Here is a 354,861-nt window from a genome sequence, read left to right as displayed (position 1 = left end):
CCGGCCCACCCTGGCCCTCCACTCGGGCACCAACAACTCGGGGCGGCGCGCCGGCGGCTGTCCCCGGTGGCGCCCCCCGGGGGGTCCGGGGGGGGGGGGCGCCGGCGACCCGGCCGCCCCCCCCCCGCGGCCGGGGAGTGCAGGTGACCGGATCCGACCGTCGCCGCCCCCGACCGCAGGAGCGCAGGTGACCGGCCGCAGGACGGGTGGCTGCCCGTACCTGATGATGTGGGTATGCGGATCCTCATGGCCGGCGCGTCCGGCTTCCTCGGCACCCGGCTGATCGACCGGCTCACGGCGGACGGACACCAGGTCACCCGGCTGGTGCGCCGGCCGCCGCGTACCCCCGACGAGCGGCAGTGGAACCCGGCCGCCGCGCAGCTCGACCCGGCCGTGGTGGCCGAGGCGGACGCGGTGGTCAACCTGGCCGGCGCGGGTGTGGGCGACAAGCGGTGGAACGACGGGTACCGACAGCTGATCCGCTCCAGCCGGGTCGACACCACCACCACGCTGGCGATCACCATCGCCGGCCTGACGCAGGGCGACCGGCCCCGGACCCTGCTGAATTCCTCGGCGGTCGGCTGGTACGGCAACACCGGCGACCGGACCGTCGAGGAGGACGCCCCGGCGGGCGAGGGCTTCCTGGCCGACGTGTGCCGGGTCTGGGAGGCCGCGACCCGACCGGCCGAGGACGCGGGCGTACGCGTCGTGCGGATGCGCACCGGGCTGCCGCTGCACCGCGACGGCGGCCTGCTGAAGCCGCAGCTCCTGCCGTTCAAGCTGGGGATCGCCGGCCGGCTCGGCAGCGGCCGGCAATGGCTGCCGTGGATCTCCATGGCGGACTGGCTGGACGCCGTCCGGTTCCTGCTGGACCGCGACGACGTCGCGGGGCCGGTCAACCTGGTGGGACCGGCCCCGGTGACCAACGCCGAGTTCACCCGCGAGCTGGCCCGGCAGCTGCACCGGCCGGCGATCATCCCGATCCCGGCGCTGGCGCTGAAGGTGGCGCTCGGCGGCTTCGCCCACGAGGCGCTGACCAGCACCCGCGTCCTCCCCGCGGTGCTCACCAAGGCCGGATTCACCTACCGCCACCCCACCCTGTCCACGGCCCTGCAAGCCGCCCTGACCACCCCCTGACCCCCCACCCCGCCTGCCCGACCCCGGTTGATCATGAAGTTGTTGTCATGACACGCCACGCGGGACGACAACAACTTCATGATCAACGCGTCGGGAGAGGGACCGGGCGGAGCGGGAGCGGGGTGGTCAGCAGCCGATCACCCAGTGGTTGGGGGCGGTCTGCTTGAGGGTGCTGGTGTAGAAGGTGTTGTAGAGGCCCATCCGCTCGTTCGAGCCGTTGGCGTAGGCGTAGCCGCCGGAGTGGTACGCACGGCCCGCGACGACGTGGGCGTAGTTGCTGGCCGTCACGCAGGTAGGGGCCGTGGTCGGGCTGGCCGTCGGGGAGGCGGTCGGGCTGGCGGTGGGGCTCGCCGTGGGGCTCACGGTCGGGCTCGCCGTCGGGGTGGGGCTGGGGGGCGTCGCGCCGTTCAGGCCGAAGAAGACCGCGTCGTGGTACGCCGAGCAGATGGTGTCCAGCAGGTAGGCGCCGGCGGTGCCGCACTGCTCCGCCCCCGAGCCCGGGTCGACCGGGGTGCCGTGGCCCATGCCGGAGACCCGGTAGACGCGTACGTCGTCGTTGCCGTACACCTCGAGGGCCGTGTTGGCGGGCAGCGACGCGGTGCTGGTGGGGGTCTGCGACACGCCCCGGACGTTGGTCCACTGGTCGCGCAGCTCGGTGGCGTTGGCCGGCACGACGGTGGTGTCCGACGTGCCGTGCCAGACGGCGACCCGGGGACGCGGGCCGGTGTGTCCCGGGTACGCGGCCCGGACCAGGTTGCCCCACTCCTGCGGGGTCTTGTTCACCCCGCTGTACTGGCAGGTGCTGGTGGAGGCGGGCGGCGAGCAGCGGTACGGCAGGCCGGCGATGACCGAGCCGGCGGCGAAGACGTCCGGGTAGGTGGCGAGCATGACCGCGCTCATCCCGCCACCGGCGGAGAGGCCGCTGACGAAGACCCGGGAGGCGTCGGTGCCGAAGTTGTTCCGGGCGTGGTCCACCATCTGCTTGATCGACAGCGCCTCGCCCGAGCCTCGGGTGATGTCCTGCTCGACGAACCAGTTGAAGCAGCTCAGCGCCTGGTTGGCGCTGGACTGCTGCGGCACGATGAGGGTGAACTTCCACTGGTCGGCGAACTTCTGCCAGCCGGAGTTGGCGAAGTAGCCGGCCGCGTTCTGGGTGCAGCCGTGCAGCAGCACGACGGCCGGGGCGCCCGCCGGCAGGTTGTCCGGCCGGTACGCGTACATGGCGAGGTTGCCGGGGTTGGAGCCGAAGTTGGTGACCTGGGTCAGGGTGGCGGCCTGGGCTGGGGCGGCGACGGTGGTCACCGCGGCGGCGGCGAGGACCACCCCGGCGACCACGCCGGTCAGCCGGGCGAGCAGGGACGGGGAGCGGCGCACGGGGCCTCCTGGGGACGGGGTGTGAACTGGGTCACCCGCGAATTGCCGCGAGGTTACGTCGATACGTCGATGCTGTGACATGGGGCACGGTCACACATTCACGGCCGGAAGGATGTGCGTCCTGACCGGCCTGCCCCGGTGCGGTTGGTAACGTCCGCTGCGTGCCGTCCTCCCCGTCCCTGGCGCCTTCGCCGGCCTCGCCGCCCCGCGTCGTCCGCCATCGGCGGGCCGACCTGATCGTGGCGCTGGTCGCGCTGGCGCTCGCCGTCTGGGTGACCAGCGGGCTGTGGCGGGACCCGAACACCCGCGCCATCACGGTCAACTCCAGCGACCAGGCGCTCTTCGAGTGGCTGCTGGCCTTCGGCGGTCACGCGGTGACCCACGGGGACAACCCGCTCTTCACCTACCTGGTCAACGTCCCGGACGGGGTGAACCTCGCGGTCAACACCTCGATCACCGTGTACGCGGTCGTCTTCGCGCCGCTGACGTACCTGATCGGGCCACCCGCCACGTTCCTGGTGATCCTCACCCTCAACCTGGCCGCCACCGCGCTCGCCTGGTACTGGCTGCTCTCCCGGCACCTGGTCCGCAGCCCGCTCGCCGCCGCCGTCGGCGGACTGTTCATCGGCTTCTCCCCCGGCATGGTCTCGCACGCCAACGCCCACCTGAACTGGACCGCGGGCTGGCTGGTGCCGCTGCTGATCTGGCGGACCTTCGCGCTGCGCCGCTCCCGGCACGCGCTGCGCGACGGCGCGATCCTCGGCCTGCTCGTGGCCGTCGCCTTCTCCATCGCCGCCGAGGGGCTCTTCTTCACCGCGCTGGCGCTCGGCGTCTTCGTCGCCGTCTGGGCGCTGCACCCGGCCCACCGCGCCGAGGCCCGCGCGGCGCTGCCGACCTTCCTACGCGGCCTCGGGGTGACCGCCGTCGTGGCGGGGGTCCTGCTGGCGTACCCGCTGTGGCTGCACTTCGCCGGCCCGCAGCGCTTCCACGGCACCGGCTTCGACGCCGTCATCCACTCCGAGGACGTCGTCGCGTACGGGGCGTACCCGCGCCGGTCGCTCGCCGGGGAGGCGGGACTGGGCACCCAGCTGGCGCCCAACCCGACCGAGGAGAACTCGTTCTTCGGCATCGGGCTGCCACTGCTCGCCGTCGCCTGCTTCGTGACGCTGTGGCGCCACGCCGACGCGGGCCGCCGGGCGACGCTCTGGGCGCTGGGCGTGACCGCCGCCGTCTTCACCGTGCTGTCGTTCGGTCCCGTGGCCAAGATCGACGGGCGGCGCGTCGACCTGCCGATGCCGTTCGACCTGCTCGGGAACCTGCCGGTGGTGAACGCCGCCCTGCCCGCCCGGCTGGCGCTGATCGTGGCGCCGGTGATCGGGGTGCTGCTCGCGTACACCGTCGACCAGCTGCGCGCCGACCCGCCGCGGCAGCGCCGGACGCGCCTGGCGTGGTGGGCGGGATTCGTGCTGGCGCTGCTGCCGCTGGTGCCGACCCCGCTGCTGACCATCGAGCGCGAGCCGATCCCACGCTTCATCACCGCCGGGACGTGGCGGGAACATGTCTCTCCCGGCGGGGTGCTCACCCCGGTGCCGCTGACCCTCGACGTCTACCCCGACGGTCAGCGCTGGCAGGCGTACGCGTTGGCGCACCGGCAGGGCGAGTTCGCCATCCCCTCCGGCTTCTTCCTCGGCCCCGGCGGCCCGGACGGGCGGGGGCGGATCGGCCCGCCGCCGCGCCTGTTCAGCGCACTGGTGGACCAGGCCGGCCGGACCGGGACCGTACCGATCGTCACCGAGGGCAGCATCGAGGAGGTCCGCGCCGACCTGCGGCACTGGCGGATCGAGACGATCGTGCTGGCCGACGAGGTGCACGGGGCGAAGTGGCCGGTCGACGAGGAGGCGATCCGGCGTACGGTGACCGCGCTGCTCGGCCCGCCCGAGCGGGTGGACGACGTGTGGCTGTGGCGGGTCGCGCAGGGCTGAACCGCCCCGGCCGATCCGTCCCCTCGTGAGCCGCGTCACCGCAGGTGACCCGCCGGTACGGGGCTAGGCTTGGCGGCGTGACCACGACGACCCCCGGCCTCACGGCCGTCCGCGCCGGTGTCCTCGACTACCTGGCCGCCTGGGACGAGCAGCGCCGGCTGCACGAGTCGGTGGTCGCCGGGGAGCGCGGCGACACCGTGCTGCTGCTGGAGCACCCGAGCGTCTACACCGCCGGCAAGCGCACGGAGCCGTGGGACCGCCCCATGGACGGCACCCCGGTCGTCGACGTGGACCGGGGCGGCAAGATCACCTGGCACGGCCCTGGGCAGCTGGTCGGCTACCCCATCGTGCGGCTGCCCGACCCGGTCGACGTGGTCGCCTACGTACGCCGCACCGAGCAGTTGCTGATCGACGTCTGCGCCGAGTTCGGGCTGACCGCCGGCCGGGTCGAGGGACGTAGCGGGGTCTGGGTGCCCGAGGACGACCGGGGGCCGGCCCGCAAGGTGGCGGCCATCGGCATCCGGGTCGCCCGCGGGGTGACCCTGCACGGCTTCTCCATCAACTGCGACTGCGACCTGGGGTACTTCGACCGGATCGTGCCCTGCGGCATCCGCGACGCCGGGGTCACCTCGCTCACCGCCGAGCTGGGCCGCCCGGTCGCCGTGGCCGACGTGCTGCCGGTCGTCGAGCGCCACCTGCCGACGCTGTTGGCGTGACCGTCGGCGGGCCGCGTCCGCTCCACCGCCGGCCCGTCGGACGAGGAGCCCCGTGGAATCCCACGCCGGTTCCGGCGCCGCGTCGGGCCCCGGCCCGCCCCTATCCTCACGGGCATGCAGATCGATCTGGTCACCGTCGTCGTGGCCGAGTACGACCCGGCCATCGACTTCTTCACCGACGTGCTCGGCTTCGAGCTGGTCGAGGACTCCCCCTCGCTGACCAACGACGGCCGCCCGAAGCGCTGGGTCGTCGTCCGCCCGCCCGGCGCGCAGACCGGACTGCTGCTGGCCCGCGCCGACGGTGACCGGCAGGCGCAGGCAGTGGGTGACCAGGTCGCCGGCCGGGTCGGCTTCTTCCTCCGGGTCGACGACTTCGACGCCGCCCACCGGCGGATGGTCGAGGCGGGTGTCGAGTTCGTGAAGCCCCCGCGCACCGAGCCGTACGGCCGGGTCGCCGTCTTCCGCGACATCGCCGGCAACCTCTGGGACCTCCTCAGTTCCGCCTGACCGCCCGCCCGACGGGGAGTCCTCGACTTCGAAACCGGCCCATTGAGCGATCGCTCAAAGCGCGGTACGCTCCGTCTTGAGCAACTGCTCAAAACGGAGGATGCCGATGCGGGCCGTCTACGTCGAGACGCTCATCGCCGCGCCGATGGAACGGGTCTGGCGGGTGACGCAGGACCCCGGCACACACCCGCGCTGGGACGTCCGGTTCAGCGCCATCGACCCCGTGCCGGGCACGACGCCCGCCCGGTTCCACTACGTCACCCGGGTGCTGCCGGCCGTCCGGATCGGCGGGTACGGCGTGCACGCCGGCGAGCGGACCCGGCCGGACGGCACGCGTACCTCGGCGCTGCGCTTCGGCTCCGACGATCCGCGCTCCCTGATCGCGGCGGGCTCGGGCTACTGGCGTTACCTGCCCGGCCCCGCCGGGGTGCGGTTCCTGACGGGTTACACGTACGCCCCCCGCTGGGGAGCCTGGGGGCGGCTCGCCGACCTCGCGTTCCGCCCGGTGTTCGGCTGGGCCACGGCGTGGTCGTTCGACCGGCTGCGGCTGTGGCTGGAGCAGGACGTACCGCCGGAGCGGGCCCTGGGGAACGCGGCGCGCGAGGTGGCCCTCCGGGCGCTCGCGGTCGCGGGCGTCGGTGCCCTGGTCGCGTGGCTCGACGGCGCCCCCGCCGGGGCGCTCGCGGCGCTCGCCGCCTCGGTGGTCGCGGTGGCGCTGCCACCCCACCCGCACACCCCCGCCGCCCGCCGCTGCCGACGTCGGCCGCCCGACCGTCTCGCCGCCCGGGCCCCGTCGCTGTTGGAGAAGCTGTGACCTCCGTCTTCCAGCGCGCCCTGGGCGCCGACTTCGACCGACTGCATCCGCGACTGCGGCGCCGCTTCGGCGTCGACGGCGGCACCGACCTGGGCTGCGTCGGCACCGGCGTCATGGAGCGCGTCTGGCGGGGCCCCGCCTTCACGACGCCGTTCCTGCACCTGGGCACCCTGCGGCACATCCTGTTCCCGGAGACCGGCGTCGACGTCCCGTTCACCATCGAGAACTACGCCTACGCCGACTCGTACCGCCGGCCCACGCTGACGTTCGTGCGGACCTTCCAGGTGGCGACGCACCGCCGGCGCCGCTTCGACGCCACCATGGTCTACAGCCCGCGGCGCGGTGTCCTGGTCGACTACCTGGGCACCCACCAGCATCTCGCCGTCGACCTGCACCTGGGCGTCGATCCCACCGGCGCGCTGACCGTCCGCAGCGGCGCCCAGCGCTTCCGCGGCGGGCTGCCCTGCCCGGCGGCGCTCACCGGCCAGGCGCACCTGCGGGAGTGGTACGACGAGCGCAGCGGGCGCTTCCGCATCCAGGTACGGGTGACCAACCCGCTCGTCGGGCCGCTGTTCGGATACACGGGCAGCTTCACCGTCGAGTACGTCCGGCCCGGCCGGGCACCGGTGCCGGCGGCGGTGCGCCCCCTGCGGGAGAATCCCGGGGACTGACGGAAAGGACCCCCATGGCCGCCACCCGCCAGAAGCTGATCGACGGCGCGCTCGCGGCAATCCGCAGCCACGGCATCGCCGGCACCTCGGCCCGCACCATCGCCGCCGCCGCCGGGGTGAACCAGGCCCTGGTCTTCTACCACTTCGGCAGCGTCGACGCCCTGCTCGCCGAGGCCTGCCGGGACGCGACGGCGGCCCGCGTCGCGGTCTACCGCGCCCGCTTCGCGCAGGTACGGTCGCTGGGCGAACTGCTCGACCTGGGTCGCGTCCTGCACGAGCAGGAACGGGCCGAGGGCAACGTGGCCGTCCTGGCCCAGCTGCTCGCGGGCGCCCAGACCGACGAGCGGCTCGCCGAGCCGACGGCCGCCGCGCTGCGGCTGTGGACGGCCGAGATCGAGACCGTGCTGCACCGGCTGCTGCGCGACTCGCCGGTCGCCCCGATCGCCGACCCGGCGGGGCTGGCCCGCGCGATCTCGGCCGCGTTCGTCGGCCTGGAACTCTTCGAGGGCGTCGACCCGGCCGGCGGGCGCGACGCCCTCGACGCGCTGGAACGCCTCGCGGTCCTGGTGGAGGTGCTCGACGACCTGGGCCCCCTGGCCCGCCGCGCCCTACGCACCCACCTACGCACCCGCCCCCGCCCCTGACCCACCCGCCCCACCCCGGGCACGGCCGCGTTGATCATGAAGTTATCGACGCGACACGCCGATGCCGACGACAACAACTTCATGATCAACGGGGGCCATCCGGGGGAGGGTTAGGGAGTCAGGCGGTGGAGGTCGCGGGGGAAGGCGGTGACCTCTCGGATGTTGGTCGCGCCCGTGAGGCGGGCCACGAAGCGTTCCAGGCCGATGGCGAAGCCGCCGTGCGGCGGCATGCCGTGCCGGAACGCGTCGACATAGCCGGCGTACGGCTCGACGGGCTCGCCCCGGGCGGCGAGCGCCGCCAGGTAGTCGGCGTGCCGGTGCAGCCGCTGCCCGCCCGTCACCAGCTCCAGGCCCCGGAAGAGCAGGTCGAACCCGTTCGAGTACGCGGGCCGCGCCGGGTCGGGGTGGGTGTAGAAGGGCCGCTTCGCCATCGGGTACCCGGTGACGAAGAGGAACTCCGAGCCGTGCTCCCGCCGCGCCCACTCGCCCAGCGCCCGCTCGTGCGCCGGGGCGAGGTCCGGCTCGTCGGCCGGCGCGCCGGCGATCCTGAGCGCCTCGGTGAAGTGCACGGCGGGGATCTCGTCCGGCACGTCCGGGGCCGACACCCCGAGGGTGGCCAGCGCGGCCCCGGCCCGCTCGGTGACAGTGCCCAGCATCCCGGCCAGCGTGTCGCGCAGCACGGACATCACGTCCCGGTGGTCGGCGACGAAGCCCAGCTCGGCGTCGAGCGAGGTGTACTGCGCCAGGTGGCGGACGGTGTCGTGCGGCTCGGCCCGGAACACCGGCCCGACCTCGTAGACGCGCTCGAACACGCCGACCATGAGCTGCTTGTAGAACTGCGGCGACTGGGCCAGGTACGCCGGCCGGCCGAACCAGTCCAGCGCGAAGACGTTCGCCCCGCTCTCGGTGGACGAGCCGACCACCTTCGGGGTGTGGATCTCCACGAAGTCGCGGGCGTCGAGCGTGGCCCGGAAGCCGGACACCGCCGCCGCCGAGACGCGCAGCGCCGCCGACCGGGTCGGGTGGCGCAGCGCGACGGGCGCATGGTCGAGCTGGGTGGGCAGGTTCGCGGTGAGCGCCGGCCGGTACAGGTCGAACGGCGGCGGTACGGCGGGCGGGCCGAGCGGTCGTACCGTCGGCGCGGTCAGCTCGACCCCGGCGGGGGCCGTCGGGTTCGCGACCACCGTGCCGGCGACCTCGACGACCGTCTCCTCGGTGAGTTTCTCCACCTCGGCACGGACGGCCGGGTCGGTGACCACCACCTGCGCGAGGCCGGCGGCGTCCCGGACGATCAGGAAGGCCACCGACTTGAGCGGGCGACGGCGGTGCACCCAGCCGGCGATCCGGACGGGCGCGCCGACGTGGGCGCGGAGTTGGCGGGACAGGACACGTCGCATGGCAGGGCTGCCTCTCGGTCGATCGCGACGCCTGCCAGCTCCGGTGGCGGGCGTCGCCCCAACCCCGTCAGGTGCGGGCGAGCGGGAAACCTCGCGGTGCCACCACACCTTCGCCCCCGCGGAACGGGGGCCTCTTTCGTCGCCTTTTCACCGGGGCCAGCCGGGCGGGCTCTACTGGGCGGTGCGGCCTGCCCGCGCAGGCGCGCGGCGCGCCGGCCATCCGCCGTTCTTCCCGCAGCTCGGGAGGGTCTTCGCGGGCCCGGTGCCAGACCGCCTCGCAGCAACCGGCGGCTCTCTTCAACTGGCGGGTCGGGGCGCTACTCGGCTCCGTCACAGCTCTGGCGGCACGCTAGCACCCCCGCCGGGGCTCCTGTGACGGGTTTTCCGTCGACCCTCGTGTTGAGCGTCACGCGTTTCGGGGGTGACGCCGGTCGCCCGAACTACATCGACGGCGGCCGTCGGGCGTAGGCTCGGTTTCGTGACGATCGAGCACTCCGCGCCGACGACCGGCCAGGCAGCGCGCACGGCGACGCCCGCCCCCGAGGGGCGGCGTCTCCTGCGGATCGAGGCACGCAACGCCGAGACGCCGATCGAGCGCAAACCCCCGTGGATCAAGGTCAAGGCCAAGATGGGCCCGGAGTACACCCAGCTGCGCGGGCTCGTCTCGCGCGAGGGGCTGCACACCGTCTGCCAGGAGGCCGGCTGTCCCAACATCTACGAGTGCTGGGAGGACCGGGAGGCCACCTTCCTCATCGGTGGCGACCAGTGCACCCGGCGCTGCGACTTCTGCCAGATCGACACGGGCAAGCCGGCCGAGTTCGACGCCGACGAGCCGCGCCGGGTCGCCGAGTCGGTGGTCTCGATGGGCCTGCGCTACGCGACCATCACCGGCGTGGCCCGCGACGACCTGCCCGACGGCGGCGCCTGGCTCTACGCCGAGACCGTCCGGCAGATCCACACCCTCCAGCCCGGCTGCGGCGTGGAGCTGCTGATCCCCGACTTCAACGCGGTCCCCGAGCAGCTCGCCGAGGTCTTCGGCGCCCGGCCGGAGGTGCTGGCGCACAACGTGGAGACCGTGCCGCGGATCTTCAAGCGGATCCGGCCGGCGTTCCGCTACGAGCGGTCGCTGGACGTGATCCGGCAGGCCCGCGCCGACGGACTGGTCACCAAGTCCAACCTGATCCTGGGCATGGGCGAGGAGCGCGCCGAGGTCTCCCAGGCGCTGCGCGACCTGCACGACGCCGGGTGCGAGCTGATCACCATCACGCAGTACCTGCGCCCCACCCCCCGGCACCACCCGGTCACCCGCTGGGTCAAGCCGGAGGAGTTCGTCGAGCTGCGCGAGGAGGCCGAGGAGATCGGCTTCGCGGGCGTGATGAGCGGGCCGCTGGTGCGCTCGTCGTACCGGGCCGGGCGGCTCTACCGGCAGGCGCTGGAGGCCCGCGAGGCCCTCCCGGTCACCGCCGGCTGACCCGTCCCGGCGACGCGCCGGCCTCGTTCGACCACGGGCCGGCGGCCGACTGCCATGATCGGCTCATGACGGTCGGAGTACGCCACCGCCACCCGCGTCCCGCGACTCCGACCGCCCGCCGGCACCGGCTCCCGACTGTCCTCGCCGTACTCGCCGTCGTGGCGGGGATCGCCTACCGCCTCGGGCTGCTGCTGCACCACGCGCCGCCGACCAACAGCGACGAGGCCACCATGGGGCTGGCCGCGCTGCACATCGCGCGGGGACAGGAGTTCCCCGTCTGGTTCTACGGCCAGGCGTACATGGGGACGTTGGAGGCGTACCTGGCCGCACCGGTGTTCGCGCTGGCCGGCCCGTCGACGCTCGGCCTGCGCCTGCCCGTCCTCGCCCTGTACGCGGTCTTCGTCGTGCTCGCCTGGCGGCTGACGCTGCGGCTGACCGGGGACCGCTGGTTCGCCCTGCTCGTCGTGGCGCTGCTGGCGCTGGGCTCGGACCGGGTGGTGAAGAACCAGCTCATCGCCGGGGGCGGGTACCCGGAGATGAACGCGGCCGGGGTGGCGCTCGCCGTGCTGGCGTACGACCTGGCGGCCGGACGACCGGGACGCCGGCTGCCGCGCTGGGCGGCGTGGGGCTTCCTGGCCGGGCTGATGGTCTGGGTCGACCCGCTGGTGCTGCCGTACGTGGCGGCGACCGGCGCGGTGCTGCTCGCGTACCGGCGGCGGGAGCTGCGGGGCCGGGCCGGGGTGCTGCTCGGTGCCGCCGCGCTCCTCGGGGCCGCGCCGCTGCTGGTACACAGCCTCGCCACGGGGCGCGACCCGCTCGCCGCGGTGCTGGCCGCCGGCGGCTCCGGGCAGGCCGCCGGCTGGGCGGACCGGCTGCACGGCGGGCTGGTGCTCGGCCCGCCGCTGGGCATGGGCTTCTGCTCCCCCGGTCACTGCGCCGGCTGGCAGTTGTGGTGGGCCGCAGCCCTTCCCATCCTCCTGCTCCTGGCCACCGTCACGGCCCTCCGCCTGCTCCGCCGACCGCCCGCCCCCGCCGATCTTGGACACCTGCCGTCGGCACCGGACGGCAACTGTCCAGGATCTGGTGACGCCGTGGCGCGGGTCCGGGCGGCCCTGTCGCTCGCCCTGGTCGGGGCAGCCGTCGCGACGCTGGCCGCCTACACGCTGAGCAGCGCGGCCGGGCGTACACCGGTCGAAAGCTCCCGGTACCTGTCCTGCCTGCTCATCTCGGTGCCCGCGCTGCTGTGGCCGCTGTGGGCCGCCGCCCGGCGGCGGACGGCCCACCTGCCCCGCGTCGCGGCGGGCGGGGCGGTCGCCCACCTGCCCCGCGTCGCAGTGGGCGGGGCGCTCGCAGCCACCCTCGGCACCGCCGCCGTGGCGACCGCCGGCGCGGTGGGCGCCGCGCCGACCGCCCGCGCCGCCGAGGCCCGGCACGCCGAACTGGTGGCCGCGCTGCGCCAGCGGGGCGTCCGGCACGTGTACGGCGGCTACTGGACCTGCAACCGGCTCACCTTCGCCGCCCGGGAGGACGTGCTCTGCGCGGTGGTCGACGACGACCTGCGCCCGGGGCACGACCGGTACCTGCCGTACCGCCGGGCGGTGTGGGGATCGGCGGCGCCGGCGTGGGTCGCGCCGGCCGGGTCGCCGCTGGCCACCCGTCTGGACGAGCGCCTGCGCACCGATCCGGCCGCGCTCGACCTGGTCGTGGTCCCCGGCTGGCGGATCTACCTGCCCGGCCGGTGACCGCCGGACCACGCCCGGCCGCGGACCACCTGGACTGAGCCCGGCCGCGGACAGTGCGACGTGCGGCGACCACTAGACTCTGTGGCATGGCAAAGCCCCAGGAGAAGGTCTCGTTCGGCCAGCGGCTGAAGCAGATCGGGATGGTGTTCAAGTTCACCGCCAAGCAGGACCGGTGGTTCGCGCCGTTGGCCGCCGGCGCGGTGCTGATCCCGCTCGCGCTCACCGTGGTCGCGGTCCTGATCTGGGGCTGGATCTGGCTGCCGCTGGGCATCCTGTTCGCCCTGCTCTGCCTGCTGATCGTGCTCAACCTGCGGTCCAACCGGGCGATGATGAACGCCGCCGAGGGGCAGCCCGGCGCGGCGGCCCAGATCATGGAGAGCATGCGCGGCGACTGGCGGGTCACCCCGGCCGTCAGCTCCACCACCCAGATGGACATGGTCCACCTGGTCATCGGCCGGCCGGGCGTGATCCTGCTGGCGGAGGGCAACCCGCAGCGGGTGCGCGGCCTGCTCGGCCAGGAGAAGCGGCGGCTGGCGAAGGTGATCGGCTCCGCCCCGCTCTTCGACTACGTGATCGGTCAGGAGGAGGGCGAGCTGCCGATCCGCAAGCTGCGGATGACGTTGATGCGGCTGCCGCGCAACCTCAGCGGCAAGGACGTCAACTCGCTCGACAAGCGGCTCAAGGCGCTCACCGCCCGCCCGCAGATGCCCAAGGGCGCGATCCCGAAGAACATGCGGCCCCCGCGCGGCGCGTTCCGCCAGACGCGCGGTCGCTGACCCGCGACGCGTACGCGAGCAGGAGCCGGGCCCGTGCGAAGGGCCCGGCTTCTGCTGCGTTTCAGGGGGCGTGCCGCAGGTCAGGGGCGCGGGGCGTCGGTGACGACGGAGCCCGCCAGGCGGTCGTGCAGGCCACGACGGTGGCCGTCCATCAGCAGGGCCGGCACGACCAGGGCGAGCAGCAGACCGCGCAGCAGGGCCCGCAGCAGCCCGATACGGCCGCCGTCGGCCCAGGCGACGCAGCGGATCTTCGTGATGAACATGCCGGGCGTCTGGGCGAAGAGGCCGAGGAAGAAGCCGTACTCGACGATGAGCACCAGCACGGGCGCCCACCCGTCGCGGACCGGGTCGGAGAAGAACCCGGCGACCAGGAGGCAGAGCACCCAGTCGATCACCAGTGCGCCGAACCGGCGGCCCAGGCTGGGCGGGGTGAAGGTGGGATCCGACGCGGGGGGTACGGGGCGATCATGCGGGTTGGTCACAGCGGTCAAGGGTATCCAGGTCGGAGAGACGGATCGGGGACGACCACCCGCACCACGAGTGCGACGGGCTGACGCCGGCCTGCTCCGCCAGCAACCGCACGACAAAAAGGGGCGAAAGCGAGCAGACATCAATAGAATTACCCAGCCGATGACGTCCCGCTGCCCGGTCGCACCCCGCCCGAGCGGCGCGGATGACGCTCCGCGAGGGACGTAACACGGCAGAAACACTCAAGACACGGCCGGGCAACCGCACGGCCATAGCGTCGTCAGGAGCCTAGCCACCCGTGGACGTGCCAGGAGGACGTGTGTTCGCCAATCCCGAGGAACTCCTGCGATACCTCAAGAACGAGGACGTGAAGTTCGTCGACGTACGTTTTTGTGACCTGCCCGGCGTGATGCAGCACTTCAACCTGCCGGTCGAGTCGGTCGACGATGCCTTCTTCACCGAGGGCCTGGCCTTCGACGGCTCGTCGATCCGCGGTTTCCAGGCGATCCACGAGTCGGACATGCTCCTGCTCCCGGACGTCGCCACCGCCTTCATCGACCCCTTCCGGGCCCAAAAGACCCTCGCGCTCAACTTCTTCATCCACGACCCGTTCACCCGCGAGGCCTACAGCCGGGACCCGCGCAACGTGGCGAAGAAGGCCGAGGCCTACCTGGCCGCCAGCGGCATCGCCGACACCGCGTACTTCGGCGCGGAGGCGGAGTTCTACATCTTCGACTCGATCCGCCACGAGACCTCGGCGCACCAGTCGTTCTACTACATCGACTCGGTCGAGGGCGCCTGGAACACCGGCCGCGAGGAGCCGGGCGGCAACCGCGGCTACAAGACCGCCTACAAGGGCGGCTACTTCCCGGTGCCGCCGGTCGACCACTACGCCGACCTGCGCGACAGCATCGTGCGCCGACTCGTCGACAGCGGGTTCACCGTGGAGCGCTCGCACCACGAGGTGGGCACCGCCGGCCAGTCCGAGATCAACTACCGGTTCTCGACGCTGTTGCACGCCGCCGACCAGCTCCAGCTCTTCAAGTACATCGTGAAGAACGAGACCTGGGCCAACGGCAAGACCGCGACGTTCATGCCGAAGCCGCTCTTCGGTGACAACGGCTCCGGCATGCACACCCACCAGAGCCTCTGGCTGAACGGCGAGCCGCTGTTCTACGACGAGACCGGCTACGCCGGCCTCTCGGACATGGCCCGCTGGTACATCGGCGGCCTGCTGCACCACGCCCCGTCGCTGCTGGCCTTCACCAACCCGACGGTCAACTCGTACCGCCGGTTGGTGCCGGGCTTCGAGGCGCCGGTGAACCTGGTCTACTCGCAGCGCAACCGGTCCGCCTGCACCCGCATCCCGGTCACCGGCAACAACCCGAAGGCCAAGCGGGTCGAGTTCCGCGTGCCGGACCCGTCGGCCAACGTCTACCTGGCCTTCTCGGCGATGATGATGGCCGGCCTGGACGGCATCAAGAGCAAGATCGAGCCGCCGGCCCCGATCGACAAGGACCTCTACGACCTCCCGCCGGAGGAGTGGGGCGACGTCAAGCAGGTGCCGGGCTCGCTGTCGGCGGTGCTCGACTCCCTCGAGGCCGACCACGACTACCTGCTCGACGGCGGCGTCTTCACCCCCGACCTGATCTCCACCTGGATCGAGTGGAAGCGCACCAACGAGGTCGACCCGGTGCGCCTACGCCCGACCCCGCACGAGTTCGCCATGTACTTCGACTGCTGATTCGAATATCCGCAGGAAGGCCCCGGGTCCGCCCGGGGCCTTCCTTCTTCTCGTCCGATGGCTTTCCTTCTCCGTCCCGGAGCCCTGCGTTCTTCGTGGACCAGGCGATGCCACTCTTCGGCAAGTGCGCCACGACCTCCAACTGCCGACCCGCGCGCAGCCGACCGGTCGACACCGCCCGAGCCGCACGACCGGTGGAACACCATGGGTGTCTCCGGCGGGTTTTGACAGCCATGGTGTTCCACCGGTGCCGCCGGCCCACGTTGGGGCTCGTGTTGCAGCCGCGCGGGGTGGCAGCGGTGCAGGCAATCGCAACGTGGAGCGACGCAGCCGAAAGGGCCGCCCCATACCTTCGCGTCCGTTATATTGCGGGCGTGGACACACCGCTGCGCGAACCCACCTTCCTGATCCTCACCGCGCTGGCCGGCGAGCCGCTGCACGGCTACGGCCTGATCGGCGAGGTCGCCGCCCTCTCCGACGGGCGCGTGTCGCTGCGCCCCGGCACCCTCTACGGCGCGCTCGACCGGCTGACCGACGCCGGCCTGGTGGAGGTCGACCGCGAGGAGGTGGTGGACGGCCGGCTACGCCGCTACTACCGCCTCTCCCCCGCCGGCGACGCCACGCTGAGCGCCGAGACCGAGCGCCTGCGCCGCAACGTCGAGGCGGCCACCGCCCGGCTGCGCGCCCGCGCGTCCCGGCCGCTCGCCGCGCGTACCGCCGGAGGGTTGGCATGAGCGACCTGGAGCGGCGCTACCACCGCCTGCTGCGGGCCTACCCGGCCGAATACCGGCGGGCCCGCGGCGCGGAGATCGTCGGCACGTACCTCGACCTGGCCGCCCCGGACCGACGCTGGCCCTCTCCCGCGGACGCCGCGGACCTGCTGCGCGGCGGCCTGCGTCAGCGGCTGCGGGCCGCCGGAGCCGCCGACCTGGTTCCGGGCGTACGCCTCGCCGCCGTCCTCGCCTTCGTCACCGCGACCGCGCTGGCGGGGGCCTGGTCGGTGCTGGAGCTGCACCCGCCGACGGCGCCGTGGGACGTGCCGCACGCCGGACCGTTCGTCTCGCTCGGGATCGGGGTGTGGGCGGCCTGGCTGCTCGCCGCGGCCGTGCACGCGGCGGCCCCGGGTCGGTGGACCCGTCGCGCCGTGGCCCTCGCCCTGCTGCTCACGGTGGCGGTCGTACCGGTTGCGGCCCTCGCCGGCCTGCCCCGACCACCGCTGTTCGTGCTGCTGCCACAGGTCGGGCTGGGGCTGGTGGCGCTGGCCCTGCCCGAACGGCTGCCGGCGCTGATCCGGACGGCGCCCCTGCTCGCGGTGGCCGCCGCCGGCCTCACGAGTGTCAACCTGCTGCCCCGCAACGACTTCTACGTCAGCTACTACGGCTGGACGGCGAGCGGGGTGCTGCCCGGCGCCGCCGTGACACTGCTCGTCGTGGTGCTGTTGCTCGGGACCGGGTTGGCCCTGCGGGCCGACCACCGGGGCGGCTGGGCGCTGCTGGTGCTGCTGCCCCCGGTCGGCTTGCTCTTCCTTCAGCCGCTGGCCGGCGCGCTCGACGGCAACATGCGCGGCGCGCCCAACCCCGGCTGGGACGCCCTCGCCGCGACGGCCGTCCTGGTCGGCGTCGCCGGCCCCGCGCTGCTGCCGCTGGCGCTCGCCCTGCGCAGGCGCCTACGCGGACCCGGGCCGGTCGGCACCGGCGACCGCTGCCCGTCCTGCGGCCGTACCACCGAGCGGGTCACGTAGACCAGGGGCAGCGGCACCCGGGCGGCGAGTGGAACACCACGGCTGTCACCCGAGGTTCTGACAGCCACAGCATTCCACTCGCCGCAGTTACGACCGCGAGTGGCGGGGCCCCGCCTCGGCGTCAGGTGACGACGCCCGGCCCCGGCGGTGAGGGGCGGGGCGGCCCTCGCCGAGAGGTTCGCCCGCGGTGGCGGGAGGGCGGTCAGCGCAGGGCCGCCTCCCATTCCCGCGTGTGGGCGGCGAGGTGGTCGGCGGTGGCCAGCCAGTACGGGCCGTCCTCGGTCCAGATCCGGGCCCACGGCTCGCGCCGCTGCTCCGCGCCCTCGCGCAGCAGTTCGTACATCGCCCGGGCACGGCGGCCGAGCATTCCGGCCAGGGCCGGGCGGGACGCCTCGTCGAGACGGTAGCCGTCGGCGAAGGCGCGCAGCCGGGCGGCCGACTCGGCCACCGGCCGGTCCGGGCGCAGGCCGGCCATGCTCTGCGCGGCGTACGCGACGTCCCACAGCCGGGAGCCCGGCGCGGCGGCGTCCCAGTCGACCAGCACCCAGCCCCGGTCCGCCCTGATCAGGTTCCAGGGGGCCACGTCGTTGTGGCAGACGAGTTCCTCCCGGTCGGGCGGGATGAGCCGCTGCCACGCCGCGCCGGCCGGCGGGGTGAAGCCGGCCAGCGCCTCGTGCAGCTCGGCCAGCATCCGGCCGATCGCGAACAGGTCCGCCACCGGGTACGTGCCCGACGCCGCACCGACCTCACCGGGGACGTACTCCAGCACCTGCCGGCCCTGTGCGTCCCGGCCGAGGGGTCGGGGCGCGCCGGAGAATCCCACCGCGTGCAGGTGCTCCAACAGGGCGTCCACCGCGTCGGTCCAGGGGCCGGCCGGGCGGCGCACGGTGTCGCCGACGCGCACCACACCGGCGGTGGCGTTGCTCGGCAACGGTTCCTCGGCTGCGCTCACCCCATGATCATGGACTCGCCAGCCGCGGCGCGCCACGGACCTCGGCCGGGCGCGCGGCACGGGAGCGAAGCGCCCCGAGAACGCGGCGCGAACCCCGCCGGCCGGAACGCGCGGCACGGCCCCTCAGTCCGGGGGCGCGGGCCGGGCCCGGCGGAGTCGGAGCAGGCCCCACACCGCCAGCCCGGCCGCCAGCGCCGTCATCGCCAGCGCGCCCGGGGCCTTGCTGAACCGGGCCAGGTTGGTGCCGTCGGGCAGGGCGAGGAAGGCCGCCGCCGCGCAGGGCGCCACGAACCAGGTCGTACGCGTCGCGGCGACCGCGAGCAGCGCCAGGGGCCAGGTGGCGTACCAGGGGTGGAAGACCGGGGCCAGCGCGACCGTGGCGGCCAGCGTCAGCCCGGCCCCGAGCAGCGCGGCCCGGGGGCGGGCGGCGTCCGGGCGGGCCACCCGCTGCCCGACGCCGCTCGCCCGGCGCAGCCCCGTCCACGCCCGCCACCACAGCGCCGTCACCAGCACGGCGAGCAGCAGCAGGGCCGCCGCGCGGACGACCGGCACCGCGCCCGGCTCCCGGCCGACGAGCCCGCCCGCGTAGTCGACGACGAAGCCGACCGCCGTGGGCGGCGACGTCCACTGCTCCGAGTCGCCGCTGCGGGTCAGCCCGCCCACCCAGCCGAGGCCGAGCCCGGAGAGCAGGGATGTGACGGCCACCCCGCCGATCACCCCGCCGGCCAGCCAGCCGCCGTCGCGCAGCAGCGCCCGTACGGTGTGGCGGTCCTTCCGGGAGCCGTCGACGGGCGACTGGCGCACCGCGGCCAGCGCCGCGAACGGGAGCACCACCACGGCGGTCGCCTTCACCGTCACCGCCAGCCCGAGCAGCGCCCCGGCCAGCAGCAGCGGCCCCGGCCGGCCGGGCCGGCGGAGGAGCACCAGCAGCCCCAGCGTCAGCAGGCCGAGCATCACCGCGTCGTTGTGCGCGCCGGCGATCAGGTGCACCCCGACCAGCGGGCTGGCCAGCGCCAGCCAGGCCGCCCGACGGGCGGGTACGCCGGCGGCCCGGGCCAGCTTCGGCAGGCAGACGGCGGCCAGCAGCACCCCGGCGACCGCGAGCAGCCGGAACGCCACGATCGCGCCCACCAGGCCGCCGCCGAGGGTCACGGCGAGCGCGGCGAGCAGCACGAAGACCGGCCCGTACGGCGCCGGCGTGTCCCGCCAGATCGGCGCCACCGAGTCCACCCAGGGACAGCCGGCCTCGGCGACACCGTTCACGTACGGGTCGACGCCGTGCGCGTACGCCCAGCCCTGACAGGCGTACGAGTAGACGTCCCGGCTGCCCAGCGGCGGCGCGGCCAGCAGCGGCAGCGCCCACAGCCCGGCGGTCCGGTACGCCCACCGCGTCGACGGCGCGCCCCGGCGCAGCGCCCACCAGGCGCCGACCAGCAGCCCGGTGCCGACGAGCCACAGCGCGACGGTCCACGGCTCGCCGCCGAGGCCGGCAGCAGGGGTGGCCGCCCGGGGCAGCGCGCCGCCGAGCCAGCCGGCGACGGTCAGCAGCACCGCCCCGACCAGGCCGGCCCACCGGGCGAGCTCGGCGGCACCGGGCGACGGCGGAGCAGGCCCGGACGACGGGGGTCCGGGCGACGGCGGAGGCCCGGGTGGCGGGTCCTGGGATGGCGGCGGACCGGGCGGTGCCGGGCCCTGGGACGGCGGCGGGCCCTGGAGTGGCTGCGGACCGGGCGGTCGTGGGGTGCCGGGCGTGGCCGGCGGGGTGCCGGGAGTGGTCACCGGCGGCCCTCTCCTCAGTCCACGGCGGCCGGTCGACGGGCCGCTCGGGCCGACCGTACCAAGCGGACCACCACCACGATCACGAACAGCGTCATCAGCGGCGCCCCGACCGTCTTGGTGTACCGGGCCAGGCCGGTGCCGTCGGCGAGCACCAGGAACGACGAGACGATCGTGACCACCGCGAACCACCCGGTACGCCGCGCCGTGGCCGCGAGCACCGCCAGCGGCCAGGTCCAGTACCAGGGGTGGAACAGCGGGGCGAGCGCGACGGTGGCGGCCAGCGCGAGGCCGGCGTGCCAGATCGGCTCCCGGATGCGCGCCCGCCACCACAGCCAGAGCAGCACCAGCGCCAGCGCCGCCATGCCGATCCCCCGGGTGACCGGCAGCGGGTCGCCGTGCCAGCCGAACGGCGCGGCGAGGTAGGCGACGGTCTGCCCCACCGCCGTCGGCGGCGAGGTCCAGGCGATCACCAGGCCGCCCTGCTCCAGCCCGGTCACCCAGCCGAAGCCCAGGCCGGTGGCGAGGGTCGCGCCGACCACGGCGGCGACAGCCCCGCCGACCACCCAGCCGCCGTCGCGCAGCAGCGCCCTGATCGAGTACGCCCCGACGATCGCGGCCAGCGCGGCGAACGGCACCACGACCAGCGCGGTCACCTTGATGGCGGCGGCGAGCCCGAGCAGCACTCCCCCGCCGAGCAGCGGCCCGGGGCGGCCCGGCCGGGACACCACCACGGCCAGCCCGGCGACGAGCAGCCCCACCATCAGCGCGTCGTTGTGCGCGCCCGAGACCAGGTGCACCCCGATCAGCGGCGAACCGAGCGCCAGCCAGACCGCCCGCCCGGCCGGTACGCCGCAGCGGCGGGCCAGCGCCGGCAGGGTGGCCGCCGTCAGCCCGACGCCGACGACGGCGAGCAGCCGGAACAGCACGATGCTGCCGTACAGGGAGCCGGTCGCCTCGACCACCGCCCCGGCGAGCAGCACGAACAGCGGTCCGTACGGTGCGGCGGTGTCCCGCCAGATGTACGAGATGGTGTCCAGCCACGGGCACGGCAACGCGGAGACGCCCTGCTCGTACGGGTTGAGCCCGGCGGCATAGCTGGCGCCCTGGCAGGCGTACGCGTAGACGTCCCGGCTGCCCAGCGGCGGCGTGACCAGCAGCGGCAGCAGCCACAGCCCGACGGTGACCAGCGCCCAGCGGGTCGAGGGCACGCGGTCGCGCAGCGACCACCAGGCGTACGCCATCGCGCCGGTGCCGACCGCCCAGGTGGCGATGATCAGCGGGCCGTACGGGCCCTGCCAGATGCTGACCGGGGTGGGACGCAGGTCGCCGTCGGGGAACGCGCCGCCGAGGAACGCGGCCACGGCGAGCAGCGTCGAGCCGGCGAGACCGATCCAGCGCGCGAGGTGGTGAGGCACGCCGGTCATGCTGCCAGTACGGTGGTCGCGGTACGGAGGTGGGCATGCGGCGCAGTCGGGTGGTGGCGGTGTCCGCCGCGTCCGCCGCGCTCCTCGGCGTGGCCTACCTCATTCTCCCGCCGACCGGCTCCGACCTCGCCGCGCAGGTCGCGCGGGCCGACTTCTTCGCCGCCCACAGCTTCGCGCCGGTGGATCTGCGCTGGTACGGCGGCGTGCAGCAGTTCGGCTACAGCCTGCTCTCCCAGCCGGTGATGGCGCTGCTCGGGGTGCGGGTCACCGGCGCGCTGGCCCTGGTGGCGGCGGCCACCGCGTTCGCGGCGCTGCTGGTGCGTACCGGGGTGCCCCGTCCGCTGCTCGGCAGCCTGGTCGGGGTGCTCACCATCACCGGGAACCTGGTCTCGGGACGGGTGACGTACGGCCTCGGGGTGGCCTTCGGCCTCGGGGCACTGCTCGCCCTCACCCTCCCCCCTGTCCCGGCCGGCGCCGGGCCCGACCGGCGGGCGGGGCACCGGCGGTTCGTCCGGTTGGGGCTGGCGGCGGCCGGGGCGCTGCTGGCCTCGGCGACGAGTCCGGTGGCGGGTCTCTTCGTCGGCCTGGCCGGCGCGGCGCTGCTGCTGACCCGCCGGTACGCCGACGGCCTGGTGCTCGGCGTCGCCGCCGCGCTGCCGCTCGGGCTGACCGCCCTGCTCTTCGGCGATGGCGGCTGGATGAACATCAGCCGCACCGACACGGTCCGCGCCGTGCTGACCAGCCTGCTCGTCGCCGCGCTGGTGGGCTACCGGCCGGTGCGGGTGGGGGCGTTGCTCTCGGCGGTCGGGGTGCTGGCGGCGGCCCTGGTGCACACCCCGGTGGGGCTGAACGCCACCCGGCTGGCGGTCATGTTCGCCCTGCCCCTGCTGGCCGCCGCCGCCCGCCCCCCGGCCCGGCTGACGCGGTGGCTCGCCCGCACCGGCCGGACCGCAGCGGGGCGGCAGGCCGACGCCGCGGCCGAAACCCGGGGCGACGACGCCCGGACCGGGACCCGGGGCGAGGCCGCCCGGGCCGGGGCGCGCGGCACCGGGCTGGCCCGACTGCGGGGCGGCGTCGGGCTGGCCGCGCTGCTGGCGGCGGTGTGCTGGTGGCAGCCGCCGGTGCCCCCGGCCGACCTGCGCAGCGTCGACGACCCGACCAGCCGGGCGGCCTACTTCGCGCCGCTGCGCGCGTTCCTCGACGGGCAACGGCTCACCGGCCGGGTGGAGATTCCGCCGACCCGCAACTACTGGGAGGCGGCGAGGCTGGGCGAGTTGCCGCTGGCCCGGGGCTGGCTGCGGCAGGCCGACATCGACCGCAACCCGCTCTTCTTCACCACCGTGCCGGGGGCGGCCGGCACCGGGGTGCCGCTGACCGCCGCGAGCTACCGGGACTGGCTCGGCGACAACGCGGTGCAGTTCGTCGCGGTGCCGGACGCCCCGCTGTCCTGGGTCGGCCGGGCCGAGGCGGAACTGATCGGGGGCGGGCTGCCCTACCTGACGCCCGTCTGGTCCGGCCCGCACTGGCGGGTCTGGGCGGTGACCGACCGGACCCCGATCGTCGGGGCACCGGCCGAACTGGTCGCGCAGGACGGCGCGTCGGTGACGTTCCGGGCCCCGGCCGCCGGCAGGGTGCTGGTCCGGGTACGACACAGTCGCTGGCTGGCCGCCTCGGGCGGGGCCACGGTCGCCGCCGACGGCGGCTGGACGGCGGTGACGGTGCCCCGGGCCGGGCAGTACCGGCTCGGTAGCTGACCAACCTTTTGCCGGTCCGGCAACGTTTCTTGCTCCCTCCGCCGACGGGCGCGCACGATCGACGCGGCAGGTCACGCAGGCGAGGAGGACGAGACGTGCACCACGACACGACGGCCGGGCAGCACCGGCACGACCACACCCCGGCGGCCACCGGCCACGACGGGCGGCACCCGGACGTGGACGAGGAGACCGCGCGGTTCTGGGAGGAGCACTACGGGCGGCACGAGCGGGTCTGGAGCGGCCGGGCGAACCCGATCCTGGTCGACGTCGCCGGCTCGCTGCCGGCCGGCACCGTGCTGGACCTCGGCTGCGGGGAGGGCGGCGACGCGATCTGGCTGGCCGGGCAGGGCTGGCGGGTGACCGCCGTCGACGTCTCCGAGACCGCCCTCGCCCGCGCGGCCGAGGAGGCGACCGCCGCCGGGGTCGCGTCCCGCATCGAGTTCCGCCGGCACGACCTCACCCGCACCTTCCCCCCGGGCGAGTACGACCTGGTCTCCGCGCAGTTCCTCCAGTCGCCGCTGGAGTTCCCCCGGGCGGAGCTGCTGCGCTCGGCGGCCCGGGCCGTGGCCCCCGGCGGCCGGCTGCTGATCGTCGAGCACGGCGAGGTCCCGCCGTGGGGACGGCACGACCACCCGCACGCGCGCTTCGCCACGCCGCAGGAGACCCTGGCCACGCTCGACCTCGCCCCCGACCGGTGGGACACCGAGCGGCTCGGCGCGCCGCGCCGGCAGGCCACCGGCCCGGCCGGCGAGATCGGCGAGCTGGTCGACCACGTGGTGCTGGTCCACCGCCGCCTCTGAGACCCGCGCCGGCGCGGGTCTCAGGAGTCGAGCACCCGCTCCATCGCCGCCCGGGAGCGGCGGCACGTGCGCAGGTACTCGTCGAGGAACTCGCCGGGGTCGTCGCGGCCCAGCAGCCGGACCACCCCGGCGAGCTCGACGCCGTGCCGGGGCAGTTGGTCGCCCTCCCGGCCCCGGACCAGCATCAGCGCGTTGCGGACCTGGGCGGCCAGCGTCCAGCCGGCCGCCATCTCGGTGGCGTCCGTCGGGTCGACCAGGCCCGCGTCCCGCGCCGCCGCGAGGGTGTCGAGCGTACGCGTGCCGCGCAGCGTCGGGATCGCCCCGGCGTGCCGGAGCTGGAGCAACTGCACCGCCCACTCGACGTCGGCGAGGCCACCCCGCCCGAGCTTGGTGTGGGTGGCCGGGTCGGCGCCCCGGGGCAGCCGCTCGTGCTCCACCCGCGCCTTGATCCGGCGGATCTCCACCACCTGCTCGCGGCTCAGCCCGTCGGCCGGGTGGCGCACCGGGTCGATCATCGCCTCGAACTCGGCGCCTAGGTCGGCGTCGCCGCAGACGAACCGGGCACGCAGCAGCGCCTGCGCCTCCCACACCTTCGACCAGCGGGCGTAGTACTGCGCGTACGCGGCGAGGCTGCGCACCAACGGGCCCTGCCGGCCCTCGGGGCGCAGGTCGGCGTCGACGCCGAGCGGCGGATCGGGCGCGGGCATCCCGAGCAGCCGGCGCAACTCCTCGGCGATCGCGCGGGCGGCGGAGCCGGCCGCGCCGTCACCCGCACCGGCCGGCGCGTCGTAGACGAAGAGCACGTCGGCGTCCGAGAGGTAGTTCGACTCGTACCCGCCGAGGCGGCCCATGCCGATCACCGCGAAGCGCAGCCCCGGCACGGGCGGCTGGGTCGCCCGGGCGGCCCGCAGCGCGGCGGACAGGGTGGCGTCGGTGACGTCCGCCAGGGCGGTGCCGACGGCGGTCACGTCGGCCAGGCCCAGCGCCGCCCGTGCGCCGTCGGGCCGGGGCGGCGACGGGGCCAACGAGCCGGCCCGGCTCAGCAGGTCGGCGCAGGCGATCCGGACCAGTTCCCGGCGACGCAGCGCGCGGATCGCCCGGGTCGCCTCGACCGGGTCGGCGTGCCGGGCCGCGGCGGCGGCGAAACCCTCGCAGAGGACCGCCCTGGGCCGGGGCGTCAGCTCGCTCTCCTCGGCCAGCAGCCGCAGCGCCTCGGGCTCGCGGGCCAGCAGGTCGGCGGCGTAGCGGGACGAGGAGAGCACCCGGGCCAGCCGGCGCGCCACCGGCCCGGAGTCGCGCAGCAGGCGCAGGTACCAGGGGGTGCTGCCGAGCTTGTCGGAGACCTGCCGGTAGTTGAGCAGGCCACGGTCCGGCTCGGGGGCGTCGGCGAACTCGCTGAGCAGCACCGGCAGCAGGGTGCGCTGGATGGCGGCGGTGCGGCTCACCCCGCCGGTGAGGGCCTGGAGATGCCGCAGCGCCCCGGCGGGGTCGGCGAAGCCGAGGATCTCCAGCCGGTGCCGGGCCGCCTCGGGGGTCAGCCGCAGCCCGTCGGCCGGCACCCGGGCCACCGACTCCAGCAGCGGCCGGTAGAGGAGTTTGGCGTGCAGGCGGCGTACCTCGGTGGCGTGGGTGACCCACTCGGCGCGGAACTCCTCGACGGCGCTGCGGCCCGGCGTGGCGGTGTGGCCCAGCGCGGCGGCCAGCCAGCGCAGCGCGGCCGGCTCGGTCGGCACGGTGTGGGTGCGGCGCAACCCCTGGAGCTGGAGGCGGTGCTCGACGCCGCGCAGGAAGCGGTAGCCGCGCAGCAGCCCCTCGCCGTCGGCCCGGCCGACGTAGCCGCCGGCGACCAGGGCGCGCAGGGCGGGGATGGTGCCGGGTACCCGCAGCGACTCGTCGCCCCGGCCGTGCACCAGTTGCAGCAGCTGCACGGCGAACTCGATGTCGCGCAGCCCACCCGGACCGCGCTTGATCTCGCGCTCCAGCTCCTTCGGCGGAATGTTGTCGATGATCTTGCGCCGCATGGCGCGTACGTCCTCGACCGCCTCGGGTCGCTCGGCGGCCCGCCACACCAGCGGGGCGAGCTGCTCGATCCACTCCCGGCCCAGCGCCAGGTCGCCGGCCGCCGGCCGCGCCTTGAGCAACGCCTGGAACTCCCAGGTGCGCGCCCAGCGCCGGTAGTAGGCGAGGTGGCTGGCCAGCGTCCGCACCAGCGGACCCCGGTTGCCCTCGGGACGCAGGGCGGCGTCGACCGGCCAGGCGACCAGCCCGCAGACGTGGATCAGCCGGGTGGCGACCGTGGTGGCGGCGGCGAGGTCGTCGTCCTCGGCGGCCACGAAGATCACGTCGACGTCGGAGACGTAGTTCAGCTCGCCGCCGCCGCACTTGCCCATCGCCACCACGGCGAGCCGGGGCCGGGGGGTGCCCTCCGGCAGCTCGCCGACCGCGATCTCGTACGCCGCCGCCAGGGTCGCGTCGGCCAGCGCGGAGAGCGCGGCCATGGTCTGCTCCAGGCCCCGGCCGCCGGTCAGGTCGGCCGCCGCGATGCGCAGCAGCGCCAGCCGGTACGCCTTGCGCAGCACCGCCACCGGCCGCCCGTCGCCGGACAGGTCGAGTCGCCCCTCGGCGATCGGCGCCAGCCCGTCCGGGGCGGTGCTCAGGGCCGGCCACTGGTCGGGATTGGCGACCAGGTGGTCACCGAGCGCGGAGGACGCGCCGAGGACGGCGATCAGCCGGCGGCGCAGGCCGGGGTCGTCGGCGAGCGCCGCCAGCAGCGCCGGGTGCTCCTGTTCCGGCGTGGCCCGGCGCTCGGCCTCGACGATGCGGTGCAACTGGCGCAGCGCCAGATCCGGGTCGGCGGCCCGGGAGAGCGCGACGAGCAGCTCCGCCGCGCGCTCGTCGACGGGTTCCTGCACGTCCGGCCGCCACAGCCCGAGCCCGTCCGGGCCGAGCAGGTCGTCGGCGCGGGTGGCGCCGACGCCGCCCTCGGTGCCGAAGCCGTAGCGCGCGAGCCGTCCCACGGCCCTGGCCGGCCGGCTCATCACTGCCCGAGCAGGGGCAGGCTGCGGCGAGGCTCCGCGTCCTCCAGCTCACCGAGGGCCAGCGCGGCGAACCGGGCGGCGAACGGCTGCCAGACCTCCTCGACGTCGACCATCACGTCGTGGCAGGCCGCCACCACCAGGTCGGGGTCGTAACCCAGCTCGGCCAGCAGCCTCGAGTCGGTGGCCCAGTCGGCGATCATGGCGGTGTCGCACTCGATGTGGAACTGCAACCCCCAGGCCCGGTCACCGAGGCGGAACGCCTGGTGCGGGTAGCGGGTGGAGGCGGCCAGCAGGGTGGCGCCCCGGGGCAGTTCGGAGATCTCGTCGGCGTGCCACTGGAACACGTCGGGCATCAGCGGGACGTAACGGAACAGCGGGTCGGCGTCGGCGGCGTCCCGCTTGCCGACCACCGTGGCGCCCGCCTCCGGGCCGCTCGGGCTCCGCACGACCTCGCCGGCGTGCGCGGTGGCCAGCAGCTGCGCGCCGAGGCAGATGCCGAGCGTCGGCACCCGGTGCCGGACGGCCTTGCGCAGCAGCCCCTCCAACGCCGGGAGCCAGGGCGCGGCGGGCGACCCGTCCGGCAGCGGGTACGGCGGCAGCCCGCCGCCGAGCACCACCAGCGCCGAATAGCCCGTCAGGTCGGCGGGGATCTCCTCACCGGCGTGGGCGCGAACCACCCACAGGTCGAGGCCGGCCTCGGTCAACCACTCACCGAGCCGGCGGACGTCGTCGGTCGGGTCATTCTCGATCACCAACGCGGTAGCCACGACGTCGAGGCTATCCGGTGACCCCGACGGACCCCAGAACGCCTCCACCGGCACGGCGCCGGGCGCGCCCGACGACCGGTACGTGCCCGGAGCCCGCGCGTACGCGACTAGGCTCTGCCGCTGTGCCCGACCGCGCCCGTACGACCCCCGCCACCGCCGTACGACCGCCGGTGCTGCGCCCCGGCGACACCGTCATGCTGGTGTCGCCGTCCGGCCCGACCCGACCGGAACGGGTGGCCCGGGGCGTCGAACTGCTCACCGGCTGGGGGCTGCGGCCGGTACTCGCGCCGAACGCGTACGCCCGGCAGGGCTACCTCGCCGGCGCGGACGAGCTGCGCGCCGCCGACCTCAACGCGGCGTTCGCCGACCCCGGGGTGCGCGGGGTGATCTGCACCCGGGGCGGCTACGGCGCGCAGCGGATCGTCGACGCGATCGACATGGCCGCCGTACGCCGGGACCCGAAGGTGGTCGCCGGCTTCTCCGACATCACGGCGCTCCAGTTCGCGCTCTGGCGGGGCGCCCGGCTGGCCGGGGTGCACGGCCCGGGAGCCGCCTGGCTGGACGAGCGCACGCCGCTGCGTTCGGCCGAGTCGCTGCACGCCGCCCTGATGACCACCGAGCCGGTCACGGTGAGCGCGGTGGCCGAGGAGGAGACCTTCGCGGTACGCGTGCCCGGCCGGGCCACCGGCCCGCTGCTGGGCGGCAACCTCTGCCTGATCGTGGCGTCGCTGGGCACCCCGGACATGCCGGACCTGACCGGGGCGGTCCTGCTCGTCGAGGACGTGCAGGAGCCGCCCTACAAGGTGGATCGGATGCTCACCCAGCTCTGCCGCGCCGGCGCCCTGGACGGGCTGGCCGGGGTGGCGGTGGGCCAGTTCACCGACTGCGCGGACGGCTGGTCGGTCGGCGTCGCGGACGTGCTCTCCGAGCGCCTCGGCGACCTCGGCGTCCCCGTCCTCGGCGGCCTCCCGATCGGGCACGGCCGCAACCAGCTCACCGTTCCGGTCGGCACCGAGGCCACCCTCGACACGCAGGCCGGCACCCTCACGGTCGCCCCCGCCGTCCGCTGACCGGCCGCGCGGCCCTCGTTCAGGGGGTCAGGTGGGCCAGGGCACCCGTTTCCAGGGCAACCCAGACCGTGGCGTCCGGGGCGACCGTGAGGCCGTGGGGCTCGCAGGCCGGGATCGGCAGGTCGTGGGTGGTGATCGCGCCGTCGGGGGTCACGTGGCCAATCCGGTTGCCGCCCCACTCGGTGTACCAGCAGCCGCCGGCCGGGTCGGCGACGATCGCGTGCGGCCGGGCGGACCGGTCCGGCAGCGGGAACTCCGTGATCCGCCCGTCCGGGGTGATCCGGCCGAGCTGACCGGCGCCGATCTCGACGAACCAGAGCGCCCCGTCGACGCCGGCGGTGATGCCGACCGGCGCGGCCCCCTCGGTCGGCAGCGCATGCAGGGTCACGGCGCCGTCCATGCCGATCCGCCCCACCGCGTCCGCCTGGTTGAGCGTGAACCAGACGGCCTCGTCCGGCCCGGCGGCGACCATCGAGGCGAAGCCGCCGCGCACCGGCAGCGGGAACCGCGTCTGCTCCCCGTCGACGGTGACCCGGCCGATCGCGTCGGCGCTCATGGCCGCGTACCAGAGGGCGCCGTCGGGACCGGCGGCGATGCCGCAGGGGCCGGTGCCGGCCGGCAGCTCGACGGCGCTCAGGTCGCCGTCGGTGGTGATCCGGCCGATCCGGTCGTCGCCGGAGCGGGTGAACCACAGGGCGCCGTCGGGACCCGGGGTGATGATCAGCGGTCGGCTGTCGGCCGCCACCGGCCAGGTGCGCAGCTCGCCGTCCGCGCCCAGCCGGGCGATCTCACCGGCGTGGACCAGCGTCAGCCACAGCGCGCCGTCGGGGCCGACCGTGATGGCGTACGGGCCGGCGCCGGCCCCGGTCAGCGGAACTTCCCGGATCTTCGCGGACGTCGTCAAGACGATCACCTTCCGTCACCTGCTCGACCCGGGCGGGGGCCGTGCCGACCGCACACCCTTACCGCCCCCGCGCGCCGGTGCAACCCCTTTGTCCGGTCGCACCGCCAGATTGCCAGCTGGCTGACAGGGTCGCCACGGCTCACCCCCAGCCCGGCTGGTCACTGTCGGTGACGTCATCGCACCATCCAACGACGAGCTGGAGGACGACGTGTCCCGCACCATGAGGAAGAAGCACCTGCTGGCCGGGCTGGCCGCAGCCGGCGTACTCGGCGTGGGCCTCACCGCCCCGGCGGTCGCATCCGCCGCGGACAGCGCCACCCCGACGCCGAGCGCCAGTGCCACGGAGAACGGCGAGCGCCAGCAGCAGCGGACCGACCGGCAGGCGGAGTTCGCCGAGAAGCTGGCCGAGGAGCTGGGCGTCGACACCGACAAGGTGACGGCCGCGCTGGAGAAGCTGCGCGCGGAGCACAAGCCGGCCGACCGGGCCGGGAAGGGCGACAAGGGCGACCGGCCCGAACGCGGCGACAAGGGCGACCGGCCCGAACGCGGCGAGCGGGGCGACTCCGCGGACCGGCAGGCCGCGCTGAAGGAGCGCCTGGCGCAGGCCGTCGAGGACGGCAAGCTCACCCAGGAGCAGGCCGACGCCGTCACCGCCGCCGTCGAGGCGGGCGTCCTGCCCGGCCCGGGCGGTCGGGGCGGCCACGGCGCACCGGCCGGAAAGTGACGGCCGGCTGACCGATCCCGTCCCGCCGGTGTGGCGAGTGCCGAAAGGCTCGGCACCGCCACACCGGTGGAGGGACGGCGATGCCCGCAACCGCCGGCGCCACCACACCCCGTGGAGGGACGGCGGTGCCGGCGGGCGCCCGTACCATCACGCCCGGTGGAGTGACGGCGGTGCCCGCAAGCGCCCGCACCACCACGCCGGGCGGCGGGCAGCGCGGCGGCGGTGGTCCGCCGGGGGACGGGACCGCTGGCCGGTCAGGAGTCGGCGGGCGGCGGGGCGTAGACGCCGAAGTGGTTGCCGGCCGGGTCGAGCAGATGGGCGAGGGTCAGCCCGTTGTCGTTCTCCGTGCGCGGCACCAGCACCTTGCCGCCGGCCGCCTCCGCCCGCCGCACCGTCTCCGCCACGTCGGCCACCTGCACGTAGAAGACCGCGTAGTTCGGGCTCGCCCCGCCGGTCCCCCGGACCGCCCCGCCGATGCCCGCACCGGTGCCGCCCCCCGTCGTCCGGTACGACGCTCCCGCGGTGCCCTCCTCGGTGAAGCTCCAGCCGAACAGGTCGCCGTAGAAGCGCTCGGCCTCGTCCGGCCGCTCGGTGCCGATCTCGAACCAGGTCACGGCGTTGCCGATGGTCATGGGTGCCTCCCGTCTCCGCGCGCCGGCCGGTCGGCCGGCGCCGTCAGGAGAGAGCCTCGACCCCGCCCGCGACACCGTCCTGTCGGTGTTTCTCCGCCGACACCGGCCCGTGGCCGCGCTGTCCCGGCTCAGACCAGGCTGAGCCGGCGGATCCGCTCCTGGGGAATGTCGATGTCGTCGGCGGACAGTTCGCGCTCCGGCACCCGCTCGGCGAGGGTCGTGACCGAGGTGATCCGGTCGACGCGGAAGGCGCGGATGCCGGCCCGCAGCCGGCACCAGCCCAGCAGGTACCAGTGTCGGGGATTGCCGAGGTAGCCCAGCGGCTCCACGTCGCGCAGCGAGCCGGCACCGGAGCGGTCGGCGTAGCGCAGGCGCAGCACGCGTCGCGCGCGCACCGCGTCGGCGACGGCGGCCGGGACGGGCGTCACCGGGCCGTCGCCGATCAGGTGCACCCGGGCGGCGAGCCGGTGCGCCTCGGCGGCATCGGCGGCCGGCATCACGGAGATCAGCTTGCGCAGGGCGGTGCCGGCCGCGGCGGCGAACGGCGTGCCGCGCATCCGGTGCAACGCCACCGCCATGGCGACCGCCTCGACGGGGGTGAGGTTGACCGGCGGCAGGGTGCGGGCCCGGTCAAGCGCGTAGCCGCCGGTGCGGCCCGGCTCGGCCCAGATCGGCACGCCCGACTCCTGGAGGGCGCCGATGTCGCGCTCGATGGTGCGGGTGCTCACCTCGAAGCGGTCGGCGAGCCAGCGGGCGCTGCGCGGCCGTGGCGACACGGCGCGCAGCTCCTCGACCAGGGCATAGAGACGGTCCGTCCGGTTCACCCCCGCAACCTACGGCGGGGGTGTGACGGGACAGGTCAGGCGATGCAGGCGCAGACGATCAGTGCCGCGCCGAAGTGGGTGGCGGCGCTGACCCGGGCCGCCGGGTGCGGCTCGTCGGAGCAGATGATCTCGCCGAGCCTGCCCGGGGTCAGCAGGTCCAGCACGAAGAACGCCAGCGCCATGATGGCCAGCCCGACCACGCCGAAGATGAGGGTCGAGAGGATCCCCTTGTCGAAGTCGCTGTAGCTGGTCAGGATCGCGGTGAACACGATCCCGGCGATGCCGAGCTGGTTGGCGGCGAGCAGCAGCGCGGCGTTGCCGTTGCGCCGCACCCAGATCAGCTCCCGCAGCCTGCCGGGAGTGAGCAGGTCGACCAGCCCGAACCCGGCCGCCATCAGGCCCACCCCGACGACTCCGAACACCAGGCTCTGCCATGCTCCGTTGAGCAGGTCTTCCAGCACCGACTGCCTCCCGAACTCTGCGCCCGGCGGGGGTGCCGGCGCGGTGACCGAGACGATAGCGGCACCGCGCCACCGGCGGGAGCCCCGTCCCAGCGCGGGAAGACAGCCCTACAGCGACAGGTAGCGCTGCCGTTCGTAGGGGGTGACCTCGCGGCGGTACTGCTCCCACTCGGCCCGCTTGTTGCGCAGGAAGAAGTCGAAGACGTGCTCGCCGAGCACCTCGGCGACCAGCTCGGAGCCGGCCATCACGTCGATCGCCTCGGAGAGGTTCTCCGGCAGCGGCTCGTAGCCCATCGCCCGGCGCTCGGCGCTGGTCAGCGACCACACGTCGTCCTCGGCGCCCGGCGGCAGCTCGTAGCCCTCCTCGATGCCCTTCATCCCGGCGCCGAGCAGCACCGCGAAGGCCAGGTAGGGGTTGGCCGCCGAGTCGGGCGAGCGGATCTCCACCCGGGCCGAGTTCGGCTTGCCGTAGGCGGGGACCCGGACCAGCGCGGACCGGTTCAGATGACCCCAGCAGACGTACGCGGGGCTCTCGGTGACGCGGTCCGGCAGCGCCTGCGGGAACAGCCGCTTGTAGGAGTTGACCCACTGGTTGGTGACGGCCGTGTACTCCCGGGCGTGCACCAGCAGCCCGGCGATGAACGCCCGCGCCACCTTGGACAGCTTCATCGGGTCGCTGGCGTCGTGGAACGCGTTGCGCTCCCCCTCGAACAGCGACAGGTGGGTGTGCATGCCGCTGCCCGGCTGGTCGGTGAACGGCTTCGGCATGAAAGTGGCCTGCACGCCGGTGGAGAGCGCCACCTCCTTCACCACGTGCCGGAACGTCATGATGTTGTCGGCCGTGGTGAGCGCGTCGGCGTAGCGCAGGTCGATCTCCTGCTGGCCGGGGGCCACCTCGTGGTGGCTGTACTCCACGGAGATGCCGATGCGCTCCAGCGCCAGGACGCCCTGCCGGCGGAAGTCGCGGGCCACGGCGTGGGTGGTGTGCTCGAAGTAGCCGCCGGTGTCGACCGGTACGGGCACCGAGCCGTCCATCGGGCCGTTCTCCAGCAGGAAGAACTCGATCTCGGGGTGGGTGTAGAAGGTGAAGCCCTTCTCGGCCGCCTTGGACAGCGCCCGGCGCAGCACGTGCCGCGGGTCGGCCCAGGACGGGCTGCCGTCGGGCAGCAGGACGTCGCAGAACATCCGGGCGCTCTCGCCGCTGACCCCGCCCTCGAACGGGAAGACCTGGAAGGTGGTCGGGTCGGGCATGGCCACCATGTCGGACTCGAAGACCCGGGCGAAGCCCTCGATCGCCGAGCCGTCGAACCCGATGCCCTCGTCGAAGGCCGCCTCCAGCTCGGCGGGGGCCACCGACACGCTCTTGAGCGTGCCCAGCACGTCGGTGAACCACAGCCGGACGAACCGGATGTCCCGCTCTTCCAGCGTACGGAGGACGAACTCCTGCTGACGGTCCACTTCCACCCCTCGCGACACCTTGCACACCTGCGACCGGGGTTCGCCCGGCCTGACCGACCAGTCTCCACCCGCCTCGTTACGCCGACGTTACGCGACCGGCCGGCGGGCGTCCCGCCGGTCCCGCAGCCGACTCCGTCGCCCACCGCCCGCGGTGTCGGACCCGACCGGCTGGGGCAAGATGAGGACATGCCCACCCTGCGTCTCGCCCTGTGCCAGGTCAACCCGACCGTCGGCGACCTCGCCGGCAACTCCGGCCTGGTCCGTGACTGGACCCGTCGGGCCGCCGACGCCGGCGCCCAGATCGTCGCGTTCCCGGAGATGATGCTGACCGGCTATCCGGTCGAGGACCTGGTCTTCCGCCGGTCGTTCGTCGCCGCGTCGAAGGCCGCGCTGCACCGCCTCGCCGCCGACCTCGACGCCGACGGGCTGGGCGCCCTGCCGGTGCTGGTCGGCTACCTGGACGCCGACGGCCCGCCGCAGGTCAGCGGCGACGCCGAGCCCGGTCGTGGCGCCCGCAACGCGGCTGCCCTGCTGCACCGGGGGGCGGTCGTCGCCACCTACTTCAAGCACCACCTGCCCAACTACGGCGTCTTCGACGAGGACCGCTACTTCATCCCCGGCGACGCGCTGAGCGTCGTCCGCGTCGGCGGGGTGGACGTGGCGCTGACCATCTGCGAGGACCTGTGGCAGGCGGGCGGCCCGTTCGCCGCCGCCCGCCAGGCCGGCGTCGGCCTGGTCCTGACCATCAACGGCTCGCCGTACGAGCTGAACAAGGACGACGTCCGGCTGCCGCTGGTCCGCCGCCGGGCCGCCGAGGCCGGCGCGACCGTGGCGTACGTCAACATGGTCGGCGGGCAGGACGAGCTGGTCTTCGAGGGCGACTCGATGATCGTGGCCGCCGACGGCGAGCTGCTCGCCCGGGCGCCGCAGTTCGTCGAGCACCTGCTGGTGCACGACGTGCAGCTGCCCCCGGCCGCCGAGCAGGCCGCCCCCGAGGAGGTGCTGGCGGACGGGCTGCGCGTGGTACGCACGCAAGCCGGTGACATCCCGCCGCCGCCCGACGGCCCCGTCGCCACCGGCGGGATCATCGCACCGGTGGCCGACGAGGCCGAGGTGTGGCAGGCGCTCGTGCTGGGGCTGCGCGACTACGTCAACAAGAACCGCTTCCCCTCGGTGGTGCTGGGCCTCTCGGGCGGCATCGACTCTGCGGTGGTGGCCGCGCTGGCCGTGGACGCGCTCGGGCCGGACCGCGTGGTCGGCGTGTCACTGCCCAGCCAGCACTCCTCCGAGCACAGCCGGGAGGACGCGGCCGAGCTGGCGAAGCGGACGGGGCTGGACTACCGGGTCGAGCCGATCCAGCCGATGGTGGACACCTTCCTGGCGAACATGTCGCTCTCCGGGGTCTCCGTGGAGAACCTCCAGGCGCGGGTACGCGGGGTGATCCTCATGGCGCTGTCGAACCAGGAGGGACACCTGGTGCTGACCACCGGCAACAAGAGCGAGCTGGCGGTCGGCTACTCCACCCTCTACGGCGACTCAGTCGGCGGCTTCAACCCCGTCAAGGACGTCTGGAAGACGCTCGTCTGGCGGCTGGCGAAGTGGCGCAACGCCGACGCCACCCGCCGGGGCGAGACCCCGCCCATCCCCGAGAACTCGATCGGCAAGCCGCCGAGCGCCGAGCTGAGCCCGGGCCAGCTGGACAGCGACACGCTGCCCGACTACGACGTGCTGGACCCGATCCTGATCGGCTACGTCGACGGCGACCTGGGCCGCGACGGGCTGGTCGCGTCCGGCCACGACCCGGCCATCGTCGACCGGGTGCTGCGGATGGTGGATACCGCCGAGTACAAGCGCCGCCAGTCCGCGCCGGGCGCGAAGATCTCGATGAAGGCCTTCGGGCGGGACCGGCGGTTGCCGATCACGAACCGGTGGCGCGAGGACGGCTGAGCCGGGTCACTCCCGGGCCGGCGGCGGCCCGGGAGTGACATCCTCCACTGCGCTCTGCCGCCGGCCGGTCGTCTGGTGCGACGATCGGGCGGACCCGGGGACCGCGCACGCGGCCTCGAGGAAGGAGAGAGTCATGGTGGAGTCCACCCCGTCCGAGGTGACCGCCCTCTACGGCGGCCCGGCGACCCGGCGGGTCCGCACCCGCGACCTGATCGCCGCCAAGGAGCGCGGCGAGCGGTGGCCGATGCTCACCTCGTACGACCAGTACACGGCCTCGATCTTCGACCAGGCCGGCATCCCCGTGCTGCTGGTCGGCGACTCGGCCGCGAACAACGTCTTCGGCTACGAGACGACGGTTCCGGTGACCACCGAGGAACTGCTCCCGCTGGTACGCGCGGTGGTCCGGGCGACCCGGCACGCGCTGGTCGTCGGCGACCTGCCGTTCGGCTCCTACGAGGAGGGCCCCGCGCAGGCGCTGCGTACCGCCGTGCGGTTCATGAAGGAGGGCGGCTGCCACGCGGTGAAGCTGGAGGGCGGCCGGCGCTGCGCGGCGCAGATCGCCGCCATCACCGGCGCCGGCATCCCGGTGATGGCGCACATCGGTTTCACCCCGCAGAGCGAGCACGCCATCGGCGGCTACCGGGTGCAGGGGCGCGGCGACGCGGCCGACGACGTACTCGCCGACGCCCGCGCCGTGGCCGAGGCGGGCGCGTTCGCCGTGGTGCTGGAGATGGTGCCCGGCGAGGTGGCCAAGCGGGTCACGGCGGAGCTGCCGATCCCGACCGTGGGCATCGGCGCCGGCGCCGACACCGACGCCCAGGTGCTGGTCTGGCAGGACATGGCCGGCCTGCGTACCGGCAGGGCGCCACGCTTCGTGAAGCGCTACGCCGACCTGGCGGGTGCCCTGACCGACGCGACGCGGCGCTTCGCCGACGAGGTACGCGGCGGCGAGTTCCCCGCCGAGGAACACACCTTCTGATCCGTTCGACGGGCGGTGCGCCCCTGCGGGCCGCACCGCCCGTCACGATCTCACACCGCACGGAACCGCTACCGACAGGATCGGCGAGCCGCCCGGGGTGGTAGGCCCAGCTCGCAGAGATCTTGGTAGGAAACGGGCCTTCGAGGGGCCGTTCCGTACCAGGATCTCGGGCGACGCCGGGCAGGCGGGTCAGCCGGGCGGGGCGGGTGTTGTCAGAGGTCGGTGACGCGGATGCCGGCGTGCGCCTTGTAGCGCTTGTTGATGGCGATCAGGTTGGCGGTGAACGCCTCGATCTGGTGGGCGTTGCGCAGCCGGCCGGCGTAGATGCCGCGCATGCCGGGGATCCGGGCGGCGAGCGCGGCCACCACGCCGACCAGCTCGCGGTCCTCGGTGCAGATCAGCACGTCGAGGTCGATCCGGTCGACCTCCGGGTCGGCCAGCAGCGGCGCGCTGACGTGGTTGAACGCGGCGCAGACGCGGGAGTCGGGCAGCAGCCCGGCGGCCTGCTGCACGGCGCTGCCCTCGGCGACCGGGAGGGCGTACGGGCCCTGCTTGTCGAAGCCGAGCGGGTTGACGCAGTCGACGACGATCTTGCCGGCGAGTGGCTCGGCGAGCGCGGCGACGGTGGCCGCGTGCCCGTCCCACGGCACCGCGATGATCACCACGTCGCTGCCCCGGGCCACCTCCTCGTTGCCGCCGCCGGTCACCCGCGCCCCGGCGGGCACGCCCGGCAGGGCCGCGATCTCCTCGGCGGACTGCGCGGCCCGCTCGGCCGAGCGGGATCCGATCAGCACGGTCTGACCGGCCCGGGCGAACCGGTAGGCGAGACCCCGCCCCTGGTCGCCGGTGCCGCCGATGATGCCGACGGTCAGCCCGGACACGTCGGGCAGCGTGCTCGCGTCGTAAGCCATGCCGACATCCTCGCAAACCTGCGCGCCCCGCAGCAGTCGTGGACGCTGTGACAATCCCCGCTGGCGTCGGGAGAGCCCCGTGCCGGCCGGCGGGTCAGGGACAGGCGGGATCAGGCCAGCTCGAACGCCACCGCGCGGGTGACCGGGTCGGCGGTGACCAGCCGGACCCGGACCCGCTCGCCGAGCGGCAGTTCGCCGAGGCAGCGGGCGCGCACCGGCGGGTCGTCCAGCGCGACGGTGCCGCCGGGGCGGCGGCCCGGTCGGGCCTTACCGTCCGGCGGCGCGTCGACGTCCAGCACCGCCGCGTCGAAGGTCTCCCCCACCCGGTGCTCCAGCAGCACCGCCTCGGCCAACTCGATCGCGCCCCGGGTGGCCGCCGAGGCGGTCCGGTCGGTCGTGGTCATCACCTCCGGCAGCCGGGGCAGCGCCGCACGGGCCCAGTCGGGCACCTCCCGGCCCTCGTGCAGCGCCAGGCAGACCTCCGTGGCGTACCGGTCGGCCAGTCGCCGCAACGGCGCGGTGACATGGGCGTACGCGGCCGCGACCCCGCCGTGCTCCCGCTGCTCGGGCGGCGCGCCGTCGAAGGCCGTGTACGCGGCGCCCCGCATCAGCTCGGCGGCCTGGTCGATGAAGGCGGCGGCGCGGGGCTGCGAGGGGTCCAGCCCGGCGATCACCTCGCCGGGGCCGGCCCCGTCCGGCCAGTGCACGCCCAGCGGGGCGGCGGCGGCCCGCAGCCGCGCCACCGCCTCGGGCTTCGGTGCCGGCATCGTACGCAGCAGGCCGATCCCGCCCGCCAGCATGATGTCGGCGGCGGCCATCCCGGTCAGCAGCGAGATCTGGGCGTTGTGCTCCTCCATCGGCGCCGGCCCGCGCAGCACCAGCCGCCAGCCGTCGCCGTCGGCCTCGACGTCCTGCTCGGGCAGCGGCAGGTTGATCGCGCCCCGGCGCAGGCCGCGGGCGGTGAGCAGGGCCCCGATCTCGGGCAGCAGGGCGATCGGCTCGGGCAGCCGGCCGGCGTCGGCGGACGCCTGCACGCCGACGTAGTCCAGCTTGGCGCGACTGCGGACCAGTGCGCGCTCCAGGGCGACCCCGAGGGTGCCGCCGTCGGCGTCCAGGTCGATCGTCCACACCACGGCGGCCCGGTCGACGTCCGGCAGGAGGCTCGCCACGCCCTCGCTGAGGATCTCGGGGTGCAACGGCACGGTGCCGTCGGGCAGGTAGACGGTCTGCCCGCGCCGCCAGGTCTCCTCCTCCAGCGGACCGCCGGGACGCACGTGCGCGGCGACGTCGGCGATCGCGTACGACACCCGGTAGCCGCCGCCGGGACGGCGGGCGAGGTGCATCGCCTGGTCGAGATCGCGGGAGCCGGCGGGGTCGACGGTGACGAACGGGACGTCGGTGCGGTCGGCGGCGGGCCGGGGCGGCGAGGCCGCCGCGCCCTCGGCCTCGCGCTGCGCCGCGGCCGGGAAACCCTCGGGCAGTCCCAGTTCACGGCGCAGCGCGCCGAAGTCGATGCGGGGTGCGAGTACGCGTCGGATCACCACGGGGTCAATCCTGACAGTGTGGCGGATGATCCGCTTCCCGGCGAGGTGCCGGTCACCCCGCGTGGCGGTTCAGCCGGTGGCCCGGCGTGCGCTGGCCCGTACGCCCCGGGGAGCGGTGGCCCGGGCGGCGGCCGTGGTGGCGGGGGCCTTGCGGGCGGTGACCTTCCTGGCCGGAGCCTTGGCGACCGTCGTCTTCTTCGCGGGGGCCTTCTTCGCCGCCGCCTTGGTGGCCGACGAGGTCGCCGTGGCCTTCCTGGCGGGGGCCTTCGCCGCGGTGGCCTTGCGGGCGCCGCCGCTGGGCCGGGTCGCGGTGGTCTTCCTGGCCGGCGTCGTCTTCTTGGCGGTGGCCTTCTTCGCCACGGCCGCCGTCTTCCTCGCGGGGGCCTTCGCCGCCGTGGTCGTCTTCTTCACGGGAGCCTTCGCCGCCGTCGCGGCCTTCCTCGCGGGAGCCTTCGCCGCCGAAGTGGTTCTGCGGGCGGTGGCGGTCGTCCTGGCGGGGGCCTTCTTCGCCGGCGCGGTGGCCTTTCTCGCCACGGTCGCGGCCTTCGTGGCCGCCTGCCGGGCGGGGGTCTTCGCCGAGGTCGTCTTCTTCGCCGCCGTGCTCCTGGCCGCCGCGGTCGTCCGCTTCGCCGCGGCGGGGGCCTTCTTCGCGGCGGTGGTGCCCGCCTTCTTCGCCGCAGCCGTCGTCTTCCTGGCCGCGCTGGCCGTCTTGGTCGCCGCCTTCTTCGCGGGAGCCTTCGCGGCGGTGGTTTTCTTCGCCGGGGCCCGCCCCGCGCCGCCCGTCGCCTTCTTCGCCGGTGCCTTCTTCGCCGCCGTCGTGGCGGACGCGCGCGCGGTCCGCGTCGTACCCGCGGTCCGCTCCGCCGCGGCGGTCTTCCTGGCGGTCGTACGTCTGGCGGCCGGGCGGGTGGTGGCCTGCTGTGCTTCGGCCATCTCGGTTCCCTTTCTGGGGAGTGCTCTCGCCCTCGCGGAGCACCACGTGTCTCCGGCGCGGGCGGTCCCGCGCCGCCTATCTGTCCTCCCCGGCCCAGCGGGCGTCCTCGGCCTCCCACGCTTCGTTGCGCTCCCGCACCGTCTGCAGGGCGTTCTCCGCGTCGGCGGCTGAGGCGTAGGGCCCGAGAACGTGCCTGGCGGGGCACACGTCGGCATCGGTCTCGACCCGGTGGTGGCGGGTACACCAGTAGAAGTGCGTGCCGCTTCCGCTGTCGCTCATGGGATCACTGTGCACCGCGAACCACCCGGACGCCACCGGAACACCACAAGTCGCCGATGTTCTCCACAGTAGACGTGCCCCGGCCGTCAGGGGCCGGAACTGCGAAAACAGGCTTCCGGGTACGTCTTGCCCGCCGCCCGGAGCGCCGCCAACGGCCGCCCTGCCCGGAAGCCGGGTCACCCTGCTCGGTCTAGGGTCGTCGGGTGGCTGACCTCGATCCGGCGGTGCGCCGTTACCTCGGCGACCTCGTCGCCGCCGCCCGCGACGTCCTCGGCGACGACCTCGTCGGGGCGTACGCGGCCGGCTCGGTGGGGTTGGGCGCGTACCAGCCGGGGCGCAGTGACGTCGACGTCGCGCTGGTCTGCGCCGACGTCCTCGACCCCGCGCGCAGGCGGGAGCTGGTGGCGCGGCTGCGGCACGAGGCGCTGCCCTGCCCCGCGCGCGGACTGGAACTGGTCGTGTACCGCCTGGCGGTCGCCCGCTCCGGCACGCCGGAGCCCGGGTTCGAGGTCGAGCTGAACACCGGCGCACGGATGCCGTGGCGGGTGACGTGGAGCGCCGCCGACCGACCGGCCGGGGACGGTCTGTTCTGGTACGGCCTGGACCGCAGCATCCTGCACCAGTGCGGGTACACCCTGTTCGGGCCGCCGGCCGCCGAGGTCTTCACCGACCTCTCCCCCGCCGACCTGCGTCGTCTGCTGACCGACGCGCTGCGCTGGTGGCTGGCCCTGCCGACCCCGCCCGGCGACGGTCCCGCCCCGGGTGCGGAGGACGCGGTGCTCGGCGCCTGCCGCGCCCTGGTGAAGCTCCGCCACGGCGTCTGGCTGTCGAAGGTCGACGCCGGCCGCCGACTGGTCGCCGACGTACGGTCGGCCACGGGCGCTGGCGGCGCGACCGGCGACGGCGGGGCCGTCGACCTGATCAGCCGGTCGATCGCGGCGCGGGCCGGCGGGCCGCCGCCGAGCGGCCCCGAGGCCCGCGCCTTCCAGCGCGGCGTGCTGGACGAGGTCGGTCGGTGACGGGCTCCACCGGGCTCCGGGGTCCGGTTGCGGTACGGGTTGGACGAACCCGGTGACCGGGTGGGAGAAAAGAGCACTCCGGGCACCGCGTGCGATGCCCGGAGTGTCTGCCGTAGCGATCAGATCCGCACGTGCGCCCTGCGGCGGATCCGGCTGGCTCCCAGCAGGAGACCGCCGGCGACCAGCAGGCCGCCGCCCAGGGAGACGGCCGTGGTGGCGCTGTCACCGGTGACGGGCAGCTCCTTGTCGTGCTTGCCGTGCTTGCCGTCGTGCCGGGGGTCGTACTTGCCGCCCCTGATGCAGACGGTGACGGTCGCCGGGTCGGAGACCACGGACCTGCCGTCGAAGGTGCCGGTCGCCCGGGCCGTGTTGACGACCTTTCCGGCCTTGACGTCGGCCTTGGTCACCACGTGCGGCTCGACGGCGTGGCAGTCGGTGCTCGTCCCCCGCGCCAGCGTCGTGCTGTTGCAGACCACCTCGCCGGCCTTCGGGTCGTTGACGGCGACGTTGGTGATGGTGACGTTGCCGGTGTTCGTCACCCGGTAGGTGTAGAAGATCCGGTCGCCCTTGGCGGCGTAGCCGTCGTTCTCACACTTCTTGTGGCAGTCCGACTCGACCCGGGCCTTCTTGTCGATCGACAGGCTCGCCTGCTTCGGCGGGGCCGCCTTGGTGGTCACCCTGAAGGTCGCCTGGTTGGACGGCACCGTCTGCTGCAGGAACAGTCCGGTCGCCCGGGCGGTGTTGACGATCTCGCCGTTCTTCACGTCGCTGTTCTTGACCGTGTACGTGCCGGTGCAGGTGGTGCTCTCCCCCGGCGCGAGCGACGTGTCCTCGCAGGTGATGCCGGTGACGACGTTGTCGGTGACGGTGATGTTGGTGATCGGGTCGGTCGTGCCCGTGCTCTGGTTCGTCACCGTGTAGGTGTAGGTGACCACGTCGCCGGCCTTGAGACCCGTGGTCGGGGTGCCGGTCTTGGTCAGGTTCAGCCTCGGGTTCACCTGGGGGTTCGACGCCGCGCAGGTGTGGGTGAGCACGAAGAAGTCCGCGGTGCCGGAGATCACCGCGCTGGCGGCGATCAGCGTCCAGCCGGCCGGAACCCTGATCCACGCCTTGCTGGTGCCCGTGTCGTCGACGATGGCGCTGTTCGGGTCGGTGGGGATCGTCCTCGTGACGTTGCCGGTCGGCGTGCTGAACGTCACCGTGACCGTCTGGAAGACGCCGGTGGTGTCCGGGTTGCCGGGCAGGTTGAACACCCACACGTCCTCGTTGGCGAAGGGCCCGCCGCCGAGGTTGTCATCGCAGTTCTGGGTGAACTGGGCCGCTGTCGTCGGCACGTTCCCCGGGTTGATGTTGATCGTCGACGCGGCGGCGGCCGGGGAGCCGCCCGCGAGCAGGAGGGCACCGGCCAGCAGCGCGAACGCGGCCAAGCGCGCGTGGATGCCGCCGCGTCTGCGCGGCGCAGAGGTCATGCTCATGTATTCCCCCGTGTTATGGATGATCCGAACAACGGGGAAACGAAGGACAAAAGGGTACGTCACGTCGAGCGGTCTGGAATCCCCCGCCCGGGTGGTTTTGCCGGGTTTCTACCCTTTTGCCGGGCTGGCGGGAGCCCCCGGCATCACTCCATCGAGGATGCGGGATGGTGGCCGTCCTCGGGTACCGGCCGGTCCGGGCGGTGGCGGGCGAAGGCGTCGACCTCGCCCCAGCGGCCGGGAATGTCCAGCAGCGCGATCCGGTCGAAGGCGGGTGGCAACGCGGGGTTCACGGCGAGATGGTCCTCGTGCGGTTCCAGGCCGAGCATGGTCCGGATGAGCAGCGGGCACGCACCGCTGGACCAGGCCTGCGGACTGCCGGCGGTCGGATACCGCACCGGGTAGCGGGTGACGTGGCGCTCGAATCCGCCGAAGGCTTCGGGGAGCCGGCCCTGGAAGTAGGTGGCGGCGTCGACGATGCCCTCGACGATGCGGCCGGCCTCGGTGGCGAAGCCGTAACGGCGCAGGCCCCAGGCGATGAACGAGTTGTCGAACGGCCAGACCGTGCCGTTGTGGTAGCCGAGCGGGTTGTAGCGGCCCTGCCCCTCGGCGAGGGTCCGCACGCCCCAGCCGGAGAAGAGCGCCGGGCCCATCAGGTGCCCGGCGACCTGCGTGGCCCGGTCCGGCGGCACGATGCCGCTCCACAGCAGATGCCCGATGTTGGACGACAGGCTGTCGACGGGGGTGCCGTCGTGGTCGAGGGCGAGGGCGTAGTAGCCGCGGTCGTCGAGCCAGAAGTCCCGGTTGAAGCGCTCGTACAGTGCCGCCGCCTCGCGTTCCAACCGGTCGGCGTACGCGGGGTCGCCCCAGAACGTACGGGCCAGCCGGGCCGCGCGGATCTTGGCGTCGTACGCGTACCCCTGCACCTCACAGGTGGCCCGGGGGAAGCCCGGCAGCCTGCCGTCGGCGTACGAGATGCTGTCCCAGGAGTCCTTCCAGCACTGGTTCTCCAGGCCGGTGACCTGGTTGCGCCGCTTGTACCAGACGTAGCCGGTGGAGGTCAGGTCCGCGTAGTCGTCGATCCACGCGATGGCCGCCCGGGCCTCCTGCTCCAGTTCCCGCACCAGCGCCGCGTCGCCGCTCCACCGCTCGTACTCGTCGAGCAGCACCACGAACAGCGGCGACGCGTCCACGGTCCCGTAGTACGGGGAGTGCGGCTGCTCCTCGAACGCGGACGACTCGCCGTAGCGCAGCTCGTGCAGGATCCGGCCCGGGTCCTCCTCCAGCAGGTGGTCGGTCCGGGCGCCCTGGAGCGAGGCGAGGATCCGCAGTGTCGGCGGGGTCAACGACGGGGTGACAGGCAGGGTCTGCAGGCAGGTCAGCAGGCTGTCCCGGCCGAACAGGGTCATGAACCACGGCAACCCGGCCGCGGGCACGCTCGCCCCGCCGAGCGAGAGCGGAGCGAAGCGGAGCGCCGCCAGGTCCACCAGGCTGCGGTGGTACACCTCCCGTAGGGCGGCGTGCTCGGTGTCCAGCTTCGGCGCCGCCGCGACCCAGGTCCGTACGCTCTCCGGCAGGGTGCTGTCGTCCGGGCGCAGCGCCCGGATCGGGGCGCGGAAGTCGACGCCGTCGGGACGCAGCGCCCGCATGACCACCCGCAGATCCGTGGACCACCGGCCGCCGGACCGCAGCCGGGGGGTGAACCGGAGACCGCCCGGATCGAAGGCGGCCGGCTCGCTCGCCGAGACGGAGGCCTCCCGCCGGAACGTGCCGCGCCGGTAGCCCAGGCGCAGTTCGCCGGGACCGACGTGGGTGTAGTGACTGCCGGCCTTCTCGCGGACGTCGAACTTGATGTCGAAGATGTCGGCGAAGTCGGCCGCCACCTCCCACCGCACGTCGAGTTCGATCTCCTCGTCGCCGTAGTTGAAGATCGTCAGCGACTCGACCAGATCCGGCCCGATCCGCCGCCGCCGGATCGCCGACACGTCAGCCTGCACGTAGTCGACCTGCCCGCCCGGCACCACGAAGAAGGCCACCTCGTAGTACTGGCTGTCGTCGACCGACAGCGCGGTCAGCCGTTCCCCGTTGATGGTGAGCACCCACCGCGACAGGAAACGGGTGTCGGCGGCGAACAACCCGACCGGAGTGGCCGCCGACGCCGCCACGTCGCCGCTGGTGTCCGAGACGATGAAGGTGTTGCCGTCGATGCACGACACGGTGCCCGCGATGTCCCTCATCGATCACTTCCGCGCTCGGAGGGGACCCGCCGCACACCGGATGACGCCGGGAACAGCCGGCCGATCCGCAACGCCAGGGCAAGATCCCCGTCGACCAGGATCTCGCCCCGGGCGATCCCGGCCAGACCGTTCATCTCGCCCCGCGTCATCGCCTCCGCGACCTCGGAGGACACCGTGATCACCGTCCCCGCGGGTCCCTCGTCCCGCGTCACCCGCAGGCGTCCGTGATCGATGTCGAGCAACCACCGCTCCACGTGGTCGCCGTCGCGGACGTCGAACCGGACTCTGCCGCGTACCTTGCACAGCCGTGGATCGTGGCCCACGTCCGCCAACCGTTCGAAGAACGCACCGGTCGCCGTCATACGGCCTCCCAAGCCACTGATGGAGCGCCCCCGACTACCCACCGCAGGGAGGCCCTAACGTCCCCGGGGCGACTTCGACACCGCCGAACCCCACCAGGTGGGACAGCCGCTCACTCCTCGGTCACGACCGCCGCGATGGCGGCGTGGGGTCGAAGCGTGCCTTCGCCGGGCCGCCGCAGCCGCTCGATCTCCGCGAAGCCGGCGCGTGCCAGTCGCGCGGAGAACTCGTCGACGGGCCAGCGATAGGCGGTCACGACCTTGTGGTCGAAGGCCGCGACCTCGGCGCCGTCGAAGATGCCCAGCACCAGCGTTCCGCCCGGGGCCGTCGCCCGCCGGAACCCGGCGAGCACGCCGTCGAGATCCTGCGGCGGTAGGTGGATCGTCGAGTACCAGGCCAGGATGCCGGCGATGGAGTGGTCGGCGACGCCGAGGTCCGTCATCGACCCGAGCCGGTATCTCCCGCCCGGGTGGGCCGCCTGCGCGTGGGCGATGAACTCGGGAACCAGGTCGATTCCCGTCGCGTCGACGCCCAGCGAGCGGAGGTGATCGGTGAGGTGGCCGGGCCCGCAGCCCAGATCGAGTACCGGGCCGGGCCGGGCCGCCAGATGCCGCCCGATGAAGGCCAGGTCGTCGGCGTGCACCTGCTCCCTCGTACCGAACAGCCCGATGTAGAGCTCCGCTACGGACGCGTACGCCTGCCGGACCTGCGCCAGATTCACCGCGCGACTGTATGAGCCGGCGGACAGACGGAACAACCCCGAGGCGTACGCGGGCAGCACGCCCGCCCCGGGCGGCGCCCGCGTCCGACTGTCCGCGTACGGGAAGGTGCCGGCCTCCGGCCGGTCAGGCCGCCACCTGCGCGCCTACGGGTCGGACCGGGTGACGGGCGGCGGCGACTGGCCCGCGAGCCGGGCGCGGCGTCGCCACCGGTGGTGGCGCCAGGCGGCCACGGCCACCGCCACCGCCACGAGCAGCGCGGCGAGCCCCTTACAGGCACGCTCGAACCACGATCGGTTGTCGCCGAACGCCGCGTCGCCGGCCGCCATCAGCCACAAGCCCACCCAGGCCCACTGCCAGCCGCGTGGACGGGAGAACTCGCCGGGCGGGCTGGAGAGGGCGACGAGCACCGCGGCGGCGACTCCGACGACGACGACCAGCGGAAATCCGAAACGCCACCCGGCCTCCCACAGCGACACGGACCGATCATGGCACTCCGTACCCGTGAGCCACCAGATCCGTTCATCCGTCAGGGCGCGGCGGGCTGTGTGGCGTCGTCACGCTACGGATGCCGGCTCGGTGGGGCGTGGCGTGAAGAAGCGGACGATGTCGTCGGCCGCGGTGGGGGACAACATCATTGCCTGGACTCGTGCGGACATCTCGGCGACGGGGTGGATCCTGGCGAACATCGCCTCCTCGTACGCCCGGATCGCCGGGTCGGGGTCGGTGGGGTTGTCGGCGAGTTCGGCGGCGAGTTCGGCGGCGTCGAGCATGGCCTGGTTGGCGCCCTCACCGACCGGCGGCATGAGGTGCGCGGCGTCACCGAGGAGGGTGATGCCCGGTTGGTGGGTCCAGCGGGTACCGGTGGGCATCGCCTCGATCCTGCGTGGGGTCGGCGGGTTGTCGCCGGCTTCGACGAGTGCGGTGAGGCCGGGGTCCCAGCCGTCGAACATGTCCAGCAGAGCGCGCTTGCTGCGGTAGGTGTCCAGGTGGCGATCGTCCGCGCGTAGGGAGATCCCGACCCGGATGCTGCCGTCGCCGAGGCGTTGTGCCGCCAGGATCTGGTTCACGCCGATGCACCAGAGGTTTCCGGGGCCGACCAGCTCGGCGAGATCCGGATGGCGCCGGTCGGCGTCGCTGATGCTCAGCTCGACAAGAGTGGCCACGTGGGACAGTGGCGCGTCGGTCAGCAGCGATCGGACGACCGAGCGGGCGCCGTCCGCGCCGACGAGGACGTCGCAGTCGGCGCGGTGGCCACCATCGAACGTCAGCCCGAACCCTCCGTCGGGTCGTGGCGTCACCGCGACGAGCCGGTGCTGCCAGGCCACCGCGTCGCCGGGGAGCGAGTCGAGCAGAAGATCACGCAGTGCGGCACGGTCGATCTCGGGGCGTCCGGAGAACGAGCCGGGTTGTGGTTTGTGGTGCACGAGGGTGCGTCCGGCCGGGTCGAGGATGCGGTGTTCCTCGCCCTCCGGCCGTGCCTCGGAGCGGAATCGGCCGGCGAGGCCCGCATCGGCCAGGGCCCGTTGCCCGGACTCCGGGTGCAGGTCGAGCGATCCGCCCTGTGCTCGCGCGGATCGGCTCGCCTCGCGTTCGTACACCACCGCGCCGATGCCGTGCCGGTGCAGGATCCGGGCCAACGTCAGGCCGCGAGGCCGCCGCCGGCTATCGCAATTCGCATCAATCAGCTCCGTTACCGTACGCTGTACCTCATGGATACGCCGTACGGTAGCGCGCCGCTGCCCGTCTGGGAACGGCCCGAGCCGCAACCGCGGGCGGCACCGGTGCCGCTGAGCCGCGCGAAGATCGCCGCCGCCGCCATCCGGCTCGCCGACGCGCACGGCCTCGACGGGCTGTCGGTACGCAAGATCGCCAAAGAACTCGGGGTCGGCCCGATGCGGCTCTACGACTACGTGCTCAACAGATCAGAGCTGCTGGACCTGATGGTCGACGCCGTGTACGCCGAGATCGCCGGGGCCGGTCAGCACTCCGGGTGGCGAGCCACGGTGCTGGCCATCGTGCACCGGACCCGCGCCGCCGCCCTTGCTCACGAGTGGTTCGCCGACCTGCTCGGCGCAAGGCCACACCTGGGACCTCACGCGCTCGCCGTCGGCGAATCGACTGCGGCGGCGCTCAGCCAGGCCCCTGGCGTGCGAGGTATCGACGATCTCCAGCGGGCCCTGGGCGCCCTCAACGCGTTCATCGTCGGCGCACTTCGCAGGGAGATCACCGAGCGACGCACCGCCCGCTCGACCGGCACCGACATGTCCGCCTGGCAGACCGCCCTCGGGCCCTACCTGACACGCATGCTCGACACAGGCCGCTACCCCACCGTCGCCCGGCTCGTCGTCGACGGCGCCCACCTCAACGCCGAGGAGACCTTCCATCACAACCTGGTCACCATCCTGGACGGCATCACCAACCGCGCCGCGCGACAGGGGGCGGCCTGACACCGGGCCGCCTGCCCCGTGCGCCGCGGGGCCGAGGGGTGAACTGGATCCGCTCGGCCGCCCAGGTCGGTCAGTCGACCACGCCCCGGCCCCGCACCAGCGGCAGGAATATCTCGTCGACGATCTCGACCAGGACCTCGTCGGGCACAGCCGGAACGCCGCGCAGGGCGTACTCGCCACGCAGCAGCATCATCGGAAGCGCCGCAACCCGCGGATGCACCGCCTCCGGGGGCGCCTCGCCGCGGGCCACCGCCCGGCTCAGCAGGGTGAACCAGGCTGCGTTCATCGCGCCGCCGCCGGCCTTCTCGCGCAGCAGCGACAGCAGCTCCGGCTCGTCGACGGCCGCCGCCAGGAGGTCGCGCAGGATCGCCCCGCGGGGTGAAGACCAGGTCGCGTTGGCCCGCCGCAGCAGTTCCAACGCGTCGCCCCGGAGGCTGCCGGTGTCCGGCGCCGGGATGCGGGCGTCGGCCAGGTGCTTGTAGGCGGCGATGCCGAGCGCGGCGCGCTGCGGCCAGCGCCGGTAGATCGCGTTCTTGTTCGTGCCCGCACGTCGGGCGACCTTGTCCATGGTCATGCCGGCGTAGCCGGAGGCGGTCAGTTCCTCGGCGGCCGCGCGCAGGATCGCCTGCTCCAGCTCCGCACCCCGCCGCCGCCCCACCGCCACGGTACGCATCGTACGCTCACTAGCGTAAGGTACTGCCCGTACCTTGAAGGAGGCAGCATTGCGCGCTTGGGGCGTCACCTACGACACCGGCTTCACCAACAGGGGGACCACCACCCACGAACCCTTCGACCCCGACATCGTCGCGAAGGACATGCGGATCATCCGCGACGACCTGCACGCCGACGCCGTCCGGATCACCGGCGGGGTCGCCGACCGCCTGGAGATCGCCGCCCGGCACGCGGTCGCCGCCGGCCTGGAGGTCTGGTACTGCCCGTTCACGAACGACCTGACCACTGACCAGTTACTGGCATTCCTGCTGGACGCCGCCGAGCGCGCCGAGCGGATCCGCCGCGAAGGGGCGAACATCCGGTTCCTCACCGGCTCCGAGATCAGCATGATGACGATCGGGCTCATGCCCGGCGACACCCTCACCGAGCGGGCGGCGGTCCTCGCCGACCCGGCGCGGGTCCGCGAGGTCCTCCCGGGTGTGCAGCGGGAGACCAACGCGCTCCTGGCCCGGGCCGCCGCGGGCGCCCGCGAGCGGTTCGGCGGCCTCATAGGGTACGCATCGCTCCCTACGGAGGCGGTCGACTGGGCGCCGTTCGACTTCATCGCGACCGACGCCGGCTACCGCGACGCCAGCAACGCCGCCGCCCTACCCGCGAACCTCGCCGCCATGACCTCCCAAGGCAAGCCGTTCGCCGTCACCGAGTTCGGCTGCGCGCCCTTCACCGGAGCCGCGGACCGGGGCAGCCGCAGCGACATCATCGGGTACGACGAGGACACCGCGCAGGCCGTCCGACTCACCGAGACCGTCGAGCGCGACGAACCCGAACAGGCCGCCTACCTGCGCGATCTCCTCGACGTCTACGACGCCGGCGGTGTGGACACCGCGTTCGTCCACACCTTCGCCACCCGGCAGCTACCCACCTCCGAGGACCCCGCGCGGGACTTCGACCTGGGCAGCTTCGGGATCGTGAAAGTCCTCCCAGCCGGCCGCACCGGGACCGCGTACCCAGGAATGCCGTGGGAGCCCAAGGCCGCCTTCCACGCTCTGGCCGAGTACGGCCGCGCCCGGACGAGCACGCCCGCGGACCTGACGCGTGCGAAGCTCGCGTCCCCTCTCACGACCGACCCGTAGCGGCGAGGACCACATGGGCAGCGACGGAACGACAGTGCTGTGGCACCCGATGGGGCAGCAGGAGTGCGACCTCGTCCGCGAGACAGGTTGGCGCAGGTGGCCGCCGCCCCCGCCAGACCGCCTGTACTTCCTTCCGATCCTCAGGGAGGACTTCGCGATCAGGGCTGCCCGAGAATGGGACCTCGTCGGGTCGGTGCGCTACGTGGCTCGCTTCCACGTCGAAACGGGCTTCCTGGCCCGTTATTCGACTCGATCCTTCGGCGGGTCCGCTGCTCCGATGCTGTGGGTCCCGGCCGAGGAACTCGACGAGCTCAACGCGCACATCGTCGGCCCGATCGAGGTAACCCACGAGTTCCAATAGCCGGCTACCGACACAGAATGATCCCGACGACATGCGGCCGGTTGGGCTCGACGACGCGCCGAAGTTGACCAAGGAACGCTATCTACGCCGAACATAGAGACAGCTCAGAGCCTTGATCGGGGCTCTGAGCTGGTGGGCGACGGACGAGTCGACCTGTACGCCGGATTAAGATCACTGCAACCCTCTGACCAGGGGTGGAATCTAGCTATAGACGCTGTGGACCGTCATCAAGCCGTTCCGCTACTTCCCCTCTGCGTCGAACAAGAACGGCCTTGGAAGAGGGGGCCAGGGGCCGTTGACGGCCGTCGGGCAGTAGTACGAGACCGTTCAAGGGCCGGCTTTAAGGCTCAAAGGGTGCCTAGATCCGATCGCCAGTCTCAAAGTCGATCGCGTCCGTTCCTCGATGCTGGGCACACACCGCCACACCTCGATTGGTCCTGACGCACCGGTTGTTCGGCGCTCCAGCAACCCTCGCCCGGCATTGGTAGAGAGGGCCCGACTGGCCGTTGACGGCCGGGGGGGGTAGGAGAAGGAGACGGTTCGGAGGCCGGTTTGAGGCTCAAAGGGTGCCTGGATCCGATCGCCAGTCTCAAAGTCGATCGCGTCTGTTCCTCGATGCTGGGCACACACCGCCACACCTCGATTGGTCCTGACGCACCGGTTGTTCGGCGCTCCAGCAACCCTCGCCCGGCATTGGTAGAGGAGGCCCGACTGGTTGACACCTGAAGTGAGTTGGTGGCTGGTCTGCGAGGACGCGGTCGAGGGCCGGACGCGGAACACCTTCTGGGTGTCCGGTGCCCTACTCAACAGCGCAGCCAGGTGGGCACCGGTCGGCTTTCCTCCCAGCACCGGAAGAGTGGGACAGTCCCCGATAACCAGATCCATCATGGGAACTTCGCCAACTGCCAACAAGTCCGGCACCGTGTACGGGTGAACGTACGCCGCGATGTACAGAGCGGCGACCGCGTACGTTCCCGGTGGAACGTAGAACAGGTACCGGCCGCCAAGTCGGACCCGCGTTGACCATGTCGGCGCATCATCGGCGATACCTCGCGGGCCGCCACGCATCAAGACCAGCACACTTGGCGCGCGAGTCCGGTCGTAGGGAACCTTCGTGCCGAGCTGCAGTTTGAAGCTGGCTCCTGTGCCATCCCAGGTGCCATGGGCAGGCCCGAGCAGGCCAAGCCTTACTTCCGTCGGCCTGAACCATCGCCCAGGATCGACGATCTCGATGGCCGAGGTCGCCAACTGCGCACCTGCGGCCAGTGCTTCCAGAACCACCTGCGTCTCCCCGGACTCTCGGTCGGTCTGCGATATCCATCCTGGCAGATGACCGCCACGGTGCGGGGACGGACGGTAGCCCGTCCACGCCCTGAGCCCCAGCCGCCCGCGCTACAGATCCCAATCTTTCGGACACCGCCCTAGGATCTGCATCGACGGCAGCATCGGCTCAATGATCTCCCACTCCGCATCGGGTCAAGTTAGACGGATACCGCCGCACTCGATCCATGCCCGCCTACCAATTAGACCCGGCTCACCGACCGGGCCCACTGCGCGACACCCCGACTGCCATATATCCCAAACGCGCTCTTACTGCACGATGAAGAGATCGTCGATGGCCCGCCGGGTGCGTTCCTCGCTGGCCGGCATCAGGTGGGTGTAGACCCGCAGCGTAAAGCCGGGGTCGGAGTGCCCGAGGTACGAAGCGAGGGCCTTGATGCTCTCCCCCGCGTCGAGCAGCGCCGAGGCGTAGAAGTGACGCAGCGCGTGCATCCCGGTCGCCCGGGTCGGGATGATGCCGGCCGCCTCGACCGCCGGGCGCCAGCTCTTGCCGTCGAAGGTGGCCCGCTTGATCGCACCCCGCCGGGTGGTGGTGAAGATCAGCGGCACCGTCACCCGCTCATCGCTGAACGGGTCTTCCCACGGCAGAGTGATCGAGAGCGGGTCGTATTTCTTACCGTGCTCCTTGAGTGACTGTGCCACCGAACTGAACAGCGGCACGCGGCGATCCCGGTCATTCTTGGGCAGGCCGAGAACCAGCCGAGAGCGGACCACCTTGACTTGCCGAACGACGTGGACGGAACCCGACGCGAAGTCGACGTCATCGACGCCGAGCCCGAAGATCTCCCCCTGTCGCATCCCGCAGCCGGCACCCAGGTCGACCATCGGGCGGTACCGCTCAGCGAGACCACCGCGGATTGCCGAAACCACTGTCGAACAACTCGGCCGCCTCCGTCCACGCCTACCTGAGCGCCCGCCGGCTCACCTCGTACGTGCACCCGGTCATCGGCCGCCCCGAGGCCGCGCCGGAGCGGATGAAGCCGGACCCGTTCCCTGTGCTCGCAGCCGTACGGGAGCTGGGCGCGGAGCCGGCGGAATGCGTCCTCGTGGGTGACTCCGTCAGCGACATCGAGGCTGCCCATGCCGCCGGAGTCGCCGCCATCGGATACGCCAACAAGCCCGGCAAGCGCGAGCGGTTCGCCGCCGCTGATGTCGTCATCGACAGCATGGCCGAACTGGTGACCGCCTTCGCCGTCGACGAGCTGTAGCACCACCACACCGCACACGAGCGCCCCGGGAGATCATCACCGGGGCGTTTCTCGTGTCGTCAGGCCACCCGACGCGGGTCGCGGTGGAGGCGCCCTGGAGCTAGTCCAGGTCCCCACGCTTGGCCGCGATCCACGCCTCAACGTCTTCGGCAAGCCAGACGTTGCCCATCTGGAGCGTGGCTACGGGCTCAGGGAAGTCGCGCCGGTTGGTGATCTGGTAGACGCGCTGACGCGAGACGCCACCGAGCATGGTCCGGATCTCACCCGAACCCACCAACCGCAGCTTCCTGCCCATAACGCTGACGCTAGGCACCTGCCGACTAGGCGTGAGTCAAGTTGACGGACACCTAGCTAGCGGAGGAACTAGTCACTTACCCTTTACGCATGACTAGGTTCAAGTGGTTCCAACGCCCCGACCAACCTGTCGACTACGTAGCCGGTGAGCCAGCCCCATCCAGGTACGGCTGGGAGCCGCAGAGATGGACTGGTCGCGCCGCCGTCCCCGCACCAGAGCCTCCCTTGATGACCAAGGCAGGACTCTGGCGCTCCAGGAATGCCGCGACGCGCTTCGACCAGAGGTAGGCCATGTCGATCCCGCAGCAGCGACCAGAGCCCCCGTTCCTCGTCCTGATGGCCGGCAACGTCGTCGACTTCCACAACCGCGCCACCTGCTCGCAGTGCTCGGGCGATGGATGCCCACGCCTGACAGAGGCCGGCGAGACCCTACGCGCCTGGCGAGACCGGAAGAAGAGCCGACGTGAAGGCCGGTGACGTGCTGCATCTGACGCGCGCAGCAAGCCCTCAGTTCATACGGCCGATCTTCTTCCGCCTCATCAAGGTCCGCGCGGACCTACACACCTACGACGGCTGGACATGGCTTGACGGCTACCAACTCAACGACAAGGGCGATGCCGTCAACCGAAGAGAGCTGTACGTATTCGAGGCAGGAATACGGGTGATGCACACGCCTCCCACATCACGGCAGCGACCGAAAAGAAGCGACCGACCGGCGGATCGGAAAGATCGGTTGGATGATCCAAACTAGTGCTGCCCCACAACTTTCGAAGGTGCACATTTCGCGCCCGCTAACCTGTCGGCACACCTCAAGTATCGGCAGATCAGCCGTCCAACCTATCGATTCGCCACATAAATAGTTACTGCCATGACTATGATGGCAAGCGTTAGCGCAACCCCAAATCCCGCGATCATTCCATTCTTGAACGACCAGATTGATTCTTCCTGATCGAGATCGTGAGCTTGCGACGCGAACGCTAAAGCCTCAGCAGATTTACTCATCGCAGCAGCCGTGCGGTCCCATTCCTGAGCGCTAGCTCTTGTTGAGCGAAGGACGGCGGATGCATCGCTTAACTGTCCCACCGCACGCTCAATCCGCTTCGCTGCACTATTGATGTCATCCGCAGTTCTACTGAACTTGTGGGCGACGTCCTCGTTGATACTTCGCCCTGCCTGTAACAGCCAATGGGCAGTGTCCTCGTTAATTCCTCGCCCGCCCTCGCGAATCCAATGGGCAGTGTCTTCATTGATTCCCCGTCCGCCTTCATGGATCCAGCGCGCAACGTCTTCATTGATGTTTCGGGAGACTCCTGCAAGATCTCGCGCGACTTCCGGTGAGATCAGCCCGTCGTCGAGAGCTTTGGCAAGCATGGCGGCCACATGAGGGGCGTCAGTTGCAACCCTCTCAAGCGCTTCCGCCGTCTTTTTGTCCATCGCTTCGACGTTTCCAAAGACGTGGCCGCCTACAAAGAACCCACTTCCATGGTTATGCTGCTCCACGTGTCGCCCTTGCGGAGAAATGGTCACTGAGACCCTCCAGCAAGGGGAGCATTGATCCCTCCATATATATTTCCACCAATGAACGTGCCAGCACCATGATTGTGTTGAGATCCAACATTGATCGTTCCATTCGCAACGGGCGCAGCTGCCATCATGTTGACCTCGCCCCGCAACTCAGGGTGCTTCGCAAGCAGTGACGCAAGAAGGACGGTCCAACGAGCCTTAACGTCGGACTCGGACGCAGCACCTTGCACTAAGGCTAGGCTGTCTTTTTCGAGCGCCCGCAGGCTAGCGGAAGCCTCGTCCGCCGACCTGTCGCGGAACACCTTGGACACCCAATCGCGTAGAGCGTCCGCCCGACCATTGAGCATGTATGCGACGATATTGCCAGCTGCTCCGACGACGATCGCTGCCGTTGCTTCGTCAAGCACAGGTAGATCCCTTCGGGCCATAAATGGTCGAAATTACAATTCCTCGGCCAAAGCCATCAGCCAACCTCCGCAGTTGCTGACTGTAGGTGATGGGTGCGACAGTCTCCCCATAGACCTGGTGCCGCGTCCGGTATGCGACAGAGGTCTTGTCATCTCGTCGGGGCACCAAGTGCCGACGTGGAAGCGCGATGGGATGTTCTGTCTAGTCCCACCACATGCTTGACGGATCCGTCCCAGGACATGCTTGTCAGTTGACCTAGATAGTTGGTACTGCCTTGCGGGGTCGTTGTCGTAGCCGAGACGAGAGAAGATTTCGTGATGGGTGTCGATCCCGCGTTGAAGGTTGCTCTGCACCAGCTCCGCGCCGTGCGGTCGCAGCGGCCGGCTGATGCTGCTGGTCCCTGCGTGTTCGCCGGTTGGCGGGATGGCATGGCTGATGTCCTGGATGCGCTGGCCGAGGTCTTGCCCTTCGAGGAGGACCGAGTCCGTGCTCGGATGGAAGCAGACGCTGCTCGTGTCGAGGCAGCAGAGCTGCGTGCATCGGCCAGAACGTCGCATGACAGTTGATTTAGACATTGAGGGTGACCTTGCGGGGCCGGCTTGCTTTCAGGTTCCGGACGGGCTGGTCGGTGGTGCGTCGGACGGTGCGGATGCCGTCGTCGCAGGCGATGGCCAGTTCGGTGGCGGTGACGTCGATGGTGACGGTCTTGCCGGCGTGGACGCGGCCGAGGGCGACCTTCTGCCCGACGACCATGACGACGCCGCTGTTGGAGGCTCGGCGTTGGACCTGCACGGGTCCGGTCGCGGGTTGTGGGGGTGGTCCGGCGGGTCGGGCGCCGCGCAGCCGGGCCACTTCGGCAGGGGTGAGCGGGTTGGATCGGGTGCGTAGCAGCTGCCGTGTGTCGAGGTCGAAGAAGCTCAGCGTCTTGTCGTCGACGCGGATGCCGACGCGTCGGCCGCCGAGGATTTCGGCGGCCAGGACGATGTGTTGTCCCAGGGACACGTGGCCGCCGCGGCTGATGGTCCGGTCGACCTCGACCGCTTCACCCGGTGGCGCTGGCGGCAGAGGCGGTTCACCAGCTGGCCGCCCACCTTGCCGGAGCAGGCCGGCGAGGTCAGCGACGGACAGGTGTGAACGCACGGACTTGATCCGGGCGCCCGGCGATGAGCAGGTGGATGACGTCGGTGTCGGCCCAGAACGTCACCGTCACGCCGGAGCGGGCCGGGCCGAGCCAGAACTGCTTTCCCGCCACCTGCAGGTTTCCCGACGGTGGCACGACCCGCTCGAACTCCACGGCCCCCGGCACCACCGGCATCGGCGCCGGGACCGGCGGCGAGGCGAGGGTCTGGTCGACCGGCTCGGTGAGCCGGGCAGGTAGCTTCACCGGCACCACCTGCTCCGCAGCGAGGACGGGGGTGAATCGGTCGGCCGGGAAGGCCATGTCCAGGGACTGGTGCGGCCGGTCGGTGTTGTATTCGTGCCGGAAGACGTCCACGGCCGCCTGGACAGTGTCCAGGTCGGGCCAGACAGGCACCTCGTCGAGGAGTTCCCGGCGCAGGGTCTGGTGGAACCGTTCCACCTTCCCGGTGGTGGTCGGGGAGGCGGGTCGGGTGAGCCGGTGGATGATGCCGTTCTCTCGGCAGATCCGGTCGAACATCACCTCTCCGCCCTTGCCGAACCGGTCGGTGAACTGCTTGCCGTTGTCGGTCAGCACTTCCTCCGGCACCCCGAACCGTTGTAGTGCGTCGGCGAAGGCGAGGCAGATAGCCCGGCCGGTAGCCCGCCTGACGACTTGGGCGATGACGCAGAACCGCGAATGGTCATCGACCCCGGTGACCACCTTGGCCTCGGCGCCGTCGGCGAGCATGATCCCGCCGACGATGTCCATCTGCCACAATTCCATCGGCCGAGCCCGCTGCCACCGCACATAGTCCTTACGGCTCCGACGCCTTTTGGCCGGTTCGATCAGGCCGTGGCGAACCAGGATCCGATACACCGTCATCCGCGACGGCACCGGCTCTGCACAGCCATGCCGACCCAACTCGAACGCGATCCGACGCGACCCCCACCGCGGATGTTGCCGGCGCAGCTCACACACCAACGCCTCCACCTCCGCCGACGCCTGATGCGCACATCCCCGCGGCCGGCGCGACCGGTCCTCCAGACCCGCCAGCCCCACCTCGGCATACCGCGCAAGCCAGGAATGAACCGTCTGCCGCGACACCCCGATCCGGGCCGCCACCTCCACCACCGGGTCTCCGGCCTGCACCGCCAACACCGCCCGATACCGCTGCTCCACGATCGACAACTCCACCAGCGCCAATCCCGGCCTCCCACCCCGCGATGCCCGCAACCATCACGCGATGAAGAAGCCGGATAATGATCATGTCAAGCATCTGGTGGGACGCGAGGGTCAAGCATGTCCCGTGACAGGACAGCGCGATGGGATGTTCTGTCTAGTCCCACCACATGATTGACGGATGCGTCCCACCTGATGCTTGACGGTTGGTCTAGACATTGAGGGTGACCTTGCGGGGTCGGCTGGCTTTCAGGTTCCGGACGGGGTGGTCGGTGGTGCGGCGGACGGTGCGGGTGCCGTCGTCGCAGTGGATGGCCAGGTCGGTGTCGGTGACGTCGATGGTGACGGTCTTGTGGGCGTGGACCCGGCCGAGGGCGATCTTCTGACCGACGACCATGACGACGCCGCTGTTGGAGGCCCGCCGCTGCACTCGGACTGGTCCGGTGGCCGGTTGGGGTGGCGGTCCGGCGGGGCGGGCGCTGCGTAGCCGGGCCACCTGCGCGGGGGTCAACGGGTTGGGGCGGGTGCGCAGCAGCTCGCGGGTGTCCAGGTCGAAGAAGGCCAGGGTGTGTTCCTCGATGCGGACCCCGACGCGGCGGCCGGCGAGGATCTCGGCGGCCAGGACCATGTGCTGGCCCAAAGAGACACAGCCGTTGGCGCCAACGGTACGGTCGACTTCCACCGGCCCGGACGTCTGGCCTGTCGGCACCGATGGCAGGGGTGGTGGTCCGGCAGGTCGGCCGCCGGCACGGTGCAGGGCAGCCAGGTCGTTGACCGACAGGTGTGATCGCACGGACTTGATGCGGGTGCCCGCGATCAGCAGGTGGATGATGTCGGTGTCGGCCCAGAACGTCACCGTCACCCCGGACCGGATGGGTCCGAGCCAGAACTGTTTCCCGCAGACTTGCAAGTTGCCCGACGCGGGAACGACCCGCTCAAACTCCACCGCCCCCGACACCACCGAGACCGCAACGGGCACGGGGACGCAGACCGGAGGTGAGATGAGGGCCTGGTCGATCGATGCGGTGAGGCGGGCGGGCAGCTTCACCGGCACCGCCTGCTGCCCGGCGAGGGCAGGAACGAACCGGTCGGCGGGGAAGGCCATGTCCAGGGACTGGTGCGGCCGGTCGGTGTTGTACTCGTCGCGGAACACGTCGATTGCGGCTTGGGCGGTGTCCAGGTCCGGCCAGACCGGCACGTCGTCGAGGAGTTCCCGGCGCAGGGTCTGGTGGAACCGTTCTACCTTCCCCGTCGTGGTCGGCGACGCCGGCTGCGTCAACCGATGGACGATGCCGTTCTCCCGGCAGATCCGGTCGAACATCACCTCCCCGCCCTTGCCGAACCGGTCGGTGAACTGCTTGCCGTTGTCGGTCAGCACCTCCTCAGGCACCCCGAACCGCCGCAGCCCGTCAGCGAAGGCCAGACAGACCGCCCGGCCAGTGGCCCTCCGGACCACCTGGGCAATGACACAGAACCGGGAATGGTCATCCACCCCAGTGACGACCTTCGCCTCACTGCCGTCAGCGAGGAACACCCCGCCGACGATGTCCATCTGCCACAACTCCATCGGCCGAGCCCGTTCCCACCGGCGGTAGTCCTTGCGCCCCCGCCGCCGCGCCACCGGCTCGATCAACCCGTGACGGACCAGGATCCGATACACCGTCATCCGCGAGGGCACAGGATCAGGACAGCCATGCCGGCCGGCCTCGAAAGCGATCCGACGGGCACCCCACCGCGGATGATGCCGACGCAGCTCACACACCAACGCCTCCACCTCCGGCGACGCCTGATGAGCACACCCCCGCGGCCGACGAGAACGATCCTCCAACCCCGCCAGACCCGCTTCGGCATACCGGACCAGCCACGAATGAACCGTCTGACGGGACACCCCGAACCGGGCGGCCACCTCCACCACCGGATCCCCGGCCTGCACCGCCAACACCGCCCGATACCTCTGCTCGACGATCGACAACTCCACCAGCGCCAATCCCGGCCTCCCACCACGCGATGCCCGCAAACACCACGCGATGAAGAACCCAGCTATTGATCATGTCAAGCATCTGGTGGGACGCGACTGTCAAGCATCTCCCGTGACGGGACACGCGATGGGATGTTCAGCCTGCCGAATTGATCTTTCTTGAATCAAGGCACCGCGCTCCGCGCGGTGCGGGGCGGCAAGCCCGGCCGGCGGCAAGCCGCCCCGGCCGCCTACGGCGCCGGGGCGGTGAGCCACCGACAGCCGCCGGGACACCGCCCCATCGCAGGCAGAAACCAGCCTCAGAGAGGCCGTGACGGAAGCCAGCGGCTCGACCTGGTCGCGTGGTCGGGGCTTCCGGCTGCCGCGCCAGTCCAAACCCGGGACTGGCTTGCCACCGTGTCACCAGGTCGCGGTAGCAGCTCCACCGCCAGGACGTGCCCAGCCCTCACCTACCGCCGCCGACAACGCACAAGAGCCCCCGCCAAGCCGCCCCGGAAGCCCTCAGCACGCCAGGACGAGGGCGGTCCACTGATCCCCCGCTCAGGCCGTCCCAGGCCGTGGCCAGGCCGTCAAACGCCACCCAACGATGACCAAGGTCAACCAACGACACCAGATAAACGACCAGCTCAGAGCCTTGATCACGGCTCTGAGCTGGTGGGCGACGGACGAGTCGACCTGTACGCCGGATTCTGTGACCGGCGCGCGCCCCGAGGGGCTCGCGTCGGCGGCGGCCATCCATCTAGGCCTGCCGTCGCCGGCAGGCTCGAGCGGCCTACCCGCAGACATCGGGCGGGCCGCCCTCAAGCGTCTGCGCGGGTCGTCATCGTTGCTGATGACGGCCCTTTCTTGGCCTTGCTCCGGGTGGGGTTTACCGAGCCACCCCGGTCACCCGGGGTGCTGGTGGGCTCTTACCCCACCGTTTCACCCTTACCGTCCCCGATGGGGTCGGCGGTCTGTTTTCTGTGGCACTGTCCCGCGGGTCGCCCCGGGTTGCCGTTAGCAACCACCCTGCCCTGTGGAGTCCGGACGTTCCTCGGCGGCGGGCCGGAGCCCGCCGACGCGACCGCCCGGTCGACTCGTCCGTCGCGCACCCATCCTAACGACGTCACGGCTGCGTCTATTGCCACCCCGGGTCGACCGGCGACCGTCCCGCCGGGGGCGGGGTACTAGCCTCTGGTGACCATGGAGGTCTCCGACGCCGCGCTGCTGATCGCCGCCGGTCTCGCCGCGGGCACGGTCAATGCGGTGGCCGGCGGGGGGTCGCTCATCACCTTCCCGGCGATGATCGCGGTGGGCCTGCCGCCGGTGCCGGCCAACGTGAGCAATTCGGTGGCGGTCTTCCCGGGGTACGTGGCGAGCGTGGCGGGCAGCCGGCAGGACCTGCCGCCCCGGCGGACGGTGGCCGCGCTGGTGCCCACCACCATCGTCGGCACGATCGCCGGCGCCCTGCTGCTGCTGGCCACCCCGGCGCGGGCGTTCGAGTTGGTGGTGCCCTTCCTGGTGCTCGGGGCGACGGCGGTGCTGGCGTTCCAGGATCCGCTGCGCCGGCTGGTCGGGCATCCGCGCGACCTGTCGCCGCGCCGCCGTACGGTCACCTTGCAGACCATGGTCGCTGTCGGCGCGGTGTACGGCGGCTACTTCGGCGCGGCGCTCGGGGTGATGCTGGTCGCCGGCCTGGCCCTGGTGCTGGACGCGACGCTGGCCCGGGTGAGCGCGCTCAAGAACCTGCTCTCCGCCCTGGTCGGGCTGACGACGCTCGTGGTGTTCGCGCTGTTCGGACCGGTGAACTGGGCGGCCGTGGCGGTGGTCGCGCCGGCGACGCTGGTCGGCGGGTACGTCGGCGCGCGGCTGGTGCGCCGGCTGCCGCCGGTGGTGCTCAAGGTGCTGATCGTGGTCTTCGGCACGGTCATCGGCCTGTACCTGCTCTGGCGCGCCCTGAACTGAGCCCCGGCGGCAGGTACTCGGCCGGGCAGGTTGGCCGGGCTAGTGGTCGTTGAGGGTGAAGAAGAGCGTCCCGTGTTCGACGTCCAGGAAGGCGGCCCGCCACCGCGTGGACGGCTTCCCCTCGTCGTACGAGCGGCTGTGCAGCCACCGGGGCGCGGGCGGCAGATACGGCGCGAGAGCGGGCCACGCGTCCGCCGGGCCGGGTTGGGGAGTTCCGGCCGGGCCGGCGGGCGCGTACGGCACGAAGTCGTACCGCTGCGCCAGTGTCCGCGCGTCCTCCGCGCGCAGCCGGACCACGCCCTGGTAGGCCCAGTCCGTCGGGCCGGGCGCGCGGCCGCACGGCTCGCCCGACGCGCGCAGCTGCCAGTGGATCTCCGGGTAGTCGCCGAGGTCCGGCAGATCGCCGGGCGGATCCCACCGGTCGGTGCGGACCTTCGCCTCCGCGGCGCGCACCGACTCCTGGCACGTACGCGCCTCGTCCCGGTCGTCGCCGACGACCAGGATCGCGGCCCCCACGCACCCGCCGACCAGCAGCAGCGCGGTGGCGCCGCCGAGGAGGGCGACCAGCACCGGCACGCGTCTCTTCATGGTCGTCAGCGTACGAAGCGCGTCCACCCGCGCCGCACCCGGACAACCGCGTCGCCCCCGGCCGGCGGGGACCGGGGGCGAGGCGGTTTAGCCAGGGCTCAGGCGACCGGTTCCGGGGCGGCGTCGGCGTCCCGGCGCTCACCGGGCACGACGCGCGCGTCGCCCTCGTCGGCGAAGTAGTCGTCCGACGTGGTGCCGTCGCCGCCGTCGCGTACCTTCGCCGCCCGCAGCACCACCGTGAGCAGCGCCGCGACCGCCAGGTTGACCAGCACCGCCACGATCCCGACGTAGATCGTCTTCGGGGTGTCGAAGCCGAAGTCGGCCAGCGGGAACGCCGAGCCGCCGAAGTGCCTACGGCCGGTCGCGGCGTTCGGGATCTGGTAGAGCATCCACATGCCGAGCCCCATGCCCGCGACCCAGCCGCCGATCAGCGCGCCGCGGTGGAACCAGCGCGTGTAGAGGCCCAGCGCCACCGCCGGCAGCGTCTGGAGGATGATCACGCCGCCGATGAGCTGGAGGTCGATGGAGAACTGCGGGTCGAGGAAGACGATGCAGGCCACCGCGCCGACCTTCACCACCAGCGAGGTGATCTTGGAGACGTTCGCCTCCTGCGCCGGGCTGGCATCCCGCTTCAGGTACTCCTTGTAGATGTTGCGGGTGAACAGGTTCGCCGCCGCGATCGACATGATCGCCGCCGGCACCAGCGCGCCGATGCCGATGGCCGCGTACGCGACGCCGGCGAACCAGTCGGGGAACTGCTGGTCGAACAGGACCGGCACCACCGTGTTGCTGTCCACGGTGCCCTCCTTCGACCCGGGCAGCGGCTTCACCCCGGCCGCGATCGCCATGAAGCCGAGCAGCGCGATCAACCCGAGCAGCAGGCTGTACGCGGGCAGCGCCGACATGTTCCGCTTGATCACGTCGCGGTTCCGGCTGGCCAGCACGCCGGTGATGCTGTGCGGGTAGAGGAACAGCGCCAGCGCCGAGCCGAACGCCAGCGTGACGTACTGGAGCTGGTTGTTGGCGTTGAGCAGCACCCCGTCGCCTGCGTTCGGCGTCGCGTCGAACTTCGCGTCGGCGGCGTCGAAGATCTCGCCCCAGCCGCCGAGCTTGTACGGCAGGTAGAGCACCGCCACCAGGATCACGACGTAGATCAACGAGTCCTTGACGAACGCGATGAGCGCCGGTGCGCGTAGCCCCGACTGGTAGGTGTACGCGGCCAGGATCGCGAAGGCCACGATGATCGGCAGGTGCCGGGCCAGCGTGCTCTCGCCGGTCACCCCCATGGTCTTGAGCACCGCCTCGATGCCGACCAGTTGCAGCGCGATGTACGGCATCGTCGCCACGATGCCGGTGATCGCGATGAGCAGCGCCAGCACCGGCGAGTCGAACCGCTTGCGGACGAAGTCCGCCGGGGTGACGAAGCCGTGCCGGTGCGAGACCGACCAGAGCCGGCACAGCACCAGGAACACCATCGGATAGATCACGATGGTGTACGGGACGGCGAAGAAGCCGGCCGCGCCGGCCCCGAACATCAGCGCCGGCACCGCCACGAAGGTGTACGCGGTGTAGAGGTCACCGCCGACCAGGAACCAGGTGATCCAGCCGCCGAAGTTGCGCCCGCCCAGCCCCCACTCGTCGAGGTGGGCCATGTCCTTCGGGGCCCGCCACCGGGCCGCCACGAAACCCATGGCGCTGACCAGCAGGAAGAGCACCGAGAAGACGACGATCTCGGTGAGGTGGTCGCGCCACATCAGCGGCCACCCGCATCCGTACCGGCCGGCCCGTCCGACGGGGTGCCGGTCCGCTTCTTGGTCATCTGGTACACCAGCGTGGTGGTGGCCACGCCGAGCAGGATGTAGGCGAGCTGGAGCCAGTAGAAGCGCGGGAAGCCGAGGAACCGCGGCGAGTCGGCGTTGAAGAAGACGGGGATCAGGGGCACCAGGATGGGGATGAAGAGCAACCAGTTCCAGGGGCTGTGGTCCTTCGCCCGGGACCGCGCCGCCGTGGGCGCCTCCGGCTCGGGTACGGCCATTGCGACGAACCTCCGCGTGTAGATCGGCATTGATGACGGCCGGAGGCTACGACCCTGTGACGACCGTCACGCCCGTTGGTAGGAGGCTGCTGCGCCGAGTGGCCGGCATCGTGCGCCGAACGGCGGACACCCGGGCGCCTCTCCCGTCGCACGGCCACGGTGCCGTCGAATCGTCGATGTCGTCGGGCAGGGCGGCCGTCGCTCCAAGCGGAACGGGACGGGCCCGGGTGCCAAACCTCGGCACCCGGGCCCGTCCCGGCCGGTCGACGGCTCACCGCGCGGCGATCACCGCGCCGCCGTCCAGAGCAGAGCCCGGCCGAGCTGCGGTTGCAGGCCCTTCGGGTGCAGGCGGAACGTCGGGTCGGTGCCGAAGAGCACGACCCCGTTGCCGCCGGCGGACACGCCCCGGACGATGCTGGCCTGGTTGGCCGCCGCGTCCTGACCGTTGGCGCCGCCCGTCGTCCACCAGCCGGCGAGCAGCGGATCTGCCGCGTACGACTGCTCGACCGTGACGTTGCCGCCCAGACCGGTGAACCAGACCGGCTGGCTGACGAACGAGTGCGGGATGGCGCCGGCGCTGACCGGGCCGCCGGCGTTGACGACGTTGACCACCCCACTGGCCAGGCCCGGTCCGGCGGTCGCCGTCACCGACAGCAGCGCGGCGGCGTTGCTGAAGCTCGCCCCGGCGGTGCCCAGACCGACAACGCCGCCGCCCCGGGCCAGGAAGGCGTCCAGTGCGGCGCGGTTCTCCGCCGACAGGTTCGCCAGGTTGACGTTGCTGGCGACGAGGAGCACGTCGACGTCGCCGGTCAGGCCCGTGCTGAGCGTGGCGGCCGTCAGGGCCCGCGCCTCGAAGCCCAGGTCGGCCAGCGTGTCGCGCTCCTCGACGGTGCCCAGGTAGCCGACGACCACCTTGTCCAGCCGGGTCCCGCGCCAGCCGGCGGGCGCGCGTTCGAAGGTCACCGCGTGGGTACGGGCCTCCTCCCGAACCAGTCTGCGGTTGGCGGGGGTGCCGGGAACGACGACCGAACCGTCGGCCAGGCGGTGGACCGCGACGCCCCGGCCCAACAGCGAGTTGACCGCCAGCAGGTCGGCGGCGTCGTGCAGGTCGAGGCGCAGGTCGCCGTTGCCGGCGGGAACCGCGCCCTCGGCCCGCCCGTCGTACGTCCGCTCCAGTCGGACGGCCGGGAACTCGTTCCACAGGGTCTCGACGGTGGCGCCCCAGGTGAGTCCCTGACTCCAGGCGGCCGGGCCGGCGTAGAGGTCGTCCACCCGGTCGGTGATGTCGGCACCCGGTTCGAGCAGCGAGTTGACCAGGCCGCGCTTGGGCTGGTGCAGGTCGACCACGTACGAGCCGGCCGGGTAGCTCCGGCCGCCCGCGGTGAACGACTTCTTCGCCCGCCACACCCGCCCGCCGCTGCTGATCAACAGATCGACGAGGCGCGCGGCGGCCGGCTCCGAACGCTGACCGGCACCGGTCGGGATGACGTACGCCCGGGGGAAGGTGGTGTGGTAGTTGTCCTCCGGGCCCCAGCCCGGCACGAAGCCGTCGGGCAGGGCGCGCAGCGGCTCGCCCGCCCAGCCACGCCGGTAGACCTCGGCCTGGTCGTGCAGCACCTGCGCCCGGTTCTCCTGGATGTACCGCAGCGACGTGCGGATCGCCACCTCGTGCACGTCGGTGTTGATGCCGGAGCGGCGCACCCGCTCGGCCGGGGTGAGCGCGCCGCCGCGCGGGTTGAGCGGCGCCTCGATGGTGTACGGGATGCTGCTCTGCAACATGGCGAAGGACGGCACGTAGATCGGCGGGAAGTCGTCCCACACGCCGGGCTCGTCGTCGCGGAACGGAATGCGGGCCCGCTGGGTCTCGGCGTACCCGAGACCACGCAGGTCCTCCTCGATCGCCAGCGCGTTCGGCAGGCCGTGCTTGATGTAGAGGTCGTACTCGTTGTTGACGTTGTGCGGCGGGGTGCTGGGGTGCAGCAGCGTCGGGCTCACGTAGCCGTGCAGGTCGAGCGTGATGATCGGCTTCGTGTCGATGATCAGCTCGCGGATCAGGTTGGTCTCGGGCTGCGCCACCACGGTGAGGTCCCGGTTCAGGTCGTAGCCGGCGGAGTTGGCGCGGGTGCCGGCCACCCGGCCGTCCGGGTTGGCGGTGACGTTGAAGACGAGACGGTTGCGCCGCAGCAGCCCGGCCACCTCGGGGCTGGTGCTGGTGGCCAGGTCCTCGATGACCCGCAGCGCCGCGTCGGTGCCCTCCCACTCGTTGCCGTGGATGTTGGCGTTGACGAAGAGCGGCGTCTTGTAGCCGGCGAGCAGTTGCCGGTCGCGCTGGGCCCGGGCCGGCTCGTCCTCGATGAGGCGCTTCCAGGTCTCCTGCTGCCGGGCCTCGGCACGGGTCTCCGGCGCGGTCACCGTGACCGCGTACAGGTCGTAGCCGCCGGCCGACTTCCCGGCCACCCGGGCGGAGACCCGGTCGCTCGTGGCCTGGAGGGCGTTCAGCTTCGGCGCGATGTCGTCGTAGGCGATGACGCCGATCGGGATCGAGGCGTCCGCCGGGTTGTCGGGCCAGACCGGCAGGGTGCTGCGCTGGGGATAGCCCCGGACGTCGGCGATGTCGGTGGCGCGCGGGGGCACCGCCGGCAGCGCCGAGGCGCCCGCCGGAGCGGCCCACGCCGCCGTCCCGAGCAGGGAGACGGTCACCGCCGTCGCGGTGAGCCGGGGAAGAAGTCTGTTGAGGGACAAGGACAGTCTCCTGTCACGAGGGAGTACGCACAGGCGGACGCGCCGCAGGGCCGGAGACCTGCGGAGTCGGGAAACGCCAGCAGCGTGCGAGAGAGGGGGAGAGAACCCGGCGTCAGATGGGGCGTCGACAGGCGGCGCTGGCGACGCGCAGGAGGTCGATGTGACCCCGCTTCGTCAGATGGACGCTTCGCACGGGACCGATCTTGAAGGGCTGCCGGGCGGCCTGTCAACGGATTCGCAGGATCGTCACGACCTTGACGAATCCTGCCGCCGGCGCCGCCTGGCCGACGGTGGCGCGGCGGGGCGGTGTCGTTGCTGGCCGACCGGGGTGAGGCAGGCGGTGTCGTCGACCGGGTTAGCCGACGGAGGTGAGATGGGCGGTGTCGTTGACCGTGCGGACGGCCACCCCGCCGTCGGGCCACCTGTCGAGCACCGAGATGCCGGCCGCGTCCAGGAAGAGCCGGTGCAGGAAGCCGTCGCCGGCCGCGAGGGCGTCGCGCAGCACCAGCTTGATCGGCGAGACGTGCGAGACCACCACCACGGTCTCCCCCGGGTACGCCCGGCACAGCCCGTCGACCGCGCGGCGGCAGCGCTCGGCGACGTCCGCGAACGACTCGCCGCCCGGCGGGGCCACCCGGGTCGAGGCGAGCCACGCGTCCATCTCGCCCGGCCACTCCTCGCGGACCTCGGCGAAGGTGCGCCCCTCCCAGTCCCCGAAGTCGCACTCGACGAGGTCGTCCTCGCGGCGTACCGGCACACCGCCGAGCGCCTCGGCGATCGCCTCGGCGGTCGCCGTACACCGGGACAGGGGTGAGCTGACCACGGCCGCGACGGTCGGGGCCAGCGCGGCCACCCGGGCGGCCGTGGCCCGGACCTGGGCCCGGCCGCGCTCCGACAGCGGCACGTCGCCGCGACCGGAGTAGCGGCGCTGCTCGGTGTACGGGGTCTCGCCGTGCCGGACCAGGACGAGGCGGGTGGCGGTGAAGCTCGGGCGCGGCTCCCAGGAGGCGGGCGCGGTGGCCGGATCGGTGCCCGTGGTCGACGCCGACGCGGCGCGGGCGGCCACCTCACGGGCCCGCGCGCGGGCCGGCGAGTCGGGGCCGGCGACCTCGCGCGGCGGCTCCACGACGCGCGGCGGCGCGACGGCGGCCCGGGCCGGGGCCTTGCCGGCGGCGGCGTCCATCGCGGCGTTGGCGAGGGCGTCGGCGTGCCGGTTGCGTTCGCGGGGGATCCACTGGAACCGGACGGCGTCGAAGCGCTTCACCAGCCCGGCGGCCTGCGCGGCGAGCGGACGCAGCCCGGGGTGCTTGATCTGCCAGCGGCCGCACATCTGCTCGACCACGAGCTTCGAGTCCATCCTCGCCTCGACCTCGGCGGCGCCCACCTCGGCGGCGGCCTCCAGCCCCGCGATCAGCCCCCGGTACTCGGCGACGTTGTTGGTGGCGACGCCGAGCGACTCGCTCCGCTCGGCCAGCACCTCACCGGTGTCCCGGTCGCGGACCACCGCGCCGTAGCCGGCCGGGCCGGGATTGCCCCGGGACCCGCCGTCGGCCTCGACGACGACCACGCGCGGTGCCACGGGACTACAGGCCGGACTCGTTGGTGCGGACCATGATCCGCCGGCAGTCCTCGCAGCGGACGACCTCGTCCGGGTCGGCCTTGCGGATGCGGGCCACGTCGGCGCCGGAGAGCTCCAGGCGGCAGCCGCCGCACCGCCCGGCGGTCAGCAGCGCCGCGCCGAGCCCGGTGTCCTCGCGGATCTTGTCGTACAGCTGGACCAGGTCGGCCGGGAGGTCGGCCGCCAGCGGCTGGCGGGCGCCGCGCTTGAACTCCTCCTCCTTGGCGATCTCGGCCAGGCTCGCGTCGCGGCGCCGCTCGGCGTCGTCGCGCTTCTCCCGTACGTCCGCGAGCCGCTTCTCGACGCCGTCCAGCACGCCCTGGGCCGTCTCCCGCTGCTCCATCAGCTCCAGCTCGGCGTCCTCCAGGTCGCCCTGGCGGCGGTTGAGCGAGGCCAGCTCGTGCTGGAGGGCCTCCAGCTCCCGGGCCGGGCCGGTGCCGGCGGTCAGCCGGGCCTCGTTCTTGGCCTTGCGGGCCCGCACCTGGTCGACGTCCTTCTCCATGCGGGCGATGTCCCGATCCAGGTCGTCGACCGCCACCTGGGCGCGGACCCGCTCGTCCTCCAGCGCGGACAGCTCCCGGGCCAGCGCGTCCAGCTCGGCCCGCTCGGGCAGCGACCGGCGGCGGTGGGCGAGCTGGGCGAGGGTGGTGTCGATCGCCTGGAGGTCGAGCAGGCGGCGCTGGACCTTGGGGTCAGCCTTCACGGTCGGGGCTCCTTCTCGTCCACCGCGGGTGGGGCGGCGTGTACGGTCCACGGGTCGGTGTCCCGGTCGGACACCAGCGTCTCGACACCCGTCGCCTCCCGCAGGAGGGCGGCCAGGTCGTCCAGCCACGGTCGTTCCGTCGCCCAGTGGGCGGCGTCGAGCAGGGCCGGGCCGCTGGCGGCCAGGTGCTCGCTGGCCGGGTGGTGGCGCAGGTCGGCGGTGAGGTACGCGTCCACCCCGGCCGCCGTCGCGTCGGCGAGGAAGCCGTCCCCCGCGCCGCCGCTGACCGCGAGGGTACGAACGATACGCCCGGGATCCCCGGCGGCGCGAACTCCCCAGGTGGTGGCGGGCAGTACGGCGGCGGCGTGCCGGGTCAGCTCCGCCAGCGTCATCGGCTCCGGCAGCTCGCCGATGCGGCCGATCCCCCGGCCGTCGCCGTGCGCGGGCGAGCCGGGCGCGGGCCGGTGCAGCGGGCGCAGCCCGGTCAGGCCGAACCGGGCGGCGAGGGCGTCGGAGACCCCCGGGGCGGCCACGTCGGCGTTGGTGTGCGCGACGTACAGCGCGACGTCGGACTTGATGAGCTGGTGGACGATGCGGCCCTTGTAGGTCGTGGGGGCCACCGAGGAGACGCCGCGCAGCAGCAGCGGATGGTGGGCGACGATCATGTCGACGGCGGCGTCGAGCGCCTCGGCGACCGTCTCCGGCACCACGTCGACCACGCAGAGGACCCGGCGTACCGGGGCGGACGGCTCACCGAGCACCAGCCCGACCCGGTCCCAGTCCTCGGCCCAGGCCGGCGGATAGTGCCGCTCCAGCTCGGCGACCACGTCGGCGACGGTCGGCGGGACTGCGTTGGTGCTCACGGCGGGCCAGCTTACCGGCGCTGGCTGCGGCCGAGGGTGTCGCCCACCGACGCGACGGCGTGTCCCACCGCCGTGCTGGCGCGCCACGAGCGGGGAAGGGTCCCTCGCCAACGCTGTGCGTCAGCGGGGGACCCTTCCTCACGCTTCAGGCGACGGGGCAGAGCCGGTCCCGTACGGCGGCCAGGCCCAGGGCCCACGGGAAGGAGTCCACGTGGCGCTCGCCGGTGCCCGGCGGGTGCAACGGCACGACGTCGTCGCCGAAGAGCACCGTGACCCCCCACTCGGCGAGCCGGGCGATGCCGGCGCGGAAGGCCGGATGGTTCGCCATCGCCGCGTTCGTGTACGGCACCGCCACCACCGGTACGCCCAGCCCCTGCCCCTCCACCAGCAGCCCGAGGGCCAGCGTGTCGGTGATCCCGGCCGCCCACTTGTTGACGGTGTTGACCGTCGCCGGGCAGACGATGAACGCGTCCGCCTGCGGCAGCACGTCCAGGTCGCCCGGATTCTTGTAGTGGGTGCGGACCGGATGGCCGGTCTGCCGGGCCAGCGCGGCCCGGTCGACGAACTTGGCGCCGTCCGGCGTGGTGACCACGCAGACGTCCCAGCCGTCCTGGTGGGCCAGCTCGACGAGCCGGCCGACGTGGCGGGCCAGCGGCGAACCGCAGGCGATGACGTAGAGCACCTCACGGCGCTCGCTGCTCGGGTGCGGGCCGGTCATCAGGCCGGCTCCGCGCTCATACCCCTACTCCCATGTGCTCAGCCAACTCCGCAATCGGAGAAGGCGGCGCACCACGTGTGCGACGCAGGATGTCCGACATCACCTCGTGGGCGATCGGCCGGCAGCGGATCTCCGACGGCGCGAGGCGGTCACCGCGCAGCAGCATCTCGCCCGCGTTGGCCACGTCGCCGATGTGGGCGAAGCCCCGGGCGATGTCGAGCAGGTGGTGGGCCCGGCGCTCGGGCAGCAGCGCGTTGAACGCCGCCTCCTGGATCCGCTTCTGGTGCACCTCCACCGCCCGGCCGCCGTCGCCCAGCTCGACCGCCGCCGCCGCGCGGTGCAGCTCGATGTTGGTCGGCCCGAACGAGGTCCAGTAGTGGTTGTGGTCGCCGCCCAGCAGGAGGGCCGCCTCGTGCGCGCCGTTGATCAGGTCGTCGACCGTGGCGGAGTCGCCGATCCGGGCGGCGGCCATCGCGCCCTGCAACAGCAGCATCCCGTAGACCGACAGCAGGGCCGGGGACGCCTCGTTGTCGCCACCCGGGGCGAGCCGGTTGGCGATGGTGACGTTCAGTTCGAGGGCGGGCCGGGGCCGGCCCATGGCCACCAGCGCGTTGCAGACCCGGGTGGTGGCGATGCCGGCCAGCAGCGGGTCGTCGGCACGCTGGGCGACCGCCATCGAGCGGTCGGCGGCCAGCCAGGCCAGGTCGCACTCGCCCAGCTTGCGCAGCACCGAGGAGGCGATCTGGTAGACCTGCCCGAGCAGGTGGGCCGCCTCGCGGGCCTGGTCGCCGCCGTGGCCGGCGTCGGCGGCCTGCGCGTCGCGCAGCAGCTTCGGCAGCGCCCGGGTGAGCATCCCGTACCGGCCGTACTGGTAGGTGAGCCAGGCGTGGTTGACGGCCTTGCGCATGTCGGCCAGGGGCGGCGGGTACGACACGGCGTCGAAGTACGCGCTCATCGAGTCGTAGCGCTCCAGGGCCGCCCGGATCTCCTGCACCTCCACCTGGTCGATGCAGTTCAGCGCGTCCGTACGCCGCTCGGGGTCCTTGCCCAGCAGCAGCTGCACGTCGACCTGGAGGATGGCGGCGATCTCGTAGACGACGGAGAACTTGTCCAGCCGGCGCACCCCGCGCTCGACCTTGTCCACCCAGCTCTTCGACTTGCCCAGCCGATCCGCGAAGACCTGCTGCGACATCTTGCGCCGCACCCGCCAGTAGGCCACCCGCCGCCCGATGGGCAATTCCTCCATCTACCCGTTCCTCCCCAGTGCCCGCTCGAGCGGGCGTGCCGGCCGGTCTCCCGGTTTCGGCGATCCGTACGTGCTCAGGTTTTCGCTGGTCGCACAGCGTGTGCGTCAGCCGTACAGCCAGTCCTCGTAGTTTTCGTGCAAGTTGCATCAGCCGTTCGTCAGCTCAACGATCGCGGATTACGGCAGTGACGGTGCTCGACATGCGACCTGGGCACCGGCCGGGGTCCGGCGAGGGGAGATGGCACATGTGGGGGAATGTCGCGCCGCGCGTCGTTCAACTGTCCCCGTTGGAGCGGGTACGGCTGCGCCGGGTGGCGGTGCGCTACGCCCTGCACGGCTGGGACGTCACCCCCGGCGCCTGCCTGGCCCGCAGCCGCTTCGTCTGCGGGCGGGCCGGCTGCCCGACGGTCGGCTGCCATCCCGCGCTGGAGAACTGGGAGCACGCGGCGAGCGCCGACCCGGCCCGGGTCGCGACCTGGTGGCGTACCCGGCCCCACGGGGTGCTGCTGCCCACCGGGCGGGCGTTCGACGTGCTGGAGGTGCCGACGCACCTCGGCCGGCACGTGCTGGACGCGGTCCGGACGCACCCGGCCGGCGTCGGCGTACGCGGGCCGGTGCTGGTGACCCCGACCGGCCGCTGGATGTTCCTGGTCCGCCCCGGCGACCCGCTCCGCCCCGAACTGGAGCACTGCTTCCACGTGGTCCGGCACGGGGCGGGCTCGTGGATCCCCGCCCCGCCGACCCGGCTGCCGGAGGGCACCGTGCGGTGGGCGGTGGCGCCCGAACAGGCCCGTTGGCAACTCCCCGACTCCTATCTGGTGCAGAACGCGCTGATCGAGGCCCTGCGGGCTACCGGCGTCACGCTCACCTCCGACCTGCTCCCCGGGCACCTGCCGCTGCCGCGCCGGGGCATGTGACGCCGGGCCGACAGCGACGCCCGGGGGTCGGCGCTCGTTGGGTACCACGACGGCGCACCCGCGCCGGGAGCGGGGGTTACATGTCCACCGACGACACCACGCGCCAGCCGGACGGCACGGAGCCGCCGCCGCGGCACCACCGGCCGCGCCGCCGCTGGCCGGTCACCCGTCCCGTCGGCTCCCGCCCGGGACGCCCCCGACCCGTCGGCTCCCGTCCGGCCGTCACCCGCCCCTTCCGCTGATCCTCAGTCGGCCAGGGGCAGGCCGGTGGAGTGCAGCAGCCGGGCGTCGTCGGTGACGACCGCGTGCCGGTGCCCCGGCAGGCCGTCGAGCCAGCCCAGGCCGGCCGGGCCCATCGCGACGGCCGCCGTGGCGTACGCGTCGGCCAGCCCGAGGTCCGGCCCGACCACGGTGACCGAGCGCAGCCCGGTGGCCGGTACGCCCCGACGCGGGTCGAGCACGTGGTGGCCGCGCTCGTAGACGCCGGACGTGGCCACGGCCAGGTCGGTGCCGGCCAGCACGAGACACGTGGACATCGCGTCCCACGGGTGCCGCACGCCGATCCGCCACGGTCGCCCGGCCGGGGAGTGGCCGCGTACCCGCACGTCGCCGCCGGCGTTGAGGCAGTGGTTCGCCGCCCCGGCCGCGAGCAGCCGGTCCGAGGCGACCTGCACCGCCCAGCCCTTCACGTAGCCGGACGGGTCGAGCCGCCCGGTGGCGTACGCGTCGAAGAAGCCGTCGGTGGCCTGCCACAGGTCGGCGCAGCGCGCCAGCACGGCCCGCAGGTCCGCGCTGGCCTCGGCGGGCCGCAACTCGCCCCGGTCGACGCGGCACACCTCGCTGTCCGCCCGGTACGTGCTGAACCGGGCGTCGACCTCGCGCAGCCAGGCGAACACCCCCGACGCCAGCTCGTTGATCTCGGCGGCGGGCAGGTCGTCGGCGAGGTCGAGGCTGATGGCGGTGCCCATGACCTGCTCGACCCGCCGCAGCCCCGGCCTGGTCGCCGGTGCGTGCCCGCCCGCGTCGGCCCGCGCCACCACCGCCGGCGGGCACCCGCCCGTCGCCGGCACGTCAGTTCGCCCGGTCGATGGCGGCCTGCAACGACTGCTTGTACGAGGTGCTCGTGGCGGTCGCCCCGGAGACGGTGTCCACGTCGGCGCTCTGCCGCTGCACCACCAGCCCCGAGGTGCCGCTGTAGCGGCCGTCCACCTGCTCGCTGCGCTGGTCGGACTGGGCGGTCTTCTCGGGCAGTTCCAGGGCCACCACGTCGACGATCCGCGTACCGGAGAGGGTGATCTGCACCTGGACGTTGCCGTACTCGTTCTCCACGACCGGTCCCGTGACGGTGCGCGTGGTCGGCGCGGCGGGTCTGGTGGTGGTACGCGGCGCGGACGGCGCCCGGGTGGTGGCGTCGGGCCGGCTCGCCGGCGGGCGGGCGGCGGTACGGCCGGGCCGGGGGGACGCGCTGGTGCCGGCCGGCGACGGCGCGGCGGAGACCGCGCCGTCGGTCGGGGTCGGACCGGCGGGCGCGGGGGCCACCGGCGGAGGCGCCGCCGGCAGGTCCCGGGCGACCGGGCTGGTGCCCGGCGAGCCCTTCAGCACCACCATGGCGGTGGTGCCGGCCGCCAGGCCGGTGATCGCGAGCAGAGCGCGACGCATGGGGGCCTTCCTACAGCTCGAACGTGGCGAGGTGGATCTGCCGGCGGGGCACGCCGGCCTCGCGGAGCGCCCGCAGCGACTGCTCGACCAGGCCGGGGGGTCCGCAGAGGTAGACGTCGCGCCGGGCGACGTCGGGCACCAGCCGGCGCAGCCCGTCCGGGCTCATCACCTGGCGTGGCCCGGCATCATCCCGGGAGCCGACGACGTACCAGATCGCGGTGTCGCGGGCCTCGGCGAGCCAGTCCAGCTCGCGGTGCAGCAGGACGTCGGCCGGGGTACGGGCGCGGTAGATCAGCGCGGCGCCGGGCGGCAGCTCCTCCAGCAGGGCCCGGATGGGGGTGATCCCGCTGCCGCCCGCGATCAGCAGGGCCCGCTCCCGGGTCCGGTGGGCGGCGGTGAAGGTGCCCGACGGCCCCTCCGCCCAGACCCGTGTGCCCGGTTCCAGGTCACGCAGGTCGGCGGTGTGCCTGCCGACCACCTTGACGGTGAGCCGCAGCCAGCGGCCGTTCGCGGCGGCGGAGACCGAGAACGGGTGCGCCTGCCACCAGCAGCCCCGGGCGAGGAAGCGCCAGCGGAAGAACTGCCCACCGAGCAGTTCCAGCCGCTCCAGCCGGTCGCCGGTCAGGTAGATGGAGACGGTGTCCGGGCTCTCGGCGACCACGTCGGCGACCCGCAGCCGGTGCCGCAGGTTGAACGCCAGCGGCGCGAGCACCCGGCCCCAGAGCAGGGCGGCGAGCACGAGCGCGTACATCGCGATCCACCCGGTGCGCACCGGGCCGGGCCGGAACAGCTGCGCGCCGTTGCTGAACTGGTGGGCGAAGCCGAGCAGCAGCACCGCGTAGCTCGACAGGTGCAGGGCGTGCCACAGCTCGTAGGGCAGCACGGTCCGGATCGCCCGGACGCTGGTGAGGCCGACCAGCACCAGGATCCCGGCGGCGGCGAACGCGGAGACCATGTCCTCGTAGTCGCGCAGCAGCACGCCGGCCTCGGTGAGCACCGGGTTGTCCTCCAGGCCGGCGTAGCCGACCAGGATCAGCGACGCGTGCGCGAGCACGGCGACCAGCAGGGTGGCCCCGACGTCGCGGTGCCAGCGGGCGATCCGCTCGCCGCCGGCCCACCGCTCCAGCACCGGCAGGCGGCTCATCATCAGCACCTGCACGAGCAGCAGGTAGCCGGCGACCAGGCCGGCGATCTGGCCGGCGGCGGTCACGGTGGCGGCGGTCGTCCGCAGCGACCCGGGCGGGGTGTCCAGCCACCAGGGCAGCACGCTGGCGAGGAGGCCGACGACGAGCAGCACGGCCAGCAGCCGCCGGCCGCCGGGCCCGCGCCGCGGCGGCACCAGCGGGCGTACGTCCGCAGCCGGCCGGCCGCCGCGGCGGGACGGGGTCGTCCCGGCGCGGCGGCCGGCGGCGTGGGTGCGCGGGTACGTCACGCGTACAGCTTCATCGGGCGGTACTTCTGCCGGGGGAAGATCTTGTCCACCTCCGCGTTGGTGAGCCCGAAGCGGCCCTGGGCGACGGCCCCGTAGACGTTGAACATGTTGTTGTACTCGGGCACGTCGCCGGAGTCCAGGTCGTTCAGCCCGTTCCAGGTGCCCAGCAGCGAGCCGGCGAGCTTGCGCCCGGAGAGCACGGTGACCACCCCGCCGTGGCCGTGGTCGGTGCCACCGCCGTTGGAGGCGACCCGCCGGCCGAACTCGCTGGAGACCATGATGGTCACGTCGGCCGACTTCTCCCCCAGGTCGGTGAAGAACGCCGCCATGGCGCTGGCCAGCTCGTTCAGCCGCCGGTGCAGCTGACCGCCGTCGCGGGTGCCCTGGTTCTCGTGGGTGTCGTAGCCACCCATCCCGACGGTGGCGACCCGGACGTTCGCCCCGCCCTTGATGAGCTGGGCGAGCTGCTGGAACGCGTACCCGACGCCCTTGTACTCGACGCCCTCGGCCGCCTGGTACGGCTTCGCGGCGAGGCGCTGCGCGGTGGCCAGCGCGCCCAGGCCGTCCTGCACGGCCTCCTGCACCGGGTGGTTGATCCCGGTGAAGAGCCCCTTGATCGCCTTCTCGGTCGCGGCCCGGTACCGGTCGTCGCCGTTGAGCCGCAGCGAGCCGACGCTGTTGAGCGAGATCGCGCCGTTGGTGCCGACCAGCGAACGGGGCAGCGTGCTGCCGATGCCGACGCTGCGGAACGCGGTGCCCGTGCCGAGCGTGTCGACCAGGCTGTCCAGCCAGCCCCGGCCGCCGGTCTCGCTGGGCAGGCCGCCGAGGTTGCAGGCGTCCGCGGCCTGGAAGTGGCTGCGGGAGAGCCGCTCGTCGGAGACCGCCGGGACGAAGCCCAGATTGCCGCTCTTCAGCCACGGCTCCAGCGGCTTGAACGCGCTGGTCAGCTTGAAGCCGCGCCCCAGCGCCAGGGAGTCGTCGCCGAGCAGCAGGTCGGGGCGGGCCTTGGCGAGCACCGGATCGTCCGCCGGCGCCGCCAGACTCAGCCCGTCCAGCCCGCCGTAGAGGAAGACGTGGATCAGCGTGCCGGTCTTCGTCGCGGCGAACGAGGCGGAGGTGGTGACGAACTGGGCCGTCGCGAGGGCGGTGGCCGTGGCGGCGGCGCCGGCCACGAACGTCCGCCGGGTCACGCCGCGACCGTCCTGCTGGGCCTCCTCCAGGTCCTCCAGCCGCCGGTAGCGGTCGGCCTCGGCGGCGTTCTCGGCGGCGACGATGTCGGCCTCGGCCCGCAGCAGCGCCTCGGCCGGGTTGTCGGCCAGCCGCCGCAGGTCGGGGCATTCGGGGTGCAGGGGGAACGTGTGCACAGTCTTCTCCATCGGGTGCCTCACCGGAGGTGGTGCTGGGGGGAAGCGAGGATCGCCCGCGCTACGGCGGTGACGGCCCCGTCGAACGTGGCGTCGACCTTGTCGCCGGCCGACACGCCGGCCACGCCGAGGATCAGGGACCGCTCCCGGGCGCTCAGCTTCTGACCCACCAGCCGCAGGGCCAGCGCGTCCACGTACGCCCCGGCGGTGGCCGGGGGTCTGGCCACCAGCTTCTCGGCCGGGGTGTAGGTGAAGACGGTGCGCCGGCCGGCGAGCAGCTCGCCCGCCTCGTTCCAGCCGTTGACCATCGTGCCGGCCGAGGTCCAGGCCACGTAGACGTCCGGGTAGCCGTCGGGGGTGGGCTGGCCCATCGGGTACTGGCCCAGCTCGCGCATCCGGTCGTGGACCTGCCGCAGCCCCCGGGCGTACGGGGTGCGCTTGCTGTCGCCGTTGTCGTGCTTCGGCGACGCCTCCGGGGAGACCCCGAGGGCCCGGTACGTGGCGACCAGGTACTCCATCGGCCGGCGCACCTTCTGGCCCACCGCCGCCCAGAACTCGGAGGAGCTGAACAGCGTCATCAGCACCGGCTTGATCATGCCCTTGTTCAGGCTGTACGACTTCGCCAGCCGCTCCACGAGGGACTTCGGCGGGGTGTCCGAGACGAAGCGGGTGGCCAGGCTCTGCGCCACGTACTTCGCGGTGGACGGGTGCAGCGCGATGTAGGTGATGTACGCGTCGATGGCCGCCTCGGCCTTCTTCGCGTCCTTCGAGTCGTTCGCGTGGGTGAAGCCGAGGACCTTCACCTTGCCGACGTAGTGCCGCTCCGGGCGGAACACGTACTTGCCGTCGCTGACGCCGCGACCGGTCTGGAGCAGGGCCGCCTGCCGGACGTCCTTCTCGGTGTAGCCGCCGTCGACGCCCACCGAGTACAGCTCCAGGTTCTCCCGGGCCAGGTTCTCGTTGACCGCGTCGGCGCGGGAGTCGTTCTGGTTGAGGTAGAGCAGCAGCGCCGGGTGCCGGTTCGCGGCCAGCAGCATCTCGGGGTAGCTGCCGAGGGCGTGCGCCCGGACGACGTCCCGGTCGAAGGACGCGCGGTGGACCTCGCCGCCGTCGAAGTCCGCGGCGACGTGCAGGAAGTCGTTCCAGAAGTCGACCATCACCTCGAAGAGCTGCCGGTTCGACCAGATCTGCCGGGCGATGGTGGCGTCCACCATCTCCTTCTCCGGCTGTGCACCGCGCTCGTTGAGCTGTTCGCGCTGCTCACGCAGCTGCGCGGTGCTGAGCTTCAGCGTCGGCAGCTCGGCCAGCTTCAGCTCGGCCTTCGTCGGGGCGATCTTGTCGGGGTCGAGCTGCCAGCGCAGCCAGCCGTCGATGCCCCGCTCCTTGATGTCGGCGAGGACCTGCCCGGTGGCGCCGAAGGTGGCGCGGCGGGCCAGGTGCAGCACCGGGTCCTTGGCGAGCACCGTCTTGACGGTCACCTTGGTCTCCGCGGCGGCGGCAGCCGGCCCGGAGAAGGTCCGGCCGCCGGTCGGCGCGTTCTTCTTCAACGCCTCGCCGGCCCGGGAGCCCATGTAGCTCTCGTTCTGCTCGGTGTAGGTGCGCACCGTGCTCGGCTGCTGCCCGCTGGGACGGGCGGGGGTGCCGTCGGTGACCGTGGTGCCGGTGGCGTCAGCGGCGACCGCCCCGTCGCCGAAGAGGCTGCGGATCTGCGGGCTCATCGCCAGGGCGGCGCCACCGGCGACCACGGCCGCGGTGCCGCCGAGGGCGGCGAGGGCCTTGCGTCGGCCGACCTTCCCGCCGGGCTCGTCGCCGTCGTCCAGGTTGGGCAGTCCGGGGCCGGGCGACGGCGCGGCGGCCTGCCGGCCGAAGCCCTCCGGGCCGACCCACTGCGGCCCGCGCGCGGGCGGCTGACCGGCGTTGGCGTACCGCCCCTGCGGGTCGGGGGCGTGTCCACTCTGGTGCGGGGCGCGCGCGTCGTGGCCGTACGGGGTGGGGGCGTGGCTGTCGCGGTGACGGTCGGCGCCGGGGTACTGCCGTCCGTCCCAGCCGCGGTCGTCCCGCGGTAGACGTGGTGGCACATTCTGGTCGGCCATGTACCAATCCGTTTCTGCTGCGCCGCGACGACTGACACCGGGCACGGGTGCAGGTGCGGCGGCTCGTGCCTGAGGGGGTTGCCCCGCAAGGTAGTGAAGCGTCCGAGCGCCATCAAGCAGCGCCGGAAGCCCCCGGGACGGCACTTAAGACGGCGCTCAGCACCGGTCGGCGACGGCCGAATTCCGCACACGCCGGTACGGACCTCGCGAGCAGGGCGTACGCGCCACGGCCGGGACCGGACGCGACGACAGCCGACGGAACGGCACGGGCGGGCACATTCATCGTCACAGGCAAATTTAAGGTACGGCTAAGCCTGCGCTGAGGCGACTTCCCCGCGCTCTCCGAGGGCGACTCCACACGGCCCGGGTGCGCCGCCCGGACGGTGCCGCAAAGTAGGAGCAGGACCGGAGCGTGAGCCGCCACCACAGCGGGTATGCCGCCGAACCGCTGAACACGTGAGGGGAAGGCACATGCTCAGCAAAGAGGATCAGCGCAGGTTCGAGCAGATCACCCGTCAGCTCCGGGAGAGCGATCCGGCGTTCTTCGCCAGGCTCGACAACCGGGCCCGGGGCCGGCGCGGCCGATGGCTGCTGCTGTTGACCATCGTGCTGTGGGCCTCGCTGCCGGCGATGACCGTGCTGGCCGGGCGGGTGGCCGGGGCCATCTGCGCGGTACTCCTGGTGGCCAACGCCGCGGTCATGTGGTGGTTGCGCCGCCGGTGGCTGTGACCCGGGATCCCGTTCGGCCTGCGCGCAGCAGGTGCCGGCGCCCTCGGCCGGGTCGGTCGGCGGGCCGGCGGGTCGGCCGGGGGACGTCGTCCGCCGCCGGCCTCACGGGCCGAGCAGCCGGTACGCCCGCCGCAGCCGCTCGACGAGGCCGGGCCCGCCGATCGCGGGGGCCGGCGCGCCGAGCTGCCGCAGCAGCAGATCCGGTCCGGTCGACAGGCTCGGTGGCCGGTCGGGCAACGGCACCGGCGGCAGCCAGAACCGGTCGACCGCGTCGGCCAGTGGCGCCGACGGCAGGCCGGCGAGCGCCCGCGCGGCCCCGACCGGGGCGACGTCCACGGTGTCCCGGCCGGCCTTCGACCCGGTCAGGTCCGCGTGCCCGACGACGGATCCGGCCGGCGCTGCGGCGCCCTGCTCAGCGTCGTCCCGCCCGGACGGCGCGGCAGCGCGCGTGCCGTCCGGTGCGACTGCCGGCGGCTCGCCGCCGCCCACGGCGCCGGCCCGGAGGACGCGCAGCCGGTCGAGCAGCTCGGCCCGGCTGCGTCCCCGCCAGTGCAGCAGTTGGAACGGGTCCGCGTCGAACGCCTCGGCGAGCAGGTAGAACGTGGCCGCCAGGTGCTTGCAGGGGACGGCGAAGTCGGGGCAGCTGCACCGTTGACGCAGCTCCGCCACGTCGGCGGGGAAGAGCGGGGCGCCGGCCGCGACGAACAGCTCCTCCAGTTCCGGGGGCAGGTCGCCGGCGAGCAGCCGGGCGCTGAAGAACGCCTGGGCGGCCAACTCCGCCTCGACGCGGGCCCAGAGCGCCTCCGGGAACACCGGCAGGGCGATGCTCACCTCGTACGGTCGCGGGCGGGAGCCCTGCACGGCGGCGGCGACGGTGCCGGCGGCGACGTCCAGGCGGATCACCTGACCCGCCCGCGCGTACGACCTGCCACGGGTCAGCCGGGTGCCGAGGGCGAAGGACTCCAGCACCTCCAGGAACCGCCGCGACCACCAGGACCGGCCGATGGCGCCGCGCGTACTGCGCGCCTTCAGCCCGCCGTCGACCCGGCGCGGCGGGCCGTAGTCGGCGAACCGGCCGCTCGCCGGCTGCCCGCTCACTCCACCACCGCCCCGGCCTCCAGCGTGAACAGCTCGCGCAGTTGCGTCGTGGACAGCTCCGTGACCCACTGCTCGCCGGTACCGACGACCGAGGCGGCGAGGCTGCGCTTGTCGGCGATCAGCGCCGCCACCTTCTCCTCCACCGTGCCGGCGCAGACGAACTTGCGGACCTGCACCCGGCGCCGCTGGCCGATGCGGAACGCCCGGTCGGTGGCCTGGTCCTCGACCGCCGGGTTCCACCACCGGTCGACGTGCACCACGTGGTTTGCCTCGGTGAGGGTGAGCCCGGTGCCGCCGGCCTTCAGGGACAGGACGAAGATCGCCGGTCCCCGGGGGGACTGGAACCGGGTGACCATGGCGTCCCGGTCGGCCTTGCCGACCCCGCCGTGCAGGAAGAGCACCTCGCGGCCGAACCGGGCCGACAGGTGCCCGCGCAGCATGCCGCCGAACTCGGCGTACTGGGTGAAGAGCAGGGCCCGCTCCCCCGCCGCCAGGACCTCCTCCAGGATCTCCTCCAGGCGGGCCAGCTTGCCGGAGCGGCCGGGCAGCGCCGAGCCGTCGCGCAGCAGCTGCGCGGGGTGGTTGCAGACCTGTTTGAGCCGGGTCATGGCGGCGAGCACCAGCCCCCGTCGCTCGATGCCGTCGGTGGACTCGATCCGGGCCAGCATGTCGTCGACGATCGCCCGGTAGAGCGAGGCCTGCTCGGCGGTGAGGTTGCAGAGCACCTCCATCTCCAGCTTCTCCGGCAGGTCGGAGATGATCGAGGAGTCGGTCTTGAGCCGGCGCAGCACGAACGGGCCGGTGATCCGGCGCAGCCGCTCGGCCGCCTCGGCGTCGCCGTGCCGCTCGATCGGCTCGGCGTACTTCTTGCGGAAGGTCGCCGCCGGTCCCAGCAGCCCCGGATTGGCGAACTGCATGATCGACCAGAGGTCCGCCAGCCGGTTCTCCACCGGCGTCCCGGTGACGGCGATCCGGTGCCGGGCGGGCAGTGCGCGGACGGCCTCGGCCTGCCGGGTGGCGGCGTTCTTGATGGCCTGGGCCTCGTCGACCACGACCCGCCGCCAGTCGATGCCGGCCAGGTCGACCGCGTCGCGGGCCGCGACCGAATAGGTGGTGAGGACCAGGTCCGCGTCGTGCACGGCCGTGGCGAACGCCTCGCCCCGCGCCCGCTCCGCGCCGTGGTGCACGTGTACGCGCAGCCCCGGCGTGAACCGCGCCGCCTCCCGCTGCCAGTTGCCCACCAGCGACATCGGGCAGACCAGCAGGGTGGGGCCGGCGCCCGGCGGGTCTCCGGCGAGCAGGGCGAGCAGCTGCACCGTCTTGCCCAGCCCCATGTCGTCGGCGAGCACCCCGCCGAGCCCGAGGGACTGGAGGAACGCCAGCCAGGCCAGCCCCCGACGCTGGTACGGCCGCAGCGTGCCGTGGAACGCCGGCGGCGGGTCCAGCGGGGTGAGCCGCCGCTCCACCGCCCCGGCGAGCAGGTCGCCCAGCGCGCCGTCGGCGCTGACCTCCAGCACGGGCAGCGCGTCCGGCTGCTCGGCGTCGGCCAGGCCGAGCCGGAGCAGGTCGGCGACGGTCAGCTCGCCGGAGGAGCGGAGCAGCCGCAGGCCGGCGGCGAGCCGCTTCGGGTCCAGCTCCACCCACTGCCCGCGCAGCCGCACCAGCGGGGTCTTCAGCGCGGCCAGCGACGCCAGCTCCTCGGCCGTGAGCGGCTGGTCGCCGAGGGACACCTCCCAGCGGTAGTCGACGAGGGCGTCCAGCCCCACCCCGCCGACGGTGGCGGCGACGGTGCCCGGGGCCGTCCGGCTGCGGGCCTGCAACCGGGCGCCCAGCCGGGACGACGGGCGCCGCCACCAGGACGGCAGCAGCACGGCGAACCCGGCGGCGTGCAGCACCGGTGCGCCCTCGCGCAGGAACCGGTGCGCCCCCTCGACGTCCAGTTCCAGGGCCTCCGGGGTGGCCGCGCGCAGGGCGGTGTCCAGCTCGGGCCAGAGCCGGCTGGCGCGGCCCAGCTCGGCGAGCAGGGTCTCCTGTGGGTCGTCGCCGCGACCGGCCAGCCCGGCGACGGTCTCCGGTGCCCGCCAGACCTGCCCGGCGTCCACGTGCAGGCTCGGCTCGTCGGCCGCCTGGAGGCCGAACTCGACCCGCCACCGCCCGGGCGCGCCCACCGTCGCCGCCGGCTCGGCGGGCACCACGACGACCGGCTCGGTGACCTCCTCGGCCAGCGGCTCGACCAGGCGGAAGCTCGCCCGTACCGCGCCGCCGGCCGCGTCGCGCTGCCAGGCGTCCAGCTCGGCGCGGAGGGTGTCCAGCCCGGCCAGGTCGGCGGCGAACTCCCGCACCGGCCCGGTGAGCGCGGCCAGCCAGGCCGGCACGGCGCCGTTCGGGCGTACGCCCCGGGCCAGTGCGGTCTCCGCCAGGGCGGCCCGGACGGCGGCGTCGGCGAGCGCGTCGAGCGCGTCGGCGACCAGCGCGCCCGGCGCGTGGTCGGTGTCGGGGCGGGACGGCGTGCCGGCGGCGGCACGGCGACGCCCCGGTCCGTCCTGGCCCCTGGCGGCGCGGGCGGCCGGGGGCAGGGCCAGCGCCAGCGCCCTGGCCCAGGCGGCGTCGGTGCCGGTCAGCAGCGGTCGCCACACCGCGCGGGCGGTGACCTCCGCCCGGTTCCCGCCGGCCTCCGACGGTTCGGCGAGGCCGGGCAGGACCCGGCCCCGGGTCGTCAGGTCGACCGCGAAGTCGGCCAGCTCGGCGAGGTGGCGCAGGGTCGCGCCCGGCACGGCGGCCAGCTCGGCGAGGCCGCGCAGCAGGGTCAGCGCGGCATCGGAGGCGTACCGCAGGACGGGGACCCGCCACCCGGCGAGGGTGACCGCCCCGCGGACCGCCCCGGCGACCTCGGGGCGGACGAGTTCCGGCGAGTCCAGCGGCGCGCCGGACCGGGTGGGGAGGGTGAGCAGGGCCGTGCCGAGGTCGGTCGGCTCGGCCGTCGCGGCCAGCGCGGCGGCGAGCGTGGCGTGGTCGGCGGCGAACGGGTGCGGCCGTTCCCGGGGCGCCCGGCCCGGGCGGCGCGGCGCGTGGGCCGGCAGCGTGCTGTCCTCGGCCCAGACGGCGAGCCCGGCGTCCGGACGCCAGACCCCGTGGACGACCAGCACGTGTCCCCCTCCTCGCGACGACCCGGCGAGGATATCGGTCCGGCCCCGCCGGCCCCGACCAGCACGCCGCCGGCCGCTTCCGCGACGGCCGACAGCCGGGCGGCCGGGAGCGGACGGCGGGGCTAGGGTCGGGCGGGTGTACGACCTTCTCGTGATCGGCGGTCTCGGTGTCGACGTGCGGGTGCGGGTGCCGGAGATCCCGCTGCCGGCCGCCGACTCCGTACCGGTCGACCCGATCGACCTGCGGATCGGCAACACCGGCGCCGGGGTGGCGCTCGCGGGGCACGCGCTGGGGCTCCGGGTGGCGCTGGTGGACGTCGTCGGCGCCGACCCGGCCGGCGACGTGGTCCGGGCCGCGCTGGCCCGTACCTCCGTGCACGCCGTGCTGGGTGAGGCCCCCGCCGGCACCCGGCGGTCGGTGAGCCTGGTCGACCCGGCCGGCCGGCGCATGTCGCTCTACGACCCGCGCCCCTGGCACGGGCCGCCCCCGTTTCCGGCGGGCGAGCTGACGGCGCTGGCCCGGGCAGCGACCCACGTCCACCTGACGATCATGGACTGGACACTTCCGCTGCTGCCGGCCCTGCGTGCCGCGCTGCCCGACGGCGTCGCCCTCTCCACCGACCTGCACGACTGGGACGGAACGAACGCCTACCACCGGCCCTTCGCCGAGGTGGCCGACCTCGTCTTCGTCAGTGGCGTGCGGCTGGGTGCGGGGGCCGGCGCGCTCGCCGCCGCGCTGGCGCCCCGCACGGTGCTGGTGACCCGGGGCGCGGACGGCGCCGAGGTGCACTCCGGCACGGGCGACCCGACGCGGGTGCCCGCCGCCGTGCCGCCCGCGCCGGTCGTCGACACCAACGGCGCGGGGGACGCCTTCGCGGCGGGCGTGATCGCCGGGCGGCTGCGCGGCGCGGCGCTGACCGACGCGGCGGCGTACGCGGCCCGGGTCGCCGCGGCGGCCTGCACCCACGACGGGATGGAGTATCCGCCCGGCCTGCTGCCGCGTCGCTGACGGCGCGGCTCGTCGCCGGCGCCCGGTCAGCGCGTCGGCGGCGGGGCGGGCCGTACGGACTTCTGTCGACCGGGCCGCACGCTCAGACCGCGCCGGTGGCGCCGTCGGTCAGCTCGCGCAGGATGTCGGCGTGCCCGGCGTGCCGGGCGGTCTCCTCGATCATGTGCACCAGGATCCAGCGCAGCGACACCTCGCCGAGTTGCGGCTGCGGCACGACGTGGTCGAGGTCGAACCGGGCGGCGACCTCCCGGGAGCGGGCGCAGGCCTGCTCGTACGCGGCGGCGAGCCGTTCGACGGTGTCGTCTTCGGTGAGCGTGAAGCTGGCCAGCCCGTCCTCCTCGGTGCTCAGGTAGACGTCGTCCGGGCCGGGGGCCAGCAGGCACGGGAACCAGTTCCGCTCGACCAGGGTGAGGTGTTTGACGAGACCGGCGACGGTGGTGGCCGAGGGCACCAGCCGGCGGGCCGCGTCGGCGTCGGAGAGCCCGCGCAGCTTGCGCAGCAGCACCCCCCGGTGGAAGTCGAGGAACGACTCGAGCACGGCCCGCTCGTCGCCGGTGCGCGCGAGCACCGGCCCGAGGGTGGGGTCGATTGCCATCTCCGCCATCCACCGACCCTAGTACCGGGGCACCGCGCCTCGCTGCCCCGCTATCCGCTGCGGGCTCCGCCCGGGCGCGGCAGGATGGGACGCATGGCATCAACGGTGCAGATCCCCCTGGCGGGTGGCGTGGCCGACGGCGAGACCGTCACCGTGGAGCTGGACCCGAACGGCCGCCCGCCGCTGACCCATCACCACCTCGGCGCGAAGGGCCTGGCCGAGGCGGAGATCTACGAACTTGAGTCCGTGGAGGGCGAGACCGACCGGTGGTGCTACCGCTGGCGCGGGCCGGCGGTCTGAAGGCGGCTCAACCCACCCGCGCTCCGAGGCGGCTCAGCCCACCCGGGTCAGGGCGCGGGCGCGCAGGCTGTCCAGCACCGCGCGGGTGACCTGCGCGGTCCCCCGGGCCTCGTCGCACACCTCGGCCACCCGCCGGGCGGTGGCCTCGGCCCGCTGCTCGCGCTCGTCCCAGAGCCGGTCGACCTCCGCCAGCAGCGGGCCCTCCACCTCCCGCTCGACGCCGCGCAGCGCCGGCACCCCGAGCCGCTGGGCCAGGTCGAAGACCTTGCCGGCGTACGGCAGCGGCAGGAACGGCGTGCCGGCCATCGCGGCGAAGATCAGGAAGTGCAGTCGCATGCCCACGGCCAGGTCGAAGTGGCGCATCAGCCCGAGCACCTGGTGGGGCGAGTAGGTGCCGTGCAGGATCCGGCCCCGCTCGGCGGCGACCATGTGCGACAGCACGCCGTGCGAGTGCCGGATGTCGTCGCGCTCCATCGGGACGAAGAGCACGTACGCGTCTATCCGGTGCACCAGGAAGTCGCCGATCTGGGCGAGCAGACGGTGGTAACCGTCGACGTCGAGGCGCTCGGCCGCCCGGCCGGGCTCCCGCACGCTCATCCCGATGAGGCGCTTGCCGGCCGGCACGCCCTCCTCCCGCAGCAGCTCGGCCGGGAAGTCCTCGGGCTCGATCAGGAACGCCGGGTCCGCGGTGACGGTGATCGGGTTGAGCAGCCCCGCCTCCTCCAGCATCATCCGGGACTCCTGGTCCCGTACGGTCACCTGGGTGGCGCTGGCCAGGGTCTCCCGGACCATGCCGGTGTCCACGCCCTCGCTGAGCGGCCCGACCCCCACCGCGTACGTCAGCAGCGGCAGGCCCCGCTCCTGGGCGACCCGCACCACCCGCAGGTAGCGGCGGGCCTCCCGGTCGTAGAGGATGCCGCCGCCGCCGAGGATCAGCACGTCGAGCTGGGCCAGCACCAGCGCCGAGTCGGTCCGGCTGATCCCCTCCCAGGGCACCGCCTCCACGTCGGGATGGGCGAGGCGGGTGTGCTCCGGGTTCCGGGAGAAGACGATGATCCGCCCGCTCGGCTCCTGCTCCCGCAGATCGGCCAGGAGGCCGCTGAGGATCGCCTCGTCGCCGAGGTTGCGACCGCCGTACGAGCCCAGCACCCCGATGGTCAGTCCGCCGTCACGCGTCATCCGTCGCTCCTCCCCAGGTGCGTCCGGGCGGGGTTTCCCGCTGGGCGGGGGAACACTCCTGACGCGGCTCAGCTCGCGGGGGAGATCCGTTTCGTCATCTGCTGGGCGGCGACGCGGTAGCCGAGGCTGCGGTAGAGGTGGATGGCCCCGGTGTTGGAGCCGAAGACGTTCAGCCCCAGCTCGGGCGCCCCGAGCGCGGCGAGTTCCGCCTCGATGAGCTGGATCATCCGCCGCCCGTGCCCCCGTCTCCGATGTCCGGGATGCACCTCGACGTTGTTGAGCCACGCGGTGTGGGGCCCGGCGGGGCTGCCGGGCAGCGAGACCCAGATCCACCCGACCTCGACGTCACCCACCCGGGCCGTACGCAGCAGGGAGCCGGCGGAGTCGACCCCGTCGGGAAGGAGTTCCCGCAGCTGGGTGGTGGCCCGCTCCAGGGCCACGGGCGGGGGCAGGCCGCGGTCGGCGGTCATCGCCTCGGCGTACGAGCGCACGAGCGGCTCCCGCAGCCGCGCGAACTCGTCGGCCGTCATCGGCACCAACTCCACCACGCCTCCCCCTCCCCCGGACTCACCGGTCGGCGGTGCCGACCAGCCGGGACACGAACGCCACGACCACGTCGTCGGGGTCGAATCCCGCCTCGATGGACGTGCCGAGCAGGTCGAGCAGCAGCCCGTCCACGGCGTAGTGCAGCAGAGCGACCTCGAACGCGCCACCCGGTAATCCGGAGGCGAGATGGAACGCCACGTCGTCGCGGTAGCCCCGCCGCAGGGTGTCGCCGAGGATCCGGGCCAGGTCGGGGCGGCGGGCCGCCTCCAGCCGCAGCTCGATCAGGGCCCGGGTGAGGTCGGGCTGCCGGGTGGTCCGCTCGACGATGTAGCGCAGGTAGTCGGTGAACAGCTCCAGCGACGGCTCGCGGGCGGCCAGCTCGGCCAGGACCCGCTCGTCGGGGGCGAACCGCTCCATGATCCGCTCGCCGAGGGCGCCGAGCAGCGCGTCGCGGGAGCGGAAGTAGTTGGAGGCGGTGCCGGTCGGCACCCCCGCCTCGGTGTCGACCGCCCGGTGGGTGAGCCCCCGCGCCCCGGTGGCCGCCAGCACCCGCAGCCCCGCGTCCGCCAGCGCCGCCCGTCGTTCCACGTTCCTCGCCATGGGAAACACCGTAGCAACAACCACTACGCGTGTAGTAGCTTCATCCACGACACCCGTAGTGATTGGAGAACGGTTTGCGCAAGCTCGTGTACTACGTCGCCAGCACCCTCGACGGCTTCATCGCCGCCCCCGACGGGTCGTACGACTTCTTGGGGTTGGCCCCCGACCTGGCCGCCCACGTGGCGGCCAACTGGTCCCAGACGCTCCCGACGTTCGTCCACCCGCAGTTCGGCATCGACGAGGCGACGGGCCGCTTCGACGCGGTGCTGATGGGCCGGGCCACCTACGACCCGGCACTACAGCTGGGCGTCACGAGCCCGTACGCCCACCTCACGCAGTACGTCTTCTCCCGCACTCTGCCGCCGGCCGCCGAGCCGGAGGTGGAGATCGTCTCCACGGACCCGGTCGAGTTCGTCCGGGAGCTGAAGCGCCAACCCGGCCGCGACATCTGGCTCTGCGGCGGCGCCCAGCTCGCCGGCCAGCTCCTACCCGAGGTCGACGAGCTGATCATCAAGCTCAACCCGTACGTGGTCGGCAGCGGCATCCCGCTCACCGCCCGGGGATTCGACCCGCGCCGGTTCGACCTGGTCGACACCCGCCCGTTCGACAGCGGAGTCGTCATGCTCCACTACGCCCGCCCCGCCGAGGCCGGGTAGCCGTTCCACGGTGAGCACCAGATTGGCGTCCAGCTCGTCGCGGCCCGGTCGTCGAACGGCGGCACACGTCGGCGTCAGCCGGGCGGGGGCACCGGGTGGGTCAGGAACGGCAGGACGGCGGCGGGCAGCGCCGGCGAGGTGACGATGTCGTAGTGGGTGAGCCCGGGCAGCACGGCGAGCCGGGCGGCCGGCCGGTCGGTGCCGTCCCAGCCGGCGTCGCGGTGGCCGCCGCCGAGCAGCCCGAAGAACTCCACCATGTGCGCGGTGCTGACCGAGTCGCCGTCGGCGAAGACGAGCAGGGTGGGCACGGTGAGGGCAGCCACCTCGGCCGACCAGTCGTAGTCGCGCCGCAGCAGCTCGCCCGTCTTCGCCCAGAGCCGTGACCAGTCCCCCGGTCGGGGTGCGACGCGCGTGTAGAGCTCGTACGGCGGGGTGCCGCGCATCCGCTCGCCGGCCGCCTCGTCGGGCTCGGGCATGCCCGCCAGCACCCCCGGATACCAGCCCTGCCGTCTGCACGGCGCGGAGACGACGACCAGCCGGCGCACCCGGGCCGGATGCTGGATCGCGGTACGCAACGCCACGCCGCCGCCGAGGGAGTAGCCCATCACGTCGGCCCCCGCCAGGCCGAGCTGGTCGATCAACGCGGCCACGTCGTCGGCCATCGACTCGTGGCGCAGCGGACGGTCGACGTCGGCGGTGCGCCCGTGGCCCTGAAGGTCGACCGCGATCACCCGGCGACGCGCGGCGAGCGCCGGCAGGACGGCCGCGAACATCTCCACCGACCCGAAGCCGCCGTGCAGCAACAGCAGCGGACGGCCGGTGCCGTGCTCCTCGTACCACAGGCGCAGCCCGTGGACCTCCGCGTAGCTCACCGCCCCATCCAACCCCGCCCGTACGGCGTGCGCGGGCCGTCGGGGCGCTTCGCCCTCGTGGTGACGCCTCCGCGCGCTACAGGCGCTTGCGCATCTGGATGGCGGTCGCCTCGAAGCCCAGCTGCTCGTAGAGCGTCCGCGCGGGAACGTTGAAGCCGAAGACGCTCAGGCCGATCGAGCGGACCCCCCACTCCCGGCACTGCCGCTCGACGGCCTGCAACATGGCCCGCCCGTAGCCCCTGCGCCGCAGGTCCGGTCGCACCTCGAAGTCGTAGCCGAAGGCGTGCGGGCCGTCCGACTTCTGCTCGACGTGCAGCCAGAGCATGCCGACCTCGTCGTCGCCGTCGTAGGCCGTCCAGAAGTGGTGCCCCGACGTCGCCAGACCGTCCGGCAGCAGCTTCGCGTAGTCCTCCTGCGCCTTCGCCTCGGCCTCCGGCGCCGGCATCGCGCCGGAGTCGGCGATGTTCCGCGCGTAGCTCGCCTCCGCCCGCTGCCGGTACCGGAGGTACTGCTCGGCGGTCATCGACTCAAGTCTCAGCGTCACCCCGACACCGTATTTCAGCCGTCCGGGCCGGACGGTCCGGCAAGGACAAACAGGACGGTCGACGGTCGCCCCCGCTCCACGGCCGTCCCGGCTAGCCCGGCCGGACGCACGGGTCGGTGACCGTGCGGGTCGCGCTCTGCGCCGTGCGGCCGTCTTCGGCGGTCGCGCGTACGGACCAGGTCAGCGTCGGTACGCGCAGCTGCCCGACGCTCACCCGCGCGGCCGACCCGTCCACCGTCATCGCCCGGGTCGACGTCCTTCCCCCGCTGGGTGTCCAGCGCACCTCGGCGCCGCTGAGCGCGGCGCTGCCGGTGGCCTGCACCACGAGCGTGTACGTGTCCGAGCCGCACCGCACGTGAGCGGTGGCGGAGACCGTGAACGCCGCGGCCAACTGGGGTGTGGCGGTCGGCCGGGGCGCGGTCGGAGTCCGGGACGGCGCCCCGGTCGGCGACGGCGCGGGACCGCCCGGCACGGCGTCGGGCGCGTCGGTCCGGGCGTCACCGTCCGTCGGCGCGGCCACGGGGTCGGGTGTCGGACCGGCGGCCCCGGCCGGCGGTTCGGCGGCCCGCGTGCCGGTTGCCGGGGCGGTGCCCGACGGCGGCGCGGAGGCGGCCGTCACCGGATCGCCGGCCGCCGGTCCGCGCGTCTCCGATACCGGCTGGCCGGAGGCGTCCCGCGCGGCGGTCGGACGCCCGAGTCCCAGCGCCCAGGTCCCGAGCGCGGCGAGGAGGATCAGCAGAGCCACGGTCGTGGCCACCCGCCGGCGGCGCCGGTCGCGGTTCGCAGGCGAGGTCGCCCGCACGGCATGCGCCGTACCGCGCTCCGCCACCGCACCGGCCGGAGCCGCCGCCGCACCACCCGGCGACGTCGCCGCACCGTCCGAGGACGTTGTTCCACCACCCAGCGGCGTTGCCGCACCGTCCGAGGACGTTGCCGCACCGTCCGTGGCCACCGCCGCCGCGTCGTGCGGGGCCACCGGCCCGTGCGGTGCCGGCGCGGGCCCGTCGACCGCTCCGTCCGTCGCGGGCACGGGTCCGTCAGCCGCTCCCTGCGCCCGCCCGGCGTCCCCCGTCCCGGGCAGCGCCTCGGCCGACGGCACCGGATCGGCGGACGGCGCCGGGTCGGCCGACACGGGGTCGGCCGTGGCCGCGCCCGCCGGATCGGCGCTCGCCTCGGGAGCCGGATCGGCCAGGACGCCGGTCGCGCAGGCGTCGGCCAGCCGCGGCCACACCGCGTCGGCGACGACCAAGAAGGCCGGCGCCGTGTACGCCGACAGCAGCGCGGCCGGGCTCAGCTGTTCCCGCCGGAGCAGCCCGCACACCGCGCAGCTCTCGATGTGCCGCGAGACCCGCTTGCGCAGCGTCGGCGTGAGTCGGCCCTGCCAGCCGTCGATCAGTCCGGCGAGGGCCGGGCAGTCCCGAGCTCCGGTGCGGGCCACCAGCAGCGCCCCCAGCGCGCGTTCGAGCTGCGAGCGGGCGCGCGACAGGCGGGCGTGCGCGTGGTTCGCGGGCACCCCGAGGGCCGCGCCGATGTCGGCGGACGACAGGTCGTGGCGGATGGCCAGGTGGACCACCTCACGGTCGCCCGGGTTCAGCGCGGCGACGGCGTGGTGGACCAGGTCGCGTACCTGCTCGGCGTTGACGCCCGTGCCCGGGTCGGCGACGTCGGCCACCTGCTCGCCGGCCTCCTCGATCGGCAGGGAACGGGACCGCTCGCGGAGCTGCCGGAGGCACTCGGTGCGCACGATGGCGTACAACCAGGAGCGCAACCGGTCCGGCTCCCGGAGCTGGCCGATGCGCTGGCGGGCGGTGAGGAAGGCGTCGTGGACGGCGTCCGCGGCGGCGTCCGGCTCGCGCAGCATGGCCCGGGCGTACGTGTACAGCCGGTCGGCGTAGCGCCGGTACATGCCCTCCAGCCCGGCCCGCTCGCCGCGCCGCAGCGCCTCGACCAGCGTGGAGTCGTCCTGTGCCGCCGTGTCCATCCGTGTCCCTCGCTGCTCGTCGACGGGTCCAGTAAAGCGGCGAAATTTTTTTCTTCGAAGTTTCTGTTGGCATCCCGACCCGCCCGCGCTCCTACCGGTGTCAGCGCGACGAACAACCGAAGGGAAGACACCATGCGAGAAGGATCGAAGCACATCCGTTGGACGCGTCGGACCGCCACCGTGGGCGGGGCCGCACTGAGCGCGCTCGTACTCGGCCAGCTTGCCCTCACCGGGCCGGTGGCGGCGGTGCCCGGCCTGAGCATCAAGACGACGACCGGCCCCAGCAACAGCAGCGCGAAGACGCAGAACGCGGCCTGCCCGACCGGTACGAAGGTCATCGGCGGCGGTGGCGCGATCACCGGTTCCGGCCTCGGGCAGGTCGGCATGGACATCATGCGACCGCTGATCGGCGGCGACGCGTACTCGGTGACCGGCCGGGAGGACGAGAACGGCGTCGGCGGCAACTGGGCGGTCACGGCGAGCGCGATCTGCGCCACGCCGCCCGCGGGCCTGGTGATGGTGTCCGGCAGTTCGGCGCCCAGCTTCGGCACGTCGAACTGGTTCGAGAAGTCCTGCCCGGCCGGCAAGCACGCCATCGGGGTCGGCGGCGCGGTCGTCGGGGCGTCGAACAGCGAGGTCGTCCTGGAGGACCTGCGCATCAACCAGAGCAGCGTCGTGGTGGCGGGCGCCGAGGACGGCACCGGCTTCGCCGACACGTGGTGGCTGGACGCCACCGCGATCTGCGCCGACCCGCTGCCCGGCGAGCAGCGCGTGATCGACGACAGCGTCTACAGCTCCGCCTCCACCCGCTCGGTCACGGCCACCTGCCCGCCCGGCACCCGGGTGCACGGGGTGGGCGGCGAGATCCTCGGCGGCGACGGGCAGGTGCGCCTGACCGAGATGCGGGCCACGACCTCGACCGTCGTCACGGTCTCCGCCGCCGAGGACGAGGACGGCTTCAGCAGCAACTGGAAGGTGCGCGCGTACGCCGTCTGCGCGAACTGACCCGGTGCCCCGTGGTCCCGCGCCGCACCTCGGCGCGGGACCACGGGCGACCGCCGGTTGACGCCCCACGGCTCACTCGTTGTGGAGCACCTCGGCGATCGTGAGCCGGGTCGCGCCGCGGGCCGGGACCAGTGCACCGAGGAGCGCGATCACGACGCCGGCACGCCCGGCGCCCCCAGCGCCAGGCTTCCCACCGGGGCGAGGGAGATCCCCTCGCCGTAGATGACCCTCCGCGCCCCGGTATCCCGCGCGGGCACGGCCAGGCCGATCCGCATCCGATCAGGCGGGGTGTCGAGAACCACGCCGGCTCGGCAGGTACGGCGAGGCGACGTGCGTTGCCGGGCTAATCGGTTGGCCCCGTGCGGCCGCCGCACTACCGTGCCGGTCGTGCCCATCCACGATCACGAGGTCCGAGCCACCGTCGCTCAGGTGCGCCGGCTGGTGGCGGCCCAATGCCCGCAGTGGGCGGACCTTCCCGTGACAGCCCTCCCCGGGGAGTTGGAGGGCACCGACCACGTCCTGTTCCGGATCGGCAGCGACCTCGTCGCCCGGATGCCCAAGATCGCCACGGCCGTCGACCAGGCCGATTCCGACGCTCGGTGGCTGCCCTTGCTGGCGCCTCACCTGCCCGTACGGGTTCCCGTCCCGCTGCACCTCGGTGAGCCGGGCGCGGACTACCCCTGGCGGTGGACGGTGGTGCCGTGGATCCCGGGAGACACACCGCCCCGACTCGGCTGCGACGACGTACCCCTGGCCCGCGAGGTCGCGGCCTTCGTCCGTGCCCTGCACCGGGTGGATGCCACCGAGGGCCCGGTCAAGCCGCCGGGTTCCCGCGGGTCCGCCCTGCGGCACGTCGACGCGGCCGTCCGCCGGGTGCTGCCCCGCCTCGCCTGGCACGACGACGGCTTCGACGTGGCCGAGGCCGAGGCCGCGTGGGACGCCTGCCTCGCCGCTCCCGACTGGGACCGGAATCCCGTGTGGCTCCACGGCGACCTTCAGCCGGGCAATCTGATCACCGACGCCGGCCGGCTGGTTGCGGTCGTCGACTTCGGGGCGCTCGGTGTCGGCGACCCGGCGCCGGACGTGGCACCGGCCCTCTGGACCTTCACCGGCGCGGCGCGGGACGCGTACCGGAAGGCGGTCGGGTACGACGACGCCACCTGGCGCCGCGCCTGCGGCTGGGCCCTCGCACCGTCGTTGACCGGCATCGACTACTACCGGCACAGCTTTCCCCGGATGGCCGAGCACGGCCGCCGGATGGTCCGCGCGGTGATCGCCGAACTGCTGTGAGCACGACCGCGACCATTTCGGGCACCACCGCCGACGCGGCGGGCCCTAGCATCGCGGGTATGGCGACGCGGCTCGTGCAGATCAACATGAAGGCTCGGGACGACTCCGCGCTGGGCGGATTCTGGGCGGAGGCGCTCGGCTGGGGAATCTCCAGCGAGGGACCCGGCGTGACCAACCTCGAACCCGAGGGCTTCGTCTACCCCGACCCCGTCGCGGTCTGCGTCGACCTCATCGTCTCCCCGGAACCCAAGACGGTGAAGAACCGCGTGCACGTCGACCTCGCCACCACCTCGGCCGCCCATCAGGCGGAACTGGTCACGCGCCTGACGGATCTCGGCGCGACACCCGCCGACATAGGTCAGGGCGACGTCCCGTGGACCGTCATGGCCGACCCGGAGGGCAACGAGTTCTGCGTGCTGGACCCCCGACCGCTCCACCGGGACACCGGACCGATCGCCGCGGTGGTGGTCGACTGCGCTGATCCGCGAGCCATGGCCCGCTTCTGGGGCGAGGCGATGGACTGGGCCGTGCACGAGGTGACCGATGACAGGGCGCTACTGCGCTCCGCCAAGGACGTCGGCCCATACCTCCAGTTCCTCCGTACGCCCGGGGTGAAGACCGGGTGGAACCGCGTCCATCTCGACGTCCGCCCGTACCCGGGCGACGACCTGGCGGCCGAGGCGGCCAGGCTGCGGGCTCTCGGCGCCACCGCCATCGACCTGAGCCCGGACGAGGTGCCGTGGACCGTCCTCGCGGACCCGGAAGGCAACGAGTTCTGCCTCCTCACCCCAGGCTGACCCGAGCCCTCGTCGCGCCGCTCACCACGGCCAGGCCCGGACTGTGCGACGCGGCTGGATTCGAAGTCCGCACACCAGAATCGCTCCGTGGCGAGCAGCAGGCAGGGAGCTTCCTCGTGAACCGGGTCGTCCAACAGGTCCTGCTCTACCGGACGCCCGACCGGTGGCGCATCACGGTCTGGGAAACACCCGAAGCCATCGCATGCGGCGACCTACCCGACACGCCGCCAGACGCACCCATCGGCACCGCCCAGCAGGACCTCCTCGCGCATCTGCGCAGGCACTGGAACTACACCGGCCAACTGACCTGGTACGAGGAGAGGCCCGACCGGTGGGTCGCCGCGCCAACCACCGACTGAGCCGAAGATCCTTCAGCCGGACATGTCACCGCTGATGGTGAAGGGTGGGCGCGGCAGGTTTCGAACCTGCGACCCCTCGCTTGTAAGGCGAGTGCTCTCCCACTGAGCTACGCGCCCGGAACCCGTACGAGCGGGCCGGAGGGAGGCAAGCTTACCCTGCCCCCGCCGACCCGGTCGTACGGCGTGCCCGGTTGTCAGGCCGCGACGGCCTCGGCCAGGGCCTTGCGCCAGCCCTGCTGGTCGCGGGCCTCGCCCGGCATGTTCATCTCGGCGAAGCGGACGACGCCCGCCTTGTCGATCACGAAGGTGCCCCGGTTGGCGATGCCGGCGACGTCGTTGAAGACGCCGTACGACTGGGCCACCGCGCCGTGCGGCCAGAAGTCGGCCAGCAGCGGGAACTGGTAGCCCTCCTTGTCGGCCCAGATCTTGTGCGCGTAGACGGAGTCGACGCTGACGGTCAGCACCTGCACGTCGTCGTTGACGTACTCGTTGAGGTTGTCCCGCACCTCGCACAGCTCACCCTGGCAGATCCCGGTGAAGGCGAGCGGGTAGAAGACCAGCAGCACGGTGCGCTTGCCACGGAAGTCCGAGAGGCGGACCTCCTGGTTGTTCTGGTCCTTGAGCACGAAGTCCGGCGCCTCGGCGCCAACCTCGATCGGCATGCGAGCTCCTCAGGATGGGGTCGGAATGGGCAACAGCCTGCCACACCCGGCAGCGGGCGCCGCCGGGTGATCGCCGGCGTCGGCCTACTTCTTGCCCTTGGCCCCGCGGCGCAGGACGAGGCGGGCGCCGCTCCAGTCCCGGCCGGCGTTGACGGTGGAGGTCTGTTGGAGGCCGGCGGTGGGCGCGGACTCGGCGATCTCGCTCGGCTCGACGTGCCCCTCGCGCCCGGCCTTGGGCGTGAGTAGCCACACGACGCCGTTGTCGGCCAGCGGGCCGAGGGCGTCGACGAGGAGCTCGAAGAGATCACCGTCGCCGTCGCGGTACCAGACCAGCACCGCGTCGACCACCTCGTCGGTGTCCTCGTCGACCAGCTCTCCACAGCGGTCGGTCAGGGCGTCCCGGAGATCCTGGTCGACGTCGTCGTCGTACCCCATCTCCATGACGACCATCCCCGGTTCGATCCCGAACCGGTCCGCCAGGCTGCGTACCCCGTCGGCGGCCTGACCAGCGGTCGCGCTCACTGTCGCGTGCCTCCTCAACTCATCCCTACCTGCGGCGTCACGGCGACGCCGTCAGGCAAAGTCCACACAGTTGTGGCTCCCTGCGCAAGTGGCGCACCGGGTGGAACGGAATTTACCGTGCCAGGAGCGTGCGGGCACCCTGGGTAATTGCTTCCTCGGAGACGAGAACCTGACGCGCCGCCGGACCTAATGGTACAAACGAGTCAACTCCGGCCACTCGTCGCGCAGCGCCGACATATCCGGCATCCACCAGGGCCGCGATGACGCCCTCGCCCACGCCGCCGGACCGCCGGGTTTCGTCCACGACCAGCACCCGGCCGGTCGCCGCCGCCTCGCGGATGATGTCGGCCACCGGCAGCGGGGACAGCCAGCGCAGGTCCACCACCCGGGTGCCGATCCCCTCGTCGGCGAGGGTCGCCGCCGCCCGCAGGGACATCCGCACCCCGTTACCGAACGTGATGATCGTGACGTCCTCGGCCGAGCCGACGCCGTAGACGCGGGCCCGGCCGAGCGGCACGTGCCCGCCGGTCCACGCGCCCGGCTCGGCGTACGGGGCCAACCACTCACTGTCACCGTCGGCGTACAGGTCGCGGGTGTGGTAGAGCGCGATCGGCTCCAGGAAGACGCAGACGCTGCCGTCCACCGCCGCGCTGGCCAGGCAGGTGCGCAGCATGGGCGCGGCGTCGTCCGGCCGCGCCGGCACCGCGATCACCAGACCCGGCACGTCCCGGAGTACGGCCACCGAGTTCTCGTTGTGGAAATGCCCCCCGAGGCCCTCCTCGTACGCCAGGCCCGCCACCCGCACGACCATCGGGTTGCGGAACGCCCCCTGCGAGAAGAACTGCGTCGTGGCCGCCTCGCCCCGCAGCTGGTCCTCGGCGTTGTGCAGGTACGCCAGGTACTGGATCTCGGGCACGGGCAGCATCCCGGCCAGCCCGGCACCGAGCCCCAGCCCGAGGATCGAGGTCTCGTCGAGCAGCGTGTCGAAGACCCGGGCCGCGCCGAAGCGGTCCCGCAGCCCCTTCGTCACCCCGTGGACGCCGCCCTTGGCGCCGACGTCCTCGCCGAACACGGCCATCTGCGGGTGGTCGAGCATCCCGTCGGCGAGCGCGGCGTTGATGCTCTGCGCCAGCGTCAGCGGGCCGGTCAGCTCGGGCGGCTTCCCGCCGAACGCCTCCGCCCTGGCGGCGGCCCCGGGGCCCGTGGCGCGGGCCGCCGCGTCGGCGATCGCCCGGGCGAGGCGTACCGGGCGGCGGGGTGCCAGCGGGGCCACCACCTCCGCGGGCACGGTGAGCTTCGGCTCGTCCAGCACCTCCTCGGCGATCCGGCGCACCTGCCAGCCGATCTCGTCGTAGCGGGCCAGCAGTTCCTCGCCCGTGGCGACCCCGGCTCCGACGAGCAGCCGTGCGGTGCCGGCCAGCGGGTCCCGGTCGAGGTCGGCGGCGATCTCGTCGGCGCTGCGGTACGCGGTCTCGGCGTCCGCGCCGGCGTGCCCCATCAGCCGCACCGTCGACAGGTGCAGCACGGCGGGCCGCCGGTGCCGGCGCACCCAGGCCGCCGCCTCGACCGCGACCTCGTACGCCCGCACCAGGTCGCTGCCGTCGGCGGCGAAGTAACGGATCCCCGGCTTGGACCGCAGCGTGGTCGCCACCCACCCCTTCGGGGAGCGGACGCTGATGCCGAGGCCGTTGTCCTCGCAGACGAAGAGCACCGGGATGCGCAGGCCGGTGTGGTCGTACCAGCCGGCGGTGTTGAACGCGGCGGTGGCGCTGGCGTGGTTGACGGAGGCGTCGCCGAACGAGCAGACCACGATGGCGTCCGTCGGCCAGGAGACTTGCTCGGCACCGTCCCCGCTGCCGGCCCGCGCCCCGTCGCGCCGGCCGGAGGTGTCCAGCCGGCGCAGCCGTTCCACCGCCAGTCCCATCCCGACGGCGCGGGGCAGGTGCGCGGCGACGGTGGGGGTGGTCGGGACGACGGCCAGGTCGGCCCGGCCGAAGACCTTCTGGCGCCCGCCGGCGATCGGCTCACGGCTGGAGGCGACCATGCCCCGCAGGACGTCGCGGGCCGCCTCGGCGTACCCCGGATGGAGCGGCCGGTCCACGACGGACCCGGCGCCGCCGGCCGGCTCGTCCGGTTCGGGGGCGTCCGGATCGGCGGCGACCGGGGCGGCACTGCCGGCGGGGCCGCCCGGGACGCGACCGTCGCCGGGGCCCGCCGGGTCGACCTCAACGGGCCCGTCGGCCGCAGCCGGCCGGTCGACGCCACCGGGCTCGCCCGCAAGCTGCCCCGTCCCGGCCCGCTCGGCCCCGACCCGCTCGGCCCCGGCCGGCTCGCTTCCGGGCCGCCCCGCCACGGGCCGCTCGCCCTCGGGCCGCTCGCCCTCGGGCCGCTCGGCGACCGGCCACTCGGCCTCGGGCCGCTCGGCCGACGCCGATCCGTCGGCCTGGGCCGCGCGGACGCAGTAGAAGGCGCCCGAGCGGTAGTGCAGCAACGCCGGATCGGTGGCGCGCAGCGCGGCGGCGACCGCCGCGTTGCCCTCGTGGCCGGCGGAACCGGTCGTGTAGAAGCCCTCGCCGAAGCTGTGCAGCCAGCGGCCGGCGAGGTCGAGCTGGCGGCTGGTCGCCTGGGCGTCGAAGAGCTCCAGCGCCCGCGCGCCGGTCAGCGTCGTGTCGTCGGTGACCGGCCGTGCCGGGTCACGCCGCTGCGGCGGGGCGGCCAGCGCGGCCAGCGTCTCCCGGAACCGGTCGTCGAGATCTTGCGGGGTGGTCACGTCGGACAGCATTACCGACAAGCGGCCCGCGCGCCCACTCGGACACGAACGACGCGGTGTGGGTCAGTCCTCGTCGCAGCGCTCGGGACAGCCGCCGTCGGAGACCTTCCAGACCAGCTCACGCAGGGCCGCCAGCTCCTGCGCGGTGAGCCCGGCGAGCAGCCGGGAATCCGACACGACCTCGTGCACCCGGGCCCGCATCTGCCGCCCCGGCCCGGTCACCACCAGCGTCTTCTGCCGCCGGTCGACCGGGTCGGCGTGCCGCTCGACCAGCCCGGCCCGCTCCAGCTTGTCGACCAGGGCGGTCACGTTGGACCGGTCGCAGCCCAGCCGGGCGGCGAGGTCGCGGGCCGGCAGCGGCCGGTCGGGGTCCAGCTCGTGCAGGGCCCGCGCGGTCGCGGGGGTCAGTCCCAGTTCGGCGATCCCCCCGTCCTGCTGGTGGCGCAACGCGGCGGCGATGTGGGCGATGCGGCGCACCACGTCGCCAGCCAGCGCCGCGCGGTCGGCGGGACCCGGCGGGGTGGAGGGGACGGTGTGCGACGCCATGCCCCACATCGTACGCGCGTCAAAGGTTGAATTACTCCACCATCAGGACGGCGTCAGCCGGGGAGGAACGAGAAGCGGACGCTCCGGGTGGGGTTGTCGCCGTTGGGGTCGACCAGGCAGACCGACTGCCAGGTGCCCAGCGCCAGCCGCCCGTCGACGACCGGCAGCGTCGCGTACGGGGGGACGAACGCCGGCAGCACGTGGTCGCGCCCGTGGCCGGGCGAGCCGTGCCGGTGCCGCCACCGGTTGTCGGCGGGGAGCAGGTCGTCGAGCGCCGCGAGCAGGTCGTCGTCGGATCCCGAGCCGGTCTCGATGATCGCCAGACCGGCGGTGGCGTGCGGTACGAAGACGTGCAGCAGACCGTCGCCCTGCCCGGAGACGAACCGCTCGGCCTCCGCCGTGATGTCCCGGACGGTCGGCCGGCTCCCGGTCTGGACTGTGATCACCTCACTGCGCATACGACGCATTCTGCCCGAGGAGGCCGTCGGCCGCCCGGATCCCACCGGCCGGCCCGGTTGCGCAAAGTTACCGACGGGTACCTGTGTCGCAGGTCGCGTCTCCGGCCGGTGGACGTGACGACAGGTGCCACCAGGGGGCAGGATGGCGCTAGAGACCTATCCCACACGAAACCGAGGGAACGCCTGTGGCTACGGAACGCAAGCGCCCGGTGATCACTGCTGGTCTGCCGAGCCAGCTTCCGGACATCGACCCTGAAGAGACCAGCGAATGGGTCGAGTCGCTCGACGGTGTCATCGACGAACGCGGAACAAAGCGCGCCCGCTACGTCATGCTGCGCCTGCTGGAGCGGGCCCGTGAGCGTCAGGTCGGGGTGCCGTCACTGACCACCACCGACTACATCAACACCATCCCGCCGGAGCGCGAGCCGTGGTTCCCGGGTGACGAGCACGTGGAGCGGCGGATCCGGGCGTACGTCCGGTGGAACGCCGCCATGCTGGTGCACCGGGCACAGCGCCCCGAGATCGGCGTCGGCGGGCACATCTCCACCTTCGCCAGCTCGGCCTCGCTCTACGAGGTGGGCTTCAACCACTTCTTCCGGGGCAAGGACCATCCGGGCGGCGGCGACCACATCTTCTACCAGGGGCACGCCTCCCCCGGCATGTACGCGCGGGCGTTCCTGGAGGGGCGGCTGACCGAGCACCAGCTCGACGGGTTCCGTCAGGAGCTGTCGCACCCGGGCGGCGGCCTGCCGTCGTACCCGCACCCGCGGCTGATGCCGGACTTCTGGGAGTTCCCCACGGTCTCGATGGGCCTGGGCGGGCTGAACGCGATCTACCAGGCGCGGTTCAACCGCTACCTGCACCACCGGGGCATCAAGGACACCTCGGACCAGCACGTGTGGGCGTACCTGGGCGACGGCGAGATGGACGAGCCGGAGACGCTGGGCGCGATCGGGGTGGCCGCCCGCGAGGAGCTGGACAACCTCACCTTCGTGATCAACTGCAACCTCCAGCGGCTCGACGGGCCGGTGCGCGGCAACGGCAAGGTCATGCAGGAGCTGGAGGCGTTCTTCCGGGGCGCCGGCTGGAACGTCATCAAGGTGGTCTGGGGCCGCGAGTGGGACCCGCTGCTGGCGGCGGACACCGACGGCGCGCTGGTCAACCTGATGAACACCACGCCCGACGGTGACTACCAGACCTACAAGGCGGAGTCCGGGGCGTACGTCCGGGAGCACTTCTTCGGCCGCGACCAGCGGACCCGCAAGATGGTCGAGGACCTCAGCGACGACGAGATCTGGAACCTCAAGCGGGGCGGGCACGACTACCGCAAGCTCTACGCGGCCTACAAGGCGGCGATGGAGCACACCGGCCAGCCGACCGTGATCCTGGCCAAGACGATCAAGGGCTGGACACTGGGCTCGCACTTCGAGGGCCGCAACGCCACCCACCAGATGAAGAAGCTGACGCTGGAGGACCTGAAGACCTTCCGCGACCGGCTCTACCTGGACATCCCGGACAAGGCGCTGGAGGACAACCCCTACCTGCCGCCGTACTACACGCCGGGCGAGAAGTCCGACGAGATCGCGTACCTCAAGGAGCGGCGTCAGCAGCTCGGCGGCTACCTGCCGTCGCGGCGCGCCGGCCAGAAGCGGCTGGCCATCCCCGGCCCGGAGCGCTTCGCCGACGTCAAGCGCGGCTCGGGCAAGCAGAAGGTGGCCACCACGATGGCCTTCGTCCGCCTGCTCAAGGACGTGATGAAGGACAAGGAGTTCGGCAAGCGCTGGGTGCCGATCATCCCGGACGAGGCCCGCACCTTCGGCATGGACTCGCTCTTCCCGACGCAGAAGATCTACTCGCCGCACGGCCAGCGCTACACCTCGGTCGACCGGGAGCTGTTCCTGTCGTACAAGGAGTCCACCGGCGGGCAGATCCTGCACGAGGGCATCAACGAGGCCGGCTCGGTCGCCTCGTTCACGGCGGCAGGCTCGTCGTACGCCACCCACGACGAGCCGATGATCCCGATGTACATCTTCTACTCGATGTTCGGGTTCCAGCGCACCGCCGACGGGCTGTGGGCCGCCGCCGACCAGATGGCCCGGGGCTTCCTGCTGGGCGCCACCGCCGGCCGGACCACGCTCAACGGCGAGGGGCTCCAGCACGAGGACGGCCACTCGCTCCTGATCGCCGCCACCAACCCGGCGGTGGTCGCGTACGACCCGGCGTTCGCGTTCGAGATCGCGCACATCGTGGAGAACGGCCTGCACCGCATGTACGGCGAGGCGCAGGAGAACGTCTTCTACTACCTGACGATCTACAACGAGCCGATCCTCCAGCCGGCGGAACCGGAGAGCGTGGACGTGGAGGGCCTGCTCAAGGGCATCTACCGCTACTCCCCCGCCCCGTCGGTGGGCGACGACGCGCCGAAGGCCAACGTGCTCGCGTCGGGCACCGGCATGCAGTGGGCGCTCAAGGCGCAGCAGCTGCTGGCCCAGGACTGGGGCGTGGCCGCCGACGTCTGGTCGGTGACCTCCTGGACGGAGCTGCGCCGGGACGCGGTGGAGTGCGAGGAGCACAACCTGCTCAACCCGGGCGAGGAGCAGCGGGTGCCGTACATCCAGCAGAAGCTGGCCGACGCCGAGGGGCCGAAGGTCGCGGTCAGCGACTGGATGCGCGCGGTGCCGGACCTGATCGCCCGCTGGGTGCCCGGGGACTACACCTCGCTCGGCACGGACGGGTTCGGCATGTCCGACACCCGCCACGCCCTGCGCCGGCACTTCCACGTCGACGCCGAGTCGGTGGTGGTCGCGACGCTGCGGCAGCTGGCCCTGCGCGGCGCGGTACCGGCGGGCGTGCCGGCCGAGGCGGCCAAGAAGTACGCCATCGAGGACGTGAACGCGGCCCCGGTCGGCGAGACCGGCGGCGACAGCTAGGACGGCACTGACGAAGGGCCCGGCGCGTTCCGCGCCGGGCCCTTCGTCGTCGCCTGCCGGGCGAACCGGCGGCGGTCCGGAATCCCTGGCTAGGACACCGGGCCACCGCCGTCGCGGGTGGCGCCAGGACGTGCCCGACTCAGCCGACGGCGGCCAGATCGGTCAGCCGGGCGAGCGATTCCTCCAGGTCGGCGCCGACCCTGCGCAGGCCGAGGCGGAGCAGGGCGGCCTTGACCGGACCGGCCGGCCAGCGTACGACGATGAGCCGCACGATCGTCCCGCCCTCCTCCTCGTCCGCGGTGAGCTGGACGTAGATCTCGGTGCGCGCCTCCGCTCGGGCACCGGCTCCCTTGGCGCGTTCGCGCCAGCCGATCAGGGTCGGCTCCTGGTAGGCGATCACCTCGGCCTCATGCGCCGCGCCACGCCCGGCCTGGACGAGTTGTCGGCGCCCGAAGCCCTCGCCCGAGAGCACCTCGGCCGCACGGACCCCCGCCAGCCAGGCCGGCAACTGCTCGGCCCGCTGCACGACGTCCCAGACCGCTTCCACTGGCGCCATCACGTGCGCACTGCGTTCCACGAGGATCATTTCCGTCTTTCCTCCAGTGAGGACATCCCACGATATCGGCACTCTATGCGCAAATTCGGACGTACCGGGACGGGTTCGGAAAAGACACGCCGAAATCCATTGCGCTACGGCTACGGACGGCCTATGGCGCATCGACCGGCCCACCCCTAGAGTCGCGAGCACGATTCACGTGTGACGGGAGGGCGCATGTCGACCGCAGCGATGCCCGAGTTCCCCGCCGGATTCCGCTGGGGAGTGTCCACCTCCGCCTACCAGATCGAGGGCGGCGCCGACTCCGACGGCCGGGGAGCGTCCATCTGGGACACCTTCGCCCACTCCCCGGGCCGGATCGCCGACGGCAGCACCGGCGACGTGGCCTGCGACCACTACCACCGGCACGCCGAGGACATCGCGCTGCTGGCCGGGCTGGGCGTCTCGGCGTACCGCTTCTCGATCGCCTGGCCCCGGGTGCGGCCCACCGGCGACGGCCCGGTCAACGCCGCTGGGCTCGACTTCTACGACCGGCTCGTCGACGACCTGCTCGCCCACGGCGTCGACCCGGTCGCCACGCTGTTCCACTGGGACCTGCCCCAGCCGCTGGAGGACGCGGGCGGCTGGCTGAACCGGGACACCGCCCACCGCTTCGCCGAGTACGCCGACGCCACCGCCGCCCGCCTCGGCGACCGGGTGAAGCTCTGGATCACCCTGAACGAGCCGTTCATCCACATGAGCCTCGGCCACGGCACGGGCGAGCACGCCCCCGGCCGGACGCTGCTCTTCGACGCCTTCCCGGTGGCCCACCACCAACTCCTCGCCCACGGCCTCGCCGTCGCCGCGCTGCGCGCGCGCACCGCGAGCCCGGTCGCCATCGCCAACAACTACTCGCCGGTGCGGGTCGCCGGGAACACCGACGCCGACCAGGCTGCCGCCGGGGCGTACGAGGCGCTGCACAACCGCCTCTTCACGGACCCGCTGTTCGGCCGGGGCTACCCCGCCGAGCTGGGCTTCGACACGGGCGTGGTGCGCGCCGGCGACCTCGACGCGATCGCCGCGCCGATCGACGTGCTGGGGGTCAACTACTACAACCCCACCGGCGTACGCGCCCCGCAGGAGGGCTCGCCCCTGCCGTTCGAGTTCGTGCCGCTCGACGGGTACCCGCGCACGGCCTTCGACTGGCCGGTCGCCCCGGACGGGCTGCACGAGTTGCTCGGCTGGCTGCACCGCACGTACGCCGACGACCTGCCGCCGATCCAGATCACCGAGAGCGGCTGCGCGTACGACGACACGCCCGACGCCGACGGCCGGGTGCACGACCCGGAGCGCATCGCCTACCTGGACGGGCACCTGCGCGCGGTACGCGCCGCGATGAACGAGGGCGTCGACGTCACCGGGTACTTCGTCTGGTCGCTGCTGGACAACTGGGAGTGGGCGGAGGGCTTCACCAAGCGCTTCGGTCTCGTGCACGTCGACTTCGACACCCAGCTCCGTACGCCCAAGTCCTCGTACGCCTGGCTCCGTGACCTGATCTCCCGGCCGTGACCACCGTCGACCCGACACCCGGATCGCTGCCGGCGGCGCTAGCCGAGCCGACCGCGCCGGTACGACGGCGCTGGATCGCGCTGCTCTCCGCGGCGAACCTCGGCGTCTGGATGGCGTTCTTCACGCCCATCCAGGTGCTGCTGCCACAGCAGTTGGAGCGGATCGCGCCGGCCGGCAAGGAGACCGCGCTGGCCGTCGTCACCGGCCTCGGCGCGCTCGCCGCCGTGCTCGCCAACCCCCTCGCCGGGGCGCTGTCGGACCGCACCTGCCTGCGGCTGGCCGGGCGGGAGTTCGGCCGGCGGCACGTCTGGACCGCCGGCGGCGCGCTGCTCGGCGCGGCGGCCCTGCTGCTGCTCGCGCAGCAACGCACCGTCGCCGGGGTGGCGCTCGGCTGGGTCGCCGCGCAGGTCTGCCTCAACACGATGCTGGCCAGCCTGACCGCCGCCGTGCCGGACCGGGTGCCGGTCGCCCAGCGGGGCGGCGTCTCCGGCTGGGTCGGCATCCCCCAGGCGCTGGGGCTGGTGCTCGGCGTGGTGCTGGTGACCGCCGTGGTGAGCGGCACCGCCGCCGGCTACGCGGCGGTGGCGGCGGCGGTGCTGCTGCTGGCGCTGCCGTTCGCCCTGCTGACCGCCGACGACCCGCTGCCCCGGGCGCACCGCCCGGCGCTGAGCTGGCGCGCGCTGTTCGCCTCGATGTGGGTCTCGCCGCGCCGCCACCCCGACTTCGGCTGGGCCTGGATCACCCGGTTCCTGGTGCAGCTCGGCAACGCGCTCGGCACGCTGTACCTGCTCTACTTCCTCACCGACGAGGTGCGCCACGCCGACCCCGAGGGCGGCCTGCTGGTGCTGATCCTGCTCTACACGGCCGGCCTGGCGGCCACCACCGTGGTGGCCGGCCGGCTGTCGGACCGCTCCGGCCGGCGCAAGGTCTTCGTCATCGCCTCCGGCGGGATCATGACGGTCGCCGCGCTGCTGCTGGCCGTCGCGCCGGTCTGGCCGGTGGCCGTGGCCGCCGCGCTGCTGCTCGGCGCTGGTTACGGCGTCTACCTGTCGGTGGACGCCGCGCTCATCACCCAGGTGCTGCCCGCCGCGACCGACCGGGCGAAGGACCTGGGCGTGATCAACATCGCCAACTCCGCGCCGCAGGTGCTCGGCCCGGCGATCTCCGCCCCGCTCGTGGTGCACCTCGGCGGCTACCCGGTGCTCTACGCGGTCACCGCCGCGGTGACCGTACTGGGCAGCGTGCTGGTGCTGAAGATCCGCTCGGTGCCCTGAGGCGTACCCCTGGCCGAATCCGGTGGCGCGCCGCCGTAGGCTGGGGGGCGTGACGGTACGTGTGCGCTTCGCCCCCTCCCCGACCGGTATGTTCCACGTCGGCGGTGCCCGCTCGGCGTTGCAGAACTGGATCTACGCCAAGCAGCAGGGCGGGGTGTTCGTGCTCCGCATCGAGGACACCGACGCGGCCCGCAACAAGCCGGAGTGGACCGAGGGCATCCTCTCGGCGCTGGACTGGATCGGCATCGAGCGCGGCAGCTACGAGGGCCCGCACTTCCAGTCGCAGTACGCGGGCGAGCACCGAGCCGCCGCCGCGCGGTTGCAGGAGTCCGGCCGCGCGTACTACTGCGACTGCACCCGGGAGGCCGTACAGGCGCGCACCGGCTCGCAGTACCAGGGTTACGACGGCTTCTGCCGGGACCGGGGCCTGCCGGCCGGCGAGGGGCGTGCCCTGCGCTTCCGTACGCCGGACGAGGGCGAGACCGTGGTGGTCGACCTGATCCGCGGCGAGCCCACCTTCGAGAACAAGCTCATCGAGGACTTCGTCATCGCCCGGGGCGACGGCTCGCCCGTCTTCCTGCTCGCCAACGTGGTCGACGACATGACCATGGGCATCACCCACGTGATCCGCGCCGAGGAGCACCTGCCCAACACCCCGAAGCAACAGCTGCTCTGGGAGGCCCTCGGGGTCAAGCCGCCGATCTGGGCGCACGTGCCGGTGGTGGTCAACGAGAAGCGGCAGAAGCTCTCCAAGCGCCGCGACAAGGTGGCCCTGGAGGCGTTCCGGGACGAGGGCTACCTCGCCGCCGCGATGCGCAACTACCTGATGCTGCTCGGCTGGGCGCCCTCGGGCGACCGGGAGATCGTCCCGTGGTCCGTGATCGAGGAGGAGTTCCGGCTCGAGGAGGTCAACCCCTCGCCGGCGTTCTTCGACGAGAAGAAGCTGCGCGCGTTCAACGGCGAGTACATCCGGGCCCTGCCGGTGGAGGAGTTCGTCGAGGCCTGCGGGCCGTGGCTGACGGGCACCGGCACCATCGCCCCGCCGCCCTGGCAGCCGGAGGAGTTCGACGCGGACGCCTTCGCGGCCGTGGCCCCGCTGGCGCAGACCCGGATCGCGGTGCTCAGCGAGATCGTGCCGAACGTCGACTTCCTCTTCCTCGCCTCGCCACTGATCGACGAGGCCGCCTGGGCCAAGGCGATGAAGGAGGGCTCGGCGGAGTTGCTGGACGCGGCCACGGCGGCGTTCGAGGCGCTGGAGTCGTGGGACGCGGAGACGCTCAAGTCGACTCTGGAGGCGGTCGGTGCCGAGCGCGGGCTCAAGCTCGGCAAGGCCCAGGCGCCGGTACGCGTCGCCGTCACCGGCCGTACCGTCGGGCTGCCGCTGTTCGAGTCGCTGGAGGTGCTCGGCCGCGAGCGCACCCTGAGCCGGCTGCGCGCCGCCCGGGTCCGCCTGGTCTGAGCCCGGTCGCCTTCCCGACCGCCACGAGCGCTTCGTCGGGAAGGCGCGGGCGCCGGCGGGCGGCCCGCAGCACGTACCTCCCTCAGCGCCCGGACCGGTCGGTCCGGGCGCTGAGCCGTCGAGGGCTCGTGCCGCTCAACGGCCGGGCTCGTGCCGCTCAACGGCCGGGCTCGTGCCGCTCAGCGGCCGGCCGAGCGGCGGCGCAGCAGCAGGCCGGCGGCCAGGGCGGCCAGCAGGAGCACGCCGCCGAGCGCCCACAGCCAGCCGCGCCCGCCCGCCTCGTCGCTCTCCTTCGCCGCCGGCACCGCCGCCGTCGGCGAGCCCGTGCCCGCCGGCCCGGGCGCGGCCGAGGTCGGTCCGGTGCCGGTCGACGGCGGTACGGCCGACGCCGGACCGGTCGGGTTGGCGGTGCCGGTCGGCGCCTCGGCGGGGGTGCCGGTGGTCAGGGTGAACCGCACCTCCCCGGAGACCGGGTGCCCGTCGCTGGACGCCAACCGGTAGCCGACGATGTAGAGCCCCGCCGGGCCCGGCTTGAACGGCACGCTGACCCGCGAGCCGGAGAAGGTCGGCGCACCGTCCAGCGCGGCCACGTTGTCCGGTCCGGTCACTGTGATCTTCGTCGTATTCGGGTCGGCCTTGGCGAGGAAGCGCAGCTCGATCTTTGCCGGCGCCTCGGCGATCCGGGCGCCGTCGCGCGGATCACTGCCGGTCAGCGAGTTGTGGGCGGCTGCCGGAGCGGCCGGCAGCAACAACGACACACCGAGCGCCACGCCGACCACCACTGGCCAGGTACGTGCCGTACGTGGGAACCTGCCCCCCATGAACCCCTCCGTAAAGGTACGATCCGCCCGCTGATTCACGGCCACCGTCCATTGGTCGCGCCGGGATCACAGATAGTTCCAATTACTGTTCCACGAGCTGCAACCGATCGACGTTCTGCGCAGTCTTAAAGGGTGGCACCCCGGCACGGGTCCGGTCACCCCCGTCAGCCAATCGACGCGTGACCTGCAGCAAGCCATCCATCGAACGGGGCGAGGAGGCGGCGATGGTCCGAACGATGCGGCGGCTGGTCGCGGTGTTGACGGGCGGGCTCGCGACGGCGATCCTGTCGCTCGGTTCGACGGCGACGGCGACGGCCGCGCCGAAGCCCGCGCCGGCCGGTGTCGAGATCACCGGGGAGGGGCTGACGGACCCGCTGCGGCTGCGCGCCGAGGCCCACCCGGCGCACGTGGTGGCCGTCATCGACCAGGTCAACTTCCTCGGTCGCACGGGGCAGGCCAAGGGCCCGAAGGCGGCCGACCTCGGTCCTAAGTACACGGTCGTGGTGTTCGCCGGCGACGTTCCGAAGCAGACGTACGACCTCTACCCGAAGGCGGTCGGCGGGCCGCGCGTCTTCCGCCCGGCCAAGCAGCCGGACGCCCGCAAGACCGCCGCGGGCTGGTTCCTCGGCCGGCTCAACATGTCCGAGACCCTCCGCACGGCCGGGGTCCCGCTGGAGCGGCAGTTCGACACCGTCAGTGGCGGCGTCGGCGGCGGCGAGCGGGTCATCCCCGAGGACGCCCTGAACCCGGCCAAGGACATCGACGAGGCGCTCGGCGAGTTGCAGCGGCTGCTGCTGCTCAACGTCGCGGTGGTGCTGGTCATCACGTCGGGGCTCGCCGGGATCGCCCTGCTGGTCCGCCGCCGCACCCGCTGACCGACGTCGGTCAGCCGGTCAGCACAAGCGGCCGGTCAGTCGGTCAGCACCAGCGGCGCGGGGGCCGCTCGCGGCGGGTGGCGCGCAGCCGGGGGCGGACCGGCCCGTGCCGGTGCCCACCGGCCCAGCCGGGCAGGTCGCTGCGGCAGCCCTGCGCCGCCGCCGGCTCTACCTCGCCGGCCGGAGCCGGCTCGGGGACGCGCTGCCGGGGAACCGGGACGTCGTCGTCGGGGCGCTCGGGCGCGCGGGCCGGGTGCTCCGGCGCGGGGGCCGGGAACGCGCCGGGCAGCCGGCGGTGCTTGGCTGCCGCCTGCTGCTCCTGGTGGCCCGGCCGGCAGGGCTCGCCCTGGGCGCAGCCGTGCTCGGCCTCCCCATGCGCCATCCCGGTCTCCTCACGCTCGCCCCCAGCCCGCCGGGGTCGCTCCGACGGGCCCTGTCACCGTACTGGCCGGCACCGACGGCCCGTGCAGCCGCACCCGGGTCTCCCGGCGCCCGGTCCGGCGGGCGGACCACCGCCCCGACGGCGAGCAGGATCGCCGCCCGGATGGTGGCCACCGGGCCGGCCCGGCGCGGAAGCGCAGGTCGGTGCGTGTCAGGCTGGGACGGTGAGTGAGCCGGGCGGGACGGAGCTGTCGGCCACGCTGCGCCGGATCGAGCGGGCGGCGGGGGCACTGGCCAGCGCCAGCGTCGCCCGGATGGACGAGGCGCTGCCCTGGTTCCGCGACCTGCCGCCCGACCACCGCTCCTGGGTGATGCTGGTGGCCCAGGCCGGCGCCCGGTCGCTGGTGCAGTGGCTGCGCGACGGTGGCGGCACGGCGGACAGCACCCAGGAGGTCTCGGACGAGGTCTTCGCCACCGCACCGCAGGCGCTCGCCCGCTCGATCAGCCTCCAGCAGACCGTCGCGCTGGTGAAGGTGATGATCGACGTGGTCGAGGAGCAGGTCTCGCACCTGGCCGCGGAGGGCGAGGAGCAGCAGCTGCGCGAGGCGGTGCTGCGGTTCTCCCGGGAGATCGCCTTCGCCGCCGCCCGGGTGTACGCGCGGGCCGCCGAGTCGCGCGGTTCGTGGGACGCCCGGTTGCAGGCGTTGCTGGTGGACGCGCTGCTACGCGGCGACTCGCCGGACGTGCTGGCGAGCCGGGCGGCGGCGCTCGGCTGGGCGGACGCCCCGCCGGTGGCGGTGGCGGTCGGCCGTTCCCCCGGCGGGGAGGTCTCCGCCGTGCTGCACACCGTCCACCGGCAGGCCCGGCGCATCGGCACGGAGGTGATCGGCGGGGTGCACGGCGACCGGCTGGTCATCGTGCTCGGCGGCGCGGCCGACCCCGTCGCGGCCACCGGCAAGCTGCTCGGCGCGTTCGGTGACGGCCCGGTGGTGGTCGGCCCGGCCGTGCCGAGTCTGGACGAGGCGACCGAGTCGGCCCGAGCCGCACTGGCCGGCTTCCGGGCCGCCCCGGCCTGGCCGACCGCGCCCCGGCCGGTGCCGGCGGACGACCTGCTGCCGGAGCGGGCGTTGGCCGGGGACGCGGAGGCCCGCCGACGGCTGCGGCACGACGTCTACGCCGCGCTGGTGCGCTCCGGCGGGGAACTGCTGGAGACCCTCGACGCCTTCTTCGCGGCGGCCGGCACGCTGGAGAGCGCCGCGCGGTCCCTCTTCGTCCACCCGAACACGGTGCGTTACCGGCTGCGGCGCGTCTCCGACGTCACCGGCTTCTCGCCGCTGGCGGCGCGGGACGCGTTCGCGCTCCAGGTGGCCCTCACCGTCGGCCGGCTCGATCCGGTGGCCCCGCCAGCACCGAACCCGGCAATGACCTCAAACCTTGGCAAAACACCACACACAGGTGATGATCGCCGCCGATTTTTGTAGGATCCCTCCAAAGGTTCTAGTGCGGTTTGGTCGGAGGCGGCACAGCGCTACCCGCCCGTATCCGGGAGAGTCATAGACGTGCTCGCCGTACTCTCGCCCGGCCAGGGTTCCCAGAAACCCGGCTTCCTGACTCCCTGGCTGGACCTCGCCGGTGCCGACGCGCGCCTGCGCTGGTGGTCGGCGCTGGCGGGGGTCGACCTGGTGCACCTCGGCAGCACGGCCGACGCGGACGAGATCAGGGACACGGCCCGCACCCAGCCACTGCTGGTCGCCGCCGCGCTGCTGGCCGCCGAGCACCTGCCGATGTACGACGTCACGCTCACCGCCGGCCACAGCGTGGGCGAGTTGAGCGCGGCGGCGCTCGGCGGGGTACTCCCGGCGGAGGCGGCGATCACCCTGGCCGGCGTACGCGGTCGGGAGATGGCCGCGGCCTGCGCGCTGGAGCCCACCGGGATGGCCGCCGTGCTGGGCGGGGACCCGGACGAGGTGCTCGCCTCGATCACCGCACACGGGCTGCACCCGGCCAACCGCAACGGCGCCGGCCAGTTCGTCGCCGCCGGCTCCGTCGAAGGGCTGGGGAAGCTCGCCGCCGAGCCACCGGCGAAGGCCCGGGTGCTCCGCCTGAAGGTGGCCGGCGCCTTCCACACCCCGTACATGGCCCCCGCCGAGACGGCACTGGCCGCCGTGGCCGCCGGGATCACCCCGGGCGACCCGACCCGGATCCTGCTGTCGAACCTCGACGGCGCCGCCGTCGACCACGGGCGCGACATGGTGCAGCGCCTGGTCCGCCAGGTCACCGCGCCGGTGCGCTGGGACCTCTGCATGCGTACGCTGGCCGACCTCGGGGTGACCGGCGTGATCGAGCTGCCCCCGGCCGGCACCCTCGCGGGCCTGCTGAAGCGGGAGCTGAAGGAGACCGGCGTCCCGGAGATCGTCACCCTGAACACCCCGGACGACCTGCCCGCCGCCCGGGACCTGATCGCCCGGCACGGGATGGCGCCGAGCCACGAGCCGACCATGCACTTCCGCGTGGTGGTGGCCCCCTCGGCCGGCACCTTCGAACCGTCCCGGGAGCTGGCCGAGGGTGACCCGCTGCGCGCCGGGCAGGTCGTCGGCCACGTGGCCACCCGGCAGGGGCCGGTCGAGGTGACCGCGAACGGCAGCGGGGTACTCACCGAGTGGCTCGCCCACCACGACGACCCGGTCGCGCCGGGCCAACCGCTCGTCCGCATCGGAGGACACGCATGACCGGCAGCCGGATCGTCGCGCTGGGCCACTACCAGCCCTCCCGGGTGGTCACCAACGACGACATCGCCCAACTGGTCGAGACCAACGACGAGTGGATCCGGGACCGGGTCGGCATCGTCACCAGGCGGATCGCCGACAGCGAGACGGTCGCCGACATGGCCACCGCCGCCGCCGGCAAGGCGCTGGCCAACTCCGGGCTCACCGCCGCCGACATCGACCTGGTCGTGGTCGCGACGTGCAGCTCCGCCGACCGCAGCCCCAACGTGGCCTGCCGGGTCGCCGCGAAGCTCGGCATCACGGCGCCCGGGGCGTTCGACCTCAACACGGCCTGCTCCGGCTTCGCGTACGCGCTGGGCACCGTCGACCACGCCATCCAGGCCGGCGCCTCGCGCAACGCCCTGGTCATCGGCGCGGAGAAGCTGTCCGACATCGTCGACTGGACGGACCGCTCCACCTGCATCATCTTCGCCGACGGCGCGGGTGCGGCCGTGGTGTCGGCAGTCGCCGACGGCGAGCCCGCCGGGGTCGGCCCGGTGGTCTGGGGCTCGGTGCCGGAGCGGGGCGACGCCGTACGGATCGAGGGCTGGCGCCCGTACATCCAGCAGGAGGGACAGTCGGTCTTCCGCTGGGCCACCACGGAGCTGGCGCCGCTGGCCCGGCTGGCGTGCGAGCGCGCCGGGGTGGACCCCTCGGAGCTGGCGGCCTTCGTACCGCACCAGGCCAACGCGCGGATCATCGACGGCATCGTCAAGCGGCTCGGCATCCCGAACGCGATCGTCGCCAAGGACATCGTCGAGTCCGGCAACACGTCGGCGGCGAGCGTGCCGCTGGCCCTGTCCAAGCTGGTCGAGCGGCGGGAGGTGCCGTCCGGCGCCCCGGTGCTGCTCTTCGGCTTCGGCGGCGGCCTGACCTACGCCGGTCAGGTCGTCCGCTGCCCCTGAGAAGCCCCTCCGGCCGCCGCGCCGGGGAGTGACGGCCGGCGTCGTCGGCCGTCGAACGAACCACGATGAGAGGAACCAACCGCAATGACCCGTGACGAGATCACCGCCGGCCTCGCCGAGATCCTCGAAGAGGTTGCCGGGGTGAGCCCGGACGACGTGGCCGAGGGGAAGTCCTTCACCGACGACCTGGACGTCGACTCGCTCTCCATGGTGGAGGTCGTGGTGGCGGCCGAGGAGAAGTTCGGCGTCAAGATCCCGGACAACGAGGTGCAGAACCTGAAGACCGTCGGGGACGCCGTCAGCTACATCGAGGCGCAGTCCTGATCATGGCTCACACCGACGTCGTCGTCACCGGGCTCGGCGCGACCACCCCGCTGGGCGGGGACGTCGCGTCGACCTGGGACGCCATGCTCGCCGGCCGCTCCGGGGTGGGTCCGCTCACCCAGGAGTGGGCCGAGCAACTGCCGGTCCGGATCGCCGCCCAGCTCGCGGTCGAGCCCACCGGCCTGCTGGACCGGGTCAAGCTCCGCCGGCTCGACCGTTCCGAGGCCATCGCGATCATCGCGGCGCAGCAGGCCTGGGCCGACTCCGGCCTGGCCGACTCCGGGCTGGACCCGGAGCGGCTGGGCGTCAGCGTCGGCTCCGGCATCGGCGGCGCGCTGACGCTGCTCGCCCAGGACGACATCCTGGAGGCGTCCGGTCCACGGCGGGTCTCGCCGCACACCATCCCGATGCTGATGCCGAACGGCCCCGCCGCCTGGGTGGGGCTGGAGCTGGGCGCGAAGGCGGGGGTGCACTCCGTGGCCAGCGCCTGCGCGACCGGCGCGGAGGCGCTCGCGCTCGGCATGGACATGATCCGTGCCGGCCGGGCCGACGTGGTGGTGGCCGGCGGCACCGAGGCGGTCATCCACCAGCTGCCGATCGCCGGCTTCAGCTCGATGCGGGCGATGTCGACCCGCAACGACGAGCCGGAGCGGGCCTCCCGGCCGTGGGACAAGGGCCGCGACGGCTTCGTGCTCGGTGAGGGCGCGGGCATCCTGGTGCTGGAACGGGCGGAGCACGCCGCCGCCCGGGGCGCCCGGGTCTACGCCCGGCTGGCCGGCGCCGGGCTCACCTCCGACGGCTACGACATCGTCCAGCCGCACCCAGAGGGTGAGGGGGCGATCCGGGCGATCGCGAAGGCCATCGCGGACGCCGACGTGGCCCGGGCGGACATCGTGCACGTCAACGCGCACGCCACGTCGACGCCGGTCGGCGACGTCGCGGAGATCACCGCGCTGCGGGCGGCGCTGGGCGACCACCCGGTGCTGACCTCGACCAAGTCGATGTCCGGTCACCTGCTGGGCGCGGCGGGCGCGCTGGAGTCGATCGCCACCATCCTGGCGATCCGCGACGGCGTCGTGCCGCCGACGATCAACCTCGACGACCCGGACGAGGGGCTCAGCCTGGACGTGGCCGCCAACGAGGCACGCCGCATGGACATCCCCGCCGCGCTCAACAACTCGTTCGGCTTCGGCGGCCACAACGTGGCTCTCGTCTTCACGCGGGCCTGAGACCACAGCCATGGAGGCTCACGTGACCACCACCGCCGTTGGCGTGGACCCGTCTTCCGGCGTCGACCACCGCGACCCGGAGGTCCGGCTCCGGGCGCTGTTCGACGCGGGGTCGTTGCGGCTGTCGGTGCCGCGCGACACCTCGGGCGTGCTGTGGGCGCGGGGTGAGATCGAGGGTTCGCCGGTCGTCGCGTACGCCACCGACGCGACGCGGATGGGCGGGGCGATGGGCACCGAGGGGTGCCGGCACGTCGTGGACGCGATCGACACCGCCGTACGCGAGCGGGTGCCGGTGGTGGGGTTGTGGCACTCGGGCGGGGCGCGGTTGGCCGAGGGCGTGGTGGCCCTGGACGCGGTGGGCCAGGTGTTCGCGGCGATGGTACGGGCCTCGGGGCGGGTGCCGCAGATCTCGACGGTGCTGGGGCCGGCGGCCGGCGGGGCCGCGTACGGGCCGGCGCTGACCGACATCGTGGTGATGAGCGGCGCGGGACGGATCTTCGTGACCGGCCCGGAGGTGGTCCGCAGCGTCACCGGCGAGCAGGTCGACATGGCGCGCCTCGGCGGGCCGGAGCCGCACGGCCGCCGCTCCGGGGTGGTCCACGTGACCTGCCCCGACGACGAGTCGGCGATCGCCGAGTCGCGCAAGCTCGCGGCACTGCTGGGCCGCCAGGGCCGGCTGTCGCCCGACGACGTCTCCGCCCAGGGCGAGGACGGGCACGACCTGGCGGCGAAGATGCCGGTGGAGACGAACCGGGCCTACGACGTCAAGCCGGTGGTCAGGGCGCTGCTGGACGCTCCCGGAGTGGAGTTACACGCCAAGTGGGCGCCGAACGTCGTGACCACCCTGGGTCGCTTCGCCGGGCGTACCGTCGGCGTCATCGCGAACAACCCGCTGCGCCTGGGTGGCTGCCTGGACGCCTCCAGCGCCGAGAAGGCCGCCCGGTTCGTACGCATGTGCGACTCCCTCGGCGTGCCGCTGATCGTCCTGGTCGACGTGCCCGGCTACCTGCCCGGCCTCGGGCAGGAGTGGGACGGCGTCGTCCGGCGCGGCGCGAAACTCCTGCACGCCTTCGCCGAGGCCGTCGTGCCCCGGGTCACCCTGGTCACCCGCAAGGCCTACGGCGGGGCGTACATCGCGATGAACTCCCGCTCCCTGGGCGCCAGCGCCGTGTTCGCCTGGCCGCACGCCGAGGTCGCCGTCATGGGCGCCAGCGCGGCCGTCAACATCCTGCACCGCAAGAAGCTGGCCGCCGTCCCCGCCGAGGAGCGCGAGGCGCTGCGCGCGCAACTCGTCGAGGAGCAGATCCGCGTCGCGGGCGGCGTGAACCGGGCCCTCGAGATCGGCGTCGTCGACGACGTCATCACCCCGGCCGAGACCCGCCGCCGCATCGCCGAGGCCCTCGCCGCCGCCCCGGCCGCACGAGGCGCCCACGGCAACATCCCCCTCTAGGGCGACCACGGCACGACGTACCGCCGGAAGGGCCCGCGCTCACCCGAGCGCGGGCCCTTCCGCGTCGCCCGGCCCGCGCGGACCTTGGGCGGTCGTCGAAGGCCCACGGCGGGCCGGGGCGACGCCCGGCGGCGTCGGCCCGGTTGCGGGAGAGGGCGCGGGTGAGCTCGCTCAGCCCCGGTTGCGGGGGTGCTGGCGGGCGGCGCGCTCGTTGCCCCGGCGGTAGTTGCCGGTCCACCGGGCCATGACGAGCTGCGGGTCGTCGTCGACCTCGGCGAGGAACTCCGCCGCCCGGCCGCCGCGCAGGGTGCCCGCCGCCCGACCGCGGTGGGTGATCACCACGGTGCCGTCCGACCGCTCGACGTACGCGAAACCCTCTGCCGTTCCCATGGGCGCCGAGGATGCCAGGCGGAGCGCTTGGACGCGACCCGGTTTTCCTGCTCGCAGCGGTGACCATACCGGCTTGACGGTGCTCCTCCGTGTCGCTTTGATGAGCCGGCCCATCGTCAACGGGGGAAACGGACAACCATGCGACGTACCACCCGCGCCGCCGTGCTCGCGGCGCTCACCATCGGACTCGCCGGCGGCTGCGCCGACGGCAAGGAGTCGCCGTCGGTCGGCGGCTCCCCGTCGGCCTCGCCGAGCGTCACCGCCTCCCCGGTGACGCCCGGACCGCCCTGGCACGACGAGGTGGCGGCTGCCGCCGCCGGCACCACGGTCGGCAAGAAGGGCACGCCCTGCGAACTGCCCGTCACCTTCTCGGTGCCGGCGAAGTGGAAGGTCAAGGCGGTACGGAGTTCGAAGGAGTTCGGCGAGGCCCGCCTCGGCAAGGCCCTCATGCTGTGCGAGATCGACGCCCGGCCGGCCGGCGCCATCGGGTTCCTGCGGGTGTGGCGGGTCGACGGGGTCGCCGGCGGCGCCGAGGCGCACCTGAAGCACTTCCTCGACGCGTACTCGCCGAAGGCGGCGGACGCGGAGTACCGACGGCTCAAGGCCGGCACCCTCGACGCCGTCGAGGCCAGCTACCCCAGGAAGGACGGCGGCGCGGTCGGCGACCGGGCCGTCGCGGTCTCCTCCCTCTACGGGCCGGTCGTGCTGAGCCTGGACACTCCGGAACCCACGGAGCTGCTGCCGGCGTACCAGTTGGTGAAGCAGTCTGCCCGGATCAACCGGGACTGAGGCGCTCAGGCGCCGCAGGTCGTGGCGGGCAGGCCGGTCACCGGCACCGGGGACCGGCCGCCCGGGCGGGCCTTGCCGGCCAGCACCCCGGCGAGGGCGGTCATCGACGCCCGGCTGGACGAGTAGGTCGCGAGCAGGGTCGGCGACTTGGCCTTCGCCAGCACGTACGGGGTGTCCATGGCGACCGTGACGGCGGCGTCGGCGCGCAGGTCGCCGGCGCCGTCGCCGTACCCGACGAGGTGCACCACCGTGCCGCCGCTGGCCACCACCTCGACGCCGGCCGCCTTGAGCGCCTCGGCCAGCGCCGCCCGGGTGTGCTCGCGCCCGCCGGAGGCGGTCACGGTCACCGGGCCCCGGACGCCGCCGCCGCAGGAGCCCCGCAGTACGGTCACCGCCGCCGCGGCCAGGTCCTCCGCCGCCTTGCGGTGCGCCGCGCCGCCCAGCGTGGACAGCTCCGGCGTGGGCCGGTCCGCCAGCTTGAACTTCATCGTCAGCACCCGGGTGGCGGCCTCGACGAGGCGGGGCCTGGGCAGCGAGCCGTCGCGGAGCGCGGCGAGCAGCCCGTCGTACGCCTGGCGGACGTTCGGCGGCATCAGGATCAGGTCGTTGCCCGCCTTCAGCGCCCGTACGGCGGCCTCCCCCGGCGACCAGCGTTTGGCCGGCGGCATGTTCATCCCGTCGGTGATCACCACCCCCTGGAAGCCGAGCTGTCCGCGGAGCACGTCGGTGAGCAGCTTGCGCGAGAAGGTCGCCGCGGTGCCCGGGTCCACCGACCGCGCGTCGAGGTGGGCGGACATCACGGCCATCGCACCCGCGTCGAAGGCGGCGGAGAAGGGCGGCCACGCCCCGGTCTCCAACGTCCGGCGGGACTGGGTGAGCACCGGCAGACCCTCGTGGGAGTCGTCGGCGCTGTGCCCGTGCCCGGGGAAGTGCTTGACGGTGGCCGCGACGCCGGCGGCCTGCAACCCTCGGACCGCGCCCGCGACCTGCCCCGCCGTCACCTTCGGGTCCGCCCCGTACGACCGGGAGCCGATCACGGTGCTGCGGGTGGCGAGCACGTCGGCGACGGGGGCGAAGTCGAGGTTGATCCCCATCGCGGCGAGTTCGGCACCGGCGGCCCGCCAGGCGGCCTCGGTCAGCTCCGGCCTCCCGGCGGCGCCGGCGGCGAGGGCGCTGGGCAGCAGCGTCACGCCCTCGGTGATCCGGGTGACCACGCCGTACTCCTGGTCGGTGCCGATCAGGAAGGGCGCCGGCGCGACGGGGAGCCGGCCGGCTGCCGCGCGCAGGCCGTCGGTCAACGCGCGAACCTGCTTCGGGTTGTCGACGTTGGTCGTCTCCTGGTTGCCCTTGGTGGGGTCGTCGGCGCTGAAGCCGACCAGGATCAGCCCGCCGAGCCGGTACTTCTCGACCATCTGGGCGGGGGTGTCCACTCCGGCCAGCGCCTGGTTGCCTGCGGCCGAGCCGGGCGAGACCTTGGTGGCCGCGTCGCCGTAGGCGTACGGCATGAGCACCTGGCCGACGAGGTCCTCGTCGGCCAGCGAGCCGACCAGGGCGGCGGCGCGGGCGGCGGGGTCGGCGCCGGGGATGCTCGCGGCGGGTGTCGGCGTGCCCGCCTGGGCGGCGGCGCTGGTCGGCGCCGGGTCGGGGCGGCGCGGCGCCGGCTCGGAGCACCCGGAGACGAGCAACGCGGTCAGGGCGGCGAGCGCGACGCCGGCACGTCGCGGGGTAGTCGACACGCGGCCCATCCCACCAGTTCACCTGTTATCGGGGCAACTTGACCTTCACCCGTCAGGGCGAGTCGTTCCCGGTCCGGGGTGGGGTGTCAGCCGACCCGGGTGAGCAGGGTCACCGGAGCGCCGTCGCCGGCGTACCGGTAGGGCTCCAGTTCGGCGTCCCACGCCGTGCCGAGCGCCTTGTCGAGGGCGTGCGCGAGGGCCTCCGGCGCCCGCGCGCCAGCCATGATGCTGCGCAGCCGGTCCTCGCCCAACTGGATGTCGCCGGCCGCCCCGACGGTCGCCCGGAACAGGCCCCGGCCGGGCACGTGCATGAAGCGCTCGCCGTCGGCGCCGGGGCTCGGTTCCTCGGTCACCTCGAAACGGATCATGGGCCACTGCCGGAGGGCAGCAGCCAGCTCGGCGCCCGTCCCCGGGCGACCGGTCCACCCGCACTCGGCCCGGCGGGCGCCGGGATCGACGGGCTGAGCCGTCCACTGCAGGTTGACCGGCGCGGCGAGGACGCGCGCGATCGCCCACTCGACGTGTGAGGACACGGCGAGCGGGGTCGAGTGGACGTATACGACGCCACGCGTTGGCACGGTGACCTCCCGGAGAGCGAGGTGCGTCTTCCCCTACGACCTCGACCACCCGAGTGGTTGCTGGAACACATGATGACTGTTGTGACGGATGATGCGCCAGGGAATCGGAAAATTCGCGGGTCGGAATAGTCGGACGGGTCCCCCGGTTGACCCCTCACGACGCGGTGACCAGCCAGCGGATCGTGTCGTGTACAGTTCCATCGGCGGCTTGTGCCGCGCACATCTTCGCGGGCACATCCATCAGGGTGGCGCCCGCACAGCCCCCGGACGTTTCGTCCTCCCGTACGTCTTGCAAGGAGTACCTCCGTGGCGAGCAACACCTCTAAGACCGCGCGCGCGTCAGTCCGGGCCGGCCAGGCTGGCCAGGGTGGCGCCCTCAGCGTGCTGGGCGAGTTCAAGTACCTCATCCCGCTCAACGGCGGCAAGCACGCCTACGTGCGGAACCTGACCAACGGCAAGACCGCGCACCTGCGCACCGACTCCGAGGCCTTCGTCGAGGAGATCCGGGTGCTGGCCGCCGCCGGCCACGCCGCGAAGATCCGGGCCGAGCTCAACACCCTCAACGCCACCCACCCGGGTGACGGCTGGGACGCCACCGAGAAGCGCCTCGTCGAGGCCGGCGTCTTCGAGGGCTGACCTCCTCCCGCACGCGAAGACGACAGCCCGCCGGGGACCCCCGGCGGGCTGTCGCGCGTTACCGCCCCGTTTTCCACTCCCTTGATCATGAAGTCGTTGCCCTCCACCCCGGCGTGTCGCGACAACAACTTCGTGATCAACGCAGGTGAGCTCTCCTACGGCTCCAGCAGGGTCACCTCGCCGGTGGCCAGGTCGTAGAGGGCGCCGACGACCGCCAGCCGGCCGGCGGCGACCGGGGCGGCGAACAGGTCGTCGGCGCGCAGGGCGGCCACCGTACGGAGCACGTGCCGCCGGACCGCCAGCGGATGCACCGCCGGGTCGTCGACGCCCACCTCGGTCACCGCAGGGGCGATCCGGTCGACGAGGTGGGCCAGCGCGCCGCCCGGCGACCGCCCGCCGCGCAACGTCTCCACCGCCGAGGCCACCGCGCCGCACCGCTCGTGCCCGAGCACCATCACCAGCGGCACGCCCAGTTCACCGACCACGTACTCGATGGAGCCGAGCACCGCCCGGTCGAGCACGTGCCCGCCGGTGCGGATCACGCAGATCGAGCCGAAGGTCTGGTCGAAGATCGCCTCCAGCGGCACCCGCGAGTCGATGCAGCCGAGCAGCACCGCGTACGGCTGCTGGTCGCCCGAGGCCGCAGCGGCGGCGGCGGTGACGTCGTGGCCGTGGATCGGCTGGCCGCTGACGAAGCGGCGGTTGCCGGCGAGCAGCTCGGCCAGCGCGGTCCGGGGCGACCCCATGGTTCCCAGCTTCGCGGGCCCACCGCGCGCCCGGGGCGGGTTACGAATCTTCTCACCGGCACGGTTGTCGTGGTCTCATGGCGGGTAGCCGGTGTTACCACCGGGTATTCCCGGTGTTGCGGTTCCGCGCGGCCCTGGGGAGGTGACGATGCCGGAGCACGTCGAGGTACGTCTTCCCGACGACGTACGCCTGCACGTCGAGGCGGCCGGACCGGCCGACGCCGAGGTCACCGTCGTGCTGCTGCACGGCTGGACGCTGGACGGGCGGGCCTGGCACCGGCAGGTCGCCGACCTGCGGGAACGCTTCGACGACGCGGTACGGGTGGTGACCTACGACGCCCGCGGCCACGGCCGGTCGAGCTGCATGCCACTGCCCACCGCCACCCTGGCGCAGCTCGGCGACGACCTCGCCGCCGTGCTGGACGAGGTGGCCCCGACCGGCCGGCTCGTGCTGGTCGGCCACTCGATGGGCGGCATGACGATCATGGAGTACGCGCACCGCCACCCTGGGCACTTCGCCGCCCGGGCGGCCGGGCTGGTCTTCGTCTCCACGACCGCCGAGGGCCACACGCACACCGTCTACGGCCTCTCGCCCCGGATCGCCCGGTTGATCCGGCTCGCCGAGACCACCGGGGCCGGCGTACTGGCCCGGTGCGGGTCCTGGCGGCCACCCCGGGCGCTGCTGCGGGCGCTGCGCCCCAGCATCCGCTGGATGCTCTTCGGTGACCGCTGCGATCCGCACGACATCCGGCTGGTCACCTCGGCGGTGGCCCGCGCCTCGCTGCGCTCGATCGGCGGCTTCCGCGCCTCCATCGGGGCGCAGCACCGGCTGGACACCCTCGCCGCGCTGGCCCACCTGCCGGCGGCTGCCCTGGTCGGCGACCGGGACCGGCTCACCCCGCCGCCCTGCGCCGAGTCGATCGCCGCCGCACTGCCGGCGACCGAGCTGACCGTCTGCCCGGGTGCGGGGCACATGCTGATGATGGAACGCCCCGACGACGTCAACACGGCGCTGGGCGGCGTGCTCCGGCGCGTACTCGCCGCCGCCGGGTCCGGCGCCACCGCCGCCTCCCGGGCGGACTGACCCGCACCTCCGACAGCGCCGCCGGGCGTGACGCGGCTTCCTTTCCCGCACCGGTGGCGCCGCTGGTTGCGCGCGGGCCGTACCCTCTTGCGGTTGGCCTGGCGCGGTTCGCGGGGTTCGCGCCGCCCGCCGCCGACGTCAGGAGGAGCGAGCGGTGACCGACCAGACCACCCTGGAACAGGAGATCGCCGTCGAGCAACGGCATCTCGACCGGGTGTACGCCCGACTGGCCGAGCTGCGCCGGTCGGCGGTCGACGCCGAGAAGGAGGGCTACCGGCTCGCCCGGGTGGGCAACTTCGGAGCGCTGGTCGAGCGGGACGCGATGGTGTTCCACGCCGCGCGGCGGCGACACATGCTCGACGCCGAACACGAGGGCCTGGTCTTCGGCCGGCTGGACCTGCTCGACCGGCAGGTGCTGCACGTCGGGCGGCTCGGCATCCGGGACGACGACGCCACCACCCTGGTGGTCGACTGGCGGGCCCCGGCCGCCGCCGCCTTCTACCAGGCCACCCCCGCGCAGCCGCTGGGCGTGGTGCGGCGGCGCACGATCCAGTCCTCCGCCGAGCGGGTCACCCGGATCGAGGACGACCTGCTCGACCCCGCCGCCGCACCCGCCGACATGGCGGTGGTCGGCGACGGCGCGCTGCTGGCCACGCTGTCGAAGGCCACCGGCCGGGGCATGCGGGACATCGTCGCCACCATCCAGCGCGAGCAGGACGAGGCGATCCGCTCCCCCGGTTCGGGCGTGACGATCGTGTCGGGCGGCCCGGGCACGGGGAAGACGGCCGTCGCCCTGCACCGGGCCGCGTACCTGCTCTATTCCGACCGCAGCCGGTTCGCCGGCGGCGGCATCCTGGTGGTGGGCCCGTCCTCGGTCTTCGTCGAGTACATCGCCTCGGTGCTGCCCTCGCTCGGCGAGGACACCGCCACCCTGCACTCGCTGGGCACGCTCTTCCCGGGCATGACCGCCACCCGCACCGACCCGCCGGCTGTCGCGGCGGTCAAGGGCTCGCTGCGGATGCGGCGCGTGCTGGAGCGGGCGGCCCGGGACGCGGTGCCGGGCGGTCCGACCGAGCTGCGCCTGCTCTACCGGGGCACGCTGCTCCGGCTGGAGCGCCGCGAGCTGGACGGGATCCGGGAGCGGGCGATGCCCCGGGGCGCGCGGCGCAACGAGGTGCGCCGCGCCGGCTTCGACGGGATCTTCGCGGCGCTCTGGGCACAGGCCCGCAGGTTGGGCATCGGCCGGCTGCCCGAGCAGCGCGCGTTCGAGGACGAGATCGCCGAGCGCCCGGAGTTCCGGGAGTTCCTCAAGGCGTGGTGGCCCCGGCTGCACCCCCGGCACGTGCTCGGCTGGTTGGCCCACCCGGAGCGGTTGCACCGGTACGCCGCCGGGATCCTCTCCCGCGCCGAGATCCGACTGCTCGACGACGCGTACCGCAGCCTGGACGCCGCCGGGCTGACGATCGCCGACATCGCGCTGCTCGACGAGCTGGACGCGCTGCTCGGCAAGCCGATGAGACCGGCCCGGGCCAGGCGGGACGCGTTCCAGCTGGCCGGTGGGGTCCGCGAGCTGAGCACCTTCGCCGACCGGCAGCGGGCCGCCCGCGAGGCGGCCCGGGAACGCCCGGAGGACTACCGGGAGTACGCGCACGTGGTGGTCGACGAGTCGCAGGACGTCTCGCCGATGCAGTGGCGCATGATCGGCCGGCGCGGCCGGCTGGCCTCGTGGACGGTGGTGGGCGACCCGGCCCAGACGGCGTGGACGGGCGAGGCGGAGGAGCTGTCGCGGGCCCGGGACCAGGCGTTGGGGCGACGAAAGCGGCACCACTTCACCCTCACCACGAACTACCGCAACTCGGCGGAGATCTTCGCGGTGGCGGCGGCGGAGATCCGCCGGGTGCACCCGGACCTTCCGCTGCCCCGGGCGGTGCGCTCGACCGGCGTCGACCCGGTCGCGCTGGTGGTGCCGCCGGCGGAGCTGGAGGCCGCCGTCGTGGCGGCGACCGGCGCGCTGCTCGCCGAGGTGGAGGGCACGGTCGGGGTGATCACGCCGGTGCCGCGCCGCGACGAGGTGGCCGGCTGGCTGGGCACGCTGGGTGCGCCGCGCCTTCAGGTGGTGACCAGTCTGGAGGCCAAGGGCATGGAGTACGACGGGGTGGTCCTCGTCGCCCCGGGCGAGATCCGGGCCGACCCGGGATCGGGGGTACGGACGCTCTACGTGGCGCTGTCCCGGGCCACCCAGCGGCTCACCACCGTCGACCCGACTGGCTGAGCACCAATTACTTGCACACATAGCGATGTGAGCATAGTTTGAACGCGGTTCCGGGCCTCGACAGGGAGGATGGTCGCGTGGGCGCAGGTCATGACCACCACCACGGGTCCGTGGCGAATGCCGCGCACCGCCACCGGGGCCGGCTCTGGGCCGCGTTCGGGCTGCTCGCCGGCCTGATGGTGGTGGAGGCGGTGGCGGCCTTCCGCACGGGCTCGCTGGCCCTGCTGAGCGACGCCGGGCACATGTTCACCGACGTGCTCGGCATCGGCATGGCGCTCGCGGCGATCGCCGCCACCCGTCGGGCGAGCGGCGATCCGCAGCGCACCTTCGGCCTCTACCGGCTGGAGGTGCTGGCCGCGCTCGCCAACGCCATGCTGCTCTCCGGCGTCGCGGTCTACGTCGTGATCGAGGCGGTCCGCCGCTTCGGCGATCCGCCGCAGGTGCTGGCCGGCCCGATGCTGGTGGTCGCCGTGCTCGGCCTGCTCGCCAACGTCGGCGCGTTCGCACTCCTGCGCTCGGGGGCGAAGGAGAGCATCAACGTCCACGGCGCGTACCTGGAGGTGCTCGGCGACCTGCTGGGGTCACTCGGCGTGATCGGGGCGGCGCTGCTGATCGTCGCCACCGGCTGGTGGTGGGCCGACCCGTTGGCGGCGGTCGCGATCGGGGTGTTCATCCTGCCGCGTACCTGGCGCCTCGGCCGGGCCGCGCTGCGCATCCTGGTGCAGGCCGCGCCGGAACACCTCCAGGTCACGGCGGTGCACGACCGGCTGGCCGCCGTGCCGGGCGTCGCCGAGGTGCACGACCTGCACGTCTGGACCCTGACCTCCGGGATGGAGGTGGCCTCGGCGCACCTGACCATGGCGCCCGACGCGGAGGTCGGCGCGGTGCTGCGCGCCGCCCGGGACGCGCTGCACGACGACTTCAAGATCGAGCACGCCACGCTGCAGATCGAGCCGGGAGCGTCCTCCGGGGCCTGTGGGGCAGTCGAGTGGTAATGAGGACAACCTTAAATCTGGGTGGCTATTGTGGCGCTATGCCGGATTTGACTGTTAGTGGACACACACCCTGCGTCACCAGAGCTGCACCAGTCACACCGGCACCGGTAGTCTCGGCTTCGGCCTCCGCCAGGCGGCACCCACCGGTGCCGGCGGTGGCCGCCGCCTAATCGCCCGACGGGGCGAACCGGGGAACCATGTTCGTGGGGTGCATCCGCGTCAGCGGTAGGGATCTTCCGTCCCGAACCCGTCAGCTAACCCGGTCGGCGGCTGACGGAAGGACGCGTGTATGCCAGTGATGGCACCTGTACGACGACGTGCCGCCCGGACGGCGGCCCTGATCGCCACGATGCTCGCCCTCGGCGCCGCCGTGGCCCCGGTCACCGCCGCCCCGGCGGCGGCAGCCACCCGCGCCGGCCTGCTCGCCGCGGCCCCCGGCCAGGACGAGGAGGGCGGCACCCCGGCCCTGCGGGCCCAACTGGAGGCCGCCAGCAAGGGCTACCTCGACGCCAAGCGCGCCCTCGACACGTCGGCCAGGCGGCAGCAGCAGCTGACCGCGCAGCTCAAGACCACCGAGGTGGAGCTGGCGGCGCGCACCGCCAACGTGGGCGAGATCGCGGGGGCCGCCTACCGCACCGGCCGGCTCAGCGTGGCGTCCGCACTTCTCAACAGCGGCTCGCCGGACGGCTTCATGGACCGCGCCGCCGCCCTCGACGCGGTGGCCGCCAAGGAGGACCGGGCCCTGCGCGAGCTCCAGCAGACCCGGGACGACGCCACCCGCACCAAGCTCGCCCTGGACGGCGAGATCCGGGAGCAACGCAAGCAGGTCACCGTGATGGCCAAGCGCAAGGAGCAGGCCGAGCGGGCGCTGACGGTCGCCAACCAGAAGCAGCAGGCCGCGGGCGGAGGCGGCTCGCCGGGCGGCACCTCGAACAAGACGGCGAAGGCGGCGCCGCGCAACTCCGACGGCTCCTGGCCGTCCGAGTCGTGCAGCGTCAACGACCCCACCCCCGCCAACGGCTGCATCACGCCGCGCACCCTGCACGCGCTGAACCAGGCCAAGGCGGCGGGCTTCACCCGCTACGTCTCCTGCTACCGCTCCGGCGGCTCCGGGGAGCACCCCAAGGGCCGGGCCTGCGACTTCGCGGCGCAGAAGGGCGGCTTCGGCGGCGACGCCACGGGCGGCGACCGGACGTACGGCAACAACCTCGCGGCGTACTTCGTGAACAACGCCGACCGCCTCGCCGTGCTCTACGTGATCTGGTACCGGCAGATCTGGTTGCCGAGCAGCGGGTGGAAGTCGTACAGCGGAGCCAACGGCGACCCGTCCAGCGATCACACCAACCACGTACACCTGTCGGTCTACTGACGCCCGCGCCCCGGGTGCCACGCGTCGCGGCACCCGGGGCGTACCGGCGCCCGTCGTCTCCGGCGGCTCCTGGTCCGGCCCTCACGACGCCGCGCCGAAGCCGCCCGGAGTCCGGCCGCACGGACAACGCTCCCGCTACCGTCAGCTCATGCGCGGCCACGCACCGTGCCGACGGTTGGAGGGGTGGGGGCATGAACGGGTACGACGGATGAGCGGGCACGTGATGGTCTTCGCGCCCACGCCCCGGCTGACGGTGACCGTGGACCAGCCCAGCGAGGCGCCGGAGCTGCACCTGCACCCCGGCGGGCAGGGCGTCTGGCAGGCCCGGATGGTGATGTCGCTCGGGGTCGACGTGGTGCTCTGCACCGCCCTCGGTGGCGAGATCGGCCAGGTGCTGGAGCCGCTGCTGGTCAGCGAGGGGGTGGACCTGAAGGTGGTGGTCCGCGACTCCGGCAGCGGCGGGTACGTGCACGACCGGCGCGAGGGCTCCCGGCGGGAGATCGTGGACGTGCCCGGCCAGCCGCTCAGCCGGCACGAGCTGGACGAGATCTACAACCTGGCCCTCGGCGAGGGGCTGCGCGCCGAGGTCAGCGTACTGAGCGGGCCGAACGAGCCGTCCCTGGTCCCGGCCGACCTCTACCGCCGTTTCGCCGCCGACCTCGGGGCCAACGGCAGCCGGGTGGTGGTCGACCTCTGCGGTGAGCACCTCGACGCCGTGCTGAGCAGCGGCGTCTTCTTCCTGAAGGTCAGCCACGAGGAGCTGATCGCCGACGGCCGCGCCGACGGCGACGACGAGGAGCAGCTCACCCGGGCCCTCTACGACCTGCACGCCGCGGGCGCCGAGAACGTGGTGGTGAGCCGGGCCGACAAGCCCGCCCTCGCCCTCGTCGACGGCGAGGTCTTCGAGGTGGAGATGCCCCGGCTGGAGGCGGCCGACCCGCGCGGGGCGGGCGACTCGATGACCGCCGGGGTGGCGGCCGTGACGGCACGCGGCGGTGACGTGCGCACCGCGATCCGTACCGGCGCGGCGGCCGGCGCGCTGAACGTGACCCGGCACGGCCTGGGCACCGGCCGGATCGACTCGATCACCGGCCTGGTCGACCGGGTGCGCCTCGTACCGGCGGGCAGCCGGCCGCAGGAGCGGACCAGCCCGGACGAGCTGGCCCACCGGGCGGCCGAGCGATGACGCTGCGCGTACTGGTCACCAACGACGACGGGATCGCCGCGCCCGGCATCCAGGCGCTGGCGCGGGCGGCGGCGGACCGGGGCCTGGACGTGGTCGTCGCCGCGCCGCTGGAGGAGGCGAGCGGCACCAGCGCCGCGATGACCGCCGTGGAGCGCGACGGGCACGTGGTGGTCCACGAGCACCCGCTGCCGGAACTGCCCCAGGTCCCGGCGTTCGCGGTCGGCGGCTCCCCCGGCTTCATCGCGCTGATCGCGGTGCACGGCGCCTTCGGGCCGCCGCCGATGGTGGTGCTCTCCGGCATCAACCGGGGCGCGAACGCGGGCCGCGCCGTCCTGCACTCGGGCACGGTGGGCGCCGCCTTCACCGCCGCCGCGAACGGCTGCCGGGCGATGGCCGTCTCGCTCGACGTGCTCTCGGCCGGAGACGCCACGGCCGCCAGCGGGGGCGCCGCGGTGGCCGCCGCCGCGCGGGTACGCGACGCCGAGCGGCACTGGTCGACGGCCGCCCTGGTAGCCCTGGACCTGCTACCCCGGCTCACGGCGGGGCCGGTGGAGAGCGTGCTCAACGTGAACGCGCCGGACCTGCCGCACAACCGGCTGCGAGGGGTACGCCGAGGCACGCTGGCCAGCTTCGGCCAGGTGCAGATGACGGTGGCGGAGGCCGGGCACGGCTTCGTCCGCACCTCCCTGGAGGAGCCGGGGCAGGCCGTGCAGCCGGGCACCGACCTGGCCCTGCTGGCCGAGGGGTACGCCTCGGTGACGGCGATCCGCGCGGTCACCGAGGTGGCGGACGTCGACCTGTCGGGCCTCGGGGAGGCCTGAGCAGCGCACGACCCGCTACGGACAGCGGTGGGTGGAGCCGGCCGGGGTGCCCCTCCGGAAGATCGTCGCGGGCGGTGTGCCGCCGACGGAGATCAGGCGCCGGGAAGGACCTCGGGGGTGGGCGCGCCGGCGTAGTAGGGCTCGGGGGCGCCGAAGAGGCCGAGCAGGCCCGTCACCCAGAGCTGCCGGTGCACGAACCGGCTCGGCTCGGTGACGACGAGCTTGACGCCACTCACCTCGGCGGTCTGGAAACCGGCGACCATCGCGCTGATGCCGACCGAGTCGATGAAGGAGACGAGCCGCATGTTCAGCTCGATCCGCGCGGGACGCCCCTTGGTCAGGACCTCGGCGATCGCCTCGCGCACCTCGTACGCGGTGTCGACGTCGATCTCGCCCCGCGGGGCGATCTCGATGACACCACCGGGCAGAACCGACTTCACGATCGACAGGCTCACGCGAGCACCTCCACTCGCCCGTCCGACGGGCGCCTCATCAGTACGCGGGCCGCGACCGAGAGTATTCCTCCGACGGCCTCGGTCGCCACCCCTCGGGATGAGCAATTCGCGGATCAGGGCGCAGCAAGACGCCCATATCCGGACTATTGACGTTTTTTCTACCCGACGGTCAGCTTCCACCGACGCGCCGAGCCCCCAGGGTAGCCGGCTGGGGCCGGCACCGCCCAACAGCCGTCCCGGGCGTGGCCTGTTCCGGTTCACCCCCCCCGGGTCTTGCCCGTCCTGCCTAGCATCGGCTCGGGAGACACGACTGTGACCGGAGGGACGCTCGATGCTCAGGAGACTTGCCGCGCTGGCCGGCGTCAGCGCGCTGCTGGCCCTCGTACTGGCATGCGGATTCGGCGGAGGTGGCGGCGATGACGACGACGATGACGACGACTTCGCCCGGGGCGTGACCGTGGCGGTCGCCCTCCGCTGACGGGGGTCCGCGAGACCGGTCGCCGGCCCGTACGCCGACCGGCGTCGCCCGCAGCGCGGCGCCCACCGGCGCACCGGGTTTGCGTAGCCGCCCCACGGGGCACAGGCGGTAACGAGCGAACCGTCACCCGCCGCTGCGACGCCGGAGTCCGAAGTGGCCGTCGGCTTCGGCACCCGAGGAGGTAACCACCATGTTCGGAAGCAACCTGCTGGACCGCCGCAGCAAGCCCGAGCGGATCGCGGACCAGGCGTGGCAGCAACTCGTCTCGGCGGTCAGCTCCGCCGGTGACAGCGTCCGGGACACCGCCCGGTCGGCCCGCCGGGGTGGTTCCGGTCTCGCCGACGAGGCCGGCGACCTGGTGGGCTCCGCGGCGGACGAGGCCCGTCGCCGCGCCACCCTGGCCTTCGACGCGCTGGCCGGCCGCCGGCCCGCGCTGCCCTGGACGCTGCTGATCGGCGCCGCGCTGGTCGGCGCGGCGGTCGGCTGGGCCGCCGGCACCGCCGCGCGGGCCGCCGGCAGCCGGGGCGACCGGGCGATGGACGACATCGAGTTCGTCGACGTCGACCGCCCCAACTCCCCCGTCGGCCTCGACGGCTGAACGCCCGGCAGACCTGACGGCTGAACGCGGCCCCGGCCGAACCTGCGAAGGGTTCGACCGGGGCCGCGCTTTCTCTCTGGCGGGTTCCGCAGCAGGCGCCGCCCCATCCCACGGCCCGCCGCGCCTCGGAGCGGGGCCGCCTCACGTTGGAGCAGGCGGCCCTGCCTCGGAACAGGCAGCCTCACCTCGGAGCAGGCGGCCTCGCCTCGGAGCGGGGCAGCCTCAGAGCGCGGCGACGCTCGTCGGCGCACGTTCCGCCCTGCTCAGCGCGCGCAGCACCGCCGGCTGCCCGTGTCGGCGTACGGCGAGACGGGCCAGCAACGTCAACACCGGATTCACCGCCTCGGCCGGCAACTCCGGGGTGGGTACGCCGACGCTGACCGCGAGGTCGTCGGCGTGCACGACGAGTTCCATCAGCCGGGTGGCCAAGAAGTCGTCCAGGGTGAGCGACCACGGGCCACGGGCGAGGTGCACCACCCGCCCGGACGGCTCCCCCGGCAGCACTCCGGACAGCTCACGCAGGGTGGCCGCGCACCGGTCGACCAGCGCGGCCGGGCCGTCGGCGGCCAGGCCGTCACCGGCCCGGCGGATGGCGACGTTGACGATGGCGTCGACCGGGGCGCCGAGCCAGCCGCCGCGGGCGTAGTGGTCGAGCAGGCCCACGGGGTCACCGGCGGGGACGGGCGCGGCCAGCACGGCGGGAACGCCGAGCACCTGGCTGGCGAGGTGGCCGGCCAGTCCGCCCACCCCGAACGCGGGCAGCGCGCTCGGTTCGTCCCAGTGGATCGCGACGGCCGGGTCGGCGAGGAGATCCACCGCCGAGCGGGCGGCGGTGAGATAGGCCGTCCTGATCGGATCCACAGCCGATCCCTCCTTCGACAGGCGATCCCCCGAGCCTATGGTCCGCCGGGACGCCGACCACCTCTTCGCGTGCCGCATCATCGGCCCGCAGTGGCACCCGGGCTGGCCCGCCCAGGCCCGCCAGCGCCACGGCGCCGCTGCCGCCACCCCGCGCGACCGCGCACCCCGGACCCCGGTCGAGGGCTCGGAATGCGCGGTCGGCGGGACGGGAGCGGTCATCAGTCAGCGGGTGACGGCGTCAGCGGGCGGTGCAGGTGACGGTGGCCGGCGGGTTGTTCGCCCCGGTCGTACCGGCCAGGAAGCCGGCGGTGGCGGTGGCGCCCGCGCCGAGGGCACCATTCCAGCCGGCGTCGCGGACGGAGACGCTCGCCCCGGTCTGGGTGTGGGTGCCGCCCCAGAGCTGGGTGATCCGCTGACCGTCGGGGAAGGTCCAGCCCACCGTCCAGCCGGCGATCGCGGCGCTGCCCGCGTTGCGGACCACCAGCTCGCCCTGGAAGCCGCCCTGCCAGGAGCCGGTCACCCGGTAGGTCGCGGTGCAGCCGCTGCCGGGCGGTGGCGTGGTCGGGGGTGGCGGCGTGGTCGGGGGCGGGGTGGTCGGGGGCGGGGTCGTCGGCGACGGGGTGGTCGGGGTCGGATCGGGCGTGCCGCCGAGCCGGTCAGCCACCAGGATGCCCCGGCCGTTGGTGCCGAGGTAGACCCGGCCGTAGACCCGGGGGTCACCGGTCAGGGCCTCGCCCGCGTTGCCGTACTGGTGCTGGTCGTCGTTGATCCGTACCCAGGTCGCGCCGGTGTCGTCCGAACGGTGCACCCCCGGCCGGCCGTCGACGGTGCCGAACAGGTACAGCGCCGGGTACGTCCGGCCGGGCGCGGCCTTGCCGAAGCCGACGTTGCCGGCGGTGCTCACCGCGACCTGCTTCGTGAAGGTGGCCCCGGAGTCGGTCGAGCGCCACAGCCCGCCCTCGCCGGCCAGCCACAGCTCGCCCTCCCTGCCGGGCAGCGCCTTGAACCTGACGTTGCCCGTGGTGGGCAGGCCGGCGGCGGCCGAGGCCGTGAAGCTCGCCCCGCCGTTGGTGCTGACGTAGAGCCTGCCGCCGCTGAAGGCGTAGAACTTGTTCGGGTTCACGCGGTCGGACTCGATGGTCGCGTTGGCCGGGACGCCCGTCGACGCGGCCCACGAGGTGCCGAAGCCGACCGAGTACACCACCTGCTGGCCGGTGTCACCCGGGGCCCAGACGAACCGGCTGCCGTCGGCCGACGCGGCGACCGTGCCGCCGCTGTCGATGCCGGACGGTTCGGTGCCCTGGAACCAGTTGGCCCCGCCGTCGGTGGAGAACGCGACGTGGCTGTCGTTCGGCCGGTCGGCGTCGGTGAAGTTGCCGGCCCGCACCATCACGGCCGGCTTCGTCTCGGCGTAGTCGAGGCTGGTGGTGCTGGTGAAGGTCGGCTGGGTGAACATCATCGGCGGTACGGCGTCCAGGTCGGTGTGCCGGAAGCCGCCGATGTCGCCGAGCGCGCTGACCAGCGGCGCCCCGGAGGGCGGGCTGACCAGGTCGAGCACCGCGGTCTCCTCCAGGCCCCTGACCATGGGCTTGATCGTGAACTGGCCGCCCGTGTCCCACGTGGTGAGGTCGGTGCTGCCGTAGATGGTGGCGCCGGTGCCGTACATGAAGCGGTTGCTGTCGTGCGGGTCGATCTCGACCGACTCGTTCATCCAGCCGAGCTTCGGGGTCTCCTCCGGCGGCGCCGGGTTGCTGCCGAAGGTCAGCCACGGCACCGAGCTGACGTCCATGGTGTAGCGCTTGGACCTGTTGGGATAGCTGGTGAACTCCCATATCCGGGTCCAGGTCGCTCCCCCGTCGGTGCTGCGCCAGAAGATCGCGTCCGGCCACCACGAGATCTGCGTCGCCACCATCAGCGTGTTCGGCTTCTGCCGGTCGATGGTCAGGCCGCTGTAACCGAAGTACGCGTCGGTGCTGGTCGACGGGATCGGGCTGATCCGCGTCCACGCGCCGGTGGCGCGGCTGAACTTCCAGACGTCGCCCTTGCCGCCGTCGTACGGGCCGCCGGTGTCGCTGGTGGCGATGTAGAGGAAGCCGCCCACCGGGTCGACGACGCCCTTGTGGGCGAGGTAGCCGGTCGGCTGCCCGGCGATCCGCTCCCAGGTGGCCCCGCCGTTCGTGCTGCGGTAGACCGGGTTCTCCTTGTCTGCCACGCCGACGTAGATCGTCTGCGTGGCGGTGCCAGCCGTACCGGTGCTCTTGTCGAAGCTGACCCAGGTCAGGCCCTGGTTCTGGCCGTTGTAGCCGTTCGGGTCGCTCGGGTCGGCCCGGTAGTTGCCGACGTTGGGGAAGTTCGCCACCTTGGCCCAGGTCGCCCCGAAGTCGGTGCTGCGCCACAGGCCGTTGCCGCCCTCGGCGCCGTAGTACAGGATGCTGTTGCGGTTGGGGTCGACGGCGAGCCGCTCGCCCATGCCCCGGCCGGGCATGTTCCCGCCGTTCTTGAACGGCAGCTCGGTGACCTGCCAGGTGGCGCCCTTGTCGGCCGAGCGCAGGATCGCGCCGTTGTTCGGGTCCCAGTCGTTGGTGTACATCCCGACGGCCGCGTACACCCGGTTGGTCTGCACGGGGTCCGTGGCGACGCTGACGACGCCGTTCCAGCCCCACCTGTCGGCGCCGACCCAGTCCAGCAGCGGCGTCCAGGACTGGCTGGCCTGCTCCCACCGGTACATGCCGCCGATGTCCGTGCGGGCGTAGATCAGGTTCTTCTCGGTGGGGTTGAAGACGATGCCGGGGACGAAGCCGCCGCCGTCGATCCGGACGTTCTTCCAGGTGTACGCCTCGGCGGCGGCGGTGGGCGCGCCGGCCGCGGTGAACGGTGCCGCCACGACGGTCGCGGCGACGACCAGCGCGGACACGACCGCGCCGACGTAACTTCTCCGCATCTGCGGTTCCTTCCGGGTGTTTGGAGGACGCCGGGCGGTCGTGGGGGCGGCCGGCCGGCGACGGGGACACGCGCGATCGCGCCGGAGCTGCCCTGGCTCCGGTGATCGGCGCGATGGCTCCCGCACCCGAGGAACGCGCTTACCCTAGCCGAATCCACCACCGGCATGGAAGCGCTCCCAGAGATCACCCGGGCCGGGTGAAGGCCCGTCACCCGGGCCCGCGAAACGCTCGGTCCCTGCGGAAGCGCACATACCGACCGGACCGTCGGGTGAGGAGTGACAGATGGCCATCGAGACGATCAGCCGTACCGACCAGGAGATCCAGTCGGCCGTGCTCGACGAACTGGCCTGGGAACCCCGGGTACGACCCCACGAGATCGGCGTGACCGTCGCCGAGGGTGTGGTCACCCTCACCGGCCGCGTCGACAGCTACGCCAAGAAGTGGGCCGCCGAGCGGGCGGCGCACCGGGTGGCGCGCGTCCGGGCGGTCGCCAACGACCTGGCCGTACGCCTCGGCACCGGCGCGGAACGCACCGACCCGGACATCGCCGCCGCGGCCGGGCACTCGCTCGAGTGGGACGCGTTCGTACCCCTGGAGCGGCTCGACGTGACCGTCTCGCAGGGCTGGGTCACGCTGCACGGCGACGTGGACTGGGAGTACCAGCGCCGCGCCGCCGAACGCGCCGTGTCCCGGCTGACCGGCGTACGCGGGGTCAGCAACGGCATCGTCGTGCGCCCCGACGTCCGGCCCGACGGGCACGCCCTGGCGGAGCGGATCGTCGACGCGCTGGCGCGCAACCGGGCCACCCCGGCGGAGAAGATCACCGTCCGGGTGCACGGCGACACGGTGCTGCTCGGCGGGCTGGTCCACTCGATGCCGGAGCGGGCCGAGGTGGAACGGACGGCGTGGTGCGCGCCGGGGATCCGCGAGGTGCAGAACCACATCGCGGTCGCCCCGGTGCTGGGCTGAACCACGCCGGCACCCGCCGGGCGCGGAGCCGGACAGCGAGCCACCCGGGCGGGGTGAGCCGTCCTCACCCCGCCGCCCGGCAGGCTGGGCGACATGACTGAGGTGACCAGCCCGACGACCACTCCGCTCCAGGTCACCGCCCGCCTGCGGACCCCGGTGACCGGGGACGACCACGTCCGCGGGTCGGTGGACGCGCCGGTGACGATCGTCGAGTACGCCGACTTCCAGTGCCGCTACTGCGGAGCCGCGTACGCGAACCTGCGGGAACTGCTGCGGCAGCGGGCCGACACCGTACGCCTGGTCTACCGGCACTTCCCGATCACGAACATGCACCCGTACGCCGAGCAGGCCGCCGAGGCGGCCGAGGCCGCCGGCCGGCGCGGGCAGTTCTGGGCCCTGCACGACTGGCTCTACGAACACCAGGACCAGCTCGACCCGGTGCACCTGTCACTCGGCGTGGAGCAGGTCGGCCTGCCCGCCGCCGAGGTCGCGGCCGAGGTGGAGCGCCAGGCGTACGGCGACCGGGTGCGGCGGGACTTCGTGGGCGGCATCCGCAGCGGCGTCCACGCCAGCCCGACCCTCTTCGTCAACGGCGCCCGCCACGACGGCAACTACGACCTGGCCGACCTCCTGACCGCAGTAGACACCGCCACCCCCTGACCCATCCACCCTCCGGTCAGAGCAGGTGGAGGTCGCGGGCTCGGCGGACGGCCTCGCGGCGGCGGGTGGCGTCGAGCTTGCGGTAGATGTTGCGCACGTGGGTCTTGACCGTGTTCACCGACAGGGACAGCTCGGCCGCGATCTCCACGTTGGACAGGATGCTCTGCAGGTAGCGCAGGATGGTCAGCTCCCGTTCGGTCAGCGGCTCGTCCAGGGCCGCCGTGACCCGCTCCGCCGGGACCCGCTCGGCCGGCGGCCCGGCCCCCCGGACCAGGTCGCTGACCGTCGGCCAGTGTGCCGTGCCCGTGTCCAGGTGCGCGGCGAGCAGGTCACGGATCCCCGGCTCGGCCCGGGTGAACGGCCGCCGGAAGCCCTCCGGCGCGGCCAGGTCGAGGGCGCGTTCCAGCACCCGTCCGGCCCGCCGCTCGTCGCCGGCGTGCCGCGCGAGCACCGCGTCCAGTACGGCGGCGTCCAGCCGTACGGGCAGCGCCCAGTCGGCCGCCTCCGGCGACTCCCAGTCGGGCAGCGCGTACCCGGCGGCGCGTGGGTCCCCGGCGCGCAGCTCCACCCGGGCGAGCGCGACGGCCAGCGGCGGAGTGGCCGCGTCGGGTGCCCGCACGAGGAGGTCCCGGGCGGCGCTCAGGTCGCCCCGTGTCCCCCGCACGTCGGCCTCGGCGGCCAGCAGCCAGAGTGCCAGCTCACCCGCCCGGGGCAGGCCGGTCAGCCGCTCCCTCGCCTGTGCCAGCACCCGGTGCCCCTCGGGCAGGTCACCGGCGTCGCGCAGCAGGTACGCCCGGCACCACGCCGCCACCGCCCCCACCACGGGTTCGCCGGTGGCCGGCGCCGCCAGCACCAGATTCGCCTCCGCCTCCCCGGGCTGGTCCCGGTGCAGCGCGACCAGGGCCAGCGCCAGGTACGCGTGGGCGCAGTCCGCCCGGCAGGACCAGCCCTGGCAGGGCGGCATGGCGAGGGCCTCGCGGGCGAGGGCGTCGGCCGCGCGCAGTTCGCCCCGCACGGCGTGCAGCAGGGCCGCCCGGCTGGCGCAGACCAGCTCCGTACGCGGTCGTCCGGCCGTCCGGGCGGCCGACAGCGAGCCGGCGAAGGCGAGGCCGGCGGCGTGGAGGTCCCCGTCCGCCAGGTCGGCCAGGCCCAGCGCCGTGCCGGCCACGGCCCGTACGTCTGCGTGTCCGGCGACGACGCCCGGCGGTTCGGCCGGCGCCTGCGCGGCGAGCAGCCGGGCCGCGGCGGCGCGTACCGCCTCGGGGTCGCCGGCCAGCCGGGCCAGGGTGAGCTCCAGGGCGGTGGCCAGCTGCCGGAAGCGGTCCCGGCGCGGCGTGGGCAGCGCCCGGGCGGCCTCGACGGCGCCGCGCAGGTGCTCGGCGGCGGCGGTGGGGTCCCCGGCCCGGGCCCGCTCGGCGGCGCAGGCCAGCCCGAGTTCCGGATCGCGGCGCACGGCCTCCGGCGGCGGGGGTACGGGTGCCCGGCCGGCGGGCGTCTCCCGGTCGTACGGGACCAGCTCCGGCCAGCGGGACACGAGGATCGCGACGGCCCGCTCGTGGTCGCCGCCCGCGAGCGCGTGCCGCAGCCCCTCGCCGGGCCGGCCGTTGTCGGCGTACCAACCGGCCGCGCGCAGGTGCAGGTCACGCAGCTCGTCGGCCGGCAGCCGGCCCAGCTCGGCGTGCAGCAGGTCGGCCAGCGGCGGAGGGCACCGGTACCAGGGCGGGCGGCTGTCGTCGCGGCGCAGCAGCCCGCCGTCGTCGGCGAGGCCGGCCAGCGCCTGCTCGGCGTCGGTCCGGCCGGTCAGCGCGTCGACGAGCCCGGCGCAGACCACGTCGGCGACGGCGGAGCGGCGCAGCACGTCCCGCGCGTCCGGATCGAGCCCGGCGAGCACCTCCTCGCGCAGGTAGCCGGCCACGTCCGGCTGGTCGCCGCCGAACTGTTCGACCCAGCGGGCCGGGTCCGGCTGTCCCCGCAGCGCCAGCGCGGCGAAGCGGAGGGCCGCCGGCCAGCCGCCGGCGCGTTCCCACAGCCGGCGTACGCCCGCCACCGGCAGGGCGACCCCGTGCGCGGTCAGCAGGTCCGCCACCTCGTCGGCGCTGAAGGCCAGCTCGTCGGGGCCGACCTCGGTCAGCTCCCCGGCCAGCCGCAGCCGGTGCACGGCCAGCGGCAGCCCGGCGCGGGCGCTGACCACCAGCCGCAGGCGCTGATCGGCGTGGCGGAGCAGGAACTCCAGTCCGGTCAGCGCCGCCGGGTCGGTGATCCGGTGCAGGTCGTCGAGGACCAGCAGCACCGGCCGTTCCCGGGCGGCGAGGGCCGCGGCCAGCACCTCCAACTGGTCCGGGCCGGGTGGCCGGTCGGGCACGGGCACGTCGTCGGCGGGGTCCACGGTCGTGCGTAGCGCCGCCGCGAGGTAGGACCAGAGCCGGTCCCCGTCGTCGTCGACCTCCACGGAGACCCAGGCCGCGTCGGCGTCCGGGAACCAGGAGGCGAGCAGCGTCGTCTTGCCCCACCCCGCCGGGGCGCGGAGCAGGGTGACCGGCCCGGCGGTCCCCTCGTCCAGCACCCGCAGCAGCCGGGGCCGCAGTACCAGCGGCTCCGGCGGCGGCGCGGGACACAGCCGCGACGCCAGCAGCGGCGCGCCGGCCGACCCGCCCGCGACCGCGACGACCCCCGTGTCCCGTACGTGCTCCGGCATCCGGCCCGCCCTCCACCGATGCGTCCCCAGGTCCCGCGCGCGGCGGTTACCCGGCGCGGGCCCGTTCACCCCTTCGGGGGGACCCGGCTTCACCCCGTCCGGGGTGAGGCTGGCCGTACGCGGGCGACCGGCCGCGCGCAGCGCCGCGCGCCCGGCGTCGAGGGAACGGGAGGCGGGCCGAGGTGGACGGGCGGGGACGGATGGGACGGCTGGCAGGCACGGCCGGCGTGGCGCTCGCCCTCGCGGCGGCGGGCCGGGCGCTGGCCGTACGGCGGCGCGGGCCGACGCGCGGGGCCGGCTCGGGTCCCCGGCCCGCGCGCTGGCAGGTGGTGACCGTCGACCGCGCCCCCGGCGAGGTGCTGCCCGGCGGCCGGTGGCCGGAGCCCCTGCGCCGGCTCGGCCGTGCGGTGCAGGTCGAGCTGCGGCCGGCCCCCGGCTGCCGGGGCACGGAGCTGGCCGCCCGGCCGGTGCCCGGCGCGGTGCCCCCCGGGCTCGCCGCCCACCTGGTCGGCGACGACCCCGGCCTGCTGGTCCGCCGGGTGCTGCGGGAGGTCAAGCAGCTCGCCGAGACCGGCGAGGTGCTGCGCGCGGACCGCTGGTCCGCCGAGCGTCCGGCGGGGCCGCCGCGATGAGGGCGCTGTGCTGGGTGGGCGCGGGCGAGCTGGCGGTACGCCAGGTGCCCGACCCGGAGCTGCGCAACGGCCACGACGTCATCGTCCGGGTCCGGCAGAGCGCCACCTGCGGCGGGGACCTGCCGCTGCTGGCCGGGCGGGTGCCCTACCTCGCCGTCGGCGACGTGCTCGGGCACGAGTTCCTCGGCGAGGTGGTCGAGGTCGGGCCGGAGGTACGCCGGCACCGGGTCGGCGACCGGGTGGTGGTCTGCTCGTCGGTGGCCTGCGGCAGCTGCTGGTACTGCCGCCGCGACCTGCCCTCCTGCTGCGACAACGGCAGCGCCGACCCGGCCGTCGCCGAGGCGGCCTGGGGACACCCCACCGGGGGCGCCTTCGGCCAGCCCCGGGCGCTGGGCGGCTTCGCCGGCAGCCACGCCGAGTACGTCCGGGTGCCGTACGCGGACGTCGGCGCGTTCACCGTGCCGGAGCCGGTCAGCGACGACCGCGCCCTGTTCGCCTCGGACGCCGCGCCGGCCGGTTGGATGGGCGCCGACCTGGGCCAGGTGCGCCCCGGCGACGTTGTGGCGGTCTGGGGCGCGGGCGCGGTCGGGCAGCTCGCGGCGCGGGCCGCGCGGCTGCTCGGCGCGGAACGGGTCGTCGTCGTCGACGCCGAGCACGAGCGGCTGCGGATGGCCGAGCGGCACGCCGGCGCGGAGACCATCGATCCCCGCGTCGTCGACGTCACCGCCGAGCTGCGCGAGCGCACCGGCGGGCGGGGCCCGGACGTGTGCGTCGAGGCGGTCGGGGCGGCCTGGAACGGGCACGGTCTCCGGGCGCTGGCCGACCGGTTCACCGGCGGCGCGGAGCGGCCGGCGGCGGTCCGCGAGGCGCTGCACGCCTGCCGCAAGGGCGGCTCGGTCTTCCTGCTCGGCGAGTTCACCGGTTTCGTCGACTCGTTCCCGCTCGGGGCGGTGACCCAGAAGGGGCTGACGGTGCGGGGCGCCCGGCAGCACGGGCAGCGCTACATCCCGATGCTGCTGGAGCGGATGGCCCGCGACGAGCTGCGTACCGAGCACCTGGCGACCCACCGGCTGCCGCTGGAGCGGGGCGCGCAGGGGTACGCGCTGTTCCGGGACCGGGCCGACGGCTGCGTCCGCGCCGTACTCAGCCCCGATCTCCCGGCCTCCGTCGGGTGAGGCGTGAGCGCTGCGTCGCGCCGCGCCGGGTGGCAGACTCGGCGGATGCGTGAGCAGCGGACGTACGACGTCGTCCTGTTCGGGGCCACCGGCTTCACCGGCGGGCTGACCGCCGAGTACCTGGCCCGCACCGCCCCGCCGGGGCTGCGCTGGGCGCTCGCGGGACGCAACCCCGGCAAGCTGGCCGGCGTACGGGACCGGCTGGCCGCGATCGACCCGGAGCTGGCCGGGCTGCCCCTGCTCACCGCCGACGTCACCGACGCGGGGTCGCTGCGGGCGGTGGCCGAGAGCGCCCGGGTGGTGGCCACCACCGTCGGCCCGTACGTGCACCACGGGGAGCCGCTGGTCGCCGCCTGCGCCCGCGCCGGCACCGACTACCTGGACATCACCGGCGAACCCGAGTTCGTGGACCTGATGTACGTGCGCCACCACGCCGAGGCGGAGCGCACGGGGGCACGGCTGGTGCACGCCTGCGGGTTCGACTCGATCCCGCACGACCTGGGCGTCTGGTTCACGCTCAAGCACCTCCCGGACGACGTGCCGATCGCCGTCGACGGCTTCGTACGCGCGGGTGGGAAGTTCTCCGCCGGCACGTACCACTCGGCGCTCACGGCCTTCTCCCGTACCGCCGAGGCGTCCCGGGCGGCCCGCGAGCGGCGGCAGGTCGAGCCGCGACCGCCGGGGCGGCGGGTGCGGGCGGTGCCCGGCCGGGTGGCCCGCTCGACGGAGCTGGGCATGTGGACGGTGCCGCTGCCGACCATCGACCCGCAGGTGGTCCGCCGCTCGGCCGCCGCACGCCCGGAGTACGGGCCGGACTTCCGCTACCGGCACTTCGCGGCCGTCAAGCGGCTGCCCACGGTGCTGGCCGCCGGGGCCGGGCTGGGCGCGCTGGTGGCCCTGGTGAAGCTGCCGCCGACGCGGCGCTGGCTGCTCGGCCGGCTCGCCTCCGGGCAGGGGCCGACGCCGCAGCAGCGGGCGAGGTCCTGGTTCCGGGTCCGGTTCGTCGGCACGGGCGGCGGGCGGCGGGTGCTGACGGAGGTGGCCGGCGGCGACCCCGGCTACGACGAGACGGCGAAGATGCTCGCCGAGTCGGCGCTCTGCCTGGCCGGCGACGAGCTGCCCGGCACGGCGGGTCAGGTCACCCCGGTGACGGCGATGGGCGACGCGCTGCTGGACCGGCTGGTGCGCGCCGGAATGACCTTCCGCGTGCTGGACACCCCGAGCTGAGCGGGAGCCGGGGTCGGCGGGTTGACCCTCGACCAGGTCGAGACGACAGGATCAGCGCCGTGGAGAGCGACCTGCGCAGCATCGGCGAGCTGGCCCGGGCCAGCGGCCTGACCGTCAGCGCCCTGCGGTTCTACGACTCGGCCGGGGTGCTGGCCCCGGCCCTGGTCGACCCGGTCACCGGCTACCGCTGGTACACGGGCGACCAGGTGACGCCCGCCCGCCTGGTGGCCGGGCTGCGCCGGGTCGGCATGCCGGTCGCCGAGATCGCCGCCGCGTTGCGGTCCGAGCCGGCGCAGGTCCACCGGATGCTGGACGCGCACCTGCGCCGGCTGGAGGACGGTCTCGCCGACGCCCGCCGCGAGCTCTCCCGGATCCGTACGCTGATCGATCCCGAGGAGCACCCGATGACCACCCGACTCGTCCTGTCCCCCGTCGACCTGGCCGCCGCCGTGGACGCGGTCCGCTTCGCCGTCGCCACCGATCCCGAACTTCCGGTGCTGTCCGGCGTGCTGTTCGAGTCCGACACCGACGGCGTACGGCTGGTGGCGACCGACCGGCACCGGTTGGCGGTGGCGCGGGCCGCGGCCCGGATCGACGGGCCGGCGGTGCGCGTGCTCGCCCCGGTCGCCTTCGTCGACGAGGTGCGGGCCCTGCTGGGCACCGAGGCGGGGGGCCGCACCGGAGCGGGAGGCGACACCGGGGCGGTGCTGACGGTGGCCGCCGGCACGATCTCGGTCGCCGCCGCCGGCCGTACGGTCGACACCGCCGCCCTGCCGTACGACTTCCCGGACCACCGTCGCCTGCTCCGCTCGGCGGCCGACGACGGGCCGGCGCACCGGCTGACGGTCGACGCCGACGCCCTGCGGGCGGCCCTGACCAGCGCCGACGCGCCGGTCGTCACCCGTCGGCACGACGGTGTCCCGCTCGCGGTGACCGTGCTCGGCCCGGACGGCCGCGGCGGCGTACGGCTGCTCGGGGCGGACGAGCTGGCCGGGGAGCGGGACGCGTTCCGGGTCGGGGTCAACGGCGGCTACCTGCTCCAGGCCCTCGACGCGGCCGGCCGGGGCCAGTTGCTGCTGGAGCTGGACGGCCCGATCGCCCCGCTGGCGGTACGCCGGCCGGACGACGTCGACGCGTTCTCCGTCCTGATGCCCATCCGGCTCTGACCACGGCACCCGGCGGGAGCCGGGACGACCACGGACCACCACCCGGCGGAAGCCGGGACGCCCGGTGCACGCCCCGGCGGAGGTTGTCGAGACCGGGCCGGGGCGGGACCGGGGCGCGACGGTAGCATCGGTGGGTCCACCAGACGTCCGGACGGAGGCGTACGGAGCAGCATGCTCGACATGGAGTTGATCCGGAAGGATCGCGAGGCGGTGGCGACCGCGCTGGCGAAGCGACTGGATCCCGCCGAGGTCACCCGGGCCCTGGACGAGATCCAGCGGCTCGACCAGGAACGTCGTGCCCTGATCAGTGGCATCGACGGCGAGCGGCAGCGCCGCAAGGCCGAGGCGCGCGCGTACGCGGCGGCGAAGCGCGCCGGCACCGAGCCGGAGGTCTCCGCGCCGGAGGCGGGCCGCAAGCAGCTCGCCGAGCTGGAGTCCGAGCTGGACGAGGTGCAGGCGCGGCTGCGCACCGTGATGAGCGAACTGCCCAACCTGCCCGCCGACGACGTGGTGCCGGGCGGCAAGGAGGCCAACCGGGTCGTCCGGACCTTCGGCGAGCCCCCGGCGATCGAGAAGGTCCGCGACCACATCGAGCTGAGCCGGATGCTGGGCCTGGTCGACCACGAGCGCGGGGTCAAGCTCGGCGGCTCCGGTTTCTGGATGTACACGGGCATGGGCGCCCGGCTGGAGTGGGCGCTGCTGAACTTCTTCGTCGACGAGCACGTCAGCGCCGGCTACGAGTTCCTGCTCCCGCCGCACCTGCTGCTGGACACCGCAGGCTTCGCCGCCGGACAGTTCCCGAAGTTCTACGACGACGTCTACCACCTGGACCGGGAGTCCGCCCCGCGCGGGCAGTTCCTGCTGCCCACGTCGGAGACGGCGATCCTCGGGGCCTACCAGGACGAGATCCTGGAGACGGCGAAGCTGCCGCTGAAGGCGTTCGCGTACACCCCCTGCTACCGGCGCGAGGCGGCCGGGTCGCACTCGGACGAGCGGGGCACCGTGCGGGGGCACCAGTTCAACAAGGTGGAGATCTTCCAGTTCTGCCTGCCGGAGCAGGCCGACGCCGCGCTGGAGGAGATGCTCCTGCACGCGGAGAGCCTGGTCGAGAAGCTGGGCCTGCACTACCAGCGCTCCCTGCTGTCGGCCGGTGACGCCAGCGCGTCGATGCGCAAGACCCTCGACATCGAGGTGTGGATGCCGAGCACGGGCAAGTACAAGGAGGTGTCGTCGGTCTCCTGGGCCGGCGACTACCAGGCGCGCCGGGCGGCCATCCGCTACCGCGAGCCGGGCGGCAAGCAGACCCGGTTCGTGCACACGCTCAACGGCTCGGCGCTGGCCACCAGCCGCCTCTTCCCCGCCATCCTGGAGCAGTTCCAGCAGCCCGACGGCTCGGTGCTGGTGCCCGAGGTCCTCCAGGCCCGCCTGGGCACCGACCGGCTGACCCCCCGCTGACCCGCGGGCCTCACCCCCGCCTCCCCTCAGGGGGCGGGGGTGAGGCGCAGCGCGAGTTCGGGGCAGACCTTGACCGCCTTGCGCGCGCCCTCGCGCAGCCAGGTCGGCACGGGGGTGGGCGGGAAGGCGGGGTAGCCGTTGCCGTCGAGCCGGATGAAGTCCGGTACGACGTGCGCGCACAACCCGTGCCCGTCGCAGCGGGACCAGTCGAGCGTGAGCCGCTGCGGGTTCGCGTCGGGCGCGCCGGGCAGGCCCATGACCGCCCTGACCCGCCGGCCGCAGCCCTCGCCGGTGGTGTGCAGCCGCAGGTCCTCGGCGAAGACCTCCATCGCGGAGAGCGCGAACCGGGACGTACCGTCGGGGTGGCTGCACGCCCCGCGGCCCTTCACGTCGCCGGCGGCGGCCCGGACCACCTCCACCGGGGCGCTGCCGGCCACCGCCAGGTCGACGGCGCGGGCCAGGTCGGGCAGGCCCATCCGGCACGGGCCGCACTGCCCGGCGGACTCGCCGGCCAGGTAGCGCACCACCTGCGCGGCCTCGCCGAGCGGGCAGGTGTCCGCGCCCAGCGGAACGAGGATGCCCGCGCCGAGGGTGCCGCCCACGGCAGCCAGCCCCTTGCGGGAGATCTCCGCCCGGTCGGCGGCCTCCCGGGTGATCCACCGGCCGTGGTAGCCGCCCGTCAGGACACCCGGCCCGTCCGGCACCTCGCACAGGTCGAGGATCTCCCGCAGCCCGGTGCCGGCCGCGCACTCCACCACGGCGGGGCGCCCGGCCGCGCCGGTGACGGTGAGCAGCACGGTGCCGGGCTCGTCGTCGGTGCCGAGCGCCGCGTACTCGTACGGGCCGAGGCGGGCGGCGACCGCGAGCTGGGCGTACGTCTCGGCGTTGGAGAGCAGGGTGGGCAGCCCGCCGACGCCGGAGTCGCTGGAGCGCCGCTTGGTGCCCGGCGGGATGTGCGGCAGCCCGTTGATGCCGTTGACCAGTGCGCCGCCCTCGCCGGAGATGAACCGGTGCGGCACGGTGACGATGCTGGTGGGCACGGGCATCCGGCGCTCCTCCAGCGCCTCGGTCACGGAGTTGCGGCCCACCTCGTCGTCGGCCACCCCGACGACGATCTCCTCGGCCTCCAGCGCGTACGCGGCGAGCGCGGCGCCGTCGAGGATCAGATGCGGGGCGCGGGTGAGCAGTACCTTGTCCTTCCAGCTCGCCGGCTCCCCCTCGGTGGCGTTGACCACCACCACCACCGGGAGGTCCCGCCGCTCGCAGGACTCCAGCACCGCGCGGAGCTTCTTCGCGAACGGGAAGCCCGCACCGCCCTTGCCCCTGAGTTGGACGCCCTCGGCGAGCCGGAGCAGGGTGGCCGGTTCCATCGGCCCGATCGGCCCGTGCACCTCCTCGTGGGCGAGCAGGTCGAGCCGCCCGAACTCGGCGAAGCCGGCGGTCAGTCGGGGCTCGCCGACGCAGGCCACCGGCGGCACGGTCGTCCGCGTCACCTCGCCTCCCCTCGCAGCCCGGCCCAGTACGCCCCGTCGACGGCGTCGGCGTTGGCCCGGCGGCGGCGGGTCGACCGGCTCTCGCCGGCGGCCCGGCGCGCCCGCCGCGACGCGAGGTCGACGAGGGTCGGGGTGTCGTCGGCCGGCAGCGGAACGTCCTCGGGGACGTACCTGACCGGGGGCCGCCAGTAGTCCGGTTCGAGGTCGCGGTCGTCCTCGGCGCTGTGCCGCCCACCGGCGGACACCGGATTGGCGGACACCGGCCCGGCGGAGACCGGGTCGGTCCGCTCCCAGCGCCGGGGGCTGTCCCACGGCTCCTCGGCCTCCTCGCGGCGGCGGGGCGGCGCGGGGTGCCCGCGCTGCCCGTCGCGCTCGGCCCGGCCCCGGCGGGCGGGCTCCTCGACGCGGCTGCGCCGGCCGGTCGGGACGAGTTCCGCCTCGCCCCGGCGGCTGCCGGTCGGCTCCGGTTCCGCCGCACGGCGGCGGCCGGTCGGGGTGAGTTCCTCCCCACTCCGGCGGCGCGGGCGGGCCGGTTCGCGGAGCGTGCCGGGTTCGGGCACGGCCGGCACGGTGAACCGCTCCGGGTCGCGCCGCCGCGCGGCGGGGGCGGGCCAGGTGCCGGCGACCGTGGTGCCCGCCCACGCGTCCCCGCGCCCGTCGGTCCCCGCCACCCGGCCGACGCGTCGGGTCAGGCCCCGCAGCAGCGACCGGCCCGCAGCGTCCTGCGCCGGCCGCCCGGCCAGGGCCCGGTTCATCGCGGCGGCCTGGTGCTGCTCCCGGCTGCGCCGGCCGAGGCTGACGGAGAGGCGGACCAGCAGCGCCAGCACGACCAGCAGCACGCAGGCGAGGTAGCTCAGCACCACCCAGGGCTGCGCGGGCCGCCCGGCGTTGAGCCCGTGCACGATGGCGAACGGCCAGGACAGGTACGCGGCGGAGTGCAACGTACGCCAGAGCCACTTCGGACCGACCCCGGCGAAGCGCGCCCGGACGACGCCGGTCCAGAGCACGCTCACCATCAACAGCGCGGCCACGGTGCCGAGGCCGACGTAGAGGCCCCGCCCGCCGACGAAGGGGACCACCGCGTCGGTGCCCGCCGCCCGACCGGTGGCGATCTTGGTGAGTACGTGGAAGAGCAGCCCGGCGACGCCGAGGATGCCGGTGGCCCGGTGGGCGGACTGGAGCAGCACCCGGTGCCGGATCAGCAGCACCAGCCGGTCGGTGGCGAGCAGCCCCATCATCACGGTGAGGCTCAACGCCACCAGGGTGACGACCCCGGCGAAGAACTCGGTGAAGAAGAAGCCGTACGCGTACGCCGCCGAGCCGACGCCGGTCAGCATGGTGGTGGCCCACAGCGCGGCGAGGGCGGAGACGGTCAACACGGCCACCGCGGGTCGGGACCGACTGCGGGCCCCCCGGCTGGTGCTGGTGGTCCGGACGGAGGCCGGCTTCTGGTTGCGTCGTGCCCGGGCCATCTGCTCCTCGATCGTCTCGCGGCGGCGCACCGCCGGCCGGCCCTGTTCCCCATCGAGTACGGACCGACGTGGCGGGCGGATCACCGCCGCGCGGAAATTCCCGCACCGGCGTCGAACCGACCGGCGCACGGATGCGTGGACGACGCGAACGCATTCACACATGCCCATGCATTGACAGCGCTTGCAACGCGCTTGTAACCTTTCGGAAATTTTCAACATCTCCTGCAAGATCCCGGCAGCGCCGGTTCGCCACCGCCCCCACCCCTGTCAGGAGTCCTCCATGCAGAAACGTCGACGGTTGTCGGCGATCGTCGCCCTCGGCGCGATCGCCGGCCTGCTCGCTCCCGCCATCGCGACGGCGCCCCCGGCCGCCGCGGCCCCGGCCGGCGGCAAGAAGGTGATCGCCAACCTCTTCGAGTGGAACTGGTCCTCGGTGGGCACCGAGTGCCGCACCACCCTCGGCCCCAAGGGCTACGGGTGGGTGCAGGTCTCGCCGCCCCAGGAGCACGTCCGGGGCTCGCAGTGGTGGCTGGCGTACCAGCCGGTCAGCTACCGCATCGAGTCCCGCAAGGGCACCCGCGCCCAGTTCAAGTCCATGGTCGACACCTGCCACGCGGCCGGGGTGAAGGTGGTCGTGGACGCCGTCGTCAACCACATGTCCGGGCAGGACAACGGCGGCACCGGCTGGGCCGGCTCGTCGTACGGGCACTACGACTACCCGGGGATCTACCAGACGCAGGACTTCCACCACTGCGGTCGCAACGGCGGCGACGACATCGCCAACTACAACGACCGGTGGGAGGTGCAGAACTGCGAGCTGGTCAACCTCGCCGACCTGAAGACCGAGTCGGACTACGTCCGTACGAAGATCGCCGGCTACCTCAACGACCTGCTCTCGCTCGGCGTCGACGGCTTCCGGATGGACGCCAGCAAGCACATGCCGGCCGCCGACATCGCCGCCATCAAGGGCAAGCTGTCGCGCTCGGCGTACATGGTGCAGGAGGTGATCCACGGCGCCGATGAGCCGATCCAGCCGGGCGAGTACACCGGCAACGGCGACGTGCACGAGTTCCGCTACGGCAAGGACCTGGCCCGGGTCTTCCGCTCGGAGAAGCTCGCCTACCTGCGCAACTTCGGCGAGGGCTGGGGGCACCTGCCCAGCGCGTCGGCGGCCGTGTTCTTGGACAACCACGACACCCAGCGCGACGTCGGCGGGGTGCTGACCTACCGCGACCGGGGCATCTACGCGCTGGCCAACGCGTTCATGCTCGCCTGGCCGTACGGCTCCCCGACGGTGATGTCGAGCTACACGTACAGCCAGCGCGACCAGGGCCCGCCCTCGGACAGCTCCGGGCGCACCCTCAACGCCACCTGCTACTCCGGCTGGGAGTGCGAGCACCGCTGGCCGGTGATCGCCAACATGGTGGGCTTCCGCAACGCCACCGAAGGCGCCGGCGTCGTCAACTGGTACGACAACGGCAACAACCACATCGCCTTCGGCCGGGCCGGCAAGGGCTACGTCACGATCAACGACGAGGACTCCGCGGTGAACGGTCGGTCGTACCAGACCGGGCTGCCGGCCGGCCGCTACTGCGACGTCATCCACGGCACCTTCAGCAACGGAACGTGCAGCGGGCCGGTGATCACCGTGGACGGCAGCGGCTGGTTCGCCGCGAACGTGCCCGCCCACGACGCGATCGCCATCCACGTGGGCGCCCGGCTCAGCTGACGGTCGCCCCCGTCCACGGCCCCGTCCCTGCCGACATTCGGCGGGGACGGGGTTTCGCCGTTCTTCACCCGTTACAGTTTGTTTGTGCGTTTTGACCGAATGAACCGGCGACACGTCCGGGCCCTGGCCGCCGTCGGCGTACCCCTGCTCCTGCTGGCGGCCGGGGCGACGGGCTGGGCGCTGACCCCCGGGGCCGCGCCCACCGCGCCGCCGGTCGTCGGGCCACCCGCGTCACCGACCCGCACCGCCCCGGCCGACGTGGCGCCGCCCGAGCGGGTGCCCGTCGCCGCGCCCGCGCCGGACGACCTGCCGGTGGTCGACTACGGCCCGGCGCCCACCGGCTTCCCGGCCGACCCGGACACGATGGACACCGCGCCGCTGACCGAAGGCCTGCACCCGACCCGCCGCATCGCCGCCTACACCGCCCCCGGCGGCCGGCCGCTGGCGTTCCTCGACCCCACGATCAGCGGCGTCGAGCTGACCATGCCGGTCGCCCAGCGGCGGGCCGGCTGGACGGCGGTGCTGCTCCCGTCGGCCAACCGCACGCTCGCCTGGCTGCCGCCCGGCGGTCACACCACCGTGGCGCTGCCCGACCAGATCGTGGTGGAACGCAGGGCGCACCGCCTCACCTGGTACCGCGCCGGCCAGGCCGTGCGTACCTGGGAGGTCAGCCTCGGCCAGCGCGGCCAGGAGACCCCGCTGGGCCGGACCTTCATCCTGGGCCGCACCCCGCCGCCGCAGAGCGTGTACGGGGGCGTCGACATCTTCGCCCTCGGCTCGGTGCCCGACGACCCGGACTCGGTGCCGGCCGGCCTGCGCGGGGCGCACATCGGCATCCACAGCTGGTACCACGACGGCGAGCTGGGCAAGAAGACCACCAACGGCTGCATCCGGCTCACGAAGAGCGGGCAGCGGGAACTGCTGGCCGAGGTGCGCCCCGGCACCGAGGTGGTGGTGGTCGACGAACTGCCCGCCCCACCCCCGACGGCCTGAGCGCACCCCGAACCACGCGCCGGCCGGGTCAGAGTGGCGCGACCCAGTACGGAGCGACGTCCATCCAGCCGTTGGCGCCGGCGCCGTGCTTCCGGCCGCTGCTGCCGGTGCTCAGGGTGTACCAGGCGTCCACGAAGTCCGGGTCGTCGGTGTACCAGGAGGCGGGCAGGGCGTCCAGGATCGCGTTGACCAGCGGGGTGTACGCGCCACCGTCCACGATCACCAGCAGAGCGTTGGCGATCGCCTTGACCAGCGCCGCGTAGTTGGTGTCGCCGTCGTCCTCCATCATGACCACGTCGGCCAGGTTGTACTTGTACGACGAGAAGTGCACCAGCAACTGGTTCGGGTAGTACGTGGTGCCGTCGTGGTCCAGGTACGGCATCTGCACCAGGTCGACCTTGACCTTGCCGTCCAGCCCGAACCCGGCCACGAGGTTGTAGATCTCGGCCGCGCCCTTGAGCCAGGGCTCCTTGTCGTCGCTGAGCCGGACGGCGTCGACCTTGGTGGCCCAGTAACCGGCCGAGGCCGTCACCCCGGCGGCGGAGGCACGGGACGCGGGCCGGGCCGGAGCCGCCCGGTCGATGCCCCGCGCGCCCAACTCCTGGCGCATCAGCGTCAGCCCCGCGGCGAGCGCGCGCTCGGTGTCCACGTCCACCACCAGCACCGGCCGCTGCGGCACCCGCGCGGCGTCCAGCACCACCGTGCCGCCGGAGCGGTCGTAGGCGTGCACGCTCGTCGCCGAGTCGTCGGTCGGGGTGGCGACCACCAGCGGCGCCTCACCACGGGCCAGCGCCGCACGCATGTCCGGGTGGGCCAGCCGCAACCGCAGCAGCGAGCCGGTGCCGGCCGGCAGGCCCTTGGCGGTCAGCAGCCGCTGGTTGGCGGCGCGGAAGTCGCCGGCGAGCCGGCCGTCGACGCCGGCGGCGAGCAGGTCGACCGGGCCGGCGGCGGCGGACGCGCCCAGCCGGCCCAACTCGGACCGGTCGGCGACCGCCACCTGGCGGGCCACACCGTCGAGGATGCCGGACACCGGGCCGCCGGCGACGGCCGCCGGCACCGGTGCGACGTGGTCGGGTCGGGCGTACGCCGGGGTGGCGACCGCCGCGGTCAGGGTGGCGACCGCGATGCCCAGCGACAGCACGGTGCGGCGAAGGGGAGGTGGGTTCACATGGACTCCTCTGCGTTCCCCGGCCGCCGCTCGTGACGGCGATCGAGAATTGACGACGATGCATACATGAATATATCTCTACTGGACCGTCGTCAATGAGGCCGCGAGTTCTCAGGCTGGCCGGCCGACCGCCTCCTCCCCGACCTGGATCGCGTCGACCGGGGAGACCTGGCGCGGCAGGGCGTGGGCCGGCCCGGCCAGCTTCCGCCACAGGAACTCCAGCGTCAGCGCCCAGACGAAGGCGCGCTGCTCGTTGTTGGCCGCCGCGCCGTGCCCACCCTCGACGTTCTCGTAGTAGGACACGTCGTGCCCGTGCTCGCGCAGCCGGGCCGCCATCTTGCGGGCGTGCCCGGGATGCACCCGGTCGTCGCGGGTCGAGGTGACGAGCAGGACCGGCGGGTACGCCCGGTCGCCGTCGACGTGGTGGTACGGCGAGTACCCGCGCAGGAACTCCCAGTCGGCCGCCACGTCCGGGTCGCCGTACTCGGCCATCCACGAGGCGCCGGCCAGCATCCGGTGGTACCGCCGCATGTCCAGCAGCGGCACGTGCGCGACGACCGCCCCGAAGAGGGTCGGGTAGCGGGTCAGCATCACCCCGGTCAGCAGCCCGCCGTTGCTGCCGCCCTCGACGCCGAGCAGTTCCGGCGTGGTGATGCCCCGCGCCACCAGGTCGGCCGCCACCGCCGCGAAGTCCTCGTACGCCCGGGGCCGGTTCTCCCGCAGCGCGGCGCGGTGCCACCCGGGGCCGTACTCCCCGCCGCCCCGGATGTTCGCCACCACGTAGGTGCCGCCCCGGGCCAGCCAGCCCCGCCCGAGGACCCCGCTGTAGTGCGGGGTCAGGGCAACCTCGAACCCGCCGTAGCCGGTGAGCAGCGTCGGACCGGCGGGCGCGTCCGGGTCCCCCACCACGAAGTACGGCACCCGCGTGCCGTCGGCCGAGACGGCGAAGAACTGCCGTACCGCCAGGTTGCCCGCGTCGAAGTACGCCGGCGCCCGCCTGAGCGTCTCGACCGCGCCGCCGACCTGCCCGAGGCGCAGTGTCGCCGGCTGGAGGAACCCCTCCGAGGCGAGCAGGTAGGAGTCGTCGTTGTCCGGGTCGGTGTCCACGACCTCGCTGTGGTCGAACTCCGGCACCCCGGGCAGGCTCTCCCGCCGCCAGCCCTCCCCGTCGGGCGTCAGCACCTCCAGCCGGCTCTTCACGTCGACGAGGGTGGCCAGGATCAGCCGGTCCCGGGTCCAGGACCAGCCGCTCAGCGCCGTACGGTCGTCGGGGCGGAACAGCACCGTCATCTCCCGCTCGCCGGCGAGGAACGCGTCGAACCGGGTCGCCAGCAGGGCGCCCGCGGGATGCGTCACCCCGCCGACCTGCCACGGCGAGCGCGGCCGGACCAGCAGCCACTCCCGGTGCACGTCCCACCCGGCGTCCTCCGGCACGGCGATCCGGATCCGCTCGCCCGTTGCCGTGAGCAGGTGCTGCTCCGAGCGGTAGAAGTCCAGCCGGCGGCCCACGAAGTCGCGCGCGAAGCCGGGCGTCGGGTCGTGCGAGGCCCACACGGCGACGTCGTCGTCGTGCCCCTCGTGGACGATCTCGGCCTCGGCCAGCGGGGTGCCCCGCCGCCACCGCCTGACCACCCGGGGATAGCCCGAGGAGGTCAGCGAGCCGGGCCCGAAGTCGGTGGCGACGTAGACGTGGTCGGCGTCGATCCAGTCCACGTCACTCTTGGCCTCGGGCAGCGTGAAGCCGTCCGGGACGAAGACGCGGCGGTCGAGGTCGAACTCCCGCACCACGACCGCGTCGCCGCCGCCCCGGGAGAGGCTGACCAGGCAGCGCCCGTACCCGGGCCGCAGCACCGTCGCCCCGCCCCAGACCCAGTTCTCGCCCTCCTCGGCCGCCAACGCGTCCAGGTCGAGCAGCACGTCCCACTCCGGCTCCGGCCGGCGGTACTGCTCGAGCGTCGTCCGCCGCCAGACCCCGCGCGGGTGCGTCGCGTCGGTCCAGAAGTTGTAGTAGAGGTGGTCCCCGCGCCACCCGGGGTAGGGGATGCGGTCCTCGGCGTCGAGCACCTGCCGGATCTCGGCCCGCAGGGCCGCGAACCCCGCTCCGCCGGTCAGGGCGGTCACGGTCTCCGCGTTGCGGTCCCGCACCCACCGCGCGGCGTCCGCGCCATCAAGATCTTCCAGCCAGAGGTACGGGTCGTCGGTCTCCACGGTCTGCCTCGCCACCCCGTCACTATCCCCGACGGGAGACCCGCGCCCGAGGCGGGTCGCCTGTCGGCATGGCGACGCGGCGGGCGGCCGGGGAACCGGAGCACCGCGGCGGCTGCGGAGCGGGGTGCCGCTGGCAGCCCGTACGCATGGCCGAGCCGCGACGGGTCCCCGCCGGACCCGCCGCGGCTCGACGGCGGTGCAGAGGCCCGGCCCGCTACAGGCCGAGGTAGGCGGCGATGCCGGCGGCGTGCCCGCGGGCGGTCGCGGTGATGAAGGCGGCGCGCTTGAGCAGGTCCGCGTTGGCCACCGTGTCGATGAACAGGTTCTCGGTCAACACGGCGGGCATCGCGGTCTCGCGCAGCACGTGGAAGTTGGCCGTCTTCAGGCCGCGGTCGGTGACCGAGGCGACGGTGCGCATGTTCGACAGGACCCGGGAGTGGACGGCGCTGTGCAGGGCGCTACCGGTGCCCGGGTAGCGGTAGCTCTCGAAGCCGGTGCCGCCGCCGGAGTTGATGTGGATGCTGACGAAGATCGTGGCGCCCCACGCGTTGGCGTCGCTCGACCGGTAGGAGAGGCTGCGGGTGATGTCCGTGGTGCGCGACATCCGCACGTCGACGCTGTAGTTGGCCTTCAGGATGTCGCGGGTCTGAAGCGCGATGCTGAGGGTCAGGGCCTTCTCGGTCAGGCCGTTACCGACGGCGCCGGGGTCGGTGCCGCCGTGCCCGGGGTCGAGGTAGACCTTCGGGACCGCCGCCTGCGCGGTTCCGGCCGCCGCGAACGGAGCCACGACGAGACCCGCGGCGGCGGCCAGCAGGGTACGACGGTGCGCTGAGGAGTTACTGATCACGAGCACCTCTCCACAGAAAGTAGGGTGCCGGGGAGGCCGCCGTGGGCCGCCCGATGCCCGTACGGGCTGGCACGGCGTCACTGTAATACATGTAAATATGTAAATAAATACCGTCGGACGGCTTGACAGACCCCCGGCGATCGACGAGCCTGCGCATCGCTCCACCCGGCACCGCCTCGATCCACTCGTTCCGCCGGCCGGAAAGACTGCTCCGGCCCGCGCTGGCATGGGCGGGGCTGTCGCGGGTAGTACGCGAACATGAGGGCGAGTTTCCGGCTCGGCCGGATCGCGGGCGTACCGGTCGGGGTCAACTGGAGCGTCCTGGTCATCTTCGCGCTGATCGCCTGGGGGCTGTCGGCCAACCAGTTCCCCCGGGCCTACCCGGGGCGGTCCGTCGCCCTGTACGTCCTGGCGGGGCTCGCCGCGGCGGTGGTCTTCTTCCTCGGCCTGCTCGCCCACGAGGTTTCGCACGCGATCGTCGCCAAGCGCAACGGGCTGGAGGTCGGCGGAATCACCCTGTGGCTCTTCGGCGGGGTGGCCGAGCTGCGCGGCGAGGCGCGCGACCCGGGCGCGGAACTGCGCATCGCCGGCATCGGCCCGTTGGTGAGCCTGCTCATCGGGTTCTTCTTCGGCGCGATCGCCGTGGTGCTCGCCCTGGCCGGGGTGCGGGGGCTGCTGATGGGCTCACTCGCCTGGCTGGCCGGCATCAACATCCTGCTGGCGGTCTTCAACGCGCTGCCGGCCGCCCCGCTGGACGGCGGACGGCTCCTGCGGGCGGCGGTCTGGAAGGCGACCGGCGACCGGACGAAGGCGTCCGTCGTCGCCGCGCGGGCCGGCTGGGTGCTCGGCGCGGTGCTGATCGGGCTGGGACTGTGGCAGTTCCTGGCCGGCGTCGGCTTCGGCGGGCTGTGGCTCGCCCTGATCGGCTGGTTCCTGATCGGCGCCGCCGGCCTGGAGGAGCGGCAGGCCCGGATGGGCAGCGCGCTGCGTGGGATCCGGGTGGCCGACGTGATGACGCCGCAGCCGCAGACCGCGTCGGGGCAGATGACGGTGGGCGACTTCGTCGACCACTACCTCTTCGCGTACCGGCACACGGCGCTGCCGCTGACCGAGGACGACCGGCCCGTCGGCCTGGTCACCCTCGACCGGGTACGCGGCATCCCGGCGGAGCGCCGGGCCGCCACCACGCTCGCCGAGGTGGCCTGCCGCGCCGACGAGCTGGTGCTCGCCCGGCCGGACGAGCCGCTGAACGAGCTGCTCCCCCGGCTCAGCGAGTGCGCCGACGGCCGGGCGCTGGTGGTGGCCGACGGCCGGCTGGTCGGGATCGTCTCGCCCAGCGACATCAGCCGGGCCGTGCAGCGCGGCAGCCTCCGCGAGCAGCTGGAGGCCGGCCGTCCCGGTCGCTAGTCGCGCGGAAGGTAGTGGTCGAGCAGGTCGGTGCGGAACGTGCCGGCCGGGTCGAGCCGGCGGGCCAGGTCGAGGAAGTCGGCGTACCGGGGCCAGGCCGCGGCGAGGGCCGCCGGGGCGAGGCCGAACACCTTCCCCCAGTGCGGGCGCGGCGCGAACGGCGCGAGCCGCTGCTCCACCGCCGCCACCACCGGCAGCACCGCCGCTGCGTCGGCGATCCAGGTGAAGTGGATGGCGAGGCTGTCCCGCCCATGGTTCGGGCTGAGCCACAGTCCGTCGCCGGCCACCGCCCGCAGCTCGCAGACCTGGAGCACCGGCGCTATCAGGTGCGCCACCGGGTCCAGCGCGGCCAGCGCCGCCGTCGCCGAGCCGCGCGGCACATGGTACTCCGACTGCAACTCCGCCCCGCTGCTGGGGGTGAAGCCGAGCTGGAAGTGCGGCAGCCGTTCGTGCCACGGGCCCGGTTCACCGAGCTGCGGGGTGCAGTTGCGCGCCGGCATGCCCGGCACCGGGTGCCGTGGCTCCTCGGCCGCCGTCGTGTCGAGCCAGTCCGCCGGCAGCGGCTCCGCGTCCGCGCGCTGCTTCACCCACACCTCCCGCAGCCGGGGCGAGCGCCAGTCGGTGAAGACGCTGACGCTGTACGCCGAGGCGAACGCCGCGTCCAGCGCGGCCCGGGGCAGGCCGAGGCGGACGTGCTGGCGGATCTCGAAGGTCGGCACGACGTCGAGGGTGACCCGGGTGACCACGCCCAGCGCGCCCAGCGAGACGACCATCCCGGCGAAGGTGTCCCCGTCGGCCGCCCGGTCCACCGCCAGCAGGTCGCCCTCGGCGGTGACCAGTTCCAGACCGGCGACCGCGCTGGCCAGGTTGCCGAGCGTCTCACCCGAGCCGTGGGTGCCGGTGGCGACCGCCCCGGCGACCGAGATGTGCGGCAGCGAGGCGAGGTTGGCCAGGGCGTACCCGCGCGCGTGCAGCCAGGTCGCGAGGTCCCCGTACCGCGTGGCGGCCGGCACGGTGACGGTCCGGCGGTCCGGGTCGAGCGCGACGGCTGCGGGCAGCCCGGCCAGCGAGACCAGGTCGCCGGTGGTGTCGCCGAGACGGTTGAACGAGTGACCGGTGCCCACCACCCGGAGGCGTTCGCTGCCCGCCACGAGCCGGCGCAGCTCGTCCAGGGACGAGGGGCGGTGGTGGCGGCGGGCGGCGTAGCGGACGTTGCCCGCCCAGTTGCGCCGTGGCGTGGCCTCTGCGGTGCTGCCGGCGTGCGGCGGTCGGTGGGTGGGTCGCTGCGGTCGCATGTCGTACCCCCGATCGGCCCCGTGGTCGTCGGACGCGTCGTCCGACGACCACGGTGGGCGGAAGTTGGGTCGACAGGGCACGGTTACCCCGCCGTCGTCCGGGAACCCTACGCCGATGAGCAGCTATCGCGATCCCGCCCCGTGGGGCGACGTGTTCCCCTCGGCGGAGGAGATCGACCCGACCGGCACCGGACTGGAGTCGTCGGGCCCGGTGCGGGCGAGCACCACGCCCGGTCCCCGGCCGACGCCGTCGCCGCCGCCGCGCCCGTCGCCCCCGCCGCGCCCGGTGCCCCATCCGGGGCCGGCACCCCGCGCGGGCGACGCCTGACGACGCCCGGTAGCGGGCGCCGCCGGGCGCGCCACGGCCGGACGGCCGCCGCCCGTCGCGGCTCGGCCGCCCCGTCGACCTGACGCGCCCGGACGGCTCCGGCGGGCCGCCCGGGGCTCAGAGCTGGGGCTTCACCTCGGCCGCGACCAGCTCCAGGTGGTCGAGGTCGGCCAGGTCGAGCACCTGGAGGTAGAGCCGCTCGCTGCCGATCTCGGCGTACCGGCCGATCTTGTCGACGATCTCGGCGGGGGTGCCCGCGAGGCCGTTCTCGCGCAGCTCGTCCGGTTCCCGCCCGATCGCGGCGGCCCGTCGTGCCACCTCGGCGTCGTCCCGCCCGCAGCAGAGCACCAGGGCGTTGGACCAGCGCAGCTCGCCCGGGTCGCGGCCGATCTGCGCGCAGGCGGCCCGGACCCGGTCGAACTGGGCGACGGAGTCCTCGACCGAGACGAACGGCAGGTTGAACTCGTCGGCGTACCGGGCGGCCAGGCGCGGGGTGCGCTTCGGGCCCATGCCGCCGAGCAGGATCGGCGGGCGCGGGTCCTGCACCGGCTTCGGCAGGGCGGGCGAGCCGCTGACCGGGTAGTACGTCCCGGTGAAGTCGAACGTCCCGCCGGGCGGCGTCGCCCAGAGCCCGGTGACGACGGCGAGCTGCTCCTCCAGCCGGTCGAAGCGCTCCCCCAGCGACGGGAACGGGATCCCGTACGCGGTGTGCTCCTCGGCGTACCACCCGGTGCCGATGCCCAGCTCCACCCGGCCGCCGCTCATCTGGTCGACCTGGGCGACGGTGATGGCCAGCGGGCCGGGCAGCCGGAAGGTGGCGGCGGTCATGAGCGTGCCCAGCCGGATCCGCCGGGTGTCCCGGGCCAGGCCGGCGAGGGTCGTCCACGCGTCCGTCGGGCCGGGGTCGCCGCTCACCGCACCCATCTTCAGGTAGTGGTCGGAGCGGAAGAACGCGCCGTAGCCGGCCTCCTCCGCGCAGCGCGCCACGGCGAGCAGGTCGTCGTACGTCGCACCCTGCTGGGGTTCGGTGAAGATCCGCAGTTCCATGCTTCGAGCATAGGGAGCCGCCCGGACCGGCGCGCCGATCCGGCCTCGCCCCGGCGGCCGGACGGGGCCGGCTCCCGCAGCGCGGCCGGCGGGGGCCCGCCGGTGCGGCGGGCGGCCCCGGGCGAAGTGGCGGGCATCCGATAGCGGCGGCCGTGGCATCCGGCACGTCGCGGGGTCCAGAGTGGAGCCGAGCGTACGAGATGAGGAGAGGCCCATGGAGGACCAGCACCGGGACCAGCTGATCGGGGCGGTGGACGCGCTGCTGCCGGAGGTGTCCCGCCGCGCCGGGGAGATCGAGGCGGGCCGGGAACTCCCCGCCGAGCTGCTCGACTCGCTGCGGGCGGCCGGCTGCTTCCGGATGTTCGTGCCCCGCAGCCACGGCGGGTACGAGGCGGACCTGCACACCGGGCTGCGGGTGCTGGAGACGCTGGCGCGGGCCGACGGCTCCACCGGGTGGACCGTGATGATCGGCGCCGAGACGCCGCACCTGCTGGCGATGCTGTCCCGCGACCGCTTCGACAAGGTCTACGCCGACGGGCCGGACGTGGTGGTCGGGGGCGGGTTCGCCCCGCAGGGACGCGCCGAGCAGGTCGACGGCGGATTCCGCGTCACCGGCCGGTGGGCGTTCGCGAGCGGTTCCCGGCACGCCGACTGGATCTTCGGCAACTGCGTCCTGACCGAGGGCGGAACGCCGCTGCCCGGGCCGGCGGGCGCTCCGCCGGCCGTACGCTCCATGCTCTTCCCGGCCGCCCGGGTCACCGTGCACGACACCTGGCACGTGCTGGGCCTGCGCGGCACCGGCAGCCACGACGTGGAGGTGACGGACGCCTTCTGCCCCGTGGAGGAGAGCTTCGACCTGTTCACCGGCGTGCCCTGCGTACCGGGGCCGGGCTTCGTGGCGCCGCTGGTCCACTTCGTGCTGCACCTCGGCGCAGTGGCGGTCGGCATCGCGCAGGGTGCGCTGGACGACATGGTCACGCTGCTCGACGGCGGGCGGCAACGGCTCTACGCGCGGCAGTCGCTCGCCGACTCGCCGGCCTTCCGCCTCCAGCTGGGCCGCGCCGACCTGGACGTACGCGCGGCCCGGGCGCTGCTGCGGGACCTGGCCGACGACCTCTGGGCCGCCTGCGCCACCGACCCGGCGGCGATTCCCGCGCTGCACCCGCGGATCTCCGCCGCGCTGCCCTGGGTGACGGAGCGGGCCGTCGCCGCGGTCGACACCTGCTACCGGGCGGCCGGCGGCGGGGCGGCCCGCGACTCGTCGCCGTTGCAGCGGCGGTTCCGGGACATCCACACGTTCAGCCAGCACGCGGCGGCGGCCGAGGGCTGGCTCGCCAACAACGGCGCGCGGGTGCTCGGCCGGCCGGTGGAGCTGGCCTACTGACGCCGCGACGGGCGCTCGGCCGGCTGGCCGAGCGCCCGCCTGGCGGCCTCGCCCATGGGGTCGTCCCGGGTGGGCAGCCGCCGGATGACCGGCACCAACTGCTCCCCGAAGACGCCGTACAGCCGGCGCAGCTCCCGCGCCGGGTCCGCGGCGTCGTCGGCCCGCAGGTCCCACAGCGGGTACGGCTGATCGCCGATCACCGTGACGGTCGCCGACCGCGCGCCGTCGCGGTCACCGCCGGCCGCCTCGCCGGCCTCGATCGCCCGCACGAGCCGCTCCACGAGGTCGAGGTCCCGGCTGTCCTCGAACGCCCGGATGACCTCCGCGAGGGTCTCCGGGCCCTCCAGCCGGTTGCCCTGCACCGCGTAACCCGGCCCCGTGCGGTGCCCCGCCCAGTCCAACGTGCGGGAGCCGGTGAAGGCGTACGAGCGGCCCTGGCCGTCGACCATGCCGACCTGCCGCACCTCCCGACCCGGGTCCCGGGCCAGCAGCTCGGTCACGACGTCCTGCGGCGAGCGGCCCTCGGCGAGCATCGGCAGGCCGTCGTAGGCCAGGAACGGGTTGTGCGTGGCCTGCGTCGCCACGGCACCGACGTCGGGGCGGACGTGGGCGACCAGCTTGCCGACTCCGGGCGTGGCCGTCAGCGCGCCCACCCCGAGCTGGCCGGTACGCGGACATCGTGCGGCGATCGAGAACGTCACGGTGGGCTGGTACCCGGCCGGGCGTCCGGCATGCCCGCTGTGACTAGACGTACGGCCGGGTGGCGTACGCCGCCTTCAGCGCGGCCAGCCCCGTCGACTTCGGCGACAGGGTGCCCCAGCCGGAGTTGAAGTAGTTGGTCCACGCGATCCGGGGACCCCGCTCGGCGTTGAGCTGGGCGATGGCGGCCGGCACGGTGGCGATCCAGGCCGCCTGGTCCGACACCTCCGCCACCCGTACGCCCCACTCGGCGATGATCACCGGCCGGGAGCGGGCGACGGGTCCGAGGTCGGCCACCGCCCAGTCTTTCGCCCGGCGGAACCGGTCCAGCGCCGTGTGGGTGGGGCTGGTGGCGTAGACGTTCCACTGGAGGAAGTCGAGCTTGGCCATCAGCTCCTCGGGATGGGTACGCAGGAAGCAGGCCTTGTCGAAGCCGCCCACCCCTACGGAGAACGTCGTGCCGGCGGGGAGCTGGCGGGCCCTGAACCAGTTCACGATGTAGGTCATCGCCTGCACGGCGCGGGCGTCCGACTGCGCCCACGTGTAGGTGACGCCGGACTCGGTGGTGCCGAACTCGTGGTCGGTGTCCAGCTCGGAGGCGAGCTGGATGTTCACCCCGAAACCCATGTTCCGGTACTGGGACAGCGCGCGGGCGAACAGCCCGTCGCAGTGCCCGGCCAGGACCTGGCTGTAGCCGTACGCCCGGGGCCAGGTCGTGCCGGGGCGCTGCTGGATGGTCATCGCGGGCGCCGGGACGGTGTGGCTGACGCCGTCCACGGTGAAGGTCTGCGGCCCGACGGCGGCGCCGTAGTACTTCAGCTCCAGCACCATGTTCACCCGCACCCCGGCCTTGCCGAGGCTGATCAGCCACGGCCGCTGGTAACCGGGGAAGGTGAAGCCGTCGGCGAAGCTGCGGTACTGGGTCAGCGAGCGGAAGTTCCCGCCGGCCATGTCGGCCGTCGGGTCGGCGTTGCCGGAGAGGTAGTAGCCGCCCAGCACCGGCGGCGCGATCGCGTAGTCGGCGGTGGCGGTGGCGGTCTGCCCGCCCCTGTCGCGCGCCGTGACCGTGACCCGGGGCATCACGCCACCGCCCGGTAGACGGCGACCGACCCGTTGTCCGACGCCCTGTTCCAGGTACGGCCGGAGTCGTCGGTCACGGTGATGGTGAGCGGGTCGACGACGGCCGTGACCTTGACCGGGGCGCTGCTGTTGCCCTGCGCGTCGGTGACCACGACGGTCACGGTCACCGGCCTGGTGTCGGCGTCGGCGTAGGTGACGGTCAGGACCATCTGGTCGCCGGGTGAGTAGGTGGAGGCGTTCAGGGAGGCGGTGGCGGTGGGAGCTGCCATTGCCGGTTCCTCTCGTACTCGGCCACCGGAGCGACCGGCTCGTGGCCACGGCCGGCCCCGGCTGGGGAGAATGGACGACCGGTCCGCCGGGCACGCGCCGGCGTGGGCCCGGGACAGGTCGTGGGTACGGCTCACCGGCCGGCGCTCTGCTCGGGGGTCGGCGCGCGGCTGCGGTGACTGCCGGGATGGGGACGTCGCTGTCGGTGTCGGTGAGGCGGCACCAGCCCGGGCATCCGGGAACGGTGGCTGCCGGAGCGCGGCCTCGCGGTGTGCGGGCGGCCGGCGCTGCGCTACGCCGGGGCCGTCGCGGGGTCGGGCTCGGTGATGGCGGTGTCGGCGGGGACGGTGCTGTCCCCGCCGGGCCCGAGGGATGGGATGTGGCCCGCCATCCTCACGCCTCTCACCTGCTACAACAGTGCGCCGGAAGAGAGGCCGACGTCCTGTCCGCTATCAGACGGAGTACGCAGCGCCAGGACTCTTGCGCCATCTCGGGTGATATGCCGGGTGAGTGAGCTTCGCCTTCCGTCCGCCTCAACTCGGTGCTGACCGGTCCCGCTGGTTCCCCACTGGCCCGCCCGCGTCGGCGACCGGACCGCCGAGGAGGGGTGCGGCCGCACCGCTTTCGGGGCCGACGCGCGGCGCGCCCGGTGCGGACGGGGCGGCGGTGCGACCGGAGTCGGTCGTACAGTGTGCCGACCGTTCGATCGAGGAGGGGTGTCGTGACCCAGCCACCAGCGGTGCCGGGGCCCCCGGGTCCCGCCGACCCGCCCGAAGGCGCCGGTGACGACGCCGGGACCCCGACGCCGTACCTGCTCGTCATGCCGTCCACCGAGGGCGCGCCACCGCCGATGGTGTGGCCCGGGGCGGAGGGTGCCCCCGCCTGGGCGATCCCCGTGAGCATCCCGGCCGGGACGCCGGGGTACGCCGTGTTCATCCCGCTGGTGCCGGCCACCCCGGCACAGCAGCCCCCGGCGCCGTCCGGCATCGTCCCCGCCGCCAGGCAGCCCGAGGCGACCGCGCCGGCACCGACGCCCGTCGTCGAGCCGGGGAGGAGCATCCCGACGCAGCAGGGTCCGGTGGCGGCGGATGCCGCGTCGCCCGACGCCGTCAGCTCTCCGTCGCCCGCCGCCGACGCGACACCGACCGCCTCCGCCCCTTCGGCATCCGCCCCGGAGACACCCGACACGGAAACGTCCGAGACGGAGACGTCCGACACCGGCGCGACCGGCACCGGGGCCACCGACGATTCGACGCCCGACGCCGAGACGCCCTCCACTTCGGCGACCGGAACGGTCACACCGACCGCCGCCGGAGCACCGACCGCCGCCGGAAGACCGGCCGCCGGGACAGCGGGCACCGGGACAGCCGTCGCCACGCCTGCGGGCACCCTCCAGCAGCCCGCCGAGCCGCTGCCGGCGCCGTACCGGATCGGGGTGCCGGCCGGCGCTGCGACGCCGTACCGGCCCTACCAGCCGATCCCGCGCCCGCCGTCGTTCCTCGACACGCGCTGGCCGGGGCCGGCGCCCGCCCGGGACCGGGCCGTACCAGCCGCGATCCTCGCCGGAGCGCTGGGGCTGGCGTTCTTCGTACCGCTCACCCGTACCGGCATCGGCTGGTTCCTCGGCTGGCTCGCCCTGACCGTCGCGGCTGTCTTCGCGGTCCGGCGGACGGGCGCGGAACTGCCGCGCGCCGACCGGTTGATCCGTGCCGGCTGGGCGGGCGCGTCCCTGGCGCTGCTGGCGGTCCTGGCCTTCCGCAACGCCTGGTGGCTGGTGACGTTCTGCGTGCTCGGCGCGCTCGCCTGCGCGGCCCTCGCGATCGTGGGCGGCCGGCTCGTCCGCTCGATCCTGTTCAGCCTGGTGGCGGCGCCGTTCGCGGCGTTCCGGGGGCAGCCGTGGGTACGCGCCCACCTCCAGGCCCCGGCGAACCCGGGCCTGGTCCGTCGCGTCGTCGGCTCGGCTGCGGCCACCCTGGCCGCGCTGATCGTCTTCGGCGCGCTGCTGTCCTCGGCCGACGGCGCCTTCTCGGTGATGCTCGGCGAGCTGATTCCCGAGGTCAACGTCGGCACGGTGTTCCGTTGGATCTTCCTCGCCGCCGTGGGTGGGCTCTGTGCCGTGGCCGCCGTCTACACGCTGGCCGCGCCGCCCGACCTGTCGACGGTGGACCGGCCCGGCACCCGCCGCTTCGGCGTCGTGGAGTGGGCGCCGGTCATCAGCGCCCTGACGCTGCTGTTCGGCGGCTTCGTGGCGGTGCAGTTCACCGTCCTGTTCGGCGGGCAGCGACACGTGCTGCGCACCGCCGGCCTCAGCTACGCCGAGTACGCGCGCAGCGGGTTCTGGCAGCTCGTCGTCGTCACCCTGCTGACGCTGGCGGTGCTCGGCGCGGTGGCCCGCTGGGCACGGCGGGACACCGCTGTCGAGCGGCACCTGCTGCGGATCCTGCTGGGCCTGCTCAGCGCCCTCAGCTTCGTCATCGTGGTGTCGGCGCTGTCCCGGATGTACACGTACCAGAAGGTCTACAGCTTCACCGGCGAGCGGCTCTTCGTGATGGCGTTCGAGCTGCTGCTCGGCACCGTGTTCCTGATGATCCTGTTGGCCGGGATCCGCTGGCGCGGAGCCTGGATCCCCGGCACGACCGTGGCGCTCGCCGTGGTGATGCTGCTGGGCCTGGCCGTGCTCAACCCCGAGGACTACGCGGCCCGCCGCAACATCGCCCGGTACGAGCAGACGGGGAAGATCGACGCCTGGTACCTGCGGGCGCTCTCGGCGGACGCGACGCCGGCCCTGGTCGACCTGCCCGACCCGGTGCGGCGCTGCACGCTGAGCTGGATCGCCGAGGATCTCGAGGAGCCGGACCCCTGGTACGCCTGGAACCTCGGTCGGGTCCGGGCGCGTGCGGCGCTCGACCGGGCCGGGCCGGGCGCGGTCGGCGGTCCCCGCGACTGCCGGGCCGCCGACCAGTTCGACCTGCCGAAGAGCCGCCGCTGACGGGCCGGCCGTCCCCGGGCTTGGAGCGCGTCGAGGTCGCCGTGCCGGTCGACCAGGTCCGGGGACGGCGGGACTGCCCTGCCGGTGGGGCCGGGTGCGTCCACCGGGTGCCGGTCGGGTCACCAGGGCTCGGGGATGCCCACCGCGAGGCAGCGTCGGGTGCCGGGGACCGGCTGGTAGCAGGCGGACGCCTCCAGGTTGTTGGTCAGGTCGGCGCGGGAGAAGGACGTGCTGCCGCCGTTGACGCAGGTGCCGCCGCTGGTGGACACCCCGCCGGTGACCTTGGCCGTGGCGCAGCCGACCGTCGCGGCGGTCTTCTCCACCGTGTTCAGCGAGGAGCGCTGGTCCGTGTACTGGTGGACGCCGTAGCCGGTCAGCCGGACGCCGGGCAGCGTGCCGGCGTACTGGTAGGCGGTGGGGTGGTAGTAGCTCCACGAGCCCGACCAGCCGCTGCCGGAGGGCAGCGCGAGCGCCGGCGAGGCGGGCAGCAGTGCGGCGGCCAGCGCGGCGACCAGGGCCGCGAACAGCGTCGTGCGGGTCGACCGCCATCGGAAACGGGCCTTCATCGGTCCTCCGATCTCCACGACGGGCAGGACACCCGGCGTCACGGATCAGGTTGACCGAGGACGTCGGCGGCGAGTACCGCTGCGTCCCGAAGCGGACAGCCGGACGCCGCGCGGGCGGGCGCGATCAGGGACGCGACGTACGCCGCCTGCGGGGCCGGTTCGCAGCGGCCTGACTCGATCGGCCAGACTCGGTCGTACCCCCGTGTCCGCCCGACAGCCGCCGCGCGCCGGCGGTACCCCTCGTCCGATGGTTGGAGCGCATGTCCCACACCCTCCTCGTCTGGCTGGTCGGCGGCGTCGTGCTGGTGGGCGCGGGTTTCGCGACGACCCTGCTGCCCACGTGGCGGGCCCGGGGGCAGGAGCAGCGGACCGCCTGGTCCGCAGCCCGCGCGGCCATCGACAGCGCGGCCGTCAGCCGGGACGCGGCGGCGGCCCGGGTGGTTGAGGCCGAGCGCCTGCTGGCCCGTGCCGAGTCGATCGCCGCCGCGCGCGGCGGGACGTCCGCGGCCCGGGCGGCGGCGGAACACGCCAGGGAGGCCGACCGGTTGTGGCGGACCCATCAGTGAAGACCCGCCGGCACCACCGCTACGAGCTGCTGCGCTGGACGCTCCTCGGCGTCGCCGTGGTCGTCCTGGTGGTGTTCCTCGCCGCGCAGCGGCAGAGCGTCGACGTCAGCTACGGCCGGTCGCCGGCGGCCACGGTGAAGCTCGACGAGGGATCGGCCGGTGAGCTGAGCGACGCGAGCGTGCCCTCGGTGGCCGAGATGACCGCGCTGGTGGCCGCCGAGCCCGTGGTGCGGCTTCCCGGCGCGATCGCGCGCTGGGACGAGCAGCGGGTCCGCGAGGTGGCCGGCGACGGGTCCGTCCGGATCCTGGTCGCGCCGCCCGGGCTCGACGAGGACGAACGCGAGCGGGTACGGGACGTGGAGAACGCGACCGTGCGGGTGATCGGCACCGAGGTCAGCGGCGGCCTCTACCAGGCCGTACCCGACGACCTGCCTGGCTGGCGGGCGCAGTTCGCCACCGCCGACGTCACGGGCCAGCTGGTGGCGCTGATCGCCAAGCTGCGGGACGCGCCCAGCCCGGCCGACCAGGACGGGCTCCGGTGGCGCGAGCCGACCGGGCGGGAGCTGGCCGCCGTCGCCGCCGACCTGCGGTCCACCGGCCTGCACCTCGGCGCGGGGGCCACGCTGACCCGCGTCCCCGGCGGGGCCGCGCGCAACGCCTTTCCGGACGGCGCCCGGTACGTGGCGCTGCCCGCGCAGCCGTTCGGCGAGCCGGTGCCCCGGTACGGGCCGGCGCTGGCCGAGCTGTTCCCGGGCACGCCGATCGTCGTGATGTACGGCCTCTGGATCGAGTACCACGGTCCGGCGGCGGACGAGTTCGCGGAGCTGGCCGGGGCGAGCTTCTACGGCCAGTTCGGCGGCCGGCTGAGCCGGTACGACTACCCCCAGGGCAACGTGCTGACGGCCTGGCTGAACCGCGTCACCGACCTGCGCTACTCGGGGGTGTTCGACCGTCCGCTGCCGTACCGGCCGATCGATCCGCTGCGGGTGGCGCTGCCCGCCCTGCCGTGGATCTTCGCGGGCTGCGTGGCGACGTTCCTGATCCTGTCGGTCCGGGCGCTGCGCCGGCCCGACGGCGTGGGGGTGCGACGGGGCGACCCGGGACGGGGTGGCACGCCCGCCCGGCTGGCCGGCCTCACCGCGCTCGCCGTCGAGATGTCCCTGCTCACCGACAGCCGCAGCAACCCGGCCCTGTCCAGGTGCATCGTCAAGCTCCAGGCGGCCCGTGCCGCGCTGGACGGGAAACTGCCGGACCGCCACGTGCGTACGCTGCTGCACGAGGCGTCCGACGAGTTGGACGACGCGGCCCGGACGCTGGGCGTCGCCAGCTACCGCCCGGACCTCTACCTTCGGGGCAGGCTGTCGTGAAACGGTCCGTACGCCGACGCCTCGGTGACCTGTTCGGCACGCCCTTCGGCATCGCCGTCCTGGCCTGCCTGGTGCTGGCCGGCTGGGCGCTGTGGACCGGCGGGGCGCTCGACGGTCCGATCGCCCGGCAGGTGCGCTCCTCGTCCGTGTACGTCGCCCCGGGCGTCGACCTGGACCGCGCGGCGGCCGAGCGGGTCATCGGCAACCGCCGACTGGTCGTGCTGATGCTGGAGCCGGGCGCCGACCTCAGGCGGGGCTGCCGCCAGGTCGAGCGCGCCGCCGACGGGACCGTCGTGCTGGTGATGAGCCGCGACTCCGACGAGTACGACACCTACGGCTGCGCACTGCTGCCCGGGCGCGACGACGGGAACTTCGGCCGGGCCTTCGTGGCGGAGATGACCATCAGCCGGGGCGTCGACACCTTCGCCGACCGCCCGCTGGAGGCGCTGAAGGTCGTCACCGTCAACTACGACCTGCTGGTGAAGGCCGGCACCGTCCCCGACGGCGCGCGGACCATCAGCCCGTCGCTGCCCCGCTTCCTGCTCGCCGCCGCCGCGATCGGGGCCGTCGTCGCCGGGGCGACGGTGCTCTGGGCCGGTGGCCGCCGGGCGGGCCGGCTCGCCGACGCCCGGCGCCGACGCCGGGACGAGCACGCCGACGCCCGGAGCGCGCTGGGCGCCGCGACGGCCGTGCTGGCCCAGCAGATCATCGACCTGGACGAGCGGTACGCGCGGGCGGCGCGCCAGGCCTACGTCAGCGACGCCGAGGCGGCGTTCGGTAGGAGGTACCTGGAACTGACCTCGGACCACGCCGCGCTGCTCGACCGGGTCGCCACCGTGGACGCGGCCGACGAGTCCGCCGTACGCAGCCTGGTCGACCGCGTCGACGCGTTGAGCCGACGGGCGTCGGCGCTCACCGGGCCGCCGGCCTGATCGGCACCGTCGAGCAGGTCCCCGACGTCAGGATCCCCCGGCGCGGCGCCGGGCTGCGGCTGCTCCCGCCCCGCACCCCGGCTCCGCGCGGGGGCGCCGTCACGGCGTCGTCAGGGCGAACCGGCGCACCGTCACCGCGCCGCCCGACGACTGGGTGGCGTAGTTGAAGATGCCGAACCGGTATCCCATGAAGAACTGCCATGCGTTGTTGAGGGTCAGCGCGTTGCCCAGCGGGACGAAGGTGACCCCGTCGGTGCTGTACGAGAACCGCGCCTGGCGGCCCGAGCCGGGCCGGACGTCGGCGTTGGCCCGCAACCAGATCCGCCCGCCGGAGACCGGGGCGCTGGCGATCTCGGTTCCGGTGCCGGTGGTGTTCCAGTTGTCGGTACCCATGGTCAGGCCGTTGGTCATGACCACGCGGGCAGCCCCGTTGTCCCGCTTGATGCCGATCCACGCCGAGGTGTCACGCAGCATCGCCAACCCGGCCCGGTCGCCGTCACGCATCGTGGAGTAGTCGAGTTCGATGGTGCCCGTCGAGGTCGGACCCTGGATCCGGTGGGTCAAGGTGTTGCGCGCCCGGTAGAGGTCGTTGGTCACCGACGCGGTCTGCAGGCGCAGCCCGTCGTTCACCGACCACCGGCTGTTGTCCGGGTTGTGGTTCCACTCGTACTGGACGCCGAGGGTGGTGCCGGGGAAGGTGTCGGTCCCGGTCAGTGGTTTGACGGGACGCAACGGCAGCGGGTTCGGGTAGTTGACGCCCCAGGAACCGTTGACCGTCTGCACCTGGGGCCAACCGTCGCTGGTCCAGGTGATCGGGGCCAGCGTCGGCATCCGGCCGCCGGGGTACGCGTCGGTGAACGCCATGTAGTACCAGGCGCCGTTCTGGGTCTGCACCAGCCCGCCCTGGTGCGGCACCCCACCGCCGGCGATCGGGCCCGGCATGTTGAGCAGCACCTGTCGCTGCTCGTACGGGCCGAACGGGCCGTTGGTCGACTTCAGCACGTACTGGCCGTTGGCCGGGCGGGTGAGCCAGATGTAGTACGCGCCGTTGCGCTTGTAGAAGCGCGCCCCCTCCAGCGTGCCGATGTTCGACGGCGTCTGGTACACCTGCTGGGCCCGCACCTGGGTGCGCCCGTCGGCCGACAACTGGGCCACGCTGATCGTGCCGTTGCCGTACGCGACGTACATGGTGTCGTTGTCGTCGATCAGCATCCCGGCGTCGTAGTAGCAGTTGGGGATCGTGGTGTGCCGGCTCCACGCACCGTCGACGGCGGAGGCGGTGTAGATGTGCGTCTGGGCGAAGTCGATGCAGCCGGCCCAGTAGAAGGTCCGGTTGCTCGGCCGGTAGTTCAGCGTGGACGCCCAGATGCCGTCGACGTATCCGTGGCTGCCGTTGGCCATGTCGTACTTCGTGCCGAAGTCCAGCCGGGGCACCGAGTGCCCGGCGAACTCCCAGTTCACCAGGTCCCACGACCGCAGCACGGGGGCACCGGGCGAGTAGTGCATGGTGGAGGCCGACATGTAGTAGACGTCGCCGACCCGGATGATGTCGACGTCGGCGAAGTCCTGCCAGACGACCGGGTTGGTGAAGGTGCCGCCGGGGTTGCCACCGTCGCCGACGCGGACCAACTGCCACTGCTGATGGCTGCCGTTGAAGTCGTCGTACTGCACGATGTTGCCGCCGTCAGCGGTGGAGGCGTTCTGCACCTCGACCACCTTGTTCGAGTTCCGGTTGATCAACCGCACGTACCCGTCGGCTGAGTCCGCCAGCCGGAACTGCTGGTTCGTCCCGTTGCCGTCGCTCCACTGCACGATGCTCGCGCCGTTGGCCGTGGAGAAGTTGTACACGTCGAGCACCTTGCCCGAGTGCCGGGACTTCAACCGGTAGTACCCGCCGCCGGAGTCGACGAACTGCCACTGCTGCCCGTTGCCGTTGTTGCGCGACCACTGCGTGATCCGCGCCCCGTCGTTCGTGGCCCCGTTGTACAGGTCCAGCACCTTGCCACTGTTGCGGTTCACCAACACGTACCACGCATTGGTGTCCACCGTCGCCGCCGAAGCCGGCGTCGGGGACACCGCGAAGAGGGCGCCTCCCACCAGCACCGCCACCACGGCGGCGGCAACCCGGGACAACCACTGGGGGCGCCTTGACGCAGCCCCGGCCGAACCACCGACGAAAACCATGATCCTCCTTAGGACTCGGCCGGAAGCGGAGCCGGCCGGCCACGCGGTCGTCTCAGCCACCAGACGTCCGGCGATTCCGATCCACCGCGCGTCGTGTTCGACGACGAGACGGCGCACCCGTGGGACAGGGGCGCAGCCTGGACCAGCTCTCCCGGGAGTGGTCGTCGCAAGATTGTTAGCGCTAACATTCGAGGCCGCTTGATGCCCACACAAACGACCCGTGACCCCGAGTTCCCTGAACCCGATCCGCAGGAGCCGAACCGAGGACTGCCCGTATTCCTCGTCCCACCTGACTCCACAAGCGTTTCGAGTATTGAACGAAACAGTTTCGTTGGCAAGCCGGGACGGGGCGCAAACATCGATGACCTTGCCGACGAACATCGCCCACGTGAGGCGAGCGGCCGAGCCCTCACCGGCCAAGAAAGCCGTCCGGGCCGCCCACGCACCGCCAGTGTCGCCCACGGCACCTAGGGACGCCGGGCACCCACCGACCCGGGCGCACGGACAGCCACGCCGCCCGGACCGCCACCGGCGGACCGTCCAGGCGGAGGCTCACCACCCGGCGAATGAGCGGACCACCGCGACTTGACGAACGACATGTTATCGCTCACAGTCGATGGCCAGGGACGGCACTCGGGGCTTACCGGGCGAGCCTGCGTCGTCACCGTCGAATACGCCGTGCGCCGGGCATGCGGACGTCGCAACCGTGCCCGCCGTCCGATGCCGTCGGCGGTAGTTCACGCTGGGCCGTTTCCCCGGCTGAGGGAGACGGCATCGAACTTCACCTTCCACGTAGGAGAGTCTCGTGAAGAAACGCAGGGTGACCAGTGCCGCCCTGGTGTCGGCTGGCGCTGTCGTGCTCGCCTCGACCGCGGTCGCCGGGGCACTGCCTGCCGGGGCCGCTTCCGCCGGCTGCTCGGTGGACCACACGATCTCGTCGCAATGGCCGGGCGGCTTCGGCGCCAACGTCGTCATCACCAATCTCGGTGATCCACTCACCAGTTGGACGCTGACCTGGAGCTACAGTGCCGGCCAGACCGTCACGCAGGCCTGGAACACGGCTCTCACCCAGAGCGGTACCGCGGTCACCGCCAGGAACGTCAGCCACAACGGCGCCATCCCGACGAACGGCACCACCTCGTTCGGCTTCAACGGCTCGTGGGCCGGCAGCAACCCCGATCCCACCGACTTCGCCCTGAACGGGGTGGCCTGCACCGGCGGCACGGCTCCGACCACCCCGCCGACCACGCCACCGTCCACCACGCCTCCCCCCAGCGGGCCGGCGGACATCACCGTCAACGGCACGACCAGATACCAGACGATCGACGGGTTCGGGGCCGCCACCCCGATCTGGGGTGGCACCTGGTCGGCAGCCGAGACGCAGACCCTGGTCGGGATGGGCGCCAACCAGCTGGGCCTGTCGATCGTGCGTACCGGTATCTCGCCGGTCTCCGGTGAGTGGCCGACACAGGTGAACGCCCTGAAGACGGCGAAGTCGTACGGGTCGGGTGTGAAGATCCTCGGATCGCCGTGGACAGCGCCGGCAGCGTGGAAGACCAACAACAGTCGGACCAACGGCGGCAAGTTGAAGACCGACTACTACGACGACTACGCGAACCACCTGAACGGCTATGTCCAGTACATGCGTGGCCAGGGGGTGACGGTCGATGTCACCTCGGTGCAGAACGAGCCGGACTGGCACCCGAACTACGACTCGATGGACTGGAGCGGCACCGAGCTGCGGAACTTCGTTCGCGACCAGGGCACGAAGGTGCAGAACACCAGGCTGATGGTCGCCGAGGCGGTGAACCTGAACTACGACTACACCGACCCGACGCTCAACGACACGACCGCCCGGAACAACATCGGCTACATCGGCGGGCACCTGTACGGCACCGAGGACTCCGGTCGACTGAAGCCGTACGCCCTGGCCAGCCAGCACAACAAGCCGGTGTGGATGACCGAGTGGAACCACCACGAGGCCGACGGCAGTGGCTCCAACATCTGGGGTGATCCGGGCAACCAGGCGGTCTGGAACGAGACGCTCGACGACATCATGCGCACGGTGCACAAGTCGATGGAGGCGAACTGGAGTGCCTACATCTGGTGGTACGGCAAGCGGTACTACTCCTTCATCGGCGACGGAGAGTCCGCCTACGGCACGACCGCCGGTGCTCCGCTCAAGCGCGGGTACGCGTTCTCGCAGTACGCCAAGTACGTCCGCCCCGGCTACCAGCGGGTCGCCCTGACCAAGAGCTCCAAGGCCGCACCGCTGGAGGTCACCGCGTACCAGGGCGACGGCAAGATCACGCTGGTGATCCTCAACCGCTCGGCGAGCGCGGTCGACGGTGCCGTGATCCAGGCACCGCAGAACGTGACGAGGGCGGAGCACTACCTCACCTCGCAGAATGCCAATGCGGCCGGTCGACCGACCAGCGTGAACGGAGGACAGGTCAGAGTCGACGTCGCCGCACGCAGCATCTCCACGGTCGTGCTCACCCTCTGAAGGTGCCGCACCGCGCCCGTCGCGTCGGGCGCCGTCCCTCCGCAGGACCCGGCGGCGGCGCCCCAGTGCACGAATCACGAAGGGAGTACAGCGCGTGAAACTCTATCGACGGCTCACCGCCGGCCTCGCCACCGCCCTCATGGCGGCCGGTCTGGCACTGGCGGCACCCGCCCTCACCCGACCGGCGTCGGCAGCCTCGTTGACCCAGGTCACCAACTTCGGCGACAACCCGGGCGGCATGCTGATGCACATCTACGTGCCCGACGTACGCCCGGCCGATCCGGCGATCGTGGTCGCCATGCACGGCTGCGGCGGCTCCGGCCCGGCCTTCCATTCGAGCAGCGAGTTCGCCTCGGTGGCCGACCGGCACGGCTTCATCGTCATCTATCCGAGCGCGACCCAGCAGGCCGGCTTCGGAAACTGCTTCGACACCTGGTCGGAGGCGGCCAAGCAGCGCGGCGGCGGCAGTGATCCGGTCTCGATCATCTCGATGGTGACCTACGCCCAGCGGCAGTACGGCGGTGACCCGAACCGGGTCTACGCCACCGGCAGCTCGTCCGGCGGCATGATGACCAACCACATGCTCGCCCTCTACCCGGACGTGTTCAAGGCCGGCGCCGCCTTCATGGGCGTGCCCTTCAACTGCTTCGCCAACGCGGCCGACTACCCGCCAGGAGCCAGCAGGTGCACCGGCGGAAGCATGGACCGCACCCCGCAGCAGTGGGGCGACGCCGTGCGGCAGGCCTATCCCGGCTACAGCGGCGTCCGACCCCGGGTGCAACTGTGGCACGGCACCAACGACACCCTCGTGCCGTACCAGTTGCTGCAGGAGTCGATCGAGCAGTGGACCGACGTGTTCGGCCTCAGCCAGACGCCGACGTCCACGGACACCCCACAGCCCGGCTGGAACCGCCGTCGCTACGCCAGCGCCTCCGGAGTCGCGGTCGAGGCGTACAGCATCCAGGGGGCCGGCCACAGCCTTCCCTCGGGCGGTATGGCCGCGGCCGCGATCGCGTTCTTCGGCATCACCGGACCGCCGCCGACCACCCCGCCCCCGGCCACCACCGCGCCGCCGACGAGCCCGCCGCCCAGCGGCGCCTGCTCGGCGAGCTACCGGCAGGTCGGCTCCTGGCCGGGCGGCTTCCAGGGCGAGGTCACCGTCCACGCCGGGACCACGGCCCTCAACGGCTGGACCGTCGGCATGGGCTTCCCCGGTGGCACCGCCGTGACCCAACTGTGGAACGGCACGCTCTCCGGCGCCGGATCGAACTACGCCGTCAGGAACGTCTCCTGGAACGGCGCGGTCGGCGCCAACGGCTCCACCGTCTTCGGCTTCCTCGCCAGTGGGTCGGGCGCAGCCCCGACCCTCACGTGCGCCAGCCCCTGACCGGCCGGCCGTGACGAGGGCACGCCCGGCGGTCACGACGCTCGTCCCGCCGGCGGCCCCGCCGTTCCGGCCGGTCGCCACCGACCGGCGCCCCCGACCCATTCCCACAAGGAGAACACATGTCCGGACCAAGGAGATGGCTGGCCGCCGTCCTGGGCGCCGTGGCGGTCGCGGCCGCCGTCGGCGGCGGTGTGGTCACACCACGACCGGCGCAGGCGCTGGACAACGGCGTCGCCCGCACACCGCCGATGGGCTGGAACACCTGGAACACCTTCGGCTGCAACATCAACGAGACACTCATCCGCCAGACGGCCGACGCGATCGTCGCCAACGGGCTGCGCGACCTCGGGTACAGGTACGTCGTCGTCGACGACTGCTGGTTCAACCCGGACCGGGACGCCCAGGGCAACCTGCAAGCCCACCCGCAGCGCTTTCCGAGCGGGATGAAGGCCCTCGGCGACTACCTGCACGCACGCGGTCTGCTGTTCGGCATCTACCAGGCGCCGCTCGACCAAACCTGCGCCCAGTACTTCGACGCCTTCCCCGGCTCCACCGGCAGCCTCGGCCACGAGTACCAGGACGCCCGACAGTTCGCCGCCTGGGGCGTGGACTACCTGAAGTACGACTGGTGCTCCCCCACCGGCACCATCAACGACCAGGTCGCCAGGTTCGGCATCATGCGCGACGCCCTGGCGGCCACCGGCCGGCCGATCGTCTACAGCATCAACCCGAACAGCATCCACGAGAAGACCGGGCCGCAGCGCGACTGGAGCGACGTGGCAAACCTCTGGCGGACCACCGAGGACATCACCAACGCGTGGAACACCGGCCAGAGCAACGGCTACCCGATGGGCATCCAGAACATCGTCGACGTCAACGTGCCGCTGGCCGGCTACGCCGCACCGGGCGGCTTCAACGACCCGGACATGCTGGAGGTCGGCAACGGCGGCATGACCGACACCGAGATGCGCAGCCACTTCGCGCTCTGGTCGATCATGTCGGCGCCGCTCATGATGGGCAACGACCTGCGTTCGCCCAGTTCGGCCACGATGGCCATCCTCAAGAACCAGAACCTGGTCGCCGTCAACCAGGACCCGCTCGGCCTCCAGGCGGTCCAGGTCTCCCACGACGGCACCCGGCGTGTCCTGGCCAAGCGGCTGGCCAACGGAGATGTCGCGGTCGCGCTGCTCAACCAGGGCGGCACGACCACGACGATCTCCACGACCGCGGCGGCGATCGGCAAGACCGGCAACTCGTTCACCCTGCTCGACGCGTGGACGAACGGCACCTCGACGACGGCCGGAGGCATCTCTGCGAGCGTTCCGGCGCACGGCACCGTCGTGTACCGGGTCAGCGGCGGCGGCACCACCGACCCCCCGCCCCCCACCACGTTCCGGCTCCGCAGCGAGTCAGCCGGTCGGTGCCTCGACCTGGACAACTCCCAGACGGCCAACGGCACCGGAACCCTGATCTGGGACTGCCACGGCAACCCCAACCAGCAGATCAGTCAGAACGGCCAGACGCTGCGGATCCTCGGCAAGTGCCTGGACGTCCCGACGAACGCCACCAACGGCACCCGGGTGCAGATCTGGGACTGCAACGGCGGCACCAACCAGCAATGGACGTCGAACGGCAACGGCACCGTGAGCAACGTCCGCTTCCCGTCGCTCTGTCTCGACGTCAACAACGGCGGCACGGCCAACGGCACGGCGGTCATCCTCTGGTCCTGCCACGGCAACACCAACCAGCGGTGGAGCCGGGTGTGACCGCGACCGTCGACCACCGCTGGACAATCCTGGGGAGCACGTCGTGAAACTGGAAGTTGCGCCACGGGCCCGTAAAGGGCTCCGCCGCTCGATCGCCGCCATCGCGAGCCTCGCCTGCGCGGTCGCCCTGCTGCCGGGCACCGCACAGGCCGACAACCCGATCGTCCAGAACATCTACACCGCCGATCCGGCACCGATCGTGCACAACGGCCGGGTCTACGTCTACACCGGACACGACGAGGACGGGTCGACGTACTTCACGATGCGGGAGTGGCGGGTGTACTCGTCCGCCGACATGGTCAACTGGACCGATCACGGCGTACCCATGAGCCTCGCGACCTTCGCCTGGGCGGACGCGAACGCGTGGGCCGGCCACGTCGTACCCCGCAACGGGAAGTTCTACTGGTACGTGCCGGTGCGCCAGCGCTCGAACGGGCAGATGGTCATCGGAGTCGGCGTGGCGGAGAGCCCGACCGGTCCGTTCCGGGACGCGCTCGGTCGTCCACTGGTCGGCAACGGCGAGATCGACCCGCACGCCCTCATCGACGACAACGGGCAGGCGTATCTGTACTGGGGCAACCCGAACCTGTGGTACGTCCGGCTCAACCCCGACATGATCTCGTTCTCCGGCGGCCCGACGCAGATCCCACTCACGACCGCCGGTTTCGGCACCCGCACCGGCAACCCCAGCCGCCCGACCCTCTATGAGGAAGGCCCCTGGGTCTACAAGCGCAACGGCCTCTACTACAACGTGTTCGCGGCCCAGTGCTGCTCCGAATTCATCGCCTACTCGACCGCGCCCGGTCCCACGGGACCGTGGACGTACCGCGGGACCGTCATGCCCAGGCAGGGCAGCAGCTTCACCAACCACCCCGGTGTCATCGACTTCAACGGCGGGTCGTACTTCTTCTACCACAACGGCGCGCTGCCCGGCGGTGGCGGCTACACCCGCTCCGTCGCCGTGGAGCGGTTCGCCTACAACTCCGACGGCACCCTTCCCACGATCAACATGACCGCCGCCGGCCCTCCCCAGATCGGCACGCTCAACCCGTACGTCCGGCAGGAAGCCGAGACCATCGCCTGGGGCTCCGGCATCGAGACCGAGCCGTCCAGCGAGGGCGGCGTGAACGTCGGATACATCGAGAACGGCGACCACATCAAGGTGAGGGGCGTCGCCTTCGGGTCCGGTGCCACGTCCTTCACCGCACGGGTCGCCTCCAACACCGGTGGCGGTCGGATCGAACTGCGACTGGACGGTACGAACGGCCCGGTCGTCGGCACCTGCACCGTGGGCGGCACCGGAGGCTGGCAGAACTGGACGAGCACCACCTGCGCGGTGGGCGGAGCCACCGGTACGCGCGACCTCTACCTGCGCTTCACCGGCGGCAGCGGCTACCTGTTCAACGTGAACTGGTGGCAGTTCGGCGGTGGCAGCGCGGTGCCGTCGCACGGATGATCACCGAGCCGGGGCGGACGCCACGGAGCTGCGCGCCGGGTGGCGACGCCACGGCGGACAGGTCGCGACGTCACCGCGCCGCGCCGCCGACCCCGCTCGCCCGGTCGTGGGCCGGCTGACCGGCCGGACGGTCCCAGAACGGGTCGTCGCCGTCGTCGTCGGTGATCCGGGCCCGGGCCGCCAACGCCTGCCGCCGCGCCCGGCGGCGGGCCACGGCTGCGCCCAGCGCGCGGACCGGAGGCGGCAGCAGGTACGCCAGGAGCACCACGACGGCCAGGCCGACCGCGACCCAGGTCAGCACCCGGCTCAGCGTCCCCAGGCCGCTGGACGGCGTCTCGACCTCGGCGTTCACGCCCACTCCGCCGGGCAGCGGTGTCGTGACGGCGGCGACCGGGTCGACCAGGCGCTGGGCGGCGGTGTCCCGCACCTGCCTGGTCACGTCGGCGGCGTGCAGCGTGGGGTGGGCCGAGCGGACCAGGGCGACGGTGCCGGCCACGAAAGCGGCCGCGTACTCGGCGCCGGTGCCGGTGCGACCGATGCTCGCCACGTCGACGCCGGGCGCCAGCAGGTCGACCGCGTCGTCGGGCTGGTTCCCGGCCGGTTGCCGGTCGGCTCCGAGGGCACCGACCCGCAGCAGGCCGTCCATCGGGGCGACGCCGGCCGTCGCCGGCACCACCACCACGACGTTGCGCCCGATCGCGTCGCTGACGGCGGCGCGGATCGCGGGGTCGGTGGCGTCGACGCCGGCGTCGATCAGGACGACCTGGGCGCCGGACCCGGTCGCGACGTCGACGGCGGTCGCCGCGGTGCGGGCCTCGGTCCCCGCCCTGATCGGCACGATGCGGGCCGCCGGGGCCACGCCGAAGTTCCTGCCGTCGGCACCGTCGTCGCCGGCGACGATTCCCGCCAGGGCGGTGCCGGCGCCCTCGCAGCCGGTGTCGGCGCGGCCGGTGCCGGCGGCGACGTCGGTGCCCGTGGAGACCCGGCCGGCCAGTTCGGGGGCGGAGCCGTCCACGCCGGAGCCGATCACCGCGACCCTGACGCCCGAGCCGTCCGCCTCGGGCCAGGCCCGGTTCGGCGCCAGCAGGGTCTGGCCCCACGCGGCCGTGGCCGCGACGGCTTCCTCGCGGGGGCAGGCCGAGGACTTCCCGTCGGCCGTCGGGAGCGGGCCGTGGCGCAGCCCGGTGCCCACCGCGTCCCACGGCAGGACCAGGTGCCAGCCGGCCCGCAGGCGACTCGGATCCGAGAGGCGACCGCCGTCCGGCTGGACGCGGCCCGCGTTGAGGTCGAGGATCTCCCCCGCCCGGCCGGCGTCGCCGAGGAAGCGGGCCGAGATCTCCCAGAGGTTCTCGGGCGCGCCCTGGTAGGAGGAGGTCACGGTGTAATAGAACTGGTTGGCGGCGGCGCCCGGCGGCGGGGCCGCCCCGGCGGGGACCGTGACCACGCCGGTCACGGCGGCCACCAGCGTGGCCGTCAGTACGGCTCGACGGAGCATCATCGTCCTCGGCACCTCATCAGTCGAACTTCTTGACGAGCGCCCACTCGTGGTCGTCGCCGGAGCTGCACGGAAAGAGCGTCAGCGGCGCCTTGGGGTCCGCGTTGCCCTGGCTGGGGATGTCGAGGCACATGCCGGACTTCGTGGCGCGCAGCCAGTAGTACTGCAACCCGCCGGAGTCGCGCTTCGGCTCCAGCCGGAAGTACTGGTTGTCGTGGTCGCGGCACTCGTACTGCTGCACGGCGGTGTTGGCCTCGACCTTCCCGCTGCCGGGGAGATCGATGCAGAGCCGGTCGTCGATGTTGCGGATCCAGTACAGCTGGTAGCCACCGGAGCTGTCGACGCCGCGCGGCTCGAACGTCCACTGCTGGTTGTCGTCCCGGTTCCTGGCGCACTCGAACTGGCCCACCGGGCCCTCGGACCGGCCCGGACCGAAGTTCGGCACGTCGACGCAGACCTTGTAACGGAGGTTGTAGATGAAGTACGGCCCGTAGCTGTTGCCCGGCCCGTCGCCCGCGACCGCCTTGACCGGCGGCTGGTCGCCCTGCGGGGCCTTGGTGCCGGCGGCCGGGTCCGGGGTCGGGGTGGCGGACGCCGACGGCTTGTCGACGGGGAGGGCCCTGGGCGCCTGGAGGCGCGTGTCCTTGGCGTACTCCGCCTGCGTCTTCGCCACGATCTCGGCGAGCGGGGTGGCGCGCTCGCGGTCACCGGTGAAGGCGGCCAGGGCTGCCGGGTACTGGCCGCCGGACTTCTCGACCAGCTTGCACATCGTGCGGCCGAGCGCGGGGATCGCGACCGACGGGTCCCACGGCGTACGCTTCGCGGCCGACTTCCCGGTGGTCGTCCAGACCCGGGGCAGGAACTGCGCGATGCCCTGTTCGCCGGCGGGACCGAGCTTGTCGGGGTCGAAGCCGGACGTCGCCATGATCTGCGCCGCGATCCGGTCCGGCGGCATCTCGGGGCAGACCTTCCCGGCGGCGGTGACGGCGGCCACGTACGGCTCGGGCACCGGGACCACCGCGCCGCCGACAGCCGGGCCCGTGCTGGCCGGGGCCGCCGGAACGCCGCCGAAGGCGGGTTGCAGGGCGTACCAGCTGGCGTACCGGTCGACGGCGTCCACGTAGTCGCGCGCCCCGGACGGGACGGCGCCGGCCGCGATCACCTGGTCCATGCCGAGCCGGTGCGCCGCCAGCGCGACCCGCCAGGGGTCCTCGTCGATCTTCAGCGCCCGGGACTGGCCGACCAGCTGGCACATGCCGTGCGCGAGGGCCGTGATGCCGGCCTCGCGGTCGGACGGGTCGGCACCGGTCCACGGCGCGTACCTCTGCCACTGCTCGGGGGTCAGCGCGGCGATCCCGGTCGCACCGCCCTTGCGCATCTCGGCCACCGGCTCGTCGCGGAAGTTGGAGGCGACCATGACCTGACCGGCCAGCCGGGCCGGGGTGAGCGCCGGGCAGGAGGACGCCGCGCGTACGAGGATCCGCACGTCGGACGCGGCGACCCGGTTGCCCTCCAGCGGCTCGGCCGCGTTGGCCACCTGCCGCGCCGCGAACGCGCCGGCCCCGAGCAGGACGACCAGGGCCAGGGCGATGCCCAGGACCACCGGGCGACGCAACTTCGGCATCCCGAACATCTGGTACCGCTTTCCTTCCATCAGTCGGTGAACACCCGTGCGAGCACCTCGTCCTCGGTGGGTACGTCGACGCGGTCGGCCCAGCGCAGGGTGCCGACCACCGCGTCGAACAGCAGGACGATCGCCTGCACCAGCTCGTCCTCGACGTCGCCGTCGGTCAGGACGGTGAAGCTCAGCAGTCCCCAGACCCCGGGGGCGTCGGGGGCTGCCACGTAGTAGTTGACCCGCACGGACGGTGCCGCACGCCCGATGCGGTCGCTCTCGATGACCGTGCGGACCCGGGCGGCCGGGCAGCCGCCGACCTCCAGGAGCATCCCCTCGGCACCGGCGTCGGCGACGATCGAGTCCAGCAGCGCCTTCGGGTCCTGCGGGTCGTCCGGGTCCTCGATGACGGTCAGCACCAGCGTGCCGGGCAGGCGTACGCCGTTGAACTCCGCCAGCGGCATCACGACCGCCCGCGCACCCTGCCGGCCGGCCTCGTCGGTCGCCTCGGTGAGTTCCCGGCGCAGCATCCGCCGCCACGGGCCCGCCTTGTCCCGGGGCAGCGAGTCGGGCAGGTGGTGCCGGATGATCTCGTCGATGATCCGGGTCCGGAGCCGGGCCGTCTCGGGAGTGGTGGGGATGTGCACCCAACCGTCGGGCACGGCGAGCTGAAAATCGATCACGAGAGTGCCCGCCCGGCCGCGAGGTCGAACCGCAGCTCGGCACTCTGTCCGGCGATCATGTGCATCAGCGCCTCGATCCCGTGGCCGATCGCCGCCATCTGCTCCAGGCCGAAGACCCGGGTCCGGAGCAGGACGTCCACGTCGACCTCCGCCTCCAGGCGCAGCGCCGCGTCGAGGCGGCCGTACGCCCCCTCCTCCTCGGAGCCGGCCAGCGCGAACACCCGGACGCCGTCACCGCGCTCGGTGCTCACGTAGTCCACCGTCGGCTCCCGGACGTCCCCGTCGAGCCCTTCGGCGCCGACCTCGGCCAACAGGTAGGCCGGGTCGTCGGCGCGGGCCCGCAGGAACTCGGCGACGACGAGCAGGGGCATCCAGCGCACCTTCTCGCCGGTGAACGCCGCGCCCCAGAGCAGGCGGGAGTTGCCGGCCAGGGCGTCGGCGCGCGCCAGCAGGTCGTGCGCCACCGCCTCGCCCAGTTCGCCGGCCGTGAAGGGGAACTCCTCCGGGGCGTCGGCGGGCCAGTCGGCGCGCGCGGCGGCGACCTTCTCGCCCGCCCAGGCGTCGACGAGGCCCGCCACGTACCCGGTCCACCGCTGCCGCTGCGTGTCGTCGCCCCCGGCGGCCGGCACCCAGTCCCAGAACCACGACACCTCGACGTCGGGCTCACTCGTCATCGTCCTGGCCTCCGACGTCGTCGATCACCTCGGTCTGGCGGCCACCCGCGAAGGCCAGGCCGGCGCCGATGCTGAAGAAGATGTTCGACCCGGCCCAGATCAACCACACCGGCTTGAGCTTCGCGCCCCCGGTGAAGAGGCCGACGAGGTCCTTGAAGCCGCTGATGCCCAGGAGCTTGGACTTGAAGTCGAAGACGAACTGGCGGAAGTTGCCGGTCCTGAAGAGGTTCGCCCAGACCGACCCGGCGCCCTTGAGGTTGGCCCAGTCCAGGCTGAAGAACCCTGGTCGGGGGGCCGAGGTGATGATCTGCCCCCAGTTGGGCAGCGGGATCGGGCCGCCCGGTCCCCAGACGCCCGGCTTGAACTTGAACGACCCCAGCAGCTTCGTGACGTTCCCGATCTGCTTGCCGAACTTGGCGAGGGCGAGGCCGACGCCGCCGAGGAAGAGCGCGAACGCCCCGAAGGCGACGTCGAGCGCGGTCCCCTCCCCGTACGCCAGCAGCACGCTGTCGGCTATCAGCGCGACGGCGCCGGCGGCTATGCCGGCGATCACGAGCAGGTTCACCCCGGGCAGCAGGAGGGCGAACGCGGTCAGGATCATGCCGAGGATCCCGAAGACCTTGCTGATGATGCTGAAGACGGCCTTGATCTTGTCGCTCGTGGAGTCGGTCAGTCCGTCGTCGTACCGGTTGCAGTTGACCGCGTCGCCGAAGCGCTTGCCGGCCACGTCGAGGGCGTCCAGCGCGCCCGTCAGCCGGTTCTTCGCGGCGGTCAGCTGCGCCGCCGCCTCGTCCTTGGCGCGCTGCTTGTCGGCGCCCTTCTGCTGCTCCTCCGGCCCGATCGTGCCGTCGGGGCCCTCCTGCGGGTCCGGCATGGCCTTCGCCCGGGACTCGGCGTGCTCCGCCTCGCCCTCGTCGCGCTGGGCGGCGGCGACCTCGGTCTTGGCGCGTTCGAGTTCGGGCTCGTACCTGCCGATCTCGGTGGCGACGTCCTCGTACCGCACGGCCGCCTTGGCGAGCTTGTCCTTGATCTTCTCGGCGTCCTCCTTGAGCGGCTCGACGTACTTGCCCCGCAGCCCGTCGCTGCCCGCGTCGACGATCTTGGCGAGCTTGGCGATCGCGTCGTCGATGGTGGTGGCGATGTGCGCGTACCGCTTCTGGGCCGCGTGGATCTCCTCGGTGTCGGCCCGGCTGAGGGTCTTCAGCCGCCCGTCGCTCACGGCTGCTTCTTCCTGAGGGACTCGGCCAACTGGCGCTCCGCGTCGGCCCAGTTCTCCTCGGCCGCCTCGATCTTCCCGCGGAACTCCTTCATCGCCTTGACCATCTTGTCCCGGCGGTGGACCCAGTTGTGGGCGAAGTCGCCCATCGACAGGTTGGCGTTGTGCTGCCCCCACTGGCCCTTGTAGTCGTTCTGGAAGTCCAGCGCCCCCTCGAACTGGCTGATCAGTTCGTTCAGGTCCCGGACCAGACCCGCCAGGTCCTTCACCACGATGTCGGCCATCACATCACCGTTCCCTCTCGGGTTCCGCCTCGAGCAGAGGTATCTGGACGGTCTGGAGTTCGCCGTCGCCCAGGTGCACCCGGGCGACGCCGGGCACCACCCGGTCGGCCAGCGCGGCCCGGCCCAGGCGGACCCCGACCAGGTCGCCCGCGCTGAGCGTCGGCGGGGACAGCAGCGCGCCGCGCCGGTTCTTCTTGACCTCGACCTGCCAGCCGGAGAAGCCCATGGCCACCGACGCGACGTCACCGGCGATGACGACCGCCCGCCGGCTCCCGGCGGCACGGCGTACCAACTGGCGCAGCCAGTCCCGGGCGGGCACGTCCCGCCACACCTCGGCGTCGTCGACCAGCAGGGCGACGGGGCCGTCGCCGGGGTCGACGAGGGCGACGAACTCCTCCTCGGCCGGGCTGTCGCCGGTGAGGACCCCCCGGACGCCGGAACGCCCGTCGAGGTCCCGCAGCGGCGACCGCATCGGGGCGCCGATGACCAGCTCGGTGCCGGAGCGCAGCAGCGACTCCGCCATCACGGCGAGCGCGGTGCTGCGCCCGGACCGGGATGGACCGGCGATCAGGAAGGTCGGCTGATCGCCGAGCAGGTCGGCGCCCACCGGCTCCAGTTCGTCGCCGCCGACGCCCAGCAGCGCCCACATCGGAGCCGGCGTGCCGACGAACTCCCACGCCTGGTCGAGCGTCAACCTGCTGGGCAGCACCGCGATCCGGGCGGGACGCTGCGCCTTCGGCACCGCCGCCTCGCGCTCGGTCAGCGTCGCGGCGAGCGCGTGCATCGCGGCGACCTGGGCCGGGCCCGCCGGGTCGGCGGCCACCAGGGCGACCTGCACCTCGATCGCGCTGACCGCGCGGTAGCCGCGCCCCGGCGGCATGCTCTCCGGGATCTTGCGGGGGTTCAGCCCGGCCAGGGTGGCGTCGGTGCGGTCCGAGAGTCGCAACACCAGCTTGTCCTCGCACAGGGAGCTGATCCGGCCGCTGAGCAGCATGTGGTCACCGGCCACGACCAGGTGTACGCCGGCGCTGGCGCCCTCCCGCATCAGGGTGTGCACGAGGTCGGTCAGCGCCCCGCCGTCGTGTTCGCTGAGGGTGCCCATGAACCCCTCCCAGCGGTCGAGCAGCAGGAGGATGTGCGGCAGGCGCTTGTCGGCGGGGCTGGCCGCGCGCTGCTCGGTCAGGTCGGCGAACCCGCCCTCGCCCAGTACGCGCTGGCGGCGCAGCACCTCCGCGTGCAGGCGGTGCAGCAGGCGGCTGGCGCGCTCGGTGTCCGCCCGCTGCACGACCGCCCCGCAGTGCGGGAACCGGGTGATCGGCAGCAGTGCCCCGTTGCCGCAGTCCAGCCCGTACAGGTGCAGGTCCGCCACGCTCGTCGCGGCGGCCGCCGCGGTGGCGATCGTGCGCAGCGCTTGCGACCGGCCCGACCGGGGGGCGCCGACGATGTGCAGGTGGCCGAACGTGGACAGGTCGATGGTCAGCGGCACCTGCTGCTGGGTGCGCGGCAGGTCCTGCACGGCCCAGGCGAACGACGGCTCCCCCCGCCCGTCGCGCAGCGGCTCGGTGGGCAGCTCCACGACCGGCGCGGTCGGCAGCGGCGGCAGCCAGGGGCGCCGCTGCGCCGGCACGCCCAGCATGTCGCTCGTCTGCCGGATCGCCGCCACCAGCACCGACAGGTCGGTGGCCTCGTCGGTCTCTGCCGCGGCCCGCGGGCGCTGCGGCACCGGGCGGCCCAGGTCGAGCCAGCCCACGGGATGCAGGAACGGCGCGGCCACGGCGTGGGCCGGGTCCTGCTGCGGACGGCGGCCACCGACCCGGCCGGTCTGGAACGGGATGAGCGAGCTGTGACCGAGCCGGGCGTAGGCGCGGCCGGGGTGCGCGGCGGAGATGCTCGCCGCCTCGCGGGCGTCGATGACGTCGGCGCTCTCCCCCGCGTCGGTCACCCGCAGCGCGACCCGCAGGTTGGTGTTGGCGCGGATCTCCGCGGACACCACGCCGGACGGGCGCTGGGTGGCCAGGATCAGGTGGATGCCCAGCGAGCGGCCCCGCTGGGCCACGTTGACCAGGCCGGTCACGAAGTCGGGCAGCTCCCGCGCCATCGAGGCGAACTCGTCGATGACGATGAGCAGGCGCGGGATCGGCTCCGGCACCGGCCGGCGGGTGGCGTAGTCGAGGTAGTCCTCCAGGTCCTTGGCGCCGACCGCGGCGAGCAGGTGCTCGCGGTGGGTCAGCTCCGCGGCGAGCGAGGTGAGGGCGCGCTCGACCAGGTGGGTGTCGAGGTCGGTCACCATGCCGACGGTGTGTGGCAGGTCGACGCAGTCCTTGAACGCGGCGCCGCCCTTGTAGTCGACGAGCACGAAGTTCATGGCGTCGGGGCGGTTCGCGACGGCGAGCGAGGCCACCACCGTCTGGAGGAACTCCGACTTGCCGGAGCCGGTGGTGCCGGCGACGAGACCGTGCGGTCCGTGGTGGACGAGGTCGAGCGCGAACGGGCCGTCCAGGGTGTAGCCGACCACCGCGCGGGTGCTGCGCGGCGAGGTGGTCCACCGGGCGCTGATCGCGGCCACCGACGGGTCCTGGAGGTTCAGCACCTCGAGCAGGCGCGCGGCGGGCGGCAGCGCGGCCTCGCCGTGGCTGTCGCTCACGTCGCGCACCGGCGCGAGCCGGCGGCCCGTGGTGGCGAACCAGTCGTCGATCACCTCGTCGACCCGGATGCCGTCGATCTGCGCGGCCCGTTGCTGGCGCAGCGTGGTGGGCAGCCCGTCCCCGCCGACGACCACTGTCGTGCACTCCTCCGGCAGGGTGCGCTCGTCGGTGTCGACGCAGATGAAGTAGACGCCGACGGCCGGGCCGGCGAGCAGGATGGAGACGACGCCGGGCAACGCGCGCAGCCGCCGGGCGCCGTCCAGGACGACGACCACGTCGGGGTCGTTCGTCACGGCGTGGGAGCCGGCGTTCAGGCGGGCCTGCCGCCGGGCCTCGATCAGCTCGATCAGCTCGGCGATGCGGCGGGCGCTCGTCTCGGCGTCCGTGCCGAGCAGGGTGAGGGTCTGCTGCCCGAGGGACGGCCGGGTGTGCGGCAGCCAGGCGGCCCACTCCCACAGCGTGCCGCCCGCCGGGTCGGTGAGCACGTAGAGCTGCACGTCACGGGGGCTCTGCATGACGGCGAGCTGCCCGGTCAGCCAGCGGGCCAGGCGACGCGGCCACTCGTCGCGGCCGGCGATGCCGACGACGCCGGCCTGCACGATGGAGAAGGCGACCGGAACGTCGTACAGCAGCCGGGTCTCCACCCGGCGGCCGACGCCCTCCGCCTCGACGCTGATCGCGCTGGGCAGGTCGGCGGTGCCGACCCGGACCACGAGATGATCGGGATCGGTACGGCGGCGCTCCCAGAGCCGGGCCCGCGGGCCCGTCGCGACGATCAGCAACTCGGCCGGGTCCGGGGCGCTGACGCGGCGGTCGTAGCGCTCCAGCACCAGCGTCTCGCTGATCTCGGCCTCGATCGCGGCGACCCGTTCCTCGTGCTCGGCCAGCTGGCTGCGGTGGCTGCGGCTGCCCTGCCGCCGGGAGGAGTACCAGTTGGCGACGACCATCAGCGGCGACATCGCCGCGAACATCAGGTACATCGGGTTGCGCAGCACGAGCGCCATGACGCCGCCGAACACCGCCGGCACCGCGGCCGCCAGCCAGGGCAGGGCGTTGGTGTGCGGCGCCTTCGGCGCGGCGGGGATGCGGAACTTGTCCGGCCGGATCGGCGGAAGCAGCCGCGGCGGGCGGTTGTAGTCGAGGTACTCGCTCTCCGGCGACGGCTCGACGACCGCGTCGGGGCAGCGCACCGGGTGCGCCTCCAGGACCGTACCGCCGGCGGCGAGCTGTGCCGTCTCCCGCCAGGTGACCTCCTCGCCGGGCAGCGCCTCGCGGTCCAGCAGCAGGTCGTCGGCGAGGCCCCGGACGTGCACCTCGGCGTCGAAGGTGACCCGGACGACGGCCGCCACCGGCGCCACGTCGTCGCCCAGGCGTACGGCGCAGGTCGCCGACGAGCCGACGCGGTGCTCGCCCGGGCCGAGCGACCAGACCCGCCCGGCGCCGACACCGACGACGGCCCGGATCGTCACCAGGCCGCCGGTGGTGTACGGAGCCGGGCCCGGCCCGCCGAGCCACAGCACCGAACCGTCGTGCACACCGCTGGCGGACAGCGGCAGGTCGGGATCGAGCAGCCGGTCGTCGAGGTGGACCAGCCCGGCGTCGGGGACGGGACCGTGCGGGCGGTACGACGGGTCGAGGTTGTCCAGCAGGTTCTTGACGATGTCCCGCACCGGGGTGGCGGGGTCGGCGTCCACGACCACGTCGGCCGACCACGCCTGCGGGGACGCCAGGGTGATCAGCATGCGCACGGCGTACCCCTGATTACTTGTTCAGCGAGCCGGCGAGCTGGGTGTCCATGTCGCGCAGCGCCTGGACGGCCTTGTCGAGCCACTCGGAGAGCTGGTCGAGGGTGTCCATGACCTGGCCGGCGGCGTTGACGAACTCGGTGTGCACCTCGTCGAACCTGCCGGACGCCTGGTCGGTGACGAAGCCCGAGGCGGTCAGGTTGTCCACGATCGACTTGCACTCGGTCAGCCGGGAGTCGATCTCGTTCTTGTTGTTGCGCATCCGGGTCGCGCTGTCCGACATCTCCGTGTAGGTGATGTTGAGGTTCGCCATGGGGTCGTCCCTTCGAATGGTGCGAGCACGAGCTGCCCGCCCGGCCCGCGCTCGGCAACGCGGACCAACGTAGGAACCAGGCGCGGTCACAGTCCAGAGCGGAGTCCCCGTCCTGGGTCCCTGGGCCCAGCGCCCTCGTTGACAGCCGCCGGCGCGCCACCGACGATTCCAGGGCCCGAGAACGAGGAGTGGACGATGACCTGGCTGGGACGTTCCCCCGGTGACCGCCGCTCGCCCGAGCCGGCCGCCCACGAGCGGGCCGGCGCCTGGACGGTCGACCGGGCGGTACGCGTCCTCGCCACCGGGTGCGCCGAGCGGCAGCGCCCCGTCCCCGCGGTCGGCGCCGTGCTCCTGGGCCCGGAGGCCGTCGTACTGCGGCTGACCACCCCCGACGAGGCCCCGCCGCCCGGGTGGACGGCCGGGGACCACGGCCGTACGTGGCAGGCCTCCCTGCGGTGGTTGGCGCACGCGGCGGTGGACGACCGGCTGCCGGACCCGCTCCCGCTGCTCGTGTCGCTCGGCGTGACCGAGGGCGGGCGGCTGCTGCTCAACCTCGCGCGGGCGGACGGGATCGTCGGTGTCGGCGGCGACCTCGCGCTGGCCCACAGCCTCGTCCGGTCGTGGTCGCGGCGGCTCACCACCGGGCCGTGGTCGACCGGCATCCGGGTCGTCCGGGTCGGCTTCGAGCCCGAGCCCGACTTCGCCGGGCTGGACGTGTCGCGGCTGGTCGAGGCGGTGCCCGTGCTGGACGCGCCGGAGGGCGGGGTCCTGCTGTTCGCCGGCCCGCCCGCGGGCCGCGACGCCTACCAGGTCGAACGGCTGCTGGCCGAGCCGGTACGACGCTGGTCCGTGGTGGCCGTCGGCGCCGAGGACGCGACCTGGCGGTTCACCATCGGCATGGACGGAACCGTCGACACGGGCATCCTGGCCGACCCGGTGCGGCTGCGCCCGTAGCCCTGCCGCCCGCCGCCCGCCGCCGGTCGCCTGCCGCCGGTCGCCCGCCGCCGGAATGTTCGGGCAGCGCCGGGGCGTCCGGAGCAGCCGTGTGGAGCGGACGTGAAGCGATCGTGAAGCGGGCTGCACCAGACTGAGCGTCATGATCACGATTCCCGGGAAGCCGGGGGCGGCCGGTGGCCGGGTACGCATCGCGATCTCCAGCCCGGAGATCCTCGCCCACATCCGCCGCGAGTTCGCCCGTAAGGGCCTGAACGTGGAGATCGACGGCCTGCCCTCGGTCGACGTGGTCGTCACCCCGGGCGGCGGCGCCCCGCCGGCGACGGGTGCGCTCGCCGACGCCCTGAACGGGCTGGCCGGAAAGCGCACCCGGCACCAGGGCCCGGCCACGGCCCGCTACCGCCTGGCGCTGGTACCGCGCGACCGCCGACCGGCCCCCGCGCCCGGCTGCGGACGCGGCCCGGTCGCCGCACCGTCGCGGGCGCACGGGCACCCGCCGCTGTCGCCACGCGAGGCCGAGGTGATGGACTCGATCAGCAGGGGGATGCGCAACGCCGACATCGCCGCGTCGCTGCGGATCCAGCAGAAGACCGTGAAGAACCACGTGAACCGCATCTTCACCAAGCTCGGCGCCCGCACCCGGATCGAGGCGGTGCTGATCTGGCAGCGCGAGCGGGCGTCCGGCTAGATCTCCAGGCCCGCCAGGAAGGCGCGCACCTCGGCCGCCTCCTCGGCGTCCAACTGTTCCAGCCGCGCGAGGGCCCGGCGGGCGAGGTCGGCGACGGTCTCCGCGCGTACGCCGTCGTCCGGGACCCCGCCCGGAGCGCTCGCCCGCGCCAACCCGAACAGGGCGAGTCCCTCGTGGTAGAGGTCCCCGACGTCCTGGCTGATCCGCAGCGCCTCGCCGAACGACTCCTCGGCCGCGGCCTGCTGCCCGAGACCGTGCTGCGCCAGCCCGATGTTGATCAGCAGGTTGGCCTCGATGATGTGGTTGTGGGACCGGCGGGCGTACTCCAGGCCCGGCAGCCCGTCCCGCATCGCCTCCTCCCACCGCCCGGTCTCGGCGTTCAGCTCGCAGAGGACGTCGTGCGTCGCCGCCACGTAGTAGTCGATCCCCTCCCGGTACGCGAGCGTCAACGCCTCGCGGGCCGGGCCACGCGCGGCGTCGTACTCCTTCGCCTCGCGCAGCGTCGACGCCAGGTTGCCGAGCAGGCTGATCCGGTGCTTCCAGTCGGCCGGGTCGTCGAGCAGCTCCAGCCCACGGTGCAGCTGCCGCACCGCGACCTCGTTCTGCCCGAGCCGCGAGTACGCGACGCTGCAGTGGTTGAACAGGATCGCGCGGGCGACGTGGTTGCCGGCCGCCTCGGCGGAACGCATCGCCACGCGCAGCAGGTCCAGCCACTCCAGCGGCTGGCCCGCCACGTAGAAGTAGTCGAACATCAGGCACGTCAGGTGCCAGGCCGAATCATGCTCCCCGTCGGGGTGCGCGGCCCGGACGAGCGCGACGACGTTCGTCCGTTCCGCCTCGCACCACCGCAGGCGGTCCTGCTGGCCCTCGAACCGGATCGGCGGGACGTCGCTGCGCGGCGGCTCGACGGGCACGTCGCGGCGGGAGCTGCCGCTGCCGCCCCACGTCGACAGCGTGACGCGGTACCAGGCCAGGACCCGCGCCAGGGCGTCGCGCCGCTCGCCCGGCGTCAGCCTGCCGGAGAGTTCGGCGGCGTACACGCGGGTGAGGTCGTGCATGGTGAACCGGTCGCCCTCCTGTTCCAGGAGGCAGAGCGCGCCGAGCCTGCCGAGCAGGACCTCGGCGGACCCCACCGGGAGGCCGAACAGGGCCGCCGCCGTGTGCCGGGTCACGCTCGTGCCGGGGAACACGCCGAGGAGCCGGAACGCCCAGGCCGCGTCCTCGCCGAGCGCGGCGAACGACCAGGACAGCACGGCGCGTACGGAGCAGAGCGGGTCGTCTGCCAGTTGCAGCCCGTCCAGCCGGTGCTGGACGTTCTCGAGCTGGCCCACGAGGTCCCCGATGCGCGCGCCCGCCGTCGACACGACCTGCTCAGCCGCGATCTGGAGGGCGAACGGCGACCGGTCGCAGAGCGCCATGAGCCGGCGGGCGGGTTCCGGTTCGGCGCGAACGCGGTCCTCCCCGATCGCCGTGCAGAGCAGGCTCAACGACTCCTGGTCGCTCAGGGCCCCGAGCGGGATCCGGCGCGCGGCGTGCCGGACGGCCAGCCCCGAGAGACGGTTGCGGCTGGTCACGATGACGAAGCAGGTGCCGGCGCCGGGCAGCAGGTCCTCGACCTGGTCGGCGGACTTGGCGTTGTCGAGGACCAGCAGCATGCGCTTGTCGGCCAGCAGGCTGCGCCACAGCGCGACGCGCTCCTCGCGCCCGCTCGGGATGTGCCGGACGCCGACGGAGGCGAGCAACTGGTGCAGGGCGTCGTCGGGCGTCAGGGCGGCGTGCGACGGGTCGAACCCACGGAGGTTGATGTAGATCTGCCCGTCCGGGTAGCCGTCGCGCAGCATGTGCCCGCCGCGTACCGCCAGCGCGGTCTTCCCGATGCCCCCGACGCCCACGATCATGACGATCCGCCGCCGTGGCCCGCCGCCCCCGGTGGAGCTCTGCAACACGGTGAGCAGCTCGGCGGTCCGCCCCACGAAGGCGTCGTTGTCCGGCGGCAGCTGGGCGGGCCGCACCAGCTCCTCGGTCCGGCGCTCGTCGGCCCGGCGCTCGTTTGCCCTGCGCTCGTCGGCCCGACGCTCTTCGGCACGGCGCTCTTCGGTTCGGCGGTCGTCGGTCAGGATCTTGGCGTAGACGTCCTGGATGGCCGGCGACGGGCTGATGCCCAGGTCGGCGGCCAGCGCGCGGCGCAGGTTCTCGTACTGGGCCAGGGCCTCGGCGGTGCGTCCGCTGCGGTGGAGCGCTCTCATAAGGACGCCGCGGAGCCGCTCGTCGAAGGGATGGGCGGGTACCTCGGCGAGCAGCCGGCCCACCATGTCGGGGAGCGCGTCGAAACCGGCGATCTCGGCGTGCTCGACCAGGAGTTGCAGCCGCAGCTCGGCGAAGCGGTCGCGGGCCCGCGCGACGAACGGTCCCGGCACCCCCGCGAGGAGGGTCCCGGCGTTCCACACCGCCAAGGCTTTCTCGTACGCGTGCAGGGCATCCGGGGTGTCGCGGGCCGCCCGCGCCCGCTCGGCCAGATCGTGGGCGTGGGCGGCGTCGAAACTGTCCCGGTCGAGCCGCAGGCAGTAGCCGGTACGGTCGCTTGCCAACACGTCCTTCGTCGGCCCGAGCGCCCGGCGCAGCCCGGAGACGTACGTGTGCAGGCTTCCGGCTGCCGTGGCGGGAGCCGACTCGCCCCAGACCCGATCGACGAGTTCGCCCCGGGAAACGGTCTTCCCCGCGCAGAGGGCCAACACGGCGAAGGCTGCGCGCTGCTTGGGCGGGCCGAGTTCGATCTCTTCGCCGTCGACGTGGGCGCGGAGCGGTCCGATGCCCTGAACCCTCAACCTGCCGTCACTCACGCGGCCCTTTCCGTACGGGCCCGCCGTCGTCGTCGCGGCCAACAGGTAACTCCTCGCGGTCGGCGGTCCCGACCCGGACTCCGCGTCGGCGCCGGACGAACCGGACGGCCGTAACGATAGCGGGTCATCGGCGCCGCCCTCACAGGACGGCGGGTCGCGCCGGGCGGCTCACCCAACGAATCTCGACGCCATCCAGCTCGCCACCGCCCAGGTTCTGACCGACGGATCCGGCACGACACTCATCGCCTTCGTCAGGCTGGACGTGGGGTCCGCCATCGCATGAGAACCACACGTGATCATTCTGCGTCTGCTACGTCATCGCTCTCGCGATGGGATATCCAGGATGGCGTCGCGCGACGAACGCCTCGTACGCCTCCCGATCGTCCGGGTTGGAATCGTCGCCGGACAGACCGGCCTCGAAGGCGGAGACAAGGGTCTCCAGCCATGCCTCGAGGCTGGGGTAACGGATGTAACGGTGATGGTCCTCGGCCTTGAACTCGATGATCTGCCCGGGTGCGCCGCCGGGACCGCCGGCGGTGTCGACGCACAGATGGTCGCCGTAGATGTTGCCCAGGAACGGAACCCAGCCGTCGCCCCACAGACCGGCGAAGTCGTCGTTCTCGACCAGCCAGGCCATGTCGTCGAGGGTGTCGAGAATGGTCCGGGCGGACATCAACGACCACAGGTGCTCCAGGTGGTCGTCGCTGTCGTCGGGCTGGCCGTCCCGCCAGGTCAGCAGCTCCCGCAGCAGGGCGGGAAGTTCGCCGCCGGCACGGCGCGCGATCTCGTCGATGACGTCAGAGGATGCACCGGGTTGCAAGCTCGCGTGGTAAGTGAGCCGGTTGGCCTGGAGCCACCGGTCGAGTCGTGCGATGAGGGGGTGCATCCGGCCAGCCTAGGAGTTTTCCGGACTCGGCTTCGCGATCGATGCCAGGATCCGATCGCGGTCTGGCGCCACGGTGGCAGGCCCGCCACCGTGACCGGCCCACCGGCAGGGGTTCGTGGTGCGCCGCCGCCGGGTGGTGGAGCGGCCCCTGGCCTGCGCCGGCATGCTCGGCCGCCTCACTTGAGGCGGTCCTGCCACCGCTAACAACGCCGAACCTTCAACACGCCCGACTGACAGACATGCGAAACGCTCTCTCAGCCGCCAGTGTTCGGCAGTGCCGCCCACTCCGCACGAATCGCCGTCGCGCCGGTCGGGCCGGACTTGTTCACAATCAACGTGAAGCCGTTCTGAGTCACGTACTTGGCGCCCACGTGATAGAACGAGTTGGCGCCGGACGACTGCGACACGAGCACGACGGGAGGCGAGTCGAACGGCGTCTTGAAAGCCACCGGCGTTTCCACGGGGTCGGTGCTCGAGCCGACCTGCACGACGCGCTTGCCGGTCTGGATGTCCTGGTTCATTACGTCTCCTGACTCCGTCCATGAGAAAAGCCGCCTCCGGAATGCACCATTGACCTTGTCGACGATTCCGAGGGTGAGGGTCGCACGCCCAGTGGCGTCGCGGAAGAGGCTTATTCCCTCGGGTTCGTGGTACGCGGTCGCGCCGCCAACGGCGCTGATATCCCTCGGGGGGCGCGCGAGCGTGCCGTCAGACCAACGGAACTCCTTGAGGACGTTGTTGGATCCGTCGGAAGCGCCGTACAGCATGAAAAATGTGTCGCCATAGTCGCAGAATCCCTGGAAACCAGGATTGTCGGGAAACTCCCACGGGACATCGATCGGACCCGCGAGAATGTTGTCGATACCGGCGGTGACCTCGGAAAGCCGTCGCTTGACGAGGACGTCGCCGGCGAAGCCGGTCCGGTTACCCCGGAACGTCATAAGGTCGTTGTACTCGTCGATAGCGGGGATCGTGTACATCGTCGAGAACTTGTTGATCACCTGTGCGTCGCTGAACGGTCGTGTCGCGCCGGCCGCATACGGGATGCGCACGAGCTGCGAGCCGCCGGTGCGTGTCCACGCGAGCCAGACGTAGAGGGTCGCCCCGTCGTGTTGCAGGGCGATCGACGTGCCGTGACCAGCCTGTGTGAGTCGCATCGAACTCACCAGGGTCCCGTCGGCTCGGTGTCGCGAGACGATGCAATCCGACGGCGTCCCCGCCGGTGCCGCCGTCGGTTCGGAGACATACCAGTCTCCGGTCGACGTATCCTTGACCGCGCACTGTGAAACGGTGCCGAGTGGCGTATCGAGGTCGTTCACGTACGCGGGAGTGGTGAAGATGTTGATGGGATTGAACGGCCCTGCGGCGGCGGCAGCCGCGGTTGCGCCGAGTGCAGGTGAAGTCGCGATCGATAATGGTGCGGCTCCAACGGCGGCAGCGAGCACGCCCCCGGCGCCGAGCCGCAGCGCATTTCTTCGCGACCAGTCGCGACGCTCAGGCATGCGGAATGACCTCCTTCAACGAGAGTGCTGTACGATGGCTGACAGATCGGGCAGGTTCGCTGTCCTTATAGGATGCCGCGCTTCGCTGCGGACCCGCCGGTGGCAACAAGAGTGACGGCAGCAGCCCCCGCTCCGATGGCAACCCGACGGCTAAAGTTCTCCACTGATTTCAGCTCCGATCTTCTCGCCTGCTGACCCTCTGTGAAGCCAGTCAATCCTTCGACGAAGATGCCCGCGATGAGGGTAAGCGTGAGCTGAATTCTTTGTGGACCATGCCAGCCTGGTCAAGGTAGTCAGCGATAATATGCTCGCAATGTACGCACATTGTGCCCACCCCGGGACTGGCCGGTGGCCGCCGATGGCGCTGTCCAGGGCCGTGACAGGCGGCTACCTCCGCTCCAACTAATGGCGAGGGATCAGGTGTCGGCGTGCGAAGAACCGTGGCGCCAGTTCCGCGACCAGGCCCGTAATCACCTACCGAGACAAGCCTGTCATTCGAGGGTTCATCATGATCGCAGCGCCAGCCGTGGCACAGACGACGATCATCGATGCTCAAGGATTCGCAACTGTGCACGAGGTCGTTAGCCTCGCAGTGGGAACCTCCTCGATCAGTGGCGTCCGGCGCCCGCTTCCTTCATTTCACAGGTGGCTGTCCGCCTTGAGGCTGCCTACAAAGGCGTCCCAGGCGGCCGGCTCGAAGGTCAGCGTCCCGGCTGCCGGGGCCTTCGAGTCGCGGACGTCCACCCGAGCGCCCCGGTCGCGCACCTCCACGCACTGGCCGTTGCTGCCGGAACGGCTCGACTTGCGCCAGACGTTACGCTCCATCCGCGCTCAACTCCCTGATGAACTTGATCGACTCGGCCGGCGACATCGCCAGCATCGTCAGATTGTCGTACGCCGCCGACAACCGTGCCAGATCACGGCTCGACTCGAGGAACAGCTCGCCCGCCAGGGTCTCGATGTAGCCCAGGGGCGGCTCGTCGCGCTCGAAGCTGAGCAGCGCAAAGCCGCTGCTGTCTGCCAAGTGCGCCCCAGCTTCGAAGCGCAGCACCTGGATAGTGACGTTAGGCAGCCGACTCAGCGTGACCAGGTGGTCGAGCTGCTCGCGCAGCACGTCCGGGCCGCCGACCTCCGTCCGCAGGGACGCCTCGGACAGGATGGCGTGCATCCGCAGCGGTCTCGGCTGCCGGCGCAGCACCTCCTGCCGGGTGATCCGGGCGGCGACCCGCTGGTCGACCGTTTCCGGGTCATCCTCCCGGCCGATGACGTTGACCTCGCGCGCGTAGCGCTCGGTCTGAAGTAGACCGGGCACCAGCATCGGCTCGAAGTTCCTGAGTTCGACGGCCTCGGTCTCGTACGCGATGTAGGTCGCGTACTTGCCGCCGACGCGCTGCCACCAGCCCTCCTCGCGCAGGCCACGTGCCTGCTCCAGCAGCGAGGTGCCAGGCTCCTCGTCAATCTTGACGCCATACGCGACAAGCAGCTCCATGACGTCACCGACGCGAGGCTTGATCTCGCCCGACTCGATCCGACTGATCCGTGACGGCGAGCAACGGACGACCTCCGCCGTCCCCTCGCCGGTCAGTCCCCTTGCTTCACGAAGCTTGCGCAGCTCCCGGCCGAGTCGGCGCGATCGCGGTGTCGCGGGCGTGAATCGAGGCATGCCCTGATTCTGCGTCAGCCCGCCTGGGATCCGTTGTCCCGACTCACATGCGAATCCGACACTCGCCCATCACGGAGCTTGCCCAGCATCACTTGATGCGGCAGAGTGATTACCGTACGCAACCAACCGCTCTCACAGCTCGCATGGCCGGTTGTGGGCTACGGGCGCGGCCCGGTCCCGCCTTCCACCTCGTCAGAAAGCGAGGTCCTGGTGATCTCCGAAGTGCTGTCCATCGTGTTCGGTGGTCTGATGCCGGGCTTCCTGCTCGGGCTCGTCGCGTTCAAGGTCAAGTCCCGGTGGTGTCCGCGCTGCGGGGAGTCGACCGAGGCGATGCGGCCGGTGGAGCGGGAGTGGTGACCGGGCCGGAACGGCGCAACGGCAACGAGCTGCCGATCGGGCGGCGGGTGGCACAGCTCCGGGCGCGTCGGGGAATGAGCCAGCAGGTCTTCGCCGACCGGATCCGCAGGTCGAAGAGCTGGGTGGACAAGGTGGAGCGCGGCGTGCGTACCCTCGATCGACTTTCGGTGATCGAGACGGTCGCCGGGGCCCTCGGCGTCACCCCGGGCGTCCTGCTCGCCGGCAAGGTCCGGCGGGCAGCCGGCGCCGACACCGGCGGCGCCGTGGATCAGGTACGGGCGGCGCTGGCCCGCTACGACTTCCCCGGCGCCGGCAGCGACGGCCAGCCGCCGTCAGTGCAGGATCTTGACCACCAGGCAGGGTACGCGTGGACGGCGTACCGCAACGGCCATCACCCCCAGGTGTTGCGGATGCTGCCCGACCTGCTCGACGGCAGCCGCCGGGCCTGCCACCCGCAGTCGGAGAACGCGCCCGCCGCCGACCTGCTGGTACGGGTGTACCGGCTCGCCGCCCAGGTGCTCGTCAAGCTCGGCGAGGCCGACCTGGCCTGGCTGGCCGCCGACCGGGCGATGAGCGCCGCCGCCGGCGACCCACGCCGTGCCGGCCTCGCGGCGGTCTCCCTCGCACAGGCGCTCCGGGCCCTGCGGCGGGGCCGGCTGGCGATGACCGCCACCCGCACCGCCGTACACCATCTCGACCTGGCCCGGTCCCCCGACTGCCCGGCAGGCGGGCCCGCCCTGGCGGGAACCCTGCTGACCGAGGCCGCCCTCGCCGCCGCCGCGTGCGCGGACGCCGTCGCCGCCGGCGACCTCATCGGGCGTACGGGTCACCTCGCCGCCGCCCACGACGGGCGGCACCACGCTGACCTCGACGGCATCGGGTTCAGCCCGATCACCGTCGAACTCGCCCGTGCCCTGATCGCCATGCACCTCGGTGACCATCACCAGGCCATCACCATCCACCGGGAGGCCACCGGTGACGACGCCTGGCACCTGCTCCCCGCCGAGCACCGGGCCGCTCACCTGATCGACATCACCCGCGCCCACCTCGACCTCGGCGACCCCGGCGCCGCCGGCCGCGCCCTGGTCGCCGCCGACGCCATCGCCCCCGCGAGATCCGGCTGCGCCCCGCCGCCCGAGTCGCGCTGACCGCAGTGCTCCGCGCCGGCTTCCCCACCGCCGACGTGACCCGCCTCGCCGCCACCATCGGCCTGAGCTGACCTGGTGCAGCGGCGTCTCAGCTGCTTACTGAATGGCGGCACACCGCCGAGATCCACTCGGACCCCGACCTGCACCGGATCCTGGGCACATCCAGCACTCACCAGCCATGGTTGGAAGCCGGTCAGCAAAGTCCCTGCGTTTGCTTGGTTGCACCCTTCGATGAAGGCCACGACGCCGGCGAAGTCATCTCGGATGAGCCACATCCTGGGGCGTGCGCGGATGTTGGCGAACAGGTCCCGGTAGCGTGATCATGATCGTCACCGCCGAATTGTGCCTGGCCGTTGGCTATTCACGCACCCTCGCGGTGTGCGGTCTCCTCGGCCGGGCATGCTCGCTCCTGCCCGAGGTTCGCGCCGTCATCCTGGCTGACCAGGGTTTCTGTATGGTGGGGCGGGCGGGACTCGAACCCGCGACCGAGGGATTATGAGTCCCCTGCTCTAACCGGCTGAGCTACCGCCCCAACACCGCGCCGGAGTTTATCCCGCCCGGTGGATCACCGGCCAGCACGAAACGGCGCCGTCGCTCATCGGCGTCTTCGGCGCAGCAGCACGATGGGCAACGCGAGGATAACAGTGAGCAGCCAGCCCACCGCGATGGTGCCCCACAGCCAGCCCTTGTCGCTCTCGGCGGTCTCGGTGACGAACATGCCGAGGGTGAGCAGGAAGGTTCCGCCGCCGATCGTCAGCGCGGCGAGGCCGCTGACGACCATCAGCGGGATCTCCCACCAGGAGCGCTGCGCCGGCTCCCGCCGTCCGCCGGCGGTCGTCGCGGCCCGTGGCTGCGGGATGCGGTCCGGGTCGCGGGCCGGCATGACCACCTGCCGGTCGGCCGGCACCTGGGAGTCGATGACCCGGATCGCGCCGGGGTGCAGGTCGAACATGGTCGGTTCGATGCGCATCGAGATGGCGTCGTCGCCGATGAGCTGCCGGGCGCCGTCGGGCCAGGCGAGCATCAGGGCGCAGTCGGCGTACCGCACGGTGAGTGGGCCGCCGTGGCCGTGCCAGCTCACCCCGTCGACCCCGACGTGCAGCTCGCCGTCGCCCTCCTTCTCCCGGTAGGCGGTGCCGGTCACCGTGTCGGCCGAGCGCGTCGGTGCCTCGGCGAAGCCGGCCCAGTCGGCCCGGTGGCCCTCGGGCACCATGAGCAGCGCGGTGGCCAGCGCCTCGCGGGCCACCTCGTGCACGTCGTCGATGTCGACGGCCTTCAGCTCGGCCCGGTGCTCGTCGACCGTGAGGTTGCGCTCCCCGGTGAGCACGTTGAAGGCGTACGACGGCAGCCGCGCCGCGTCCACCTCGGCGGTGCCGAGGAAATCCTCCCGCTTCGCCACGACGGCGTCGAGGTCGGCCTGATCGATCCGGCCGACCCGCAGCTTGGCGAGCGTGTCGACGAAGCCGCCCAGCACGGCGTCCTGCTTCTCCGGCAGCGCGTCGGCGAGCGCCCGCAGCGTCGCGTGGCCGTCGCCGCGCGGCTCGTAGCCCGCCGTGGTCTGGTAGGAGAGCCCGCCGTCCTGGCGCAGCGCCCGGTACAGCTCGCGCTCCAGCACCCCGGCGAAGACGCTCGCGGCGGTCCGGCGCCGCACGAGGGCGTCCAGCACCACCGCCCGCGAGCCGCTGACGAAGTACGCGGGGGTCCGCGGCAGCGCCGACGACGCCGCCGGCACCGGCCGCCGTACGCCCGATGGCAGCGCCAGCCGCAGCCCGGCGGGCACGGCCTTCCCGGCGATCCACAGCACCGCGTTCTCCCGGGTGAACCAGCGGGCCGCCCACTGCCGCAGGTCGTCGGCGGTGAGCGCGCCCAGCCCCCACTCCGGGTAGCTGATGAGGCCGAAGTCGCGGGCGCCGTGCCGCCACAGCGGGATGTCGTCGGCGGCGGCCGTGCCCCGGCTGCTGTGCTCGGTACGCAGGATCTCCTTCTCCACGTCCAGGCGGCCGGTCGGCAGCTCGGTCAGGTTGGCGCAGACCGAGGTGAGGAAGGTGGCGATGTCCTGCGCGGAGCCCTGCATGTGGAACGTGGTGAACACCGGCCCGGTGGCGCCGTTGACGTGGTAGTCGGCCAGCCCGAGGGGGGCCAGCGCGAGGTGTTCCAGCAGGTGGGTGATGCCGCTGCGGGCGAGCGTCTCGTCGGCGGTGCCGACCCGGAAGGTCAGCCCGGCGCGCATCGGCCCGCCGGTGGGGGCGAGCAGCGTGGGCACCCCGTCCACGTCCAGCTCCTGGATCATCGCGGGCGACCCTTCTCGTACGCCTCGGCGCGGTACCTGACGTATCCCTTGGCCCCGCCGAGGTAGGACCAGGGGTACTCGCTGCCGAGGTTGCCGAGCGCCTCGAACTGGGCGCGGGCGGCGTCCCACATCTCCAACCGGCTGAGCATCAGCGCGAAGACGGAGCGGACGGACACCCAGCCGGGCCGGTGCTGGAAGGCCGGGTGCAGCACCGAGCGTTCGGCGGCCTCCCGGACGTCCCTGGCGACCTGCGGGTCGCGCAGGTACTGGGTGCGCTGCGCCGAGGTGTCGCAGTCGACCCAGCGTTCCAGGTGCGCCTCGGCGACCAGCACCCCGTTGGGGGCGCCCTCGGGTGCGGCCAGCATGCACTCGCGGGCGAAGGCGAACGCCTTCTCCCAGTTGCCGCTCCACTTCGGGCAGTACTGCTGGAGCAGCGAGGTCTGCGCGGAGAGGTGGTGCGGCGCGTACGCGACCAGTCGGTCGTAGCGGCGGCGGGCCTCGGCCTGGCCGAGTTGCAGGCCCATCGCGGTGGGCAGCCGCAGTTGCCAGGCCGCCACGTTGCCCGGGTCGCGTGCGCAGACGTCGATGAGCAACTGCTCCGCCTGCCGCAGGTGGGCGTGGAACTGGTCGAACTGCTCCCGGCTGACGTGCGCGGCCCGGGCGTCGGAGCGGATCTTCCAGCCGACCTCGATCAGGTGCGAGGCGAGCAGGGTCGCGGCCAGGGTGTCGTCGGGTTGCCGCGCGAGCACCGAGCGGAGGAACGGCTCGATGCCGTCGACCTCCCCGCCGACGCGTACGAGCATGGTGCGCCCGTCCCAGTCGAGCGGCTCCAGGAGCCGGCGGACGCCGGGCCAGTCGCCCTCGGCGAGCGCCGCGCGCAGGTGCGTGACCTCGGCAAACGCGGCGGCCGGGTCGAAGTTGGGCACCGGGAGGGGGGCGGGCATGGCGAGGATCATAGGTGATCTTCATCGGCGGCCCAGCCCTCCGTTCAGGCGGTACGCAGCTCCGTCAGGACGGCTCCGGCGGCACGCCAGCCGCTGGCCAGGGCGCCCTGGACCGACGGGCTGTCCCGATGGTCCCCGGCCACGAACAGCCCCTCCCCGAGCGCCACCGGCTTGCGCAGCCGCCCCTGCGGCGGGGGCGCGGCGGGCAGCGCGTCGGGGATGACGACCGTTGTCAGGTGGGTCCAGTCCGCCGTCGAGCGGCCGTAGAGGCGGGCGAGTTCCGCCCGTACGGTCGGCTCGGGCGGGGCCGACGGGCCGACGACCGAGGTGGCGACCAGGTGCCGCCCGTCCGGCGCGTACGTGGGCGCGGCCCGGCTGACCACCGCCGTGTTGGCGACGATCTCCCGCCGGTCGCCGTCGACGAGCAGGATCGGCTCGTCCAGCGGCGGCTCCCCGGTGCTGTGGTAGTACGTGGTGTAGCTGTGCATGCGTACCGCCGGCAGACCTGGCAGCAGCGTGGCCGCCGCCGGCGGGTCCACGGCGACCACGACGGCGCGGCAGGCGATGTCGCCGGCCTGGGTGCGGACCCTCCCGGGCGCCACCTCGGCGACCGGGGTGTCCAGGTCGATCAGCTCCGCCGGCAGCGGGTCGGCGACGGCGCGGGGCAGCGCGGCCATCCCCTCGGCGGGCAGGCCGATCCGGCCCCGGGCGAAGGAGCGCAGCACCATCGCCAGCACGTGGCTGGAGGTCTCCAGCTCGCGGTCGATGAGGACGCCGGAGAGGAACGGCCGCAGCAGCTCCTCGATGATCGCGTCGGAGAGGCCGGCGCGGCGCAGCGCGGTCTGGCTGGTGGTCTCCGGGGCGGCGAGCAGCCGGTCCTTCGGCAGGGTGGCGCAGCCGGTGGCGAGCGCGGCGAGGCGCAGCCGGTCGAGCAGCGAGCCCACGCCGGCCAGCGCGGTGCCGGGCACGCCGGTGGGTTCGCGCAGCGGGTGCACCAGGCGGGTCAGCCGATCGCCCCTGCGCACCAGCACGCCGGAGGTGAAGTGGCCGAGGCGCAGCCGGTCGACGTCGAGCAGGGCGCCGAGCCGGGGGTACGCGGTGTTGAGCACCTGGAAGCCCCGGTCCAGCAGGTAGCCGTCGACGGCGTCGGTGGCGACCCGACCGCCGAGCCGGCCGCCGGCCTCGAGCAGCCGCCACGGCACTCCCGCGCGGTGCAGCCGCCGGGCCGCGGCGAGCCCGGCCAGGCCGCCGCCGACCACGACCACGTCGGTGTCAGCGAGCACCTTGCCCCCTTCCGCTCTCCGTCCCGCCCCTGGCGCGCGGCGCCCTGGGCCTCGCCGTCCTGCGGGTGCCCGGCGGTCGGCTGGCGTCGGCGACCGCCGCTGGCGACGGAGGACCTGCTGACCGCGCACGGGGTCGCCCGGCCCGCGGCGGGCTTCCGCCACGGCGACCGCTTCCGGGCATCGCACACCTACCCGCACGGACCGGCGCACCGATGACGCGGCGGGAGTCCGGGTCGGCATCGACCATCCTGCCGGGCGAACGGGCCCGGGGTGGGGGAAACGGATCGCGCCCGCCCGACCGGAGCGGGGCGGGGCGGCAACGGCGAACGCCCGCCGGCAGGGCCGACGGGCGTCTGGTGTGGAAGCTCCCCCGTTTGGACTCGAACCAAAAACCTGCCGGTTAACAGCCGGCTGCTCTGCCAATTGAGCTACGGGGGACCGCTACGTCGTCCGGCACCGATCTCGCTGTGCCGTGCGACGGGGACAAGAGTACAGGATTCCGGGGGGTGTTGGTCCAGGGGGTTACCTGCCGCCCCGTCCCCGGGCGACACGACAATAAACCCAGACAAATCGTCATCACGGCACAAGGAGGTATGAGCGGAGAGCAGGATGGGTAGTTAGCTGCGGACAGAGAAGGCAGGCGCGATTTGGTCGCCACCGACGGGGTAACCGTCGGACGACGGCGCGTCAGGTACGGAAGGAGCCGCCATGCGCGGAAAGATGATGTTCCTTGGCGGGCTGGCTGCGGGATTCGTCCTGGGCGCCCGTGCCGGTCGGGAGAAGTACGAGGAGCTGGTGATCCGGGGCCGCAAGGTGCTCGACCACCCGACCGTCCAGGAGGCGGCCGGTGTCGCGCAGGCCCAGGCGACCCGCCTCTACAGCGAGGGCAAGGACAAGCTCGGCCAGTCGAAGCTGGGCGAGAAGCTGGGCAGCAACGGCCACAAGCAGGATCTGACTGCCGCCGACGACGCGTTCGCCGGCACGCCGGCCACGGTCGGCGCGAAGAGCGCCACCGGGTCGGGCACGGCCTCGACCTCCGGGTCGGCCAGCACCACGCCCCGTAGCAAGCCGTCCAGCTCGGGTACCAACGGCAGCGCCCTCTGATCACACCTTCGAACGGGCCGGTCGCCTCAGGGCGACCGGCCCGTTCGTGTGCGGACCCACGAGCGAGGGCGCCCGGCGGTGCCGCCGGTGTGGGGGCCGCCGCCCATGACGGGTACCCACGCTCGGGCAGCCCTCGCCCGGGTGCTCGGGTCGGTCAGTCCCTGCTGGTGAACGCGGCGTCGAAGGCCGCGGCCGGGGCGTCGAAGGCGAGCCGGCGGACGAACCGCAACGCCTCCGGGGCGCCGACGAGGCGGTCCATCCCGGCGTCCTCCCACTCGACCGAGATCGGGCCGGCGTAGCCGATCGCGTTCAACGCCCGGAAGCAGTCCTCCCAGGGCACGTCGCCGTGGCCGGTGGAGACGAAGTCCCAGCCGCGCCGCATGTCCGCCCACGGCAGGTGCGAGGCGAGCCGGCCCCTACGCCCGTCGCCGGTGCGTACCTTCGCGTCCTTGCAGTCGACGTGGTAGATCCGGTCGGCGAAGTCGAAGATGAAGTTCACCGGGTCCAGCTCCTGCCAGACGAAGTGCGAGGGATCCCAGTTCAGCCCGAACGCGGGCCGGTGCCCGATCGCCTCCAGCGTCCGCTTCGTCGTCCAGTAGTCGTACGCGATCTCGCTCGGGTGCACCTCGTGGGCGAACCGCACCCCGACCTCGTCGAAGACGTCCAGGATCGGGTTCCACCGGTCGGCGAAGTCCTGGTAGCCGCGCTCGATCATCGACGGCGGCACCGGCGGGAACATCGCCAGCGTGTGCCAGATCGACGATCCGGTGAAGCCGACGACGGTGTCCACCCCGAGCTTCGCCGCCGCCCGCGCCGTGTTCTTGATCTCCTCGGCGGCGCGGCGGCGTACCCCCTCCGGCTCGCCGTCGCCCCAGATCCGCGCCGGCAGGATGCCCTGGTGCCGCTCGTCGATCGGGTGGTCGCAGACGGCCTGGCCGACGAGGTGGTTGGAGATCGCGAAGACCTCCAGGTTGTGCTTCGCCAGGGTCTCCCGCTTCCGCTCGACGTACGAGTCGTCCGCGAGTGCCCTGTCGACCTCGAAGTGGTCGCCCCAACAGGCGATCTCCAGCCCGTCGTAGCCCCACTCGGCGGCGAGCCGGCAGACCTCGTCGAACGGAAGGTCGGCCCACTGGCCGGTGAAGAGCGTGATGGGTCGCGCCATGGTGCTTCTCCCCTGTGATCATGGGGATTCCGTGGGTGCGTGACCGGTGCGAGGGTGACCGGGCGGGGCCGGGTACGCGGCGGGCCACGGCGGAACACCGGCGGGTGCGCGTCGGCACCTGGAACCGGCCGGGTTGCGCCTCCCGCCGGTCACCGGCAACCGCCACGGTCGCCGCCCCCACTCTAGAACCGCCGGGCCCTCCCACGAAAGCCCTGCCCGTCCCCGCGATCCTGCGGCTGTCCGTCCCCGGTGCGCACACCGTGCCGGCGCGGACCGCGGGACCGCGGGGAGGAACGGGAGGGCCAGCGGATCAGGGCAGGGTCCACTTCTGGTTGGCGCCGGTGTGGCAGGTCCACAGGTGCACGGCCTGACCGTCGGCCGGGTTGTTGCCCGAGACGTCCAGGCACTTGCCGGTCTGCGGGTTCTTCAGGGTGCCGTCCGCCTGGGCCGACCAGTTCTGCGCCCCCGTGCCGTTGCACGTCCACAACTGAATCTTCGTGCCGTCGGCGGAGGCGCCGCCGGAGACGTCCAGGCACTTTCCCAGCGCCTTCACCGTCGAGTTCGGCGTCACCGTCCACGTCTGCGCCGTGGACCCGTTGCAGCCGTAGATCTGGATCTGGGTGCCGTCGGCCGTGGCGCCGTTGCGTACGTCCAGGCACTTGCCGCCCAGGCCCCGGATCGGCCCGACGCCGCCGCCGGACCTGACGAGCGTGAAGTCGTCCACGTCGAAGAGCCCCGTGCCCGAGCCGGTGAACGTCAGGTAGAGCGTGCCGGTGCCGGACGGCACACCGGAGAGGGCGGCCGTGACGTCGGCGAAGGTGTTCCAGCCGCCGGTGTTGGGCACCGCCACCGAGCCGAGGACGGTGCCGGTCGCGGAGCCCGTACGCACCTGGATGGTGCCGCCCGGCCCGCCGGAGACCACCCGCGCCCGCAGCGACGTCGTGCCGGTCAGGTCGAGCCCGGCGTACGCGGCCCAGTCCCCCGGGTCGATGTGGCCGAGGGTCTGCCCGCCGTTCGCGCCGGCCTTGGTGAACGGCGAGACCCCGGAGGCCGAGCTGAACGCCTCGGCCTGGACGGTGTTCCCGACCGGCGGGTTGACGCCGAGTTCCTTGATCCGGATGTTGCGGAACGAGGCGTCGTCGTCGGTGCCGTGGTTCTGGAGCCCGATGTGGCCGGCGAGCGAGCGGACCGGGTCGGTGTTGGTGAAGTCGTTGATCTTCACGCCGTTCAGGAAGACCTGGAGGCGCTCGCCCTCGACCAACAGCTCGTAGGTGTTCCACTCCCCCGGCGGGTTCAGCGCCGCGTCGCGGGCGGCGATGTCGGCGGACTTGAAGGTGTAGACGGCGCCGGTCGTGCGGTCGGCGGCGTCCGTGGCGTCGATCTGCACCTCGTAGCCGTTGTTGACCGCCGACCAGGGGTCGCTCGACGGTGGGAAGCCGATGAAGACGCCGGAGTTGTCGTCACCGGCCAGCCGCCAGTCCAGCTTCAGCGAGTAGTTGGTGAACTGCTTCGCGCTGTACCAGTACAGGCCCATCCCGCCGACCGAGGTGAGGGTGGCGTCGGCGTTGCTGAAGCTGCCCGGCCCGGCCTGGGACCAGCCGGTGGTGGAGCCGTTGTAGAGCGGCGTGTAGCCGGTCTCGGGCCGGCAGTCGGCCTTGGCCCGGCCGGCCGCGTACCTGATGCCGCCGAGCAGGTGGGCGCGGAAGGCCGGCTCGGCGTACGACGCCTGGGTGTGCCCGCCGCCCGTGTAGAAGGACCGGCCGCCGCTGTAGGTCTTGCACCAGGAGTGCGGGTGGTCGGCGCCCATCGAGCCGCCCGTGTAGGAGGACTCGTCGAGGGTGGCCAGCACCCGGGCCGTGGAGCGGGCGTTGGTCTGGTAGTTGTACCACTCGTCGGTGCGGTTCCAGGTCTGCGGCAGGTGCGCGGTGGCCGGGTGCGCCCGGTTCTCCGCCTTCACGTTGGCCGGCTGGATGGCCGGATGCGAGGCGAAGTACGCCCCGACCAGGTTGCCGTAGAAGGACCAGCCGTACTCGGTGTCGGCGGCGGCGTGCACGCCGACGTACCCGCCGCCGGCGCCGATGTACGACTCGAAGGCGCTCTGCTGCGTGCCGTCGAGCACGTCGCCGGTGGTGTTGAGGAAGACCACCGCCTCGAAGCGGGACAGGTTGGCGGTGGTGAACTGGGCGGCGTCCTCGGTGGCGGTGACGGTGAAGTTGTTGGCCGCGCCGAGGTCGCGGATCGCCTGGGTGCCGACCGCGATGGAGTCGTGCCGGAAGCCGGCGGTCTTGGAGAAGACCAGCACGTCGTACGGGGCGTCGGCGGCGCTGGCCGGCGTGGCCGGGGTGGTGCAGGCGAGGACGGCGAGGACGGCGGTGGCCGCGCCGAGGGCGGGTCGGAGGAGTCTGTGCATGTCGCTCTCCCAACAGGTGTCAGGAAGGGCCCCTTCCAGCGCACCAGGCGTCAGGGGCCCTTCCTCTCAGGTCAGGGCAGGGTCCACTTCTGGTTGGCGCCGGTGTGGCAGGTCCACAGGTGCACGGGCTGGCCGTCGGTCGGGGTGTTGCCCGAGACGTCCAGGCACTTGCCGGTCTGCGGGTTCTTCAGGGTGCCGTCCGCCTGGGCCGACCAGTTCTGCGCGCCGGTGCCGTTGCAGCCGTACAGCTGGATCTTCGTGCCGTCGGCGGAGGCGCCGCCGGAGATGTCCAGGCACTTGCCCAGCGCCTTGACCGTCGAGTTCGGCGTCACCGTCCACGTCTGCGCGGCGGTGCCGTTGCAGCCGTAGATCTGGATCTGGGTGCCGTCGGCGGTGGCCGCGTTGCGTACGTCCAGGCACTTGCCGCCGAGCCCGACGACCGGGCCGGTGCGGACCCCCGCCGAGCCGGTGGTGAAGGCGAACGTGTCCACGTCGTAGAGCGCGCCGGTGCCCGTGCCGGCGAACGTGAGGTAGAGCGTGCCGGTGCTGGCCGGCGCCCCGGAGATGCTGCCGGTGACCGTGGTGAACGCGTCCCAGGCGCCGGTGACCGGCACGGTCGCGGAGCCGAGCACGGTGCCCGTGGGCGAGCCGACCCGCACCTGGAGGGTGCCGCCGGCGCCGGCCGAGGAGACCCGGGCGCTGAACGAGGTCGCGTCGTCGATCCGGTACGGCTCGAACGCGATCCAGTCGCCGTTGTTGATGTCGCCGACGGTCCGGCCGCCCTCGGCGGTGCCCTTGTCGAAGGTGCCGACGCCGGAGGAGGTCTTGAAGTGCTCCGCCTGGCGCTTGCGCGGCTGGAGGGTGTGCTGCTTGTGCGTGGTCAGCCCGCCCGCGTCGGTGTACTCGGCGTCGAAGACGGCGAAGATGTTCGCCGCGTCGTCGTGTTCACCGTCGACGGGGATGGTGATCGAGCCGGAGCAGCCGTTCTTCGAGGTGATCTGGTGGCCGTGGTTGTCGTGGCCCAGCACGTACGTCATCTTGACCTTGGTGCAGTCGATGGCGGGGTCCTCCGGGTCGGTCACCGTGATGCTGAACGGCACCGTGTCCCCGTAGCTGAACAGCTTGCCGTTGGCCGGGCTGTTGATGGTGACCGTGGGCGCGGTGTTGCCGACGCCGATCTGCACGTTCGCCGTGCCGGTGGCGCCCTGGGGGTCGCGTACGGTCAGGGTGACCTGGTAGGTGCCGTTGACGGCGTACGTCTTGCTGGGGTTGGCCGCCGTCGAGCTGGTGCCGTCGCCGAACGCCCAGGAGTACGTGAGCGCCCCGCCCTCGGGATCGCTGGACCCCGCCGAGGAGAAGTTCACGGTCAGCGGGGCGGCGCCGGAGGTCTTGTCGGCCGCGGCGACGGCGGTCGGCGCCCGGTTGCCGCCAGCGATGTAGTCGTAGCGGTAGAGCGCCGAGTTGGCGTCGCCGTTGAAGTACCCGGTGCCGTAGTCGAGGATGTAGAGCGCGCCCTCGGGCCCGAACGCCATGTCCATGATCTGCTTGCCGTTCCACGGGAACGTGTCGATGCCGCCCGGGCTGCCGTCGGCGTTGAGGTGGATCGGCTTGACCCAGCCCCGGCCGAGTTCGCCGGCGAAGAACTGCCCGTCGAAGGACTGCGGGAACTTGGTGGTGGAGTTCAGCGCGGCGTCGTACCGGTAGACGGGGCCGCCCATCGGCGACTCGGAGCCGCCGCCGAACTCGGGCGGGGTGCCGGCGTCGCCGGCGTACCGGATCCAGGCCGGCTTCGCGCCGGGCAGGGTGGGCAGGCCGGTGTTGCGGAACGAGTTGTTGGTCGGCCCGCCGGAGCAGTTGTACTTCGCCCCGGCGGTCCCGGCGGCGAAGTCCCACTCGGCGTACGTCTCGGTGGCGGTGTTGGTGCCGGTGCAGTACGGCCAGCCGTAGTTGCCGGGCCCGGTGACCCGGTTGAACTCCACCTGGCCGCTCGGCCCCCGGGCGCTGGTGGTGCCGGCGTCCGGGCCGTAGTCGCCCACGTAGACGATGCCCGTGGCCCGGTCCACGCTCATCCGGAACGGGTTGCGGAAGCCCATCGCGTAGATCTCGGGGCGGGTCCGCGCGTCCGAGTCGACGAACATGTTGCCCGCCGGGATCGAGTACGTGCCGTTGGCGTTCACCTTGATCCGCAGGATCTTGCCGCGCAGGTCGTTGGTGTTGGCCGCGCTGCGCTGCGCGTCGTACGCGGGGTTGCGGTTGGTGCGCTCGTCGATGGGCGCGTACCCGGCGGAGTCGAACGGGTTGGTGTCGTCGCCGGTGGAGAGGTAGAGGTTGCCGGCGGCGTCGAAGTCGATGTCGCCGCCGACGTGGCAGCATATGCCCCGGTCGGCGGGCACGTCGAGGATGTCGACCTTGCTGCCGGTGTTGATGGTGAAGTCGGCGTTCAGGGTGAACCGGGAGAGCCGGTTGACGCCCTGCCAGGCCGAGAAGTCGGTGCCGGTCGCCGGCGCGTCGCCGGCCGGGGTGGACAGCGGCGGCGCGTAGTAGAGGTAGATGTGCCGGTTGCTGGCGAAGTTCGGGTCGGCCCCGACGCCCTGCAACCCCTCCTCGTCATGGGTGTAGACCGGCAGCGTGCCGATCACGGAGGTGGTGCCGGCGGAGTCCGTACGCCGGACGGTGCCGTTGCGGGCGGTGTGCAGGACCGACCGGTCCGGCAGCACCGCGATCGTCATGGGCTCGCCCACCTCGGCGACGCCCTTGGCGAGGGTGACCTGCTGGAAGTCGGTGCCGACGATGGGGTGGGCCTGGGCCGGGCCGGGGCCGCCCAGCGTGGCCGGGCCGGCGCCGAGGGCGACCGTGCCGGCGGTGGCGGCCAGCAGCAGCGCCGAGGCGGCGGAGAACCGTCGTCGGAGCCGTGGGGTGTTGGCGTCCTGGGTGGACATGGGTGTGCCGTCCCTTCCTGACGAGTGACTGCCAGGGCGGGCGCGCGCCGTCGCGCCGGATGCCGTAGCGGGGGATGCGGTCGGCCCGCCGGGGTGCCGTGCCCGGCTGGCCGCGACCTGCGAGGGATGGAGTGAACCCCATCGATCGGAGGTCACCAGTCGATGGGTGCCCGCGCCGCCGGTTCACCTCGACGAAACAGATTCGTGATGGCCCGACATTAAATGGCGAGTATCGATGTGTCCAGACCTTCCGCCGATTCGGCACCAACTTTCGTCGATCCCGTCAAAAGTCGCCGCCTGCCGGAGCGCGCCTCAGAGGGGACGGTCGACGGCCTGGGCGGCGAGGGCGGTCAGGGCGGCACGGGCCTCGACGGTCACCGGGGTGGACCCCAGGGCCGCCAGGGCGGCCTGCGCGCGCACCCGGATCATCTCCTCGATCCGCTCGCGGGCCCCGGTGCCCTCGATGATCTTCCGCAGCTCGGCGGCGCCGTCGCCGTCGAGCGCCGGGTTGCCGAACAGCTCCCGCAGCCGCGCGGCCTGCGCCCGGTCGGCGGCGCCGCGAGCCAGCGCCATCATCACCGTCGGCTTGCCCTCCCGCAGGTCGTCCAGGACCGACTTGCCGGTGACCGTCGGGTCGCCGAAGACCCCCAGCACGTCGTCGCGCAGTTGGAACGCATCGCCCAGCGGGTCGCCGAACTCGGCCAGCGCGGCGAGCAGCTCCGGCCCGGCCCCGGCCAGCGTCGCCCCGATCTGCAACGGCCGGGTGACCGTGTAGCGGGCCGCCTTCATCCGGACCACGGTCAGCGCGCTCGCCACCGAGCCGTCGCCCACCCCCGAGACCAGGTCCAGGTACTCCCCCGCGATCACCTCGGTGCGCATCAGCGCGTAGACCGCGTACCCCCGGTGCACCCGCCCCGCGTCCAGGCCGCACTCGTGGAACATCTGGTCGGACCAGGCGGCGCAGAGGTCGCCGCAGAGCAGCGCGGTGTTGCGCCCGTACGCCTCGGGGTCGCCGCGCCAGGACGAGCGGGCGTGCAGGTCGGCGAAGAGCCGGTGCACCGACGGCCCGCCCCGGCGGCGGTCGCTGCCGTCCAGGATGTCGTCGTGGATCAGCGCGAACGCGTGGAACAGCTCCAACGCGGCGGCGGCCGTCACGATCGGGGCGCCGTCGGGGCCGCCCGCGCCCCGCCACCCCCAGTAGCAGAAGAGCGGACGCAGCCGCTTGCCGCCGGCCAGCACGAACCGGTGCAGCGCGGTGAAGACACCCCGGGGCGCGCCGTCCGGCCAGTCCCGGCCCTGCCGGTCGAGGAAGGCGGCGAGCGCGGCGTCGAACCGGGCCCGCAGCCCGCTCGTGTCGGTCGGGGCGACGACGGCGGTCACGCCTCCTCCCCGGACGACCCGGCCGACGCCGGCGTCAGCCCCGCCAGCTTTAGCAGGAGTGCCTTGACCTCGGTCGCGGCGACCCGGTCCCGGGCTGCGGACGGATCGGAGCAGAGCAGCACCGGTCCGTCGGCGGAGTCGGCCGGGAGCCGGCCGTGCGACCCGCGCACCGCCCGGGCGCCGGCGTCCAGCCCCACCACGCTCATCAGGTAGCGCATCCCGAGCTTCTTGCGGGCCAGCGCCACGGCGGCCCGCCGCTTCGCCGCACCCGGCGCGGCCGGGTCCAAGAACAGCTCGGCGGGGTCGTAACCCGGCTTCCGGTGGATCTCCACCAGCCGGGCGAAGTCGGGCGCGCGGGCGTCGTCGAGCCAGTAGTAGTAGGTGAACCAGGCGTCCGGCTCGGCGACGAGGACCAGCTCGCCGGCGCGCGGGTGGTCCAGCCCGTGCGCGGCCCGGCCGTCGGCGTCGAGCACCTCGGCCACCCCGGGCAGCCCCGCGCAGAGCGCCGCCACCGCCGGCACGTCGGCCGGGTCGCGGACGTAGACGTGCGCCACCTGGTGGTCGGCCACCGCGAAGGCCCGCGAGGTCCACGGGTCGAGGTACTCCATGCCGGCCTGGGTGTGCACCCGCAGCAGCCCCTCGGCGCGCAGCAGCCGGTTGACGTCGACCGGCCGGGAGACGTCGGTGATGCCGTACTCGGAGAGCACCACCACGGTCGCGTCGCGGGCGCGGGCGGCGTCCAGCAGCGGCCCGAGCACCCCGTCCAGCTCGGCCGCCGCCGCGGCGGCCCGGGGCGACGAGGGGCCGTGACGTTGCAGGTCGTAGTCGAGGTGCGGGACGTAGACCAGGGTCAGGTCCGGCGCGTGGTCGGCGAGGATCCGCTCGGCGGCCCGGCAGATCCACGCCGACGACGCCAGCCCGGCGCCCGGCCCCCAGTAGCTGAACAGCGGGAAGGTGCCGAGCCGGTCGGTGAGGGCGTCGTGCAGCTCCGGCGGGTCGGTGTAGCAGTCCGGCTCCTTGCGCCCGTCCGCGCGGTAGACGGGGCGCGGGGTGACCGTCCAGTCCACGTCGGCGCCCATGGCGTACCACCAGCAGACGTTGGCCACAGTGAAGCCCGGCTCGACCCGGCGGGCCGCCTGCCACAGCTTCTCGCCACCGACCAGGGCGTGGTGCTGCCGCCAGAGCAGCACCTCGCCGAGGTCCCGGAAGTACCAGCCGTTGCCGACGATCCCGTGCCCGGTCGGGAGCTCCCCGGTGAGGAACGTCGACTGCACCGGGCAGGTCAGCGCGGGCAGCACGGTGCCCAGCTCCGCGCGGAAGCCGGCGTCGGCGACCGCACGCAGCCGGGGCATGTGCGCCAGCAGGCGTGGGGTCAGCCCCACCACGTCCAGCACCACCAGCCGCCGGCTCATGTCGTCACCTCGCTCCGCTCGGCGCCGCCATGAGCCACATCAGCCCTGTTTCGATGATTCACTCGCTGACGCTCGCTCATCGCCGTACCTCCGCCGTCGCCGGGGTCGCCCGGCCCGCCGGCGCCAGGCCCAGGGCGAGCAGCTCGGCGCGGGCGAAGGCCAGCTCCGCGGCGATGCCGGCGGCCAGCTCCGCGTCGGTGCGCGGGCGCCGCGCGGCCGGCAGCACCCCCCAGGTGTACGTCTCGACGTCGAGGTGGTCGCAGCCCGCCTCCGGCCCGGCGTAGAGCGCGGCCAGCGCGGCGCGCAGCACCGGCAGGGTCGAGCCCAGCGGCGGCTCGGGCGGGGCGTGCAGCGGCACGTGGTAGTGCACCCGCCACGGGCCGGGCAGCCGCGCGGCCAGGGCGGCGTCCAGGTCGTCGGCGGCGTGGGCGGGATCGGCGGGGTCGGCCGCCCCCGCGCAGCCGGCCGCCCGGGTCTGGTGCAGGAAACGCGGCTCCACCCAGCGGCGCAGCGCCGGCGTCGCCCCGGCGGGCGCCTCGATGGCGGCCGAGACCTGCACCTTCACCACCGGTAGCCCGGCCGTACGCAGCCGGCTCACCGCCTCGGCCGGCGCCTCCCAGGCGCAGGCGAGGTGGGCGAGGTCCAGGCAGACGCCGAGCCGGTCGGTGTCCACGCCGGACAGGGCCGCGACGGCCTGCCCGGTGCTCTCCACCACGCAGCCCGGCTCCGGCTCGAACCCGACCCGGACGCTGCGACCGGTCGCCCGTTCGACGGCCGCGAGACCGGCCGCGAGCTGGTCGAGCCGGCGGCGGGCGGCGTCCGCGCGGGCGGCGTCCCAGGGCCGCCGCCAGGCCAGCGGCAGGGTGGAGACCGAGCCCCGGGCCGCGTCGTCGGGCAGCAGGTCGGCGAGCACCCGGGCCAGGTCCAGGGTGTACGCGAGCCGCGCGGGCGTGGTCCAGTCGGGGTGGTAGACGTCGCCCTTGACCACGGGCGCCTGGAAGGCCGCGTACGGGAAGCCGTTGAGCGTGACCACCTCCAGCCCCCGGGCGGTCAGCGCGGCCCGCAGCCGGCGGCGGGCGGCGGGGTCGGCGGCCAGCTCGGCGGCGACCGGGGCGGCCAGCCACAGCCCGAGGCCGAGCAGGTCGGCGCCGAGCGCCTCGCGTACGGGCACGGCGTGGGTGTCCAGTTGGCGCAGGATGCCGGCGAGGTCCTCGGCGGGGTGCACGTTCGTGCAGTAGCCGAGGTGGACGGTGTCGCCGCCGGCGTGCCGCAGCCGCATCAGCTGCCGCCGCGCAGGATCGAGTTGCCCGCCCAGGTGCCGATCGGCGGGTCGGCGGCGGCGTGCCCCAGGTCCGTCAGGTCGAGCCGCCCGGACTGGCCGTAGAACTCGACCGGGTTGCGCCACAGCACCCGGTCCACGTCGTCGTCGGTGAAGCCGGCCAGCAGCATCGCCTCCCCGGTGGCCCGGGTGAGCAGCGGGTCCGAGCGCCCCCAGTCGGCCGCCGAGTTGACCAGCACCCGCTCGGTCCCGTACGCCCGCAGCAGCTCCACCATGCGCGGCGGGGACATCTTGGTGTCGGGATAGATGGAAAAGCCCAGCCAGCAGCCGGTGTCGCGGACCAGCCCCACCGTCACCTCGTTGAGGTGGTCGAGCACCACCCGGCCCGGCGCGACGCCGGACTCGGCGACGACGGCGAGGCTGCGTTCGACGCCCCGGGCCTTGTCCCGGTGCGGGGTGTGCACCAGGGCCGGCAGGTCGTGGGCCACGGCCAAGGCGAGCTGGGCGGCGAACGCCTCGTCCTCCTCCGGCGTCATCGAGTCGTAGCCGATCTCGCCGACCGCCACCACGGCGTCCTTGTCGAGGTAGCGCGGCAGCAGGTCGAGCACCGGGCGGCAGCGCGGGTCGTTGGCCTCCTTCGGGTTCAGCGCGACCGTGGCGTGGTGGCGGATCCCGAACTGCCCGGCCCGGAACGGCTCCCAGCCGACCAGCGAGTCGAAGTAGTCGGCGAAGGAGGCGGGGCTGGTGCGGGGCTGGCCGAGCCAGAACGCCGGCTCCACCACCGCCCGGACGCCGGCGGCGGCCATCCGCTCGTAGTCGTCCGTGGTCCGCGAGGTCATGTGGATGTGCGGGTCGAAGATGCGCATCAGGCCTCCTGGATTTCGCGCAGCCGGGTGAGCAGGTCGATCGCGTCCGCCGGCATGGTGCGCCCGGCGGCCTGCCGCTCGGCCGCCAGCGACGCGAGCATCGCGGCGAGTTCGCCGTCGGCGCGGGCGTCGAGGTCGTGCACCACGGCCAGCGGCACGCCGGTGAAGACGCACTTGAGCACCGCCTGCCGCCAGGCGGCCGGGTCGAGGTGCCGGGCGTACGGGCCGAGGGCGGCGGCCAGCAGCCGGGTGTCGTTGGTGCGGATCGCGTCGTGCAGCAGCGGCGTCCCGGCCGCGCCGACCGGCAGCAGCGGCAGCGCCTTGAGCACGGCCCGCTTCTCGTCGGCGTCGCCCTGCCGGTAGCGAATCTCGGCGTGGGTCGCGTGGTCGGTCGGCAGCGCGGCCAGCAGCAGGGCCCGGGCCGCCTCGTCGGTGCTCCAGCCGGGAGCCCCGGGCAGCGGTGCCCGGCCGCAGCGCCGCCCGGCGGCCGGGAAGAACCGGTCGATCGTCGCCGGTTCGGCCGCCACCCGCCGCAGCGCCTCGTCGAGCCAGTCGGGTTCGGGTACGCCCCGCAGCGCGGCCCGCAGTGAATCCGGTGTCATCCCGTCTCCTCCCTCGTGCTGCCGACCTGGCCCCGTCACCGGTGCTGGCGTGCCGCCTCCTTCGCGGTGGCACCCGGTCCCGGGCGTGCCGCCTCCTTCGCGGCGGCGCGCAGGAAGTCGAGCGAGCGGGCCGCGACGGCGGGGGCGGCGTGCGAGTGCCGGGGCAGTTCCACGGCGACCAGGCCCCGGTAGCCGGCGTCGCCCAGGGCCCGCAGCACGGGCGGGAAGTCGATCTCCCCCGCGCCGAACTCCAGGTGCTCGTGCACGCCCCGGCGCATGTCGTCGATCTGCACGTTGACCAGGTGCGGGCCGACCTCGCGTACGCACTCGGGGACACCTCGCGGCTCCAGGCAGCGGCAGTGCCCGATGTCGAGGGTGATGCCGAAGCGGGCCGGATCGCCGAGCGCGCCGCGCAGCCGGCGCCAGCCGGCGATGTCCTCGACCAGCATGCCCGGTTCCGGCTCGAAGCCGAGCGTCGTGTCGGCCGCCTCGGCGGCGTCGAGCACCGTCGCGCAGCCGGCGACCAGCCGGTCCCAGGCGGTCTCCGGGGGCACCGTCCGGGGGCGTACGCCGGACCAGAGGGAGACGGCCTCCGCGCCCAGGTCGGCGCCGATCCGCACGGCCCGGCGCAGGAACTCGACGCGCCGCGCCGGGTCGTCGTGCAGCAGCGTCGGGGCGTGCTTGTGCCACGGGTCGAGCAGGTAGCGGGCCCCGGTCTCGACGACCACGGCCAGGTCGAGCGCCGCAAGCCGGCGGGCGACGGCCGCCACCCGGCGGGCCAGCACGGGCGCGAACGGGTCGAGGTGGTCGTGGTCCAGGGTGAGCGCGACGCCCTGGTAGCCCAGGTCGGCGACGACGGCGAGCGCGTCGGTCAGGCGGTGGTTGGCGAACCCGTTGGTGCCGTAGCCGAACCGGAGACCGCCGTCGCCGTCGGCCGCGCCGGCCACCGCCGTGGCCCGGGGGCCCGGCGCGGGACGGGTCGGGGCGGTCATGTCGGGGAGATCCTTCGGGCGAGCCGGCCGCCGAGCGGCGCGGCCGCCGCCACCGCCAGCCCCAGCAGCCCGGCCCCGGCGCGTGCGGTGAGGGCGCCCTGCAACGCGGGCAGCCCGGTGATCCCGGCTCCCACCGCCGCCCGCACCCGGTCGGCGCGGGGGTCGGCCGCCGCCCGGGCCTGGGCCGCGCCGTAGCGGGCCGCGTACCAGCCGGCCAGCAGCGCCGGCAGCGCGGCCCGCTCAGGCCGGGGCCGGACGGCAGCGCCCGCGGCGACCAGGGCGGTGCCGGCGAGGGTACGCAGCGGCAGCGCGGCGTCGGCGCCGGTGACCTCGCGGCGGGAGAGCGCGGTGACCGTCCACGTGTGCGCGGCCACGGTGACCGCCGCCGGCACCGCCCGCAGCGCCCGTCCGCCGGTGGCGCCGAGGAGGACGTCCAGCCCCCGGCAGGCGGCCATCACGGCCGGGCCGGCGGCTGTCGACTTCGCCGCCAGGTCGTACCCCCAGACGGCGGCGGCGAGCGGGACCGCGACCGTCGCGGCGCGCCGGCCACCGGCGGCGGTGGCCAGCGCGACCCCGGCGGCGGTGAGCCCGGCGGCGAGGCCGAGCGCGGCCCCGGGGGTCACCCGGCCGCTGGGGATGGGCCGCTCGGGGCGTTCGACGGCGTCCAGCCGGCGGTCGGCCCAGTCGTTGGCGGCCATTCCCGCCCAGTAGAGCAGGACGGACGCGGCGGCCAGCGCGGGCGTACGCCGCCCGAGCGCGCCGGCGGCCGCCGCCCCGGCGACGACGTCCCCGGGCACCGAGAGCGCGGCCGGCGCCCGGACCAGTTCGGCGAGGTCAGCGAGGCGCGGCATCGGTGCCTCCCGTGTGCAGCCGGTGGGCGAAGCCGCACAGTCGGGTCCACTGGTCGGCCAGCGAGTGGGTGGGCGTGCCGAGCGGGTCCTTGAAGAAGAAGGCGAGGTCGGTCAGGGGGCCGGCGTGGCCGGCGGCGTGCGCGGCGGCGGTGAGTCGGGCCAGGTCGAGCACGAGGGGCGCGGCCAGGGCCGAGTCGCAGCCGTGCCAGGTGAACTCCATCCGCATCCCGGTGCCGAGGAACCCGGCGAACGTGATCAGGTCCCAGGCGGTCTTGAAGTCGCCCAGCGCCTCGACGTACTCGATCCGGGTGCCGCCCTGCGGCAGGTGGCCGAGGGTCTCGCCGAGCACCCGCTGCTTGCTCTCCACCTTGGCCGCGTTGGCCGCCGGATCGGCGAGGGTGGCGCCGTCGCCGCCGCCCAGCAGGTTGACCCCGGACCAGGAGCGCACCGCCAGGTGCCGCATCGCGAACATCGGCGCGAGCACGGACTTGACCAGCGTCTCCCCCGTCTTGCCGTCGTGCCCGGCGTACGGGATCCCGCGCTCGGCGGCCAGCGCCACCAGGGCCGGGAGCCGCAGCCCGGTGGACGGGGTGAAGTCGACGTACGGGCAGCCCGCCCGCACCGCCGCGTACGCGTAGAGGGAGCTGGGCGGCAGCACCTCGTCGGGACCGGCGAGCGCGGCGGCCAGCGCGCCCGGGTCGGCGTGGCCCGGGTGCGGGCGGGCGGCGGGTTCGGTGGCCGACACGTTGACCACCACCACCCGGTCCAGCCCGTGCCGGCGGCGGAAGTCGGTGAGGTCGCGTACGGTCGCGGCGGCCCGGTCCGCCTGGGTGCCGCCGGCGGGGGCCGGACGCAGCTCGCGTTCGACGGCGGCCAGCTCGTCGGGAAGGGCGGCGACCAGCCGGCCGGGCAGCACGCCGGCGGCGGCCAGGGTCTCGGCCCGCTTCGCCAGCGGGGTGGTGACGACGTCGTGCCCGCCGAGGACCAGGTCGGTGAAGGCCGGCAGGGCGGGCCCGCGCAGGTCGGGCAGCTCGGTGACGCAGCCGGTCGGGCCGGTGAGCCCGGACCGCAGGGCGAGCGCCCCCACGATGCTGGTGGTCGCGACCGAGCCGCGTGCTCCCACCAGCCAGACACCCGTACGCATGGTGCTCCTTCCCGATCAGGAGGAACCAGCCGTGCATTGAGTTATATAGATATCAGAAGTTTGTCTGGAAAGATATGCATCTATGCGAATGGGCCCCGTCCGCCGGCCGCCCCGGGAGGAGCCCACCGGTCCGGTGTCGACGTCGGCGGCGACGACCCCGGCCCGGATCCCGGCGCGGGCACGGACGGACGGGGCTGGCAGGCAGGGCCGGTCGGCGTCCGTCCCTGCCTCCCCCGCATCCGCCGGTCGGGACGTCGGCGCGCGCCGACCGGACGTCGTGGGGTGACACGGCCCGGCAACGGTTGCCGGGTGGTGACGGTCCTCCGGTGCGACCGGGGAATCCCGGTCCGGCCGCACCGGACGACCGTCTGCTCGTGCGTCACCGGGCCACGCCGGCCCGGCCGCACGTCCTCCGGCTCCGACCTCGTCCCGGCCGCGGGGCGCAACCGCGGCCGGTCCCTCGCCGGTCGGCGCCGGAGTCGGCTCAGGCGGCGACCGTGGCCAGGGCCGGCTCCACCTCGGTCCACGAGGAGCCGAGCCCCGCCGACCGGGTCACCGCGTCCAGCACCAGCTGGACCTGCAACCCGTCGACGAAGGAGGGCGCCGGGTCGACGCCGGTGGCGATCGCATCGACGAAGTCCCGCATCTGGTGGGTGAAGGAGTGCTCGTAGCCGATGAGGTGGCCGGGCGGCCACCACGCGGACATGTACGGGTGCTCCCCCTCGGTCACCAGGATGCGGCTGAAACCCTGCTCGGCGGCGGGTCGCGTCGCGTCGTAGAACTCCAGCTCGTTGAGGCGCTCCAAGTCGAAGGCCACCGTGCCCAGCGAGCCGTTGATCTCCACCCGGAGGGCGTTCTTGCGTCCCGTGGCGAAGCGGCTCGCCTCGTACGTCGCCAGCACGCCGCCGTCGAGGCGGGCCACGAAGACCGCCGCGTCGTCGACGGTGACCGCCCCGGTGGCCGGGCGGTGGCCGTCGGCACCGTTGCCGTCGGCCGTCGTCCCGTCCACCGTCGCCGCCAGTCCGCTCGACCCGGCCGGCAGCGGGCGTTCCTTGACGAACGTCTCCGTGACCGCGCTGACCCCGGTGATGCGCCGACCGGTGACGTACTGGGTCAGGTCGATGATGTGCGCGCCGATGTCGCCGAGCGCGCCGGAGCCGGCCCGGTCCCGCTGCAACCGCCAGACCAGGGGAAACTGCGGGTCCACGATCCAGTCCTGCAGGTACGTCGCCCGGACGTGCCGGATCACCCCGAGCCGCCCGTCGGCGACGAGCTGGCGCATCATCGCGACCGCCGGCACCCGCCGGTAGTTGAACCCGCACATCGACCGCACCCCGGCGGCCTGCGCGGTGACCGCCGCGGCGGCCATCGCCCGGGCCTCGGAGACCGTGTTGGCCAACGGCTTCTCGCACAGCACGTGCTTGCCGGCGGCCAGCGCGGCGAGGGCGATCTCGGCGTGGCTGTCCCCGGGCGTGCAGACGTCGACCACGTCGATGTCGTCCCGGGCGATCAGGTCGCGCCAGTCGGTCGTGTACGCGTCCCAGCCGAGCCGGTCGGCGGCGTCGGCCACCTTCCCGGCGTCCCGGCCGCAGATCAGCGACATCCGGGCCCGCGCCGGCAGGTCGAACACCCGGTTCACGGTGCGCCACGCCTGCGAGTGCGCGGCGCCCATGAACGCGTAGCCGACCATGCCGACCCGCAGTTCTCTGTCTGTCGTGGACAAGGTGGGTCTCCCCCCGTGTGTCAGAACCCGAGCTTGAGGTAGTCGCCCGCGTTCTCCTTGGTGATCGTCTCGGAGGCGAGGATGATCTCCTTGGGCACCTGGAGTTCCACCAGGTCGGACATGCCCCTGCCCTGGCCGATCAGCCGGGCCAGGGAGATGGCCGACGAGGCCATCGAGGGGCTGTAGGTCACGGTCGCCTTGAGCACCGTGTTGTCCGCCTGGATGTCCTCCATCGCCTTCTTCGAGCCGGCGCCGCCGACCATGAAGAACTCCTTGCGGCCGGCCTGGTTGACCGCCGCCAGCACGCCGATGCCCTGGTCGTCGTCGTGGTTCCAGAGCGCGTCCATCTTCGGCAGGGCCTGGAGCAGCTGCGCCGCCTCCTGCTGCCCCGAGTCGGCCGTGAACCGGGCCGCCCGGCGGTTGGCGACCTTGAAGCCGCTCGCCGTCAGGGTGTCGACGAAGCCCTTCGAACGCTCCTGGGTCAGCTCCAGCTCGTCCATGCCGGCGATCTCGCCGATCACCGGGTTGCTGACGCCCTTGGCCTTGAACTGCTCGATCATGAACGTGGCGGCGGCCACGCCCATGCCGTAGTTGTCACCCTTGATCTGGAGCCGGTAGGCCCGCGCGTCGGGAAACGCCCGGTCCAGGTTGACCACCGGGACACCGGCCTTCATCGCCTCCAGGCCGAAGGCGTTGAGCTCCTTGCCGTCGTGCGGCAGCAGCACGATCACGTCCGGCTTCTGCGAGATCAGCGTCGACAGCGCCGCCCGCTGGGCCGCCGCGTCCGCGCCGGCCTCGACCGACTTGAACTCCACGTCGGAGTACGCCCCGGCCTGCGCCTTGGCGTTGTTGGTGATGGCGGCGATCCAGCCGTGGTCCGCGGCCGGCGCGGAGAAGCCGATGACGACCCGCTTGCCGGGCTCGTTGTTGCCGCCCGGCGCGGCCGCCGCCTTGGTCTGCGCCTCGGTCGGCTGCGTCTCGTTGCTGGTGCAGCCGGCGAGCAGCACGCCGGCGCCGACGGCGGCCCCGCCGAAGATCAGTCGGCGGCGCGACATGTCGCGACTGTGCTGGGTCATGACGACCTCCTGGGTTGACGGTGGTGGAGGAATCTCGCGGTGCGGGCCGCATGAGCGCGTGCGGGACCCGGCCACCGTCGTTCGGGTGGCCCGGATGCCGCGCTCGGTGCGGGTGGGTCGGTGGGAGTCGGTGCCGGTCTGCGGTGCGGATCGGTGCGGTGCGGTGTGGTGCGGTGCGGTGCGGATCGGTGCGGTCAGGTTGTGGTGAGGCGGTTTCGACCCAGGAACTGGGTGAGGCTGCGGAACTGGACCTGCTGGACCAGGACGGCGGCGACGATGATGCCGCCCTTGACCATGTTCTGGGCCTCCGTGGAGAGGCCGTTGATGGCGAAGAGGTTGGTGATGGTGGCAAAGATGACCACCCCGAGCAGGGAACCGATGATGGTGCCCCGCCCGCCGCTGAGCAGTGTGCCGCCGATGATCGCGGCGGCGATCGCGTCCAGCTCGTAGAGGTTCGCCATGGCCGCCTGCGCCGAGTTGGCCTGGGCCGTGAGCATGATGGCGGCGATGCCGCAGCAGAGCCCGGAGAGGGCGTAGAGCAGCACGGTGTGCCGCCGGACGTTGATGCCGGCGAGCCGGGCGGCCTCCGGGTTGCCGCCGACCGCGACCGTACGCCGGCCGAAGGTGGTGCGGTTGAGCAGCACCCAGCCGGCGGCGACCACGGCGGCGAGGATGTAGACCAGCAGCGGAATGCCGAGCAGGCTGTCACTCGCGAGGCCGTTGACGAAGCCGTTGCCCGACACCTGGGTCTGCTTGTCGGAGATCTCCGCAGCGAGCCCCCGGGCGGCCACCAGCATGGCGAGGGTGGCGATGAACGGCACCAGCCGGCCGTACGAGATGAGCACGCCGTTGACCAGGCCGACCGCCAGCCCGACGGTGAGCGCGCTGAAGATCATGCCGCCGGCGCCGTAGCTCTGGGTCGCCACCGTCGTGCACCAGACCCCGGCCAGCGCGACGATCGCGCCGACGGAGAGGTCGATGCCGCCCCCGATGATCACGAAGGTCATGCCGACGGTGACCACCCCGACGACGGCCGCCAGCTTGAGGATGCTCAGGACGTTGGCCCACACCCAGTCCGGGTCGGAGTACAGGTCGGAGCGGGTGAGGGCACCGATCACGACGAGCACGGCCAGTACGCCGACCAGTGCGAGGTTGCGGCGGGCACCCTCGCCGCCGTCCCCCCGCCACCAGGAGATCCGGCCCGGTGCCGCCACCTTGTCGACGGCCACCCCGCTCGGGTGCACCGGCGGCGACTGCGCCGACCGCTCCGGCGCGGCGGTGGGAGTGGGACCCTCGGTCATGCCGCTGTGCCTTCCATCAGGGACCCCGCCATGACGAGGTCGAGCACGGTGTTCTCGTCGAGTTCGCCGGCCGGGGCCTCGCGGACGACCCGCCCCTCCCGCATCACCAGCACGCGGTCGGCCAGACCGAGCACCTCGGGGACCTCGCTGGAGACCAGCAGCACCCCGACGCCGCGCGCGGCCAGTCCCCGGATCACCTGGTAGAGCTCCGCCCGGGCGCCGACGTCGACGCCCCGGGTCGGCTCGTCGAGCAGCAGCAGCCGGGTGTCGCCGAGCAGCCAACGCCCGACCACCACCTTCTGCTGGTTGCCGCCGGAGAGCGTGCGCACCGGCCGGCGTACGTCGCGGGGGCGCAGCTCCAGGCTCTCGGCGATCCGGTCCGCCTCGGCCCGCTCCCGGGCAGCGTCGGTGAACCCGGCGCGGGCGTAGCGGCCGAAGGTCGCCAGGGTCACGTTGCGGTAGATCGGCTCGCCCAGCAGCAGCGCCTGGCTCTTGCGCTCCTCGGGAGCCATCCCCATGCCGGCCCGTACCGCCGCGCCGACGCTGCCGGGGCGCAGCGCCCGGCCGGCCATCCGTACCACGCCGGCGTCGGCACGCCGCGCGCCGTAGATGGTCTCCAGCAGCTCGGAGCGGCCCGAGCCGACCAGCCCGGCGATGCCGACGATCTCGCCGGCCCGGACCCGGAGCGAGACGTCGGCGAACTCGCCGGCCCGGGTCAGCCCCTCGACCGTGAGCAGCTCCGCGCCGCCCGGGGCGTCGGCCGGGCGGTCCGGGAAGACGTACTCGATGGTGCGGCCCGTCATCCGGCTGACCAGGTCGCGGGTCGGGGTGTCGCGGGCCGGCAGGTTCGCCGCCGTGGTCCGGCCATCCTTGAGTACGGTGACCCGGTCGCCGATCTCGCGGATCTCCTCCAGGCGGTGGGAGATGTAGATGACGGCGATGCCCTGCGCGGTCAGCTCCCGGATGATCCGGAACAGGTTGCCCACCTCGTCGTGGGCCAGTACGGCGCTCGGTTCGTCCATGACGATCAGTCGCGCCTCGTGGGAGAGCGCGCGGGCCATGCTGACGACCTGCTTGCCGGCGGCGGGCAGCGCGCGCACCATCCGTCCGGGCGGGATCTCGGCGTGGCCGAGCCGACCGAGGATCCGCCGGGTGTGCCGGGCCATGACGCCGCGCCGGACGAAGCCGAGCCGGCGCGGCTCGTGGCCGAGGAAGGCGTTCTCCGCGACCGAGAGATCCTCGACGAGGTCGAGTTCCTGGTAGATGGTGGCGATGCCGGCGCGCATGGCGGCCTGCGGGTTGGCGAAGGCCACCCGTTCGCCCCGCCACTCGAGGTGCCCCGAGTCGGGCCGGTGCACCCCGGCCAACACCTTGATCAGGGTGGACTTGCCGGCGCCGTTCTGCCCGAGCAGGCAGTGCACCTCGCCGGCCCGCACCTCCAACCGCACGCCGTCCAGTGCCCGTACGCCGGGGAAGGTCTTGACCACGTCGGTGAGACGCAGCACCACCTCGCCCGCGACGGTGTCGGCGGGCGCCCCCACCAGCGGCGCGCCGTGCGCCGGCTCACTCCTCGCGCTCACAGCACCACCTCCGTTCGCGACTGCGGGGCTCGCAGGAGCGACTCACTCCTCGCGCTCACAGCACCACCTCCGTTCGCGACTGCGGGGCTCGCAAACCCGGCTCACTCCTCGCGCTCACAGCACCACCTCCGTTCGCGACTGCGGGGCTCGCAAACCCGGCTCACTCCTCGCGCTCACGAGGCCTCCGCGAAGGCGACGTCACTGGCGAGTACGGCCGCGCCGGCCACCCCGGCGCGCGGGCCGAGTTCGGAGAGGACGACGGGAAGGTTGCCGGTGGCCAGCGGCAGCGACCGGCGGTAGACCACGCTGCGGATCTCGGCGAGGAGGATGTGTCCGAGCTGGGCGAGCCCGCCGCCGATCACGATCATCGACGGGTTGGTGAAGCTGACCAGCCCGGCCAGGACTCCACCAACCCGCCGACCCCCGTCGCGGATCAGCTGGATGCAGGTCACGTCCCCCTCGACCGCGCCGCCGGCGACGTCCAGGGCGGTCACGGCGCCCTGCGCGGCCAGCCGTTCGGCCAGCGCGGGCGACGCCCCGCTGCGCGCGACGGCGGTCGCGTTCCTGGCCAGCGCGGCTCCGCTGAACAGCGCCTCCAGGCAGCCGACGTTGCCGCAGGAGCACATCGGACCGTGCGCCTCGACCTGGATGTGGCCGATGTCCCCGGCGCACCCGTCGGTACCCCGGTAGACCTCGCCGCTGAGGTAGATCCCGCACCCTATTCCGGTGCCGATCTTGACGAAGAGGAAGTCGTCCACGGAGTGGGCCACCCCGCCGTGCCGCTCCCCGATCGCCATGATGTTGACGTCGTTGTCCACCACCGCCGGGCAGCCGTGCTCGCGGGTGAGCAGCTCGCGCACCGGGAACCGGTCCCATCCGGGCATGATCGGCGGCGAGACCGGCACGCCGTCGCGGAAGCTGACCGGGCCCGGCACCCCGATGCCGACGGCGTCGAGCCGCTCGTAGGCGCCGTCCACCCGGGCCTTGTGCAGCAGCTCGTTGACCCGCTGGAGGATCACCTTCGGTCCGGTACGGATGTCGGCCGCCTCGGCGTACGCGGCCACCGGCTCCAGTCGGCCGTTGACCACCTCGACGTCGATGGAGCTGGCGCCGAGGTCGACGGCGGCGAAGCGCAGGCGCGGGCTCAGCTCGACCAGGGTGGAGCGGCGTCCGCCCCGGGAGGCGGCCAGCCCCGCCTCGGCGACATAGCCGAGGCCGACGAGCCGTTCCAGCTCCGCCAGCAACCGCGGACGGGGCATCTGAAGCCGGTCGGCCAGCTCCGCCCGGGACACCGGCCCCTCGTCACGAAGCAGCCGCAGCAGCCGTACGTGCAGGGAGTCGACCGTCCGCACCGAACTCACCTCTTCGCGGGCTCGTGCACATCGACGTGACGCCGAGGTGTCGTGCCCGACACAGTAGGAGCGTTCCGTGTCACATGTCCAGAGCTTCGGCCGATCTGAAGCAAACTTTCGTTGGGATGAACAAAAGCCTCCGACGGATCGGGAAGAACAGGGCAGCCGCGCGAGGCCCACGGACGCGATGGCTCCCACGACGGCGAGGCGTCTGACCCGGCGAGGGCGATGCCGTTGCGCCCCAGCGACGTGGGTCGTATGCCCAGCGCTGGCAATGCCGCAGGCCAACGCTGGCGATCAGGACGCCATGGACCTCAAAACCGGCGGGTAGCGTCCACCACGTCCTGATCACCAAGGCGCTCACGGGCACCGAAGCGGAACATGCCGCGCTGCCCCGCTACCGGGCGCGCCCGTGCGGAAGGGCGCCCGCACGCCGATGCCCGGGCGGAACGTGCCGCGCCGCCCCGCGCACCCGGGGAGGTGGCGAGGCGGCGCCGGTACGGGCGGAGGGTCAGCTGCGGTTGGCGGCGTTGCGCTTCTTCTTCAGCTTGCGGTCGTCGCGCAGTTCGACGTACGGCTCCTTCTCCGGGGAGTGGCCCGCCTCGATGGCCCGGCTGCGCTCCAACTCGGCGTCGAACTCCGCGCCGAGCAGGATCGCGATGTTGCTCAGCCACAGCCAGATCAGGAAAATGATCACACCGGCGAGCGCCCCGTACGTCTTGTTGTACGAGCCGAAGTTGCTGACGTAGAGCGCGAACAGGCCCGAGATCACCAGCCAGATCACCACGGCCAGTACGCCCCCGGGGCTGACCCAGCGGAAGCCACCGTGCCGCGCGTTCGGCGACGCCCAGTAGAGGATGGCGAACATCAGGCTGACCAGGAGCAGCAGCACCGGCCACTTGGCGATGTTCCACACGGTCACCGCCGTCGAGCCCAGCCCGATCGCCTCCCCCACCTGCTCGGCGAGGCCGCCCGTGAAGACCACGATCACGGCGCTGGCCAGCAGCATCACGCCGATCACCGCGGTCACCCCGACGCGGATCGGCAGCGTCTTCCAGATCGGGCGTCCCTCCGGCACGTCGTAGATGGTGTTCGAGGCGCGCATGAACGCGGCGATGTAACCCGACGCCGACCAGAACGCCGCCAGCAGACCGAGGATGGCGGCGAAGCCGGCGAAACCGCCGCTCTGCTGCGCCTGGTCGATCGCCCCCTCGACGATCTGCCGGATCTCGCCCTGCGGCACCGCCTGGTTGACGGTGTCCTTGACGCCCTGCGTCGCGCCCGGACCGAGCAGGCCGAGGATCGAGACCAGCACCAGCAGGCCGGGGAAGATGGAGAGCACCCCGTAGTAGGTCAGGGCCGCCGCCCAGTCGGTCAGGCTGTCGTCCTGGAACTCCCGCACCGTACGGCGCAGGGCGGCCTTCCAACCGGCGCCCGGCAGGTCGGTCGGGCTGTCGGGACCCTCGTCCGGGCCGACCGGGCCGCGACCCGGGCGGCGGCGCTGCTCGGCACGCGCGTCGGCTGCCCGGTTCGGCTGGCCTGTCCGGCGGTCGCCCACCCGGCCGGGGACCTGCGCATCGGCCGCCGGGAGGCGCTCGCCCCCGGCCACCGCCCCGGAGTCGTCGCGGTCGCGCCCACTGCGGGTGGGAGACTCGTCGGAGGCCATCGCCCCTCCTCGTGGTCGGCTGTCGGTCTCCTGGACATGCCCAGGCGGCAGCCGTCGTTAACCCTCAGCCGTAGAGCAACCTGCCCATCCGGCGCGAGGAGATCAACAGCCCCAGGACCACCGCCGCGAGCAGGTAGAGCACGTCGAGCACCCAGTCCCAGCCGGCCGCGCCCACCGAGACGCCGCGGATCAGGTGCACCGCGCGGTAGAGCGGCGTCACCTCCACCGCCCAGCGCAGCGCCGCCGGGTAGGACTCGGCGGGGACGAACGTGCCGGAGAAGAGGAAGAGAGTGAACTGTGCCGCCGACATGAGGTCGAAGTCGTGCCAGCTGCGCATGAAGGTGGTGATCGCCATGCCCAGCGCGCCGAAGGCGAAGCCGACCAGCACGGCGGCCGGGAACGCGACCAGCGCCCGCGCCGCGGTGGTCAGGTCCATCACCACCATCACCACGAGGAAGGCGGCCGAATAGGCGCTGCCGCGCAGCATGGCCCAGAGCAGCTCCCCCAGCGCGATCTCGAACGGCTGCACGGGGGTGGCGATGACCCCGTCGTACAGCTTCATCTGCTTCATCTTCCCGAAGAAGTTGAAGGTCGTCTCCGACAGCGCGCCGGACATGGCCGACGACGCGAGCATGGCCGGGGCGACGAACGCCGCGTAGGTGACGACCTCACCGCCGGGCAGCGTCAGGTCGCCGACCAGCGTGCCGACCCCGACACCGATGGAGAGCAGGTAGAACAGCGGCTCCACGAAACCGGAGACGAGCAGCAACCAGTAGACGGCCTTCAGGGCCGCGACGTTGCGCTCGGCCACGGAGATCGACCGGCGGGACGCGGCGGCCAGCCGGGGCAGGACGAGAGCGACCACTGCGACTCCTCCTAGACGACCAGCCTGCGGCGGAACGCGTGCCGGGCCAGCAGCCAGCCGCCGACCGCCCAGGCCGCGAGGTAGAGCAGGTGGCCGGCGACCGACCACTGCGGAGCGACGCCGAGCGAGGCCGCGCGGCACAGGTCGACGCCGTGCCAGAGCGGGGTCGCGTAGGCCAGCCAGCGCAGCGCCAGGGGCAGCGACTCGACGGGGAAGAACACGCCGGCGAAGAGCGTCATCGGGATCACCGCGAAACGGAGCAGCATCGCCAGCCAGCTGTCGACGGTGACCACCGACGCGTACGCGAAGGTCGGGGCGGCGACGGCCAGCCCCAGCAGCGCCGTCACCGGCAGCGCGACGAGCGCCCACGGCGAGCGCAGCGCCCCGAACAGGGCCGTCACCAGCAGGAACGCCGCGACGGTGGTGGACACCCGGAACACCACGAAGGCCAGGTGCCCGCTGAGGATGTCGCCCACCCGCAGCGGCGCCGCGCTCTGCGCGACGTAGGTCCTGACCCACTGGAAGTTGCCGAACACCGGCCACGTCGACTCGCTGACGGCCGTCTGCAACGCCGTCGACGCCATCAGGCCGGGCACGATCCAGTCGAGGTAACGCACGCCGTCGACACCCTGGTCGATGTAAGCGCCGACGCCGACACCGAAGCCGAGGACGGTCAGCACCGGCAGCAGGAACGACGAGAACAGGCCCGCCCGCCAGGTGCGCCGGTAGCTGACGAGATGGTGCGCGAGCACCGCCAGCGCCGGCACCCGTGGCAGCGCCGGGCGTGCCCGTTCCCGCGCCGACTGCGTCGTGCTCACGCGACCGCCCCCGTCCCGCTCCGCGTCCACCACGGCCTTCCTACCTCGCCGGTACGACAGCCTGCCGCCCCCGTCGGCGGCCCGGCCGCTCCACCGCTCGTCGCTCGTCGCCCCGTCGCCCGTTCACCGCCGGCTGTCAGCGTGCCCGGGCCGCACGGAGCAGCGCCAGCACCGCGTAGCCGAGCAGCAGCAGCCCGGCGCCGGTGCCGACCACGAGCCCGGCCGCCACCGCCGTGACGAGCGCGGTGATCAGCCCGGCCAGGGCGACGACGCACAGCGCCGCCCCGAGCAGCCACAGCAGCGGGTCGCGCAGCACCGGGACGAGGGGGAAGAAGTGCAGCCCCACCACGGCGCAGACCAGCACGGGGATGAACTCCGACCATCCGACCACGGCGAGCAGGACGGCGCCGAGCCCGGCGGCGGCGAACTCGGCGAGCACGATCAGGAGGTAACGACGGTCGGCCGCGCGGTCCCGGGCGACGTCTCCCCGACTGCGGGCCACGACGACGGCGCCTACCACCGCCGTGACCAGCGCCGCCCCGCTCGCGACCACCAGCAGGGCGCGCAGCGGTTGCTCGGCGGCCGGCACGCTGAACCAGATCGTCGCGAAGACACCCAGATAGAGCGCGGCCAGCCCGGCCTCGCGGCGGGACTGGAACTCCAACCTCGACATGGCACCCCCGTGTGCGTCGCCGGCCGCGCAAGGTGTCGCCGGCCCGCCGATGCTACGTAACGGACCGCGCGGCCGTGCGCTCGGTCAGTCGACCAGGGTGCGGCCGGTGAGGTGGAGGAAGACGTCCTCCAGGCTGCTGCGCCGCACCAGCACGTTGGCCGGGTGCAGGCCCCGCTCGCCGACCTCGGCGACGGCCGCGTCGCCGTCGGGCACGTAGAGCAGGATCCGGTCGGGCAGCACCTCGACCCGCTCCCCCAGCCCGTCGAGCTTGCCGGCGAACGCCTCCTGCGACTCGGCGGCGAACCGCAGTTCCACCACCTCCCGGGTGGAGTGCTGGTCGATCAGCGCGCGGGGCGAGCCCTCGGCGACGATGCGCCCGGCGTCCATCACGACCAGGCGGTCGCAGAGTTGCTCCGCCTCGTCCATGTAGTGCGTGGTGAGGACCAGCGTGACGCCCTGCTGCTTGAGGCGGAACAGCCGCTCCCAGACGAGGTGCCGGGCCTGCGGGTCGAGGCCGGTCGTCGGCTCGTCGAGCAGGACGATCTCGGGCTCGTTGACCAGTGCGCGGGCGATGGTCAACCGCCGCTTCATGCCGCCGGAGAGCGGCTCGACCTTGCTGTCGGCCCGCTCGGTGAGCTGGACGAAGTCGAGCAGCTCGGCGGCCCGCACCCGGGCCACCCGGCGGGAGATGCCGAAGTAGCGCGCGTAGGTGGTGAGGTTCTCCTGCACGGTCAGGTCGGGATCGAGGTTGTCGAGCTGGGGGCAGACGCCGAGGCGGGCCCGGATCGCCGGCCCGTCGCGGACCGGGTCCATGCCGAGGATGCGCAGCTCGCCGCCGCTGGGCGGGGACGTGCACCCGACCATCCGCATGGTGGAGGACTTGCCGGCGCCGTTGGGCCCGAGGAAGCCGAAGGCCTCGCCGGCGCGCACCTCGACGTCGATGCCGTCGACCGCGGTGAAGTCGCCGAACCGCTTCACCAGCGCCCGCGCCTGGATGAGTGGTGGAGCCGTGGTCACCGCCCGACCATAACCCCCGGCTCCGACACCTCCCGCCCGACCGGTTCGGGTCCGCCCCCGGGCGATAGGGGTGGGGCCGGCCGCGGAAGTGGGGCCGGGCGGTAGGGGGTGGAGGTGCCCTGGTCAGAACCCGTCCGGCGACACAGAGCGACCGAAACTACGCTGCGTCACCGATTCGTACGGCGGACGCGGCGCGGCGCGGAGGGCACAGCGAACGGCCGAGGCGCGCCCGGCTACCGGACCAGAGTGGACGGATCGGTTGCAATCCATTGTCAGCTTGCAACATTCTTACCAATTATGGCGTAGAGCCCGGCTCGAATACGGGCCGGAAAATGATCTCTCTGCGTGATCGAAGGTCCAATTCAATTACTGACTGCAATCATGATCAGCAATATTCCGCCCGGTATGTAATTGGCGTATCGTGCCCCCTCGTGCCAGCAGTGCGTTCCTCCGGCGACTCCACCTCGCAGCCGTCCACCATGGGTGCCGGCTCCACGTCCGACGACGGTCCGGTCCCCCTGCCGCCCGAGGTGGACGGCCGGACCGGTCCCGACGGCGCCGAGCCCGATCCGCGGGAACTCGCCGCGCAGTTCGAGGACGAGAAACCCGGACGGGAACTCTCCGGGCCGATCGGCGTGCTGGTTACCGGGACCACGCTGGCGATCGCACTGCTCGCCCTCTGGCAGGTGTTCCAACCGCTGCCGCAGGGCAGCAAGTTCTATTTGATCATCTTTCTGGCCGGCATCATGCCGATGGTCTTCCTGGCGTACCCGGCGGATCTGCGGCTGCCCCGGCGACTGCGCCGTGCTGACGCGGACCAGCCGTCCGGCGCCACCCCGGCTGACCGCCGCGGGCATCGCGGCCCCACCCTGCCCGACTGGATCCTGGCCGGCGCCGCGCTGGTCAGCTGCCTCTACCCGGTGCTGCCCGTCGGCCTCGGCGACGGCGGCGGCGGGTACGACGCCTTCCTCGACCGGCAGGGCCTGCTGGTCGGCATGGACGTGGCGATGGGCACCGTCCTGCTGATCCTGCTGCTGGAGGCGTGCCGGCGCACCACCGGGTGGATCCTGCCGGCGGTCTGCGTGGTCTTCCTCGGCTACGGCTACTACGGCGGACTGCTGCCCCAGTCCTGGCCGGTGGCCCACGCGGGCCTCGACTTCGGACAGATCGTCGACGGCCTCTACAACTCCGACAGCGGATTCTACGGCACCCCGCTCGACGTCGCGGCGACGTACATCGTGCTGTTCACCATCTACGGCGCGGTGCTGGACCTCTCCGGGGCCGGCCGGTTCTTCGTGGAGCTCTCCGCCGCCGCCTTCCGGCGCTCGCGCACGGCCGCCGGGCGTACGGCCGTCGCCTCCGGGTTCCTGCTCGGCACCGTCTCCGGTTCCGGCGCGGCGACGACCGTCAGCATCGGCGCGGTCACCTGGCCCGTGCTGCGGCGGGCCGGCTACCCGCCGGAGCGGGCGGGCGGCATGCTCGCCGCGGCCGGCGTCGGGGCGATCCTCTCCCCGCCCACCCTCGGCGCGGCGGCCTTCATCATCGCCGAGTACCTCGGCGTGTCGTACCTCCAGGTGCTCGGCTGGGCCACCGTCCCGACGGTGCTCTACTACCTCGGCATCCTCCTCGCGGTCGAGATCGACGCCCGGCGTTCCGGCGTGCGGCCGGTGGTGATCGACACGACGGGCGCCGGCCGGTTGCTGGCCCGGTTCGGCTACCACTTCCTCTCGCTCTTCGCGATCGTCGGGCTGCTCGCGGTCGGCTTCTCGGCGACGAAGGCCGTGGTGCTGGCCACCGTCCTGGCCGCCGTGCTGTCCTTCCTCGACCGTCGGCACCGGCTCACCCCCGCCCGCCTGCTCACCGCGCTGAGCGCCGGGGTGCGCGGCGTGCTCGCGGTGAGCGCGGTCTGCGCCGCCGCGGGCATCATCACCGCCACCACCACCAAGACGGGCCTCGGCCCCCAGATGGCGGACCTGCTCATCGACCAAGCCCGGGCCGTGAGCTCCGAGCCCGCCGTGGTGCTGGCGCTCACCGCCCTGCTCGCCGCCGTCGCCCTCACGCTGCTCGGGCTGGCCGTGCCGGTCACCGCGTCCTTCGTGATCGGTTGGGTGATCATCGGACCGGCCCTGCTGGACCTGGGCGTCACCGCGCCCGCCGCAGCCATGTTCGTCTTCTACTTCGCGGTGCTGTCCGAGGCGTCCCCGCCGACCGCGCTCGCCGCGGTCGCCGCCGCCGCGGTGACCGGCGGCCGGCTGGTGCCGACCATGTGGCAGACCCTGCGGTACGCCCTGCCGGCCTACCTCATCCCGCTCGCCTTCGTGGTCACCCCGACCGGCCTCGGGCTGCTCGGCATCGGAGGCCCCCAGCGGATCGCCGTCGCCACGGCGGTCGCCGCCCTCAGCGTCGCCGTGCTGGCGGTGGCGGCGGGCGGCTGGCTGCCCGGCGTCGGCCCGGCCGGTACGCCGGAGCGGATCCTCGGCGCGCTCGCCGGGCTGACGCTGCTCTGGCTCGAACCCGTACCCGTCGCGATCGGCGCCGTCCTGGCTGCCGTCATGGTGGCGGGTGTGCTCGTCAGACGCGGATCCGCCGGCCGGACCGGCGGGCCGTCAGCAGTACCAACGGTGAACCATGGGGAGGAAAAACAGTGAGACGGATCGACATGCGGATCGCCGCGGGAGTCGGCGCGCTGGCCCTCGTCGCGGCGGGCACCGCCGGCTGCGGAGGCCGCCAGGACGGCGCGACCAAGGACGACGCCGCCAGTGAGATCACCTGCAAGGTCACCGACAGCACCCGCGTCGGCATCGCCACCGGCAACGCCACCGGCGTCTACTACGTGGTCGGCAACGCCCTGGCGGGCCAGCTCTCCGGGGCGACCGAGGGCAAGCTGACCGGCACCGCCGCCGAGACCGGCGCCTCCGTGCAGAACATCGAGCAGCTCGTCGGCGGCCAGTACGACGTCGCGTTCTCCCTGTTCGACACGGCGGTCAACGCGGTGCAGGGCAAGGGGAGCTTCACGGCCCCGCAGCCCGTGGAGGCGCTCGCCCGGATCTACGACAACTACACCCAGGTCGTCGTCCGGGCCGACTCGGGGATCAACTCGGTCGCCGACATGAAGGGCAAGAAGATCTCCACCGGCTCCCCCAAGTCCGGGACGGAGGTCATCGCCAACCGGCTGCTGGAGACCGCCGGCCTCGACCCGGCCAAGGACGTCCAGGCGCAGCGGCTCGACCTGACCAAGACCGTCGAGGGCGTCAAGGACGGCAGCATCGACGGCATGTTCTGGTCGGGCGGGGTGCCCACGGGAGGCCTGACCGACCTGTTCACCACCGCCGGCGACAAGGTGAAGTTCATCGACATCACCCCGCTGCTGCCCAAGATGGCCGAGATCAACCCGGCGTACCAGGCGGGAACCATCGCCGCGGACGTCTACAAGACCGCGGCGGACACCCCGACCATCGTGGTGCCGAACGTGCTGCTGGTCCGCAAGGACCTCAACGCGAACGTGGCCTGCGCGATCACCCGGACGGTGTTCGACAAGAAGGACGCCCTGGCCCAGGCCAACCCGGCCGCCAAGGGCATCAGCCTGGACAACGCCCGCAAGACCGACCCCGTACCGCTGCACCGGGGCGCGGACAAGGCGTTGCAGGACCTCGGCACGAGCTGACCCCAGGTGCCGGGTCCGGGCCTCCCGCCCGGACCCGGCACCCTCCGACCAGACCCCCGGAGGGCCCGAGTGTCGCTCCCCACCCCCGGCCGCGTGCGTCGGCACCACCGGCCCACCGACCACACCGACCGCCTGTGGTCGGTACGCACCCAACTGCTCGCGCCCATCCTGGTGGCCACGGTGGGCCTGGTGGTGCTGGGGGCCACCCAGACGGCCACCGCTCTGGACGCCTCCGACGACGCGGACCGCGCCCGGGTGCTGGCCGGCACCGCGACGGCCACCGTGCGCCTCGTGCACGAACTGGAACGGGAGCTCGGCGAGACGGCGGCCCTGCGCCAGCGCGGCGGCAGCAGCGGCCGGCCCCTCGTCGACGCCCAGCGACGGCGGGTCGACGCGGCCGTCGAGCGCTACCGCGGATCGAGCGCGGACGCCCGCCGCGCCGCCCCCGACCTGCGCCAGGTGCTCGACGGCGCCGACGCGCAGCTCGGCCAGCTCGACCCGGCGCGTGACTCCGCGCTGGACGGCACCACCGCCGACCCCACCTACCTCTCGCTGGTCGAGTCGCTGCTGGCCGTGGCCGACGCGCTGCCGGCCCAGCTGCGCGACCGGGAGCTGGCCAACGGGGCCCGCGAGGTGGCCGCCGTCGCCGCCCAGGAGCACCTCGCCGCCGTGGAGCGCGACCTGCTGCGTACCGTCTTCGTGCGGGGCACCCTCGTGGGCGGGGAACTGGTCCGCCTCGGCCAGCTGCGGGGTGCGCAGGAACAGCGTCAGGCCGAGTTCTCCCGGATCGCCGGCCGGCCGGCGGCGGACGCGTACACTCGGCTCGTCGCCGGCACCGATGTCTCCACGGCCCGCCGGATGCGCGACAGCGCGCTCAACGTGGAGACCGAGCCGGCGGGGCTGAAGACCGACGGCGACGCCTGGTACGTGGCCCAGAGCGGGGCCATCCGGCGGTACAACCTGCTCGGCCGGGAACTCTCCGAGGAACTCGACCGCAAGGCCGCCGGGCTGGCCCGCGACGCCCAGCGGCGGGCCCTGGCCACCGGCGGCGCGACCACCGCCGTCGCGCTGGCGTCGCTGACCGCCGCCGTGCTGCTGGCGGTCCGCACCAGCCGCCGGCTGCGCCGCCTGCGCGTCGCGGCGCTCACCATGGCGCACCGCGAACTGCCGGAACGGATCACCGCCATCGCGGCCGGCGACGGCGCGCCGACCGACGGCGCCGCCAGCCGGCTGACCGCCGGCATCGGGCAGGGCCGCGACGAGATCGCCCAGGTCGCCCAGGCCTTCGACACGGTCAACCGGGCCGCCCTGCGCCTGGCCGGTGAGCAGGCCGAGGTACGGATGGACGTGACCCGGATGGCCGAGGCGCTGGCCCGGCGCATCCGTACCCTGATCACCCGGCAGCTGCGGCTGCTCGACGAGTTCGAACGCGAGGAGACCGACCCCGACGCGCTGGCCCGGCTCTTCGCGCTGGACCACCTCGCCGCGCGCATGCGGCGCAACGGCGAGAACCTCCTGGTCCTCGCCGGTGGGGAGCCCGGCCGTACGCACGACGGCGCGCACCTGCTCGCCGACGTGGTCCGGGCGGCGGCCTCGGAGATCGAGGACTACCCGCGCGTGGACGTCGACGTGCCGACCGCCGCCGTGCACGGCGCCGTGGTGGGCAACCTGGTCCACCTCCTCGCCGAGCTGCTGGAGAACGCCACCGTCTACTCCCCGCCGCACGCCCGGGTGCACGTCGACGGCCGCCGTACGATCGACGGCCTCACGCTGCGCGTACACGACCAGGGCATCGGCATCAGCGCCAGCCGGCTCGCCGCGATCAACGAGCGGCTGCTGTCGCCCGCGATGCTCTCCAGCGCCTCGGCCGGCAGCATGGGCCTGCACGTGGTGGCCCACCTGGCGGCCCGGCACGGCGTACGGGTGCAGCTGCACAGCAGCGGCGCGGGCACCGTCGCGCAGGTGGAGATCCCGGAGTCGGCGCTGACCCGCGTCGAGGCGGTCGCCCCCCGCTCCGCCCCGGAGGCGCGTACGCCGGTCGCCCTGGAGGTACGCGCGCAGGCCGCGCCCGTGCGGGAGGCGCGCCCGCCGATGCCTGTCCTGCGTACGCACACGCCGATGGTCCCCGCCCAGAGCAGCTGGTTCCGGCCCCGGTCCGCCACCGGTGGTCCCGCCGCCGTGCCCGACCTGGCCAGCGTCCACCACGCGCCGACGGTCACGCTCCCGGTGCTCGGTACGCGCCCCGGCAGCCCCGGCGGCGGTGCCGCGCCGCACCCGCTGCCCGCGTCGGGGGCGCCCGTGCTCACCGGGGCCGGGCTGCCGCGCCGCACCCGGGGCGGGCAGTTGCCGGCCGCGCTGCACGAGGCACCGCCGGCGCGTCCGGCGGGTGACCTGCTCGACCCCGAGGTCGTACGGACCCGGCTGTCCTCCCTCGCGGAGGGAGTGGCTGCCGCCATGCGACGTTCCCAGACGACACCCCCCAGGAGAATCCCATGACACCACCCGTGAGCGCCGGCCTGGACTGGCTTCTGGCCAACTTCGCCGAACAGGTGCCGGACGTGTCGCACGCCCTCGCGGTCTCCGGCGACGGGCTGCGGCTGGCGACCTCGCCCCATCTCGCACCCGACCAGGCGGACCAGCTCTCCGCCGTGATCAGCGGTCTGGCCAGCCTGACCGTCGGTGCCGCCCGGCTGATGTCGGCCGGTCGGGTCCGCCAGCAGATCGTCGACATGGACGGCGGGGTGATGCTGGTGATGGCGGTCGGCGAGCGCGCGCTCGTCGGGGTGCTCGCCGCGCCCGGCTGCGACCTCGGCCAGATCGGCTACGAGACCGCGATGCTGGTCCAGCGGGTGGCGGAGGCCCTGGAGCCGGCGGTCCGGGCGTGACCGGTCGGCCCGCCCGGTTGCTGGCCGCCCTGCTGGCGACCGTGCTCGCGGCCGGCTGCGGTGCGGCCGAGCCCGGACCGCAACCCTGGCACGGCGGCCGGATCTTCCTCGCCACCGGCAACACCACCGGCGTCTACTACCAGCTCGGCGGCGGCTACGCGGACGTGATCACCCGCCACCTGCCGGGCTACGAGGCGCGGGCCGAGCCGACCGGCGCGTCGGTGGAGAACATCAACCGGCTGGCCAGCGGCGACATGGAGATCGCCTTCAGCCTCGCCGACACGGCGGCGGACGCCGTCGTCGGGCGCGGGGCCTTCGCGGGCCAGCCGCAGCCGGTCCGGGCGCTGGCCCGGGTGTACAGCAACTACACCCACGTGATCGTGCGCGCCGACGCGAAGATCACCAAGCTGTCGGAGCTGCGTGGGAAGCGGGTCTCGACCGGCTCGCCGAAGTCCGGCACGGACATCATCGCCGGGCGGCTGCTGACCGCCGCCGGGCTCGACCCGGACCGCGACGTCCGCCGGGCCACGCTGTCGCTGCCGGAGACGGTGAAGCGGATGCGGGCCGGCACGCTCGACGCGATGTTCTTCTCCGGCGGCCTGCCCACGCCGGGCATCGCCGACCTGATCTCCAGCGCCCCGGGCACGTACGCGCTGCTGCCGATCGCCGACCTGATGGAGCCGCTCGCCACCCGCTACGGGTCGGTCTACACCACGGCCGAGCTGCCGAAGGACGTCTACAAGACGAAGCTCGACACGCCGACGGTCACGGTGGCCAACGTCATCCTGGTCAACACCGACATGCCCGACCAGTTGGCGTACGACCTGACCCGGCTGCTCTTCGAATACCAGGCCGACCTGGTCACGGTGCACCCGGAGGCCGGCAACTACACCCAGCAGAGCGCCTCGGGCACCGACCCGATCCCGCTGCACCCCGGTGCCGCCCGGTTCTACCAGCGCCGCTGACCGCAGCGCTCAGATGTCCGCCGGGGCGGTGGCGGCGCGGGCCTCGGCCACGAGTCGGTCCGTCTCGGCGAACACCGCGGGGTCGTCCGTCGGGGTGCCGGGGTCGAGGCGGACCGTCCACGTGAGGCCGTCCACTCCCGGCACCCGGCGCGCCGCGACCCGGCCGGCGCCGCCGGGCACCGGGTGGTGCTGGGTGTAGGCCACCGACCGGGTGACCCGCTGCCGTACCTGGTGCGGCAGTTCCCCCGGATCGAGCAGCAGGTAGCGCTCAGCGGGGCGGTCGGCCACCACCAGGTAACCGTCGCGCTCGGCGGTCGACTCGGCCGGCGTCACCGTGAGTTCCCGGCCGGACCAGACCGCCTTGAGGATGTCGTGCCAGCCGAGCCGCTCGGTCCGGCCGGGCAGCCAGAGGCCGAGGTTGCTGGCCACCACCACCCCGGCGCCCCGGCCGTCGCCGACGGCGGCCCAGGCGAGCACCCGCTCGTCGGGGGCCAGCGGCGGCCGGTCGGCCGGGGGCAGCTTCGGCTTGCGGCGGAACAGTCCCATCTACAGTCCTCCCGCGGCCTGCTCGCGCAACGCCCGGGCGTGCTGCTCCAGCGAGAGCAGCTCGCCGAAGGCGGCAAAGTATTCGTCCTTGTTGTTCACCGGGTTGATCCGCTGGATGCGGGACTTCAGGTCCTTGATCCGGCCGGTCACCGAGCCCCACTGCACCCGCGCCATGGTGATCGAGACGTAACGCGGGTCGGGTTCGCCGTCGATGCGCAGCGGCTCCACGGCCAGTTCGCCGACGAGCGCCCGGGCGGCCAGGTCCTCGCAGGCGTCGCGGACCGACTCGATCCAGACCGCGCCGCCGGTCGCCGTGGCGGCCCCGCCGACGGCCGCGACGGCAGCCCGTACCGCGACGTGCACGGGGTGCCGGTACTCCGACGCCTCGACCGCGTCGAACATCGGCCCGGCCAGCACCGGCTCCTGGAGGGCGAGCTTCAGCGCCTCCCGCTCGACCATCGACTGCGGGTTGTCGACGACCGGTTCCGCCGGGGCGGGGCGGGGCGCCGGTGAGGCCTCCCTGCCGGGCGCGGTCGAGGCGGCGGCCAGCACGGCCCGCTGCACCGGCTCGATCTCCATGCCGAGGTCGCCGGCGAGCTTGCGCACGTACTCCGGACGCTTCTCCCGGTCCTTGAGCTTGGCGACCAGCGGCGCGGCCCGGCGCATCGCCTCCACCCGGCCGTCGACGGTGTCGAGGTCGAAGCGGTTGATGACGTGCCGGAGCGCGAAGTCGACAAGCGGCTCGCGGCGGGCGACCAGGTCGCGGACCGCCAGGTCGCCCTTCGCCAGGCGCAGGTCGCACGGGTCCATGTTGTCGGGGCTGACGGCGATGAACGTACGCCCGACGAAGCGCTGGTCGTCCTCGAAGGCGCGCAGGGCGGCCTTCTGGCCGGCGGCGTCCCCGTCGAAGGTGAAGATGATCTCGCCGGCCACGTCGTCGGTGTCCATCAACAGCCGGCGCAGCACCCCGATGTGGTCCGCGCCGAACGCCGTGCCGCAGGTCGCCACGGCGGTCGGGACGCCGGCCAGGTGGCAGGCCATCACGTCGGTGTAGCCCTCGACCACGACCACCTTGCCCTGCTTGGCGATCTCCCGCTTGGCCTGGTCGATGCCGTAGAGGACGTGCGACTTCTTGTAGATGGGGGTCTCGGGGGTGTTCAGGTACTTCGGGCCGTCGTCGTCGTCGAAGAGCTTGCGCGCGCCGAAGCCGATGACGTCGCCGGCCAGGTCGCGGATGGGCCACATCAGGCGGCGGCGGAACCGGTCGATCAGCGTGCCGGACCGCGACGGTCGGGACAGCCCGCCGGTGACCAGCTCGTCGTGGGTGAAGCCCTGCTGCCGCAGGTGCTTGGTGAGCAGGTCCCAGGCGTCCGGGGCGAAGCCGCAGCCGTAGCGCTCGGCGGCGGCCCGGTCGAAGCCGCGCCGGGCCAGGAACTCCCGGGCCGGGCGCGCACCGGCGGTGGTGAGCTGGGCGCGGTAGAACTCGACGGCGGCGGCGTGCGCGGCGACGAGACGCTGCCGCTGCCCCTGCTGGGGACGCGGGCGCGGCGCGGCGGAGTCGTTCTCGACGTAGCGCAGCTGGATGCCGGCGCGGTCGGCGAGCCGCTCGACCGACTCGACGAAGCTCAGGTGCTCGGCGTCCATCAGGAACTTGATCGCGTCGCCGCCGGCGCCGCAGCCGAAGCAGTACCAGACGTTGCGGGCCGGCGAGACGTTGAACGACGGGCTCTTCTCGTCGTGGAACGGGCACAGGCCCTTGAGGTTGCCGCTGCCGGCCGACTTCAGCGTCACCGTCTCGGAGATGACGTCGGCGATCGAGCTGCGTTCCCGGACCAGCGCGATGTCCTCGTCCCGGATCCGCCCAGCCATGTCCGCCACCCCCTCGGCGTACATCCTGCCCTGCCGCACCGACGCCGCGCCGCCGGGGGACACCGCGCGTGACGACCACCGCCACCACCTCGGCGGTGCTGCCCCCTGGACGGCGGACCGGTCAGGCCGGGACGGCGGCGGACTCCTCGGCCTCCACCTGCCGGTTCCAGTCGGACTTGCTGGCGCGCCAGCCCTCGTCGTCCAGGCCCCGGCGCCAGTAGCCGGAGATGGAGAGCCGCGCGGGGGAGACGCCGCGCTCGACGCGGAGCAGGCGGCGCAGCTCCTTGACGAAGGTGGCCTCGCCGTGCACGAAGGCGTGCACGTCACCGGGCGGGAACTCCAGGGCGCGCACGGCCGCGACCAGGGCCTCCCCGACCGGGCGGTCGCCCCGGTGCAGCCAGGTCAGGCGTACCGCGCCCGGGCTGGCCAGCGGCTGCTCGTCGGCCCGGTCGGCGACCTCGACGAAGACGGCGGCCGGGGCACCGGCGGGCAGCCGCTCCAGGGCGGCGGCGATCGCCGGCAGCGCGCTCTCGTCGCCCACCAGCAGGTGCCAGTCGGCGTCCGGGCTGGGGGCGTACGCCCCGCCGGGCCCGACGAAGTGCACCGGGTCACCGGGGCGCAGCGCCGCGGCCCACGGCCCGCCCAGGCCCACGTCGCCGTGGTGCACGATGTCGACGGTCAGCTCGCCGGCCGACGCGTCCCAGGCCCGCACCGTGTACGCGCGCAGCCGGGGCCACTGCTCCCGGGGCAGGTCACGACGGATGGCCGCGAGGTCCATCGGGCCCGGGTAGTCGACCCCCGGCACCGGGAAGACGATCTTGATGTAGTGGTCGGTGAACTCGCCCACGGGCAGGCCGGCCAGCTCCTCACCCCCGAGCACCAGCCGGATCAGGTGGGGGGTGGGCCGCTCGGTACGCAGTACCCGGGCGGACGTGACCATCTTGGGGCGCTCCGTCATGCGGGTTAGGCTAACCTAAGTGACCCGGGTTGCCCATCCCCGTCTCCCGCGCCCCGCGCACCAGCCGCCCGTGCCAGGCGACGGCCGCCGGGTCGGTCAGCGAGGCGACCTGGTCGATCACCACCCGGAGCCGGGCCGCGTCGTCCGGCGCGGCCGACCAGAGCGGGGCGAAGATCGGGTCCAGCCCGTCCGGCGCCCGGTCGGTCAGGGCGTGCACCAGCTCCGCCAGGATCTCCCGCTGCCGCCGGTAGCGGTCCCCGGCCCCGGGGCGGCGCATCACGTACCGCAGGGCGATGCCCTTGAGCAGCGCGCAGCGCGCCCGGGTACGCCGGGGCACCACCAGGTCGGCGGCGTAGCGGCGGTGCGGGCCCGGACCGTGGCGCTCCTGCGTGGCGGCCACCACGGTCGAGACGAAGCGGCCGGTCAGCACGCTGGTGGTCGCCTTCAGCGCCGCCTGCGCGCGGTGGCTGCCGTCGTACCCGGCCAGCGGGGCGAGCACCGGGTCGTCGAGCAGCTCCACCAGCACGTCGCCGAGGTCGGCCGGGGACTCGCCGGAGTAGGTGGCGGCGACGTCGGCGCAGAGCGCGGCCCGCTCGTCGGGGTCGTCCAGCAGCGGGCGCAGCGTCACGTACCCGCCGTGGATGCCGTCCTCGACGTCGTGCACCGAGTACGCGACGTCGTCGGCCCAGTCCATGACCTGCGCCTCCAGGCAGCGCCGGTCGTCACCCGGGCCGCCGGCGCGCAGCCACGCGAAGACCGGCAGGTCGTCGGCGTACGCCCCGAACTTCCGCACACCCGGCCGCCGGGGCCACGGGTACTTGCTGACCGCGTCGAGTGCGGCGCGGGTCAGGTTGAGGCCGACGGACGTCCCGTCCGGGGCGACCACCTTGGCCTCCAGCCGGGTCAGCACCCGCAGCGTCTGCGCGTTGCCCTCGAAGCCGCCGCAGTCGGCCGCGAGGTCGTCGAGCGCGGCCTCGCCGTTGTGCCCGAACGGCGGGTGGCCGAGGTCGTGGGCGAGCCCGGCGGTGTCGACCAGGTCCGGGTCGCAGCCCAGCCGGGCGCCCATCTCCCGGGCGATCTGCGCGACCTCCAGCGAGTGGGTCAGCCGGGTACGCAGGAAGTCGTCCGTGCCGGCCGTGTGCACCTGGGTCTTCGCGGCGAGCCGCCGGAACGCCGCCGAGTGCAGCACCCGGGCGCGGTCCCGCTCGTACGCCGACCGCCCGTGGCCGGTGTCCTTCGGCGGCTCCCCGACCCGGCGCGCGACGTCCGGATCACGCGGTCCGGGGCGGACGCTCAATCCTCACGCTGCCGCAGTACGCAGAACTCGTTGCCCTCCGGGTCGGCCAGCACGGTCCACCCGGGGTCACCCTGCCCGACGTCGACGTGCCGGGCCCCCATGTCGACCAGCCGCTCGACCTCGGCCTCCTGGTCGTCGGGGCGCAGGTCGATGTGCAGCCGGTTCTTGACCGTCTTGTCGTCGGCGACCGGCACGAAGACGATGCCCGGCAGGCGGTCGGCGGACCGGCGGATCTCCACCTCGTCCGATTGCTCGTCAACCACCTGGTAGCCCAGCGCCTCGGCCCACCAGCGGGCGAGCCGGGCGGGGTCCCGGGCGTCGACGGTCAGGCTCTCCCAGGCGCTGCTCATGCCGATCAGGTTACGCCCGCGCGCCGCGGACGGCTCGCCGCCGGCTCGCGGAACGGCGGCCTCGCAACCCCCGAACAGTCGAGAGTTGTCGACCGATCGCCGACGGTTACGGGATCGCGATTCGGCATGGCCGCCGGTAGCGTTCCCAGCGCGGTACGTGACCAGACTGAGGGCCCGACGGTGGGGAGTGACCCGTGAACGCGGACACGATGATGGGAACGGAACTGTCGGAGCTGCGCCTGCGGCGTCCCGAGGTGGCGGGCACGGTGCTGGCCGGCACGGACGGGCTGCTGATCTCCAGCGACCTGCCGACGACGGACGCCACCCACCTGGCGGCCCTCGCGGCGGCCAGCTTCGGGCTCGGTCACCGGGTGGCCGACACGGTACGGCACGGCGAGTTCCGGGAATCGGTGGTCCGCACCTCGACCGGCGCCGTCGTCACCTACCCCGCCGGGCGCAACGCCCTGCTGACGCTGGTCGCCGACGCCAGCGCCGACCTGGAGGAGCTGCACGCCGACGCGCGGGCGGTGGCCCGGCGTACCGGCTCGGTGCTCGACACCAGCCGCCGGGTCGGTGCGTCGCCGGTGCCGGAGGCACACGCCGCGCTCGTGGCGCGCACCTCGGGTGGCAGGCTCCCCCGGCGTATCACCTCCCACACCTGGCGACGCCCGCCGATCTGAGCGGTCCGTCGAGTCGGTCGCGCCGGCCGGTGCCACCGACCACGACCCTCGCCTCGGCGTACGACAGCGGCGGCGGACCCGCTCCCCCGGGTCCGCCGCCTGCTTGTCGCCGCCGCGTCAGCGGCTGTCGGAGCCGTCGGTCTCGACCGCCGCGCGGCCGGCCTCCAACCGGGCGACGGGCACCCGGAAGGGCGAGCAGGACACGTAGTCCAGGCCGACCTCGTGGAAGAAGTGCACCGAGTCCGGGTCGCCCCCGTGCTCGCCGCAGACGCCGAGCTTCAGCTCCGGCCGGGCCGCCCGGCCCTCCTCCGCGGCGATGCGCACCAGCCGGCCCACGCCGTCGCGGTCGATCGACTCGAACGGCGAGATGCCGAAGATGCCCAGTTCCAGGTACCGCCAGAAGAACGCGCCCTCGACGTCGTCGCGGGAGAAGCCCCAGCCCATCTGGGTCAGGTCGTTGGTGCCGAAGGAGAAGAACTGTGCCGCCTCGGCGATCTGGCCGGCGGTCAGCGCCGCCCGGGGCACCTCGATCATCGTGCCGATCAGCACCTCGACGCCGCTGTCCCCGACCACCTCGGAAATGATCTTCTCGGCCTCGGCGCGTACCGTCTCCAGCTCCTGCACCGCGCCGACCAGGGGGACCATGATCTCCGGCCGGGCCACCGCGCCGGCACGGGTGACGGTGACAGCGGCCTCCGCGATGGCCCGGACCTGCATGGCGAACAGGCCGGGGATGACGAGGCCGAGGCGGACGCCGCGCAGGCCCAGCATCGGGTTCTCCTCGTGCATCCGCCGGACGGCGGCGAGCAGCGCCTCCTCCTTGGCGACGTCCTCACCGCGTTCCTGGGCGACCGCCACGTTGACCGCGAGCTGCTCCAGCGGGGGCAGGAACTCGTGCAGCGGCGGGTCGATCAGCCGGACGGTGACGGGCATCCCGTCCATCTCCCGGAAGATCTCCTCGAAGTCGGCGCGCTGCAACGGAAGCAGGGCGGCCAGCGCGGCCTCCCGCTCGGCGTTGTCGCGGGCCAGGATCAGCCGCTCGACCAGTTCACGCCGGTCGCCGAGGAACATGTGCTCGGTGCGGCAGAGCCCGATGCCCTCCGCGCCGAAGCGCCGGGCCCGGGCGGCGTCCGCGCCGGTGTCGGCGTTCGTGCGTACGGCCAGCCGCCGCCGCTCGTCGGCGTGCGACATGATCCGGTGTACGGCCCGGACCAGCGCGTCGTCGGTCTGCTCCGGGTCGAGGCTGCCCTCGAAGTACTGCACCACCTCCGACGGCATGACCGGCACCTCGCCGAGGTAGACCTTGCCGGTGGTGCCGTCGATCGAGACGACGTCACCCTCGTTGACGGTCTGCCCGTCGACGACGAACCGGCGCTGCGGGACGTTGACGTCGATCTCGTCGGCGCCGGAGACGCAGGTCTTGCCCATGCCCCGCGCCACCACGGCGGCGTGGCTGGTCTTGCCGCCGCGCGAGGTCAGGATGCCCTGGGCGGCGATCATGCCGTTGAGGTCGTCGGGGTTGGTCTCGCGCCGGACCAGGATCACCGGCTCACCCTCGGCCGCCAGTTCGACCGCGCGGGCGGAGGTGAAGACGACCTTGCCCGACGCGGCGCCCGGCGAGGCCCCGATGCCCTTCGCCACCGGCTCGAACTCGTGGTCGAGCCGGAACCGGGGGAACATCAGCTGGGCGAGCTGCGCGCCGTTGACCCGGTGCAGCGCCTCGTCGAGGTCGATCAGGCCCTCGTCCACGAGCTGCCCGGCGATGACGAACGCCGCCGCGGCGGTGCGCTTGCCGACGCGCGTCTGGAGCATCCAGAGCTTGCCGCGTTCGATGGTGAACTCGATGTCGCAGAGGTCCCGGTAGTGGCCCTCCAGCCGGGCCATGATGCCGAGCAGCTCGTCGTAGGACTTCTTGTCCAGCCGCTCCAGCTCCTGCAACGGCACGGTGTTGCGGATGCCCGCGACGACGTCCTCGCCCTGGGCGTTGGCCAGGTAGTCGCCGTAGATGCCCTGGGCGCCGCTGGCGGGGTCGCGGGTGAACGCGACGCCGGTGCCGGAGTCCGGGCCGAGGTTGCCGAAGACCATCGCCACCACGTTGACCGCGGTGCCCAGGTCGGCCGGGATCCGCTCCTGGCGGCGGTAGAGCACCGCGCGCTCGGCGTTCCACGACTCGAAGACCGCGCGGATGGCCAGGTCGAGCTGCTCGCGGGGCTCCTGCGGGAACTCCCGGCCGGTGTGCTTGAAGAAGATCTTCTTGTACGCGTCGACCAGCCCGCGCAGGTCGTCGGCGTCGAGGTCCAGGTCGTTCTTCGTGCCCTTGGCCCGCTTGGCGTCGTCGAGCGCGTGCTCGAACTCCTCGCCCGGCACCTCGCACACCGTCTTGCCGAACATCTGGATCAGGCGGCGGTAGGAGTCCCAGGCGAACCGGTCCGCGCCACCGGGGGTGACCTGCTCGCCCGAGCCGCCGGCCTGCCGGGCCAACCCCTGCACGCTGCGGTCGTTGAGCCCGACGTTGAGGACGGTCTCCATCATGCCGGGCATGGAGAACTTGGCGCCGGAGCGGACGGAGACCAGCAGCGGGTCCTCCGGGTCACCGAGGCGCTTGCCCATCGCCTGCTCCAGCGCGGCGAGGTGCGCGGCGATCTGGTCGGCCAGGCCCGCCGGCTCCTGCCCGGTGGCGAGGTACGCCTTGCAGGCCTCGGTGGTGATCGTGAAACCCGGTGGGACCGGCAGGCCGAGATTGGTCATCTCGGCCAGGTTGGCCCCCTTGCCGCCGAGCAGGTCCTTGAGGTCCTTGTTGCCCTCGGCGAAGGCGTAGACGTACTTGTCTTCCACCGTCTCTTGCTTTGCCACCAGAGCCCTCCCACGCGCGCCGGTCCGACACTTAACGAAGGTTCAGTTGCTCCCATTACCCCGGGATGGACCACCGGCAATCCCGGCGCAAGCCGGCCGGTGGGCGAAGGCTAAGCGAAGTTCGCGTAAGCCGGGACCGTTCGGTGACAATCGGCACAGCCACCACGACTTTCCGCGTTCGTACCCGTTTTTGGGAACGCTTCCACGCGCACGATCACGCATTTCCCGTTCCGCCTCGTACTCTTGGCCGCAGCCCTTCGCCGAACCTGACCTTTGCCACAACCGCCGCGAATACACCCCTGGGAGGCGACACCGTGCCACCCGTTCCCACCGCCGCCCCCGAGCCTCTCGACCCCTCGTACGCCGAGGCGAGAGCCGGGCACCCCGACCTGCCGGTCCGCGAACCGGCCGCCGCCGAGCTGGCCCGGACGGCGACCCGCACCGCCGACGACCTGCTCGTCCCGCCGGCCGGGAATCCCGGCGACCGGCCCGCCCCACCGACCAGGTCCTCCGACGACCGGCCAGACGAGGCGGCCCGGACCGACGGCGGCCCGGCGGGCCCGGCCGCCCAGGTCCGCCCGGCCGCCCGGATCGGCCTGGGCGACGTCGTGCCCGCCCCGGAGCGGGTCGCGCCCGTCGCGGGGGCCGACTTCGTGCTCACCGCCGACACGGTGATCCGGGTGCGTGCCGGCGACGGTGCCGCCCGCGCCGTCGCCGGGCAGCTCGCCGCCCTGCTCCGGCCGGCCACCGGCTACCCGCTGCCGGTGGCCGACGCCACCGCACCGCGGCCGGCCGGCGACATCACGCTCGCGCTGCGCGGCTCCGCCGATCTCGACACCGACGACCTCGGCGCGGAGGGCCACCAGATCGACGTGACGCCCGACGGGGTACGGATCGAGGCCGCCACCGCGGCCGGGCTCTTCTACGGCGTGCAGACGGTGCGGCAGCTCCTGCCCGCCGCCATCGAGAGCCCGACACCGGTCGCCGAGCGCTGGGCGCTGCCCGGGGGCTCGATCACCGACCGGCCCCGGTTCCCCTACCGGGGGGCGATGCTCGACGTGGCCCGGCACTTCTTCGGCATACCGGACGTGCTGCGGGTGATCGACCACCTGGCCCGCTACAAGCTCAACCACCTGCACCTGCACCTCACCGACGACCAGGGCTGGCGGATCGCCGTCGACTCCTGGCCCCGGCTCGCCGAGGTCGGCGGGGCGAGTGAGGTGGGCGGCGGTCCGGGCGGGCACTACAGCCGCGACGACTACCGGCGGATCGTGGCCTACGCCGCCGAGCGGCACGTCACCGTGGTGCCGGAGATCGACCTGCCGGGGCACACCCACGCGGCGCTGACCGCCTACGGCGAGCTGGCCCCGGACGGCGTCGCGCCGCCGCCGTACACCGGCACCGAGGTCGGTTTCAGCTACGTCGACCCCACGAGCGAGCGGACGTACGACTTCGTCGCCGACGTGCTGGGCGAACTGGCGGCGCTCACGCCCGGACCCATGCTGCACATCGGGGGCGACGAGGCGTTCAAGGTACGCCCCGACGCGTACGCCGCCTTCGTCGAGCGGGCCCAGCGCATCGTCGCCGAGACCGGCAGGACGGTGCTGGGCTGGCACCAGATCGCGCCCGCCACGCACGCCGAGGGGCGGGTGCTCCAATGGTGGGGCACCCAGGGCGAAGACCCGGTCACGGCGGACGCCGTCCGGCGTGGGGCCCGGCTCCTCCTCTCCCCCGCCAACCACGCCTACCTCGACATGAAGTACGCCCCGGACACCCCCATCGGGCACGACTGGGCGGGCCTGATCGACGTACGGCGCGCGTACGACTGGGATCCCGGCACCCACGTGACGGGCGTACCGGCCGACGCGGTGCTGGGCGTGGAGGCGCCGCTGTGGACCGAGTCGGTCACCTCCCGGGACGAGATCGAGTTCATGCTCTTCCCGCGCCTGCCGGCGATCGCCGAGCTGGGCTGGTCACCCCGCGCCGCGCACGACTGGGCCGGGTTCCGCGACCGGCTGGCCGGGCACGGGCCACGCTGGGCCACGGCCGGCATCGCCTTCCACCGCTCGCCGGAGATCCCCTGGCCCACCGAGCCGACCGCCGGGCCTACCGAGCGGATCGGCCGCCCCACCGAGCGGACGGCGCCCACGGCCCCCGAAACGGCGATCCCCACCCAGCCGGGACCGCCGGCACCCACCGTGCCCCAGGTGGCGGTATCGACCGAGCCGGGCTCGAACGAGGCCACCACGCCCGCTTGACGGGTGAGGGTACGGAATGGGCTCCCGCCCCGTGAATCGTCTTCGGCGCCGGGGCGGGAGCCGCGTAGGGACGTCGACGCCCGAGGTGGCTGTGCTCCGGGGCCTCCGAGGAAGCAGACCGCTCCGCGCGCCCTGTCGAGCTGATGTCGCAGACGATTCAGCGGCCACCCGATCGGCCAGCCTTCGTCGTATCTGCGAGCGAGGGGCGCGGTTGGTTGATTGGTCGAGTCGTTTACGACATCAGCTCGACAGTGCGATGCCGGCGCATCCTCACCCGCGACCGACCGCGATCAAGCTGCGACGTATCGAGCGTAATGTCCGGTTGGCGATGCCCGGTACTGCGCCGAGTTGTCGGCAGCGTCCCGGGGCGTCCCGTGGTCGGGGCCACCCCGACGACGGAATCGCGGGCGGGCCCGGGTCGTTGAACATGGCATACCCCCGGCGCTCCCCGCACACGAGCGGCCTGGTTTTCCTCGCTGGCCTGATCGGCCCGCCGGAATGGATGACCGGGCCGGGTCGTTGAGACCCCCGGACGCCCGAGCAGGCGTCACCACCGACGCCCCAGCAGGCGTTGAGATCCCCCCCCCGGACGCTCGAGCAGGCCCCGCCGCCGCAGCGATCCGTTCTGACTTCCCCCTCCGCGACCACACCCACCCCCCTGGGTTGGTGTCGCGTACCCCCGATCGAAAGGTGCCCCCATCATGCGTACCGACATCTTCCGCACCAGCGCCCTGACCGTTGCCGGGCTCGCCTTCGCCGGCGGCGCCATCGCCGGCCCGATCACCGCCGCACACGCCGCCTCCCCCACCGACACCCGACCCGCCACCACCGGCAAGGACCGCAAGCACAGCGAACGCGAACTCGGTGTGCGCTACGAGGCCCAGCCCAACTTCTACTACTGCGGCCCCGCCGCCGCCCGCAACGCCCTGAGCGTGCAGGGCAAGAACATCGACGTACACGGCATGGCCCAACGCATGGGCACCACCGAAGCCGGCACCAACTCCATCAACGACATCACCCCCGTCCTGAACAAGGAAACCGGCAAGGACGCCTACCAGTCGGTCGAGATCCCCGAACCCAAGGCCGACGACAAGCAGACCGACAAGCTCCGCACCGACATCGTCACCGCCATCGACGAAGGCCACGCCACCGTCGCCAACATCGCCGGCACCGCCACCGACACCGACGGCACCACCCACTCCTTCGAAGGCGGCCACTACATCAGCGTCGTCGGCTACCGCGACAACGGCAACACCGTCACCATCGCCGACTCCGCCAACCCCAACCAGGCCTCCTACCGCATGAACATCGACAACCTCGCCGACTGGATCGCCACCCGCGGCTACACCTCCTGACACCCACCACGAACGAACGAAAGGGCCGGCCCCCGACAACGGGGACCGGCCCTTTCGGCATCTACGCGTGCCGCGCACGCATCGCGCGTCCGCGCTCAGCCGCCCGAGTCGGCCAGTTCCGCGCCCTCGGGGACCGTGTCGTCGTCGCGGCTGGCCAGCCAACCGTCCGGCAGGAAGACCTTGCCGGGCGAGTTGGTACGGCCTCGCGGCTGGCCCAGCGTGGCCACCGGAAAGGGCTCGGTCGGTTCCAGCTTGCCGAGCAGGTCGTCGAGCTGGGCCAAGCTCTCGATCATCGCCAGCTCACGGCGCAGTTCGCTGCCGACGGGGAAACCCTTGAGGTACCAGGCGACGTGCTTGCGGAAGTCGGTGCAGCCGTCCCGCTCGCCGCGACTGGGTGTGCGGGAGCCCGCGGTGAACTGGTCGACCAGCAGTTCGGCGTGGCGGCGCATGGTCCTGGCGACCTCGCCGAGGGTGGGCAGCCGCCGCTCCGGGCGGCCGTCGAACGCGGCCTCCAGGTCGGCGAAGAGCCACGGCCGGCCGAGACAGCCCCGGCCGATCACCACCCCGTCGACGCCCGTGTGCGCCACCATCCGCAGCGCGTCGTCGGCCTCCCAGATGTCGCCGTTACCGAGCACCGGCACGTCGAGGGCCTGCTTGAGCGTGGCGATGGCGTCCCAGTCCGCCGTGCCGGAGTAGCGCTGCGCGGCCGTACGCCCGTGCAGGGCGACCGCCGCCACGCCGGCGTCCTGGGCGGCGAGGCCCGCCTCGACGTACGTCAGGTGGTCGTCGTCGATGCCCTTGCGCATCTTGACCGTGACCGGCACCCCGGCGGGTGACGCGGCGTCCACCGCGGCCCTGACCAGCCGCGCGAAGAGCCGGCGTCGCCACGGCAGCGCCGAGCCGCCGCCCTTGCGGGTGACCTTGGGCACCGGGCAGCCGAAGTTGAGGTCGATGTGATCGGCGAGGTCCTTCTCCACCACGATCCGCACGGCGGCGGCGGTGATCTCGGGGTCCGTGCCGTAGAGCTGAAGGCTGCGGGGGCGCTCGTCGTCACCGAAGGCGATCATGCGCAGCGTCTTCGGGTTCCGCTCGACCAACGCGACCGTGGTGATCATCTCGCAGACGTAGATGCCGCCGCCCTGTTCCCGACAGAGCTGCCGGAAGCCGACGTTGGTGATGCCGGCCATCGGCGCGAGCACCACCGGCGGCCACACCTCGTGCCGCCCGATGCGCAGCCCACGCCCCTCGCCCGCCCCGCTCCCAGTCACGAGGACAAGTGTAGGGAGGGGTTCCTGCCCGACGTCCCGCGCACCGGCGCGGAGCGCCCGTACCGCCGGGGTGCCCTGTCGGTCGGTGCGTCCTTCGTCACGGCAGAGCAGACTGACGTCGAACGAGTCGATGCGACGCGAGCGCGGGAGGACCCATGACCCCAGCTACTTCAGAACAAGATCGGCGCCGTGCGCAGCGGCTCGCACGCTACGACGAACTCCGTGTCGAACGACCGGAGCTGTTCGTGAACCCGGCCGGCGCGGCCTACGAGATCATGTTCGACCCGGACGTCCAGACCCTCGTGGCGGACAACTCGGCGGCGATGCTGCGCGAGCGCGGTAAGCCCGAGGAGCACGGCGACATCGGTGTCGTCTACGAGGACGCCTTCGTGATCGCCCTGCGCGACGCCGTGCGCTTCCGTAACGGACGGTTCGGGCCGTACATCCGCGTCCTGCCGGCGCATCCGGGCACGGGCGCCGCGGTCCTGCCGGTGCTGGCGGACGGCCGCCTGGTGCTGGTCCGCCACTTCCGGCACGAGTTGCGGACCTGGCAGTGGGAGATCCCCCGGGGCTTCGCCGAGCCCGGATCCGACGGTGCCACCACCGCCGCCCGCGAACTCGAGGAGGAGGTCGGCCTCCAGTCGGACAAGGTGGAACTGCTCGGCAGCCTGACGGGCGACGGCGGCAGGGACGAGGTGTACCTGGCCCGCCTCGACGCGCGGGCGCTGCCGGAGACGGGGCCGGCCGGCGCCACCGAGGAGGGCATCGACGAGTTCCGCCTGGTGACCCCGATGGAGCTGGCGCGGATGATCGCCGCGGGCGAGGTGTCCGACTGCTATCTGCTCGCCGCCTTCGCGTTCGCCACGGCGCAGGGTCACCTGGGCGGGTGAGGCCGGCCGTACGATCCATTTTGGATGGTGGATCCGGCGTTCAGTCGTACGTCCGACAGAACAAGCGCCACTGCCTGTGATCTCGTTGATGCCCTCGGCGAGGCGAAGGGCGGATGCGGATGACAGGGAACCGGCTACCCGTGCCGTGGTCCGCGACCGACGCCGCCTTCGACCTCGCCGCGTTCACCAGCGAACTGCGCCAGCAGGGCAGCCCGGAGTCCCTCGATCTGGCCAGCGCGCTGACCTACGCGCAGCAGCGGGTGGGCGGGCCGGACCCGGGCTCGGCGACGGATGGCAGCGTCCAGCACGCCCAGGCGCTGGTCGAGCTCGCCGTCGAGTGGCAGCTGCCGCACGTGGAGTCGTGGGCCGTCTCCTGGCTGGCGGCCCTGGCCGTTCCCCACCTGCGGCTGCGCTGGTCGTCCCGCTCCCACGACGGCCGGTTCCGCCGCACGGGCCGGGCACCGCAGCTGGTCAACACGCTCAGCGCCGCGCCGGACGGTGTGGTGCTCGGCGGCCGGGACGGCTCGCTCGACAGGTGGGCCGGCGAGGCGGGCGTCACGCATGTGGGTGACCTGGGAAGCCCGGTCTGGGTGATCGCGGCCGACGCCGGGCGCGTCGTCGGGGCGGGGCCCCACGGACGCCTCGTCTCGGTCGGATCGTCACTGTCCGGCCCGCCCCCGCGGCGGGCCGGCATCCGGGCCCTCGCCCTGGGCGCGGACGGCAGCCTGGCGTGCGGCGACGAGGAAGGGCACGTCTTCGTGCAGCCGCCCGGCCACCCGTGGGTGACGACACCCGTGCGCCCCGGTGTCGTGGTGCGGGCCATGGCCTTCCACGAGAGTGTCCTGCGGGTCGCCTGGGCTGACGGCCTGGTGACGGAGATCGACAAGGCCGCGACTGAGGCAGGCTGGCGATCGGTCGGGCAGCTCGACCGGCCGTTGGCGACCGCCGCCTGGGACAGCACGGGTACCCGCCTCGGCTGGATCTGCGGGTCGGAGATCGGTGTCTGGCACGACGGGACAACTCACCAGCTCTGGGAACACCGCGGTGGCACCTGCCTCGCGTGGTCCGGCGACGGCCTGCTCGCCTCAGGAGGGGCCGACGAACGGATCCGGTTCGGGGCCGCCGTACCGGAGGCCGAACAGGAGCACATCAGCACCGAGGGGGCCGTGGACGCCCTCGCCTTCGCGGGCGATCACCTGCTGGTCAGCGCCCACGGTGACGAGATCGTCCACTGGGACCTGCACCGGACGGGCAACGACGACCCGAGCTTCTCGGCGTCCGACGCCATCACCGCCGTCGCCACGGATCCCGCCGACCGGGGACGGACGGTCGCCGGCAGCCGGCTCGGGACACTACGGGAGTTCGACCGCTACGGTGCGGTCGTCCGGCAGACCTGGCGCCGTCTGGGGCGCGTCCATCAGGTGGTGCCCTACGACGACGGTTGGCTGGTCGCCGCGCAGCACGGCCTGCATCTCTGGCAACCGTCGACCGACGAGGTCTCGCTGAAGGGCTCCGTCAGGACCCTGTGCCTCGCCGTCGCGGTTCTCGGTGACCGCTACGCCTACGCGGCAGCCAGCGAGGTGCGGGAGTCGACCGGCACGAGATTCCAGATGCGGGCCACGGTCAGGGACATCAGGTACGGCCCCGACGGGTCACTCGCCGCCCTGGCCGAGGACGGGCAGCTGAGGGTCGTCCGGACGGACGGCTCCGAGCACGTGGCACGGGTCGACATGGCGGCCCGGTTGCTCGAGCTGAACGCCGACGAGGTCGTCCTGTTCCTGCCGGACGGCTCCGTGGAACGGCTCGACGCCCACGATCCGTACCTCGCACGCCGGGCGATCGTCCCGGCCGCCACGGCCCGCGCCCGGCACGCCGCGCTGCTGCCGGACGGGCGGCTGGCCATCGCCGACGCCGGTCGGGGCCTCGCCATCCTGACGCCCGACGGTGCCCGCAGCCTGGAGGCGACCGGCCGGCTGGAGCTGATCGCCACGGCCGACCGTCGGGTGGTCGTCGCAGGCGGCGTACGGCTCGCGGCCTACGACCTCATGGACACCCCCGACGGGGACCCGGCGGAGACGACAGTCCCCGCGGAGGTCGAGGTGAAGGTCGACGTCGGCCTGAAATGGCGGCTACGGCTGCCCCACGACGACGGGTCCGTCGACCTGGAGGCCGACGTGGTGCAGGAGCTGCGGAGCCTGGCCGACAGCCAGGAGATCAGGAGGCTCTCCGAGGGCGTCCGGCTGTCGGGGATCCTGGGCGACCGGCTGTGGTCGGGCGGACTGGACCGCGCCGTCGACCGCGCCCGTGGCCGATGGCCGCACCGTCCGGTACGGATCGCCTGGTCGGCCCGCGACGGGCAGGGCTCCGAGGTGCCCTGGGAACTCCTGCACCCCTCCGCCGAGCCGCTCGGCTGGTTCGGCGACCCCCTGGTGACCTCCGTGCGGCGCGTGCCGGGCGCACCACCCGCCGAGCGCCCCGAGGACGCCCCGCTGCGGCCCCACATGCTGGTCCTGCGCGGTGAGGACATGCGGCGGGGCCAGGACCGGCTCCGCCCGGTCGATGTGGCCTTCGAGCAGCTACGGCGACGGACCCGACGCATCGGTGTCCGGCTGCTGGACGGCATGCCGCGGGTCGTACGCCAGCGTGGGGATCTTCCCGACGGGGGGACCACCGCCCACATCGTGCACCTGTGGGCGCACAGCGGAGCGGCCAGAGTGAGGTTCACCGACGACTTCGCCATGACGACGGCGGAGTGCGGTCAGGCCCTCGCCATGCTGCGCCCCCGCCTCGTGATCCTGCTCGGCTGCACCTCGGCCGCGCTCGCACGGGAGCTGCTCCGGCACGGAGTCGAAGCGGTGATCGCGATGCGGACCGCCGTGTTCCAGGAGACGGTGCAGCCGCTCGCCGAGGACGTCACCGTCCGGGCGCTGGCCGGCGAGCCCGTCGACGTCGCCTTCGCCGCCGCGCTGCGTCGCTACGTCCTGACCGGGCAGCCCGGCGCGGCGGCCGTACCCCTGTTGCATCTGGCCGCCGGCTCCACCGGCGTGCTCTTCCCGCGTCCTGAGGGAGTGTCATGAACATGGTCTTCCACGAGTCGTTCGACTCCACCCGGGCGACCGCCGAGAACCAGGCCGACCATCCCAACCTCGCCCAGGCCCAGGCCGAGGCGGTCATCAGCCTCCTGCTCGGTCGCACGATCTCGGTCAGTCAGACGTACGCCTTCGACTCGCGCAGCTTCCTGGTCCTGGCCGAGGCGGTGCTCGGGACCTACGACGAAGCACGACGGGAGGCCAGCGCGAGTGCGGCGGAGCGCATGCGCGCCCAGCGGCCCTTCGCGCTGCACCGTTTCCGGCAACCGAGCTATCTGGCCGCCTGCGCCAGCATGCTCGCCAACCTCCGGGACAAGGCCGAGGGGGAAGGGCTGCGGCTGTCGGCCTGGCAACCCATCGACTACGACGACTCGGCCCGCACCGAACTGGCCCGCGTCCTCAGGACGGCCGACGCGGGCGGCGGGCCGACGGGCGGGGTGCCGTCGTTGCTGACGCGTCACTACCCCGGGCTCGCCGAGCACTGGGAGACGGTGATCCGGCTCGACGAGTACTTCACCGGTCCGCAGCGGGACGCCGAGGCTGAGTTGCCCGAGGTCAGCCTCGTCGACTACCTCAGCCGCCTGGCCGGGCTGGACGACGCCGGCCTGGGCGTCCTCGCCCGGGGACGCTGCCCGGTCGACACGGCCATCGATCTGCGCGACCGCGTCAAGGCCCAGTTGGCCAGGCACAGGAACGACGCGAAGAAGGCGTTCAACAGCCGGGCCTGGGCCCATGACGCCATCACCGAGGTCACGGCGGCGCGCGGCACCGACGCCGGCGCGGACGCCGACGAACTGCTGCGCCGGGAACTCGTACGGGAACTCGTCGACACCCTCTACAACGCGGTGCTGGCCTACTCCGGCCGCGCCCAGTGGGGGTACATGTCCTCGGTGCCCCGCTCGGACGGACGCGACGAGCTGAAGGAGGTCAACGCGTTCGCCCTGGCGCTGGTACGGCTCCGCCGCGACGACGAGGCGCAGAGCGAGCCCACCATGTCGGGCGCGTTCTCGGCCGCCGAGACCCTGCCGAACCTGCCGGTGCGGCCCTTGCGGCAGGTCTTCGCGGCGTACTGGGAGCTGGTGGCCGACGACGACCGCTGGCCCGCCTGGGAGGCCTCCTGCGAGCGCCTCGACCACCTCCTGCACAACCGCCCCGCCAGCCGCAGGACAGGTGCCACGAGTGCGCTGCGTGACGCCTGGGCAGCGCATCTCGACACGCTGGCCGGAGCGCTGCCGCACGTGGTGCGCGCCGACCGCGGCGAGTTCCTCGTCGCCGGTCGCCACGAAGGTCACGAGTACCAGCAGACGCACCAGCTCGCCGCGCTTTCCGCCCGGAGCATGGACGACTCGCTCGCGGCCGGTGAGTATCTCGACGGCCTGCGGCGCACGGTCGTGGACTGACGACGACCCGGGACGGAGGACGCGAGGATGACGGCGGCACAGGACGAGTTCCGGCGGTTGGTGTGGGCGGACGGCGACCCGGAGCGCCCCGACGCACCCGAGCCGACTCTGCTGCCCTGGCTGGCGGCGCACACGCCGCTCGACGACCACGCGGTTCGGCTGATCTCCGAGGCGGCAGCGCGGTGCGGCGACCTGGCCACTGCCCCGGGCTGGCCGGTCGTCTCCGACGCGACAGCCGAGCTCCTTGCCGAACGAGCGGTCGCCTCCGCCTACCTTCCGCCCGCCGGGTTCGACCCGGCCGACCCCGCGTCGCTGGACCGGCTGTCGCTCACGGAGATCGCGTACCTGTTTCCCCGCTTGTCGCCCGCCGTCCGCGCGGCGGGCGCGGACCTCGCTGTTTCCGCCGTCCGGAACGCCCGCCGCCGGGAACCCTGGTACGTCAGCGCGCTGTGCGCCCGGATCGCCCCGTTCCTTGCGAGCAGGGACCGCAACAGGTTGCTCGCGGTCGCCGAGGGCCTGCCGCGCTCCTGGACCCGTCGCCTCGACGGCACGATCCGGCGCCAGGCACTCTGGTCGTCGGCCCGGGAGGAGATCGCCGCGAGTCACCCGGCGACGGCGCGGCTCGACGAGATCGCGGCCCGCCTGCCGGCGGCGCCACTGGCCGCGCTCTGTCTCAGGGCGATCGAGGCCATCCACCAGCGCGCGTCCACCGGGCCCGTGACCGATGCCGCGGTCGCCTGGCCCGTGACCGATGCCGCGCCCATCCAGGCCGTGCCGTTGGAGGACAGCCCGCCCAGCAGAACGACGAGGCCCAGGCTCACGCCGGACCGGCTTCCGGGGGTCTGGCTCGAAGACACGGCGGCCGAAGCGCCAGCGAGGTGGGTCAGCACGGGAATCGCCGACGTGGCGACACCGGGGATCCCCGTCGACCCGACGACCAGTCTCGCCCCCGACACCGCGTACGTGTTCTGGCTCCAGGTCGGCGAACCGGTGGACGGCGCCATTCCGGTCGAGGAACCCCGCAGCCTGGTGATGCCACCCGACGCCGGCCCGGGATCCCTGCTCACCGTGGCGGTCTTCGGCTACCCCGGCGGGCTGCGGCCCCGGGCCGGCGCGGACGTCGGCAGCCTGGTCCTCCGCGAGGACGGCACGCTGGCGGTGCACCGCCAGCCCGACGGCCGCCCGGCAACGGGAAGCCGCCTGTACTTCCCGGTCAGGACCGGTGCCGGCGCCGGCGACCAGCGGCTGCGCTGCAACATCTACTGCAACGGGACGCTGCTGCAGTCCCGGGTGGTCACGGTCTCCACCGCGCCCGGCGGGCCCGCACGGTGGTCCTCGGTGCTGGACTACGCCGTGGAGACCCGGCTGGGAGCGGACAGGTTGAGCCGGATGCCGGCGACCACCCTGTCGGTGTTCGTCAACGACAACGGCGGCGGCACCCACGGATTCCGGTTCCTCAGCGGTACGGACAACCTCAAGGGCGACGTCGTGCTGGGCGACGAACTCCAGGGGCTCGTCGACGGCGCCCGCCGGGCGCTGCGCCGCACCAGTTGGGGAGACGAGCATCCGATGCGCGGGGACACCGTTTTCCGCTACCACGACAAGGTCCCCGCCGACTTCGACCGGGACCTGATACGTCTTGCCGTACGGGGTTGCCTGCTCTGGACGAAGCTCGCCGGAGAGGTGGCGGAGACGATCGGCGCCGATTCGCCGGACGAGGCACCGATCCGTTGGCTACGGGACAGGATGCGCCGTCCGGGGATCGTCGAGATGGCGAGCAAGGTGACCTCCCGCCTCGTCGTGCCGGCCGCCCTGTTCTACGACCATCCGCTCGACCAGGGGGCCGACGGGCTCCGGCTCTGCCCCGACGCGGCGCGAGCCATCGCCCACCGGGCCGACCTCGCCAGCGAGCCGTGCTTCCTCGGCGACTGCCCCCACTACGACGACAGGACCGTCGTCTGCCCGGCGGGGTTCTGGGGTTTCCGCCACGAGATCGGCCTGCCCCAGTCCGTGCTGCCAGCCACCCAGGGGCTGTCGAACCCGCTCGTGAGCCACAGCCACGAGATCGACTGCGGGCCCCGCCCGCGCTGCCTGGTGCCCATCTCCACGGAGTTCGACGGCGACCACGTGAACTGGGTGAAGAATCTCGGCGACCACGACTCCAAGGTGCTCCGGGACCGCGGTGAGGCGCTGGTGGCGCTCGAGTCGGACCGCCCGCCCACCCATCTGATCTATTTCTTCGGCCACGGCGCGATCGTCGACGGGCAGCCCGTCCTGCTGGTCGGCCCGCCGACGGCGAACGGCATCGGATATCCACAGATCAGCGACGGCGGGATGTGGTGGCCGCAGGGTCGACCCCTGGTGTTCCTCAACGGGTGCCGGACCGCCGCGACCGAGCCCCGGTACGCGATGAGCTTCGTCGAGGCGTTCGTCCGGCGGGCCAGGGCGTCCGGGCTGGTCGGCACGGAGATCGAGACGTACGACTCACTCGCCGTCGAATTCGGGAGGGCCGTTCTCGACCGCTTCGTCACCCGGCGGCTGAGCCTGGCGGCGGCGATCCGCGGCGCCCGGCTCCAGCTTCTCTCCCGAGGCAACCCGCTCGGCCTGATCTACGTGCCGTACGCGTCCCCGCACCTCCGCCTGGTCGGCACGCCGGCGGGGTGATCCGTCGCGGGATCAGTCGAATTCGCTCGTCCGGATGGCGCCGTCCGCAGCCTCACGGGCCCGGGGAGGCGCCTCGGTCACGACGCCCATCCCCCGCCCGGCCCTCGCGACAGCCTCGACCTTTTCCTCGAGCGGTGGCCGGCGCCCGTCGAGGAACCACTCCATCGTCCAGCCCTTCGACGTCCGCACCAGGATCAGCAGCACGAGGAAGTAGGCGAAGTAGCCGGTGGCGAGGCCGATCCCGTACGCTGCGAAGGAATCCGTCTCCTCGGGGAAGAGCGTCAGGACCGCGCCGCCGCCCAGCGCGCCGATGATGGTCAGCACATCGGCCAGCTTGATGTCCGTGCGGTAGCGGGTGACCTGGTAGGTGAACCAGCCGATGACCGCCCCGAAGGCGAAGGCGCCCCACTGCAGGAACGTCATCGTGCCGCCCCCGCCCCGGTCCGCACGGCGGCGCGCATCAGCAGGTGCGCGGCGGCGCCCGCGAGCACTCCGGCGATGACGACCGGCACCGCCGCACGCCCCTCGTTGAGATCGACGAGCACGGCCGCCACGACGACGAGCGCGGGGACGGCCCACCGCTGCGAGCGCCCGGGCCGCAGCCACGCGGCCCACCACCCGAGCACCGCGCCGAAGGCGGCCACACCACCGGTCACCATGTCGCATCACCCCACATCGCCCGCCGCACCGTCAGTCGATTGTGGACAGCATAGAGTGTTCGGGCGGAACCGGGTGCAGTCGGAAAAGGGACACCACCCGCGGCGGAAATGCCCTCCCGATCCAGCTCAGCAGCCGGGCAGCCGCTCCATGAGGTAACGCTCGACCTGGTCCAGCGCGATGCGCTCCTGGGCCATGGTGTCCCGGTGCCGCACGGTCACCGCGTCGTCGTTGAGCGAGTCGAAGTCGACCGTCACACAGAACGGGGTGCCGATCTCGTCCTGGCGGCGGTAGCGGCGACCGATCGCCTGGGAGTCGTCGAACTCCACCACCCAACGCTTGCGCAGATCGGCGGCGAGGCGCTTCGCCTTCGGCGAGAGCGCCTCGTTACGCGACAGCGGCAGCACCGCCACCTTGACCGGGGCCAGCCGCGGGTCGAAGCGCAGCACCGTGCGTTTGTCCACGCCGCCCTTGGTGTTCGGCGCCTCGTCCTCGTCGTACGCCTCCAGCAGGAACGCGAGCACCGCGCGGGTCAGCGCGGCGGCGGGCTCGATGGCGTACGGCACCCAGCGCTCGCCCCTGGCCTGGTCGAAGTAGGACAGGTCGACGCCGGAGTGCCTGCTGTGTGCGGTCAGGTCGAAGTCGGTGCGGTTGGCGATGCCCTCCAACTCCGCGAACTCGGTGCCGTCGAACTGGAAGCGGTACTCGATGTCGACCGTGCGCTTCGAGTAGTGCGCGAGCTTCTCCTTCGGGCGCTCGCGGAAGCGCAGGTTGCCCTCCGACAGGCCCAGGTCGACGTACCAGTTCCAGCGCTCGGCGAGCCAGTACTCGTGCCACTGCTCGTCGGAGCCCGGCTCGACGAAGAACTCCATCTCCATCTGCTCGAACTCGCTGGTGCGGAAGATGAAGTCGCCCGGGGCGATCTCGTTGCGGAACGACTTGCCGGTCTGGGCGATGCCGAACGGCGGCTTCTTGCGGGCGACGGTCTCCACGTTCCGGTAGTTGACGAAGATGCCCTGCGCGGCCTCGGGTCGCAGGTAGTGCACGCCCTCCGGGCCCTCGACCGGGCCGAGGAAGGTCTTCATCAGGCCGTTGAACATCTCCGGCTCGGTGAAGGTGCCCCTGGTGCCGCAGGTGGGGCAGTTCAGCTCGGTCAGCGCGGTTGACGGCCTGCCGTGCCTGGCCTCGTACGCCTCCTCCAGGTGGTCGGCCCGGAACCGGCTGTGGCACGACTGGCACTCGGTCAGCGGGTCGACGAAGGCGTCCAGGTGGCCGGAGGCGGCCCAGACGTCGCGGGCCAGGATCACGGCGGAGTCGAGGCCTACCACGTCGTCGCGCTGCTGGACCATCGTCTTCCACCACTGCCGGCGGATGTTCTCCTTCAGCTCCACGCCGAGCGGACCGTAGTCCCACGCCGACCGGCCGCCGCCGTAGATCTCGCTGGAGGCGAAGACGAAGCCTCGGCGCTTGGCGAGGCTGACGACGGCGTCGATGCGGTCGGCTGGCATGTTGACCTCCTACACCGACTGGCGGTCGGCGGGGACGCGGTTAGGACGGAAGGAACAGTTCGGACAACCGTATGACGCGCGCCGTCCCGGACCCAGCAGGATACCGGCGGGTCAGCTCACGCCGCACACCTCCATGCCGCCGGTCTGCTGGTCCTGCCCGAGGGTGACCTGCTGCCGGTCCTGCTGGCCGCCCCGGTAGGTGACGTCGACCGGCACGGTGAGGGAGACGGCGTCCACCTCGCCCACCCGGAAGGTCGCGATCTGCGGCTCGGCGGCCACCCGGCGCTCGAACTCCCGGCGTGACTCGCGCCGCTGCGCGTCGTCGCAGAGCTGGTCGTACGCCGCGCCGTACTTCCGGTCGACGAGCGCCTGGTAGTAGTCGGTGGAGACGGTGCGACCCTGCTCACGTACGGCCTGCACCCCGGTCACGACCAGGCCGACCACGGCCGCGCCGCCCCCGCCGCAGCAGATCAGCACGGCGAGCGCCCCGGCGCCCAGCCCGAGCCACAGCCGGGTGTTGCGCCCCTCGGTGGGTGGCGCCGCGAAGGGCGGGGCGACGCCCGGTCCGGCCGGCGGGGCGGGCACGCCCGGGTCCGCCGGCGGGCCGGGCACGGCGGGCGGCGACGCCCCCTGGTGGCCGGGCGACGGAGGGTACGGCGGTGGGTTCGCCGGTCCGGGAGCGCTCATGCAAGCAATGTAGTGCCCACGGGCTCAGCGGTAAGGACCAGCGGCCCGATCGCTGGCGGTCGGAACGACGGCCCCGCCCGGGGCGGCGCTGGCGAGCGCCTCGTACGCCGACGGCTCGTCGATCGACTCGGCGAGCAGCGGCACCGCCGTGATCTTGACGTCGAAGCCGCCGAGGGCCCGCCGGTAGGTGCCGACCGACTCCCACTCGGTGACCAGGCACCAGTGCCGCGGGTCGTCGAACGCCCGGACGAGCTGACCGCGCAGGTAACCGGGGCGGGCCGCCAGCGCGGCGAGGGCGGCGTGCGCCCGCTCGGTGAACTCGTCGGCGACATCGACGTCGACCACGAACCGGTTCGTCACCAGCACGGGGTTCCTCCTCGTAGAGTCTGTGGCATGCAGCGTACGCAGAGCCCCCTGCCGGCCCGGCTGGCCCGGGCGAACCCGACGACGGTGTTCCTGGTCACCCTGGTGCTGGTGCTGGTCGCCTTCTTCACCCCCGGCGTGGTCGGCGGGCTGCTCACCCTGCTGCTCGCCGCGGCCGTGGCCGCGCTGTTCGTCACCACCTGGTCGGTGCAGACCGTGCCGACCCGGGTGATCCGGCTCGTGGCGCTCACCCTGATGGTCACCGCGGGCCTGGTGAAGCTGTTCTGACATGCAAGCATGCGTTTTTGACAATCATTATCGTTGTCGCGGACAGTTCATGGCATGAACATCCGCTCCGCCCCGCGCACCCTGGCCGCGGCCACCACCGCCCTGCTCGCTCTGGGCGGCGTCACGGCCTGCTCGGACGACGGCGCGGCCGGCGCCGACCCGCAGCGGGTCGACGTGGTGGCCGCCTTCTACCCCCTGCAGTTCGTCGCCGAGCGCGTCGGCGGTGACGCGGTGAAGGTCAGCAACCTCGTCAAGCCCGGGGCGGAGCCGCACGACCTGGAGCTGAACCCGGGCCAGGTCGGCCAGGTCGTCGAGGCGGAGCTGGTCGTGCTCCTCAAGGGCTTCCAGCCCGCGCTGGACGAGGCCGTCGAGCAGAACGCCGGAGACCGCGCGTTCGACGTGTCGACCGTGCAGCCGCTGCTGGACGCGGCGGCGGGCGGCCACGACCACGACCACGAGGGCGGGGAGCACGGCCACCCCGAGGAGTCGGGCGGGGCCGAGGAGCCCGGCCGCGACGAGGGCGCCGCCAAGGACCCCCACCTCTGGCTCGACCCGACCCGCCTGGCCACGGTCGGCGACAAGCTCGCCGAGCGGCTCGGCCAGGTCGACCCGGACCGCGCCGCCGACTACACCGGCCGCGCCCGGGCGCTGCGCGCCGAACTGGAGAAGCTCGACGCCGAGTTCAGGGCCGGGTTGAGGACCTGCCAGCGGCGGGAGATCGTGGTCAGCCACACCGCCTTCGGCTACCTCACCTCGCGCTACCAGCTGGCGCAGATCGGCATCTCCGGGCTGAGCCCGGAGAACGAGCCCTCCCCGCAGCGCCTCGCCGAGGTGATCGAGGAGGCCCGGAAGCACCAGGCCACCACGATCTTCTTCGAGACGTTGGTCAGCCCGAAGGTGGCCGAGACCATCGCCAGGGAGGTCGGCGCCAGGACCGCCGTGCTGGACCCCCTGGAGGGGCTGACGCCCGGCGCCGGCGACTACCTTTCGGTGATGCGTACCAACCTTGCGACCCTGAGGACGGCGTTGAGCTGCTCGTGACAACCCCAGTCATCACCGTCGCGAACGGGGTGGTCGGCTACGACGGCCGCCCCGTGCTGCGCGACGTCTCCCTGACCGTGACCGCCGGCGAGGTCGTCGCGGTGCTCGGCGCCAACGGCTCCGGCAAGTCCACCCTGGTCCGCGCCGCGCTCGGCCTGGTGCCGCTCAGCTCCGGGTCGGTCACCCTCTTCGACCGCCCGTTGCGCCGCTTCCGGCAGTGGCACCGCATCGGGTACGTCCCGCAGCGCCTCGGCGCCGGCAGCGGCGTGCCGGCCACCGTCCGCGAGGTGGTGGCCTCCGGCCGGCTCGCCCGGCGCGGGGTGCTGCGACCGCCCGGAGCGGCGGACCGGGCCGCGGTGGCCGCCGCGCTGGAGGCCGTCGGGCTCGCCGACCGGGCCCGTGAACCGGTCGCGACGCTTTCCGGCGGGCAGCAGCAGCGCACCCTGATCGCGCGCGCGCTGGCCGGGCAGCCGGAGCTGCTCGTCCTCGACGAGCCGACCGCCGGGGTGGACGCGGCCAGCCAGGAGGCGTTCGCCAAGGCGCTGCACGGTTTCGTCGCCGACGGCGGCACGGTGCTGCTCGTGGCCCACGAACTCGGGCCGCTACGGCCGCTGATCAGCCGGGCGGTCGTCGTACACCAGGGTGGGATCTGCCACGACGGCGCGGTGCCCGAGCCCGCCGGCCACCACGCGGAGCCCGACCACGACCACGTGCACCCGCACGGTCCCGACGAGCCCGCCGGGCTGTGGAGCAACTGAGCATGGAACTCTTCCAGTACCCCTACATGCAGCGCGCCCTGGTCGGCGCGCTGATCATCGGCCTGGCGGCCCCCGCGCTCGGCATCTACCTGGTGCAGCGGCGGCTCGCCCTGATCGGCGACGGGGTGGGGCACGTGGCGCTCACCGGCGTCGGCGCGGGCCTGCTGCTCAACCGCTCGCCGGTGCTCGTCGCGGTGCTCGTGGCGGCCGCCGGCGCGATCACCATCGAGCTGGTCCGCGCGCGCGGGCGCACCTCCGGCGACCTGGCCCTGGCCCTGCTCTTCTACGGCGGTATCGCCGGCGGCGTGACGCTGGTCGGGCTCTCCGACAGCACCAGCGCCAGCCTCAACGCCTACCTCTTCGGGTCGCTGAGCACCATCAGGCCGGCCGACCTGACCACCATCGCGGTGCTCGGCGCGGCGATCGCGGTGACCATGCTGGCGCTGCGCCCGGCGCTGTTCGCGGTCTGCCACGACGAGGAGTACGCCCGCGTCTCCGGCCTGCCGGTGCGTACGCTCAACCTGCTGCTGGCCGTGGCCACCGCGGTCACCGTGACGATCGCCATGCGGGCCGTCGGGGTGCTGCTGATCAGCGCGCTGATGGTGGTGCCGGTGGCCACCGCGCAGCAGGTGACCCGGGGGTTCCGCAGCACGATGACGGCGGCGATGGCGCTCGGGCTCTTCGCCGCCGGCTCCGGGGTCTGGGTGGCGGCGAACGCCGACACCGCCCCGGGCGCCTCGGTGGTGCTGATGGCGATCGCCTCGTTCGGGGTGGTCGCGATCGGCGGCGCCGGATGGCGGATGCTGCGCCGGCGACGTACCCCCGATGCCGCGCCCGCGCCCGAGCCGCACGAGGTCGTGCTCCAGTGATCCTGGTCAGGGGCGTGTCGGTGGGATTGGTTACCGTTACGGGGTGACCGACGGATCAGGCTACGACGCCTTCGAGGGCGCGAGCGAGCTGTTGCGTGCCCTCTCGGCGCCGATCCGGCTGGCCATCGTCAGCGAGCTCGCCGACGGCGAGCGCTGCGTGCACGAGCTGGTCGACAAGCTCGGCGCGGCGCAGCCGCTGGTCTCCCAGCACCTGCGGGTGCTGCGGGGCGCCGGCGTGGTGCGCGGCTCCCGGCGGGGTCGCGAGATCGCGTACGCGCTGGTCGACGAGCACGTCGCACACATCGTGGCCGACGCGGTGAGCCACGCCGGGGAGGGATCATCGTCATGACGGGTGCCACGATCCGCAACACCCGGCAGCGCTCGGCGGTGAGCGCGCTACTCGGCGAGCTGGAGGGCTTCCACAGCGCGCAGGAGCTGCACGCGATGCTGCGCGAGCGCGGCGAGCGGGTCGGGCTCACCACCGTCTACCGCACCCTCCAGGGGCTCGCCGACACCGGCGAGATCGACGTGATGCGCCCGCCGGGCGGCGAGCACCTCTACCGCCGGTGCAGCGAGGGCCACCACCACCACCTCGTCTGCCGATCCTGCGGCCGCACCGTGGAGGTGGCGGGGCCGACGGTGGAGAACTGGGCCGAGCGGGTGGCGGCGAAGCACGGCTACGCCGACGTCAGCCACACCCTGGAGATCTTCGGCACCTGCCCAACCTGCACCGGCTGACCCGCTACGAGCCCACGATCGCGGCGCGTGCCGGGCGGCGCCGGACGTGACACGCTGTCCGGCGTGAAGATCTACGCTGATCGTTTCCCGACCGCCGTCCGACAGTTGATCACCGACCTGCTCGTCGTCGCCTGGGTGTACGGAGCGATCCGTGGCGCGCTGTGGCTGCACGACCTGGTGCAGAAGCTCGCCGTACCCGGGCAGAAGCTGGAGGGTGCCGGTGGCGGCCTGGCCGACAACCTGGCCGAGGCGGGCGGCAAGGTGGGCCGGGTGCCGCTGGTCGGCGACGAGCTGACCGCGCCGTTCGAGCGGGCCGCCACCGCCGCCCGATCACTCGCCGACGCGGGCCGTGACCAGCAGGAGCTGGTGGACCAGCTCGCCCTCGCGCTGGCCGTGGCCGTGCTGGTCTTCCCCCTCGGCCTGGTGCTCTTCGGCTGGCTGCCGCTGCGGGTGCGCTGGATGCGCCGGGCCGGCTCCGCCGTGAGGCTGGCCGCCGCCCCCGCCGGCCGGGACCTGCTCGCGCTGCGCGCGCTGGCCACCCAGCCGTTGGGGCGGCTGACCCGCATCGCGCCGGACGTGGCCGAGGCGTGGCGACGCGGCGACGACGACACCATCGACGCCCTGGCCACCCTGGAACTACGCCACCTGGGCCTACGCCCCCGCTGACCCACCCAACCCCACCCCACCCCCACCCGGCCCGGCGCAGCCCCGCCCCGCCTCGCCCCGGCCCGCCCCAGCCCAGCCCAGCCCAGCCCAGCCCAGCCCCGGCGATCATGCAGTTCTGGTGCCCGGAGCGCCCGTTTCCGCCCCTTTCGCGGGGCACCACAACTGCATGATCGACGCCCGGGTGAGGGGGTGGGGTGACGGGGTGGAGTGACGGGGTGGGTCAGGAGGTGGGTGGGGGCGGGACGCGGCGGCGGACGTCGTCGGCGGCGGACGGGCCCGGCGACCAGCGGGCCACCCACGGCAGGTCGTCGGCGGGAGTGAGGACGCCGTCCTCCAGCGCGGCGTAGCGCCCGGCCAGGATCCGCTTCGCGGCCGCCGTGTCGACGGAGTCGGTGTTGTCCCAGAGGGCGGCGAAGAGGGCGTCGACCCGTACCCGGGCCTGCCGGCAGAACAGGTCGGCCAGCTCGACGTTCTCGGGGCGGGTGTCCCGCTCGGCGTAGGCGCGTACGCACACGGCGGACATGGCGAACAGCTCCGCGCCGATGTCCACCACCCGGCCGAGGAACGCCTGCTTGCGCTCCATCTTGCCCTGCCAGCGGGACATCGCGTAGAACGTCGACCGGGCGAGCTTGCGCGACGAGCGCTCCACCTGCCGCAGGTGACCGGCGAGGGGACCGAACTCGGCGTACGCCGAGGGGCGCTGTCCCCGGCCGACGGCGAGGGTGGGCAGCCACCTCGCGTAGAACGCGCCCGCCCGAGCCCCGGCCTTCGCCTTGCGACCCAGCCCGGCGTCCGGGTCGATGATGTCGCCGGCGACCGACAGGTGCGCGTCGACCGCCTCCCGGGCGATGAGCAGGTGCATGATCTCGGTGGAGCCCTCGAAGATGCGGTTGATCCGCAGGTCGCGCAGCAGCTGCTCGACGGCGGCGGGGCGCTCGCCCCGGGCGGCGAGCGAGTCGGCCGTCTCGTAGCCGCGACCGCCGCGGATCTGCACCAGCTCGTCGGCGATCTTCCAGGCCATCTCGCTGGCGTAGAGCTTGACCAGCGCCGCCTCGATCCGGATGTCGTTGCGGTCGTCGTCGGCGAGCAGGCAGCAGAGGTCGAGCATCGTCTCCATGCCGTACGTCGTCGCGGCGATGAAGGAGAGCTTCTGGGCCACCGCCTCGTGCTCGCCCACGGGCCGCCCCCACTGCACCCGGTCGGCGGCCCACTCCCGGGCCACGTTCAACGCCCACTTACCGGCGCCGACGCACATGGCCGGCAGCGACAGCCGCCCCGTGTTCAGGGTGGTCAGCGCGATCTTCAGGCCCTTGCCCTCGCCGCCGATGACGTTCTCCTTCGGCACGAAGACGTCGTGGAAGCGGGTGAGGCTGTTCTCCAGCCCACGCAGGCCGATGAAGGCGTTGCGCCGTTCGACCGTGATGCCCTCGGTGTCGCCCTCTACGACGAAGGCGGTGATCCCGCCGCGCCGGCCCTCTGTGGCGGGCACCCGGGCCATCACCACGAGCAGGGTGGCGACGGTGCCGTTGGTGGCCCACAGCTTCACGCCGTTGAGCCGGTAGCCGGTGCCGTCGGGCGTGGGCTCGGCGGTGGTGGCCAGCCGGGCCGGGTCGGAGCCGACGTCGGGCTCGGTGAGCAGGAACGCGGAGACCTCACCGGCGGCGAGCCGGGGCAGGAAACGCTGCTTCTGCTCGGCGGTGCCGAACATCTTCAGCGGCTGCGGCACCCCGATCGACTGGTGCGCCGAGAGCAGCGCGCCGATCGCCGGGCTGACCGAGCCGGCGAGCATGAGCGCCCGGCAGTAGTGCAGGTTGCTCAGCCCGAGCCCGCCGTACGACCTGTCGATCTTCATGCCGAACGCGCCGAGCCGGGCCAGGCCCTGGAACACCTCGTCGGGGATGGACGCGTCCCGCTCGATGGCGGCGCCGTCCACCTCGGAGGCGAGGAACTCGCGGAACCGGCCGAGGAACTCGTCGGCGCGAGCGACGTCCGCCGGGTCGGAGCGCGGCCAGGGGTTGATCAGGTCGAGCCGGAAGCGGCCGAGGAAGAGTTCCTTGCCGAAGCTGGGACGGTCCCAGGAGGACTCCCGGGCCGCCTCGGCGACCTGGCGGGCCTCCTTCTCGGAGACCTGACCGGCTTCCGTCGGCAGTGGCCCGGCCGCGCCGGTGGTCGGCGGGCTGTCGGCAGCGGTCGTGGCCGGCTGCTCGGCGCCTGATCCGTCGGGCGCGGGTCGGCTGTTCTCTGTCGTGGTCACGGCGGCCCCCTCGAAACCTCGGTCCGGCTGCGTCAACGTCTGGTCCTGGCTGCGCCACGTCGACCAGAGCGCGTGCTCGACAAACAGCACGCTACCCCCGGGTGTTACCCAGGGGTAGCGCTCGGTAAATATCGAGTCTGATCGACTTCGGTCAGTCGGACAGGGAGGACGGATCGTTGTCGTCGTCGTCCTCGTCGTCGTCGCCCCAGTTGCGCCGGGCGAACGGCAGGAACGCCCAGAAGGTGAGGAACCAGAGCCCGATGAAACCGCTGAGCACCAGGGCGACGCTCCGGTCCAGCACGAAGTCGGTGATCAGCAGCACCGCGCTGACCATCGAGATCAGCATGAAGGCGAGGCCGCCGGTGGCCATCCGGTGGGCGAAGCGGACCAGCTCCGGCTTGCGGCCCTGCCGGAACAGCGCCCGGTGGAACGCCACCGGCGAGATGATCATCGCGGTGGCGGCGGCCGCCGCCAGCAACGCGACGATGTAGACGTCCTTCTGGAAACCGCTGGTACGGGTGAAGCCGTTGCTGAACGGCAGGGTGAGCAGGAAGGCGAAGAGAATCTGCACGCCGGTCTGGGCGACCCGGAGTTCCTGGAGCAGGTCGGCGAAATTGCGCTGCCAGCGCTGCTTCTCGGTTTCCTTGGACACGCGCTACCTCCGGTCAGACGGTACTGCCGGCGGGGGCGGCCGGCGGCAGCATCGCTGATGCCCCACCCGTCGACGCACGAAACCGACTCGCGTCGCTGTCTGCCGCGCGGGCTCCCGGCATCGACGAACCGCGAGCACGGCGAACTGTGACCCGGCTTCCGGCATCGGCGAACCGCGAGCACGCCGAACTGTGCCTCGGCTCCCAGCGTCGGCGAACCGCGAGCACGGCAACTGGCACCCCCGGCTCGCGCCGTCAGGAGCCCCGCCGGATCCGGCCGGCGTACCGGGCCTCCAGGGCGTTGTTGTGCTCGTCGCCGCCGGCGATGTTGGCCGACAGGTAGACCGGGGGCTTCTCCCCCGCCGCCAGCAGCCGGGCCACCACCTCGACCGTGATCTGCTGGGCCAGCAGCGCGGCGGTGATCGACGAGACCGCGCCGACCGCGCCGCCACCGGGCAGCGGCAGCGTCGCGTCGCCGTACGGGGCGCCGTTGTCGAGCACCACGTCGGCGAAGTCGGCGAGCTTGCGCCCCGACGGGTGGCGCGAGGTCATCTGCCCGGAGTGCTGCGCCGAGGTGATCGCGATCAGGCCGTGGCCCTTCTCCTTGACCAGCGACGCGAACTCCACCATCGCGCCGTTCACGCCGGAGTTGGAGGCGAGCACGAAGACGTCGCGTGCGCTGACGGGGGCCAGTTCGTAGAGGCGGTGCGCCACCGACGGGTCGCGCTCCAGCAGCGGCCCGAGCACGTCCGCCGGGGCGCCGCCGAGCAGCACCAGGTCCCGCAGGGCGATGCGGTTCGTCGGGACCAGCCCGCCGGCCCGCCCGGCGATCTCCATCGCCAGCGCCTCGGAGTGGCCCGTGCCGAACGCGTGGACCACGCCGTCGGCGCGTACCGCGTCGGCGATCAGGTCGGCGGCCCGCCCCACCGCCTCGCGCTGGCTCTCGGCCACCCGGTTCATCGTGGCGGTCACCACGGCCAGGAATTCCTCGGCGCTCACCGGCATGTTCGCTGCGTCCATTCGTAGCTCCGTCGAAGGTGGGGGCCCGGCGTCCACCGGGCGGTGTCGGGGGCGCTCGGACCGGGTCGTAAACCCGGGCGGGATCGCCTCGGGGCGGTCAGACCGGGTCGTGCACCCGGGCGAGGATCGCCTCGGCCAGTGGGGCGGGCGCCTCGTCGGGGATCCAGTGACTCACCCGGGGCAGCTCGACGAAGCGGTAGTCGGCCCGTACGTGCTCGCCGCACGCCTCGGCGGCGGTCCGGCCGATCGCGATGTCGCGACCGCTCCACACGTACGTGGTCGGCACCGTCACCGGGCCCGTGGCCGCCAGGTCCCGGCGGGACATGGCGCGGTACCAGTTCAGGGCGGCGGTCAGCGCGCCCGGCTCACGCATCGGGTCCGCGTACGCGGCCACCCGCGCGTCGTCACCGACCCCGTGCAGCATCCGGCGCAGCCCGGTCGCGTTCAGCGCCAGCAGCGCCCTCTCCGCCGTGCCCGGCTTGCGGAACACCGTCATGTACGCCGAGCGCGCCTTCTGCCCCGCGTCCTCGGCCAGCGCCCAGGCCATCGCGGCGGGGTGCGGCACGGAGACGGCGGTCAGCGTACGGACCCGCTCGGGGTACTGCGCCGCGACGGCCCAGGCCACGATCGCGCCCCAGTCGTGTCCCACCAGGTGCGCCGCGTCGACGCCCAGCGCGTCGAGTACGCCCACCGCGTCGGCGACCAGTTCCGGCAGCCGGTACGCCTCGACCTCCTCGGGCCGCGCGCCCGGCGAGTAGCCGCGCTGGTCCGGCGCGTACGTGCGCAGCCCGGCGGCGTGCAGCGCGGGCACCACGTCGTCGAACTCCCCGCCGTGCTGGGGGAAGCCGTGCAGCAGCAGGACGGGCGTGCCGCCCTCCGGTCCGCCGACGCGGGCGTCGAACGTGCATCCCCGGGCCTCGATCCGCATGATCGTGAGCCTACCCACGGCCGCACCCGGCCGCCCGGGACCGAGGGCCGCCGTCACTCGTACTGTTGCCGGGGTACGGGCACCTGCCGCCAGGACTCCACGTCCAGGTAGGGGATCTCCGCGTCGTTGACCGGGTCCCGGGCGACGCGGTCGCTGTAGCGGCCGGTGGCCTCGATCCAGGTGTCGTCGGCGAGCCCGTCGGGGACCGCGCCGGTGAGGCCCAGCTTGACCGGTCGCCCGTCGGCGGCGCAGCAGGAGAGCACCATCCGGGCCAGCAGCGGCCGGCCGTCGGGGCCGGTGGTCACGAAGCCGGTCAGTTGGACCCGGCGGTCGCCGATCGAGGTGCCCCGGTCGAACAGGGCCCGGGAGGCGTAGTCGAGTACGGCGACGCGCACCGGGTCGCCGTCGGGCAGCGGCGGGTAGTCCGACGGCTGCTGCCGGGTGGCGACGACGGTGCCGGCCTGCCCGGCCGCGTACGAGCCCAGGGCCGGCGGGGCCACCAGCAGCAGGCCCAGCACGGGCAGGATCAGCAGCCAGCCGGCCCACGGCTCGCGATGCCCGTGCCCGTCGTGCCCGTCGCCGTCGTGCCCGTCATGGTCACCACGAGCGTCGTGGTCGACGGGCGTGCGCCGCAGGAGCGGGCTCAGCTCGTACCAGAGGGTCATGACCGCGGCGGCCACCAGCAGCAGGCCGGCGGCGACCAGGAAGGGTCGCAGCCCTTCCTTGACGTAGCGCAGGTGCAGGTCGGTGAGGCTGGCCCGGATCACCGCGCCGCCGAGCAGCAGCAGGACGACCGCCTGCGCCTGCCGGTTCACAGCAGCACCGCCCCGGCCGTGGCGGCCACCACGACGGCCACCGCGAAGGTGGTCGGGGCGAACCGCAGCGCGAACCGCCGGCCGAAGACCCCGGCCTGCATCGAGATGAGCTTGAGGTCGACCATCGGCCCCACCACCAGGAAGACCAGTCGGGAGGTCAGCGAGAACTGCGACAGCGACGCGGCGACGAAGGCGTCCGCCTCGGAGCAGAGGGAGAGCAGCACGGCGAGGGCGGCCAGCGCGAGCACCGACAGCACCGGCTCGTCGGCGAGGGTCTGCAACCAGCGCTCGGGCACCACGACGTTGATCGTGGCGGCGGCCGCAGCGCCGATCACCAGGAACCCGCCGGCGTGCGTGACGTCGTGCCGGACGGCCCCCCAGAACGCCCGTCCGCGCGAGCCGCCGTCGAGTTCCGGCCGGCGCGGCAGCCGGATCCAGTCGGCCCGGCCGAGACGCAGCCACAGCCAACCCATGACCGTGGCGACGAGCAGGCTGGCGACGGCCCGGCCGAGGACCATCGCCGGGTCGTCGGGGAAGGCCACGGCGGTGGCGGTGAGCACGATCGGGTTGATCGCCGGGGCGGCGAGCAGGAATGCCAACGCGGCGGCCGGGGTGACCCCGCGCCGGATCAGCGACCCAGCGATCGGCACCGCGCCGCACTCGCAGCCCGGTAGCACCACGCCGGCCGCGCTGGCCACCGGCACCGCGAGCGCGGGGTGGCGCGGCAGCGCCCGGGCCCAGAACGACCGGGGTACGAAGACCGCGATCACCGCGGAGAGCAGCACGCCGAAGACGAGGAACGGCACCGCCTGCACCAGGACCGAGACGAAGACGGTGGTCCAGGTCTGCAACCGGGGCGCGGACAGGGCCCGGGCGACCGGCTCGCGGAAGACGAACAGCAGGATCAGCAGGCCGGCGAGCACCTCCACCGACCCGATCCGCCGGTCCGGGCCGCGCGGGGCCGCCGGCGTCTCCCCGCGTACGCCCGGGGCACCCACCCCGTCCGGCGCGCGGCGGTCAGCCTCGGATGTCACGTACGTGTCCCTCTGCCGGGTTCCCAGTGGCCGCCCGAGAGTACCGGGGGAACCGACAGCGTCGGTTCCCCCGCGTGGTGAGCAGCGCAGAGATCACCTTTGCTGGATGATCTTCGAAGGTGTTAGCGTCGGGCCACAACTTCACATCCGACAGGGGAGCGCACAGCGCTGAGAGTGCGGGCACCGCCCGCAGACCCTCGAACCTGATCTGGGTAATGCCAGCGCAGGGAGTTCGGTCGACCTCCAGCCGCGTCGACGTCCGGCACGTTCCGGGCGCGGCGTGCGTCTTCTCCTGGTTCTCGTTCGGGACTGGGAGCAATCATGCGAGACAACAACACCGCCACCCGGTGGCGTACCGTCGACGTCGTCGTCGCCGCGGTGATCGCGGTCGCCTTCGGCGTCATCTTCTGGGCGTGGGGCCTGCTGTGGCGGGCCGTCGACCCGGCGTTCGCGTTCTTCCCCGCCGGTCAGGCGATCATGTACGGCGTGTGGCTGGTCCCGGCCGTCCTCGGCGGCCTGGTGATCCGCAAGCCCGGGGCGGCCCTCTTCTGCGAGGCGGTGGCCGCGACGGTCTCCGCGCTGCTCGGCTCGGAGTGGGGCGGCGTCACCATCGTGCAGGGCCTGATCCAGGGGCTCGGCGCCGAACTGGCCTTCGCCGCGTTCCGGTACCGCTCGTTCCGGCTGCCCACCGCGCTGATCGCTGGCGCGCTGACCGGCCTCGGCGCGGCGCTGTTCGACTTCGTCGTCTGGAACAGCGAGACCGCCCTGGCCAGCTACCGCATCCCGTACGCCCTGCTCACCGTCGTCAGCGCCACGATCGTCGCGGGCGCCGGCGGCTGGGCCCTGACCCGTTCCCTGGCCACCACGGGCGCCCTGGACCGCTTCCCCGCCGCCCGCGACCGCACCCCGATCTAACCCCCACCCACCCGCTCACCGGCCGCGTTGATCATGAAGTTGTTGCCACGACACGCCGCGCCGAAGGACAACAACTTCATGATCAACGCCTGCGGGCGGGCAGGAAGGAGGACGGCGTGGGGGCGGTGACGCTGCGAGGGTTCGGGTGGCGGCACGCCGGACGTCGGGCGTGGGCCCTGCGCGGGGTCGATCTGCGCGTCGAGGCCGGCGAGCGGGTGCTGCTGCTCGGGCCCTCCGGGGCCGGCAAGAGCACGCTGCTCGCCGCGCTGGCCGGGCTGCTGCCCGAGGACTCGGGCGAGCAGGAGGGCAGCGTCGAGATCGACGGGCTCGACCCCCGCAAGGCCCGGGAGCGGGTGGGCATCGTCTTCCAGGACCCGGAGACCCAGCTCGTGATGGCCCGCAGCGGCGACGACGTGGCGTTCGGGCTGGAGAACCGCGGCACCCCCGCAGGGGAGATCTGGCCCCGCGTCGACGAGGCGCTCACGCGCGTCGGCTTCCCGTACCCCCGGGACCGCCCCACCGCCGCCCTCTCCGGCGGCGAGCAGCAGCGGCTCGCCCTGGCCGGGGTGCTGGCCCTGCGCCCCGGGTTGCTGCTGCTCGACGAGCCCACCGCCAACCTCGACCCCACCGGCGCGGCGCTGATCCGGGCGGCGGTGGCCGGCGCGCTGGACGCCGAGACCACGCTGATCCTGGTCGAGCACCGGGTCGCCGAGGCGCTGCCCCTGGTCGACCGGGTGGTCGTGCTCGAACCCGGCGGCGGCGTCCGCGCCGACGGCACGCCCGAGGCCGTCTTCGGCACGCACGGCGACGCGCTCGCCGCCGAGGGCGTCTGGGTGCCCGGGCGGCCCGTGCCGCCCCGCCACGCCACCGCGCCGGCCGGCGACGTGTTGCTCACCGCCGACCGGCTCGGCCTGCCGCCCCGGCTGGCCGCCGTCGATCTGACGGTACGCGCCGGCGAGGCGCTCGCCGTCGTCGGTCCCAACGGGGCCGGCAAGTCGACCCTCGCCCTGCTGCTCGGTGGCCTGCTCAGACCCGGAGCCGGCCGGGTCACGGCGACCACGGCACTGGCCGGCGGCGACGCCCGCACTCCCCCGCACCGCTGGCGCGCGCCCGCGCTGGCCCGCCGGATCGGGTCGGTCTTCCAGGACCCCGAGCACCAGTTCGTCACCAACACCGTCTTCGACGAGCTGGCTCTCGGCCCGCGCCGCACCGGCCAGCCCGAGGCGGCCGTACGCTCCACTGTCGACGACCTGCTGGGCCGGCTGCGGTTGGCGAAGCTCGCGGCGGCCAACCCGTACACCCTCTCCGGCGGGGAGGCGCGGCGGCTGAGCGTGGCGACCGCCCTGGCCACCGCGCCCCGCCTGCTCGTCTGCGACGAACCGACCTTCGGCCAGGACCGGCGCACCTGGCTGGAGCTGGTGGATCTCTTCGCCGAGCTGCGCGACGCCGGGCACGGCCTGGTCGCCGTCACCCACGATTCGGAGTTCGTCGCCGCCCTGGCGGATCGCCGCCTCACCCTGGAGCGCCCGTGATCAGCGACAGGACCGCCGCACCGGTCACCCACCCAGATCGCCGCGTCACCCTGGAACGCCCGTGACCAGCGACAGGACCGCCGCACCGGTCACCCACCCAGATCGCCGCCTCACCCTGGAACGCCCGTGATCAGTTTCGAGGCGGTCGCCGCGCCGGAGGCGCCGCTGGCCCGGCGCAATCCGGTGGCGAAGCTCGTTGCGGCGCTGGTGTTCTCGTTCATCCTGATCGCCACCGTGGACCCGGTGGCCCCGGCCATCGCGATCGCCGTCGAGCTGGCCCTGCTGCCGCTGTTCGGGGTACGGCTGCGGGTGTTGGCGCGGCGGGCCTGGCCGCTGCTCGTCGGCGCGGTCGGCGTGGTGGTGACGCTGGTGCTCTTCGCGGCCGAGCGCTCCGGCCGCGTACTGGTCGAGGCCGGCCCGGTGGTGGTCACCTCCGGTGTGCTGCTCACCGCGCTGGGCCTGGTGCTGCGCATGTTCGCGGTGGCGCTGCCCGGCGTGATCGTCTTCGCCACCACCGACCCGACCGACCTGGCGGACGCGCTCATCCAGAACGCGAAGGCGCCGGCCCGGTTCGCCATCGGGGCGCTGGCCGCGTTCCGGCTCGTGCCGCTGCTGGGCCAGGAGTGGCAGATGATCTCCGTGGCGCGCCGCGCCCGGGGGGTCGAGGCCGGCCGCAACCCGCTGGCGAAGCTGCGGCTGTTCGTGTCGACGGCCTTCGCGCTGCTGGTCGGGGCGATCCGGCGGGGCACCCGGCTGGCCGTGGCGATGGACGCCCGGGGCTTCGACGCCGGAGTCCCCCGCACCGTCGCCCGCCGGCAACGCTTCGTCGCCGCCGACGGGCTGCTGATCGTCGGCGCGGCGGTGCTCGCCGGGGCCGCGCTGACCGTCAGCGTGCTGCTCGGCACCTTCCGCCCGCTGATCGGCTGACCCGCCACGGCAGGCCAGGTCCACGATCGTGATCCGCTGATCGGGGTCGGCGGGCGAATTGCGGACGGGTCGGGTCGCGAGGCACGAACCGGGGAGCCGTCGCCCGTCCGATCCGCCGACGGGCCGGGCGGAGCCGCCGGTGACGACGACTCCGCCCGGACCGGCACCGTCAGCTGCGCCGGAAGGCGTACCGGCGGGTCTGCCCGGCCTTCTGGCCGCGCAGCGCGCCGGCACGGCCGGCGCCGGAGACCGGCGGACCTGCCTTCGGCGGCGCCGGCCGGTCGACTGGCAGCACCGGCACGACCGGCGCGACCGCCACCTCGTCGAGGTTGGCGGGCTTCAGGTCCGCGACGGACGGCGTGGCGACGGTGGTACGGGACTTCTTCGGGTTACGCCTGGCGGGCATCCGGTGCCTCCTCGGTCTGCGGGACCTCCCGTACCGGAGCGACGTCCGGTGAGCGGGGCCCGACTCGTTAGGCGACCGTCACGCGACGGTCGGGGCGGGACGGACTGCTGCCCGGGACCGACCACGGAAGACACCACCGTCTCGACGGCAGGTGCGGAATGCGGACGCCCGGGAGCACGCGGACCCGCGGCGATGCGGCGGGTCGGCTCGGAGGTGGGGCGTCAGTTACGCATGCCCACACGCTAGCCGCCCGGCCGGCACCGCGCACCCGAATTAGCGGCACGGTCAGCGGGCTGCCCGAGACGGCCTCCGGGCCGTCGCGCCCGCGATACGGTCGCAGCGGCGGGTGTCGACGGTGGAAGGCGGGCGGATGGCCGGGCGGGCGGCGGCGCGGATCGGCGTGACGGGACTGGCGGTGATGGGCCGGAACCTGGCCCGCAACCTGGCCCGCAACGGCTTCGTCGTGGCGGTGCACAACCGCTCGCCGGAGCGCACCCGCAGCCTCGTCGCGGAGCACGGCGACGAGGGGACCTTCCTGCCCGCCGAGTCGATGGCCGACTTCGTCGCGTCGCTGGAGCGGCCCCGGGCGGTCATCGTGATGGTCAAGGCGGGCCGTTCCACCGACGCCGTGGTCGACGAGCTGGTCCCGCTGCTCGACGCCGGCGACATCGTCGTGGACTGCGGCAACGCGCACTTCGCCGACACCCGCCGGCGGGAGGAGGCGCTGCGCGCCCACGGCCTGCACTTCGTCGGCACCGGCGTCTCCGGTGGCGAGGAGGGCGCCCTGCGCGGCCCCAGCATCATGCCGGGCGGGTCCGCGGAGTCGTACCGCACGCTCGGGCCGATCTTCGAGCGGATCGCCGCCCAGGTGGACGGGGTGCCGTGCTGCCGGCACATCGGGCCGGACGGCGCCGGGCACTTCGTCAAGATGGTGCACAACGGCATCGAGTACGCCGACATGCAGCTCATCGCCGAGGCGTACGACCTGCTGCGGGCCGGGCTGGACGCGCAGCCGGCACAGCTCGCGGAGATCTTCCGCGGGTGGAATTCCGGCGAGCTGGAGTCCTTCCTGATCGAGATCACCGCGGACGTGCTGGCGCACACCGACGCGGCCACCGGACGGCCGTTCGTGGACGTCGTACTGGACCGTGCCGAGCAGAAGGGCACCGGCCGCTGGACGGTGCAGAGCGCGCTGGACCTGGGCATCCCCATCACCGGCATCGCCGAGGCGACCTTCGCCCGCTCGCTGTCCGGGCACGCCGACCAGCGCGAGGCGGCCCGCCGGGCGTTCCCGGACGCGGGCACGACCTGGCGGGTGGAGGACTCCGACGCCTTCGTCGAGGACGTCCGCCGGGCGCTGCTCGCCTCGAAGATCGTCGCGTACGCGCAGGGCTTCGACCACATCCGGGCCGGCTCGCGGGAGTACGACTGGGGGATCGACCTGGGCGGCACCGCGACGATCTGGCGGGGCGGCTGCATCATCCGGGCCCGCTTCCTCGACCGCATCCGGCAGGCGTACGACGAGCGGCCCGACCTGCCGACGCTGCTGGTGGCGCCGTGGTTCGCCGACACCGTCAACGACGGCGTGCCGAGCTGGCGGCGGGTGGTGGCCGAGGCGGCCCGGGCCGGGGTGCCGGCTCCGGCGTTCGCCTCGTCGCTGGCGTACTTCGACGCGCTGCGCGCCCAGCGGCTCCCCGCCGCCCTGATCCAGGGACTACGGGACAACTTCGGCGCGCACACCTACCAGCGCGTGGACCGCGAGGGCACCTTCCACACCGAGTGGCCCACCGACCGCACCGAAACCAAGACCTGACCCACCCCACCCTCCCGCCCGCCCAGCGGTCGATCATGCACTTCTGGTGGGCGGAAGGCCCGATACGGGGCTTTCGCGGGGCACCACAACTGCATGATCGGCCGCGCAGGGCGGGGCCGGGTCGGGGTGGGGTGGGTGGCAGGCTTAGAAGAAGCGGCGGCGCTTGGCCTTCTGGGGGCGGAGCATGTCGGCGCCCTTGGTGAGCAGGCGGCTCATGCCGGACGGGCCACGACGGGCCTCCAGCGTGTGGCTGAGCCGGCGCGCGCCCGCCGCCGCCAACGGCACGGCGACGGCCATCATCGCCCACTGGGCAATACGCTTCTGGATCATGTGGGTTCACCTCCGTCGGTGGCTGCTGGTCACCGTGGTACCCCGTACCGGCGAGCGGTAAGCCTCAGACCGGCGGGGCGACGGGGTTGGGCAACGCGCCGCCGAAGCGCCGGTCGCGCTGCGCGTACAGCTCGCAGGCGTACCAGAGGTGGCGGCGGTCGAAGTCGGGCCAGAGCGTGTCCAGGAAGATCAGCTCGGCGTACGCGGTCTGCCAGAGCAGGAAGTTCGAGATCCGTTCCTCGCCGGACGGGCGCAGGAACAGGTCCACCTCCGGGATCTCCGGGTGGTAAAGGTACTTCGCGACGGTCTTCTCGTTGACCTTCTCCGGGTCCAGCCGGCCCGCCGCGACGTCGCGGGCGATCGCGGCGGCGGCGTCGGCGATCTCGGCCTGGCCGCCGTAGTTGACGCAGAACTGGAGGGTCAGCGTCGAGTTGTCCCGGGACATCTCCTCGGCCGTCTGCAACTCGGAGATGACGCTCTTCCACAGCCGCCCGGCCCGACCGGACCAGACCACCCGCACCCCCAGGTCGACCAGCTGGTCGCGGCGGCGGCGGATGACGTCGCGGTTGAAGCCCATCAGGAACCGGACCTCCTCCGGCGAGCGCCGCCAGTTCTCCGTGGAGAAGGCGTACGCCGAGAGGTAGGGGATGCCCATCTCGATGGCCCCCTCGACCGTGTCGAAGAGGGAGAACTCCCCCGCCTCGTGGCCCTTGGTGCGGGGCAGCCCGCGATCCTTGGCCCACCGGCCGTTGCCGTCCATGACCACGGCGACGTGCTTGGGCACCGCGTCGGCGGGCAGCGCCGGCGGTCGGGCGCCCGACGGGTGCGGTGTCGGCGGCACCGGCTCACGACGCCCGGCCCTCAACGATCGGATCACTCAGTTCCCCCTGTTCACACCGTCTGCACCGGAGCCGACGCCGGGCGGCGGCGGGACCGGACCGGCCGCCGGGGCGCCCCGGTCGACCAGCGGCAGCGAGCGTAGCGCGCGCTCCAGGTGCCACTGCAGGTGCGCCGCGACCAGCCCGCTGCACTCCCGGCGTACGCCTGCCTCGGTGGCGTCGGCGACCCGCCAGTCGCCGGTGGTCAGCGCGGACATCAGGTCGACGGTGGCCGGGGCGGGATGGGCCGCGCCGGGCGGCCGGCAGTCCGGGCAGACCGCGCCCCCGGCCGGTACGGAGAACGCCCGGTGCCGGCCCGGCGTGCCGCAGACGGCGCAGGCGGTCAGCGCCGGCGCCCAGCCGGCGAGCGCCATGCCCCGCAGCAGGTACGCGTCGAGCACCAGGGTCGTGGCGTGGCTGCCCTCGGCGAGCGCCCGCAGCGCGCCCAGGGTGAGCTGGAACAGCCGCAGCGACGGCTCCCGTTCGACGGGGGTGAGCCGTTCGGCGGTCTCGGCGATCGCGCTGGCGGCCGTGTAGCGGGAGTAGTCGCCGAGGAACCGCTTGCCGTAGAGGTCGATGCCCTCGACCTGGCTGACGGTGTGCAGCGAGCTGCCGTGGTTGCCCTTCGGGTCGCCGGCCAGCTGGAGGTCGACGTGACCGAACGGCTCCAGCCGGGCGCCGAACTTGCTGCTGGTGCGGCGGATCCCCCGGGCCACCGCGCGCAGCCGGCCGTGCCGGCGGGTGAGCAGGGTGATGATCCGGTCGGACTCGCCGAGCTTCTGCACGCGCAGGACCACCGCGTCGTCGCGGTAGAGCTGTCGGCGGTACCCGGCCATCGGACCATTCTCTCTCGGGGTGCGGAATCAGGGTCAGCTCGGGGTGTCGGCGCGGCGAACCCCGATGCGCGCGGCGCGGCACGCCTCGTAGCGTGCTCCCCATGGCTCTGCACCGCACCGCCGCAGCGATCGCCGCGGCCACCGCCCTGATCGTCTCCGCCGGGTGCGACAACCTGTCCTTCCGCCGGCTCGACTACGACAACACCGAGGCGGTCCGGATCAGCAGCATCCGGGTGCTGCCGGGGACCGGCGACGTGACCGTCCGCGCCACCGGCGCGCAGGACGAGGTGCGGATCAAGCGGGTCGTGCGCTACCAGGGCGGCCAGCCCGACGCGACGTACGAGATCAAGGGCACCGAGCTGGTGCTCGACACCGACTGCGGCTCCCGGTGCAGCGTCTCCTACGAGGTCACCGCCCCGGACGGGGTGAGCGTGAAGGGCGAGACGGGCTCCGGTGACGTCGACCTGAGCAGGGTGGGCCCGGTCGAGATGCGGCTCGGCTCGGGCAACATCCGGGTGACCTCCTCGACCGGCCCCGTACGCGCCGAGACCGGCTCGGGCAACGTCCAGGTGTCCGGCGCCGGCGGCCCCGTACGCGCGGAGACCGGTTCCGGCAACGTCGAGGTCAACGAACTCTCGGCCGCGGCCACGCTACGCACCTCGTCCGGCGACATCACGGGGCACCGCCTCGACGGTGGGGTGGACGCGGAGACGGGCTCCGGAGACATCACCATCGACCTCACGACGCCCGCCTCGGCGCGGGTGCACGCCTCCAGCGGGAGCGTCGAGCTGGTCGTGCCGACGGGCCGCTACCGGGTGCGCTCCAGCACCGACGGCGGTGACGCCGAACTGGGCGTCACCGACGACCCGTCCGCCGCGCTGCTGCTCGACCTCTCCACCGGCAGCGGCGACATCACGGTCACCCAGCGTTGATCTCGACGGTCTCCGGTTCCCGGGCGGACCGGGGCGACGGCACGGGCGCCCGCCCGGTGACCGGGGCGTCGCCGCTGCCGGTGTCGCCCGCGCGGACAGGGGCGGGGCGGGCGCGGGCGCGGGCACGGTCGGGGGCGGGGCGGGCGCGGCCGGGGAGCAGTTCCGGCGGCCTGTGGGCCGCCACGTCCTCCACCCAGCCGACCATGGCGGTCACCGCCGCGACCAGCGCGAAGACCAGCACCACCCGGATCGCCAGGCCGACCGGGTCCTGGTGCGACCAGCCCACCACGTCGACCAACGGCGTGAGCACCACCACGAAGGGCATGTGCCACAGGTAGACGGTGAGCGCCCGCCGGTTGAACACGGTCACCACGCGGCTGAACGCGGCGTTGCGGTCGACCCAGGCCGCGCTGGCCGGCCCCCGACCGAGCAGCACGAGGACGAAGGCCGCCGACCAGAGGGCGTTGCCGAGGGGGTTGTCGTTCAGGTCGTACCCGCGCGGCCCGGGGTGGGTGAAGATCCAGGCGGCGCCGGCGGCGGCGAGGGCCAGCACGACCGGCACCAGCACCCGGTTGGCCATGCGGCGCAGCATGCCGGCCTGGTGGGCGAAGCCGAGCAGCCAGGCCCCGAAGTAGAGCCCGAACTGGTGCAGGGCCACCGGCAGCGCCGGGAGCAGGCCCAGTTCGGCCGCCACGAGCAGCGCGTACGGGGCGATCAGGGTGGGCACCGGGGCGCGCCGGAACAGCCAGAGGGCCACCGGCGAGGCGAGCACGAACCAGAGGTAGTCACGCAGGTACCAGATCACGCTGAGCGCGATCGCCCCCCAGCCGTTGGCCGGCGGATCGGCGATGGGGAAGAGCCAGAGCAGCACCTTGGGGGTCAACGGCAACCCGGTGAGCAGCATGGCGGGCACGAACACGGCGGCGAGCACCCAGAGCGACGGCAGCAGGCGCCGTAACCGGCGTACGACCGCACCCGGCCCCCATCTGTGCAGCGAGGCCGCCATCAGCGAACCGGCGAGCGCGAACATCACCGACATCGCCGGGAAGACGAGGGTCAGCGTTGCCCAACCGGTGACGTGGTAGACGACGACTCGAACGATGGCCAGGAAGCGGAGCAGGTCCAGGTATCGGTTTCGCATCAGCCTGCATCTATGTCCGGGGATACGGGGGTGCTGTCCTACCCCTACCCTCCGGGCCGCGTACGGCAAACAAAAGGGAACCCGCCAGAAGGTGACATCTCCCATATTCCTGACCGTTACCGATCAGGCGGCATGCGACGGGTCAAAGGGGGCGGCCACGCGCCGGACGGACACCGGCGCCGGGACCCGTCAGCCCCGGCGCCGGCGTCAGAACCCCAGCTTGCGCAGCTGTTTCGGGTCCCGCTGCCAGTCCTTCGCCACCCGCACGTGCAGGTCGAGGTAGACCCGGGTGCCGAGCAGCTCCTCGATCTGCCGGCGGGCCGTGGTGCCGACGTGCTTGAGCCGGCTGGCCCGGTGGCCGATCACGATCGCCTTCTGGCTCGGCCGCTCGACGTAGACATCGGCGTAGATCCTCATGAGCTGCCCCTCGGGGACCATCTCCTCGACGACCACCGCGATGGAGTGCGGCAGCTCGTCGCGGACACCCTCCAGGGCGGCCTCCCGGATCAGCTCGGCGACCAGCACCTGCTCCGGGTCGTCGGTGAGCATGTCGTCCGGATAGAGCTGCGGCGACTCGGGCAGGTAACCGGTCATCACGTCGACCAGCGTGTCCACCTGGTGCCCGGAGACGGCACTGACCGGCACCACCTCGGCGAACTCGCCCAGCTCGCTGACCGCGAGCAGTTGCTCGGCCAGCCGCTTGCGGTCCACCAGGTCGGTCTTCGTGACCACCGCCAGGACGGTGGCCTTCAGCTCGGCCAGCTCGCCGGTGATGAACCGGTCGCCCCGCCCGATCGGCTCGTCCGCCGGGATGCAGAGGCCGATCACGTCGACCTCGCTCCAGGTCTGCCGGACCAGGTCGTTGAGGCGCTCGCCGAGCAGGGTGCGGGGCCGGTGCAGGCCAGGGGTGTCGACCAGCACGAGCTGGGACTCCGGGCGGTGCAGGACGGCCCGGATGATGTGCCGGGTCGTCTGCGGCTTGTTCGAGGTGATGGCGATCTTCTGCCCGACGATCGCGTTGGTCAGCGTCGACTTGCCGGCGTTCGGCCGGCCGACGAAACAGGCGAACCCGGCCCGGTAGGGACGCGGCTGGAGATCACTCACGCCGCCGCCCCGCTCCACGTGGCCCGAGGTGCCACGAGGCCCCGCCCGCTCACTCGACCACCGTGCCCAGGACGGTCCCGTCCGGGGCGGCTACGTGGACCGGCGCGTCCGCGGCGAGGTCGCGTACCGCCGCGTGCCCGGCGCCGTCCAGCGTCGACGCCTCGGTGACCACCACGGCCGCCTCCAGCCGGGTCGCGCCGGCCGCCACCGCCGAGGCCACCGCGAGCTGGAGCGCGGTGATCGTCAGCGAGGGCAGCGAGACGCTGGCCGCGGCGTACGTCCGGCCGTCCTGGTCGCGGACCGCCGCGCCCTCCACGGCGCCCACCCGGCCACGCGCGCCCCGCGCCAGGACGACCAGCTTGCCGTCCTCGGCGCTCAGCTCGACCGGGTCGGACGGGGTGGGCCGGGCGGCCGGTACGGCGGGTGACTCAGGCATCGGCGGGTTGCCTCTCCTCGGATCGGTTCGTGTCGTCCCGGGGTTCGGCGGACTCGCCACGGCCCGGGCCGTTGTGTGTGTCGGTCGACTCCGCCCGGCTCACCAGCACGGTGTCGATCCGGTTGCGTCGGCCGGTGGTCCCCTCGGCGATCAGTCGGAGCCCGGCGACCTCGACCTGCGCCCCGGGGATCGGGACCCGGCCCAGGGACTGGGCGAGCAGGCCGCCGACGGTCTCCACCTCGTCGGTGGGGAGCTCGGTGTCGAACAACTCGCCCAGGTCCTCCACCGGAAGCCGCGCGGTGACCCGCACCGCCCCGTCGTCGAGGTGCTCGACCGGCGGGCGCTCGACATCGTACTCGTCGGTGATCTCCCCGACGATCTCCTCCAGGATGTCCTCGATGGTGACCAGCCCGCCGGTGCCGCCGTACTCGTCGACGACGATGACCAGGTGGTTGCGGGCGGCCTGCATCTCCGAGAGCAGGTCGTCGACCGGCTTCGACTCGGGCACGAAGGTCGCGGGGCGCATCAGCTCCGCGACCGGAAGCTGCCGGTCCTCCGCCGCGCCGCCCTGCGTACGCCGGATCAGGTCCTTGAGGTAGAGCACGCCGAGCACGTCGTCGACGCTCTCGCCGATGACCGGGATCCGCGAGAAGCCGGAGCGCAGGAAAAGCGCCAGCGCCTGGGAGAGCGTCTTGCGCTCCTCGATCCACACCATCTCGGTACGCGGCACCATCACCTCGCGCGCGATGGTGTCGCCGAGCGCGAAGACCGAATGGATCATCTGCCGCTCGCCGTGCTCCACGACACCGCGCTGCTCGGCCAGGTCGACCAGCTCGCGCAGCTCCACCTGGGTGGCGAACGGCCCCTCCCGGAAGCCCCGGCCCGGCGTGACCGCGTTGCCGATCAGGATCAGCAGCGAGGCGAGCGGATTGAGCGCCCGGCCCAGCCAGCGCACCAGCGGGGCGACCGAACGCCCAACCACGTACGCGTGCTGCCGGCCGATGGTCCGGGGGCCGACGCCGACCACCACGAAGCTGATCACGGTCATCGCGCCGGCGGTGACCAGCGCCGCACGCCAGCCCGCGCCGAAGGTGTCCACCGCGACCAGCGCCACCAGGGTGGTGGCGGTCAGCTCGGCGAGCAGCCGCAGCAGCAGGAGCAGGTTGAGGTGGCGGACCACGTCCCCGGCGACGGCCTGGAGCGTGCGCGCGCCCCGCGCGCCGTCGCGGGCCAGCTCGGCGGCGCGGGCGGGCGAGACCGCGGCGAGCGCCGCCTCGGTCATGGCGATCAGGCCGGCCAGCACCACGAGGCCGGCGGCGAAGACCAGCAGTTGCAGGTCGGGCAGGCCGGTCGCGCCGGCCGCCAGTGTCGGGGTGGTCATCACCGGGACCGCGTCGACCGCCAGCTGGCCAGCAGCCGGGCCTGGAGGGCGAACATCTCCCGCTCCTCCTCCGGCTCGGCGTGGTCGTAGCCGAGCAGGTGCAGCACGCCGTGCACGGTGAGCAGGTGCAGCTCGTCGGCGGAGGTGTGGCCGGCGGTGGCCGCCTGCTTGGCCGCCACCTCCGGGCAGAGCACGATGTCGCCGAGCAGCGCGGGCTCGCCGCCAGCGGTGGACGTCTCGCCGGGCCCGTGGTCGACGCTGCCCTCGTCCATGGGGAAGGCGAGCACGTCGGTCGGGCCGTCGCCGCCCATCCACCGGTGGTTGAGCTCGGTCATGTAGTCGATGTCGACCAGCAGCACGGACAACTCGGCGAGGGGGTTGACCCCCATCTCGTCGAGGGCGTGCCGGGCGACGGCGAGCACGGCGTCGGTGTCGACCTCGACACCCGACTCGTTGGCGATCTCGATGGACAACTGTCTTCCCTCGGTCTTAGCGGCGCCGGCCGGCCCGGCCGCCCTGGGCGGAGCGCCCCGGCACGGCGTGCACGCTCTGCGCCTGCTGGTTCTCCCGCTCGTCCCAGCGGGCGTAGGCGTCGACGATCTCCCCGACCAGCCGGTGGCGGACCACGTCGGAGCTGGAGAGCTGGGCGAAGTGCACGTCCTCGACGTTCGCCAGGATCTCCCGGACCACCCGCAGGCCACTGGTCGTGCCGCCGGGAAGGTCGACCTGGGTGACGTCACCGGTGACCACGATCTTGGAACCGAAGCCGAGCCGGGTGAGGAACATCTTCATCTGCTCGGGCGTCGTGTTCTGCGCCTCGTCGAGGATGATGAACGCGTCGTTCAAGGTCCTGCCCCGCATGTATGCCAGCGGCGCGACCTCGATCGTGCCCGCCGCCATCAGCTTGGGGATGGTGTCGGGGTCGAGCATGTCGTGCAGCGCGTCGTAGAGCGGGCGCAGGTAGGGGTCGATCTTCTCGTTGAGCGTGCCGGGCAGGAAACCCAGCCGCTCCCCCGCCTCGACCGCCGGCCGGGTCAGGATGATCCGGTTGACCTGCTTGGCCTGCAACGCCTGGACGGCCTTCGCCATGGCCAGGTAGGTCTTGCCGGTGCCGGCGGGGCCGATGCCGAAGACGATCGTGTGCGCGTCGATCGCGTCGACGTAGCGCTTCTGCCCCAACGTCTTGGGACGGATGGTGCGACCGCGCCGCGAGAGGATGTTGAGCGTCAGGACCTCGGCGGGTCGCTCGGCGCCGCCCTGCTCGAGCATGCCGACGGTACGCCGGACGGCGTCAGTGGTCAGGGTCTCGCCTTTCTCGATGAGTTCGAGCAGCTCGCTGAAGATCCGCTCGGCGAGGGCGTTGTCGGCGGGGGCGCCGGTGATGGTGATCTCGTTGCCCCGGACGTGCACGTCGCTGTTCACGGAGCGCTCGACCAGCCGCAGGATCTCGTCACCCGCGCCGAGCAGGTTGACCATGATCTTGGAATCCGGGACGGTGATCCTGGTCTGCACGCCGGGCTGGCCAGGAGGTGGGGTGCCGGTCATAGGTCGGGCCGAGGGGCCCTGCGCCACCTGCTCTCGATCTCGGCACCGGCCTGCTGGCGCGGCGCGCTGACGTTACTGCCATCTTATCTTTCCAAAAGCGGTGGCACCCTGCCCATTTCAGCGTCAGGCGCCGGATCGGAAGTCGTACCGCTCGAAGGTCTCCTGGTGGCGGGTGAACCGGTAGGTCGCCCAGTGCATCCGTACCACCGTGCCCTGCTCGTCCCGGGTCAGCCGGAGCAGTTCGCCGGCCTCCCGGCCGGAGACGGTACGGAACACGTCCGGCCGCTCCGGCAGCGGGACGAACACCGAGGGCGGCCGGCCCGCCGGATCGTCGGCGCCCCGCGCCCGCAGCTCGCCGTCGTGCCAGGAGAAGACGTACTCGAAGCCCTCCCCCCACCAGCGGCCGAGCAGCCCGCGTACGCCCTCGGGGGCGGGCGGGCCCGGCCGCCACGGCGTGATGTCGGCCGGGTCGTGCTCGACGGCGGCGGCCAGCAGCCGGTGCGGCAGTTCGAGGACCTCGCCGGCGGTGCCGGAGGAGCCGAGCACCGCGACCCCCATCGCGCCGGGGGTGCCCTCCCCGCCCCGCCGGCCGTAGACGCCGGCCAGGAAGCCGGGCATCGCGCCGTCGTGGCCGACATGCATGATCCGCTCACCCTGCGGCACCAGGATCAGCCCCAGCCCGAACCCTCCGGCCCAGAGCGTCTCGTCGGTGACCGTCGCCGGCCAGCGCATCTCGTCGAGCGTCGCCGGGGCGAGTACGGCACCGGCCGGGTCCAGCGCCGCCGGGTCGGCGAGGAAGGCCGCCCAGCGGGCCATGTCGGAGGCAGTGCTCCAGAGCTGCGCCGCCGGGCCGACCGCCCCGAAGTCGGTCGGCGGCTCGGGGCGCGCCTCGTTGGAGTAGGCGTCCACCAGGAAGCCCGTCGCGGCGTGCGGCCCGGGCACCGCCGAGGTCGCGGCCAGCCCCAGCGGGGTGAGCACCCGCTCGCCGAGCACCTCCGCCCAGGTGCCGCCCCGCAGGTGCCCGACGAGCCGGCCGAGCAGCGCCATGCCCAGGTTCGAGTAGTGGTAGCGGCGGCCCGGGGGCAGCACCCGCTCGGCCCGGGCCAGGTCGGCGACCAGCCCGTCGACGTCCGGCGCGCGCAGGGTGTCCCAGATGTCGCCGTACGGTTCCCGTTGCAGGCCGGCGGTGTGCGACAGCAGCCGGCGCACCGTCAGTTCGCCGTGGGCCGGCAGGTCCAGGTGCCGGCCCAGCGGGTCGTCGAGGTCGAGCAGGCCGTCATCACGGCACTGGAGCGTCAACACGGCCGTGAACGTCTTCGTGACCGAGCCGATCCGGAAGCGGGTGCCCGGTCCCAGCTCGGTGTCGTTGCCGGTGCCGCCGACGGCGCACGTCCAGAGCGGCCGGTCCGCCCGGTGCAGGGCCGCCGAGACCGCCGGCACCCGGGCCTGTGCCTGGACCGTACGGACCATCCGCGACAGCCGGTCGGCGACCACCGTCACGCGAGGTTCCGGGCCAGCATCGGGCCCAGCGGCGCCCCGCCGAGCACGTGCGCGTGCGCGTGGAAGACCTCCTGGCCGCCGTACGCGCCGGTGTTGAACATCAGCCGGAAGCCGTCACCGAGCAGCCCCTCGTCCTCGGCCACGGCGGCGGCGGTGGCGAGCACCTCCCCGGCCAGCCCCGGATCGCCCTGGCCGAGCGTCGCCACGTCGGCGTAGTGCTCCTTCGGGATGACCAGGACGTGCACGGGCGCCTTCGGGTCGATGTCGCGGAAGGCGAGCGTGGTGGCGGTTTCCCGGACGATCGTGGCCGGGATCTCCCCGGCGACGATGCGGCAGAAGAGGCAGTCGGTTCCCATCGGGGCAGTGTAAGGAAGGGCCCCCTGTCGACGCCTCCGGCGGAGGGCGGTTCCTTGCTGACGACGGACAGGCCGGCGCGCCCGCGCGGAACCGGCGCACGCCAGACAGGCCGGGCTCGGGCCGGGGCGGGGGCCGGCACGCGGCGGACAGGCCGGCGCACGAGGCGGGGGCCGGCGCACGAGGCGAGGGCCGGCGCACGAGGCGGGGGCCGACCACGGGGCGGGGGCCGGCGCACGGGGCGGGGGCCGGCCAGGCATGATGGCCGGCGTGACTTCACGGGCGGTACTGGTGACGGGGGCCTCGCGCGGCATCGGGCGGGCGGTGGCGACCGCGTTCGCGGCCGGCGGCGACCGGGTGGCGATCCACCACCGGGACTCCGCGGAACTGGCCGAGGGGCTGCGCGCCGAACTGCCCGGTGAGGGACACGTGGTGGTCCGCGCCGACCTGACCGACCCGGAGGCCGTACGGGCCATGGTGGACGAGGCGGCCGACCTGCTCGGCGGGCTGGACGTGCTGGTCAACAACGCCGGCGTGTACGGCGAACGGGACGCCCCGCACCCGGTCTTCGGCGCCTCCTACGAGCAGTGGCGCGCGCAGTGGCGGCAGGTGCTGGAGACCAACCTGACCGGCGCCGGCAACGTCATCTGGTGCGCCGCGCAGCACATGCGCGCGCGGGGCGGGCGGATCGTCAACGTCTCCTCCCGGGGAGCCTTCCGGGGCGAGCCGGAGCAGCCGGCGTACGGGGCGAGCAAGGCGGGGCTGAACGCGCTGGGGCAGTCGCTCGCGGTGGCCCTCGCCCCGTACGGCATCACGATCGCGACGGTCGCGCCGGGCTTCGTGGAGACCGACATGACGACCGAACACCTGAGCGGAGAACGGGGTGCCGCGATCCGGGCGCAGAGCCCGTTCAACCGGGTGGCCCGCCCAGAGGAGATCGCCGCCGCCGTGCACTGGCTCGCCTCCCCGCAGGCGGAGTGGGCCTCCGGCACCATCGTCGACCTCAACGGCGCCTCCTACCTCCGCAGCTGACAGCCCTCACCCCACCCCACCCCCGCCGGCCTTCCCTGCCCTGTCCCCCGCGATCATGCAGTTGTGGTGCCCGACAAAAGGGCCGAAAAGGGGTTTCCTGCCCACCAGAACTGCATGATCGACGCGGCGGGCGGCGGCGCGAGGCCCGCTGACAGGGGGCGCGGGCAGCCCGGACGGAGGCGCGCGGACGGGGCGGGCGGCGCGGGGGCTACCAGTGGTTCAGGCGGGTGGCGAGGACCGTTAGGGCCGCCACGCCGGCGGTGGAGGTGCGTAGCACCGAGGGGCCCAGGCGGACCGGGCGGGCGCCGGCGGCGCGGAACGCGTCCAGCTCCGCGTCGGCGATGCCGCCCTCCGGGCCGACGACCAGCACGATCTCCCCGGCGGTGGGCAGCTCGACGCTCGTCAGCCGCTCCTGCGCCTCCTCGTGCAGCACGAACGCGGCGGCGGCGCCCGAGATGCGGCGGGCCACCCGGGTCGTCGACTCGTCCGGCGTCCCGGCGACCACGGGCAGCCAGGCACGGCGGGCCTGCTTGGCCGCCTCCCGGGCGGTCGCCGCCCACTTCTCCCGCGCCCGTACGCCCCGGTCGCCGCGCCACTGGGTCACCGAACGGGCGGCCGCCCAGGGCACGATCTCGTCCACGCCGACCTCGGTCATCGCCTGCACGGCCAGCTCGCCCCGGTCGCCCTTGGCGATGCCCTGCACCACCACCAGGCGCGGGACGGACGCGTCGACGTACCCCCGCGAGGTGATCTCGACATCGAGGGTGCCCCGGCCGACGGCGGTGACCACCGCGGCGGCCGTGCCGCCCCGGCCGTCGGCGAGCAGCAGCCGCTCGCCGACGCGCAGCCGTTGCACGGTGGCGGCGTGGTGCCCCTCGGGACCGTCGAGGGTCAGCCGGTCGTCGGTGGGCAGCGGGTCGACCAGGAACAGCGGCGCGGACACGACGATCAGGCTAGCCGCCCCGGCGGGCGCCGGGGCGGTGAGCCCGGGAGGGGCCGACAGGCAGGCGAGCCGCCAGGTGCGAGCAGGCGGGCGCTGGCACAGGCGGGCGGGCCGTCCCGGTGAACGGGCAGGCCGGCACGGTGAACGGGCGGGCCGCCGCGACTGTGGGCGGCGACCCGAACTCCGTCAGGCGTGGCCGTTGAAGGCGTCGCGCATCCGGGAGAAGAAGCCGCCCTGCTTGGTCAGCTCGGCCACCTCTTCGCCCCGGGTCTTGGCGAAGTCGCGCAGCATCCGCTCCTGGTCGGCGTCGAGCTTGGTGGGGGTGCGCACGTCGAGGTGGACGTAGAGGTCGCCCCGGCCGGTGCCGCGCAGGTGCGGCACACCCCGGGCGCGCAGCCGCAGCGTGCTGCCCGGCTGGGTGCCGGCCTTGACGTCGACCGTCTCCTCGCTGTCCAGCGTCTTGATGGTGAGCCGGGTGCCGAGCGCCGCCGCCGTCATCGGCACGGTGACGCGGCAGTGCAGGTCGTCGCCCTTGCGGGAGTAGACGTCGTGCGGCCGCTCGTGGATCTCCACGTAGAGGTCGCCGGCCGTGCCGCCGCCGGGACCGACCTCGCCCTGCTGGGCGAGCCGGATGCGCATCCCGTCCTCGACACCGGCCGGGATCTTGACGGTCAGCGAACGCCGGGTGCGGACGCGGCCGTCCCCGGCACAGGTCGGGCACGGGTGCGGGATGGTGGTGCCGTAGCCCTGGCAGACCGTGCACGGCCGGGCGGAGACCACCTGACCGAGGAAGGTGCGCTGCACGGACTGCACCTCGCCCCGGCCGGCGCACGCCTCGCAGGTGGCCAGGTGGGTGCCGGCCGCCGTGCCGGCGCCGGAGCAGGTGGTGCAGAGCACGGCGGTGTCGACGGTGATCGGTGCCTCGACGCCGAACGCGGTCTCGTGCAGGTCCAGTTCCAGCCGCAGGATCGCGTCGGCGCCGGGCCGGGTCCGGGGCCGGGGGCCACGCGAGCCGCCGGCCGCGCCGCCGAAGAACGCGTCCATGATGTCCTGGAAGCCGACGAACGGCCCCGCGCCGCCCGGGCCGCCGGGGCCGCCCGCGCCCCCGCCGCCGGGGGCGAGCGGGTCGCCGCCCAGGTCGACGATCTGCCGTTTCCGGTCGTCCGAGAGGACCTCGTACGCGGCGTTGATGTCCTTGAACTTCTCCTGTGCCTCCGGATCCGGATTCACGTCCGGGTGGAACTGTCGCGCCAACTTGCGGTAGGCGCGCTTGATCTCGTCGTCGGAGGCTTCCCGGCTCACGCCGAGAATGCCGTAGTAGTCCCTGGCCACTGCGTTCCGTGTCCTCATGTTCGTCTCGCGTTGCGCCGGTCGGCGGCCGGAGCCGGCCGTCGGCCCTGACTGGTCAGTTCTGGGCCAGCAGCTCGCCCACGTAGCGTGCCACGGCCCGCACCGTGGCGATGGTGCCGGGGTAGTCCATCCGGGTCGGCCCGAGCACGCCGAGGCCGCCGACGCTGGTCGTACCCGGCCCGTAGCCGGTGCTGACCACCGAGGCGGCGCGCAGGTTGTCGACCTCGTTCTCGTCACCGATGAGCACCCGGGTCGTGCTCGGCTCGGCCTCGCCGATGAGCTTGAGCATGACGACCTCCTCCTCCAGCGCCTCCAGGATGGGGCGCAGGGAGCCCTGGAAGTCGAGCAGCCCGCCTCGGGTCAGGTTGGCCGTGCCGGCCAGCGCGATCCGCTCCTCGTGCCGCTCGATCAACGTCTCGAGCAGCACGCTGGAGAGGGTGGTCATGGCCGGCCGCAGGTGCGGCGTCGACTCCTCGACCAGCGCCTGCACCAGCGGCGGGGTCTCCGACAGCCGGGTGCCGACCAGCTTCTCGTTGACCAGCCGGCGCAGGTCCGTGACGTCGTCGGGCGGGATCGGCGCGGGCAGCTCGACCAGCCGCTGCTCGACCCGGCCGGTGTCGGCGATCATGACCAGCATCAGCCGGGTGGTGGAGATCGGCACCAGTTCCAGGTGACGCACCGAGGAGCGGGCCAGGCTCGGGTACTGCACGACGGCGACCTGCCGGGTGAGTTGCGCCAGCAGCCGGACGGTGCGGTGCACCACGTCGTCGAGGTCGACGGCGCCAACCAGGAAGCGCTCGATCGCCCGGCGCTCGGCCGGACTGAGCGGCTTCACCCGGGACAGCCGGTCCACGAAGAGCCGGTAGCCCCGGTCGGTGGGCACCCGGCCGGCGCTGGTGTGCGGCTGGCGGATGTAGCCCTCCTCCTCCAGCACGGCCATGTCGTTGCGGACGGTCGCCGGCGAGACGCCCAGCTGGTGTCGCTCGACCAGCGCCCTGCTGCCGACGGGCTCCTGCGTGGCGACGTAGTCCTCGACGATCGCGCGCAGCACGGCGAGCTTGCGGTCGTCGAGACCCATCCTCCCCACCTCCTGTCGCTCGTCGGCCCCCGCAGGCGGGGGCCGGGCGGGCTGCTGGCACTCGACTGTAGCGAGTGCCAGTCTACGTCGGCGGGGCCGCCCGCGCGATGATCGACCTGGGGCGACCAGTCCGATCAGCGACCGTGGGTCCGGCCGCCAGTGGTCGGGAACCCGGTCTTTCGGACATGTCGACGACGTCAGGCTGGTGCCGAGTTGCCGGCTGCCCCTACCGTGACCTCCATGACCGAACCACCTCGCCCTCCCGGAGCAGGGGATCCTGGCCTTCCGCCGGACCCGACCGCCCCGTCCGGGTTTCCCGGCCCCTCCGGCTTCGCCGAACCCACCGCACCACTGTCCGGGGCCCCCGGCCCGGGAAGCTATCCCCCGCCCGGTGGCTATCCGCCGCCCACCGGTGACCAGCCGCCGTCGGGCGATTACCCCCCGCCCGGCGGCTTCCCCCCGCCCGGGGCCGGCTACCCGGGCGCTGGCGGCTACGGCCAGCCGACGGGCGGCTACGCCAACAACGACGACAAGACCTGGGCCCTGATCGCCCACTTCGGCGGCCCGCTCGGCGTGATCGTCGGCGGCGGCCTGCTCGGCTGGGTGGCGCCGCTCATCGCGCTGATGGTCCGGGGGCAGCAGTCGCCGACGGCCCGGGCGCACGCCGTCGCGGCGCTGAACTTCCAGCTCACCTGGGCGATCGTCGGGGTGCTGAGCTGGGTGGTCGCGCTGATCACCTGCGGGGTGCTGTTCTTCGTTCCGATGCTCGTCTGGCTGGTGCCGCTGATCTTCGGCATCATCGGCGGCGTCAAGGCCAACGAGGGCGTGCTCTACCGCTACCCGATGACCTACGCCTTCACCAAGTGACCCGGGCCGGCCGCTCCCCCGGCCGGCCCCGGCACGCGGTTCAGGGCAGCAGGTCGCGCACGACCGCGTCGGCGAGCAGCCTGCCCCGCAGGGTCAGCACGGCCCGGCCGGCCGCGTGCTCGTCGGCCGCCAGCAGCCCGGCGTCAAGGGCCCGCGCGGCACCCGCCCGGCCGGCGTCGTCGAGGGCGTCCAGCGGCAGCCCCGAGGCGAGGCGCAGCCGGAGCATGACGTCCTCCATGTGCGCCTCGTCGGCGGTGAGCACCTCGCGGGCCAGGCCGGGCGACCCGCCGCCGGCCAGCCGCTTCGCGTACGTCGTGGGGTGCTTGACGTTCCACCAGCGCACGCCGCCGACGTGGCTGTGCGCCCCCGGGCCGAGGCCCCACCAGTCGGCGCCCGTCCAGTAGAGCAGGTTGTGCCGGCACCGGGCCGCCTCGTCGCGGGCCCAGTTGGACACCTCGTACCAGGAGAGACCGGCCGCGCCGAGAGCGGCCTCCGCGGCGAGGTAGCGGTCCGCGGCGACGTCGTCGGAGGGGTACGGCAGCTCGCCGCGCCGCATCCGGCCGGCCAGCCGGGTGCCGTCCTCCACGATCAGGGCGTACGCGCTGACGTGGTCCACCCCGGCGGCGACGACCTGGTCGAGGGAGGCGGCGAAGTCGGCCTCGCTCTCCCCCGGCGTGCCGTAGATCAGGTCGAGGTTGACGTGGTCGAACCCGGCGTCGCGCGCCTCCCGGGCGGCGGCGACGGCCCGGCCGGCGCTGTGCGTACGGTCGAGGATCGCCAGCACCCCCGGCGCGGCGGACTGCATGCCCAGCGAGATCCGGGTGTAGCCGGCGGCCCGCAGCGCCTTCAGCGACTCCGGCGTGACCGACTCCGGGTTGGCCTCGGTGGTCACCTCGGCGTCGGGCGCGAGCCCCCAGGTGCGGTCGATGCCGTCGAGGATCCGCGCCAGGTCGTCGGCGGGGAGCAGGGTCGGGGTGCCGCCACCGACGAAGACCGTGTCGACCCGGGGCGGTGGGGCGTCGCCCAGCACCCGGCGGGCGAGCGCCAGCTCGGCCAGCACGGTGTCGGCGTACGCGTCCCGGTCGGCTCCGCCGCCCAGCTCGGCTGAGGTGTACGTGTTGAAGTCGCAGTAGCCGCAGCGGCTGGCGCAGAACGGCACGTGGACGTACACGCCGAAGCCGCGCGCGCCGACGGCACGGGTGGCGGTGGCGGGCAGCGACCCGTCGACGGGGACGGTTTCGCCTTCTGGAAGGACGCCGGGCATGGCCACTAGTGTGCCCTTCCATGACCTCTCCCGACGTGCTCGTACAGGCCGCCACGGCCCGCGGCGTGACCACGCTCACCCTGGACAGCCCGCACAACCGCAACGCGCTCTCCACGCCGCTGATGACCCAGCTGCTGGCCGGCCTCGCCGAGGCGGTCGCCGACGACGCCGTACGGGTGATCGTGCTCGACCACGCGGGCCCGGTCTTCTGCTCGGGGGCGGACCTGAAGGAGACCGCCGCCGCCTACGCCAGCGGGACCGTGCCGGCCGGGATGCTCGGCGACGTGCTCGCGGCGGTCTGGGACTGCCCGAAGCCGGTGGTGGCGAAGGTGGCCGGCCCCGCCCGGGCCGGCGGTCTCGGCCTCGTCGCGGCGGCCGACCTGGCGGTGTGCGCGCAGGAGGCCACGTTCGCCTTCACCGAGGTGCGGATCGGCGTGGTGCCGGCGGTGATCTCCGCGACCGTGCTGCCCCGGCTGCACCCCCGCGCGGCGGCCGAGCTCTACCTGACCGGCGACACCTTCGACGGCCGGCGGGCCGCCGAGATCGGCCTGGTCACCGCCGCGGTGCCGGCGGCCGGGCTGGACGCGGCGGTTGCGGGGTACTGCGACTCTCTGGTGCGGGGGGCACCGAACGCGCTGGCCGGGGCAAAGCAGTTGCTGCGCCGACCGCCCGCCACGGACCTGCGGGCGGAGATCGCCGAGCTGTCCGCCCTCTCGACGGGGTACTTCCTGTCGGAGGAGGGACGCGAGGGCGTCCTGGCGTTCCGGGAGAAGCGGCCGGCGCGCTGGGTGCCGGCCGACGGCGACGCCACGGCGGGCGACGACCGGTAGGGCGCGCGACGACCGGTAGGGCGGGCAGCGGGCGGCGCGGGGCCACAACGCGGCGGGGCGGCTGCGCGGGTCACGGCTGGCGGGCGGGGGCGGGGTGAGGCCAGGCGGGAAACGGGAACGTCCGGACTCCGCCCCGGCGCCCCGCCGGGCGGCCGGTGCCACGCCCGATGCTCCCGGAGAACCGGTCGGACGCCCCGGAAGGCGCCACGGGGGACGTACGCTTGGCGGACTGTCGATCAGGGGGTGTGGGTGCGTACTCGCGCAGTCGTGGCGGGCGGCGTCGTCCTCGTCGTCCTCGCCGCGGTCGGGATCTGGGTCGTCATCCGGCAGGTGGGCGGAGAGCTGCGTCTCCCCCTGGCCAGCCGGACGTGCACGGTGCAGGCGGACGGCCGGGTGACCCTGGACGCCGACCAGATGGCCAACGCGGCCACGATCGCGGCCATCGGCATCCAGCGCAAGATGCCCGAGCGGGCCGTCGTCGTCGCGCTGGCCACCGCCTACCAGGAGTCCGGCCTGCGCAACCTGACCGGCGGCGACCGCGACTCGGTCGGGCTGTTCCAGCAGCGCCCGAGCCAGGGTTGGGGCACCCCGGAGCAGATCCGCGACCCCCGCTACGCGGCCCGCAAGTTCTACGCCGCGCTCAAGAAGGTGCGCGGCTGGGAGCAGATGCGGGTCACCGACGCGGCGCAGAAGGTGCAGCGGTCGGCCTTCCCCGAGGCGTACCAGAAATGGGCGGACGAGTCCGAGGTGCTGACCCGGGCCCTCGTGGGGCACGCCACCGGCGCCGTCGCCTGCACGGTGGGCCGCGACCCGGCGATGCGCGGCGAGGCCGCGGCGAACGCGCTGACCCGCGGCCTGGCGCTGGACTGGGGGCTGGCCGGCGCGAGCACGGCGGCGGACCTGACGGGCCTGACGGTCCCGGCCGCCGACGAGCGCCGGGGCTGGCGGTACGCGCACTGGCTGGTCTCCCACGCCCAGGACCACGGCGTGAAGCGGGTGCGCTTCGGCGGCCTGGAGTGGACGGCGCGGGGTGGCACCTGGAACCGCATCGACGACGCCCAGGCCGACGGTCGGGTGGTCGCCGAGGTCTTCGCCGAGGCGTAGTGGCTCTGATCTCTTTACCGGCAGTCACCGCGTAAACCGGCATTCCAGTCGATAAGGCTCGCCGCAGCGCAGGCGCGCGACTCCGCGTCACCGGACTGCTCCCCACGGTCCCGACAGCAGTCGCATATCGGGCCCGGCAGTATCCCGGCCCGGAATGAGCGCGTTACGATCGGCGGCCTGTGCCAGGAATGCATTCGCCTCATGGGGAGGGGTACGTCGAGGTGTTCGACTACGGCGACCGGACCGGTTACGAACCGATCAGTGACACCGACCGCAAGGAGTTCCACGAGCAGGGCTTCCTCCTGCTGCGCAACGTCCTGACGGAGGACCACCGGGCGGCGCTGGAGGCTGCGGTGGACCGCGTCTACGCCGAGGAGCAGGCGAAGGGCACCACCACCAAGGACGGCACCCTGCACCTGCTGGGCTTCCTGGAGCGCGACGAGCTCTTCGGCGACCTGCTGACCCACCCGATCGCGTTCCCGTACATGTGGGGCCTGGCCGGCTGGAACATCTACACGCACCACAACCACCTGGACGTCACCCCGCCGGCGGCGGAGCCGGAGAAGCCCTACTGGGGGTGGCACCAGGACGGGTACCGGCAGAACTCCGACCCGGAGACGATGGACCCGAACCTGCCGCGGCCGATGTTCTCGCTCAAGGTGGCCTACGTCCTGTCCGACCTGTCGGAGAAGGGCCGGGGCGCCACCAAGGTGATCCCGGGCAGCCACCTGTGGAACTCGCTGCCCCGCCCGGAGGACACCTCCGTGCACAACCCGGACCCGGAGGGCACGGTGGAGATCACCGCCAACCCCGGTGACGCCTTCATCTTCGACCGCCGCCAGTGGCACTCGCGCTCGACCAACCTGTCGACCATCACCCGCAAGATGCTCTTCATCGGCTACACCTACCGGTGGATCCGGCCGCTGGACGAGCTGCACATCGACAAGGACGGCGAGTGGTGGGCCAACCGCACGCCGGTGCAGCGCCAGCTCTGCGGTGAGGGCACCCACACCGCCAACTACTGGGGCATCAACTGGAACGGGTACGTCGACGACGAGATCCCGCTGCGCAAGGAGCTCAAGGAGCGCGGCCTGCTCGACCGCAGCGTGCCCTGGCTGCGCTGAGCCGAACCCGGCGCGCGCCGAACGGGCCCCTTCCCCCACGGGACGGGGCCCGTTCCCGTAGGCGGCGGCCAGCCCGACCCGGGGAGACGGCAGCAGTCGGCCCCCGGAAGGCGTGGCGGCGGTGGTCAGCTCCCGCCGGCGAGGCGGCGGTGGTCAGCTCCCGCCGGCGAGGCGGCGGCGCGCCTTGTCGCGGATCTTCTCCGGCAGGTCCGGCACGTCGACCAGCCGGGGCAGCAACTCCGGCTCCAGGCTCATGGCGCGGAACACCTCGCCGATCGTCACCCCGTGCGCGGGCCGGTCCACCACCTCGACCGGATCTCCCGCGCCGACCTCGCCCTCGCGCAGCACCCGCAGGTAGGCCCCGGGGGTCGCCCGCGCCGTGAACCGCCTGATCAGGTCGGGCATGCCCCAGAAACCGGCGAAGGTGGTGCACGGCGTGCGCGGCTTGGTCACCTGGAGCAGCGCCGACCCGACCGCCCACCGCTCGCCGATCACGGCGCCCGTCACGTCCACCGCGTACGTGGTCAGGTTCTCGCCGAAGCCGCCGGGGCGGATGCTGCGGCCGATCTCCCCGGCCCACCAGGACGCGTCCTCCTCGGCGTACGCGTAGACGGCCTGCTCCGGGCCGCCGTGGTGGGCGCGCTCGCCGATGAAGTCGCCAGCCACGCCGTCCACGCGCAGCAGCACCGGGCCGTCGACCGGCCGTTTGTCGATGCCGCTGCGACCGCTCGCGTCGCCCGCCCACTCCGCCTCGGTCACGACGCCGAGGTTCACCGCAGCCAGCCTGCCCGTCATGGCGGTCAGCCTAGCCGGCCCGACGGACACCTCCGCCGCGCCGCCGACGTGAGCCCGGTCCTCAGCCCTTGACGGCTCCGGCCACGAGCCCGGAGACCATCCGCCGCTGCACCAGCAGGAAGAAGACGATCACCGGCAACGTGAACAGCGTGGAGGCGGCCATCACCGGGCCCCAGGCGGTGTCGTCACGGCCGAAGAAGAACGTCATCGCGACCGGCAGGGTGTAGCTCTCCTGGTCGTTGATGAAGGTGAGCGCGAAGATCAGCTCGTTCCAGGCGGTGATGAAGGAGAAGATGCTGGTGGCGACCAGTCCGGGTGCCACCAGCGGGAAGAGAACCTTCCGGAAGGTCTGCGCCCGGCTGGCCCCGTCGATCGCGGCGGCCTCCTCCAGCTCCTTGGGTACGGCGGCGACGAAGCCGCGCAGCATCCAGACCGCGAAGGGCAGCGAGAAGCCGAGGTAGGTGAGGATCAGGCTGGGCAGGGTGTTGTAGAGCCCGAGCCGCTGGATCATCAGGAACAGCGGGATGACCAGCGCCTCCAGCGGGATCATCTGCACCACCAGCAGCATGATCAGGAAGGTGGTGCGCAGCTTGAACCGGAACCGGGCCACCGCGGTGGCGGCCAGCAGGGCCACGAGGCCGCTGAGCACCACCGTGGAGACCGCCACCAGCGCGCTGTTGAGGAAGAAGTCGGCGAAGGTGACGCCCGGGATCAGGTTCCCGGTGAGGATCTGCCGGTAGTGCTCCAGGGTCGGCTCGGCGGGCACCGGCCGGGGGGTCGACGAGAAGATCTCCGAGCTCGGCTTCAGCGAGGTCGCGATCATCCAGTAGACCGGGAACGCGGCGAAGAGCGCCACCAGCAGCCCCGCGCCGTTGAGGGCGAGCCGCTTCGCGCCCCCGCCGCCTCCGCGTCGCGTCACGCGTCCTCCTCCTGCTTGAGCACCATGCGGACGTAGAGGCCGGTCACCACCAGCAGGATCAGGGTGAGGATCACCGCGATCGCGGCGCCGAGACCGTACTTGGGTGGGGGCGAGAACGCCTCCGCGTACGAGTAGATGGAGAGCATGAACGTCGGCCGGTCCTGCGTACCGCCGGCCAGCACGAACTGCTGGGTGAAGACCTTGAAGTCCCAGATGGTGGAGAGCACGATCAGGATGCCGAAGACCGGCCGCAGCAGCGGGAAGGTGATCTTCCAGAACACCTTCCACGGCCCGGCCCCGTCGACGCGGGCCGCCTCGTGCAGCTCGCTCGGCACGCTCTTCAGGCCGGCGAGCACGCTCACCGCGATGAACGGGAACGAGTGCCAGACCACCACCAGCGTCAGGATCGTGAAGAACAGCAGCGGCGAGTTGAACCAGCCGTAGCCCGTCCAGTCGCTGCGCCCGAAGAGGCTCTGCGACAGCCCGTCGGGCAGCGCGTTGAACAACCAGGTGACCAGACCGCTGGTGTCGTCGAAGATCCACTTCCAGACGATCGTGCCGGTCAGCGCCGGGGTGGCCCAGGCGAGCATCACACAACTGGCCACGAAGGCGGCCATCCGCTTGCCGAGCCGGTTGAGCAGCAGCCCGACCAGGGTGCCCAGGACCATCGTGAGCACGACGTTGGCCACGGCGAAGAGGACGGTGTTGCGCAGCACCGTCAGGAAGAACGGATCGCTGAGGATCTCGGCGTAGTTGCCGAAGCCCACCCACGGCCACTCGCGGTCGCCGCGCAACTGGCGGACGTTGTTGAGCTGGTGGAAGGACATCACCACCACCTGGCCGAGCGGCCAGAGCAGCAGCACGCCGATGATCACCAGGCAGGGCAGGAGCAGCAGGTACGGCAGGCGGTCGACCCGGCGACGCCGCCGCGCGGAGGTCTTCCGCGCGGCGGCCGTCTCCGGCGCCTCGGTCAGCGTGGTCACTTGGAGTTGAGGATGCTTTCCATCTCCGCGGCCGCGTCGGCGGTAGCCTTCTCGACCGTCTTCTGACCCTTGATGACCGAGCTGTTCATCGCCTGGGTCACCGTCTTGGTACGGCTGACCTCCACCCACTTCGGGGTGAGCGGCGTGAGCTTGGTGTTCTGCATCGTCGTGGCGAACGCCGACATGATCTTGTCGTTGGCGTACTTGTCGCCACCGACCAGGTCCTTGTAGACCGGGAAGAAGCCGAGGCTGTCGGCGAAGGCCTGGTCGTTCTTCTTGCTCAGCAGCACGGTCAGGTAGTCCCAGGCGAGGTCCTGCCGCTCGCTGTCCTTCCAGACCGCGATGTCGGAGCCGCCGGCGAAGGCGGGCGCCGGCTTGCCGTCCGGGCCGGGGATCGGGAACGTGCCCCAGACCTTCTCGATCTCGGGGTTGTCCTTCTTGATGGCGCCCTGCTGCCAGCTACCGCCGAAGGCCATCGCCGCCTTGCCGGTGGCGAACTGGGTCCGGGCGTCGATCTCGTTCCAGCCCGCGGCGGCCGGCGGGGCCACCTTGTGCACGGTCACCAGGTCGGTCCAGAACTTGACGGCCTTCTGCGCCTCGGGCGTGTTGTAGCCGGACTTCCACGAGTCGCCCTGCTGCGTCGCGATCTCCGCGCCGGCGCCCCAGAGGAACGAGTAGAAGGGCAGCTCGGAGTTGCCGGGCAGCGCGAGGCCGTAGGTGCCGGGCTTCTTGGCCTGCACGGTCTTGGCGGCCGCGACCAGTTCCTCCCAGTTGGTCGGCGGCTTCACGCCCGCCTCGGCGAACCAGTCGGTGCGGTAGTACATCCCGCGCACACCGGCGTACCACGGCACGCCGTACTGCTTGCCGTCGAGCTGGGCGTTCTTGACCAGGTCGGGGAGGAGGTCCTTGCCCTCGGTCCAGCCGTTCATCCGGTCGGTCACGTCGGCCAGGGCCTCCTGCGCCGCCCAGCCCTGGGTCTCGGTGTTGCCCAGTTCCGTGATGTCCGGCCCCTCACCGCCGGCGAGGGCGGCCTGGAACTTCTTCGGCGCCTCGAGCCAGGGGATGTACTGGACCACCACGTCCGTGTTCGGGTGCTTCTGCCGGAACTCGGCCTCGACGCCGTCGAGGAACTTGGTCTGCGCCTCGCTACCCTCGCCCATCATCCAGACCGTGAGCTTGCTGTTGTCGGCAGCCTTGTCGTCATCGGAGCCACCGCAACCGGCCAGGACCATCGCGGCCGAGGCCACGACGGCGGTGACCGGGGCCAGCCGCTTCCACCTGTTCACGCCACATCTCCCTCGCGCCGCTTGGCACTAACCTTCTCCGCCGCACCCTAGTACGTAAATTTCCTTTACGACAGTGGTGGCCGGCCAAGGAGAGGCGACGGTACCGCAACGGATTGATCACGCGCCGGTCGACGCGAGGGTGGAACCACTCAGACCAGGACCATCCCGGCGTACGCGAACGGGCGCCCGACCTGTCGGTCGGACGCCCGTCGAAGCGGTACGACGATTACCGGTGGGTGACGCTGCGGCGACGACCCACACCGGCGACCAGCGCCACGGCGATCGCAGCCAGCACGACCTGCACCAGCAGCTCGCCCCAGTCGATACCGGCGGTCTCGGTCGCGATACCCATCGCCCGAGCCAGCACGGTACCCAGCAACGCGGCGCCCACACCGATCAGCATGTGCAGCCACATCGGCATGTTCTGGCGGCCCGGCACGACCAGGCGACCCAGAGCACCGACGATAAGACCAACGACGAGCGCAGTGATGATGCCCCAAACGGTGAGCTCCACGTCGCCCTCCTCCTTCAAAAACAATCAGATCCACGGTCTGTGGTGTTCCTGTCGTGACCGCTAAGTTCCCGACCCACCGAAAAACCAAACCGACTTTCCGGGACACCCTTTCGAGTCGCGGGCTCCCGGCAGCGGAGGCCCTTTCGCCCGGGGTGCGCCGACGCGACGCCCCCGCAACGACGGGATGTCCGGGACACCTCGGCACCCGCCGGCCCACCACATCGGACACCGGAGGTCTCCCCCGACCCCGCGTACGCGAACGGGCGCCCGACCTGTCGGTCGGACGCCCGTCGAAGCGGTACGACGATTACCGGTGGGTGACGCTGCGGCGACGACCCACACCGGCGACCAGCGCCACGGCGATCGCAGCCAGCACGACCTGCACCAGCAGCTCGCCCCAGTCGATACCGGCGGTCTCGGTCGCGATACCCATCGCCCGAGCCAGCACGGTACCCAGCAACGCGGCGCCCACACCGATCAGCATGTGCAGCCACATCGGCATGTTCTGGCGGCCCGGCACGACCAGGCGACCCAGAGCACCGACGATAAGACCAACGACGAGCGCAGTGATGATGCCCCAAACGGTGAGCTCCACGTCGCCCTCCTCCTTCAAAAACAATCAGATCCACGGTCTGTGGTGTTCCTGTCGTGACCGCTAAGTTCCCGACCCACCGAAAAACCAAACCGGCTGGACCGACGAGAGACGACGTCGCACATCAATGGTTGGCCGCGCGCCGACCACCCCGGGCGATCATCACCGCAGGTGGCGCCCTTCGATCGGCGGCCGGGGTCCGGGAGCGGACGGGCCGGAAAAATCCCCGACGCGAACGGCCGGCGCCCTGGGCCGGGCGGGGACCGTCGAGGGGTCCGCAGCCCGGCCGGGGCGCCGGCCGTCGTACGCCGTCAGCCGCCGGCGCACCGGCGGCGCATCACTTCTTGCCGGGCGCCTTGGCGTCGCCGGAGTCGGAGGAGAGCGCGGCGATGAAGGCCTCCTGGGGAACCTCCACCCGGCCCACCATCTTCATCCGCTTCTTGCCCTCCTTCTGCTTCTCCAGCAGCTTGCGCTTACGGCTGATGTCACCGCCGTAGCACTTGGCGAGCACGTCCTTGCGGATCGCCCGGATGGTCTCCCGGGCGATCACCCGGCTGCCGATCGCCGCCTGGATCGGCACCTCGAACTGCTGGCGCGGGATCAGGTTGCGCAGCTTCGCCGCGATCGTGACGCCGTAGTTGTAGGCCTTGTCCTTGTGCACGATCGCGCTGAACGCGTCGACGGGCTCGCCGTGCAGCAGGATGTCGACCTTCACCAGGTCGGACGCCTGCTCCCCGGAGGGCTCGTAGTCCAGCGAGGCGTAGCCCTTGGTGCGGCTCTTCAACTGGTCGAAGAAGTCGAAGATGATCTCCGCGAGGGGCAGCGTGTAGCGCAGCTCCACCCGGTCCGCCGAGAGGTAGTCCATGCCGAGCAGGCTGCCCCGGCGACCCTGGCACAGCTCCATCACCGCGCCGACGTAGTCGTTCGGGGTGAGCACCGTGGCGCGCACGACCGGCTCGAACACCTCGGCGATCTTGCCCGTCGGATACTCGCTGGGGTTCGTCACGACGATCTCCTGGCCGTCCTCGGTGATGGCCCGGTAGACCACGTTCGGGGCGGTGGAGATGAGGTCGAGGTTGTACTCCCGTTCCAGCCGCTCCCGGATGATCTCCAGGTGCAGCAGGCCGAGGAAGCCGCAGCGGAAGCCGAAGCCGAGCGCGCCCGACGTCTCCGGCTCGTAGTCGAGCGCGGCGTCGTTGAGCTTGAGCTTGTCGAGTGCCTCGCGCAGGTTGGGGTAGTCGGAGCCGTCGATCGGGTAGAGGCCCGAGTAGACCATCGGCTTCGGGTCCTTGTAGCCGCCCAGGGCCTCCTTCGCCGGCCGGGAGTTGATGGTGATCGTGTCACCGACCCGGGACTGGCGGACGTCCTTCACCCCGGTGATCAGGTAACCCACCTCGCCGACGCCGAGCGCGTCGGCCTTCACCATCTCCGGCGAGATGACGCCGATCTCCAGCAGCTCGTGCACGGCGGCCGTGGACATCATCTTGATCCGGTCGCGGGCGCTGATCCGCCCGTCGATGACCCGGACGTAGGTGACGACGCCCCGGTAGACGTCGTAGACCGAGTCGAAGATCATGGCGCGGGCGGGCGCCTCCGCGTCGCCGACCGGGGGCTTGAACTGCCGGACGATCTCGTCGAGCAGGTACGGCACCCCCTCGCCGGTCTTGCCGGAGACCCGGATGCAGTCCGCCGGGTCGCCACCGATGAGGTGCGCGAGCTCCTCGGCGTACTTCTCCGGCTGGGCGGCCGGCAGGTCGATCTTGTTGAGCACCGGGATGATGTGCAGGTCGTTCTCGAGCGCCAGGTAGAGGTTCGCCAGGGTCTGCGCCTCGATGCCCTGCGCGGCGTCGACCAGCAGGATCGCGCCCTCGCAGGCGGCCAGCGACCGGGACACCTCGTAGGTGAAGTCGACGTGACCCGGAGTGTCGATCATGTTGAGCACGGCGGTCTCGCCGGCCCGGTCGCCCTCGCGGACGGTCCAGGGCATCCGGACCGCCTGGCTCTTGATCGTGATGCCGCGCTCGCGCTCGATGTCCATCCGGTCGAGGTACTGCGCACGCATCTGCCGGGGGTCGACCACGCCGGTGAGCTGCAACATCCGGTCGGCCAGGGTCGACTTCCCGTGGTCGATGTGGGCGATGATGCAGAAGTTCCTGATGCGCGCCGGGTCGGTGGCACCAGGAGCGTTCGCGCCGGAATCGAGCGTCGGTGGCACAGCGGTCCGTTCTGGTCGGCTGACGTGAGCGGGCCGGCACGACGCCGGCCCCCTCTATGCTCCCACGTCGCCGCCGCGCGTCCGCTGCGCGGGCGATCCCCGCCACCGCGACCACCCCTGCGGAGCCGCCCAGCCCGGACCGCGCCGACGGCGGAGGCCCAGCCGGGTCTACTCGGCCGGGGGCTCGACGAAGAGGGCGGCGAGCTTCGGCAGCCGCCGCTTCGCCTCCTCCTCGTCGTCGAAGTCCCAGAAGTCGTTGAGGTCGGGCACCGGCGCCGGCTCGCGGTCCGCCGGCAGTTCGGCGGCGGTGGCCAGGCGGTACGCGTCCCACGGCACCGCCAGCATCTCCGCGGCCGAGAACTCCTCGCCGCTGAGCGAGGCCGCCCTGACCCGCGGCAGCCCGGCCAGCGAGTCCGGGTCGGCGACGGCGCGTGCGAAGACCTCGCGCCCCTGGGTCATCAGCCAGCCCCGGAAGTGGTGGAAGCCCTCATCGGAGACGCCACCATTGATCAGGTAGGCGGCGCCCCAGAGGTCGACCTTGTGCGAGGCGGAGAGCACCCGCGCCTGGTGGCGGGCGTACCCGACGATGTCCTCCGGGTCGCGCTCGGCGAGCAGGGCGACGGCCCGCGCGGCGACCGCGTGCGGCTCTCCCCCGCCGCCGGCCCGGGCCCGGTCGATCAACTGCCAGAAGTCGTCGGTCCTCATGGCCTGGGAGTCTGGCAGACCGCGCCGCCACCTCGCCCCGCCACGGCACCACCCCGGCGGGTCGCGGGCGGCGGCGCGACGGCCGCCGGGCGACCCCCGGTGGCATGCTCCGACGCGCGAGAGCAGATCGCCGCGACGGCAGGCCCAGCGAAGCGGCAGCATGGTGGCGTGACCTCGACGTCCCCGCCTCCCGTGCCGTACCACGCGACCGCCCGCCGGCCGGGCTGGGCGACGCTGCCGGCGGCGCTGCGTACCGCCATCGGCGACCGGCTGGGCGCGCCGGTGGTCGAGGCCCGGGTCGCCGCGGCCGGCTTCACCCGGGGCTTCGCCGCCGTGCTCCACACCGCCGCCGGGGGCCGGGCCTTCGTGAAGGCCGCGGCCACCGCGGAGCAGCCGCGACTGGTCGACTGGTACGCCCGGGAGGCCGCGATCCTCGACCGGCTGCCGGCGGGGCTGCCGGTGCCCCGCCCCCGGTGGACGCTGCACGAGGCCGGCTGGTTCGCGCTCTGCCTGGACGCCGTCGACGGGCACACGCCCCGGCTGCCCTGGGATCCTGCCGAGCTGACCGCGACCCTGACCGGGTACGCCGACGTCGCCGCCGCGCTGGCCGCCGCCCCGGCGGGGCTGCTCGGGCTCGGGCCGCCCCACCTCGCCGACCTGGCCCGCGACGACATCCTCTGGTGGGGCGAGGTGGCCGCCGGCCGGGAGCCGGCACCGCCGCTGCCCACGCCGGTCCGGGACCGCCTGCCCGAGCTGGTCGCGCTGGAGTCCCGCCTCCCGGCGTACGCCGCCGGCGCGACCGGCCTGATCCACGGGGACCTGCGGCTGGACAACGTGCTGATCGACAGGGCGGGGCGGGCGTGGTTCTGCGACTGGACGTGGCTCTGCCAGGGGCCGCCCTGGTTCGACCTGGTGACCCTGCTGCTCACCGCGTACGCCGACGGTGTGGACGCCGACGCGCTCTTCGCGCGGCACCCGGCGTCGGCGGGCGCGCCCCCCGACGCGCTGGACGCCACCCTCGCCGCCCTGTCCGGCTACTTTCTCACCACCGCCGCCTCGACGCCCTCGACCGCGTCGCCGCACCTGCCGGCACATCAGCGGTGGAGCGGCGAGCAGTCCCTCGGCTGGCTCGCCCGCCGGCAGGGCTGGACCTGACCGGACCCGTGCGGCCCGGGTGTCGCCCCGGCACCGGGCAGGGTCGTCGCCTGCCTCGGCAGGGCTGGGCCTGACCGGGCCGCCCGTCGGCGAGGGCGGGGACCGAGCCGTTTTGGCTCGTCCCGGGCGACCTGGTAACCTGGCTCTTCGCGCAGCGATGACGCATGCTCGTCGCGCGCGGAAGCAGACCAACCCGAGCTATCAAGACGAGGCTGTCGCGTGGCGAACATCAAGTCCCAGATCAAGCGCAACCGGCAGAACGAGAAGCGCCGGCTGCGTAACAAGTCGGTCAAGTCGTCGCTGAAGACCGCCGTCCGGAAGTTCCACGAGGCCGCTGAGGCCGGTGACGTCGAGAAGGCCACCGTCCTCATGCGGGAGGCCTCGCGCAAGCTGGACAAGGCGGTCAGCAAGGGCGTCATCCACTCGAACCAGGCTGCGAACCGCAAGTCGGCGATCGCCAAGCGCGTGGTGTCGCTCTCCGCCTGACGAGGCGACCTCAGACCTGACCGGAAGCCCCGGGTAGCACCCGGGGCTTCCGGCTGTCTGCGTGTCCGCGTACGGGATGTGCGCGGTGGCCGCCCAGCGGTGTCGGCCCGCACGCGTCGCCCGGCGTCCGCAGAGGCATGCCCGACACCCGATCTTGGCTGCGCGCCCCGGTCTTGGTAGGAACGGGCCCTCAGCGGGGCCGTTTCCCACCAGGATCTGGACCGACGCCATGCAGGTCGCCGGTCTGCCGGGCGGACACGCCGTGTGTGATCCAGTCGACCCTGGCCCGCCCGACCACGGGCTCCATCTGCTGGCGGAAGCGGTCCCGTTCCTGCTCGGGCACGAGGGCGGCCGACCGGATCACCATCGCGGCCACCATGTCGTTGAGCTTCACCATCGCCGCGACCGTGGCGGGCAGGACGAGCACCGCCCACCAGGTGACCAGCTCGGCGAGGGCCAGCAGCGCGGCGAGCGCGACGGCGCCCTCGAAGAAGAGGAAGCAGAGCACCCCGCCCGGGTTGACGAAGCGCAGCCCGAGCACGCGCGCGTAGAGCGGACGGTAACGCTCCTCGTCGGCGGGGATCGTGGCCCACGAGCCGCGGGGCGATCCGCTCACCGCGCCCCGCCCTGCCGGGCGGCGGCGACCGAGAAGACGGCCCGCTCCAGCGCGTACGCGCGGTCGTCCGAGCCGCCCTTGACGGCCGCGTTGCACTCGGCGGCCGCCCGCATCGCCTGGACCAGGCCCTCGGGCGTCCAGCCCCGGGCCCGCTGCTGGGCGGACCTGATCTTCCACGCCGGCATGCCGAGGGTGCTCGCCAGCTGGAAGGGGTCGCCCCGCCCGGCGGACGCGACCCGGGCCACGGTGCGTACGCCGTCGGCGATCGCGTCGGCGATCGGCACCGGGTCGACGCCCACGTGCAGCGCCCAGCGCAGCGCCTCCAGCGCCGCCGGCACGTCGCCCACCATGGCGGCGTCCGCGACGGTGAAGCCGGTCACCTCGACCCGCCCCCGGTAGTAGCGGGCGACCGTGTCGGCGCCGATCCGGCCGTCGGTGTCCGCCATCAGCTGCGAGCAGGCGGCGGCCAGCTCGCGCAGGTCGTTGCCGACCGCCGCGATCAGCGCCTCGGCGGCGTCGTCGGTGCACTTCCCGCCGGCCCGGCGGATCTCGTCCCGGACGAAGGCCACCCGCTCCCGGTGCCCCTTGAGCTTGGCCGCCGGCACCACCGTGGCACCGGCCGCCTTCAGCCCGTCGGCGAACGCCTTGCCCTTGGCCGCGCCGAGGTGCAGCACGACCAGCTGCACGTCCGGGTCGGGGTTCTTCGCGTACGCCAGCAGGGCCGCCACCAGGTCCTTGCGGGCGTCCTGGCCGGCGCGCAGCACCAGCACCCGGCGCCCGCCGAAGAGGGAGGGGCTGAGCATCTCGGCGAGCTCGCCGACCACGAGGGCACCGGCCTGGTATTCGCGGACGTCCACGTCGGGGTCGACGCTGCGGGCCTTCGCCACGGCTTCGGTGACCGCGCGCGTGGCGAGCAACTCCTCGTCGCCGAGGACGAGCAGAATAGGAGCGAGGCTGGCGGTCACGCCGCCCATATTCGCACGGCCGGCGACCGGATCCAGTCTGCTCGTGACCACTCCGACTGCGGAGCCCGCACTCAGTGCAAATCCAGACATTTACCATAGTCCACCGCTAAAGCGGAGAATCCGCATCGATCTCTAGGGTTGTCGCCCCGGTGACGTGCCCCGCGTCACCACCCCGAGACCGGCCCGACCCCACACCGCCGCCACGTCCCCCTCCGTGTCGGTACGCAGCACCCGCGCCCCGCCGCGGGCCAGCCGCCCGAGCACGGCGGGATTGGGGTGCCCGTAGGTGTTGCCCGTCCCCACCGGCACGAGGGCGATCCGGGGACGGACCGCGTCCAGGAAGGCCGGGTCCTGGTAGGCCGACCCGTGGTGCGCGACCTTGAGCACCTCCGCCCGCAGCCCGCCCGGCGCTGTGTCGTCCAGCAGCGCCCGCTGCTCCTCGGTCTCGGCGTCCCCGGCGAGCAGGATCCGTACGCCGGAGACGGTGGCGAGCAGCATCAACGAGTTGTTGTTGGGGTCCGACCGGGTGCCCTGCAGCGGACGGGGCGGACCGATGACGGTGAACTCGACGGCACCCTCCCGGTAGCGCCAGCCGGCCGCACCCGCCACCACGTCGACGGAGTGCGCCGCGGCCTCGGTGTGGACCAGATCCCGCCCGGCGGCGGGCTCCGACCACTGCGGGACGAGCACCGCGCCGACGGTCCGGTTCCGGAACACGCCCGCCACGCCACCGGTGTGGTCGACGTGGAAGTGGCTGACCACCAGCAACGCGACCTCCCGTACGCCCAGCCGGCGCAGGCAGCCGTCGGCCGCCCCCGGGTCGGGTCCGGCGTCGACCACCACCGCCCGGCCGGCCGCCACCGGCAGCACCACGGTGTCGCCCTGGCCGACCGCGCAGGCGGCGACCACCCAGCCCGCCGGAGGCCAGCCGGGGGCCGCCAGCCGTACGGGTAGCGTCCCCGCCACCACCGCGACGACGACCACCGCCACCAACCGGCGGACCACCGGGTGCCGGGTGGCGACCAGCAGCGCGACGGTCAGCCCGGCCAGCAGCAACGCCCCCGTCACCCCACCCGGCCACGGCAGCGTGCCCGCCGGCAGCCGCGCCCCGTGCCGCGCCACCATGACCAGCCACCAGGCCGGCCAGCTGGCCAGCCACGCGACGAACTCCGCCCCGGCCGGCCAGACCGGCGACACCGCCGCCGCCAGCACGCCGAGCACCGTGGCGGGCGCGATGGCCGGCACCGCGAGCAGGTTCGCCGGCACCGCCACCAGGCTCACCGTGCCCGAGATCCCGGCCACCACCGGGGCGCAGGCGAGCTGCGCGGCCGCCGGCACGGCCAACGCCTCGGCGAGCCCGGCCGGCACCCCGCGCCGACGCAGCCCGTCGCGCCACCTCGGGGCGAGCAGCAACAGGCCACCGGTGGCCAGCACGGAGAGCGCGAAACCGGCGTCGCCGGCCAGCTCCGGGTCCACCAGCACCAGCACGACGACCCCGGCGGAGAGGGCGGGCAACGCCGCCCGGGGACGCCCGGCCGCCAACGCGGCCAGCCCGATGGCGCCCATGGTGGCGGCCCGTACCACGCTCGGCGAGGGACGCACCAGGATGACGAAGCCCACCAGGGCCAGCCCGCAGAGCCCGACGGCCAACCAGGGGCCGGCCCGCGCCCAGCGGGCCAGCAGCAGCACCGCGCCGACGACGATCGCCACGTTGGAGCCGGAGACCGCGTTCAAATGTGTCATGCCGGTGGCGAGGAAGTCCTCCTCGACGGTGGGCGGCAGCCGGCTCGTGTCGCCGACCACCAGGCCGGGCAGCAGACCGCCCTGCTCGTCGGGGAGCGGGGCGCAGGCGCGTTGCAGACCGGCGCGCAGCGACCCGGCGGCCCGCTGCGGCGACGGGGCGGCTCCCTGCGGCACCGGCGGCCCGGCCGCGCTCAGCACCGCCGCGGTCAGGTCGCCACCGCGTGGCGCGGCGAGCCGTCCTTCGGCGGTCAGTCGCTGGCCGGGCAGCAGCCCCCGCCAGCCGGGATCGGTGGCGAGGACCAGCACGCGGGCGGGCGTGGCGACCCGTCGCCCGTCCGGGCCGGTGAATCCCGTCGACTCGGCCGGTACGAGCAGGGTGGCCGGGCGCCCGGCGACGCCGCGTACGGGACGGGGATCGTCGCGGACGACCAGTTCGGCGGTGACGAGGGCCCGCTCCTCCACCAGGGCGCGGACCGGTCCGGCGTCACGGACGGACAGCCGCGCGGCGGTCGCCGTCGCACCGCAGACCACGCCGAGCAACACGGCGACGGCGATCCAGCCGTACCGCCGGACGGGGCCGGACGGCCGCCCGAGGACGCCCGACAGGTGCAGCGCGCCCAGCCCGGCCGCCCCGGCCGCCACCGCCGCCAGGAGCAGGGTCCCGCCCACCGTCAGGTGCAGCCCGGCCAGCGCGGCGAGCCAGGTGGCCACCGCGAGGCCGGCCAGCCGCAGGTCCACGGTCGCCGCGGCCCGCTCGTCCCCGCCGTCGACGCCGGACGTCCCGGGGCCAACCGTTGCGAGCCCGGACGTACCGACGCCGGACGTCCCGGGGCCAACCGTCCCGACGCCGGACGTCCCGAGGCCGGACGCGCCGGGCACACCGCCGGCCGTCACACCGTCACCAGGTCCTTGAGCTGCTCGTAGCGGGCGTCGCCGATGCCGTCGACCTGGCGCAGGTCGCCGACCGAGCGGAAGCCGCCCTGCTGGTCGCGGTGGGTGAGGATGCGCTGGGCGAGCACCGGTCCGACGCCGGGCAGCGCGTCGAGCTGCGCCAGCGTCGCGGTGTTCAGGTTGACCCGGCCCCCCGCGCCGGGAGCGCCGGGAGCGCCCGGTGCGGCTCCGGCAGCCGCCCCGGGCGGGGCTGCCGCGCCCGGCGGTGCCGCTACGCCGACCAGGATCAGCTCCCCGTCGGTGACCTTGCGGGCCGGGTTCAGCAGGGCCACGTCCACCCCCGGCAGTGCCCCGCCCGCCGCCTCCACGGCGTCGGCGACCCGCGCGCCGGCGGGCACCCGGACCAGCCCGGGACGGCGTACCTTGCCGGCGACCGCGACCACCAGCTCGCCGGCGGGAGTCGCGGCCGGTTCCGCGAGGCCGGACACCGCCGCCCCGGACGCCTCCACGGTGGCCATCGGGCTTACCGGCTCGGTCTGCGGCCGGGACCGCCAGGCCCAGAAGCCGGCCCCGGCCACCACCAGCACCGCGACGGCGGCCAGCGCCCGCACCCCTCGCCGGCCGGGGTCGAACGCTCCTGGCCCTGGCAGCCGGGACGCCGCGCCCGGGACGCGGGTCGGCGGTTCGGGCTCCGGCAGCGCCACCGCGCCGGCCGGCGACGCCGATGCGCGGGGCGGCAGCGCCACGACCGGCTCCGGCACCCCGACCGAGCCCGGTCGGTCTCCGGGCAGCCCGGCGGGCCTGCGAGGGTCACCGGACAACCCAGCGGGCCTGCGATCATCGTCAGACAGATCGGCCGTCCCCTGACGGCCGTCGGACGGCCCGGCGGGTCCGCCGGGCCATTCCAGGGGATCGGCGGGCCCGCCGGGGTGCGCCCGTACGGCGCGCGAAGACCGGCCCGCCACCAGCCGGCGCAGTCGTTCCCGGACCACCGTCTCCTCGTCTTCTGACACGACGCGAAGCTAGGTCCGCGAGCCCGGGGCGCGCGGCCGGCCGGGGGCCGGCTGTGGATGACGGCACCGCCTGTGGACAACCCCCTGATCATGCGGGCGATGTGCTAGGGCGGCGACGAACCGCAGTTCAGCGCGCATCGGGACCGGGACCGCCAACCTGCCCCGTCCGCGGCATCCGTCACGGCGACGCGCTCGCTGCTCCGCGCCGGCCGGTCCTCTCGCCGCCATCGCGTGGCTTTCAGGACGACGGAAACCTAACGGTCGCCAGCATCGCGGGCGGCCTGCTCCACCCGCTGGCGGTGGTCCCGCCACCACGGCTCGTCGGCGGGTGGCAGGTTGTCGTTCCCGGGCAGCAGCCCGGCCGCGCCGTCGATGAGCTCGCGCACGATGTCCGCGTGGCCGGCGTGCCGTTGTGTCTCCGCGACGACGTGGACCAGGACGCGGTGCAGTGTGACCGCCGCATCGCCCCACCACGGCACCCGGCCGACGTCGTCGAGCGCGAGGGCTTCGATGGTGGTGTCGGCGTGGGAGCTGGCGCGACGGTACAGGGCGACGATCTCTTCACGGGTCTCGTCCGCGGTCGCCCACATGTCGGCATTGGTCTCGGCGGCGTCGCCGGTGTACGGCAGCTCCTGGCCGAACGGCCGGCCGAACACGACGCCGAAGTAGAGGATCTCCATGGCCGCCGCGTGCTTCACCAGGCCGAGCAGGTTGGTCGCGGTCCGGGTCAGCGGGCGCCGGGCGTCGTACTCGCCGAGCCCGTCGAGCTTCCACAGCAGCGCGTCACGGCCGCCCTTCAGGTAACTGTGCAGGTCGTCCTTCATCGGGTCACGATGTCAGCCGGACGGATGTCGGCGCTGCCCCGCGCGATGGACAGAGATCATGACCGGGAGGACAGACCCTGGCCGGCGATCCTAGGGCCGGCGGTGCACGACGACGCAGGCCAGGCCGGGCCCGGCGTGCGCGGCGACCACCGCGCCGGCCTCCGAGACGTACGAGTCGCGCAGGCGGTCGCCCAGCCGGACCCGGAGGGTCTCCAGCAACGCCTCGGCCCGCTGCGCCGCGGCGAGATGGTGCACGGCCAGGTCGACCTCGGCGTCGCCGGCCGCCTCGACGGCCAGGTCGACCAGCCGCGCCACGCCCCGGCTGGCGGTACGCACCTTGTCCCTGAGCACGATCGCGCCGTCCGGCATGTGCATGATCGGCTTCACGGACAGGGCGGTGCCGAGCAGCGCCTCGGCGGCGCCGATCCGGCCACCCCGGCGGAGGAACTCCAGCGTGTCGACGTAGAACCAGATGCTGGTGCGGGCGATGTCGTCGCGCGCGGCGTCGCGTACGCCTGCCAGGTCCTCCCCCCGCTCGGCGGCCGTGGCGGCGGCGACGGCGGGAAAGCCGAGGCCCATGCCGGTCGAGCGGCTGTCGACCACGGCGACCCGGTCGTCGAAGCCGGCGGCGGCCAGCCGGGCGGCCTCCACCGTGCCGGAGAGCTCGGCCGACAGGTGCACCGAGACGATCCCGTCGGCGCCGGCGTCGAACAACTCGCGGTACGTCCGGGCGAACTGCTCCGGCGCGGGGCGGGAGGTGCTCACCGAGACGCGTCGGCCGCCGAGCGCCCGGGTGGCGTCGGCCGGGGTGGTCTCGACCCCCTCCAGCCCTTCGGCGCCGTTGAGCACGACGGTCAGCGGCACCACCGTCAGCCGGTGGACGCGCAGCAACTCGGGCGGGAGGTAGGCGGTGGAGTCGGTGACGACCGCGACGGGCATGCCCGGCACGCTAGCCGATGTCGCTGAGGAACGCCGGGGTCAGACGGCCTCGGCGGCCGGGACGGTGATCAGGCCGACGTTGTGGGCCCGCAGGTGCCAGCCCCGGACGTCGTCGTGACGCAGCTCCGTCCAGTGGCAGTTCTGCAGCGCGCCGACGGTGCGCAGCACGGCGGGCTCCCAGCCGAGCAGGTGCCCGCAGCCCTGCCGGGCCGCGCCGCCGTGGGTGGCCACCACCACGGTGCCGCCGGGCACGGCGTCGGCGGCGTCGGAGAGGGCCGCGCCGACCCGCTTGCCGAGGTCGTCGAGGGTCTCGATGCCGGCACCCGGGTCCGGGTCGCCGGCCCGCCACCGGGCGAACTCGTCGGGGTGGTGTTCGGCGGCCTCGGTGATGGCCAGCCCCTGCCAGGATCCGAAGTGTCGCTCCCGCAGCCGCGGGTCGGTGCGCACCGGCAGCCCGGTCAGCGCGGCCAGCGCGGCGGCGGTGTCGGCCGCGCGGCTCAGGTCGCTGGCCACGATGGCGTCGGGCCGCAGCCCCGCGAGCAGGGGTGCGGCGCCGCGGGCCTGCTCGCGGCCGAGGTCGTTCAGCGGTACGTCGGTCTGCCCCTGGATCCGGTTGGCGGCGTTCCAGTCGGTGTTGCCGTGCCGCCAGATGATCAGGCGGGTCATTCGGCCGTGGCGGAGCCGGTGCCGGACTCGGCGTCGACGAGGTCGCGGTCGACGAACGGGATCGTCGGGCAGTCCTTCCACAGTCGGTCGAGGGCATAGAACTCGCGCTCCTCGGTGTGCTGGACGTGCACCACGATGTCGACGTAGTCGAGCAGCACCCACCGGCCGCCGCGCTCGCCCTCGCGCCGGACGGGCTTCGCCTTCTCCGGCAGTTCGAGCAGCCGCTCCTCGATGGCATCGACGATGGCGAGCACCTGACGCTCGTTGGGAGCCGCGGCGAGCAGGAACGCGTCGGTGATGGCGAGCTGGTCGCCCACGTCGATGATGACGATGTCCTGCGCCTTCTTGTCGGCCGCGGCCTGGGCGGCGGCGAGAGCCAACTCGTGGGCGCGTTCGGAAACTGTCACCGTTCTCCTTCGATCAACCGTGCGATGCTCCAAGCGTCTCACACCCGGCGGAATCCCGACTCGTCAGTTCTGGCGCGTTACCCACCCGAACCAGCCCGGAACGGGACGAATCACGGCTGGTAGAGGCGCCGCTTGGCGATGTACTGCACCACACCGTCCGGCACCAGATACCAGACCGGCTCCCCCCGGGCGACCCGCGCCCGGCAGTCCGTGGACGAGATGGCCATGGCCGGAACCTGCACCAGGCTCACCGTGTCGGCCGGCAGGTGCGCGTCGGTCAGCTCGAAGCCCGGCCGGGTCACCCCGATGAAGTGGGCCAGCTCGAAGATCTCGTCCAGGTCCTTCCAGGAGAGGATCCGCTCCAGCGCGTCGGCCCCGGTGATGAAGTACAGCTGCACCTTCGGGCCGTACTCGGCGTGCAGGTCGCGCAACGTGTCGACGGTGTAGGTGGGCCCGCCCCGGTCGATGTCGACCCGGCTGACCTGGAAGCGCGGGTTGGAGGCGGTGGCGATGACCGTCATCAGGTAACGGTCCTCGGCCGGGCTGACCGGCTCGTCCGCCTTCTGCCACGGCTGGCCGGTGGGGACGAAGACCACCTCGTCCAGACCGAACCGGTCCGCCACCTCGCTGGCCGCGACGAGGTGGCCGTGGTGGATCGGGTCGAAGGTGCCGCCCATGATGCCGACCCGCCGGGTGTCTTCCTCCACCCCGCGATCGTAGGCCGGGCGGAACCGACGTTTTCTCGGGGTCGCCGGACCGTCCCGCTCGGCGTACGGCGTCAGGCCGCCGCCGCGGCGACCGCCGTCCGGGCGACCAGGGCGCGGCGCAGGTCGTCGTCGGCGTCGGTCACGACCCGGCGCAGGCCGGGGGTGACGTCGTCGCGGGCCAGCAGTGCCGCGGCCGCCTCCCGGGTGGGCTGCGCCACGGCGTGCCGGGGGAAGGCCAGCTTCGCCACCTGGTCGGCCACCCACGGCGTACGCGACCGCGCGGCGGCCGGCATGTCGGCGAAGTAGCGCTCGACGTAGCCGGCGGTCAGCTCGGCCTGCTCGGGCTGCCAGAACCCCTGCGCGGTCGCCTCCACGAGCCGGTTGGACAGCTCGGTGTTCGACACGACGATCTCCCACGCGGCCCGCTTGGCGGCCGGGTCGGGCAGCGCGGCGCGGCAACGGGCGGCCCGCTCGGCGCCGCTGGCGCTCGGATCGGCCGCGGCCTCGGCGGCGATCTCCGCCGCGCCGGCCGCCCCGAGCACCACGAGCCGGAGCAGCAGCGCCCAGCGCAGCTCGGCGTCGACCGCCAGCCCCGGCGGGACGTCCCGGCCCGCGAGCCAGCCGGCCAGCCGGTCGGTGTCGGTGCTGGCGGCGATCCAGCCCCGGGCCGCCGCGAGCTGGAGCGACCCGCCGGCCGGCGCGTCGTCGAGCAGCTTCCGGCAGGCGCCGGCCACCTGCGCCAGGGCGGCCGCGCGGGCGAGCGGTTCGAGGTAGCGGTCGATCAGCGAGCGGCTGAGCGCGAGCACGTCCTCGGCGATGATCACCTCGGTCTCGGCGGGGAGGGCGGCGGCGAGCAGGGCGACGAGGCCGGCGACCGGCCGCTCCCCGTCGGTGGCGGCGTCCAACGCCTCGCCCCAGAGCAACGCCCGGGCCAGCGGGTCGGCCAGGCCGGGCAGCACCAGCGGCACGGCGTCCGCCGAGGCGGGGTCGAGCCGGATCTTGGCGAACGTCAGGTCGCCGTCGTTGGGCAGCAGAAGCCGGGCCGCCGGCCCGCCGGCCAGCGCGGTGAGCACCGTCCGGCCGCCGTCGGCGTCCGGGTCCAGGTCCACCTCCGTCCGGACGACCGTCCCGTCGGCGGCGTACCGGCCCACGCCGATGCGGTGCGGGCGCAGGACCGGGTGCGAGGCGGGGGCGGTCTGCGCGATCGCCACCTCGGCGTAGCGGCCGTCCGCGTCGACGGTGACCTCGGCGCGCAGCGTGTTGACCTGCGCCGTACGCAGCCAGCGCCGCGCCCAGCCGGACAGGTCGCGCCCGCTCGCCGTGGCGAGGCTGTCGAGCAGGTCGGCGAGGGTGGCGTTGCCGAAGCGGTGCTTGGCGAAGTGGGCGTTGAGGCCGACGAGGAAGGCGTCGTCGCCCAGCCAGGCGACCAGCTGCCGCAGCACGCTGGCTCCCTTGGCGTACGAGATGCCGTCGAAGTTGAGCAGGCCCTCGGCGGCGTCGGCGACCTGCTCGGGCGCCACGGGGTGGGTGGAGGGGCGCTGGTCCGCCGCGTAGCCCCAGGCCTTGCGGCGCAGGGCGAAGGTCGTCCAGGCCCGGTCGAAACGGGTCGCCTCGGCGGTGACCCGGGTGCCGAGGTACTCCGCGAAGGACTCGTTGAGCCACAGGTCGTCCCACCAGCGCATGGTGACCAGGTCGCCGAACCACATGTGCGCCATCTCGTGGGCGATGGTGGTGGCGCGCTGCTCCCGCTGGGTGTCGGTGACCGCGGAGCGGAAGACGTAGTCGTCGCGGTGGGCGACGAGGCCCGGGTTCTCCATCGCGCCGAGGTTGAACTCCGGCACGAACGCCTGGTCGTACTTGCCGAACGGGTAGCGCTCGGCGAAGAGCTGGTGGAACCGGTCGAGGCACTGCTTCGTGACGGTGAGGATCTCCTCGGCGTCGGCGTCCAGGTGCGGGGCGAGGGAACGCCGGCAGTAGAGGCCGAGCGGGATGCCGTCGTGCTCGTCGCGGCGGACGTGCCAGGGACCGGCGATGAGCGAGACGAGGTACGTGGCCAGCGGCTGCGTCGGGGCGAACTCCCAGCGCCCGGGGCGCGGGGTGGCGGCGAGCTGTCCGTTGGCCGCGACGGTCCAGTGCTCCGGGGCGGTGACCGACAGGGTGACCGGGGCCTTCAGGTCGGGCTGGTCGAAGGCGGCGAAGAGGCGCTGCACGTTGTCCAGGAAGGACATGGCGTAGAGGTAGGTCTCGCCGTCGGCCGGGTCGACGAAGCGGTGCATCCCCTCGCCGGTGTTCGAGTACGCCATCTCGGCGGAGACGGTGAGCGTGTTGGTCGCGGCGAGGCCGGTCAGGGGCAGCCGGTTGTCGTCCAGCGTGGACGGATCGACGTCGCGGTCGTCGAGGCGTACGGCCAGCAGTTTCGCGGGCTGGACCTCGACGAAGGTCTCCGCGCCGGGGGTCGCCCGGAACCGGATGGTGACGTCGGAGCGGAACCACTCGCCGTCGCCGGTCAGGTCGAGGTCCACCTGATAGGACTCGACAGTGATCGCCGCGCCACGCGCGGTCGCCTCTACACGGGTCAGGCTCGGCATCCGCTTATCCTGCCCGATGGGGAACCGTACGTGTCTCCCCCATGACCCGGTGGCACTGGAGGAATCAACGATGGCTTCGCACCCCAAGGGCGACTTCGACCTCTCGCGGGCGGTCTGGCAGCGGGCCGAGGGCGACACCTCCGAGAGCGCGGTGGAGGTCGCCTTCGTCGACGACCTCATCGGCATGCGCAACTCCGCCGAGCCGGACGGCCCGGTCCTGGTCTTCACCCAGGCCGAGTGGGACGCCTTCGTCGCGGGTGCCCAGGACGGCGAGTTCGACCTGGACTGACCGCCGCCGGCCGGAGGGATCGACCCGACCGGGCGACGAGGGGTGGGTGCGGGGCGGCGCGGGTGCGCCCCGCTCACTCGCCCGGCGGCCGTGGCCGTACCCGCTTGGCCACGGCCGACCAGAGCGGGCCGCCGAGCCGGGTCCGTTTGATCCACCGCAGTCGGGCGATCGCGCCGCCGGCCGGCTGACGTTGCTGCGGGGGCGCGGTGATCCGGGCGTACGCGGCGCCGGTGGCGGGCCGGGTGGTGCCCGGTTCGAGCCGCTCGGAGGCGAGCGCCAGCCAGGTGAACTGTTGCAGCGTCCGCTGGTCGGGTCGGCCGCCGCGGGCCGCCGTCCGTAACGCCTTCTCCACGGCGGGCCGGCGGACGAGGTGGGTCAGCGGCCCGTGCGCGGTGTCCAGCAGGCCGGCGATGGCCTGGAGACCGTCGCCCTCCCACACGCGGACGGCGGTGGACGGGCCGGTGGAGACGCTGACGAACGGGACCTGCGCCCATTCGGGCACCAGGCGCGCGATCAGCCCGGTGTGCATCAGCCGCTCGCGCTTCTGCGGTGGGGTCAGCGCGAAGGTGGCGGCGACGAAGCCCGGGGAGAGGAACGGGGTGACCATCCCGATCGCGTAGGCCGAGGTGTACCAGCGGCGGACCCGTTCCACCAGGTAGATGTAGTCGACCAGGCGCAGGTCGTGCAGGCCGAGCCCGCTGCCGTGGTCGAGCAGGGCGCCGATCCGTTCCCGCTCGGCGGTGACGACGGCCGCGTCGGCCACGCCCGTCGGCACGGCGTTCAGCAGCCGGGTCAGGGCCGTCTCCCGTGGCGACGGTTCGCCGTCGTCGTCGGTGGGGGGATACCAGTATTCGGTGGCGAGTTCACCGGCGGCGCCGGTGAAGGTCGCCGGTCCGGCCTGGTCGACCAGGCGGCCCGGGCCGGCGGGGCGCACCAGGTAGCTGGAGGGGAACTGGTGGTCGGTCAGCCGTTGCAGGCGCCGGGCCCGCTCGTGCAGGCCCGTCCCGAGCACGTTGGCCGGCGCCCCGGCGAGACGCAGCGTGTGCTCGGGGTGCAGTCCCCGCTTGTCGCGCAGGATCCGCACCAACTCCCGGGCGACCTCGCCCTCGGCCCGGGTGTCCTCGTTGGTGAGGAACCGGGGGGTCCGGCCGGCCGCGATCAGTGCGGCGGCGATGAGCCGCGAGTCCTTCCCGCCGGACAGCCCGAGCGTGATGTCGTCGTCGTAGAGGCCGTGGATGCTGGCGGCGGTGGTCGTGATGGCGTCGGCGGCCCGGTCCAGCAGTTCGCCCACCGGCCGGCCCTGTGCCGCCAGCCCGTCCCGCACCACGTCGTCGGTGGCGTACCCGGTCGTGGTGGCGAGTTCCCACCCGCCGCCGGCGCGCCGGCGGCCGGTCACCCGCTCGCCCGCGCGGAGCAGTCGGGCGCCCCGCACGGGGGAACTGTCGCCGCCGAAGTGCCCGCAGAGGGTGTACGACGTCCAGCCGTCCAGGTCCGGCCGCAGGTCGCCGTGCAGGAACGTGGCCAGCAGGCTGGGCCGGGTGCAGAGGGCCGTGACGCCGCCGTGCCGGCCCGTGAAGATCCGGCACATGCCGATCCAGTCCTGTTGCAGGGCGAAGGCCCCGCCCGCGTCGAGAGCCAGCAGGCCGAACGGCGGCACCACCTGCCGGTGCACCTCCTCGCCGGCCAGCAGGCGGCCGGCCAGCGCCGCTGGGCCCCCCGTCACGTCCAGCCCCACGGGCAGCCCGAGGGACACGGCTGTGACCGGCCCGACGGTGTCGACGGTCGGCCATCGGTAGTGGCCGGGGTCGCTGCGGTGCAGGACCGTGACGCCCCAGTCGTCGGCCCCGAACTCGTGGCGTACGAAACTGTCCGGCACCACGTCGGCGACGGCCGTCTCGAAACGTCGCCTCGCGGCGTGCCGGGCGCTGTCCGACAGATTGTCGTCGGCGAACCAGGCCAGCATCACGTGCATGTGCGATTCCCCCCGGAAAGCGCAGGAACGGATCGTCCGCCAGAGGGATTGAACCTCTCCGCCCTCCGGCGCGGGTGCCTTGGTGACCAAACGAAGCACTTCCGGCATTGGTGATTCCGGACAACCTTTCGGCGGCGAAAGCGGCGGAGAATAGGCCCACAAATGACACCGAAACGGGCGCGTGAGGAAAGGGTTGCCCCGAGGCGCAAATTGAGATCAATTCCTCGGGCCGGACGTCCCCGTCGAATCTCGCATGGGATTCCCATTGAATCCGTTTCCCATTTGAGGCCGAATTCGCGCAGGCAGTTGGCGCGCCGGGCCGATCGAAGAATGGCGGGTCAGTCGCCGTCGCCCCAGCCGAGCCCACCCGGGCCCGGGGCGTGATGGAAACCGGGATGCCCGGCGACGTCGGCGCAGCGCTCCCCGTCCGGGCCGGCCGCGCCGCAGAACAACCGCTCGGCCTGCCACCACGACTCGGCCGGCGACAGCGCCGACGCGCCCAGGGCCAACTCGGGTCGTAGCAGGCTCAGCGCCTCCGCGTACCCGACGGCCAGCTCCCGGGCCGACGCCAGGTCGGGGGCGGTGAAGCCGAGGTGCACGGTGAAGAACCGGTCCGGCCGGGCCGTACGGCGTGCCGGCGTGATCAACGAGGCTTCGGCGGCCTTCCGGGCCCCGCCGAGCGCCTCCAACGCCTGCCGTTGCCGCCAGTACGCCGGCCTGTTGTCGCGCATACGTCCTCCCCGTGGCGATCGTGGGCGGCCCCGTCCTCCGGTGGGTTGCCGATCCCTCCCGGCTCCCGCCGGCGGACCGGCGAACCGCTCCCTGCGAGACAACCAGCTCTGCGCGTCCCTGGGAGGGGCCAGCAGGCACCTCGCCCGCTGGCCCCTCCCCCGCCGCCCCGCCACGGGGGGCACGACGACGGCGGGATTGCGTCACGGTGGCCTGGGTAGACACGGACAGGACCAGGCCGGCGACGGCCGCCACCCCTCGGTCAGGAGGCCCGATGGCGACCATCCCGACGGAGCGCAGCCCGGACAGTTCACTGGCGTTCCTGCGCGAGGGCTACCGCTTCATCGGTCGACGCTGCGACCACCACGGCAGCGACATCTTCCAGGCCCGGCTGCTGCTGGAGCCCACCATCTGCCTGCGCGGCCGGCCCGCGGCGGAACTCTTCTACGACACCGAGCGTTTCGTGCGGGCCGGCGCGATGCCGAAGCGGGGCCAGCACACCCTCACCGGGCGCGGTGGCGTGCAGGGCCTCGACGGGGCCGAGCACGCCGACCGCAAGGCCATGCTCATGTCGCTCATGACGCCGGTCGCGATCCGGCACCTCGCCCAGCTCTTCGACGACGAGTGGCGCTCCCGCGTACCGGCCTGGGAGTCGGGCGGGCCGGTGGTGCTGTACGACGAGGTCGGCCGGATGCTGACGCGCGCGGTCTGCGCCTGGGCCGGCGTACCGCTCGCGAACTCCGAGGTGGACCGGCGCACCGCCGACCTGCACGCGATGATCGAGGCGGCCCCGGCCCTCGGACCCCGGCACTGGCGGGGCCGGCGGGGCCGCCGCCGGAGCGAGCGCTGGATCGGCCAGGTCGTCGACCGGGAGCGGGTCGGCACGCTTCCCGCCCCCGGCGGCAGCGCGCTGCGGGTCATCGCCGAGCACCGGGACGCCCGGGGGCGGCTGCTCCCGCGCCGGACCGCGGCCGTCGAACTGCTCAACGTGCTGCGCCCCACGGTCGCCGTCGACCGCTTCGTCGTCTTCGCCGCGCTGGCCCTGCACGACCACCCCGCCTGGCGGCGGCGCGTCCGCGGGAACGACGAGGCCACCGAGAGCTTCGTGCAGGAGGTGCGGCGCTACTACCCCTTCTTCCCGGTGGCCGCCGCCCGGGTCCGCCGCTCGTTCGACTGGCAGGGCCACCACTTCCCGCGCGGCCGGCGGGTGCTGCTCGACCTGTACGGCACCAACCACCACCCCACCCTCTGGCCCGAACCGGAGCGGTTCCTCCCGGAGCGGTTCACCGGTTGGCGGGGCGACCCGTTCGCGCTCGTGCCGCAGGGCGGCGGCGAGCACCTGGCCGGTCACCGCTGCGCCGGGGAGTGGATCACGATCGAGCTGATGAAGCGGGCGGTGACGAACCTGACCACCACGATGCGCTACGACGTGCCACCGCAGGATCTGGCGCTGAGCCTGCGCCGGCTGCCGGCGCTGCCCCCGAGCCGGTTCGTGATCACCAACGTGCGCCGCACGGCCTGAGCGACACGACACACCGCGCCCGGGTTCCCGGTCGGGCCCCCGGGCACGGTGCGGCGCCGCTCAGGCGGGGTGCAGGACCGTACGCAGGCAGCCGTCCTCCTTCTTCTCGAACATCTCGTAGCCCCGCGCCCCCTGCTCCAGCGGCATCGGGTGGGTGGCCAGGTAGCCGGGATCGATCTCGCCGGCCGCGATCCGGTCCAGCAGCATCGGGATGTAGCGCTGGGCGTGCATCTGCCCCATCCGCAGCACCAGCGCCTTGTTCATCGCCGCGCCGAGCGGGAACTTGTCCACCAGACCGGCGTAGACGCCGACGATGCTCACCGTCCCGCCCTTGCGGCACGCCATGATCGCCTGCCGGACCGAGGTGGGGCGGTCGGTCTGCAGGCGGGCGCTCTGCTTCGCCCTGTCGTACGCGTACGCCGGGCCGACGTCGTGCGACTCCATGCCGACCGCCTCGATGCACGCGTCCGGGCCCCGCCCGGCGGTCATCTCCCGCAGCGCCTCCAGCACGTCGGTCTCGGCGTAGTTGACCGTCTCCACACCGAGCCGGTCGGCGGCGGTGGCGAGCCGCTCCGGCAGCCGGTCGATCACGATCACCCGCTCGGCGCCGAGGAGCTGCGCCGAGCGCGCCGCCATCTGTCCGACCCCGCCCGCGCCCCAGACCGCGACCACCTCGCCGCCCTTCAGGGCGCAGAAGTCGGCGGCCATCCAACCGGTGGGCATCGCGTCGGAGGCGAACACCACCGAGTCGTCGGGCACCCCGTCGGGCACCGTGAACGCCCCGACGTCGCCGAACGGCACCCGGACGTACTCGGCGTGGCTGCCGGAGTAGCCCCCGGCGGCGTGCGAGTAGCCGATGATGCCGGCCGGCGAGTGGCCCCAGAGCTTCTCGGTGAAGACCGGCTGCGGGTTGGAGTTGTCGCAGAGCGAGTACTGCTCGGTGCGGCAGTACCAGCAGCCGCCGCAGGCCACCACCGAACCGACCACGACGCGGTCGCCGACGCGCAGCCGTCGTACGCCCGGCCCGGTCTCCACGACCTCGCCCATGAACTCGTGGCCGAGGATGTCGCCCTCCCGCATCGCCGGCAGGAAGCCGTTGATCAGGTGCAGGTCGGAGCCGCAGACGCTGCTGGCGCCGACCTTGACGACGATGTCGCCCTCGGCGCGGATCCGCGGCTCCGGCACGTCGCGTACGGCCAGTTTGCCGACGCCTTCCCAGCAGAGCGCCCTCACGCCCGTCCTCCCGTCGTCAGCTTCTCGCGGAGCTTGTCGGTCGCCTTCTCCTGGGCCGCGCTCCGCCCGGACGGGTCGCGTCGGGTGTCGATCACCTGCCCGCACTCCACCAGCGCCTTCACCCGGCGCAGCGCGTCCCGCAGCCCCTGGTCGGGATCGTCGCCGCCGAGGATTCCGAGGGTCCGGCGCAGCGGTCCGGAGCGCCACCGGAGTTCGGCGCGGACCTCCGTACCCCGGTCCCGGGGTGCCGGGGCCAGCCGGACGGTGCCCTCCTGCTCGGGCCCGTCGGTGACCCGCCAGCGCAGCCGCCCGGGGCCCTCGACGGTGATCTCGGCCCGCCATCCGGTGCCCCCACCGGCCTGGTCCCGCGCCACGCAACGCCACCGGTCGCCGTCGAGTTGCTCCAGCGTGGCCCACTCGGCCAGCGCCCGGTCCATCCGCTGCCGGTCGGTCCAGAAGCCGATCACCGCCTCCACCGGACGGTCGATCGTCACCCCGCGCCGCACCACGTACCAGCCGTCGCGGCGCTCGGGCTGGTGCCGGCGCCGCCGACGGGCCACCGCCCGGCCGACACCGGCCACGGCCACCGTGGTGGCACCGAGCAGCGCCCACCTCGTTCCGTTGCTCGTCATCACGTCTCCTCCGCCCGGGTGCCCCGGGGTGGGACCACCCGCACCGATTGCGCTACCCGGCGCCGCCCGACCGAAACGACACGCCGGTTTGGTCGCCGCATAACCGGGCACCTGCTGCGGGCACCCACCGCCATCGGGAGGCACCGTGTCCTTCGACGCCAGCGCGTACGGCCGGCAGGTCGCGGACGTCTACGACGAGACGTACGCGCACCTGACGCCGGACGCGGCGGTGGCGCGGCTCGCCGAGCTGGCCGACGGCGGGCCGGTGTGCGAGTTCGGCATCGGCACCGGTCGGCTGGCCCTGCCGCTGGCCGCCCGGGGGCTGACCGTCGCCGGGGTCGAGGGTTCCCCGGAGATGGCTGCCGGGCTGCGCGCCAAACCCGGCGGGGACGCGATCGAGGTGGCCGTCGGCGACTTCTCCACGACCCGGGTGCCCGGCGAGTTCGCCCTGGTGCTGCTCGCGTTCAACACGATCTTCGCGCTGCCGGACCAGGCCGCCCAGGTGGCCTGCTTCCGCAACGCCGCCGCCCACCTTCGTCCCGGTGGTCGGTTCGTGGTCGAGGCCTGGACGCCCGATCCCGGCGCGTTCCACGCCGGTGCCGCCCTGCGGCCGGTGCGGGTGGCCGAGGACGCCGTACTGCTGGAGGCGGCCCTGTTGCACCCCGCCGAGCAGCGGATGACCACCACGAAGATCCGCTTCAGCAGCGACGGCGTGCAACTGCTGCCGGCCAACCACCGCTACGCCTGGCCGGCGGAGCTGGACCTGATGGCCGAGCTGGCCGGGATGCGCCGGGAGCACCGGTGGGAGGACTGGACCGGCCGGCCGTTCACCGACCACAGCCGCGAGCACGTCTCCGTCTACCGGCTGCCGGAGTCGGCGTGAGCGCGCCGGCCCGCCCGACCGGTCCCCCGCACGACGGCGGCACCGCCGATGCCGCCCGCGGCGCACCCGGTGCCGCTCGCCGGGATGGCGCCGCCGGCGTCGAGGGCGGTGCCGTCCCGGCGCCGGGCGTCGACCGGCTCCCCATGGCGTACGTCCTGCCGCTGCGCTGGACCGACGACGCCGGCCTGGCCGGGCTGACCGGGTACCTGCGCTGGTTGGCCACCCGGGTCGACGTGACCGTGGTCGACGGGTCACCCCCGGAGCGGTTCGCCCGGCACGCCCGGGACTGGCGTGGCCTGGTCCGGCACCTGCGGCCGGATCCCGCCCTGCGCGGCGTCAACGGCAAGGTGACCGGGGTGCTCACCGGCGTCAGCGCGGCCCGGCACGAGCACGTGGTGATCGCCGACGACGACGTCCGGTACGACGACGCGGGGCTGCGCGCCGTGCACCTGCTGCTGGACCGGGTGGACCTGGTCCGGCCGCAGAACTACTTCGACCCGCTGCCCTGGCACGCCTGGTGGGACACCGGGCGTACCCTGCTCAACCGGGCGCTCGGCGCCGACTATCCCGGCACCCTGGCGGTACGCCGGAGCACCTTCCTCGCCATGGGCGGGTACGACCCGGACGTGCTCTTCGAGAACCTGGAGCTGATCCGCACCGTGCGCGCGTACGGGGGGACGGAGGCGGCACCCGCCTGGCTGCACGTACGCCGGCTGCCGCCCGACACCGCCCACTTCCTGGGTCAGCGGGTCCGCCAGGCGTACGACGACCTGGCCCAGCCGGTCCGCCTGGTGGCCTCGCTCGCGGTCCTGCCGGCGCTGGCGACGGCGGTCGCGCGCCGGCGACCGGGGCTGGTGTTCGGGGCGGCCGCGACCACGGTGGCGCTGGCCGAGGTGGGCCGGCGCCGGGGCGGGGGCGGCGCGGTGTTCCCGCCGCGGACCGCCCTCGCCGCCCCGCTCTGGGTGCTGGAACGCGGCGTGTGCGGCTGGCTCGCCGTCGGCCGGCGGCTGCTCTTCGGCGGGGTCCGCTACGCCGGCGGCCGGGTACGCCGCGCCGCCCACTTCGAGCGCACCCTCCGCCGCCACCACCGCTGACCCCGCGCGACCCGGCACACCGCCGACCCCGCGCCCGCACGCCGCGCGTGCCGGAGACACGACCGGGACGCACACGACAGCTCGCGGCCACTACCCGGGACGGTGTTCCGGGAGTGGCCGCGAGCTGCGGCGTACGGTGACCGGCCGGTCAGTACCGCACCTGTTCGCGGGACTGCTGCGCCTGGTCCCTCACGTCGTGCGCGGCCGAACGGGTGTCGTCCTTGACGGCGTGCACCGCGTCCTGGGCGGTGGACCGGACCGCCTCGGTGGCGTGCTGCGCCGGCTCGCGCAGCTCCTCCTTCAGCTCGTTGGCGACCTCACCGAGCTTCTCCTTCACCGCCCCGGCGTGCTCGCCCGCCCGCTCCTTGACCTGCGACGCCACCTGCTGCTCGCGGCGGGTCGCCGGGATCAGCGAGGAGGCGAGCCAGCCGACGCCGAAGGCGATCAGGCCGGCGGCCAGCGGATTGCCCTCGGACTTCTGCCGGATCACGTGCGGCGCGCGGTGCGCGGCGTCGCTGACCGTCGAGGCCGCCGAGTGCGCCTTGTCGCTCACGGTGGATGCCGCCGAGGAGGCGTGGTCACCCACCGTGTGGGCGCCGTGCTTGGTGCTGTGACCCAGGTCGGAAGCGGTTCCCATCACCTTGTCCCTCACATTCTGCAGTGCGTTGCGGGCCCGCTGCTTACGGTCGTCGACGATGCGGGCGGGGCTGACCTTGTACGCCAGCGCGTCCACGTCGGAGCTCAGGTTGCTCCGGGTGGCTTCGATCTCCCGGCGGATCTGGTCCGGGTCGGTGCTCATCGGGTGACCTCCTGCGGGTGGGGCTTGAGCGCGTCGGGAATCCGCTGCACGCTGTCGTTGGTCTGCTTGAGGCCGCGGATCTGCTCGGCGCTCCTCTTGGCCTTGGTGTAGAGGACCGCGGCGATCGCGCCCCAGATGACGGCCACGATCAGGGCCGCCCAGCCGGCGTCCATCACGTTGGACAGCCCGGCCCAGAGGGCCAGCGAGAGGAAGAGGGCCACCATGTAGCCGCCGAAGCCGGCGCCGCCGAAGAAGCCGGCGGTCTTGCCCGCTTTCTTGCCCTCCTGGCGGATCTCGGCCTTGGCCAGCTCGACCTCCTGCCGCATCAGGGTGGACAGGTCACTGGTGACCTGGCGCATCAGCTCACCGATCGAGCTGCCCCTGACCTCGTCCGCGTCGTGGGGGTGGTGACCGGAGTTCAGTCCCGCCCCCTGCGTCGGCATGCTCATGCCGCCGCCTCCCTTCGGGTGGTTCGTGGGCTCACGGACGGGTGGTACCGGTCGACGGGACGCCCGGCAGCGGGTCGGTCTGGCTCACCGGCGGCAGCGGCTGGCCGACGCCACCGGCGGGGTCGGCGTAGCTGGTCGTCGTCTGCGGGTCGGCGTACGCGCCCGGGGTCGGGTCGAGGTAGCCGCCCGGCGGCACGGCGTCCGGCACGGCGCGCGGGGCCGGCGGGGTCGGGATGACCGCGGTGCGCTCCGGGTCGTACGCGGGGTAGCCGTTGCCGTCCTGGCCGTCGCCGGCGGAGATGTTCTTGGTCAGCCGGCCGGCGAGTACGCCGAGCACGGCGGCGCCGACCAGGAAGGTGCCCGGGTTGCGGCGCGCGTAGCCACGCACCTCGGCGATGATGTCGCCGGGTTCGCGCTGCTCCAGCCAGCCGGCCACGCCGTGCACGCGGTCGGCGGCCTGGCGGGCGATCTCGCTCACCGGGCCACCCTGGCCGCCCTGCTCGGCCATCGAGCGCATCTCGTCGGCCAGCGAGCGGAGCCCACCGGCGGCCCGCCGCTGCTGCTCACCGGTCTGGCTGGCGAGCTGGCTGCGGGCCTCGCCGTAGAGGTCGCGCGCCTGGCGCTTCGCCTCGCCGACGACCTCCCTGCCCTGCTCCTTGGCGGTCTCGGCGACGGCGCCGCCGGCGTGCTTGGCCTCCGAGCCGACCTGACGGGCCTGCTCGCGGACACCGCTGCCGTTGGTCGACTCCTGCCCGTACGTGGAGGTCGTGGGTGACAGATCGTAGGTCATGATTTCCCTTCCGCTCGGAAAGTCTTCGCGGTTCTGTGCTGGGGGGATGCGCCGGCCGGTTCCTGCCGTCGCAACTGTTGACCTACCCTGCGTATCCAGTTCCATACCTCCTTCGTGACTTTCCCTGCGGAGCCGCCGCCGGGCCGCTACAAAATGGAGGATCGCCGGATTGCGCGTCGAATCCGTCGCGCAGAGTGACGGACACCCCTCGCTGCCGGTGCCGCGAACAGGGCGTTCCGCGGGTCCACGGAGGTGAATCGATGGCACGGAACGCACGCGGCGGCCCCCGGGGACGCAAGCCGCGGGTGCAACTGGCCGCCGTGGCCGCGGCCGGGATCTTCATCCTGGTCGGGGTGCTCGGGTTCATCCCGGGCGTCACGACCGGCTACGACGACATGACGTTCGCGGGTCACCACTCCGAGGCCCGGCTGCTCGGCCTGTTCCAGGTGTCGATCCTGCACAACGCGCTGCACCTGGGCTTCGGGCTGGCCGGCCTGGTGCTGGCCCGCAGCATCGCCGGGGCCCGGCTCTTCCTGGCCGGCGGCGGCGCCCTCTACCTCGGGCTCTGGTTGTACGGCTTCGCGATCGACCGGGAGAGCGCCGCGAACTTCATCCCGGTCAACGACGCCGACAACTACCTGCACCTGGTCCTCGGCTTCGGCATGCTCGCCCTCGGGCTGCTGCTCTCCAACCAGTTCGGCACGGGCACCCGGCTGGACGACCCCTTCGACCGCCCCTGACTCCTCGCCGCACCGCGGCGTTCACCCGGTGCCGAATCCGGGCAGAAAGGACGTTTGCCCGGCACCGCGTCCGGGCAGGGAGGTCGGAGGCCCGTCAACTGGGAGGTCGTCATGCCGAGGTGGCTGCGTGACAACGCATTGACCGTGGCGATGTTCGGGGCGTTCCTGGTCTTCCTGGTGCTCCAGAGCGTGTTCGGCTGGCAGACCCGCAACGAGGAGCTGGCGGAACTCGGGGCCGCGCCGACGAGTTGGCTGGCGTACCTCGGCAGCGGGCACTTCGTGGAGTCGGTCTTCGAGAACTGGGAGTCGGAGTTCCTCCAGATGGGCGGCTACGTCCTGCTCACCGCCTACCTGGTGCAGCGCGGGTCGGCGGAGTCGAAGCCGGTGGGGCAGACCGACCGGCCCGAGGACGACGAGCGGCGCGCCACCGTCGACTCGCCCTGGCCGGTACGCGCCGGCGGGCTGCCCCTGGTGGTCTACCGCAACAGCCTCTCCATCGCGCTGCTGTTGATCTTCCTCGGTTCGTTCGTCGGCCACCTGCTCGGCGGGACCGCCCACTACAACGAGGAGCAGGCGATGCAGAGCGGGGCGCCGCCGGTCGGCGTGTGGGAGTTCCTCGGCACCAGCGAGTTCTGGTTCCAGTCGATGCAGAACTGGCAGAGCGAGTTCCTCGCGGTCGGCACGCTGATCGTGCTGAGTGTCTTCCTCCGTCAGCACGCCTCGCCGGAGTCGAAGCCGGTCACCGCCGCGCACGCGCACACCGGCGACTGACCCGCCGGACCGGGCGCCGTCAGGCCGGCACGCGCAGCCGCTTGGCGAAACAGAGGCTGTACGGGTTGCTGACGTACTCGCCGTAGACCGGGATCGGCTCGTACCCGCTGGAGGTGTAGAGCCCGATCGCGGCCGGCAGGTACGTGGCGGTCTCCAGGCGGAGCACCCCGTACCCCTGCTGGAAGGCCAACTCCTCCAACGCGGTCAACAGCTGCCGGGCGATGCCCCGCCCCCGGTACACCGGGCGGACGTACATCCGCTTCACCTCGGCGGCGTCGGCGTCGAGCGCCTGGATCCCGCCGCAGGCGACCGCCCGCCCGTCGGCGACCACCACCAGGTAGCGGATGTCGTCGTGGGTGGCGGTCGCCTGGCCTTCCAGCCCGCCGTCGGCCACCCGCAGTTCGCGCTGCTGGGCGGTGACCAGGGCGTCGATCTCCGGGTCGGTGGCGGGGCGTGACTCGATCAGCATCAGGCCACGCTAGGTGGCGGGGATTTCGGGCAGGTTTCCGGCAGTCGACCCGCTAGCGGAGCGCGCCGAGCTATTCGGCGTCGTCCTGCGCGGCGGTGCGGGACAGGCCATACCCCTGCGTCGGGCCCGCGTCGCCGGAGCCGCCGGCCTCCCGGGTGGGGCCGGCCTCGTCGAAGGCGTCCCCCGGCGCCGGGTCGAGGTCGTCCGAGACGTCGGCGTCGGTGCCCTCGAACTCGTCCTCCGGGCGCTGCCGGCGGGCCTTGCGGGCCGCCAGCCGCTCGGCGGCCGAGGCCCGGCTGGACTTCTCCTCGAGCCGGACGTCGGTGCCCCGGTTGCCGGGGATGAAGTCGGCACCCGCGTAGAGGGTGGGCTGCCAGTCGAACTCCCGCTCGCCGATGCGGACCAGGTCGCCCGGCTCCGCACCGGCCTTGCCCAGTTTCTCCTCGACGCCCAGGCGGGCCAGCCGGTCGGCCAGGTAGCCGACGGCCTCGTCGTTGTCGAAGTTGGTCTGCCGCACCCACCGCTCGGGACGGACGCCGCGTACGACCCAGGCGCCGTCCGGCGCGGCCTCGATGGTGAAACCGGCGTCGTCGACCGCCCGGGGCCGGATCACGATCCGCGTCGGCTCGGCCGGCGGGGCCGCGGTGCGTCCCTGCTCCACCAGCTCCGCCATGGCGTACATGAGTTCCTTCAGCCCTTCCCGGGTCGCCGCGGAGACCTCGAACACGCGGAAACCGCGCTCCTCCAGGTCGGGGCGGACGATCTCGGCCAGGTCCCGGCCGTCCGGCACGTCGACCTTGTTGAGCGCCACCAGCCGGGGACGGTCGGCCAGGCCGCCGTACTCGGTCAGCTCGGCCTCGATGGTGTCGATGTCGGCGACGGGGTCCCGCCCGGGCTCCAGCGTGGCGGTGTCGATGACGTGCACCAGCACCGCGCAGCGCTCGATGTGCCGGAGGAACTCCAGGCCCAGCCCCTTGCCGGTGGCCGCACCGGGGATCAGGCCGGGCACGTCGGCGACGGTGAAGGTGTGGTTGTCCAGCCGCACCACGCCCAGGTTGGGCACCAGCGTGGTGAACGGATAGTCGGCGATCTTCGGCTTGGCCGCGGAGATGACCGAGATCAGCGACGACTTGCCGGCCGACGGGAAGCCCACCAGCCCGACGTCGGCGACGCTCTTGAGCTCCAGCACCACGTCGAGCTGCTCGCCGGGCTCGCCCAGCTCGGCGAAGCCGGGGGCCTTGCGCCGGGCGTTCGCCAGCGACGCGTTGCCCCGGCCGCCGCGCCCGCCCCGGGCGACCTCGAAGGTCGTGCCGGCGCCGACCATGTCGGCCAGGACCGTGCCGTCGGTGGCCTGCACGACCGTGCCGTTCGGCACCTTGAGCACGAGGTTGCGGCCGTTGGCGCCGTCCCGGTTCGATCCGGCGCCGCCCTTGCCGTTCTCGGCCTTCACGTGCGGACGGAAGTGGAAGTCCAGCAGCGTCGTCACCTGCGGGTCGACCACCAGGGACACGCTGCCGCCGTGCCCGCCGTTGCCGCCGTCGGGGCCGCCGAACGGCTTGAACTTCTCCCGGTGGATCGAGACACAACCGTGCCCACCATCGCCGGCCTGCAGGTGCAGGACGACCCGGTCAACGAACGTCGCCACGGACGTCAATCCTTCCAGCGAGGTTCACGCCCCGCACGAAAAAAGCAAAGCGGGCCGGGACACGAGGTCCGCGGCCCGCAACGCCTTCGAACTACTGCTGCGGCACGATGCTGACGGTCTTGCGACCGCGCTTGGTGCCGAACTGGACCGAACCGGCGGCCAGCGCGAAGAGCGTGTCGTCTCCGCCGCGGCCGACCAGGTCACCGGGGTGGAACTTGGTGCCACGCTGACGGATGAGGATCTCACCCGCGCTGACGACCTGACCACCGAAGCGCTTCACGCCGAGCCGCTGCGCCGCGGAGTCACGGCCGTTGCGCGAGCTGGACGCACCCTTTTTGTGAGCCATCTGAGGACGACCTACTTCCCGCTGGAGATGCCGGTCACCTTGACCTGGGTCAACGGCTGGCGGTGACCCTGGCGCTTGTGGTAGCCGGTCTTGTTCTTGAACTTGTGGATCCGGATCTTCGGGCCCTTGGTGTGCGCGGCGATCTCGCCGGACACCGCGACCTTGGCAAGCTTCGCCGCGTCGGTCACCAGGTCGTCACCGTCGACGAGGAGCACCGCGGTGAGCTTCACCGCGTCGCCGGGGGCACCGACGAGCTTCTCGACCTCGATCACGTCGCCCTCGGCGACCTTGTACTGCTTGCCGCCGGTCTTGACGATCGCGTACATCGGAGGCGGACTCCCTGTCGTTGAGGCTGCTAGCGTCTTTTCCCACCGTTGCCGGTCGGTCGTTCCCGCGGCGGCTCGCCGGGTAGCAGAGGCACGGCGGCGCGGGCACGCGAGAACTCGGCACACCAAAGTGCGCCGCAGGTCAGCGTACGCCATGGGAGGGCCGACGCCCAAACCGGGCCCGCCCGTCAGCGGGCGCAGAGCTGGTCGAGGCGCTGCCGGAGCCGGTCCAGTTCGGTCTCGTCGATCGAGTCGACGTCGGTGCCCAGCGTGCCGACCTCCGCCGCCATGTCCGCGAGAAGCGTCTTGAGCTGCGCGTCCTCGGCCCGGGTCGACTCGCGCCGCAGCGCGCTGCGCCACTCGGTCAGCGCGGTGGAGATGCGCTCGCGGGCGGTCCGCGCCTCCGCCGCGTCGTCCGCCCCGACCGCCGCGACCATCTTGCCGAGTTCCTCGACGTACGTCCGCACGGCGGTCTCGCCGGCCCGCTGTGCCGAGGCGCACACCTCGGGGGCGTTGCCGCCGGCCGCCCCGCTGCCGGCTCCCGGGGCCCCGCCGCCGGTGGACCCGTCCGGGACGGCGCCACCGGCCGAGGTGCCGCCGGGTGGGGCAGCCCGTTCCGGTCGCTCGGCCGCGCACCCGCCGCCGGCGAGCAGGACAGCGGTGAGCGCGGTGACGGCGAGCAGACGGCGCATGGTTCTTCTCCTGACCGCAGGCGGCCGATCATTGGCCGGAGATCGACCATACGACAGGGCCCCTCCCGCCGGATATCACCGGGAAGGGGCCCTGTCACACGCCGGGTCGGTCAGCCGGTCACGGCCGGGTACGCCGCCGCGCGCCGCTGCGGCGCGAACGACGCCGGCCGGTGCCGCCCTCCGACTCGTCGCCGTCGGCGTCGGAGAGCGCGTCCGGGTCGTCCGGGGCGGCCAGCCGGGCCGACTCGCCCGTCTGGCTGTCGGCGACCCCGGCAGCGGCGGTGGTGTCCGCCTCGTAGCGGGACAGGTCGTAGCCCATGGTGTCGTGGTAGTCGGTGTCCGGGGTGGCGTCGGCGACGGGCTCGGTCACCTCGGCCACGGTGCGCTCGGCCGGCGCACTCTTGCGCGCCCGGCGCCGGGACGAGCCGGCGGCCGGCTCCGCCGCCGGGGCGGCCACCGCCGAGGCGACCGCCTTGACCTTCTCCCCCGCGCCGCCCCCGCCCGTACGCGGCTTCTCCGGCACCGGCTCGGTGTGGATGATCAGGCCCCGGCCCTTGCAGCACTCGCAGGTCTCGCTGAACGCCTCCAGCAGGCCCGCGCCGATCCGCTTGCGGGTCATCTGCACCAGCCCGAGCGAGGTGATCTCGGTGACCTGGTGCTTGGTGCGGTCCCGGCCCAGGCACTCGGTCAGCCGGCGCAGCACCAGCTCACGGTTGGACTCCAGCACCATGTCGATGAAGTCGATCACCACGATGCCGCCGAGGTCGCGCAGCCGGAGCTGGCGGACGATCTCCTCGGCCGCCTCCAGGTTGTTCCGGGTGACCGTCTCCTCCAGGTTGCCCCCGGAGCCGGTGTACTTGCCGGTGTTGACGTCGACGACCGTCATCGCCTCGGTGCGGTCGATCACCAGCGAGCCGCCGGAGGGCAGGAAGACCTTGCGGTCCAGCGCCTTGATGATCTGCTCGTCGATCCGGTACTCGGCGAAGACGTCGGTGGTGCCGACGTGCCGGCGCAGCCGGGGAACCAGGTCGGGCGAGACGTGCGACAGGTACGACTCGACGATGTCGTACGACTGCTCGCCCTCGATCACCAGCTCGCGGAAGTCCTCGTTGAACAGGTCCCGGACGACCCGGATGACCAGGTCCGGCTCCTCGTAGAGCAGGACCGGGGCGCCGCCCTCGGCCGCCTTGGCCTGGATGTCCTCCCACTGCGCCTGGAGCCGCTTGACGTCGCGCGCCAACTCGTCCTCGCTGGCGCCCTCGGCGGCGGTCCGGACGATCACGCCCGCGCCGTCCGGCACGAGCTTCTTCAGCACGTCCCGCAGCCGCTTGCGCTCGTTGTCGGGCAGCTTGCGGCTGATCCCGGAGGCGTTGCCGTGGGGCACGTAGACCAGGTGCCGGCCGGAGAGCGCGATGTGGCTGGTCAGTCGGGCGCCCTTGTGCCCGATCGGGTCCTTGGTGACCTGCACGAGCACCGAGTCGCCGGAGCGCAGCGCCTGCTCGATCGAGCGGGCCCGCCCCTCCAGCCCGGTGGTGTCCCAGTTGACCTCGCCGGCGTACAGGACGGCGTTGCGCCCGCGCCCGATGTCGACGAAGGCCGCCTCCATGCTGGGCAGGACGTTCTGCACCTTGCCGAGGTAGACGTTGCCGGCCATCGTGCCCGAGGAGCTGCGGGTGACGTAGTGCTCGACGAGCACCCCGTCCTCCAGGACGGCGATCTGGGTCCGGTCGCCGCGCTGGCGTACGGCCATTACCCGGTCGACCGCCTCGCGGCGGGCCAGGAACTCCGACTCGCTGAGGATCGGCGGCCGGGTACGGCGCTGCTCGCGGCCGTCGCGGCGGCGCTGCCGCTTGGCCTCCAACCGGGTGGAGCCGGAGACGCCCTGCACCTCGTCGACGGTCTTGCGCGGCTCGCGGATCTTGACGACGGTCGGCACGCCGTCGTCGGCGCCCGCCTCGACGTCACCGGCGCCCCGGCGGCGGCGACGGCGACGGCGGCGCGTCAGCGCGTCGCCGTCGGCCTCCTCGTCCTCGTCGCCCTCGGCCTCCTCCGCCTCGGCCTGCGCGGTCTCCTCGGCCTCCTCGTCCTCGGCCTCGTCCGCGCCGCCCTTGCCCCGGCCCCGGCCACGGCGACCGCGCCGGCGCCGGCGGCGGGCCGCGGCGCTCTCGTCCTCGTCCTCGTCCTCCTCGGCGGCCTCGTCGGTCTCCTCGGCAGCTTCCTCGGGCTCGACGACCTCGGCCGCCTCGACGTCACGGCGGCCACGCCGGCGACGGCGCGCGGGCTCGGCCGGTTCCTCGGCGGCGGGCTCCTCCGGCTCGGGCTCGGGCTCCGCAACGGGGGCCGGGGCCACGACCCGGACGACCGGGACGTCCTCCGGCTGCGGCGCCATGAAGAGGACGGTGGGCGCGGAGAGCGCGGCCCGCCGGCGGCGGGTGCGGGGCTCGGGCTCAGGCTCGACGACCGGCTCGGGCTCCACGACCGGCTCGGTCGCCTCGGTCGGCTCCTCCTCGACGGACGGGGTGACCGTCACGCCCGGGGGAACCTCGCCGGCGCGGGCCTCGGCGCCGCTGGCGGCGACGGGCGGCGCGGCGGCGCCGAACCCGGTGCCGGCCTCCGGCGCGACCCCGGTGTCGACCGACGGCTGCCCGGCGGCGTCGGTCGGGGCCTCCGCGGCCGGCTCGGCCGCCGCGGGGGCGGCCTTCTTCCGGCGGGTACGCGTCGCCTTGACCGGCGGCGCGGCCGGCTCGGCGGGCGCCTGGTCCACTGCGGCCGGCGCCTCCCCGGCGGCTGGCGCGGCAGCGTCGGGGGCCTGTCCGGCGGCGTCGGCGGGCTGCGCCGCGGTGGCCTCGGCGGCCTTCGCGGTGGTGGCCTTACGGCGGCGGCGCGTCGCCTTCGGGGCGGCGTCGAGGTCGCCGGAGACGGGGGCCAGCACCTCGGCCTGCGGAGCCTCGCCGCTGCCCGGCACGGGCGTCGTCGACGCCTCGACCGGCGCCTCGGTCTGCTCAGGCTGGTTCAGCGGTGCGGTCCGCCGCCGGGTGGTACGCCGCCGCACCGGCGCGGCGGGAGCCTGCTCGGCCTCGCCGGTCGCGGCGTCGGCCGCGTCCGGCCCCCCGGCGGGGTTCTCGACGGTGCTGCTGTCGGCGGTCTCACCGGCCGGCTGTGAACCGGTCCGTTCGCCGCCCTCGGGCTCGTTCTCGAGCATGGACGTTCTCCAGTTCTGGCTGCCCCGGGCGCGGGTGAGCGCTGCCACGCAGGGTTGCCGCAAAAGTGTTTCCGCCGGGCGCGCACGGTGCGCGACCGCCGAAGTCTGCCTACCTGAACGCCGACCGACGGTCAGCGTTCACCGATGGTTGCCCCGTCGCGGTCCGCGTCCAACGGATCCGCGATCGCATCCTGCGCGGTCAGCGTGCCCTGTGCCAGCCGGATCACCCTCGGCGAGACCGGCGGCTCCAGGTCGGCCACCACGCGGAGGCCGGAAAGGACGTCATCGGGCCGTACGGAGGGGGTGACCTGCCGCACGACCAGTTCGAGTATCGCACACGGTACGGCTGCGGCCCCGGAAGGCGTCTCCGGCGACGCGATCACATCGATGCGGATCACCGCCGCCCGCGCGTCGAAGGTGCGTCGACCCTGCTTGGTCATCCGCTCGACCAGCACCTCTTCGGCGGCCGTGAAGGCGGAAACCGCCCGTTGCAGGACCGACGGGTCGACCTCGGGCAGCTCGATACGCCAGTGTGACGCCTCGATCCGGTCGGCAAGACTTCCCCCGGTGGCCACGACAGCGTCGAGCACGTCGAGCCCCGGCGAGAGGGCGGCGTCCAGTGCCGCGCGCAGCTCCGCCGGGTCGACCTGCTCGCGCAGGCCGATCTCCAGGTACTCGGCCTCGCTCGCCACACCCGTCGGGGCCGCGCTGGCGTACGAGATCTTGGGGTGCGGGGTGAAGCCCTGGGAGAAGGCGATCGGCACGCCCGCCCGGCGCAGCGCCCGCTCGAACGCCCGGGCGAAGTCCCGGTGCGAGGTGAAGCGCAGCGGGCCGCGCTTGGCGTACCGGATCCGGACCCGCTGCACGACGGGTGCCTGACCGCCCTCTGGCTGTGGTTTCCTGCTGATCGTCGTGCTCCTCGTTCGGTCAGTGCTCGTTGGTCATGACGTTGTCGTCGACGACCCGCCGTGGCGGTGACGACAACGTCATGACCAACGGAGATGGGGCCCGGGTGGGGGGGGATCAGTGCTGGGCGGGGGTGGGGAGCTTCAAGCCGTTGACCGGGGTCAGCGGGAGCAGCTTCCTGCCGGTCGGGCCGATCTGGATCTCGGTGTCCATCGACGGGCAGACGCCGCAGTCGAAGCACGGGGTCCACCGGCAGTCGTCCTGCTCGTACTCGCTGAGCGCGTCCTGCCAGTCCTGCCAGAGCCAGTCCTTGTCCAGGCCCGAGTCCAGGTGGTCCCACGGCAGGACCTCCAGCTCGTCGCGCTGCCGGGTGGTGTACCAGTCGAGGTCGATCCCGAAGGTGGGCAGCACCTCGGCCGCCGCGGTCACCCAGCGCTGGTAGGAGAAGTGCTCGCTCCAGCCGTCGAACCGGCCGCCGTCCTCCCAGACCCGGCGGATCACCGCGCCGACGCGGCGGTCGCCCCGGCTGAGCAGGCCCTCGATCAGCGACGGCTCGCCGTCGTGGTAGCGGAAGCCGATCGCCCGCCCGAGCGACCGGTCCGCGTTGATCGCCTGCTTGAGCATCCTGAGCCGGCCGTCGATGACCTCCGGCCGCTCCATCGGCGCCCACTGGAACGGGGTGTGCGGCTTCGGCACGAACCCGCCGATGGAGACCGTGCAGCGGATGTCCTTCGAGCCGGTGGCGGCCCGGCCGGCCCGGATCACCTCGTGGGCCATGTCCGCGATCTCGAGGACGTCCTCGTCGGTCTCGGTGGGCAGGCCGCACATGAAGTACAGCTTCACCTGCCGCCAGCCGTTCGTGTACGCGGTCACGACGGTGCGGATCAGGTCTTCCTTCGACACCATCTTGTTGATGACCTTGCGGATCCGCTCCGACCCGCCCTCGGGGGCGAAGGTCAGACCGGTGCGCCGGCCGTTGCGCGACAACTCCTGCGCGAGGTCGATGTTGAACGCGTCGACCCGGGTCGACGGCAGCGAGAGCGAGACGTTGGTGCCCTCGTACTGCTGGGCCAGGCCCGAGCACATGTCGCCGATCTCGGAGTGGTCGGCCGACGACAACGACAGCAGGCCCACCTCGTGGAAGCCGGAGAACTCCAGCCCTTCGCGCACCATCTGCCCGACCGTGGTGATGCTGCGCTCGCGCACCGGCCGGGTGATCATGCCGGCCTGGCAGAACCGGCAGCCCCGGGTGCAGCCCCGGAAGATCTCCACCGCGTACCGCTCGTGCACCGTCTCCGCGAGCGGCACCAGCGGCTTCTTCGGGTACGGCCAGGCGTCCAGGTCCATGGTCGTGCGCTTGTGCACCCGGAACGGCACGTCCGCCCGGTTCGGCACGACCCGCTGGATGCGGCCGTCGGGGAGGTAGTCCACGTCGTAGAAGCGCGGCACATAGACGCTCTCGGTGCGCGCCAGGCGCAGCAGCAGCTCGTCACGCCCGCCCGGGGAGCCCTCGGCCTTCCACTCCCGCACGATCCCGGTGATCTCCAGAACCGCCTCCTCGCCGTCGCCGAGCACGGCGGCGTCGACGAAGTCGGCGATCGGCTCCGGGTTGAACGCGGCATGGCCGCCGGCCACGATCACCGGATCGGCGTCGGTACGGTCGGCGGCCAGCAGCGGGATGCCGGCCAGGTCGATCGCGGTGAGCAGGTTCGTGTAGCCCAGCTCGGTGGAGAACGAGACGCCGAAGACGTCGAAGTCGCGCACCGAGCGGTGCGCGTCGACGGTGAACTGCGGCACGGCGTGCGCGCGCATCAGCTTCTCCAGGTCCGGCCAGACCGCGTAGGTCCGCTCGGCGAGCACGTCGGGCAGCTCGTTGAGCACCTCGTAGAGGATCTGCACGCCCTGGTTGGGCAGGCCGACCTCGTAGGCGTCGGGGTACATCAGCGCCCAGCGCACGGTCGCCGCGTCCCAGTCCTTGACCACCGCGCCTAGCTCGCCACCGACGTACTGGATGGGCTTGGTCACCTGGGGCAGCAACGGCTCCAGCCGTGGCCAGACCGACGGCTCGTAGTCGCGGCGCGGCGCCACGCTGGTGCCGTCGCCGGAATTGGCCGCGGCGGGGCGCGGCGTGGTGGACGGGACGCTCATGATGCCCAAGGGTACGCGGCCCGACGGCGGCCACCGCGCGCACGCCTTGCGCCACGCCACGGGCGGGCGCGGCGGCCCCGTGACCCCGCGCGGGGGTGCCAGCTCGCCGGTCGGGTCGGACGCCACCGGCAGGCGCCGGGTGGTGACCCGGATCGCCCCGCTGGCGCGTCGGTACTAACCTCGGACCGGCGCGAGAGGAGATTGCCGCGATGCCGCAGCCGCAGCCGGGCACGGACCGGCCGGCCGACGGGAGCCCCCCGGGTCGGGACCAGGGTCAGGATCCGGCGGTCACCGAGGAAACCCCGACCTCCCCCGCAGCGCCCGCCGCCGACGGCGGCCCGGGCCCGGAGGGCACCCGTGAGCTGCCCACCGACGAGACCGGGCCAGCCGCGACGGCCGACCTCGGACAGGACGGGGGCCACGTCGGGCCGCAGGGCCGCGCCGACGCCACCGCACGGCAGGACCCGGGCGGGGCCGGGGCGCGGGACGCCGGGCCGGAGGAGCCGCGGCACCCGGCAGCCGAGCGCACGGCCGACACCGGTCCCGGGGGCACCCGTCTGCTGCCCGGGGACGGCCCGCCGGCCGCCGGTCCCGAGGGCACCCGCCTGCTGCCCGGGGACGGCCCGCCGGCCGCCGGTCCCGAGGGCACCCGCCTGCTGCCCGACGACGACGTGCCGGCCGTCGGGCCGCAGGGCACCCGGATGTTCCGCGCCGACGAGCAACCGGCCGAGCCGCCCACGCCCCGGTGGAGCGGTTCCGCGGCGGTTCCCCCGCCGAAGCCGCGCAAGCGGGCCTGGGGCGAGTCCGCCGAGATTCCCCCGGTCCCGGTCCCGGCGCCGGAACTCCCGCCGGAGCCGCCCGAGCATCTCACCCCGGTCGATCCGTGGGCGGGCGCCGACACCGGCGGGTGGGACCTCCCGCCGGCCGCACCGCCGCCCCCGCCGACACCGACGCTGCCGTACCCCACGGCGCCGGCGGCCAGGCCGTACTCCGGGCCACCGGCGCCGCCCGTCCACTCCCCCGCAGCGCCGGAGCCGCCGCGCCCCGAGCCGCCCCGGGTCGGGTACCCGGCCGCCCCACCGCCCGCGTACCCCGTCTCCCCGCCGCCCGCGGCCTACCCGGTCTCGCCGCCGGCGTCCCGGACGCCCGTGCCTTCCCGGCCGGCGCCACCCCCGCCACCTCCGCCCGCGCCGCCGAGGCAGCGCCGGGCGACAACGCCCCCGGCCGGGCCACCACCGCAGCAGCAGGCCCCCAAGGGGTACGCCCCGAAGCCCGCCCGCCGGCGACGCCGCTGGCCGTGGTTCCTGCTGTTCATGGTGGCCTGCTGCTGCGGCTGCCCGGCCTACTACGGCGTGCCGATGGCGTCGCAGTACCCGGCCGACGCCGCCCTGCCCGCCGAGGTGGCCGACCTGCGGCTGCGCGACGACAACACCAGCAAGGCGACCGCCAAGCAGTTGGAGGCCGAGGTACGCAAGGCGCACTGGCTGGCCGAGGACACCTTCGCGGGCGTCTACGGCACGCCCGCCGGGAAGCGGGTGACGGTCTTCGGCGGCACCGGGTTCCGGTTCACGCCGGAGTCGGACGCGGAGGACGAGATGGTCCGGCTCACCGAGCAGTACTCCCTCGGCGAGGCCCAGGTGGTCGACACCGGCGTACGCGGCCGGCACCAACGCTGCGCCGTGGGCCGCGCCGACGGTCAGGACGTGGTGGTGTGCACCTCGGTCGACCACGGCAGCATCACCACCGCGGTCTTCACCCGCCTCTCCCTCGACGACAGCGCCACCCTGCTCGGCACCCTGCGGGATCAGACGGTCACGACCAACCAGAAGTAGGTTCTCGCCGCCCGACCGACGCCACGCGAGCAGGGCGGTGGCTGTCGCCGGCTGATCGCGGCCTGCGGCGGGGCGTGACGTCGGGCCGCGACGTCGTTGGGAGAAGCTGCGCGACGGACAAGCTGCGCGGCGGGCAGCCTCACCCGTGGCGGCTCAGGCCGGGGCGTCGCCCGAGGTGGCGGAGTGCGCGCGCGGCGGGGCGTAGCGGGGCACGTACTCCTGGCCGGTGAGCTTCTGGATCTCGGCCATGACCTCGTCGGTCATCTCGCGCAGCGACGTGCGGTCGTCCGGCCGGCCCGTGAAGTCCAGCGGCTTGCCGAACCGGATAGTGATCTTGGCGCGGCCGGGGCGGGGCACCCGGGTCCCGATGGGCTGGGCCTTGTCGGTGCCGGTCATGCCGACCGGGATGATCGGCACGCCGGCCGCCACCGCCAGCCGGGTCGCCCCGGTGCGCCCCCGGTAGAGCCGGCCGTCCGGCGACCGGGTCCCCTCCGGATAGACCGCGACCAGGTCGCCGGCCTTGAGCACCGGAATGGCGGCGTCGAACGCCGACAGCGCCGCGCGCCCGCCGGCCCGCTCGACCGGAATGGCGCCCAGGCCGGTGAGCACGAACTTGGAGAAGGCGCCCTTCGGGCCGGTGCCGGTGAAGTACTCCGACTTCGCCCAGAACGCCAGGTGCCGGGGCACCACGGTGCCGAGGAAGAGCTCGTCGGCGACCGAGAGATGGTTACCCGCGAAGATCGCTCCACCGGTCTCCGGAATGTGCTCCAACCCCTCCACGGTCGGACGGAAGGCCAGCCGGAGCGCGGGCGCCACGGTGAGCTTGCCGATGGTGTAGAGCAGCGGCACTGGTCCTCCGGCGAAGTGTGTGCGAGCAGGCGGTGTCACCGTAACCGACGGGTCCACGAGGTGTCGCCCGGGTGGCGGGTCGACCGCCTGGTGAGCTGGCGTGACAAGGGCGGGGGCGGACTCCGTGACCGGGGTCACGTCCGGCTCGTGTCACGCCGCGCCCTCCGTACGCCGTCGGGTGGGTGTCGACACCGACCGGACCGAGGAGATCGTCATGCAGCGGATGAACGTGGCCGAGGTGGCACCGCAGGCGTACCAGGCCGTGCTGGGGCTGGAGAAGTACGTGCGGGCGAACGTGGGGCACACCGTACTGGCGCTGGTGAAGCTGCGGGCGTCGATGCTGAACGGCTGCGCGTTCTGCGTCGACATGCACAGCCGGGACGCGCTGGCGGCCGGCGAGTCCGACCGGCGGCTCTTCGCCGTCGCCGCCTGGCGGGAGGTGCCCTTCTTCGACGAGCGGGAGCGGGCCGCGCTGGCGCTCACCGACGCGGTGACCCGGCTCGGCGAGCACGGCGTGCCCGACGACGTCTGGGACGCGGCGGCCAAGGTGTGGTCGGAGAAGGAACTCGCCGACCTGCTGATGGCGATCGCCACCATCAACGTGTGGAACCGCATCGCCGTGACCTGCCGCAACGACCTGCCCACGGAGGTGTGACGGCCCCCGCCACGACGCAAGGCGGCCGGTGCGCTCGACGCGCACCGGCCGCTGGCACACCTGGGCGGATCAGCTCAGTTCGGGGAACCAGAGCCCGATCTCGCGCTTCGCGCTGTCCGGCGAGTCGGAGGCGTGCACCAGGTTCTCCCGGTTGGACAGGGAGAGGTCGCCGCGGATGGTGCCGGCCGCCGCCGCGCGCCCGTCGGTCGACCCCACGAGCCCGCGTACCACGTCGATGACCTGGTCGCCGGAGAGCACCAGCGCCACCAGCGGGCCGCCGGTCATGAAGTCCTTCAGCGGCGGGTAGAACGGCTTCTCGACGTGCTCGGCGTAGTGCTCGTCGGCCAGCGCGGCGTCCATCGTCCGGAGCACCATGGCGTCGATCCGCAGCCCCTTGCGCTCGAAGCGGGAGATCACCTCGCCGACCAGCCCGCGACGGACCGCGTCGGGCTTGATCAGTACGAGGGTGCGCTCATCGGGGCTGCTGCTGGACACGCTGGGTTCCTCCTGTACGCACAATGCGGTCGGGGTCGGTACGGTCAGCCTAGCGACCCGGTCCCGGCGCCGGCGCGGCGGCCGGTTCTTCCTCCGGCGGCCGATCCGGCCTAGCCTGGCCCTTGACCCTCGGGAGGTCCACTGTGGCGAATGGCGGGAACCGACCCATCGCACCGGTACGCAAGCTGATCGCCGCGGTGCTGGGCACCGTGGCCACCTTCGTCGTCCTCTTCGGCCTCGGCATGACGAGCTGGGCGATCGTGGCGCTCGGGGTGGCACTGCTGGTGCTGGCCATCGCGCTGGCCACGGTGCGCGGGGGCGGTCGCACCTGGGTGGTCGGCGTCGGGCACGTGCACAGCGCCTCCGAGCCGCCCACCCAGTACGCCTTCGGCCGCTGCGAACTCCAGCTGGTGATCGACGCCCCGGGGCTGCCGCCCCGCTCCAAGAAGATCATCGAGCCGCGGGTGCCGGTGGCGAAGTGGCCGTCGCTGGGCCAGACGCTGCCGATCCGGGTGGCCCTCGACGACCAGCGGCACGTCCGCGTGCTCTGGGAGGACGTGCCCACCCACGCGGAGACCGCCGCCGCCGTCGCGGCCGACCTGCCACCCGAGTACGCGGGCGCCGAGCCGATGGACGACGTACTGATCCAGCAGGAGGCCCCGCCGTGGGCGGACCGGACGCCGGACGACGACTTCCGGGACGACTTCCGCGACGACCTGCGGACGCCGGTCGGCGACCCGCTGGGTGACCCCGTCGGCGACCCGCTGGGCGATCCGCTCCGTGAGGACCAGGTCACGCCGATCGAGAAGCGCGAGCCCGTCGTGGTGCACCAGCGACCGGGTGGGCCCGTCGTGCTGGAGGGCACGCTCGTCGAGCAGCCCGCCGCCGCCACCCTGCCGCGCCGGGCCACCCCGACGCCCCGCCCGCCCGCCGAGGAGCGGTTCGACGCGCCTGGCGAACGCCTCGATCCGCCCGCGCCTGCGGACCCGCTCGACCTGCCCCTGGACGACCCCGCGCCGCCCCGTGACCGGATCCGCGAGGAACGGATCAGCCCGGAGGAACTGGACGAGGCGATCTTCGGTCCCGGGCCGGCGGCCGGTGCCGACGATCGGGACGCGGAGAGCGCCACGGCCGGCGACGAGTTCGGCGCCCCGATCGCCGGGGTGGGCCTGACCCTGCTGGTCACCGACCTGCCCCGCTCGCTGGCCTTCTACCGGGACCTGGGCTTCACCGAGGTCGACCGGGGCTCCGGCAACGCGGTCCTCGCCTCCGGGACGACCCGCCTCGTGCTGCGGGAGGTCACCGAGGCGGCACCCATCAGCCGCCGCCTGGTGCACGTCAACCTCGAGGTCGACGACATCGGTTCCGCGTACGAGCGGCTGCGCGGGACGGGCGTCCGCTTCACGTACGCCCCCCGGGTGGTCAACCGGGGCACCAAGCTGGAGGTCTGGGCGGCGGCGTTCCGCGACCCGGACGGCCACGGCATCGCCCTGACCCAGTGGCGCGAACGCGCCGAGGCGTGAGGCGTCAGCCCAGGATGACCCTGCGCACGTGCAGGGCGTAGGCCCACACCAGGGCGAAGACGACGCCCAGCACGAGCAGCGACCAGTGCAGCAGGCCGGCCAGCATCAACAGCCCCTGGAGGGCGGTGCCGGCGTGCCAGGCCCACGGCCGGCGCATCATGCCGGCCAGCAGCACCGCCGCCACGGCCAGCGCCACGACCGCCCCGATCGCCGCGCCGCCGAGGTCGCCGCCGACCACCCGGATCGGCTGGATGGCCAGCACCAGCACCAGCGCCTCCAGGCTGAGGGTGCCGGCGCCGAGACCACGGACCGCCCGCTCCGGGTTCCGCAGGCCGGAGCGGCGCGGCGGCCGACCTGCCGGGCTGCCGTCCGCCGTCCGGGCCGCGCCGTCGTCAGAAGTACCGTCCGCCGTACCGGCGGGAAGGTCGCCGGCCGGGCGGTCGTCGTCCGCGGGGACGCGCTGCGGCCCCGTCATCGCTTCAGCAGCCGGCGGGCGTCGGCCACGGTCACCACCGACCCCGTGACCAGTACCCCGACCCCGCTCAGCTCCCCCGGTACGTCCTCCTCGGCCAGCGCCACCGCCGCCTCGATCGCGTCCGGCATCTCCTCGGCCATCTCCACCCGCTCCGGTCCGAAGACCTCGGCCGCCAGCGTGGCCAGTTCCCGGGCCGGCAGCGCCCGCGGCGAGCTGTTGCGGGTCACCACGACCTGATCGACCACCGGCTCCAACAGCTCCAACAGGCTGGCCGCGTCCTTGTCGGCGAGGACGCCGACCACCGCCACCAGCCGGCTGAAGGCGAACTCCTCCTGGAGCGCCGCCACCGTGGCGGCCATCCCGTGCGGGTTGTGCGCCCCGTCGAGCAGGATCGTCGGCGCACTGCGTACGCGCTCCAGCCGCCCGGGCGAGCTGGCGGTGGCGAAGCCCTCCCGGACCGCCTCGACGTCGAGCTGCCGCTTGGCCCCGGCGCCGAGGAACGCCTCGACCGCCGCCAACGCCATCGCGGCGTTCTGCGCCTGGTGGGCGCCGTGCAGCGGGATGAAGACCTCCTCGTAGACCCCGCCGAGGCCCTGGAGGGTGAGCACCTGCCCGCCGACCGCGACGGCCCGCCGGAGCACCCCGAACTCGGCACCCTCCCGGGCGATGGTCGCGCCGACCTCGGCGCAGCGCTCCAGGATCGGCCCCGCGGCCTCCTCCTCCTGCGCCGCGGAGATCACCGTCGCGCCCTTGTGGATGATCCCCGCCTTGGCCAGCGCGATGTCCTGGATCGTGTCGCCGAGCCACTCGGTGTGGTCGAGCCCGACCGGGGTGAGTACGCACACCCCGGCCTGGATCACGTTCGTCGCGTCCTCGGCCCCGCCCAGGCCCACCTCGACCACCGCCACGTCCACCGGGGCGTCGGCGAAGGTGGCGAAGGCCAGCGCGGTGGTCATGTCGAAGTACGTCAGCGGCTCCGCCGAGCGCTCGTCGACCAGCCGGGCCAGCGGCTCGACCTCCCGGTACGTGGCGACGAAGCGCGCCTCGTCCACCGGCTCGCCGTCCAGGCTGATCCGCTCCCGGACGGTCTCCAGGTGTGGGCTGGTGTAGCGGCCGGTGTGCAGCCCGAACGCCCGCAGCAGCGAGTCGATCATCCGGGCCGTCGAGGTCTTGCCGTTGGTGCCGGTCAGGTGGACCGACGGGTACGCCCGCTGCGGGCTGCCGAGCAGGTCCAGCAGCGACTCGATCTTGTCCAGCTCGAAGGCCATGCGGGTGAACCCACGGCCGGCCAGCTCGGCCTCGACGGCGGCGAAATCGGTGCGGTCGGTCACGAGGGCAGCGCCTCCAGAGCGGCGTCGATGCGGACGAGGTCGGCCTCGGCGACGGCGAGCCGGTCGCGGATCTTGGCGACGACCGGCTCCGGCGCCTTGTCGACGAACGCCGGGTTGCCGAGCTTCGCCCGCGCCTGCGCGGCCTCCTTCTCGGCGGCGGCCCGGTCCTTGGTCAGCCGGGCCCGCTCGGCGGCCACGTCGATCGTCCCCCGGGTGTCCAGGGCCACGCTCACCTCGCCGGGCATGGCGAGCGTCGCGCTGGCCTGGAAGCCGTCGCCGGCCGCGTCGAGGCGCACCAGCGACCGGATCAGCGGCTCGTGCGCGGCGATGCCGGCGGCGGCCAGGCCGTCGAGCCGCGCCGCGACCCGCTGCGTCGGGCGCAGCCCCTGGTCCGAACGGAACCGCCGGATCTCGGTCACCACCCGCTGGAGGGTGCCGACCTCGACCTCCGCGGCGTCGTCGATGCCGGTACGGTCGGCCACCGGCCACGCGGCCGTCATCACCGTCTCGCCGCCGGTCAGCGCGGTCCACAGCTCCTCGGTGACGAACGGGATGACCGGGTGCAGCAAGCGCAGGATCTGGTCGAGCACGTGACCGAGCACCCGGCGGGTGGCCTCGGCGGCCGGGCCCCCCTCGGCGAGCACCGGCTTGGTCAGCTCCACGTACCAGTCGCAGACGTCGTCCCAGGCGAAGTGGTAGAGCAGGTCACAGACCTTCGCGAACTCGTACGCCTCGAACTGCTCGTCCACCTCGGCGGTGACGTGCGCCAGCCGGGACAGGATCCACCGGTCGACCGTCGACAGCGTGTCGGCCGCCGGCAACGGACCCTCGGTGTGCGCGCCGTTGAGCAGCGCGAAACGGGTGGCGTTCCAGAGCTTGTTGCAGAAGTTGCGCGAGCCCTGGCACCACTCCTCGCTGACGGGCACGTCCCCACCCGGGTTGGCGCCCCGGGCGAGGGTGAACCGGGTGGCGTCGGCGCCGTAGCGGTCGATCCAGTCCAGCGGGTCGACGACGTTGCCGAACGACTTCGACATCTTCTTGCCGTACTGGTCGCGGACCATGCCGTGCAGGGCCACCGTGTCGAACGGCTGCCGGCCGTCCATCGCGTACAGGCCGAACATCATCATCCGGGCGACCCAGAAGAAGAGGATGTCGTAGCCGGTCACCAGGACGCTGGTCGGGTAGAACTTCGCCAGGTCCGGGGTCTGCTCCGGCCAGCCGAGGGTGGAGAACGGCCACAGGCCGCTGGAGAACCAGGTGTCCAGCACGTCCTCGTCCTGGTGCCAGCCCGCGCCGCTCGGCGGCTGCTCGTCCGGGCCGACGCAGACGATCTCGCCGTCCGGGCCGTACCAGACGGGGATGCGGTGGCCCCACCAGAGCTGCCGGGAGATGCACCAGTCGTGCATGTTGTCGACCCAGGCGAAGTACCGCTTTGCCAGCTCGGCCGGCTCGATCTTCACCCGCCCGTCGCGCACCGCGTCGCCGGCCGCCTTGGCCAGCGGCGTGGTGTTGACGAACCACTGGAGCGACAGCCGCGGCTCGACGGTCGTCTTGCACCGGGAGCAGTGCCCCACCGCGTGCACGTACGGCCGCTTCTCGGCCACGATCCGGCCCTGCTCACGCAGGGCCGCGACGATCGCGGGGCGGGCCTCGTAGCGGTCCAGGCCCTCGAACGGGCCGGGCGCGGTGATGACGCCCCGCTCGTCCATGATCGTCAGCGACGGCAGGCCGTGCCGCTGGCCGATCTCGAAGTCGTTCGGGTCGTGCGCGGGGGTCACCTTGACCATGCCCGTGCCGAAGCTCGGGTCGACGTGCTCGTCGCCCACGATCGGGATCCGCCGGTCGGTCAGCGGCACGGCGACCTCGGTGCCGATCAGGTGCCGGTAGCGCTCGTCGTCGGGGTGTACGGCGACCGCGGTGTCACCGAGCATCGTCTCGGCCCGGGTGGTGGCCACCACGACGTCGTCGCTGTAGCGGATCGACACGAGCTCGCCGTCGTCGTCGGTGTGCTCCACCTCGATGTCCGAGAGCGCGGTCAGGCAGCGCGGGCACCAGTTGATGATCCGGTTGGCCCGGTAGATCAGCCCGTCGTCGAAGAGCTTCTTGAACATGGTCTGGACGGCCCGGGACAGGCCCTCGTCCATGGTGAAACGCTCGCGGTCCCAGTCGACGGAGTCGCCGAGGCGCCGCATCTGGCCGAGGATCGCGCCACCGGACTCGGCCTTCCACTGCCACACCCGCTCGACGAACTTCTCGCGCCCCAGGTCGTGCCGGGAGAGGCCCTCGCCGGCGAGCTGCCGCTCGACCAGGTTCTGGGTCGCGATGCCAGCGTGGTCCATGCCGGGCAGCCACAGCGCCTCATGGCCCTGCATCCGCTTGCGGCGGGTCAGCGCGTCCATGAGCGTGTGCTCGAACGCGTGGCCCATGTGCAGAGAGCCGGTGACGTTGGGCGGGGGGATGACGATCGTGAAGGGGGGCTTGTCGCTGTCCGCCGACGCCCGGAAGTGGCCGGCGGCTACCCACTGCTCGTACCGCCGCTGCTCTACCTCGCCGGGCTGGTACTGGCCGGCAAGGGTCGGGGCGTCGGGGCGTCGGGCATCCAGTCTCTCGGTCACCCTGAAAGTCTACGGAGCGCTTCCCGGGACCCGACGTGCGCCACCTGCCCTTCGCGTACGGTGTCGGCTATGTCCGACGCACATCTCACCGATCGCCCGGCCGTCGACGGGCCTGCACCGATCGACCTGACCGACGAGCCCATCCAGCTCAGCAACCGGGACCCCGGACACTCCCCGGAGCGGCGGGCGGGACGGTCGAGGCGGCGGCAGGTGGCGTGGACCCTGGCGGCGCTGGTCGGGCTCGCGGGAGCGGCGGTGCTCGGCACGGCCGGCTGGCGGGTGGCCGAGCAGAAGGACGCCGACCTGGCCACCCCGGACCGGGTGGCGAGCCTCGTACGCGACGACAGCGAGCGGGCCCGCAGCACCTCCGACTACCTGCGTAGCGGGTTCGCCGCAGACATCGACCTGGACAGCAGCTTCGGTACCGTCTACCGCGACCCGGCCGACGAGAAGCGCTCGGTGCTCATCTTCGGCGGTACGACTCTGCTCTGGCAGCCGGAACGTGACCTGGACAGTCTCTTCAAGCTGCTCACCGACGAGACCGGCAAGGTGACGGGACTGCGTGAGGTGCCCGCCGGCCGGTTCGGCGGCGTGATGAAGTGTGGCACCACCAGCGGCGACGGCGGCGACTTCGCGGTCTGTGGCTGGGCCGACCACGGCAGCGTGGTGATGGCGATGTTCCCGGGCCGCTCGATCGACGACGCCGGCGGGCTGTTCCGCGCCATGCGCGAGGAGATGCAGACCCGCGATTGAGCGGTACGCCACACGGTCAGCGGGGCGCCACACGGTCAGCGACACGCCGGCGAGGGCGGCGTCGCGCAGCCTCTGGTGCGCGAGCTACCCGGCCCGGCGAAAGCCGGCTGTCCCAGCGCACCAGTCGCCCGCCGTCGACGTCCGTCAGCTGGCCGGACGGACGTCAAGCGCCTTCAGTGCTTCGCCGGCACGCCAGCTCGACGCCGAGACCCTGCCTCGCTGGCCACGACCTAGCCGATCCACCCGGCGAACGGCGGAGCGAATACGGCTGATAACGCAGTTCAGGGTCACCCCGAAGGGTGACCCTGAACTGGAAGATTGTCCGGCGGTGTCCTACTCTCCCACACCCTCCCGAGTGCAGTACCAT

The 354,861-nt window shown here is 73.4% G+C and carries 308 protein-coding genes, 3 tRNA genes, 1 other RNA gene, 6 pseudogenes and 2 riboswitches; of the genes and pseudogenes, 124 read left to right on the top strand and 194 right to left on the bottom strand.

All coding sequences use genetic code 11. The features are described from left to right. Window positions 1–234: 234 nt before the first annotated feature. Window positions 235–1,137, top strand: a complete 903-nt coding sequence (locus ACGFIG_RS12220; protein ID WP_393001977.1) for a TIGR01777 family oxidoreductase — start codon at window positions 235–237, stop codon at window positions 1,135–1,137. Window positions 1,138–1,263: 126 nt separating this feature from the next. Here ACGFIG_RS12220 and ACGFIG_RS12215 read toward each other — a convergent pair whose 3' ends face one another. After that, complete coding sequence (locus ACGFIG_RS12215; RefSeq protein ID WP_393001975.1) at window positions 1,264–2,511, bottom strand: PHB depolymerase family esterase; 1,248 nt, start codon at window positions 2,509–2,511, stop codon at window positions 1,264–1,266. 161 nt (window positions 2,512–2,672) lie between these two features. Between ACGFIG_RS12215 and ACGFIG_RS12210 the strand changes: the two genes are divergently transcribed. The 6 genes from ACGFIG_RS12210 (at window position 2,673) to ACGFIG_RS12185 (ending at window position 7,845) form a co-directional block, all read left to right on the top strand. After that, entirely contained in the window at window positions 2,673–4,493 is a 1,821-nt protein-coding gene (locus ACGFIG_RS12210; RefSeq protein ID WP_393001973.1) for a DUF3488 domain-containing protein, read from the top strand. 77 nt (window positions 4,494–4,570) lie between these two features. Then, window positions 4,571–5,209 carry a lipoyl(octanoyl) transferase LipB gene (gene lipB / locus ACGFIG_RS12205; RefSeq protein WP_393001971.1) on the top strand — a complete coding sequence of 213 codons (639 nt, stop codon included), beginning with the start codon at window positions 4,571–4,573 and terminating at the stop codon, window positions 5,207–5,209. Between the two features lie 114 nt (window positions 5,210–5,323). Beyond that, entirely contained in the window at window positions 5,324–5,716 is a 393-nt protein-coding gene (locus tag ACGFIG_RS12200) for a VOC family protein (protein ID WP_393001969.1), read from the top strand. Between the two features lie 106 nt (window positions 5,717–5,822). Then, window positions 5,823–6,530: an SRPBCC family protein gene (locus tag ACGFIG_RS12195; protein WP_393001967.1), complete on the top strand. Its 708-nt coding sequence runs from the start codon at window positions 5,823–5,825 to the stop codon at window positions 6,528–6,530. Beyond that, window positions 6,527–7,201, top strand: coding sequence for a DUF4166 domain-containing protein (locus tag ACGFIG_RS12190; protein ID WP_393001965.1), 675 nt, complete (start codon window positions 6,527–6,529; stop codon window positions 7,199–7,201). The genes ACGFIG_RS12195 and ACGFIG_RS12190 overlap by 4 nt, the downstream gene beginning before the upstream one ends. A gap of 14 nt (window positions 7,202–7,215) precedes the next feature. After that, on the top strand, window positions 7,216–7,845 hold the full coding sequence (locus ACGFIG_RS12185; RefSeq protein WP_393001963.1) for a TetR/AcrR family transcriptional regulator: 630 nt from the start codon (window positions 7,216–7,218) through the stop codon (window positions 7,843–7,845). Window positions 7,846–7,955: 110 nt separating this feature from the next. Here ACGFIG_RS12185 and aspS read toward each other — a convergent pair whose 3' ends face one another. Beyond that, on the bottom strand, window positions 7,956–9,242 hold the full coding sequence (gene aspS / locus ACGFIG_RS12180) for an aspartate--tRNA(Asn) ligase (protein ID WP_393001961.1): 1,287 nt from the start codon (window positions 9,240–9,242) through the stop codon (window positions 7,956–7,958). A gap of 421 nt (window positions 9,243–9,663) precedes the next feature. Here aspS and lipA point away from each other — a divergent pair, with 421 nt between their 5' ends. The 3 genes from lipA (at window position 9,664) to ACGFIG_RS12165 (ending at window position 13,231) form a co-directional block, all read left to right on the top strand. Further along, the gene (gene lipA, locus ACGFIG_RS12175) at window positions 9,664–10,713 is read left to right on the top strand and encodes a lipoyl synthase (RefSeq protein WP_393001959.1); all 1,050 of its coding nucleotides are present in this window, start codon (window positions 9,664–9,666) and stop codon (window positions 10,711–10,713) included. A 65-nt stretch (window positions 10,714–10,778) separates the two neighbouring features. Continuing rightward, window positions 10,779–12,455 carry a hypothetical protein gene (locus tag ACGFIG_RS12170; RefSeq protein WP_393001957.1) on the top strand — a complete coding sequence of 559 codons (1,677 nt, stop codon included), beginning with the start codon at window positions 10,779–10,781 and terminating at the stop codon, window positions 12,453–12,455. An 86-nt stretch (window positions 12,456–12,541) separates the two neighbouring features. After that, a complete protein-coding gene (locus tag ACGFIG_RS12165) occupies window positions 12,542–13,231 on the top strand; it encodes a DUF4191 domain-containing protein (RefSeq protein WP_393001955.1) in 690 nt (229 codons plus the stop codon). Between the two features lie 80 nt (window positions 13,232–13,311). Here the strand turns inward: ACGFIG_RS12165 and ACGFIG_RS12160 are convergent, their stop codons facing one another. After that, on the bottom strand, window positions 13,312–13,713 hold the full coding sequence (locus ACGFIG_RS12160) for an RDD family protein (protein ID WP_393001953.1): 402 nt from the start codon (window positions 13,711–13,713) through the stop codon (window positions 13,312–13,314). 305 nt (window positions 13,714–14,018) lie between these two features. On the opposite strand from ACGFIG_RS12160, the gene glnA (ACGFIG_RS12155) reads away from it, so the two are divergent. The 3 genes from glnA (ACGFIG_RS12155) to ACGFIG_RS12145 all read left to right on the top strand — a co-directional run bounded on the left by glnA (ACGFIG_RS12155) (window position 14,019) and on the right by ACGFIG_RS12145 (window position 17,184). Next, window positions 14,019–15,443 (top strand): type I glutamate--ammonia ligase, encoded by a 1,425-nt coding sequence (gene glnA, locus ACGFIG_RS12155; RefSeq protein ID WP_393001951.1) that lies wholly within the window; start codon window positions 14,019–14,021, stop codon window positions 15,441–15,443. 374 nt (window positions 15,444–15,817) lie between these two features. Beyond that, window positions 15,818–16,177, top strand: a complete 360-nt coding sequence (locus ACGFIG_RS12150; protein WP_393001949.1) for a PadR family transcriptional regulator — start codon at window positions 15,818–15,820, stop codon at window positions 16,175–16,177. Next, window positions 16,174–17,184, top strand: a complete 1,011-nt coding sequence (locus ACGFIG_RS12145) for a hypothetical protein (protein WP_393001947.1) — start codon at window positions 16,174–16,176, stop codon at window positions 17,182–17,184. The genes ACGFIG_RS12150 and ACGFIG_RS12145 overlap by 4 nt, the downstream gene beginning before the upstream one ends. Window positions 17,185–17,386: 202 nt before the next feature. On the opposite strand, the gene ACGFIG_RS12140 is transcribed toward ACGFIG_RS12145, so the two are convergent. From ACGFIG_RS12140 to mptB (ACGFIG_RS12130), 3 genes and pseudogenes are all read right to left on the bottom strand, one after another. After that, window positions 17,387–18,136 carry a phosphotransferase gene (locus ACGFIG_RS12140; protein WP_393001945.1) on the bottom strand — a complete coding sequence of 250 codons (750 nt, stop codon included), beginning with the start codon at window positions 18,134–18,136 and terminating at the stop codon, window positions 17,387–17,389. 123 nt (window positions 18,137–18,259) lie between these two features. Then, window positions 18,260–19,753 (bottom strand): annotated as a pseudogene (gene mptB / locus ACGFIG_RS12135) (polyprenol phosphomannose-dependent alpha 1,6 mannosyltransferase MptB); the annotation flags it as partial. Window positions 19,754–19,929: 176 nt separating this feature from the next. Next, complete coding sequence (gene mptB / locus ACGFIG_RS12130; protein ID WP_393002895.1) at window positions 19,930–21,330, bottom strand: polyprenol phosphomannose-dependent alpha 1,6 mannosyltransferase MptB; 1,401 nt, start codon at window positions 21,328–21,330, stop codon at window positions 19,930–19,932. Window positions 21,331–21,374: 44 nt separating this feature from the next. Between mptB (ACGFIG_RS12130) and ACGFIG_RS12125 the strand changes: the two genes are divergently transcribed. Next, on the top strand, window positions 21,375–23,093 hold the full coding sequence (locus ACGFIG_RS12125) for a hypothetical protein (RefSeq protein WP_393001943.1): 1,719 nt from the start codon (window positions 21,375–21,377) through the stop codon (window positions 23,091–23,093). A gap of 95 nt (window positions 23,094–23,188) precedes the next feature. Continuing rightward, complete coding sequence (locus tag ACGFIG_RS12120) at window positions 23,189–23,893, top strand: SAM-dependent methyltransferase (protein ID WP_393001941.1); 705 nt, start codon at window positions 23,189–23,191, stop codon at window positions 23,891–23,893. Between the two features lie 20 nt (window positions 23,894–23,913). Here ACGFIG_RS12120 and ACGFIG_RS12115 read toward each other — a convergent pair whose 3' ends face one another. Both ACGFIG_RS12115 and ACGFIG_RS12110 read right to left on the bottom strand, forming a co-directional pair. Continuing rightward, window positions 23,914–26,931, bottom strand: a complete 3,018-nt coding sequence (locus ACGFIG_RS12115) for a bifunctional [glutamine synthetase] adenylyltransferase/[glutamine synthetase]-adenylyl-L-tyrosine phosphorylase (RefSeq protein ID WP_393001939.1) — start codon at window positions 26,929–26,931, stop codon at window positions 23,914–23,916. Continuing rightward, a complete protein-coding gene (locus tag ACGFIG_RS12110) occupies window positions 26,931–27,698 on the bottom strand; it encodes a type 1 glutamine amidotransferase (protein WP_393001937.1) in 768 nt (255 codons plus the stop codon). The genes ACGFIG_RS12115 and ACGFIG_RS12110 overlap by 1 nt, the downstream gene beginning before the upstream one ends. A gap of 194 nt (window positions 27,699–27,892) precedes the next feature. Between ACGFIG_RS12110 and ACGFIG_RS12105 the strand changes: the two genes are divergently transcribed. Continuing rightward, window positions 27,893–28,768, top strand: a complete 876-nt coding sequence (locus ACGFIG_RS12105; RefSeq protein ID WP_393002893.1) for an LD-carboxypeptidase — start codon at window positions 27,893–27,895, stop codon at window positions 28,766–28,768. A gap of 19 nt (window positions 28,769–28,787) precedes the next feature. On the opposite strand, the gene ACGFIG_RS12100 is transcribed toward ACGFIG_RS12105, so the two are convergent. Then, window positions 28,788–29,672, bottom strand: coding sequence for a virginiamycin B lyase (locus tag ACGFIG_RS12100; RefSeq protein WP_393001935.1), 885 nt, complete (start codon window positions 29,670–29,672; stop codon window positions 28,788–28,790). 208 nt (window positions 29,673–29,880) lie between these two features. Here ACGFIG_RS12100 and ACGFIG_RS12095 point away from each other — a divergent pair, with 208 nt between their 5' ends. Beyond that, window positions 29,881–30,396: a hypothetical protein gene (locus ACGFIG_RS12095; protein ID WP_393001933.1), complete on the top strand. Its 516-nt coding sequence runs from the start codon at window positions 29,881–29,883 to the stop codon at window positions 30,394–30,396. A gap of 254 nt (window positions 30,397–30,650) precedes the next feature. On the opposite strand, the gene ACGFIG_RS12090 is transcribed toward ACGFIG_RS12095, so the two are convergent. The 4 genes from ACGFIG_RS12090 to glnA (ACGFIG_RS12075) form a co-directional block, all read right to left on the bottom strand. After that, window positions 30,651–31,028 (bottom strand): VOC family protein, encoded by a 378-nt coding sequence (locus tag ACGFIG_RS12090; RefSeq protein WP_393001931.1) that lies wholly within the window; start codon window positions 31,026–31,028, stop codon window positions 30,651–30,653. A 128-nt stretch (window positions 31,029–31,156) separates the two neighbouring features. Beyond that, window positions 31,157–31,852: a helix-turn-helix transcriptional regulator gene (locus ACGFIG_RS12085; protein ID WP_393001929.1), complete on the bottom strand. Its 696-nt coding sequence runs from the start codon at window positions 31,850–31,852 to the stop codon at window positions 31,157–31,159. A 35-nt stretch (window positions 31,853–31,887) separates the two neighbouring features. After that, a complete protein-coding gene (locus tag ACGFIG_RS12080; RefSeq protein WP_393001927.1) occupies window positions 31,888–32,313 on the bottom strand; it encodes a DUF350 domain-containing protein in 426 nt (141 codons plus the stop codon). Between the two features lie 108 nt (window positions 32,314–32,421). Then, window positions 32,422–33,771 (bottom strand): type I glutamate--ammonia ligase, encoded by a 1,350-nt coding sequence (gene glnA, locus ACGFIG_RS12075; RefSeq protein WP_393002891.1) that lies wholly within the window; start codon window positions 33,769–33,771, stop codon window positions 32,422–32,424. Window positions 33,772–33,957: 186 nt separating this feature from the next. Between glnA (ACGFIG_RS12075) and ACGFIG_RS12070 the strand changes: the two genes are divergently transcribed. Next, on the top strand, window positions 33,958–35,718 hold the full coding sequence (locus ACGFIG_RS12070) for an NAD+ synthase (protein WP_393001925.1): 1,761 nt from the start codon (window positions 33,958–33,960) through the stop codon (window positions 35,716–35,718). Window positions 35,719–35,851: 133 nt separating this feature from the next. After that, window positions 35,852–36,697 carry a 3-methyl-2-oxobutanoate hydroxymethyltransferase gene (gene panB / locus ACGFIG_RS12065; protein ID WP_393001923.1) on the top strand — a complete coding sequence of 282 codons (846 nt, stop codon included), beginning with the start codon at window positions 35,852–35,854 and terminating at the stop codon, window positions 36,695–36,697. Window positions 36,698–36,909: 212 nt separating this feature from the next. Here panB and npdG read toward each other — a convergent pair whose 3' ends face one another. Beyond that, window positions 36,910–37,608: an NADPH-dependent F420 reductase gene (npdG, locus tag ACGFIG_RS12060; RefSeq protein WP_393001922.1), complete on the bottom strand. Its 699-nt coding sequence runs from the start codon at window positions 37,606–37,608 to the stop codon at window positions 36,910–36,912. Window positions 37,609–37,718: 110 nt separating this feature from the next. Continuing rightward, a complete protein-coding gene (locus ACGFIG_RS12055; RefSeq protein WP_393001920.1) occupies window positions 37,719–39,152 on the bottom strand; it encodes an RNB domain-containing ribonuclease in 1,434 nt (477 codons plus the stop codon). A gap of 61 nt (window positions 39,153–39,213) precedes the next feature. On the opposite strand from ACGFIG_RS12055, the gene ACGFIG_RS12050 reads away from it, so the two are divergent. Then, window positions 39,214–40,257: a hypothetical protein gene (locus ACGFIG_RS12050; RefSeq protein WP_393001918.1), complete on the top strand. Its 1,044-nt coding sequence runs from the start codon at window positions 39,214–39,216 to the stop codon at window positions 40,255–40,257. 311 nt (window positions 40,258–40,568) lie between these two features. Further along, window positions 40,569–41,384, top strand: coding sequence for a nucleotidyltransferase domain-containing protein (locus ACGFIG_RS12045; RefSeq protein WP_393001916.1), 816 nt, complete (start codon window positions 40,569–40,571; stop codon window positions 41,382–41,384). Window positions 41,385–41,503: 119 nt separating this feature from the next. Here ACGFIG_RS12045 and ACGFIG_RS12040 read toward each other — a convergent pair whose 3' ends face one another. The 6 genes from ACGFIG_RS12040 to ACGFIG_RS12015 all read right to left on the bottom strand — a co-directional run bounded on the left by ACGFIG_RS12040 (window position 41,504) and on the right by ACGFIG_RS12015 (window position 47,812). Continuing rightward, window positions 41,504–42,859: an LPXTG cell wall anchor domain-containing protein gene (locus ACGFIG_RS12040; RefSeq protein WP_393001914.1), complete on the bottom strand. Its 1,356-nt coding sequence runs from the start codon at window positions 42,857–42,859 to the stop codon at window positions 41,504–41,506. Between the two features lie 143 nt (window positions 42,860–43,002). After that, entirely contained in the window at window positions 43,003–45,093 is a 2,091-nt protein-coding gene (locus tag ACGFIG_RS12035; RefSeq protein ID WP_393001912.1) for a glycogen debranching N-terminal domain-containing protein, read from the bottom strand. After that, a complete protein-coding gene (locus tag ACGFIG_RS12030) occupies window positions 45,090–45,455 on the bottom strand; it encodes an SCP2 sterol-binding domain-containing protein (protein ID WP_393001910.1) in 366 nt (121 codons plus the stop codon). Before ACGFIG_RS12030 ends, ACGFIG_RS12035 begins: the two co-directional genes overlap by 4 nt. A 110-nt stretch (window positions 45,456–45,565) precedes the next feature. After that, a complete protein-coding gene (locus ACGFIG_RS12025; RefSeq protein ID WP_393001908.1) occupies window positions 45,566–46,174 on the bottom strand; it encodes a class I SAM-dependent DNA methyltransferase in 609 nt (202 codons plus the stop codon). A 144-nt stretch (window positions 46,175–46,318) separates the two neighbouring features. Continuing rightward, window positions 46,319–46,651: a hypothetical protein gene (locus tag ACGFIG_RS12020; protein ID WP_393001906.1), complete on the bottom strand. Its 333-nt coding sequence runs from the start codon at window positions 46,649–46,651 to the stop codon at window positions 46,319–46,321. Window positions 46,652–46,729: 78 nt separating this feature from the next. Continuing rightward, the gene (locus ACGFIG_RS12015) at window positions 46,730–47,812 is read right to left on the bottom strand and encodes an FAD-dependent oxidoreductase (RefSeq protein ID WP_393001904.1); all 1,083 of its coding nucleotides are present in this window, start codon (window positions 47,810–47,812) and stop codon (window positions 46,730–46,732) included. Window positions 47,813–47,884: 72 nt separating this feature from the next. Here ACGFIG_RS12015 and ACGFIG_RS12010 point away from each other — a divergent pair, with 72 nt between their 5' ends. After that, a complete protein-coding gene (locus ACGFIG_RS12010) occupies window positions 47,885–48,622 on the top strand; it encodes a TetR/AcrR family transcriptional regulator C-terminal domain-containing protein (protein ID WP_393001902.1) in 738 nt (245 codons plus the stop codon). A 70-nt stretch (window positions 48,623–48,692) separates the two neighbouring features. Here ACGFIG_RS12010 and ACGFIG_RS12005 read toward each other — a convergent pair whose 3' ends face one another. Continuing rightward, window positions 48,693–49,295 carry a TetR/AcrR family transcriptional regulator gene (locus ACGFIG_RS12005; RefSeq protein ID WP_393001900.1) on the bottom strand — a complete coding sequence of 201 codons (603 nt, stop codon included), beginning with the start codon at window positions 49,293–49,295 and terminating at the stop codon, window positions 48,693–48,695. A 49-nt stretch (window positions 49,296–49,344) separates the two neighbouring features. Between ACGFIG_RS12005 and ACGFIG_RS12000 the strand changes: the two genes are divergently transcribed. Beyond that, window positions 49,345–50,427, top strand: a complete 1,083-nt coding sequence (locus ACGFIG_RS12000) for a hypothetical protein (RefSeq protein ID WP_393001898.1) — start codon at window positions 49,345–49,347, stop codon at window positions 50,425–50,427. Between the two features lie 13 nt (window positions 50,428–50,440). Next, window positions 50,441–50,788 (top strand): ADP-ribosylation/crystallin J1, encoded by a 348-nt coding sequence (locus ACGFIG_RS11995; RefSeq protein ID WP_393001896.1) that lies wholly within the window; start codon window positions 50,441–50,443, stop codon window positions 50,786–50,788. Between the two features lie 1,590 nt (window positions 50,789–52,378). Here the strand turns inward: ACGFIG_RS11995 and ACGFIG_RS11990 are convergent. After that, window positions 52,379–52,954, bottom strand: a complete 576-nt coding sequence (locus tag ACGFIG_RS11990) for a tyrosine-type recombinase/integrase (protein ID WP_393001894.1) — start codon at window positions 52,952–52,954, stop codon at window positions 52,379–52,381. 32 nt (window positions 52,955–52,986) lie between these two features. Here ACGFIG_RS11990 and ACGFIG_RS11985 point away from each other — a divergent pair, with 32 nt between their 5' ends. Beyond that, window positions 52,987–53,337 (top strand): HAD family hydrolase, encoded by a 351-nt coding sequence (locus tag ACGFIG_RS11985; RefSeq protein ID WP_393001892.1) that lies wholly within the window; start codon window positions 52,987–52,989, stop codon window positions 53,335–53,337. Window positions 53,338–53,437: 100 nt separating this feature from the next. Here ACGFIG_RS11985 and ACGFIG_RS11980 read toward each other — a convergent pair whose 3' ends face one another. Next, window positions 53,438–53,632 (bottom strand): AlpA family phage regulatory protein, encoded by a 195-nt coding sequence (locus ACGFIG_RS11980; RefSeq protein WP_244164556.1) that lies wholly within the window; start codon window positions 53,630–53,632, stop codon window positions 53,438–53,440. A 462-nt stretch (window positions 53,633–54,094) separates the two neighbouring features. On the opposite strand from ACGFIG_RS11980, the gene ACGFIG_RS11975 reads away from it, so the two are divergent. Beyond that, the gene (locus tag ACGFIG_RS11975) at window positions 54,095–54,382 is read left to right on the top strand and encodes a hypothetical protein (RefSeq protein WP_393001890.1); all 288 of its coding nucleotides are present in this window, start codon (window positions 54,095–54,097) and stop codon (window positions 54,380–54,382) included. Window positions 54,383–54,468: 86 nt separating this feature from the next. Here ACGFIG_RS11975 and ACGFIG_RS11970 read toward each other — a convergent pair whose 3' ends face one another. Beyond that, a complete protein-coding gene (locus ACGFIG_RS11970; protein ID WP_393001888.1) occupies window positions 54,469–55,158 on the bottom strand; it encodes a hypothetical protein in 690 nt (229 codons plus the stop codon). Further along, window positions 55,155–55,562: a hypothetical protein gene (locus tag ACGFIG_RS11965; RefSeq protein ID WP_393001886.1), complete on the bottom strand. Its 408-nt coding sequence runs from the start codon at window positions 55,560–55,562 to the stop codon at window positions 55,155–55,157. The genes ACGFIG_RS11970 and ACGFIG_RS11965 overlap by 4 nt, the downstream gene beginning before the upstream one ends. Before the next feature lie 318 nt (window positions 55,563–55,880). On the opposite strand from ACGFIG_RS11965, the gene ACGFIG_RS11960 reads away from it, so the two are divergent. Then, entirely contained in the window at window positions 55,881–56,129 is a 249-nt protein-coding gene (locus ACGFIG_RS11960) for a hypothetical protein (RefSeq protein WP_393001884.1), read from the top strand. A gap of 1 nt (window position 56,130) precedes the next feature. Here ACGFIG_RS11960 and ACGFIG_RS11955 read toward each other — a convergent pair. The 3 genes and pseudogenes from ACGFIG_RS11955 to rnpB form a co-directional block, all read right to left on the bottom strand. After that, window positions 56,131–57,871, bottom strand: a pseudogene (locus tag ACGFIG_RS11955) (IS481 family transposase). A 202-nt stretch (window positions 57,872–58,073) separates the two neighbouring features. Next, complete coding sequence (locus ACGFIG_RS11950) at window positions 58,074–59,834, bottom strand: IS481 family transposase (RefSeq protein ID WP_393002889.1); 1,761 nt, start codon at window positions 59,832–59,834, stop codon at window positions 58,074–58,076. A 668-nt stretch (window positions 59,835–60,502) separates the two neighbouring features. After that, an RNA gene (rnpB, locus tag ACGFIG_RS11945) (RNase P RNA component class A) lies at window positions 60,503–60,919 on the bottom strand. Between the two features lie 103 nt (window positions 60,920–61,022). Between rnpB and ACGFIG_RS11940 the strand changes: the two genes are divergently transcribed. Then, window positions 61,023–61,784, top strand: a complete 762-nt coding sequence (locus ACGFIG_RS11940; protein WP_393001882.1) for a sulfite exporter TauE/SafE family protein — start codon at window positions 61,023–61,025, stop codon at window positions 61,782–61,784. A gap of 39 nt (window positions 61,785–61,823) precedes the next feature. On the opposite strand, the gene ACGFIG_RS11935 is transcribed toward ACGFIG_RS11940, so the two are convergent. The 10 genes from ACGFIG_RS11935 to ACGFIG_RS11890 all read right to left on the bottom strand — a co-directional run bounded on the left by ACGFIG_RS11935 (window position 61,824) and on the right by ACGFIG_RS11890 (window position 72,297). Continuing rightward, complete coding sequence (locus ACGFIG_RS11935) at window positions 61,824–62,372, bottom strand: hypothetical protein (protein ID WP_393001880.1); 549 nt, start codon at window positions 62,370–62,372, stop codon at window positions 61,824–61,826. 98 nt (window positions 62,373–62,470) lie between these two features. Next, a complete protein-coding gene (mctP, locus tag ACGFIG_RS11930) occupies window positions 62,471–64,126 on the bottom strand; it encodes a monocarboxylate uptake permease MctP (protein ID WP_393001878.1) in 1,656 nt (551 codons plus the stop codon). Continuing rightward, window positions 64,126–64,407 carry a DUF3311 domain-containing protein gene (locus tag ACGFIG_RS11925; RefSeq protein ID WP_393001876.1) on the bottom strand — a complete coding sequence of 94 codons (282 nt, stop codon included), beginning with the start codon at window positions 64,405–64,407 and terminating at the stop codon, window positions 64,126–64,128. Before ACGFIG_RS11925 ends, mctP begins: the two co-directional genes overlap by 1 nt. Before the next feature lie 285 nt (window positions 64,408–64,692). Further along, window positions 64,693–67,149 carry a M14 family zinc carboxypeptidase gene (locus tag ACGFIG_RS11920; protein WP_393001874.1) on the bottom strand — a complete coding sequence of 819 codons (2,457 nt, stop codon included), beginning with the start codon at window positions 67,147–67,149 and terminating at the stop codon, window positions 64,693–64,695. Window positions 67,150–67,261: 112 nt separating this feature from the next. After that, the gene (locus ACGFIG_RS11915) at window positions 67,262–67,342 is read right to left on the bottom strand and encodes a putative leader peptide (protein WP_393002887.1); all 81 of its coding nucleotides are present in this window, start codon (window positions 67,340–67,342) and stop codon (window positions 67,262–67,264) included. 162 nt (window positions 67,343–67,504) lie between these two features. Continuing rightward, window positions 67,505–68,728, bottom strand: coding sequence for a bifunctional RNase H/acid phosphatase (locus ACGFIG_RS11910; protein WP_393001872.1), 1,224 nt, complete (start codon window positions 68,726–68,728; stop codon window positions 67,505–67,507). A 4-nt stretch (window positions 68,729–68,732) separates the two neighbouring features. Continuing rightward, window positions 68,733–69,470 (bottom strand): zinc ribbon domain-containing protein, encoded by a 738-nt coding sequence (locus ACGFIG_RS11905; protein ID WP_393001870.1) that lies wholly within the window; start codon window positions 69,468–69,470, stop codon window positions 68,733–68,735. Next, a complete protein-coding gene (locus ACGFIG_RS11900; RefSeq protein WP_393002885.1) occupies window positions 69,467–70,297 on the bottom strand; it encodes a Nif3-like dinuclear metal center hexameric protein in 831 nt (276 codons plus the stop codon). The genes ACGFIG_RS11905 and ACGFIG_RS11900 overlap by 4 nt, the downstream gene beginning before the upstream one ends. Before the next feature lie 181 nt (window positions 70,298–70,478). Continuing rightward, window positions 70,479–71,051, bottom strand: coding sequence for a flavoprotein (locus tag ACGFIG_RS11895; protein WP_393001868.1), 573 nt, complete (start codon window positions 71,049–71,051; stop codon window positions 70,479–70,481). Between the two features lie 16 nt (window positions 71,052–71,067). Beyond that, a complete protein-coding gene (locus ACGFIG_RS11890; RefSeq protein ID WP_393001866.1) occupies window positions 71,068–72,297 on the bottom strand; it encodes a helix-turn-helix domain-containing protein in 1,230 nt (409 codons plus the stop codon). A 245-nt stretch (window positions 72,298–72,542) separates the two neighbouring features. Here ACGFIG_RS11890 and ACGFIG_RS11885 point away from each other — a divergent pair, with 245 nt between their 5' ends. Continuing rightward, entirely contained in the window at window positions 72,543–73,214 is a 672-nt protein-coding gene (locus ACGFIG_RS11885) for a bifunctional DNA primase/polymerase (RefSeq protein ID WP_393001864.1), read from the top strand. A 245-nt stretch (window positions 73,215–73,459) separates the two neighbouring features. Here ACGFIG_RS11885 and ACGFIG_RS11880 read toward each other — a convergent pair whose 3' ends face one another. From ACGFIG_RS11880 to ACGFIG_RS11860, 5 genes are all read right to left on the bottom strand, one after another. Next, a complete protein-coding gene (locus tag ACGFIG_RS11880; protein ID WP_393002883.1) occupies window positions 73,460–74,182 on the bottom strand; it encodes an FAD:protein FMN transferase in 723 nt (240 codons plus the stop codon). A 103-nt stretch (window positions 74,183–74,285) separates the two neighbouring features. Then, window positions 74,286–74,873, bottom strand: a complete 588-nt coding sequence (locus ACGFIG_RS11875) for an FMN-binding protein (protein WP_393001862.1) — start codon at window positions 74,871–74,873, stop codon at window positions 74,286–74,288. A 10-nt stretch (window positions 74,874–74,883) separates the two neighbouring features. Next, window positions 74,884–76,305: a ferric reductase-like transmembrane domain-containing protein gene (locus ACGFIG_RS11870; RefSeq protein WP_393001860.1), complete on the bottom strand. Its 1,422-nt coding sequence runs from the start codon at window positions 76,303–76,305 to the stop codon at window positions 74,884–74,886. After that, window positions 76,302–77,681 (bottom strand): DUF1501 domain-containing protein, encoded by a 1,380-nt coding sequence (locus ACGFIG_RS11865; protein WP_393001858.1) that lies wholly within the window; start codon window positions 77,679–77,681, stop codon window positions 76,302–76,304. Before ACGFIG_RS11865 ends, ACGFIG_RS11870 begins: the two co-directional genes overlap by 4 nt. Before the next feature lie 8 nt (window positions 77,682–77,689). Then, window positions 77,690–79,762, bottom strand: a complete 2,073-nt coding sequence (locus tag ACGFIG_RS11860) for a DUF1800 family protein (protein WP_393001856.1) — start codon at window positions 79,760–79,762, stop codon at window positions 77,690–77,692. A gap of 471 nt (window positions 79,763–80,233) precedes the next feature. Here ACGFIG_RS11860 and ACGFIG_RS11855 point away from each other — a divergent pair, with 471 nt between their 5' ends. Then, window positions 80,234–80,491 (top strand): DUF3040 domain-containing protein, encoded by a 258-nt coding sequence (locus ACGFIG_RS11855; protein ID WP_393001854.1) that lies wholly within the window; start codon window positions 80,234–80,236, stop codon window positions 80,489–80,491. Between the two features lie 102 nt (window positions 80,492–80,593). On the opposite strand, the gene ACGFIG_RS11850 is transcribed toward ACGFIG_RS11855, so the two are convergent. The 3 genes and pseudogenes from ACGFIG_RS11850 to ACGFIG_RS11840 form a co-directional block, all read right to left on the bottom strand. Continuing rightward, window positions 80,594–81,589 (bottom strand): SWIM zinc finger family protein, encoded by a 996-nt coding sequence (locus ACGFIG_RS11850; protein ID WP_393001853.1) that lies wholly within the window; start codon window positions 81,587–81,589, stop codon window positions 80,594–80,596. After that, window positions 81,586–84,069 (bottom strand): annotated as a pseudogene (locus ACGFIG_RS11845) (DEAD/DEAH box helicase); the annotation flags it as partial. The pseudogene ACGFIG_RS11845 and the gene ACGFIG_RS11850, both read right to left, overlap by 4 nt. Before the next feature lie 71 nt (window positions 84,070–84,140). Next, window positions 84,141–84,735: pseudogene (locus ACGFIG_RS11840) on the bottom strand (ATP-dependent helicase); the annotation flags it as partial. Between the two features lie 136 nt (window positions 84,736–84,871). Here ACGFIG_RS11840 and ACGFIG_RS11835 point away from each other — a divergent pair. Next, the gene (locus ACGFIG_RS11835; RefSeq protein WP_393001851.1) at window positions 84,872–85,744 is read left to right on the top strand and encodes a carbohydrate kinase family protein; all 873 of its coding nucleotides are present in this window, start codon (window positions 84,872–84,874) and stop codon (window positions 85,742–85,744) included. A gap of 82 nt (window positions 85,745–85,826) precedes the next feature. Here the strand turns inward: ACGFIG_RS11835 and ACGFIG_RS11830 are convergent, their stop codons facing one another. Next, a complete protein-coding gene (locus tag ACGFIG_RS11830) occupies window positions 85,827–86,348 on the bottom strand; it encodes a DinB family protein (RefSeq protein ID WP_393001849.1) in 522 nt (173 codons plus the stop codon). A gap of 84 nt (window positions 86,349–86,432) precedes the next feature. Here ACGFIG_RS11830 and ACGFIG_RS11825 point away from each other — a divergent pair, with 84 nt between their 5' ends. Then, window positions 86,433–86,639 (top strand): hypothetical protein, encoded by a 207-nt coding sequence (locus tag ACGFIG_RS11825; RefSeq protein ID WP_393001847.1) that lies wholly within the window; start codon window positions 86,433–86,435, stop codon window positions 86,637–86,639. 33 nt (window positions 86,640–86,672) lie between these two features. Here the strand turns inward: ACGFIG_RS11825 and ACGFIG_RS11820 are convergent, their stop codons facing one another. The 3 genes from ACGFIG_RS11820 to ACGFIG_RS11810 all read right to left on the bottom strand — a co-directional run bounded on the left by ACGFIG_RS11820 (window position 86,673) and on the right by ACGFIG_RS11810 (window position 88,964). Further along, on the bottom strand, window positions 86,673–87,818 hold the full coding sequence (locus tag ACGFIG_RS11820; RefSeq protein ID WP_393001845.1) for a polysaccharide pyruvyl transferase family protein: 1,146 nt from the start codon (window positions 87,816–87,818) through the stop codon (window positions 86,673–86,675). 68 nt (window positions 87,819–87,886) lie between these two features. After that, on the bottom strand, window positions 87,887–88,366 hold the full coding sequence (locus ACGFIG_RS11815) for a GNAT family N-acetyltransferase (RefSeq protein ID WP_393001843.1): 480 nt from the start codon (window positions 88,364–88,366) through the stop codon (window positions 87,887–87,889). Window positions 88,367–88,385: 19 nt separating this feature from the next. Then, on the bottom strand, window positions 88,386–88,964 hold the full coding sequence (locus tag ACGFIG_RS11810; protein ID WP_393001841.1) for a TetR/AcrR family transcriptional regulator: 579 nt from the start codon (window positions 88,962–88,964) through the stop codon (window positions 88,386–88,388). A 74-nt stretch (window positions 88,965–89,038) separates the two neighbouring features. Between ACGFIG_RS11810 and ACGFIG_RS11805 the strand changes: the two genes are divergently transcribed. Further along, window positions 89,039–89,620, top strand: a complete 582-nt coding sequence (locus ACGFIG_RS11805) for a dihydrofolate reductase family protein (protein WP_393001839.1) — start codon at window positions 89,039–89,041, stop codon at window positions 89,618–89,620. A gap of 74 nt (window positions 89,621–89,694) precedes the next feature. Here the strand turns inward: ACGFIG_RS11805 and ACGFIG_RS11800 are convergent, their stop codons facing one another. The 3 genes from ACGFIG_RS11800 to ACGFIG_RS11790 form a co-directional block, all read right to left on the bottom strand. Further along, window positions 89,695–90,492, bottom strand: a complete 798-nt coding sequence (locus ACGFIG_RS11800; protein ID WP_393001837.1) for an alpha/beta fold hydrolase — start codon at window positions 90,490–90,492, stop codon at window positions 89,695–89,697. A gap of 76 nt (window positions 90,493–90,568) precedes the next feature. Beyond that, entirely contained in the window at window positions 90,569–91,036 is a 468-nt protein-coding gene (locus ACGFIG_RS11795; RefSeq protein ID WP_393001835.1) for a GNAT family N-acetyltransferase, read from the bottom strand. Between the two features lie 91 nt (window positions 91,037–91,127). Continuing rightward, on the bottom strand, window positions 91,128–93,017 hold the full coding sequence (locus ACGFIG_RS11790) for a sigma-70 family RNA polymerase sigma factor (RefSeq protein ID WP_393001833.1): 1,890 nt from the start codon (window positions 93,015–93,017) through the stop codon (window positions 91,128–91,130). A 132-nt stretch (window positions 93,018–93,149) separates the two neighbouring features. Between ACGFIG_RS11790 and ACGFIG_RS11785 the strand changes: the two genes are divergently transcribed. The 4 genes from ACGFIG_RS11785 to ACGFIG_RS11770 all read left to right on the top strand — a co-directional run bounded on the left by ACGFIG_RS11785 (window position 93,150) and on the right by ACGFIG_RS11770 (window position 96,468). Next, window positions 93,150–94,022, top strand: a complete 873-nt coding sequence (locus ACGFIG_RS11785; protein ID WP_393001831.1) for a hypothetical protein — start codon at window positions 93,150–93,152, stop codon at window positions 94,020–94,022. Window positions 94,023–94,409: 387 nt separating this feature from the next. Next, window positions 94,410–95,312 (top strand): aminoglycoside phosphotransferase family protein, encoded by a 903-nt coding sequence (locus ACGFIG_RS11780; protein ID WP_393001829.1) that lies wholly within the window; start codon window positions 94,410–94,412, stop codon window positions 95,310–95,312. A gap of 59 nt (window positions 95,313–95,371) precedes the next feature. After that, entirely contained in the window at window positions 95,372–96,109 is a 738-nt protein-coding gene (locus ACGFIG_RS11775; protein WP_393001827.1) for a VOC family protein, read from the top strand. Between the two features lie 116 nt (window positions 96,110–96,225). Then, window positions 96,226–96,468, top strand: a complete 243-nt coding sequence (locus tag ACGFIG_RS11770; RefSeq protein WP_393001825.1) for a hypothetical protein — start codon at window positions 96,226–96,228, stop codon at window positions 96,466–96,468. A gap of 45 nt (window positions 96,469–96,513) precedes the next feature. On the opposite strand, the gene ACGFIG_RS11765 is transcribed toward ACGFIG_RS11770, so the two are convergent. From ACGFIG_RS11765 to ACGFIG_RS11740, 6 genes are all read right to left on the bottom strand, one after another. Then, window positions 96,514–96,585: transfer RNA gene (locus ACGFIG_RS11765), tRNA-Val, on the bottom strand. Between the two features lie 77 nt (window positions 96,586–96,662). After that, window positions 96,663–97,130 (bottom strand): peroxiredoxin, encoded by a 468-nt coding sequence (locus tag ACGFIG_RS11760; protein WP_393001823.1) that lies wholly within the window; start codon window positions 97,128–97,130, stop codon window positions 96,663–96,665. A gap of 84 nt (window positions 97,131–97,214) precedes the next feature. After that, a complete protein-coding gene (locus ACGFIG_RS11755; RefSeq protein ID WP_357450928.1) occupies window positions 97,215–97,652 on the bottom strand; it encodes a DUF3052 domain-containing protein in 438 nt (145 codons plus the stop codon). Between the two features lie 112 nt (window positions 97,653–97,764). Continuing rightward, window positions 97,765–100,434, bottom strand: coding sequence for a thiamine pyrophosphate-dependent enzyme (locus ACGFIG_RS11750; RefSeq protein WP_393001821.1), 2,670 nt, complete (start codon window positions 100,432–100,434; stop codon window positions 97,765–97,767). Between the two features lie 51 nt (window positions 100,435–100,485). Beyond that, on the bottom strand, window positions 100,486–100,968 hold the full coding sequence (locus ACGFIG_RS11745; RefSeq protein WP_393001819.1) for a MarR family winged helix-turn-helix transcriptional regulator: 483 nt from the start codon (window positions 100,966–100,968) through the stop codon (window positions 100,486–100,488). A gap of 53 nt (window positions 100,969–101,021) precedes the next feature. Further along, window positions 101,022–101,426, bottom strand: a complete 405-nt coding sequence (locus ACGFIG_RS11740) for a YjbQ family protein (protein WP_393001817.1) — start codon at window positions 101,424–101,426, stop codon at window positions 101,022–101,024. A gap of 185 nt (window positions 101,427–101,611) precedes the next feature. On the opposite strand from ACGFIG_RS11740, the gene aceE reads away from it, so the two are divergent. Beyond that, complete coding sequence (aceE, locus tag ACGFIG_RS11735) at window positions 101,612–104,356, top strand: pyruvate dehydrogenase (acetyl-transferring), homodimeric type (protein WP_393001815.1); 2,745 nt, start codon at window positions 101,612–101,614, stop codon at window positions 104,354–104,356. Between the two features lie 139 nt (window positions 104,357–104,495). Here aceE and ACGFIG_RS11730 read toward each other — a convergent pair whose 3' ends face one another. Further along, window positions 104,496–104,942, bottom strand: a complete 447-nt coding sequence (locus ACGFIG_RS11730; RefSeq protein ID WP_091104367.1) for an SRPBCC family protein — start codon at window positions 104,940–104,942, stop codon at window positions 104,496–104,498. 186 nt (window positions 104,943–105,128) lie between these two features. On the opposite strand from ACGFIG_RS11730, the gene ACGFIG_RS11725 reads away from it, so the two are divergent. Genes ACGFIG_RS11725 through gltX form a run of 3 tightly spaced genes read left to right on the top strand, consistent with a single transcriptional unit; the run spans window position 105,129 to window position 109,193 of the window. After that, window positions 105,129–106,460: a GH1 family beta-glucosidase gene (locus ACGFIG_RS11725; RefSeq protein ID WP_393001813.1), complete on the top strand. Its 1,332-nt coding sequence runs from the start codon at window positions 105,129–105,131 to the stop codon at window positions 106,458–106,460. After that, window positions 106,457–107,734: an MFS transporter gene (locus ACGFIG_RS11720; protein ID WP_393001811.1), complete on the top strand. Its 1,278-nt coding sequence runs from the start codon at window positions 106,457–106,459 to the stop codon at window positions 107,732–107,734. The genes ACGFIG_RS11725 and ACGFIG_RS11720 overlap by 4 nt, the downstream gene beginning before the upstream one ends. A gap of 49 nt (window positions 107,735–107,783) precedes the next feature. Then, complete coding sequence (gene gltX / locus ACGFIG_RS11715; protein ID WP_393001809.1) at window positions 107,784–109,193, top strand: glutamate--tRNA ligase; 1,410 nt, start codon at window positions 107,784–107,786, stop codon at window positions 109,191–109,193. Window positions 109,194–109,372: 179 nt separating this feature from the next. On the opposite strand, the gene ACGFIG_RS11710 is transcribed toward gltX, so the two are convergent. After that, window positions 109,373–109,963 carry a copper resistance protein CopC gene (locus ACGFIG_RS11710; protein ID WP_393001807.1) on the bottom strand — a complete coding sequence of 197 codons (591 nt, stop codon included), beginning with the start codon at window positions 109,961–109,963 and terminating at the stop codon, window positions 109,373–109,375. Between the two features lie 275 nt (window positions 109,964–110,238). Here ACGFIG_RS11710 and ACGFIG_RS11705 point away from each other — a divergent pair, with 275 nt between their 5' ends. After that, entirely contained in the window at window positions 110,239–110,889 is a 651-nt protein-coding gene (locus ACGFIG_RS11705) for a hypothetical protein (RefSeq protein ID WP_393001805.1), read from the top strand. 43 nt (window positions 110,890–110,932) lie between these two features. Here the strand turns inward: ACGFIG_RS11705 and ACGFIG_RS11700 are convergent, their stop codons facing one another. Further along, window positions 110,933–111,271, bottom strand: coding sequence for a hypothetical protein (locus ACGFIG_RS11700; protein ID WP_393001803.1), 339 nt, complete (start codon window positions 111,269–111,271; stop codon window positions 110,933–110,935). 223 nt (window positions 111,272–111,494) lie between these two features. On the opposite strand from ACGFIG_RS11700, the gene ACGFIG_RS11695 reads away from it, so the two are divergent. The 6 genes from ACGFIG_RS11695 (at window position 111,495) to ACGFIG_RS11670 (ending at window position 117,943) form a co-directional block, all read left to right on the top strand. Continuing rightward, complete coding sequence (locus ACGFIG_RS11695; RefSeq protein ID WP_393001801.1) at window positions 111,495–112,751, top strand: PucR family transcriptional regulator; 1,257 nt, start codon at window positions 111,495–111,497, stop codon at window positions 112,749–112,751. Between the two features lie 78 nt (window positions 112,752–112,829). After that, window positions 112,830–113,999 (top strand): acyltransferase domain-containing protein, encoded by a 1,170-nt coding sequence (locus ACGFIG_RS11690; protein ID WP_393001799.1) that lies wholly within the window; start codon window positions 112,830–112,832, stop codon window positions 113,997–113,999. Further along, window positions 113,996–114,940 carry a beta-ketoacyl-ACP synthase III gene (locus tag ACGFIG_RS11685; protein WP_393001797.1) on the top strand — a complete coding sequence of 315 codons (945 nt, stop codon included), beginning with the start codon at window positions 113,996–113,998 and terminating at the stop codon, window positions 114,938–114,940. The genes ACGFIG_RS11690 and ACGFIG_RS11685 overlap by 4 nt, the downstream gene beginning before the upstream one ends. A gap of 84 nt (window positions 114,941–115,024) precedes the next feature. Then, window positions 115,025–115,264 carry an acyl carrier protein gene (locus ACGFIG_RS11680; RefSeq protein ID WP_013735281.1) on the top strand — a complete coding sequence of 80 codons (240 nt, stop codon included), beginning with the start codon at window positions 115,025–115,027 and terminating at the stop codon, window positions 115,262–115,264. Window positions 115,265–115,266: 2 nt separating this feature from the next. Then, window positions 115,267–116,493, top strand: a complete 1,227-nt coding sequence (gene fabF, locus ACGFIG_RS11675; RefSeq protein ID WP_393001796.1) for a beta-ketoacyl-ACP synthase II — start codon at window positions 115,267–115,269, stop codon at window positions 116,491–116,493. A 10-nt stretch (window positions 116,494–116,503) separates the two neighbouring features. Next, a complete protein-coding gene (locus ACGFIG_RS11670; protein WP_393001794.1) occupies window positions 116,504–117,943 on the top strand; it encodes an acyl-CoA carboxylase subunit beta in 1,440 nt (479 codons plus the stop codon). A gap of 171 nt (window positions 117,944–118,114) precedes the next feature. On the opposite strand, the gene ACGFIG_RS11665 is transcribed toward ACGFIG_RS11670, so the two are convergent. Continuing rightward, the gene (locus ACGFIG_RS11665; RefSeq protein ID WP_393001792.1) at window positions 118,115–118,333 is read right to left on the bottom strand and encodes a hypothetical protein; all 219 of its coding nucleotides are present in this window, start codon (window positions 118,331–118,333) and stop codon (window positions 118,115–118,117) included. A gap of 138 nt (window positions 118,334–118,471) precedes the next feature. Here ACGFIG_RS11665 and ACGFIG_RS11660 point away from each other — a divergent pair, with 138 nt between their 5' ends. Beyond that, on the top strand, window positions 118,472–119,122 hold the full coding sequence (locus tag ACGFIG_RS11660; RefSeq protein ID WP_393001790.1) for a lipoprotein: 651 nt from the start codon (window positions 118,472–118,474) through the stop codon (window positions 119,120–119,122). Window positions 119,123–119,127: 5 nt separating this feature from the next. Here ACGFIG_RS11660 and ACGFIG_RS11655 read toward each other — a convergent pair whose 3' ends face one another. Next, entirely contained in the window at window positions 119,128–120,867 is a 1,740-nt protein-coding gene (locus tag ACGFIG_RS11655; RefSeq protein ID WP_393001788.1) for a glycoside hydrolase family 3 protein, read from the bottom strand. Window positions 120,868–120,944: 77 nt separating this feature from the next. Then, window positions 120,945–121,436 (bottom strand): DUF3145 domain-containing protein, encoded by a 492-nt coding sequence (locus tag ACGFIG_RS11650; protein WP_393001786.1) that lies wholly within the window; start codon window positions 121,434–121,436, stop codon window positions 120,945–120,947. A 306-nt stretch (window positions 121,437–121,742) separates the two neighbouring features. Here ACGFIG_RS11650 and ACGFIG_RS11645 point away from each other — a divergent pair, with 306 nt between their 5' ends. Further along, window positions 121,743–122,072: a hypothetical protein gene (locus tag ACGFIG_RS11645; RefSeq protein WP_091104338.1), complete on the top strand. Its 330-nt coding sequence runs from the start codon at window positions 121,743–121,745 to the stop codon at window positions 122,070–122,072. 155 nt (window positions 122,073–122,227) lie between these two features. On the opposite strand, the gene ACGFIG_RS11640 is transcribed toward ACGFIG_RS11645, so the two are convergent. Continuing rightward, on the bottom strand, window positions 122,228–122,818 hold the full coding sequence (locus ACGFIG_RS11640) for a carbonic anhydrase (RefSeq protein ID WP_393001784.1): 591 nt from the start codon (window positions 122,816–122,818) through the stop codon (window positions 122,228–122,230). Between the two features lie 148 nt (window positions 122,819–122,966). Here ACGFIG_RS11640 and ACGFIG_RS11635 point away from each other — a divergent pair, with 148 nt between their 5' ends. The 6 genes from ACGFIG_RS11635 (at window position 122,967) to surE (ending at window position 130,545) form a co-directional block, all read left to right on the top strand. After that, on the top strand, window positions 122,967–123,902 hold the full coding sequence (locus ACGFIG_RS11635; protein ID WP_393001782.1) for an alpha/beta fold hydrolase: 936 nt from the start codon (window positions 122,967–122,969) through the stop codon (window positions 123,900–123,902). 154 nt (window positions 123,903–124,056) lie between these two features. Further along, window positions 124,057–126,174, top strand: a complete 2,118-nt coding sequence (locus ACGFIG_RS11630; RefSeq protein ID WP_393001780.1) for a HelD family protein — start codon at window positions 124,057–124,059, stop codon at window positions 126,172–126,174. 77 nt (window positions 126,175–126,251) lie between these two features. Beyond that, window positions 126,252–127,169 carry a cation diffusion facilitator family transporter gene (locus tag ACGFIG_RS11625; protein WP_393001778.1) on the top strand — a complete coding sequence of 306 codons (918 nt, stop codon included), beginning with the start codon at window positions 126,252–126,254 and terminating at the stop codon, window positions 127,167–127,169. A 153-nt stretch (window positions 127,170–127,322) separates the two neighbouring features. Continuing rightward, window positions 127,323–127,454, top strand: a riboswitch (cyclic di-AMP (ydaO/yuaA leader). A 13-nt stretch (window positions 127,455–127,467) separates the two neighbouring features. Then, entirely contained in the window at window positions 127,468–128,538 is a 1,071-nt protein-coding gene (locus ACGFIG_RS11620; RefSeq protein ID WP_393001776.1) for a coiled-coil domain-containing protein, read from the top strand. 208 nt (window positions 128,539–128,746) lie between these two features. Further along, window positions 128,747–129,724 carry a 1-phosphofructokinase family hexose kinase gene (locus ACGFIG_RS11615; protein ID WP_393001774.1) on the top strand — a complete coding sequence of 326 codons (978 nt, stop codon included), beginning with the start codon at window positions 128,747–128,749 and terminating at the stop codon, window positions 129,722–129,724. Then, window positions 129,721–130,545, top strand: coding sequence for a 5'/3'-nucleotidase SurE (gene surE / locus ACGFIG_RS11610; protein ID WP_393001772.1), 825 nt, complete (start codon window positions 129,721–129,723; stop codon window positions 130,543–130,545). Before ACGFIG_RS11615 ends, surE begins: the two co-directional genes overlap by 4 nt. A gap of 92 nt (window positions 130,546–130,637) precedes the next feature. Here surE and ACGFIG_RS11605 read toward each other — a convergent pair whose 3' ends face one another. Then, on the bottom strand, window positions 130,638–131,000 hold the full coding sequence (locus ACGFIG_RS11605) for an STAS domain-containing protein (RefSeq protein ID WP_393001770.1): 363 nt from the start codon (window positions 130,998–131,000) through the stop codon (window positions 130,638–130,640). Between the two features lie 331 nt (window positions 131,001–131,331). On the opposite strand from ACGFIG_RS11605, the gene ACGFIG_RS11600 reads away from it, so the two are divergent. Both ACGFIG_RS11600 and ACGFIG_RS11595 read left to right on the top strand, forming a co-directional pair. Continuing rightward, window positions 131,332–131,478: a hypothetical protein gene (locus ACGFIG_RS11600; RefSeq protein WP_393001768.1), complete on the top strand. Its 147-nt coding sequence runs from the start codon at window positions 131,332–131,334 to the stop codon at window positions 131,476–131,478. Between the two features lie 190 nt (window positions 131,479–131,668). After that, the gene (locus ACGFIG_RS11595) at window positions 131,669–132,076 is read left to right on the top strand and encodes a hypothetical protein (protein WP_393001767.1); all 408 of its coding nucleotides are present in this window, start codon (window positions 131,669–131,671) and stop codon (window positions 132,074–132,076) included. Window positions 132,077–132,298: 222 nt separating this feature from the next. Here the strand turns inward: ACGFIG_RS11595 and ACGFIG_RS11590 are convergent, their stop codons facing one another. After that, window positions 132,299–132,937, bottom strand: a complete 639-nt coding sequence (locus tag ACGFIG_RS11590; protein WP_393001765.1) for a maleylpyruvate isomerase N-terminal domain-containing protein — start codon at window positions 132,935–132,937, stop codon at window positions 132,299–132,301. Between the two features lie 238 nt (window positions 132,938–133,175). After that, window positions 133,176–135,878 carry a cellulose binding domain-containing protein gene (locus ACGFIG_RS11585; RefSeq protein ID WP_393001763.1) on the bottom strand — a complete coding sequence of 901 codons (2,703 nt, stop codon included), beginning with the start codon at window positions 135,876–135,878 and terminating at the stop codon, window positions 133,176–133,178. Window positions 135,879–136,161: 283 nt separating this feature from the next. On the opposite strand from ACGFIG_RS11585, the gene ACGFIG_RS11580 reads away from it, so the two are divergent. Then, window positions 136,162–136,848: a BON domain-containing protein gene (locus tag ACGFIG_RS11580; RefSeq protein WP_393001761.1), complete on the top strand. Its 687-nt coding sequence runs from the start codon at window positions 136,162–136,164 to the stop codon at window positions 136,846–136,848. A gap of 93 nt (window positions 136,849–136,941) precedes the next feature. After that, window positions 136,942–137,508, top strand: coding sequence for a DsbA family protein (locus ACGFIG_RS11575; protein ID WP_393001759.1), 567 nt, complete (start codon window positions 136,942–136,944; stop codon window positions 137,506–137,508). Window positions 137,509–137,524: 16 nt separating this feature from the next. Here ACGFIG_RS11575 and ACGFIG_RS11570 read toward each other — a convergent pair whose 3' ends face one another. Continuing rightward, window positions 137,525–140,272, bottom strand: coding sequence for a LuxR C-terminal-related transcriptional regulator (locus tag ACGFIG_RS11570; protein ID WP_393001757.1), 2,748 nt, complete (start codon window positions 140,270–140,272; stop codon window positions 137,525–137,527). Window positions 140,273–140,403: 131 nt separating this feature from the next. On the opposite strand from ACGFIG_RS11570, the gene ACGFIG_RS11565 reads away from it, so the two are divergent. The 5 genes from ACGFIG_RS11565 (at window position 140,404) to serS (ending at window position 145,858) form a co-directional block, all read left to right on the top strand. Further along, window positions 140,404–140,835 (top strand): hypothetical protein, encoded by a 432-nt coding sequence (locus ACGFIG_RS11565; RefSeq protein WP_393001755.1) that lies wholly within the window; start codon window positions 140,404–140,406, stop codon window positions 140,833–140,835. After that, window positions 140,832–142,010 (top strand): alcohol dehydrogenase catalytic domain-containing protein, encoded by a 1,179-nt coding sequence (locus ACGFIG_RS11560; protein ID WP_393001753.1) that lies wholly within the window; start codon window positions 140,832–140,834, stop codon window positions 142,008–142,010. The genes ACGFIG_RS11565 and ACGFIG_RS11560 overlap by 4 nt, the downstream gene beginning before the upstream one ends. 45 nt (window positions 142,011–142,055) lie before the next feature. Beyond that, entirely contained in the window at window positions 142,056–143,237 is a 1,182-nt protein-coding gene (locus ACGFIG_RS11555; protein ID WP_393001751.1) for a saccharopine dehydrogenase family protein, read from the top strand. Between the two features lie 71 nt (window positions 143,238–143,308). Continuing rightward, window positions 143,309–144,403, top strand: a complete 1,095-nt coding sequence (locus tag ACGFIG_RS11550; protein ID WP_393002881.1) for a MerR family transcriptional regulator — start codon at window positions 143,309–143,311, stop codon at window positions 144,401–144,403. Window positions 144,404–144,574: 171 nt separating this feature from the next. Next, complete coding sequence (gene serS / locus ACGFIG_RS11545) at window positions 144,575–145,858, top strand: serine--tRNA ligase (RefSeq protein WP_393001749.1); 1,284 nt, start codon at window positions 144,575–144,577, stop codon at window positions 145,856–145,858. 26 nt (window positions 145,859–145,884) lie between these two features. Here serS and ACGFIG_RS11540 read toward each other — a convergent pair whose 3' ends face one another. Together ACGFIG_RS11540 and ACGFIG_RS11535 are read right to left on the bottom strand one after the other, a co-directional pair. Next, the gene (locus tag ACGFIG_RS11540) at window positions 145,885–147,351 is read right to left on the bottom strand and encodes an NADH-ubiquinone oxidoreductase-F iron-sulfur binding region domain-containing protein (RefSeq protein ID WP_393001747.1); all 1,467 of its coding nucleotides are present in this window, start codon (window positions 147,349–147,351) and stop codon (window positions 145,885–145,887) included. Then, on the bottom strand, window positions 147,348–148,823 hold the full coding sequence (locus ACGFIG_RS11535; protein WP_393001745.1) for a hypothetical protein: 1,476 nt from the start codon (window positions 148,821–148,823) through the stop codon (window positions 147,348–147,350). Before ACGFIG_RS11535 ends, ACGFIG_RS11540 begins: the two co-directional genes overlap by 4 nt. A 280-nt stretch (window positions 148,824–149,103) precedes the next feature. On the opposite strand from ACGFIG_RS11535, the gene ACGFIG_RS11530 reads away from it, so the two are divergent. After that, on the top strand, window positions 149,104–150,552 hold the full coding sequence (locus ACGFIG_RS11530) for an alpha-amylase family protein (protein ID WP_393001743.1): 1,449 nt from the start codon (window positions 149,104–149,106) through the stop codon (window positions 150,550–150,552). Window positions 150,553–150,636: 84 nt separating this feature from the next. Continuing rightward, entirely contained in the window at window positions 150,637–151,545 is a 909-nt protein-coding gene (locus ACGFIG_RS11525; RefSeq protein WP_393001741.1) for a L,D-transpeptidase family protein, read from the top strand. Window positions 151,546–151,573: 28 nt separating this feature from the next. Here ACGFIG_RS11525 and ACGFIG_RS11520 read toward each other — a convergent pair whose 3' ends face one another. From ACGFIG_RS11520 to ACGFIG_RS11510, 3 genes are all read right to left on the bottom strand, one after another. Then, window positions 151,574–152,713 (bottom strand): DUF3103 family protein, encoded by a 1,140-nt coding sequence (locus ACGFIG_RS11520; RefSeq protein ID WP_393001739.1) that lies wholly within the window; start codon window positions 152,711–152,713, stop codon window positions 151,574–151,576. A gap of 111 nt (window positions 152,714–152,824) precedes the next feature. Next, a complete protein-coding gene (locus tag ACGFIG_RS11515; RefSeq protein WP_393001737.1) occupies window positions 152,825–154,936 on the bottom strand; it encodes a prolyl oligopeptidase family protein in 2,112 nt (703 codons plus the stop codon). 199 nt (window positions 154,937–155,135) lie between these two features. Then, entirely contained in the window at window positions 155,136–155,768 is a 633-nt protein-coding gene (locus ACGFIG_RS11510) for an N-acetylmuramoyl-L-alanine amidase (RefSeq protein WP_393001735.1), read from the bottom strand. Between the two features lie 258 nt (window positions 155,769–156,026). Here ACGFIG_RS11510 and ACGFIG_RS11505 point away from each other — a divergent pair, with 258 nt between their 5' ends. Next, a complete protein-coding gene (locus ACGFIG_RS11505) occupies window positions 156,027–157,175 on the top strand; it encodes a site-2 protease family protein (RefSeq protein WP_393001733.1) in 1,149 nt (382 codons plus the stop codon). Here ACGFIG_RS11505 and ACGFIG_RS11500 read toward each other — a convergent pair. Further along, the gene (locus tag ACGFIG_RS11500; protein WP_393001731.1) at window positions 157,172–158,470 is read right to left on the bottom strand and encodes an FAD-binding protein; all 1,299 of its coding nucleotides are present in this window, start codon (window positions 158,468–158,470) and stop codon (window positions 157,172–157,174) included. The two genes, ACGFIG_RS11505 and ACGFIG_RS11500, sit on opposite strands and share 4 nt — an antisense overlap. A gap of 115 nt (window positions 158,471–158,585) precedes the next feature. Between ACGFIG_RS11500 and ACGFIG_RS11495 the strand changes: the two genes are divergently transcribed. After that, window positions 158,586–158,798 (top strand): hypothetical protein, encoded by a 213-nt coding sequence (locus tag ACGFIG_RS11495; RefSeq protein ID WP_393001729.1) that lies wholly within the window; start codon window positions 158,586–158,588, stop codon window positions 158,796–158,798. A gap of 117 nt (window positions 158,799–158,915) precedes the next feature. Here the strand turns inward: ACGFIG_RS11495 and ACGFIG_RS11490 are convergent, their stop codons facing one another. Then, on the bottom strand, window positions 158,916–159,845 hold the full coding sequence (locus tag ACGFIG_RS11490) for an LLM class F420-dependent oxidoreductase (protein ID WP_393001727.1): 930 nt from the start codon (window positions 159,843–159,845) through the stop codon (window positions 158,916–158,918). A 214-nt stretch (window positions 159,846–160,059) separates the two neighbouring features. Here ACGFIG_RS11490 and ACGFIG_RS11485 point away from each other — a divergent pair, with 214 nt between their 5' ends. Then, window positions 160,060–161,229 carry an acyl-CoA dehydrogenase family protein gene (locus ACGFIG_RS11485; protein ID WP_393001725.1) on the top strand — a complete coding sequence of 390 codons (1,170 nt, stop codon included), beginning with the start codon at window positions 160,060–160,062 and terminating at the stop codon, window positions 161,227–161,229. Here the strand turns inward: ACGFIG_RS11485 and ACGFIG_RS11480 are convergent. Genes ACGFIG_RS11480 through ACGFIG_RS11470 form a run of 3 tightly spaced genes read right to left on the bottom strand, consistent with a single transcriptional unit; the run spans window position 161,223 to window position 163,277 of the window. Next, a complete protein-coding gene (locus tag ACGFIG_RS11480; RefSeq protein ID WP_393001723.1) occupies window positions 161,223–161,930 on the bottom strand; it encodes a DUF1028 domain-containing protein in 708 nt (235 codons plus the stop codon). The two genes, ACGFIG_RS11485 and ACGFIG_RS11480, sit on opposite strands and share 7 nt — an antisense overlap. 43 nt (window positions 161,931–161,973) lie before the next feature. Beyond that, window positions 161,974–163,008, bottom strand: a complete 1,035-nt coding sequence (locus ACGFIG_RS11475; protein WP_393001721.1) for a hypothetical protein — start codon at window positions 163,006–163,008, stop codon at window positions 161,974–161,976. Further along, window positions 163,008–163,277 (bottom strand): hypothetical protein, encoded by a 270-nt coding sequence (locus tag ACGFIG_RS11470; protein ID WP_393001719.1) that lies wholly within the window; start codon window positions 163,275–163,277, stop codon window positions 163,008–163,010. The genes ACGFIG_RS11475 and ACGFIG_RS11470 overlap by 1 nt, the downstream gene beginning before the upstream one ends. 719 nt (window positions 163,278–163,996) lie before the next feature. On the opposite strand from ACGFIG_RS11470, the gene ACGFIG_RS11465 reads away from it, so the two are divergent. Then, complete coding sequence (locus ACGFIG_RS11465; protein ID WP_393001717.1) at window positions 163,997–166,264, top strand: DUF4153 domain-containing protein; 2,268 nt, start codon at window positions 163,997–163,999, stop codon at window positions 166,262–166,264. Window positions 166,265–166,383: 119 nt separating this feature from the next. On the opposite strand, the gene ACGFIG_RS11460 is transcribed toward ACGFIG_RS11465, so the two are convergent. After that, window positions 166,384–166,830, bottom strand: coding sequence for a hypothetical protein (locus ACGFIG_RS11460; RefSeq protein WP_393001715.1), 447 nt, complete (start codon window positions 166,828–166,830; stop codon window positions 166,384–166,386). Between the two features lie 260 nt (window positions 166,831–167,090). On the opposite strand from ACGFIG_RS11460, the gene ACGFIG_RS11455 reads away from it, so the two are divergent. Genes ACGFIG_RS11455 through ACGFIG_RS11445 form a run of 3 tightly spaced genes read left to right on the top strand, consistent with a single transcriptional unit; the run spans window position 167,091 to window position 169,695 of the window. Then, complete coding sequence (locus ACGFIG_RS11455; protein ID WP_393001713.1) at window positions 167,091–167,396, top strand: DUF6403 family protein; 306 nt, start codon at window positions 167,091–167,093, stop codon at window positions 167,394–167,396. Further along, window positions 167,378–168,763, top strand: coding sequence for a hypothetical protein (locus ACGFIG_RS11450; protein ID WP_393001711.1), 1,386 nt, complete (start codon window positions 167,378–167,380; stop codon window positions 168,761–168,763). The genes ACGFIG_RS11455 and ACGFIG_RS11450 overlap by 19 nt, the downstream gene beginning before the upstream one ends. Further along, on the top strand, window positions 168,760–169,695 hold the full coding sequence (locus ACGFIG_RS11445) for a hypothetical protein (protein ID WP_393001709.1): 936 nt from the start codon (window positions 168,760–168,762) through the stop codon (window positions 169,693–169,695). Before ACGFIG_RS11450 ends, ACGFIG_RS11445 begins: the two co-directional genes overlap by 4 nt. Before the next feature lie 99 nt (window positions 169,696–169,794). On the opposite strand, the gene ACGFIG_RS11440 is transcribed toward ACGFIG_RS11445, so the two are convergent. Further along, the gene (locus ACGFIG_RS11440; RefSeq protein ID WP_393001707.1) at window positions 169,795–171,879 is read right to left on the bottom strand and encodes an RICIN domain-containing protein; all 2,085 of its coding nucleotides are present in this window, start codon (window positions 171,877–171,879) and stop codon (window positions 169,795–169,797) included. 805 nt (window positions 171,880–172,684) lie between these two features. On the opposite strand from ACGFIG_RS11440, the gene ACGFIG_RS11435 reads away from it, so the two are divergent. From ACGFIG_RS11435 to ACGFIG_RS11420, 4 genes are all read left to right on the top strand, one after another. Beyond that, window positions 172,685–174,385, top strand: coding sequence for a cellulose binding domain-containing protein (locus ACGFIG_RS11435; protein WP_393001705.1), 1,701 nt, complete (start codon window positions 172,685–172,687; stop codon window positions 174,383–174,385). Between the two features lie 94 nt (window positions 174,386–174,479). Continuing rightward, a complete protein-coding gene (locus ACGFIG_RS11430; RefSeq protein WP_393001703.1) occupies window positions 174,480–175,772 on the top strand; it encodes a PHB depolymerase family esterase in 1,293 nt (430 codons plus the stop codon). 119 nt (window positions 175,773–175,891) lie between these two features. Beyond that, window positions 175,892–177,538, top strand: coding sequence for a glycoside hydrolase family 27 protein (locus ACGFIG_RS11425; protein ID WP_393001701.1), 1,647 nt, complete (start codon window positions 175,892–175,894; stop codon window positions 177,536–177,538). A gap of 43 nt (window positions 177,539–177,581) precedes the next feature. After that, window positions 177,582–178,994: a glycoside hydrolase family 43 protein gene (locus tag ACGFIG_RS11420; RefSeq protein ID WP_393001699.1), complete on the top strand. Its 1,413-nt coding sequence runs from the start codon at window positions 177,582–177,584 to the stop codon at window positions 178,992–178,994. A gap of 70 nt (window positions 178,995–179,064) precedes the next feature. Here ACGFIG_RS11420 and ACGFIG_RS11415 read toward each other — a convergent pair whose 3' ends face one another. From ACGFIG_RS11415 to ACGFIG_RS11380, 8 genes are read right to left on the bottom strand one after another with little or no spacing between them, the layout of a single operon-like run. Then, the gene (locus ACGFIG_RS11415; RefSeq protein ID WP_393001697.1) at window positions 179,065–180,492 is read right to left on the bottom strand and encodes a S8 family serine peptidase; all 1,428 of its coding nucleotides are present in this window, start codon (window positions 180,490–180,492) and stop codon (window positions 179,065–179,067) included. Window positions 180,493–180,508: 16 nt separating this feature from the next. Further along, complete coding sequence (locus tag ACGFIG_RS11410; RefSeq protein WP_393001695.1) at window positions 180,509–182,143, bottom strand: RICIN domain-containing protein; 1,635 nt, start codon at window positions 182,141–182,143, stop codon at window positions 180,509–180,511. Further along, complete coding sequence (locus ACGFIG_RS11405) at window positions 182,143–182,787, bottom strand: hypothetical protein (RefSeq protein ID WP_393001693.1); 645 nt, start codon at window positions 182,785–182,787, stop codon at window positions 182,143–182,145. Before ACGFIG_RS11405 ends, ACGFIG_RS11410 begins: the two co-directional genes overlap by 1 nt. After that, window positions 182,784–183,461 (bottom strand): hypothetical protein, encoded by a 678-nt coding sequence (locus ACGFIG_RS11400; RefSeq protein ID WP_393001691.1) that lies wholly within the window; start codon window positions 183,459–183,461, stop codon window positions 182,784–182,786. The genes ACGFIG_RS11405 and ACGFIG_RS11400 overlap by 4 nt, the downstream gene beginning before the upstream one ends. Beyond that, window positions 183,451–184,680 carry a hypothetical protein gene (locus tag ACGFIG_RS11395; protein WP_393001689.1) on the bottom strand — a complete coding sequence of 410 codons (1,230 nt, stop codon included), beginning with the start codon at window positions 184,678–184,680 and terminating at the stop codon, window positions 183,451–183,453. The genes ACGFIG_RS11400 and ACGFIG_RS11395 overlap by 11 nt, the downstream gene beginning before the upstream one ends. Then, complete coding sequence (locus ACGFIG_RS11390) at window positions 184,677–184,961, bottom strand: hypothetical protein (RefSeq protein ID WP_393001687.1); 285 nt, start codon at window positions 184,959–184,961, stop codon at window positions 184,677–184,679. Before ACGFIG_RS11390 ends, ACGFIG_RS11395 begins: the two co-directional genes overlap by 4 nt. A 4-nt stretch (window positions 184,962–184,965) precedes the next feature. Continuing rightward, complete coding sequence (locus ACGFIG_RS11385) at window positions 184,966–189,348, bottom strand: FtsK/SpoIIIE domain-containing protein (RefSeq protein ID WP_393001685.1); 4,383 nt, start codon at window positions 189,346–189,348, stop codon at window positions 184,966–184,968. Window positions 189,349–189,367: 19 nt separating this feature from the next. Beyond that, on the bottom strand, window positions 189,368–189,664 hold the full coding sequence (locus ACGFIG_RS11380; protein WP_393001683.1) for a WXG100 family type VII secretion target: 297 nt from the start codon (window positions 189,662–189,664) through the stop codon (window positions 189,368–189,370). Between the two features lie 195 nt (window positions 189,665–189,859). On the opposite strand from ACGFIG_RS11380, the gene ACGFIG_RS11375 reads away from it, so the two are divergent. Further along, the gene (locus ACGFIG_RS11375) at window positions 189,860–190,618 is read left to right on the top strand and encodes a hypothetical protein (RefSeq protein ID WP_393001681.1); all 759 of its coding nucleotides are present in this window, start codon (window positions 189,860–189,862) and stop codon (window positions 190,616–190,618) included. Between the two features lie 142 nt (window positions 190,619–190,760). Beyond that, on the top strand, window positions 190,761–191,306 hold the full coding sequence (locus tag ACGFIG_RS11370) for a LuxR C-terminal-related transcriptional regulator (protein WP_393001679.1): 546 nt from the start codon (window positions 190,761–190,763) through the stop codon (window positions 191,304–191,306). Here the strand turns inward: ACGFIG_RS11370 and ACGFIG_RS11365 are convergent. The 5 genes from ACGFIG_RS11365 to ACGFIG_RS11345 form a co-directional block, all read right to left on the bottom strand. After that, window positions 191,303–194,146 (bottom strand): BTAD domain-containing putative transcriptional regulator, encoded by a 2,844-nt coding sequence (locus ACGFIG_RS11365; RefSeq protein ID WP_393001677.1) that lies wholly within the window; start codon window positions 194,144–194,146, stop codon window positions 191,303–191,305. The two genes, ACGFIG_RS11370 and ACGFIG_RS11365, sit on opposite strands and share 4 nt — an antisense overlap. Before the next feature lie 310 nt (window positions 194,147–194,456). Further along, window positions 194,457–195,032, bottom strand: a complete 576-nt coding sequence (locus ACGFIG_RS11360) for an SMI1/KNR4 family protein (protein WP_393001675.1) — start codon at window positions 195,030–195,032, stop codon at window positions 194,457–194,459. 254 nt (window positions 195,033–195,286) lie between these two features. Then, the gene (locus tag ACGFIG_RS11355; protein ID WP_393001673.1) at window positions 195,287–196,534 is read right to left on the bottom strand and encodes an H-type lectin domain-containing protein; all 1,248 of its coding nucleotides are present in this window, start codon (window positions 196,532–196,534) and stop codon (window positions 195,287–195,289) included. Between the two features lie 639 nt (window positions 196,535–197,173). Beyond that, window positions 197,174–197,359 (bottom strand): DUF397 domain-containing protein, encoded by a 186-nt coding sequence (locus ACGFIG_RS11350; RefSeq protein WP_393001671.1) that lies wholly within the window; start codon window positions 197,357–197,359, stop codon window positions 197,174–197,176. Further along, a complete protein-coding gene (locus tag ACGFIG_RS11345; RefSeq protein ID WP_393001669.1) occupies window positions 197,349–198,197 on the bottom strand; it encodes a helix-turn-helix domain-containing protein in 849 nt (282 codons plus the stop codon). The genes ACGFIG_RS11350 and ACGFIG_RS11345 overlap by 11 nt, the downstream gene beginning before the upstream one ends. A gap of 210 nt (window positions 198,198–198,407) precedes the next feature. Here ACGFIG_RS11345 and ACGFIG_RS11340 point away from each other — a divergent pair, with 210 nt between their 5' ends. Continuing rightward, window positions 198,408–198,554: a hypothetical protein gene (locus ACGFIG_RS11340; RefSeq protein ID WP_393001667.1), complete on the top strand. Its 147-nt coding sequence runs from the start codon at window positions 198,408–198,410 to the stop codon at window positions 198,552–198,554. After that, entirely contained in the window at window positions 198,551–199,702 is a 1,152-nt protein-coding gene (locus ACGFIG_RS11335) for a helix-turn-helix domain-containing protein (RefSeq protein WP_393001665.1), read from the top strand. The genes ACGFIG_RS11340 and ACGFIG_RS11335 overlap by 4 nt, the downstream gene beginning before the upstream one ends. Window positions 199,703–200,157: 455 nt before the next feature. Here ACGFIG_RS11335 and ACGFIG_RS11330 read toward each other — a convergent pair. From ACGFIG_RS11330 to ACGFIG_RS11310, 5 genes are all read right to left on the bottom strand, one after another. Next, a tRNA-Ile gene (locus tag ACGFIG_RS11330) sits at window positions 200,158–200,234 on the bottom strand. A 63-nt stretch (window positions 200,235–200,297) separates the two neighbouring features. Continuing rightward, a complete protein-coding gene (locus tag ACGFIG_RS11325; RefSeq protein WP_393001663.1) occupies window positions 200,298–201,992 on the bottom strand; it encodes a M16 family metallopeptidase in 1,695 nt (564 codons plus the stop codon). Next, window positions 201,989–202,936, bottom strand: coding sequence for a hypothetical protein (locus ACGFIG_RS11320; protein WP_393001661.1), 948 nt, complete (start codon window positions 202,934–202,936; stop codon window positions 201,989–201,991). Before ACGFIG_RS11320 ends, ACGFIG_RS11325 begins: the two co-directional genes overlap by 4 nt. Window positions 202,937–202,980: 44 nt before the next feature. After that, entirely contained in the window at window positions 202,981–204,219 is a 1,239-nt protein-coding gene (locus ACGFIG_RS11315) for an NAD(P)/FAD-dependent oxidoreductase (RefSeq protein WP_393001659.1), read from the bottom strand. 365 nt (window positions 204,220–204,584) lie between these two features. Then, window positions 204,585–204,657: transfer RNA gene (locus ACGFIG_RS11310), tRNA-Asn, on the bottom strand. A gap of 270 nt (window positions 204,658–204,927) precedes the next feature. Between ACGFIG_RS11310 and ACGFIG_RS11305 the strand changes: the two genes are divergently transcribed. After that, window positions 204,928–205,323 carry a hypothetical protein gene (locus ACGFIG_RS11305; protein ID WP_393001657.1) on the top strand — a complete coding sequence of 132 codons (396 nt, stop codon included), beginning with the start codon at window positions 204,928–204,930 and terminating at the stop codon, window positions 205,321–205,323. A gap of 154 nt (window positions 205,324–205,477) precedes the next feature. Here the strand turns inward: ACGFIG_RS11305 and ACGFIG_RS11300 are convergent, their stop codons facing one another. The 21 genes from ACGFIG_RS11300 to ACGFIG_RS11200 all read right to left on the bottom strand — a co-directional run bounded on the left by ACGFIG_RS11300 (window position 205,478) and on the right by ACGFIG_RS11200 (window position 232,431). Then, window positions 205,478–206,485: a sugar phosphate isomerase/epimerase family protein gene (locus tag ACGFIG_RS11300; RefSeq protein WP_393001655.1), complete on the bottom strand. Its 1,008-nt coding sequence runs from the start codon at window positions 206,483–206,485 to the stop codon at window positions 205,478–205,480. Window positions 206,486–206,795: 310 nt separating this feature from the next. After that, window positions 206,796–208,895 carry a ThuA domain-containing protein gene (locus ACGFIG_RS11295; RefSeq protein WP_393001653.1) on the bottom strand — a complete coding sequence of 700 codons (2,100 nt, stop codon included), beginning with the start codon at window positions 208,893–208,895 and terminating at the stop codon, window positions 206,796–206,798. A 71-nt stretch (window positions 208,896–208,966) separates the two neighbouring features. Further along, window positions 208,967–211,834 (bottom strand): PQQ-dependent sugar dehydrogenase, encoded by a 2,868-nt coding sequence (locus tag ACGFIG_RS11290; RefSeq protein ID WP_393001651.1) that lies wholly within the window; start codon window positions 211,832–211,834, stop codon window positions 208,967–208,969. Between the two features lie 312 nt (window positions 211,835–212,146). Beyond that, the gene (locus tag ACGFIG_RS11285) at window positions 212,147–213,214 is read right to left on the bottom strand and encodes a polyprenyl synthetase family protein (RefSeq protein WP_393001649.1); all 1,068 of its coding nucleotides are present in this window, start codon (window positions 213,212–213,214) and stop codon (window positions 212,147–212,149) included. After that, a complete protein-coding gene (locus ACGFIG_RS11280; RefSeq protein ID WP_393001647.1) occupies window positions 213,211–214,626 on the bottom strand; it encodes an alkaline phosphatase family protein in 1,416 nt (471 codons plus the stop codon). The genes ACGFIG_RS11285 and ACGFIG_RS11280 overlap by 4 nt, the downstream gene beginning before the upstream one ends. Before the next feature lie 76 nt (window positions 214,627–214,702). Next, window positions 214,703–215,905, bottom strand: a complete 1,203-nt coding sequence (eboE, locus tag ACGFIG_RS11275; RefSeq protein WP_393001645.1) for a metabolite traffic protein EboE — start codon at window positions 215,903–215,905, stop codon at window positions 214,703–214,705. Further along, window positions 215,905–216,771 carry a TatD family hydrolase gene (locus tag ACGFIG_RS11270; protein WP_393001643.1) on the bottom strand — a complete coding sequence of 289 codons (867 nt, stop codon included), beginning with the start codon at window positions 216,769–216,771 and terminating at the stop codon, window positions 215,905–215,907. The genes eboE and ACGFIG_RS11270 overlap by 1 nt, the downstream gene beginning before the upstream one ends. After that, window positions 216,771–217,373 carry an EboA domain-containing protein gene (locus ACGFIG_RS11265; RefSeq protein ID WP_393001641.1) on the bottom strand — a complete coding sequence of 201 codons (603 nt, stop codon included), beginning with the start codon at window positions 217,371–217,373 and terminating at the stop codon, window positions 216,771–216,773. Before ACGFIG_RS11265 ends, ACGFIG_RS11270 begins: the two co-directional genes overlap by 1 nt. 35 nt (window positions 217,374–217,408) lie before the next feature. Continuing rightward, the gene (locus ACGFIG_RS11260) at window positions 217,409–218,365 is read right to left on the bottom strand and encodes a sugar phosphate isomerase/epimerase family protein (RefSeq protein WP_393001639.1); all 957 of its coding nucleotides are present in this window, start codon (window positions 218,363–218,365) and stop codon (window positions 217,409–217,411) included. Next, entirely contained in the window at window positions 218,362–219,216 is an 855-nt protein-coding gene (locus tag ACGFIG_RS11255) for an SCO3242 family prenyltransferase (protein ID WP_393001637.1), read from the bottom strand. Before ACGFIG_RS11255 ends, ACGFIG_RS11260 begins: the two co-directional genes overlap by 4 nt. Further along, window positions 219,200–220,360, bottom strand: coding sequence for an inositol-3-phosphate synthase (locus tag ACGFIG_RS11250; RefSeq protein WP_393001635.1), 1,161 nt, complete (start codon window positions 220,358–220,360; stop codon window positions 219,200–219,202). Before ACGFIG_RS11250 ends, ACGFIG_RS11255 begins: the two co-directional genes overlap by 17 nt. A gap of 484 nt (window positions 220,361–220,844) precedes the next feature. Next, a complete protein-coding gene (locus ACGFIG_RS11245) occupies window positions 220,845–222,050 on the bottom strand; it encodes a Gfo/Idh/MocA family protein (RefSeq protein ID WP_393002879.1) in 1,206 nt (401 codons plus the stop codon). A gap of 53 nt (window positions 222,051–222,103) precedes the next feature. Further along, a complete protein-coding gene (locus tag ACGFIG_RS11240) occupies window positions 222,104–223,159 on the bottom strand; it encodes a substrate-binding domain-containing protein (RefSeq protein WP_393001633.1) in 1,056 nt (351 codons plus the stop codon). A 194-nt stretch (window positions 223,160–223,353) separates the two neighbouring features. Next, complete coding sequence (locus ACGFIG_RS11235; protein ID WP_393001631.1) at window positions 223,354–224,460, bottom strand: ABC transporter permease; 1,107 nt, start codon at window positions 224,458–224,460, stop codon at window positions 223,354–223,356. Next, complete coding sequence (locus ACGFIG_RS11230) at window positions 224,457–225,968, bottom strand: sugar ABC transporter ATP-binding protein (RefSeq protein ID WP_393002877.1); 1,512 nt, start codon at window positions 225,966–225,968, stop codon at window positions 224,457–224,459. Before ACGFIG_RS11230 ends, ACGFIG_RS11235 begins: the two co-directional genes overlap by 4 nt. Window positions 225,969–226,213: 245 nt before the next feature. Continuing rightward, window positions 226,214–227,392: an ROK family protein gene (locus ACGFIG_RS11225; RefSeq protein WP_393001629.1), complete on the bottom strand. Its 1,179-nt coding sequence runs from the start codon at window positions 227,390–227,392 to the stop codon at window positions 226,214–226,216. 511 nt (window positions 227,393–227,903) lie between these two features. Then, a complete protein-coding gene (locus ACGFIG_RS11220) occupies window positions 227,904–229,058 on the bottom strand; it encodes a YihY/virulence factor BrkB family protein (RefSeq protein ID WP_393001627.1) in 1,155 nt (384 codons plus the stop codon). A gap of 64 nt (window positions 229,059–229,122) precedes the next feature. Continuing rightward, window positions 229,123–229,923 carry an ABC transporter permease gene (locus ACGFIG_RS11215; protein ID WP_393001625.1) on the bottom strand — a complete coding sequence of 267 codons (801 nt, stop codon included), beginning with the start codon at window positions 229,921–229,923 and terminating at the stop codon, window positions 229,123–229,125. 11 nt (window positions 229,924–229,934) lie between these two features. Beyond that, window positions 229,935–230,741 (bottom strand): ABC transporter permease, encoded by an 807-nt coding sequence (locus ACGFIG_RS11210; protein WP_393001623.1) that lies wholly within the window; start codon window positions 230,739–230,741, stop codon window positions 229,935–229,937. 136 nt (window positions 230,742–230,877) lie between these two features. Next, window positions 230,878–231,414, bottom strand: coding sequence for a hypothetical protein (locus ACGFIG_RS11205; RefSeq protein ID WP_393001621.1), 537 nt, complete (start codon window positions 231,412–231,414; stop codon window positions 230,878–230,880). Window positions 231,415–231,498: 84 nt separating this feature from the next. Then, complete coding sequence (locus ACGFIG_RS11200; RefSeq protein WP_393001619.1) at window positions 231,499–232,431, bottom strand: ABC transporter ATP-binding protein; 933 nt, start codon at window positions 232,429–232,431, stop codon at window positions 231,499–231,501. 431 nt (window positions 232,432–232,862) lie between these two features. Here ACGFIG_RS11200 and ACGFIG_RS11195 point away from each other — a divergent pair, with 431 nt between their 5' ends. The 5 genes from ACGFIG_RS11195 to ACGFIG_RS11175 all read left to right on the top strand — a co-directional run bounded on the left by ACGFIG_RS11195 (window position 232,863) and on the right by ACGFIG_RS11175 (window position 239,945). Beyond that, on the top strand, window positions 232,863–235,079 hold the full coding sequence (locus ACGFIG_RS11195; protein ID WP_393001617.1) for a TRAP transporter permease: 2,217 nt from the start codon (window positions 232,863–232,865) through the stop codon (window positions 235,077–235,079). Then, a complete protein-coding gene (locus ACGFIG_RS11190; RefSeq protein WP_393001615.1) occupies window positions 235,076–236,095 on the top strand; it encodes a TAXI family TRAP transporter solute-binding subunit in 1,020 nt (339 codons plus the stop codon). The genes ACGFIG_RS11195 and ACGFIG_RS11190 overlap by 4 nt, the downstream gene beginning before the upstream one ends. Before the next feature lie 69 nt (window positions 236,096–236,164). Further along, the gene (locus tag ACGFIG_RS11185; protein ID WP_393001613.1) at window positions 236,165–238,591 is read left to right on the top strand and encodes a nitrate- and nitrite sensing domain-containing protein; all 2,427 of its coding nucleotides are present in this window, start codon (window positions 236,165–236,167) and stop codon (window positions 238,589–238,591) included. After that, entirely contained in the window at window positions 238,588–238,980 is a 393-nt protein-coding gene (locus tag ACGFIG_RS11180; protein WP_393001611.1) for a roadblock/LC7 domain-containing protein, read from the top strand. Before ACGFIG_RS11185 ends, ACGFIG_RS11180 begins: the two co-directional genes overlap by 4 nt. Further along, the gene (locus ACGFIG_RS11175) at window positions 238,977–239,945 is read left to right on the top strand and encodes a TAXI family TRAP transporter solute-binding subunit (protein ID WP_393001609.1); all 969 of its coding nucleotides are present in this window, start codon (window positions 238,977–238,979) and stop codon (window positions 239,943–239,945) included. Before ACGFIG_RS11180 ends, ACGFIG_RS11175 begins: the two co-directional genes overlap by 4 nt. A 9-nt stretch (window positions 239,946–239,954) precedes the next feature. On the opposite strand, the gene ACGFIG_RS11170 is transcribed toward ACGFIG_RS11175, so the two are convergent. The 5 genes from ACGFIG_RS11170 to ACGFIG_RS11150 form a co-directional block, all read right to left on the bottom strand. Continuing rightward, window positions 239,955–240,491, bottom strand: a complete 537-nt coding sequence (locus ACGFIG_RS11170; protein WP_393001607.1) for a hypothetical protein — start codon at window positions 240,489–240,491, stop codon at window positions 239,955–239,957. Further along, entirely contained in the window at window positions 240,492–242,384 is a 1,893-nt protein-coding gene (gene dnaG, locus ACGFIG_RS11165) for a DNA primase (RefSeq protein ID WP_393002875.1), read from the bottom strand. A 97-nt stretch (window positions 242,385–242,481) separates the two neighbouring features. Continuing rightward, window positions 242,482–243,318 carry a siderophore-interacting protein gene (locus ACGFIG_RS11160; RefSeq protein WP_393001605.1) on the bottom strand — a complete coding sequence of 279 codons (837 nt, stop codon included), beginning with the start codon at window positions 243,316–243,318 and terminating at the stop codon, window positions 242,482–242,484. Window positions 243,319–243,328: 10 nt separating this feature from the next. Continuing rightward, window positions 243,329–244,615: a deoxyguanosinetriphosphate triphosphohydrolase gene (locus ACGFIG_RS11155; RefSeq protein WP_393001603.1), complete on the bottom strand. Its 1,287-nt coding sequence runs from the start codon at window positions 244,613–244,615 to the stop codon at window positions 243,329–243,331. After that, a complete protein-coding gene (locus tag ACGFIG_RS11150; RefSeq protein WP_393001601.1) occupies window positions 244,612–244,965 on the bottom strand; it encodes a VOC family protein in 354 nt (117 codons plus the stop codon). Before ACGFIG_RS11150 ends, ACGFIG_RS11155 begins: the two co-directional genes overlap by 4 nt. 194 nt (window positions 244,966–245,159) lie before the next feature. Here ACGFIG_RS11150 and ACGFIG_RS11145 point away from each other — a divergent pair, with 194 nt between their 5' ends. Next, on the top strand, window positions 245,160–245,645 hold the full coding sequence (locus ACGFIG_RS11145) for a roadblock/LC7 domain-containing protein (protein WP_393001599.1): 486 nt from the start codon (window positions 245,160–245,162) through the stop codon (window positions 245,643–245,645). 117 nt (window positions 245,646–245,762) lie between these two features. Here ACGFIG_RS11145 and ppdK read toward each other — a convergent pair whose 3' ends face one another. Beyond that, window positions 245,763–248,498 (bottom strand): pyruvate, phosphate dikinase, encoded by a 2,736-nt coding sequence (gene ppdK / locus ACGFIG_RS11140; protein ID WP_393001597.1) that lies wholly within the window; start codon window positions 248,496–248,498, stop codon window positions 245,763–245,765. A 314-nt stretch (window positions 248,499–248,812) separates the two neighbouring features. On the opposite strand from ppdK, the pseudogene ACGFIG_RS11135 reads away from it, so the two are divergent. After that, window positions 248,813–250,660 (top strand): annotated as a pseudogene (locus ACGFIG_RS11135) (family 20 glycosylhydrolase); the annotation flags it as partial. A 797-nt stretch (window positions 250,661–251,457) separates the two neighbouring features. Further along, window positions 251,458–252,111 carry a C39 family peptidase gene (locus ACGFIG_RS11130; protein ID WP_393001595.1) on the top strand — a complete coding sequence of 218 codons (654 nt, stop codon included), beginning with the start codon at window positions 251,458–251,460 and terminating at the stop codon, window positions 252,109–252,111. Window positions 252,112–252,206: 95 nt separating this feature from the next. On the opposite strand, the gene dusB is transcribed toward ACGFIG_RS11130, so the two are convergent. Further along, window positions 252,207–253,379 (bottom strand): tRNA dihydrouridine synthase DusB, encoded by a 1,173-nt coding sequence (dusB, locus tag ACGFIG_RS11125; RefSeq protein WP_393001593.1) that lies wholly within the window; start codon window positions 253,377–253,379, stop codon window positions 252,207–252,209. Between the two features lie 245 nt (window positions 253,380–253,624). On the opposite strand from dusB, the gene ACGFIG_RS11120 reads away from it, so the two are divergent. From ACGFIG_RS11120 to ACGFIG_RS11105, 4 genes are all read left to right on the top strand, one after another. Continuing rightward, window positions 253,625–254,269: an NUDIX hydrolase gene (locus tag ACGFIG_RS11120; RefSeq protein ID WP_393001591.1), complete on the top strand. Its 645-nt coding sequence runs from the start codon at window positions 253,625–253,627 to the stop codon at window positions 254,267–254,269. Window positions 254,270–254,388: 119 nt separating this feature from the next. Next, window positions 254,389–257,346, top strand: coding sequence for a hypothetical protein (locus ACGFIG_RS11115; protein WP_393001589.1), 2,958 nt, complete (start codon window positions 254,389–254,391; stop codon window positions 257,344–257,346). Then, window positions 257,343–258,758, top strand: coding sequence for a hypothetical protein (locus ACGFIG_RS11110; protein WP_393001587.1), 1,416 nt, complete (start codon window positions 257,343–257,345; stop codon window positions 258,756–258,758). The genes ACGFIG_RS11115 and ACGFIG_RS11110 overlap by 4 nt, the downstream gene beginning before the upstream one ends. A gap of 27 nt (window positions 258,759–258,785) precedes the next feature. After that, window positions 258,786–261,422 carry a hypothetical protein gene (locus ACGFIG_RS11105; protein ID WP_393001585.1) on the top strand — a complete coding sequence of 879 codons (2,637 nt, stop codon included), beginning with the start codon at window positions 258,786–258,788 and terminating at the stop codon, window positions 261,420–261,422. Between the two features lie 12 nt (window positions 261,423–261,434). Here the strand turns inward: ACGFIG_RS11105 and ACGFIG_RS11100 are convergent, their stop codons facing one another. From ACGFIG_RS11100 to ACGFIG_RS11080, 5 genes are all read right to left on the bottom strand, one after another. Then, window positions 261,435–261,845 (bottom strand): hypothetical protein, encoded by a 411-nt coding sequence (locus ACGFIG_RS11100; protein WP_393001583.1) that lies wholly within the window; start codon window positions 261,843–261,845, stop codon window positions 261,435–261,437. Then, window positions 261,842–262,081, bottom strand: a complete 240-nt coding sequence (locus tag ACGFIG_RS11095; RefSeq protein WP_393001581.1) for a hypothetical protein — start codon at window positions 262,079–262,081, stop codon at window positions 261,842–261,844. Before ACGFIG_RS11095 ends, ACGFIG_RS11100 begins: the two co-directional genes overlap by 4 nt. Before the next feature lie 126 nt (window positions 262,082–262,207). Further along, entirely contained in the window at window positions 262,208–263,587 is a 1,380-nt protein-coding gene (locus ACGFIG_RS11090; protein ID WP_393001579.1) for a glycine--tRNA ligase, read from the bottom strand. Between the two features lie 111 nt (window positions 263,588–263,698). After that, a complete protein-coding gene (locus ACGFIG_RS11085) occupies window positions 263,699–264,172 on the bottom strand; it encodes a hypothetical protein (RefSeq protein ID WP_393002873.1) in 474 nt (157 codons plus the stop codon). A gap of 126 nt (window positions 264,173–264,298) precedes the next feature. Further along, window positions 264,299–264,640: an antibiotic biosynthesis monooxygenase family protein gene (locus ACGFIG_RS11080; RefSeq protein ID WP_393001577.1), complete on the bottom strand. Its 342-nt coding sequence runs from the start codon at window positions 264,638–264,640 to the stop codon at window positions 264,299–264,301. 27 nt (window positions 264,641–264,667) lie between these two features. Here ACGFIG_RS11080 and ACGFIG_RS11075 point away from each other — a divergent pair, with 27 nt between their 5' ends. The 7 genes from ACGFIG_RS11075 to ACGFIG_RS11045 all read left to right on the top strand — a co-directional run bounded on the left by ACGFIG_RS11075 (window position 264,668) and on the right by ACGFIG_RS11045 (window position 268,997). Next, window positions 264,668–264,925, top strand: coding sequence for a hypothetical protein (locus ACGFIG_RS11075; RefSeq protein WP_393001575.1), 258 nt, complete (start codon window positions 264,668–264,670; stop codon window positions 264,923–264,925). 54 nt (window positions 264,926–264,979) lie between these two features. Beyond that, a complete protein-coding gene (locus ACGFIG_RS11070) occupies window positions 264,980–265,966 on the top strand; it encodes a metal ABC transporter substrate-binding protein (RefSeq protein WP_393001573.1) in 987 nt (328 codons plus the stop codon). After that, complete coding sequence (locus ACGFIG_RS11065) at window positions 265,963–266,724, top strand: metal ABC transporter ATP-binding protein (protein WP_393001571.1); 762 nt, start codon at window positions 265,963–265,965, stop codon at window positions 266,722–266,724. Before ACGFIG_RS11070 ends, ACGFIG_RS11065 begins: the two co-directional genes overlap by 4 nt. Window positions 266,725–266,726: 2 nt before the next feature. After that, window positions 266,727–267,593 (top strand): metal ABC transporter permease, encoded by an 867-nt coding sequence (locus ACGFIG_RS11060; RefSeq protein ID WP_393001569.1) that lies wholly within the window; start codon window positions 266,727–266,729, stop codon window positions 267,591–267,593. A gap of 43 nt (window positions 267,594–267,636) precedes the next feature. Next, window positions 267,637–267,942, top strand: a complete 306-nt coding sequence (locus tag ACGFIG_RS11055) for an ArsR/SmtB family transcription factor (RefSeq protein WP_393001567.1) — start codon at window positions 267,637–267,639, stop codon at window positions 267,940–267,942. Continuing rightward, a complete protein-coding gene (locus tag ACGFIG_RS11050) occupies window positions 267,939–268,331 on the top strand; it encodes a Fur family transcriptional regulator (protein WP_393001565.1) in 393 nt (130 codons plus the stop codon). The genes ACGFIG_RS11055 and ACGFIG_RS11050 overlap by 4 nt, the downstream gene beginning before the upstream one ends. A 63-nt stretch (window positions 268,332–268,394) precedes the next feature. Continuing rightward, on the top strand, window positions 268,395–268,997 hold the full coding sequence (locus ACGFIG_RS11045; protein WP_393001563.1) for a hypothetical protein: 603 nt from the start codon (window positions 268,395–268,397) through the stop codon (window positions 268,995–268,997). A 220-nt stretch (window positions 268,998–269,217) separates the two neighbouring features. Here ACGFIG_RS11045 and ACGFIG_RS11040 read toward each other — a convergent pair whose 3' ends face one another. The 6 genes from ACGFIG_RS11040 to ACGFIG_RS11015 all read right to left on the bottom strand — a co-directional run bounded on the left by ACGFIG_RS11040 (window position 269,218) and on the right by ACGFIG_RS11015 (window position 275,662). After that, window positions 269,218–271,251, bottom strand: coding sequence for an acyl-CoA dehydrogenase family protein (locus ACGFIG_RS11040; RefSeq protein WP_393001561.1), 2,034 nt, complete (start codon window positions 271,249–271,251; stop codon window positions 269,218–269,220). Window positions 271,252–271,402: 151 nt separating this feature from the next. Beyond that, the gene (locus ACGFIG_RS11035; RefSeq protein WP_393001559.1) at window positions 271,403–271,903 is read right to left on the bottom strand and encodes a DUF6328 family protein; all 501 of its coding nucleotides are present in this window, start codon (window positions 271,901–271,903) and stop codon (window positions 271,403–271,405) included. Between the two features lie 253 nt (window positions 271,904–272,156). Continuing rightward, complete coding sequence (locus tag ACGFIG_RS11030) at window positions 272,157–272,906, bottom strand: sugar isomerase domain-containing protein (RefSeq protein ID WP_393002871.1); 750 nt, start codon at window positions 272,904–272,906, stop codon at window positions 272,157–272,159. Between the two features lie 112 nt (window positions 272,907–273,018). Next, window positions 273,019–273,849: an alpha/beta fold hydrolase gene (locus ACGFIG_RS11025; protein WP_393001557.1), complete on the bottom strand. Its 831-nt coding sequence runs from the start codon at window positions 273,847–273,849 to the stop codon at window positions 273,019–273,021. 53 nt (window positions 273,850–273,902) lie between these two features. After that, window positions 273,903–274,664 (bottom strand): TIGR03943 family putative permease subunit, encoded by a 762-nt coding sequence (locus ACGFIG_RS11020; protein WP_393001555.1) that lies wholly within the window; start codon window positions 274,662–274,664, stop codon window positions 273,903–273,905. Then, complete coding sequence (locus ACGFIG_RS11015; RefSeq protein WP_393002869.1) at window positions 274,661–275,662, bottom strand: permease; 1,002 nt, start codon at window positions 275,660–275,662, stop codon at window positions 274,661–274,663. The genes ACGFIG_RS11020 and ACGFIG_RS11015 overlap by 4 nt, the downstream gene beginning before the upstream one ends. A gap of 178 nt (window positions 275,663–275,840) precedes the next feature. Continuing rightward, window positions 275,841–275,946, top strand: a riboswitch (TPP riboswitch). Between the two features lie 73 nt (window positions 275,947–276,019). Here ACGFIG_RS11015 and ACGFIG_RS11010 point away from each other — a divergent pair. The 3 genes from ACGFIG_RS11010 (at window position 276,020) to ACGFIG_RS11000 (ending at window position 279,072) form a co-directional block, all read left to right on the top strand. Further along, the gene (locus tag ACGFIG_RS11010) at window positions 276,020–276,613 is read left to right on the top strand and encodes an ECF transporter S component (RefSeq protein WP_393001553.1); all 594 of its coding nucleotides are present in this window, start codon (window positions 276,020–276,022) and stop codon (window positions 276,611–276,613) included. 116 nt (window positions 276,614–276,729) lie between these two features. After that, window positions 276,730–278,145, top strand: a complete 1,416-nt coding sequence (locus ACGFIG_RS11005) for an ABC transporter ATP-binding protein (protein WP_393001551.1) — start codon at window positions 276,730–276,732, stop codon at window positions 278,143–278,145. 126 nt (window positions 278,146–278,271) lie between these two features. Further along, window positions 278,272–279,072, top strand: coding sequence for an energy-coupling factor transporter transmembrane component T family protein (locus tag ACGFIG_RS11000; RefSeq protein WP_393001549.1), 801 nt, complete (start codon window positions 278,272–278,274; stop codon window positions 279,070–279,072). Between the two features lie 169 nt (window positions 279,073–279,241). Here the strand turns inward: ACGFIG_RS11000 and ACGFIG_RS10995 are convergent, their stop codons facing one another. Next, complete coding sequence (locus ACGFIG_RS10995) at window positions 279,242–279,478, bottom strand: hypothetical protein (protein WP_393001547.1); 237 nt, start codon at window positions 279,476–279,478, stop codon at window positions 279,242–279,244. Between the two features lie 370 nt (window positions 279,479–279,848). On the opposite strand from ACGFIG_RS10995, the gene gndA reads away from it, so the two are divergent. After that, entirely contained in the window at window positions 279,849–281,291 is a 1,443-nt protein-coding gene (gene gndA / locus ACGFIG_RS10990) for an NADP-dependent phosphogluconate dehydrogenase (protein ID WP_393002867.1), read from the top strand. A gap of 144 nt (window positions 281,292–281,435) precedes the next feature. Here the strand turns inward: gndA and ACGFIG_RS10985 are convergent, their stop codons facing one another. The 3 genes from ACGFIG_RS10985 to recO all read right to left on the bottom strand — a co-directional run bounded on the left by ACGFIG_RS10985 (window position 281,436) and on the right by recO (window position 283,335). Then, entirely contained in the window at window positions 281,436–281,621 is a 186-nt protein-coding gene (locus ACGFIG_RS10985; RefSeq protein ID WP_088998900.1) for a hypothetical protein, read from the bottom strand. A gap of 64 nt (window positions 281,622–281,685) precedes the next feature. Next, a complete protein-coding gene (locus ACGFIG_RS10980) occupies window positions 281,686–282,462 on the bottom strand; it encodes an isoprenyl transferase (RefSeq protein ID WP_393002865.1) in 777 nt (258 codons plus the stop codon). A 36-nt stretch (window positions 282,463–282,498) separates the two neighbouring features. After that, on the bottom strand, window positions 282,499–283,335 hold the full coding sequence (recO, locus tag ACGFIG_RS10975; RefSeq protein WP_393001545.1) for a DNA repair protein RecO: 837 nt from the start codon (window positions 283,333–283,335) through the stop codon (window positions 282,499–282,501). Between the two features lie 101 nt (window positions 283,336–283,436). On the opposite strand from recO, the gene ACGFIG_RS10970 reads away from it, so the two are divergent. Next, window positions 283,437–284,267, top strand: coding sequence for a DUF4097 domain-containing protein (locus ACGFIG_RS10970; protein WP_393001543.1), 831 nt, complete (start codon window positions 283,437–283,439; stop codon window positions 284,265–284,267). Here the strand turns inward: ACGFIG_RS10970 and ACGFIG_RS10965 are convergent. From ACGFIG_RS10965 to ACGFIG_RS10930, 8 genes are all read right to left on the bottom strand, one after another. Then, on the bottom strand, window positions 284,254–285,408 hold the full coding sequence (locus ACGFIG_RS10965; protein WP_393001541.1) for an acyltransferase: 1,155 nt from the start codon (window positions 285,406–285,408) through the stop codon (window positions 284,254–284,256). The genes ACGFIG_RS10970 and ACGFIG_RS10965 overlap by 14 nt on opposite strands. Window positions 285,409–285,615: 207 nt before the next feature. Continuing rightward, window positions 285,616–286,512: a GTPase Era gene (gene era / locus ACGFIG_RS10960; protein ID WP_393001539.1), complete on the bottom strand. Its 897-nt coding sequence runs from the start codon at window positions 286,510–286,512 to the stop codon at window positions 285,616–285,618. A gap of 49 nt (window positions 286,513–286,561) precedes the next feature. Further along, entirely contained in the window at window positions 286,562–286,948 is a 387-nt protein-coding gene (locus ACGFIG_RS10955; RefSeq protein ID WP_393001537.1) for a cytidine deaminase, read from the bottom strand. Beyond that, window positions 286,941–288,353, bottom strand: coding sequence for a hemolysin family protein (locus ACGFIG_RS10950; RefSeq protein ID WP_393002863.1), 1,413 nt, complete (start codon window positions 288,351–288,353; stop codon window positions 286,941–286,943). Before ACGFIG_RS10950 ends, ACGFIG_RS10955 begins: the two co-directional genes overlap by 8 nt. Then, complete coding sequence (ybeY, locus tag ACGFIG_RS10945; RefSeq protein ID WP_393001536.1) at window positions 288,329–288,802, bottom strand: rRNA maturation RNase YbeY; 474 nt, start codon at window positions 288,800–288,802, stop codon at window positions 288,329–288,331. Before ybeY ends, ACGFIG_RS10950 begins: the two co-directional genes overlap by 25 nt. Window positions 288,803–288,818: 16 nt before the next feature. Beyond that, entirely contained in the window at window positions 288,819–289,874 is a 1,056-nt protein-coding gene (locus ACGFIG_RS10940; RefSeq protein ID WP_393001534.1) for a PhoH family protein, read from the bottom strand. Between the two features lie 123 nt (window positions 289,875–289,997). Next, window positions 289,998–291,374, bottom strand: coding sequence for a serine hydrolase domain-containing protein (locus ACGFIG_RS10935; RefSeq protein WP_393001532.1), 1,377 nt, complete (start codon window positions 291,372–291,374; stop codon window positions 289,998–290,000). Next, complete coding sequence (locus ACGFIG_RS10930; protein ID WP_393001530.1) at window positions 291,371–291,730, bottom strand: histidine triad nucleotide-binding protein; 360 nt, start codon at window positions 291,728–291,730, stop codon at window positions 291,371–291,373. Before ACGFIG_RS10930 ends, ACGFIG_RS10935 begins: the two co-directional genes overlap by 4 nt. Before the next feature lie 268 nt (window positions 291,731–291,998). On the opposite strand from ACGFIG_RS10930, the gene ACGFIG_RS10925 reads away from it, so the two are divergent. After that, a complete protein-coding gene (locus ACGFIG_RS10925) occupies window positions 291,999–292,760 on the top strand; it encodes an SDR family NAD(P)-dependent oxidoreductase (RefSeq protein ID WP_393001528.1) in 762 nt (253 codons plus the stop codon). A gap of 208 nt (window positions 292,761–292,968) precedes the next feature. Here ACGFIG_RS10925 and ACGFIG_RS10920 read toward each other — a convergent pair whose 3' ends face one another. From ACGFIG_RS10920 to hrcA, 3 genes are all read right to left on the bottom strand, one after another. Continuing rightward, a complete protein-coding gene (locus ACGFIG_RS10920) occupies window positions 292,969–293,703 on the bottom strand; it encodes a 16S rRNA (uracil(1498)-N(3))-methyltransferase (protein WP_393001526.1) in 735 nt (244 codons plus the stop codon). A 186-nt stretch (window positions 293,704–293,889) separates the two neighbouring features. After that, window positions 293,890–295,035 carry a molecular chaperone DnaJ gene (dnaJ, locus tag ACGFIG_RS10915; protein WP_393002861.1) on the bottom strand — a complete coding sequence of 382 codons (1,146 nt, stop codon included), beginning with the start codon at window positions 295,033–295,035 and terminating at the stop codon, window positions 293,890–293,892. A 73-nt stretch (window positions 295,036–295,108) separates the two neighbouring features. Beyond that, window positions 295,109–296,131, bottom strand: coding sequence for a heat-inducible transcriptional repressor HrcA (gene hrcA / locus ACGFIG_RS10910; protein WP_393001524.1), 1,023 nt, complete (start codon window positions 296,129–296,131; stop codon window positions 295,109–295,111). A gap of 240 nt (window positions 296,132–296,371) precedes the next feature. Between hrcA and ACGFIG_RS10905 the strand changes: the two genes are divergently transcribed. After that, a complete protein-coding gene (locus ACGFIG_RS10905; RefSeq protein WP_393001522.1) occupies window positions 296,372–296,998 on the top strand; it encodes a DUF4870 domain-containing protein in 627 nt (208 codons plus the stop codon). A 40-nt stretch (window positions 296,999–297,038) separates the two neighbouring features. On the opposite strand, the gene hemW is transcribed toward ACGFIG_RS10905, so the two are convergent. Then, the gene (hemW, locus tag ACGFIG_RS10900) at window positions 297,039–298,262 is read right to left on the bottom strand and encodes a radical SAM family heme chaperone HemW (RefSeq protein ID WP_393001520.1); all 1,224 of its coding nucleotides are present in this window, start codon (window positions 298,260–298,262) and stop codon (window positions 297,039–297,041) included. A gap of 20 nt (window positions 298,263–298,282) precedes the next feature. On the opposite strand from hemW, the gene ACGFIG_RS10895 reads away from it, so the two are divergent. From ACGFIG_RS10895 to ACGFIG_RS10885, 3 genes are all read left to right on the top strand, one after another. Continuing rightward, the gene (locus ACGFIG_RS10895) at window positions 298,283–299,092 is read left to right on the top strand and encodes an enoyl-CoA hydratase-related protein (protein WP_393001518.1); all 810 of its coding nucleotides are present in this window, start codon (window positions 298,283–298,285) and stop codon (window positions 299,090–299,092) included. A gap of 243 nt (window positions 299,093–299,335) precedes the next feature. Beyond that, window positions 299,336–300,196, top strand: coding sequence for a hypothetical protein (locus tag ACGFIG_RS10890; protein ID WP_393001516.1), 861 nt, complete (start codon window positions 299,336–299,338; stop codon window positions 300,194–300,196). Between the two features lie 188 nt (window positions 300,197–300,384). Beyond that, window positions 300,385–301,320 carry a phytanoyl-CoA dioxygenase family protein gene (locus ACGFIG_RS10885; RefSeq protein ID WP_393001514.1) on the top strand — a complete coding sequence of 312 codons (936 nt, stop codon included), beginning with the start codon at window positions 300,385–300,387 and terminating at the stop codon, window positions 301,318–301,320. A gap of 153 nt (window positions 301,321–301,473) precedes the next feature. On the opposite strand, the gene ACGFIG_RS10880 is transcribed toward ACGFIG_RS10885, so the two are convergent. From ACGFIG_RS10880 to ACGFIG_RS10845, 8 genes are all read right to left on the bottom strand, one after another. Further along, entirely contained in the window at window positions 301,474–302,115 is a 642-nt protein-coding gene (locus ACGFIG_RS10880; RefSeq protein ID WP_393001512.1) for an MOSC domain-containing protein, read from the bottom strand. A 61-nt stretch (window positions 302,116–302,176) separates the two neighbouring features. After that, a complete protein-coding gene (locus ACGFIG_RS10875; protein WP_393001510.1) occupies window positions 302,177–303,034 on the bottom strand; it encodes a carbohydrate ABC transporter permease in 858 nt (285 codons plus the stop codon). Then, window positions 303,031–304,017, bottom strand: a complete 987-nt coding sequence (locus tag ACGFIG_RS10870) for a carbohydrate ABC transporter permease (RefSeq protein WP_393001508.1) — start codon at window positions 304,015–304,017, stop codon at window positions 303,031–303,033. The genes ACGFIG_RS10875 and ACGFIG_RS10870 overlap by 4 nt, the downstream gene beginning before the upstream one ends. After that, window positions 304,014–305,303, bottom strand: a complete 1,290-nt coding sequence (locus tag ACGFIG_RS10865; RefSeq protein ID WP_393001506.1) for a sugar ABC transporter substrate-binding protein — start codon at window positions 305,301–305,303, stop codon at window positions 304,014–304,016. Before ACGFIG_RS10865 ends, ACGFIG_RS10870 begins: the two co-directional genes overlap by 4 nt. A gap of 226 nt (window positions 305,304–305,529) precedes the next feature. Further along, complete coding sequence (locus ACGFIG_RS10860; protein ID WP_393001504.1) at window positions 305,530–305,817, bottom strand: GlsB/YeaQ/YmgE family stress response membrane protein; 288 nt, start codon at window positions 305,815–305,817, stop codon at window positions 305,530–305,532. A 307-nt stretch (window positions 305,818–306,124) separates the two neighbouring features. Continuing rightward, on the bottom strand, window positions 306,125–306,412 hold the full coding sequence (locus ACGFIG_RS10855) for a GlsB/YeaQ/YmgE family stress response membrane protein (protein ID WP_393001504.1): 288 nt from the start codon (window positions 306,410–306,412) through the stop codon (window positions 306,125–306,127). 334 nt (window positions 306,413–306,746) lie between these two features. Continuing rightward, window positions 306,747–308,624: a translation elongation factor 4 gene (lepA, locus tag ACGFIG_RS10850; RefSeq protein WP_393001502.1), complete on the bottom strand. Its 1,878-nt coding sequence runs from the start codon at window positions 308,622–308,624 to the stop codon at window positions 306,747–306,749. Between the two features lie 168 nt (window positions 308,625–308,792). Next, entirely contained in the window at window positions 308,793–309,329 is a 537-nt protein-coding gene (locus ACGFIG_RS10845; RefSeq protein WP_393001500.1) for a DUF4240 domain-containing protein, read from the bottom strand. Window positions 309,330–309,497: 168 nt separating this feature from the next. Here ACGFIG_RS10845 and ACGFIG_RS10840 point away from each other — a divergent pair, with 168 nt between their 5' ends. Both ACGFIG_RS10840 and rpsT read left to right on the top strand, forming a co-directional pair. Beyond that, window positions 309,498–310,484: a phosphotransferase family protein gene (locus ACGFIG_RS10840; RefSeq protein WP_393001498.1), complete on the top strand. Its 987-nt coding sequence runs from the start codon at window positions 309,498–309,500 to the stop codon at window positions 310,482–310,484. Window positions 310,485–310,703: 219 nt separating this feature from the next. After that, window positions 310,704–310,970 (top strand): 30S ribosomal protein S20, encoded by a 267-nt coding sequence (rpsT, locus tag ACGFIG_RS10835; RefSeq protein ID WP_393001496.1) that lies wholly within the window; start codon window positions 310,704–310,706, stop codon window positions 310,968–310,970. A 190-nt stretch (window positions 310,971–311,160) separates the two neighbouring features. Here rpsT and ACGFIG_RS10830 read toward each other — a convergent pair whose 3' ends face one another. The 10 genes from ACGFIG_RS10830 to pepN all read right to left on the bottom strand — a co-directional run bounded on the left by ACGFIG_RS10830 (window position 311,161) and on the right by pepN (window position 322,329). Continuing rightward, window positions 311,161–311,586 (bottom strand): hypothetical protein, encoded by a 426-nt coding sequence (locus tag ACGFIG_RS10830; protein ID WP_393001494.1) that lies wholly within the window; start codon window positions 311,584–311,586, stop codon window positions 311,161–311,163. Further along, on the bottom strand, window positions 311,583–312,560 hold the full coding sequence (holA, locus tag ACGFIG_RS10825; RefSeq protein ID WP_393001492.1) for a DNA polymerase III subunit delta: 978 nt from the start codon (window positions 312,558–312,560) through the stop codon (window positions 311,583–311,585). Before holA ends, ACGFIG_RS10830 begins: the two co-directional genes overlap by 4 nt. A gap of 123 nt (window positions 312,561–312,683) precedes the next feature. Further along, complete coding sequence (locus ACGFIG_RS10820; protein ID WP_393002859.1) at window positions 312,684–315,032, bottom strand: ComEC/Rec2 family competence protein; 2,349 nt, start codon at window positions 315,030–315,032, stop codon at window positions 312,684–312,686. Window positions 315,033–315,184: 152 nt separating this feature from the next. Continuing rightward, complete coding sequence (locus tag ACGFIG_RS10815; RefSeq protein ID WP_393001490.1) at window positions 315,185–316,198, bottom strand: helix-hairpin-helix domain-containing protein; 1,014 nt, start codon at window positions 316,196–316,198, stop codon at window positions 315,185–315,187. A gap of 254 nt (window positions 316,199–316,452) precedes the next feature. Then, the gene (locus ACGFIG_RS10810) at window positions 316,453–317,022 is read right to left on the bottom strand and encodes a DinB family protein (protein ID WP_393001488.1); all 570 of its coding nucleotides are present in this window, start codon (window positions 317,020–317,022) and stop codon (window positions 316,453–316,455) included. Between the two features lie 90 nt (window positions 317,023–317,112). Next, window positions 317,113–317,961: a DegV family protein gene (locus tag ACGFIG_RS10805; RefSeq protein ID WP_393001486.1), complete on the bottom strand. Its 849-nt coding sequence runs from the start codon at window positions 317,959–317,961 to the stop codon at window positions 317,113–317,115. Window positions 317,962–318,000: 39 nt separating this feature from the next. Next, on the bottom strand, window positions 318,001–318,627 hold the full coding sequence (locus ACGFIG_RS10800) for a histidine phosphatase family protein (protein ID WP_393001484.1): 627 nt from the start codon (window positions 318,625–318,627) through the stop codon (window positions 318,001–318,003). Beyond that, window positions 318,624–319,034, bottom strand: coding sequence for a ribosome silencing factor (gene rsfS / locus ACGFIG_RS10795; protein WP_393001482.1), 411 nt, complete (start codon window positions 319,032–319,034; stop codon window positions 318,624–318,626). The genes ACGFIG_RS10800 and rsfS overlap by 4 nt, the downstream gene beginning before the upstream one ends. Before the next feature lie 110 nt (window positions 319,035–319,144). Then, complete coding sequence (gene nadD, locus ACGFIG_RS10790) at window positions 319,145–319,741, bottom strand: nicotinate-nucleotide adenylyltransferase (RefSeq protein WP_393001481.1); 597 nt, start codon at window positions 319,739–319,741, stop codon at window positions 319,145–319,147. A 71-nt stretch (window positions 319,742–319,812) separates the two neighbouring features. Beyond that, window positions 319,813–322,329 carry an aminopeptidase N gene (gene pepN / locus ACGFIG_RS10785; RefSeq protein ID WP_393001479.1) on the bottom strand — a complete coding sequence of 839 codons (2,517 nt, stop codon included), beginning with the start codon at window positions 322,327–322,329 and terminating at the stop codon, window positions 319,813–319,815. A gap of 70 nt (window positions 322,330–322,399) precedes the next feature. Between pepN and ACGFIG_RS10780 the strand changes: the two genes are divergently transcribed. Further along, a complete protein-coding gene (locus ACGFIG_RS10780; RefSeq protein WP_088992395.1) occupies window positions 322,400–322,618 on the top strand; it encodes a DUF397 domain-containing protein in 219 nt (72 codons plus the stop codon). Window positions 322,619–322,691: 73 nt separating this feature from the next. Here the strand turns inward: ACGFIG_RS10780 and ACGFIG_RS10775 are convergent, their stop codons facing one another. Together ACGFIG_RS10775 and ACGFIG_RS10770 are read right to left on the bottom strand one after the other, a co-directional pair. Next, a complete protein-coding gene (locus tag ACGFIG_RS10775) occupies window positions 322,692–324,590 on the bottom strand; it encodes a hypothetical protein (protein WP_393001477.1) in 1,899 nt (632 codons plus the stop codon). 338 nt (window positions 324,591–324,928) lie between these two features. Continuing rightward, a complete protein-coding gene (locus tag ACGFIG_RS10770; protein ID WP_393001475.1) occupies window positions 324,929–325,321 on the bottom strand; it encodes a hypothetical protein in 393 nt (130 codons plus the stop codon). Window positions 325,322–325,593: 272 nt separating this feature from the next. Between ACGFIG_RS10770 and ACGFIG_RS10765 the strand changes: the two genes are divergently transcribed. After that, on the top strand, window positions 325,594–326,841 hold the full coding sequence (locus ACGFIG_RS10765) for a cytochrome P450 (protein WP_393001473.1): 1,248 nt from the start codon (window positions 325,594–325,596) through the stop codon (window positions 326,839–326,841). Window positions 326,842–326,901: 60 nt separating this feature from the next. Here the strand turns inward: ACGFIG_RS10765 and ACGFIG_RS10760 are convergent, their stop codons facing one another. Both ACGFIG_RS10760 and ACGFIG_RS10755 read right to left on the bottom strand, forming a co-directional pair. Then, the gene (locus ACGFIG_RS10760) at window positions 326,902–328,074 is read right to left on the bottom strand and encodes a zinc-dependent alcohol dehydrogenase (protein WP_393001471.1); all 1,173 of its coding nucleotides are present in this window, start codon (window positions 328,072–328,074) and stop codon (window positions 326,902–326,904) included. Beyond that, window positions 328,071–328,706, bottom strand: coding sequence for a cyclase (locus tag ACGFIG_RS10755; protein WP_393001469.1), 636 nt, complete (start codon window positions 328,704–328,706; stop codon window positions 328,071–328,073). Before ACGFIG_RS10755 ends, ACGFIG_RS10760 begins: the two co-directional genes overlap by 4 nt. 145 nt (window positions 328,707–328,851) lie before the next feature. On the opposite strand from ACGFIG_RS10755, the gene ACGFIG_RS10750 reads away from it, so the two are divergent. Both ACGFIG_RS10750 and ACGFIG_RS10745 read left to right on the top strand, forming a co-directional pair. Beyond that, window positions 328,852–329,589: a class I SAM-dependent DNA methyltransferase gene (locus ACGFIG_RS10750; protein WP_393001467.1), complete on the top strand. Its 738-nt coding sequence runs from the start codon at window positions 328,852–328,854 to the stop codon at window positions 329,587–329,589. Continuing rightward, window positions 329,586–330,683 carry a glycosyltransferase gene (locus ACGFIG_RS10745; protein WP_393001465.1) on the top strand — a complete coding sequence of 366 codons (1,098 nt, stop codon included), beginning with the start codon at window positions 329,586–329,588 and terminating at the stop codon, window positions 330,681–330,683. Before ACGFIG_RS10750 ends, ACGFIG_RS10745 begins: the two co-directional genes overlap by 4 nt. A 148-nt stretch (window positions 330,684–330,831) precedes the next feature. On the opposite strand, the gene ACGFIG_RS10740 is transcribed toward ACGFIG_RS10745, so the two are convergent. The 3 genes from ACGFIG_RS10740 to ACGFIG_RS10730 are packed head-to-tail and all read right to left on the bottom strand — an operon-like array spanning window position 330,832 to window position 332,721. Then, window positions 330,832–331,482: a DUF3618 domain-containing protein gene (locus ACGFIG_RS10740; protein ID WP_393001463.1), complete on the bottom strand. Its 651-nt coding sequence runs from the start codon at window positions 331,480–331,482 to the stop codon at window positions 330,832–330,834. After that, window positions 331,479–331,931, bottom strand: coding sequence for a phage holin family protein (locus ACGFIG_RS10735; protein ID WP_393001461.1), 453 nt, complete (start codon window positions 331,929–331,931; stop codon window positions 331,479–331,481). The genes ACGFIG_RS10740 and ACGFIG_RS10735 overlap by 4 nt, the downstream gene beginning before the upstream one ends. 31 nt (window positions 331,932–331,962) lie before the next feature. Continuing rightward, window positions 331,963–332,721, bottom strand: coding sequence for a hypothetical protein (locus tag ACGFIG_RS10730; protein ID WP_393001459.1), 759 nt, complete (start codon window positions 332,719–332,721; stop codon window positions 331,963–331,965). Window positions 332,722–332,981: 260 nt separating this feature from the next. On the opposite strand from ACGFIG_RS10730, the gene ACGFIG_RS10725 reads away from it, so the two are divergent. Next, window positions 332,982–333,461, top strand: coding sequence for a DUF4383 domain-containing protein (locus ACGFIG_RS10725; protein ID WP_393001457.1), 480 nt, complete (start codon window positions 332,982–332,984; stop codon window positions 333,459–333,461). Window positions 333,462–333,572: 111 nt separating this feature from the next. Beyond that, window positions 333,573–334,232: a DUF6766 family protein gene (locus ACGFIG_RS10720; RefSeq protein ID WP_393001455.1), complete on the top strand. Its 660-nt coding sequence runs from the start codon at window positions 333,573–333,575 to the stop codon at window positions 334,230–334,232. A 19-nt stretch (window positions 334,233–334,251) separates the two neighbouring features. Here the strand turns inward: ACGFIG_RS10720 and ACGFIG_RS10715 are convergent, their stop codons facing one another. The 8 genes and pseudogenes from ACGFIG_RS10715 to ACGFIG_RS10680 form a co-directional block, all read right to left on the bottom strand. After that, window positions 334,252–334,701, bottom strand: coding sequence for a GNAT family N-acetyltransferase (locus tag ACGFIG_RS10715; protein WP_393001453.1), 450 nt, complete (start codon window positions 334,699–334,701; stop codon window positions 334,252–334,254). 202 nt (window positions 334,702–334,903) lie between these two features. Further along, a pseudogene (gene obgE, locus ACGFIG_RS10710) lies at window positions 334,904–336,346 on the bottom strand (GTPase ObgE); the annotation flags it as partial. A gap of 91 nt (window positions 336,347–336,437) precedes the next feature. Then, window positions 336,438–336,692, bottom strand: a complete 255-nt coding sequence (gene rpmA / locus ACGFIG_RS10705; RefSeq protein WP_013288010.1) for a 50S ribosomal protein L27 — start codon at window positions 336,690–336,692, stop codon at window positions 336,438–336,440. An 11-nt stretch (window positions 336,693–336,703) separates the two neighbouring features. After that, entirely contained in the window at window positions 336,704–337,018 is a 315-nt protein-coding gene (gene rplU / locus ACGFIG_RS10700; protein ID WP_088975625.1) for a 50S ribosomal protein L21, read from the bottom strand. Between the two features lie 188 nt (window positions 337,019–337,206). Next, a complete protein-coding gene (locus ACGFIG_RS10695) occupies window positions 337,207–337,710 on the bottom strand; it encodes a hypothetical protein (protein WP_393001451.1) in 504 nt (167 codons plus the stop codon). A 118-nt stretch (window positions 337,711–337,828) separates the two neighbouring features. Further along, the gene (locus ACGFIG_RS10690) at window positions 337,829–340,912 is read right to left on the bottom strand and encodes a ribonuclease E/G (protein ID WP_393001449.1); all 3,084 of its coding nucleotides are present in this window, start codon (window positions 340,910–340,912) and stop codon (window positions 337,829–337,831) included. Window positions 340,913–341,043: 131 nt separating this feature from the next. Beyond that, window positions 341,044–341,778 carry a TIGR03936 family radical SAM-associated protein gene (locus ACGFIG_RS10685; RefSeq protein WP_393001447.1) on the bottom strand — a complete coding sequence of 245 codons (735 nt, stop codon included), beginning with the start codon at window positions 341,776–341,778 and terminating at the stop codon, window positions 341,044–341,046. A 157-nt stretch (window positions 341,779–341,935) separates the two neighbouring features. Next, a complete protein-coding gene (locus tag ACGFIG_RS10680; protein ID WP_393001445.1) occupies window positions 341,936–343,966 on the bottom strand; it encodes a TIGR03960 family B12-binding radical SAM protein in 2,031 nt (676 codons plus the stop codon). A gap of 701 nt (window positions 343,967–344,667) precedes the next feature. Between ACGFIG_RS10680 and ACGFIG_RS10675 the strand changes: the two genes are divergently transcribed. Further along, window positions 344,668–345,798, top strand: coding sequence for a hypothetical protein (locus ACGFIG_RS10675; RefSeq protein WP_393002857.1), 1,131 nt, complete (start codon window positions 344,668–344,670; stop codon window positions 345,796–345,798). Window positions 345,799–345,951: 153 nt separating this feature from the next. Here ACGFIG_RS10675 and ACGFIG_RS10670 read toward each other — a convergent pair whose 3' ends face one another. Beyond that, window positions 345,952–346,647 (bottom strand): lysophospholipid acyltransferase family protein, encoded by a 696-nt coding sequence (locus ACGFIG_RS10670; RefSeq protein ID WP_393001443.1) that lies wholly within the window; start codon window positions 346,645–346,647, stop codon window positions 345,952–345,954. A gap of 214 nt (window positions 346,648–346,861) precedes the next feature. On the opposite strand from ACGFIG_RS10670, the gene ACGFIG_RS10665 reads away from it, so the two are divergent. Continuing rightward, window positions 346,862–347,302 (top strand): carboxymuconolactone decarboxylase family protein, encoded by a 441-nt coding sequence (locus tag ACGFIG_RS10665; protein ID WP_393002855.1) that lies wholly within the window; start codon window positions 346,862–346,864, stop codon window positions 347,300–347,302. A gap of 69 nt (window positions 347,303–347,371) precedes the next feature. Here the strand turns inward: ACGFIG_RS10665 and ndk are convergent, their stop codons facing one another. Then, entirely contained in the window at window positions 347,372–347,797 is a 426-nt protein-coding gene (ndk, locus tag ACGFIG_RS10660; RefSeq protein WP_393001441.1) for a nucleoside-diphosphate kinase, read from the bottom strand. A gap of 143 nt (window positions 347,798–347,940) precedes the next feature. Here ndk and ACGFIG_RS10655 point away from each other — a divergent pair, with 143 nt between their 5' ends. Continuing rightward, window positions 347,941–349,320, top strand: coding sequence for a VOC family protein (locus tag ACGFIG_RS10655; protein ID WP_393001439.1), 1,380 nt, complete (start codon window positions 347,941–347,943; stop codon window positions 349,318–349,320). A gap of 4 nt (window positions 349,321–349,324) precedes the next feature. On the opposite strand, the gene ACGFIG_RS10650 is transcribed toward ACGFIG_RS10655, so the two are convergent. Genes ACGFIG_RS10650 through ACGFIG_RS10640 form a run of 3 tightly spaced genes read right to left on the bottom strand, consistent with a single transcriptional unit; the run spans window position 349,325 to window position 353,741 of the window. Continuing rightward, a complete protein-coding gene (locus tag ACGFIG_RS10650) occupies window positions 349,325–349,795 on the bottom strand; it encodes a DUF4233 domain-containing protein (protein ID WP_393001437.1) in 471 nt (156 codons plus the stop codon). Then, a complete protein-coding gene (locus ACGFIG_RS10645; RefSeq protein ID WP_393001435.1) occupies window positions 349,792–351,126 on the bottom strand; it encodes a bifunctional folylpolyglutamate synthase/dihydrofolate synthase in 1,335 nt (444 codons plus the stop codon). Before ACGFIG_RS10645 ends, ACGFIG_RS10650 begins: the two co-directional genes overlap by 4 nt. After that, the gene (locus ACGFIG_RS10640) at window positions 351,123–353,741 is read right to left on the bottom strand and encodes a valine--tRNA ligase (RefSeq protein ID WP_393001433.1); all 2,619 of its coding nucleotides are present in this window, start codon (window positions 353,739–353,741) and stop codon (window positions 351,123–351,125) included. Before ACGFIG_RS10640 ends, ACGFIG_RS10645 begins: the two co-directional genes overlap by 4 nt. A 69-nt stretch (window positions 353,742–353,810) precedes the next feature. Here ACGFIG_RS10640 and ACGFIG_RS10635 point away from each other — a divergent pair, with 69 nt between their 5' ends. Further along, a complete protein-coding gene (locus ACGFIG_RS10635) occupies window positions 353,811–354,494 on the top strand; it encodes a hypothetical protein (protein WP_393001431.1) in 684 nt (227 codons plus the stop codon). The last annotated feature ends 367 nt before the right edge of the window (window positions 354,495–354,861 follow it).

The organism is Micromonospora sp. NPDC049048 (assembly GCF_043197615.1).
GTDB lineage: Bacteria > Actinomycetota > Actinomycetes > Mycobacteriales > Micromonosporaceae > Micromonospora.
This window is presented reverse-complemented; position numbering and strand designations above follow the sequence as displayed.

Coding starts and splice junctions, on each gene's coding strand:
- ACGFIG_RS12220 (WP_393001977.1), top strand. CDS start 235: ATGCGGATCCTCATGGCCGGCGCGTCCGGCTTCCTCGGCACCCGGCTG.
- ACGFIG_RS12200 (WP_393001969.1), top strand. CDS start 5,324: ATGCAGATCGATCTGGTCACCGTCGTCGTGGCCGAGTACGACCCGGCC.
- ACGFIG_RS12195 (WP_393001967.1), top strand. CDS start 5,823: ATGCGGGCCGTCTACGTCGAGACGCTCATCGCCGCGCCGATGGAACGG.
- ACGFIG_RS12185 (WP_393001963.1), top strand. CDS start 7,216: ATGGCCGCCACCCGCCAGAAGCTGATCGACGGCGCGCTCGCGGCAATC.
- aspS (WP_393001961.1), bottom strand. CDS start 9,242: ATGCGACGTGTCCTGTCCCGCCAACTCCGCGCCCACGTCGGCGCGCCC.
- ACGFIG_RS12170 (WP_393001957.1), top strand. CDS start 10,779: ATGACGGTCGGAGTACGCCACCGCCACCCGCGTCCCGCGACTCCGACC.
- ACGFIG_RS12165 (WP_393001955.1), top strand. CDS start 12,542: ATGGCAAAGCCCCAGGAGAAGGTCTCGTTCGGCCAGCGGCTGAAGCAG.
- ACGFIG_RS12145 (WP_393001947.1), top strand. CDS start 16,174: ATGAGCGACCTGGAGCGGCGCTACCACCGCCTGCTGCGGGCCTACCCG.
- ACGFIG_RS12125 (WP_393001943.1), top strand. CDS start 21,375: ATGCGGCGCAGTCGGGTGGTGGCGGTGTCCGCCGCGTCCGCCGCGCTC.
- ACGFIG_RS12115 (WP_393001939.1), bottom strand. CDS start 26,931: ATGAGCCGGCCGGCCAGGGCCGTGGGACGGCTCGCGCGCTACGGCTTC.
- ACGFIG_RS12105 (WP_393002893.1), top strand. CDS start 27,893: ATGCTGGTGTCGCCGTCCGGCCCGACCCGACCGGAACGGGTGGCCCGG.
- ACGFIG_RS12090 (WP_393001931.1), bottom strand. CDS start 31,028: ATGACCATCGGCAACGCCGTGACCTGGTTCGAGATCGGCACCGAGCGG.
- ACGFIG_RS12070 (WP_393001925.1), top strand. CDS start 33,958: ATGCCCACCCTGCGTCTCGCCCTGTGCCAGGTCAACCCGACCGTCGGC.
- panB (WP_393001923.1), top strand. CDS start 35,852: ATGGTGGAGTCCACCCCGTCCGAGGTGACCGCCCTCTACGGCGGCCCG.
- npdG (WP_393001922.1), bottom strand. CDS start 37,608: ATGGCTTACGACGCGAGCACGCTGCCCGACGTGTCCGGGCTGACCGTC.
- ACGFIG_RS12040 (WP_393001914.1), bottom strand. CDS start 42,859: ATGAGCATGACCTCTGCGCCGCGCAGACGCGGCGGCATCCACGCGCGC.
- ACGFIG_RS12035 (WP_393001912.1), bottom strand. CDS start 45,093: ATGAGGGACATCGCGGGCACCGTGTCGTGCATCGACGGCAACACCTTC.
- ACGFIG_RS12030 (WP_393001910.1), bottom strand. CDS start 45,455: ATGACGGCGACCGGTGCGTTCTTCGAACGGTTGGCGGACGTGGGCCAC.
- ACGFIG_RS12010 (WP_393001902.1), top strand. CDS start 47,885: ATGGATACGCCGTACGGTAGCGCGCCGCTGCCCGTCTGGGAACGGCCC.
- ACGFIG_RS12005 (WP_393001900.1), bottom strand. CDS start 49,295: ATGCGTACCGTGGCGGTGGGGCGGCGGCGGGGTGCGGAGCTGGAGCAG.
- ACGFIG_RS11995 (WP_393001896.1), top strand. CDS start 50,441: ATGGGCAGCGACGGAACGACAGTGCTGTGGCACCCGATGGGGCAGCAG.
- ACGFIG_RS11990 (WP_393001894.1), bottom strand. CDS start 52,954: ATGGTCGACCTGGGTGCCGGCTGCGGGATGCGACAGGGGGAGATCTTC.
- ACGFIG_RS11980 (WP_244164556.1), bottom strand. CDS start 53,632: ATGGGCAGGAAGCTGCGGTTGGTGGGTTCGGGTGAGATCCGGACCATG.
- ACGFIG_RS11960 (WP_393001884.1), top strand. CDS start 55,881: ATGGGTGTCGATCCCGCGTTGAAGGTTGCTCTGCACCAGCTCCGCGCC.
- ACGFIG_RS11940 (WP_393001882.1), top strand. CDS start 61,023: ATGGAGGTCTCCGACGCCGCGCTGCTGATCGCCGCCGGTCTCGCCGCG.
- ACGFIG_RS11935 (WP_393001880.1), bottom strand. CDS start 62,372: ATGAAGAGACGCGTGCCGGTGCTGGTCGCCCTCCTCGGCGGCGCCACC.
- mctP (WP_393001878.1), bottom strand. CDS start 64,126: ATGTGGCGCGACCACCTCACCGAGATCGTCGTCTTCTCGGTGCTCTTC.
- ACGFIG_RS11925 (WP_393001876.1), bottom strand. CDS start 64,407: ATGGCCGTACCCGAGCCGGAGGCGCCCACGGCGGCGCGGTCCCGGGCG.
- ACGFIG_RS11895 (WP_393001868.1), bottom strand. CDS start 71,051: ATGACCGGCCCGCACCCGAGCAGCGAGCGCCGTGAGGTGCTCTACGTC.
- ACGFIG_RS11890 (WP_393001866.1), bottom strand. CDS start 72,297: ATGGAGGAATTGCCCATCGGGCGGCGGGTGGCCTACTGGCGGGTGCGG.
- ACGFIG_RS11885 (WP_393001864.1), top strand. CDS start 72,543: ATGTGGGGGAATGTCGCGCCGCGCGTCGTTCAACTGTCCCCGTTGGAG.
- ACGFIG_RS11880 (WP_393002883.1), bottom strand. CDS start 74,182: ATGGGCACCGCCATCAGCCTCGACCTCGCCGACGACCTGCCCGCCGCC.
- ACGFIG_RS11875 (WP_393001862.1), bottom strand. CDS start 74,873: ATGCGTCGCGCTCTGCTCGCGATCACCGGCCTGGCGGCCGGCACCACC.
- ACGFIG_RS11865 (WP_393001858.1), bottom strand. CDS start 77,681: ATGGAGAAGACTGTGCACACGTTCCCCCTGCACCCCGAATGCCCCGAC.
- ACGFIG_RS11860 (WP_393001856.1), bottom strand. CDS start 79,762: ATGGCCGACCAGAATGTGCCACCACGTCTACCGCGGGACGACCGCGGC.
- ACGFIG_RS11855 (WP_393001854.1), top strand. CDS start 80,234: ATGCTCAGCAAAGAGGATCAGCGCAGGTTCGAGCAGATCACCCGTCAG.
- ACGFIG_RS11830 (WP_393001849.1), bottom strand. CDS start 86,348: ATGGCGGAGATGGCAATCGACCCCACCCTCGGGCCGGTGCTCGCGCGC.
- ACGFIG_RS11825 (WP_393001847.1), top strand. CDS start 86,433: ATGGCATCAACGGTGCAGATCCCCCTGGCGGGTGGCGTGGCCGACGGC.
- ACGFIG_RS11820 (WP_393001845.1), bottom strand. CDS start 87,818: ATGACGCGTGACGGCGGACTGACCATCGGGGTGCTGGGCTCGTACGGC.
- ACGFIG_RS11810 (WP_393001841.1), bottom strand. CDS start 88,964: ATGGCGAGGAACGTGGAACGACGGGCGGCGCTGGCGGACGCGGGGCTG.
- ACGFIG_RS11790 (WP_393001833.1), bottom strand. CDS start 93,017: ATGGACACGGCGGCACAGGACGACTCCACGCTGGTCGAGGCGCTGCGG.
- ACGFIG_RS11785 (WP_393001831.1), top strand. CDS start 93,150: ATGCGAGAAGGATCGAAGCACATCCGTTGGACGCGTCGGACCGCCACC.
- ACGFIG_RS11775 (WP_393001827.1), top strand. CDS start 95,372: ATGGCGACGCGGCTCGTGCAGATCAACATGAAGGCTCGGGACGACTCC.
- ACGFIG_RS11760 (WP_393001823.1), bottom strand. CDS start 97,130: ATGCCGATCGAGGTTGGCGCCGAGGCGCCGGACTTCGTGCTCAAGGAC.
- ACGFIG_RS11750 (WP_393001821.1), bottom strand. CDS start 100,434: ATGCTGTCCGACGTGACCACCCCGCAAGATCTCGACGACCGGTTCCGG.
- ACGFIG_RS11745 (WP_393001819.1), bottom strand. CDS start 100,968: ATGGCGTCGCACACCGTCCCCTCCACCCCGCCGGGTCCCGCCGACCGC.
- ACGFIG_RS11740 (WP_393001817.1), bottom strand. CDS start 101,426: ATGCGCAGTGAGGTGATCACAGTCCAGACCGGGAGCCGGCCGACCGTC.
- ACGFIG_RS11730 (WP_091104367.1), bottom strand. CDS start 104,942: ATGATCCTCGTGGAACGCAGTGCGCACGTGATGGCGCCAGTGGAAGCG.
- ACGFIG_RS11725 (WP_393001813.1), top strand. CDS start 105,129: ATGTCGACCGCAGCGATGCCCGAGTTCCCCGCCGGATTCCGCTGGGGA.
- ACGFIG_RS11705 (WP_393001805.1), top strand. CDS start 110,239: ATGGTCCGAACGATGCGGCGGCTGGTCGCGGTGTTGACGGGCGGGCTC.
- ACGFIG_RS11700 (WP_393001803.1), bottom strand. CDS start 111,271: ATGGCGCATGGGGAGGCCGAGCACGGCTGCGCCCAGGGCGAGCCCTGC.
- ACGFIG_RS11685 (WP_393001797.1), top strand. CDS start 113,996: ATGACCGGCAGCCGGATCGTCGCGCTGGGCCACTACCAGCCCTCCCGG.
- ACGFIG_RS11680 (WP_013735281.1), top strand. CDS start 115,025: ATGACCCGTGACGAGATCACCGCCGGCCTCGCCGAGATCCTCGAAGAG.
- fabF (WP_393001796.1), top strand. CDS start 115,267: ATGGCTCACACCGACGTCGTCGTCACCGGGCTCGGCGCGACCACCCCG.
- ACGFIG_RS11670 (WP_393001794.1), top strand. CDS start 116,504: ATGGAGGCTCACGTGACCACCACCGCCGTTGGCGTGGACCCGTCTTCC.
- ACGFIG_RS11665 (WP_393001792.1), bottom strand. CDS start 118,333: ATGGGAACGGCAGAGGGTTTCGCGTACGTCGAGCGGTCGGACGGCACC.
- ACGFIG_RS11660 (WP_393001790.1), top strand. CDS start 118,472: ATGCGACGTACCACCCGCGCCGCCGTGCTCGCGGCGCTCACCATCGGA.
- ACGFIG_RS11655 (WP_393001788.1), bottom strand. CDS start 120,867: ATGGGCCGCGTGTCGACTACCCCGCGACGTGCCGGCGTCGCGCTCGCC.
- ACGFIG_RS11640 (WP_393001784.1), bottom strand. CDS start 122,818: ATGGGGTCGCCCCGGACCGCGCTGGCCGAGCTGCTCGCCGGCAACCGC.
- ACGFIG_RS11635 (WP_393001782.1), top strand. CDS start 122,967: ATGCCGGAGCACGTCGAGGTACGTCTTCCCGACGACGTACGCCTGCAC.
- ACGFIG_RS11620 (WP_393001776.1), top strand. CDS start 127,468: ATGGCACCTGTACGACGACGTGCCGCCCGGACGGCGGCCCTGATCGCC.
- ACGFIG_RS11615 (WP_393001774.1), top strand. CDS start 128,747: ATGAGCGGGCACGTGATGGTCTTCGCGCCCACGCCCCGGCTGACGGTG.
- surE (WP_393001772.1), top strand. CDS start 129,721: ATGACGCTGCGCGTACTGGTCACCAACGACGACGGGATCGCCGCGCCC.
- ACGFIG_RS11600 (WP_393001768.1), top strand. CDS start 131,332: ATGCTCAGGAGACTTGCCGCGCTGGCCGGCGTCAGCGCGCTGCTGGCC.
- ACGFIG_RS11595 (WP_393001767.1), top strand. CDS start 131,669: ATGTTCGGAAGCAACCTGCTGGACCGCCGCAGCAAGCCCGAGCGGATC.
- ACGFIG_RS11585 (WP_393001763.1), bottom strand. CDS start 135,878: ATGCGGAGAAGTTACGTCGGCGCGGTCGTGTCCGCGCTGGTCGTCGCC.
- ACGFIG_RS11580 (WP_393001761.1), top strand. CDS start 136,162: ATGGCCATCGAGACGATCAGCCGTACCGACCAGGAGATCCAGTCGGCC.
- ACGFIG_RS11575 (WP_393001759.1), top strand. CDS start 136,942: ATGACTGAGGTGACCAGCCCGACGACCACTCCGCTCCAGGTCACCGCC.
- ACGFIG_RS11565 (WP_393001755.1), top strand. CDS start 140,404: ATGGGACGGCTGGCAGGCACGGCCGGCGTGGCGCTCGCCCTCGCGGCG.
- ACGFIG_RS11560 (WP_393001753.1), top strand. CDS start 140,832: ATGAGGGCGCTGTGCTGGGTGGGCGCGGGCGAGCTGGCGGTACGCCAG.
- ACGFIG_RS11555 (WP_393001751.1), top strand. CDS start 142,056: ATGCGTGAGCAGCGGACGTACGACGTCGTCCTGTTCGGGGCCACCGGC.
- serS (WP_393001749.1), top strand. CDS start 144,575: ATGCTCGACATGGAGTTGATCCGGAAGGATCGCGAGGCGGTGGCGACC.
- ACGFIG_RS11535 (WP_393001745.1), bottom strand. CDS start 148,823: ATGGCCCGGGCACGACGCAACCAGAAGCCGGCCTCCGTCCGGACCACC.
- ACGFIG_RS11530 (WP_393001743.1), top strand. CDS start 149,104: ATGCAGAAACGTCGACGGTTGTCGGCGATCGTCGCCCTCGGCGCGATC.
- ACGFIG_RS11505 (WP_393001733.1), top strand. CDS start 156,027: ATGAGGGCGAGTTTCCGGCTCGGCCGGATCGCGGGCGTACCGGTCGGG.
- ACGFIG_RS11500 (WP_393001731.1), bottom strand. CDS start 158,470: ATGCGACCGCAGCGACCCACCCACCGACCGCCGCACGCCGGCAGCACC.
- ACGFIG_RS11495 (WP_393001729.1), top strand. CDS start 158,586: ATGAGCAGCTATCGCGATCCCGCCCCGTGGGGCGACGTGTTCCCCTCG.
- ACGFIG_RS11490 (WP_393001727.1), bottom strand. CDS start 159,845: ATGGAACTGCGGATCTTCACCGAACCCCAGCAGGGTGCGACGTACGAC.
- ACGFIG_RS11485 (WP_393001725.1), top strand. CDS start 160,060: ATGGAGGACCAGCACCGGGACCAGCTGATCGGGGCGGTGGACGCGCTG.
- ACGFIG_RS11475 (WP_393001721.1), bottom strand. CDS start 163,008: ATGCCCCGGGTCACGGTCACGGCGCGCGACAGGGGCGGGCAGACCGCC.
- ACGFIG_RS11470 (WP_393001719.1), bottom strand. CDS start 163,277: ATGGCAGCTCCCACCGCCACCGCCTCCCTGAACGCCTCCACCTACTCA.
- ACGFIG_RS11460 (WP_393001715.1), bottom strand. CDS start 166,830: ATGAAGGCCCGTTTCCGATGGCGGTCGACCCGCACGACGCTGTTCGCG.
- ACGFIG_RS11455 (WP_393001713.1), top strand. CDS start 167,091: ATGTCCCACACCCTCCTCGTCTGGCTGGTCGGCGGCGTCGTGCTGGTG.
- ACGFIG_RS11440 (WP_393001707.1), bottom strand. CDS start 171,879: ATGGTTTTCGTCGGTGGTTCGGCCGGGGCTGCGTCAAGGCGCCCCCAG.
- ACGFIG_RS11425 (WP_393001701.1), top strand. CDS start 175,892: ATGTCCGGACCAAGGAGATGGCTGGCCGCCGTCCTGGGCGCCGTGGCG.
- ACGFIG_RS11415 (WP_393001697.1), bottom strand. CDS start 180,492: ATGATGCTCCGTCGAGCCGTACTGACGGCCACGCTGGTGGCCGCCGTG.
- ACGFIG_RS11410 (WP_393001695.1), bottom strand. CDS start 182,143: ATGGAAGGAAAGCGGTACCAGATGTTCGGGATGCCGAAGTTGCGTCGC.
- ACGFIG_RS11400 (WP_393001691.1), bottom strand. CDS start 183,461: ATGACGAGTGAGCCCGACGTCGAGGTGTCGTGGTTCTGGGACTGGGTG.
- ACGFIG_RS11390 (WP_393001687.1), bottom strand. CDS start 184,961: ATGGCCGACATCGTGGTGAAGGACCTGGCGGGTCTGGTCCGGGACCTG.
- ACGFIG_RS11385 (WP_393001685.1), bottom strand. CDS start 189,348: ATGCTGATCACCCTGGCGTCCCCGCAGGCGTGGTCGGCCGACGTGGTC.
- ACGFIG_RS11380 (WP_393001683.1), bottom strand. CDS start 189,664: ATGGCGAACCTCAACATCACCTACACGGAGATGTCGGACAGCGCGACC.
- ACGFIG_RS11375 (WP_393001681.1), top strand. CDS start 189,860: ATGACCTGGCTGGGACGTTCCCCCGGTGACCGCCGCTCGCCCGAGCCG.
- ACGFIG_RS11370 (WP_393001679.1), top strand. CDS start 190,761: ATGATCACGATTCCCGGGAAGCCGGGGGCGGCCGGTGGCCGGGTACGC.
- ACGFIG_RS11360 (WP_393001675.1), bottom strand. CDS start 195,032: ATGCACCCCCTCATCGCACGACTCGACCGGTGGCTCCAGGCCAACCGG.
- ACGFIG_RS11355 (WP_393001673.1), bottom strand. CDS start 196,534: ATGCCTGAGCGTCGCGACTGGTCGCGAAGAAATGCGCTGCGGCTCGGC.
- ACGFIG_RS11350 (WP_393001671.1), bottom strand. CDS start 197,359: ATGGAGCGTAACGTCTGGCGCAAGTCGAGCCGTTCCGGCAGCAACGGC.
- ACGFIG_RS11345 (WP_393001669.1), bottom strand. CDS start 198,197: ATGCCTCGATTCACGCCCGCGACACCGCGATCGCGCCGACTCGGCCGG.
- ACGFIG_RS11325 (WP_393001663.1), bottom strand. CDS start 201,992: ATGATCCAGGAGCTGGACGTGGACGGGGTGCCCACGCTGCTCGCCCCC.
- ACGFIG_RS11320 (WP_393001661.1), bottom strand. CDS start 202,936: ATGCCCGCCCCCCTCCCGGTGCCCAACTTCGACCCGGCCGCCGCGTTT.
- ACGFIG_RS11305 (WP_393001657.1), top strand. CDS start 204,928: ATGCGCGGAAAGATGATGTTCCTTGGCGGGCTGGCTGCGGGATTCGTC.
- ACGFIG_RS11300 (WP_393001655.1), bottom strand. CDS start 206,485: ATGGCGCGACCCATCACGCTCTTCACCGGCCAGTGGGCCGACCTTCCG.
- ACGFIG_RS11295 (WP_393001653.1), bottom strand. CDS start 208,895: ATGCACAGACTCCTCCGACCCGCCCTCGGCGCGGCCACCGCCGTCCTC.
- ACGFIG_RS11290 (WP_393001651.1), bottom strand. CDS start 211,834: ATGTCCACCCAGGACGCCAACACCCCACGGCTCCGACGACGGTTCTCC.
- ACGFIG_RS11280 (WP_393001647.1), bottom strand. CDS start 214,626: ATGAGCCGGCGGCTGGTGGTGCTGGACGTGGTGGGGCTGACCCCACGC.
- eboE (WP_393001645.1), bottom strand. CDS start 215,905: ATGCGGCTGCGGCACGCCGGCGGCGACACCGTCCACCTCGGCTACTGC.
- ACGFIG_RS11270 (WP_393001643.1), bottom strand. CDS start 216,771: ATGCGCATCTTCGACCCGCACATCCACATGACCTCGCGGACCACGGAC.
- ACGFIG_RS11265 (WP_393001641.1), bottom strand. CDS start 217,373: ATGACACCGGATTCACTGCGGGCCGCGCTGCGGGGCGTACCCGAACCC.
- ACGFIG_RS11260 (WP_393001639.1), bottom strand. CDS start 218,365: ATGACCGCCCCGACCCGTCCCGCGCCGGGCCCCCGGGCCACGGCGGTG.
- ACGFIG_RS11255 (WP_393001637.1), bottom strand. CDS start 219,216: ATGCCGCGCCTCGCTGACCTCGCCGAACTGGTCCGGGCGCCGGCCGCG.
- ACGFIG_RS11250 (WP_393001635.1), bottom strand. CDS start 220,360: ATGCGTACGGGTGTCTGGCTGGTGGGAGCACGCGGCTCGGTCGCGACC.
- ACGFIG_RS11245 (WP_393002879.1), bottom strand. CDS start 222,050: ATGGTCGGCTACGCGTTCATGGGCGCCGCGCACTCGCAGGCGTGGCGC.
- ACGFIG_RS11240 (WP_393001633.1), bottom strand. CDS start 223,159: ATGACCCAGCACAGTCGCGACATGTCGCGCCGCCGACTGATCTTCGGC.
- ACGFIG_RS11235 (WP_393001631.1), bottom strand. CDS start 224,460: ATGACCGAGGGTCCCACTCCCACCGCCGCGCCGGAGCGGTCGGCGCAG.
- ACGFIG_RS11220 (WP_393001627.1), bottom strand. CDS start 229,058: ATGGCCTCCGACGAGTCTCCCACCCGCAGTGGGCGCGACCGCGACGAC.
- ACGFIG_RS11205 (WP_393001621.1), bottom strand. CDS start 231,414: ATGTCGAGGTTGGAGTTCCAGTCCCGCCGCGAGGCCGGGCTGGCCGCG.
- ACGFIG_RS11180 (WP_393001611.1), top strand. CDS start 238,588: ATGACACCACCCGTGAGCGCCGGCCTGGACTGGCTTCTGGCCAACTTC.
- ACGFIG_RS11170 (WP_393001607.1), bottom strand. CDS start 240,491: ATGGGACTGTTCCGCCGCAAGCCGAAGCTGCCCCCGGCCGACCGGCCG.
- dnaG (WP_393002875.1), bottom strand. CDS start 242,384: ATGTACGCCGAGGGGGTGGCGGACATGGCTGGGCGGATCCGGGACGAG.
- ACGFIG_RS11160 (WP_393001605.1), bottom strand. CDS start 243,318: ATGACGGAGCGCCCCAAGATGGTCACGTCCGCCCGGGTACTGCGTACC.
- ACGFIG_RS11150 (WP_393001601.1), bottom strand. CDS start 244,965: ATGAGCAGCGCCTGGGAGAGCCTGACCGTCGACGCCCGGGACCCCGCC.
- ACGFIG_RS11130 (WP_393001595.1), top strand. CDS start 251,458: ATGCGTACCGACATCTTCCGCACCAGCGCCCTGACCGTTGCCGGGCTC.
- ACGFIG_RS11115 (WP_393001589.1), top strand. CDS start 254,389: ATGACAGGGAACCGGCTACCCGTGCCGTGGTCCGCGACCGACGCCGCC.
- ACGFIG_RS11110 (WP_393001587.1), top strand. CDS start 257,343: ATGAACATGGTCTTCCACGAGTCGTTCGACTCCACCCGGGCGACCGCC.
- ACGFIG_RS11105 (WP_393001585.1), top strand. CDS start 258,786: ATGACGGCGGCACAGGACGAGTTCCGGCGGTTGGTGTGGGCGGACGGC.
- ACGFIG_RS11100 (WP_393001583.1), bottom strand. CDS start 261,845: ATGACGTTCCTGCAGTGGGGCGCCTTCGCCTTCGGGGCGGTCATCGGC.
- ACGFIG_RS11095 (WP_393001581.1), bottom strand. CDS start 262,081: ATGGTGACCGGTGGTGTGGCCGCCTTCGGCGCGGTGCTCGGGTGGTGG.
- ACGFIG_RS11090 (WP_393001579.1), bottom strand. CDS start 263,587: ATGCCAGCCGACCGCATCGACGCCGTCGTCAGCCTCGCCAAGCGCCGA.
- ACGFIG_RS11075 (WP_393001575.1), top strand. CDS start 264,668: ATGCAGCGTACGCAGAGCCCCCTGCCGGCCCGGCTGGCCCGGGCGAAC.
- ACGFIG_RS11070 (WP_393001573.1), top strand. CDS start 264,980: ATGAACATCCGCTCCGCCCCGCGCACCCTGGCCGCGGCCACCACCGCC.
- ACGFIG_RS11060 (WP_393001569.1), top strand. CDS start 266,727: ATGGAACTCTTCCAGTACCCCTACATGCAGCGCGCCCTGGTCGGCGCG.
- ACGFIG_RS11050 (WP_393001565.1), top strand. CDS start 267,939: ATGACGGGTGCCACGATCCGCAACACCCGGCAGCGCTCGGCGGTGAGC.
- ACGFIG_RS11030 (WP_393002871.1), bottom strand. CDS start 272,906: ATGCCGGTGAGCGCCGAGGAATTCCTGGCCGTGGTGACCGCCACGATG.
- ACGFIG_RS11025 (WP_393001557.1), bottom strand. CDS start 273,849: ATGCGGATCGAGGCCCGGGGATGCACGTTCGACGCCCGCGTCGGCGGA.
- ACGFIG_RS11010 (WP_393001553.1), top strand. CDS start 276,020: ATGCGAGACAACAACACCGCCACCCGGTGGCGTACCGTCGACGTCGTC.
- ACGFIG_RS10995 (WP_393001547.1), bottom strand. CDS start 279,478: ATGCCCGCCAGGCGTAACCCGAAGAAGTCCCGTACCACCGTCGCCACG.
- gndA (WP_393002867.1), top strand. CDS start 279,849: ATGGCCGGGCGGGCGGCGGCGCGGATCGGCGTGACGGGACTGGCGGTG.
- ACGFIG_RS10985 (WP_088998900.1), bottom strand. CDS start 281,621: ATGATCCAGAAGCGTATTGCCCAGTGGGCGATGATGGCCGTCGCCGTG.
- recO (WP_393001545.1), bottom strand. CDS start 283,335: ATGGCCGGGTACCGCCGACAGCTCTACCGCGACGACGCGGTGGTCCTG.
- ACGFIG_RS10970 (WP_393001543.1), top strand. CDS start 283,437: ATGGCTCTGCACCGCACCGCCGCAGCGATCGCCGCGGCCACCGCCCTG.
- ACGFIG_RS10965 (WP_393001541.1), bottom strand. CDS start 285,408: ATGCGAAACCGATACCTGGACCTGCTCCGCTTCCTGGCCATCGTTCGA.
- ACGFIG_RS10955 (WP_393001537.1), bottom strand. CDS start 286,948: ATGCCTGAGTCACCCGCCGTACCGGCCGCCCGGCCCACCCCGTCCGAC.
- ACGFIG_RS10940 (WP_393001534.1), bottom strand. CDS start 289,874: ATGACCGGCACCCCACCTCCTGGCCAGCCCGGCGTGCAGACCAGGATC.
- ACGFIG_RS10930 (WP_393001530.1), bottom strand. CDS start 291,730: ATGGGAACCGACTGCCTCTTCTGCCGCATCGTCGCCGGGGAGATCCCG.
- hrcA (WP_393001524.1), bottom strand. CDS start 296,131: ATGGGTCTCGACGACCGCAAGCTCGCCGTGCTGCGCGCGATCGTCGAG.
- ACGFIG_RS10905 (WP_393001522.1), top strand. CDS start 296,372: ATGACCGAACCACCTCGCCCTCCCGGAGCAGGGGATCCTGGCCTTCCG.
- hemW (WP_393001520.1), bottom strand. CDS start 298,262: ATGCCCGGCGTCCTTCCAGAAGGCGAAACCGTCCCCGTCGACGGGTCG.
- ACGFIG_RS10895 (WP_393001518.1), top strand. CDS start 298,283: ATGACCTCTCCCGACGTGCTCGTACAGGCCGCCACGGCCCGCGGCGTG.
- ACGFIG_RS10885 (WP_393001514.1), top strand. CDS start 300,385: ATGCATTCGCCTCATGGGGAGGGGTACGTCGAGGTGTTCGACTACGGC.
- ACGFIG_RS10880 (WP_393001512.1), bottom strand. CDS start 302,115: ATGACGGGCAGGCTGGCTGCGGTGAACCTCGGCGTCGTGACCGAGGCG.
- ACGFIG_RS10845 (WP_393001500.1), bottom strand. CDS start 309,329: ATGAGGACCGACGACTTCTGGCAGTTGATCGACCGGGCCCGGGCCGGC.
- holA (WP_393001492.1), bottom strand. CDS start 312,560: ATGGGCGGCGTGACCGCCAGCCTCGCTCCTATTCTGCTCGTCCTCGGC.
- ACGFIG_RS10810 (WP_393001488.1), bottom strand. CDS start 317,022: ATGAAGGACGACCTGCACAGTTACCTGAAGGGCGGCCGTGACGCGCTG.
- ACGFIG_RS10805 (WP_393001486.1), bottom strand. CDS start 317,961: ATGCCCGTCGCGGTCGTCACCGACTCCACCGCCTACCTCCCGCCCGAG.
- ACGFIG_RS10800 (WP_393001484.1), bottom strand. CDS start 318,627: ATGACCCGCCTGATCATCTGGCGGCACGGCAACACCGACTGGAACGCC.
- pepN (WP_393001479.1), bottom strand. CDS start 322,329: ATGCCGAGCCTGACCCGTGTAGAGGCGACCGCGCGTGGCGCGGCGATC.
- ACGFIG_RS10780 (WP_088992395.1), top strand. CDS start 322,400: ATGGCTTCGCACCCCAAGGGCGACTTCGACCTCTCGCGGGCGGTCTGG.
- ACGFIG_RS10775 (WP_393001477.1), bottom strand. CDS start 324,590: ATGCACGTGATGCTGGCCTGGTTCGCCGACGACAATCTGTCGGACAGC.
- ACGFIG_RS10770 (WP_393001475.1), bottom strand. CDS start 325,321: ATGCGCGACAACAGGCCGGCGTACTGGCGGCAACGGCAGGCGTTGGAG.
- ACGFIG_RS10765 (WP_393001473.1), top strand. CDS start 325,594: ATGGCGACCATCCCGACGGAGCGCAGCCCGGACAGTTCACTGGCGTTC.
- ACGFIG_RS10755 (WP_393001469.1), bottom strand. CDS start 328,706: ATGACGAGCAACGGAACGAGGTGGGCGCTGCTCGGTGCCACCACGGTG.
- ACGFIG_RS10740 (WP_393001463.1), bottom strand. CDS start 331,482: ATGAGCACCGACCCGGACCAGATCCGCCGGGAGATCGAAGCCACCCGG.
- ACGFIG_RS10735 (WP_393001461.1), bottom strand. CDS start 331,931: ATGAGCATGCCGACGCAGGGGGCGGGACTGAACTCCGGTCACCACCCC.
- ACGFIG_RS10730 (WP_393001459.1), bottom strand. CDS start 332,721: ATGACCTACGATCTGTCACCCACGACCTCCACGTACGGGCAGGAGTCG.
- ACGFIG_RS10725 (WP_393001457.1), top strand. CDS start 332,982: ATGGCACGGAACGCACGCGGCGGCCCCCGGGGACGCAAGCCGCGGGTG.
- ACGFIG_RS10720 (WP_393001455.1), top strand. CDS start 333,573: ATGCCGAGGTGGCTGCGTGACAACGCATTGACCGTGGCGATGTTCGGG.
- ACGFIG_RS10715 (WP_393001453.1), bottom strand. CDS start 334,701: ATGCTGATCGAGTCACGCCCCGCCACCGACCCGGAGATCGACGCCCTG.
- rpmA (WP_013288010.1), bottom strand. CDS start 336,692: ATGGCTCACAAAAAGGGTGCGTCCAGCTCGCGCAACGGCCGTGACTCC.
- rplU (WP_088975625.1), bottom strand. CDS start 337,018: ATGTACGCGATCGTCAAGACCGGCGGCAAGCAGTACAAGGTCGCCGAG.
- ACGFIG_RS10695 (WP_393001451.1), bottom strand. CDS start 337,710: ATGCGCCGTCTGCTCGCCGTCACCGCGCTCACCGCTGTCCTGCTCGCC.
- ACGFIG_RS10690 (WP_393001449.1), bottom strand. CDS start 340,912: ATGCTCGAGAACGAGCCCGAGGGCGGCGAACGGACCGGTTCACAGCCG.
- ACGFIG_RS10680 (WP_393001445.1), bottom strand. CDS start 343,966: ATGAGCGTCCCGTCCACCACGCCGCGCCCCGCCGCGGCCAATTCCGGC.
- ACGFIG_RS10675 (WP_393002857.1), top strand. CDS start 344,668: ATGTTCCGCGCCGACGAGCAACCGGCCGAGCCGCCCACGCCCCGGTGG.
- ACGFIG_RS10665 (WP_393002855.1), top strand. CDS start 346,862: ATGCAGCGGATGAACGTGGCCGAGGTGGCACCGCAGGCGTACCAGGCC.
- ACGFIG_RS10650 (WP_393001437.1), bottom strand. CDS start 349,795: ATGACGGGGCCGCAGCGCGTCCCCGCGGACGACGACCGCCCGGCCGGC.
- ACGFIG_RS10635 (WP_393001431.1), top strand. CDS start 353,811: ATGTCCGACGCACATCTCACCGATCGCCCGGCCGTCGACGGGCCTGCA.